This window comes from Enterococcus sp. AMC2644, assembly GCF_058216475.1.
Genome location: NZ_CM177095.1, coordinates 115,344 through 576,716 on the forward strand (window position 1 = coordinate 115,344; position 461,373 = coordinate 576,716).

At 35.3% G+C, this 461,373-nt stretch carries 463 protein-coding genes, 6 tRNA genes, 3 pseudogenes, 1 CRISPR repeat array, 2 riboswitches and 2 other annotated features (2 of these 477 running past the window's edge); of the genes and pseudogenes, 93 read left to right on the forward strand and 379 right to left on the reverse strand.

Annotated features, from left to right (window positions below; genetic code table 11):
- From AC4BC5_RS00510 to AC4BC5_RS00730, 45 genes and pseudogenes are all read right to left on the reverse strand, one after another.
- Nucleotides 1-2,995, reverse strand: partial view of a hypothetical protein gene (locus tag AC4BC5_RS00510; protein ID WP_490496229.1) — the 5' portion only. 1,745 nt of this gene lie to the left of the window's left edge; the window shows 2,995 of its 4,740 coding nt (coding positions 1-2,995); its start codon is at nucleotides 2,993-2,995; its stop codon lies beyond the left edge, outside the window.
- A 324-nt stretch (nucleotides 2,996-3,319) separates the two neighbouring features.
- Nucleotides 3,320-3,877, reverse strand: a complete 558-nt coding sequence (locus tag AC4BC5_RS00515; RefSeq protein WP_490496230.1) for a hypothetical protein — start codon at nucleotides 3,875-3,877, stop codon at nucleotides 3,320-3,322.
- A gap of 53 nt (nucleotides 3,878-3,930) precedes the next feature.
- Nucleotides 3,931-4,740, reverse strand: a complete 810-nt coding sequence (locus AC4BC5_RS00520) for a hypothetical protein (RefSeq protein ID WP_490496231.1) — start codon at nucleotides 4,738-4,740, stop codon at nucleotides 3,931-3,933.
- Nucleotides 4,740-4,976: a hypothetical protein gene (locus AC4BC5_RS00525; RefSeq protein ID WP_490496232.1), complete on the reverse strand. Its 237-nt coding sequence runs from the start codon at nucleotides 4,974-4,976 to the stop codon at nucleotides 4,740-4,742. Before AC4BC5_RS00525 ends, AC4BC5_RS00520 begins: the two co-directional genes overlap by 1 nt.
- A gap of 11 nt (nucleotides 4,977-4,987) precedes the next feature.
- On the reverse strand, nucleotides 4,988-5,341 hold the full coding sequence (locus AC4BC5_RS00530) for a hypothetical protein (RefSeq protein ID WP_490496233.1): 354 nt from the start codon (nucleotides 5,339-5,341) through the stop codon (nucleotides 4,988-4,990).
- Entirely contained in the window at nucleotides 5,341-5,778 is a 438-nt protein-coding gene (locus tag AC4BC5_RS00535) for a hypothetical protein (RefSeq protein ID WP_490496234.1), read from the reverse strand. The genes AC4BC5_RS00530 and AC4BC5_RS00535 overlap by 1 nt, the downstream gene beginning before the upstream one ends.
- Nucleotides 5,779-6,138 carry a hypothetical protein gene (locus AC4BC5_RS00540; protein ID WP_490496235.1) on the reverse strand — a complete coding sequence of 120 codons (360 nt, stop codon included), beginning with the start codon at nucleotides 6,136-6,138 and terminating at the stop codon, nucleotides 5,779-5,781. It lies immediately after the preceding gene.
- A gap of 1 nt (nucleotide 6,139) precedes the next feature.
- Nucleotides 6,140-6,568, reverse strand: a complete 429-nt coding sequence (locus AC4BC5_RS00545; RefSeq protein ID WP_490496236.1) for a hypothetical protein — start codon at nucleotides 6,566-6,568, stop codon at nucleotides 6,140-6,142.
- 1 nt (nucleotide 6,569) lies between these two features.
- Nucleotides 6,570-6,866, reverse strand: coding sequence for a hypothetical protein (locus tag AC4BC5_RS00550; protein WP_490496237.1), 297 nt, complete (start codon nucleotides 6,864-6,866; stop codon nucleotides 6,570-6,572).
- A gap of 19 nt (nucleotides 6,867-6,885) precedes the next feature.
- Complete coding sequence (locus AC4BC5_RS00555; protein WP_490496238.1) at nucleotides 6,886-7,983, reverse strand: hypothetical protein; 1,098 nt, start codon at nucleotides 7,981-7,983, stop codon at nucleotides 6,886-6,888.
- Nucleotides 7,983-8,381 carry a hypothetical protein gene (locus tag AC4BC5_RS00560; RefSeq protein ID WP_490496239.1) on the reverse strand — a complete coding sequence of 133 codons (399 nt, stop codon included), beginning with the start codon at nucleotides 8,379-8,381 and terminating at the stop codon, nucleotides 7,983-7,985. The genes AC4BC5_RS00555 and AC4BC5_RS00560 overlap by 1 nt, the downstream gene beginning before the upstream one ends.
- Nucleotide 8,382: 1 nt before the next feature.
- Nucleotides 8,383-9,546 (reverse strand): hypothetical protein, encoded by a 1,164-nt coding sequence (locus AC4BC5_RS00565; protein ID WP_490496240.1) that lies wholly within the window; start codon nucleotides 9,544-9,546, stop codon nucleotides 8,383-8,385.
- A 157-nt stretch (nucleotides 9,547-9,703) separates the two neighbouring features.
- Nucleotides 9,704-9,874 carry a hypothetical protein gene (locus AC4BC5_RS00570; RefSeq protein WP_490496241.1) on the reverse strand — a complete coding sequence of 57 codons (171 nt, stop codon included), beginning with the start codon at nucleotides 9,872-9,874 and terminating at the stop codon, nucleotides 9,704-9,706.
- Nucleotides 9,875-9,879: 5 nt separating this feature from the next.
- Nucleotides 9,880-10,179: a hypothetical protein gene (locus AC4BC5_RS00575; protein ID WP_490496242.1), complete on the reverse strand. Its 300-nt coding sequence runs from the start codon at nucleotides 10,177-10,179 to the stop codon at nucleotides 9,880-9,882.
- A 5-nt stretch (nucleotides 10,180-10,184) separates the two neighbouring features.
- The gene (locus AC4BC5_RS00580) at nucleotides 10,185-10,970 is read right to left on the reverse strand and encodes a phage minor head protein (RefSeq protein WP_490496243.1); all 786 of its coding nucleotides are present in this window, start codon (nucleotides 10,968-10,970) and stop codon (nucleotides 10,185-10,187) included.
- Nucleotides 10,971-11,052: 82 nt separating this feature from the next.
- Nucleotides 11,053-12,480 carry a hypothetical protein gene (locus tag AC4BC5_RS00585; RefSeq protein ID WP_490496244.1) on the reverse strand — a complete coding sequence of 476 codons (1,428 nt, stop codon included), beginning with the start codon at nucleotides 12,478-12,480 and terminating at the stop codon, nucleotides 11,053-11,055.
- A 62-nt stretch (nucleotides 12,481-12,542) separates the two neighbouring features.
- Nucleotides 12,543-14,009, reverse strand: coding sequence for a phage terminase large subunit (gene terL, locus AC4BC5_RS00590; protein WP_490496245.1), 1,467 nt, complete (start codon nucleotides 14,007-14,009; stop codon nucleotides 12,543-12,545).
- Nucleotides 13,996-14,577 (reverse strand): helix-turn-helix domain-containing protein, encoded by a 582-nt coding sequence (locus AC4BC5_RS00595; RefSeq protein ID WP_490496246.1) that lies wholly within the window; start codon nucleotides 14,575-14,577, stop codon nucleotides 13,996-13,998. Before AC4BC5_RS00595 ends, terL begins: the two co-directional genes overlap by 14 nt.
- A gap of 339 nt (nucleotides 14,578-14,916) precedes the next feature.
- A tRNA-Ile gene (locus tag AC4BC5_RS00600) sits at nucleotides 14,917-14,990 on the reverse strand.
- Between the two features lie 120 nt (nucleotides 14,991-15,110).
- The gene (locus AC4BC5_RS00605) at nucleotides 15,111-15,704 is read right to left on the reverse strand and encodes a helix-turn-helix domain-containing protein (RefSeq protein ID WP_490496247.1); all 594 of its coding nucleotides are present in this window, start codon (nucleotides 15,702-15,704) and stop codon (nucleotides 15,111-15,113) included.
- Between the two features lie 97 nt (nucleotides 15,705-15,801).
- A complete protein-coding gene (locus AC4BC5_RS00610) occupies nucleotides 15,802-15,984 on the reverse strand; it encodes an XtrA/YqaO family protein (RefSeq protein ID WP_490496248.1) in 183 nt (60 codons plus the stop codon).
- 81 nt (nucleotides 15,985-16,065) lie between these two features.
- On the reverse strand, nucleotides 16,066-16,773 hold the full coding sequence (locus AC4BC5_RS00615) for an ORF6C domain-containing protein (protein ID WP_490496249.1): 708 nt from the start codon (nucleotides 16,771-16,773) through the stop codon (nucleotides 16,066-16,068).
- Nucleotides 16,770-16,958, reverse strand: a complete 189-nt coding sequence (locus tag AC4BC5_RS00620; RefSeq protein WP_490496250.1) for a hypothetical protein — start codon at nucleotides 16,956-16,958, stop codon at nucleotides 16,770-16,772. Before AC4BC5_RS00620 ends, AC4BC5_RS00615 begins: the two co-directional genes overlap by 4 nt.
- An 82-nt stretch (nucleotides 16,959-17,040) precedes the next feature.
- A complete protein-coding gene (locus AC4BC5_RS00625; RefSeq protein ID WP_490496251.1) occupies nucleotides 17,041-17,283 on the reverse strand; it encodes a hypothetical protein in 243 nt (80 codons plus the stop codon).
- Nucleotides 17,284-17,331: 48 nt separating this feature from the next.
- Complete coding sequence (locus tag AC4BC5_RS00630) at nucleotides 17,332-17,517, reverse strand: hypothetical protein (protein WP_490496252.1); 186 nt, start codon at nucleotides 17,515-17,517, stop codon at nucleotides 17,332-17,334.
- Nucleotides 17,514-17,750: a hypothetical protein gene (locus tag AC4BC5_RS00635; protein ID WP_490496253.1), complete on the reverse strand. Its 237-nt coding sequence runs from the start codon at nucleotides 17,748-17,750 to the stop codon at nucleotides 17,514-17,516. The genes AC4BC5_RS00630 and AC4BC5_RS00635 overlap by 4 nt, the downstream gene beginning before the upstream one ends.
- Complete coding sequence (locus AC4BC5_RS00640; RefSeq protein WP_490496254.1) at nucleotides 17,747-17,923, reverse strand: hypothetical protein; 177 nt, start codon at nucleotides 17,921-17,923, stop codon at nucleotides 17,747-17,749. The genes AC4BC5_RS00635 and AC4BC5_RS00640 overlap by 4 nt, the downstream gene beginning before the upstream one ends.
- Nucleotides 17,924-17,936: 13 nt before the next feature.
- Nucleotides 17,937-18,662: pseudogene (locus tag AC4BC5_RS00645) on the reverse strand (N-6 DNA methylase); the annotation flags it as partial.
- Between the two features lie 243 nt (nucleotides 18,663-18,905).
- Nucleotides 18,906-19,400, reverse strand: coding sequence for an N-6 DNA methylase (locus tag AC4BC5_RS00650; RefSeq protein ID WP_490496255.1), 495 nt, complete (start codon nucleotides 19,398-19,400; stop codon nucleotides 18,906-18,908).
- Complete coding sequence (locus AC4BC5_RS00655; RefSeq protein ID WP_490496256.1) at nucleotides 19,360-19,896, reverse strand: hypothetical protein; 537 nt, start codon at nucleotides 19,894-19,896, stop codon at nucleotides 19,360-19,362. Before AC4BC5_RS00655 ends, AC4BC5_RS00650 begins: the two co-directional genes overlap by 41 nt.
- Nucleotides 19,897-19,909: 13 nt before the next feature.
- Nucleotides 19,910-20,854 carry a site-specific integrase gene (locus AC4BC5_RS00660; RefSeq protein WP_490496257.1) on the reverse strand — a complete coding sequence of 315 codons (945 nt, stop codon included), beginning with the start codon at nucleotides 20,852-20,854 and terminating at the stop codon, nucleotides 19,910-19,912.
- Nucleotides 20,855-20,896: 42 nt separating this feature from the next.
- Nucleotides 20,897-21,076, reverse strand: coding sequence for a hypothetical protein (locus AC4BC5_RS00665; protein WP_490496258.1), 180 nt, complete (start codon nucleotides 21,074-21,076; stop codon nucleotides 20,897-20,899).
- Between the two features lie 14 nt (nucleotides 21,077-21,090).
- On the reverse strand, nucleotides 21,091-21,390 hold the full coding sequence (locus AC4BC5_RS00670; protein WP_490496259.1) for a MazG-like family protein: 300 nt from the start codon (nucleotides 21,388-21,390) through the stop codon (nucleotides 21,091-21,093).
- A gap of 11 nt (nucleotides 21,391-21,401) precedes the next feature.
- Nucleotides 21,402-21,758 carry a hypothetical protein gene (locus AC4BC5_RS00675; protein ID WP_490496260.1) on the reverse strand — a complete coding sequence of 119 codons (357 nt, stop codon included), beginning with the start codon at nucleotides 21,756-21,758 and terminating at the stop codon, nucleotides 21,402-21,404.
- Nucleotides 21,759-21,829: 71 nt separating this feature from the next.
- Nucleotides 21,830-22,120: a hypothetical protein gene (locus AC4BC5_RS00680; protein WP_490496261.1), complete on the reverse strand. Its 291-nt coding sequence runs from the start codon at nucleotides 22,118-22,120 to the stop codon at nucleotides 21,830-21,832.
- Nucleotides 22,121-22,178: 58 nt separating this feature from the next.
- Nucleotides 22,179-22,607 carry a DUF1064 domain-containing protein gene (locus tag AC4BC5_RS00685; RefSeq protein ID WP_490496263.1) on the reverse strand — a complete coding sequence of 143 codons (429 nt, stop codon included), beginning with the start codon at nucleotides 22,605-22,607 and terminating at the stop codon, nucleotides 22,179-22,181.
- Nucleotides 22,600-22,839, reverse strand: coding sequence for a hypothetical protein (locus AC4BC5_RS00690; RefSeq protein ID WP_490496264.1), 240 nt, complete (start codon nucleotides 22,837-22,839; stop codon nucleotides 22,600-22,602). The genes AC4BC5_RS00685 and AC4BC5_RS00690 overlap by 8 nt, the downstream gene beginning before the upstream one ends.
- A complete protein-coding gene (locus AC4BC5_RS00695; RefSeq protein WP_490496265.1) occupies nucleotides 22,814-23,734 on the reverse strand; it encodes a DnaD domain-containing protein in 921 nt (306 codons plus the stop codon). The genes AC4BC5_RS00690 and AC4BC5_RS00695 overlap by 26 nt, the downstream gene beginning before the upstream one ends.
- A 55-nt stretch (nucleotides 23,735-23,789) precedes the next feature.
- Nucleotides 23,790-24,587, reverse strand: a complete 798-nt coding sequence (locus AC4BC5_RS00700; RefSeq protein WP_490496266.1) for a DUF669 domain-containing protein — start codon at nucleotides 24,585-24,587, stop codon at nucleotides 23,790-23,792.
- A 5-nt stretch (nucleotides 24,588-24,592) separates the two neighbouring features.
- Entirely contained in the window at nucleotides 24,593-25,522 is a 930-nt protein-coding gene (locus AC4BC5_RS00705; protein WP_490496267.1) for an AAA family ATPase, read from the reverse strand.
- A gap of 123 nt (nucleotides 25,523-25,645) precedes the next feature.
- Nucleotides 25,646-25,963 carry a hypothetical protein gene (locus AC4BC5_RS00710; protein WP_490496268.1) on the reverse strand — a complete coding sequence of 106 codons (318 nt, stop codon included), beginning with the start codon at nucleotides 25,961-25,963 and terminating at the stop codon, nucleotides 25,646-25,648.
- Between the two features lie 18 nt (nucleotides 25,964-25,981).
- Nucleotides 25,982-26,188, reverse strand: a complete 207-nt coding sequence (locus tag AC4BC5_RS00715) for a hypothetical protein (protein WP_490496269.1) — start codon at nucleotides 26,186-26,188, stop codon at nucleotides 25,982-25,984.
- A gap of 189 nt (nucleotides 26,189-26,377) precedes the next feature.
- The gene (locus tag AC4BC5_RS00720) at nucleotides 26,378-26,632 is read right to left on the reverse strand and encodes a hypothetical protein (protein ID WP_490496270.1); all 255 of its coding nucleotides are present in this window, start codon (nucleotides 26,630-26,632) and stop codon (nucleotides 26,378-26,380) included.
- A gap of 6 nt (nucleotides 26,633-26,638) precedes the next feature.
- Nucleotides 26,639-27,193: a hypothetical protein gene (locus AC4BC5_RS00725; RefSeq protein ID WP_490496271.1), complete on the reverse strand. Its 555-nt coding sequence runs from the start codon at nucleotides 27,191-27,193 to the stop codon at nucleotides 26,639-26,641.
- A gap of 58 nt (nucleotides 27,194-27,251) precedes the next feature.
- The gene (locus tag AC4BC5_RS00730; RefSeq protein ID WP_490496272.1) at nucleotides 27,252-27,404 is read right to left on the reverse strand and encodes a hypothetical protein; all 153 of its coding nucleotides are present in this window, start codon (nucleotides 27,402-27,404) and stop codon (nucleotides 27,252-27,254) included.
- A 78-nt stretch (nucleotides 27,405-27,482) separates the two neighbouring features.
- Between AC4BC5_RS00730 and AC4BC5_RS00735 the strand changes: the two genes are divergently transcribed.
- Nucleotides 27,483-27,620, forward strand: a complete 138-nt coding sequence (locus AC4BC5_RS00735) for a hypothetical protein (RefSeq protein WP_490496273.1) — start codon at nucleotides 27,483-27,485, stop codon at nucleotides 27,618-27,620.
- A 66-nt stretch (nucleotides 27,621-27,686) separates the two neighbouring features.
- Here the strand turns inward: AC4BC5_RS00735 and AC4BC5_RS00740 are convergent, their stop codons facing one another.
- On the reverse strand, nucleotides 27,687-28,109 hold the full coding sequence (locus AC4BC5_RS00740) for a hypothetical protein (RefSeq protein ID WP_490496274.1): 423 nt from the start codon (nucleotides 28,107-28,109) through the stop codon (nucleotides 27,687-27,689).
- Nucleotides 28,110-28,190: 81 nt separating this feature from the next.
- Between AC4BC5_RS00740 and AC4BC5_RS00745 the strand changes: the two genes are divergently transcribed.
- Entirely contained in the window at nucleotides 28,191-28,601 is a 411-nt protein-coding gene (locus AC4BC5_RS00745; RefSeq protein ID WP_490496275.1) for a DUF2513 domain-containing protein, read from the forward strand.
- On the opposite strand, the gene AC4BC5_RS00750 is transcribed toward AC4BC5_RS00745, so the two are convergent.
- From AC4BC5_RS00750 to AC4BC5_RS00760, 3 genes are all read right to left on the reverse strand, one after another.
- Nucleotides 28,582-29,076: a hypothetical protein gene (locus AC4BC5_RS00750; RefSeq protein ID WP_490496276.1), complete on the reverse strand. Its 495-nt coding sequence runs from the start codon at nucleotides 29,074-29,076 to the stop codon at nucleotides 28,582-28,584. The genes AC4BC5_RS00745 and AC4BC5_RS00750 overlap by 20 nt on opposite strands.
- Before the next feature lie 322 nt (nucleotides 29,077-29,398).
- Nucleotides 29,399-29,704, reverse strand: a complete 306-nt coding sequence (locus tag AC4BC5_RS00755) for a hypothetical protein (protein WP_490496277.1) — start codon at nucleotides 29,702-29,704, stop codon at nucleotides 29,399-29,401.
- On the reverse strand, nucleotides 29,701-29,943 hold the full coding sequence (locus AC4BC5_RS00760; protein ID WP_490496278.1) for a helix-turn-helix transcriptional regulator: 243 nt from the start codon (nucleotides 29,941-29,943) through the stop codon (nucleotides 29,701-29,703). The genes AC4BC5_RS00755 and AC4BC5_RS00760 overlap by 4 nt, the downstream gene beginning before the upstream one ends.
- Before the next feature lie 168 nt (nucleotides 29,944-30,111).
- Between AC4BC5_RS00760 and AC4BC5_RS00765 the strand changes: the two genes are divergently transcribed.
- The 9 genes from AC4BC5_RS00765 to AC4BC5_RS00805 all read left to right on the forward strand — a co-directional run bounded on the left by AC4BC5_RS00765 (nucleotide 30,112) and on the right by AC4BC5_RS00805 (nucleotide 37,238).
- Nucleotides 30,112-30,414 carry a helix-turn-helix domain-containing protein gene (locus tag AC4BC5_RS00765; protein WP_490496280.1) on the forward strand — a complete coding sequence of 101 codons (303 nt, stop codon included), beginning with the start codon at nucleotides 30,112-30,114 and terminating at the stop codon, nucleotides 30,412-30,414.
- 72 nt (nucleotides 30,415-30,486) lie between these two features.
- On the forward strand, nucleotides 30,487-30,891 hold the full coding sequence (locus tag AC4BC5_RS00770) for an ImmA/IrrE family metallo-endopeptidase (RefSeq protein WP_490496281.1): 405 nt from the start codon (nucleotides 30,487-30,489) through the stop codon (nucleotides 30,889-30,891).
- A gap of 54 nt (nucleotides 30,892-30,945) precedes the next feature.
- Nucleotides 30,946-31,596 (forward strand): hypothetical protein, encoded by a 651-nt coding sequence (locus AC4BC5_RS00775; RefSeq protein ID WP_490496282.1) that lies wholly within the window; start codon nucleotides 30,946-30,948, stop codon nucleotides 31,594-31,596.
- Between the two features lie 24 nt (nucleotides 31,597-31,620).
- Nucleotides 31,621-32,133, forward strand: a complete 513-nt coding sequence (locus AC4BC5_RS00780) for a hypothetical protein (protein WP_490496283.1) — start codon at nucleotides 31,621-31,623, stop codon at nucleotides 32,131-32,133.
- 109 nt (nucleotides 32,134-32,242) lie between these two features.
- Complete coding sequence (locus AC4BC5_RS00785; protein ID WP_490496284.1) at nucleotides 32,243-33,799, forward strand: SIR2 family protein; 1,557 nt, start codon at nucleotides 32,243-32,245, stop codon at nucleotides 33,797-33,799.
- A gap of 301 nt (nucleotides 33,800-34,100) precedes the next feature.
- On the forward strand, nucleotides 34,101-35,258 hold the full coding sequence (locus AC4BC5_RS00790) for a tyrosine-type recombinase/integrase (protein WP_490496285.1): 1,158 nt from the start codon (nucleotides 34,101-34,103) through the stop codon (nucleotides 35,256-35,258).
- 479 nt (nucleotides 35,259-35,737) lie between these two features.
- Nucleotides 35,738-36,133, forward strand: coding sequence for a hypothetical protein (locus AC4BC5_RS00795; RefSeq protein ID WP_490496286.1), 396 nt, complete (start codon nucleotides 35,738-35,740; stop codon nucleotides 36,131-36,133).
- 381 nt (nucleotides 36,134-36,514) lie between these two features.
- A complete protein-coding gene (locus AC4BC5_RS00800; RefSeq protein ID WP_490496287.1) occupies nucleotides 36,515-36,856 on the forward strand; it encodes a hypothetical protein in 342 nt (113 codons plus the stop codon).
- 55 nt (nucleotides 36,857-36,911) lie between these two features.
- Entirely contained in the window at nucleotides 36,912-37,238 is a 327-nt protein-coding gene (locus AC4BC5_RS00805) for a hypothetical protein (protein WP_490496288.1), read from the forward strand.
- Between the two features lie 122 nt (nucleotides 37,239-37,360).
- Here the strand turns inward: AC4BC5_RS00805 and AC4BC5_RS00810 are convergent, their stop codons facing one another.
- Nucleotides 37,361-38,656 (reverse strand): ISL3 family transposase, encoded by a 1,296-nt coding sequence (locus AC4BC5_RS00810; RefSeq protein WP_490496289.1) that lies wholly within the window; start codon nucleotides 38,654-38,656, stop codon nucleotides 37,361-37,363.
- Nucleotides 38,657-38,934: 278 nt separating this feature from the next.
- On the opposite strand from AC4BC5_RS00810, the gene AC4BC5_RS00815 reads away from it, so the two are divergent.
- The 4 genes from AC4BC5_RS00815 (at nucleotide 38,935) to AC4BC5_RS00830 (ending at nucleotide 42,069) form a co-directional block, all read left to right on the forward strand.
- Nucleotides 38,935-40,206 (forward strand): Y-family DNA polymerase, encoded by a 1,272-nt coding sequence (locus tag AC4BC5_RS00815; RefSeq protein ID WP_490496290.1) that lies wholly within the window; start codon nucleotides 38,935-38,937, stop codon nucleotides 40,204-40,206.
- Between the two features lie 50 nt (nucleotides 40,207-40,256).
- Entirely contained in the window at nucleotides 40,257-40,589 is a 333-nt protein-coding gene (locus tag AC4BC5_RS00820) for a hypothetical protein (protein ID WP_490496291.1), read from the forward strand.
- A 522-nt stretch (nucleotides 40,590-41,111) separates the two neighbouring features.
- Entirely contained in the window at nucleotides 41,112-41,474 is a 363-nt protein-coding gene (locus AC4BC5_RS00825; RefSeq protein WP_490496292.1) for a TIGR02328 family protein, read from the forward strand.
- Nucleotides 41,475-41,811: 337 nt separating this feature from the next.
- Entirely contained in the window at nucleotides 41,812-42,069 is a 258-nt protein-coding gene (locus AC4BC5_RS00830) for a hypothetical protein (RefSeq protein ID WP_490496293.1), read from the forward strand.
- Between the two features lie 47 nt (nucleotides 42,070-42,116).
- On the opposite strand, the gene AC4BC5_RS00835 is transcribed toward AC4BC5_RS00830, so the two are convergent.
- Together AC4BC5_RS00835 and AC4BC5_RS00840 are read right to left on the reverse strand one after the other, a co-directional pair.
- Entirely contained in the window at nucleotides 42,117-43,388 is a 1,272-nt protein-coding gene (locus AC4BC5_RS00835) for a dicarboxylate/amino acid:cation symporter (RefSeq protein WP_490496294.1), read from the reverse strand.
- Nucleotides 43,389-43,571: 183 nt separating this feature from the next.
- Nucleotides 43,572-44,792, reverse strand: coding sequence for a pyridoxal-phosphate-dependent aminotransferase family protein (locus tag AC4BC5_RS00840; protein ID WP_490496295.1), 1,221 nt, complete (start codon nucleotides 44,790-44,792; stop codon nucleotides 43,572-43,574).
- Between the two features lie 129 nt (nucleotides 44,793-44,921).
- Between AC4BC5_RS00840 and AC4BC5_RS00845 the strand changes: the two genes are divergently transcribed.
- Nucleotides 44,922-46,544: a PucR family transcriptional regulator gene (locus AC4BC5_RS00845; protein WP_490496296.1), complete on the forward strand. Its 1,623-nt coding sequence runs from the start codon at nucleotides 44,922-44,924 to the stop codon at nucleotides 46,542-46,544.
- Between the two features lie 69 nt (nucleotides 46,545-46,613).
- Nucleotides 46,614-47,759: an AI-2E family transporter gene (locus tag AC4BC5_RS00850; RefSeq protein ID WP_490496297.1), complete on the forward strand. Its 1,146-nt coding sequence runs from the start codon at nucleotides 46,614-46,616 to the stop codon at nucleotides 47,757-47,759.
- Between the two features lie 14 nt (nucleotides 47,760-47,773).
- On the opposite strand, the gene AC4BC5_RS00855 is transcribed toward AC4BC5_RS00850, so the two are convergent.
- The 62 genes from AC4BC5_RS00855 to purC all read right to left on the reverse strand — a co-directional run bounded on the left by AC4BC5_RS00855 (nucleotide 47,774) and on the right by purC (nucleotide 115,844).
- Nucleotides 47,774-49,099 carry an amidohydrolase gene (locus AC4BC5_RS00855; RefSeq protein WP_490496298.1) on the reverse strand — a complete coding sequence of 442 codons (1,326 nt, stop codon included), beginning with the start codon at nucleotides 49,097-49,099 and terminating at the stop codon, nucleotides 47,774-47,776.
- Entirely contained in the window at nucleotides 49,083-50,816 is a 1,734-nt protein-coding gene (locus AC4BC5_RS00860) for an adenine deaminase C-terminal domain-containing protein (protein WP_490496299.1), read from the reverse strand. Before AC4BC5_RS00860 ends, AC4BC5_RS00855 begins: the two co-directional genes overlap by 17 nt.
- A 12-nt stretch (nucleotides 50,817-50,828) precedes the next feature.
- Nucleotides 50,829-51,902 (reverse strand): ABC transporter substrate-binding protein, encoded by a 1,074-nt coding sequence (locus AC4BC5_RS00865; RefSeq protein WP_490496300.1) that lies wholly within the window; start codon nucleotides 51,900-51,902, stop codon nucleotides 50,829-50,831.
- A gap of 7 nt (nucleotides 51,903-51,909) precedes the next feature.
- Nucleotides 51,910-52,938: an ABC transporter ATP-binding protein gene (locus AC4BC5_RS00870; protein WP_490496301.1), complete on the reverse strand. Its 1,029-nt coding sequence runs from the start codon at nucleotides 52,936-52,938 to the stop codon at nucleotides 51,910-51,912.
- 13 nt (nucleotides 52,939-52,951) lie between these two features.
- Nucleotides 52,952-53,731: an ABC transporter permease gene (locus AC4BC5_RS00875; protein WP_490496302.1), complete on the reverse strand. Its 780-nt coding sequence runs from the start codon at nucleotides 53,729-53,731 to the stop codon at nucleotides 52,952-52,954.
- A complete protein-coding gene (locus AC4BC5_RS00880) occupies nucleotides 53,724-54,557 on the reverse strand; it encodes an ABC transporter permease (RefSeq protein WP_490496303.1) in 834 nt (277 codons plus the stop codon). Before AC4BC5_RS00880 ends, AC4BC5_RS00875 begins: the two co-directional genes overlap by 8 nt.
- Before the next feature lie 187 nt (nucleotides 54,558-54,744).
- Complete coding sequence (gene clpB / locus AC4BC5_RS00885; RefSeq protein ID WP_490496304.1) at nucleotides 54,745-57,348, reverse strand: ATP-dependent chaperone ClpB; 2,604 nt, start codon at nucleotides 57,346-57,348, stop codon at nucleotides 54,745-54,747.
- Nucleotides 57,349-57,871: 523 nt separating this feature from the next.
- The gene (locus AC4BC5_RS00890) at nucleotides 57,872-58,234 is read right to left on the reverse strand and encodes a hypothetical protein (RefSeq protein WP_490496305.1); all 363 of its coding nucleotides are present in this window, start codon (nucleotides 58,232-58,234) and stop codon (nucleotides 57,872-57,874) included.
- Nucleotides 58,235-58,346: 112 nt separating this feature from the next.
- A complete protein-coding gene (locus tag AC4BC5_RS00895) occupies nucleotides 58,347-58,586 on the reverse strand; it encodes a hypothetical protein (RefSeq protein WP_490496306.1) in 240 nt (79 codons plus the stop codon).
- Between the two features lie 617 nt (nucleotides 58,587-59,203).
- Nucleotides 59,204-59,377 carry a glycine zipper domain-containing protein gene (locus AC4BC5_RS00900; protein WP_490496307.1) on the reverse strand — a complete coding sequence of 58 codons (174 nt, stop codon included), beginning with the start codon at nucleotides 59,375-59,377 and terminating at the stop codon, nucleotides 59,204-59,206.
- Nucleotides 59,378-59,442: 65 nt separating this feature from the next.
- Entirely contained in the window at nucleotides 59,443-60,045 is a 603-nt protein-coding gene (locus AC4BC5_RS00905; protein WP_490496308.1) for a transglutaminase-like domain-containing protein, read from the reverse strand.
- Nucleotides 60,046-60,047: 2 nt separating this feature from the next.
- A complete protein-coding gene (locus AC4BC5_RS00910; protein ID WP_490496309.1) occupies nucleotides 60,048-61,082 on the reverse strand; it encodes a lysylphosphatidylglycerol synthase transmembrane domain-containing protein in 1,035 nt (344 codons plus the stop codon).
- A gap of 9 nt (nucleotides 61,083-61,091) precedes the next feature.
- Complete coding sequence (locus AC4BC5_RS00915) at nucleotides 61,092-61,361, reverse strand: DUF1294 domain-containing protein (protein WP_490496310.1); 270 nt, start codon at nucleotides 61,359-61,361, stop codon at nucleotides 61,092-61,094.
- 137 nt (nucleotides 61,362-61,498) lie between these two features.
- Nucleotides 61,499-62,407, reverse strand: coding sequence for a diacylglycerol/lipid kinase family protein (locus AC4BC5_RS00920; RefSeq protein ID WP_490496311.1), 909 nt, complete (start codon nucleotides 62,405-62,407; stop codon nucleotides 61,499-61,501).
- Between the two features lie 51 nt (nucleotides 62,408-62,458).
- The gene (gene pepT / locus AC4BC5_RS00925; protein WP_490496312.1) at nucleotides 62,459-63,688 is read right to left on the reverse strand and encodes a peptidase T; all 1,230 of its coding nucleotides are present in this window, start codon (nucleotides 63,686-63,688) and stop codon (nucleotides 62,459-62,461) included.
- Nucleotides 63,689-63,703: 15 nt separating this feature from the next.
- Entirely contained in the window at nucleotides 63,704-64,825 is a 1,122-nt protein-coding gene (locus AC4BC5_RS00930) for a Nif3-like dinuclear metal center hexameric protein (RefSeq protein ID WP_490496313.1), read from the reverse strand.
- Complete coding sequence (locus tag AC4BC5_RS00935) at nucleotides 64,822-65,520, reverse strand: tRNA (adenine(22)-N(1))-methyltransferase (protein WP_490496314.1); 699 nt, start codon at nucleotides 65,518-65,520, stop codon at nucleotides 64,822-64,824. Before AC4BC5_RS00935 ends, AC4BC5_RS00930 begins: the two co-directional genes overlap by 4 nt.
- A gap of 73 nt (nucleotides 65,521-65,593) precedes the next feature.
- Nucleotides 65,594-66,013, reverse strand: coding sequence for an LptM family lipoprotein (locus tag AC4BC5_RS00940; RefSeq protein WP_490496315.1), 420 nt, complete (start codon nucleotides 66,011-66,013; stop codon nucleotides 65,594-65,596).
- 12 nt (nucleotides 66,014-66,025) lie between these two features.
- The gene (gene dnaI, locus AC4BC5_RS00945) at nucleotides 66,026-66,952 is read right to left on the reverse strand and encodes a primosomal protein DnaI (RefSeq protein ID WP_490497479.1); all 927 of its coding nucleotides are present in this window, start codon (nucleotides 66,950-66,952) and stop codon (nucleotides 66,026-66,028) included.
- Nucleotides 66,952-68,334, reverse strand: coding sequence for a replication initiation and membrane attachment family protein (locus AC4BC5_RS00950; protein WP_490496316.1), 1,383 nt, complete (start codon nucleotides 68,332-68,334; stop codon nucleotides 66,952-66,954). The genes dnaI and AC4BC5_RS00950 overlap by 1 nt, the downstream gene beginning before the upstream one ends.
- Before the next feature lie 18 nt (nucleotides 68,335-68,352).
- Nucleotides 68,353-68,823, reverse strand: a complete 471-nt coding sequence (nrdR, locus tag AC4BC5_RS00955; protein ID WP_490496317.1) for a transcriptional regulator NrdR — start codon at nucleotides 68,821-68,823, stop codon at nucleotides 68,353-68,355.
- Between the two features lie 143 nt (nucleotides 68,824-68,966).
- Nucleotides 68,967-69,560, reverse strand: coding sequence for a dephospho-CoA kinase (gene coaE / locus AC4BC5_RS00960; protein ID WP_490496318.1), 594 nt, complete (start codon nucleotides 69,558-69,560; stop codon nucleotides 68,967-68,969).
- Nucleotides 69,561-69,565: 5 nt separating this feature from the next.
- Nucleotides 69,566-70,399, reverse strand: coding sequence for a DNA-formamidopyrimidine glycosylase (gene mutM, locus AC4BC5_RS00965; RefSeq protein ID WP_490496319.1), 834 nt, complete (start codon nucleotides 70,397-70,399; stop codon nucleotides 69,566-69,568).
- Between the two features lie 14 nt (nucleotides 70,400-70,413).
- Entirely contained in the window at nucleotides 70,414-73,056 is a 2,643-nt protein-coding gene (gene polA / locus AC4BC5_RS00970) for a DNA polymerase I (protein WP_490496320.1), read from the reverse strand.
- Nucleotides 73,057-73,170: 114 nt separating this feature from the next.
- Nucleotides 73,171-73,854: a Bax inhibitor-1/YccA family protein gene (locus tag AC4BC5_RS00975; RefSeq protein WP_490496321.1), complete on the reverse strand. Its 684-nt coding sequence runs from the start codon at nucleotides 73,852-73,854 to the stop codon at nucleotides 73,171-73,173.
- Nucleotides 73,847-74,314, reverse strand: coding sequence for a MaoC family dehydratase (locus AC4BC5_RS00980; RefSeq protein ID WP_490496322.1), 468 nt, complete (start codon nucleotides 74,312-74,314; stop codon nucleotides 73,847-73,849). The genes AC4BC5_RS00975 and AC4BC5_RS00980 overlap by 8 nt, the downstream gene beginning before the upstream one ends.
- Before the next feature lie 121 nt (nucleotides 74,315-74,435).
- The gene (gene murC, locus AC4BC5_RS00985) at nucleotides 74,436-75,773 is read right to left on the reverse strand and encodes a UDP-N-acetylmuramate--L-alanine ligase (protein WP_490496323.1); all 1,338 of its coding nucleotides are present in this window, start codon (nucleotides 75,771-75,773) and stop codon (nucleotides 74,436-74,438) included.
- Nucleotides 75,774-75,922: 149 nt separating this feature from the next.
- The gene (locus tag AC4BC5_RS00990; RefSeq protein ID WP_490496324.1) at nucleotides 75,923-76,384 is read right to left on the reverse strand and encodes a SprT family protein; all 462 of its coding nucleotides are present in this window, start codon (nucleotides 76,382-76,384) and stop codon (nucleotides 75,923-75,925) included.
- Nucleotides 76,381-78,546: a Tex family protein gene (locus AC4BC5_RS00995; protein ID WP_490496325.1), complete on the reverse strand. Its 2,166-nt coding sequence runs from the start codon at nucleotides 78,544-78,546 to the stop codon at nucleotides 76,381-76,383. Before AC4BC5_RS00995 ends, AC4BC5_RS00990 begins: the two co-directional genes overlap by 4 nt.
- A gap of 81 nt (nucleotides 78,547-78,627) precedes the next feature.
- A complete protein-coding gene (locus AC4BC5_RS01000; protein WP_490496326.1) occupies nucleotides 78,628-79,362 on the reverse strand; it encodes a metallophosphoesterase family protein in 735 nt (244 codons plus the stop codon).
- Between the two features lie 241 nt (nucleotides 79,363-79,603).
- Nucleotides 79,604-79,975: a VOC family protein gene (locus tag AC4BC5_RS01005; RefSeq protein WP_490496327.1), complete on the reverse strand. Its 372-nt coding sequence runs from the start codon at nucleotides 79,973-79,975 to the stop codon at nucleotides 79,604-79,606.
- 4 nt (nucleotides 79,976-79,979) lie between these two features.
- Nucleotides 79,980-80,366: a DUF1149 family protein gene (locus AC4BC5_RS01010; protein WP_490496328.1), complete on the reverse strand. Its 387-nt coding sequence runs from the start codon at nucleotides 80,364-80,366 to the stop codon at nucleotides 79,980-79,982.
- A gap of 115 nt (nucleotides 80,367-80,481) precedes the next feature.
- On the reverse strand, nucleotides 80,482-81,528 hold the full coding sequence (locus AC4BC5_RS01015) for a SepM family pheromone-processing serine protease (protein WP_490496329.1): 1,047 nt from the start codon (nucleotides 81,526-81,528) through the stop codon (nucleotides 80,482-80,484).
- On the reverse strand, nucleotides 81,528-82,004 hold the full coding sequence (coaD, locus tag AC4BC5_RS01020; RefSeq protein WP_490496330.1) for a pantetheine-phosphate adenylyltransferase: 477 nt from the start codon (nucleotides 82,002-82,004) through the stop codon (nucleotides 81,528-81,530). The genes AC4BC5_RS01015 and coaD overlap by 1 nt, the downstream gene beginning before the upstream one ends.
- 6 nt (nucleotides 82,005-82,010) lie before the next feature.
- Nucleotides 82,011-82,565, reverse strand: a complete 555-nt coding sequence (rsmD, locus tag AC4BC5_RS01025; RefSeq protein WP_490496331.1) for a 16S rRNA (guanine(966)-N(2))-methyltransferase RsmD — start codon at nucleotides 82,563-82,565, stop codon at nucleotides 82,011-82,013.
- A 556-nt stretch (nucleotides 82,566-83,121) separates the two neighbouring features.
- Nucleotides 83,122-83,463: a YlbG family protein gene (locus AC4BC5_RS01030; protein WP_490496332.1), complete on the reverse strand. Its 342-nt coding sequence runs from the start codon at nucleotides 83,461-83,463 to the stop codon at nucleotides 83,122-83,124.
- Nucleotides 83,453-83,878 (reverse strand): YlbF/YmcA family competence regulator, encoded by a 426-nt coding sequence (locus AC4BC5_RS01035; protein ID WP_490496333.1) that lies wholly within the window; start codon nucleotides 83,876-83,878, stop codon nucleotides 83,453-83,455. The genes AC4BC5_RS01030 and AC4BC5_RS01035 overlap by 11 nt, the downstream gene beginning before the upstream one ends.
- Complete coding sequence (locus AC4BC5_RS01040) at nucleotides 83,875-84,945, reverse strand: CAP-associated domain-containing protein (protein ID WP_490497480.1); 1,071 nt, start codon at nucleotides 84,943-84,945, stop codon at nucleotides 83,875-83,877. Before AC4BC5_RS01040 ends, AC4BC5_RS01035 begins: the two co-directional genes overlap by 4 nt.
- 78 nt (nucleotides 84,946-85,023) lie before the next feature.
- The gene (locus AC4BC5_RS01045; RefSeq protein ID WP_490496334.1) at nucleotides 85,024-88,452 is read right to left on the reverse strand and encodes a pyruvate carboxylase; all 3,429 of its coding nucleotides are present in this window, start codon (nucleotides 88,450-88,452) and stop codon (nucleotides 85,024-85,026) included.
- A gap of 26 nt (nucleotides 88,453-88,478) precedes the next feature.
- Entirely contained in the window at nucleotides 88,479-89,645 is a 1,167-nt protein-coding gene (locus AC4BC5_RS01050; RefSeq protein ID WP_490496335.1) for an FtsW/RodA/SpoVE family cell cycle protein, read from the reverse strand.
- Nucleotides 89,646-89,648: 3 nt separating this feature from the next.
- On the reverse strand, nucleotides 89,649-89,948 hold the full coding sequence (locus tag AC4BC5_RS01055) for an Fpa/YlaN family protein (protein ID WP_490496336.1): 300 nt from the start codon (nucleotides 89,946-89,948) through the stop codon (nucleotides 89,649-89,651).
- A gap of 362 nt (nucleotides 89,949-90,310) precedes the next feature.
- On the reverse strand, nucleotides 90,311-92,146 hold the full coding sequence (typA, locus tag AC4BC5_RS01060; RefSeq protein ID WP_490496337.1) for a translational GTPase TypA: 1,836 nt from the start codon (nucleotides 92,144-92,146) through the stop codon (nucleotides 90,311-90,313).
- A gap of 156 nt (nucleotides 92,147-92,302) precedes the next feature.
- The gene (locus tag AC4BC5_RS01065) at nucleotides 92,303-93,079 is read right to left on the reverse strand and encodes an inositol monophosphatase family protein (protein WP_490496338.1); all 777 of its coding nucleotides are present in this window, start codon (nucleotides 93,077-93,079) and stop codon (nucleotides 92,303-92,305) included.
- Nucleotides 93,080-93,083: 4 nt separating this feature from the next.
- A complete protein-coding gene (locus AC4BC5_RS01070) occupies nucleotides 93,084-93,359 on the reverse strand; it encodes a UPF0223 family protein (RefSeq protein WP_490496339.1) in 276 nt (91 codons plus the stop codon).
- Nucleotides 93,360-93,460: 101 nt separating this feature from the next.
- Nucleotides 93,461-93,832, reverse strand: coding sequence for a YxeA family protein (locus AC4BC5_RS01075; protein ID WP_490496340.1), 372 nt, complete (start codon nucleotides 93,830-93,832; stop codon nucleotides 93,461-93,463).
- Nucleotides 93,833-94,145: 313 nt separating this feature from the next.
- A complete protein-coding gene (lpdA, locus tag AC4BC5_RS01080; RefSeq protein ID WP_490496341.1) occupies nucleotides 94,146-95,552 on the reverse strand; it encodes a dihydrolipoyl dehydrogenase in 1,407 nt (468 codons plus the stop codon).
- Nucleotides 95,553-95,559: 7 nt separating this feature from the next.
- On the reverse strand, nucleotides 95,560-97,158 hold the full coding sequence (locus tag AC4BC5_RS01085; RefSeq protein WP_490496342.1) for a dihydrolipoyllysine-residue acetyltransferase: 1,599 nt from the start codon (nucleotides 97,156-97,158) through the stop codon (nucleotides 95,560-95,562).
- 26 nt (nucleotides 97,159-97,184) lie between these two features.
- On the reverse strand, nucleotides 97,185-98,162 hold the full coding sequence (locus AC4BC5_RS01090) for an alpha-ketoacid dehydrogenase subunit beta (RefSeq protein ID WP_490496343.1): 978 nt from the start codon (nucleotides 98,160-98,162) through the stop codon (nucleotides 97,185-97,187).
- 2 nt (nucleotides 98,163-98,164) lie between these two features.
- On the reverse strand, nucleotides 98,165-99,271 hold the full coding sequence (gene pdhA, locus AC4BC5_RS01095; RefSeq protein ID WP_490496344.1) for a pyruvate dehydrogenase (acetyl-transferring) E1 component subunit alpha: 1,107 nt from the start codon (nucleotides 99,269-99,271) through the stop codon (nucleotides 98,165-98,167).
- Nucleotides 99,272-99,708: 437 nt separating this feature from the next.
- Entirely contained in the window at nucleotides 99,709-102,300 is a 2,592-nt protein-coding gene (gene mgtA / locus AC4BC5_RS01100; protein ID WP_490496345.1) for a magnesium-translocating P-type ATPase, read from the reverse strand.
- Between the two features lie 175 nt (nucleotides 102,301-102,475).
- A riboswitch (M-box (ykoK) riboswitch) is annotated at nucleotides 102,476-102,649 on the reverse strand.
- Between the two features lie 62 nt (nucleotides 102,650-102,711).
- Entirely contained in the window at nucleotides 102,712-103,818 is a 1,107-nt protein-coding gene (gene wecB / locus AC4BC5_RS01105) for a non-hydrolyzing UDP-N-acetylglucosamine 2-epimerase (protein ID WP_490496346.1), read from the reverse strand.
- 100 nt (nucleotides 103,819-103,918) lie between these two features.
- A complete protein-coding gene (gene guaC / locus AC4BC5_RS01110) occupies nucleotides 103,919-104,905 on the reverse strand; it encodes a GMP reductase (RefSeq protein WP_490496347.1) in 987 nt (328 codons plus the stop codon).
- A gap of 179 nt (nucleotides 104,906-105,084) precedes the next feature.
- On the reverse strand, nucleotides 105,085-105,999 hold the full coding sequence (locus tag AC4BC5_RS01115; RefSeq protein WP_490496348.1) for an aldo/keto reductase: 915 nt from the start codon (nucleotides 105,997-105,999) through the stop codon (nucleotides 105,085-105,087).
- A 110-nt stretch (nucleotides 106,000-106,109) separates the two neighbouring features.
- Nucleotides 106,110-107,357 carry a phosphoribosylamine--glycine ligase gene (gene purD / locus AC4BC5_RS01120; RefSeq protein WP_490496349.1) on the reverse strand — a complete coding sequence of 416 codons (1,248 nt, stop codon included), beginning with the start codon at nucleotides 107,355-107,357 and terminating at the stop codon, nucleotides 106,110-106,112.
- 20 nt (nucleotides 107,358-107,377) lie between these two features.
- On the reverse strand, nucleotides 107,378-108,919 hold the full coding sequence (purH, locus tag AC4BC5_RS01125; protein ID WP_490496350.1) for a bifunctional phosphoribosylaminoimidazolecarboxamide formyltransferase/IMP cyclohydrolase: 1,542 nt from the start codon (nucleotides 108,917-108,919) through the stop codon (nucleotides 107,378-107,380).
- A gap of 3 nt (nucleotides 108,920-108,922) precedes the next feature.
- Nucleotides 108,923-109,495, reverse strand: coding sequence for a phosphoribosylglycinamide formyltransferase (purN, locus tag AC4BC5_RS01130; protein ID WP_490496351.1), 573 nt, complete (start codon nucleotides 109,493-109,495; stop codon nucleotides 108,923-108,925).
- A complete protein-coding gene (purM, locus tag AC4BC5_RS01135; RefSeq protein ID WP_490496352.1) occupies nucleotides 109,492-110,535 on the reverse strand; it encodes a phosphoribosylformylglycinamidine cyclo-ligase in 1,044 nt (347 codons plus the stop codon). Before purM ends, purN begins: the two co-directional genes overlap by 4 nt.
- Before the next feature lie 14 nt (nucleotides 110,536-110,549).
- On the reverse strand, nucleotides 110,550-111,989 hold the full coding sequence (gene purF, locus AC4BC5_RS01140; protein ID WP_490496353.1) for an amidophosphoribosyltransferase: 1,440 nt from the start codon (nucleotides 111,987-111,989) through the stop codon (nucleotides 110,550-110,552).
- Nucleotides 111,974-114,193 (reverse strand): phosphoribosylformylglycinamidine synthase subunit PurL, encoded by a 2,220-nt coding sequence (purL, locus tag AC4BC5_RS01145; RefSeq protein WP_490496354.1) that lies wholly within the window; start codon nucleotides 114,191-114,193, stop codon nucleotides 111,974-111,976. Before purL ends, purF begins: the two co-directional genes overlap by 16 nt.
- Nucleotides 114,194-114,868 carry a phosphoribosylformylglycinamidine synthase subunit PurQ gene (gene purQ, locus AC4BC5_RS01150; protein ID WP_490496355.1) on the reverse strand — a complete coding sequence of 225 codons (675 nt, stop codon included), beginning with the start codon at nucleotides 114,866-114,868 and terminating at the stop codon, nucleotides 114,194-114,196.
- A gap of 2 nt (nucleotides 114,869-114,870) precedes the next feature.
- Nucleotides 114,871-115,125: a phosphoribosylformylglycinamidine synthase subunit PurS gene (gene purS / locus AC4BC5_RS01155; RefSeq protein WP_490496356.1), complete on the reverse strand. Its 255-nt coding sequence runs from the start codon at nucleotides 115,123-115,125 to the stop codon at nucleotides 114,871-114,873.
- Between the two features lie 2 nt (nucleotides 115,126-115,127).
- A complete protein-coding gene (gene purC / locus AC4BC5_RS01160; protein WP_490496357.1) occupies nucleotides 115,128-115,844 on the reverse strand; it encodes a phosphoribosylaminoimidazolesuccinocarboxamide synthase in 717 nt (238 codons plus the stop codon).
- Nucleotides 115,845-116,085: 241 nt separating this feature from the next.
- On the opposite strand from purC, the gene AC4BC5_RS01165 reads away from it, so the two are divergent.
- Nucleotides 116,086-116,457: a hypothetical protein gene (locus AC4BC5_RS01165; protein WP_490496358.1), complete on the forward strand. Its 372-nt coding sequence runs from the start codon at nucleotides 116,086-116,088 to the stop codon at nucleotides 116,455-116,457.
- A 58-nt stretch (nucleotides 116,458-116,515) separates the two neighbouring features.
- Here AC4BC5_RS01165 and purB read toward each other — a convergent pair whose 3' ends face one another.
- From purB to AC4BC5_RS01210, 9 genes are all read right to left on the reverse strand, one after another.
- Nucleotides 116,516-117,817 (reverse strand): adenylosuccinate lyase, encoded by a 1,302-nt coding sequence (purB, locus tag AC4BC5_RS01170; RefSeq protein WP_490496359.1) that lies wholly within the window; start codon nucleotides 117,815-117,817, stop codon nucleotides 116,516-116,518.
- A 13-nt stretch (nucleotides 117,818-117,830) separates the two neighbouring features.
- On the reverse strand, nucleotides 117,831-118,949 hold the full coding sequence (gene purK / locus AC4BC5_RS01175) for a 5-(carboxyamino)imidazole ribonucleotide synthase (RefSeq protein WP_490496360.1): 1,119 nt from the start codon (nucleotides 118,947-118,949) through the stop codon (nucleotides 117,831-117,833).
- Nucleotides 118,942-119,430, reverse strand: a complete 489-nt coding sequence (gene purE / locus AC4BC5_RS01180; protein ID WP_490496361.1) for a 5-(carboxyamino)imidazole ribonucleotide mutase — start codon at nucleotides 119,428-119,430, stop codon at nucleotides 118,942-118,944. The genes purK and purE overlap by 8 nt, the downstream gene beginning before the upstream one ends.
- 166 nt (nucleotides 119,431-119,596) lie before the next feature.
- Complete coding sequence (locus tag AC4BC5_RS01185) at nucleotides 119,597-120,883, reverse strand: nucleobase:cation symporter-2 family protein (protein WP_490497481.1); 1,287 nt, start codon at nucleotides 120,881-120,883, stop codon at nucleotides 119,597-119,599.
- Nucleotides 120,876-121,457, reverse strand: coding sequence for a xanthine phosphoribosyltransferase (locus AC4BC5_RS01190; protein ID WP_490496362.1), 582 nt, complete (start codon nucleotides 121,455-121,457; stop codon nucleotides 120,876-120,878). The genes AC4BC5_RS01185 and AC4BC5_RS01190 overlap by 8 nt, the downstream gene beginning before the upstream one ends.
- Nucleotides 121,458-121,534: 77 nt before the next feature.
- Nucleotides 121,535-121,630: riboswitch (purine riboswitch) on the reverse strand.
- Between the two features lie 85 nt (nucleotides 121,631-121,715).
- A complete protein-coding gene (locus AC4BC5_RS01195) occupies nucleotides 121,716-122,408 on the reverse strand; it encodes a hydrolase (protein ID WP_490496363.1) in 693 nt (230 codons plus the stop codon).
- Between the two features lie 16 nt (nucleotides 122,409-122,424).
- Nucleotides 122,425-123,033 (reverse strand): glycoside hydrolase family 73 protein, encoded by a 609-nt coding sequence (locus AC4BC5_RS01200; RefSeq protein ID WP_490496364.1) that lies wholly within the window; start codon nucleotides 123,031-123,033, stop codon nucleotides 122,425-122,427.
- A gap of 7 nt (nucleotides 123,034-123,040) precedes the next feature.
- The gene (locus AC4BC5_RS01205) at nucleotides 123,041-123,829 is read right to left on the reverse strand and encodes a M15 family metallopeptidase (RefSeq protein WP_490496365.1); all 789 of its coding nucleotides are present in this window, start codon (nucleotides 123,827-123,829) and stop codon (nucleotides 123,041-123,043) included.
- Between the two features lie 18 nt (nucleotides 123,830-123,847).
- Entirely contained in the window at nucleotides 123,848-124,360 is a 513-nt protein-coding gene (locus AC4BC5_RS01210; RefSeq protein ID WP_490496366.1) for a hypothetical protein, read from the reverse strand.
- A 128-nt stretch (nucleotides 124,361-124,488) separates the two neighbouring features.
- Between AC4BC5_RS01210 and AC4BC5_RS01215 the strand changes: the two genes are divergently transcribed.
- Nucleotides 124,489-125,433, forward strand: a complete 945-nt coding sequence (locus AC4BC5_RS01215; RefSeq protein WP_490496367.1) for a Gfo/Idh/MocA family protein — start codon at nucleotides 124,489-124,491, stop codon at nucleotides 125,431-125,433.
- 21 nt (nucleotides 125,434-125,454) lie between these two features.
- On the opposite strand, the gene AC4BC5_RS01220 is transcribed toward AC4BC5_RS01215, so the two are convergent.
- Nucleotides 125,455-126,429: an aromatic acid exporter family protein gene (locus AC4BC5_RS01220; RefSeq protein ID WP_490496368.1), complete on the reverse strand. Its 975-nt coding sequence runs from the start codon at nucleotides 126,427-126,429 to the stop codon at nucleotides 125,455-125,457.
- Between the two features lie 89 nt (nucleotides 126,430-126,518).
- On the opposite strand from AC4BC5_RS01220, the gene AC4BC5_RS01225 reads away from it, so the two are divergent.
- Entirely contained in the window at nucleotides 126,519-127,109 is a 591-nt protein-coding gene (locus AC4BC5_RS01225; protein WP_490496369.1) for an FUSC family protein, read from the forward strand.
- A 20-nt stretch (nucleotides 127,110-127,129) separates the two neighbouring features.
- On the opposite strand, the gene AC4BC5_RS01230 is transcribed toward AC4BC5_RS01225, so the two are convergent.
- The 4 genes from AC4BC5_RS01230 to AC4BC5_RS01245 all read right to left on the reverse strand — a co-directional run bounded on the left by AC4BC5_RS01230 (nucleotide 127,130) and on the right by AC4BC5_RS01245 (nucleotide 134,286).
- Nucleotides 127,130-130,534, reverse strand: a complete 3,405-nt coding sequence (locus tag AC4BC5_RS01230) for an FtsX-like permease family protein (RefSeq protein ID WP_490496370.1) — start codon at nucleotides 130,532-130,534, stop codon at nucleotides 127,130-127,132.
- An 11-nt stretch (nucleotides 130,535-130,545) separates the two neighbouring features.
- Nucleotides 130,546-131,247 carry an ABC transporter ATP-binding protein gene (locus AC4BC5_RS01235; protein ID WP_490496371.1) on the reverse strand — a complete coding sequence of 234 codons (702 nt, stop codon included), beginning with the start codon at nucleotides 131,245-131,247 and terminating at the stop codon, nucleotides 130,546-130,548.
- 261 nt (nucleotides 131,248-131,508) lie between these two features.
- A CRISPR array of direct repeats spans nucleotides 131,509-131,937; the repeat unit is 32 nt; unit sequence ATTTCAATCCATGCAGTCATAAAGACTGCAAC.
- A gap of 295 nt (nucleotides 131,938-132,232) precedes the next feature.
- On the reverse strand, nucleotides 132,233-133,387 hold the full coding sequence (gene nagA / locus AC4BC5_RS01240; RefSeq protein ID WP_490496372.1) for an N-acetylglucosamine-6-phosphate deacetylase: 1,155 nt from the start codon (nucleotides 133,385-133,387) through the stop codon (nucleotides 132,233-132,235).
- Nucleotides 133,388-133,464: 77 nt separating this feature from the next.
- On the reverse strand, nucleotides 133,465-134,286 hold the full coding sequence (locus tag AC4BC5_RS01245; RefSeq protein ID WP_490496373.1) for a helix-turn-helix domain-containing protein: 822 nt from the start codon (nucleotides 134,284-134,286) through the stop codon (nucleotides 133,465-133,467).
- Between the two features lie 128 nt (nucleotides 134,287-134,414).
- Between AC4BC5_RS01245 and AC4BC5_RS01250 the strand changes: the two genes are divergently transcribed.
- Nucleotides 134,415-134,594 (forward strand): DUF2187 domain-containing protein, encoded by a 180-nt coding sequence (locus AC4BC5_RS01250; protein WP_207940866.1) that lies wholly within the window; start codon nucleotides 134,415-134,417, stop codon nucleotides 134,592-134,594.
- A 36-nt stretch (nucleotides 134,595-134,630) separates the two neighbouring features.
- Here the strand turns inward: AC4BC5_RS01250 and AC4BC5_RS01255 are convergent, their stop codons facing one another.
- Nucleotides 134,631-135,848, reverse strand: coding sequence for a pyridoxal phosphate-dependent aminotransferase (locus AC4BC5_RS01255; protein WP_490496374.1), 1,218 nt, complete (start codon nucleotides 135,846-135,848; stop codon nucleotides 134,631-134,633).
- A gap of 196 nt (nucleotides 135,849-136,044) precedes the next feature.
- On the opposite strand from AC4BC5_RS01255, the gene AC4BC5_RS01260 reads away from it, so the two are divergent.
- A tRNA-Leu gene (locus tag AC4BC5_RS01260) sits at nucleotides 136,045-136,127 on the forward strand.
- A 583-nt stretch (nucleotides 136,128-136,710) separates the two neighbouring features.
- Nucleotides 136,711-137,151: a MepB family protein gene (locus AC4BC5_RS01265; RefSeq protein WP_490496375.1), complete on the forward strand. Its 441-nt coding sequence runs from the start codon at nucleotides 136,711-136,713 to the stop codon at nucleotides 137,149-137,151.
- A 93-nt stretch (nucleotides 137,152-137,244) separates the two neighbouring features.
- Here AC4BC5_RS01265 and AC4BC5_RS01270 read toward each other — a convergent pair whose 3' ends face one another.
- The 15 genes from AC4BC5_RS01270 to AC4BC5_RS01340 all read right to left on the reverse strand — a co-directional run bounded on the left by AC4BC5_RS01270 (nucleotide 137,245) and on the right by AC4BC5_RS01340 (nucleotide 159,471).
- Nucleotides 137,245-137,445, reverse strand: coding sequence for a cold-shock protein (locus AC4BC5_RS01270; protein WP_016174801.1), 201 nt, complete (start codon nucleotides 137,443-137,445; stop codon nucleotides 137,245-137,247).
- Between the two features lie 168 nt (nucleotides 137,446-137,613).
- Nucleotides 137,614-138,291: a hypothetical protein gene (locus AC4BC5_RS01275; RefSeq protein ID WP_490496376.1), complete on the reverse strand. Its 678-nt coding sequence runs from the start codon at nucleotides 138,289-138,291 to the stop codon at nucleotides 137,614-137,616.
- Between the two features lie 105 nt (nucleotides 138,292-138,396).
- Entirely contained in the window at nucleotides 138,397-140,268 is a 1,872-nt protein-coding gene (locus AC4BC5_RS01280; RefSeq protein WP_490496377.1) for a glycoside hydrolase family 13 protein, read from the reverse strand.
- Nucleotides 140,249-142,693, reverse strand: coding sequence for a glycogen/starch/alpha-glucan phosphorylase (locus tag AC4BC5_RS01285; protein WP_490496378.1), 2,445 nt, complete (start codon nucleotides 142,691-142,693; stop codon nucleotides 140,249-140,251). Before AC4BC5_RS01285 ends, AC4BC5_RS01280 begins: the two co-directional genes overlap by 20 nt.
- 82 nt (nucleotides 142,694-142,775) lie before the next feature.
- Complete coding sequence (glgA, locus tag AC4BC5_RS01290; RefSeq protein ID WP_490496379.1) at nucleotides 142,776-144,206, reverse strand: glycogen synthase GlgA; 1,431 nt, start codon at nucleotides 144,204-144,206, stop codon at nucleotides 142,776-142,778.
- 3 nt (nucleotides 144,207-144,209) lie between these two features.
- A complete protein-coding gene (gene glgD / locus AC4BC5_RS01295) occupies nucleotides 144,210-145,349 on the reverse strand; it encodes a glucose-1-phosphate adenylyltransferase subunit GlgD (protein WP_490496380.1) in 1,140 nt (379 codons plus the stop codon).
- On the reverse strand, nucleotides 145,339-146,481 hold the full coding sequence (locus tag AC4BC5_RS01300; RefSeq protein ID WP_490496381.1) for a glucose-1-phosphate adenylyltransferase: 1,143 nt from the start codon (nucleotides 146,479-146,481) through the stop codon (nucleotides 145,339-145,341). The genes glgD and AC4BC5_RS01300 overlap by 11 nt, the downstream gene beginning before the upstream one ends.
- Nucleotides 146,478-148,475: a 1,4-alpha-glucan branching protein GlgB gene (gene glgB, locus AC4BC5_RS01305; protein ID WP_490496382.1), complete on the reverse strand. Its 1,998-nt coding sequence runs from the start codon at nucleotides 148,473-148,475 to the stop codon at nucleotides 146,478-146,480. Before glgB ends, AC4BC5_RS01300 begins: the two co-directional genes overlap by 4 nt.
- Nucleotides 148,476-149,018: 543 nt before the next feature.
- The gene (locus AC4BC5_RS01310; protein WP_490496383.1) at nucleotides 149,019-149,834 is read right to left on the reverse strand and encodes a DUF1803 domain-containing protein; all 816 of its coding nucleotides are present in this window, start codon (nucleotides 149,832-149,834) and stop codon (nucleotides 149,019-149,021) included.
- A gap of 60 nt (nucleotides 149,835-149,894) precedes the next feature.
- The gene (locus AC4BC5_RS01315) at nucleotides 149,895-150,821 is read right to left on the reverse strand and encodes a manganese-dependent inorganic pyrophosphatase (RefSeq protein WP_490496384.1); all 927 of its coding nucleotides are present in this window, start codon (nucleotides 150,819-150,821) and stop codon (nucleotides 149,895-149,897) included.
- A 235-nt stretch (nucleotides 150,822-151,056) separates the two neighbouring features.
- A complete protein-coding gene (gene pflA, locus AC4BC5_RS01320; protein WP_490496385.1) occupies nucleotides 151,057-151,824 on the reverse strand; it encodes a pyruvate formate-lyase-activating protein in 768 nt (255 codons plus the stop codon).
- A 59-nt stretch (nucleotides 151,825-151,883) separates the two neighbouring features.
- Nucleotides 151,884-154,163 (reverse strand): formate C-acetyltransferase, encoded by a 2,280-nt coding sequence (gene pflB / locus AC4BC5_RS01325; protein ID WP_490496386.1) that lies wholly within the window; start codon nucleotides 154,161-154,163, stop codon nucleotides 151,884-151,886.
- A gap of 264 nt (nucleotides 154,164-154,427) precedes the next feature.
- A complete protein-coding gene (parC, locus tag AC4BC5_RS01330; protein ID WP_490496387.1) occupies nucleotides 154,428-156,893 on the reverse strand; it encodes a DNA topoisomerase IV subunit A in 2,466 nt (821 codons plus the stop codon).
- Between the two features lie 11 nt (nucleotides 156,894-156,904).
- The gene (parE, locus tag AC4BC5_RS01335) at nucleotides 156,905-158,914 is read right to left on the reverse strand and encodes a DNA topoisomerase IV subunit B (protein ID WP_490496388.1); all 2,010 of its coding nucleotides are present in this window, start codon (nucleotides 158,912-158,914) and stop codon (nucleotides 156,905-156,907) included.
- A gap of 134 nt (nucleotides 158,915-159,048) precedes the next feature.
- Nucleotides 159,049-159,471 (reverse strand): CoA-binding protein, encoded by a 423-nt coding sequence (locus AC4BC5_RS01340; protein WP_490496389.1) that lies wholly within the window; start codon nucleotides 159,469-159,471, stop codon nucleotides 159,049-159,051.
- A gap of 95 nt (nucleotides 159,472-159,566) precedes the next feature.
- Here AC4BC5_RS01340 and plsY point away from each other — a divergent pair, with 95 nt between their 5' ends.
- Nucleotides 159,567-160,199, forward strand: a complete 633-nt coding sequence (plsY, locus tag AC4BC5_RS01345) for a glycerol-3-phosphate 1-O-acyltransferase PlsY (protein ID WP_490496390.1) — start codon at nucleotides 159,567-159,569, stop codon at nucleotides 160,197-160,199.
- Between the two features lie 28 nt (nucleotides 160,200-160,227).
- Here the strand turns inward: plsY and AC4BC5_RS01350 are convergent, their stop codons facing one another.
- The 10 genes from AC4BC5_RS01350 to dprA form a co-directional block, all read right to left on the reverse strand.
- Nucleotides 160,228-161,103 (reverse strand): aldose 1-epimerase family protein, encoded by an 876-nt coding sequence (locus tag AC4BC5_RS01350; protein ID WP_490496391.1) that lies wholly within the window; start codon nucleotides 161,101-161,103, stop codon nucleotides 160,228-160,230.
- Nucleotides 161,104-161,130: 27 nt separating this feature from the next.
- A complete protein-coding gene (codY, locus tag AC4BC5_RS01355; protein ID WP_490496392.1) occupies nucleotides 161,131-161,916 on the reverse strand; it encodes a GTP-sensing pleiotropic transcriptional regulator CodY in 786 nt (261 codons plus the stop codon).
- A gap of 14 nt (nucleotides 161,917-161,930) precedes the next feature.
- Entirely contained in the window at nucleotides 161,931-163,328 is a 1,398-nt protein-coding gene (gene hslU, locus AC4BC5_RS01360) for an ATP-dependent protease ATPase subunit HslU (RefSeq protein ID WP_490496393.1), read from the reverse strand.
- A gap of 4 nt (nucleotides 163,329-163,332) precedes the next feature.
- On the reverse strand, nucleotides 163,333-163,878 hold the full coding sequence (gene hslV, locus AC4BC5_RS01365) for an ATP-dependent protease subunit HslV (RefSeq protein WP_490496394.1): 546 nt from the start codon (nucleotides 163,876-163,878) through the stop codon (nucleotides 163,333-163,335).
- A gap of 32 nt (nucleotides 163,879-163,910) precedes the next feature.
- The gene (gene xerC, locus AC4BC5_RS01370; protein ID WP_490496395.1) at nucleotides 163,911-164,813 is read right to left on the reverse strand and encodes a tyrosine recombinase XerC; all 903 of its coding nucleotides are present in this window, start codon (nucleotides 164,811-164,813) and stop codon (nucleotides 163,911-163,913) included.
- Between the two features lie 243 nt (nucleotides 164,814-165,056).
- Nucleotides 165,057-166,478 (reverse strand): flotillin family protein, encoded by a 1,422-nt coding sequence (locus AC4BC5_RS01375; RefSeq protein WP_490496396.1) that lies wholly within the window; start codon nucleotides 166,476-166,478, stop codon nucleotides 165,057-165,059.
- A gap of 16 nt (nucleotides 166,479-166,494) precedes the next feature.
- Nucleotides 166,495-166,908, reverse strand: a complete 414-nt coding sequence (locus tag AC4BC5_RS01380; RefSeq protein ID WP_490496397.1) for a hypothetical protein — start codon at nucleotides 166,906-166,908, stop codon at nucleotides 166,495-166,497.
- Nucleotides 166,909-167,091: 183 nt separating this feature from the next.
- Nucleotides 167,092-168,399, reverse strand: coding sequence for an FADH(2)-oxidizing methylenetetrahydrofolate--tRNA-(uracil(54)-C(5))-methyltransferase TrmFO (trmFO, locus tag AC4BC5_RS01385; RefSeq protein ID WP_490496398.1), 1,308 nt, complete (start codon nucleotides 168,397-168,399; stop codon nucleotides 167,092-167,094).
- 39 nt (nucleotides 168,400-168,438) lie between these two features.
- On the reverse strand, nucleotides 168,439-170,517 hold the full coding sequence (gene topA / locus AC4BC5_RS01390; protein WP_490496399.1) for a type I DNA topoisomerase: 2,079 nt from the start codon (nucleotides 170,515-170,517) through the stop codon (nucleotides 168,439-168,441).
- Between the two features lie 131 nt (nucleotides 170,518-170,648).
- Nucleotides 170,649-171,527 carry a DNA-processing protein DprA gene (gene dprA / locus AC4BC5_RS01395; protein WP_490496400.1) on the reverse strand — a complete coding sequence of 293 codons (879 nt, stop codon included), beginning with the start codon at nucleotides 171,525-171,527 and terminating at the stop codon, nucleotides 170,649-170,651.
- Between the two features lie 161 nt (nucleotides 171,528-171,688).
- Here dprA and ylqF point away from each other — a divergent pair, with 161 nt between their 5' ends.
- Both ylqF and rnhB read left to right on the forward strand, forming a co-directional pair.
- Nucleotides 171,689-172,552 (forward strand): ribosome biogenesis GTPase YlqF, encoded by an 864-nt coding sequence (gene ylqF / locus AC4BC5_RS01400; protein WP_490496401.1) that lies wholly within the window; start codon nucleotides 171,689-171,691, stop codon nucleotides 172,550-172,552.
- The gene (rnhB, locus tag AC4BC5_RS01405; protein ID WP_490496402.1) at nucleotides 172,542-173,312 is read left to right on the forward strand and encodes a ribonuclease HII; all 771 of its coding nucleotides are present in this window, start codon (nucleotides 172,542-172,544) and stop codon (nucleotides 173,310-173,312) included. The genes ylqF and rnhB overlap by 11 nt, the downstream gene beginning before the upstream one ends.
- Nucleotides 173,313-173,438: 126 nt before the next feature.
- Here the strand turns inward: rnhB and lepB are convergent, their stop codons facing one another.
- The 7 genes from lepB to AC4BC5_RS01440 all read right to left on the reverse strand — a co-directional run bounded on the left by lepB (nucleotide 173,439) and on the right by AC4BC5_RS01440 (nucleotide 178,752).
- On the reverse strand, nucleotides 173,439-173,996 hold the full coding sequence (gene lepB / locus AC4BC5_RS01410; protein ID WP_490496403.1) for a signal peptidase I: 558 nt from the start codon (nucleotides 173,994-173,996) through the stop codon (nucleotides 173,439-173,441).
- Nucleotides 173,993-175,411: a S41 family peptidase gene (locus tag AC4BC5_RS01415; protein ID WP_490496404.1), complete on the reverse strand. Its 1,419-nt coding sequence runs from the start codon at nucleotides 175,409-175,411 to the stop codon at nucleotides 173,993-173,995. The genes lepB and AC4BC5_RS01415 overlap by 4 nt, the downstream gene beginning before the upstream one ends.
- A gap of 107 nt (nucleotides 175,412-175,518) precedes the next feature.
- On the reverse strand, nucleotides 175,519-175,740 hold the full coding sequence (locus tag AC4BC5_RS01420; RefSeq protein ID WP_490496405.1) for a YozE family protein: 222 nt from the start codon (nucleotides 175,738-175,740) through the stop codon (nucleotides 175,519-175,521).
- 4 nt (nucleotides 175,741-175,744) lie between these two features.
- Nucleotides 175,745-176,251 (reverse strand): peptide-methionine (S)-S-oxide reductase MsrA, encoded by a 507-nt coding sequence (msrA, locus tag AC4BC5_RS01425; RefSeq protein WP_490496406.1) that lies wholly within the window; start codon nucleotides 176,249-176,251, stop codon nucleotides 175,745-175,747.
- A 5-nt stretch (nucleotides 176,252-176,256) separates the two neighbouring features.
- Nucleotides 176,257-176,898, reverse strand: a complete 642-nt coding sequence (locus AC4BC5_RS01430) for a YpmS family protein (RefSeq protein ID WP_490496407.1) — start codon at nucleotides 176,896-176,898, stop codon at nucleotides 176,257-176,259.
- Nucleotides 176,899-177,756 carry an SGNH/GDSL hydrolase family protein gene (locus AC4BC5_RS01435; RefSeq protein ID WP_490497482.1) on the reverse strand — a complete coding sequence of 286 codons (858 nt, stop codon included), beginning with the start codon at nucleotides 177,754-177,756 and terminating at the stop codon, nucleotides 176,899-176,901.
- Between the two features lie 153 nt (nucleotides 177,757-177,909).
- On the reverse strand, nucleotides 177,910-178,752 hold the full coding sequence (locus AC4BC5_RS01440) for a DegV family protein (RefSeq protein WP_490496408.1): 843 nt from the start codon (nucleotides 178,750-178,752) through the stop codon (nucleotides 177,910-177,912).
- Between the two features lie 141 nt (nucleotides 178,753-178,893).
- Between AC4BC5_RS01440 and trhA the strand changes: the two genes are divergently transcribed.
- Nucleotides 178,894-179,547, forward strand: a complete 654-nt coding sequence (gene trhA / locus AC4BC5_RS01445; RefSeq protein ID WP_490496409.1) for a PAQR family membrane homeostasis protein TrhA — start codon at nucleotides 178,894-178,896, stop codon at nucleotides 179,545-179,547.
- A gap of 89 nt (nucleotides 179,548-179,636) precedes the next feature.
- Here the strand turns inward: trhA and AC4BC5_RS01450 are convergent, their stop codons facing one another.
- The 13 genes from AC4BC5_RS01450 to AC4BC5_RS01510 form a co-directional block, all read right to left on the reverse strand.
- A complete protein-coding gene (locus tag AC4BC5_RS01450) occupies nucleotides 179,637-180,125 on the reverse strand; it encodes a dihydrofolate reductase (protein ID WP_490496410.1) in 489 nt (162 codons plus the stop codon).
- A gap of 19 nt (nucleotides 180,126-180,144) precedes the next feature.
- Nucleotides 180,145-181,092 carry a thymidylate synthase gene (locus AC4BC5_RS01455; protein WP_490496411.1) on the reverse strand — a complete coding sequence of 316 codons (948 nt, stop codon included), beginning with the start codon at nucleotides 181,090-181,092 and terminating at the stop codon, nucleotides 180,145-180,147.
- 11 nt (nucleotides 181,093-181,103) lie between these two features.
- Complete coding sequence (locus AC4BC5_RS01460) at nucleotides 181,104-182,981, reverse strand: ABC-F family ATP-binding cassette domain-containing protein (protein WP_490496412.1); 1,878 nt, start codon at nucleotides 182,979-182,981, stop codon at nucleotides 181,104-181,106.
- Between the two features lie 152 nt (nucleotides 182,982-183,133).
- Nucleotides 183,134-185,155, reverse strand: coding sequence for a cation:proton antiporter (locus AC4BC5_RS01465; RefSeq protein ID WP_490496413.1), 2,022 nt, complete (start codon nucleotides 185,153-185,155; stop codon nucleotides 183,134-183,136).
- A gap of 247 nt (nucleotides 185,156-185,402) precedes the next feature.
- Nucleotides 185,403-187,493, reverse strand: coding sequence for a peptidoglycan D,D-transpeptidase FtsI family protein (locus AC4BC5_RS01470; RefSeq protein WP_490496414.1), 2,091 nt, complete (start codon nucleotides 187,491-187,493; stop codon nucleotides 185,403-185,405).
- Nucleotides 187,494-187,734: 241 nt separating this feature from the next.
- Nucleotides 187,735-188,838, reverse strand: a complete 1,104-nt coding sequence (locus AC4BC5_RS01475; protein WP_490496415.1) for an LCP family glycopolymer transferase — start codon at nucleotides 188,836-188,838, stop codon at nucleotides 187,735-187,737.
- A gap of 135 nt (nucleotides 188,839-188,973) precedes the next feature.
- Entirely contained in the window at nucleotides 188,974-189,783 is an 810-nt protein-coding gene (locus tag AC4BC5_RS01480) for an ABC transporter permease (protein ID WP_490496416.1), read from the reverse strand.
- A gap of 46 nt (nucleotides 189,784-189,829) precedes the next feature.
- Nucleotides 189,830-190,891 (reverse strand): ABC transporter ATP-binding protein, encoded by a 1,062-nt coding sequence (locus AC4BC5_RS01485; RefSeq protein WP_490496417.1) that lies wholly within the window; start codon nucleotides 190,889-190,891, stop codon nucleotides 189,830-189,832.
- Nucleotides 190,892-191,012: 121 nt separating this feature from the next.
- On the reverse strand, nucleotides 191,013-191,417 hold the full coding sequence (gene tagD / locus AC4BC5_RS01490) for a glycerol-3-phosphate cytidylyltransferase (RefSeq protein ID WP_490496418.1): 405 nt from the start codon (nucleotides 191,415-191,417) through the stop codon (nucleotides 191,013-191,015).
- 103 nt (nucleotides 191,418-191,520) lie between these two features.
- Nucleotides 191,521-191,721 (reverse strand): cold-shock protein, encoded by a 201-nt coding sequence (locus AC4BC5_RS01495; RefSeq protein ID WP_490496419.1) that lies wholly within the window; start codon nucleotides 191,719-191,721, stop codon nucleotides 191,521-191,523.
- A gap of 70 nt (nucleotides 191,722-191,791) precedes the next feature.
- Nucleotides 191,792-192,280: a GNAT family N-acetyltransferase gene (locus tag AC4BC5_RS01500; RefSeq protein WP_490496420.1), complete on the reverse strand. Its 489-nt coding sequence runs from the start codon at nucleotides 192,278-192,280 to the stop codon at nucleotides 191,792-191,794.
- A 70-nt stretch (nucleotides 192,281-192,350) separates the two neighbouring features.
- A complete protein-coding gene (locus AC4BC5_RS01505; protein ID WP_490496421.1) occupies nucleotides 192,351-192,959 on the reverse strand; it encodes a superoxide dismutase in 609 nt (202 codons plus the stop codon).
- Nucleotides 192,960-193,045: 86 nt separating this feature from the next.
- Nucleotides 193,046-193,474 (reverse strand): GtrA family protein, encoded by a 429-nt coding sequence (locus AC4BC5_RS01510; protein ID WP_490496422.1) that lies wholly within the window; start codon nucleotides 193,472-193,474, stop codon nucleotides 193,046-193,048.
- 116 nt (nucleotides 193,475-193,590) lie between these two features.
- Here AC4BC5_RS01510 and AC4BC5_RS01515 point away from each other — a divergent pair, with 116 nt between their 5' ends.
- Both AC4BC5_RS01515 and AC4BC5_RS01520 read left to right on the forward strand, forming a co-directional pair.
- Entirely contained in the window at nucleotides 193,591-194,394 is an 804-nt protein-coding gene (locus tag AC4BC5_RS01515; RefSeq protein WP_490496423.1) for a DUF1189 domain-containing protein, read from the forward strand.
- 68 nt (nucleotides 194,395-194,462) lie between these two features.
- Nucleotides 194,463-195,416, forward strand: a complete 954-nt coding sequence (locus AC4BC5_RS01520) for a phosphoglycerate dehydrogenase (protein WP_490496424.1) — start codon at nucleotides 194,463-194,465, stop codon at nucleotides 195,414-195,416.
- Nucleotides 195,417-195,443: 27 nt separating this feature from the next.
- On the opposite strand, the gene AC4BC5_RS01525 is transcribed toward AC4BC5_RS01520, so the two are convergent.
- The 13 genes from AC4BC5_RS01525 to AC4BC5_RS01585 form a co-directional block, all read right to left on the reverse strand.
- The gene (locus AC4BC5_RS01525; protein WP_490496425.1) at nucleotides 195,444-196,370 is read right to left on the reverse strand and encodes a glycosyltransferase family 2 protein; all 927 of its coding nucleotides are present in this window, start codon (nucleotides 196,368-196,370) and stop codon (nucleotides 195,444-195,446) included.
- A 103-nt stretch (nucleotides 196,371-196,473) separates the two neighbouring features.
- Entirely contained in the window at nucleotides 196,474-196,767 is a 294-nt protein-coding gene (locus AC4BC5_RS01530) for a HesB/YadR/YfhF family protein (protein ID WP_490496426.1), read from the reverse strand.
- 11 nt (nucleotides 196,768-196,778) lie between these two features.
- On the reverse strand, nucleotides 196,779-197,444 hold the full coding sequence (locus AC4BC5_RS01535; RefSeq protein ID WP_490496427.1) for a potassium channel family protein: 666 nt from the start codon (nucleotides 197,442-197,444) through the stop codon (nucleotides 196,779-196,781).
- Nucleotides 197,445-197,516: 72 nt separating this feature from the next.
- Nucleotides 197,517-198,146 (reverse strand): response regulator transcription factor, encoded by a 630-nt coding sequence (locus AC4BC5_RS01540; protein WP_490496428.1) that lies wholly within the window; start codon nucleotides 198,144-198,146, stop codon nucleotides 197,517-197,519.
- Nucleotides 198,143-199,225 (reverse strand): sensor histidine kinase, encoded by a 1,083-nt coding sequence (locus AC4BC5_RS01545; protein ID WP_490496429.1) that lies wholly within the window; start codon nucleotides 199,223-199,225, stop codon nucleotides 198,143-198,145. Before AC4BC5_RS01545 ends, AC4BC5_RS01540 begins: the two co-directional genes overlap by 4 nt.
- On the reverse strand, nucleotides 199,222-199,953 hold the full coding sequence (gene liaF, locus AC4BC5_RS01550; protein ID WP_490496430.1) for a cell wall-active antibiotics response protein LiaF: 732 nt from the start codon (nucleotides 199,951-199,953) through the stop codon (nucleotides 199,222-199,224). The genes AC4BC5_RS01545 and liaF overlap by 4 nt, the downstream gene beginning before the upstream one ends.
- Nucleotides 199,954-200,087: 134 nt before the next feature.
- Nucleotides 200,088-200,561, reverse strand: a complete 474-nt coding sequence (gene greA / locus AC4BC5_RS01555) for a transcription elongation factor GreA (protein WP_490496431.1) — start codon at nucleotides 200,559-200,561, stop codon at nucleotides 200,088-200,090.
- Between the two features lie 142 nt (nucleotides 200,562-200,703).
- Nucleotides 200,704-201,936 (reverse strand): endolytic transglycosylase MltG, encoded by a 1,233-nt coding sequence (mltG, locus tag AC4BC5_RS01560; RefSeq protein WP_490496432.1) that lies wholly within the window; start codon nucleotides 201,934-201,936, stop codon nucleotides 200,704-200,706.
- A gap of 103 nt (nucleotides 201,937-202,039) precedes the next feature.
- Nucleotides 202,040-204,340 (reverse strand): CDP-glycerol glycerophosphotransferase family protein, encoded by a 2,301-nt coding sequence (locus AC4BC5_RS01565; protein ID WP_490496433.1) that lies wholly within the window; start codon nucleotides 204,338-204,340, stop codon nucleotides 202,040-202,042.
- 67 nt (nucleotides 204,341-204,407) lie between these two features.
- Nucleotides 204,408-207,098, reverse strand: coding sequence for a CDP-glycerol glycerophosphotransferase family protein (locus AC4BC5_RS01570; RefSeq protein ID WP_490496434.1), 2,691 nt, complete (start codon nucleotides 207,096-207,098; stop codon nucleotides 204,408-204,410).
- A gap of 28 nt (nucleotides 207,099-207,126) precedes the next feature.
- A complete protein-coding gene (locus AC4BC5_RS01575) occupies nucleotides 207,127-207,867 on the reverse strand; it encodes a WecB/TagA/CpsF family glycosyltransferase (RefSeq protein WP_490496435.1) in 741 nt (246 codons plus the stop codon).
- Entirely contained in the window at nucleotides 207,857-209,008 is a 1,152-nt protein-coding gene (locus AC4BC5_RS01580; protein WP_490496436.1) for a CDP-glycerol glycerophosphotransferase family protein, read from the reverse strand. The genes AC4BC5_RS01575 and AC4BC5_RS01580 overlap by 11 nt, the downstream gene beginning before the upstream one ends.
- A 380-nt stretch (nucleotides 209,009-209,388) precedes the next feature.
- The gene (locus tag AC4BC5_RS01585; protein ID WP_490496437.1) at nucleotides 209,389-212,427 is read right to left on the reverse strand and encodes a GH25 family lysozyme; all 3,039 of its coding nucleotides are present in this window, start codon (nucleotides 212,425-212,427) and stop codon (nucleotides 209,389-209,391) included.
- Between the two features lie 165 nt (nucleotides 212,428-212,592).
- On the opposite strand from AC4BC5_RS01585, the gene AC4BC5_RS01590 reads away from it, so the two are divergent.
- Nucleotides 212,593-215,127, forward strand: coding sequence for a hypothetical protein (locus tag AC4BC5_RS01590; RefSeq protein WP_490496438.1), 2,535 nt, complete (start codon nucleotides 212,593-212,595; stop codon nucleotides 215,125-215,127).
- A gap of 87 nt (nucleotides 215,128-215,214) precedes the next feature.
- Here the strand turns inward: AC4BC5_RS01590 and AC4BC5_RS01595 are convergent, their stop codons facing one another.
- The 14 genes from AC4BC5_RS01595 to AC4BC5_RS01660 all read right to left on the reverse strand — a co-directional run bounded on the left by AC4BC5_RS01595 (nucleotide 215,215) and on the right by AC4BC5_RS01660 (nucleotide 232,897).
- A complete protein-coding gene (locus AC4BC5_RS01595) occupies nucleotides 215,215-215,442 on the reverse strand; it encodes a hypothetical protein (RefSeq protein WP_490496439.1) in 228 nt (75 codons plus the stop codon).
- Nucleotides 215,443-215,551: 109 nt separating this feature from the next.
- Entirely contained in the window at nucleotides 215,552-216,268 is a 717-nt protein-coding gene (locus AC4BC5_RS01600; protein ID WP_490496440.1) for an MIP/aquaporin family protein, read from the reverse strand.
- A complete protein-coding gene (glpO, locus tag AC4BC5_RS01605) occupies nucleotides 216,265-218,091 on the reverse strand; it encodes a type 1 glycerol-3-phosphate oxidase (RefSeq protein WP_490496441.1) in 1,827 nt (608 codons plus the stop codon). The genes AC4BC5_RS01600 and glpO overlap by 4 nt, the downstream gene beginning before the upstream one ends.
- A 1-nt stretch (nucleotide 218,092) precedes the next feature.
- Entirely contained in the window at nucleotides 218,093-219,619 is a 1,527-nt protein-coding gene (gene glpK, locus AC4BC5_RS01610) for a glycerol kinase GlpK (protein ID WP_490496442.1), read from the reverse strand.
- Between the two features lie 124 nt (nucleotides 219,620-219,743).
- Complete coding sequence (locus AC4BC5_RS01615) at nucleotides 219,744-221,180, reverse strand: AcpB/EbpR/MafR family transcriptional regulator (RefSeq protein WP_490496443.1); 1,437 nt, start codon at nucleotides 221,178-221,180, stop codon at nucleotides 219,744-219,746.
- Entirely contained in the window at nucleotides 221,170-222,441 is a 1,272-nt protein-coding gene (locus tag AC4BC5_RS01620; protein ID WP_490496444.1) for an NAD(P)/FAD-dependent oxidoreductase, read from the reverse strand. The genes AC4BC5_RS01615 and AC4BC5_RS01620 overlap by 11 nt, the downstream gene beginning before the upstream one ends.
- Before the next feature lie 122 nt (nucleotides 222,442-222,563).
- Nucleotides 222,564-223,862: an asparagine--tRNA ligase gene (gene asnS / locus AC4BC5_RS01625; protein ID WP_490496445.1), complete on the reverse strand. Its 1,299-nt coding sequence runs from the start codon at nucleotides 223,860-223,862 to the stop codon at nucleotides 222,564-222,566.
- A gap of 43 nt (nucleotides 223,863-223,905) precedes the next feature.
- Entirely contained in the window at nucleotides 223,906-225,096 is a 1,191-nt protein-coding gene (locus AC4BC5_RS01630; RefSeq protein WP_490496446.1) for a pyridoxal phosphate-dependent aminotransferase, read from the reverse strand.
- Nucleotides 225,097-225,121: 25 nt separating this feature from the next.
- Nucleotides 225,122-225,622 carry a cell wall elongation regulator TseB-like domain-containing protein gene (locus tag AC4BC5_RS01635; RefSeq protein WP_490497483.1) on the reverse strand — a complete coding sequence of 167 codons (501 nt, stop codon included), beginning with the start codon at nucleotides 225,620-225,622 and terminating at the stop codon, nucleotides 225,122-225,124.
- Nucleotides 225,623-225,658: 36 nt separating this feature from the next.
- Nucleotides 225,659-228,451 (reverse strand): helicase C-terminal domain-containing protein, encoded by a 2,793-nt coding sequence (locus tag AC4BC5_RS01640; protein ID WP_490496447.1) that lies wholly within the window; start codon nucleotides 228,449-228,451, stop codon nucleotides 225,659-225,661.
- Between the two features lie 104 nt (nucleotides 228,452-228,555).
- Nucleotides 228,556-229,875 carry a uracil-xanthine permease family protein gene (locus tag AC4BC5_RS01645; protein WP_490496448.1) on the reverse strand — a complete coding sequence of 440 codons (1,320 nt, stop codon included), beginning with the start codon at nucleotides 229,873-229,875 and terminating at the stop codon, nucleotides 228,556-228,558.
- 11 nt (nucleotides 229,876-229,886) lie between these two features.
- Nucleotides 229,887-231,239: a guanine deaminase gene (guaD, locus tag AC4BC5_RS01650; protein ID WP_490496449.1), complete on the reverse strand. Its 1,353-nt coding sequence runs from the start codon at nucleotides 231,237-231,239 to the stop codon at nucleotides 229,887-229,889.
- Between the two features lie 176 nt (nucleotides 231,240-231,415).
- The gene (locus tag AC4BC5_RS01655) at nucleotides 231,416-231,616 is read right to left on the reverse strand and encodes a cold-shock protein (RefSeq protein ID WP_016174721.1); all 201 of its coding nucleotides are present in this window, start codon (nucleotides 231,614-231,616) and stop codon (nucleotides 231,416-231,418) included.
- 174 nt (nucleotides 231,617-231,790) lie between these two features.
- The gene (locus AC4BC5_RS01660) at nucleotides 231,791-232,897 is read right to left on the reverse strand and encodes a baeRF6 domain-containing protein (RefSeq protein WP_490496450.1); all 1,107 of its coding nucleotides are present in this window, start codon (nucleotides 232,895-232,897) and stop codon (nucleotides 231,791-231,793) included.
- Nucleotides 232,898-233,117: 220 nt separating this feature from the next.
- On the opposite strand from AC4BC5_RS01660, the gene AC4BC5_RS01665 reads away from it, so the two are divergent.
- The 5 genes from AC4BC5_RS01665 to AC4BC5_RS01685 all read left to right on the forward strand — a co-directional run bounded on the left by AC4BC5_RS01665 (nucleotide 233,118) and on the right by AC4BC5_RS01685 (nucleotide 236,453).
- Nucleotides 233,118-234,650, forward strand: a complete 1,533-nt coding sequence (locus tag AC4BC5_RS01665) for a zinc ABC transporter substrate-binding protein AdcA (protein ID WP_490496451.1) — start codon at nucleotides 233,118-233,120, stop codon at nucleotides 234,648-234,650.
- A 19-nt stretch (nucleotides 234,651-234,669) separates the two neighbouring features.
- Nucleotides 234,670-234,783 carry a putative metal homeostasis protein gene (locus AC4BC5_RS01670; RefSeq protein WP_016174717.1) on the forward strand — a complete coding sequence of 38 codons (114 nt, stop codon included), beginning with the start codon at nucleotides 234,670-234,672 and terminating at the stop codon, nucleotides 234,781-234,783.
- A gap of 14 nt (nucleotides 234,784-234,797) precedes the next feature.
- Complete coding sequence (gene rpsN, locus AC4BC5_RS01675; protein WP_490496452.1) at nucleotides 234,798-235,067, forward strand: 30S ribosomal protein S14; 270 nt, start codon at nucleotides 234,798-234,800, stop codon at nucleotides 235,065-235,067.
- A gap of 2 nt (nucleotides 235,068-235,069) precedes the next feature.
- Nucleotides 235,070-235,480 carry a NusG domain II-containing protein gene (locus tag AC4BC5_RS01680; protein WP_490496453.1) on the forward strand — a complete coding sequence of 137 codons (411 nt, stop codon included), beginning with the start codon at nucleotides 235,070-235,072 and terminating at the stop codon, nucleotides 235,478-235,480.
- Nucleotides 235,481-235,889: 409 nt separating this feature from the next.
- Nucleotides 235,890-236,453, forward strand: coding sequence for a cysteine hydrolase family protein (locus tag AC4BC5_RS01685; protein WP_490496454.1), 564 nt, complete (start codon nucleotides 235,890-235,892; stop codon nucleotides 236,451-236,453).
- A 207-nt stretch (nucleotides 236,454-236,660) separates the two neighbouring features.
- On the opposite strand, the gene AC4BC5_RS01690 is transcribed toward AC4BC5_RS01685, so the two are convergent.
- From AC4BC5_RS01690 to AC4BC5_RS01740, 11 genes are all read right to left on the reverse strand, one after another.
- Nucleotides 236,661-237,431, reverse strand: a complete 771-nt coding sequence (locus tag AC4BC5_RS01690) for an ABC transporter permease (RefSeq protein WP_490496455.1) — start codon at nucleotides 237,429-237,431, stop codon at nucleotides 236,661-236,663.
- Nucleotides 237,424-238,359 carry an ABC transporter ATP-binding protein gene (locus AC4BC5_RS01695; RefSeq protein ID WP_490496456.1) on the reverse strand — a complete coding sequence of 312 codons (936 nt, stop codon included), beginning with the start codon at nucleotides 238,357-238,359 and terminating at the stop codon, nucleotides 237,424-237,426. Before AC4BC5_RS01695 ends, AC4BC5_RS01690 begins: the two co-directional genes overlap by 8 nt.
- 115 nt (nucleotides 238,360-238,474) lie before the next feature.
- Nucleotides 238,475-238,918 (reverse strand): Lrp/AsnC family transcriptional regulator, encoded by a 444-nt coding sequence (locus AC4BC5_RS01700; RefSeq protein ID WP_490496457.1) that lies wholly within the window; start codon nucleotides 238,916-238,918, stop codon nucleotides 238,475-238,477.
- A 96-nt stretch (nucleotides 238,919-239,014) separates the two neighbouring features.
- A complete protein-coding gene (locus AC4BC5_RS01705) occupies nucleotides 239,015-240,172 on the reverse strand; it encodes an MFS transporter (RefSeq protein WP_490496458.1) in 1,158 nt (385 codons plus the stop codon).
- Between the two features lie 12 nt (nucleotides 240,173-240,184).
- Nucleotides 240,185-240,934, reverse strand: coding sequence for an amino acid ABC transporter ATP-binding protein (locus tag AC4BC5_RS01710; RefSeq protein ID WP_490496459.1), 750 nt, complete (start codon nucleotides 240,932-240,934; stop codon nucleotides 240,185-240,187).
- Between the two features lie 21 nt (nucleotides 240,935-240,955).
- Complete coding sequence (locus AC4BC5_RS01715) at nucleotides 240,956-241,927, reverse strand: NAD(P)-dependent oxidoreductase (RefSeq protein WP_490496460.1); 972 nt, start codon at nucleotides 241,925-241,927, stop codon at nucleotides 240,956-240,958.
- A gap of 11 nt (nucleotides 241,928-241,938) precedes the next feature.
- Nucleotides 241,939-243,165 carry an aminotransferase-like domain-containing protein gene (locus AC4BC5_RS01720; protein ID WP_490496462.1) on the reverse strand — a complete coding sequence of 409 codons (1,227 nt, stop codon included), beginning with the start codon at nucleotides 243,163-243,165 and terminating at the stop codon, nucleotides 241,939-241,941.
- A 13-nt stretch (nucleotides 243,166-243,178) separates the two neighbouring features.
- Nucleotides 243,179-243,931, reverse strand: a complete 753-nt coding sequence (locus tag AC4BC5_RS01725) for an amino acid ABC transporter ATP-binding protein (protein ID WP_490496463.1) — start codon at nucleotides 243,929-243,931, stop codon at nucleotides 243,179-243,181.
- Nucleotides 243,928-244,638: an amino acid ABC transporter permease gene (locus AC4BC5_RS01730; protein ID WP_490496464.1), complete on the reverse strand. Its 711-nt coding sequence runs from the start codon at nucleotides 244,636-244,638 to the stop codon at nucleotides 243,928-243,930. Before AC4BC5_RS01730 ends, AC4BC5_RS01725 begins: the two co-directional genes overlap by 4 nt.
- 14 nt (nucleotides 244,639-244,652) lie before the next feature.
- Complete coding sequence (locus AC4BC5_RS01735; RefSeq protein ID WP_490496465.1) at nucleotides 244,653-245,459, reverse strand: transporter substrate-binding domain-containing protein; 807 nt, start codon at nucleotides 245,457-245,459, stop codon at nucleotides 244,653-244,655.
- Nucleotides 245,460-245,472: 13 nt separating this feature from the next.
- Nucleotides 245,473-246,222, reverse strand: coding sequence for an amino acid ABC transporter permease (locus AC4BC5_RS01740; protein ID WP_490496466.1), 750 nt, complete (start codon nucleotides 246,220-246,222; stop codon nucleotides 245,473-245,475).
- Nucleotides 246,223-246,841: 619 nt separating this feature from the next.
- Between AC4BC5_RS01740 and AC4BC5_RS01745 the strand changes: the two genes are divergently transcribed.
- The 6 genes from AC4BC5_RS01745 (at nucleotide 246,842) to AC4BC5_RS01770 (ending at nucleotide 253,651) form a co-directional block, all read left to right on the forward strand.
- Entirely contained in the window at nucleotides 246,842-247,759 is a 918-nt protein-coding gene (locus tag AC4BC5_RS01745; protein ID WP_490496467.1) for a helix-turn-helix transcriptional regulator, read from the forward strand.
- A 71-nt stretch (nucleotides 247,760-247,830) separates the two neighbouring features.
- Nucleotides 247,831-248,163, forward strand: coding sequence for a nuclear transport factor 2 family protein (locus AC4BC5_RS01750; protein ID WP_490496468.1), 333 nt, complete (start codon nucleotides 247,831-247,833; stop codon nucleotides 248,161-248,163).
- An 11-nt stretch (nucleotides 248,164-248,174) separates the two neighbouring features.
- Nucleotides 248,175-249,266, forward strand: a complete 1,092-nt coding sequence (locus AC4BC5_RS01755) for a DNA alkylation repair protein (RefSeq protein ID WP_490496469.1) — start codon at nucleotides 248,175-248,177, stop codon at nucleotides 249,264-249,266.
- 138 nt (nucleotides 249,267-249,404) lie between these two features.
- Nucleotides 249,405-250,244 carry a BglG family transcription antiterminator LicT gene (licT, locus tag AC4BC5_RS01760; RefSeq protein ID WP_490496470.1) on the forward strand — a complete coding sequence of 280 codons (840 nt, stop codon included), beginning with the start codon at nucleotides 249,405-249,407 and terminating at the stop codon, nucleotides 250,242-250,244.
- 93 nt (nucleotides 250,245-250,337) lie between these two features.
- Nucleotides 250,338-252,215 carry a beta-glucoside-specific PTS transporter subunit IIABC gene (locus AC4BC5_RS01765; RefSeq protein WP_490496471.1) on the forward strand — a complete coding sequence of 626 codons (1,878 nt, stop codon included), beginning with the start codon at nucleotides 250,338-250,340 and terminating at the stop codon, nucleotides 252,213-252,215.
- Complete coding sequence (locus tag AC4BC5_RS01770; protein ID WP_490496472.1) at nucleotides 252,215-253,651, forward strand: 6-phospho-beta-glucosidase; 1,437 nt, start codon at nucleotides 252,215-252,217, stop codon at nucleotides 253,649-253,651. The genes AC4BC5_RS01765 and AC4BC5_RS01770 overlap by 1 nt, the downstream gene beginning before the upstream one ends.
- 53 nt (nucleotides 253,652-253,704) lie before the next feature.
- On the opposite strand, the gene AC4BC5_RS01775 is transcribed toward AC4BC5_RS01770, so the two are convergent.
- Entirely contained in the window at nucleotides 253,705-255,084 is a 1,380-nt protein-coding gene (locus AC4BC5_RS01775) for a CapA family protein (RefSeq protein ID WP_490496473.1), read from the reverse strand.
- A 156-nt stretch (nucleotides 255,085-255,240) separates the two neighbouring features.
- Nucleotides 255,241-255,828 carry an alpha/beta hydrolase gene (locus AC4BC5_RS01780; protein WP_490496474.1) on the reverse strand — a complete coding sequence of 196 codons (588 nt, stop codon included), beginning with the start codon at nucleotides 255,826-255,828 and terminating at the stop codon, nucleotides 255,241-255,243.
- 314 nt (nucleotides 255,829-256,142) lie between these two features.
- On the opposite strand from AC4BC5_RS01780, the gene AC4BC5_RS01785 reads away from it, so the two are divergent.
- Nucleotides 256,143-257,327 carry an IS110 family RNA-guided transposase gene (locus tag AC4BC5_RS01785; RefSeq protein WP_490496475.1) on the forward strand — a complete coding sequence of 395 codons (1,185 nt, stop codon included), beginning with the start codon at nucleotides 256,143-256,145 and terminating at the stop codon, nucleotides 257,325-257,327.
- 104 nt (nucleotides 257,328-257,431) lie between these two features.
- Here AC4BC5_RS01785 and AC4BC5_RS01790 read toward each other — a convergent pair whose 3' ends face one another.
- The 5 genes and pseudogenes from AC4BC5_RS01790 to AC4BC5_RS01810 form a co-directional block, all read right to left on the reverse strand.
- On the reverse strand, nucleotides 257,432-258,040 hold the full coding sequence (locus tag AC4BC5_RS01790; RefSeq protein ID WP_490496476.1) for a flavin reductase family protein: 609 nt from the start codon (nucleotides 258,038-258,040) through the stop codon (nucleotides 257,432-257,434).
- A gap of 15 nt (nucleotides 258,041-258,055) precedes the next feature.
- Nucleotides 258,056-258,949, reverse strand: a complete 894-nt coding sequence (locus AC4BC5_RS01795) for a VOC family protein (RefSeq protein ID WP_490496477.1) — start codon at nucleotides 258,947-258,949, stop codon at nucleotides 258,056-258,058.
- Nucleotides 258,950-258,973: 24 nt separating this feature from the next.
- On the reverse strand, nucleotides 258,974-259,939 hold the full coding sequence (locus AC4BC5_RS01800; RefSeq protein ID WP_490496478.1) for a ring-cleaving dioxygenase: 966 nt from the start codon (nucleotides 259,937-259,939) through the stop codon (nucleotides 258,974-258,976).
- Nucleotides 259,936-260,376 carry a MarR family winged helix-turn-helix transcriptional regulator gene (locus tag AC4BC5_RS01805; protein ID WP_490496479.1) on the reverse strand — a complete coding sequence of 147 codons (441 nt, stop codon included), beginning with the start codon at nucleotides 260,374-260,376 and terminating at the stop codon, nucleotides 259,936-259,938. The genes AC4BC5_RS01800 and AC4BC5_RS01805 overlap by 4 nt, the downstream gene beginning before the upstream one ends.
- A 202-nt stretch (nucleotides 260,377-260,578) precedes the next feature.
- A pseudogene (locus AC4BC5_RS01810) lies at nucleotides 260,579-260,822 on the reverse strand (PTS sugar transporter subunit IIB); the annotation flags it as partial.
- 164 nt (nucleotides 260,823-260,986) lie between these two features.
- Between AC4BC5_RS01810 and AC4BC5_RS01815 the strand changes: the two are divergent.
- Nucleotides 260,987-261,790 (forward strand): MBL fold metallo-hydrolase, encoded by an 804-nt coding sequence (locus AC4BC5_RS01815; RefSeq protein WP_490496480.1) that lies wholly within the window; start codon nucleotides 260,987-260,989, stop codon nucleotides 261,788-261,790.
- 87 nt (nucleotides 261,791-261,877) lie between these two features.
- Here the strand turns inward: AC4BC5_RS01815 and AC4BC5_RS01820 are convergent.
- The 8 genes and pseudogenes from AC4BC5_RS01820 to AC4BC5_RS01855 form a co-directional block, all read right to left on the reverse strand.
- Nucleotides 261,878-262,657: pseudogene (locus AC4BC5_RS01820) on the reverse strand (MurR/RpiR family transcriptional regulator).
- A gap of 51 nt (nucleotides 262,658-262,708) precedes the next feature.
- Entirely contained in the window at nucleotides 262,709-263,056 is a 348-nt protein-coding gene (locus tag AC4BC5_RS01825) for a MerR family transcriptional regulator (protein ID WP_490496481.1), read from the reverse strand.
- Between the two features lie 76 nt (nucleotides 263,057-263,132).
- The gene (locus AC4BC5_RS01830; RefSeq protein ID WP_490496482.1) at nucleotides 263,133-264,113 is read right to left on the reverse strand and encodes an aldo/keto reductase; all 981 of its coding nucleotides are present in this window, start codon (nucleotides 264,111-264,113) and stop codon (nucleotides 263,133-263,135) included.
- 17 nt (nucleotides 264,114-264,130) lie between these two features.
- The gene (locus AC4BC5_RS01835; protein WP_490496483.1) at nucleotides 264,131-265,330 is read right to left on the reverse strand and encodes an MFS transporter; all 1,200 of its coding nucleotides are present in this window, start codon (nucleotides 265,328-265,330) and stop codon (nucleotides 264,131-264,133) included.
- On the reverse strand, nucleotides 265,320-265,637 hold the full coding sequence (locus AC4BC5_RS01840; protein ID WP_490496484.1) for a carboxymuconolactone decarboxylase family protein: 318 nt from the start codon (nucleotides 265,635-265,637) through the stop codon (nucleotides 265,320-265,322). Before AC4BC5_RS01840 ends, AC4BC5_RS01835 begins: the two co-directional genes overlap by 11 nt.
- A 16-nt stretch (nucleotides 265,638-265,653) precedes the next feature.
- Nucleotides 265,654-266,067, reverse strand: coding sequence for a cupin domain-containing protein (locus AC4BC5_RS01845; RefSeq protein ID WP_207940993.1), 414 nt, complete (start codon nucleotides 266,065-266,067; stop codon nucleotides 265,654-265,656).
- A 33-nt stretch (nucleotides 266,068-266,100) separates the two neighbouring features.
- Entirely contained in the window at nucleotides 266,101-266,592 is a 492-nt protein-coding gene (locus AC4BC5_RS01850) for a flavodoxin (protein WP_490496485.1), read from the reverse strand.
- Between the two features lie 98 nt (nucleotides 266,593-266,690).
- Nucleotides 266,691-267,572, reverse strand: a complete 882-nt coding sequence (locus tag AC4BC5_RS01855; protein ID WP_490496486.1) for a LysR family transcriptional regulator — start codon at nucleotides 267,570-267,572, stop codon at nucleotides 266,691-266,693.
- A gap of 531 nt (nucleotides 267,573-268,103) precedes the next feature.
- Between AC4BC5_RS01855 and AC4BC5_RS01860 the strand changes: the two genes are divergently transcribed.
- On the forward strand, nucleotides 268,104-268,595 hold the full coding sequence (locus tag AC4BC5_RS01860) for a gamma carbonic anhydrase family protein (protein WP_490496487.1): 492 nt from the start codon (nucleotides 268,104-268,106) through the stop codon (nucleotides 268,593-268,595).
- A gap of 460 nt (nucleotides 268,596-269,055) precedes the next feature.
- On the opposite strand, the gene AC4BC5_RS01865 is transcribed toward AC4BC5_RS01860, so the two are convergent.
- Nucleotides 269,056-269,709 carry a hypothetical protein gene (locus AC4BC5_RS01865; RefSeq protein ID WP_490496488.1) on the reverse strand — a complete coding sequence of 218 codons (654 nt, stop codon included), beginning with the start codon at nucleotides 269,707-269,709 and terminating at the stop codon, nucleotides 269,056-269,058.
- A gap of 202 nt (nucleotides 269,710-269,911) precedes the next feature.
- Here AC4BC5_RS01865 and AC4BC5_RS01870 point away from each other — a divergent pair, with 202 nt between their 5' ends.
- The 20 genes from AC4BC5_RS01870 (at nucleotide 269,912) to AC4BC5_RS01965 (ending at nucleotide 283,898) form a co-directional block, all read left to right on the forward strand.
- Nucleotides 269,912-270,772 (forward strand): abortive infection system antitoxin AbiGi family protein, encoded by an 861-nt coding sequence (locus tag AC4BC5_RS01870; RefSeq protein WP_490496489.1) that lies wholly within the window; start codon nucleotides 269,912-269,914, stop codon nucleotides 270,770-270,772.
- 1 nt (nucleotide 270,773) lies between these two features.
- Nucleotides 270,774-271,964 (forward strand): abortive infection system toxin AbiGii family protein, encoded by a 1,191-nt coding sequence (locus AC4BC5_RS01875; protein ID WP_490496490.1) that lies wholly within the window; start codon nucleotides 270,774-270,776, stop codon nucleotides 271,962-271,964.
- Between the two features lie 52 nt (nucleotides 271,965-272,016).
- Complete coding sequence (locus tag AC4BC5_RS01880) at nucleotides 272,017-273,129, forward strand: DNA cytosine methyltransferase (RefSeq protein WP_490496491.1); 1,113 nt, start codon at nucleotides 272,017-272,019, stop codon at nucleotides 273,127-273,129.
- Nucleotides 273,122-273,349, forward strand: coding sequence for a hypothetical protein (locus AC4BC5_RS01885; protein ID WP_490496492.1), 228 nt, complete (start codon nucleotides 273,122-273,124; stop codon nucleotides 273,347-273,349). The genes AC4BC5_RS01880 and AC4BC5_RS01885 overlap by 8 nt, the downstream gene beginning before the upstream one ends.
- A gap of 2 nt (nucleotides 273,350-273,351) precedes the next feature.
- On the forward strand, nucleotides 273,352-273,759 hold the full coding sequence (locus AC4BC5_RS01890) for an antirestriction protein ArdA (RefSeq protein ID WP_490496493.1): 408 nt from the start codon (nucleotides 273,352-273,354) through the stop codon (nucleotides 273,757-273,759).
- Between the two features lie 145 nt (nucleotides 273,760-273,904).
- A complete protein-coding gene (locus tag AC4BC5_RS01895) occupies nucleotides 273,905-274,219 on the forward strand; it encodes a YdcP family protein (protein ID WP_086300199.1) in 315 nt (104 codons plus the stop codon).
- Between the two features lie 15 nt (nucleotides 274,220-274,234).
- On the forward strand, nucleotides 274,235-274,606 hold the full coding sequence (locus AC4BC5_RS01900; protein WP_490496494.1) for a YdcP family protein: 372 nt from the start codon (nucleotides 274,235-274,237) through the stop codon (nucleotides 274,604-274,606).
- Nucleotides 274,607-274,609: 3 nt separating this feature from the next.
- On the forward strand, nucleotides 274,610-275,986 hold the full coding sequence (locus AC4BC5_RS01905) for an FtsK/SpoIIIE domain-containing protein (protein ID WP_490496495.1): 1,377 nt from the start codon (nucleotides 274,610-274,612) through the stop codon (nucleotides 275,984-275,986).
- Complete coding sequence (locus AC4BC5_RS01910) at nucleotides 275,976-276,260, forward strand: hypothetical protein (protein WP_086300202.1); 285 nt, start codon at nucleotides 275,976-275,978, stop codon at nucleotides 276,258-276,260. Before AC4BC5_RS01905 ends, AC4BC5_RS01910 begins: the two co-directional genes overlap by 11 nt.
- A complete protein-coding gene (locus tag AC4BC5_RS01915; RefSeq protein WP_490496496.1) occupies nucleotides 276,244-276,558 on the forward strand; it encodes a hypothetical protein in 315 nt (104 codons plus the stop codon). The genes AC4BC5_RS01910 and AC4BC5_RS01915 overlap by 17 nt, the downstream gene beginning before the upstream one ends.
- 58 nt (nucleotides 276,559-276,616) lie before the next feature.
- A complete protein-coding gene (locus AC4BC5_RS01920; protein WP_490496497.1) occupies nucleotides 276,617-276,955 on the forward strand; it encodes a hypothetical protein in 339 nt (112 codons plus the stop codon).
- Between the two features lie 432 nt (nucleotides 276,956-277,387).
- Nucleotides 277,388-278,593 carry a MobT family relaxase gene (gene mobT, locus AC4BC5_RS01925; RefSeq protein ID WP_490496498.1) on the forward strand — a complete coding sequence of 402 codons (1,206 nt, stop codon included), beginning with the start codon at nucleotides 277,388-277,390 and terminating at the stop codon, nucleotides 278,591-278,593.
- A 13-nt stretch (nucleotides 278,594-278,606) separates the two neighbouring features.
- On the forward strand, nucleotides 278,607-278,828 hold the full coding sequence (locus AC4BC5_RS01930; protein ID WP_086300205.1) for a hypothetical protein: 222 nt from the start codon (nucleotides 278,607-278,609) through the stop codon (nucleotides 278,826-278,828).
- A 55-nt stretch (nucleotides 278,829-278,883) separates the two neighbouring features.
- The gene (locus AC4BC5_RS01935; protein WP_490496499.1) at nucleotides 278,884-279,279 is read left to right on the forward strand and encodes an SRPBCC domain-containing protein; all 396 of its coding nucleotides are present in this window, start codon (nucleotides 278,884-278,886) and stop codon (nucleotides 279,277-279,279) included.
- A gap of 83 nt (nucleotides 279,280-279,362) precedes the next feature.
- Nucleotides 279,363-279,626, forward strand: coding sequence for a hypothetical protein (locus AC4BC5_RS01940; protein ID WP_490496500.1), 264 nt, complete (start codon nucleotides 279,363-279,365; stop codon nucleotides 279,624-279,626).
- Between the two features lie 12 nt (nucleotides 279,627-279,638).
- On the forward strand, nucleotides 279,639-280,139 hold the full coding sequence (locus AC4BC5_RS01945) for an antirestriction protein ArdA (protein WP_490496501.1): 501 nt from the start codon (nucleotides 279,639-279,641) through the stop codon (nucleotides 280,137-280,139).
- 128 nt (nucleotides 280,140-280,267) lie between these two features.
- Complete coding sequence (locus AC4BC5_RS01950) at nucleotides 280,268-280,954, forward strand: S1 family peptidase (RefSeq protein WP_490496502.1); 687 nt, start codon at nucleotides 280,268-280,270, stop codon at nucleotides 280,952-280,954.
- 79 nt (nucleotides 280,955-281,033) lie between these two features.
- Nucleotides 281,034-282,266 carry an IS21 family transposase gene (istA, locus tag AC4BC5_RS01955; RefSeq protein WP_490495749.1) on the forward strand — a complete coding sequence of 411 codons (1,233 nt, stop codon included), beginning with the start codon at nucleotides 281,034-281,036 and terminating at the stop codon, nucleotides 282,264-282,266.
- Entirely contained in the window at nucleotides 282,263-283,003 is a 741-nt protein-coding gene (gene istB, locus AC4BC5_RS01960) for an IS21-like element helper ATPase IstB (protein WP_490495750.1), read from the forward strand. The genes istA and istB overlap by 4 nt, the downstream gene beginning before the upstream one ends.
- Before the next feature lie 235 nt (nucleotides 283,004-283,238).
- The gene (locus AC4BC5_RS01965; protein WP_490496503.1) at nucleotides 283,239-283,898 is read left to right on the forward strand and encodes a hypothetical protein; all 660 of its coding nucleotides are present in this window, start codon (nucleotides 283,239-283,241) and stop codon (nucleotides 283,896-283,898) included.
- Between the two features lie 95 nt (nucleotides 283,899-283,993).
- Here AC4BC5_RS01965 and AC4BC5_RS01970 read toward each other — a convergent pair whose 3' ends face one another.
- Nucleotides 283,994-284,176 (reverse strand): hypothetical protein, encoded by a 183-nt coding sequence (locus AC4BC5_RS01970; protein WP_490496504.1) that lies wholly within the window; start codon nucleotides 284,174-284,176, stop codon nucleotides 283,994-283,996.
- Between the two features lie 49 nt (nucleotides 284,177-284,225).
- On the opposite strand from AC4BC5_RS01970, the gene AC4BC5_RS01975 reads away from it, so the two are divergent.
- Together AC4BC5_RS01975 and tcpF are read left to right on the forward strand one after the other, a co-directional pair.
- Complete coding sequence (locus tag AC4BC5_RS01975; RefSeq protein ID WP_490496505.1) at nucleotides 284,226-284,618, forward strand: conjugal transfer protein; 393 nt, start codon at nucleotides 284,226-284,228, stop codon at nucleotides 284,616-284,618.
- The gene (tcpF, locus tag AC4BC5_RS01980) at nucleotides 284,602-287,049 is read left to right on the forward strand and encodes a conjugal transfer ATPase TcpF (protein ID WP_490496506.1); all 2,448 of its coding nucleotides are present in this window, start codon (nucleotides 284,602-284,604) and stop codon (nucleotides 287,047-287,049) included. The genes AC4BC5_RS01975 and tcpF overlap by 17 nt, the downstream gene beginning before the upstream one ends.
- A 91-nt stretch (nucleotides 287,050-287,140) precedes the next feature.
- On the opposite strand, the gene AC4BC5_RS01985 is transcribed toward tcpF, so the two are convergent.
- Nucleotides 287,141-288,285 (reverse strand): IS3 family transposase gene (locus AC4BC5_RS01985; RefSeq protein ID WP_490494800.1). Its coding sequence is split into 2 segments (ribosomal slippage): nucleotides 287,141-288,012 and nucleotides 288,012-288,285, totalling 1,146 coding nucleotides; the frame shifts between segments, so codons are not numbered across the junction.
- A gap of 150 nt (nucleotides 288,286-288,435) precedes the next feature.
- Between AC4BC5_RS01985 and AC4BC5_RS01990 the strand changes: the two genes are divergently transcribed.
- Genes AC4BC5_RS01990 through AC4BC5_RS02000 form a run of 3 tightly spaced genes read left to right on the forward strand, consistent with a single transcriptional unit; the run spans nucleotide 288,436 to nucleotide 290,115 of the window.
- Nucleotides 288,436-288,636, forward strand: a complete 201-nt coding sequence (locus AC4BC5_RS01990) for a helix-turn-helix domain-containing protein (protein WP_490496507.1) — start codon at nucleotides 288,436-288,438, stop codon at nucleotides 288,634-288,636.
- A gap of 20 nt (nucleotides 288,637-288,656) precedes the next feature.
- On the forward strand, nucleotides 288,657-289,157 hold the full coding sequence (locus AC4BC5_RS01995) for a tyrosine-type recombinase/integrase (RefSeq protein WP_490496509.1): 501 nt from the start codon (nucleotides 288,657-288,659) through the stop codon (nucleotides 289,155-289,157).
- Nucleotides 289,158-289,212: 55 nt separating this feature from the next.
- Nucleotides 289,213-290,115: a tyrosine-type recombinase/integrase gene (locus AC4BC5_RS02000; RefSeq protein WP_490496510.1), complete on the forward strand. Its 903-nt coding sequence runs from the start codon at nucleotides 289,213-289,215 to the stop codon at nucleotides 290,113-290,115.
- A gap of 206 nt (nucleotides 290,116-290,321) precedes the next feature.
- On the opposite strand, the gene AC4BC5_RS02005 is transcribed toward AC4BC5_RS02000, so the two are convergent.
- The 11 genes from AC4BC5_RS02005 to AC4BC5_RS02055 all read right to left on the reverse strand — a co-directional run bounded on the left by AC4BC5_RS02005 (nucleotide 290,322) and on the right by AC4BC5_RS02055 (nucleotide 299,981).
- Nucleotides 290,322-290,393 (reverse strand) — tRNA-Arg (locus tag AC4BC5_RS02005).
- 143 nt (nucleotides 290,394-290,536) lie between these two features.
- A complete protein-coding gene (locus AC4BC5_RS02010) occupies nucleotides 290,537-291,688 on the reverse strand; it encodes a GNAT family N-acetyltransferase (protein WP_490496511.1) in 1,152 nt (383 codons plus the stop codon).
- 51 nt (nucleotides 291,689-291,739) lie between these two features.
- Nucleotides 291,740-292,153: a DUF3284 domain-containing protein gene (locus AC4BC5_RS02015; RefSeq protein WP_490496512.1), complete on the reverse strand. Its 414-nt coding sequence runs from the start codon at nucleotides 292,151-292,153 to the stop codon at nucleotides 291,740-291,742.
- Entirely contained in the window at nucleotides 292,153-292,338 is a 186-nt protein-coding gene (locus tag AC4BC5_RS02020; protein WP_490496513.1) for a DUF3188 domain-containing protein, read from the reverse strand. The genes AC4BC5_RS02015 and AC4BC5_RS02020 overlap by 1 nt, the downstream gene beginning before the upstream one ends.
- 15 nt (nucleotides 292,339-292,353) lie before the next feature.
- On the reverse strand, nucleotides 292,354-292,575 hold the full coding sequence (locus AC4BC5_RS02025) for a hypothetical protein (protein ID WP_490496514.1): 222 nt from the start codon (nucleotides 292,573-292,575) through the stop codon (nucleotides 292,354-292,356).
- Between the two features lie 73 nt (nucleotides 292,576-292,648).
- Nucleotides 292,649-294,079: a PTS sugar transporter subunit IIC gene (locus AC4BC5_RS02030; protein ID WP_490496515.1), complete on the reverse strand. Its 1,431-nt coding sequence runs from the start codon at nucleotides 294,077-294,079 to the stop codon at nucleotides 292,649-292,651.
- Nucleotides 294,080-294,163: 84 nt separating this feature from the next.
- Nucleotides 294,164-294,481 (reverse strand): PTS lactose/cellobiose transporter subunit IIA, encoded by a 318-nt coding sequence (locus AC4BC5_RS02035; RefSeq protein WP_490496516.1) that lies wholly within the window; start codon nucleotides 294,479-294,481, stop codon nucleotides 294,164-294,166.
- A gap of 19 nt (nucleotides 294,482-294,500) precedes the next feature.
- On the reverse strand, nucleotides 294,501-294,818 hold the full coding sequence (locus tag AC4BC5_RS02040; RefSeq protein ID WP_490496517.1) for a PTS sugar transporter subunit IIB: 318 nt from the start codon (nucleotides 294,816-294,818) through the stop codon (nucleotides 294,501-294,503).
- A gap of 143 nt (nucleotides 294,819-294,961) precedes the next feature.
- A complete protein-coding gene (locus AC4BC5_RS02045) occupies nucleotides 294,962-297,676 on the reverse strand; it encodes a sigma-54-dependent transcriptional regulator (protein ID WP_490496518.1) in 2,715 nt (904 codons plus the stop codon).
- Nucleotides 297,677-297,688: 12 nt separating this feature from the next.
- The gene (locus AC4BC5_RS02050; RefSeq protein ID WP_490496519.1) at nucleotides 297,689-298,966 is read right to left on the reverse strand and encodes a DEAD/DEAH box helicase; all 1,278 of its coding nucleotides are present in this window, start codon (nucleotides 298,964-298,966) and stop codon (nucleotides 297,689-297,691) included.
- 13 nt (nucleotides 298,967-298,979) lie between these two features.
- Nucleotides 298,980-299,981 carry a Gfo/Idh/MocA family protein gene (locus AC4BC5_RS02055; protein WP_490496520.1) on the reverse strand — a complete coding sequence of 334 codons (1,002 nt, stop codon included), beginning with the start codon at nucleotides 299,979-299,981 and terminating at the stop codon, nucleotides 298,980-298,982.
- Nucleotides 299,982-300,152: 171 nt separating this feature from the next.
- On the opposite strand from AC4BC5_RS02055, the gene AC4BC5_RS02060 reads away from it, so the two are divergent.
- The 3 genes from AC4BC5_RS02060 to AC4BC5_RS02070 all read left to right on the forward strand — a co-directional run bounded on the left by AC4BC5_RS02060 (nucleotide 300,153) and on the right by AC4BC5_RS02070 (nucleotide 302,157).
- Nucleotides 300,153-300,497 carry a DUF4828 domain-containing protein gene (locus AC4BC5_RS02060; RefSeq protein ID WP_490496521.1) on the forward strand — a complete coding sequence of 115 codons (345 nt, stop codon included), beginning with the start codon at nucleotides 300,153-300,155 and terminating at the stop codon, nucleotides 300,495-300,497.
- Between the two features lie 118 nt (nucleotides 300,498-300,615).
- The gene (locus AC4BC5_RS02065; RefSeq protein WP_490496522.1) at nucleotides 300,616-300,771 is read left to right on the forward strand and encodes a hypothetical protein; all 156 of its coding nucleotides are present in this window, start codon (nucleotides 300,616-300,618) and stop codon (nucleotides 300,769-300,771) included.
- 75 nt (nucleotides 300,772-300,846) lie between these two features.
- Nucleotides 300,847-302,157 (forward strand): serine hydrolase, encoded by a 1,311-nt coding sequence (locus AC4BC5_RS02070; RefSeq protein WP_490496523.1) that lies wholly within the window; start codon nucleotides 300,847-300,849, stop codon nucleotides 302,155-302,157.
- A 45-nt stretch (nucleotides 302,158-302,202) separates the two neighbouring features.
- Here the strand turns inward: AC4BC5_RS02070 and AC4BC5_RS02075 are convergent, their stop codons facing one another.
- On the reverse strand, nucleotides 302,203-302,688 hold the full coding sequence (locus AC4BC5_RS02075) for a GyrI-like domain-containing protein (RefSeq protein ID WP_490496524.1): 486 nt from the start codon (nucleotides 302,686-302,688) through the stop codon (nucleotides 302,203-302,205).
- 120 nt (nucleotides 302,689-302,808) lie between these two features.
- On the opposite strand from AC4BC5_RS02075, the gene AC4BC5_RS02080 reads away from it, so the two are divergent.
- On the forward strand, nucleotides 302,809-304,023 hold the full coding sequence (locus AC4BC5_RS02080) for a YdcF family protein (RefSeq protein ID WP_490496525.1): 1,215 nt from the start codon (nucleotides 302,809-302,811) through the stop codon (nucleotides 304,021-304,023).
- 41 nt (nucleotides 304,024-304,064) lie between these two features.
- On the opposite strand, the gene AC4BC5_RS02085 is transcribed toward AC4BC5_RS02080, so the two are convergent.
- The gene (locus tag AC4BC5_RS02085; RefSeq protein ID WP_490496526.1) at nucleotides 304,065-304,568 is read right to left on the reverse strand and encodes an HD domain-containing protein; all 504 of its coding nucleotides are present in this window, start codon (nucleotides 304,566-304,568) and stop codon (nucleotides 304,065-304,067) included.
- Nucleotides 304,569-304,709: 141 nt separating this feature from the next.
- Nucleotides 304,710-305,468, reverse strand: coding sequence for a TrmH family RNA methyltransferase (locus AC4BC5_RS02090; protein WP_490496527.1), 759 nt, complete (start codon nucleotides 305,466-305,468; stop codon nucleotides 304,710-304,712).
- Nucleotides 305,469-305,564: 96 nt separating this feature from the next.
- Here AC4BC5_RS02090 and AC4BC5_RS02095 point away from each other — a divergent pair, with 96 nt between their 5' ends.
- The 4 genes from AC4BC5_RS02095 (at nucleotide 305,565) to AC4BC5_RS02110 (ending at nucleotide 308,306) form a co-directional block, all read left to right on the forward strand.
- Nucleotides 305,565-305,837, forward strand: a complete 273-nt coding sequence (locus AC4BC5_RS02095) for an acylphosphatase (protein ID WP_490496528.1) — start codon at nucleotides 305,565-305,567, stop codon at nucleotides 305,835-305,837.
- A 108-nt stretch (nucleotides 305,838-305,945) separates the two neighbouring features.
- A complete protein-coding gene (yidC, locus tag AC4BC5_RS02100; protein ID WP_490496529.1) occupies nucleotides 305,946-306,887 on the forward strand; it encodes a membrane protein insertase YidC in 942 nt (313 codons plus the stop codon).
- A 62-nt stretch (nucleotides 306,888-306,949) separates the two neighbouring features.
- Nucleotides 306,950-307,897: an AEC family transporter gene (locus AC4BC5_RS02105; protein ID WP_490496530.1), complete on the forward strand. Its 948-nt coding sequence runs from the start codon at nucleotides 306,950-306,952 to the stop codon at nucleotides 307,895-307,897.
- A 67-nt stretch (nucleotides 307,898-307,964) separates the two neighbouring features.
- Nucleotides 307,965-308,306 (forward strand): YrdB family protein, encoded by a 342-nt coding sequence (locus tag AC4BC5_RS02110; RefSeq protein ID WP_490496531.1) that lies wholly within the window; start codon nucleotides 307,965-307,967, stop codon nucleotides 308,304-308,306.
- Between the two features lie 95 nt (nucleotides 308,307-308,401).
- Here the strand turns inward: AC4BC5_RS02110 and glyS are convergent, their stop codons facing one another.
- From glyS to AC4BC5_RS02205, 19 genes are all read right to left on the reverse strand, one after another.
- Complete coding sequence (gene glyS, locus AC4BC5_RS02115; RefSeq protein WP_490496532.1) at nucleotides 308,402-310,474, reverse strand: glycine--tRNA ligase subunit beta; 2,073 nt, start codon at nucleotides 310,472-310,474, stop codon at nucleotides 308,402-308,404.
- Nucleotide 310,475: 1 nt separating this feature from the next.
- A complete protein-coding gene (gene glyQ / locus AC4BC5_RS02120) occupies nucleotides 310,476-311,390 on the reverse strand; it encodes a glycine--tRNA ligase subunit alpha (RefSeq protein WP_490496533.1) in 915 nt (304 codons plus the stop codon).
- A 710-nt stretch (nucleotides 311,391-312,100) separates the two neighbouring features.
- Complete coding sequence (gene hisIE, locus AC4BC5_RS02125) at nucleotides 312,101-312,745, reverse strand: bifunctional phosphoribosyl-AMP cyclohydrolase/phosphoribosyl-ATP diphosphatase HisIE (protein ID WP_490496534.1); 645 nt, start codon at nucleotides 312,743-312,745, stop codon at nucleotides 312,101-312,103.
- 11 nt (nucleotides 312,746-312,756) lie between these two features.
- Nucleotides 312,757-313,512 carry an imidazole glycerol phosphate synthase subunit HisF gene (gene hisF, locus AC4BC5_RS02130; RefSeq protein ID WP_490496535.1) on the reverse strand — a complete coding sequence of 252 codons (756 nt, stop codon included), beginning with the start codon at nucleotides 313,510-313,512 and terminating at the stop codon, nucleotides 312,757-312,759.
- Nucleotide 313,513: 1 nt separating this feature from the next.
- A complete protein-coding gene (gene hisA, locus AC4BC5_RS02135; RefSeq protein WP_490496536.1) occupies nucleotides 313,514-314,230 on the reverse strand; it encodes a 1-(5-phosphoribosyl)-5-[(5-phosphoribosylamino)methylideneamino]imidazole-4-carboxamide isomerase in 717 nt (238 codons plus the stop codon).
- Nucleotides 314,227-314,850 carry an imidazole glycerol phosphate synthase subunit HisH gene (gene hisH / locus AC4BC5_RS02140; RefSeq protein ID WP_490496537.1) on the reverse strand — a complete coding sequence of 208 codons (624 nt, stop codon included), beginning with the start codon at nucleotides 314,848-314,850 and terminating at the stop codon, nucleotides 314,227-314,229. Before hisH ends, hisA begins: the two co-directional genes overlap by 4 nt.
- A gap of 10 nt (nucleotides 314,851-314,860) precedes the next feature.
- On the reverse strand, nucleotides 314,861-315,454 hold the full coding sequence (gene hisB / locus AC4BC5_RS02145) for an imidazoleglycerol-phosphate dehydratase HisB (RefSeq protein WP_490496538.1): 594 nt from the start codon (nucleotides 315,452-315,454) through the stop codon (nucleotides 314,861-314,863).
- A complete protein-coding gene (gene hisC, locus AC4BC5_RS02150; protein ID WP_490496539.1) occupies nucleotides 315,451-316,500 on the reverse strand; it encodes a histidinol-phosphate transaminase in 1,050 nt (349 codons plus the stop codon). Before hisC ends, hisB begins: the two co-directional genes overlap by 4 nt.
- Nucleotides 316,500-317,777, reverse strand: a complete 1,278-nt coding sequence (gene hisD / locus AC4BC5_RS02155) for a histidinol dehydrogenase (protein WP_490497484.1) — start codon at nucleotides 317,775-317,777, stop codon at nucleotides 316,500-316,502. Before hisD ends, hisC begins: the two co-directional genes overlap by 1 nt.
- Nucleotides 317,777-319,336 carry an ATP phosphoribosyltransferase gene (gene hisG, locus AC4BC5_RS02160; RefSeq protein WP_490496540.1) on the reverse strand — a complete coding sequence of 520 codons (1,560 nt, stop codon included), beginning with the start codon at nucleotides 319,334-319,336 and terminating at the stop codon, nucleotides 317,777-317,779. Before hisG ends, hisD begins: the two co-directional genes overlap by 1 nt.
- Before the next feature lie 147 nt (nucleotides 319,337-319,483).
- Complete coding sequence (recO, locus tag AC4BC5_RS02165) at nucleotides 319,484-320,281, reverse strand: DNA repair protein RecO (RefSeq protein WP_490496541.1); 798 nt, start codon at nucleotides 320,279-320,281, stop codon at nucleotides 319,484-319,486.
- Between the two features lie 68 nt (nucleotides 320,282-320,349).
- Nucleotides 320,350-321,249 carry a GTPase Era gene (gene era / locus AC4BC5_RS02170; protein ID WP_490496542.1) on the reverse strand — a complete coding sequence of 300 codons (900 nt, stop codon included), beginning with the start codon at nucleotides 321,247-321,249 and terminating at the stop codon, nucleotides 320,350-320,352.
- A gap of 17 nt (nucleotides 321,250-321,266) precedes the next feature.
- Nucleotides 321,267-321,674: a diacylglycerol kinase family protein gene (locus AC4BC5_RS02175; protein WP_490496543.1), complete on the reverse strand. Its 408-nt coding sequence runs from the start codon at nucleotides 321,672-321,674 to the stop codon at nucleotides 321,267-321,269.
- Nucleotides 321,652-322,137, reverse strand: a complete 486-nt coding sequence (gene ybeY / locus AC4BC5_RS02180) for an rRNA maturation RNase YbeY (RefSeq protein ID WP_490497485.1) — start codon at nucleotides 322,135-322,137, stop codon at nucleotides 321,652-321,654. The genes AC4BC5_RS02175 and ybeY overlap by 23 nt, the downstream gene beginning before the upstream one ends.
- Nucleotides 322,137-324,338 carry an HD family phosphohydrolase gene (locus tag AC4BC5_RS02185; protein WP_490496544.1) on the reverse strand — a complete coding sequence of 734 codons (2,202 nt, stop codon included), beginning with the start codon at nucleotides 324,336-324,338 and terminating at the stop codon, nucleotides 322,137-322,139. Before AC4BC5_RS02185 ends, ybeY begins: the two co-directional genes overlap by 1 nt.
- Before the next feature lie 25 nt (nucleotides 324,339-324,363).
- On the reverse strand, nucleotides 324,364-325,338 hold the full coding sequence (locus AC4BC5_RS02190; RefSeq protein ID WP_490496545.1) for a PhoH family protein: 975 nt from the start codon (nucleotides 325,336-325,338) through the stop codon (nucleotides 324,364-324,366).
- A gap of 152 nt (nucleotides 325,339-325,490) precedes the next feature.
- Nucleotides 325,491-325,940 carry a GatB/YqeY domain-containing protein gene (locus AC4BC5_RS02195; protein WP_490496546.1) on the reverse strand — a complete coding sequence of 150 codons (450 nt, stop codon included), beginning with the start codon at nucleotides 325,938-325,940 and terminating at the stop codon, nucleotides 325,491-325,493.
- 45 nt (nucleotides 325,941-325,985) lie between these two features.
- Complete coding sequence (rpsU, locus tag AC4BC5_RS02200; RefSeq protein WP_002356740.1) at nucleotides 325,986-326,162, reverse strand: 30S ribosomal protein S21; 177 nt, start codon at nucleotides 326,160-326,162, stop codon at nucleotides 325,986-325,988.
- Nucleotides 326,163-326,363: 201 nt separating this feature from the next.
- Nucleotides 326,364-326,801: a Fur family transcriptional regulator gene (locus AC4BC5_RS02205; protein ID WP_490496547.1), complete on the reverse strand. Its 438-nt coding sequence runs from the start codon at nucleotides 326,799-326,801 to the stop codon at nucleotides 326,364-326,366.
- Between the two features lie 92 nt (nucleotides 326,802-326,893).
- Between AC4BC5_RS02205 and AC4BC5_RS02210 the strand changes: the two genes are divergently transcribed.
- Nucleotides 326,894-327,745, forward strand: coding sequence for a pyruvate, water dikinase regulatory protein (locus AC4BC5_RS02210; protein ID WP_490496548.1), 852 nt, complete (start codon nucleotides 326,894-326,896; stop codon nucleotides 327,743-327,745).
- Between the two features lie 180 nt (nucleotides 327,746-327,925).
- On the opposite strand, the gene AC4BC5_RS02215 is transcribed toward AC4BC5_RS02210, so the two are convergent.
- The 7 genes from AC4BC5_RS02215 to trxB all read right to left on the reverse strand — a co-directional run bounded on the left by AC4BC5_RS02215 (nucleotide 327,926) and on the right by trxB (nucleotide 335,975).
- Entirely contained in the window at nucleotides 327,926-328,852 is a 927-nt protein-coding gene (locus AC4BC5_RS02215; RefSeq protein ID WP_490496549.1) for a homoserine O-succinyltransferase, read from the reverse strand.
- 4 nt (nucleotides 328,853-328,856) lie between these two features.
- Nucleotides 328,857-330,128, reverse strand: a complete 1,272-nt coding sequence (locus AC4BC5_RS02220) for an O-acetylhomoserine aminocarboxypropyltransferase/cysteine synthase family protein (protein ID WP_490496550.1) — start codon at nucleotides 330,126-330,128, stop codon at nucleotides 328,857-328,859.
- 52 nt (nucleotides 330,129-330,180) lie between these two features.
- Nucleotides 330,181-330,411, reverse strand: a binding site (T-box leader).
- A 50-nt stretch (nucleotides 330,412-330,461) separates the two neighbouring features.
- The gene (thrB, locus tag AC4BC5_RS02225) at nucleotides 330,462-331,337 is read right to left on the reverse strand and encodes a homoserine kinase (protein WP_490496551.1); all 876 of its coding nucleotides are present in this window, start codon (nucleotides 331,335-331,337) and stop codon (nucleotides 330,462-330,464) included.
- 2 nt (nucleotides 331,338-331,339) lie between these two features.
- On the reverse strand, nucleotides 331,340-332,614 hold the full coding sequence (locus AC4BC5_RS02230; RefSeq protein ID WP_490496552.1) for a homoserine dehydrogenase: 1,275 nt from the start codon (nucleotides 332,612-332,614) through the stop codon (nucleotides 331,340-331,342).
- Nucleotides 332,615-332,734: 120 nt separating this feature from the next.
- Nucleotides 332,735-333,028 (reverse strand): ArsR/SmtB family transcription factor, encoded by a 294-nt coding sequence (locus AC4BC5_RS02235; RefSeq protein ID WP_490496553.1) that lies wholly within the window; start codon nucleotides 333,026-333,028, stop codon nucleotides 332,735-332,737.
- A gap of 118 nt (nucleotides 333,029-333,146) precedes the next feature.
- A complete protein-coding gene (locus AC4BC5_RS02240; protein ID WP_490496554.1) occupies nucleotides 333,147-334,874 on the reverse strand; it encodes a phospho-sugar mutase in 1,728 nt (575 codons plus the stop codon).
- A 174-nt stretch (nucleotides 334,875-335,048) separates the two neighbouring features.
- A complete protein-coding gene (gene trxB / locus AC4BC5_RS02245) occupies nucleotides 335,049-335,975 on the reverse strand; it encodes a thioredoxin-disulfide reductase (RefSeq protein ID WP_490496555.1) in 927 nt (308 codons plus the stop codon).
- Between the two features lie 161 nt (nucleotides 335,976-336,136).
- Between trxB and AC4BC5_RS02250 the strand changes: the two genes are divergently transcribed.
- Nucleotides 336,137-337,519 carry an MATE family efflux transporter gene (locus AC4BC5_RS02250; RefSeq protein ID WP_490496556.1) on the forward strand — a complete coding sequence of 461 codons (1,383 nt, stop codon included), beginning with the start codon at nucleotides 336,137-336,139 and terminating at the stop codon, nucleotides 337,517-337,519.
- A gap of 131 nt (nucleotides 337,520-337,650) precedes the next feature.
- Complete coding sequence (locus AC4BC5_RS02255; protein ID WP_490496557.1) at nucleotides 337,651-338,124, forward strand: glutathione peroxidase; 474 nt, start codon at nucleotides 337,651-337,653, stop codon at nucleotides 338,122-338,124.
- 105 nt (nucleotides 338,125-338,229) lie between these two features.
- Here the strand turns inward: AC4BC5_RS02255 and AC4BC5_RS02260 are convergent, their stop codons facing one another.
- Entirely contained in the window at nucleotides 338,230-339,663 is a 1,434-nt protein-coding gene (locus tag AC4BC5_RS02260) for a 6-phospho-beta-glucosidase (RefSeq protein WP_490496558.1), read from the reverse strand.
- A 20-nt stretch (nucleotides 339,664-339,683) separates the two neighbouring features.
- On the reverse strand, nucleotides 339,684-341,057 hold the full coding sequence (locus AC4BC5_RS02265; protein WP_490496559.1) for a 6-phospho-beta-glucosidase: 1,374 nt from the start codon (nucleotides 341,055-341,057) through the stop codon (nucleotides 339,684-339,686).
- A 226-nt stretch (nucleotides 341,058-341,283) separates the two neighbouring features.
- On the opposite strand from AC4BC5_RS02265, the gene AC4BC5_RS02270 reads away from it, so the two are divergent.
- Together AC4BC5_RS02270 and AC4BC5_RS02275 are read left to right on the forward strand one after the other, a co-directional pair.
- Entirely contained in the window at nucleotides 341,284-342,204 is a 921-nt protein-coding gene (locus tag AC4BC5_RS02270) for a MurR/RpiR family transcriptional regulator (protein WP_490496560.1), read from the forward strand.
- 169 nt (nucleotides 342,205-342,373) lie between these two features.
- The gene (locus tag AC4BC5_RS02275; RefSeq protein WP_490496561.1) at nucleotides 342,374-343,537 is read left to right on the forward strand and encodes a GGDEF domain-containing protein; all 1,164 of its coding nucleotides are present in this window, start codon (nucleotides 342,374-342,376) and stop codon (nucleotides 343,535-343,537) included.
- A 105-nt stretch (nucleotides 343,538-343,642) separates the two neighbouring features.
- On the opposite strand, the gene AC4BC5_RS02280 is transcribed toward AC4BC5_RS02275, so the two are convergent.
- The 8 genes from AC4BC5_RS02280 to tyrS all read right to left on the reverse strand — a co-directional run bounded on the left by AC4BC5_RS02280 (nucleotide 343,643) and on the right by tyrS (nucleotide 352,414).
- Nucleotides 343,643-344,566, reverse strand: a complete 924-nt coding sequence (locus AC4BC5_RS02280) for an IS3 family transposase (protein WP_490497486.1) — start codon at nucleotides 344,564-344,566, stop codon at nucleotides 343,643-343,645.
- Entirely contained in the window at nucleotides 344,476-345,051 is a 576-nt protein-coding gene (locus tag AC4BC5_RS02285) for a transposase (protein WP_490495746.1), read from the reverse strand. The genes AC4BC5_RS02280 and AC4BC5_RS02285 overlap by 91 nt, the downstream gene beginning before the upstream one ends.
- Nucleotides 345,052-345,276: 225 nt before the next feature.
- Nucleotides 345,277-347,058, reverse strand: a complete 1,782-nt coding sequence (locus AC4BC5_RS02290; protein ID WP_490496562.1) for an ABC transporter ATP-binding protein — start codon at nucleotides 347,056-347,058, stop codon at nucleotides 345,277-345,279.
- Complete coding sequence (locus tag AC4BC5_RS02295; protein ID WP_490496563.1) at nucleotides 347,058-348,809, reverse strand: ABC transporter ATP-binding protein; 1,752 nt, start codon at nucleotides 348,807-348,809, stop codon at nucleotides 347,058-347,060. The genes AC4BC5_RS02290 and AC4BC5_RS02295 overlap by 1 nt, the downstream gene beginning before the upstream one ends.
- A gap of 73 nt (nucleotides 348,810-348,882) precedes the next feature.
- Nucleotides 348,883-349,101 carry a YneF family protein gene (locus tag AC4BC5_RS02300; RefSeq protein ID WP_207941470.1) on the reverse strand — a complete coding sequence of 73 codons (219 nt, stop codon included), beginning with the start codon at nucleotides 349,099-349,101 and terminating at the stop codon, nucleotides 348,883-348,885.
- 109 nt (nucleotides 349,102-349,210) lie between these two features.
- On the reverse strand, nucleotides 349,211-350,107 hold the full coding sequence (locus AC4BC5_RS02305) for a deoxyribonuclease IV (RefSeq protein WP_490496564.1): 897 nt from the start codon (nucleotides 350,105-350,107) through the stop codon (nucleotides 349,211-349,213).
- A 68-nt stretch (nucleotides 350,108-350,175) separates the two neighbouring features.
- Complete coding sequence (locus tag AC4BC5_RS02310) at nucleotides 350,176-351,090, reverse strand: AEC family transporter (RefSeq protein WP_490496565.1); 915 nt, start codon at nucleotides 351,088-351,090, stop codon at nucleotides 350,176-350,178.
- A 61-nt stretch (nucleotides 351,091-351,151) separates the two neighbouring features.
- Nucleotides 351,152-352,414, reverse strand: a complete 1,263-nt coding sequence (gene tyrS / locus AC4BC5_RS02315) for a tyrosine--tRNA ligase (protein WP_490496567.1) — start codon at nucleotides 352,412-352,414, stop codon at nucleotides 351,152-351,154.
- A 199-nt stretch (nucleotides 352,415-352,613) separates the two neighbouring features.
- On the opposite strand from tyrS, the gene AC4BC5_RS02320 reads away from it, so the two are divergent.
- Entirely contained in the window at nucleotides 352,614-354,944 is a 2,331-nt protein-coding gene (locus AC4BC5_RS02320; protein ID WP_490496568.1) for a transglycosylase domain-containing protein, read from the forward strand.
- A gap of 43 nt (nucleotides 354,945-354,987) precedes the next feature.
- On the opposite strand, the gene ccpA is transcribed toward AC4BC5_RS02320, so the two are convergent.
- Nucleotides 354,988-355,989, reverse strand: coding sequence for a catabolite control protein A (gene ccpA, locus AC4BC5_RS02325; RefSeq protein WP_490496569.1), 1,002 nt, complete (start codon nucleotides 355,987-355,989; stop codon nucleotides 354,988-354,990).
- 185 nt (nucleotides 355,990-356,174) lie between these two features.
- Between ccpA and AC4BC5_RS02330 the strand changes: the two genes are divergently transcribed.
- Nucleotides 356,175-357,278, forward strand: a complete 1,104-nt coding sequence (locus tag AC4BC5_RS02330; protein ID WP_490496570.1) for an aminopeptidase P family protein — start codon at nucleotides 356,175-356,177, stop codon at nucleotides 357,276-357,278.
- 250 nt (nucleotides 357,279-357,528) lie between these two features.
- Here AC4BC5_RS02330 and AC4BC5_RS02335 read toward each other — a convergent pair whose 3' ends face one another.
- From AC4BC5_RS02335 to AC4BC5_RS02450, 24 genes are all read right to left on the reverse strand, one after another.
- A complete protein-coding gene (locus tag AC4BC5_RS02335; protein ID WP_490496571.1) occupies nucleotides 357,529-358,122 on the reverse strand; it encodes a YtxH domain-containing protein in 594 nt (197 codons plus the stop codon).
- 14 nt (nucleotides 358,123-358,136) lie between these two features.
- Complete coding sequence (locus AC4BC5_RS02340) at nucleotides 358,137-358,565, reverse strand: DUF948 domain-containing protein (RefSeq protein WP_490496572.1); 429 nt, start codon at nucleotides 358,563-358,565, stop codon at nucleotides 358,137-358,139.
- A gap of 147 nt (nucleotides 358,566-358,712) precedes the next feature.
- The gene (gene galU, locus AC4BC5_RS02345; RefSeq protein WP_490496573.1) at nucleotides 358,713-359,642 is read right to left on the reverse strand and encodes a UTP--glucose-1-phosphate uridylyltransferase GalU; all 930 of its coding nucleotides are present in this window, start codon (nucleotides 359,640-359,642) and stop codon (nucleotides 358,713-358,715) included.
- A gap of 22 nt (nucleotides 359,643-359,664) precedes the next feature.
- Complete coding sequence (locus tag AC4BC5_RS02350) at nucleotides 359,665-360,684, reverse strand: NAD(P)H-dependent glycerol-3-phosphate dehydrogenase (protein ID WP_490496574.1); 1,020 nt, start codon at nucleotides 360,682-360,684, stop codon at nucleotides 359,665-359,667.
- Nucleotides 360,685-360,762: 78 nt separating this feature from the next.
- Nucleotides 360,763-361,596 (reverse strand): prolipoprotein diacylglyceryl transferase, encoded by an 834-nt coding sequence (lgt, locus tag AC4BC5_RS02355; protein ID WP_490496575.1) that lies wholly within the window; start codon nucleotides 361,594-361,596, stop codon nucleotides 360,763-360,765.
- Nucleotides 361,597-361,612: 16 nt separating this feature from the next.
- Nucleotides 361,613-362,548: an HPr(Ser) kinase/phosphatase gene (hprK, locus tag AC4BC5_RS02360; RefSeq protein ID WP_490496576.1), complete on the reverse strand. Its 936-nt coding sequence runs from the start codon at nucleotides 362,546-362,548 to the stop codon at nucleotides 361,613-361,615.
- A gap of 155 nt (nucleotides 362,549-362,703) precedes the next feature.
- Nucleotides 362,704-363,066, reverse strand: coding sequence for a phage holin family protein (locus tag AC4BC5_RS02365; RefSeq protein WP_490496577.1), 363 nt, complete (start codon nucleotides 363,064-363,066; stop codon nucleotides 362,704-362,706).
- The gene (locus AC4BC5_RS02370) at nucleotides 363,066-363,380 is read right to left on the reverse strand and encodes a PspC domain-containing protein (protein ID WP_490496578.1); all 315 of its coding nucleotides are present in this window, start codon (nucleotides 363,378-363,380) and stop codon (nucleotides 363,066-363,068) included. The genes AC4BC5_RS02365 and AC4BC5_RS02370 overlap by 1 nt, the downstream gene beginning before the upstream one ends.
- Nucleotides 363,381-363,456: 76 nt before the next feature.
- On the reverse strand, nucleotides 363,457-365,028 hold the full coding sequence (gene liaX, locus AC4BC5_RS02375; RefSeq protein WP_490496579.1) for a daptomycin-sensing surface protein LiaX: 1,572 nt from the start codon (nucleotides 365,026-365,028) through the stop codon (nucleotides 363,457-363,459).
- Between the two features lie 159 nt (nucleotides 365,029-365,187).
- Complete coding sequence (phoU, locus tag AC4BC5_RS02380; RefSeq protein WP_490496580.1) at nucleotides 365,188-365,865, reverse strand: phosphate signaling complex protein PhoU; 678 nt, start codon at nucleotides 365,863-365,865, stop codon at nucleotides 365,188-365,190.
- A gap of 53 nt (nucleotides 365,866-365,918) precedes the next feature.
- The gene (gene pstB / locus AC4BC5_RS02385; RefSeq protein WP_490496581.1) at nucleotides 365,919-366,677 is read right to left on the reverse strand and encodes a phosphate ABC transporter ATP-binding protein PstB; all 759 of its coding nucleotides are present in this window, start codon (nucleotides 366,675-366,677) and stop codon (nucleotides 365,919-365,921) included.
- 20 nt (nucleotides 366,678-366,697) lie between these two features.
- Nucleotides 366,698-367,501 carry a phosphate ABC transporter ATP-binding protein PstB gene (pstB, locus tag AC4BC5_RS02390; protein ID WP_490496582.1) on the reverse strand — a complete coding sequence of 268 codons (804 nt, stop codon included), beginning with the start codon at nucleotides 367,499-367,501 and terminating at the stop codon, nucleotides 366,698-366,700.
- 11 nt (nucleotides 367,502-367,512) lie between these two features.
- Nucleotides 367,513-368,397 carry a phosphate ABC transporter permease PstA gene (pstA, locus tag AC4BC5_RS02395; RefSeq protein WP_490496583.1) on the reverse strand — a complete coding sequence of 295 codons (885 nt, stop codon included), beginning with the start codon at nucleotides 368,395-368,397 and terminating at the stop codon, nucleotides 367,513-367,515.
- Nucleotides 368,397-369,269, reverse strand: coding sequence for a phosphate ABC transporter permease subunit PstC (gene pstC / locus AC4BC5_RS02400; protein WP_490497487.1), 873 nt, complete (start codon nucleotides 369,267-369,269; stop codon nucleotides 368,397-368,399). The genes pstA and pstC overlap by 1 nt, the downstream gene beginning before the upstream one ends.
- Before the next feature lie 166 nt (nucleotides 369,270-369,435).
- A complete protein-coding gene (locus tag AC4BC5_RS02405) occupies nucleotides 369,436-370,290 on the reverse strand; it encodes a phosphate ABC transporter substrate-binding protein PstS (protein WP_490496584.1) in 855 nt (284 codons plus the stop codon).
- A gap of 166 nt (nucleotides 370,291-370,456) precedes the next feature.
- Nucleotides 370,457-371,341: a permease-like cell division protein FtsX gene (ftsX, locus tag AC4BC5_RS02410; RefSeq protein ID WP_490496585.1), complete on the reverse strand. Its 885-nt coding sequence runs from the start codon at nucleotides 371,339-371,341 to the stop codon at nucleotides 370,457-370,459.
- Complete coding sequence (gene ftsE, locus AC4BC5_RS02415) at nucleotides 371,334-372,020, reverse strand: cell division ATP-binding protein FtsE (RefSeq protein ID WP_490496586.1); 687 nt, start codon at nucleotides 372,018-372,020, stop codon at nucleotides 371,334-371,336. Before ftsE ends, ftsX begins: the two co-directional genes overlap by 8 nt.
- Nucleotides 372,021-372,122: 102 nt before the next feature.
- Nucleotides 372,123-373,233 (reverse strand): peptide chain release factor 2 gene (gene prfB / locus AC4BC5_RS02420; protein WP_490496587.1). Its coding sequence is split into 2 segments (ribosomal slippage): nucleotides 372,123-373,160 and nucleotides 373,162-373,233, totalling 1,110 coding nucleotides; the frame shifts between segments, so codons are not numbered across the junction.
- A gap of 105 nt (nucleotides 373,234-373,338) precedes the next feature.
- A complete protein-coding gene (gene secA / locus AC4BC5_RS02425) occupies nucleotides 373,339-375,855 on the reverse strand; it encodes a preprotein translocase subunit SecA (protein WP_490496588.1) in 2,517 nt (838 codons plus the stop codon).
- Between the two features lie 194 nt (nucleotides 375,856-376,049).
- Nucleotides 376,050-376,604, reverse strand: coding sequence for a ribosome hibernation-promoting factor, HPF/YfiA family (hpf, locus tag AC4BC5_RS02430; protein ID WP_490496589.1), 555 nt, complete (start codon nucleotides 376,602-376,604; stop codon nucleotides 376,050-376,052).
- Between the two features lie 127 nt (nucleotides 376,605-376,731).
- Nucleotides 376,732-377,409: a ComF family protein gene (locus AC4BC5_RS02435; protein WP_490496590.1), complete on the reverse strand. Its 678-nt coding sequence runs from the start codon at nucleotides 377,407-377,409 to the stop codon at nucleotides 376,732-376,734.
- Nucleotides 377,409-378,707, reverse strand: coding sequence for an ATP-dependent helicase ComFA (locus AC4BC5_RS02440; RefSeq protein WP_490496591.1), 1,299 nt, complete (start codon nucleotides 378,705-378,707; stop codon nucleotides 377,409-377,411). The genes AC4BC5_RS02435 and AC4BC5_RS02440 overlap by 1 nt, the downstream gene beginning before the upstream one ends.
- A 92-nt stretch (nucleotides 378,708-378,799) precedes the next feature.
- Nucleotides 378,800-379,120, reverse strand: coding sequence for a PTS sugar transporter subunit IIB (locus AC4BC5_RS02445; RefSeq protein ID WP_490496592.1), 321 nt, complete (start codon nucleotides 379,118-379,120; stop codon nucleotides 378,800-378,802).
- 103 nt (nucleotides 379,121-379,223) lie between these two features.
- A complete protein-coding gene (locus tag AC4BC5_RS02450) occupies nucleotides 379,224-379,514 on the reverse strand; it encodes a DUF7662 domain-containing protein (RefSeq protein ID WP_490496593.1) in 291 nt (96 codons plus the stop codon).
- Between the two features lie 113 nt (nucleotides 379,515-379,627).
- Here AC4BC5_RS02450 and AC4BC5_RS02455 point away from each other — a divergent pair, with 113 nt between their 5' ends.
- A complete protein-coding gene (locus tag AC4BC5_RS02455; RefSeq protein WP_490496594.1) occupies nucleotides 379,628-380,269 on the forward strand; it encodes a YigZ family protein in 642 nt (213 codons plus the stop codon).
- A gap of 18 nt (nucleotides 380,270-380,287) precedes the next feature.
- On the opposite strand, the gene AC4BC5_RS02460 is transcribed toward AC4BC5_RS02455, so the two are convergent.
- From AC4BC5_RS02460 to rpoN, 36 genes are all read right to left on the reverse strand, one after another.
- The gene (locus AC4BC5_RS02460; protein WP_490496595.1) at nucleotides 380,288-380,995 is read right to left on the reverse strand and encodes a GntR family transcriptional regulator; all 708 of its coding nucleotides are present in this window, start codon (nucleotides 380,993-380,995) and stop codon (nucleotides 380,288-380,290) included.
- Nucleotides 380,996-381,106: 111 nt separating this feature from the next.
- Nucleotides 381,107-381,271: a hypothetical protein gene (locus AC4BC5_RS02465; RefSeq protein WP_490496596.1), complete on the reverse strand. Its 165-nt coding sequence runs from the start codon at nucleotides 381,269-381,271 to the stop codon at nucleotides 381,107-381,109.
- A gap of 86 nt (nucleotides 381,272-381,357) precedes the next feature.
- Nucleotides 381,358-381,429: transfer RNA gene (locus AC4BC5_RS02470), tRNA-Gln, on the reverse strand.
- 1 nt (nucleotide 381,430) lies between these two features.
- Nucleotides 381,431-381,514, reverse strand: a tRNA-Tyr gene (locus tag AC4BC5_RS02475).
- A gap of 95 nt (nucleotides 381,515-381,609) precedes the next feature.
- Nucleotides 381,610-381,843, reverse strand: a complete 234-nt coding sequence (locus AC4BC5_RS02480) for a DUF2969 domain-containing protein (protein ID WP_490497488.1) — start codon at nucleotides 381,841-381,843, stop codon at nucleotides 381,610-381,612.
- Nucleotides 381,844-381,960: 117 nt separating this feature from the next.
- Nucleotides 381,961-382,605 carry a CBS and ACT domain-containing protein gene (locus AC4BC5_RS02485; RefSeq protein WP_490496597.1) on the reverse strand — a complete coding sequence of 215 codons (645 nt, stop codon included), beginning with the start codon at nucleotides 382,603-382,605 and terminating at the stop codon, nucleotides 381,961-381,963.
- 3 nt (nucleotides 382,606-382,608) lie between these two features.
- The gene (locus AC4BC5_RS02490) at nucleotides 382,609-383,310 is read right to left on the reverse strand and encodes an ABC transporter ATP-binding protein (protein ID WP_490496598.1); all 702 of its coding nucleotides are present in this window, start codon (nucleotides 383,308-383,310) and stop codon (nucleotides 382,609-382,611) included.
- Complete coding sequence (locus tag AC4BC5_RS02495) at nucleotides 383,310-384,086, reverse strand: ABC transporter ATP-binding protein (RefSeq protein ID WP_490496599.1); 777 nt, start codon at nucleotides 384,084-384,086, stop codon at nucleotides 383,310-383,312. Before AC4BC5_RS02495 ends, AC4BC5_RS02490 begins: the two co-directional genes overlap by 1 nt.
- Nucleotides 384,067-385,044, reverse strand: a complete 978-nt coding sequence (locus tag AC4BC5_RS02500) for a branched-chain amino acid ABC transporter permease (protein WP_490496600.1) — start codon at nucleotides 385,042-385,044, stop codon at nucleotides 384,067-384,069. Before AC4BC5_RS02500 ends, AC4BC5_RS02495 begins: the two co-directional genes overlap by 20 nt.
- Before the next feature lie 9 nt (nucleotides 385,045-385,053).
- Nucleotides 385,054-385,956, reverse strand: a complete 903-nt coding sequence (locus tag AC4BC5_RS02505; RefSeq protein WP_490496601.1) for a branched-chain amino acid ABC transporter permease — start codon at nucleotides 385,954-385,956, stop codon at nucleotides 385,054-385,056.
- A 120-nt stretch (nucleotides 385,957-386,076) separates the two neighbouring features.
- Nucleotides 386,077-387,261, reverse strand: coding sequence for an ABC transporter substrate-binding protein (locus tag AC4BC5_RS02510; RefSeq protein WP_490496602.1), 1,185 nt, complete (start codon nucleotides 387,259-387,261; stop codon nucleotides 386,077-386,079).
- 219 nt (nucleotides 387,262-387,480) lie between these two features.
- Nucleotides 387,481-387,765 (reverse strand): membrane protein insertion efficiency factor YidD, encoded by a 285-nt coding sequence (gene yidD, locus AC4BC5_RS02515; protein ID WP_490496603.1) that lies wholly within the window; start codon nucleotides 387,763-387,765, stop codon nucleotides 387,481-387,483.
- Nucleotides 387,766-387,876: 111 nt separating this feature from the next.
- Complete coding sequence (locus tag AC4BC5_RS02520) at nucleotides 387,877-388,056, reverse strand: DNA-directed RNA polymerase subunit beta (RefSeq protein WP_207941103.1); 180 nt, start codon at nucleotides 388,054-388,056, stop codon at nucleotides 387,877-387,879.
- A gap of 13 nt (nucleotides 388,057-388,069) precedes the next feature.
- Nucleotides 388,070-389,371, reverse strand: coding sequence for a UDP-N-acetylglucosamine 1-carboxyvinyltransferase (gene murA / locus AC4BC5_RS02525; RefSeq protein ID WP_490496604.1), 1,302 nt, complete (start codon nucleotides 389,369-389,371; stop codon nucleotides 388,070-388,072).
- A gap of 94 nt (nucleotides 389,372-389,465) precedes the next feature.
- A complete protein-coding gene (locus tag AC4BC5_RS02530; RefSeq protein ID WP_490496605.1) occupies nucleotides 389,466-389,699 on the reverse strand; it encodes a DUF1146 family protein in 234 nt (77 codons plus the stop codon).
- A 242-nt stretch (nucleotides 389,700-389,941) separates the two neighbouring features.
- Nucleotides 389,942-390,364, reverse strand: a complete 423-nt coding sequence (locus AC4BC5_RS02535) for a F0F1 ATP synthase subunit epsilon (RefSeq protein WP_490496606.1) — start codon at nucleotides 390,362-390,364, stop codon at nucleotides 389,942-389,944.
- A 13-nt stretch (nucleotides 390,365-390,377) separates the two neighbouring features.
- A complete protein-coding gene (gene atpD, locus AC4BC5_RS02540; protein WP_490496607.1) occupies nucleotides 390,378-391,784 on the reverse strand; it encodes a F0F1 ATP synthase subunit beta in 1,407 nt (468 codons plus the stop codon).
- A gap of 26 nt (nucleotides 391,785-391,810) precedes the next feature.
- Entirely contained in the window at nucleotides 391,811-392,713 is a 903-nt protein-coding gene (locus AC4BC5_RS02545) for a F0F1 ATP synthase subunit gamma (protein WP_490496608.1), read from the reverse strand.
- A gap of 15 nt (nucleotides 392,714-392,728) precedes the next feature.
- A complete protein-coding gene (gene atpA, locus AC4BC5_RS02550) occupies nucleotides 392,729-394,291 on the reverse strand; it encodes a F0F1 ATP synthase subunit alpha (RefSeq protein WP_490496609.1) in 1,563 nt (520 codons plus the stop codon).
- Between the two features lie 24 nt (nucleotides 394,292-394,315).
- Entirely contained in the window at nucleotides 394,316-394,858 is a 543-nt protein-coding gene (locus tag AC4BC5_RS02555; protein ID WP_490496610.1) for a F0F1 ATP synthase subunit delta, read from the reverse strand.
- Nucleotides 394,845-395,375, reverse strand: coding sequence for a F0F1 ATP synthase subunit B (atpF, locus tag AC4BC5_RS02560; RefSeq protein ID WP_490496611.1), 531 nt, complete (start codon nucleotides 395,373-395,375; stop codon nucleotides 394,845-394,847). Before atpF ends, AC4BC5_RS02555 begins: the two co-directional genes overlap by 14 nt.
- A gap of 99 nt (nucleotides 395,376-395,474) precedes the next feature.
- The gene (gene atpE / locus AC4BC5_RS02565) at nucleotides 395,475-395,684 is read right to left on the reverse strand and encodes an ATP synthase F0 subunit C (RefSeq protein WP_016174576.1); all 210 of its coding nucleotides are present in this window, start codon (nucleotides 395,682-395,684) and stop codon (nucleotides 395,475-395,477) included.
- A gap of 33 nt (nucleotides 395,685-395,717) precedes the next feature.
- Nucleotides 395,718-396,437 carry a F0F1 ATP synthase subunit A gene (gene atpB, locus AC4BC5_RS02570; RefSeq protein ID WP_490496612.1) on the reverse strand — a complete coding sequence of 240 codons (720 nt, stop codon included), beginning with the start codon at nucleotides 396,435-396,437 and terminating at the stop codon, nucleotides 395,718-395,720.
- Nucleotides 396,438-396,740: 303 nt separating this feature from the next.
- Nucleotides 396,741-397,199, reverse strand: coding sequence for an SsrA-binding protein SmpB (gene smpB, locus AC4BC5_RS02575; protein ID WP_490496613.1), 459 nt, complete (start codon nucleotides 397,197-397,199; stop codon nucleotides 396,741-396,743).
- 24 nt (nucleotides 397,200-397,223) lie between these two features.
- Entirely contained in the window at nucleotides 397,224-399,572 is a 2,349-nt protein-coding gene (rnr, locus tag AC4BC5_RS02580; RefSeq protein WP_490496614.1) for a ribonuclease R, read from the reverse strand.
- A gap of 4 nt (nucleotides 399,573-399,576) precedes the next feature.
- Nucleotides 399,577-400,326 carry an alpha/beta hydrolase gene (locus AC4BC5_RS02585; RefSeq protein WP_490497489.1) on the reverse strand — a complete coding sequence of 250 codons (750 nt, stop codon included), beginning with the start codon at nucleotides 400,324-400,326 and terminating at the stop codon, nucleotides 399,577-399,579.
- Between the two features lie 92 nt (nucleotides 400,327-400,418).
- The gene (gene secG, locus AC4BC5_RS02590; RefSeq protein WP_490496615.1) at nucleotides 400,419-400,658 is read right to left on the reverse strand and encodes a preprotein translocase subunit SecG; all 240 of its coding nucleotides are present in this window, start codon (nucleotides 400,656-400,658) and stop codon (nucleotides 400,419-400,421) included.
- A gap of 367 nt (nucleotides 400,659-401,025) precedes the next feature.
- Complete coding sequence (locus tag AC4BC5_RS02595; RefSeq protein ID WP_490496616.1) at nucleotides 401,026-402,051, reverse strand: linear amide C-N hydrolase; 1,026 nt, start codon at nucleotides 402,049-402,051, stop codon at nucleotides 401,026-401,028.
- A 615-nt stretch (nucleotides 402,052-402,666) separates the two neighbouring features.
- Nucleotides 402,667-402,969, reverse strand: coding sequence for a hypothetical protein (locus tag AC4BC5_RS02600; protein WP_490496617.1), 303 nt, complete (start codon nucleotides 402,967-402,969; stop codon nucleotides 402,667-402,669).
- A gap of 72 nt (nucleotides 402,970-403,041) precedes the next feature.
- Nucleotides 403,042-403,425: a recombinase family protein gene (locus AC4BC5_RS02605; RefSeq protein WP_490496618.1), complete on the reverse strand. Its 384-nt coding sequence runs from the start codon at nucleotides 403,423-403,425 to the stop codon at nucleotides 403,042-403,044.
- A gap of 374 nt (nucleotides 403,426-403,799) precedes the next feature.
- Nucleotides 403,800-405,101: a surface-displayed alpha-enolase gene (gene eno / locus AC4BC5_RS02610; RefSeq protein WP_490496619.1), complete on the reverse strand. Its 1,302-nt coding sequence runs from the start codon at nucleotides 405,099-405,101 to the stop codon at nucleotides 403,800-403,802.
- A gap of 110 nt (nucleotides 405,102-405,211) precedes the next feature.
- Entirely contained in the window at nucleotides 405,212-405,967 is a 756-nt protein-coding gene (tpiA, locus tag AC4BC5_RS02615) for a triose-phosphate isomerase (protein ID WP_490496620.1), read from the reverse strand.
- Nucleotides 405,968-406,035: 68 nt separating this feature from the next.
- Nucleotides 406,036-407,226 carry a phosphoglycerate kinase gene (locus tag AC4BC5_RS02620; protein ID WP_490496621.1) on the reverse strand — a complete coding sequence of 397 codons (1,191 nt, stop codon included), beginning with the start codon at nucleotides 407,224-407,226 and terminating at the stop codon, nucleotides 406,036-406,038.
- 97 nt (nucleotides 407,227-407,323) lie between these two features.
- On the reverse strand, nucleotides 407,324-408,325 hold the full coding sequence (gap, locus tag AC4BC5_RS02625; protein ID WP_490496622.1) for a type I glyceraldehyde-3-phosphate dehydrogenase: 1,002 nt from the start codon (nucleotides 408,323-408,325) through the stop codon (nucleotides 407,324-407,326).
- A 39-nt stretch (nucleotides 408,326-408,364) separates the two neighbouring features.
- Nucleotides 408,365-409,402 (reverse strand): sugar-binding transcriptional regulator, encoded by a 1,038-nt coding sequence (locus AC4BC5_RS02630; RefSeq protein WP_490496623.1) that lies wholly within the window; start codon nucleotides 409,400-409,402, stop codon nucleotides 408,365-408,367.
- A gap of 233 nt (nucleotides 409,403-409,635) precedes the next feature.
- Nucleotides 409,636-410,952, reverse strand: a complete 1,317-nt coding sequence (gene rpoN, locus AC4BC5_RS02635; protein ID WP_490496624.1) for an RNA polymerase factor sigma-54 — start codon at nucleotides 410,950-410,952, stop codon at nucleotides 409,636-409,638.
- Between the two features lie 56 nt (nucleotides 410,953-411,008).
- Here rpoN and AC4BC5_RS02640 point away from each other — a divergent pair.
- A tRNA-Arg gene (locus AC4BC5_RS02640) sits at nucleotides 411,009-411,080 on the forward strand.
- Between the two features lie 905 nt (nucleotides 411,081-411,985).
- Here AC4BC5_RS02640 and rpoE read toward each other — a convergent pair.
- Together rpoE and AC4BC5_RS02650 are read right to left on the reverse strand one after the other, a co-directional pair.
- Nucleotides 411,986-412,588: a DNA-directed RNA polymerase subunit delta gene (gene rpoE / locus AC4BC5_RS02645; RefSeq protein WP_490496625.1), complete on the reverse strand. Its 603-nt coding sequence runs from the start codon at nucleotides 412,586-412,588 to the stop codon at nucleotides 411,986-411,988.
- 86 nt (nucleotides 412,589-412,674) lie between these two features.
- Nucleotides 412,675-413,109: a YwiB family protein gene (locus tag AC4BC5_RS02650; protein WP_490496626.1), complete on the reverse strand. Its 435-nt coding sequence runs from the start codon at nucleotides 413,107-413,109 to the stop codon at nucleotides 412,675-412,677.
- A 149-nt stretch (nucleotides 413,110-413,258) separates the two neighbouring features.
- On the opposite strand from AC4BC5_RS02650, the gene AC4BC5_RS02655 reads away from it, so the two are divergent.
- The 3 genes from AC4BC5_RS02655 to yidA are packed head-to-tail and all read left to right on the forward strand — an operon-like array spanning nucleotide 413,259 to nucleotide 416,245.
- Entirely contained in the window at nucleotides 413,259-414,074 is an 816-nt protein-coding gene (locus tag AC4BC5_RS02655) for a lipoate--protein ligase family protein (RefSeq protein WP_490496627.1), read from the forward strand.
- Nucleotides 414,058-415,416, forward strand: coding sequence for an HD domain-containing protein (locus tag AC4BC5_RS02660; protein ID WP_490496628.1), 1,359 nt, complete (start codon nucleotides 414,058-414,060; stop codon nucleotides 415,414-415,416). Before AC4BC5_RS02655 ends, AC4BC5_RS02660 begins: the two co-directional genes overlap by 17 nt.
- Nucleotides 415,417-415,429: 13 nt before the next feature.
- The gene (yidA, locus tag AC4BC5_RS02665) at nucleotides 415,430-416,245 is read left to right on the forward strand and encodes a sugar-phosphatase (protein ID WP_490496629.1); all 816 of its coding nucleotides are present in this window, start codon (nucleotides 415,430-415,432) and stop codon (nucleotides 416,243-416,245) included.
- A 49-nt stretch (nucleotides 416,246-416,294) separates the two neighbouring features.
- Here yidA and AC4BC5_RS02670 read toward each other — a convergent pair whose 3' ends face one another.
- Complete coding sequence (locus AC4BC5_RS02670) at nucleotides 416,295-416,738, reverse strand: NUDIX hydrolase (protein ID WP_490496630.1); 444 nt, start codon at nucleotides 416,736-416,738, stop codon at nucleotides 416,295-416,297.
- 167 nt (nucleotides 416,739-416,905) lie between these two features.
- Between AC4BC5_RS02670 and gloA the strand changes: the two genes are divergently transcribed.
- Nucleotides 416,906-417,280 carry a lactoylglutathione lyase gene (gene gloA, locus AC4BC5_RS02675; RefSeq protein ID WP_490496631.1) on the forward strand — a complete coding sequence of 125 codons (375 nt, stop codon included), beginning with the start codon at nucleotides 416,906-416,908 and terminating at the stop codon, nucleotides 417,278-417,280.
- A 60-nt stretch (nucleotides 417,281-417,340) separates the two neighbouring features.
- Nucleotides 417,341-418,045 carry a gamma-glutamyl-gamma-aminobutyrate hydrolase family protein gene (locus tag AC4BC5_RS02680; RefSeq protein WP_490496632.1) on the forward strand — a complete coding sequence of 235 codons (705 nt, stop codon included), beginning with the start codon at nucleotides 417,341-417,343 and terminating at the stop codon, nucleotides 418,043-418,045.
- 220 nt (nucleotides 418,046-418,265) lie between these two features.
- Here AC4BC5_RS02680 and AC4BC5_RS02685 read toward each other — a convergent pair whose 3' ends face one another.
- The 16 genes from AC4BC5_RS02685 to zapA all read right to left on the reverse strand — a co-directional run bounded on the left by AC4BC5_RS02685 (nucleotide 418,266) and on the right by zapA (nucleotide 436,247).
- Entirely contained in the window at nucleotides 418,266-418,715 is a 450-nt protein-coding gene (locus AC4BC5_RS02685; RefSeq protein ID WP_490496633.1) for an ASCH domain-containing protein, read from the reverse strand.
- 3 nt (nucleotides 418,716-418,718) lie between these two features.
- On the reverse strand, nucleotides 418,719-420,734 hold the full coding sequence (gene pbp4 / locus AC4BC5_RS02690; RefSeq protein WP_490496634.1) for a penicillin-binding protein PBP4(5): 2,016 nt from the start codon (nucleotides 420,732-420,734) through the stop codon (nucleotides 418,719-418,721).
- A 386-nt stretch (nucleotides 420,735-421,120) separates the two neighbouring features.
- Complete coding sequence (locus AC4BC5_RS02695) at nucleotides 421,121-422,146, reverse strand: alpha/beta fold hydrolase (RefSeq protein WP_490496635.1); 1,026 nt, start codon at nucleotides 422,144-422,146, stop codon at nucleotides 421,121-421,123.
- Nucleotides 422,147-422,274: 128 nt separating this feature from the next.
- Nucleotides 422,275-423,528 (reverse strand): ABC transporter permease, encoded by a 1,254-nt coding sequence (locus tag AC4BC5_RS02700; RefSeq protein WP_490496636.1) that lies wholly within the window; start codon nucleotides 423,526-423,528, stop codon nucleotides 422,275-422,277.
- Nucleotides 423,521-424,420, reverse strand: a complete 900-nt coding sequence (locus tag AC4BC5_RS02705; RefSeq protein WP_490496637.1) for an ABC transporter ATP-binding protein — start codon at nucleotides 424,418-424,420, stop codon at nucleotides 423,521-423,523. Before AC4BC5_RS02705 ends, AC4BC5_RS02700 begins: the two co-directional genes overlap by 8 nt.
- 22 nt (nucleotides 424,421-424,442) lie before the next feature.
- Nucleotides 424,443-425,120: a DUF2812 domain-containing protein gene (locus tag AC4BC5_RS02710; RefSeq protein WP_490496638.1), complete on the reverse strand. Its 678-nt coding sequence runs from the start codon at nucleotides 425,118-425,120 to the stop codon at nucleotides 424,443-424,445.
- A gap of 19 nt (nucleotides 425,121-425,139) precedes the next feature.
- Entirely contained in the window at nucleotides 425,140-425,445 is a 306-nt protein-coding gene (locus AC4BC5_RS02715) for a PadR family transcriptional regulator (RefSeq protein ID WP_490496639.1), read from the reverse strand.
- 147 nt (nucleotides 425,446-425,592) lie between these two features.
- A complete protein-coding gene (locus tag AC4BC5_RS02720) occupies nucleotides 425,593-426,639 on the reverse strand; it encodes an ornithine cyclodeaminase family protein (protein ID WP_490496640.1) in 1,047 nt (348 codons plus the stop codon).
- Nucleotides 426,640-426,651: 12 nt separating this feature from the next.
- The gene (locus tag AC4BC5_RS02725) at nucleotides 426,652-427,785 is read right to left on the reverse strand and encodes an aminotransferase class I/II-fold pyridoxal phosphate-dependent enzyme (RefSeq protein ID WP_490496641.1); all 1,134 of its coding nucleotides are present in this window, start codon (nucleotides 427,783-427,785) and stop codon (nucleotides 426,652-426,654) included.
- Nucleotides 427,786-427,808: 23 nt separating this feature from the next.
- Nucleotides 427,809-428,543 carry an amino acid ABC transporter ATP-binding protein gene (locus AC4BC5_RS02730; protein WP_490496642.1) on the reverse strand — a complete coding sequence of 245 codons (735 nt, stop codon included), beginning with the start codon at nucleotides 428,541-428,543 and terminating at the stop codon, nucleotides 427,809-427,811.
- 15 nt (nucleotides 428,544-428,558) lie between these two features.
- On the reverse strand, nucleotides 428,559-430,058 hold the full coding sequence (locus tag AC4BC5_RS02735; RefSeq protein ID WP_490496643.1) for an ABC transporter substrate-binding protein/permease: 1,500 nt from the start codon (nucleotides 430,056-430,058) through the stop codon (nucleotides 428,559-428,561).
- Nucleotides 430,059-430,197: 139 nt separating this feature from the next.
- Entirely contained in the window at nucleotides 430,198-431,979 is a 1,782-nt protein-coding gene (gene uvrC, locus AC4BC5_RS02740) for an excinuclease ABC subunit UvrC (RefSeq protein ID WP_490496644.1), read from the reverse strand.
- 415 nt (nucleotides 431,980-432,394) lie between these two features.
- On the reverse strand, nucleotides 432,395-432,709 hold the full coding sequence (gene trxA, locus AC4BC5_RS02745; protein ID WP_207941181.1) for a thioredoxin: 315 nt from the start codon (nucleotides 432,707-432,709) through the stop codon (nucleotides 432,395-432,397).
- Between the two features lie 81 nt (nucleotides 432,710-432,790).
- Nucleotides 432,791-435,157, reverse strand: a complete 2,367-nt coding sequence (locus AC4BC5_RS02750) for an endonuclease MutS2 (RefSeq protein ID WP_490496645.1) — start codon at nucleotides 435,155-435,157, stop codon at nucleotides 432,791-432,793.
- A gap of 84 nt (nucleotides 435,158-435,241) precedes the next feature.
- Nucleotides 435,242-435,790 (reverse strand): CvpA family protein, encoded by a 549-nt coding sequence (locus tag AC4BC5_RS02755; protein ID WP_490496646.1) that lies wholly within the window; start codon nucleotides 435,788-435,790, stop codon nucleotides 435,242-435,244.
- 16 nt (nucleotides 435,791-435,806) lie between these two features.
- Nucleotides 435,807-436,247, reverse strand: a complete 441-nt coding sequence (gene zapA / locus AC4BC5_RS02760; RefSeq protein ID WP_490496647.1) for a cell division protein ZapA — start codon at nucleotides 436,245-436,247, stop codon at nucleotides 435,807-435,809.
- A 163-nt stretch (nucleotides 436,248-436,410) separates the two neighbouring features.
- On the opposite strand from zapA, the gene rnhC reads away from it, so the two are divergent.
- Nucleotides 436,411-437,319: a ribonuclease HIII gene (gene rnhC / locus AC4BC5_RS02765; RefSeq protein ID WP_490496648.1), complete on the forward strand. Its 909-nt coding sequence runs from the start codon at nucleotides 436,411-436,413 to the stop codon at nucleotides 437,317-437,319.
- A 24-nt stretch (nucleotides 437,320-437,343) separates the two neighbouring features.
- On the opposite strand, the gene AC4BC5_RS02770 is transcribed toward rnhC, so the two are convergent.
- The 5 genes from AC4BC5_RS02770 to AC4BC5_RS02790 form a co-directional block, all read right to left on the reverse strand.
- A complete protein-coding gene (locus AC4BC5_RS02770; RefSeq protein WP_490496649.1) occupies nucleotides 437,344-438,225 on the reverse strand; it encodes a glycine betaine ABC transporter substrate-binding protein in 882 nt (293 codons plus the stop codon).
- Between the two features lie 79 nt (nucleotides 438,226-438,304).
- Nucleotides 438,305-440,026, reverse strand: a complete 1,722-nt coding sequence (locus AC4BC5_RS02775; RefSeq protein WP_490496650.1) for an ABC transporter permease/substrate binding protein — start codon at nucleotides 440,024-440,026, stop codon at nucleotides 438,305-438,307.
- Nucleotides 440,019-441,239 (reverse strand): quaternary amine ABC transporter ATP-binding protein, encoded by a 1,221-nt coding sequence (locus tag AC4BC5_RS02780; protein ID WP_490496651.1) that lies wholly within the window; start codon nucleotides 441,237-441,239, stop codon nucleotides 440,019-440,021. The genes AC4BC5_RS02775 and AC4BC5_RS02780 overlap by 8 nt, the downstream gene beginning before the upstream one ends.
- Nucleotides 441,240-441,372: 133 nt before the next feature.
- Entirely contained in the window at nucleotides 441,373-442,017 is a 645-nt protein-coding gene (locus AC4BC5_RS02785) for a GntR family transcriptional regulator (protein ID WP_490496652.1), read from the reverse strand.
- 70 nt (nucleotides 442,018-442,087) lie between these two features.
- On the reverse strand, nucleotides 442,088-443,422 hold the full coding sequence (locus tag AC4BC5_RS02790; RefSeq protein ID WP_490496653.1) for a hypothetical protein: 1,335 nt from the start codon (nucleotides 443,420-443,422) through the stop codon (nucleotides 442,088-442,090).
- Between the two features lie 91 nt (nucleotides 443,423-443,513).
- On the opposite strand from AC4BC5_RS02790, the gene AC4BC5_RS02795 reads away from it, so the two are divergent.
- A complete protein-coding gene (locus tag AC4BC5_RS02795; protein WP_490496654.1) occupies nucleotides 443,514-444,617 on the forward strand; it encodes an NAD(P)/FAD-dependent oxidoreductase in 1,104 nt (367 codons plus the stop codon).
- 135 nt (nucleotides 444,618-444,752) lie between these two features.
- Here AC4BC5_RS02795 and AC4BC5_RS02800 read toward each other — a convergent pair whose 3' ends face one another.
- The 14 genes from AC4BC5_RS02800 to AC4BC5_RS02865 form a co-directional block, all read right to left on the reverse strand.
- A complete protein-coding gene (locus AC4BC5_RS02800; protein WP_490496655.1) occupies nucleotides 444,753-446,309 on the reverse strand; it encodes a bifunctional metallophosphatase/5'-nucleotidase in 1,557 nt (518 codons plus the stop codon).
- Between the two features lie 247 nt (nucleotides 446,310-446,556).
- Entirely contained in the window at nucleotides 446,557-447,966 is a 1,410-nt protein-coding gene (locus AC4BC5_RS02805; protein ID WP_490496656.1) for an ABC transporter ATP-binding protein, read from the reverse strand.
- Nucleotides 447,948-448,652, reverse strand: a complete 705-nt coding sequence (locus tag AC4BC5_RS02810; RefSeq protein WP_490496657.1) for an energy-coupling factor transporter transmembrane component T — start codon at nucleotides 448,650-448,652, stop codon at nucleotides 447,948-447,950. The genes AC4BC5_RS02805 and AC4BC5_RS02810 overlap by 19 nt, the downstream gene beginning before the upstream one ends.
- Before the next feature lie 3 nt (nucleotides 448,653-448,655).
- Nucleotides 448,656-449,240 (reverse strand): MptD family putative ECF transporter S component, encoded by a 585-nt coding sequence (locus AC4BC5_RS02815; protein ID WP_490496658.1) that lies wholly within the window; start codon nucleotides 449,238-449,240, stop codon nucleotides 448,656-448,658.
- A 546-nt stretch (nucleotides 449,241-449,786) separates the two neighbouring features.
- Nucleotides 449,787-451,265: a glycoside hydrolase family 32 protein gene (locus AC4BC5_RS02820; protein WP_490496659.1), complete on the reverse strand. Its 1,479-nt coding sequence runs from the start codon at nucleotides 451,263-451,265 to the stop codon at nucleotides 449,787-449,789.
- 15 nt (nucleotides 451,266-451,280) lie between these two features.
- Nucleotides 451,281-452,129 carry a carbohydrate ABC transporter permease gene (locus AC4BC5_RS02825; protein ID WP_490496660.1) on the reverse strand — a complete coding sequence of 283 codons (849 nt, stop codon included), beginning with the start codon at nucleotides 452,127-452,129 and terminating at the stop codon, nucleotides 451,281-451,283.
- 2 nt (nucleotides 452,130-452,131) lie between these two features.
- Nucleotides 452,132-453,010, reverse strand: coding sequence for a carbohydrate ABC transporter permease (locus AC4BC5_RS02830; protein ID WP_490496661.1), 879 nt, complete (start codon nucleotides 453,008-453,010; stop codon nucleotides 452,132-452,134).
- 60 nt (nucleotides 453,011-453,070) lie between these two features.
- Nucleotides 453,071-454,384, reverse strand: a complete 1,314-nt coding sequence (locus tag AC4BC5_RS02835; RefSeq protein WP_490496662.1) for an ABC transporter substrate-binding protein — start codon at nucleotides 454,382-454,384, stop codon at nucleotides 453,071-453,073.
- A 760-nt stretch (nucleotides 454,385-455,144) separates the two neighbouring features.
- Entirely contained in the window at nucleotides 455,145-456,125 is a 981-nt protein-coding gene (locus AC4BC5_RS02840; RefSeq protein WP_490496663.1) for a LacI family DNA-binding transcriptional regulator, read from the reverse strand.
- Nucleotides 456,126-456,589: 464 nt separating this feature from the next.
- Nucleotides 456,590-456,979 carry a DUF6157 family protein gene (locus tag AC4BC5_RS02845; protein WP_490496664.1) on the reverse strand — a complete coding sequence of 130 codons (390 nt, stop codon included), beginning with the start codon at nucleotides 456,977-456,979 and terminating at the stop codon, nucleotides 456,590-456,592.
- A gap of 92 nt (nucleotides 456,980-457,071) precedes the next feature.
- Nucleotides 457,072-457,920 carry a MetQ/NlpA family ABC transporter substrate-binding protein gene (locus tag AC4BC5_RS02850; protein ID WP_490496665.1) on the reverse strand — a complete coding sequence of 283 codons (849 nt, stop codon included), beginning with the start codon at nucleotides 457,918-457,920 and terminating at the stop codon, nucleotides 457,072-457,074.
- A gap of 94 nt (nucleotides 457,921-458,014) precedes the next feature.
- Nucleotides 458,015-458,250: a binding site (T-box leader), on the reverse strand.
- A gap of 58 nt (nucleotides 458,251-458,308) precedes the next feature.
- Nucleotides 458,309-459,466: a GGDEF domain-containing protein gene (locus AC4BC5_RS02855; protein ID WP_490496666.1), complete on the reverse strand. Its 1,158-nt coding sequence runs from the start codon at nucleotides 459,464-459,466 to the stop codon at nucleotides 458,309-458,311.
- A 623-nt stretch (nucleotides 459,467-460,089) separates the two neighbouring features.
- Nucleotides 460,090-461,280: an MFS transporter gene (locus tag AC4BC5_RS02860; RefSeq protein WP_490496667.1), complete on the reverse strand. Its 1,191-nt coding sequence runs from the start codon at nucleotides 461,278-461,280 to the stop codon at nucleotides 460,090-460,092.
- Nucleotides 461,281-461,368: 88 nt separating this feature from the next.
- Nucleotides 461,369-461,373, reverse strand: the final stretch of a protein-coding gene (locus AC4BC5_RS02865; RefSeq protein WP_490496668.1) for a MarR family transcriptional regulator. Its footprint extends 445 nt past the window's final position; the window shows 5 of its 450 coding nt (coding positions 446-450); its start codon lies beyond the right edge, outside the window; it ends in the stop codon at nucleotides 461,369-461,371.

The following is a 461,373-nucleotide window of genomic DNA, read 5'->3' on the forward strand; positions in this document are numbered from 1 at the left end:
TATTCGCGCTCCAGTTCACTTCATTGATAGGTTCTTTCCCAAAGAAATCCAATAGCTTGTTAATTGCATTAATTACGCCATTAACACCTGCTTCAATCCCTTTAACCATACCTTTTGCTAAACCATGAATCATCGTCAAAACGGCATTCGAAAATCCTTCAATGCCAGAAGCAATAACATTCCATCCGCCTTTGAAGATATCTTTTATACCATCCATGACTTTCCGAATATCGCCAGTAAAAATTCCTGTAAAGATTTTAATAAGACCTTCAATTATTTTGAATGCGCCTGAAAATACGCCTTTTATGGTGTCCCAACCGACTTTTATTAATTGAAAGATAGTAGCAAAAGTGTTTTTAAAAATAGATGTCCAGACGTTGAGTGCTATTGAAATAATTCCCCAAGCAATTTTAAAGAATGAAGTAACTCCATTTATAATCAACGAGCCATACTGATTCCAAAAACCTAAAATAAGGCCTAAAGTGAATTTAACAACGCCTAAAAGGAAATTGAAAATATTCTTAAAGGACTGCAACAGACTGGAACCATGAGTTTCCCATAGTGTTTTTATAGCTGATAGCGCTGATTGGAACGTTGTTTTCAATTCATCCAGTACGGATTGAACAACTGTCCAAATATTTTGGAATATTGTAGAAGCAACTTCTAGTATTCCGGCGCCATATTGATTCCATAAATCTTTAATGAACGATAATGCCGTTTGGAAAAACCCTGTAATTTTATCGACACCAGATTGAACAAGTGACCACGTTTTAGTAAAGAAATTAATAACAGAAGTAACAATATCATTTCCATTTTTATCCCAAAACTTTTTAATTAATGCAAGGGCCTGTTGAAATGTTTGAACCACAGAATCCATTGCGGGCTTAATATATTGAGTGTAGATTTTTTGAGCGAAATTTTTAATACTTTCAACTAGTCCGTCAATAAAATTTCTGAATGGTTCAATTTTTTTGTAAGCAACAACAAAAGCAGCTACTAGTAGACCGATTCCTAAGATTATTAACGTAGTAGAACTAACAAGAAATCCAAAAGCAGCACTCAAGCCTTTTGTCACTAAAGATCCAATACCTGCAACAGCGTTCCATAAGCTTAAATTCTTTATATCTAAAGCAATTGCTGTTGCTAATGCACCAAGCATTATTGCTATAACAGTAAGCGGAGTCTCCAGTTTCTCCCAATTATCTTGTAGATATTCGACCCATTCCCCAGCAACCTGAAGTTTTTCGGACATGAACTGTAAAGCAGCAGTGACGATTGGAAGAATTGGTTTTCCGATAATGGCAGAAAAATCCGCCCACGCTTGCTTCATGTTTCCGAGTTGGTTTTCTAATGAATCGCCTTCTCGATTCGCTTGACCCATCGCTCCAGCTTTTTCTAGCATAGATTCTGCAAAACTCAAACGAATATTTTGTTTCTCTGCTTCGGTCATCTCTTGCCATTTTTTAGTAAGATTAGGACCTTCTGCCGCTTTTTCCATCGCAGCATTAACTTTTTCTTGCGCGCTACGAGCTTCTAAACTATCCGCACCAAATTTTTCAACTGCTTTAGAATACGCAGCCTGTGCTTTTTCAATTGCTAAAGACGTCTTTTGGGCATGAGCCTCTTGTTCTGAGGTCGCTTCGATTAAATTATTAGAAATCGCATATGCTGCCATCTGTGTATCGTTCGCGAATAAACCAATCGATTCTCCAGCTTCATAGTTGCCTTTTAGGAAACTAGTGATAGAACTCTGAGCATCTTCCATAGACTTATCGTAAAAAGCGGCTGAATCTGCTGCTAAAGTAGTAGCTCGCCCAGCTTGTTCCATCGCTCTTTCGGTTGTTTCACCCAACCCCTTGAACATCGATGTCAATTGGGAGAAATTAGGCTTAATTCTGTTAGGCAACATTTTAAAGTTCGCTGCCATCTCTTCTATTGCTTCTTGTGCTGGTCCAGTAAAATCTTCAAGTACTTTCCCTTTGTCGTCAACGCTAGTAAATACCTGTTCAAATTGGGCTTCCATTGCACTTGCTGCAGCAGCAGATTGAACACTTAATTTACCAAAATCAATAATTTTATCGACGGCAACTACACTTGCAATGACACCTAATCCTGATTTAAAAAACGCACTAATTCGATTGCTAGATTTTTCCGCTTCATCGGGTAAATTTTTAAAAGTCTTTTTAACCCCATCGAACGTAGTTTTTGCTTTGTCTTTTATCTGTTCGAATCCATTAGTAAAACGAGTTTTCAAACTTGACGCAGCCGAGGATGCGGACTGTGGCAAATTAGAAATACTACTCTTAATCGATGAAAAAGCACTCTTTGTTTTGCTAGGAATAGAGGTAATACCGTTTTTGATTTTATCAATCTGTGAAATCGCTAATTGCTTGGCTTGGCTAAAACCCGAAGAAACAAAACCAGTTGTCTTTTTCATTGAATTTGAAATAACATTTGGTAATTGTTTGATACCATCTACAGGCTTTTTGAATAATTCAGAAATGGTGCGACCTAGTTCTTGGACACTTTCCTTCATCGTTTTCTTCATTTGATTATTGAATTGTTTAGTATCTTTAATCATTTCATCGTAAGATGCTTTCGATTCAGATTTCATTGAATTAAACGTGTTTTTGGTGTCTTTCGAAATAGATTTGTTAGAGGTAGAAATTTTAGAGGCTAATTGTTGGTAACTAGCGCTACCTTTTTTAGCCACTGTATCGATATTATCCCGCAAATCACTAACAGTTTTAATCGTCTCTTTGGTTCTACCTTCGATGGTTTTATACCCAGAAACAACCTTTTTAGATGATTCAACGCCTTTTTTACCTAAATCTTCCACAGATTCAATTGCTTTACTCACGTCACCGGCCAACTGAGTTGCTTTTTCACCAGTCTTTTCAAACCAGTTGAAAAATGTAGCAACTGCCTTCTCGGCTGGTGCGGAATCCGCTGAAATCTCTATATAAGCACCACCTGCACGAATATCTTCTGCCATTTAATCACTCCTCCCCTTATGTATTTGGTTTCCACCATAGTGTTTTGTCTACACCGTCATTAACAGACTTATTTTGCGTTTTGATAGCCTCTTCGAAAGATGGAAGTAAAATATCAACCACTTCTTTAGAGCCCGTGAAACTGCCAATTATATTGCTTAGAACTTGACTAACAGACGTTGTAATGTCAATTTGTCGTTCACGGCGTAGATTATATTCACGCTTCATCGCCCACTGATATTTTCTCCCCGTCCAACTTGGCGTTTTAGCGAGTACGTAATCTTCTGTGTAATTAAAGTAAAAAGATACGTACTCAATCTGTTCAATTAGTTGATCGGCGAAAACGTGTAATGAGTCGCCGATGCTGTTTTGTTCGTCGGAGTCTCGAGTGCTTTCTTTATACTTTCCTCCGTCGTCATCGGTCGAAATTTCGCTTGGGCCTTTTTTACCACACCGATTAATTTTTCAATTGGAGTGACTGCAATAAATTCTGCGATGATTAACGATGTGTCAAAAAAGTCCATGTTTTCAACTGCATCAATTGATTGATCTAATAAGATAGATAGTAGAGTCATTAGTTTTTCATCTGGAATTTCTTCCAAAATAAATTCCACAAATTGTTCAGCAGTCGGAAATTTGAAATTATATAACAATTGACCGTCTTCATTTTTCTTTTGATTACCATCTTCATCGAGAGAAGGTGTTTTAATGGTATTTTTTTCACGCCAATTTTGATATTTCGAATAAATAATTACACCATCACCAGCAACAAATTTAACTAGATGCAAAACTTTTTTATTCGTTAATCGTGGGATTTCGATTGTTGAACCATCACTTAGTACTACTGTCTTTTTCATTTCCACTACATTATTGATATCTGTCATATTGATACGCTCCTTTAAAATAAATAAAAAGCCTTGCTATGCAAGGCTTTAGGTTATAACGTTTGTTCGATTTCCAAGTAAACATTTTCATCGTCTGGAAAGTCGTCTTGCGCAAATGCATTAAAAGTCACTGGCAATGTTGCTTTTTCTTTCCCATGATTGGTTTCTACATTATCACTGATTTTCACTTCGTAATAATGGACCATTAGGAATGTTCCGTCATCACGACGAACAATCAATGTTAAGCTGTAGTTTGGCACATACGATGGTGCGCCATATGCGATGCGTTTAGTTCCTAATTTAGTCACAGGGGTTAATGTATCCGTTGTCGCATACGCTACTGATACACCCTTTTTAAGAGTAATGACATCATCTTTCACATTTGCGATTTCGATTGTTTCGTTGCCGATTTTAGCAAACTTCACAGAAGTGAATGATGTGCCTGAACCAGATGCAACTTTCACCTTTTTATTTCCTTTGTTAACAGGAGCTGCTAAAGTGGCTGGTGTACCTAAAGTTGCTGCAGTTTCTTCAATGGTTCCGCCAGCTAACGCTAATTGTCGATTGTCAACGGATGTTTCCATTAAAGTTGTTGCAATAGTATTGGTCCAAGTACTAATTGTTGTATCAATAGGCGTAGTTGATTGATCAATGACAACATCTTCGGTTTCATTACCACGAGAACGAGCAATACCTTCCGTCGTACCACCTAAATCACGAAAACCTTCTTTTAGTTCGTAGGTATCTAAATCCATGATGTCTTCGATGGAATCTGGTCGAAAATCAGTATCTTCACCGATGATTAGACGACCAGCACCGCCTTGAATTTTCGTCTTGTCAAATTTATAAAAATTATCTGCCATTATTTCTTACCCTCCTTTTCAAATTTCCATGAATTACTTAAAGCGTTCAACGTAACTAATTCGTTTTCATTCACTTCTAAAACTTCACCTGGTAAAACGATGTAATTCTTTTTACCTAACGTAAAATTAAGCGATGCATTACTCCCTGCAAGCGATACTGCAGTAACTGTTACTTTTTTAGGGCTCGAAGTAGTAGATTCTTCTTTTGTAGTTGTATTTTTCGTTTTATTATCCAATAAAATCCCTCCTAGGATTCAAAATAGCTGATGCGCATATAACACCAAGCTTCATCTTTTTTCGTTTTTTCATCAACATCTGGAATGGGGACAGTCTGAAAATCAACATCAAAAACATTGATATTCTCTATGTCAGCAAAATTTCGTTTCAAATAGTTGCCGACATCTGTACAAAGCTGTAACGCTTCAATATCATTTTCAGCTCGAACTAACAATTGGATAGTCTGTCTTCCTATTGTTTTAACCAATAAACATGGCAAAGGCGTATCAGAATCAATTTTGAAAGATTGAATCGATGCAAACTCCTCATCGAATGATTGAGAAAGAAAACGACGTATCGGATTAGTACTGTCTAGATAGTCCATTATCTCGACCTCCGTTTTTTAACAACTTGTTTGATATACTGCAGACCTACACTGGCCATATCATCAAGATAAGAGTCCAATGCACGACCAAATATGTTGTATTTTTTTTCCAATCGACTAGCATAACTTACTCCGGAGCCCACTCTCAAAGTTAATTTACTGCCATTCTTTTCTGATTCATTAATGACAGAACCCACTTTATTTCCTTTTGGTCCCACATAATTTCCAGCGTAACCAATGGAATTAATGTATGCAGCAGTTTGAATATGATGATCTGCACGAGTGATATCTTTTGCACCATCCGCCCAAACACGAGACATCGCTTCGACTGATTTTTCTTTTGCTTCGTCAAAAACTGCTGAATCACCATCAAAAAACTTTTCGAGTTCTGGACCAATTTTAAAAGTGACCGTTGCTCGTTTCGCTTTACCTTCCATCTAATCCACACCCTTTAATAAAACTTTGTAATGATGCAGCTTTTTCCGAGCGGTTTGTCGAACGATTGTTTCAACTTCCAGTTGTTTCGTCGTTAATAAATTACCATCGGCATCTTTGACATTAGAAATCGTCATTTCGTTGTCTACTTCGCATGTTTTTTGTAGTAACAGGCTCGTTTCATTAACTTCTACAAGACCAACATTCGTTTTTGTGACTACAGTCCTTGTCATATAACGACAAGAAACCTCTTTCGGTTCTTTATCCTTATAAATTGGGCGTCCCCAATCATCCATTCCTATATTCTCTTTCCCTGGTAGTGTAATCTCACACGTGTGGGGAAGTAATTTATCGAATGACACATTACCACCCCTTCTTCTTAGGAATTCCTGTTGAAAAATACATTGGCGATGAAGGAATAACCGTCAATGAATCGAGTAATAAATCCAGTTCTTTATCACCAGTCAAGCCAATACCAACGTCCGATTCAGCATCGCTTTTAAGCGTATAGCTGTAATCACCACCAATACTTTCCGATTGAATACCCGCATAATGATTTTCCATATCAAAATCATTATCGAAATAAAACAAATAATCCATCAATCGCCACGTAATTGTCTTTAACGTCTGCTTAATTAATGGATTATTCGTTTCGGAGTAGTCTTTACGAGTACGTATTGTGATGTAGGTATCTGTCCGTTTTAATAACTCGTCGAACTTATCTGCTTGTAAAGATTCGATTAATGAACTGTATCTAGAATTTCTTAGTATTTCATCTCTTTCGATAAACATACTACTCCACTTCCTTAACGAACCCCGCTCTGATTCGACCAATCAACTCATCTGAATAAACATCTGGTGCAACAACTTTTTCGCCATAACGAATGACAATCCCTTGTTCCACATATTGTTTTCCTTCTGCAGTCACTGTTAAATAAACTTGTGGGTTAACATTTTCGGAATCAGTAGTTTCAGAGACCACTGGTTCATTTTCAGTAGTCTCTTTTATTTCTTCAGGAACTTCAGTTTTTCCAACTGATGGTTCAGTATTAACATTCGCTGCTGTTGTTTCTTCTTTTTTTCTAGGCATGAAAATTCCTCCTTAAGGGTTATGTTCGCAATACACTAGCATCCATAATTACGCGAGCATTTGTTTCGAATGGTACATAACCAGCTGTTTTAGTTGTGTATGATCCTTCGATTTGTGTTTTGACATTGCGATCATTTTCTGTAGATAAAGCTTTGTACACATATTCTTGTAAGGCGAAATCCGTATCAACAAACATGATTTGACCATCTGCCATCTGTTCTGAGATAAACGGAACAGATTTGATCACGTTTGGTGTTTCACCATTGCGCAATTCATCCAAGAATAAATATTGATTATTAGGTAACATAGTAGTCGCCCATAATTCACTTGTTTTAGCATTCATAATCACACGATCTGGCGTAAAACCTAATACTTCTTGCATGTATACAGTCGCATGCCACATGTCAATTAAGCTGATTTTCCCAACTTCTTTTACACCGATTACTTTAGGGGTATCATACCCATCGTCAAAATAACCGTTAATTAATGTTTCAACTGCTAACATTTCATCAACACGACTCATACGTTGTCCACGACGTTTCAAATGACCTGCAAGCATATCGATATTCATGGATTTCGCTTCATCTGTTAATTCGACACCGCCACCACGCTTGTAAACTTGAATAGAACGATTGTTAGCAAGTTTAATGGTAGTCACTGGAATTGGCGCACCTTGAGCGATTTTATTGAAAGTCAAATCTTCGTCTTCTAAGTTTTCAGCCACATAGAATGAAGAAGTTTGTTGACTAATTGGAACGACCCCCATTAATAACTGATCTGCACGACCAGTTCGTTCATAAGCACCGCGCACATAATCTTCAATCAGCGTTGTAAATAAAGGTGCGGTATTGTCGTTAGTAAACAATTCACCGACCGAACGACGGAATACATCAGGATTCATCGCACGTTTAACGTCGGCCCATGTCACTCCAATTTCGGAAAAATAACGAGCAGTTAACAAAGAAGATTTTTCGCTAACTAATTTAGAACCGCGATTGTTGAATTCTGCAGCATTCGATACTTTTCGTAATTCCTGATTAAGCTCTTGCCCTTCTGGTAATTCGATTGTTTCCCCACGAGCATTAACAATTTTTTTCGTAAATAATTTATCCGCCATTAAATAAGCACCTCCGCTGTTTTGGTTGCATCATTAACTTTCACAACAAGATTGCTATTTTTCGCATCAGCCTTCTTGTATTTTCCATCTGGTGCAGCAACTACACTATCTCCAACTGCTAATGCACCTACATATGCAATTTTGATGTTACGTACATATTTGCTAGCAACGTGAACACTTAACGGTTCGTTGGGCTTTTGTACTGTAACTTTAGCAAACGCTTCGGGCTCATCACCATCTGCTGCCTTTTTGACCCCGTACTCACCTGCTGTTGAAGAGAATACTAACGGCGTACCAGGTACAACCGGATTCGCTTCTGTTGCATCTTCACAATAAACTGTAAGGCTTAACCCATAATCATCAGGTAAAATGCCTCCACGTGGATATCTTAATCCCATACTATTTTCCTCCTTTAAGTTCAGAAACAATTACATCATCAGTAATTTGTTGACCGTTATCCGTTTGACGCCCGGAAGTATATTTACTCCCCTTCATTTTCTCGTAACTTTCGCGCTCATCTTTGATGTATTCAACATCAGAGCGTTCTAGCATTGAGCGATAATTATCAGCGTTAAACCCATCACCTTGAATCGCTACACGAGCTTTCACAGCATCTTCGATTAAATCTTTTTTATACTGACGACCTGCTTCCGCTTCATCTTTTAGCTTACGAATTGATTCAACTGTTGCATCATCGCCTAAAGCGTTACGAATTGCGATGTTGTCTTGTGATTCAAAACGAACATCATTTTCTTCCATCACTTCTCGCAATTTACTAACAGATAGCGATCCATTAGTTATTGCTGCACGAATATCTTTGATTTCCATTGCTACAACTCCTTCGTTTTTACGTTTTTTTGTACTAAAAAAAGACTTCTCGACGTCATCAAAACGTGTTTGAAATCTTTCTTCTAATGCATTGATTTTTTTACTGTCAATTTCACCATTAGCGATGGCTTGACGAGCCTTTTCGATAAATGCGTTCCCATTAGCTCCTTTATAAACGGTCGATACTTCACGTAGTGTGGCATTTTTAATCCAGTAAAATACTGGGTTGCCATCTGTATCGCGATCGCCCGGAAAATAAGGACTATCCCAATAACTTTTTCCATCTGCAGAACAAATATAATCATCCAAACTCGCAGAAAAACCTACCGACATATCACGAATAATGCCACCTTCGATATTTCGAATAATGTCATTGGTCGAACGACCATTCGAGTTGCTATTACGTAATACATAAAAATGACCGACAACTCGTGTAACACCTTCTTTTTGGATAATTTCAGAATCAAACGAACGTCCGTAAGGCTCTGAATTAGTGTTATGACCATCCAAAAGAGAAACACCGTTTAATAAATCAGATGCAAAGAGTGGTAACGTTGTTGCAGGGTCCATGCGTGTATCGAAAGAATCGACGGTATCATCACTGATTGTTCCCGAAAATAAGAATAATTCATCGGTACTGAATTGGCGTTTGGTATGACGGTTCACTTTAGCTAACTCGTCATCGTTCATCACCACGGGTTCGATACGCATAGGCATGCTAGCGATATTTTTCATTTACTCACCACCTTTCATATCTGCAGAGAAAAATAGCTAATCTGCAGAAAACTTGATACAAACATTGACGTAACAACGTTTTAATCTACAGAATTAAACCGCCTCGAATTCGATACGGTTTTTAAAACTATTTAACGCATAGTTGCGAGATGTTGGATCACGAGTCCTTTCTTGTTTTGTCCGTTTTAATTCGATTCCACATCAGTTCGTTTTTGTCGTGTAGTTCTTTGATGGGGTCGTCAGGCGGTTGTTTTAATTTGAATGACATTCCATACAATAACAAGAAAAAACGATGCAACGATAACGGTTTACCTGTTCCTTTATTCATACAAATCAACCTTTCTTTCGTGATTCACAACCAGGAAACGGACATCGGAATGAACCATCGATAGATTTCGCATTGGCACGATGACCATTGTTAGGATGAAATTGTTCCGTCAGTGCAAAGGTACGTTCGTATTCGTCTTGTAACGCTTTATATTCGTTCGGCGATAAGATATGTTTCTTACGCTCGAGCGTCCGCTCCAACTGACCAACCTTAGAAAACAGTGCTGAACGAATAATTTCGTTGTCTGATTTCTGACATAATCCATTATCACGTACAACAATTCCAACGATTTGTTTTTTCTCCATCGATATTACCCTCCAAATGCTTCAATGAGCTGAGTTTTCTTATCTTCTTGACCGACCCACAATAATCTATACGTACACCGACATTGGATAACATTTTTTGCTGTCGCTCCTAATGCATTATCGCGAGGAAACATCATCTTTTCTCCACCAATGTCGAACGGCTCCATGAACTCCCTCACTTGACCATCGGCTTCTTCGTGCGAATGACGAACTTTGCTGTCATCGGAGTCTTGCCAATACTTGCCAATTAACATTTCATCGTTATAAAACACCATATCTGATGCGAACTGCCCCGTTGTTTGGGCCGTCAAGATTTCCGTCCGGGCGATGCTACGTGCTCTTGTATCTGAAAAGGTATAGTTTTTTTGCAATGCTTCTTGTACTTTGTCGATAGAGTATGGGCCATCAGCTAAGGTATTGTAAATAAGCTCCCGAACTTCGGAAGCTGTAGTTCCAACTATTTTGACTGCTGAATCGTTGGCTCGCCATTTCATCCAATCCATTAGTTGATCGTCAATAAAATCAAATGTGACTTCCGGATAAAACTGGAGTAAATTAATCTCGCCAACTGTCATGATTGTCCCTAGTATCCATGCAGCAAATAACTCTTCCCATTCCTCTACCATATGTTCCAAATTATCATCGCTAAAAACAAACTCTTCCACCCAAGCAATGAATTCTTCTGGATAATCATCTTCATCTAATGAACGTGAGTTTGCTTTAGTGTCAATTTCAGGTAGTTCTGCAGCGTTTTCTAGTTTCTCGCTTACAAATTGTTGTTGCGATTGCAAAACCTCGTAGAACGCAATATAAGCATCCTCTGCAATCCCTCCTACTGCATCACTCCACGGCTCTCCTAATAAAACAAACTCATCAATGGTTCGATTTCCCGCGAAGGTAGATTTCTGACGGGAACTGTCGGAATGAGCGACCTTCTTCGTCATCTTCATCGCTCCCTTCTGCCGTTGTTGTCTTATTTGTTAATTGAGATAAATAGCTAGAATAAGAATTGGCACTATTGGAAGACGTTTGAGCAATCGGACTCCCTACTGAATCATGACCAACGATTTTATTAGCCGCCTCGTCATTATCAATCCAGCCTTGTTGATATTTCATTATTTCATTTTGAATTTCAACAGATTCTGCACTTGCTTCGGCTGCGCGATCTTTCGTTCGCACCTCGTCAAAGCTAATCGAAACACTAGATTGACTGCCTTTAACACGTAAAGCGACAGTGTACGCTCGCTCAAGCATTCGTTTCGTCATTTTTTGAATACTACGAACACCAGCGATGTGAATTTCCCACTGGATAGAGCCATGCGTTTCTGTTGTTGATTCGTTACGACCGAGCAGAATCGGCAATTGTTTGAGCGATGTAACAACTTGTTGATTTATAATGTCAATTAAAGATTTGCTATCCATCGATTTACCACTTGTACCTCCGACTGTAGTAATCGTGATAGCGTCATTATGATAAAAATCATCATCGGGATCTAAATCATCGAACGCCTCTTCAACACCATTCATAAAATTCGCAACGGCTTGCTTAGCTTGTTCTTCATCAGCCAATATATGTTCTGGCAAATTATCAATAATCGCTTGAGTTGATACGCTGATATCAAATCGTGCAAGCCCTTGATGATGGGCGACCGCTTTTAAGTCATTTAACACTTGTGCTTGAAACATTACAGCTTCGATTGCAGGTAGCATCGGGCTACGTCCGAATGGGTCGTCAATGTCAGGGTCTAACGGCATATAAAACACTTGCTCTTCATTCAATTTTTTATAAGTGCCATCTTCTTGCTTCTGACAAAGTTCCAATTCGCCTGTTTCACCGTTAGGAACAAAATCTAAGCGACTAGGGTCGAGTGGATGAAAATCGATAATATCGTCCAACGATTCGTTCAATTCAACTTCGATTGCTTCCGCCCCCTGTGTATATCCTGTAAGATTAAGGACATTGACAACTTGGTCCATCCCTCCGCCGTAAATTTTCCCTAAACGTGGCGCTAAGTCATCATTGATATACTCTTGCATCGCTGTATCAATATCACCGTTGATATCAAACACTTCGACTTCATGCCCTTGATTGGCTAAACGCAAAAAGTTCCAGACCGCCATAGAAGCATCCGGATTTAAATCACGAAGCAGCTTTAATGCATCAACTACCTTTTTATCACGATAAGGACCACGTCGAAGTGGTTGATTTAATTGTTTGTAAAAACCATATTCCCAAGAGGGCCGAGTTTCACGTCCACTCCGTATTTTTCCACCAACCTGGTTTAACGCATCAAATCGCAAATTGTTAATGTACTTTTTTACTTTCCGTTTTTGTCGGTATCGTTTAAAACGCTTAATCGGATTTATTTTCTTCGCCCCCTTCCTTTAATCATTGGCGCTGCTTTAGGTAATTCTTTCGGGTCAAATGGTTTTTCCATCTTAACCAGCGCCTGTGACATCGCGTCGACATCATCATCATTCTTACCGTTTGGAAATGATTCTAACTCAGAAACAACATCATCTGACCAAGATTTGTACAACGGATGTGGTAAATAGACATTACCAGCCTCCCAATAAGGAGCAACCGCTTGTGCACGGACCGCTTTACCACCTTCTGGGTTGATACCTACGATTCCACTAATTTTCTTTTGAAGCATTTCGATAACAGCGGAGCCATTGGCTTTGTCTTCGATTAATTTCATTACAGCGTCCGGCCACCTTGTAGTCATCATTTTAATTGCTTTCATTGTATCGACTATTCCCATTCTTTCGTGGTGTCGATCAAGCATGAAAAAGTCTGGACCATGTCTAGCCCAAACGTGACCAGCTACATAGTCCGATGTGTCCTTATCCTTAAATGTGCAATCCCAAGACTGCAATTGCTGACTAAAAGAACTAGGTAAAATCCTTACATCATCGCTTAGTCCTAATTCATTTCTGATCTTTATTGAAGGCACATAATATTTTACCCATAATCGCTTGAATATATCTCCCCCTGCTGGCGATGGACGTTGTTGATACAGTGCATTCCATCCGCGTGAACCACTTACTCGTCTGGTTTGTTCCGCCCAAGCTTCATCTTTTCCGATTTCAGGAGCTAATGCCTCGCCGACTTCACGGCCTAATAAGTCGTCCTCTTCGGCGATGGCTGGTATCTTGATTTCAATCCACGGTAATGTTTTTTCTTTCAACAACCGCCCAACTAAATCGTCCTCATGCCATCTCGTCATGATGATAATAACGGAACCGGTCGCAGACAAACGAGAATAAAATGTATCTTGCCACTCATTGTAAATCTTATCGCGCATTGTCTTACTCTCAGCTTCTGCCCTGTTTTTAATCGGGTCATCAACGATGAGTAAATCCGTACCACGACCAGTCGCACCACCTAAAATGGACGTACTGTAAAGTTGGCCGAGATGATTATCTATCCCCCACTCGGAAACACTGGCGGTATCGGAACTTATTTTCACATTAAATAATTCTTCGGCATACGCTCGAAACTTCTCCCGGTTCTTACGTCCGAACTTTTTATAAAGTTCTTCCGAATAAGATACAACCATCGCGAGTTTATCGGGATTCTTACCCAAATAATACGATGGAAACGTCTCTGTGATAAAAGTCGATTTACCATGCTGTGGTGGTAGCTCGACGATAATAAATAATCGTTCACCATCTGCAATACGTTGCAAATAGGGAGCGATGTGTTTTTGATGGCGTAACGGTTTATGAGTGTAACCGTGAGAACGTTGGAAGTAATCGATGTAGTTACGACGTGCTAACTCTTTGCGCGACTCTTCCTTGATGAGCTCCAAATCAACCGTCGTCATCGGCAAGTTTCCTTAGTTGCTCGTCCGTCAAACCAGTAAACGGATTATCAATTTTAACGGTTCCATCGTGTTGCACGTGTTGCCTGTCACGCCATACATCAGGCTTACGATTCATCAACCACCATTTGGCAGCATTGGTATCAGGCGATACCTCTTTCGTTTTTTCCTCGACTAACACCTTTTTATACGGCATAAACGATTCGCGCTCACGTCGTATATCATCATCAGTCGCTTCCGGATTCGCCATCTTGAAGCGATGGATATAATCTTCCCTAGCGTCGTACAACTCATTTTCTTCCATAGCCACCATCGCATACTTAGACTCAACATACTCGTACCCTAGCGCCCGTTTAAGCAGTGCATTTTCGACTTTTCGGTCTACAATCTCTTTTCCGGCCTTTAAGGCGTTAGAAATGTTAGGATACTTCTTTTTCCAATCGTATAAAGTCTCTCTTCTAATTCCGATTTTTTCGGCAATCTGCTCGTCGATGAGACCATCGCGTGCCCAACCTTCCAATTTAAGGAGACCTTCTTCGGTTAAATATTCTTCGTATTTCCCTTTAGCCATGACCTCACCTCCTAAAAGTGATTACGCAACAAAGCAGATTGAATATGACGATCATTAAACTCACCACATCCCAAATAAATCAGTTGGCATTTATCCAAAGAATCCTTGTCTGCCTCGTTGGACAACTCGATAATTAGATAGTTGGTGCGTTTGATTATCTTAATCAATCCACGCTTTTTCGGCTTTTTTAATCTCTTACTTATGTACCAATACGATTGCATCGCATTCACCTCGAACTCCCCCGCCACACCAAGGAAATTAATATATACACAATATGTGGTTGCTAGCCCCAGATGTTTCCGCGAATGGACAAAATGAAAAACTATCGATAGATAGCTATGGACCATGAAGGACTTGAACCTCCGACCGGACGGTTATGAGCCGTCTGCTCTAACCATCTGAGCTAATGGTCCACTGATTCAATATTTCTACATATATAGGTTGCTCTCGTACGACAAAAAACGGAAAAAATGGGCGAAAACAGAAATTTTATACTAACTCAACGATACTCCTTAACCTTTTCTTAATATTTATCAGAAAAGTGACGTCTGAACGTTGTCATCTAAAGTTTTAAGTATTTTGCTTTCGGCGCGTTTTAAATATTCTTGTACAGCCGATTTGCTGATATTTAAGTATTCCGCAGTCATTTCAAACGTATTCCTTTTACCACGAACTGAAATAAAAACTTCGCGTTCCCTGGTACTCATTCCGTTTAAAAAGATATCCAATTCTGCTCGTTCGTCATCGGTCATTTCATGATAATTGGTTTTTAAATGGTTTAAATAAGTTAGTGCTTGATCTACATCGGAAACAGAAACAGTCCGTTGAGTGTATGATAGCCTGCTGACTGGATGACCACTTTTAGGTTCGTTTCCGGTCCTTAACCATTGGATAACATAACGACTACTAGAAACAATCGGGCCGATTATTTTCATCTGCAGGCGAATTTCTTTTCTCAATCCTTTGTACCTCAATGATTCATCCCATTTTCCTTCATTTTCGCATTGAAATTGAAGTTGTAAATATTCTTCTCTTAATGCTTTATATTCGTTATAAAGGGATACCAATCCCCTTAGATCGTCTGCATACAATTCCGCTAGTTCGTCCGAGTTATTCCAGTTTTTCATAATTTCAGCCCCTTTAAATAGAAATAAAAAAGGCGGACACAAACTAACAGGGATTAACCTGTCAATCTGTGTCCGCCAGTCGTCTGGTAGGACGTATTTATAATTGTGTTTCGGTTTGTACTTTGATTCGTTTTGCCTTTTTGTCCTTACAGACAATTTGCACATCACCGTATGCTGGAAGCTCACCTACTTGTATCTTACCGTCTGATACGACAATGACTGCGTGTTTTTCTCTGATATTTTCTAACTCTTCTAGTGACGTGACTAATTTCATTTCCATCTCGTGCGCCTCCGTGGTACAATTATTTTGCGGATAATTGTAAGAGGCGCTAGGTTTATGACCTGGTGCTTTTTTTTGTCGTTAACTCGCATCGCCAAATAGATAACCATTGCCATTCGCACGATCAATCCTTGCCATTAGTTCCATGCTCGGTCGCCATTTAGGAATAATTTCCATCGCCTCGTCATACCGAATTTTTGGAATATCCATATAAGAAGCGACATCGAAGAGTTGTTGCAACTCCTTATAGCAATTACGAAAGGCCGTCATACGGATACCACTATCTTGATATGCATGCGACTTTTTGCCACCTAGTGCGATGATAACGACTGATGATACCTTACCTTGTATTTTCCGACGTTGACTGGTATTGATTATCGTTTCATTTTTGAGTTGATTCACTTCATCTTCTAAATTATCCAAGCGTTCCTCATGTTCTAATGCCGCTTGTAACATCGCTTTGGTTGACGATGGTTTGGATTCCACTTTGGCGATGTGATGTTCCATTTCTTCAAAACGTTTTACGTATTTAGCTGTAAATTCAATCCCTTTGTCCCCTTGTAATTTATTGCCTGCTAAGTCACATCCTATTTTTGTGACTAAATAACACGGGCGAATTTCATTTTTAATATCTTTGTAGTCGCTGGGGATGAAATAATCTAACGAGCGCAAGTTAGCACCCGTTAAAACGGGAATATATTTGCGAATATCTCTTAACAATTCCTTATGCTGTTTTCCCAACATCTCAGCGACTTCGCGACTGTCGATCGTTTTTTCTATTTGATTCATCGTCCTACCTCCGATTTTTTTCGAATCTCCTTTGCTGTCTGCTTTATTTTTTCTGTTGCCGAATCAAGTAATCGACTTTTCGCGCTTAATGTCCCATCTCTATCCCAATCTTCAAATACAAATCCACCGTACATAAGGAACTCATTTAAAACTAACCATTCCTCTGCTGTTAAGTCATTTTTCATTGCGGTTCCTCCAATTTTTATAGAAAATGGTGGCACAAAACACTGTGATTACTACTGTCACAACTACAATCATTCCGACACCTCATATCCATTCCTGTTCCAACGTACTTACATCAACAGGACACCAATATTCCAAAGTTATATATTCTTCTGTAGACTCAATCACTGAGCCTACAATAAATCCATGCACATACCATCCATGCACATACCCCTCTGAATCTACTGGAATATCACAATCAGAGGGTGTTTGATCTACCATTTTAGGTTTTGCTTTAAATTTCATCATTCCGACACCTCGCGTAATAAATATTCGATAAATTTCCATACTTCTACTACTAATTTTTTAAAGGCTGAACCTAGTTCTCGGAAATAGTCACTCATTTTTCTTCGCTTCCCATTTTTTTAAAGTATCAATAATCCATGATAATTGTTGCTGAAACCACTTAGTTTCTTTGTCAAAAAACTCATCAAGTGCTTTTTGGCTCATTTTCAAATTAAGCTGCATCATCCCAAACGAGATTAAAAATGAAATGGCTGCAGAAATAATTATTGTCATCATTCTTCTACCTCACTACAATCAATTATCTCGTGCACAAACTCCCATTGTTTCGCTTCCCGCAAGGCTCCTCGTTCCGTCCTTGCGTTGACATCTAGCGTATGCACCTCTTTGCTCAAAAACGTGGTAAACGACACTTCGTACTTTTTAATCGGCTTGTTTTTATAAATAGAAATTGCTCTGACAGCAAGAAGAAAAAATACAATTGCTGCTATCCAGTGAATTATCGCGATCATAGGTTCACCCCTTCTTTGATTCTTAGTGGTTCATTGTCGTAATCGACATCGATTTCTTCTCCTACTCCATCGATAAACGACACCGTTTCCTCTGTATAATCAATTGCGGCTACATCAAACCAAAACGGATATCCTTCTTCGAGTTCTAATAAGATTTGTAATTGATAATCCATTTACTCCACTCCTTTAAAATAATCTCGCTTGGCCACTAGGGCTTCCACCAATATCATCTGTTAACATCATTTTCATTAATTCAATATCAGCCATAACGTTTGGATTTCCGGTCAATTGATCTAACATGGTTAGTAACCCTGCCTCACTTTCGCGAATTTGCTGATTGATTTTCATTAACTCTAAAGCAGTCTGACCTAAGTCGATGGGTTCTTCTTCCTCAAACGTATCCACAAATCGCGGTATATTGAGGTTATAATCATTTTCAACAATCTCTTCAAACGAAGCTAAATGTGCAAATTTATCAATATCTTTCCGCTCCTGATATACATTAAAGATTTTATTAATATGACTGTCCTGCATTACATTGATACTTTTACTTTTCTCAAATTCCTGTGAAGCATCGATAAATAAAACATCGCTTGTCATTCTTTTTTTCTTCAAAACAATCATTACGGTGGGAATGCTAGTTCCAGCAAATATATTAGCTGGTAACCCGATGACAGCGTCGATTGCATTTATTTCTAGTAATTTTTGTCGTATCTTTCCTTCTGCAGCTCCTCTAAACAACACGCCATGTGGTAAGACGATGGCCATTGTTCCACCGTCTTGCAATTGATGAAATCCATGTAGTAAAAATGCAAAGTCTGCTTTTGTTTTTGGTGCTAATCCAAATGGCTCAAATCGTCCATCATTTTTTTGTTCCCATTTAGCCGAAAACGGTGGATTCATTAAAACAGATGTTTTCATTTTATTTCCTTTCCATCCCATCTATGTAGCAACACTGATATTATTTTTTTTCGTTAGTCGCTGTCGTCGCAAATCTCACGGATCGCTCGAGCGAAAAACAAAGCAGAATCAGAATTTTATCTATGCTGGATGAATTAGCTATTACGGATACTTCGAAGAACTGATTGAAGCTGCTAAAGCAGTGCTTTCACCTTCCTTTCTGTATCAGTGCTGCTACATAGATGGGATGTTTTTTTATTTTATTTTGCTGAATTTTCCATCGTTTAAAATTCGATACTCTCTTTTAAACTCTTGTTTCAAACTATCTCCATGCCTTACAATTCCATTCATCCCACGGATTGATATGTTAAAAAGAAGGAAAGGTATGGCACGATCTGAGAGTTCTTCCACGATGTAAAATTGATGAGGCTGTTCTGTCCAAGCTTGAATCATCATTCCGCCAGTTCCTGCAGCTGCTTCAAAATATTGGTCACTTCGTCCAATAATCAACGCACCTAATCGACTGACAGAGTTTGGTGTAAAGTCTTGTTTTTTTACTTTTCGATCAGCATGTTCTGATTCAAAATAATTCTGAAACCATTCGAATTTCAAATCTGACTCAAAATCAAGAAATCGTTCGAATAAATCTACTCGCTTTCCATCATCTAACATCAGTTCAAGCATTTTTTTGGGTGCCTTATAAGATTCTTCAATCCCTAGTAGTTGATTGATTACTTCGTTGCTTATCATATGTCCACCTCTGTTTCATTTTTTCTGTTCGTTGCTCATATGGTACTGGTTTGCAATAGAGATTGTTTTGCCTTATAAAAGTGCTCAATGATTTTACGTCAACATCTAGTTCTTTAGCAATTTCAGTTCGATAGTAACCTTCTTTGATTAGTTCCAAAATTTTTTTCTTGTGAATATGAACAGGCCTTGTTCTACTCAACCGTAGATACTTTCGTCGAGATTTGATAGATTGAATGGTTCTCATCAGTCTTTGACTGAGTAATTCATCTGTCATTAATTTATAATGGTCTTTCAAAAATTGATCCTCACTCTTTTTCCAGCGACGCTTCATGTACGCCGTTTTTGCATCATTTTTTCGTAAAGCCGTTAGCCTTGTGTTCACTGCTCCTTCTGTGCGATTTAAAAATTTAGCGGCTGCTTGGATGGTTGCATCATTTTCATAAACGAAATATTCCAAATAAATATCTTCATCTTCGGTCCATTTTTTACCATTCATAATGACCACCTCGTTAAGCTATTTGCATAAGTATAGCCATCATTTTTTGGTCGTCTTTTTTCTTGAGGTCGTCCAAGACATGCGCGTATGTCTCTTGTGTCACACCTACATCTGCATGACCTAAACGGGCAGAAATCGTGTGAATGGAAACACCTTCTGCAAGTAATACACTGGCGTGTGTGTGTCTCAGCGCATGTAATGCAATTTCAGTAATCCCCAACGCTTTGCACTTGCCAGTCAAAAAATTGACATAAGTTGAATTGTATTGTCTTTTGTATTGTCCATTTGGCAGCTTTTCAACAAATATGGGTTCATCGGGTTCCAAATTGTCTAGCAACGGTTTAAACTGCCCTACAATTTGCCAATCAATAACAACTTTACGGACGCTACTTTCGGTTTTCGTTTTTTGGAAACCGCCTATCGCATCTTTGTAATTCCACGTTTTATCAATCGTTAGTTGGTTGGTTGACCAGTCGAAATCATTGGGTGTTATAGCTAAACATTCAGCAAATCTCATGCCTGTTTTAGCCAATAACAAGATGAACCAGTCACGATTTATTCCACTTGTTAAATCTAAAGAATGTAATAATTTTATTAGCTCATCCTTTTGTAAGTACTTTTTGCGTTTTTCTGCGGGTTCTTTACCTTTAAGTACTGCTCGATACGTAGGATCTTTATCTAATAAACCGTCGTGAAACGCATCCTTGATACACCCTTTAACATGATGATGAAAATCAATAGTGGTCTGTTTTTCGTGTGTTTTAGCATATTCGTTTATAATTCTTTGGTACTCTCGTCTGTCAAAATCAGACATTAATAAATTTGGGCATATATTTCTTAAATGCTTCCCTGCTACATAGTATTTTGCCAAAGTAACATCAGCAATTGCGCCAACTTTATAGGTTTCAACCCATTCATCGTAATAATCAACAAACAATTGTTTTTTTCTTCGAGCCAATGAATTCACGTCCTTTCTCACAAAATATAACAGTTGGGTATTTTATTCATCCTCCTCAAATTTAATGATCGTACGTCCGTTTTTATATTTTTCTGTTCGCTTTTTAGCTGATGGTTTTGTATACCAAATGACGGACGACTCTTTAATGCGTAATTCTTGCGCTACTTCTTTTAGCGTTCCCATCGCAACGATTTCTTCGCCTTTATATGCTGCGTAAATCATTTAATTTGCCCTCCTTACAAATCCTCTGACTTAACAAACACACCATCTACCATTTTTCCAGTACGTTCTGCAATTTCGTTGTATGCTGTGTTTAGACACTGTTCCAACGTCATTCCGTTTTGTTGGGCAAGGATGATTAAAGTTACTACCACATCACCAATACCATCTTCTAATGATTCGTGGTTACCTCTTGCTAAAGCACTGGCGCATTCCCCTAATTCCTCACAGCATTTTAAAAATTGTTTGCTAGGTTCCGCTTTATCCAATCCTTTATCTTTTGACCATTGTTCTACTTTTTCGATTAATTCGTTCATCCTTATTCCTCCTACAATTTGATAAATTGATACCCTTTAAAACGCCCATGTTTTATCGTTCTATCGACACTGCAATATTTACTCACTGCGTGGCGACTGACTTTAAAACACTCGCCTGCAATCTGCATAGACGGAAAATCTTCATATTTGCCATTTGGATAAACGACGCGAATCGCGTTTTTACCAAGAAATTTCTCGTTTTTACCAGGTTTATCTTCGTTGATGATAAATCGTCTTTCTTGCTTAACTCCTTCACCCACCAACTTGCATAAATGTGTATAACCATCTGCATCTAAAACGACCATCGTTTTTTCCAACTTAGCAGTGATTTCACCGTCAATTATCTCTCCTTTTATCGTTTCATACATTCCCATTCTCCTTTAGATAACTTTTCAACGCTTGCAGCACAACATCCTTACCATGTTTATTTTCCAAGCGCTTAATTTGCGCTTTTATGTCTGTTTTTGCATAAGTCATCTGATTCACGATCCTTTACATACGCATCCCACTCGTCATCCGTCCATTCCTCGACTAAATCCACTGCAGAGACATCCAGCGCCTCTGTATATAGACCTAAACGCCGAATACCTGTGCCGACCATGTCACTTTTGGACGTCTTGTAAGTGCTGGTGCTTTGTCCTAATAGCTTGGCCATATCGGCATCGCTATAACCACGTAATTTTTGATAACGTTTGACATTAGTCCAAAAGACTACGTTGTAATCTGTCATTATTTTCACTCTCCTTCGAACAAATCTATTTGACCGACTGGTTCAAAATTGCACCATACTAAAATATTGTTTCCGCGAATAATCCCGTATATGAATCGTATTTCGCGAGAATTAAGTCGCAGTTGTACTTGTAACAAAACCATTTCGCTTTTATCGTAAAATCCTTTGTACAAACTCCCTTGACATCCACTACCTTGACGAGTTGATCGCCATCCCAAAAAGTAAAATCCGGAACGTATTTGATGGAACGAACTGTTTTGCCGTTACGTTTGTGTGCGGGAAGTAGAACGAACTTTTCTTGCAACCGCAACTCAAGATTGTATTTTTTAGCATAGAGACGAGCAACGGCTAAATACTTAGACTCTGCAATGCTGTCAAACTTAATGCCATCGACAACCACTTTTTTATTGCCATATTTTTGCTGTTTCGTGTGGTTGAAATTAAGCTGTTTTGGACGTTTAATTGCTGCTGGTTTAAGTCTATTCATCCTCTAACTCCTGCAAGGTATAGACGGTATTCTTTGTGTGTAGCTCGATAATGTCGGAATCATCGGATTGCTGCACATGACGCAATTTTGAAGTAATTAACATGCCATTGTTGGGATAATCACCATAATGAATAACGGCTTTTTCGCCCTTATAACTCAAATAACCTGTAACTCCAACGAGTAATCGACCTTTTGATTCGGTATTGCTAACGCGTAACACTTTTATTTTCATTCGCTTGCGCCTCCCGTTCTTCTTTTTCACGTTGCTGTTTTGCAAGGTATTCGTCTAACCGCTTTTGCATGGCTTCTTGAACTTCTGAGTCTTCTTTTTCAACTGGTGGATTGTTTGCCCATTCAGGTAATATTTCTTTACGAACTGGTTGCTTTCGATTTGGATATTGATTCTTGTTTTGGTTTTTGAATTTATTACTAGCTTCAATAGCTTGTTGTAAGGTTGAAATGTTTGATTGTTGCCAATTTAAAAGAACTTTCGAAACATAACCTTTTAACCCTCTTAGCTCACATCCATAATCAAAAGCATTTTCAATAGCGAAACAAATCATTTCTCTTGGCCAATATTGCAACCAATCAGAAACAGCACCTTGTAACACGCCAGTCGGAAATTTGTTATAAAGCCGTTGAATCACCTCAGCAGGATATTCCGATATATCTATATCATTATCTTTAGTTTCGTTTAGTTTAGTTTCGTTTATATAAGCTGAAAGATTTACTGAAGGATTTACTGTAGAATCTACTGAAGGATTTACTTTCCTATTTACTGTAGAATCTACTGGAATTTTTCCAGTAGTGGTATTAACTACTGTAGTTTTTACTGGAATATTTCCAGTAGTTAGGTCAGTTAGAATATAAATTCCTGATTTAGTTCGACCTCGTTTCTTATATTGAAGGAGTCCGCTTTGGATTAACTGATTACGATTATTAATCAGCGTTTTTTCAGAACTTTTAGTCATTGATATTAGCCTTGTATTAGCTATAGATAACTCATTCTGCCATCCGCTTATGTTTGCTACTCGCATTAGTTTGTACCAAAGCAATTGCGGACCGGCGCCGAGATCGTTAAACTCAAGCCAATTTTCAAAAGCATTAATCTGTCTGATATAGTCCAAAATGTTTCCTCCTTTCTGTTTGATTATTTAGAATTCTAAGGAGTTTGTTAACTCCTTAGAACGGTAAATCGTCATCGCTAATATCGATTGATTGGTTAAAACCACCATTGGCAAAGCTACGATTGTCTCGCGTTGGATCAACACCTAAATTTTGTTGCTGTCCTTGTTGATTGTGATTGGCAATACGATCAGTTGCATTTTGCATCGCATTGTTTTGGTTGTTCGGCATATTCTGCGTATTTGATACGTTGTTTTGATAATTGGCTGCATTATTTTGATTATTACCTGTATAACCACCAGAACCATACGCCCCTGCATTATTCGCTGGGTGTGATGCATAACTCCCGTAGCTACCACCAAAGTTATTATTATCACCTGGTCGATGTGGATCGTTTTGGTTGTAGTTGTTATTGCCGTATGCCTTTTCTAAAATCGGCATTGGCCGTCCTCGATTCGGGTTTTTCGTTGGATGAAATTCTTTTACTTCTGGATACGCATTTCCTTTGTCGTTTGGTGTACCCATAACTACTTTCACAATCAAATCCTTATTGACCATCAAGTTAGCCCATTCAACCGCAGAATTAATTGGTGTCCCGTCTGGAATGCCTACCGCTCTTGCAAATGCGTCCATACGCCATTTTGAAGTTGGGATAACGTTGAAGTTATCGTAATTTAATTTCCCACCTTGGGACGGTTGATTAATATCCTCACGAACTGTATAAAATAAGCTGATAATCTCATTTCCCGCTCTAGACCGTCCGATTTGATAATCGCTAACATATACCTCGTAAAACCCTGGTGGCACATGTCCAGCACTTCCTGCATTGTTGTAATCTACGTCGAATAATCCCATTTTTATTACACTCCTTTGATTTGTTTATATAGGTTTAAAACTGATACAAAATCCCATGCATCAAGTTGCAAACGCATGGAACTAATAGCCTGCATGACAATTTGTTGCGTTGCTGGGTCCTGTTGATTATTAATCCAGTTGATCATCGCCAACCGCTGACGCTCTTCGTTTTCGCGTCGTTCGCGTTCCTGTTTGGCGACATCAACACCGATTTCAGACCATGCATAAAGCTTGCGTCCGTCATCGACAGTTAGTTGACGGGGTTCCTTGAAAATTTCCGAATTGTCTTTTATTGGGAAAGCAACCGCGCCTGCCTCAATTCGAAAGTTAACAACGAACTCATATTCCAATGAATCTTTTTGAATCATTTTCAATCCAACTTTTCGAGGTGCCATTTTTCCCTTTTCATTAGGCTCGACAATGAAATCTGATTTGACTCGTGCTGTTGAAATAACATGCACTTTGTCATTAATGATTAGATTTTTAAAACGTGTTTCCAATGGTTTGACAGTTTTCCAGTCGCCAAACTTTCCACCAGCATTGTCTACGGTGTCTAATATCCCACCAGGTCCTTCCCAGTTATGCGATATGCTATCGATGATGATAACTTCGCAACCAGCGTTGACAAGTAGATAAAACGCCTCTTCGTAGCGATCAATCGTAAACGGTTCGGCCATATTCGCAACATAAAATTTTCCAATGAATTGACCAGCTTTTTCGGATTCAGCGTAAAGTGATGCTCGGCGATGCTCTGTGTCGATTAGTCCAATTTTTTTCCACAAGTCGGATTCTTCGGCATCCGGAAACATCTCTTTTACAATTCCAAATGCCAATAGTAATGCAGATAAAGTTTTTCCAGAACCTGTCACACCAGCGAGTAAAATCGGTAACTTGATTTTTTCGCGTTGTGCTTCTTCGATTTTTAACGGTTCCATTTGCGCTCTCATTCCCTTCGTGATAGAATAGAAGAAAGTTATTTTGTTAAAATACTTTCCTTTTACGACTTCGTACTTGCCGGTAGAGTCGTATTTTTTTGTGCTTTTTTATGCATCAATACGTCACCACGCTTTCTTACAAAAATCTGCTTTTTCTTCCTCAAACTTCTCACGCTGTTCATCCAATTCAGCTTGTGATCCACAAAACATTTCGACCAAGTTTGCGTAAACAACAAACTTTTGTTCTTCAGATAACTGTAAAAACTCTTCTTGTGTTAATCCTAGTAAGTCTTTACTGGTTTCATCCTCAAAATTTACAGTGTTTCGACGGATACAATTCATCAATCGTTTGCGCTGTTTGTGGCTAACTCGTGGATAGAATTCTATATACACTTTGTTATCTAACTGTTCCATATCTACAAGGACTATATCTTTTCCCATTCAACTCTCTCCTCCCCATTAGGTCGTTTCAATTTTCAAATCCTTCGCCTCAGTTTCCGATAACACATTAGATATTTGTAAAACATAAAGAAGACGATTAAATTCGAAAATTCGACCTTCCACGAACCGTGTGTACAAACCATCTTGATAGGTACATGATTCTTTTTCAGTTTCGATATCTTTTTTTCGGTATGCTAAACCAATTAACAAACCATTGTTATTCATGGTTTTTCCTCCATTCCTTTTCAAACCATTTGAAACAATGCTCTTCGAATCTTAAGTAGATAGTCGTCGCAACTCCCACAAATGCAATAACTGAGTAAAACCATTGCATATAACTCAAAGCAACCAACATCGGGACTGTGATGACTAACAACCAAAAATCAAAATGCTTTTTCACCTTTTTCACTCCTCCTATCTAGATATTGAAATTACTTTGGCCTGACAAGAATCAACCAACTTTTTTCTCTCTTTTTCTTCGCTAATTTGTTCACTGAAATTCGTGCCTGCGTGTTCTTTCAAGAATCGTTCTGCTTCGTATATGGAAATAGTCTTACCTTTACTTCCGAAACTAAGTGTTTTTATCACTCCTAATTCGCAAAGTATATAGACATTTTCCTTAGCTGTTTTTATTTCTTTAGCAAATTCTGGAATTGTATAAACGAGCATTTAACATCACCCTTTTCTCATGTATTTTTTTGCTATCCACTCAGGCATTTTTATCCGGATTGCTTCCCTAATTGACATTCCGATAATATTTAAAATAGAAAAAACAATGGATAACTCTACGATGATTTCATCTAAAAATTCTAATGCGTAATCTCTAAGCTCCGAAACTTCTTGTTGATCCAATCGCTTCATTTTTGATTGAACAATTAATACTTCGGCACGACTTTTTCTTTCTTTTCGTTCGTCACTTTCCAAACGTTGAAAAATATCAAGTTCTGCAGTAGTACAAATTTCAGCAAGTTCACCGTCCATAGATTTGATGAAGCCTAAGTAGCTGTGGCTATAATCAGAAGTCAATTCATTCAATACAGAAACTTCATTTTCATTTTCGAAAGATTCAAGATAATCCATCGCCTTATCAAATTTGACTTCTCTTCCATTGATATGATCACTGACGGTTGCAGTCGGTGTTTTTGATACTTGTGCTAAACCCTTTTGATTTAATTCTGAATTTTTAACTGCTCTGTCTAAAACAGTTGATATATTAGCGCTTCGTTGCATGTAAACAACTCCTCTTTTGTTTATTTTCTTGATACAAACGACCTTTTTTGCTTTAAAATTAAATAAAAGCTGCTTCATCTAATTCACGTTGTAAATCTTTTTGAACTTCTTCAACCAATCGGTCAAGTTGTTCATCGTTAGCGCATTTGATGATATGGACTAAACGGGGTCTCGCATCTAAAATGAGTTTGATTTTTTCTTCTCGCGTCATACAGTTACATCCTTTCATTAAGTTGTATCTCCTACACGTTTCTGTTGATATAATCAAATAGAAAGTGAGGTGATAAATATGAAAGCGAAACATGATACTCCAAGTGTTAATGGATTCGATATAAATCCAGAAAAATTGGCTCATGATTTAACAATGCTTCAATTATATAAATCAAAAATTGAAATCCCTGAGAACAGCAGTGATTTCAATTTTTGATTTATATATTAAGTATCTAACTCCCATTAGATTAGAAATTGAGCATCGCACTCGCCATGATTCTTTCTAACTTAGAATCATCGGTTTGATTTCATCAGTTTTGTATTCAAATGGTGGTTTAGCATTACGAATTACTTTGAACCAGTAATTATCTTTGTAGTGCTTAGCATCGTTTGAATACATTTTTATGAATGATGTTAAATGAATGGAATCCTTGCTTTCCCTCCCATAGAAAGGCCTGATTGCAAATTGTTTCTCATCCGCATAGACTACTATTCCTTCTGGTTTCCCAGACACTTCGATGTAGTCACCAGTTTTGAAGAATCCGTTATGATTTCCTTTTAATCCTTTTAACCAAGCTTTTCGTTCCTTTAAATATTGAACCTGTTCCGCTTTCGTGGTTGGAAAAACTCCTGGGATACTTGCACTATCTCGGAGTGCTTTATACAGGTTTCTGCGTTGCCGCAATTTGTATTGCTCGTATTTCATAATGTCGCCTCCTGTTAGTTAAGTTGTATCTCCTACACGTTTCTGTTGATATAATCAAGTTGAAAGTGAGGTGAAGTATATATGAAGTTAAATCAAGATTGTGTTCGAGATATTCTGCTTTCTGTAGAAAATACTCCGATGAATTATAGTATTTTAGTGACAAATTTAATTGATGAATCAGATGATTTTCTAAGGAACAACGATGTTCCTAAATATGATACTGAAACAGTAATCTACGCTGCCGCCAAGCTTGTAGAGAATAGTTATCTAAAAGGAAAAGTTATATCATCGGATCAGCAACCCATCATTGATGTAAAAATTAATTCTCTTACTTGGGATGGACATGAATTTTTAAACACAATTCGTGATCCGAAAGTATGGAAAAAAACTAAAAACACTTTAGCTACGTTTCAAAGTGTTTCTTTAAAAACAATGGGTACAGTTGCCACAAAAATTTTGTCTGATTTAGTTTCTAAACAGTTGGGACTTTAAACTCTGTTCCATCTATCATTACAAAAAGATTGTCTTTTATTTCGGGATAATCTTTTTGTAATTCAATAAACCAAGAATCATTTTTTACATTGAATAAATTTCGATAATCTGAAGATTCACTATAATAACCTAATGGAATATTTTGATTATTTTCCTTGTAAAAATACATGGCCCGTAACATCAAATTCCGTTCTGATGGTTTATTCAACGAATTTCCCTGATTAGATTTCCGTTGAATCTGAAGTGCAATAAAAGAAATATCATGTAAAAGTTTTAAAAATTCTCCAGCATCGTCAAACCCTATGAAGTCTTGATTATCTTTTCCTGTTTTTCTTAGTTGAAATGTAGCCTTAACTTCTGTCGGTGCTGGTCTATCTTCTTTTTTAGGAATAGATACAGATAATTCAGTTACACCTATTGCATAATTAATTTGATATTTGTCTGTTAATTGAATATCTATTTTTTTCTTTGTCATAAGGGCACCTCCTGTTCCGGTTTATTTATTATTTTGGGTTCTCTTTTTGTTCGTTGGATTAGTTTGGTATACTTTTATCAAAAAAGGAGTTTTTTATATGTTACCTTCTGCATTCTTCCTGTTACTAAAATTACATAATGGGAAAGCACGCGAAATTGAAAATTCTAATAAAAACCTCGAATTCTTACTTGATAAAAGTTGGTTAGAGAAAGAGAAAAAGAAAGCTACTTTTGATATTAAAATCGCTCCTTTTAAAGAAACTCATTGGATTCCAACTGGAAAATATATGATTACTTCCAAAGGGAAATCAGCTCTTTATAAATCAATCGGAACGATTATTGCAGCGATAGTGACCATTGTCAGCTTGATTATGAATTTTTTCAGTTGAAAAGCTAACGTCTTTCCAATCATCTGGAAGTTCAATTTTCCCGTTCAATGCTTGATACCATGTAACTATAATTTCTTCAAAAAGGGCTTCATCGATTGTTTTATCATCCAGACGTGCAATTCTAATTTCAATTCCAATTGGAACTGAACCGTTTTTCCAAATGGCTGTACTAATAGATTCAGCCATTGGATGATATGTTGTAATTTTTTTATTTTCTTTATTTCGTTTAAAAAATTTCATAAAACCACCTCCTCCTGTTTTTCAACTGAACTAATGTGCGACGAATCGCGTAGTTCATCTTTAAAAAAAATAGTCCAATCAAATTTTAAAACCGACGCGATTCGCATAGCATTCTTAACCGATGGGTTTCTTCGTCCTTGTTCTATGGAAGTGTAAGTTGTCCTAGGCATTTTAGCTTTTTCGGCAACTTCTGCTTGGGTCATATTCATATTATTTCGCAATTTAACTAACCAATCCATAATCTACACCCCTTTCTTGTGTGTCGTATTGCGTACTTTCATATTACTACGCATTTTGACACAAGTCAACACATTTATACTCTTTTTGACACATTTTTTTATTTTTCTTTTTTATACGCTTATTGCGTAGTAATATAATACATAAAGAAACATACGGAGGTGAGATATATGTTTGCTCAAAAATTAACCGAACTGAGAAAAGAAAAAAGATTAACACAAGTAGAAATGGCTCGAAAACTCGGTGTAGCTAGAACAACTTACTCTTCCTATGAACAAGGCAGACGAATGCCTGATACTGAAATTCAAGAAAAAATAGCTGATTATTTTAATGTATCTTTGGACTACTTACATGGGAGAACTGATAACCTTCTAATAGCGACCCATGTAGATGACGGGTTAAATGAGCAGCAAAAAAAAGAAGTTCAAGACTTCATAGAATTTATTAAGATGAGAGATCATAACAAGAAGTAGGTGGATTTATTGAGTCCTGTTGAAAAACTCATGTGTTCATTCCCGCAACTAACTTATAAAATGGAGCCACTAATGCCAATCCATCAAGATGGATTGATTATTGGTGAAGTTGTTTATTTAAGGCCTGGTCAATCTTCCAAAGAGTTAGTTCGAACTGTTTCGGAAGAAATTGGCCATTATCTAACTTCTGTTGGAGATATTTCAGATACTGACGACCCCGAAAGTCGAAAACAAGAACAAAAAGCTCGTGACTTAGGGGCTACTTTAATTGTATCTCCAAAGGAACTATTAGATTGTTATAAGGCTGGGTTGATTACCTATTGGGAATGTGCGGAATTTTTAGAAATCCCTATAGAGACCTTGCAGCGTGCGGTAAACGTGTATGCTAGAAGTAAAAACGGGAAATTAAAATATAATCACTACACTTTCTATTTTCGTGCCAATGGAACAATTGATATAGTTGATTGGTTAAATTAAAAAATTTACATGAAGTTACGAAAATAGTTGGTTTTATAAAATGGAGGGAATCGAATGAAAAAAAGTTACATCAAGGGATTATTTTTGGTTAGTTCTATCCTATTAGTTGGTTGTTCCAATAAAAAATCAGAAACAGTTGAAACAAGCAATAGTAATCAAGCTACTGAATCATCTACAAAAGTTTCCTCAACAACTATGATTTCTACAACAAATACAGAGGAAAAAACAACTTCATCAGAAAAAACTAGTAGTACAACTGTTAGTTCAAACGAACAACCAGTTCAAAACGAAAGCATCGAACCTGTATTGCAAGAAACATACTCAGAACCAGAACCTGTCGAACAAGAAGAAAACTATGAAGATTTAAAACAGCGAACACTTACTTCTACCCCGGCGGATAGGGAAAATTGGTCTAATAAAGAATGGGAAGCATTTGGTATGGCTTTATATGAAAATGGATTAGTTTTAGACGATGTGGGCAATATTATATCCCAACAAGAATACGATCAACAATATAACCAAGAAGTTGTATTAGAAGAACCTACAAATTTAACCGATTTTGTCAATAAATATGGTATGTCTCCTGCTGCTTACAAAATGCAGTATGAAGGCATGAGCGAAGAAGAAGCTCTACGTAATACTCCAAATGAAATGAAAACATCTGGAGAAATTCAATTAGGTTTTTCAAAATACGGAATTCAGTAAACTAAGAATGGAAGGTTGATATATATGTTTAAAGAAAAATTTGGATTAACTCCTAAAAAAGTTGTTACATTTGACGGAAATACTATCAAGATTGGGAAATACTCATTGAACATTGAGGATATAAATTGTATTTATGTACGGCCTTTCAGTCCGTTTGAAAATGGTTCTGTTTATTTCAGTTTAGAAGGAGAAGATTTTAAAACTGAAGATATATTCAAAAAAAATGTTTTTAGATATACAAAAAAACAGACTTCAAAAGTACAAGAATTTCTTAATTTACTCGATGTTGAAATAATTGAAAAAGAAAACTTGGTTGTTGAAAATAGGAAAGAAAAAAATACAATCATTTGTCCTCATTGTAAAAGTACGGATGTTCAATTTATGCAAAACAATCGTAAGTCTTTCTCTGTAGGTAAAGCTGCAGCGGGTGCCGCTTTAACAGGAGGAATTGGAGCGCTAGCTGGTTTCGCAGGGAAAAAAGGGAAAAATCAATTTTTCTGTAATAATTGCAATCAGGTATTTGAGAGAAAAGCATAAAAAAGAAACTAGCCTTCGGGCTTTTCTTCTCCCCTGCTGGTGACAGCGGTTCAATTCCGTCGAGGGGGTTATGATGTTCTTATAGTATATATTAACTGGAGGTAATTTAATGAATGATTTTTTGAAGCCACTGTTAACTAAAGCTGACTCTATGCCCTTCCTATTTTTAGGTTCTGGGTTTTCTAGAAGATATTTAAATACTCCTACTTGGGAAGATTTACTAAAATACATTGCCGAGCTTACTTATCAGAATAAAACTGGATTCCAGAAAGCAAAAAGAATTGCATCGAAAACTTATAATGAAGATACTGATTATAATAAGCATATGTCCTATCTTTGCGATCTTATTTCAGATGATTTAGACGAAATTTGGTATGATGATGAACGTTTCGAAGAAAACAGAAATCGTTATTGGCATCTTATCGAAAGCTACTCCACTCCCCCTATAAAAATTGAAATTGCTTGTTACCTAGAACATTTTAATAACTTTTTACCTGAACGCCAAAATGAAATCGATGCAATCAAAAGTATAGCACCTAATTCTATTGCAGGAATTATCACAACTAATTATGACACTTTGCAAGAACAATTGTTTGATTACGAAGTGTATTCTTCTCAAGAGGAGTTACTATTTCATACTAAATATGATTTAGGAGAAATTTATAAAATACATGGTTGTATGAATAAACCTGACTCTATCCTTATAAATACATCAGATTATGAACAAATAGAAGCTAAACATAAGTATATTGCTGCTAAATTATTAACGATTTTTGTCGAACATCCTATTTTTTTTATTGGATATTCTATTGGAGATGAAGATATCCGAACTATATTAAATGACATTCAGCTGTCATTAACAACAGAACAATTAAAAGAAATTGAAGATAGACTTTTTTATGTAGTTTGGGATAGCAAAGAATCTCATTATTCGTCTTCAACTCATACAATTACTTTTGACAATGGCCGTACGATTACATTTAAACAAATAGCACTTAATGACTATTGTCTTTTATACGATGCACTAAGTGAAAATAAAGCCAAATATCCAATTAAATTACTTAGACATGTAAAAGAAGATATGTATAATTTGGTATTAACTAATGATCCTAAAGGGCGTATGCTATTAGCTCTTCCAAACAAAGAGCTAACTTCTGAAGAAATGGAAAAAATAGAGTTTGTTTATGGCTTTGGAATTATGGAAAGAGCTAAAAACGGTTATCAGCTTGTTACACCTGAAGAAATTTATAGAGATGCTGTTTTTAATGATGGTAATTTTCAAATTGATTTACTTGTAACTAAAACTCTTCCATATGCTTTACCCAAGAGCGGAGGATTTTTGCCAATAAGAAAATATACATCAAATATTGATGTAGAAGAATTACCTTTGATTGTAAAAAATAATTTAAATAGATTTAATAGCATTAATAAAATTCTTCCACAATCATTACGTAAAGAAAAAAGAAGTTTACGAGAAGATATGACTATAGAAAAAGCACTTAGAGGAAAAGAAAAAGCTAAAAACTTAGCATTAGTACATTTCAATAAAAATAATATTGAAGAGTTAGGTGAATATCTTAAGAGTAAATTAAATGAAAAAAATTTCACTACAACTAGTGACATAAGAAGATTAATCAGAATATATGATTTCATTAAATATTCATAAAAAAAGCCAACCATAGATACAGATGACGCTATACTACGTCAACCTTTCCAGGGGGTCGGCTCAAACGGAAATGAGTAAATCTTTATCGATTTCAAACTCATTATACATGATTACATCTTATAAAGGAAGAATTATATAATAAAATAATGGCCTACTTGGCTATTATTTTTAACCCAAAAAAGAACATACGTTTGTATTTAAAACATAAAAATACGGGCATCTCTCTTATTCGCGTGATTTCACACGAATAATCACGCGAATATCGGATAAAAATATAATAAATACGAAAGGTTGATTTTTTATGGAAGGATCTGTCAGAAAGCGTGGAAAGAAATGGTACTATTCTTTCGAAGGAGCTAGAGTAAATGGTGAACGAAATCGGATTGAACGTCCTGGAGGAAAAACAAAAGCGGAAGCATTAGAAGCTCTTAGAAAAGCGATTGATTCATATGAAAATGGAGAAATACTTGATTTATCAAAATCTAGTGTAGCAGACTATTTTGACTATTGGTTTGATGATTATGTTGTTCGCAACCTTCGTCCAAATACACAAGATAATTACAAAGGTGTGATTGAAAATTATATAAAGCCAGAGTTAGGTAAGTACAAGCTGAAAGCTATTTCCCCAGCTAAAGTACAAAGCTTTGTAGACAAATTACCCAATGGTTTTGGTAAAACGTTAAGCAAGCATACCGTAGAAATCATCGTAACTGTGTTAAAAGGCGCATTTAAACGTGCAGTTTATCCTTACGAATTGCTAAGAAATAACCCCACATCTTATATCGAACTACCTAATTTCCCTCGAAAAGCTAGCTCTCAAGAAGAAGATTTAAAAATAATCACGTTAGAACAGTACCAGCAAATATTAGATTTACATCCATACGCTTCCCCTTTTCATATGCCAGTTGTTTTATCTTTTCATTCGGGCTTGCGACGTGGAGAAACAGCGGGATTAATGTGGTCAGATATTTCGTTTGAGAAAAAAACTTTAACAGTTGATCGACAAATGCTCACAGTAAAAGGTGGAAAATGGGAACTTGGACCGCTTAAAACAGATTCTAGCTATCGAACAATCGCAATTGACGATATATTGATTGCAGAACTAAAGAGAATGAAAAAAAGACAATCAGAAAATAAATTACGATATGGACAACACTATTATGACTCAAATTTTGTCTGCACGAAAGATAACGGAAAACCAGTAACTCCAAATTCCATTAAGCATTATTCGAGAAGAATTACGGAATTACTACACTTTCCATTTAACTTCCATTCTTTACGACATACTCACGCTACAATGCTTTTGGAAGATGGAGCAAAATCTAAAGCTGTTCAGGAAAGATTGGGACATTCGAGAAATTCTACCACTATGGATACCTATGTACACGTGACTAAAAAAATGCGTACCGATACGGTAGATATTTTTACGGAAAGAATGAAGCGAACACAACAAAATTAACTGTGTTGGCAGAAAAAAATTTGTCGGCAAAAAACAAATTGCCAACATTTTGCCACCCACGCAGCAAATACACCTTAGTATTACAAGATATTTGTAAACCTATAAACATCATTTAAGTTCTTTTTAATGCTATAGTTCAAAAGTATCAACAAGTATAGTTAAGTAAACTCACTACTGTAGAGGATTTTAACAGAAACAGGACGCCTTCATGGCAGTTCTTAAAATGGATGACGATGTGAAGTAGATATATCAAGGGTTTAGCAAAATTGCTAAACCCTTTTTTCTTTATTTTCCCCCATTCTTCCCACAAAACTTTATTTTAATAAACGACAAAGATAAATTAATCAATATTGAAATCAGTAATTTATAAAAAAATACGACGTTCAGGCATGAATTTACGACGTTTGAGATAAAAATGGTTTCTTTCTTATTTCTCATGGTATATTCATTGCGAAAAAACAAATCAGAAGCGGGGTATAATGCAGATGAAAAAAATAAAAATTTATCAAGTTTATCCATTAATTTCAAGTTGCAGTTTTATCCTAGCTCAAGTATTTATAACTAATTATAACCCTAGAGAAATTCAACCGGTCTTTCAATATTTATATTTTAATATTCTATTTCCAGTAGCTTATATGTTTTTTATAGGTTATCTTATTCCTTTATTTTTATCAATAAAAGTTACAAAACTTATTAAACCTATATTAACGGCCAGTACATTAGTCTTTTTATTAGCATATATAATTATATATATATATTCCTTTTTCAATAATCATGGGGTTATCTTTACGAATCACGAAGATTTGTTACTAGGGATTTTTGGTGGGCTATTGTTAGGGATGGCAAGTGCTTGTTACACAGATAATAATCATTAATAGGTTTTGACATATATGGAACAGTATTTTCTGATCTGTATGCTAATTTAACTGTATAATACAAACAATATGGGAATCTCTAGTCTATAGTTCGAATAGGAGGCGATTTTTATGTGGGTAGTTTCGGCTACAATATACGTATCATTATCTATACTGTTATTTCTATCTTTTTTAATATGGAAATATTTTATGTATTATTTTTACTTTCCATTATTACTAAGTGCGCTAATATTTTTAGTCTTAGGTATTGTCTCTTACTGGTTTGCTTTAAAAAAAGAAAAAAATAGCTAACTCACCCTTAATGATGATATAAGTATCAATCAGCCCAATAAAAATACCAATCACTACATTAAAGACGGTAAAAAAAGAGGCGATGCTTTTATGTTTAAAAAACGCTTTTATGAAATACTTCAGCTATGTCTCTTTGTTACTGTAGTTGCTGGTGGAATAGATTTGATACTAGGAAAGAGGAAACTTTCATTTTATACTAATTTTATTGGAGTTGTTTTTACACTAAAAATCCTTTCTAATAAAGCGATTATAGAAAAATTAGGATATTGGAAGCTTACAATTATCTGCGTCATAGCACTTTATGTACTAAGTAAACTATTGACATTTTTTAATTTTGAAGTTATCACATTGAGCATATCTTCTTTTTCACTTTTAATATTAACTGAAACACTAGTTGTTCTTATCATGTTTTATACATTTCGTAAAAAATAAGATATAATTTAAACTCGAAAGTAAAATATGCCTTAGGGATAAAGAAGGAATCTATATGGAATTTTTATTAGAATATTTAAGTGGATTTGTAATTTTTGCTGATGAGCTTATTTCACCTGATTTAGAAACAAAAAAGAATAAACGAATCGCTTTTTTTCTCTCTCTTGTTTCTTTTCTTATTTTTTTGTTTTTTACTTTGTTTTTAATTTTTTTAACAGTTGGAATATCAAAATTATTAATTAATAATTTTGATGTGATAATTGCCTTGTTAGCTGTACTCTTTTTTTTATGTGACTGTTTTTTTGTATATAAAAGCTTTGCGTATTCATTTGAAATTATAGCCAATATGAAATTATTTACGAAAAAATCTAATATCAATTAAAATAAAAAATGACTGAGACAAACAACACAGCGGTATCCGGGCTCTTTGTCAATAAGGACTGATGAGTTCGATTGAGGTAAATCCAAACCAGAACGTGAGAACTTCTGGTTTGGATTTTTTTGTTATGTTACTTTAATCAATTGATTGATCAGAAAGATTCTTATTTTCATGTTCTCAAATGATTTAAATCCATAAGATACGCGTTTTAAGGTTTTTATATGTGTATTCTTCGCTTCTATTTTCCCATTCGAATAAGAGTAAATCATGGCATTTCGAATCCCTTCTTCATAATCCAAAAGATTTTGTAGTTTGTTTCGAAACGTCTCGTCTAATGTCTCTGGAAGTTCTTTTAGCTGTGTGAAAAAAAGCTGAGGATCCTTGTCTCGAAAAGCATCTGTCAATTCATGAAAGATATCATAGGCTGCCTTCAAAGGAGCGGAATAGGCAAGTAGTCGGTCTATCATCATTGCTTCGGTAAGGAACGGATATTTAGGTGCACGGAAACTCCGCCATGTCTTGTATTCGGAGTGATTGATTCTTTGCCTATTTTTAGTAAGGTAGCGCCAGTTCGCTTTTAATTTTTGAGCCTCCGTTTTACGCCCAGATGTGTCGAGTTCTTTCATCAACCGGAAACGAAAATCTTGAAATGTTTGATTCATATGTTTGACGATGTGAAAACGATCAATCACTAATTTGGCATTAGGAAAAACGGTTTTTGTTAGTTGAAAGTAAGCGGCATTCATATCAGTCACTAAAAACGCCACGGCTTCTGGGTTGGCACACTGTAGAAAATAGGTGGTTAATCGTGTCAGTTTTCTTGAAGGCAAAATATCGATTAATTGACCAGTTTCCCCATCTACACAAATGAAACTCATTTTGTCTTCTAAAGAAGTATGCGAGCGAAACTCATCGACCATGAGCACTTTAGGAAGGCTCTTCTTTGAATGATTCGGTAAATAGCTTTTTAATTCTTTTAATGTACGAATGACAGTGGGCAAAGAAACATGACACAACTTGGCAATAAAAGACAATGAAACCTTCTCGGTCAATAAAGAGATAATTTTGAATTTCACCTGATTGGAAATAGAATGTCTTGGACGAACGAAGTGACTTTGGGCAGTCCAATGATGGTGGCAATTTTTACATGTATATCGTTGTTTTTTCAGATGCATCACTAGCGGCATATGATGGTACTGATCAAAACGGACGACGGTTTTCTTTGTGCCATTTTTGACAACGATGGTCTTGCCTGCCCCATCAATCACTGAAGAACCACAATTCGTACAAGCATGAGCAGAGGGAGAAAGGGTGGCTTCAATGACAAGGTGTTGTTTACGATGGCACATTTCATACGCCACATCATTAATTGTTAAATATTTGTCTGTAATTCGTAGCATTTTTTTGATAGAATCATTCATAGAGCATATCGTCCTCTCAGTTAATTATTTGTCGTGATTTAATCATACTGGAGAACGATATGTTTTTTAATACCTAAAATGAAAGATGGGACTGAAGAATCATTTCTGATTCATCAGTCCCATATATTATAGAGCCGGTATTTCCGTTGGGGGGTGTCTCAGTCTCTTTTTTCCCACGAAAATTTATTTTTTTGAAAAATAATCTTTTAATTTAATATCTTGTTCGCTTGCAAAAGGGAACGTACATTCGTATAATCATCTTGTAAGGAGGAATTTATATGTATTTTGATTATAAATTTGAGCCTCACGGCGATTATCTTTGTATTGATTGTTCCTCATTTTATGCATCTGCTGAATGTGTTGCTCGCGGATTACATCCTTTGGAAACAATGCTTGTTGTGCTTTCTGGTGCAGATAGAGATGGAGGCTTAGTCCTAGCAGCTTCCCCAATGGCTAAGAAAAAATTAGGTATATCCAATGTTACTCGTAAATATGAATTACCACCTCACCCAGATTTAATTTGCGTCCCTCCTCGCATGCAAATGTATATTGATAAAAATAGTGAAATAGTAAATGTTATCCAACGTTATGTACCTGATGAAGATATTCATGTTTATAGTATCGATGAGCTTTTTATCCGCTATGATAAATTAAAAACTCTTTATGAAAATGTTGATGTGAAGCTTTTTGCTAAAGCGCTTATGCGTAAAATTTTGGAAGAAACTGGTATTTATACGACTGTCGGGATTGGAGATAACATGCTTTTAGCAAAACTCGCCCTTGATAATGAAGCCAAAAAGAATCCTGACATGATAGCAGAATGGCGTTATAAAGACGTGCCTGCGAAAGTTTGGACTATTGATCGATTAACTGACTTTTGGGGAATTGGAGAAAAGACTGCTTTACGTCTTTATAATAAGGGTATCAATACGATTGGAGATTTGGCCAATTATAACCCCTTCTTGCTTAAAACAAGTATGGGAGCAATCGGAGTGCAGTTACATGCGCATGCCAATGGTATTGACCGTAGTCAAATAGATAAAAAATTTAAACCATTAGAAAAATCGATCTCAAATTCTCAAATATTATTAAGAGATTACACAGATATTCGAGAAATTGAAATTATTGTTCGCGAAATGAGCGATTTGGTCGCTTCTAGATTAAGAAAAATCCATGCGCAGACAGAATGTATCAGCTTGAGCATTGGTTATTCTAACACACATTTAATTAGCGGATTTTCACGGCAAATGAAAATCCCTGCTACTGCAAATACAAAAAAACTAACCGAGTATGCGCTCAAATTATTTTATGATCACTATGAACATTTTTCCGTGCGGACTGTTGCGGTTTCTTGTTCAAAACTAATCTATCAAACAAGTATTCAATTAGATTTATTTGCTGATTCTAAAAAGTTCCTTCAGCAAGAAAAACTTGATTATTTGTGTGATGAAATTCGTAGTCGGTATGGTTTCAAATCATTGATTCATGCCAGTTCACTAATACCAGGCGCAACCGCAATTAGTCGAAGTAACAAAATTGGTGGTCATTAATTGAAAGGATGAATCACATGTCATATGGAGAAAATTATAATGATAGAGGAATGATGAAATGGATAGGTTTTTATCTATCTGAACATACGGATACCTTACATAATCAGAAAACAGCTGAAGCCAACCGACCACTTCAAAAAATACAAATGGATATAAATGAGATTGGGAAAATTTTGTCAGAAGCACAGTTGAAAAATAAACAGGTCGCCATTCAAATCGAAGAACGAGATTTGAACGGTTATTACAAACCTGATACCGTAGGATTTATCAGAGGTTATGACGAATTGGGTATCTTTGTAGGAAGTACCAAAGTTGGTTATGATGAGATTCGCCATGTGGAATTTTCGAACGAGTTGAAGTGGTCGGATACGGAACGTTTTTAGGTATATAGGTTTCCAAATAATTACTTTTTGACTACATTAGGACGTTAGCATACTGTGAGAAAACCTAGCCATTCTTTTTTAAATAGCAACATGACTTACTGTAATAATACTTGTCGAGAAATATTTTTGAAATCAGCCCTCTCTATTCAGCTTACAGCAATAAATGATACTCTAATTAAGCAGGACCCTGGGGCTGCAGAAAAAGCCACGGTGCCAATCAGCTTGTTACATATCCCCTAAACGAATCACCCTTTGTATTCTTGTCCAGCTTTCAGACGCTCTGCTATTTCATCTATTTGCATAACTGATGATACACCATCAACTACAATAATTGCTTCCTAATCAGCATACGTACTATCGATAGAAACAATTAGTGGAGTTATCTTGTTTTATTGTAGATGAAGATAAAAATATCCACTCTTTTATCTTTAGCGTGGGCATTTTTTCCTAGCCTAACTGTTTACAAAACCACTTGAAATGACTACTATAATAAGAAAAACTTGTATGATGAGGTGTGTTACTTTGAGATTATGGCATGAAAATTTAATTGTGCGTTTACCTAGACAACAATTATTAGGTCAACACAGAGAATGTTGTGCATTAAGAGGCAATGGTTGGGGCAAAAAACATGCTACAGTAAACTATGTTTTTAATTATTCACCTTATAAATTATACCAATACCATCAATTAGTCATGGAGGAAATGGTACGCAGAGGTTATCAACCAACAGATTTGTGGTGTAATCCTCTCTACAGAGGGATTAAATGCGAACCTTATACAGTCTTAAATACCGAACCCTTATCAAAGCCCATCTATGCTGAACATAATCAAAATTATTTGATGGAATGTTTAGATAATTTACAGACTAAAGGAATCGAAATTTAATATGCTTTTATATTTGTTAGTCACTTTTGAATTTTTTCCAAGAAAATGTACAGTATTTTAAGCTACATTTATTACCTGCTCTTCTGCTTATTGAGACGTTAAATATTCGTAAATAATTAGCGTTCTCTACGAAATTATATCCATAAAACTAACTTAATACCATTAAAAAAATACTTTCTAATTTTATTTCTTTCACAATATTTTTATATAGCATAAATATATAAATAGTACCTTTATTAAATCCAAAGATTAAAATTGTATAAAATTACTATGTATTATTTGTAATATTCGAACTTTTAAGCTATCGTATATAAATAAAACAGGAGGTCTACCTGCAATGAAAGTTGATCGGCTTGAATTTAAAAAAGTAGTCAATGATGCTGCTCATCTTCGCTTTAATTACAGTCAAATGCGAATAGCTGATGATAGTGCTGACATTCGGGAGGATGAAATTGAATATTTAATTGACAATAATATTCATCATCGCGTGATGGAAAACTCAAAACGTAGCCTCTTTGGTGACAAAGTGAGCATTAATTCTACTGTAGAGAAAGACTACTTACTTTTAAAAAAATATACAGAATATTTTCGCTAAACTAAAAAGAATGGTGGTGAATAAGAAATTATTCACCACCATTCTTTTTATTCTTCTATTTTACCAATAGAAACAGTCTTCTGATTGTTATATACATCTTTATCTAAAGCATCCACACTATTTGCAACTAGTAAAGAAACAAATACATCATTATTTACGTTTAAGAATGTTCTAAACATCCCTGCAAACCAATCGACGCCGATTAATAAGGCAATTGATTCTAACGGTAATCCTAAAGAAGTGGCTAAGAATGTAGCAACAACTGCAGCACTTCCAGGCACAGTAATAGTTCCCAACGTTAGCATAATTGATAGTCCAATACCAATAAGTAATTTCAAGAGTGATAATTCAATTCCTGCGCTTTGTTGCATAAATAAGATCATTACAACGTAACACATGGCAGCTCCAGCACTTCCCATGGTCATTCCGACACTCATAGTAAAATTAGCGACATCACGTCGCACACCGAATTTTTCTACACAATCTTTTAATGCTGTAGGAAACGTAATCGCTGAACTAGTTGTTGTTAACGCAACAATTGACATATCCATAAACTTTTTGGGAAGTAACATTGGGTTCAATCGGCAACGTACCGCAACTACTACCGCCATAATTACCATCATTAGGATAACACCAATTAATAAAATACCTAAGTACTTAATCATTGGAAAAATAATTTGCAACCCGGTTGTTCCTGCTACATTTGCTAATAAACAAAACACACCTATTGGAGCAATCTTCATTGCTAATTGAATGATATTCAATACAATCGTATGGACTTCTTTTACACCGTCTAAAACTAATGTATTGCCAGTTTTCTTCACGAGCATATTTAAACCAGCTCCAAAAAAGACAGAAAAGATAATAATTGGAATCATATCTGCTGATGCCATTGATTGAAAAATATTTGTTGAAACAAAATTCGTTACGGTTTCTTGAAAGCCTAATGCTTCAGGAATTTCTACTGTTAAACTTTCAGCTGTCATCATTCCTTTACCTGGTTGAATGATTGTCGCCAATAAGAATCCTAATGCCGATGCAATCACTGTGAAAAACAAAATCCATTTAAAGGTATTAACGCCCATTTTCACTCCAAAGGTATTTGTCTCTTTCTGACGAGCCATTTCACCAATTGCCGATATGACCGAAGCCATAACTAAGACAACAATTGACATTTGAATTAAACGAATAAATATATCTCCTATAAATTTTAAGTTGCCTGCCCATTCACCAACAACTGTTCCGAAAACCATACCACCAATTAACGCAATAACCATTTGCGTTGTAGTCGACTTCGTTATAAATGATAATCCTTTCATAACCCCACACTCCTATTTTTTATTAAGAATTATTATAACTAATTTATTTTTATAAAGAATTAGTCATCCAGTATGATAATAATTCTTTATTTGTCTATTTTAACTAAAGACCAACAAAAGAAAAGGGTTTCTTTCAAAAAAACAGTCTTTTATTCTTTCGTGCTTTGTTTATTTTTAACAAAACTATTTTTCATTCAAATAATAGTTAAAGGCAAAAGATAGTCCCTTTTCTGTATCAATATTCGGCATATTGAAATAATTAGCTGCTGCAGCGAAAGCACTTAGAAATAGTAATATATTATTTTTTTCTGCAACATATCCCATGTTACCAATACGCCATATTTTTCCATGCATTGGACCAAAACTTGATGCAATTTCAATTCCAAATGCAGTTAGCAGAAATTGGCGTACCGCCTCACCATCAATCCCTTTTGGAATTTCAACACATGTCATATTGGTCATTTGATGTTTTTCGTCACCAAAAATAGTAAATCCCATTACTTGTAGACTTTCTTTAATCGCTTGTTGATGATAGCTATGACGTTCAAAACGGTTTGTTAATCCCTCTTCCAAGGCAATTCGTAAACCTTCTCTTAGTGCGTAAACCATCACAGTTGCTTCTGTATGATGATTTAAACGGCGCTCACTCCAATAATCCATCAGCTGTGTTAAATCAAAGTAATTACTAGTAATAAATTTTTCTTCAACACAATCTGTCTCAGTTCGCACGCCTTGTTCGACACGTTTCCGTTTATTAATTTCTTCTGCAAAACGATCGTTGAAAGTAATCGGTGTAATCCCTGAAGGAATAGACAAACATTTTTGAGCGCCTCCAATAACTGCATCTACTTGCCATTCATCTGTTTTAAAATCAACACCCATAAAAGTTGCTACGGCATCTACAACTAAAAAGCCACCTTGTTGACGAACTTCAGCACCGATTTTATCTAACGGCTGCATTCTACCAGTCGATGTTTCACCGTGAACCAAGGCAACGACTTTGGGATTTATTTCTTTGATAGCACTAATAATCTGTTCTTGTTGAAAAACTGTCCCCCACTCTGTCTCAATAGTGTGAACACTTGCACCTGCTCGCTCACATAACTCTACAAACAAATGTCCAAAACGACCAAAGATCGGTACTAAGACACTATCACCAGGTGAAACAATGCTGTTAATGACAGCTTCTAAACCGGCTCGACTAGTTCCGTCAACCGGAAAAGCCCACTGATTTTTTGTTTTAAATGCTTGGCGAATTAACGTCATCGTTTCATTCATAATGGTCGTAAAAGCTGGGTCAAATTGACCTAAAATACTATATCCCATGGCTTTGCTAACCCGAGGATCCACACTCGTTGGTCCAGGTGTCATAATTAAACGGCTGCTAATATTCAATTCTTTCATTTATATTCCTCCTATTCCTTGCCATTTTATATATTGTATAGTATAACTCTATACAAACAATTAGACATTGTATTAATATACCAAAAATTTATTTTTTTAGTGCGCAATGTACAAAGAAAGGCGTATTTTATGCAACTTTATTCCTTATTAAATGCTGATGAAACACATTATATTCAAGTCGCAAATCAAAAAGCCGATTTAACTAGAGAAGTTACTACGGTGGGAATGATGGAAGCTCCTGATATTATTGACTTTTTAGTTGAAGGTCAATTATTAGTAACAACGGGTTTTCACTTTTACCAAGATATTCCATCTTTAACAAGCTTAATTAGAGAAATGGATCAACGAAAATGTGCCGCAATTGGAATTAAAGATCAACGCTATTTTGAAAAAATTCCTCAAGAAGTGTTAGAAGTAGCAAACGAATTACGATTCCCTGTTTTATTATTGCCAAAAGATACTGGTTTATCTGTTGTTGTCCGTGATTTATTACACCGCTTGTTAGAATCACAATCAAATGCTTTAACGCGAATTATCGAGCATACTAGTAAATTATCAACTTTTATTTTAGAAGAGGGTCCGACGAGTCTATTCTTAGAAAAAATTTCTACGATAATTAATAAAGAATTGTTTTTAATCAATTCGCATTATGTAGTCACTTACACTAGTAAAAATATTGATATTCATGCAAAACATATTGGACAGACATTGAAAATAACTTTGACACAAAAATTATTAGATTTATCTGAACCGCTTATTGGAACCTATGAAAATCACACCGTTGCCTTATTACCTATCAATACAGATTTCCAATCAAATAGTTTATTTTTAGGAATACTAGATTATGAACGTGGAAACAAAGAAGCCACTCTTTTGTTACAACAAATTGTAAATTTACTAGGCTTTTCTACATTACGTGCTTTAATCAATGAAGAAGCCAAACGGCAAATAAAAAATGATTTATTTACTTCAATTATCTCTAAAAAAATTGATTCATCGGTACTAGTGCAACAACTACGTTTGCAAGAAATTGATACTTTAACACTTCATAAATGCGCAATTGTCTCCATCCGTCAATCCGTTAACTCTCATTTAATCAGCTACAAACTAATCCGAAGAGTTCATGACTATTTAAAGTGGTTTTTAGATGAAGAGCAATTGACCTATCAGCTGTTCATTAACGGTGAAGAATTAGTTTTTCTCATTCCTTCACTAGATATGACTTTTGAACGTTTATATCACTTACAAGCATTTTTATCTGAACAAATTTCTGAACCGTATACCTTTGTAATTGGTTATTCCCATAGTGAATTACCTTTAATTCAAACACATACTTTATTTACAGAAGCTCATGAAGCCTTGACGCTAGTTACTAATTCCCCCGAGCTAACTCTAATTGAATATCGACCAAAAGTAATTTCAGAATTGTTACAGCTTATTCCTATTAATGAGCAAAAAAGTTATATTGAAGATAATCTACTCACTTTGCTACAATTGGAAAACCCTATTGAAAAAACTGAGTTAATTGAAACACTCTATCATTATTTCTACCATTCACGTGCCATTAATAAAGTTGCAAGTTCATTGTTTTTACATCGAAACACTGTAATTTATCGCCTGAAAAAAATCGAACAAATTCTACATGTTTCTTTGGAAGACCCTGAAGTAAGAATGCGATTAACTATTGCCATATTATTACTTAGAAATCATGAACTTTCCTTATCAGACAACTGGAAGGATAAGCCAATGTAAAAAGTTTACATCCTTCATTTAATATTTATGTTAGAATAAAAGGAAACAATGAAATTGAGGTGTTGCTGATTGAGAAAAATCAAAATTGATTGGAATTATTGGATTATTCGTTTTCTATTTCTGATGGCGGTCATCTTAGGATATAAATTCATTTCCAATTACCAAATTGCAGTAAATTCTTTACGGAACTTCTTCCATGTTTTGTCACCTTTTATCATGGGATTTATTCTTGCCTATTTACTAAATGGTTTGCAAAAAAGAATTGAAAAGCTATGTCAAAAATTTGGAACGTTGTTTATAAAAAAAAGAAGTCGTGGCATTAGTGTCCTGATTTTATATCTTTGTGCAATTTATTTGATTTTTATTGCATTAAATTATCTTGTACCGCTAATCATCAATAATATTATTGATTTATTGACTTTATTACCAACCTTTTATAATTATTTGATTGACTTAGCTACGAATTTAGAAGATCAAGGAATTATTGAATTTATTCGTTTAGAGGAGTTGTTAACTAACCTAACAGCCGATTATTCTCCTGATAAATTGATACTTCAATGGACACAAGCCTTAACTTCTTTGGGTGCATTGACTAAAGGGTTATCTTCGTTTGTTATAAATTTCTTTTTATCAGTAATTATTTCAATCTATACATTGTTGTTTAAAGACTCTATTTTAGATTTTATCGCTAAAGTAGCAAGTAAAATAATGTCAGAAGCCGTTTTTAACAGTAGTCGCCATTGGATTCAAACAACAAATAAAATTTTTTATAAATTCATTAGTTCCCAGTTTATTGATGCTTGTATTGTTGGCATTTCAGCTTCAATTTTACTTTTATTAATGAATGTGAAATTCGCCGTCACATTAGGTTTATTGTTAGGAATTTGTAATATGATTCCTTATTTTGGTTCAATTTTCGCATCGGTTGTGACAGCAATTATCTCCTTCTTTACAGGTGGATTAAGTCACGCAGTATCGGTTTTATTTGCTTTGATTGTTTTACAACAAATTGATGGAAATATTATCGGCCCTCGTATTATGAGTGGTGCATTAAATTTAAATCCAATTATCATTATTATTTCCATTACTATCGGCGGTGCCTACTTAAATATCCTAGGAATGTTCCTTGCGGTTCCTGTCGCTGCTATTTTAAAAATTATTGTGACTAATTGGCTAGATGATTCTATAGAAAAAACAACACCGCAATCTGAATAGGATTGCGGTGTTGTTCAGTTTACTGCTTCTGAACGACGCTGTGCTTCTTTCACAAACTCCGTCATATTCTGTACCAATTGTTGACGCAAATCAGGAACTTGTTGTTTAACTAGTTGTTTTTCTCGGACTAGCTGACAACCATTTACCCAAACAGACGAAACGTTACTTGCATTTGCAGAGTAAACTAAGGCTGAATATGCATCAAAAATAGGAAACATATTAATCGATTCTGTTTCAATCAATGTTAAATCAGCTTTCTTTCCCACTTCAATAGTACCGACTAAATGCTCTAATCCTAACACTCGTGCTCCACCTTTTGTTGCTAAACTAACAATCTCTTTAGCAGGAAATAACCCACGATCATGCTCATGAGTTTTATGAAAGTTAGCAAACATGCGCATCTGCGTAAATAAATCTAAGGTGTTGCCACTGCTTGGGCCATCTGTTCCTAAACCAACACACCAGTGATGCTCTAACATATCTTTTACTGGTGCTACCCCTTTTGCTGATTTAGTGTTGGCACCAATACAATGGGCTACTTTAACAGAATAAGCTTTATCCTTTAATAATTCAAAATCACTGGGCTGTGTAAAAATACCATGAGCTATGATAAAATTTTGTTCAAAATAGCCTAATTCGTCTAAGAAAGCTATCGGTGTTTGCTGATAACGTTGCGCAAACTCTTCCATTTCATAGGTCATTTCTGCTACATGCATTGTAATGGGCACGTTATAATGTTGCGCGACTGCGACGATTTGAGCTAAGATTTCTGGAGTATTCGTATTGGTCGCATGTGGAGCAATGGCTGGTATAATCAATGGATGTCCTTGCCATTTTTCAATAAACGTTTCACACCACGTAAGAGCTGCTTCAGGTGTTTGAAAATCACATGTTGGCATATCAATAATTGTTTCGCCTAAAATCGCTCGAGCCCCCATCTTTTCGACAGATTCAGCAATCGCATCTTCAAAATAATACATATCACAAAAACTTGTTACTCCACTTAAAAGCATTTCTGCCACAGCATATTGAGCAGAAGCTTGTGCTAGTTCTTTTGTCATAACTTGTTCTAATGGAAATAAAAAACGACGTAAACGATCCGGTACATCATCTCCTAAAGAACGAAACGGAATCATCCCTACATGTGTGTGCGTGTTAATCATTCCCGGAATTAAGATTCCATTCTTTCCATCAGTAATCGTATGAGCAAAGGGTAAACAATCATTCATTTCCCCTATTTTTTGAATTACGTCATCCTCAATTAAAACATACCCATTTGAAATTTCACTCATCTGATCATCAATAGTCAATATATGAACATTTTTAATGAGCTGTCGCATGTAATACACCGTCCTCTGGGAAAACTAATGGGTAGAAAGTTTGTGATTTCGTATCCATCATTCCTTTATCGGTTACCTTAATTGCCGGTGAAACAGGCAAGGATAATGTTGAAAAGGACATAATTTCGTTCATATTTTCATACCCTAATTGTTGCATGGCCAAACGAACTTGTTTTAAGTCAGCCCCAAGCTTATCAATTGGCGCTTGAGATAAAATACCCCCAATTGGTAATGGACAGGTTGCTACGACTTGACCATCATGGACAACCACATAACCACCTTGCATTGCTAATAACTCTTTTTGGGCTACTAAAATAGAGGTTGAATCGTTGCCCATCACCATTAAATTATGATGATCGTGTGCCCAAGTCGTAGCAATCGCTCCTTTATGCTGCAAAGGTTGTTCCATTAAAGCATGAGCGATATTACCATTTTTACCATAGCGTTCCATGACAAGTAAGTGACCAATATTGGCTGCTTCTATTTGTAATACACCATCCACTACGGCAATTTCTTTGGTAATCCTTTCAGTGAATGTACCTATAACTTGTTTCTGAATGACATTACAACGAACTTTTTCATTATCTGTTTCAACTTTTAATACTAAATCTGCTTCTGTTAATGGACGGCAATTCACGCTTTGTTGATAGACTTTGGGAAATTCTTCTACAGTTTGTGGATAAACAAATGGATCTCCTTTTTCAAAAACTTTTTGACCCGCTTTATACACTTGAGCAATCGAAAAATCTGCCAAATTATCTAGTAAAATAAAATCTGCTATTCGGCCAGGCGCAATCATTCCACGATCTAATAAACTCATGCGGCGAGCAGGTGTGTATGTTGTCATATAAATGGCTTCTTCAATTGGTAATCCAGCAGCGACTGCTTTTTTTAGATTTTCATTCAGATGACCGTGTAATAAATCATCTGCCATCACATCATCTGTGATTAAACAAGCAAAATCATACAACTGATTGTCTCGAATAACTGCCATGTTTTCAGGTGTAATTGATTTATTTTGGAATTGAATAAAAAGACCTGCTTGAATTTTATCTAATAAATGATCAGGAAACTGATGCGTATGATCCGAAGAAATTCCGCTATACAAGAAATCTGCTAGCTCTTGATCATAAATTTTAGGAATATGGCCTTCCATCGGCATCGTTGGACGAATTTTTTTACATAAATCAATAATTTGAGCAATTAAAGAGTCTGGCTCATAAGCAATCCCTTTGAAATTCATTGCTTCACCTAAACAAATCACTCGCGGATCTTGCAATAATTGCTCCACCTCGGGTAGTCCAATAATCCCACCAGTTGTTTCTAACTCCGGTGTAGTTGATGGAACAGAAGATGGAATTGCATGGAAAATATCCAAAGTGGTTTTGGCAGCCATAAATTCTTTAAGACCTTCTAAGCCAAAAACATTAGCCATTTCATGCGCATCAGCTACAATTGTAGTTACGCCATAACGTAAAACAGTTTCAGAAAAGATAGTTGGTGTCGTCATAGAACTTTCAATATGCATGTGAATATCAATTAAGCCGGGAATCAAATATTGATTCTCGGCTTCAATCGTTTTTGCAGAAAGATTGTCTATGTCGGCAGCACTGATATAATAAAATTTGTTCCCTTTGATGGCAACATTTTGTTTTACAAAGCTTCGAGTCGGTGTTTGAAAGACCCAAGCATTTTTAATAATCACATCTGCGTTCATTGTATCCCTCTTTTAATTATTCATTGTACGGTTCCATTGGTCTACCCAAGAACCCATATTTTCATTAATTAGTTTGAAATCTACTGGTTGTGCACGGTCAGCAACAGCACCATATGTTTTATTTTCTGCTTCTTCATCAGTTAATTCAACGTCTTTGTTTACTGGACCTTCATTTAAAGATAGAGCTTTCGCTTTTTGAGATTCTGCGCTGATACGGTGGTCAACAAACTTTAAAGCCAATTCTTTATTTTTTGTGTCTTTTGGAATATTTACTGTATTAAAGTTTGCATATGTGCCTGATTCAGGGACAACATATGTGACATCTGCTGCAGCCCCTTTAATGATATCAACAGCAAAATCTGCTACAACAGCAACTGAAATTTCACCTGATTGGAACATATTTGCTAAATCAGATGATTTTGAATAGGTTTTAACTACATTTGGTTTCAACTCTTTCAACGCTTCAAAAGCTTTCTCACCATTATCTGCTGTAATATCTTGTTTTGCATAATCACTTGCTACATATAACATTAATGGACCAGCTGTTACAGTAATATCAGGAATTGAAATTTGACCTTTTAAATCGTCACTCCATAAGTCTTCCCAACTAGTAATCTCATGCCCAACTTTTTCTTTATCGTAGACGATACCGATACTATTTACAGCAATTGGTACACCTGAACCACTTTCAAAAACTGCTTTTGCACTATCTGTTAGATTTGCTAGATTTGGTACATCCGCTTCCGTAACTTCTAGGAACATATCGTCTTGATTACCTTCTGTTGAGTTATTTTGTGCTAACTCAATCACATCGACACCTGCATTTGGATTATTTTTCAATTTTGTAAAACGATCTGCGCTGTTTCCAACTTCCAAAGTAATCTTTGCATCATTAGCTTTTTCAAATGGTGCCATGATATCTTGCTTCACAATATCTTCACTCAAACCAAATGTAGAGACAACTAATGCGTTACTGCCTGAGCTTTCGCTGCCTTTTGATTCTTGTGTTTTGGCTGCTTCACTGTTTCCGCAAGCTCCTAAAATTAATCCCGATACTAATAATAAACCGAACATGTACTTTTTCATTGTGTTCTCACCTTTCTAAAATAACTAATTTTTCAGCTGGGAAGTTTAATTGAATTTCTTCGCCAGTTTGGTAAACTTGTTGATCGCTACCATTGACTAACAGCATGCCTAATTCAGTTGCTACCTCATATTGGTGGCTTTTTCCTAAAAATGTACGGACAACAACGGTCCCAGTAACTGCACCATCATTGACAATTTGGATATCTTCGGGACGAATAGTTGCAACTGCTTTTTCAGCAGTTGCCTTTGAAATCGTGGAGGAAAGAATAATATTATTTTTTGTTTGATAACCTGTTGCTGTTTTAACCACATCAAAGAAATTTTCAAAACCAATAAATTGGGCAACAAATTGCGTTTTGGGTAAACGATAAATATTTTCTGGCGTATCATATTGCTCAATCACACCATTATTCATAATTGCTACTTTATCAGAAATCGAAAAACATTCCTCTTGATCATGGGTAACAAATACTGTTGTAATACCTAATTGTTGTTGAATTCGTTTAATTTCAATCCGCATAGCTACCCGTAATTTAGCATCTAAATTTGATAGTGGTTCATCCAATAATAATAATTTTGGCTCAATAATTAATGCACGCGCCAAAGCAACACGTTGACGTTGCCCTCCGGATAATTGTTTAGGATAGCGATCTCCTAGATTTTCTAAACCACAGATTGCTAACATTTCAGCAACACGTTTTTCGATGACTTCTTTACTCTCTTTGCGTAGCTTCAAACCAAAACCAACATTTTCAGCAATTGTTAGATGGGGAAATAATGCATAGCTTTGAAAAACCATTCCAAAATTACGCTTATGAACAGGTACTTTTGTTAGATTGTCATTATCTAAAATAAACTCTCCATCGTTTGGTTTGATTAAACCAGCAATCACTCGTAAAGTCGTGGTTTTACCACAACCACTTGGACCCAATAAAGAAACAAGTTCACCTTTTTCCATCGAAATATTCATTTCTTCCAAAATATTTTGTTTTCCGTCATAACTGACACGAATATCTTTTAGTTCAACAAATGACACGTTTTTCTCTCCTTTACGCAATAGACGCTAAGCCTAGCGTTTTTTCAATCAGATACATCAAGCCGATGGTCAATAACATCAACATCACTGAAATTGCCGAAACGGTTGGATCATAATTGTATTCCATATAACTTAATAAAGACGTTGGTAACATTGTCACCCCTGGACCGGATAAAAACATTGATACAGGTACATTGTTAAATGAATTAACAAATGCCAACATAAAGGCCGCAAAAATACCTGAAGAAACGTTTGGCAACACAATTTGCATAAATGCTCTAAAACGTGTACATCCCAATGTCCAAGCTACTTCTTCAATCGAATAATCCAATTGATCCATACTTGAGCCTACGACACGAATAATATACGGTAAACTAATTAAAAAGTGGCCAATCAATAGCCCTTGAAAGACTGGCAAACCCAGTGCAACCACAATAAATTGGAAAAGTGTATAGCCGACAACAATTCCCGGAATAACAGTAGGTGATAAGAAGAAACTCTTAATCAAGTTTTTCCCTTTTACTGTGTATCTCGCTAATGCATAAGAAGCAGGAACACCGACTAATAACGCCAAAATAGTTGCAAGCAAGCCAACAATCAAACTTAACTTAAAACTCTCTAACATGGTTTCTGAGCGCAGTGCATTGCCATACCAATCCAAAGTAAATCCCTTAATAGGAAATTGAATCGCTGCAGCTGTTCCAAATGATGTTACAACGATTAGTAATAGTGGTAGAAATAAAAAGGCAAAAACCAAAATCGCAATAATTGTCATTCCTTTTTGTTTACGCATGATTCATTTCTCTCCTATCCATTCGACTAGCAATCACATTTAAGCCTTTCATTACAATTAATGTTGTAACAATCATAATCAAAGCAATAATTGCCACTGCATTCCAATCACCAAGTGTCGATGCTTTTTGGTAAAGGAAAGTTGCTAATAACATTTTTTGATTTCCTCCAAGCAATTGTGGTGTTGTATAAGCTGTTAACGTTCCAGTAAAAACTAAAATACTCCCAACAATTGCACCCGGAATTGATAATGGGAGTACAATTTTGATAAAAGCAATAAAAGGAGACGCACCTAATGTTTCAGCAGCTTCTAACATTTCGCCTTCAATATTTTCCATCACGCCGACAAGTGTCATTATCATAGTAGGTAAAAATAAGTAAACAGAACCAATAATAATCGCAAACTCTGTATAAAGTAAGCTTAGCGGTTGATTGATTACACCTACTGATAATAAAAAGTTATTAATAACACCATTTTTACCTAAAATATTAATCCAAGCAAAACTTCGAATAACTGAATTGGTCAATAACGGAAACAAAGTCATTGCCATTAAAATTCCACGCCATTTTTTCTGCAAACCAGCGATAAAATAAGCAGTGGGTATTCCTAAAACTAACGAAATAATGGTCACAATTCCTGACACGCGAATTGTTCTCCAGAAAATTCCACGGTTGTATTCATCTTGAAAGAAGGCGATATAATTACCAATACCTCCATTATCCGGAAGAAAAGTTGGAAAGATACTCGCAATCAAAGGAATCATCAAGAAAAATACTAGAAGAATAATCCCTGGTAATAAAATCATATATGGAATATTTTTTTTCATTGTTACACTCCTCTTTGTTTTCAGCACAGAAAGATTATACGGGATGCATACATAGCTTTCAATAAAAAAACATAAAAAACACATATTTAAACATAAAATGTTCGTGTTTTGGCTTTTGATTTTATTTTTGTCTTATTATTCTTCGTAAAAAAAGCTGAGACTCTTAAAAAGAAATCTCAGCTTTTTCTTATTCTTCAATTGGGGCATTTTGAAAGACTAATTGATCATTTAACAAGCTAATCGTGACATTTGTTTTTGGCAAGACACGTCCAGAAACAATTTCTTTCGCAAGAGGTGTTTCTACTTCGCGCGTAATAAATCGACGTAACGGACGGGCGCCATAAGCTGGTTCATACGCTTGTTCTGCAATCCAAGATTTTGCATCATCAGAAATGCTCAAATAAATTTCTTGATTAACTAAGCGTTTAGCTAATTGGGCAACCACTTTATCAACAATGCCTTTCACGTTTTCAAGACTTAGTGGTGTAAATAAGATTGTATCATCAATCCGATTTAAAAACTCAGGTTTAAAATGTCCTTTTAGAATGGCCATCACTTGTTCTTCTACATTTTCTGGAATCGTCCCATCGGCTGTTACACCTTCAAGTAACAACTGTGAACCAATATTACTTGTCATAATTAAAACTGTATTTTTAAAGTCCACCACTCGTCCTTTAGAATCTGTCAAGCGCCCATCATCCAGAACTTGTAATAAAATATTAAACACATCCGGATGGGCTTTCTCAATTTCGTCCAATAAAATAATGGTATAGGGGTTACGACGAACCGCTTCAGTTAGTTGTCCTCCTTCTTCAAAACCAACATATCCTGGAGGTGCTCCAACCAAACGAGACACAGAATGTTTTTCCATGTACTCACTCATATCAATACGTACCATATGATCTTCTGAATCAAATAGGTTTTCAGCCAAAGCTTTTGCTAATTCTGTTTTACCAACACCAGTTGGACCTAGGAATAAGAATGAGCCTAATGGACGATTTGGATCTTGCAAGCCAGCTCGTGAACGAATAACCGCATCACTGACTGCATTCACTGCTTCATCTTGTCCAATCACACGTTGATGAAGGGTTTCATTTAACTTCATTAATTTTTCGCGTTCACCTTCGACAAGTTTAGTGACAGGAATGCCTGTTAATCGGCCAACAACTGTCGCAATCTCATTTTCAGTCACTGATTCTTGAACCATACGTAAATGATCGGTTGTATCTTTATTTTCCAATTGTTTTAATTCACGCTCTAATTGGGGAATTGTTCCATGACGTAAGACTGCTGCTCGTTCTAAGTCATAATTATTTTCAGCATCTTCTAATTCATGCTTTGCGCGATCGATTTCAGCACGTTTATTGGAAATTTCATTGACTTCTTCTTTTTCAGTTTCCCATTGCATCTTCATCGCATTTGCTTCTTCACGTAATTCTGCTAATTCTTCTTGGAGAGAAGCTAAACGTTTTTTCGATGCATCATCAGTTTCTTTTTTCAGCGCCGCTTCTTCAATTTCTAATTGCATAAGACGACGTGTTACTTGATCTAGTTCCGTTGGCATAGAATTCATTTCAACACGAATCGTGGCGCATGCTTCATCGACCAAGTCAATGGCTTTGTCGGGTAGAAAACGATCGGTAATATAGCGATCAGATAATGTTGCTGCAGCGACTAACGCATTATCATGAATGTTTACACTATGATGGATTTCAAAACGTTCTTTCAACCCACGTAAAATAGAAATGGTATCTTCCACAGTTGGTTCTTTTACCAACACTTTTTGGAAACGACGTTCTAACGCTTTGTCTTTTTCCATATATTGACGATATTCATCTAAGGTAGTAGCACCAATTGTGTGCAATTCTCCACGCGCCAACATAGGTTTTAATAAATTACCTGCATCCATACTGCCTTCTGTTTTACCAGCACCAACAATATTATGAATTTCATCGATGAATAAAATAATACGTCCATCTGATTTCTTCACTTCTTGTAAGACAGCTTTTAATCGTTCTTCAAATTCACCACGGAATTTTGCACCCGCAATCAATGCGCCCATATCTAATGAGAAAATGGTTTTATCTTTTAAGTTTTCAGGGACATCTTTACGAACGATACGTTGAGCTAAACCTTCAACAATAGCCGTCTTACCAACACCTGGTTCACCAATTAATACTGGATTATTTTTTGTTTTACGTGACAAAATACGTATGACATCACGAATTTCTTCATCACGACCAATAATTGGATCCATTTTGCCATTTTTTACTTGTTGCACTAAGTCAACACCATATTTTTCTAATGCTTTGTATTGCTCTTCTTGATTTTGTGAGGTCACTCGATCCCCTCCTCGCATATCTTCTATATTTTTACGTAATTCTTTTTCATTGATTCCTTGTTTGGTTAAATATTTTGTTAGTCGATAATTTTTTAATTTCATTAAAGCAAGTAATACAATTTCCGTTGATAAAAATTCATCTTGAAAAGATTCTCTTAATTTATCCGCTTCATTTAATAAATTGTATAAATTTTGACTCATACTTTGCCCGTATTGAACATTTCCGCCTTCAATACTTGGATATTCATCTAAGGCACGATCAACTTCCATTTCAAAAGCATCCACGTCAATCCCTGCATCTGTATAAAAATTTCTTGCAAAATGATTTGGTTGTAAAAAGATTTTCCATAAATGGGCTATATCGATTTCTTGATGATGACGAGTCACTGCAATTTGTTGAGCTTCTGCAATTGTACCTTGAAGAGTCGTCGTCATTTTCTCTATATTCATATTATTTCCTCCCATCATTTGACTAAGGCTTATCGCCTTACAAGAATGATTATACGACTATGGTCAGTAAAGGTCAAAAAATAACCCTTCAAAGTCAAAAAAATTTTATTGTCATTTTAAACTTAACAAAAAAACTTAGATCTACGTTAGTAGCCTAAGCTTTTTAATAGAGTAGCCAACAAGGTTTGATAAAATACTTGCTATTGTTTAATCGTTTAGTCGCCTACTTTCTCATAAAATTGCTTGCTTCTCTTTAATCTTTACTAGAACTTAAATAGACACCTAGAAAATTTTACTTTTTAGTTTCTGCTTCTAGTCCTTCATTAATTTGACTGGACTTTTTCAGCGTGTATAAAACCTACTACCTACCTCATCTCAATGGTTTCATAAACCCATAAAAAATGGCCCTTGCCTCTTTTATTTTTTTAAGATACCTTCGAAGTAACCTCTCCTAATTGCGTTATATTAAACCATTGGATACCAAAGAACCTTGCACTTTTATATAACATTTTGCAGCTCTATATTACTTAGGAAATTGGTTTTTAATTCTATCAGTATAAGCGGCTTTTTTTGTGTAGAGCTTAAATGAAATATGGAAAATGCCACATGCCATTAACAAAATTCCGTACATCAGATTCCCTTGCCAAAAGACGTATGTATTGAATATAGCAATTAATAATAACGCTACTAAAAAGCAAAGAATCATCCGAATAATTAAACCTTTCGCTTTGATTGTGTTAAAGTAGGCGATCCACTTTCCTTCATCCATATGTTGAACCCATCTTTTTATGTGGAAAAACAACATTAATAATAAAACAGAAACTAATACGGCCAAATAGATAGATACTAGCACAGTGATAAATAAGCCCAAAATATCTAAAATCAAATAGACATCTCCTTGCATTTTTACTTTTTTCAAAGTCTAACATAGAATAACTTTTGTCTCAATTAAAAGAACACTAATCATCTTTTAAAACAAGATAATCAGCGTTCTTTTTTCATTTTTTATTTAACCATTTTACACTGAAGAAAAAGGAGGAAATACTTAAAACGAAACTCCCTAGTAAACAATTAAAACCTAATTTGAGTATAAAAAGATCTGCATCTTGCCATTTTGCAAGATCAAAATTAGTTGTCCCCACTTGTTTTACAGCTTTCGATACCATAACAAATAGAATAATTGAACCAATCATTAATAAAATCGAAGCGAATTGTAACAGATGATTAATTTTTTTCATGGACTTTCTCTCCTTTGAAAAACAACTTAGAAAACGCTTTATTTCATTCTAGCATATCACTCGCTATACAACCAAAATTGCTACTTCTCTTATCAAAATACAAGACAATCCTAATCAAACATTCGCATTAAAATAAATAAAAGGAGGAAATCCCCTGTCAACAATTTATGATTTCACAGTAAAAGATTAATCAAGGAATGATTTTTCATTACGTACCAAAAAAAGGCCTGTTTATCGTAAACACTGCAACAAAATATGAGTTCACTAAGCAATACAAATCCTTAGAAAAATTATACAAGGAACTCACTGAACAACCTTTGGATCAATGGTTACGAAAAATAAACCCATAGATAAAGGAAAAGGTGCGCAAGTTTTCATTGAGAAAATGCACACTGTTCATCCAGATGTTGAAAAGGACTTTTTTAGATGTACAAAGAAGATAAGAACCATGATTTCTTTATCTAAAGTACTACGCAGAAAGAACTGTCAAAAATCTCTTTAATTAGGATAAGCAAAGGCACTCGCACTTTCCTCATTTAATACTAACATAATTGGCGGATACTTCATTAAAGCCAAAAAAAGATAGAAAGCTAGAAACAGCTCTCTATCATTTCCTCTTATTTTTCTTTCTTTTTCTGACTATCTAATCCAGAACCAATGGCAACACCAATCGCTACTCCTAAAGCAATCCCTAAAGCCAAATTATCAAATAATAAACCAAATACGACACCAAAAGCGGGACCTAATGCGACACCTAGAGCTGTATAATTTACATCTTCTTTTTTCTTCATATTCGCCACTCCCTTTGGTTTTCTCAATTTAAGCCTAACAAAAATTGAACGTCCTGGCAATTATTTTAAATAATTTCAGGTAAATCATTCAGATACATTTCACAAGCATTCGTAGCCTTAGACAGAGTTATCATTGTTTGTCTGTTTGGTTTCACATAAATAGTTGGATACGTGTATTCATCCTCTTCCGAATTAGGAACAAACGCCAATTTTTCTACTTCCCCATCAAAATCTGCTTGAATCCCTTCTTTATTTCCACGCGCATCTAATTTTACCCACCTTTTTTGGCAAGATAAATACACTGCATTGAGCGCATGTATACAATACCTTCCTTCTTCCTTATCAAATAAAAGTAAACGTTGGTAGCAGAATCCTGTGGGAATTTTTTCTTTCCTTAAAATAGCTGCTAGTAAATTTGCTTTTGCATAACAAATTCCATGACCAACTTGTAATACCTCTAGTGAAGTTTTAGTGATTTCGCCTTGCTGAATATCCCAAGAATGAGCAATTCTATCTCGAACAAAAATGAATGCTTTGCGAATCTTTTCTATTTCTGTATCGCCTAACAAAAATAGCTTTTCTGTCAGTCCTTCAATTTCCTTTGAATAAATCAACAGTTCTGGTAAATCCTCTACATAAGCAGCTAACTCATCTACTTCAACATTCATTTCTATTCACCTTTCTCTGCTTTCAACTCTTCTAATTCATTTGAGATAGCATTCTTACGATCAACTAATACGCCAACAAATCCTAGTAGAAATGGTAAAACATACGACGCAAAACGATAGAGTAACATAGATGATACTGCATCGACAGTTCCCACTAAGGGGCTAAATAAAAAGAGATAAACAAACTCAAATGCCCCAATCCCCGCTGGCGAAGGAAGAACCCCGGCTAAAACAAGCGTAAAACTAATCAAAGAGAAAACCAATAAAAAATCAATATTGGGATGATTATCCACTAAACAAACATAAGGAATAATATACCACATACTCAATTTTAATAAATTTAACAAATAAATCTTAATAAGCGCTGTGCGATCTTTTAAAACAGAAGAAACAGTTTCTCGTAAAGAATATATTTGAATATTACATCGATCGACAAAATCACGCATTTTTTTCGTTTTTAAGAAACGATGGCATACCATGACAAAACCAACTTGTAATTTTAAACTTATCGAAATAACTAAAAAGAACAAGATAATTACACCCGTCATGATCATCCCCAACAAAATTAACGGAATCATTTTAGGTGCATGTTCATAAAATAAGGAAAATTGAATAATCAACGCAAAGATGGCATAGGTTAAAATAGCACCCTTGTACATAATCATATGTAATGCTGCAACACCCATTCCCTGCGAAATTTTTAATTCTTTACGATTGTAGTAATTGACTTCTGAAATTAATGTTCCCATTCCAAATGTAATCACTCGATAAAATGCGACATGAAAGGCTGTGAGCATGCCATCAAAAATACGAAATTTTTTGGAAAAACCTGTCACAATTGAACGAATGGACCAGCCTTCAAAAAATTGATACATGACCCCTAAAATGATAACACCAACTAAAACTATTGGTGAGGTTTCTTTTAACTCCGCAAGTATGTCGGATAAAGAATTTTTAATTAAATAAAACATAATTCCAAAAATTAGTAGTAATGCTAAGATATTTAGGATAAATTTAGCTTTTGCATTTATTTTCATTTTATTCTCCTAACTGACAAAGAACAAGAAACCATCAAAAATCACACCAACTAAAAAGCAAATTAAAAATTTAGGTTTACGAGTTTTATGATGAAAAAGAGTACGTGCAAGTAGACCGCCTAAGCCGCCACCGACAATCCCGAACAACAAAATATTTGCTTCTGGTACACGCCATCGTTTTTTTCTTGCTTGCTGTTTATCGTATCTCATTAAACAAAATACATATACATTGACCAGTATTAAGTAAAGCCATACTGGATGTTGAATTATTTCTGACATATAAACCTCCATAACTATAGGATACAGTACAATGAAAATTTATCAATAGAAAAGCAGACAATTCTGTAGTGACCAAAAAAATGTTAGATTTTTGGTCTAACTTTTGGAGGATTACTACATTCGTGTCTGCTTTTTCTTTATTTAGTTGTAGGTGTAAATACCGCTAATTTTTGATGAATAGCTTCCAATTCTACAGGTAAATCATCTGTCGGATCGCCATCGGTTCGCGTAACGATTTTTTTCTCATTAATCAATGGTTTTAGCAAAGCTTTTTTTGCTGAAAAGTAGATTACTCCAGGTATTTTATGAAATTCTCCTTTAAAAATCCGTGGAATATTATAAATAAAACGGAAAAATTGCAGCTTTGGAATAATCGTTATGTGTAATTGACCATCGTCAGGTGTTGCAGAGGCGTCAAATTGAGTAAAGCCGCCAACTGAATTTGTCATGGTAATTGTCACTAAATGAGCTTTGCCTTGCCAAAAATCATCCTCTGTCTGGATGGATAGTGGGTATTTTCGGCGTTTGAACAAGATACGGAAAAACCGTTTTGTAAATGCCAATGGACCATATTTTTGTTTTTCTTCCTGACTAACTTTCGATGCCGTATCTGCTAAAATACCAACTGTCATAGTTGAAATCATCACATCATCATTAACTGTCGCATAATCAATTTTGCGTGTGTGTTGATTAATTATCACGTTAAATGCTTCTTCTTGTTCTAACGGAATAGCCAATACACGAGCCAAATTGTTAACTGTCCCACCCGGAATTAAACCTATTTGGTATCGTTCAATCGTTTCTTGGAACATTCGAACTACATGATGAACAGTACCATCACCGCCAATAACTACGAGTGTGTCGATTTGATGGTCGGTTGCTTTTTGAAGGATTTTCTTTTCATCAACATCTGGATTGGTTACTTGAAAAATAATTTTTTCAACATTTTCGTTATTTTTTGTGAAGGTTTTGAAGCTTTCGGCAATTTGTTCCCCTTCATTTTTACCAGATGTATCATTGTAAATAACCATAATTCTCATCTTCATCACTCCTAAAAAAAGATAGTAAAGTTCAGTTCGACTTTACTATCTTTCTTGTTATTTTGCAACTAATTCAGCAATTTTTACAATAACATCGGTTGCTTTTTCCATAGCTTGTAAAGAAACATATTCAAAGCGACCATGCATATTTTCGCCACCAGCAAAGATATTAGGTGTAGGAATTCCCATATATGAGATTTTTGAGCCATCTGTTCCACCACGTACAGGTTCAATGATTGGTTGAATGGCTAATTCGTGCATTGCTTTTTCTGCAACGTCGATAATACTCATATCTTTTTCAATAATTTCTTTCATATTGTAGTATTGATCATACATATGAACAGCTACCCGTTCTTGATCGAATTGGTGATTAATTTTTTCTTGAATTTCTGTAATTAAATTTTTGCGGGCTTCAAATTTTTCACGGTTGTGATCACGAATGATGTAACTCATTTTCGCTTCTTCTACAGAACCAGATAATCCCATCAAATGGAAGAATCCTTCATAACCATCTGTTTTTTCTGGAACTTCATCAGCTGGTAATTGATTTTGAAAATCAATGGCTAATTGCAACGCATTAATCATAGTATCTTTGGCTGTACCTGGATGCACATTTTTACCGTAAAAGGTAATATCTGCTTGCGCTGCATTAAAGGTTTCATATTGTAATTCACCTACAGGACCACCATCCATTGTATATGCAAATTTAACTTTAAAATCATCTACGTCAAATTTATCAGCCCCAACGCCAATTTCTTCATCCGGACCAAACGCCACTTTAATTTCACCATGCGGAATCGATGGATTGGCTAATAAAATTTCCATTGCTGTCATAATTTCAGCGATTCCGGCTTTGTCGTCAGCACCTAATAAAGTAGAGCCATCGGTCGTAATTAATGTTTGGCCTGCATAATTTTTCAAATTAGGAAAATCTGTCGTTGTTAATACATACTTTCCATCTTTGTCTAGTGGAATATCAGAAGAACCATCATAATTTTCAACAAGTTTTGGATTTACATTTACTGCATTAAAATCAGCCGTATCCATATGAGCAATAAAACCAATGGCAGGAACTTCTTTATCAATGTTTGCTGGTAAAGTTGCTACTACAAAACCATTTTTTTCATTGTAATGAACATCAGTTAGACCTAATTCTGCTAACTCATCTTTCAGCGTATGAGCAAAAGCAATTTGCGTTGCTGTTGAAGGGGTCGTTGTGCTTTCTGGATTGGAACGTGTTTCTGTTTTTACATAACGTAAAAAACGTGGTAATAAATTTTCGTACATCTGACATTACTCCTCTTATCTAAATTGAAATGGATTGGTATTTGTTTCAGATGGAATAAATTCAATATCCCATTGCTGTTCTTTTTTCCATTCTTCCATTTTTTCTATGAATTTTGGTACACAGACAACTTCAATGTTATGACCGGGATCAATAACTGTCAACCCATTTGTTTGCATATCATGTGCTGTATGATAATATACATCTCCTGTAATATAAACATCCGCACCAGCTTTTAATGCATCGTTATAGAAATTCCCACCTGAACCACCGCAAATCGCAATTGTTTGAATCATTTTTTTCGGTTGTTGCGGTTCAATCAATCGTAACCCATCTAATTGAAAAGTTTCTTTTACTTTTTGCGTAAAATCAGTGATTGTCATCGGTTTTGCTAGTTTTCCGACACGTCCTACCCCGAACGTTTGCGGAGGGTTGTCTAAGGTTAAAATATCATAAGCAGGTTCCTCGTAAGGGTGAACAGCAAACATTGCTGCTAATACTTGCTCTTGAATCGTCTCAGGATAAAGCACTTCAATGCGGGCTTCTTGGACTTGCTCAGCTTTATTTGCTGTACCAATTGCTGGCTTGGCTGCTTCAGTTGGCGTAAAACGTCCTGTACCAACCAATGAATAACTTGTATGATGATAATTGCCTTGCATTCCTGCTCCAGCATCACCTAAAGCTTGACGCATCATCGCACCTAATGAAACAGGAACATAAACAACTAATTTTTTAAACTGAACTTCATGCGTTTTTTTCAAATAATTTGTCACTTGAATATCCAACATTTCGCAAAACCAATCGTTTAGTCCATCTTCGATAATATCCATATTTGTATGTGCTGCATACACAGAAATGTTATGACGCAACAAGTCAATATACATCTTTGTTTGCAAATCATCTTCAGTCAAACGCTGAATTGGTCGAAATATTGGTGGATGTTTTGCTATAATCAAGTCAATTTTCTTTTCGATGGCTTCTTCCACAACTTCTGGACGAACATCTAAGGTCATCATCACACGTTGGATATCACGATCTAATGAGCCAATATGTAACCCTACTGGATCCCCGTCTTCTGCTAACCATAATGGACAATATTCTTCCAAACGATGAATAAAGTCTTTAGCTGAAAGGCTCATACTAAAACCTCCTTAATCCAGTCGAGTTGTGTTTTTATTTCTGCAACTTTTTCTAAAGGCTTTTCCTCAGCTTTTTCTAGCTGAGCTAAAACACGTTCTTTCGCAGTTGCTTCACGTTGCCATTTTTGAATAAACACGTCATTTTTTTCCTTTAATAGTTGTGGGCCAAAAAATAATTCTTGCTCAGTATAAGATATAGCTTTCTGTTTTTCAGCAACAATAATTTCATAAGTTTTTTTATTTTCTTCTAAAATTTCTTCTTCAATAATCGTATACCCATTCTCAACTAGCCATTCACGCAACGTTTTTTCACCAACGTTTGGTTGTAAAATTAGTCGTTCACTACCATTAATACGACCATGCTGTTGCCCTGCTTCTAAAATAGAACGGATTAACGTGCCGCCCATCCCTGCAATGGTAATCGCACTAATTTTATCATCAGCTTTAATTGCGTCTAAGCCATCAGCTAAACGGACAACGATACGTTCTGTTAATCCACTTTTACGAACTTGTTTTTCTGCAGATTGAAAAGGACCTTTTACGACTTCCCCTGCAACGGCAAACGTGATTTTATTTTTTAACATTAAGGCAACTGGTAAATACGCATGATCTGAACCAATATCTGCTAAACGAGCATCTTGGGGCACATACGAACCAACACGTGCTAAACGTTGTGATAATTCTTGTTCATTCATTTATTTTCCTCTTTTCTCAAGAAAAATTCTCTTAAAAGTGGTGACTTACCACGTTCAAGAGAATATTCAATCTTTAGGGTAATAAGGTAATATTTTCAATCGAATTTCCAACAACTTGTGGCGGAATCGATGCTGTAGTTGCTGGAAGTCCGTTTAATGTTACTTTCACTTTACTTCCTTTACGCCAGGCACGCCAATAAGAAATATCGTCAGTATCTATATTTATCCCTACACCCATTTCTGTAAATGTCGGAACAATCTTTTCTGGATCCTCAACTGCTTCGACATTTTCTAAAAATAATAAGACATTTTTATCATCTAATGCTGATTCTTCTAAATTTTCCGTTAATGTTCCGATAAAAATCGTTTTTGATTCCATCACTTCATCACTCTGTGTACTTTCTTGTAATTTAGGTGTGTCATTTTTTATGCCACAGCCTGATACAAAAACTATGCTTAAGACTAGCAGACTACCGAGTAGCCATTTTTTCATTTTGTTTCACCTCTATTGATTTCGTCGATTACGTCCGTTCATCCCAATTTCTTTGGTCAAATAACGGATACGCTCCATGATGCGTTTAGCTTTTAACGGCTCCTCTTCGCCACGTTGCGTAACAGACAAGTGTTTTTCTAATTCGAGCATTGTAAAATTAGAGGTAAAAAATGTTGGAAGTTGTTCTTGCATTCGATATTGCAAAATAACGCCAAATACTTCGTCTCGAATCCAACTACTCATCGCATCTGCACCAATATCATCTAACATCAAAATTGGCGCCTTTTTGATTGCTTCCATCTTTTCCGCTACTTGGTCTTTCCCAATTGCTTGTTTCATTTCAACCGCAAAAGAAGGAAAATGTAACAAGGTCGATGAAAAACCAGCTTCGGCTAAATCACGAGCAATCGCCCCCAGAAGATAGGTTTTACCAATGCCAAAGCTTCCCGATAAATACAATCCTTTATGAAAGTTTTTTGGCGCTTCTTTGTAGGCTTCGATAAAATCAATCGCCGCCAGTAATGCCTCGCCGCGTCCTGCAGTTCCTTCATACGTAGCAATCCGAGCTTCTTGGATATCTTTTGGCATATTCAAGGCTTGAACACGATTACGAATCTCTTCTTGGTGTTTTTTGGCTAATAGTTCTTCAGTTGGAATATAGGTCACATCAACTGAATGAAAATTTAGCATTAATTGTGGTTCATAGCCAGGTGCAATTTGAGCTGGATCGTTTAACTCAAATTTACGTTTTTCTTGCACAAATTCATAGAGCTTCGCATAGCTACGCTCAATATCTTGTTGGGTCAAACGATTTTTATGCAAATCTAAAAAGTTTCGCACATCAACATCCGCTAAAACCTCTTGCATCATCTCTTCAAAACGTGTCCGATAATTTTTTTGATCTAAGATACGATTTAAATTTTTACCTACATCTTCCATCATTTTTCACCTTCTTTGCGTTGTAAATATTCTTGTAATCGTTGATTAATCACTGCTTGTTTTTTAGAATCTTCTACTTCCTCTACTGGATTATCCACCCAATCAGGTAAGGTTTCTTTTCTAATTGGTTTGCGATAATTGGTTCGTTGGGTGTCGCGTTTTTCTTTAGCTTCTTTTGAATCTTTCACCAGCTTACGGACATGTTTAATTGCCTCTTCAGGACTTTTAATCCCTATCTCAGACCAATTCGTTGCAATACTATTAACAAAGTTAGCTTGTAATGAACTATTTTTTTGAACCACTAGAACATAGTGCATTAAAACATTAATGACGCTGTTAGCTAATGGGCTTTTTTCAACCAAAGATTTCAATAACCAACTTTCGGAATCAGCTACAAAACTATGCTTTTCTTGTTTAATCGCTTGTAAAAAATCAGCTGGAGCTGTTGCTTCACTCATCTGAATTAAGCCAATATCTTGTTCAGAAAATCCTGATTGTCGCAACGTATTGAAGCGTCTGGTCTCAGTATCTTCCGAAACATAAATACTGGTCTTTTTTTGTGGTATTTGTTTCGTATGACGTGTGACAACTTTAGCAAGCTCTTTTTCATCTACCTTACCATCAATAAAAGACACAGCTTCAGTCATCAAATCAACTAATTCCATCTCATCGAATCCATATAGATTTTGATAGAGCAACAATTGATGATTAAAAGAGGTTGTAAAATTTGTACGCGAAATATATTTTTTCTCAGCTAGATTCATTAAAAAGTTCCAATCAATTTGAGAAGCATCTAATTGAATTCCACTGCTTTTATTCACATCATATACTTGCGCTATTTGCTCTAGTTTTGATGATTTTCGCATAAACGATTCTTCATTAATCGAACCATATACTTCTTTAAAGTGACTCGTAATTTCTTGATAAGCAGAAACATCGAGCTTTTTAGGTTTAAACCGTTCAACCATTTGATTAAATTTTCGTTCTCCAATTGCGCTCCATAGTAAGAAACTGTATGTCTCATCTTTAAAAAAGACTTGTGGATGTAACGGTTCTTCCAAACAATATAAAAATATCCGTCCAAATTCTAAATCTTCTTTCATAAAAACAGAAAGTAACCCCATACCTTCTAATTGTTTGCGCGCATTAAAAAAATCCGGTAGTCCAATATTCAACGCATTTAACATATCAATATGCGCAAAATCATTTTCAAATGAATCTTCTGCGTCACCTAATAACGCATAATACAGCGCTAAAGCTTGCGCACCAATAATTGGTTGGTAGAGGTACAATAACCCGTCGTTGCCTTCTTTAGTTAAAGGCAGGCTCTTGAACACTTGATAAATATGATTTGGTTGGACTTCATCCCAAGCGGTCTTCACAAAAGCCCCTCCTTTAAATTACTCATTTGCTTCTTTAGCTTTGTCAACAATGTCTTGTAATTCCTTTAAAAATACTGACATGTCTTTGAATTGACGATAAACACTTGCAAAACGGATGTAAGCAATCTCGTCTAAATCAACTAATTCTTCCATCACATACTCACCAATTAAGGTTGATGGTATTTCATTTTCGCCTCGTTCACGGATACGTGCTTCCACATGATCGACAATTTGTTCCATTTGTTCCATCGCTACTGGACGTTTCTCAGCTGAACGAATTAAACCACGTAATACTTTTTCACGATTAAACTCTTCGCGTGCGCCATTTTTTTTAATGACTAACAGAGGTGTTTCTTCTAATCGCTCAAACGTTGTAAAACGAAAGCCGCAGTTCTCACATTCTCGTCTACGGCGAATCGCACGACCGTCATCGGCTTGACGGCTATCAATAACACGAGAATTATTATGATGACATTTTGGACAGTGCATTTTTCCACCTCATTTATCTCTATTTATTTTAAATTTACTTAATGAATAAATTAAATTTCTTTCTATATTATAACACGTTTACCAGTTCTTCTGACAGAATAGACGAGAAAAAACTCTAGAAAACTCTAGAGTTTTTAATCTTTTTAAATAAAATTTTGTACTTTTAACCAACTTTTAACATTCTTTTTTGTTTCTTCAAGTGAATTTTGGTTATCAAATACAATATCCGCCCGTTCTCTTTTTTCTTCAATCGATAATTGACTAGCAATCCGTTGCAGCGCTTGGTCTTTTGTTAAATCATCTCGCTTCATTAAACGTTCCAATTGAACTGTTTCTGGAACATAAACAACAGCAATCTGATCCATCTCATCTTCATAGTGAGCTTCAAACAGTAACGGAATATCAGCAATTACTAAAGCTGCATCTTGATTATCAGCTATTCGTTGACTAATGGTTTCTCTTAAAATAGGATCTAATACTGCATCTAATTGTTTACGTTTTTGTTCATCAGCAAAAACAATATCACCAAGCTTTTTACGATTTAACTGCCCATTTTCCAACAAAACACCCTTCCCGAAAACAGAAACAATTGCTTGTAAGCCTGCTTGTTGTGGTTCAACAATTTCTCGAGCAATGACATCGCCGTCAACAATTGGAAATCCATACTCACGAAAAATGCGAACAACCGTACTTTTTCCTGTGGCGATACCACCCGTGAGACCTAAAACCATCGACATCAACCTCATCCTTTCCGTTTTTGACAAGTTGGACAGTAATGTGTACCACGTTGCGCAACTTTTATTTTAACAATCGGTGTTTGGCAACGTAAACAAGGTAAATCCGTTTGACCATAAGCATTGAGAGCTACTTGAAATGTTCCTGCTTCACCTAAAGCATTGGTATAAGAACGAATGGTTGTCCCTCCTGCTTCTACAGCTCTAGCCAAAACATCGATAATCGCTTGATGTAAACGAATGGTTTCACCTTCATTCAACCTATTTGCAGACGTTTCAGGGTGTATTTGAGCTTCCCATAACGCTTCATCTACATAAATATTTCCTAAACCCGTTACTAATTTTTGATCCAGTAATAGCGGTTTAATTGCTTTAGTTGATCGTTTTAGTTTTTCTTGAAATGTTTCCAAATAAAAGACGTCTGGCCTGGGCTCTGGACCTAATTGTTTAATACCTTTGTACAAACTGCTCGCATCCTTAGGAACCAAGACCATTCTGCCAAATTTACGTACATCGTTATAGAAAAGACGAGAATGGTCAGTAAAATTAAAAATAACATGCGTATGTTTGTCAATCGTATCTTGCATTTCAGGATCAAATTCATATTTGCCTTCCATACGTAAGTGTGAAATCATATCATAGTTTGTTAATTTGAAAATCAAAAACTTCCCTCGGCGATGAATATCTTCAATCGTTTGATTAATCAAACTTTCTTGGAAAATTTCTACTTCTGGCGACTCAATGATTCTTGGCCAGCGAACGTCGACGGATGCAATCGTTTTTCCTTTAATTAAATGTACAAGTCCTTTACGAACTGTTTCTACTTCTGGCAATTCTGGCAAATCATTTCACCTCTTTATTTGGCTTCATACCATGTTTTTCCCCAACTACTGTCAGTAACTAATGGTACGTGTAAGGAAACTGCTGTCTCCATCACTTCTTTGACAAGTTGGTTTAATTTCTCTAATTCATATTCAGGAACTTCAAAAACCAGTTCATCATGTACTTGTAAAAGCATAGCTGCTTCTAATTTCTCTTCTTTCATTCGACGAGCTAAATCAATCATTGCAATTTTCAGAATATCTGCAGCACTTCCTTGAATCGGTGAATTAATAGCTGTTCTTTCTGCAAATGAGCGTAAGTTAAAGTTACGTGAATTAATGTCTGGTAAATAGCGACGACGATGATATAACGTCTCTACATAGCCTTTATCTTTAGCTTCACGAACGACCGATTCCATATATTCTTTAACACCTGGATAGCGCTCGAAATACGTATCAATGTATTGTTGTGCTGCTTTTCTAGTAATTCCTAAATTCTGTGATAATCCATAATCAGAAATCCCATAAACAATTCCAAAATTGACAGCTTTCGCTTGGCGTCGCATATTAGGTGTAACATCTTCAGCTTTTTCAATGCCAAAAACTCGCATCGCTGTACTTGAATGAATGTCTTGACCTTCTAAAAAGGCTGTTTTCAAATGTTCATCATTTGAAATATGAGCAAGCACACGTAGTTCAATTTGAGAATAGTCGGAAGAATAAATGACCCAATCCTCTTTTCTTGGTACAAATGCTTCACGTATTTTGCGTCCTTCTTCTAAGCGAATGGGAATGTTTTGTAAATTTGGATCTACCGAGCTTAGACGTCCAGTCTGTGTCAACGTTTGTACATAACGAGTGTGGATTTTCCCATCACTTTGAATCATTTTCAACAATCCCTCAACATAGGTTGACTGAATCTTAGAAATTTGACGATAGACTAAAATGTCTTCAACAATTGGTGCTTGTTCCTTTAACTGTTCTAAAACATCCACTGCCGTAGAATAACCTGTTTTGGTTTTCTTAATCACAGGCAGCCCCATCTTTTCAAATAAAATAACCCCTAATTGTTTTGGTGAATTAAGATTAAACTCTTCGCCTGCTTGCGTATAAATTTTTTGTTCGATTTCTTGTAACCGTCCGGCAAATTCACCTTTCATTTGATTTAAACGCTGCGCATCAACCTTAATCCCCGTCATTTCCATCTCTGCTAAAATATTTGACAAAGGAAATTCCATTTCATGGAAAAGCTGTGTTTGACCTTTTTCTTCTAATTCTTCCATTAGTTTTTCACTTAACCATTCAATCGCAACAACTTTACGAGCTAGATGTGCAAAAAAGACTTCTTCATCTTCAGGTAGGCCTTTTTTAGCTCCTCTACCGTAAATAACGTCATCTGACTGAATTTCTGTATATCCATAATGAGCGGCAACTGCAGCAATATCATTGCTACTATCATTTGTGTCCAATAAATATGCCGCCAATAAAACATCATAGGATAAGCCTTTAGGACGACCAATATAACGATTTAAAGAAACTTGAGTACGTTTTGCATCATAAACTTTTTTCTTTTTCGTTTCATCAAATAACCATTCTTGAAATGCTGGTTCTTCAAGCACAGCTTCACTATTAGCAACATAGATTTTTTTCTTTGTTCCCCAAGCAATGCCGACAATATCTTCAATATGATAATTATCACCCAACATTTCAACATATAAAGATGATTCTTCAGTAAACATGTCTGGAGTCGCTTCTTCAACTACTTCAAACAAAATATCAGCCATCTCTTGATCATCCACGATATTTAAACGTTCTAAGAAAGTCTTAAAATTCATTTCTTTATAAAATGGAACTAATTTATCTAAATCTTTGCCTTCATATTTTAATGAATCAATAGTAATCTCAACTGGAGCTTCAGTATTGATTGTCGCCAATTGCTTTGAAAGAAAAGCTAACTCTCGGTCATTAATTAAATTTTCCTTCATTTTACTTTTTTTCATTTCATCAACATGCTCATAAATTCCTTCTACTGACTCATATTGTTTTAACAACTTAATCGCCGTTTTTTCACCAATTTTTGTAACTCCTGGAATATTATCAGATGCATCACCAGCTAACCCTTTCATATCAATGATTTGTAACGGCTTCAAACCATCATATTTTTCGGCAATATGCTCTGGTGTATAAGATTCAATATCACTTACACCTTTTACTGTAATATCAACTTTTACATGTTCGGTTGCTAATTGGGTTAAATCTCGATCACCAGTTAAAATCACGACATCGAATTGCTCTTTATCTACTTGATTAGCTAAAGTACCGATAATATCGTCTGCCTCATAATTATCTAATTCATAATGTTTTACGCCTAGTCCCGTAATCAATTCACGGATATAGGGCATCTGTTCTTTAAATTCACCTGGTGTTTTGGCACGTCCACCTTTATATTCTTCATACATCGCATTACGAAAAGTAGTTTTTCCTGCATCAAATGCTACCAATACATGTGTTGGCTGTTCTTTAGTCATTACGTTTTCAAACATATTGTTGAATGCATAAATCGCATTGGTGTGTAATCCATTGTTATTTTTAAAGCGTTCTAGCGAATTATGTAACGCAAAAAACGCACGAAATGCGACACTATTGCCATCCACTAATAATAATTTATTTTTTGTCATTTTTTTGGCTCCTCACTTGAAACATTCTCCTTTATTTTAACAAAGAAATCTGGGGAATGCGATTATTTGAGTACAAAAAAACGAACATCGGTTTGCCAATGTTCGTTTGCTTGATTAGTCTCTTGAAAAAATACGCAATAGAGATAAAAATAGATTGATAAAGTCTAAATACAGCTGCAATGCCATGAAAGCCGCTAAGCCTAGATTATCTTGGCCTTGTGAAGCAAAGTAGACCTGACGGATACGTTGGTTGTCATAGGCTGTCAACCCTACAAAGATTAGTACCGTAACATAGGATAAGAAATAATCAACACCTGAACTTTGTAAAAACAAGTTAACAATAGTCGCGATAATTACTCCAAATAATAAGCCAATTCCCGCACGACCGATACCACTTAAATCACGTTTCGTAAATGCTCCATACAATGCCATTACTAAGAAAGTAATTGTTGCTACAACAAAGGCTTTACCTGCGTTTCCTACACCATAAGCTAAAATAGTAATGGATAAAACAATTCCATTAAGTAACGCATAAACAATAAATCCTGCCAGTGTTAAGGATGGATTTTTTTGCGCTTTAGCACTTAGGACCATCACTAAGATAATTTCAGCAATCCAAATTCCCGTTAATCCTAATGGAAAATTTTGAATAAATGCCATGGTTTGTGTTAGAAAAATGCTACCGCCTAAAAAAGCCGCTAAAGCACTAATTCCTAACCCCATTCCAAAGATACCATAAACTTTTGCATAAAATTTATTTAATCCAGTTGATTCTTCAATAACTTGATGATTATTCATTTGTTTCCTCGCTTTCTTCAATTAAAATTGGTGGTTGAACCATCACAACCGCATCCAATACGCGATCGTTTGCTGTATTCACTGCTTCCACAGAAATAGTAATGACATCTTTCATTTTATCAACTTTAATAACCTCAAACTCAAATGTCAATGTTTCATAATGGTAGACAGGTTCCACGAAGTTTACAGAAAAATTAACCACATGTGATCCTGGTCCGGGTAAATGTTTTGAAATAGCACTCGTTACAATTCCCATCAACATAATCGATGGAACAATCGGGCGTTCATACGCCGTTTGTCGTGCATAATCATGTTGAATATATAATGGGTTAGCATCATTAGTTAATCCTAAATACAACAACAACTGATTATCTTCAATCGATTCGGTAACGGATAACGATTCACCCTCCTCAATTTCACCAATGGTTTTTCCTAGTTTTCTCGGCTTACCTATATCCAAAATAGCAGACCTCCAAATAAAATATATAGTTTCTCTTATTTTATCAAATGCACAGAAAAGTGCAAGCTTCGTTACTTTTAAAAAAAACGGATGATAGCTATCGCCACCATCCGTTTTGTTCTTACAATACGTTACGTGTTGTTCCACTTAATAACTTTTCATAAGCTTGTTCAAATTTTTGAACATCGCCTGCTCCCATAAAGATAATAACAGCATGTTCATGATCTAATAATGGTGACACATTATCTTCTTTAATAACTTGACCACCTTTGGAAATTTTTGCTCCTAGATCTTCAATCTTCACATCACCTTGTGTTTCACGTGCTGAACCGAAAATGTCACATAGATACACTTTGTCAGATAAATCTAAAGCTTCCGCAAATTCATCCATCAAGGCAATTGTTCGCGTGAATGTGTGTGGTTGGAATACCGCAATAATTTCTTTTTCTGGATATTTTTGACGAGCACCATCAATTGTTGCTTTGATTTCTGCTGGATGATGAGCATAATCATCAACAATTGTCATATCGGCAACAACTTTCTCAGTAAAGCGGCGTTTGACACCCTTAAATGTCAACATTTCTTGAGCAACCTTTTCCATATCAAAGCCTTCTAAATGAGCAGTCGCAATCACGCCAAGCGCATTATTGATATTATGTTGACCAAACGCTGGTAACGCAAAATGACCTATGAATTCACCTTGGAAATACACATCAAATTCAGAGCCTTCTGTTGTACGAATAATGCTGCGCGCTTGAATATCATCGTTTTCATTTACCCCATAATAATAAATTGGAACATCTACTTCTAATTTACGTAAATACTCATCATCACCAAAAGCTAAAATCCCTTTTTTCACTTGATGAGCCATTGTTTGGAATGCTGAGAAAACATCTTCAATACTTGTATAATAATCAGGATGGTCAAAGTCAATATTTGTCATAATTGCATAATCTGGTGAATAGGCTAAGAAATGACGGCGATATTCGCAGGCTTCAAACGCAAACAATTCGGCATTGGGTTCACCATGACCTGTTCCGTCACCAATTAAATAACTTGTTGGACGAATACCAGTTAATACATGTGCTAGCAGTCCTGTCGTGCTTGTTTTCCCATGTGAACCAGTTACTGCAATACTTGTAAACTGTTGGATAAATTTACTAATAAAATCATGGTAACGAATCACTTCTAAGCCTAACTCACGTGCACGCACCAATTCTTCATGAGCATCCGTAAACGCATTTCCAGCAATAACTGTCAAACCTTCGTGAATATTATCAGCATCAAATGTATACAAAGGAATACCTGCACGTTCTAATTCACGTTGCGTAAAGAAATATTCTTCTACATCAGAGCCTTGCACTTGTAACCCTTTTTCATGTAAAACAAGAGCTAAAGAACTCATGCCAGATCCTTTGATTCCTACAAAATGATAGATTTTTTTATCTTGATTCGTCATAATTTGTTGTCCTCTTTTCTCAAACATTCTCTATATAAAGATTCATTTATCGTCTAATAAGTATATTGAACTGGGATACATTATCTTACAAAATATTAAAAATAGCAACGAGTTTTAACTTATAATAGTCAAGATTTAATATTCTCTCATTATTTTTCCAAAGAAACAATCTTTGTGTCCAAATATTGGAGACTCCCCTGACAGTCACCACACACATACCGTTCCGTATTGATTCTTTGACGACGTTGTACATTTTTCCCACAATTTTGACATCGATAAATCAACACCTTCACTTCCCTAGGTCTACTAGGAACAAATCTAAGCCCGCCTGTTTGTGCCAGCAATTCTTTAAATTCCCTATCTCTGTGCCTGTAACCTTTACCTTCTAGGTGTAAATGGTAGTGACAAAGTTCATGCTTGATAATCCCTATGAAAACTTCCATTCCTTGTGTCAACATACTAGGATTAAAGTCTAGATGATGGTCCTGTAAATGATAACGACCCCCTGTTGTTTTCAGTCGTGCATTAAACACAGCCTGATGTCGAAATGGTTTATCAAAAAATTCAAGCGATAGTTTTTCAACCAATTGTTGCAATTCTACTTGTGTCATTTAGAAGAACCTGGATCAAGCATTGTTAAGCTAATTCGACCTTTATTGGCGTCAACTTGATCAAGCCAAACAGTCACCACATCCCCAACTGAAACAATATCTTTGGGATGCTTAACAAAAGTTTTACTTAATTTAGAGATATGAACCAAACCATCTTGTTTCACTCCGATATCAACAAAAGCACCAAAATCGATAACATTACGAACAGTTCCTTTTAGCTCCATTCCCGGTTTTAAGTCTTCCATTGAAAGTACATCTTTACGTAAAAGCGGAGCAGGCATTTCATCGCGCATATCTCTGCCTGGTTGAAGCAAAGCTTTGATGATATCTAGTACCGTCTCTTTACCTACTGTTAGTTCATCAGCGATTTGTTTCACATCCAGTTGCCCTAATGTTTCTTTGGCAGTTTCTGTCCCTAACTGCTCTAATGAGAGTTTAACCAAGGCTAAAATATCTTTGGCGACAGCATAACTTTCTGGATGAATCCCGGTATTGTCTAGAATATTTTTTCCACCTGGAATCCGCAAAAAGCCAATTGCTTGTTCATACGCTTTAGGTCCTAAGCGCGGAACTTTTTTCAGTTGATTACGTTGGCTAAAAGCACCATTTTCTTCACGATAGTTGACAATATTTTGAGCTGTTGTTTTGTTCAAACCAGAAACGTGTTGCAACAGTTGAGGACTAGCTGTATTTACATCAACGCCTACTTGGTTTACCACCGTTTCCACTACAAAATCCAATTGTTCGCCTAGTCGTTTTTGGGAAACATCATGTTGATACTGACCAACACCAACTGCTTTGGGTTCAATTTTCACTAATTCAGCCAAAGGATCTTGTAAACGGCGAGCAATACTAATTGCGCTACGTTCCTCTACTGGTAGTTTCGGGAATTCTTGACGAGCAGTATCACTTGCCGAGTAAACTGAAGCGCCTGCTTCATTAACAATCACATAAAAAACTTCACGTTCAATATTTTTTAATTGTTCTGCAACGAACTGCTCCGATTCGCGACTAGCCGTTCCATTACCAATTGCGACCATATCCACTTGGTAGGTTTCAATTAGTTTCTTTAAAGCAGGTCCTGCTGCTTGACGTTTTTCAGGACCTGCTGGTTTATGTGGATAAATGACTTCAATAGCTAATAATTTGCCAGTTGCATCAACAACTGCTAATTTACAACCAGTCCGATAAGCTGGATCAAAGCCCAATACCACTTTTCCTTTTAATGGTGGCTGCAACAGTAAGTTACGTAAATTTTCACCAAAAATCGCAATTGCTTGCTCATCGGCTTGCTCTGTCAGTTCATTGCGAATTTCACGTTCAATTGCTGGACCAATAAATCGTTTATAAGCATCTTGATAGGCTTCAATAATAAAAGGAGTGGCTGTTGATTGTGATTGTTTAACTAATTGCCGGTTAAAATAATCAAAGATTTTCGTTTCGTCGACTTCCAGAGAAACTTTCAAGATATCTTCTTTTTCACCCCGATTTGTTGCTAAAACACGATGCGAAACAATCTTATTAATCGGCTCAGAAAAATTGTAATACATTTCATAAACACTTTTTTCATCCTTATCAGCATCTTTGACTTTACTGATATAGCTTCCTTTATTAAAAAGATAACTACGAATCCACGTACGGAACGTCGCAGAATCACCGAACTGTTCGGCTAGAATTTCGTGAGCTCCTTGTAGTGCTTGCTCTGGTGTTTCAATTGACTCATTAATAAATTCCTGTGCTTTTTGATAGACATCTTCTGCTGGAAAAGTCAATAACCAAATGGCTAGTGGTTCTAAACCATTTTCTTTCGCAATCGTTGCTTTGGTACGACGTTTTTGTTTATATGGACGATATAAATCCTCTACTTGTTGCATTTTTACTGCCGCCAAAATTGCTTTTTTTAATTCAGGCGTCAACTTTTCTTGTTCATCGATCAAACGTACAACTTCTTCTTTACGTTTTTCCAAATTTTCTAAATACGTATATCGTTCTTCAATCTCGCGGATTTGAACCTCGTCTAATCCACCAGTCATTTCTTTCCGATAACGCGCAATAAAAGGAACGGTATTGCCTTCTCCTAATAGCTCCAAAACTTTTATTAACTGGTTACCACGATACTGCGTAAGTTCTTTTTGTAATAATTGAATAATTTTATCGTTCATTTGCTAAATTCCTTTCTTCAAATACCTCTTTAGTTTAACATAAAATAAACACAGATGGATATGTTCCATCTGTGTTCAAGCTTAAAAATCTGGTTGCCAAGCCCCCGACATATTTTGATATTCAATATCTTGCACGATGCCATTTTGATCAAAAACCACCCCATGGACAGAACCACCAAAAACTGCACCACCATCGATGCCAATTTTATTATCAGAAATCCACAAATCGGTAGTTTGCATATCGCCATGTAGCATCGGTGTAATTGTATGACCAAAAACAATTATTTTTCCTGTGTTATTTTTACCAGTATGAAATGACTCGCGAATCCAAATAAAATCTCGAGGATCTGTTTCTTTCCAATCTTTTTTTGTCAAGTCAACACCAGCATGAACAAATAAATAGTTGCCCCATTCAAAACTTAATGGGCGATCCATCAGAAATTCAACTAAATCTTTGTAGCGAGAACGAATCATCATGGCAATTTCAGTTGGTGAATACTCATCGGTTGCTCCGGGATGAAGTAAACTATCAATGGTCTCTTTTCCACCATTACGTACATAACCTGCCATCCAATCTTCTGGGGCACGTAAAAATTGTAAGAAATATTCTTCATGGTTTCCTCGAAGATAGATTGCATCATATTTTTCGACCAATTTTTTTCCTAATAAAAAACATTCCTTACTCTTTTTCCCTCGATCGTTCAAATCACCAATTAAGACAAGTTGATGATGGACAGGATCAAAGCTTTCAAGTAATTTTTCAAACAAATCAAGTTGACCATGAATATCACTAATCACATAAATATATGGTTTCATATTATTCATCCCCTTTTCTTAAGTATACGCCTTTTTTTTAACGAATTCATGGCTAATTATTGCGCTTTATTTAGGAAGTGTCTATACTAAAAAACAAGGATGTGAACACATTGAAAAAATGGATACACTATTGGTTACAATTTAAAGCTGAAATAAAAGAATCCATTCGTACAGGTGCTATTGCGAAAGATTGTCAAAAATAAAAAATGATCCATCGCGGTTATACACGATGAATCATTTTTTATTTTCCTGAAACAGCGTAATAATTTCCATCACGGTCTGCAAAGTTAAAGACCATTTGTTCCTCCATTTGAATCAATTCGCCTACTTCAACATCCATAGTTAATAGTTTTTTATATAAATCGATAATTTGATTCGAAACAAACATAATTGATGGTGAATTGGTAGCAACTTCTGGTGAATGACTTTCAATAAATTCACGATCATACAAAACAAAATGCGTTTGCGCTTTGCTTGAAGCTGCAATCTCAACAACAAGTGTACCGTCTAATTCTTGTTTTTCAATCACAACAAAACCCAATTCTGTCCAAAATTCAACTGCCGAAGGGACATCATCTACATAAACCATCACTTGCATCTCATTTGAAAACATATGCTCAATCCTCTTTTTCTTGATTGTTAAAGTTTAATTTGATTCCTGGCTCATCAGTAACAATTTCAGTTACTTCATAAGTCAAGCGTTGCAACATTTCAAATAAAGGCTCGACTAATTCATCTGCTTCAATCTTTGATAAATCATTGGGACCTGCAATTTTACGATTAACAATGTGATTGACTTGTCCAATCGCTCCACTAATAATAAATTCAGGGAAAACTACTTCAAACTGCAAACGAGCACCTAAAATTGTATTTTCTTCTGGATAATTTTCTTGTGGTTTTAATGGTGCGAAACCAACATTTAATTTTGTTTCTGCTTCTTGCTCCGGATTACGCATATCAAAATGATATGTCTCAACTACTGGTTTTTGTCTTTTTATTTCCAAACTTCTCACGCTCCTTAACAAAAGTATATCATAATCTAAAGCGGGAACCTATGTTTAACTAGTGTTTTTTTCTAAAATAAAAAATCGAAACAGAATATCTGCTTCGATCCTTTATTTACATTTTTTCAAGATAAGTCAATGCATCTTGTAAGGTTTTTACAGGGACGATTTTCATATCCGATTTAATTTTTTTCATTGCTTCGACAGCTTCTTGATAGTTAGTTTTTAACTCTGGATATGCTTCTTTTTGCTCTTTAGTAATTTCATCATCAGGCGCAAAGAAAACTTCAACACCTTCTTTACTAGCACTCGCAACTTTTTTATCAATACCACCAATTCGGCCAATAGTTCCATCGTTATTCATTGTCCCTGTACCTGCAATTTTTTTCCCTCTACGCAAGTCCTTATTCACTAATTGTTCATATATTTCTAGCGTAAACATTAATCCTGCAGACGGGCCGCCAATATTCTCTACATGAAAATCAATTTTATCATCTGATTGAATTTCTGTATGATCGACTAAAGTGATGCCGATACCAGTTTTTTTATTAGCTTCTAGAGTAATTAGTTTAGCAGTAGCTTGTTTCTCTTCACCATCTTGAAGATAGGTTACGGTTACTTCATCATTCGCTTTTTTACCTTGAATATAACGCATAAATTCTTGCGTGCTCTTAAACGTTTTCCCATCAACTTTAGTAACAGTATCACCAATAGAAATCTTATCAATAAAATTGGAATTCGGCTCGATGCCCATCACATATACACCTTTGTATTCAAAATGGTAGGGTCGTTTTGCTTGTTTCAAGGCTTGCTCAATTGCATTATTTTGCGATGAAGTCATATAGTATTGTTGAATTCGGTCATATTCTGCACCGCTTGCATCACCAAATAGTTCTTTTTCACTAACTAAATCTTCAAAAGGGTCAATCTTGGCTTTGATTGCTGTTACAACTGTTGCTTGACGAACCCCAACTGACGTTAGTGAAAATGAACCAGGATTATCATCTTTTTTGTCGTTAACTGTAACGAGCTCTTTTAAATCGATTGTTGATCCAGGCTGTTCAACATAATAAGGCAAAGGAATAAAGACACTTGCCACAATCGTCAACGCTACCACAATAGATAAGAGATACTTGACAGAGCTTCTATTTTTCATTTTCATCACCGTTTCTTAATCGCTTCATAGACATTTTTAGGAAGATATTTCTGAACATCTCCTCCAAATAATAGCACTTCTTTAATTAAACTAGAACTGATATGACTATATTCAGATCTCGCTACTAAAAAGACTGTTTCCAAGCCAGGATCTAAGTGGCGATTCATTTCCATAATCTCTCGTTCATATTCGTAGTCTTTCATATTACGCACGCCACGCAATAAGAACTTTGCCCCTAAGCGTCGTGCAGTTGTTACAGTCAGTTCTGTTTCTTGGGAAACAACAGTCACATTCGATAGGTGTGCTACTGCATCATTCACTAATTTTACTTTTTCTTCCACTGAAAAAAAAGTATGTTTATTTGTATTAACAAAAATTCCTACATAAAGCTCGTCAAAAATTTTAGCTCCACGTTCAATAGTGTCTAAATGCCCCATTGTTAGTGGGTCAAAACTCCCTGGAAATAATGCAATTTTTTTCATATCAGCTTAAACCTCATTTCTATAAATAGTAACTGCTGACATCCCATACACTTGATGTTTCGTTTGAACAAGTGTTTGCAGTTTTTCTGGTAAAATAACGCTCTTATCTGTTTCACAAACAACTAAACAATCTGGGTTTAATAGTTTTTCATCTAACATCTTTTCTAATTGAGCGACTATTTGCTGTTTTGCATAAGGTGGATCTAATAAAATTAAATCAAAAGAACTCTCTTCATGTGCTAATTTTTGTATTGCTTGATTAGCATCCATTTTAAGTGTCGTAAATTTCTCTGGTTCTTTTGTAATTTTGATATTTTCTTGAATGACTTTCATTGCAGGATAACTGCGATCGACACAAATAGCGTGCGCCATTCCTCTTGAAATTGCTTCAATGGCTAAGCCGCCACTACCTGCAAATAAATCTAACACCTGACCTTCATCAAAATAAGGGCCAATCATGTTAAAAATCGATTCTTTTACTTTGTCAGATGTTGGTCGTGTATTATCGCCATCTAAACTTTTTAAACGGCGACCACGATAGGTTCCTGATACTACGCGCATACGGTTGTTCCTTCCATTGGCTATTTTTCACTTGATCTATGCGAATCACTATTCAGCATTTATTACTTACCAGCGTTTCAATCTCATCAAGAACTAAGGAATATCTTGATGAATCAGCTCCCGCTCTCCTTACAGTCGGCGAATCACTGTGATTCGATTTTCTGGGTCACTACCCTCGCTTTGCTCAGCTAGTACTGTTCATCATCAGCTCTCGCTCTCCTTACAGTCGGCGAATCACTGTGATTCGATTTCCGGGTCACTACCCTCGCTTTGCTCAGCTAGTACTGTTCATCATCAGCTCTCGCTCTCCTTACAGTCGGCGAATCACTGTGATTCGGTTTCCGGGTCACTACCCTCGCTTTGCTCAGCTAGTACTGTTCATCATCAGCTCTCGCTCTCCTTACAGTCGGCGAATCACTGTGATTCGATTTTCTGGGTCACTACCTTCGCTTTGCTCAGCTAGTACTGTTCATCATCAGCTCTCGCTCTCCTTACAGTCGGCGAATCACTGTGATTCACAGCAAATAGGCTGGGCTTGGTAGTCCAACCTTGTTTGCTATACGTTTTCGGCTAGGCGAATTGTGGTATTTTTTTCTTCGATTTCGTCTTTATCTATTACTTGAAATGCTGCTTTTGTACCGATTTTTTCAGCAAAATTCATTTCAATATCGGGACGATGTGAGATGTCTACATGGCGTACAAAATGTAGGCGTTCAATTTTTTCCATATTTTCTTCAACACTTTCTTCATTCACATACATCAGCACATATTTCATACGCCTTGAAACGTAGTGAACAAATCCGAAACGACGTAAATTTTTCAATTGACGCAAACTATACACCCAGACAATTAGTCCTCGCCTTTTTTGCATCGTAAATTCTTCAGAGTTAACTGACATGGCATTTCCCTCCACAACTTGATCTTGTTTCAAAGAATGGATTTCCTGTATCTACTTTAATATCATCTGAAATACAATGAGCAATTTTTATGCCCATTTCATCTAAAATCCCTTGTAATTCTGTTTCTGAAAAACGGAATTCGGCAACTAATGGATGTAAATCCAATACACGTTTAGATTTTCTTAAAGCCCGTTGCTTTTCTCGATGATCAGGTGCATAACCACCATAAGCCGCAACACGGTCAAAAGACTCTTTTTTAGTTAAAAAATCTGTTCGAATTTCTTGGACTTCTGAATTATCATATAAAATTTTCTTATTATTAATATATGTTTGAAAAGTTTGACTTCGTCTCAAACAAGATAATAATTTTTGTACTTGATCTTCTACTTTAAAAAATTGATCATCGTAAATCAATTGGCGTCACTGTCCTCTGTTTTATTTTCTAATTTCTGTAATAAGACTACCACATTCTCTTTTGAAAAGGCAATTCCTAAAGACTCAGGATCTTGATGCATAAATCGCGTATGTAAATACGGCGTGCTATACCACGTTAAAATAGTAAACATTGGATCATAAACTGGCAGTTCTAAATAGACACTAGCAGTAGTTACTGAAAATTCTTTTAGAACATCTTCCATTTCGGAACGAGACAAGGTAAAACGACCATCCTCTGTTCCGCTTTGAATTCTCTTTAATTGTTGGGTACGTTCAGTGGTTAAAGAATCTTCTGTTTTTGAGAAAAAAGAACCCAAGATTTGTTCGCCAAGGATTTGATTCTTATCATCTAAAACAAATTCAGGTAAACGATCATAATTTCTTAAAAATTGAAACAAGTCTTTGCTTTGTTCCTGTTTAGCTTGATTGATAGTTTCCCAATCAACATCTTCTTCTATGGAAAAACGAGGCGATACGCCATCCGTTACTTGGTAAGGCTCAAGCTGTAATAAAGTCTCTTTATCAAGATACATCACGCTATACAGCGAACTTTCACCTTTTTTCTGACTAAAAAACAACATTGCGAAAGTTCCATTATCAAAGGCAATTAATGGTCGATAATTCATGTCGTCTTCCATCAATTCAAACGCAATGACTTTGCCATCATGATTAAGCGTAAAATTGGGATAGATCATTGTAATTTTAGCTAATTCATTCATTGTCATTCCAAATTGAAACGGTGTGATATCCGCATTTTCTTTTCCTAAAAACTTAATACTAGTGATACGTTTTTCCTCGGTATTAACTTCCAAGTACGTCTGATCGTCTATAAAATAGCGATGAATAACAAAAGAAAATCCAGAAGAATACACCTCTTCTGGATCTCCATAAACCGTTTCGAAATCCGTTAGTTTTTGCCCTATCCATTTGGCAAATCCATCCGTCGCAATTGGTTCATAGTTCCAAGATGTCGCCGGCGGATCTCTGCGAATTTCACTTTTATTAGACGGATCAGAAGAAACATGAGGAAACCATACAGGATACATATATAACAAAAATGTACATCCTATGAAAATGACACTAAATAATATTCCTCGATGTTTCATGCTGATTCCAGCCTTTCACTATTTTTCTGATACTTCGATTAATAAATCTCCTGATGAAATTGGTTCACCCTCTGTAACATAAACATGTTCAACAGTACCATCAAAACGTGCTTCAATAGATGTTTCCATCTTCATTGCCTCAGTAACTAGCAATGTATCGCCACGTTTCACACGGTCCCCTTTTTTCACTAAAACTTGTAAAACAGAACCCGACATTGTTGCGCCAATTTGTTCTTTATTTGTTGGTTCAGCTTTTCGTTTAGCAATAACAGTGCTCTTAATTGAAGTATCTTTTACTGTAATTTCACGACGTTGTCCATTCAAGTTAAAGAACAATGTACGATTTCCTTCAATATCTGCATCACCAATTTCATCTAAACGAATAATCAATTTTTTACCTTTTTCGATTTCAACATTGATTTTTTCACCAGTACGCATACCACTGAAGAATGTTGGTGTGTCCAATACTTTGATATCAGCAAATTGTTCGTAAGCTTTACGATAGGCTAAGAAAATTTCTGGATACATCAAGTAACTTAAAACTTCATCATGTTGTGGCTCGTAGCCAATTAACTCAGCTAATTCTGCTTTTACTTTTTCAAAATCAACTGGTTTTGCTAAAGCACCTGGACGTTCTGTGTATGCAGGACGATCTTTAATAATGATTTTTTGTAGTTTTTCTGGGAAACCTCCAGTTGGTTGACCTAATTCACCTTGGAAGAAAGTGATAACTGATTCTGGGAAGCTGATTGTCTCACCAGTTTCATAAACATCTTCTTCTGTTAGATTATTTTGAACCATAAATAACGCCATGTCACCTACTACTTTAGAAGAAGGAGTTACTTTTACAATATCACCAAACATCATATTTACAGTGTGGTACATTTTTTTAATTTCATCCCAACGATCACCTAAACCAACTGCTTTTGCTTGTTGTTGTAAATTAGAATACTGTCCACCTGGCATTTCATGCATATACACTTCTGTTTGAGGAACGTTTAAGCCGTTTTCAAATGGTTTATAATACATGCGGACATCTTCCCAGTAATGATTCAATTCTTGAATATTTTCAATATTGATATCTGGTACACGATTTCCATTAACTAAGGCATAGTATAAACTACTCATACTTGGTTGGCTGGTATTGCTACTCATCGCACTCATTGCTACATCGACAATATCAACACCAGCTGTAACTGCTGCAGAATAAGTGATGATTCCATTTCCACTTGTATCATGTGTATGCAAATGAATTGGTAAATCTACTGTATCTTTTAACTCACTAATTAATCGATAAGAAGCTTGTGGTTTCAACAACCCTGCCATATCTTTAATCACAATAGTATGTGCACCTAAAGCTTCGAGCTCTTTTGCCATATCTTTGTAGTACTGCAATGAATATTTGGGTCTTGAAGCATCATTGATATCACCAGTATAACAAATTGTTGCTTCAGCAATCTTCCCTGCATCACGAACTGCTTGAATACTTTTTTCCATTTGTGGAATCCAGTTCAAACTGTCAAAAATACGGAAGACATCAATTCCTTGGCGAGCTGCTTCATTGATAAACTCAACCAATACATTGTCAGAATAATTTGAGTAACCTACTGCATTGGAGCCACGGAATAGCATTTGTAATAATGTATTTGGCATTTTTTTACGTAAAATACGCAATCTTTCCCAAGGATCTTCTGTTAGGAAACGATAGGCAACGTCAAATGTTGCACCGCCCCACATTTCACTAGAGAACAATTGTGGCATTGCTTCTTCTGTTTTGCTAGCAATTTTTTCTAAATCGTGTGTACGGACACGAGTTGCTAATAAACTTTGATGAGCGTCGCGGAATGTTGTATCTGTTAACAAAACATTTTTTTGTTGTTTAATCCATTCAACAACTGCATCCGCACCATTTGCATCTAGGATATTTTTAGCAGTAACTATGTTTTCCACTCGTTCTAATTTTTTAGGCATTCGTGGTTCATCGAAAAATCGTTTTGTCTGTTTTTCAATTCCAGGAAAACCGTTCACTGTAATTTCACCAATATACTTCATTGTTTTGTTTCCACGGTCACGTGTTTGTGGAAATTCAAATAATTCTGGTGTTGTATCGATGAAAATTGTTTTCGCATCACCTGAACGGAATTGCGGATGACGAATAACGTTACGCATAAATGGAATATTTGTTTCTACTCCACGGATACGGAATTCTTTCAAACAACGCTCCATTTTATCAATTGCTTGTTGGAATGTTGAACCATGCGTACAAACTTTTACTAATAAAGAGTCAAAGTAAGGAGTTACTACTGCACCAGCATAAGCATTACCTACGTCTAAACGTACACCAAATCCGCCTGGAGAACGATACGTATCAATTTTACCTGTATCTGGCATAAATCCGTTTAATGGATCTTCTGTTGTCACACGACACTGAATGGCTGCACCTTTAAACGTAATTTTATCTTGCGTTGGGATGCCAATTTCTGTATGCAAGTTTTTGCCTTGAGCAATTAAGATTTGTGTTGTTACGATATCAATATCTGTAATCATTTCAGTAATTGTGTGTTCTACTTGAACACGAGGATTTACTTCGATGAAATAAAACTTATCTTCTTCAACTAAAAACTCCACAGTTCCAGCATTCACATAATTGACATGTTTCATTAACTGGACTGCCGCATTACAGATTGCTGCTCGTTGTTCATCATTCAAGGAAACACACGGTGCAACTTCGACAACTTTTTGATGGCGGCGTTGCACTGAACAATCCCGTTCAAACAAGTGGACGACATTCCCATGAGCGTCTCCTAAAATTTGTACTTCGATATGTTTAGGATTACCGATGTATTTTTCAACATATACTTCATCGCTACCGAAAGCAGCTTTTGCTTCACTTTTAGCGCGTTCATAACCATCGCGCGCTTCTTTTTCATCATGAGCAACACGCATTCCGCGTCCGCCTCCACCAAGGGCAGCTTTAATCATTACAGGATAACCATGATCGTTTGCAAAGTCTAAAACACCTTCAACAGATTCCACTGGACCATCCGAACCAGGAATGGATTGAATACCTGCTGCAATAGCTGCCTCTTTGGCTTTAATTTTGTCTCCAAAAATATCTAAATGATATGGTGTAGGGCCAATGAAAATAATCCCCTCTTCTTCGCAACGTTTAGAAAATTCCAGGTTTTCTGATAGGAAACCGTACCCTGGATGAATCGCTTCTGCGCCTGATTCTTTTGCAATACGAATAATATCTTCAATATCTAAATACGCATCAATTGGGCGTTTGCCTTTGCCGACTAAGTAAGCTTCATCGGCTTTAAAACGATGAACAGAATATTCATCTTCTTCTGCATATATTGCTACTGTTTTTATTTTTAATTCCACACACGCTCGAAATACTCGAATCGCAATTTCTCCACGGTTAGCAACAAGAATTTTTTTCATTAAACCACTCCTCTTTCGCTTCTATATCAATAATTTAATTGATATCTTTTTTTCTTTTCATCCGCACTAATATTCAGCACAAAACCAATACAGACAGAGAATATCAGTAAACTGGAACCACCCTGACTGATAAACGGAAACGTAATTCCTGTTAAAGGAATAATCCCCGTAATTCCACCTAAATTGATAAACACAGAAATTAAGAATAATGAGCCAATTCCAATACACATCATAGAATTGAATGCATCATTCGAACGAATGCCAATTAATATGATACGAGCAACCATATAAAATAGTAAGCCTAAAATAATGATTGCTACAATGAGACCTAATTCTTCCACAACAATTGAAAATGCAAAATCTGTGTGGGCAAATTTTAGGAACCCTTTTTTTTGTATACTATTACCAAGTCCTCGGCCTAACAATCCACCATTAAACATTGCATAATAACCATGAATTAATTGATGACCATTTCCAAACTCGTCAATGAACGGGTTACGGAAAACTGCAAAACGAGAAATAACATGCGCTGGTAAAAAGTACTTTCCGATAAGATTGACTAAGGTAACAGCTAAAACACTACCCGCAATTCCAATAATACCGGTATATAATGTATAGAGATAATTTACGCCACTACTTAACAACATAATCATCACTAACAATACAATAACTGCTGCATTCCCAAAATCAGGATAAAACAGGATAACAGTAATTTGAAACCCAATAACCGCTAGCAACCCTTTCACACTTGTCCAAAACTCTTCATGAATCATCTGCTGACGCTGTGCTAAATTAGTTGCTAAAAACCAAATTACAATAAATTTTAGAAATTCTACAGGTTGAATGGTTCCCAAACTTCCTAATTTAATCCAGCCATACGCTCCGTTAGTTGCTTCCTTATTAAATAAAAACACTACAAACAACGATACAGTGACCACGGTCATCACTATTTGTAAAAGTTTTTTATTTTTTAAGAAGTCTGTTTTCATTTTGTAAATAACAAAAATAGTGAATAAACTTAACAGCCAAAAAGCAAATTGTAATAATGCTTGGCGGGTTGTATTCAGACCGCTCTCTAACATAACATAGGTTGTTGTACTATAAACCATCATTAATCCAACAACACTTAAAATAAGATATGGAATCAAGATACCTAAGTCTAACAGATGCCGTTTTTTTATCTCTTTAGGCAAGGCCTAAACCTCCTTGCCTATTTCATTTGCTCTGGTTTCCTCATATACTTCATTGTATAGCTGATTCAAATCTTTTTCTAAATCACTCAATAATTGTTGACCTATTTCATTCGATACAATTCCCAAGCGAATAGCGAATGTGACTTGTCTTGACAAACCATACATTTGAGTATCTACAACTTCTTCAAAAGCTTTACATTGAGAAATACATAAGCTATTTTTTTGATTGCGAATTAACATACGAATACGATCGGCTTCTTGTACAAGAACCTCTAGTGCTAGTTCTGGAGAAATAGATCCCATTTTCGCTCCCTCCTATCTTTCGTTTCATTATTATAGCACAACTTTCTATAGAAATGGATGTTTCAAATGATGAAGTTTTAACAAAAAAATGAGAAAAGCGAACAAAAACTTTATAAATCCTATTTTTTTAAGAAGTTCAAACAAAATTCCACTATATTTTTTTTATTTATTCGTTTTTTTATCAGCAGATACTCTCGTTTGTGAAACATATTTAAAATATGAAACATTTAACTCTTCTTAGTTTTACCTGAAGAAAAATGAAACATTGCTAAATCAACCTTTTATTTATTTAATTCTTAAAGTTTCCCACAGATTAAAAAAAAAGCCATCGAAATTCATTCGATGACTTTAAATAAAATAGTTTATTCAGATTTTTTCTTTTTCTTCGCCGCTTTTTCACGTTCATTTTTGTTTAAGATTTGTTTACGTAGACGAATATTTTCTGGTGTTACTTCGCAATACTCATCATCATTCAAGAACTCTAATGACTCTTCCAATGATAAAATACGTGGTTTTTTGATTACTGACGTTTGATCTTTATTCGCTGAACGAACGTTAGTCATTTGTTTTGCTTTTGTAATATTAACTGTCAAATCATTCTCACGAGAGTTTTCCCCAACAATCATACCTTCGTATACTTCTGTTGTTGGTTCAACAAAGACTGTTCCACGTTCTTCAATACTCATAATAGAATAGGTTGTTGCTTTCCCTGTATCAATTGATACCAATGCACCATGATGACGACCACCAATTTGAGTTGGAATCATTGGCAAGTATTGATCGAATGTGTGGTTCATAATTCCATAACCGCGAGTCATTGATAGAAATTCATTTGTATAACCGATTAATCCGCGAGCTGGCGCTAAGAATACAAGTCTTACTTGTCCATTTCCTGTGTTAATCATATCTTGCATTTCTGCTTTACGCATACCTAATGATTCAATAACTGACCCCATATATTCTTCTGGTGTGTCAATTTGCACACGTTCAAATGGTTCACATTTCACACCATCAATTTCACGTTCGATAACTTCAGGGCGTGATACTTGTAATTCGTAGCCTTCGCGACGCATATTTTCAATTAAGATTGATAAATGCAATTCACCACGACCAGAAACTGTCCATGAATCCGGGCCAATTGGTTCAACACGCAAAGATACATCTGTTTGTAGTTCTGACATTAAACGTTCTTCAATTTTACGAGAAGTGATATATTTACCTTCACGACCAGCAAATGGAGAGTTATTTACTAAGAATGTCATTTGTAACGTTGGTTCATCAATATGCAAAATTGGTAATGCATCTTGGTGACTTGCTGGTGTTACTGTTTCCCCAACAAAGATATCTTCCATACCAGAAACGGCAATTAAATCGCCCGCTTGAGCTTCTTGAATTTCAACTTTTTGTAACCCAAAGAAACCAAATAATTTTGTTACACGGAATTGTTTAACAGAACCGTCTAATTTCATTAAGGCTACACTATCACCAACTTTAATTCTTCCACGGAAGACACGACCGATTCCAATACGTCCTACATAATCATTATAGTCTAGTAAAGATACTTGGAATTGTAATGGTTCATCACTATTATCAACTGGAGCAGGGATATTTTCAAGAATAGTGTCAAAAATCGGTGCCATTGTTTTTTCTTGATCTGCTGGATCATCGGATAAACTAGATGTTCCATTCAATGCAGATGCATAAATAACTGGGAAGTCTAATTGATCATCATCTGCACCTAACTCGATAAATAATTCTAATACTTCATCTACTACGTGTTCTGGACGAGCAGAAGGTTTGTCGATTTTATTTACAACAACGATTGGTGTTACACGTTGTTCCAAAGCTTTTTTCAATACGAAACGTGTTTGAGGCATTGTTCCTTCATAAGCATCTACAACTAATACTACACCGTCAACCATTTTCATGATACGCTCAACTTCTCCACCGAAATCCGCATGTCCTGGAGTATCCATAATGTTAACACGAGTTCCTTTATAATCTACAGCAGTATTTTTTGCTAAGATTGTGATTCCGCGTTCTTTTTCAATGGCGTTAGAGTCCATTGCACGTTCTTGTAATTGTGTACGCGCATCCAATGTATCGGATTGTTTTAATAATTCATCTACTAATGTTGTTTTACCGTGGTCGACGTGGGCAATAATAGCTACGTTTCTAATATCATCTCTATGTTTCAATTTTATTTGCTCCTTTTAATTTGGCTTTACACTTGACGAGTAATTATAACAAATAATCTTTCTGAAAACTAGTGAAAAGTTTTCAGTTGAACGATTTTTTTCGAAAAAATGAAAAACTTCAAGGTTAAGGCATCTTACCCCTGAAGTTTTCCTCTTTTAATCATTGACTTGTTGTGATAATGCTAACATTTCTTTATAGGCACTTGGTGTTCCCGCTAAGAATCGTTCTCGTCCGTCTAATTTTAATTTTGCACCTGTAATATGACTCATTTTCATTCCTAATGCTTCGAGTAAAACGCCTCCTGCAGCATAATCCCATGGAGCTAAATTAGACACATAGCCAACTCTTCGGCCTAATACCATCCCCATCAATTCTAGCCCTGCACATCCCGACATTCGTACACCCATTGCTCGGTCACCCATGATTTGCGCATTATGACTATTTCTAGCATACATGGCTGCATTCATCCCTAATAATCCGTCTTTTAACGAAACATCCGCTGGTTGAGGTACACGTTCCTCGTTTAAGAAAACACCAATATCGCGTCCTCCCCACAAAAGCTGCTCTTTCATCACATCATAAATAAAACCTAAGACTCCCTGACCTTCTTCATAAACAGCTAACATAATACAAAAGTTTTCACGTTCCAAAACAAAATTCATCGTACCGTCAACCGGATCAATAATATACACTCGACTATTCCATTGCGCCACTTGATTTTGTCCATTTTCTTCACCTAAAATTTTCGCTTGTGGGTCAAACCTTAAGATATTTTGCGAAAAATATTCTTGTACCATTTTGTCAACATTGGTCACTAAATCTTTACGATCACTTTTTGTATCCACTGTTAACTGGTTATCTGAAAGAGCCGCTTTAATCATTGTTCCTGCTTCTAGCATCCAATTTTTGATTTCACTAATTAATATTTGCATGATGTTATCCTTTCATTTTCAATTTACCAGTAGCATTCGTTTTTGCCTCTTGTAATGTTCGATACAAAGAATAACCCGATAATTCTTCAAATTCTCTACCTAAACGACGCTCTTCACCAATACTTCGAACAACAGTTTTAAATGCTTGGTGGTTCTTTAAAAATTTTTCAGTGGGTATTCCTTTTTCATAAGCTTGTTCTAAAGCATCCCACATATTCATGACTAAAACCATTTCATCTGTAGTCCAGTCTAAATTTAAAGGATATTGATACTCTCTCATATAGTTCCCTCACTTTATTCTCTTCTTATTTAGTTTATCATAGATATCTTAGTAGGAAAACAATTCTCTTAAAAATGAAAAAAAGCTGATTTTCTCAGCTTTTAATCTAATTTTTTTAAGGCTTTTTGCGGAACATCTTCTTTAGTCACTTCCTCATATGTTTCAACATGCGCTCCTTTGTTCGTTAATTTCAAGTAACGCCCTACCTTTAGTTCCGAAATGCCATTAAATGCAATTGGCCTCGTTTCTCCCTCTTTATCAACTGCAATTTGTTCATAATAAGCTGTTCCATAATCATTTACGCTATCTGGCTCTTTTGTTTTCACATAAACGTGTCCTTCTTTTATTAATGGGTTTAGTTGATCTAAAATCCCAGCGAATTCGTCTGCAGAATTTTTAGTATAGCATGTCAAAACAAACAATCCTCCAACCATTAATAAAATAACTCCACCGATCCTAACAATTACTTTCATATTCCTTTTCCTCCATCTTTCATCTGTTAACTGTATTTTAATAGAAGAAAAGAAATTATTGTTCAGTCCATAGGCCGAAAAAATACTTACGATTTTGTCACTCAAATCGACGTACAAACACTGTTTTGTGCTAATAGTTCTAATAATCAACATGATCCACCTGTTTATCGTCAATTGTAATTTGAATGACGCTAGGATCTTTCACTTCTAGATTCAGACCACTAGAGTAACACCTCATTCAGTTATTTGGCCAACTAGATATCCGAACAAAAAAAGAGCTGTCACAAAATGACAGCTCTTTTTATGAGTAATTTTAAGCGTGAATTGGTAATCCTAATGCTAATTCTGAAGCATCCATTACAATTTCACCTAATGATGGGTGAGGATGGATAGTCAAAGCGATATCTTCTGCATTCATACCTGATTCAATAGCTAATGCTAATTCTGAAACCATGTCTGATGCACTAATACCAGCAACTTGAGCACCGATTAGAACGTGACCTTCAGTAGTTGCAACTAAACGGATAAATCCTTCAGTTTTGCCTAAAGATAATGCACGACCATTACCAGCAAACGGGAATTTGAATGCTTTAGCATCAATTCCAGCTTCTTTGGCTTCAGCAATTGTCATACCTACTGAAGCTAACTCAGGATCAGTAAAAGCAACAGCTGGCATTGCTTTATAATCAACAGCAACTTTTTTACCTGAAATTGCTTCAGCAGCAATTTTAGCTTCATAACTTGCTTTGTGTGCTAAAGCAGCACCAGGAACGATGTCACCAATAGCATAGATATTTGATACGTTTGTACGACCTTGTGCGTCAACTTTGATTAAGCCGCGTTCACCGATTTCTACACCAGCTTGTTCTAAGCCCATGTCATCAGTATTTGGACGACGACCTACAGTAACCATTACGTAATCAGCAGTGATTTCTGCTTCCTTACCATCTACTGCATATTTAACAGTTACGCTATCACCATTATCAACAGCTTCTTTAGCCATTGCACTAGTAATAACAGTCATACCTTTTTTCTTGAATTCAGCTTCAACAATTTTAACCATATCTTTTTCATAAGTCGGTAAAATTTGTGGTGAACCTTCAAGAATGGTTACATCAGAACCTAAGTTAGCATAAGCGCCACCTAATTCAGCACCGATAACTCCGCCACCGATGATAATCAATTTTTTAGGAACTTCAGTTAATGCTAAACCACCAGTTGAATCGATTACACGTCCAGCGAATTTGAAACCAGGGATTTCAATCGGACGAGAACCAGTTGCTACAATTGCATTTTTAAATTCATACGTTTGTGCAGAATCTGGATGGATAACACGCAAAGTATGGTCATCTACAAAGAAAGCTTCTCCTTCAATGATTTCTACTTTATTTTTTTTCAAAAGCATACTTACGCCAGAAGTTAATTTGTTAACAACTCCGTTTGTTTTCCACTCTTGAGTTTTTGCAAAGTCTAATGTTACTTTTTCTGCAGACACACCAAACATTTCTGAATGTTGTGCTTCTTGATAATGATGTCCAGCAGCGATTAACGCTTTTGAAGGAATACAACCTACGTTTAGACATACGCCCCCAACGTTTTCTCTTTCAATAATCGCTACTTTTTGACCCATTTGAGCAGCACGGATGGCAGCTACATAGCCGCCAGGTCCCGCACCGATTACTACTGTATCTAATTCTAAGGCAAAATCTCCAACTACCATTTGTTTATCATCCTTCCATTAATAGTAACTCTGGATCTGCTAACAAGCGTTTGATGTTATTCATAGCTTGTTGAGCAGTTGCGCCATCAACGATACGGTGGTCGAAGCTTAATGATAATTTCATCATACGACCCACTACGATTTCGCCTTCTGCATTGACAACAGGTTGTTGAGCAATTGTACCTACACCTAAAATTGCTACTTCAGGGTAGTTAATTACTGGTGTGAACCAAGCTCCACCAACTGAACCAATGTTACTGATTGTAACTGTTCCGTTACGCATATCTTCAGCAGCCAATTTACCTTCGTGAGCTAAAGCAGCTTTACCGTTAATTTCATCAGCAATTGCGAATAGACCTTTACGATCCGCATCTTTAACGTTTGGTACGTATAAACCGTTCGCAGTATCTGTAGCAATTCCAATGTTGTAATAGTTTTTGTAAACTACTTCTTGAGAAGCGTCATCAATTGATGCATTCAATACTGGATATTTCTTCATAGTTGCAGTTAGTGCTTTAACAACATATGGTAAGAAAGTTAACTTAGTATTTTGAGCAGCTGCAACATCTTTAAATTTCTTACGTTGATCCCATAAGTTAGAAACTTCTACTTCATCATGTAATGTTACGTGTGGAGCAGTGTGTTTGCTGTTAACCATTGCTTTAGAGATTGCTTTACGCATTGGTGTAAGTTTTTCACGAGTTTCTAGTTCGCCCAAGTTAGATTGGTATGGTTTTGCTGGTGCTGCTTTTTCAGCTTTCGCAGGAGTTGCTGCTGGAGCAGTTTCTGTTGCTGTTTCTGCTGGAGCCACTTGAGAACCACCAGAGATAAAGCTTTGGATATCTTCTTTTGTTACACGGCCACCTTTTCCAGAAGGTGTAACTAAAGTAATATCAACATCATTTTCACGAGCAAATTGACGTACAGATGGCATAGCCAATACGTTTTTACTTGGTTTACCAGTTGGAGCTGCTGCTTCAGCTGGCGCAGATGTAGGAGCTACTGGTGCTGAAGCTGCTGGAGCTGCTGCTGGTGCATCATTATGACCAGGTGCATCAATTTCAACTAATACGTCGCCAACATTTGCTACAACGCCTTCTTCTACAACTACACGTACAACTGTTCCTGTAACTGGTGATGGAATTTCTTCCACTGATTTATCATTTTGTACTTCTAATAAAGTATCGTCTTCATTAATAGTATCGCCAGCTTTTACAAACCATTTAACGATTTCGCCTTCTGCAATTCCTTCACCAATATCTGGTAATTTGAATTGGAATACGCCTTGACCGCCAGCTTCTGGTAATGCTGCTGGAGCTGCTGGTGTTTGTGATTCAGCAGGTGCTGCTGGAGCTTCGTCTTCATAACCTGGTGCGTCAATTTCAACTAATACGTCACCAACGTTTGCTACAACACCTTCTTCTACAAGAATGTTTTTAACTGTTCCTGTAACTGGTGATGGAATTTCTTCCACTGATTTATCATTTTGTACTTCTAATAAAGTATCGTCTTCATTAATAGTATCGCCTGGTTTTACAAACCATTTAACGATTTCGCCTTCTGCAATTCCTTCACCGATATCCGGTAATTTAAATTGAAATGCCATGTTTGATATCTTCCTCTCTTATGATCTTAGAAGTTTGCGATTTCTCTTACTTTTGCTTCAATATCTGATGCATTAGGTAACCAAGCATTTTCAGCTTGACCAAATGGGAATACAGTATCTGGAGCAGATACACGTCCGATTGGAGCTTCTAAAGAAAGGATCGAACGTTCAGAAATTTCAGATACGACTTGAGCAGCCACACCAGCTTGTTTTTGAGCTTCTTGAACAACTACCACACGACCTGTTTTTTCAACAGAAGCAATAATAGTTGCAATATCAAGAGGTGCTACTGTACGCAAGTCAATAATTTCAACACTGATATTTTCTTTTGCTAAATTATCAGCAGCTTTAATTGCTTCACGAACCATTGCGCCATAAGTGATAATAGAAACGTCAGTACCTTCACGAGTTACAGCAGCTTTATCTAATGGAACTGTGTAAGATTCTTCTGGCACTTCTTCACGGAATGAACGGTAAAGTTTCATGTGCTCTAAAAAGACAACTGGGTCATTGCTTCTAATAGCAGAAATTAATAATCCTTTTGCATCGTATGGATTTGATGGAATAACAACACGGATACCAGGTGATTGAGCAATCAATCCTTCCAAGTTATCTGAGTGCAATTCTGGAGTATGAACACCACCACCAAATGGTGAACGGATTGTAATTGGCAAGTTTCTTGTGCCACCCATACGGTAACGAGTACGTGCCATTTGAGCTACAACTTCATCCATTGCTTCAAATACGAAACCGAAGAATTGTAGTTCAGGAACTGGACGATAGCCTTCTAAGGCTAGACCAAACGCTAAACCAGCAATACCTGATTCTGCTAATGGTGTATCGAATACACGATCTTCACCAAATTTTTCTTGTAAGCCTTCAGTTGCACGGAATACTCCACCGTTTTTACCAACGTCTTCACCAAACATCACTACGTTTTCATCGCTGGCTAACTCACAAGCTAGGGCATCAGTGATTGCTTGAATCATTGTTTTTTGTGCCATGATTATTTCGACTCCTTCGCTTCGTAAATTTCAATTTGTTCTTTAATGCTTTGTGGTTGATCTTCAAACATATTTTTCAAGAAATCAGAAACTTTTTGTTTTGGAACTTTATCAGCTTCAGCAATTGCTACTTTGATTTCTTCTTTGGCTGCTTCAATTACTTCTTCTTCTTTAGATTCAGACCATAGTCCTTTTGCTTCTAAATATTTACGGAAACGAACCAATGGATCTTTTGCAGTCCATTCATCATCCATATCTTTTGAACGGTAACGAGTTGGATCATCACCTGATAATGTATGTGGTCCATAACGGTAAGTCAATGTTTCAATCAATACAGGACCGTTACCAGCGATTGACCAATCACGAGCCATTTTAGAAACAGTATAAACTGCTAATGGATCCATACCATCAACTTGAATTCCTGGAATACCTGCTGCTACTGCTTTTTGAGCTAAAGTTGTTGCAGCTGATTGTTTGTCACGAGGTGTAGAAATTGCAAATCCATTATTTTGAATGAAGAAGACTGCGTTTGCTTTATAAGCACCTACAAAGTTAATACCTTCATAGAAGTCACCTTGTGAAGAACCACCGTCACCTGTATAAGTGAATACAACATTTTTCTTACCGCGCATTTTTAGTCCTAAAGCAACACCGGCTGCTTGAACATATTGTGCACCAATAATAATTTGTGGTGGTAAAGCTTTCAATTCTTCTGGGTAGTTGTTACCAGCTACGTGGCCACGAGACCATAAGAATGCTTGAGTTAAAGGTAAACCATGTTGGATTAATTGAGGTACATCACGGTATCCTGGTAATAATACGTCTTCTTTTTCAAAAGCAAAATGACTTGCTAATTGACTTGCTTCTTGTCCAGCTGTTGGAGCAAAGAAACCTAAGCGACCTTGGCGGTTTAAAGCAGTTGAACGTTGGTCAAGAACACGAGACCACACCATACGAGTCATTAATTCAACTAATTCCTCATCACTTAAATCAGGTACTAAAGCTTCGTTTACAATGTTTCCATCTTGGTCTAATGCCTGATAAGTTGGAAATTGAGCATCGACATTTTCTAGCAGTGCTTGAAAGTCAATTGTTTTTTTCTTTGCCATCTTGTCACACTTTCCTCTCTTTGTTAGGTTAATTCTTGTATATGATAGATTGTAACAGCGATTCTCTTCTGTATCACTTGTCGGAATCATTTACAGTTAATAAGCTATCATTTTTACAAGATAAAAACAAGTAAAAAGTTTGCAATTCTTTTATTTTGTTTCTTGTCAATCCTTATTATACTAACTCTTTCTCGTGAAATCAATCACATTCAAGAAAAACCTCATTTAAAAGTAAAGCGTTTCCCTCACGTAACAATCTATATTAGTACAGACTGAAATCACAAGCGAAACAGTTCTAGCAATTCAGAGAAGACATTTAAGAGCTACCTACCTTTACTTAGCGAAACAACAGGCAAAAACATAGGCAATTCCTTATAAATAAATGGCAGGAAAACTCCCTAAAACAAGAGTTTTCCTGCCATTTCAGACAATTTATTTTATAACCATTCTTTTGTTATACGAATATAAAATCGTTTCGCAATTTCTACTGATAAAAGATAAGTTATAGTAATACAGATAAAACCAAGCCAATAGTTAGCTGGTAGGTCAGTAAAATCAAAAAATTCTTTCATAGGGGATAAAACAAGTCCGATACCAGCAAAAATTGCCACTAGACTAGCAATCACGACAGGTATCGAGGCATTGCTTTGAATAAATGGTATTTTTTTCGTTCGCACAATATGCACAACAAGGGTTTGTGTCACTAATCCAACGACAAACCAACCCGTTTGAAAAACAGCTTGCTCTGCTAGGGTATTGGCACCAATAATGTACCACATCATCAAAAATGTTAAAATATCAAAAATGCTACTTACTGGACCAATACATAAAGTAAATTTTAGCAAGCCACCTACTTGCCATTTAACAGGTTTCGCAATCTCTTCCTTATCAACAGCATCCCATGGAATAGTTAATTGCGCCATATCATAAATTAAATTTTGTACTAGCAACTGAATAGAAAGCATTGGTAAAAATGGTAAAAACGCACTCGCAACTAAAATTGAAAATACATTTCCAAAGTTAGAACTAATAGTAATTTTAATGTATTTCATCATATTACTAAATACTTTTCTGCCTTCTACAACACCTTTATCTAATACATTCAAACTTTTCTCTAATAAAATAATTGAACTGGCATCCTTAGTGATATCAGCAGCGGTATCTACAGAAATCCCAACATCTGCCATTCGTAAAGCTGGTGCATCATTAATTCCGTCTCCCATAAAACCAACTGTATGCCCGTCTTCTTGTAAAGCTTGGATGATTCGTGACTTTTGCATAGGGTTTAATTTCGCAAAAAGATTTGTTGTTTCAGCAGCTTTTGCTAATTCTTCCTCGGACATATGATCGATGTCAGCTCCCAATAAGGCATGACTTACTTCGATTCCAACATCACGACAAACTTTTTCTGCCACTACCTCATTGTCGCCTGTTAGAACTTTAACAGTTACGCCATGCTGATGAAGTGACTTGATAGCAGTTGCTGCTGACTCTTTTGCCGGATCAAGAAAGCCCACAAAACCAATCATTGTCATTGCTTGTTCATCAGCTACAGAATAAATTGCATCTTGATGTGCATCCTTTTTTACAGCTACAGTCAATACACGCATTCCTTCTTCGTTTAAACGGCGATTTACCTGACGCAAACGTTCTTTTACTTCATCCGTTAACGGTTGAACTTCATCATTAAGCATGACGTGAGAACAAATTTGTTCCATTTCTTCAACCGCACCTTTTGTTACCATCCATTGATGGTTATCCGCATTAACAACGACAGTTAAACGACGACGAGAAAAATCAAATGGAATTTCATCTATTTTGATTACATCTTTAAATGGGAGTTTTTTTTCTTTTTCTTCAAAATAATTGATAACTGCAATGTCCATTAAGTTCTTCCATCCCGTTTGATAAAAGGAATTTAAAAATGCCATCTCTAAAACGGTTTCGTCAACCTCACCTAAAGGATTTAAATGTTGAACTAATACAACGCGATCTTCGGTAATCGTCCCTGTCTTGTCTGTACACAAAACATCCATGCTGCCTAAATTTTGAATGGAAGGTAATTCCTTAACGATAACTTTTTCCTTAGCTAAAGTCATTGCCCCTTTCGCTAAATTACTTGTAACGATCATAGGTAACATTTCCGGTGTTAAACCTACCGCAACTGCGATAGCAAAGAAAAATGCTGCACTCCAGTCACCTTTTGTTAACCCGTTAATCAGAAAGACAACAGGGAATAATATAAACACCATCCGTAGTAATAATTTACTAATTTGAGTTAATCCTATGTCGAACGCTGTTTTCCCTCGTTGCTTCGTAGCATTTTTTGCAATATCTCCAAAAAATGTATGTTGGCCTGTTTTTAAAATAATTGCTTTTCCTTGACCACTTAAAACGTCCGTTCCCATAAAAACCAAGTTATTCATATCTAAAGCAGAAACTGTTTTCTCTATTGGAATTCCAGCATCTACAAATTTTTCAATCGGCATTGATTCTCCGGTTAGAGAAGATTGATTAACAAATAAATCTTTGGTCCAAATTAATACGGCATCAGCTGGAATCATATCTCCTGTTGCTAATGTGACAACATCTCCTGGTACAACTTCATCCATCGGCAGTTCTTTTGTTTTACCATTACGAGTAACGGCACAAGTATTTTCAATTAATTCCTTTAATTCTAAACTCGCCTTTTGCGAACGGTATTCTTGAATAAAAGAAATCGTGGCACTCGCGGTAATCATAACTGCCATAACAATGGCAGCTTCATAATCTCGTGTTGCAAGAGAGACAATCATCAATAACGCTAGCACTAAAACAAACGGATCACGAAATGCGTGAATAAACATCAACCATGCAGGTGTTGGCTTCTCCGCATCAATTTGATTTAAGCCAAATTCTTCTAAACGTTTTGTGGCATCTTCTGACGATAGACCATTTAAAGAAGTTCGTAATTCCATAAATAACTCTCTATCGGACAATGTTGCTAATTTTTTTAATTCTTGTTCTTTTGTTTGTGGTTGTTTCATCATATTTTCTTCCTCCTAGTTTTGTCTAGGAGCTAATCCTAGACAATTAGTTTTTTAGATTCCTCTTGGGTGCGGGGTGATCCATAATAAACCTTCCTTTCTGTCTAGTGAAGATACGTTTTAACATAAAACAAAAAACGCATACTCAACAATGAGTATGCGCCTTATTTAGTAGCTAATTCATAGTCATCGTTGAGCTTTAGCACTATAGGGCGTAGACAAATGATTATTTGTCAGCTACGTTATGAATAACCTTCAACGATTATTCCTGTTATACCAAACTAAGGGTCTCTCGAGCCTTTCGCGGCAGTAGCCTATGTCCATATAGGAGCCTCACCTAACAATTATTTTATTTTTTACGAAAACTTTCGTCACCATCCATACTACTCACTTGTTTTCATTCTGTCAACTAATTTAAGATTCAGAAAAATAACTCGCAATAGCTTCTAGAATATATTCACTAGCATTTCCATCTCCATAAGGATTCTTCGCTTGAGCCATTTGCTGATGACTTACAGCATTGTTCAGTAACTCTTTTGTTTCCCTATAAACTGTGTCTTCTTCTGTCCCAATCAATTTTAAAGTTCCTGCAGCTACACCTTCTGGACGTTCAGTTGTATCGCGCAATACTAAGACCGGAACACCTAAAGATGGTGCTTCTTCTTGAACGCCACCTGAATCCGTTAAAATCAAATGACTACGCGCAATTACATTATGAAAGTCCACTACATCTAGCGGTTCAATTAATTGTACATTGGATAAATCACCTAATAAATCTTGAGCAATTGCTCGCACTTTCGGATTTTTGTGCATCGGGAAAACTAGGCGAACGGTAGGAAACTCTTTAGCAATACGTCGTAAGGCAGAAAAAACATGCGCCATGGGTTCACCTAAATTTTCACGTCGGTGCATCGTTACAACAATTTGTTTTTGCTGATTCAAAACTAAATCGGCATTTTCATAGTCCTCTTTAACCGTATATTTCATTGCATCAATCGCGGTATTTCCTGTGACAAAAATCTGATTAGCAGGATGATTTTCCTTCAATAAGTTTTCTTTACTTTGCTCAGTTGGTGCAAAGTAAAGATCAGCTAACGCATCTGTCATTTGTCGATTAGCTTCTTCAGGAAATGGCGAATATTTATTCCAGGTTCGTAGACCGGCTTCCACATGACCAATTTTAATTTGTTGATAAAAAGCGGCAGTAGCTGCAGCAAATGTGGTTGTGGTATCACCATGAACCAAAACAATATCTGGTTGTTCTGCTTGTAGAATGGGTTGCATCTCTAAAAGAACTTTTGTTGTGATATCAGTTAGTGTTTGACCACTCGCCATAATATTCAAATCATAATCAGGTACAATCTCAAAAATATCCATCACTTGGTCTAACATTTCACGATGCTGTGCAGTAACAATAATTTTAGAATCAAACCGATCATCTTTTTCTAATGCTTTTACTAACGGTGCCATTTTTATTGCTTCAGGTCGTGTACCAAATATTGAAAAGACTTTAATTCCCATTTTCATTCACCTCAATTGTATTGTAACAAACCATTGTTCAGTAAGCTATGAAAAAAAGAAGTAAAATCAACTGTGATCTTACTTCTTGAAAAAGTTATTTTTAGATTGTATCGCCATTAAAGATAGAGTTTTTAACAATGACATAGTCCACTTTGCGAATTGCTTCTAAGTCTTTACCACCTGCATATGAAATCGAAGACTGTAAATCTTGTTGCATTTCAACTAACGTATCTTTTAATGAACCTTTGTGTGTAACCCAAATCTTCTTACCTTCAACGTTTTTCTTTTCACCTTTTTGAAATTCAGAGGCTGAACCAAAGTACTCTTTGTAGAATACACCATCTTCAACTTTTGTTTCTCCTGGTGATTCTTCATGCCCAGCAAATAATGAACCAATCATGACCATAGTTGCTCCAAAACGAACTGATTTGGCAATATCTCCATGCGTACGAATACCGCCATCTGCAATAATCGGCTTGCGTGCAGCTTTCGCACACCATCTTAGTGCTGCTAGTTGCCAACCACCTGTACCAAAACCAGTTTTGATTTTCGTAATACATACTTTACCAGGTCCAATGCCGACTTTCGTTGCATCTGCTCCAGCATTTTCTAATTCACGAACCGCTTCAGGTGTACCAACGTTTCCTGCGATAACAAATGTATCCGGTAAATGTTTTTTAATATGTTGAATCATACGAATGACTGCGTTTGAATGCCCATGAGCAATATCAATTGTAATGTAATCAGGAACTAAGTTTTGTTTTGCCAACGTTTCAACAAATGAATATTCATTCTCTTTAACACCGACACTAATAGAAGAAATTAAATCACGTGCTTTCATTTTTTTAATAAATGGAATACGTGCTTCTTCATCAAAGCGATGCATAATATAAAAATAGCCATTTTCTGCTAAAAATTCAGCAATTTTTTCATCGACAATTGTTTGCATATTTGCTGGAACTACTGGCATTTTAAATTCATATTTCCCTAATTTTACAGTTGTATCACATTCGGAACGACTATCTACAATACATTTGTTAGGAATCAACTGAACATCTTCGTAATCAAAAACCGTTAAATCAAACATTGAAAACATCCTCTCAAATCTTCACTTATTATCGAAGCATTAAATATTTTTATACGTATTTTATTTTTAATGCCCTCAATAATTTAGCTGATATCATTAAATAAAGCAACTATATTCCTTCGTTAAAAAAAAACAAACGAAAAATCGTTCGTGTTTTACGAACGATTTTTCATTTCATTTTATGGTAAAATATTTCCTGCTGCCATATAAACACTGTACCAATCTTCTCTTGTCATTGGAACTTCAGATGCTTGGGCAATCTCTTTAATACGCTGAACATTCATTGTTCCAGCAATCACTTGCATATTTGCCGGATGACGTAAAATCCATGCTGAGGCAATACCAGTTGGTGTAGTATTGTATTTCTCAGCCATTTCATCTAAGACCTTATTTAGTTCTGGGAATTTTTCGTGACCAATAAAAACTCCTTCAAAGAAGCCGTACTGATAAGGCGACCATGCTTGAATGGTCATATCATTTAAACGCGAATATTCAAGAATTCCTCCATCATGATCAAACGATCCTCCATCTGTCATATTAACATGGATACCTTGATCAATCATTCCAGTATGCATAATCCCAAATTGTAATTGATTAGCAACTAGCGGTTGTTTAACATATTTTTTCAACAATTCAATTTGCCCTGGTTTTTGATTACTTACACCAAAATATTTTACTTTCCCTTGTTGTTCAAGTTGATCAAAAGCTGCTGCCACTTCTTCTGGTTCTACTAATGTATCTGGACGATGTAACAATAAAGCATCTAAATAATCCATATTCAAACGTTTTAAAATACCATCAACTGAAGCAAGGATATGCTCTTTCGAAAAATCAAACATCTTTCCTGGAACAATTCCACATTTTGATTGAATGAATAAGTCGTCGCGTTTAATTTCTGTTTTTGCTAACGCCTCTGCAAAGATACTCTCACATTCTCCTTGACCATAGATATCAGCATGATCAAAAAATGTAATGCCATTATCAACCGCAGTTTCAATTACTTTTACTGGATTTTCAGCATTGTTAATACGCATACAACCAAGAATGACACTTGCAACATCAAGATTAGTTGTACCAAATTTAACAGTTTTCATAAGTTAAATCTCCTCCTTTTACATTTTCATTTTAGCATAGTTTAATGGAAACGTTATACTAAATTAATCAATAAAAAAAACCAGGCGTTATTTCCACACCTGGTTCCCACTTATAATGCTTTATTACCAATATCGCTACGATAAAATAAATGTGGTAAATCGACCTGATCTAATAATTGATAAACTTTTTGTTGTGCTTCTTGCAAAGTATCTGCTTGTGCTTCAACTAATAACACACGTCCACCAGCACTTACTAAACCATTATTTTCTGCTACGCCAGCATAATAAACTTGGCATTCTTCGCTAATAAAATCCGGAATTAATTGACCGGTCATGTAATCACCAGGATAACCTTCAGCAGCAACGACTACTCCTAAGGTCGCCTGGTTATTCCATTGAATTTCAGGTTCTTGACCTTTTAGAATGGCTGTAATAATTTCAGCTAAACTACTATCCAAACGAGGCAATACTACTTGTGTTTCAGGATCACCAAAACGCGCATTAAATTCTATCACTTTTGGACCAGAGTCGGTTGCAATTAATCCAGCATATAAAATACCAGTGAATGGCGTCCCTTGATCAACCATTCCTTTTGCAGCCGGCAACAACACTTTTTGAACAGCTTGCTCCACCATTGCTTCTGGAATTTGTGGTACTGGTGAGTAAGCACCCATTCCACCAGTGTTAGGACCACGATCGCCATCAAACGCTCGTTTATGATCTTGAGCAATGACCATTGGATAAACTTTTTCATCACGAACAAATGCTAATAATGAAAACTCTTCCCCTGCTAAAAATTCTTCAATGACTACTTTTGCTCCGCTTGCTCCAAACTTATTGTCTTCAAGCATGTCTTTCAAAGCAACGATTGCGTCATCAATCGTTGCTGCAACAACAACACCTTTACCAGCAGCTAATCCATCTGCTTTAATTACAATCGGTGCTCCCTGTTCTAAGACATACGCTTTCGCTGCCTCAAAATCAGAAAAACTTTGATAAGTTGCCGTAGGAATCTGATTTTTCATCATTAATTCTTTTGCAAATTCTTTTGATCCTTCAATCATTGCAGCAGCTTTTTTAGGTCCAAATATTTGTAAACCAGCTTGGTCAAAATCATCTACAATACCATTTAGCAAAGGAATTTCTGGACCAACAAATGTCCAATCAATTGCTTGGTCTTTCGCAAACTCAATCAATCCTTGATGATTATCTTCAGCAATATCCACAATTTGAATCCCATCTTTTTTCATTCCAGGATTACCTTTCGCACAGAAAACAGTCGTTACACTTCTATCCAAAAGTAATTTTTTAGCAATAGCATGTTCTCGACCGCCACTGCCAATTACGAGTATCTTCATGGGTTTTCTCCTTTAAAAGATTAATGTCTAAAATGACGAACATTTGTAAATAGCATTGTAATACCATATTTATCAGCCATATCAATTGATTCTTGATCTTTAATACTGCCACCAGGTTGAATGATTGCTTTGATCCCATGCTCTGCCGCATATTCCACACTATCACCCATAGGGAAAAACGCATCACTCGCTAAAACTGCACCAGCAATTTTTCCTGTCGCTTCAGCTTGGTCGATTGCAATTTTTACAGAACCAACACGATTCATTTGTCCGGCACCAATCCCAACTGTTTGTTTATCATTCGCTAATAAAATCGCATTTGATTTCACATGTTTCACAGCTTTCCAAGCAAACTCTAAGGCTTTTAGTTCTGTTTCAGTTGGTTGACGCTTAGTTACTACTTGCCAGTCTGTGCTATTTTCTTCAATTAAATCTTGATCTTGCACCAATAAACCACCTAAAACAGAAACTGTTTCAGCTTGCGTAGATGTTTGATCAGTAAAATCTAGTGTCATTAATCGAATATTTTTTTTCTTTGTTAATATAGCCAATGCTTCTTCTTTAAACGCAGGTGCAATAATAATTTCTAAGAAAATTTTACTCATTGCTTCAGCAGTCGCTTCATCTACTGAACGATTTAAGACTACAATTCCACCAAAAATAGAAACTGGATCTGCTTCATATGCTGCAGTATAAGCATCATAAATCGTATTTGCAGTTCCAATACCACATGGATTCATATGTTTTAAAGCTACTACTGTTGGTTCAGTATATTCACGAGCAATGCGGATTGCAGCATCAGCATCACGGATATTATTATAAGAAAGTTCTTTACCGTGTAACTGTTTTGCGGAGGCAATAGAATAAGGTTTTGGTAACGCATCAGCATAAAACGAGGCTTCTTGATGACTATTTTCACCATAGCGTAAAGATTGTTTCAAATCATAAGTCAAGGTTAATTTTTCAGGCTCATCTTCACCAACTAGTTCAGTTAAATAAGTAGCGATCAAGGCATCATAAGCAGCAGTATGTCGGAAAACTTTTGCTGCTAAGCGTTTTCTAGTAGCCAAAGATGTTTCTTCAGCAATATCTAATTCACTTAACACAACTTCATAATCAGCTGGATCAACTATAACTGTTACAGAAGCATGATTTTTAGCAGCCGAACGTAGCATACTTGGTCCACCAATATCAATATTTTCAATTGCATCTTCTTCAGTTACATCAGATTTTAAAATCGTTTCTTTAAATGGATACAAATTGACTACAACAAAATCAATAGGTACAATCTCATGATCCTTCATAGCATTCATATGTGTTGGCAAATCGCGACGTCCTAATAATCCGCCATGAATTTTGGGATGTAATGTTTTAACCCGCCCATCCATCATTTCAGGGAAACCAGTTACTTCATCAATTGAAATTGTTGAAATTCCAGCCTCATCCAATGCTTTTTTTGTGCCACCCGTCGAAATAATTTCGATATTTTTTGCTACGAGCGCTTTAGCAAACGCTTCAATCCCTGTTTTATCTGATACACTGATTAATGCTCTTTTTTTCATGTTTTAATTTACTCCTTTTTGTGTAATCTCCGCAATGACTTTGGGATACCAATGATGTTCTAATTGGTGAATTTTTTCTTCCAATGATTCTAGTGTTTCTCCATCAGCAATTTCAACTGCTGCTTGTGCAACAATCGGCCCGGTATCCACACCGGCATCCACAAAATGTATGGTAATTCCGGTAATTTTCACACCATAGTTGTAGGCATCTTTAATTCCATGTAAACCTGGAAAAGCTGGTAATAAAGAAGGATGGATATTTAAAATCTTATTAGGAAACGCTTCTAATAAGTCTTTTCCTATAATTCTCATATATCCTGCTAGCACAATAAAATCAACTTGATTAGCAAGCAACAAATCTCGTAGCGCTTCTTCATACTCTTTTTTTGATGCAAAATCTTTTGGTGTAAAACTAAAACGAGGAATTTGATATTTTTGAGCTCGCTCTAAAACATACGCATCTGTTTTATCTGAGAAAAGCAACGACAATTCTCCTTGAATCTCTTTCGTTTCAAATGCTTGCGCAATTGCTTCAAAGTTACTACCATTCCCAGAAGCTAAAACCGCAATCTTCATGCCTCTACCTCTTTAAAAACAATAGCTTCATCTGATTGTTCAATAACCTTACCAATGATATAATTTTCTTCATTTTGTTTTTGTAATAATGCTTGAACTTTGGCTACTTTCTCAGGAGCTACAGCGATAACCATCCCAATTCCCATATTAAAAATTTCATACATTTCTTTTGTTGGAATATCACCATAAGAAGACAATACGTCAAAAATCGGTAAAACTGGCCAACTATTTTCCTGAATTTCTACTGCTAATCCTTCTGGTAACATACGTGGTAGATTTTCAACAAAGCCACCCCCAGTTACATGGGCAATACCATGAACCAACTCTTCTTTGACTAATGGCAACACAGCTTGAACATAAATACGAGTTGGCGTTAACAACTCTTCGCCCAAAGATTTTGATAACTTCGGAAGTTGCACTTCATATGCTAATTGGTGTTGTTCAAAGAAAATTTTTCTAACAAGTGAAAAACCATTAGAATGAATACCTGAAGACGGTAAGCCGATTAAAATATCACCTGCTTGAATTTTTTCACCCGTTACTAATTGGCTTTTTTCAGCAATTCCGACTGCAAAGCCTGCTAAATCGTAATCATTTTCATCATACATGCCTGGCATTTCTGCCGTTTCTCCACCAATTAAAGCAGCCCCTGCTTGAACACAACCTTCTGCAACTCCGGCCACTACTTTTTCTAAGCGTTCAGGAACATTTTTGCCTGTTGCAATATAATCTAGAAAATACAAAGGTTCTGCTCCTTGAGCGACAATATCGTTGACACACATGGCCACACAGTCAATGCCTATTGTGTCGTGTGTATCTGTTTGAATAGCAATCATTAACTTCGTTCCAACTCCGTCTGTTCCTGAAACCAAGACAGGTTCTTTGACCGAAAGAGTACTCAAATCAAAACAACCACCAAAACCACCTAGACTACCTAATACACCTAAACGTTCAGTTTTCTTTACATGTTTTTTAATACGTTCAACTACTTCATAGCCTGCTTCTACATCCACACCGGCTTTTGAATATGCGTTTGTCACTTGCTTTCCTCCATTTAAAAAAATGATGTTTGCTCTTGTAATGATTCTTTATATTGCTCCTCATAATCATAGAGTGGTGTTGGATAATCGCCATTAAAATAGGCCATACACAATCCAGAATACGGTGCATCAAATCTTAAACCAATCGAATCGATTAACCCCTGTTCACTTAAAAAAGCCAAGGTATCAGATTGGACACATTCCCTAATTTCTTCAACCGAATGATTAGCAGCAATTAATTCCTTACGAGTTTGAATATCAATGCCATAAAAGCAAGGATATTTCAATGGTGGTGAAGCAATTCGTAAATGAACTTCTTTTGCTCCTGCTTCTTTTAATAGATTTACAATCCGACGACTAGTTGTACCGCGAACGATCGAATCATCGACTAAAATCACTCGCTTTCCTTCGACAACGCCACGAACTGCTGATAATTTCATTCGAACGCCTTGTTCACGTAACTCTTGTGTTGGTTGGATAAACGTTCGTGCTACATATTGATTTTTTACTAAGCCTAATTCATAAGGAATACCAGAATATTCTGCATAACCACTGGCAGCTGATAATGAAGAATTAGGTACACCAATCACCATATCTGCTTCAACCGGCGCCTCTTGTGCTAGACGTCGTCCCATCTCTTTTCTTGCCGTGTGTACATTTACACCAGCAATATTAGAATCTGGTCGGGCGAAATAGATGTATTCCATCGCACAAATTGCAGGTTGGGTTTCAGTCGTATATTGTTCAATAGTAATGCCATCTTCGTTAATGATAACCATTTCCCCAGGTTGGACGTCTCGAACAAACACTGCGCCACTCACTTCTAGAGCACATGTTTCTGAAGCAATCACATAGGCACCATTTTTCATTTGACCAATGGATAACGGACGAAAACCATTTGGATCAAGTGCTGCCACGATAGCATCCTCGGTAATTAATAAGTAGGCAAAACCGCCTTTTACTTGATTCAAGGCTTCTTTTAATTGTCCATTAAAAGTTGGTTGTTGACTTCTACGAATTAAATGCATCAAGATTTCAGTATCTGAATTTGAATGAAAAATTGCGCCATCTTTCTCTAATTCACGTCGTAATGTTTTCGCATTCGTTAAATTACCATTGTGCGCTAAAGCAATTTGGCTATCATAAAATTTGAATAAAAAAGGTTGAATATTGTCAACACTGCCGTTACCAGCTGTTGCATAGCGAACATGACCAATAGCTGCGTTTCCTTTTAGTTTTGTCAATTTATTTTCATCTGAAAAAACATCAGATAACAACCCTAAATCACGATGACCACGTAATCTTCCTTGATCATTGGAAACAATCCCGGCGCCTTCTTGTCCGCGGTGTTGTAAACTATGCAAACCAAAATACGCCACTCGGGAGGCATCTGGATGCCCCCATATGCCGAAAACGCCACATTCTTCATTTAAACTTTTTACTTCATAAGACATGGAATAGCTTCCTCCCATAATCGCTTCGCTACTTGTGTGTCTACAGTGATTTTGTCATTTTGAGTAGCAATGTTTAATTGACCATCAGCCGTTACTTTTCCGATGTAGTGTCCTAAGTCACCCATTAACTGCTCAAATATTGTTTTATTTTCCGGTTTAACACTCACGACAAAACGTGATTGTGTTTCTGAGAACAACCATTCTTTTGGCATATCTAGTGAAACATCAATTCCCAATTCATTTTTAAAAGCTGCTTCAGCTAAAGCAATCGCAAGCCCACCTTCTGCACTATCATGCGCACTAGCAATTAGCCCTGCTTGAATCGCTTCTAACACAAACGCTTGAACTGTTTTTTCAGTAGTCAAATCAAACGTCATTAATTTTCCTTCGATTTTTCCTACTTGTCGTTTTTGAATTTCGCTTCCATTAAAATCAGCTTTTGTTTCACCAATTACATAAATTAAATCATCCGCGTTTTTAAAATCTTGTGTGGTAATATGAGCAAGATTTTCAATCAAACCAACCATACCAATCATTGGTGTTGGATAGATTGCTTTCCCATTGGTTTCATTGTATAAAGAAACATTTCCAGAAATAACTGGCGTATCTAATATACGGCAAGCTTCAGAAATTCCATCCGCTGATGTCCATAATTCCCAAAAGCCTTCTGGTTTATCTGGTGAACCGTAGTTTAAACAATCCGTGATTGCTAATGGTTTACCCCCACTAGCGACAATATTACGTGCAGCTTCAGCCACAGCAATTTGCCCACCAATTTCTGGATTCAAATATAAATAACGACTATTACAATCTGTCGTCATCGCTAAGGCTTTTTCAGTTCCACGAATTCTTAAAACAGCAGCATCGCTACCTGGAGGAACGACTGTGTTTGTACGGACTTGCGAATCGTACGTTTCATAAATTGATTTTTTAGAAGCAATCGTTGGTTGTTGTAATAAATCTAACAATGTTTCAGAAGAGTTTTCAATTGTCGGCACAAAATCTTCCAACGCAGCAAACTCTTGGATACGTGCTGGTTCTTGGCGTTCTTTATGATAAGTTGGTGCATCTTCTGCCAAAGCATCAACTGGCAGATTAGCAACTTCTTCTCCATGATGGTAGAGGCGATATAGCCCATCATCTGTCACTTCACCAATTGATACCGCATCTAAATCGTATTTTGCAAACAGCTCAACCACTTCTGCCTCATGCCCTTGTTGAACACAAATCAGCATTCTTTCTTGTGATTCAGACAGCATCATCTCATAAGGACTCATGCCTGTTTCACGTTGAGGTACATCATCTAAATAAAGCTTCAAACCAGATCCTGCTTTTGATGCCATTTCAGAGCTAGAAGAAACTAAACCAGCTGCCCCCATATCTTGAATCCCCACTAAAATATCGCTATGTTCCAAAATCAACTCTAAACAGGCTTCTAGCAATAATTTTTCCATAAAAGGATCGCCTACTTGAACTGCCGAACGTTGCTGTTCTTCGCCTTCCACAAATTCTTCTGAAGCAAATGTTGCTCCATGTATCCCATCACGTCCAGTTTTCGCACCAACATACATAATGGCATTACCGACACCTTTTGCTTGGCCTTTTTGAATATCTTTGTGGTCAATTAAGCCAACACACATCGCATTCACTAATGGATTACCTTCATAGCAAGCATCAAATTGGACTTCACCCCCAACTGTGGGAATTCCAATACAATTTCCATAACCGCTAATCCCAGCAACCACTTCTTCTAATAAATATTTTGTCCGTTCATTATCCAATTCACCAAAGCGTAAAGAATCTAAAATAGCAATCGGACGAGCCCCCATACTAAAGATGTCGCGAATAATTCCACCGACACCTGTCGCTGCTCCTTCATAGGGTTCAACTGCAGAAGGATGATTATGACTTTCAGCTTTAAAAACTACTGCTTGACCATCGCCAATATCAACAATCCCGGCTCCTTCACCTGGACCTTGTAGCACCTGTGGACCACTCGTTGGAAATTTACGTAAGACCGGTTTTGAATTTTTATAAGAACAATGTTCGCTCCACATTACAGAAAACAATCCTGTTTCAGTATAGTTTGGCATCCGTCCTAAAATATCTTCTTCAATCATTCGATATTCTTCATCAGTTAAACCCCATTGGGAATAGATACGTTGTTCTTTAAGCTCTTTTGGAGTTGGTTCTACTTTTATCATTTATACAGACACCTTTCCGAAGTTTTTCAAGATAGAAGAAAAGAATTTTTTCCCGTCTTCTGAACCTAGCAATGATTCCATTGCACGTTCAGGATGTGGCATCATCCCTAATACATTTCCCTTTTCATTACAAATTCCGGCAATATTTTTTAGACTTCCATTAATATTTTCATCGTATTTAAAGACAATTTGATTATTTGCTTCCAAAGAGGCTAATGTTTCTTCATCACAATAATAATTCCCTTCACCATGAGCAACTGGAATACGAATAATCTCATCTTGTTCATACTCAGAAGTAAATTTCGTTTGATTATTGACTACTTTTAGTGAAGTTGTCTTACAAATGAAATGCAATGATTCGTTCCGACGAAGCGCCCCTGGAAGTAGTCCAGCTTCTGTTAATACTTGGAATCCATTACAAGTACCAAAAACGGGTTTCCCTTCGTCTGCAAAACGAATGACTTCTTGCATAATTGCAGAAAAACGAGCAATTGCGCCACAACGCAAGTAATCGCCATAAGAAAAACCACCTGGTAACAAAACGCCATCAAATCCTTCAAGTGAATCTGCATCGTGACGTACATATTCAGCTTCTGCTCCCATAATATCCTTGATTGCCCAAAGCATATCCATATCACAGTTTGAACCAGGAAAAACAACGACTGCAAATTTCATGTCTAGACTTCCTCCGTTGCTACAATTTCATAGCGATATGTTTCCATATTGACATTTGCTAATAATTTATCACAAATCTCTTCAATCGCATCTTCAACTGGGCGGTTAGATTTTGCTACTTTAATCTCAAAATATTTTCCAATGCGGATTTCGTCAATTTCATCATAACCTAAACGATGAACGGCACCTTTAACTGCTTCCCCTTGAGGATCTAAAACCGATTCTTTATATGTGACAAATACTTTTACGAAATACATAATTACACTCCTTTTTCTTCTAATCGTTGTAATACTTCTTCATATACTGGAATTAAGTCGCCTAAATCACGACGATAAACATCTTTATCTAAATGAGCATTTGTTTTAACATCCCATAAACGACATGTATCTGGTGAAATTTCATCAGCTAATAAAATCGAGCCATCTTCTGTACGACCAACCTCAATTTTGAAATCAATCAAACGAATGTCAATAGAAAGAAATAATTCTTGTAGTGCGCGATTGACTTTTAATGCAAGCTCTTTAATTGTCTGTACATCATCTTTCGTCGCAATATTTAAAAAGGCAACATGATCATCATTGATGAATGGATCATCTAAACGATCCTCTTTGTAATAAAATTCGGTGATTGGAAATGGTAAATCTGTTCCTTCAACTATGTCCAAACGTTTTGAAAAACTTCCAGCTGCCACATTTCTTACAACAACTTCTAAAGGAATCATATCAACTCGTTTCACCAATTGTTCGGATTTAGAAATTTTTCTAATAAAATGGCTAGGAATTCCTTTAGTCGTTAATTTTTCAAAAATTTGAGAAGTAATTTGATTGTTCATTTGACCTTTACCTTTAACAGCATCTTTTTTTGCACCATTTAATGCGGTAGCTTGATCTAAATATTCAACTAAAAATACTGATTTATCATCAATCTCATATAACTTTTTAGCTTTTCCTTCATAAGCTAATGCTTTTTTTTCCATGTTACACCTCGTTTTATTTTTTCCTGATACTTCATTTTGTGTACTGTCATTCTAACAATATCCATTTCCCACCGTCAACGATAACTTTACATTAATTATTTATATTTTGTAAATAGTTCGTGTTTTATCGTTTTAAGGTTTTTATATTGAGTACTTACGAAAATAAAGCGTTTACACAAAGCGGTTTAGGTGTTATTATAATGGCAGATGATAGTCTGGTTTCGAGGAGGACGATAACTATATGATAGAATTTTATGAAGAAGCTCAACATTTTGTATCATATTTAACACCAGCAGAAAGAAAAAAGATGTTTTACGAACTTTCAAAAGTTTTGCAGCAATACAATGAAATACAAGAACGAAAAATGTCATGGAATGGACGTATGATTTTTTTGTCAAAACCCTATCGTCGTTGCAAGCAACTTTTCCAATTCACTAATCATCACAATGAAGAAATTGTCATTCGCGAAGTGTATCAAACGCATCTTTTTCAACGTCAATATCATGTCGAAGTTTTTTTTAATTTTAAAGAGACCTCTATTGAATTTGTCCAGGCAATTTTTCTTGTTTTAAAACGAGAACTTTATACCATTAATTTTATAGCTCAAAGATAGATAAACGGCAAAAAACCCAATTCCCAAAAAGTTTGGAAATCGGGTTTATTTTTATGTTTTATTCTTCATCTAATCCAACACGTTCAAAAATGGTAGCTACATTTTTTAAGTGATGATTATAATCGAAAGCATCATCTAAATCTTCTTTTGTTAAAATTTGTGTTATTTTTTCATCAGCTTCCAACAATGGGCGGAATGCAGTTTGATCGTCCCAAGCTTGTGCAGTATGCGGTTGAACTAAGTCATAAGCTTGCTCACGTGTCATTCCATGATCAATCAATTTCAACATTACACGTTGACTATAAATCAAACCAAAGGTAGCCTCCATGTTACGTTTCATGTTTTCTGGGAAAACTGTCAAGTTTTTCACGATATTACCAAAACGATTTAGCATATAATTTAATAAAATTGTTGTATCTGGAATAATAATACGTTCTGCTGAAGAGTGAGAAATATCTCGTTCATGCCATAATGTTACGTTTTCATAGGCAGTAATCATATGTCCACGAACTACACGTGCTAAACCAGACATATTTTCAGAACCAATTGGATTACGTTTATGTGGCATTGCAGAGGATCCTTTTTGTCCTTTTGCAAAAAATTCTTCTACTTCACGTGTTTCTGATTTCTGTAAACCACGGATTTCTGTAGCAAATTTTTCAATACTTGTTGCAATCAAAGCCATTGCTGAAAAATATTCAGCGTGTAAATCTCTTGGTAATACTTGAGTAGAAATTTCTTGAGGACGAATACCTAACTTAGTACATACATATTCTTCGACAAATGGTGGAATATTCGCAAATGTTCCCACTGCACCACTTATTTTCCCTGCTTCAACACCTTTAGCAGCACGTTCAAAACGTTCAATATTACGTTTCATCTCTGAATACCATAAAGCTAATTTCAAACCAAACGTAGTCGGCTCTGCATGTACACCATGTGTGCGCCCCATGGTCACAGTATATTTATGCTCTTTGGCTTTTTCACCGATAATATCTGTTAGACGTTGCAAGTCTTGACGTAAAATATCATTGGCCTGTTTCATTAAAAAACCATAAGCTGTATCCACGACATCAGTTGAAGTTAAGCCATAATGTACCCATTTACTTTCATCACCTAATGTTTCTGAAACAGCACGTGTGAAAGCAACCACATCATGTCTCGTTTGTTCTTCAATTTCTAAGATACGTTGAATATCAAATGAGGCATTGGCACGAATTTTTTCAACATCTTCTTTTGGGATTTCGCCAAGTTCAGCCCAGGCTTCATCTGCTAAAATTTCCACTTCTAGCCATGCTTGATAGCGATTTTCATCTGTCCAAATTTTCCCCATTTCAGGTCGTGTATAACGTTCTAACATAGTTTTTCTCCTCTTAATCCCAAATTTTTGTTTTTTTGATTTCTTCTAAAGTTTGCTTCACATTGTCAGTAACAATGGTAATATGTCCCATTTTACGGCCTTTTTTTGCTTCAGATTTGCCATAGTAATGAAATTGCCAATTAGGTTTGCGTGCAATCAGCTGATAAGTTGCTGCTAAATGCTCACCTAAAATATTAACCATTACGGCATCACTTAATAAATGAACTTCCCCTAATGGCCAACCACAAATACCACGAATATGTGCATCGAATTGACTCATGCTACATGCTTCCATTGAATAATGACCAGAATTATGTGGGCGTGGCGCTAATTCATTCACATAAATACTGCCCGTTTTAGTTAAAAATAGCTCAATTCCTAATACTCCACGTAAATCTAAAGCTTTGGCAATTATTTTAGCAATTCGCTCCGCCTCTTTAGCTACATCATGAGGAATATTTGCAGGTGCAATAGTTTCATGCAAAATATTATTTCGATGAATATTTTCAACCACTGGAAACGTTGTATATTCACGTCCATTTCCTGCAACCATGATTGATAGTTCTTTATCAAAAGGAATCCACGCTTCTAATTCACACGTTCCTTCTCGTAATAAATTCATTGATGACGCAAGATCTGCACGACTCTTCAAGACATATTGTCCCTTACCATCATAGCCACCACGTGTTGTTTTCAAGACACACGGATAACCAATATGCTCAATTGCATCCTGAATATCTGTAGGACTAATAATTGTAGCATATGGCGCAATGACAATATTATTTGCTTCTAAAAAAGATTTTTCTAACAAGCGATCTTGGGTAATCGCTAATAAATCAGTTCCTTGCGGTACCTCGCAAAACGGTAAAATTGCATTTAATGCTTCCACACTAACATTTTCAAATTCATACGTCATGACATCACTTCGTTTTGCCATTTCTTCTAACGCTAAAATATCATCATAATCAGCGATGATATGCCAATCAGCAATTTGTGCTGTTGGACAATTTTCCATAGGGTCTAACACACCTACTCGAAAACCCATTTGTTTTGCACTCATGGTCATCATTCGACCTAATTGACCGCCACCAACGATTCCAATCGTTGCACCCGGCATCAAAGGTTTAACCAAGTTGATCACTACTTTCCATTACTGATTCTTCCATTTGTTTACGTTTTTGAGCAAGTTTTTCTGCTACCTTTAAATCATACATTGAAAGCATCTGCGCCGCAAGTATTCCTGCATTAATCGCACCAGCTTTTCCAATTGCTGTCGTTGCAACCGGTACACCACCCGGCATTTGTACAATCGATAATAATGAATCTAAACCGTTTAATGTTCGTGATTGTACTGGAACACCAATAACTGGCAAAGTAGTCTTTGCTGCAATCATTCCTGGTAAATGCGCTGCTCCTCCAGCACCAGCGATGATTACTTTCAGTCCATTCTCACGAGCCTTTTCAGCAAACGAGAACATAAAATCTGGGGTACGATGTGCAGAAACAACCTTCTTTTCATATGGCACACCTAATTCATCCAAACTATCACAGGCACCCTTCATTGTTTCCCAATCTGAGGTACTCCCCATAACAACAGCAACTAATGGTTTCATTTTCTAAACTCCTTCTAATTTATTCTTTTTTATTTTAGCAATCGAAAAAAACAAAGTCAAAACATTAACGAATATTTTCAAATAAAAACTTTCTATTGTTCGTTATATACCAAAGTATTTATTCACAAAAAATGCGATAGTTGATCAACTATCGCATTTTTTGTGTTTATTCTTTATTTTTCAGTCCATTTAATATTAAATTCAAAATAACAGCAGTTAAGCTGCTCATGACAATACCATTACTTGTAAATAATTGTAAGGTTTCTGGTAGACGCTCAAATAATTGGGGAATCATGTTAAAACCTAAACCAAAACCAATTGAGACAGCAACAATCAATAAATTTTTATCATTATTGTAGTCTACTTTGGATAACATGCGCATTCCTGCAACAGCTACCATGCCAAACATCACTAACATTCCTCCACCTAATACAGCTTCTGGAATAACTTGTGCTAATGCGCCAATTTTAGGAAACAGACCGAGAATAATTAAAAATATAGCTGCAAAATAAATCGGTAATTTTGTTTTAATCCCTGAAAGTTGAACTAAACCAACATTTTGTGAAAAACCCGTGTGAGGAAAGGTATTAAAAATTCCTCCTAATAAAATAGCTAAACCTTCTGTACGATACCCACGTTTTAAATCTGCACCAGTCACTTCTTGTTCAGTAATTTCACCTAATGCAAAATAAACGCCCGTAGATTCAACCATACAGACAATAATAATAATAATCATTAAAACAATCGACACAATATCAAATGTTGGCATCCCAAAATAAAATGGATGTGGAACTTGGAAAACCGGTGCTTGACTAATTGGTGAAAAATTTACATCTCCCATAAAATAGGCTAATAATGTTCCTCCAGCTAGTCCAATCAGCACGGCAATCGAACGAATAAAGCCTCGACCGAATGCTTGAATACCAATAATCAAAGCGATTGTTACAAACGCTTGAATGAGATAACGTGGTTCTCCAAAGCTGCTCATAGAAACATCACCGCCACCCATTTTGCCAATTGCTACAGGAATTAATGTTAACCCAATAACAGTAATAACCGTTCCGGTAACAATAGTAGGAAATAAAATTTTAATTTTAGAAAAAATTCCTGCCGTTAGCACTAAAAATAAACCTGCAACAATAATCGAACCAAATACCGCGCCAATTCCAGCTTGAGTTCCAATCATAATCGCTGGTCCTACTACTTGAATTGCACAACCTAAGATTACTGGCAAACCAATTCCAAAATACTTTGTTACAGTTAACTGTAACAAGGTTGCTAAACCACACATGAAAATGTCCATTGAAATTAAATAAGTCATCTGTTGAGCATTCATACCTAATCCTGTACCAATCAACAGTGGAACTGCAACTGCGCCAGCATACATTGCTAATAAATGTTGTAAACCAACTAAAGCCGCTTTTCCATTCTCTTCATTTGCTTGATTACGCATCTGCTTCACGGAAAGCGACCTCCCCATCAGCTAATGATGCAATACGTGCTAGCGACACAACACGAATTCCCATATCTTCTAATAATTGACGTCCATCTTGAAATGATTTTTCAATCACAATCCCGACACCTTCAACTTGTGCACCAGCTTGACGACATAATTCAATCAACCCTTTAGCCGCTTGTCCGTTTGCTAAAAAATCGTCAATAATTAACACTTTATCTTCATTACTTAAAAATTTACGTGAAATTGAAATTGTACTTGTCACTTGTTTTGTAAATGAATAAACAGAACTGGTTAATAGCTCTTCATCCATAGTTAAACTTTTGGCTTTACGAGCAAAAATCATTGGAACATTTAATTGTTTTGCTGCATACAATGCCGGAGCAATACCTGATGCTTCAATTGTCACAACTTTAGTAATCCCGCTTTCTGCAAATACTTCTGCAAAACGAATACCAATTTTTTCCATTAATTCAGGATCAACTTGGTGAGTGACAAAGCTGTCAACTTTTAATACGCCTTCTCCTAAAACATTCCCATCTTTTTGAATACGACTAACTAATTCTTCCATTTTTACAAACTCACTTTCCTTCACTTTAGTAAAATAAAAAGAGCACCTCTTTGCGAATACAGCAAAAAAGGTGCACAAACAAACACTTTTTTACCTATAGTCCGATATTCCGGTATCGGGTAGAGACTGTCGACCAATTACGACGATATATAAGTAAGAACTAATTATGAAAAACACAACCATCATTATGCCTATAATTTATATAAAATACAAGTAAACTCAATCATAAATTTGGATTTTCTCATTTTTTGTTCGTTTTTAATGTGATTTTTTAAATTCAGATCGTTCTATTTCACGATAAAGATCCATTTTTTTACTAAACAAATCCCCATTAGAAGGTGGCGTATACGTAATCGCATTCGCCCCGGCTTCAATTGTTTCACGAATGCTTTCTTCTGTCGGTCCTCCAGTTGCCATAATTGGTAATTCTGGGTAAATTTTTCGGAAATGACGAACAGTAGCGGCAGTTTCTTTTCCTGCGCTAATATTAATAATTTTAACTCCTGCTGCAATTTTTTCATCAATGGGCGTATACTTGCTAGTCACCGTACTAACTACTGGAATGTCTACAACACTACAAACTGCTTGAACGGTATCAATCGGGGTAGGCCCATTCAAAACCACGCCAATGGAACCTTGTGCTTCAGCGAAAAGACTCATATAAGAAGCGCGCGTTCCTTGTGTTAATCCACCACCAACTCCAGAAAAAACTGGAATATCGGCTGCTTCAATAATACTTTTAGTGATTGCTGGATGTGGTGTAAATGGGTAAACAGCAATGACTGCATTGGCATTTGTATTACGAATAATCGCAATATCTGTAGTAAAAATAATCGATTTGATTTTTTTCCCAAAGATAATAATCCCACTAGCTTCATCAATTATTTCTGGTACTTTTACAATATCTTTTCTTAATTCCGTGGTAATATTAGGAATAAATTTTTCGCTCATTGCTCAACAGCTCCTTTTAATCATATTGATTAAGTTGATAGGTTTCAATTACTTCTTTAATTTTAGCAGCATAGCCTGGATCAGTTGCATAGCCTGCTTCTTGTAAAGCATCTGCCGCAACTTCATAATTTGGAGCAGTTAAAACTTGTTCATATTTTTCAGGACTCCAATCCACACCGTTTACAAAAAGCATGGTATGGTCGTCCATCGATTCTTCCCACGAATTATAAACACGAAAATCGCCTTTAATTGTAATCCATTGTTCATTAACAAACTCTTGTGTATCTAAAGTTATTTTCTTTTGATTCCCATAAGCTTTTATTCCAAACAAATTATTGTATTCTTTAGATAATTGACTATTTCCCCAATTTGACTCTAGAATTGCTTGCCCAATCACAATACTTGGCAAAACACCATAACCTTCTTGTAGCTCTTTAGCATGGGGGAGCAAACGTGAAATAAATTCTTCTTTGGTCATATCTGTATTTTCTTGATATGCATAGATATTTTGCGAAAATTTCGGACTTGTTAAACTTTTTAACGAAAAAACAAATGCTACACCAATCATAACAAAACCAATTAAAATGGCTGGCAAGCGCAGCGTTTTTTTCTTTCTTCTATTCATATACACCCTACTTTTCTTTTAATAAGTCAATGTACTCTTCTAATGTCAGGTGATGTTCTTCGATATATTTTGCATGTTCTATGCCTACATAACGAAAATGCCATGGCTCATACGTAATTTTAGTAATCTTTTCTTTTCCTTCAGGATAACGAACAATAAAGCCATATTCTCTAGCATGCGTTGCCAACCATTTTGCTCCGGGTTCATCACCATAAGCAGGTTCTAATAAGACACGTGGATAATTTTGTTGCCAGTTGGTATCTACCACATCGATAGCTAATCCAGTGTGATGTTCACTATTTCCTGGTTCAGTTGACGTTTTTTTCGTCTCAGTAATGGCTTCTTTTTCACTGAGTCCTTGCGACATATATTGATAAACTGCATCATTAAATACTTGCTCTTGATAGGATACAGAACGGTAAGAAGACACTAGAGCTATTGGATATCCTGCTTGTTCTGCAGCTTGAACCAACTTTTGATAAGGCTCCAAAACACGACGATCCAATTGCATCACACTTCCAGGTATTTCTACGAGATTATCTTGTGGGATGTCTTTTTCAAGTGGATGCTCTGGACCCACTAGAATCAAGTTCCAATCATCTGTTGAACCTTCAGGAAGCGTGTCTTTCTTTTCTTCTTGCGTCTCCTGTTTTTTCTGTATCGGCTCTTTTTCAGAGGCTATAACAGAAGAATCCGGGTTTTCAATAACAACTTTCCTTGTAACAAAACGATTAATTCCATATATGGCAACAATGCCAATGATAATTAAACTAATCGTTTTTAATGTTTTTTTCAACAACCTTTCCCCTCTCACTTACTTGTTATATGTTTCTTCTAAGTTTTCATTAACCCAGTCTAATAAAGCAACTTGTTCATTTTCTAACTGTTGTTGAATATATGCTGGCAAGCGGAAAGTGAGAATATCATCAAAGCCCCATTCATCATAGGCGATCCCTACACGTAAGTTTAAGTACTGACTTGAACTATTTTCCTCTTTTGACTGAATCATTTCAACCGTCGCAAGACCGATATTTAACCACTTACGAGCAATCGCTGTTTTCATTTTTCGATACTCACTCACAGCAACCCCACGCTTTTCTGGATAAATAATTGTCTGACGCAAAATCTTTTGTAATAGCATCCATTCATAATCACTGAACAGATTTTTTACTTTTTGATTCTCTTCAGGAGCTAAAGAATCCATTCCTTTTTTCCAATTCTCCCATTTTTCAGAAGAAATTCCTAAGTTATTTTCATAAAATAACGCTTCGATACCATATTGTTCGTAAACCGCACTTAAAATCAATTCAATATATACATCATGCATAGACAATCCCTCCACTTTCTATTCTACTCAAATTTTAAGATAAAAGAAACTTTTTGGCTACTACCTTTTCTCAATTTTAAACTAATTCTGTTATACTAAAGGTATTACTAGTAAAAGGAGAAGATATAATGACAAATTATCGTTGGGGAATTATCGGATTAGGAGATATTGCACATCAATTTGCAACGGATTTCAAAAGTGATACTAGTGAAATTTACGGTGTCGCAGCGAGAAGATTGCCTAAAGTTCAAGAATTTGCAGAAAAATTTTCGATTCCAAATGTTTATGAAACAGTTGATGCTTTATTAGCTGATGAAGCGATTGATTTTGTTTATATTGCAGTACCAAATAATGTGCATCACCACTACATCATGGCAGCATTACATGCAAATAAACATGTTTTATGTGAAAAAGCAATTACGATGAACAGTGACGAACTAGCAGAAGAAATCGCACTTGCTAAGAAAAATAAGCTTGTATTACAAGAAGCAATGACCATCTTTAACATGCCACTTTACCTTGAATTAAAAAAAATCGCAGACAGTGGCAAATTAGGTAAATTAAAATTAATCCAAGCACCGTTTGGCAGTTATAAAGAGCCAAACCCAACCAACCGCTTTTTCAATCCAGATTTGGCAGGTGGTGCTTTATTAGATATTGGAACTTATGCCGTATCTTTTGCACGCTTCTTCCTATCCGAATCACCTGATGTGTTATTTAGTAATGTGCTACCGTTTGAAACGGGCGTTGATGAGCAGTCGATTACTGTCCTGCGTAACAAAAAAGATGAAATGGCTACAGTCAGCCTAGCTTTCCAAGCAAAAATGCCCAAACAAGGGATTGTAGCTTATGAGCACGCTTATATTACAGTTGATGAATACCCACGTGCAGATAAAGCGGTAATTAATTACCGTGATGGACACACAGAAGTTATCGAGGTAGGTAATACTACCGAAGCATTAAACTATGAAATCCAAACTTTAATCGATACGGTTGAAGGAGCTGAAAATCGTACGCTACCTCTTACAGCAGATGTTATTCGTATCTTAGATGACATGCGTCGTTTTTGGTAAAAATCAAGACAGTCGCTTCTTTTAGGCGACTGTCTCTTCGTTTAATTTAGTACTAGATTTTGAAAATTCGGCTTTAATTTCAATAAAACTTTTAAAAGACTGAAGAAATTGAAACAAACGCGCTCGGTTTTCAAATTCTTCCCGATTTTGAGGTAATGCTTTTGAGCGATAGACTTGATACACTAAATCAATTCGTTTCAAGATTTCCATTCCATCATTATCTTCATCAAAAGTCGCAGCCGTAAAGTTTAAAAGTATCCTTAAATCTTCTACTAATATTTCTTCCACTTGAATACCATCAAGCAATTGAACCATATCCGATAATATCCTAACTTGTGTTCGACGCATTGAGAAATATTCCTCATAATAAGCATCTTCTACTTGCCACTGGTTTTCCTGATACATTTGCGCTTGTTGCTGACCTTCACGAATAAAAATCAGTAACTTATCACATGAATTTTTCAACTTATCTTGAGATGCATGATTTAACATCGCTGCCATTCCTGACAAAATATGGCGGAAACTCTCTTCTATTTCTTCCTGATTTTCTTTTAGTTGTTTCTCAATATTAGGCATATACAAGTTAAATACTAAAGCAAAGCCTACCCCAATGCTCATTAAAAGCAACTCATTAATTAATAGAGGTAATGAATATGATTGCTCCAACATATAGTGTGTGACCAGAACTGAATTAACAACAATGCCATCTGTTAGATGAAACGTAGCAGATACGGGAATAAAAAATAATAAATAAATACCAAATGCAATCGCATTATAGCCAATTACTTGAAAACATATAAAAGATATGACTGTGGCAATCGCTAAAGAAGCTAGTCGCCCCAATCCAGTGTATAATGAAGCCTTTTTAGTATTCCCTACACTTAATATAGCAATAATTCCTGCGGCTGGCGCATATAGTAAGTTTAATACATCAGCTAAAAGCATTGATAAAATAGCGGCTACTGCCGTTTTAATGGTACGTAATCCAATTCTCATATAAGTTCCTCCCTACATAAGAAATTATACTAAACCTTTTGTATTTTCTCTATAGATTCGTTATTATTAAATTAAAGGGGGCTATTGTTGTGCATATTGGCCGTTTTAGACTTGGCATGAGAACTTTCAAATCATCTTTGTCTGTGTTAATTTGTATTTTAATTTTCGAATTTTTTAATCGAGGTGAGCCATGGATTGCAGCATTAGCAGCTGTTTTTTCACTACGCCAAGATTTAACCACTACTTTTAATTTTGGTAAATCACGTATTCTCGGCAACACAATTGGTGGTATTGGAGGCATTGCATATTTATTACTACAGCAAAAATTCAATGAGAATTTCATTGTTGAAATTATTGCATTGCCTGTTCTAGTGGCATTCGTAATTGTGGTATCAGATGGCATAAACAACAATGCAGGTATTATCTCCGCTATTGCAACAATTCTGTTAATTACTTTGAGTGTAGATCCTGGAGATTCTGTAGGCGTAGCTATAGACCGTATTTTCGATACATTTATAGGTACTTCTGTTGCAATTGGTATTAATTTTATTTTGCGACCACCTAAAACCGAGAATGAAGAAGAGATTAAAGAGGATCTTGTCGTATTAAAAAATAAAGAAGCAGAACTTCAAAAACAATTACAAGAAATTCAAGAAAAAATTGAAAATCAAAAAAAATAAGAGACTGGAATCCCAGTCTCTTATTCATTTGATTTTAAGGCTTCTATCATATCCACTTTTTGTAATTTCAAGTACATAACAACCCCTACAACTAATGTAAAGAAGGTTGTAATGCAGCCTGCGTATATATAACTCATCAAATGGATCGTTGGTGAAAACATCAACATATCCATTTCTACTGTCTGTAATACATATCCGTGTAATAAAATTCCCATCGCCAAACCTACAAAGACACCAAAGAATGTTAGGAAAATATTTTCACGATAAATGTACATTGTCACTTCTTTATCATAAAAACCTAATACTTTGATAGTCGATAATTCTCGAATACGCTCAGAAATATTGATATTATTCAAATTGTATAACACAATAAACGCTAGTAATCCAGCTGAAATAATCAGTACCCAAACGACAATGTTTAAAATACCTGTCGTTTCATCCAACGCAGTGGATGAATCAGATAGGAAACTAACATTAATCACTTCTTCTTGATCCATCAATTTTCCTGCAATTTGTTTTTCTTGTTTTTTGGTTTGTTCTCCTTTAAATACAATTAAATCTGTATTATAAGTTGGTTGCTTATCAAAAATTTTTTCAAAAGTTTGTGGTGTTAAATATGCGAAATGACCAACATAATTTTCAACAATAGCCGCGATTTTAACTTCAAACGTCTGATGATCAGTATTTTTTAAGACGAGAGTATCTCCTACCGATAGATCAAAAAGCGCAGCTAGTTTTTCATTAATAATCGCACCTTCATCAGTTAAATAAGATTCTTTACCTGTTTGACGATTATTGAACAAAACAAAATCAGGTAATATCTCAAGGTTTTCCGGTACATAGACCGTTACATCTTGACTTGTTACACCACTTTTTTCAACTGTTAAAGTTTCAGAACCAATTGCTAAATGTGACTGATAGTCATCAAGTTGCTCCAATGTATCAAGATATTTTTGATACACAGCATCATCAGGCTGTTCTTTAAATGTCACCATTCCTTGATAGTGCCAAATTTTCGAAAACTGAATTGGGACTATGTCACCAATAGAGTCACGCAATCCAAAGCCAGTAAGTATCATTGCCGTACATCCTGCAATCCCAAAAATAGTCATAAACATCCGTGATTTATAACGGAACAAATTTCGCATCGTGACTTTTTGAATGAAGCTCATTCGTTTCCATAAAGGCGTTAGATATTCCAACAAAATTCGTTTTCCTACCTTTGGAGCTTTTGGTCGTAACAATGCAGCGGGAGAACTAAATAAATCGACACGTAAAGCAACTAATGAAACTCCGACTGTACAAACTAACGCAACAATAATACCAATGCTACTATAACCTAAATACCATGGTGTCATAAACTCTTTAATGTTGTACAACTGACCATACGCACTAATAATAATAGTAGGAAAAAGATAAAAACCAACTGCTAATCCTAATAAACTTCCTAAAAGTCCAGCAGACAAAGAATAGAGTAAAAACTTTTGAGAAATTTCACCATTTCTATAACCTAACGCTTTCAACGTACCAATTTCCACTCGTTTTTCTTCAATCATTCGTCCCATAGTTGTTAGGCTAACTAATGCCGCTATTAAAAAGAAAATTGTGGGAAATACTGTTGCGATTGACGAAATTCGATTCGCATTCTCTTTATATTCAGTGTATCCTGGGTTACTTTCCCGATCAACTAATGTAAAGCTTGCTGGTTCTAAATCATCTATTTTTTTTTGCTCGGATGCTAACTTCTCAGTAGCCTCTTTGAGTTTTGGTAATTCTTTTTCTTTTTGTTTTTTAAATTCCTCTAGACCTTTTTCATATTGTTTTTTGCCAGCCTGCCATTCCTCTTCAGCTGCTTTTAATTGATTCGCACCACGTTCTTCTTCTACTGCAAAGGTTTGCTTTCCTTCTGCAAGTTGCGTCTTACCATCTTTTAATTGTTTTTTCGCCTCTTCTATTTGTCGCTTGCCTTCATCAAGTTGTCTTTGACCATCTTGAATTTGCTGTTTTCCACGTGCAATTTCATCCATTCCTGTACCTAATTGCGCAAGGTTTCCTTCAATACTGGCAATTTGAGAATCAATCATATCTCCTAGACTACGAATATCCTGAACAAGCGTTAACAAAGTTTCTGATGACAACTCATCAATAATTTGTTGAACAGTTGTTTTCCATTCATTATCTTCTGGCAATTGTGTCAGCAATAATTGTAAATTCGTTTTAATATCATCCAGCAGTTGATCAAGTTCTTCTTCTGGTACATCATCTACTTGTGAAGTTAACTGTTCGATATTTTTAAATGTTTGTTGCGCTACTTGTAATTGATAGAGAGCGTCTTCTAGCTGACTACGCTGTGATTCTAATTGAGAAAGCTGTGATTCATACGCATCTAAAGAACCCGACTGACGATCTACTTCACGTTGGTTTTCATTTAAAATCTGTTCGTTTGCAATAACTTCTTTTTCTGCTTCAGTAATTTGTTGTTCACGCGATTGAATTTCTGCTTTAGCTGCAGCTATTTTTTCAGTATAGAGTTGTTTGGCTTCTTCTAATTCTATTTGACCTTGATCCAATTTTTCTTTGGCTTGTTTCAATTCTTGTTCGGCTTTTTCTAATTGTTTTTCGCCTTCTTGGACTTTTTTACGATTTTTGGCTAATTCACGATTAGCGGTCTCTTTGATTTCAGTTAAACGAGCCTGCTTTCGTGGTTCCAACCAACCTTCCAGCTGTTCTTGATTTTTATCCATACGCTTTGTATATTCATCAGAATATGACCCTACTGTTTGAGCATTTTTAAAAGATAATAGCAAGCGTGCGTAGGCATCCATTTGGAAAGTTTCCTCTGGTAAAAGAGCAAAATAATCAATAGCACCATTTCCTACATTAGTATTTCCACGCTTTGCATTGTCAATAAATTCAGGTGTTGTCACAAAACCCACAATTTTAAACTGATACTGCTTTAAAGCCTTTTCGGAGTCATCACTTTCTTGGATTTCAAATGTATCTCCTAGCTTATAGCGTCCTTTCGCTCGAGTGTCTAACACAATTTCATTTTCTTTTGGTAGTTCACCCGATTCAAGAACTGGTAAATTCAGCGTTTCCGTCAAACTATAAAAACGTACCACTTCATTTTTATCCACTAAATGCATATCTGTTACATATTGCGGAACTACTGCTTCAATATTTTTTTGCTTTTCCAAATACGTTTGATCTTCTTTAGAAAATCCTAGACTAGAGTATAAAGTAATATCAGATAGTTGTTGTTTTTTATAATAATCATCTGCAGACTGAATCATATCAGGACCCGTCGCACCAATCCCTACAAAAAAAGCAACACCTAAAAAAATAATGCCTAAAATTGAAAAAAAGCGAGCTGGGGATTGTTTGATTTCTCGAATACTACTTTTAAGGAGAGCTTTCTTCTTCATTTATATCCTCCTCACCATTCGATTTGAGCAATTGGTGTTGGACTGTCATTATGCTCTATACTACGAACTTTAGCATCATTAATACGAATCACGCGATCAGCCATTGGAGCAATTTGCGAATTATGAGTAATAATAATCACTGTTGTTCCAGTATTCCTTGCTGTGTCTTCTAAAATTTGTAAAATCTGTTTTCCAGTTTCATAATCCAATGCACCCGTGGGTTCATCACATAGCAATAACTTTGGTCGTTTAGCTAAAGCCCTTGCGATGGTAACTCTCTGTTGCTCCCCTCCAGATAATTGTGAAGGGAAATTATTCATTCGATTTCCTAAACCAACTTGTGTCAAAATCTCTTCTGCATCCAATGCATTTTCCACAATTTGAGCAGCTAATTCTACATTTTCTTTTGCAGTTAAGTTAGGAACTAAGTTATAAAATTGAAAAACAAACCCTACATCATCACGGCGATAGGCTGTTAATTGCTTCGCATCATAATTTGCAATATCAACGTCATCAATGATAATTTGCCCACTATCACAACTATCCATACCACCTAATATATTTAAAACTGTTGATTTTCCAGCACCACTCGGACCCAAAATCACAGCTACTTCACCTTTTTCTACGCCAAAAGTAACACCATCATTTGCCATGATAGTCGTATCACCCATCTGATATTTTTTTACTTCATCAATAACTTCAATGTAACTCATTTGTCCTCCTCCTTTTCTTTAGTTTAACATAAACAAATAAAAACACAGATGTTTTTTATATTAAAAAACGAGAATAGATTCTATCCTCGCTTTTTCATTTCTTTGATTTCGAAGTTTTTCTAATCATTTTTCTTCATAAACAAATTAAAATTTTTAAGAACCGATTGACTATAAGAATATCTCTACGTCATATAGCTGACTATGGTTAATTTTATGAAGACTGCAACTGTTAAATCGGGAGCAATATTCAAAAAATTAGTAATTTTAATCCATGTAGTCATGAAGACTGCAACAATGGGGAAAAAGCATAATGTTACTATGAAAAGATTTCAATCCATGCAGTCATGAAGACTGCAACACAACAAGAATTTCACACGGAATCATCTAGCATGATTTCAATCCATGCAGTCATGAAGACTGCAACGCTTTTAATGTATATCCGTCGTTGACAATTTTTTATTTCAATCCATGCAGTCATAAAGACTGCAACATTATTGCTGATGATTTAACACCGGAGCAGATAATTTCAATCCATGCAGTCATAAAGACTGCAACAACTAGAATTTGAAGAATTTAAGGACGCTTTAATTATTTCAATCCATGCAGTCATAAAGACTGCAACGGTTGTTTCTATGGATATAAGAAAGCACGTAGGTGTATTTCAATCCATGCAGTCATAAAGACTGCAACGGCGATTTTTGTAGAAAAAGACAGTACGCTACTGCATTTTTTCTGATGAATATCGCCCGATTATATATTTTATTTTAAAATTGAATACAATCGTACTTATTTTCTCATCATTTTTTCATTTAACAACTATTTCGTGGTGCGAATCTCCTAGAATTATTATGTGAACCTAGGATTCGCACAGTCATCAAAACCAAATACTTTTTTCAGATCAGTTAATTATATCACCCTTTATCTTTATCAACTACGTCTATTTACTATAAAAAGCGAAGTGAAAACATCCACTTCGCTTCATTTATTATTTAGATGCGCAAAAACGCTCAACACCGTCTAAGTATGTTGCTTCTAATGTCATATCTTGATTTAGGACGATAAAGTCTGCATCACGTCCCTTTTTAATCATGCCACAAGTATCATCAATTTTACAACTTATAGCTGGTACTAAGGTTGCCATCATGATAGCTTGTTCAGGGGTTGCTAGTTCCCAGTCGACAACATTTTTTATCGCTTCTTTTAATTTTAAAATACTGCCTGCCAAATTCCCTTCTTGTAAACGTGCAGTTCCATTTTCAACAACTACTGGAAATTCACCTAAAACGTAGTTGCCATCCGGCATGCCGCCTGCCATCATACAATCTGTAATTAAAGCTACATGATCATGCCCGGCTTTATCCATCAAAATTCCTGCAGCTTCTGGATGAACATGATGGCCGTCACAAATCAATTCAGAGAAAACATGATGCAAGCTTAATAAAGCTCCAACCATTCCTGGTTCACGATGGTTTAACCCACGCATCCCATTAAATGCGTGAACAAAAACGCTTGCTCCAGCTTCGACAGCTTTCGATGCATCTTCCAACGTTCCATTGCTATGACCTAATGAGACAACGACACCTTCATCCGTTACTTGCTTAACAAATTCCTCTACACCTTGACGTTCAGGTGCTAAAGCGATTTTTTTGATGATACCACCAGAAGCTTCTTGCCAGTCATGGAAAGTATCAATATCTGGATCGCCAAAATATGATGGATTTTGCGCCCCTTTATATTCCTCGGTAAAAAAAGGTCCTTCAAAGTAAATCCCAGGAATTTTAGCACCTGTAACATCTTTGTGAACTCGACCAATTGTTTCTGCTACATCACGCAATAATTCTTTACTTGAAGTCAAAGTTGTCGGTAGAAAAGAAGTGACTCCACAAGATAATAATGCATCTGACATTATTTTAATTCCTTCAGCGTCATTATCCATTACATCATGATTCATATATCCATGAATATGGGTATCAACCAACCCTGGTGCAATCCATTTGCCTGAATAATCTATCAATGTTACTGCTTCTTCAGGAAGTTCAGAAGTATATTCTCCAAATTTTCCATCAACAATCTCTAAATACCCAGGACCTTTAACCATTGATTTTAAGAAAAATTTATCTGCACTTATAAAAGTTCTCATTTGACTCGCTCCTCTTTAATCTTTCTATCCTAAAATTACTCTTATTTTCTTTATAAGTCAAGAAAGGTCTACACCATTTATCGGATTTTTGATATATAGGTAGATAAAGACAAATACTCTTTCGAGGCTTCTATTAGATTCATTTTTCGACAAATAACACTCGCTAGCGAATAAAGTTCTTCTAGATAGTAATAGCTACAACGCTGCTTTGCCCATAAAATCCCTCGCTCTGAAACTTCTAGAGCTTGTTTATATTTTTCCATTCGTAATAGGAGACTTCCATAATTATAAAATACTTTTGTTAACTCAAAACTAGTTAACTCAGTTGGTAATAATTCAATTGATTTATAACTCGTCTCCAAATAGAATGAAGCTTTTTCAGTATTACCTGCATCATCAAATACGCGACCTAAGCAACTTAATAGTTGGATTTCGATAGGTGAAATATTTTCTTTACCTTTATTATATGTATACGATAGTCCTTTTTTAAGAGACTGAATCGAAGCATCATAAGCTTGATATAAAAAATATTCACAACTTCCCAAATAATAATAATAAAGTTGAAAATCTGTATCCAAATAAAGATGATCCATTAGGTTGGAATTCCCTAATAAGGCTGCCATATTTTGATATTCTTGATGGATTAGATAATAATGTACTTGACTAAATAAAAATTTAATTCGTTGAATCTCTTCAGACTCTGAATGCAACACTTGATCTAATGTTACATTTAAACGCTGACAAATACTCTGCAAAACAACCACATTAGGAATTTCTATGTCATTTTCAATACGACTTAAGACACTTTGAGCACAAATCCCTTGTGCCAGCATTTTTTGAGTCATTTTACGTTCTTTCCGTAAGCATTTAATTGTTTCACCAAAACTTTCAGATGACAATACTATTTCCTCCAAAATATGCGAATTAGCATTTTCTTTTTTATTTATTTTAACACATAATGTTAAAAAAGGATGATTTTACCGAAAAACGTTCGGAATTCTTTAATATTTAGATTGGAGTGACACGTATGGAAACGAAAACAAACGTAACATTCAAATGGGAAAACCTAACTTTATTTGGCTTTATTGAACGAGAATACGAAAATTCATTTTTAATACAAGTTAACGAACCTTCTAAAGAAATTATGGATAAATTTAGTGGCCGAATGGTGATTAGTAAAAAAGTATGTGAAAAAATTTCTGAATAAAAAAATGGAGAAGCGATGATTCGCTCCTCCATTTTTTTATTTTTGTTTATAGGTTGCTAAAAACTCACGCATCTTATCTGAAGTTAATTTTAATTCTTCAAGATTCGGTAAATATACAATTCTAAAATGATCTGGTTGTTGCCAGTTAAAACCACCACCATGGACCATCAATACATGATGCTCGTGTAAAAAGTCTAAGACAAATTTTTCATCATCCAAAATATTAAAGCGTTTCGTATCAATTTTAGGGAACATATAAAAAGCGGCTTTTGGTTTCACAGCAGACAAGCCTGGAATATCGTTAATCGCTTTATAGATAAACTCACGTTGTTCATAGATACGACCACCTGGCAATAATAATTTATCAATGCTTTGATAACCGCCTAGTGCAGTTTGGACAATTTGTTGTGATAATACATTGGAGCATAAACGCATAGATGACAACATATTTAACCCTTCAACATAATCCTTAATGTGTCTCTTATCTCCACTAAGAACCATCCAGCCAACACGGAATCCTGCCACTCGATGAGACTTAGATAATCCACTAAAAGTTACTACTGGACGATCTGGAGCTAAAGTTGCAATTGGAATATGTTGATGACCATCCATCAATAAACGATCATAAATTTCATCAGAAAAAATAATTAAATCAAATTCACGAGCAATTTCAACAATTTGTTCTAAAATTTCTTTTGGATAAACTGCTCCAGTAGGATTATTAGGGTTGATTAAAACAATCGCTTTTGTTTTAGAAGTGATTTTTGAACGAATATCTGCTATATCCGGATTCCATTCACTCTCTTCATCACAGATATAATGTACAGGCTTACCTCCAGCTAATGAAATAGAAGCCGTCCATAATGGGTAATCAGGCATTGGCACTAAAATTTCATCACCATTATCACATAAACCTTGCATTGACATAGTAATTAACTCACTTACACCATTTCCAGTATAAATATCATTAATTGTAACGTTTGGAAAATTTCTCAATTGGCAATATTGTTCAATTGCTTTACGTGCTGAAAAAATACCTTTTGAATCAGAGTACCCTTCCGATTCTCTCACATTCATAATCAAATCACGAATAATTTCGTTTGGTGCTTCAAATCCAAATGTTGCTGGATTACCTGTATTTAATTTTAAAATACTGATTCCTTCTTCTTGCATACGATCTGCTTCTTCTAAAACAGGTCCACGCACGTCATAACTAACACCTTCAAGTTTACTAGATTTTTCAAAATTTCTCATAGTAGAATCCTCTTTTCATAAATATACATTCGGTATATCAAACTATATTGCTGCGTTTCCCATAGAACTTTTTTCAGTGTTTCTATTATAGCAAATTTTCTGAAAAAACGGGAAGTATTATTATTCATTTTACAAAAAAATAAGAATCACAGTATTGACAAACATTCAAATAAAAAGTAAGATTTTAACTGTTGTTGCGGACGTGTTGGAATGGCAGACAAGCATGATTGAGGGTCATGTGAGCGTATGCTCGTGTGGGTTCAAGTCCCATCGTCCGCATTTATCAAAAACGGCTCTATAATATATGGGACTGATGAATCAGAAATGATTTGTCAGTCCCATCTTTCATTTTAGGTATTAAAAAACATACCGTTCTCTAGTATGACTACATCACGATAAAATAGTTTACTGAGAGGAAGACATGTTCTAGGAAGAATTTTATCAAAAACAGTCCCCTTGTCGTCAAAGCCACCCTTTCCTCTCTGCTCACGCTTGTACAAATTGCGATTCAGCAGTAACCACGAGACAGGTAAGTCGATTATTGTCAGGCCAGAAAACAGTCATCCGTTTTGACCAGTATCATCCTATACCACTGACGATACCTTAAAAAAACAAGATATATGTAAAAATTATCAACATCATTGGACTGCCCAAAGTCATTTTATTCGTCCAAGATATTCTATTTTGAATCAGCTAAAATTCAAAATTATCGCTTGATTGACCGAGAAAATTTCATTTTTTTCTTTATTTTTAATACAACAATAATTTTTTTGAGTATTCACTTTACAAACCGAACTATTGTTCGTATAATTTTCTTAACAGCTTTTGTACGTAAAATCAAGAAAACTAAGGAGATCTTTTAATGAAATCGACTAATATTTTGCAAAAAGTATTCGGAAACATCCAAATTTATTGTTTAGAAAATCAAAATCTAGAATATGAAGGGTTTATCTTTTATTCGCAAACAATAAATAGTAAAGTAAGAGCTCGACTAGCAAAAAAGACACCAAAAAAAGAAGGATATTTTGTAGCTTTCTGGGAAAAAGATGAACAAACTCATAATACACCCTTTAAAGCAACTAGTAGCCCAGAACTGCTAGCGATAGTTATAGACGATGGAGATAAGAAAGGAATTTTTACCATTCCAAAAGAAATTGCTATTGAAAAACAAATCCTATCTACAGAAAATAAGCGTGGGAAAATGGCGATGAGATTCTATCCAGTTTGGTGTCATAATTTAAATAAAACAGCAACGCGAACACAAAAATGGCAATTACAATATTTTAAAAATCTATCTGAATAAATAATTTAATTTTCTCTCTATTAAAACTAATACACTGATAATCGATTTTTTGAAAAAAAAAAAGTCAACTACCTTGCGATAGTTGACAAATAATTAACCTTTAACGATGTTTGTTGCTTGAGGTCCACGTTGACCTTCTTCAATATCAAAAGTTACTGCTTGACCTTCTTCTAAAGTTTTGAAACCTTCGCCTTGGATAGCTGAGAAGTGTGCAAACACGTCTGTTCCATTTTCTGCTGTGATAAAGCCAAAACCTTTATCTGAGTTAAACCATTTTACTGTACCGTTATTCATAACGTACCTCCAAATTACACATCATATGTGTTTATTTTGTAATAATGAGTGAAGTGCAAATAGAAGTGCGTATCATTTTTTATAAAGATAAACATATTATAGTTACATATCAAAAAGTATTACTAACATAGTCTAACACGGATATCTTATGAATGCAAATAGATTTATTTAATTCTTGCTATTTTTCTTTGAATTAGCTCGGTACTGACTTCTAGTCATCTTAACTGAAGAATTAGAATTAAATTTACGAACAGCTGGATCAGTATCTTTACGTGTTTGATATGCAGCGGGTTCTGTATCAAATAATAGATAATCTTCTTTTTTCATAGAATTCATCAAATCTTCTTCAGAGATTGCTGGTGCATATTCATCTTGAATGATTGACGTAGGAATGTATTTGGGAACGAACGGCGATCTTTCAGTCATCTCTTTATGAACTGATGGACGCGTAATCCTCTCTGATCGTTTTTCTGTCACCTGATACGTACTATGCGCAACAGCATCTCCAAACAAACGTGTTTTACCCGTTGGTGTTACTTCAGGTTGATTTTTTTTATTGTAATTTGGTAAATTTTGACGATGTCTGCTTAATTCTTCACGTTGACGAATACTTTGGCCCGCTTTTTCTTGGCTTACACGAGGTGAACGTCGTAGTGAACGCTTCTCATCATTTTCAAAAGAAGCTATCTGCGAATGTTTCGCAGCCTCTGTAAGAATCCAATTATCATCACTTTTAAAAGCAGATCGTTTATTTTTAGGTTGTAATTTTACCCCCGTATCATCTGAATAAGCTGGAAAACGTGTATGTTTCCGTTTAATTTCTTCGTATTGTACCATTACTTTCATTCCTTTTATCACGTTTTTTTTAATGATAACACAAATAGCAGCGCTTCAACAGTTACAATCCTAAAAAAACAGAGGCAAACTACTTGTCTGCGCTCTGTTTTGATTTTATACAAGCTGTAATTGTTCTTGATTCATTTGGAAACGCTCAATTTTCTCTTTTTTCTCTTTACTACTGATAAAAATATAACTATTTTCAGCAAGAGATCGTCCTTTAAAGCGACGTTGAATTTCTTGAATCATCGATGTTTCTTCTGCAATAAAACAGAGCTCTTTATCAACATATTTTGGATAATTAGTTGGATTCATTAGGACAGCAACATATTCATCGTTATCTCTTCTTAAGATTCCAAATAATTCGTCTGTATAAAAGAAACTCAAGTCCCCATGAATTAAAACTTCGTAATTGTTACGGTATTCTACCCACTTACGACAATTATCGTATATTTCGCGATTAATTTGGTTCCATGGGAAAAATTTGCGGTTTTCAGGATCTTTAGCTCCTGTCACTCCTGCTTCATCCCCGTAGTAAATACATGGGATACCTGGAGATAAGAACATAAATCCAAAGGCTAAGTCTAATTTTTTTGTATGATTACCCACCATCGTCAAAATACGTTCAGTATCATGAGTCCCTATATTGTTTAAATTATTATAAAAAATATCTCGCGGATAGTTCTCATACAAGCCTGTCAACGCCTTAGCAACTTGCTCTGGAGAATTCCTTTCGTTTAGCAATTCAATTGCACTATCACGTAATGGATAATTCATTACCCCTTGCAAATGATCGCCTAGAATATATTCACGTCTCACATCATACGATACTTTATTGGAAGCATCTTCCCAGACTTCACCAATCAACACACGATCTTCATAATTATTTAAATTTTTGCGAATCCCTGCAATAAATTCATCCGGTAGCTCGTCAGCGACATCTAAACGCCAACCATCAACTCCCATTTGATTCCATTTAGTTAATACACTATTTTCTTCTCCAAAAATAAATTTTTGGAATTCTGAATCGTGTTTATTAATTTCTGGTAAATCTTTAATTCCCCACCATGAATCATATTCATTTGGGTAATTAATAAAATTAAACCAAGAAAAATATTCACTATGCCGATTTTGAAACGCTCCAACATGTGAGCCATATGCACCACTTGCATTGAAATAACGACTATTTTGTCCAACATGACTAAATACTCCATCTAAAATAAGATGCATCTCATTGATGTGTAAAGTGTCAAGCAATTCTTTAAAATCTTCCTCAGTTCCTAAAACTGGATCAATTTTAAAGTAATCCGATGTATCGTAGCGATGGTTACTACACGCTTCAAAGATAGGATTCAAATATATACCTGTAACACCTAACTCTTTTAAGTATGGAATTTTTTTAATAATTCCTCTCAAATTTCCTCCAAAAAAGTCCCAACGTAAAATATCCCCATTTGGACCTTTGACATACAACGGTTCATCTTCTTCATTCGCATAAATAAAAGTATTGGGTTTTGGTGAGTTAATTTTTTTATTTTCATTGCCATTAAAGAAGCGATCTGGAAAAATTTGATAAAAAATTCCGTTACGATACCAATCAGGTGTGCGTTCCGCTTCTTTATAACAAGTGATTTGGAAATCCCAAATAGTTGATGGGTCATCATACAAACGACCTTCCCCACCTTGTTCACTAGCACCATAATACTCAACGAATACTTGATTACTTACTTTTGTATGCACCTCAAAATGATAGAAGTAAAGCCCTTTTCCTTGATTAAAAAAGTACTCATATGAATATAGTCCTTCTTTTGGATTTTCCATAAAAATTCGTTGTTCTGGTTGATGATCCTTATGCATAACTAAATAAACTTGTAAAATGTCCTCGGCGATTACTTCAACAGATAATCGCGCGAGTCCATTTTCTTTTACTGCTCCAAATGGGTGTTTATGATAGCTTTGCCAAGGATTAAAACGTATTAAAGACATTGCTGGTTCCCTCTTTTTCTGTATGGGCAAAAATTGGTTCAATTTGCCAAATATCTTCTGCGTATAGTCTTACAGTATCGTCAGAAGAAAAACGTCCAGCATTCGCAATATTTACTAGACTGATTTTGCGCCATAACAATTGATCTTTGTAAGTTGCATCAATTCGTTCTTGCGCTCGACAGTAATCATCAAAGTCACGCAACAAGAAATATTCATCATTATAACGAAGTAACGAATCATAAATTTCGCGACCTTCATACCCAATATTTGGAATAGTTCCATCAACAAAAGCATCTACCACACGTCTAATCACTGGATTTTCATCATAAATGTTTTGAGAATAATATTCCTGATTTTCGTAATATGCATATACTTCTTCTTCTGTTAATCCAAAAATACAAATATTTTCATCACCGACAGCATCACGAATTTCAACATTCGCACCATCTAAGGTCGCTACTGTTATCGCACCATTTAACATTAATTTCATATTACTTGTACCGGAGGCTTCTTTTGATGCCAATGAAATCTGTTCACTAACGTCTGCTGCTGGAATAATTCGCTCAGCTAATGAAACATTGTAGTTAGGTAAAAAGACAATTTTAATTTTGTCTTGAATGCTAGCATCATTATTAATCATAGTTGCTACTTCATTAATTGTTTTAATGATAGATTTGGCATAGGTATAACTTGGTGCAGCTTTTGCACCAAAAATAAATACACGTGGGTGGATATCCAATTCAGGATTATCTTTTAAATCAAAGTATAATTTTAGAATATGCATCAAGTTTAACAACTGACGTTTATACGCATGCAGACGTTTAATTTGCACATCAAAAATGGCGTTTGGAGATACTGTAATTCCCGTTGTTTCTTTAATGTATTCTGCTAATTCTTCTTTCTTTTGATATTTCGCTTCAGCCAATTTGCCTAATACTTTTTCATCGTCTTGATAATTCATCAATAGTTTTAAATCAGAAGAGTCTTTACGCCAAGTTTTACCAATTGTTTCATCTAAAACATTAGACAAAGGCTCATTGGCTAATTGTGACCAACGACGCTGTGCAATTCCATTTGTTTTGTTGTTAAAACGGTCTGGATAAACCAAATAGAAATCGTGCAATACAACTGATTTCAGCAAATCAGAATGCAGTTTAGCTACCCCATTGGTACTATGGCTACCAATAATAGATAAGTTAGCCATGTGTACTTGTTCGCCTTGAATAATACGTGTTCGTTGGATTAAATCTTCCGGATGGATACCACGCATTGATTCAACATAACGACGATCAATTTCTTCGATAATTTGATACATACGTGGAACAATTTGTTTCATTAAATAGACTGGCCATTTTTCTAGCGCTTCTGCTAAAATGGTATGGTTTGTATAACTCATAACTTTTACAGTAAGATCCCACGCTTGTTCCCAATTAACGTCATTTTCGTCAATTAAAATACGCATTAATTCTGGAATACATAATGCCGGATGCGTATCGTTGATGTGAATGGCTATTTTTTCACTTAATGCAGACCAAGGTTTATTTAATTTTTGGAAGTAACGGACAATACTTTGAACACCTGCTGAGACAAAGAAATACTCTTGAATCAAACGAGTCATACGGCCTCTTTCATTTGAATCATCCGGATACAACACTGCCGTCAAATCTTCGTATACACGTCTCTCTTCAATGCTCTTATATTTGCCTTCTTCTGAAGCTGGGATTTCGACACTCCATAGACGCATCGTATTTACAATCCCATTTTGATAACCAACCATACCAGTATCATAAGGAACTGCACGTAAAATAATTTCATTTTCTGCAACAGGTTTTAATTGACCGTGTTCATTTTCTTTTAAATAAACATTACCTGCAAAATGTACATTAACTGCTTTACTCGGACGACGGATTTCCCATACATTTCCATTGTTTAACCACTCATCGGGCAACTCTACTTGATAACCATCGACAAACTGTTGTTTAAATAACCCATAATCATAGCGAATCCCATTTCCATTTCCAGGCAAACCGCTTGAAGCAATAGAATCCATAAAACATGAAGCTAAACGTCCTAATCCGCCATTCCCAAGCGCCATGTCTTTTTCAACATCAGCTAAATCATCTAAATCTACATCTAAATCCGATAAAGTTTCACGGACTAAATCTAATAATCCTAAATTTAGTAAATTACTTTTTAACATTTTCCCTGGTAGAAATTCAATAGAGAAATAATAGGATTGTTTTTGTTCTTCTTTTAAATAATTTTTCCATGTTTCGCGCCAGTTGTCATTATAAATAGCTTTTACTAAACTACCTAAAGTAAAAAACAATTCATCTGCTGAAGCATCTTCTAATTCCACTGCATAACTTTCTTGTATACGTTGTCGCAGTTCTTCTTTTAAATTTTCCTTTGTTAAAATAATCATTACCCCCCGCTTCTAAAAACAGGCTGAAACATTGAATAATTCAACGCCTCAGTCTGCCTGTTTCTAAAACTTTTTTATTTAACTACACTATATCCTCATATAAAGCAAGATAACCTTTACAGCTAGTCTCCCAACTGAAGTCTTTTGACATCGCATTAAGACGTAATTTATCCCAAGCTTCTGGTGAAGAATAGTATAAATCAATAGCTTTTTGTAAACACTGCATCAAATTATATGACGTAAAATCTTGGAATCCAAAACCTGTGCCGGTACCTTCTACTGGGTTAAACGGTTCAACTGTATCACGCAAACCGCCAATTTCATGAACGACAGGTAATGTTCCATAACGCATTGAAATCATTTGTGAGAGACCACATGGTTCAAACGCAGATGGCATCAAGAAAATATCTGCTCCGGCATACATTTTTTGAGCAAGTTGAACATCAAACGAAATGCTAACTGAACATTTTTCAGGATATTTTTCAGCAATCGATTGGAAACGATTTTCAAACACTGGATCACCGGTTCCCAATAAAACAAACTGAACATTAAATTGCAATAAGTTTTCCAATTCATCTAATACTAAATGGAAACCTTTTTGATAAGTCAAACGACTAACAACCGCAATTAAGGGAACATCCTTGATTGGACGTAGACCCATTAAACGTTGCAAGTCTTCTTTATTAGCTGCCTTACCAGACAAGTCATCCACAGAGTAAGTGCTAACTAAAGCAGAATCTGTTACAGGATTATTGATATCATAATCAATCCCATTTAAAATACCAGTTAATTTGCCACTTTCCATTCGTAAGATACCATCTAACCCAGAACCGAATTCTGGCGTTTTAATTTCGTTTGCATAAGAAGGACTTACCGTATTTACACGATCAGCATATAAAATACCAGCTTTCATAAAGTTTAAAGCATCACCCATCCGGATTGTCCCGTCATCATAACGTTCTCTCCCCATACCGAATAAATCTGGCAACACATCTCCACTATACTGACCCTGGAATTCAATGTTATGAATCGTTAATACTGTACGGATATTGCGATATGCTTCAATCCAATTATATTTTTCTTTTAATAAAAACGGAATCATCGCTGTATGATAATCATTGACATGTAAAACATCTGGAATAAAGTCAATTCTTTCCATTAATTCAATAATAGCCATTTGGAAAAAGGCGAATCGCTCACCATCATCGTAATAACCATATAAGCTTTCACGATCAAAGTAATATAAACTATCAATAAAATAGTAAATGACATCATTTAGTTTAAGACGTTTCACACCACAATACTGTTTACGCCATCCTACAGAAATTGTAAAATTTAATACATCTTCACATTGTTCTTTATATTGAGAAGGCATTTTTGTGAAATAAGGGAGAACAACTATCGTTTCGATTCCTTTTTTCGTCAGTTCTTTGGGTAGCGCACCTGCTACGTCACCTAATCCGCCGGTTTTAAAAAATGGCGCACATTCAGATGCTGCAAATAGAAGTTTCATTTTCTAACCTCCAATAATATCTGCTGTTACATGTGTTCCTTTTTTAACAACAACTGGTTTTTCTGGTGTTCCGATAATCTTGACACCTTCGTCTACAACAATATTTTTATCTAAAATTGCGTAACTAACTTCAGCATTGGATTTGATGGTATTGCTTGGGAAAATTAATGATCCCATAACTTTTGCACCTTCCCCAATATCGCTACCACGACCAATAATAGAATCTTCAATTTGTCCTTCAATCATACAGCCAGTTGCAAATTGACTATTGTTAACAACAGATGTTTCTGAATAGTATGTTGGAACCTCATTTTTCATTTTTGTATAGACTTTTTGGCTTGAATACAGCAATGAATTGAATTTTTGAGTATCTAACATATCCATATTTGCTCGATAATAAGATTGGACATCATAAATATTACTTAGATATCCTGTATACTCATACGCATAGGTGTTTTTCGAGATACGTTCACGCAAGAAACTTTCAACATTTCCTAAAATATTTTCCGATTGTTTTTCACGTAAGATTTCAATTAATTTTTCTGTTTTAATGATAAAAATATCAGTGCATAGGTTTGCGACATCCTGAATTTCAGTGTTTTTCACTAAAGAGGTTCCATCAATCAAGTTATCTTCACCTAAAGAAAGGATAATATCTTCTTTGTATAAAAGTTCCTTAGGTACACGTTTATAGACCACTGTCATATCATTTCCGTGAGCCTGATGAATGTGTAGTAAAGCACGCAAATCAATATTTACTAAAACTTTGCTCCCCATATATACTGCATATTCAGATTTTGATTTTTTTAAATAATCAATAACTAAATCATAATAACTACTATTATTGTCGGCACGACGAATGAAGTCTTGATAAATATGAATGAAGAAACGATTTTGAATCCCATCTAAACTCCATTCTTTTCCACCACCAATATGATCAAACACTGATTGTGTTTCCCCTTCATTAAACACCATAAACAATGATTTAATATTCGCATTTGCAATACTAGACAAATTAAAATCAAGTAAGCGATATTTACCATCAAATGGTAAAGTAGATAATGGACGATTTGCAGTTAATGGCAATAAATCATCATAGCGATGCAAATTTCCAACAAGCGCACACATTTTATTAGTCCTCATCAACAGTCACTCCAATCACTTCAGAATAGCCAACCACAGCAATTTCTTCTGTTCCATCGATTACCGCATTATCACCAATAATCGCATCTTCCCCAATAATTGCTTTGTGGATTGATACATTTTTACCAATCGTTGCCCCAGACATCACGATACTGTCTGTAATTTTTGCGCCTTCTTTTACTTGTACATCGTCTGATAAGACACTGTGATTCACATCTCCTGCAATATAGCAGCCATCAGAAATCAAAGAGTTTTTCGCTGATCCAGTTTCTGTAACAAAATGCGGTGGTGAAATAGGATTTTTCGAATAAATTCGCCAAGCTTTATCGCGAATATTTAGTTCCATATCAGGGCGTAAAAATTCCATATTTGCTTCCCATAAAGAATCAATTGTTCCCACATCTTTCCAATACCCATCAAAACGATAAGCAACAACTGTTTCACCACTATCTAGATAAGCCGGAATAACATGCTTCCCAAAATCATTCATTGAGCTATCTTTTGCATAACTAGTCGTTAGAACATTTCTTAAACGTCCCCAGTTAAAAATGTAGATGCCCATTGATGCAAGGTTATTTTTAGGCTCTTCTGGTTTTTCTTCAAACTCAATAATACGATCATTATCATCTGTATTCATGATTCCAAAACGAGAAGCTTCTTTTATAGGTACTTCAATAACAGCAACTGATAAAGAAGCATTATTACGTTTATGATTTTCAAGCATTTCTTCATAATCCATCTTGTAGATATGGTCTCCAGATAAAACCAAAACATACTGCGGATCTAATTGATCGATATAAGACATGTTTTGATAAATAGCATGAGCTGTTCCTTCAAACCATTTACTACCTTCAGAGCTTGAATAAGGTTGTAAAATAGTTGCACCCGCATTGATTCCATCTAATCCCCAACTTGCACCATTTCCAATATGATTATTTAATGCAAGAGGTTGATACTGAGTGACTACACCTACATTATTAATCCCTGAGTTTGTACAATTACTTAAAGTAAAATCGATAATACGGTATCTTCCTCCAAAAGGAACTGCGGGTTTAGCCATATTTTTGGTTAATTTGCCAAGTCGTGTACCTTGCCCTCCTGCAAGAATCATGGCTACCATTTCTGTTTTCATTTTTTCGGTGAAGAATTCACCTTGCCCCCTTTCAACTTACTTGCTTGTATTTCTTTTGTTGCTATTACTCCCGTTGTCGTTTGTGTTACTTTTTTTACCTTTTTCTTTACACGCACATTAATATCTTTCGGACGAATAATTAACGCACCTAGTGCAGGTATAATTGTTTGAATTTGATAGTCAAACTGCTTAAAGGACTGCTCCATTGTTTGCTTGTCATCATTAGCTTTAGTCCAAGTGCCACCAAATTCCTCCATTTCTGTGTTAAGTATTTCTTGATACGTACCTGGATAAGGAACGCCTATTACAAAATCATGTCGTTCAACTGGCGCAAGGTTTAAAACGACAATCAAGAAATCTTTTTTTGTTTTACCTTTACGAATAAAAGACAAAACCGTATCATCTAGGTTATCTGCATCAATAATCTCAATTGTTTCTCGACTATCTTCTAGTTCCCATAAGGCAGGCTCTTTTTCATAGAGTTGATTCAAAGTCCCCGTAAAGAACTGCATTTTGAGATTCATTTCATCATCTAAGTTGCCCCATTCCAATTGCTCGTCATATTTCCATTCAAGGAATTGGCCAAATTCACTCCCCATAAACAGAAGTTTTTTCCCAGGATGCGTTATCATGTAGGTATACATATTTCGCAAATGCGCAAATTGCTTATATCGATCTCCCCACATTTTATGCATTAAGCTTTTCTTTCCATGAACAACTTCATCGTGAGAAAAGGCTAATATATAATTTTCGTTCATCATATACATAAATGAAAATGTTAATAAACGGAAGTTATCTTTGCGAAGTACTGGATCCATTTCATAAAAACGTAAAACGTCATTCATCCATCCCATGTTCCATTTGTAATCAAAACCTAAGGCACCGTTTTCGATTAATCCTGTAATTTTTGTTTCTGAACTACTCTCCTCGGCCATCATAATTGTTGCAGGATAGGCCAGTTTAATTACAGCATTTAATTTTTGTAAGAAATAAAAACCTTCAAAATTTCGGTTACCACCTTCATGATTTGGTGTCCAAGGTCCTTCGTCATAGTCTAGATAGAGCATACTTGAAACTGCATCTACTCGTATTCCATCAATATGGTACATTTCAAGCCAAAAAAGAGCACTTGAAATTAAAAAGCTTTGGACTTGTGGTTTCCCTAAATCAAAACAAATAGTACCCCAACGATTGTTTTTAGCTCGATTCGGATCACTATACTCAAATGTCGGTGTCCCATCATAATACGGCAACGTATCATCATTAATACAAAAGTGACCTGGAACCCAATCGACAAACACACCAATATCATTCAAATGACATTCTTCAACAAAATCTTGAAACTCTTTTGGCGTTCCATAATAAGAAGATAATGCAAAGTAGCCGGTCAATTGATATCCCCAGGACATACCTAATGGATGTTCCATCAATGGCATAAACTCAATATGGGTATACCCCATTTTTTTTACATAAGGAATGAGCTCAGTTTTCAAATCAGCAAATGAATACAATTTCCCATCTGAATGTCGTTTCCACGAACTAGCATGAACTTCATAAATGTTCAACGGACGTTTAAATGTATTGCGACGTTTTTGCTGCCCCCGCCATGAACCATCCTTCCAAGTTTTAGTTGGAACTGTATGTAACACTGCTGCCATACCAGGACGTTCTTCAAATCTAATAGCAAAAGGATCAATTTTCATAATCTCTCTTCCATTAGCTTGGCGAATTTTAAACTTATACTTTTCACCTTCTTTAGGAAGCGATGTCGCTACTTCCCAAATCCCTGAAACTTTGCGTATCTCCATAGGCAAAGAATCATCCCATTCATTAAAATCACCAACTAACCATACTTTTTGCGCATTTGGTGCCCATACACGAAAAATATAGTTATCTCCATCTTTGTGTACACCTAATAAATGTTGAGTATAAAAATTCTCTCCGGTTAAAAATCGTTGTTCAGCTTCTAAAAACTTTTTGTCTTTCACACTCATGCAAAAACCCCTAACCGTTTTATAAATAAATAACTATTAATGATAAAAATAAAAAAAATCGAGAAGTCACACAACCCTATCGTCATCTGATTTCTAATACAATTATATCATATTTTTAATCTTTTAAAATAAAAATCATTAACATAATTTAAAATAACGTAGGAATGGTATTATTTGAAACACTCTAAAAAAAAATGTTATTTACGGAAAAATTTTCATTTTTAAAGCATAAACGTCAACACTTATTTCCTTTCATTTTTCACTAAATCCAATTATGAAAACATTACCAAAACAACTATTGGAAATACTTTCATTTCAAAAATAGAAAAAATCACTAAAAATACGAACATTATTTCTTATCTCTTTTCACAAAACGACAAAAGCGTTAGCAAAATATTTTTTTCCATTAATAACCTCTATCCGTAAAAATAACTAGAAAAAATACATTTCCCTCCATTTCAATAGATTAGATAACTAATATCCAAGAAAACCCTTACATTAAAATAAAATTAAAATTGTTTTTTTACAAAAAAAAGAAGCGTTTTAGCGCTTCTCTTTAAGAAAAATACTGGTCATAGTAGCCATATCTAATTCCGCTATCACATTTGCTAAAATCATTCGTTTTACAATTTTAGGTAGTCGTTCAAATCCAGCTAACTCTTCAAACAACTCTAACGACGTATACACAGGCACACACAATTGTATCACTTCACCCTTGTTAATCATCCCAAAAAACCTCATCGATTTGACAAAAATACTTTCTCGAATCGACCTACGATGCGTCAAAATTTTTTCAACAACGACCTGAATTTGATCCAAATAATAATCTGAATCCACATCACCAATCAACTTGGTTACATCTTGATAGATAGGTGCTATTTGCTCCGTTCTTAAATTACTGAAATAGCGCGGCAACGTTAGTGGCCACTCTTCGACAGAAAGCGAAGTAACTTTCAAATTTTCCGTTGAAAGCGAATCATAATACGCCAAAGAGATATCCCGCTCTAACCCATAAACCATTTCAACTTCTTCAACAGGAAACAGACTCTCTAAAAACATAATTCGTTCTCTTTCCTTTTGTTTTTCTGCAGTATTTACAATAATTTTTGTCCAAGATTCGAGTAGTTCTTCATCAACTTCAAGCATGGGGAAACCAATAAAATAGCGTCGCTCTACTCGTTGAATAATCCCTTTTTTTATCAGTTTTTCTAAATATTTTTCTACTTTATTACCAAACACTTCTTTTAAACGGCGGAGAGTTGGTGTTTCAACTTCCAACAAATCCACCAGTTCTGCAAAAAAAGAACTGTTCATTAGTTCAGCTAACCACTTATCAGATGTTTCATAAATAAATTTCATATCTATCTCCTACACAAAAACACTTCGGAAGAAAATACTTCGCGAAGTGTTTTATCTTGCTTAATTAAAGCTCTCTGTCAGTTGTGGAACTACTTGTTTTTTACGAGAAACAACACCTGGTAAAAAGGCACGATTATTTTCTAGCGTAACATTAAACGCTTTTTCCACATTAGTTTTCGGCTCACCAACAACTAACAATTCAGAATCGCTATCTAAGATATTGGTTACCACCAATAAAAATAAATCATAATTATTTTCTACATTCGCTGTACTCATCGCTGCTTCTAATTCAACCTGACGTTCAAACACTTCTGATAAATCAACTGTATTTACTTGAGCGATACGTACATTTTTATCTCCCATCGGGAAACTTTTGGCATCTAAATCTAATAATGTTTCTACAGATTTATCGCTTAGTTTTGTACCAGCTTTCAACATTTCTAATCCATACGCTTCTAAATCAACGTTAGCAATAGCTGCTAACGCTTTTGCAGCGTGTATATCTTCTTCTGTACAAGTAGGAGACTTGAACAACAATGTATCTGATACAATCGCTGAAAGCATTATACCAGCAATCGCTTGCGGAATTTCCACATTGTTTTCATTGTACATTTTAAAGATGATTGTGCTTGTGCATCCTACAGGTTCTGCGCGATAATACAATGGATTTGCTGTCTCAAAATTAGCAATTCTGTGATGATCAACTACAGATAAAATATTGACATCCGCAATATCAGAAACACTTTGTTGGAACTCATTATGATCAACTAACATGACATCAGCCGTTTCGTTTGCTACTGTTTCTACAACACGAGGCGCTACTAATTCAAAGTGATCTAAGGCATATTGCGTTTCTTCACTTGGCGTACCTAATGCAACTGCTTCAGCATCTTTTCCTAACGCTTTTTGCAATTCCGCAAAAGCAATTGCTGCACCGATTGCATCTGTATCTGGATTTTGGTGTCCAAAGACTAAAATTTTTGACATATACTTCGCTCCAATCTTTCAATTCATTGTTAATCATAGCAAAATCATTCAAAAATTTCCATATCTTTCCTTGAAAAGGTGTAGATTATTTTGCATCATAAAAAGGATTATTACTTAAAACAAACTTATCCGAACCATATATGACAAGATACACTTAGTTAACTTTTATAACTCAGTGATACGACTCCTCTCGTCTATAGTTCGGATAGTTTAATATTTTATTTTCACGTAGCTATTAGTGCGTTAAATAACCAGTATATTGATTGACGTGTAACAATTCTTTCGCATTGCTCACTCGATCTTGTCCTGGAGGCTCAATGCCTTCTAAAGGATATTTTATCCCTAATTCATCCCATTTATATTTTCCCATAGTATGGTAAGGTAGCACTTCTACTTTATCAACATTGTTCAGTGTTTGGATAAATTCATCCAAACGAATCAAAAATTCATCGTAATCGCTACGTTGAGGTACTAAAACATGACGAATCCAAACAGGTTTCCCAATTTCAGAAAGATACTTAGCCATCTCTAAAATATTTTCGTTACTTTGAGTTGTTAATCGTTTATGCGCTTCATTATCAATATGCTTAATATCAAACAACAATAAATCTGTATAATTCATTAACTCTTCAAATTTACTAAAGAAAGGTTCTTCCCTAGTAAACGGCTTTCCACACGTATCCAACGTTGTATGGATCCCTTGAGCTTTTGCCTTTTGAAATAACTCAATCAGAAAATCTACTTGAAGCAACGGTTCACCACCACTTACAGTAATGCCACCTTTCTCTCCCCAATACGCACGATATTTGGCAGCTTCGGCCAACACATCATCTGCTGAACGCAAAGAGGCTTTCGGATCATTAATTTTCCAAGTGTCTGGATTATGGCAAAATTGGCAGCGCATCCGACATCCTTGAGTGAATACGATAAAGCGCACACCTGGTCCATCAACTGTTCCAAAGCTTTCTGTAGAATGTATTCTTCCCATAACTGGAGTCGTCATATAAATCCCTCTCTCTTTACAAAAGAGAGTGACTACGCCACTCTCTTATTTTTTTATTCTTACAATTTGCTGTGTGAAGTTCTTGCAATAACATCCGCTTGTTGCTCAGGTGTTAAATCTCGGAATTTAACAGCATAACCAGAAACGCGAATAGTTAAGTTCGGATATTTTTCTGGGTGTTTTTGTGCATCTAATAGTAATTCATTAGTAAATACATTGACGTTCAAGTGATAACCACCTTTATCAAAGTATCCATCCATAACATTGCGTAAATTATTAATTCTTGTTTCTTCATCTTTTCCTAAACCATTTGGATTAATAGTTTGTGTATTTGAGATTCCATCTAACGCATGAGTGTATTCCAAACGAGCAGTCGAATTCAAAGATGCTAATAATCCATTTTTCTCACCTAGGAATTTGCCATCTTGATAACTTGGGTTTGCTCCTGGAGCAAGTGGCTTACCAGCACGTCGTCCATCCGGTGTATTCCCTGTCGCTTTTCCATAAACAACATTTGATGTGATAGTTAACAATGAAGTTGTTGGACGAGAATTACGGTACGTATGTTGGCGTTTAATTTGTGTCATAAAGTAATCTAAAATCCAGTTTGCCATTTCATCCGCTTCTTCATTATCGTTACCATAAGTCGGAAATTCATTTTGTGGAACATAATCAACAGCCATACCATCTTCATCACGGATTACTTGAACGTTCCCATGTTTAATTGCCATTACACTATCAGTTGCATGAGAAATCCCTGCAATACCAGTTGCAAAAGTACGTTTCAAATCAGAATCCATCAAGGCTAGTTGTGCAGATTCATACGCATACTTATCATGCATATAATGAATAACATTTAGTGTATTTACATATAGTTCAGCTAACCAGTCCATAATATCTTTGAAGCGTTCCATAAATTCATGATAATCTAATGTTTCACCTGTCATCGGACGATATTTAGGACCAACTTGCATTTTTGTTTTTTCATCCACGCCACCATTGATTGCATATAATACTGCTTTCGCCAAGTTAGCACGAGCACCAAAGAATTGCATATCTTTCCCAGTAACCGTTGCAGATACACAACAAGCAATTGCACAATCGTCTGATCCCCAGTTTGTTCGTAATAAATCATCGTTTTCAAATTGAATAGAAGAACTTTCTTTCGCAATTTTAGCTGCATATGTTCTAAAACCTTCTGGTAAATGAGAAGAATATAAAACAGTCAAGTTTGGTTCTGGTGATGGTCCCATATTTGTTAAAGTGTGTAAAATACGGAAATCATTCTTCGTAACAAGTGAACGTCCATCCATACCCATACCAGCAATTGATAATGTTGCCCAAATTGGATAACCTGAGAATAATTGGTTGTATTCTGGTGTACGGGCAAATTTCACCATACGTAATTTCATAATTAAATGGTCAATCATTTCTTGAGCTTCAAATTCAGTAATTGCACCACTCTCTAAATCACGTTGAATATAAACATCTAAGAATGCAGAGATACGTCCAATAGACATAGCCGCTCCATTTTGTGATTTAATTGCACCTAAATAACCAAAGTATAACCACTGAATAGCTTCTTGAGCATTTTCAGCTGGGCGAGAAATGTCAAATCCATAAGATGCTGCCATTTTCTTCAAATCATTCAATGCACGATATTGTTCGGTAATTTCTTCACGCAAACGAATTACGTCATCTGTCATTACTTTGTTTCCAGTATTATCGTGGTCTTTTTTCTTTTGCTCCATCAAGAAGTCTACACCATACAAGGCGATACGACGATAATCACCAATAATTCGGCCACGTCCATAAGCATCTGGTAATCCTGTGATAATTTTGTTTTTACGCGCTAAACGCATTTCTGGTGTGTATACATCGAAAACACCTTGATTATGTGTTTTTCTCCACTCGCTAAAAATTTTTGTCATGTCTTCATCGGCTTCAAAACCATTTGAAACTAATGCATTATTCGCCATGTTAATACCACCAAACGGTTGAAACGCTTGTTTCAATGGTACATCAGTTTGTAAACCGACAATTTTCTCTTCTTCTTCAAGTAAATATCCTGGTGCATGTGATGTTAAAGTTGATGGAATATTATTATCCATGTCATATACACCATTTTTTTGATGTTGCACTTCAAATAATTCTTGTAGTTTTGTCCAAAGCTTATCTGTGCTAGGTGCAATTCCTTCTAAAAAGCTATCATCTCCGCGGTATTCTGTGTAGTTCGCTTGAATAAAATCACGAGTATTAATTTCTTTTTTCCACTGGCCGCCCTTGAAACCTTCCCAAGCAGTATTTAATCGTTCTGTTTTGTTTGTTACTGATGCCATTTTCTGTTCCTCCTCAATTCCTGTTCATTGTAACAGCTCTACGTGAATAGTATAACACGTTAACAAAAACTTGCAAGCATTTTCATATATTTTTATTAACAATTTTAAAATAAATTAATGTAAAAATGATTTAAACGTTGATTTAACAACGTTTAAATTTTGTGATTTTTTTATCAAAATAGCATTTTATTTTTTGATACGCATTGAACAATCCGCGATAAAAAAAGGGTTCTGTATTGATACAGAACCCTTTTTTTATCTTAATTATACAACAGTCGTCTCATTTATGATCGATGGATCGGTAATTTCAATAACTGACGTTACCTCACCACCTTGTTTTTCATCCATTACAAAGGAACCATTTGAAGTCCGATCATTTATAGCATAGTTATCTGTAAAAATCAGTTGTTCTTCTCCTTTTTGGTTTTGCAGACGAAGTTGTTTAGTTTCACCCTCTCCCATATAAATAATCCGGTGAGGGTTTGCTTTCAATTCTCTTAAAACCATTAGGCCACGCTTAGCACGACCTAATTGCGTCAACTCTTGCGCTAACATCCGCTTCACAGCACCTCTTTGAGTGACAATCACAACGGGAGTATCGCCTTCAGAGTAAACCAAGATGCCATTTACGACTGAATCTCCCTCTTTTAGATTCATTGATTTAACGCCTGCTGCTTTTGGTCCAACAACAGGTACCTCAGTTAATGGGTAACGCAAGCCAAAACATCTTTCACTCGTTAAAAAGACATCTAAATTCTCTTCTTGACTAACTAAGAAAACATTTGTTAACTCATCTGTACTTGATTTAAACTTAATAATCGTTGTTGGACGACTCTTATAAGTTCGCCATGGCTCTAAATCAGTCATCCGAGTTTGTTTAATTAGCCCTTCTCGACTAATTAAAACAAAATTCTTCAATGGATGTAACTCATTATACGTAAACACACCTAAAATTGATTCATCTACCGAAAAATTCAAGATCGTTTGCGAAATATGTTCCCCAATTTCTTTCCAACGCATATCAGGTAATTCATGTACTGGTCGATAAATGACATTTCCTTTATTAGTAATTAATAATAGATGGTCTAACGTATTTGCTTGTCCAGTGTATAAAACGTAGTCGCCTTCTTTCATACCTAATTCATCTGGTTTTGATGCGGTATAAGATCGGAGACTACTACGTTTGATATACCCTTCATGGGTAACAGATACAACGACATCTTCTTGAGTAACTAAGACCTCTGTTTCAATTTTGATTTCTTGAATTTCATCCTCGATTTTCGTCAAGCGCGCTTGCCCATATTGTTTTTTTACTTCTCGTAATTCTTTTTTTACTACCTTTAATAATTCTGCTTCATCATTAATAATTTTTTGTAATTGAGCAATAACAGCAGCGAGTTCCTCTGCTTCGGCTCTTAATTGTGTAATATCTGTATTTGTTAAACGATATAGCTGCAATGTAACAATGGCTTCCGCTTGAGCTTCAGTAAATTGGTGTTCAATAATCAAATTATTTTTAGCATCTTTTTTGTCTTTACTTCCACGAATTGTTGCAATTACTGCATCTAAAATTGACAAAGCTTTAATCAAACCATCCACTATATGTTGTCTAGTCTCTGCTTTTGCAAGATCATAACAACTCCGTTTTAAAACAACTCCACGACGATGTTTGATATAACTTTCTAAAATTCGTTTTAAACCAACTTGTTGTGGACGCATTTCATCAATAGCAACCATATTAAAATTGTAGTTAATTTGCAATTCAGTATTCTTGAATAGGTAATTCAAGATACCTTGCGCATTTACATCTTTTTTCAATTCCACAACGATTTGTAATCCTGTACGGTCACTTTCATCACGTACTTCAGCAATTCCTTCGATTTTTTTATTCAATCGAATTTCATCCATTTTCTTAACAAGCGTTGCCTTATTCACCTCATAAGGAATCTCATTGATAATAATTTGTTGCTTTCCACCACGGATAGTTTCAATTCGGGTTTTCGAACGTAAGATAACTTTTCCTCTACCTGTTTCATAGGCTTTTTTGATTTCTTCTTTCCCTTGTAAAATACCACCAGTTGGAAAGTCAGGACCTGGTATAAACTCCATCAACTTCTCTAAAGATGCTTGTGGATGATCAATCAAATAAATCGTTCCGTTAATTACTTCATCCAAGTTATGTGTTGGAATTTCCGTTGCATAACCAGCAGAAATACCTGTAGAACCATTCACTAATAAATTAGGATATTTTGCAGGCAAAACCGTAGGCTCTTTTTCGGTGTCATCAAAGTTCCAAACAAAATCAACCGTTTCTTTTTCAATATCTTTTAACAATTCACCACTTAATTGTGACAGACGTGCTTCCGTATAACGCATTGCAGCCGGTGGATCACCGTCCATGCTTCCGTTATTTCCATGCATTTCAATCAAAATTTCACGTAGTTTCCAATCTTGACTCATGCGAACCATCGCTTCATAAATACTGCTATCGCCATGAGGATGGTAATTCCCCATAATATTTCCGACAGATTTAGCAGATTTTCTAAAACTTTTTTCATGGGTATTACCGTCTTTATTCATCGCAAATAAAATTCTGCGTTGCACTGGTTTTAAACCATCGCGAATATCAGGCAATGCTCGTTCTTGAATGATATATTTAGAATATCTTCCAAAGCGATCTCCCATGACTTCTTCCAATGTTAATTCTTGAATATTGTGTGTATGTTCCAAGAGATCACCTCCTAATCATCAAATAAACTTAACTCTTGAATGGACTGCTCCTCAACTTCAGTCTCATCTTCTTTCTTCTCCAGAATACTACCTTCTTCTTCCAAAGAAAATTGAACATGAGATTCAATCCATTTTCTTCTTGGTTCAACCTTATCCCCCATTAACGTTGTCACACGACGTTCTGCTTTAGCCGCATCATCGATTCGAACGCGAATTAGCGTTCTGGTTTCTGGATCCATGGTTGTTTCCCAAAGCTGTTCTGCGTTCATTTCACCAAGACCTTTATAACGCTGCAGCATGTAACCTCGACCTACTTTTTTCGTCATTTGTTCTAACTCTTCATCTGTCCAGGCATATTCGATAACTTCTTTTTTCCCTGAACCTTTTGAAACTTTATATAATGGTGGTAACGCGATATAGATTTTACCAGCTTCAATCAGTGGTTTCATATAACGATAAAAGAACGTTAATAATAGGACTTGAATATGTGCACCATCGGTATCCGCATCGGTCATGATAATTACCTTATCGTAATTACAATCCTCTATTGCAAACTCAGGACCTACACCAGCACCGATTGTATAAATCATCGTATTAATTTCTTCGTTTTTTAAAATATCTTGCATCTTGGCTTTTTCAGTATTAATAACTTTCCCTCGTAAAGGTAAGATTGCTTGGAATTTACGATCACGCCCCTGCTTAGCAGAACCTCCAGCTGAATCTCCTTCGACAAGATACAGTTCATTCTTTTTAGGATTACGTGATTGTGCCGGTGTTAGTTTCCCAGAGAGTAACGACTCGCCTTTTTTTCGTTTCTTCCCTGTACGGCTTTCTTCACGAGCTTTACGAGCTGCTTCCCTCGCCTCTCTTGCTTTAACTGCCTTACGAACAAGCATTTGACTCATTTCACTATTCTCTTGTAAATAAAAGCCTAATTGCTCACCTAAAACGGAGTCTACTGCTCCACGTGCAGCTGGTGTTCCTAATTTTTCTTTGGTTTGCCCCTCAAACTGTAACAAGTTCTCTGGAATACGCACAGATAGAATCGCAGATAGCCCTTCACGGAAATCGCTACCTTCTAAATTTTTATCCTTTTCTTTCAATAAATTCACTTTACGTGCATATTCATTAAAAGCTTTAGTCATAGAAGTTTTTAAACCAACTTCATGTGTACCACCATCTTTTGTACGTACATTGTTAACGAAAGATAAGACATTTTCTGAGTAGCCATCATTATATTGAAAGGCAACTTCAACTTCGATACCTTCACGTTCACCTGAAAAATATGCAACAGGTGTCAATGTGTCTTTTTCTTCATTTAAATATTCGACAAACTCTTTAATTCCTTCCTCGTAAAGAAAAGTTTCTTCAATTTTTTCTTCACCACGAAGATCTGTTAGCGTAATTTGGACACCACGTAATAAAAATGCCGATTCACGTAGACGTTCAGCTAAAGTCGTATAAGAAAATTTCGTTACTGAAAAAATAGTTGGGTCAGGTAAAAAGTGAACCTTAGTTCCATTTGATTTTCTAGTTTTACCAATTTTTTCTAGCGTTCCGTCAGGTTTTCCACCATCTTTAAACTTTTCTTGATACTCTATACCATCGCGAACAATCGTTACAGTCAGCCAAGTAGATAAGGCATTGACAACACTGGCACCCACACCATGCAAACCGCCTGATGTCTTGTAACCACCTTGTCCAAATTTACCACCGGCATGTAAGACAGTAAAAATAACTTCAACTGTTGGAATTCCTGAAGCATGCATTCCAACTGGCATTCCACGTCCACTATCTTGAACACTGATGCTATTATCTTCATGAATCGTTACACTAATTTCTTTTCCATAACCTGAAAGAGCTTCATCGACAGCATTATCAAAAATCTCATATACTAAATGATGTAAGCCTCGGCCATCTGTCGAACCGATATACATCCCTGGTCTTTTTCTTACCGCTTCTAATCCTTCTAAAACTTGGATTGACGCGTCATTGTACTCATTGGTTTGTTTTTTTACCAAAGCTAGCGCTCCTTTTTCAAAATTTACTCGAATCATTATACATCATATTTGTTCTACTAAGCAAAAAAATCGTGAAAAACAAGAAAAAAATTCTAAGAAGAAATTTTCTCTTAGAACTTTTTTCGCTCTTGCATTTACGCCATTTTTGCTAGTTCAATTTTAACGCAACGATTCATCACAATATCTGTGCGACCTACTGCTTGTAAAATTTCAGCCGCTTCATCATTTTCAATCCCTAATTGTGCCCAGTAGACTTTCGCATCTGTTTCTAAAAATGCTTTGGCGATGTCAGGTAAAAATTCACTACGTCTAAAAATATCTACAATATCAATTGTTTCAGTAATATCTTGTAACTGCTCATAAACAGGTTCACCTAGAATCGTTTGCCCGACTAATACCGGATTTACTGGAAAAATGCGATAGCCATATTCTTGTAAAATTTTAGCAATTTGGTAGCTGGTACGATCTTCTTTATTGCTTAAACCAACAACTGCGATATTCTTTGCCTCTTTTAAATATGCTTGAATAATTTCTTCACTTGGATTTTGAAAACTCATCGTACTTCCTCCTCTAAATATTTCGTTCTTTTTTATTGTTGCAATGCGTAATTCATGCTAAAATTGCTCTAGTTCTTTTAAGAAAGTTGGTCATTATGAAAATTATAATTTTATTGGTCATTGCTTATTTATTAGGTTCAATTCCTTCAGGTGTATGGATTGGTAAACTCTTTTTCAAAAAAGACATTCGGCAATTCGGTAGTGGAAACTCTGGCACAACCAATACCTTTCGTGTCTTAGGAAAAAAAGCAGGGATCATTGTCTTATTAATGGATATTTTAAAAGGTACACTAGCAACTAGTTTACCCGTTATTTTTCACATTACAACCATTAACCCTTTATGGTTTGGAGTTTGCGCTATTTTAGGGCATACATTTCCAATTTTTGCTGGATTTAAAGGTGGTAAAGCAGTAGCAACTAGTGCGGGAATGCTGTTAGGTTATCAACCACTTTTCTTTTTATACTCTACAGTTATTTTCCTCATCTGCTTGTTTTTTACTAGCATGGTGAGCTTAACAAGTATGATTGCTGCTGTTTTAATTACCTTATCCACACTCATTATTCCTTATGTCGCGCCGGTTATTTTAGAAAAGCAAGACTGGTTATTAACCATTATCGCTATTTGCGTCACTACTTTTATTTTCTATCGACATAAAGACAATATTCATCGGATTAAAAACGGAACAGAAAACAAGGTTCCTTTTGGTCTAAACAAACCGAAAAAATAAGCTGGGTGTATCCATCCCAGCTTATTTTTTATTTCACTGTAATCGAATACTTTGTCTCAAATACTTCATGAGCATCTAATTTACGAATACCCAATTTTTCTGTTAGTTCACCACTTGCATCATGGGTATCTGCAATGCCTTCCCATGGTTCAATGCATACAAAAGGTGATTCTACTGGATAAGTAGACCAAATACCGACATACGGCATATTGTTATAAGCTAAAGTAACACTGTGGGACGAATTTTCATTACGAATTGAAAATGAATTTAATCCGATCGTTTCAAAAATTAGGGCATCATTTTTGAATAGATCATGTGTTAATGCAATATTCGTATTTGTTTGTCCAAGCGTTCGTTGATCTAAATCTACATAACGACCACGTAATGGCAAAGCAACACGAGATTTCATTGGTGAAGGTTCTAAATAATAATCTTCAAAATTCTCCCCTTCTTCCAATGGTACATTGAAAGCAGGATGTCCACCGATAGAAAAATACATTTCTTCTGATGAAGGATTTTCCACACGGTATTTGACAACAATCCCATCACCGCCCAACTCATAGGTCAAGATTAATTTAAAATCAAAAGGGTAAACTTTTTTAGTTTCTGGTGTACTTTCCAAAATAAAACTAGCAGTATCCGCTTGTTGCTCAAGAATATTAAATTCCATATCGCGAGCAAAACCATGTTGTGGTAGCTCATAGGTTTTCCCTTGATAGGTGTATTGATTATCTTTTAGCGAACCAACAAATGGAAATAAAACTGGTGCATGGCGAGCCCAATGTTTAGGATCAGCTTGCCAAATGTATTCAATCTCTGTTTCTTTACTTTTTAAGCTTTTTAACTCTGCCCCATGTGTTGAGATAACTGCTTTTAAGTGAGGTGTTTCAATTGTAATATCCATTTTATTTCCCCCTTAGAGTTTAAAAGTTTACGCTTTGTCTAATTCATCTTTAAAGCGATGATTCAATACTTTTAAATAAGTTCCTTTCATCCCTAGTGAACGTGATTCAATAATACCTGCTGATTCTAATTTACGTAATGCATTTACAATTACTGAACGAGTAATACCAATCTCATCAGCAATATTAGAGGCAGTTAAACGACCTTCATCGCCTTCTAATGCGTTAAAAATTGCTTGAACAGCTTTCAGTTCACTATAAGATAGGGTATTTACTGCCATTTGTACAGCAGTTGCACTACGAATATCTTCTTCAATATTCCGTGATGTTTGATATAAGATTTGCATTCCTACAACCGTTGCGCTATATTCCGCTAAAACTAAATCTTCATCATCAAAGGAATCATTAATTCTTGAAAGAATAATTGTCCCTAGACGTTCACCCGCACCAAAAATAGGCACAACAGTGGTTAAGCCATTTGGATATAACTCACGTGATTCAATAGGAAAAGCTGTCATATCACTATCAATCGTAATATTAGCTTCGGTGGCATATAGGTTATCAACCATATCCGTATAGCTTTTTGGAAATTGCTTTTCAACAAACATATTTTTGACACGTGCATTGTTTACATCATGTTTTTCATTAAAACCTAATAGACTTCCATTACTACTGATTATATACGCATTACTATCCAAAATATCCCCTAAAATAATCGCCATTTTATCATAAGGCAAATCGGAATCCATGTTAAAAGTATTCTTTTGTTGTAATAATTCATTAATTTGTCTTGTTCTTTCTAAAAGTGTGGTCATCTTGTTCTCCTTTTTTATAAAATATAACGGCTTAAATCTTCATCTTTGGCAATATCTGCCAATTTTTCATCAACATATGCTTCGGTAATTGTAATCTCAGCCATTTGCATATCAGAAGCTTCAAAAAGAAGATCTTCTAACAGTTTTTCCAAAATAGTGTGTAGACGACGAGCACCAATATTGTCCGTATCCCGATTTACTTGGAAAGCAATAGCTGCAATACGTTCAATTGCTTCAATAGTAAAGGTTACTTTCACATTTTCTGTTCCTAGTAATGCAATGTATTGTTTTACTAAGGCATTATTAGGCTCTTTTAAAATTTTAACGAAATCTTCAGCGGTTAAATCATCTAACTCTACTCGAATTGGAAAACGTCCTTGTAGTTCAGGAATTAAATCACTAGGTTTTGATAAATGAAAGGCTCCTGATGCAATAAACAAAATATGATCTGTTTGCAATGATCCATATTTTGTATTTACTTGCGACCCTTCTACAATTGGTAAAATATCACGTTGTACACCTTCACGAGAAACTTCTCCAGACTGTTGTGATTTTGATGTTACCTTGTCAATTTCATCGATGAAAATAATCCCGCTTGATTCAGCCAAACGTAAGGCCTCACTATGAATATCTGCATCATTCACTAGCTTAGAAGATTCCTCTTGAATTAATAATTCACGCGCTTCTTTCACTGTAACGGTACGTTCTACCTTTTTGCGTGGTTTTAAAGCCCCTAAAGTTTCATTCAAATCAATCCCCATTTGTTCTAAGCCGTTATTCATCATCGGTGCTTGTGTTTTTGGCTCATCAATTTCAATAGTTACTTCACGCGTATCTAATGCACCACGTTCTAACTGATCAAAAATTGATTGACGGTTCACACGAATCTCATCTGTCAATTCTTCTTTTGGTTCTTCTGGTTGCTGCATGGTGTTAAACATACTCATCATTTGTTCATATGGATTAGCTGATTGTTTCTTTTCTTTTTTAATTCCTGGAACTAATACTTTAGCTAAACGACGATTGGCTTTTTTTTCTGCCTGAATGCGTACACGATTATATTGTTCTTTTTGAACAATTTGGATTGCATTTTCAACTAAATCTCGAACCATAGACTCCACATCACGGCCGACATAACCAACTTCAGTAAATTTAGTTGCTTCAACTTTTATAAAAGGAGCTTGAACGATTCTAGCTAATCGGCGAGCAATCTCTGTCTTACCGACTCCTGTTGGTCCAATCATTAAAATATTCTTAGGTGTAACTTCTTGTTGCATTTTTTCATCCAATTGCAAACGACGATAACGATTACGTAAAGCAACTGCTACTGATTTTTTAGCAGCTTGTTGACCAACAATATATTGATCTAATTCAGTGACAATTTCTTTTGGTGAAATATTTTGATTCATCATAAAACTAACATTCCTCTACAATAATATTATGGTTAGTAAAGACGCAAATATCTGCGGCTATATTTAAAGCATTTTCAGCAATTTCTTTAGCTGTCAATTCGTTACCAGCATATTTTTTCATCGCGCGAGCAGCTGATAACGCATAATTACCACCTGATCCAATCGCTAAAATTCCATCATCTGGTGCAATAACTTCCCCAGTTCCAGAAACTAATAACATTTCATTTTTATTCATAACAATCAACATAGCTTCCAACTTTTGCATAGATTGTTTGGTGCGCCATTCTTGAGCTAATTCAACAGCAGCCCGTTGCAAATTACCATTGTATTCGTTTAATTTTCCTTCGAACTTTTCTTCTAAAGTAAACGCATCAGCAACACTACCAGCAAAACCAACCACAACTTCACCGTTATAGATGCGGCGCACTTTGCGAGCAGTTCCTTTCATGACGATTTGTTCACCCATGGTTACTTGACCATCTCCGGCCATTGCAAATTTGCCATCTTTTTCAACGGCACAAATAGTAGTTGAATGAAATTGTGACTCCATTAGTATATATCCTCCTAAGTAACTTTAAATAATTATTGATTTGCTCTTGGATGAAACTGTCGATAGTTTTTCTGCAAACTTTCTTTCGTCACATGAGCATAAATTTGAGTAGTTGATAAATTGGCATGACCTAGCAATTCTTGAACAGTACGCATATCGGCACCATTGTTTAACAAATGCGTCGCAAATGTATGGCGCAACATATGCGGATGAATATGACTATCAAGGCTACTTTTGCGAATAACCTGATTAAGTGCATATTCAATCCCCGTTGAGGTAATGGGATCACCTAAACGGTTGACAAAAACAAATGAATGTTCTTTATGATATTTTTCCATTAAGACACGACGACCTTGTTCAAAGTATATCTGTAGTGCTTCTTGTGCATAGGCTCCAAACGGAACATAGCGTTCTTTGTTCCCTTTTCCTCGAATCAGCAGAACACCATTTTCCCAATCAATCTGACTTAATTCTAAGTTGGCACATTCGCTTACCCGCAAGCCTGAACCGTAGAGCACTTCTAAAAGTACACGATTTCGCTGTTGCAAAGGTTCTGTTCCTTGTACACTTTCAAAAAGAACTGCCATTTCATCTTCATAGAAAAAACGAGGTAATTTGACCCCTTTCTTTTTTAAGTGAATATAGGAGAAGGGATTTTCAGAAATTACTTCTTGTTTCAATAAATATTGATAAAAAGAACGCAAACTCGCAATTTTCCGACTAATTGTATTACGACTATAGGATTTATCATTTAATTCTCCCAGATATACCCGTACATCGCGATGATCAATAGTTAAATAGTTTTTATTTTTAGTTTTCAAAAAGTCAAAAAAAACTGCCATATCTTCTTGATAAGCTTCTTGTGTTTTTTCTGAGTATCCTCGTTCTACCATGAGATAGCGGAAAAATTCAGCAGGCCAATCTCTTGCTACCATTGCTTTTCCCCCATTCTTGATTCTCTTAACTTTAGCATAGACCAAAAGAAAAAACAAACGAATTGTCAGAATTTAATCAATATTTCAAAGTATCTTCACAATTAAGAAAATTTACATATAATTTTCTAAAAATTTTCTAAAAAAACATTCGATTTTCTTTCTATTTTGTTATTTTATTAAAAATATAAAAAGCATAAAGACTGCTAAATAAATAAATCATCTAGCAGCCTCTCAATTACAGTTTTATTTTTCCTCGGTAACAATTACAGCTTGTGAATCTTCTTTTTTTGCTTCAATGGCTTGAACAATTTCTTTATTGCCTTGTTTCGTCGCCATCGTCTCATTAATTAAGCCAACTAAATCTAGACCCGTGGTTTCTTTAATTGTATTAAAAGTACGAGCTAAACCAGCTTCTCCCATTTCATGTAGACCGTCTCCACCACCAAAACTAACAACTTTATCGATATTGCTAATTGGTGCATTTACTTCTTTTGCAATAGCAGGTAGAACTTTAATGAATTCCATTAAAATACCAGCTTCATTGAGTTTTTGTAATGCCAATGCCATTTTTTCTTTACTTTCAGCTTCCGCTTGACCAACCTTCGCAATCTTATCAGCTTCGGCAGCTCCGAGTTTTTCTACTCGTTGCGCTTCAGCTTCGGCTGCTAAACGAACTTTTTCAGCGTCAGCTTCCGCTTTAGCGATTTCTCTTGCTTTTTCAGCTAGAGCATTTTGTTCAATAACATATTTATCAGCCTCAGCTTTTTTACGAACAGTTGCATTTAATTCTTTCTCGCTTAATTCAGCTTGTTTTTCTTGAATCTCAATATTTTTCTTTTGTTCAATTAAACGAACCTGCATCTTTTCACCAGTTGCGACTTGTTCTGCTTTGGCAACAGCAACTTCTTGCTCTTGTTTATATTGTGCTTGTTTTAACTGCATTTCTTTCGTTGCTTCAGCAATCTCTGTTTTTCGACGAATTTCTTCATGCTGTGCTAACTGTTCATTTTCCGCTTGTTTAATACGAGTTTCACGTAATGCGTTTGATTCAGCTACTTCAGCATTTTTCTTTACTTCCGCAATTTGCGGACGACCTAACGCATCTAAATAACCATTGGGATCAGTCACATCTTTAATTGTAAATGATACAATTTCTAAGCCCATTTTTCGCAAATCTGTTGATGCAACTTCTTGTACTTGTTCAGCAAAATCATCACGATTTTTATAAATTGCTTCAACGGTCATTGTTCCCAAAATTGCACGTAAATGACCTTCTAACACTTCTTGTGCTTCATCTTCTAATTCTTGCGTTGATTTTCCTAAATATTGTTCAGCTGCAGTTTTAATAGATTCCACACTGTTTCCCACTTTAACCAATACAGTGGCACTAGCTAAAATTGGCACACCCTGTTCTGTGTAAACTTCTGGCGTTCCAATCTCTAGTTTATGTGTTAACAAACTTAACTTATGAGCTTTTTGGACAATTGGAATCACAAAAGTTCCACTATTTTTTAAAATCTTAATGCCCTCTTTACCTAAAAAAGAACCTGTAACAATTAGTGCTTCATCAGGTTTTCCAATCCGATAACGAACCATTAAAAAGGCTAAGATTGCAATAAAAACAATAATTCCCCATAGTATCGGACTACTTAAAATTTCTAACATATACACACTCTCCTCTTTAAAATTGATTACTTTTAACGACTAGGGCAATCCCTCTCTCATCAAAATCAATAATTAATACCTTAGTACCAATCGGTAAAACAACATTGCTATTACGATCTTCTTCACGATAAAATCTGGCTGGATAAACTGAAATTGCTGATTCACTGCCAATTTCAATAACTTCACCAATAGAATCTCCTCGAAGCCGTGTTGTTAGTTCGCCAATTAAATAATCGTTTTCTCCCAAAACATTACTTTTGTTTTTATCAGTTAGTCGGTTATATAAAAACATTAACGGGAAAAAAATTAGCGAAAAAAATAAATACAATGCAAAAATAACGAGAAGAAAAAATAGCAACCATAGCAATGCTTGTATACTGAGCGATTGACTAGCTCTAAATTGATTTAGTTGTTCAACGAACCCAAACATTTGGTTTCCCACCTTCCGTTATTTCATAATTTAATGATAGCGCATTCCTTAAAAAGGTTCAAGAATATTCCAAAAGATCGTCCTTAAGACTGATAAAATAGCAAATAAAACTAAACAAACGCGCCCCTAGTATTAGATTTTTGGTCTAACTACTGGGACGCGCTTGAATAAAAATGATTTTTTTTATTTATTTATTTCTGATTTTTTTACTTCTAAGCTTTCTAATGCACGATTTGCAATTGCTTCATAACGTGACTTTTTATCTTTAATCCGTTCTGGTAGTTCTGGGAATAAGCCGAAATTCGCATTCATAGGTTGGAAGTGTTTACCGGAAGCGTGTGTGATGTAATACGCCATGCTACCAATTGCTGTCTCTTGTGGGAAAGTAATTAACTCTTCTTCTTTTGCCATACGAGCAGCATTGATTCCTGCTACTAAACCACTAGCTGCACTTTCAACATATCCTTCGACACCAGTCATTTGACCAGCGAAAAACAGATCATCACGCAAACGTGATTGATACGTTTGTTGTAACAATTCTGGTGAATTCATAAAGCTATTGCGATGCATTACCCCATAACGAACAATATCTGCATTTTCTAAACCAGGAATCATACGGAAAACACGTTTTTGTTCGCCCCATTTTAAATGAGTTTGGAAACCAACAATATTGTATAAAGAAGCAACGGCATTATCTTGACGTAATTGAATAACTGCGTATGGACGTTTGCCTGTTTTAGGATCTTCCAATCCAACCGGTTTTAATGGTCCAAATAACATTGTTTTACGACCGCGTTTCGCCATTACTTCAATTGGCATACAGCCCTCAAAGAATTTCTCTTTTTCAAATTCTTTCAAAGGTGCGACTTCAGCAGCTACTAATTCATCATAGAATGCATTAAATTCTTCTTCTGTCATTGGACAATTTAGATACGCTGCTTCACCTTTGTCATAACGAGATTTTAAATATACTTTATCCATATCGATTGTAGCTTTATCAATAATCGGTGCTGCTGCATCATAGAAATAAAATCCTTCTGAACCATTAAAATCTTTAATGGCCTGCGCTAAAGGTGCTGACGTTAATGGACCTGTCGCAATAATGGTAATCCCCTCTGGAATATCGGTAATTTCTTCTTCAACGACAGTCACTAATGGGTGTTCTTTTACACGTTTCGTAATTAATTCTGAAAAAGAATCACGATCAACAGCTAAAGCACCACCTGCTGGTACAGCAGTTTCATCAGCTGAAGTAATAACGACAGAATCTAAACGGCGCATTTCTTCTTTTAAAACACCAACAGCGTTTGCTAAACTGTTACCACGTAATGAATTTGAACAAACTAGTTCTGCAAAATTTCCTGTATGATGCGCTTCTGTTGATTTTTTAGGACGCATTTCAAACAAACGAACAGGTACTCCCGCTTGTGCTACTTGCCAAGCAGCTTCGCTTCCAGCTAAACCAGCACCAATAATATTTACAGTTTTCATTATAAAACTCCTTTAAGATGAAAAAGATTCATCTTCTTTCTATTTTTGTACATCTTCTTCGTAGTCACCATTTGGACAAATAATTTGTTTGCCACCTTTAACTTTTTTCTCTACTAAATAATGATCACATTTCGGACAATTTCGACCGATTGGTTTATCCCAAGAAGTAAAGTCACATTCTGGATAACGATCACATCCATAAAAGATACGATTTTTCTTAGATTTTCTTTCCACAACTTGTCCTTTATGACAAATCGGACATTCCACACCAATTTCTTTAACAATTGGTTTTGTATTGCGACAATCAGGAAAATTACTACACGCATAAAATTTCCCATAGCGTCCTAATTTGATAACCATTGGATGCCCGCATAACTCACAATTAAAGCCTGCTGGTTCATCTTTAATTTGAATTTTTTCAATTTCTTCTTCAGCAGTTACCAATTCTTTTTCAAACGGTCGATAGAATCGATCGACAACTTTAATCCAATCTTCTTTGCCTTCTTCTACATTGTCGAGATTATTTTCCATCTCAGCTGTAAAATGAACGTCGACAATTTGTGGGAAGAAATCTTCAATGAGTGTATTGACGATTTCTCCTAATTCTGTTGGTTCAAAACGTTTTTGTGCTAATTTCACATAATAACGACGTTGGATCGTTTCTAAAGTTGGTGCGTAAGTCGATGGTCGCCCTACACCATTTTCTTCTAAGGTACGAATCAGTGTTGCTTCACTGAATCGTGCAGGTGGTTGTGTAAAATGTTGTTTTGGTTCGATATCTACTGATTGGACAAGCTCACCAATTTCAAGTTCTGGTAAAATATTCTCTTTGTCCTCTTTACCATCATCACGACCTTCAACATATACTTGCATAAATCCTTTAAATTTCACTTTTGAACCATTTGCAATAAATTGAACACCGTTATGATCCAATGTCACTTTCATTGTATCCAAAATTGCTGGTGTCATTTGACTTGCTACAAAACGTGACCAAATTAAAGAATATAGTTTTAATTGATCTTTGTCTAGATATTTCGCCATTTCATCTGGCGTACGTAATGCACTCGTTGGGCGAATTGCTTCATGGGCATCTTGTGCTCCTTGCGCATTTTTCAATTTTTTAACATCATGCGCAGCGAATTCTTTACCATAAGTTGTTTCAATGAAATCCGTTACTTCAGCTTTCGCAGAATCTGAAATACGTTTTGAATCAGTACGCATATAAGTAATTAAACCAACCGTTCCTTGACGTCCCAAGGCAATACCTTCATACAGTTGTTGCGCAACCATCATTGTCTTACGTGTTCTAAAGTTTAGTTTCCGTGCTGCCTCTTGTTGCAAACTACTTGTAGTAAATGGTGCTGCTGGATTGCGTTTACGTTCTTTTTTCTCAACGTTCTTTACTTCATAGTCTTTACCTGTAATACGACTAGTAACTTCTTTCACACTTTCAGCATTCGGTAATTTCTTTTTCTTACCATCGGTCCCCCAAAAATTAGCTTTAAACTTTTTACGTCCTTTTTTGAAGTTTCCATCAATACTCCAGTATTCTTCTGGTTTAAAATCACGGATTTCTTTTTCACGATCAATAATAATTTTTAAGGCAACTGATTGAACACGTCCCGCACTCAAGCCTTTTTTAACTTTACGCCATAAAATTGGACTAATTGAATAACCTACTAGACGATCTAATACTCGACGTGCTTGTTGCGCATCCACTAGGTCAAGATCAATTGTACGCGGTTCTTTAAATGCTGCTTTTACTGCATCTTTAGTAATTTCATTAAAAACCACACGATTTTTTTCACTTAAATCTAAATTCAATAAGTGGGCTAGATGCCATGCAATTGCTTCCCCTTCTCTATCCGGGTCACTTGCAAGATAAACTTTCTGTGCTTTTTTTGCCGCTGAACGGAGACTCTTAATGACATCCCCTTTTCCACGAATAGAAATATAATGTGGTTCATAATTATTTTCAACATCGATTCCCATTTTACTTTTTGGTAAATCGCGAATATGCCCTACACTGGCAACAACTTTGTAATTTCGACCAAGATACTTCTCAATCGTTTTTGCTTTCGCTGGTGATTCAACAATCACCAAATATTTATAGGCCATGCACAAATGGCTCCTTCCTAAGAAAATTTCCTACTATATAAAGTGCTATCAATTAACAATAAATCGTAGCCTATCATATCTATAAGAAAATCTTTTGTCAAGGAGAGACGTACTTGTGCTTAAAAAATAAATTAATAATTTGGAAGTTCATCAAAGATATCCTGTACTGTATAGACACATTTAGCGCCATCTTGAATCAAATGATGACACCCATTTGACTGTCCACTGACAATCTCTCCAGGAATAGCAAAAACTTCTTTCCCATATTCTAAAGCTAGTTGTGCAGTAATTAATGAGCCACTGCGCTCTTTTGCTTCGATGACACAGGTTCCTTGTGTTAACGCTGCAATAATTCGATTACGCATAGGAAAATGATGTCTTTTCACGCCAACTCCTTGAGGGTATTCACTTAAAATCAATTGATTTTTCCTCATTTCCACAAATAATGCACCAACTTCTTGCGGATAGCATAAATCTAAACCGCAGCCCACAATTCCAATAGTATTTCCTCCTGAAATAATAGCTGCTTCATGACTCCATCGATCGACACCTTTTGCCAATCCACTTACAATAACAATATTTTTTTCAACCATTTTTGGAACAAAATTTTTCAAGACTTGTTTGGCATAAGAGGTTGCTTGTCTTGCTCCTACTACTGCCAATTTAGGATAGTGTAATAAGGATAAATTCCCTATATAAAATATGATTAACGGTTGGTGATATAATTGATTCAATTCACTCGGGTAATCTTTAGCTAACCACGTGACAAATTGTTGTTTAGCTGCTTGTTCTATTAACCAAGATTCTGAAATGACCTGCCAACTTTCTTTAAATTGCTTTTCGAATCGTTGAATACCTGCTATACGTATAATTTCTTCTACTGAGAATAACGCATGCTGTGCTTTTTCAGCATATTTCACGATTTTCCACTTACCAATTAGACCAATACCGCGACAATATGTTAATTTAAAAATCAAACGTTCCAGCTCACTAAGTTGCCAAAAATCCACATTCCTCTACCTCCTCTTCTTCTCACGTTAAAATACGCCAAAAGTGTTCACTATTTTTTACACACAAAAAACTTGAGTCCCTTTGTAAAAACGTTTATGATTGACGTTGTGTAAAATAAATGACAGATTTTATCCATATTAGTTAAAAAGGAGTGATAAATATGGCGATTCAATGGTTTCCTGGTCATATGGCAAAAGCAAAAAGAGAAGTAAGCGAAAAATTAAAATACGTTGATATTGTTTTTGAATTAGTCGATGGAAGGCTACCTTTAGCTTCTCGTAACCCTATGCTTGACCAAATTCTTCAACAAAAACCACGACTTGTTATAATCAATAAAGCTGACCTTGCTGATCCTAACCAAACAAAACAGTGGGAAAAATATTTTATTGAAAAAGGATTCTCTGTATTAGCAATCAATGCTCAAGAAAATAAAGGAGTAAAAGCAATTGTTGCCAAAGCCAAAGAAGCACTTAAAGAAAAATTAGAACGTGATCGCAATCGTGGGTTAAAACCTCGTGCGATTCGTGCAATGGTTATTGGAATTCCAAACGTTGGAAAATCTACACTCTTAAACCGATTAGCTGGTAAAAAAATTGCACAAACAGGAAACAAACCTGGTGTGACTAAAGGGCAGCAATGGATTCGTTACGGAAGTGAACTAGAATTATTAGACACTCCGGGAATCTTATGGCCAAAGTTCGAAGACCAAGAAATTGGTAGAAAGCTTGCCTTAACTGGCGCTATTAAAGACCAGCTTTTACATTTAGATGACATTGCCATTTATGGCTTGGATTTCTTCGCACGTTACTATCCAAAGCAATTAGTTCAACGCTACCATTTATCAGAAGATGAGCTTTCACAATTAGGAGCAGAACTATTAATGACTATTACAGAAAAACTAGGATTTCGTGACAATTATGAACGTGGCAGTGAGCGGGTCATTCATGATATTCGTCAAGGAAAATTAGGAAGATATACTTTAGATCGTTGTGAAGAAATTGGAGTTGACCTTGATGAAAGCTGAATCCATTGCGACTATCAAGGAGCAGTTACAAATAATTTCGTCGTTGGAAGACCCGTATATTATCAACTTGCGCCAAGATTCACGAACAGGAGTTCAAAAACTACTAACACAATTTGAAAAACGTTTAGAAAAAGAGACGCAGCTTAAGATAAAATATGAAGAGATGCAGTTATTTGAACGTGCATGCTATGAACAAGGGCATCTATTAGTAGCCGGAATCGATGAAGTTGGTCGCGGCCCCTTAGCCGGCCCTGTCGTGGCTGCAGCAGTAATTTTACCGCATAATTGTGAAATCTTGGGTCTAAATGACTCAAAACAACTTTCTGAAAAAAAGCGTGAGTTACTCGCAAAAGAAATTCAAAAACAAGCCATTTCAATTGGTATTGGCATCCTTTCTCCAGAGGAAATTGATCAATTAAATATTTATCAAGCAAGTAAACAAGCAATGATACAAGCAATCACTCAATTGACACCACAACCAAACCACTTACTGATTGATGCGATGTCACTAGATGTACCTTTACCACAAGAAAAAATCATTAAAGGTGATGCACGCTCAATCTCAATTGCAGCAGCTAGTATCATTGCGAAAGTTTATCGAGATCATCTCATGAAAGACTACCATAAGCTATATCCTCATTATGGTTTTGATAAAAATGCTGGTTATGGGACAAAACTTCATCTTGATGGATTAGCAGCCCATGGAATCAGCCCTATCCATCGCAAAACATTTGCGCCTGTTAAGCAATATCTTTCATAAGTAACACCTCTCTCTAGTGAAACAGCCTTCAAAAGTTAGCTTAAAAAAGCTAACTTTTGGAGGTTGTTTTTTATGACCAATTATAAATTTGAATATGTCAAAAAAACTCACCAAAATTTTGGTGAGTTAAATAAATTTGATATGTGTAAATGGATAGTAGACAAAACGAGCTTTCCCTAAAATATTATCTTCAGAAACCGCCCCAAATGAGCGACTATCTTTGGATAAACGACGGTTGTCTCCAATAACAAAATAACTGTCTTTTCCTAATTTTTCTACCCCCATTAATTCTTCAAATTTAAAATCATACGTAAAAGGAATGGGCTCTTCATTTTCTGCTAAATTCTTTTCTAAAAAGGGCTCTTTAACTTCCTTACCATTAATATACAGCTGATCATCCACATAACTAACAGCCTCTCCAGGTAAGCCAATTACTCGTTTAATATAGGTTGTTCCATCGGAAAGTTGAAAGACAATAATATCAAAACGCTTAATCTCAGAAATTTTTTCAACGACAACCATATCTCCTTGTTGTAAAGTCGTTTCCATCGAATTTCCTTCTACAGGAACGGGAATCAGTAAAAATCCCCGAATCAGTAATGCTAATGCACCTGCAACAAATGTATACTTTAAAATCATCCAAAATATTTCAAAAAAACGATCTTTATTCACTGTTTTTATCATTGCGCTGACTCTTCCATCAATACTTCAACTGCTTTATCATACATTTGATCAGTTTTGCGCAATTGGTCCGTTATCTTCAATTCAATAACAATTGCCGTTTCCGCATCTACTTCACCAGTTTCTTTTAATTCATTGGATGATTGCAAATCTTTGATTGCTTGTTCTGTTGTATCATTAAAAGTATCTCCTTGTGTTTGATACCCCAACACATGTAAAAATGTATTTAAATTTCCGACTTCTTCAGATGTCATTCCTTTTTTTAGTGTTTCATTTTTTGGTAAAGGTGGTAGATAGGCGTACTCTGGAAAATCAACTTCAATAGTTGGATTCAAGCCTTTTTCATTGATCCATTCCCCAGATGGCGTCAACCATTTTTGAACGGTCATTTTTAGTTCACTCTGATCACCAAAGCCATTCACTGCTTGAACGGTACCTTTTCCAAAAGTTTTGGTTCCAATGACTGGTGCCTTAGCTGATTCTTTTAAAGCAGCCGCAAAAATTTCTGATGCTGATGCACTCCCACCATCTACTAATACCGCCACAGGTTCAGTCACTTTAAAACCACCATCTAAGTCGCTAGAAGCTTTACTTGAACCAACGATTTGATCATCACTTGCAAATTGCACGATAGTTTGACCATCTTTTAAAAACATACTTGCCATCGCTTCCACTTGACTTAAATAGCCCCCAGGATTTTGACGCAAATCAATGATAAACGATTGTGCTCCTTCTTTGCGTAACTTCTCAATTGCTTCTTGTAATTCACGAGCAGTACTTTCGTTAAAGCTAGCAATTTGAATCTTACCAATCGATTGATTTTTATCCATTTCTGCGGTTAAAGAAGCAATTGGAATTTTCCCACGAGTTATTTCAATATCAAACATTTTATCTGCACGTTGAATGGTTAAGACTACTTGAGTATTTTTTTCACCACGAATCGACTGTACCACTTCATTTAGTGTCTGCCCAATTGTTTCTTTACCATCAACTTTTAAAATCTTATCATGAACTTTTAAACCAGATTTTTCAGCTGGGCTATCTTTGACTGGTGCTTGTGCAACTTCAGGTATATTATCTACTAAAGTAAGTGTCGCACCAATTCCTTCAAAACTATCAGCTAAAGAATTGGATAATTGCTCCGCTTCTTCTTTACCCAAATAAGTAGTATATGGATCATTTAATGCTTCAGTCATCCCTTTGAGCGCACCTTCTACCAAAGTATCCTTATCAACTTTTTGATAATAGTCTTCTTGTAACGTGTGATATAAGGTATGAATTTTTTGTAACTCATCCTCTTCATCCGAAGCTAAAGTAACTCCTGAATTAGTAGCGACATATACTCCGCCACCGGAAATAATTGCTACACAAATGAGTGAAATAATATATCTATGAAAAGGTATTTGTTTATTTTGCATGTGTTTCCTCCATTTTTATACCATGAGTATTTCTATACTTTGCATCATACCACAAGAAAAAAGAAGACGGTACAAAAGTCTATTATGACTTTTCCGCCTCCTTTTACTTATCTATTATTTTCAAGATATTTTTCCCAAATACGATCAAAGATATCCATATTTTCTAAATAATTGACATTCATTTCTAAATAATTAGAAATTTCATCATAATTATCTGTATGCTTAGGAAATTGAATATCATGACTTGCTTCTGTTGCAAAAATTTGGGCTTCATCTGTATGACTTGGTCCCTTCAACGTCATCAAATACTGATAAAAACTTCTTCTCATATTCTCACCAATTCTCTTTTAAAAATGCTTCTCTTCGGGCATGACTACGCTCAAAGTTAGTCGGATTTTTCTTGTAATAGTCTTGATGATACAATTCTGCTGGATAAAACGGATGGGCTGGTTCAATACTTGTGACAATCGGTTTATCAAAACGACCAGAATCTTGTAATGCCTGCTTGCTTGCTTCTGCGATGTTCTTTTGTTCTTCATTAAAATAGAAAATTACTGGACGATAGTTATCTCCACGATCTTCAAATTGACCAAACGCATCTGTTGGATCTGTTTGCTGCCAATAAATTTCTACCAAATCTTTAAAAGAAATTAGTTCTGGATCAAAAATAATTTCTACTGCTTCTGTATGACCCGTTGTATGACTACATACTTGCTCATATGTTGGATTTTCCACATGACCAGCTGTATATCCTGACATTACTGAATGAATTCCTGGTAATTCATCAAAAGGTTGTATCATACACCAAAAACAACCTCCTGCAAAAATAGCTCTTTCCATCTTTGTCACTCCTTTTCTTTGGATTCAGGTAAATATAAACTCACTTGAATCTCATCATCAACCAAATTTATTTTGTCTGCTTTTAAGAACAAACCATTTTGCATACGAAATTGATCTAAACGCAACATCACAGTCTCTTCTTTAGGATCAATCTCAATCCATTTTGGCATATCATAATTCCGTTGAATCATTTTCATGACCTCAGCAATCGGTACGCCAAGTGTGCCAATTGATAAACTTTTCGCTTTCAATTGTACATTCCCATTATCCATCACATACGGATCAAAATAAAGATAAAATGTTACTGGAAAGCCTAAAATTTTAAATTCACCTGTCAATAAGGCTTCATTTTCCAAACGAAAGGTATACTTTACATCAGAATCTTTTTGATATTCCTCTAAGTAAAAGTCAATCAACGAGTTGATTTGTTCTTTGTTACTACGGATATTTAAAACCGGACTGCCTTCACGTTCAACCAACGCAGGAATGTCATGTTTTGTAAAATCTCTTTTTTCCGTAATTCGTGTGAATAAAAAAATACTGCTGCCTATTACAATACCAATTAATACAAAAAAAGCAACTTTCCATTTATTCCATGCTTTCCACGAAAAAGATTTTTCCATCGTTGGTTTTTCTTCTGGTGTCATCTACTCACGCTCCTTTAGCAACCATTCATTTTTGGTGCTAACTATTTCATCTTTGACTGCTTTTGCCATTAATTGATAACCGATGTTGTTAGGATGAAATTTATCCTTGTCATACAACACATTATTTTTAACAATGCTCAAATCATTACCTGTCTCTGTTGAACTAGATTCCTCTTGAATTGCAATAGTTGGTTCGCCTAATCCTGAAGCAATCAACTCATTAATTGGAATAAAATAGGTATTCTGGTTTTTTGCAACTATTTCTTTTGTACCTTCATTCCAATTATCTACAATTGTTTGCATATCTGTAATTTCTGGAAAGTTGACATAGAATGGATTGTACACTCCAAGTACATAAATGGGTGCTTGAGGGTTTAGATTTCGTAAATCTGCTAACAGTTCAGTTAATTGCGCTTGATATTTCTTTAATGGCTTGTCAAATGTCTTAGTTGATAAGCCAAAAATATTATTTTGAATTACTTTCATTAAATCATTTCCGCCAACGGTTAGCGTGATAATATCAGATTCTGCCATATCTTTTTGAATCTCAGTTTCTTTTTGCAAACGTTTATAAATTTGGTCACTACGCTCACCAGCAACACCATAATTTTCAACCTCTACACTTGTTAACTGAAACTCTTCTTGCAAAGCGTTAGCAACAATGGGGACAAACCCACCACGTTTGGTATCATCACCAATTCCTTCTGTCAAAGAATCACCTAAGGCAGTATAACGAATCGTTTCTTTATATTTTTCTGTAGCGACTTGACTTGGTCCATTTAATCGTGGTTGAACTTTAGGAAAAATTTGCTGAAGGACCAAAAATGTCAAAAATGCCAGCAAAAAAACGGCAATCATTGGCCCTATTATTTTTTGAATCTTCACATTTGCGTCCCTCCCTCTTCTGATTTCTCTGCTATTTTATCAGAAAATAACCAAAAAAACATACTAAGTGTTCTTTAAGTAAACTATTCTTAAACAAAAAAAGCACCTAAAAAGATGCTCCTTTGACTATTCAGTATAATACATAATTGCAAATGCACCTTCACCTGTATGCGTTGCAATTATTGGTGTCGTATGCAGTAAACAAATATCCATTTGAGGAAATATTTCTTGCAATTCATTTTTGAATTTTTCAGATTGTTCTAAGCCACCTGCATAGGAGATACCGATTTGTTTCACTGCTGGGTTATTTTTTAATTCATTTTTTAATTGTTCAAACCACTTGTTGAATGTCTTTGCGCCTCTGCCTTTAACAACTGGAATCAATTCAGAATTTTTCAATTCCATAATCACACGCATATTCAAGAAACTAGAAATCATTCCTTTTGCACGACTAATACGGCCACCTTTAACTAGATTTTCCAATGTCGATAAGCCAATAAATAATTTAGTATTACTTAAAATATTTTTAACAACTGGTAAAACTTCATCTAACGTTTTACCTTCTTGTGCTAATTCTGCCGCTCGAATCACTGCAAAAGATAGTCCTTGGTCTGTCATATCAGTTTCTACAACTGTTACATTACTTTTTGAAAGATTACCCGCTTGTCTAGCAGCTTCGACGGTACCGCTTAATGCTTTTGTCATATGAATTGATAGAATTTCACTACCATCTTCTCCTAATTCATCATACAATTCAGCAAATTCACCAATTGGTGGTTGACTTGTTTTTGGTAATTCTTTGGAAGTTGACATCATTTCCATGAATTTTTCTCCAGGTAGTTGATCGTCATCACGATACACAACACCATCAATCATTACTGATAACGGCACTACATGAATATTCAACTGATCTCTTACACTTTTTTCCATTGTACAAGATGAATCAGTAACTATCTTAAGATTTCCCATTCTTCTTTCACTCTCTCTTTAACACTGGTCCTATTTCGTGTTAGAATACTAATGAACCATTTCTTGTCTATAAGTATAACAGACAAAAATTGTTTTTTCATCTAACTTAACTAATTTCCAAATGAAAAGAGGCAGGCGTTTATGGAAACATCTAAATTTACTCGTAAATATCTCATCGTTAATGAAGTATTAAATGCCGTCACACATGGCGTAGGTTTTGGACTTAGCATTGCAGGACTGGTCATTTTATTAGTCAAAGGAGCACATCTACATTCTCCAATTCATGTTGTTTCTTACGCAATTTATGGTTCGATGATGATTTTGTTATTTTTATTTTCAACATTGTTCCATAGCTTAATTTTTACAAAAGCAAAAAAAGTCTTCCAAGTGTTTGACCATGCATCAATTTTTTTATTAATCGCTGGTAGCTACACACCATTTTGTTTATTGAGTATTCAAGGCTGGTTAGGCTGGACCTTATTTGTAGCGATTTGGTTACTAGCAATTAGTGGTGTCGTCTACAAATCAATTACGCTCCACAAACAAGAAACCGTCTCGAAAATTTCAACCATTATTTATATCATTATGGGGTGGTTGTGCTTATTAGCCTTTCGCCCATTGACTCAATCACTCGGACTTTGGGGAGCTATTCTCTTAGCTAGTGGCGGAGTTTCTTATACAGTTGGCGCATTATTTTATAGCTTGAAAAATGTACGCTTTATGCACGTAGTCTGGCATTTATTTGTTATGTTAGGCGCCGGTCTCATGTATTTTTCTGTTTTATTTTTCACTTAAAAAAGTAGCAGCTCGGAATGTACAGACCCCCAAAATGTTAGATTTTCGTTCTAACTTTCGGGGTCACTACATAATCGAACTGCTACTTTTTATTTACGCTCAAATGTTTCATAGCGATGCGCATATCTATTTTTCTCATCCACTGTGCCTTCTGTTGACTGAACCAATTGCCATTGAGACCAGTCAATTTCTGGCATATAAATATCTCCTGTAAACTCTTCATCAATCATTGTTCGAAGTAATTGATCGCAATACTGCAAATAATCTTTAAAAATTAACGCCCCACCAATAATATAGACGGGATGCTCTACTTGATTAGCGTAATCAAGTAGCTCTGCTGCGGTATGCATCACTAGCACCCCTTCACTCTGATAATTTTTATCTCTCGTTAAAATAATTGTTTGACGAGATGGTAACACACGTTTTCCCATACCTTCAAATGTTTTTCTCCCCATGACAATCGTGTTACCAATTGTTGTCTCTTTAAAAAATTTCAGGTCTGCTGGTAAACTCCATGGAAGCTGATTATCTTTTCCAATGAGACCATTTCTATCTTGTGCCCAAAGTGCTACTAACATCTGTTTTCCCTTCTTTCCCTTATACTGCAATCGGTGCTTTAATTGCTGGATGCGGATCATATCCTTCAAGAGTAATATCTGTCATTTTGAAATCGAAAATTGATTGTTTTTCTTCATTCAAAATCAATTTTGGTGCAGGACGTACCTCACGCGCTAACTGTTCCTTCATTTGATCAAAATGATTGTTATAAAGATGCGCATCGCCTAAGGTATGCACAAATTCTCCGACTTCCAATCCTGTTTCATGAGCAATTAAATGTGTTAACAAAGCATAACTGGCAATATTAAAAGGGACACCTAAAAAGACATCTGCACTCCGTTGATACAATTGACAACTTAATTTACCATCATTAACGTAGAATTGAAAAATCGTGTGACAGGGTGGTAAAGCCATGCTAGGAACATCTTCTGGATTCCATGCCGAAACAATTAACCGTCTTGAATCTGGAGTCTCTTTAATCATGGTTACTACATCTCGAATTTGGTCAATGAAACCACCATTAGCAGTTTCCCAATGACGCCACTGATAACCATATACTTTTCCCAAATCACCGTGCTGCATAGCAAACGCTTGATCATCTACAATTTTTTGACAAAAAGTTTTTAATTCTTTTTGGTAAATTTCATTAAACGCCTCATCAACTAAGCAACGATGACCAAAATCTGTCATATCAGGGCCTTGATAATCAGAGCTCTTGACATAGCGCTCAAATGCCCATTCATCCCAAATATGATTATTATGTTGTAATAAATAGCGAATATTAGTATCGCCTTTTAAAAACCATAATAGCTCACTTTTAATTAAGCCAAAAGGAACACGTTTCGTCGTTAATAGTGGGAAGCCTTGTTGTAAATCAAAACGCATTTGATGACCAAAAATACTTTTAGTGCCTGTACCTGTTCGGTCGCCTTTCTGATTGCCTTCTTCAAGTATTTTTTTACCTAGGTCAAGGTATGCTTGTTCCATTTATTCTCCTCCTATTCGTCTGCCAATTCGCTCAAATATGCCCAACGTTCCATTTTTTCATCTAATAATTTCTCGGTTTCTGTTACTGCATTTTGTAACTCTTGTAATTTTGTAAAATTATCACCTTGATGATTCATGTCTTCTGTGTACATGTCTATTTTTTCTTCTAGCTTTGCAATGTCCTCTTCAATGGTTTCCCATTCTTTTTTTTCCATATAACTTAATTTCTTTTTAACTTTTTTCTCTGGTTGTTTTTCAAGATTTTTTATTTTGATTGCCACTTCTTTAGGTTCTTCTGCCAAGTATTCATTAATCGAACCAAAATAAGTATCTATCTTCCCTTGCCCTTTAAAAACAAGCAATTTTTCTGCTACTTTATCTAGGAAATAACGATCATGTGATACTGTGATGACAGCGCCTGGAAAAGACTGTAAATAGTCTTCTAGAATTGTTAATGTATCAATATCTAAATCATTAGTTGGTTCATCCAGTAACAAAACATTTGGCTGACCAATTAGTAATTTCAATAGATATAAGCGGCGTTTTTCTCCACCAGATAGTTTCCCGATTTTCGTTCCATGCATAAAACGTGGAAATAAAAAGCGTTCTAACATTTCAGCTACACTGATTTGTGTACCATCACTACGTTTAACTTCTTCTGCAGCTTCTTGTAAATATGCAATCATCCGTTGGTCATTATCCATCGCTTCATTTTGCTGTGTATAATAAGCTAAACGAACAGTTTCACCTACAACTAATTCTCCTTGTTCTAAAAATAAACGACTTGCTAAAATATTTAATAACGTGGACTTTCCTGCGCCGTTTTCTCCAGTAATCCCTAAACGTTCTCTGGATTGAATCAACAAATTAAAATGATTTAGGATCGTTTGATTTTCAATATGATAGATTCCATCTTTGATTTCCAACACTTTTTTTCCTAAACGCTTTGTTGCAATATCAATTTCAACTTCTCCATTTGTTTTCACTTGGTGAAGATTTTCTTTTAAGTCTTCGAAACGGTTAATTCGGGCTTGTTGTTTCGTCGTGCGCGCTTTTACACCTGCACGCATCCATGAAAGTTCTTGTTTATATAACTGTTGGCGTTTTTGCTCTTGTTCACTCTCTACTCGCTCTCGCTCAGCACGAGCGAATACATACGCTTCATAGTTTCCTTGATATTCATAAAGTTTTCCAAAAGATAATTCAAAAATACGATTAGTTACACGATCTAAAAAATAACGATCATGCGTAACCATCAAAAGAGCGCCACGATACTGATTCAAATATCCTTCTAACCACTGAATTGCCTCATAGTCAAGATGGTTAGTAGGCTCATCTAATAATAATAAATCTGGTTCATCGATTAAAACTTGGGCTAAGCCTACACGTTTTTGTTGACCACCAGATAACTCGCTTACGCGTTTATCTAATTGATGAATCCCTAATTTTTGTAAAATAATTTTAGCATTTGTATCTGTTAACCAAGCATCTTTTTCGTTCATTGCTTCTTCGGCTAATGTATATTCTTTTTGAACCTGAGCATCTGAACCATTTGTCTCAAGTTCCAATAGAGCTTTTTCATATCGCTTAACTGTTTTTAGTTGCTCACTTTCTCCTTGAAAGACCGCTTCTAAAACAGTTTGGTTTTTATCAAAAACAGTATTTTGCGACAAATAACCGATTCGATAATCGCTTGGATAAAATACTTGTTGGCGATCACCATCACCACTATCTTTTCCTGCTAAAATTCCTAATAAACTAGTTTTTCCAGTTCCATTTACTCCGATTAATCCAATGCGATCTCGCTCATGGATTAAAAAGGAAATCTGATCAAAAAGCGTTTTTTCTCCGTAAGTTTTGGTCAACTCACTTACTTTTAATTCCTTCACAGAATCCCCTCCATTTCCTTTCGCTATTGTAACACAAAACGAACCTGCGATATAAGTTTGTTTAACTGTAAAATATCCCAAAGTCTGGTCAAATGAATCTACCATCCATCAGATATTTTTCAGTTTTACTTATATTACAAGCTCGTTAAATACTAATGTAAATTTTTACTAATTGCAAATGATTCTAATAAGTTAACCTTTTGACGGTAACTATTGGCTAATAAAGAAGAAATCTTATCTTCTCGCTCAAATTCATCGATTGTCCGACGTTCATAAGTATAACCATTGAGCAGCTCACGTTCATAAATTGGACTTTTTTCAATTGAAACCATTGAAACAACATTACGATGATACATCCGTTTTAATAACATCTCACGACGACCAGCAAGAAAGGACAAGACAGTTTTGCTGACCTTTTCTTCTTTTGATTCTAAACGTTGATTAATTCGCAACGTATTCGTATCATAAATATATTTCAATTCATTTACATTAATTTTAGAATTTTTCAGAAAATCACGATCACGTTTTAGACGCCAAAAACGTTTTGGATGTAATAGCATACGTAATAAACGACGACCAATTAATAACCATAAACTAATAAATGACAAGAATCTCTTTTCATTTTTAAATTCATAACGATCTAACAAACGGTTATAAATAGCATAACTGGTATGACTAATTTCACCTTTTTGATACATTTCATCCAAGCCTTGTTGTTCAATTGTCAACATCCAAGCTTGCAATTCTTGAACTTTTTTCTGATCGCTTTCAGTCATTCCTTCAGTTGTTAATTCCCATATACGCATACGGTATTGATCAATAATTGCTTCAATAGCCGTTTCTTCCTCTTCTGAAAGAGAATTTCTCATTAATTTTTGTTGTAAATATTTAATGACTGTATTCAATACGTCTAATTCTTTTAAATCAACTGGACGTTCATATTCTCCATCAGAAAGAAGCGGTAAAATAAACATCCCAATGGTTAGACTAACAAAAATAACGCAAGCAGTTAAAAATAACAATAATGCACGTTGTTCGAATGCCACACCATTTACAGATAAAGGTAAAATAAAAATAGCTGCTAAACTGACTGTTCCTTTTACTCCACCAAAAGTCAGTAATAATATCTCACGTGAAGTTGTTTTTTCAGCAGATGTATGCTCTTTTACTAAATAAAAACCACGGACGAATAAAAAACGAACTAAAAATACTACTGCCGTAATTAATAAAACAATCATCAATAACCAGCCGTTTGAATATGTACGATCTGTCCAGACTGGTGAAATAACTTCTGATAATTCAATTCCTAAAAATAAGAAGACAAGCGCGTTTAAAGTAAAACCAATAGTACTCCAAATATTCTCAGAAACATTCGCTAATTGTGCATCAAATAAAGTAACTCGTTGATGGCTTCTTGACTGTAAGACACCAGCAACTACTGCTGCAATAATTCCTGATACACCAATAATTTCTGCAATTACATAAACAACAAAAGGCAATAGTAGTTCAATTAACAAATAACTGATTACATCCTTAGCAGCTGCTTGTTCAATAAAATTAAGAATACGATTTTTAATCCAAACAACGCCTATCCCAACTAAAGCTCCACCAATACTAGATAAAACTAAAGTTACTGAAGCATCTACTACAGAAAAAGTTCCCGTTAACAATGCTGCTACAGCAAATTGAAAAGCTGTCACACCAGATGCATCATTTAGTAACCCTTCGCCATTTAAGATGTTAATAACCTTACTAGGCATTTTGAGCTTTTTAGAGAGCGATCCTACTGCCACAGCATCGGTTGGACCTAAAGCAGCACCAAAAGCTAAACAAGCTGCTAGCGGAATTGTAGGGAAAAATGCGTGTAAGGTGAACCCTACTGCTAGTAAGGTCAAAATAACTCCACCGAATGCTAAAAATAAAATTGTTGAAAAATTTTTCGCAATAGAAGAAATATTAGCCTCTTCTCCTTCCCTAAATAAGAGGGGCGCAATAATCATAACCAAAAAAATCTCTGGTTCAAACGTAATTTCATGCCCATATTTTGACATTCCTAAGAGAATACCTAGAAAAATTTGGGCAAAAAAGATTGGGATTGTAGGCATTACTTTACTCAAAATGTTTGAGAAAGTAATTGTTAATGCAATGATAATTAGTAGTTCAATAAATTCCATCGGACCATCTTCTTTCCTTAAGTTTTGCATCTAATTTATTATACTTTATACTTAGCGTTTTCACGAACATAAAGGAACTACTTAGCTTAAACAATTCTCAATATTGATCTTGTGAAAATTAGGCAAAAGTTTTTAATTAGGTACCTAACGTTCCTCGCGCAATCAATTATAGTTTGGTACCTAACTATTTGTCAATAACTTTTTTCTCAAAAAAAAGATAGATACTGAAGCGTACCTATCTTTTCTATTACTCAGCTAAATATAAATCGTAATAAGCATCCATGATTTGACGCGTTAAATCTAAGTTCGGTGTACCACGATTCTCTCCTTTTAACTGGGGAATGACAACAGACACAGCAATCTCAGGGTCATAATATGGACCATAAGCTACCATATTCAAGTTATCGACATCAACGGGCTTGCCTTCAACATAAATAACCCGTTCAGCAGTTCCTGTTTTTGCTGCTAAATCCATCTTAGCTGCCGTTAATGAACGTGCCGTTGTATAAGGATCATTTCCATGGACAACTTGATAAAACCCTTCTTGTAATAATTTCATATTTTCAGCTGAAATATCAATTTTATTTAAAACGTTCGGTTCAATCTCTTTCTTTAGTTCACCTAAGTTACCGTTTTGATTATTTTCATAAATACCTGAAACTAAGTGAGGTTCCATACGTTGTCCGCCATTAGCTACTGTAGAAACATATTGTGCAAGTTGCATTGCAGTGTATGTATCAAATTGTCCAAAAGCCAAATCCAGAACTTTCCCTGCATCATTATTTTTATCAGATAAACTGGACACACTTGGTTGCAATCCTGTTTCTTCATTTGGTAAATCAATGCCAGTTTTAACACCTAAACCATAAGAACCCATCGCCGTACGGAGTTTCTTATACGTATCTTCTTGACTTGTTACTCCAGGAATATACAAATCTCCACCTTGGTAATCAATATTCATTAAGCGTAAAGCTATTTGAATCATATAAGAGTTTGAGGATAGTTCGAGTGCTTGAACTACATCTAAATTACGATTATTATATCCTAGTTTGTTAAAAATAGAAGCTTTCGTGCTTCCAGGAAGGTAGATTGGTTGATCATATAAAACTTGATTCCCATTTATTACATCATTTTCCCAACCAGCCGTAATTGTGGCAGCTTTCATAACAGACCCAGGTTCAAATGCCGCTTGATACGTACCAATAGAATTTTCAGATAGCTCATTGGTCTCAACGTCATGATGATACCCTGACATTGCCATAATTCCGCCAGTTTTGGGATTCATAGCAACAACATAAATTCCTGGTGAATATTCAGCTACTTTTGTATCAATTAGATTTTGATAAAGATTTTTAACAAGTTCATCAACTTTTTCTTGAAAGGCTGTATCAACGGTTAGTACTAAATTATCACCCTTCTCTCCTGGAGAGATTTCTTTTTGACTTTCAATAGTACCATCATTGCCTACTTTAATTTCTTGTTGAGATTTAACTCCTTGTAAGACTTCCTCATATTGTTTTTCTAAAAAACTAGTTCCTACTCGATCGTTTAATGCATATCCTTTAGCCAAGTATTCTTCCGCATTTTCGGCTTGTAACCCTTCTGTAGATACACGACCAATCATGCTTTTTAGTGACTCATTTCCTGTACGTAGTTCTCTTGTCCAGTCTGTGCCTGTAGAAACTCCTGGTAATTCTTGAGCGCGTTCAGAAACTAATGCCAATTCTTTATCTGTGACTTTTTTGTTTTTAACAAAAACTGTTTTTAATTGTTGCGCACTATTTAAACGTTTAAAAATAGTTGCCACCTTTAGTTGTTCCGCATCAAATTGAATTTCATCATTCGATACTTTTTCAACTAGAAATTCATATTCTTTAGATGAACCAGCTAATTTTTCTTTGGACGTTAATCGGTCTCTTGCTTCATTCAAATTTTCTTTATTTGCTAGCCAAAAATCTTTCAAGTCGCGTTCTGTTAAAGAAGTATCTGCTTCAATATCAATTAATTCATTTAAATGTGTCGCAATATCCAATAAATCATTCGCAGTCATTTCAATTCCACGAGTAAAAGTAATAGCAGCATTCGCTTCATTTTCTACCAATGCTTCACCTGAAGCATCGTAAATCATTCCACGAGGGGTACTTCCTTGAATAGTGATGACCGATGAAGCTTTTAATTGCTCCTCTAGCTGATTGCTATTTATAATTTGTAAATGCCCTAATTGAGCAATTAAGATCACAAATAATGTAAAGATAACGAAAAATAATAAATTTAATCGAAAAGGAACATGTGATTTTCGACTGTTATTTCCAGAGAAGTTCTTTTTAAATTTCTGCATGATGACATTCCTTCCATACTCAAGCTACTGTCTTATTTTACCAAAAAAAAAAATTAAAAAAAGCGAAAATGTTTATACTTATAGAAAATCCAACATTTTTTTACCAAACAACGATTTGTTTCACAAAAAAAATGTTTTCTAAGTTTTTTTCTTATAAATAGGCATTCATTCGTGAAACATTACAGACTGTTATCTCATTTGTGGACAACTAAAAAAGCGACTCCTTATGAGCCGCTTTTTCTTAATAAGCAAAGTCTGTTGTTTCTTCTACTTCAATGCTTTCACTATTATCATAATAAGGTTCATCTTCAGGATCAGCGACTGACGTATGGTCAAGACCGTCCACTGAATCATCATAAAACTGATTCCCAATATAACCATTGTAAGAATATTGGAATTGAGAATCTATCTCAAGTGTTTTATTTGTTGGTAGTTCCAATTGTTCTTTTAGAATATTTTGCACATTCAATAATTCTGTAATACCTAAAATTTGATAATAAACACCGTTCATCATTTGTCCATTGCCTTCTAATTGATGTTGTTCAATTGTGTTGAAGGCTGGATAATAGTTAGTCGCAATATCTAGCATATCATTCCAAGTTAAATCTGTTTTAGAATTTTTTTCTACAGCTTTTAAGATTTTTTGATAGTTACTAACACCATCTAAACTTAGTACTTTTTTTACAATTTTTGTAACAACTTCACGTTGGCGACGTTGGCGACCAATATCACCTTCTGGATCATCATAACGCATTCTGGCATATGCCAACCCGGTTTTGCCATCTAAGGTAATCTTTCCTGCTGGGACGTGAACTTTTTCTAGAGTAAAGTCAATTTTATTATTTACTTCAATTCCACCCACTGCATCAATTAAATCACGCATACCTTGCATATTAATCGTTACGTAATGGTCAATTGGAATATCTAATAATTTTTCTACAGCATCCATTGCCAGTTCCACGCCACCATAGGCATACGCATGATTTAACTTATCAAAAGTTACACCATCTAACATGTCAGCCAAAATATCACGGTCTAAGCTGACAATTGTGGATTCCTTTTTCTCAGGATTCACTGTGACCACCATCATACTATCTGAACGTCCTTGATCAGTTCTACCAAGTGCTCCAGTATCAATACCTAATAAAAGGATGGAAAAAGGATCTCGGTCTTCAATACTTACTGCTACATCTCGTTTCTTTGTTTTCCTATTGGCAGCTTGACTAATATTGTCAATAACATCATTGATATCATCAAACGCACGCATACCATAAATGGTAAAACCAATAACAACTGTAGCTAGTATGCCTAAAATTCCTATAACTACTTTTTGATATAAACGCATTCTGCACCTCTTTCTAATAGAGCAACCGTTTAAATTTTGCCATAATTTAGAATCTGTATCAATATCACAATAATTTTATTACATAAACTTAATAATTTTGAAACATAAATGAAAAAGAGATGGAAAGCCATCTCTTTAAATATAATCTACAAACTTCGCACGGAATTTCATGTGTAAATGACTTCCTAAAATTAATAAAATCAATACAATTCCCCAGAAAACAAACCCATATGTTGTTTTTTCCCAGAACCAAGCACGATTTAAAAATGTATCTCTAAAACCTTCAATAATGTAATAAATAGGATTAATTCGTAAAATTTTAACTAACATAGGTGGTAGATTTCTATTTTGAATGTCCCAGATAGGACCTGAAACATAAAATAGTAAACGTAACACAGATTGTAAGAAAATATGATAATCTCGAATCAAAACTGTGATGGTAGCATTTAACAAACCAAATGCAAATAAAAATACAAACATACAGAAAAAGTAATAAATGTACTGCAACCAATACAATGTAGGTGTACCGCCAAAACCTAATACGGTAATAACGACAATTGCTAACATTGGAAAATAGGAGGATAAGTTACTAACAATATTAATTGTTGGCAATACGCTCACTGGAAATTTCATTTTTGCAACCATACCGACTTGACGATGAATACTATTCGAGGCACCCAAGATAGATGAATTCACATAAAACCACACCGTAATCCCAATTAACATCCAAACAATAAATGGAACTCCGGAAATTTCTCTACCTTGATTGACTCCTACCCCAAACACTAAATAATAAATTCCAACTTGAATAGCCGGATTCAAAATTTGCCAGGCTAGACCCAAGTAATGGCTCTGATACGTCGCTTTGTCTTCATAGCGAGACATACGAAATATCATACCCATATGTTGGAACTGTTCTTTGATAACAGCGACAATTTCTTTCACAAAACTCTTCCTTTTCTATCTAAATTGAATACTCAATTTATTTCTATTATTTAAAAATACTTGTAATAACCTCTACCGGATGTTCAACTGAATAAGTTAACGAACGTCCACTAAATGATACTAGTGTACAAAATAGCGTAGCTAGAATGGTTCCAGTTAATAGCAGCTTTGTGCCAACTGTCATTTTTTCTCCTAAAGGTGTACGTTTTAAATTTTTATCAACAGCTTTTTCAGAAAGTTGCTGTGCTTCTAATTGAGCATCTCCTTTAGCAACACGCTCAGCTAATTCTTCTAAATTGAAAGCTTTTTGCGCCTCTTTTTGAGTATCTTGATATTTTTTCTGCTCAACTTTGGGTTGTTTCTTAAACCATTCGATAAATTGACGATATTCTTTCATCACTTCATTCGTTGGACCAAACATTCTTAAATCACCATAGTGCATCCAGATTGTTTTATCACATAATTTCTCAACCTGTCCTAAAGCATGGCTGACAAAGAAAATAGTCTTACCTTGGGCTTTAAATTCCATAATTTTATCTACACATTTTTGATAAAATGTTTCATCACCTACTGACAACGCTTCATCAATAACTAAAATGTCTGGATTATTATGGACGGCAATAGCAAAACCTAAACGTGAACGCATCCCACTTGAATAGCTTTTGACAGGTTGATTGATAAAATCACCCAAATCAGCGAATGCAATAATTTCATCTAGTTTTTCATCAATTTCTTTATTAGTCATTCCAGACATTAAACCTTTTAGACGAATATTTTCCATCCCAGTTAATTGAAATTTTAATCCAGCACCAATCGATATAATCGATGTTTCGCCATTCACTTCCATAGTACCTGATGTTGGAGGAATAATTCCACTAATCACATTGGATAAGGTTGATTTTCCAGAACCATTAATCCCAATAATTCCAACTGATTCGCCAGCCTTCACTTCAAAATTCACACCTTTTAATGCCCAAAAGCGCGGAACATTTCGATGATAAAATTTAAAAAGTGCTTTGATTTTATCTGATTTTTTCTTATACAGATCGTACTCTTTTGTAACAAGTGTACTTCTTACTTTGATTTCATTATTTTTCAATTTATTCATCCATCCTCAAAAACTCTTATAAACAATAAAAAATCATAGTTATCATACCACATTTTTTTGCAAAGGAACATTTATCCTTTAGAAAGTAAAGGAAACATTAAAAAAGTCGAGAAGTCTCGACTTAGTTTTCATTTAATTTTAAATCTTTTTTGATTTGAGTCGTAGAAATTTCTGGGGTACGTGCTAAATAAAGGACTTCTGCCTCAGTTTTGTCTTGAATGAAATCAAATTCACCCGCCCAGTCATCGCCCATCACAAATGTATCAATATGATATTCTTTAACATCAGTAACCTTTTGATCCCAACTATTTTCTGGAATAACTAAATCCACATAACGGATAGCTTCTAATAATTGTTTTCTTTTTTCATAAGAAAAATAGCATTTCTTTTGTTTTTCATCCCAATTAAACTCATCCGTTGATAAAGCAACTACTAAATAATCACCTTGTTCTTTTGCTCGACGCAATAAGTTTATATGTCCATAATGCAACAAATCAAATGTTCCATAAGTAATTACTCGTTTCATATTAAGACCTCATTTATTATTTAATATAATTGAAGATAACAAAAAACAGCTAAAATAGCAACAAAAGAAAAACCACAAAGATTTCTCTTTGTGGTTGCCATTCTTAAAGTTTTGTTACTTCAGCTGCTTGAGGACCGCGGTTCCCTTCAACAATGCTGAATTCTACTTCTTGTCCTTCTTCTAGAGATTTAAATCCGTCTCCTTGAATTGCAGAAAAGTGGATGAATACATCATTGCCATTGTCAGCTGTAATAAATCCAAAACCTTTTTCATTGTTAAACCATTTAACTGTACCATGTTCCATATAAATAATGCCTCCAAATAGTAAAATAACGAATATTCTCGTTATAAATATTATAACAAAAATGAAAACGTTAGCAATAGGTTTTTTCAAAAAGATAATCTACCATAAAAAAACCTTGCCCAATATCAGCAATATCCTCTTTTATCAATTGAAAACCACGATGCTGATAGACAGCAATCGCTTGTTTATTATTCTGATTCACTCGTAATCGTTGATTTAATTGTAATTTTTGACCTAATTGATCATACCAGTCAAAAACATCACGCATCAAGCCTTTTCCACGATAATTTTGATGGATATAAATTTTACTTAAGTATAAGTAATCTTTTTTGATTTCATAAGCTGTGTATCCTACACAACTTCCTTCTGAAAATAACATATAATACTGTGTTCCATTTTGTATTTCTCGACTGATTGCTTCTATCCCTTGATAGTTTTCTAGCATATAGGCAACTTGCTGTTCACCAATAATTGGCGTATAGACCTCTTGCCAGATTTCTGTAATGATTGGATGAAATTTCTCAATGTCTAGTGGGGTAACTTTTCGACGTTCTATCACCTTTTTACTCCTTACATTAAACTTAAAAAAGCAGATAGAAAAATTCTACCTGCTTAAGTATCTCAAACGATTATTTTGCTGCGTTGTATAATTCGTTTGCTTTTTCCCAATTGACTACTTTCCAAAAAGCATCAATGTAATCTGGACGAACATTTTTGTAGTTTAAGTAATACGCATGTTCCCAAACATCTAAACCAACAATTGGTGTGCGACCATCCATTAAAGGAGAGTCTTGGTTTGGTGTAGAAGCTACTTCTAATAACCCATTATTTAAAGCTAACCATGCCCAACCAGAGCCAAAACGGCTAGTTGCTGCTGCTTTAAATTCTGCTTTGAATGCATCAAAGCTACCAAATTTTTCATCAATTGCTGCTTTTAGTTCACCTACAGGCTCGCCACCAGCATTTGGTGCCATGATTTCCCAGAAGAAAGTATGGTTTGCATGTCCACCACCATTATTGCGTACTGCTGTACGAATATCTTCAGGAACTGCTGATAAATCAGAAATTAAATCTTCAACAGACTTTCCACCTAATTCAGGATATTTTTCGATTGCTGCATTTAAGTTTGTCACATAAGTGTTATGGTGTTTGTCATGATGTAAATGCATTGTTTCCACGTCGATATAAGGTTCCAAAGCATCATAAGCGTATGGTAAATCTGGTAATGTGTAAGTCATAGAATAATTCCTCCTAAATAGTTATTTACACTGTAAGACTATCAGAGAAAGCGATTTTCTTCAAAAAATATGCTTAGTTTTTTTTCTCAATTACGTTTAAAAATTAAAAACTTACTGAAAACATAATTAGCAACAACCACAAGGATTTGTGTAAAGATTTTTGCCACAATATCTCCGGTGTGAATTAGTTCAATCAACACGTACATACAGCCCATATCCATGACTAGAGATAGTAAACGATAAAAAACAAATTTTGAGAACTCAATCAGCCATTCTAGGTTACTTTTTGTCTGTGAATGAAAAACCCAACGTTTATTTGTTACAAAAGCAAACAGCACAGATACACTCCATGAAATAACCGTTGCTAGCATGTAGTGAAAGCCAAATACATCCAAGCAAGTAAAATGAACGGCAATATTAACAATCGTCGTTAATCCACCAAAAAAGAGATAAATAAAAACTTCCCATAGTTTTTTTTCCTCCAGCTGTTTTTTACATTTCACTAAAAATTTCATCCTGTCTTCTCCTCATTTTATATCAAATTTATTTATTTATTATTTTGTTTCTATTTATCTTCTGATACAATAGACTTTAGTATTTTAAACTATTCACTTTATGAAGGGATTGTATCATGTCATTAATTCAACTTGCAAAACACTCTTTTTTTAATTTTCCCCAGTTGAAAGAAGCTCGAAAAATTGGCTTAGGAAAAGTCGTCGCTTATATCTTATTACTAAGTGCTTTCTCTGCGATTCCAATTACTTTCCAAGTCTTACAAATCTTTAAAGATATTCAAACGGATGGGCAAGAAATTGCAAAACAAATTCCTGATTTCACTATTTCAGATGGTAAACTAACAACAGATAACGCTGAAAAAGGATTTATTTATCAAACTAATTCAATTATCTTTACCTTTGATCCCGATGGACGTCGAACACCCGAAGATGTCTCAAAAGATATGGTGGGCAACTTTTTAAGTGTTGGCTTGCTTTCTAAGGAACTAATTGTTACTCTACCGTCCAATGATGCGACTACTTCTATTTTAGGTAGTAACCAATTAGAGCTTTTATACGCAGACCTGACAGACTCAAAGCTTCTTAATGGAAAAATGTTACGAAACGTGCTAGAAAACCAGCAACTGCCTTGGTGGGTTTTTGTTATTATCTTCGCAGTGGCGCTTTATCCTTCCTTTTTAAGTCTAATTACTTCAATTTTGATTGCTACCTTATTTGGAAATATCTACTGTCGTTTCCGTCAAGTAAGCTATTCATTTGTAGATAACTTAAAAATTGCAACACTATGTGTCACTTTACCAGTCGTAATAGCAACGATCGTGCATGCTTTAACGTATACCTTTGATAGTAGTACTTTTGTTTTGTTAAGCACGCTATTTATTTTTACTCGTGCAGTTCGTCCAGAAAAAAATATTACCTGACATTTCCGTTTTGGGAATGTCTTTTTTTATTAAAATTTGCTAGACTTAAAGAAAAGGAGGTTTGTTTTATGAGTAAATATATTTTATCCACTCGTTCATTCCGAGAAGAGTTTATTCGCCAAATGCGCGAAATTTCTGCTGATTATCACTTCATCACCTCAGAAGAGATTCATGATTCATTTGATTGGGACAACGTTGAGATCACTATTGGCTGGTCTAAAGATTGGGGTGATAAGTTATTAAGACCTTCGTCTTCCCTAAAATGGGTACAATCTATTTCCGCTGGTGTTGATACTTTACCCTTAAAGGAGTTTGCCAAATATCATATCCAACTATCAAATGCTAGTGGGCTACATGCCCAATCAATTACTGATCATGTGTTAGCGATTTTATTCATGCAAAGCCGTGGTATTTTTGAAGCTATCAGTAGTCAACAAAAACAGGTCTGGCAAAAAGAGCTAACTATTAATAACTTACAAGATTTACGTGTGTTAATTATCGGTACGGGAAAAATTGGCCAACAATTAGCCAAATCTTTAGAATTTCTGCACTGCCGTCCCATCGGTATCAATACAAATGGTCGCGCAATTGATCACTTTCATGAAACCTATTCGATTGTAGAACTTGCTCCACAAACTCAAAAAGCCGATATCGTTATCAATATTTTACCGCTAACTGAGGATACGTATCATCTGTATGATGATGACTTCTTTGCAACTATGAAACAATCAGCAACATTTATCAACGTTGGTCGGGGGGCAAGTGTTGATACGACTGCACTTTATCAAGCACTAGTTGATCATTCGATCCATTTTGCAGCTTTAGATGTCTTTGAAGACGAACCATTATCAGAGAATGACCCATTATGGACGCTAGAGAATATACTAATCACACCACATATTTCAGGGTACACGCCCCACTTTCAAAAAGCGTTCATGCGTATTTTTATCGAGAATTTCAAATCATTTTACACTACAGGAAATTTATCTAAAAATACCGTAAACATTCAATCTGGCTATTAAAAAGAAGATGGTGAAAGCCATCTTCTTTTATTTCTCTTCGGTTTCTTTTATGATATAGATTGGACGTTTTTTCGTTTCTAAGAAAATTTTACCGATATATTTACCAATAATCCCGATACTCAAAAGTTGAATACCACTAACAAATAAAATAATTGAAACTAGTGATGGCCATCCATCTGTCTGATCACCAAAAATCAAAGTGCGAAAAACAATAAATAACAATGCCAGTCCTGCACCAAGACAAGTAATCGCACCAATAACCGATGCGATGGTTAAAGGAGCATCTGAAAAATTGACAATTCCATCTATAGAATACTTAAAGAGACTCCAAAAAGACCAGGATGTTTTCCCTGCAACTCGTTCACGATTCTCATAAGAAATGTATTCCGTTTTAAAACCTACCCAACTAAAAATTCCTTTTGAAAAACGATTATACTCAGTAACCTCTAAAATTGCATTTACCATTTGACGAGTCATTAAACGAAAATCACGTGCGCCATCTACCATTTCTGTATCACCAAATTTATTTACCAATCTATAAAACATCTTGGCAAAAAAACTCCGAATTGGTGGCTCACCTTGACGGTCGGCCCTTCTAGTTCCTACACAGTCAATATCTGATTCTTCAATCATTTTAATCATTTTTGGTAATAATTCCGGAGGATCTTGTAAATCAGCATCCATGACAGTAATCAACTCACCTTTTGCTGCCTGTAAACCAGCATACAATCCAGCTTCTTTCCCAAAATTTTTTGAAAAAGAGATATATCTTACTTTGTCAGGCAATTCCTCATGGAGTTTTCGTAATACTTGTAATGTTTGATCTTTTGATCCATCGTTCACAAAAATATACTCTAATTTATGTTCGATATTTACAGCTACTTTTTCTACTTCTTTAATAAACAACGGAAGAGATTCTTCCTCATTATAGCAAGGGACTACTATTGATAACATGTATACTTCAACCTCCTAATTTTCAAAAATTATAGCATATTTAGCTTTTTTATAAAAAAAAAACTGAATTCTAAGAAAAATTCAGCCTTTTCACATTTAACTATTATAACTCTGCAAATAAATATTTCGGTTCATTTAATTTTTCATCATAATCAACAGTCATTTCTAAGCCTTTAAAGAACCAATCATCACTTTCTTCAGCAAAAAATAAAATACCGTCAACCGTTTCTTCAAAAAGTGGATTTTCTGGTCGATCAACGGACATTCCCACTGAGAATCCATCATGAACTTGAGTGTTTCCGTAAATTTTTCCAAAGAAACGAATTCCTGTTTCTGGCTGTAATACTACTTCTTTCTTAAACCATGCCAATGCTGTATCTGTAATTACTATTTTCATTTGCTACACCCCTAGTCGTTTAGTTTATCATCAAGTAAATCTACTTCATCCGTACTTCCAATCACCAGTAGATTATCGTTTTCACGGACAATTTCACTAGCAGCAGGAGAAACGACAACTTTGCCATTTCCTCGGCGAATAGCGACAACTGTTAAGCCAAATTTTTGACGAAAATTCAATTCTAGCAATGTCTTGTTGAAGAAACGTTCATTGGTTACCCGAATTTCAGCTAATGAAAATTCATCAGAAAGTTCAATGAAATCCAAAATATTTTTAGATACTAAATTGTGTGCAATTCGAATCCCCATATCTCTCTCCGGATGAACCACGCGATCAGCACCTATTTTTTCTAATACACGCGCATGATATTCATTTTGTGCTTTAGCTAAAATATTTGGCACACCCATTTCTTTCACCATTAAAGTAACTAGAATACTTGCTTGAATATCTTCACCAATTGCCACAATAACGTGATCAAAGTTACGGATTCCTAATGATCGCAATGTCATTTCATCTTGAGCATTTCCTACAACTGCATGGGTTGCAATATTCATATATTCATTGACTCGATCTTCATTACTATCAATTGCTAGAACCTCTTGACCTGATTCTATCAAAGTTCGGCAAATACTCCCACCGAAACGACCTAAGCCGATAATAGCATAATTTTGTCTCATTGTTTTCGCTCCTTTAAACAATATTCCTCTACAAATTATAACAACTGTTGGGTTTTACTAATCGGCAAATAACTATTTTACTAATTTATGTTTAAACGCATAAATCGCAGCTTGCGTACGATCTTCCACTTCAAGTTTTGACAGAATATTAGAGACATGTGTTTTAACTGTCTTCAAGGTTATAAATAGTTCATCTGCAATTTCTTGATTGCTTTTCCCTTGAGAAATCAGCATCAATACTTCACGTTCACGATTAGTCAAATCTTCATGCAATTGGATTGTTTTATTCGTCATGCGATTTACCATTTTAGTCGTCACTTCTGGCTCCAACACACGTTCTCCGCGTTGTGTAGCACGAATCGCATCTGCAATTTCATGTGCTGTTGATGTTTTTAACATATAACCAGCAGCTCCCGCCTCAATTGCGGGATAAACTTTTTCATCATCAATAAAGCTAGTCACAATAATAATTTTTGCTTCTGGCCAATCTTTTAAAATAGCTTTTGTTGCTTCAATTCCATCCATTTCTTCCATTACTAGATCCATCAATATAACATCTGGACGTAAATCTAAAGCTTTTTCGTAGCCAACTATTCCATTCTCAGCTTCGCCCACCACTTCTATGTCATCCTGAATCAATAAATAAGAAGACACGCCTAAACGTACCATCTCGTGATCATCTACCAACAATACTCTTATCATTTACTAGTAACCTCCTTCAACAACGGAATCTTAATTTCTACACTAGTTCCTTGATTTTTAAAACTAATAATTTTTAATGTTCCACCAACGCCTGTAATTCGTTCACGAATATTCATTAAGCCATAGCTGCCAGCTTTTTGTTGTTGCTTCTCAGGATCAAAGCCAACACCATCATCAATAACTCGCAATAAAATATTTTGATCAATTAAATTAAGGTAAACTTCTAACTCCTCAGCTTTAGCGTGACGTAATGTATTAGAAAGTAATTCTTGTACGACACGAAATAATTGATCTTCAATGCTACTTGGAATTACTAAATCTTCAATATCCCACTTTAAAGAAATCTTGATTTTTGTTTGTAGTTCTCTTAATAATTGTTCAATACCTTGCTTTAAGCTCTTCCCTTCTAACGTAACTGGTCGAAGGTGTAATAATAATGCACGCATTTCAGATTGCGAAGCATTGATAATATCTGAAACCATTGCTAATTGCTTTCTTTGCATTTCTGGTGCATCAGTTTTGATTGCCTGCTCATTTAACGCAGACATCATCATCATTGCTGCAAATAACTGTTGAGAAACAGAATCATGTAATTCTCTAGCCAAACGATGTCGTTCATTTTCTAAAATTTCTTCTTTTGTCTGTCCATCTACAACTTGAGGACGTGCATTTAAAATTTGTAATTCACTTGACATTTCTTTGAGCTTTTCTTTGATTTGATGAATGTCATTATCCATATTAAACAATTCTTTGTTTGAAGCAGATAGCGGCATATTTTCATTTAACGTTTTACTCTCTAAATTACCATTTGCTAGTAAACGCATTTTTTCTTCAATTGGTGCTAATAGCCTTTTTTGTGTATATGACAAAAGAACAAATATAGAGATTCCCGAGACAAGTGCAATGGCTAATAAATAAAAAATCATTGGAATGAATAAAACTTTTACTTGAAATAATTGCAACCACCAGTTTTTTTGACCAGTGGCAAATAAATAGGTAAATAAGACAAAAACTAAGACGAGTAAGGTCACGATGCCACTATATAAAGCAAACATACTTCGGGAGGTTTTAGCTCTCATACACGAATCACCTCTAAATCTCCCACTAAAGTGTTAGATACTATTTTCAAACGTCGAGGACTTGTGCTGTAATCACTGCTTACTACAGTCAACACTTCGTTGCGTAGCTCAGTTTCCTTTGATTCAAAAATGACAGAACCAGCAAAAGCCGCGTGTTCTAATTGAACGCCAATCCCGGTTGGAATTAAAATTCGTGTTCGACCAAACCCTTTTCGTACTAATACAATATTATCATTTTTTGGTAGGATTGTATTGCCTAAATCAATGATAGTATCGCCTGATAAAATACTGATATTAATATCGTCCCACTCATAGACTTGACTGCCTATTCGCTCATTTCCAAACCATTGTTGTTTTTTCTTTTTACCATCATGATTTTGTGGTTCATCCGTTTCTACCATAATGATTTGTTTTTTACGCCAAAAAGAGTGCTTTGAAAAATCAATTCCTGAAATTTCAACTCCTTTTAAGCCAATAAAAAGAACAGCAAAAACAATCATTAACCACAATGCGGGACTATTTAATAAACTTACTAAAATCATTAAACAACCCACAATCAATTGAAAATTCTTCGTACGCAAATGTTTTTTACGGTTGATTGCTAAATAAACATTTAACATGCCTATTCCTAATAAAATTAATAACGGTGTATTATTGATAATTTGCCATACAGCAAGTAAAAACAATAAGGCTTCTACAACAAAAAAGAATCGCCATGGATTATTCATAGAATTCCCTCCTCTACTTCAATTTCTCTGCTTATCATACTCGTTTTTATCACAAACTTCATCCGTCGTGAGGCTGAAAGATAACAAATAAATAGGAATAAACCCTAGTGGTCTATTCCTATTGCAGTTTTTACTTATTTTACATTAACAATTTTTACTAGCATATCTCCACCTGGAGTTGAAATTGTTACTTCATCATTAATTTTTTTGCCAATTAATGCTTGAGCAATTGGAGAATCATTTGAAATTTTACCAGAGAATGGATCTGCTTCAGCGCTACCTACAATAGTATACTCTTCTTCTTCTTCATCCGGTAACTCTTTAAACACGACTGTTTTACCGATTGAAACTTCATCTTGATCTACACCATCATTATCAATGATTTGTGCAAAACGAATCATTGTTTCTAATGTTGTAATACGTCCTTCCACAAATGCTTGTTCATCTTTTGCAGATTCGTATTCAGAGTTCTCAGATAAGTCACCAAAACTACGAGCAACTTTAATTCGCTCAATAATTTCACCACGTTTAACCGTTTTTAATTCTTCTAATTCTTGCTCTAATTTTTCTTTTCCTTCTATCGTCATTGGATATACTTTTTCTACCATAATAAATCTCCTTTTACATCTCATCATTTCGCATCTCTAGAATAAACCTAGGTGTAATAAAATGGTAATCTTTTGTATAGAATCCACAAAAGATTACCACGCTTTTCAATAATTGTAAACCACTTTCTGCAAGAAAATATTTTTAATTTGTTTTATTCACATATTCATCAACTAATTTATTATGTTCCTCTAAAGTTTCAGCATAATAAACTTTCCCTGTCTCTAAATCAGCCACAAAATAGTAATTATTATTTGGTGTCGGTTCTAAGACAGCTTTAATCGCTTGTTCACTTGGATTATCAAATGGACCAGGTCCGTAACCAGTATTCTTATATAAATTATATGGTGAATCGACTTCTAAGTCTTCATAAAGAACCATTTCTTTATGAACACCTAACGCATATAAAATTGAAATATCTGATTGCAATGGCATATCAACTGCTAGTCGATTGAAGAATACTTGGGCAATCTTCTTACGATCTTCTTCTGTTACGCCTTCTTTTTCAACTAACGAAGCAATTGTCAATACTTCATGTACGTTCAAGTCAGCTTCTTCAATTTGTTCGTAATAGCCAGCTAGCACATTATTAGTCGCTGAAACCATTTCTGTAACTAACGTTTCAAGAGAAGTCCCTTTATAATAATCATACGTTGCAGGGAAAAGATAGCCTTCTAAACGATAACGAACACCTTCAGCCTTGCTAGCATCTGTTAATAAATCTGGAAATTGTTCAAGTAATTCATCAAAGAATTTTTCATCTTTCATTAAAGCAATGAAATCTTTTTTCTTCAATCCAGTATTTTTCTCAATTGTATCACCAATCTGATCAATATCATAACCCTCTGGGATTGTTAGACGTGCATCTGCTTGATCAGCTGCTAATCCGCCACCTTGTAATAGTTCGCCGATTTCATCTAATGTCATATTGGGTGCCACTTGATATTTACCAGCTTGGAAACCAGTTAAATTATTAAACTTTGTATAGTAGTTAAACACCATGCCACTTTTAATAACCTTTTCGTCTTCTAAAATCTGACCAATCATTTTGTTAGATGATCCACTCGGGATATCTACAACAATTTTTTTCGAATTATCCGGATCTAAAGGTTTGATACTAGATGCTACATATCGATAAGTAGAAAAACCAAACACCCCACCAACAATTACTAGTGCTAGTACGACAATTGCTACAATCCGCGTAACTATCTTGTCTTCTTTTCGATGTTGAGATTTTCTTGAATTATCTGCTTTTTGATCCACTCCAGCTACCTTCTTTCCATCCGGATTTGAAGAATAAAATGATTCTTCTGTACTATTGGTTTTATCATTTTTTCCAAGAGATTTTGATTTATTCGAGTGTTGTTCTCGTTTCAAAACAACGCCTCCTCACTTTCTGTTTCTAACTTGTATCATTATACACGAAAGTGAAGATAAGGGGAACGATTTTGAAAAATGATTTACATTATAGTGTAACTTTTTAATTGTTTCTAAATAAACTTTCCCATACCTCAACTGATTTCATCTCTTGCTGTGCAAAATTAAATTCTACTGTCTGGCTACCTTCTGTAAGATATGTCTGCATCCCTTTTAATAAACCTTCCGTCGAATTTTCTACCACGATAACTTTTTCTTGATCGCCTAAAACATCTAGAGTTTCTGGAATGTTAGTCATAATAACAGGCGTTTCTACAGCTAAAGACTCAAAAACAACCATCCCTAATCCTTCATATCTGCTACTAAAAACAAATGCATCTGCTTTTTTCACCAAATTATACGGTTGAACCATGTTCTCAAAAAGATATATTTGCTCCTTTAAAGGACTATTCTTAACTTGCTCATCTATCACTTGTTTTTCTGGACCATATGAACAGATTAATACTAAACGGGCATGACGATTATTTAGTTGTTCAAAAGCTGAAATTAAACGATCATAACCTTTCTGCTTAGAAAAGCGACCTACGCTAATAAAAACTGTTATTTTTGAATCATCAAGATCTTGTAATAACGCTTTTGGTATATTTGAACCTAATGGTCTCTGTGCTAGTTCTTGTATATACTCTGGATTAATTAATACTTCCATTACCATTGTACGAGCAGTTGGAACGAACGATAAAACCTTTTGCTCAATAGGTCGAGAGACACACACAACATGGTCGGCCTGTTTATACGCTTCAAAAATAATTTTTGACTTTAAGTTTGGATTAACTTTAAATTCTTTTTCCATATCTGTATGAACAAAAATATTGGTTTTAACACCTATTTTTTTCAGTGCCCATACCCATACAGCATACGAACGATCATAGCCAGGATAGTGGACAAAATGAGCTACCTGTAGATTAGGAAATCCCCTTTCAAAATCCCGTCTATACATGTGAGCAACTATTTTTTTACTTGCTGGAAGTTGTTGCATATACAGCGTTGTATGTAACATTTCAGTCAATGTACATTGCGTTTTTCCAGTTTGAATAAAGGTATACACGCCTTCTGGCAAATCACGGATTTTATATTCTAAAGTAGACGGAATCATTCCTTCTTGCCAAATTAAAATATAGTTACGTAACGATAAATCGACTTTGTTTAGAACATTTAATAACGAAGAAGTTATTCCATTATCGTTTAATTGATAAGCATAAATCAATATATTGTCTTTGCCATTCCAATTTAAACACTCATAAATAGATGGATGTAATTTACTTTGTAATAGATAATCTAAAATAATTTTTGTGCCTTCTTTTTCGTCTAAATACGTATATTTTTGATGAATCGTTGTGTAATCTATTCTAGATGGATTTTCAAGTACACAAGCTAACTCTTCGGAAGATTTTACTTTTGTAAACGGCAACTCTTCTAAAGAAAGATACATTCCTCGTTCTTGTATATATTCTTTTTCATCAAATGTCCATAGCACAATTGGACGATTAGTTACTGCAAAATCAAACATAATTGAAGAATAATCGGTAATCAACTTCTCAACTGTTTGTAAAAATTGATACAACTCTTCTTTTTCAGGATAAATTTTAAGATGGCGATAATTTTGCTCTGAGAAATTTAATAAAGAAGCTTCATAAGGATGCAGCTTAACATATACTTCTTTATCTCCAGATAATAATTGATCTAACTTTTCAAGTTCCCGTAACATTTGCTGTGAGATATTAGCTTTAGATACATCTTTTCCTCGCCAAGTTGGCATATAGAGATAACGTCCTTGAACGACCCGATTTTCAAATAATGAGCTATTCCGCGGTGAAGGAGCAACAATGATTTGATTATGAACAATATCTTTAATACCAAAATCTGTGATTAATTTTTCTTTCGTAAACTCATTGCTCACAAAAATTTTATCGGCAGACGCTAAATTTCTTTGAATATTTCCGTAACCTTGTACTTGTGTAGATTTACCTAAATATTTTAATGGTGTTCCATGCCAAAAAATAAAATATTTTTGTTCAGCTCTCTTATGAAAAAATTCCCAAAAAGAGGTATCATTTATCAAGTATTCACAAGTGGCAAGTAAACGTAAATAGTCGGCACTCATGTGTTCTACAGTGTTATCTACAAAACATTTTGGTAATGCTCTATCTTTTCTGATAACTAGATAAAGTTCATATTCTGGGTAGTCAAGCATTAATTGTTTTGCTAGCGCATAGATATGTCCCGATATTTCACGACCATGTGTACTCTCCAACAAAATAGTTTTCTTTAAAATAGGTAGTCTACGATTATGTAAATACCGTAATTCCTTTGGAGACATAAGGTTTTTTTTCAGTTTATTGATCATTGGCCATTCTCCTTGAAAAAAAGAGTATAATCTATCTAAGATTCTACTCTTTTTTTGTTATTTATTTCTAGTTTACTATTTTATGCCATACATTTAGGGATTCTACTTCTTGTGTATCAAAATCATATGGAGGAAGTGAAGGTGTATCAGAAAGATAATTTTTCCAACCTTCAATGATGCCCTCTAGTGAATTCTCCACAATAATTGCTGCAGGATTGTCGATAGAACTTCCTCTTATAATCCCTTCTGTTGTAGCAGGAATATCTACTGTGATTACATCAGTTCCTACTGCTAAAGCTTCAAATACCACTAAGCCTAATCCTTCATATAGGCTAGTAAATACAAACGCATCCGATAATCTTAGTAATGAATATGGATTATCCATACCACCTAATATAGTAATACATTCTTTTATTCCTGAATTTCGCACTTTTTGAATAGTTTGCTTTTTCAATGACCCATGTGGTGCTACAATTACTAAGCGAGTATTCGGATATTCTTTATTAATTTCCACAAAAGCATCAATTAAACGATCATGGCCTTTTTGAATATCAAATCTTCCAATATTAATAAAGACTTTAATATTTGGATTTAATAAGTCATCCATTAGACGCAATTTACTAACCCCATAAAGATAACCTAGTTCATTATAACTAATTTTCACCTCTAAAGATTCATTGATAAATTCTTCAAAAGGTTTGTTTATTGCTTTATTTAATTCAGCAAAATTTTCTTCCACATAAGGGAAAAGTCCTTGGGTGCTTAATTTATGTTTTCTAATAGTAGGTAAGAATTTATTAGCAACTTTGATGTTAGTTTTTGTCAATTCATTGAATTCACCTGTAACATTGTTCATAAGGTTTTCTGCATATCCATATTGTAAGGGAACATTTAAAAAAGAAGTAAAAATGCTTTCTTTACTTTGCTCTCGAATTTCTTGATAGCCTAAAAAATTATCTAATACAATGATATTGTTTAAATGTGGATAATTTTCTAATAAACGAGATTTTAATTCTTTATTTACAATAATCAATTGATCTGCTAATTCATATGTTCGTTTTAATGCTTTCATACTAATATTATGTTTAGCTTCATATTCTTCAAACATGTCCGTATGATAAAAAATTGATGTTTTCATTTTAGACCCAGATAGAGCGCTCAGCATTGCTGCCAAGGATCTCTCAAAACCTGTATAATGAATAAATTGATTAATTTCTAAACCATTAAACATGCGGCGGAAATCACGTCGATACATTTTAAAAATAGTTTTTTCAATTAAATTTTTCCCAATCTTACGTCCAAACCATTCTTTATTAAGGTATAAATAAGTAAGAATACCTTCAATAAAGTTATACTGAGCTATACCTGCACTCAACACATAAGGAATCTCTAATTCTTGTAATTTGTATTTATGTTCTTTTTTTACTGCTCTATCTTTAACATATAATATATAATTTTTTTCTGATAAATCAATAGAATTTAATGTATTAAAGAAAGCACGACTAATTCCGTTATCCCATAAACCGCCCGCAAAAAAAACAACATTTTCTTTTTCGTTTCTCAACTCATATTCAGTAATATTTTCAATTTTTACATCTTTGAAAATATAATCTAATAATTGTTTGGTTCCATCAATATTATCTGAGGCTACAAACTTTTCTTTGAATTTAGCTAAATCTGTAAAATTCGGTACCGTAGGACGAACCATTTCTTGATATAACGCTTCTTTAGTTGCTACCTGTGCAAAAGGATAGTCATCTACATTCTCATATAATCCACGTGATTTATAATAATCTTCTTTATCGTAGGTATAAAGAATAGTTTGCCTATCTGTACAAGAAAAATCATACATAATCGAGCTATAATCTGTTATGAGCGTATCAATAGCTGTTAAAAATTCGTACGTTTCAACTTCATCTGGATATTTCACGATATTTTTGAATTCAGATAAATCCATTGTTAATTTTTCTGCATCAAATGGATGTAATTTTACAAATAAAAGCGCATCTTTTGACAATTTATCATCAAGATATGCTAATGTTTCTTCTATGATTGTTGTTGAAGTTCCTGTATCTCGATATGTAGGCATATACAAATATACTTTTTTATCAGAAATATTTAAACTACTTCTGATGTCTTCACGTTTTCCATCATCGAATAACACACTATTTCTAGGAGATGGACCAACAATAATTTTTGTACTACTTATATTTTCTAAATTGTACCCTTTAACCATCTTTTCTTTTGTGTAATCATTGCTTAATATAAATAAATCTGAACTCAAAAAATTCTTTTGTACATTTCCAAATCCATCCAATGCCATGTCTTTCCCTAAACATTTTAAAGGAGTTCCATGCCAAATATTTATATATATTTGCTCCGGTCGTTTATTGAAAAAATCCCAAAATGTTGTATCATTTATCAAATATTCTGATGTTGCTAGAGAATAAATATATTCTTTAGATAAATAATCTACAATTTTTACAGAATGAAGATGATTTTTTTTGAATAGCTTCTCTAAGTTTTCCTTTTTATCAGATTTTACTCCAATAACGATTTTCATTTCTGGAAATCTATTTTCCAACTCTTTTGTCATGTAAAAAACATGCCCACTAAAGTCCCTACCATGCGTTGATTCAATCAAAATAGTATTTTTTTCGATTGGTTTCTTTGAAAATCTCAAGTATTGGAATTCATATCTCCTATTTAATTTTCTTTTCAAAACTTTTTTCACTCTAGGTGTAATTATTTTTGCCACAGGTTTCACTCCTTGAATATGCCTAAAATTATTTCTTGTTTATTTTTTCTTTACGGTGCCACCACAAGCTTTTCACAACAAAAAGAGGTAGCTGGAAAATTCGTCCAATTCTTTTTGGATTACTCAATGAACGATACAACCATTCTAAATGATAGTCAATAAAAATTTTGGGTGCTCTTTTAACATGCCCACTCAGTACATCAAAACTCCCACCAACATCTTGAAAAACGTGTACTTGCAATCTTTCAACATTTTTACTTAACCATTGCTCTTGTCTAGGAAAACCTAAAGCCACAAATAAAAAGTCGGGTTGTACAGCGTTTATTTTCTCAATTATTTGCTTCTCATCCAATTTCGTATAGCCATTTAACTTACCAGCAACTATCAAATTAGGATATTTCTTTTGAATATTTTTTATGGCATCGTTCAATACATCCGATTTTGCTCCATAAAAAAAAACTCGTTGATGATGTTCGTTAGCATACTCTAAAAATTTGATCATTAAGTCAAATCCAGCAACACGCTCCTGAATTTTACCACCAAGTATTTTTGAAACCATGACGATTCCGATTCCATCAGGAATACGATGGGTACTGTTCTCTATAAATTTGATGATTTCTGGGTAGTTTTGTCCTTCTACAACTATTTGAGGATTGACACTAATAACAGTCATTTTCTCACCCGATTTAAAGTATTGGGGCACATCTTCTAAGATTTCTGTATAAGTTATCCTATCGACAGGAATTCCCATTATTCTTTCAGTTTTCATATCTGTTATCCACCCATTCTACTAGTTGGTTTGCTGCTTTTCCATCCACATATTCATTCCATAATTGATTGAAAGCTTCCAATTCTTGATATTTTGGGTTTTGAATTTCTTGTAATAACTCTTGTTCAGTTTTTACAATTTTACCAGGTGCCCATGAAGCAAAATCTGTCTCCACCCCAACTGAATTTTGATATTCTAATAAATCATAACAGAAAAAAATAATTTTTCCATTAGGATTAGCTAAGGAATATTCAAAAGGCACAGAAGAATAATCCGTAATCAGACAGTCCACTGATGGCAACAATTCCTGTAAACTCATTCCTTTAAAATCTGTTACTATTGCTTCCTCTTGTCTTAATTCATCTTCTAATTGTTGATCGTGTGGATGAGCTTTGACAAACAGTAACCACTCTGACCCAAGGGTATTTTTTATCTTTGAAAAATCTAAGGGTATTTTGGCATACTTTTCTCTATATGTAGGAACATATAAAGCTATCTTTTTTTTGGTTAGAAAGTGCTTATTAAACTTTTTTTTAGAAATAGATAGCCACTGTTTATCAAAATAATAATCAGTGGGTAAATAACCGAATGGTAAACTTACGATAGCCTGTTGGTAATTACTAGCAAAAATATCCGCCATTTTTTCTGAACTAACAACATAATGGGTAAATTTTTTATACACATCTTTATAACGTCTTTTATCGTTTACAGAAACCGTTTTGACATAATTAGCATTTAAGCCAAACGATTTTATTGCACCATTTGCATGCCACAATTGAACTACAACAGTTTCTTTAGGTAGTGTCACTCCTGCTAAAAAAGCATAATAATTGTCACATAAAATAACTTTACTTCCTACAACTATAGGAACTATTTTTTTCAACAACGTCGGAAAATGATCGATACCCAAAATCGTGCATCCCTTGTTTTTGTATTTCTGAGCTAATTCCAAACCTTCTTTTGTGTAACAAATAATCAATCTATTACCAAATTTTTCATATAGCCTTTTCAAAACATATCTGCTTGTAGACGGGAAACTTAATAGATACACAATTTTTTGATGTGTTATTTTCGTTTTAGCAGAACTTTTTTTTACAAGTCTTACATATATCTCTTTACTTAATGAAGTGATTGCTCTCATCAACTATCTCCCATTCTATTCTATGTAATTATTGTTTATTTTAACTGAAAGTTAATCAAAAAGAAAATATTATTTATACAAAAAAATGATAGCCTAAATTGATTTTACAATTCTACGCTATCATTTCTATCTATTGAAATATGGTTTTTATTTTTTCATTTTACAAGTGTTAGTTAAAAAATATTTTTCTCATTAAATATCTTTTTTGACTGAATCAGCTTTAGACACGTCACTCTACCAAAACGCATCCACATAAAATAACAATAAATTATGAAATAAAAAAATTTATTGTGTTGGAAACTAAGACACTTCCATGAATAACATTATAGACAATTCTGGATGAAAACTTCAGCTAAAAAACAAGCTTATGGTTCTAGCAATTATTTTAATCTATCATATATCTGTTTAGATAACTGGGAAATGACTTCATATCCCACTCCATTTTCTGTCATTACAACTAAAACATAGGGTTGTTCTGCATAAACAATTGCTGCATCATGTGCTAATGAATTTAAATCACCTATTTTATGAGCAACTTTAACAGATAAATATTTAGGGATTCGTTGTTGATCATATACAGTATTTGATAAATCTGTAATTAATTTTCCGCCTTGATGATAGATTGCCTTCATCATAAATGCATTATCTTGTGCACTAACATAAAAAGGACTTGTCCAATTACGTTTCATAATGTAGCTAATTTCTTGTTTCATCTTTTTATCGTATTTATTTGCACCATAGTATCCTAAAAAATTAGCTCCTTGATTATCAGAATATTTAGCAGTCCAATTCATAATTGTATTTAGTGAATATTTATTACCAAATGGTTGCCCTTGTAAAATTCCTGCTCCACCACGCATGTAAGAATTTGGCATGGTATTAATGGCATCTGTGTAAAGATGCAATGTTTCTCCATTTAATTTCTTGTCGCTAATCATTTTTTGTGTATAGTATAAAGCTGGTAACTTCCCAGTACTTGCAGCATGAAAAATCTTAGTTCCATGCTTCTGAGCAACAGATTCATCTACTAGACTCATTACATAAATGCCATAATTGGCTGAATAATATTGTTGGTCTAATAATCGTTGAACTTCTGCCATTTTTTCTTTGATTTCAGGCGCTAGCTTTGTACCAGATTCATTGATGTAGCCGATCCATTTGCCATTGTGTTCATACAAGCTTAAATAACGTGTGCCATTAAAGTGATCGTAATAACCTTTGGCGAGGACAGTCTTACCTCGGTATTTAGAAGAATGTGTTCGTTTTTGCCAATTAAAGTTTTGCCAAATGTCGTAGTTGGGTGATTGAATAGTCACGTACTTATTATAGGCATGGTAGTTGCCACCCCCGCCATTGTCGGATAGCTTGGTGCCAGATTCATTGATATAACCCACCCATTTACCTGTTCGGTCATACAAAGTCAAATAGCGTGTGCCGTTGAAATGGTCGTAATAACCACGGGCTCGTAAAACTTGTCCTCGGTATTTAGAAGAATGTGTCCGTTTCTGCCAATTAAAGTTTTGCCAAATGTCGTAGTTGGGTGATTGAATAGTCACGTATTTATTATAGGCATGGTAGTTGCCACCCCCGCCATTGTTGGATAGCTTGGTGCCAGATTCATTGATATAACCCACCCATTTACCTGTTCGGTCATACAAAGTCAAATAGCGTGTGCCATTAAAATGGTCGTAATAACCACGGGCTTGTAAAACTTGTCCTTGGTATTTAGAAGAATGTGTCCGTTTCTGCCAATTAAAGTTTTGCCAAATGTCGTAATTAGGTGATTGAATGGTCACGTATTTATTGTAGGCATGGTAGTTGCCACCCCCGCCATTGTCGGATAGCTTGGTGCCAGATTCATTGATATAACCCACCCATTTACCTGTTCGGTCATACAAAGTCAAATAGCGTGTGCCATTAAAATGGTCGTAATAACCGCGAGCTTGTAAAACTTGTCCTTGGTATTTAGAAGAATGTGTCCGTTTCTGCCAATTAAAGTTTTGCCAAATGTCGTAATTGGGTGATTGAATGGTCACGTATTTATTATATTTTTTATATTCTCCATAGGCATTATTCGTTCCTTCTACATCATTTGCTTTAACATAACCTAGTAACTTCCCTTTATTCGTTTCTAATAAATAATAAAGGTTTTGATTAGAATCGCTGCGTTGCAAATTGATTTTTAGCGTTTGGTTTAGCAAATTTTTCGTATTCCCTATAGAAATAACTTCCTGATTGTCAAATTGCCAAAGAGGAACATTTTTCTTAATGATTGCATAATTGAAGTTCTGTGAATCAATTATTTGTTCATCTTCAACAACTAATTGATTAATAAAGTTCTGATTATAATCAGAAGAGATATCAAAGACTCCTGGAACATTCGGGAATGTCATCTGTGAAGACCACTGCCATGCCCCATATTCTGTATATTTTTGTGTTGTACTGAGTACATATGGGTATGCAGCAACCCATAACTTTTTATTGCCTAATGTGTTAGGATTAATTTTCCCACTAGTAATCCAATGCATTCCTACATAATGGTTCACATTCATAAAACCTAATTCATTCAATCGTTGTTCAAATGCTAATGAATTTTGCGTATGATTATTACCTTCTGCGATTTTAGGCTCTTCAATATCATTAACCATCAAGGTATCCTTTGGTAATCCTAAAGAATTAGCTCGGGCCGCAAAATAATCTGCTTCTTTTTTTGCTTGTTCTTTCGTTTTAAACCAGCTGTAATGATAAGCAGAAACTTTCATTCCTGCTGCTAAAGCATTTTTTATTTGATCTTTAGCATATGGATTTTGATAACTTGTTGCTTCTGTTAACTTTACAACAATTCCATCTACACCATAAGACCTGATAATCTTAAAATTTTCTACACTTATATTGCCATTATGTGAAGAAACATCAATAAAACTTTTTTTAGGTAGATTTGTATCAGTAATACTAACTTTTGGAATTGCTGCCCGTGCGCTAAAGGCTTGCATATTGTTTAAATCAGAACGTCCGCTTGGAAAAATATACTCTTCGTTACTATTTGGCTCAAGCGTTGTAATTTCTGTCGTTGATTCAATAGGTATTGATTCTTCTATTGACTGAGAATCATCCAAGCTTGTATCGTGTTCATTTAAACTTTCCAATGATGCAGAATCAGTAGATTCTATTCCTGACTCCTCTTCTGACTCCCCCGTTTCAAGCTTGTGATCCGTAGTCGTACTATTCGAAATAACCTCGTCATTTATTTCTTCAGTTTCATCTACTTCAAATGATTTTCTCACTTCTGTTGACATAGTTGTTTCACTTGTCGATTCTGTCGCATACACATTTAATAACGGTTGCAACATTAAAATAAAGCAAGCACTACTAACTGTTATTTTTTTTATTTTTTCCATATTAGCTACTAAACTCCCCATAATTTGTTTCTTCCTATAAAATCAAAAGATATACTATCAATAAAATTACCATATTATTTATTTAAAATAAATAATTATCTCAATTTAATTCCCTCTATAAAAAAGGTGCTATATTACATAAATATGGTATATTAGAAGTGAGAATATTTTTAGGGGGAGAAAATAATGAAAAAGAATTATTTTTTGATTTCTAGTATTAGTTTAATAGCCATACTCTTTTCTATCAATACATCCACACCTGTCTTAGCCAATGATACCTCGTCTGCTGAAAACGCCGTCATGACAACAGAAACTACTGAGTCTGAAGACAGTTCGTCACCTATCTCAGAAACTATTGAGTCAGTTGAAGAAGTATCTAGCATAGATAATACGTCCGCCTCGACTAATTCTACAACGACTGAAAATTCAACTACTAAATCAACCGTCGAAAATTCGTCAACAGCCGAAGCACAATCAAGCGATTCTCAATCACTTGCACCAACATACACTATCGAAACTATTAATAAACAAGGTGTTCTAAAAAATACTTCTATTGAGTATTGGGAAAGTTTAGAGAACCTCATCGCTTCTAAAGAAAAAACAAATGTACAACTAAAAACTTATCAAGAACAACTAATTGGCAGCATGGTTTATCAAATAACTGAAAAAATTTTATTTAATGATCAAACAGCCTATTATAAATTAAGTGATACGAATGGAGAAAATACAGCATATATCTCAGAAAAAGCAATAGCACTTATTGATGCACCACAACCTGTAAAAAAATACTTCACATTAACTTCAAATAATAGCGTCATTTACCAGGACATTAATTTAACAACAAAAATAGACACCAACAAATTACTCAATAAAACTTTTTTTGTTAAAGAACGCAGTACTTCTTGGAATGAGAAGTCGTACCTTGTACTTTTTGACAATCAAAATAATAAGGTTGGTTATTTGGAAGACGCTAATCAGACGTTAATAGATTCTCCTTTAGGCGTTCCTAAAACTATTAATCATTACGTTTCTGTAAATGTCCCTGATAAAATATTTTACCAGGATATAGACTTTCAACAGTCTCTTTCATCCAATGATCTGTTAAACGTTACACTTCAAGCAAAAAAACTATACTATCATTTTGATGGAAGACAATACATTTCTCTTGAAAACAAGGAACAAAAAACGATAGGATATATTGATACGTCTTATACAAAAAATGTAGAGGTTCCACAAGGCGAATATCAAGCCTACAATAAATACGTGACCATTCAATCACCCAATTACGACATTTGGCAAAACTTTAATTGGCAGAAACGGACACATTCTTCTAAATACCAAGGACAAGTTTTACAAGCACGCGGTTATTACAACCATTTTAATGGCTCTAGATATTTAAGTTTGTATGACCGAACAGGTAAATGGGTGGGTTATATCAATGAATCTGGCACCAAGCTATCCGACAATGGCGGGGGTGGCAACTACCATGCCTATAATAAATACGTGACTATTCAATCACCCAACTATGATATTTGGCAAAACTTTAATTGGCAGAAACGGACACATTCTTCTAAATACCAAGGACAAGTTTTACAAGCCCGTGGTTATTACGACCATTTTAATGGCACACGCTATTTGACTTTGTATGACCGAACAGGTAAATGGGTGGGTTATATCAATGAATCTGGCACCAAGCTATCCAACAATGGCGGGGGTGGCAACTACCATGCCTATAATAAATACGTGACTATTCAATCACCCAACTACGACATTTGGCAAAACTTTAATTGGCAGAAACGGACACATTCTTCTAAATACCGAGGACAAGTTTTACAAGCCCGTGGTTATTACGACCATTTTAATGGCACACGCTATTTGACTTTGTATGACCGAACAGGTAAATGGGTGGGCTATATCAATGAATCTGGCACCAAGCTATCCGACAATGGCGGGGGTGGCAACTACCATGCCTATAATAAGTACGTGACTATTCAATCACCCAACTACGACATTTGGCAAAACTTTAATTGGCAAAAACGAACACATTCTTCTAAATACCGAAGTAAGACTGTCCTCGCCAAAGGTTATTACGATCACTTTAATGGCACACGTTATTTAAGCTTGTATGATAACAATGGCAAATGGATCGGCTACATCAATGAATCTGGTACAAGCTTAATCAAAGGGGCTGGAGCGTATCTAGGAATCAATCGTAGTAACATTTTAAATGAACTAAATAATAATGGTTCAATGTATCTTAATACGCCATTTAGAGGTTCCTTAGCTATTCCTGCTAGTGTTATGAGTCCAATCGGAAATCCTAATCAATATGGTCCAGGTTTTAACTGCACAGGTTTTATTGCTACAGCTTTACGAAATAGTGGTGCGAATATCAATAAAGTTGCCAGTGCTACCAGTGGGATTGGTGGCGTAGCTAATGCCTATAACTGGCGAGATGCTCTAACTGCCAACACCGATTACTATACTTTCTACTCCATCGATGCTTTATTAAAGAGTGGTAAAGCCAAAAAAGGGGATCTGATTTATTTCGAAGCTGATTTTAGCAAACCAAATTATGATTGTCATATTGGTTTTTTCTGGGGAAACACACCTTCTCAAAATCGCTTTTGGCACTCAACATTAGCTGCTGGTGGTAATAAAATTACTCATATTTTTTCAGGAACACCCTTTTCTAAAATATTATTAATACCAATGGATTAACTTTAAACAGGGACATGTATTAGACAGTCCCTGTTTTTTTCAAAAAAAAACAATCTTTAGGTTATTACTTCCTAAAGATTGCCTTATTTAACTAAAGAAACAACTATCATCAATTAAATACTTGATATCATTTGTATCTACCTCTAATAATCGTTCTTCATTTACTTTACCTCGATCACAAATATCATAATTTTCAACTTTAAGAAGAATGGAATCATTCTCTACACGATTTACTGTGCCAATAACACCACGGTGAAAATTCTTTGGTTGCACTTCATAACGTTTTCCTATAACAATTTCTTTCACTTGAATCATAATATTGTCCCCCTTTTGAATAAAGCAAATAACAATTGATTTCACACTCTATTCATAACACGTATTTAAAAAACATACAAGTGTTTCGGTTCAATAAAGATGATTTTTTTTAAATTGGTAAGATGTTGAAAAGACCGGCTGCCATTGCTCCACCAACAATTGGTCCAACAATTGGAACCAAACTATAGCCCCAATCCGAATTCCCTTTATTTTTGATTGGTAATATTTGATGTGCTAAACGAGGACCTAAATCACGTGCTGGGTTAATCGCATAACCAGTTGGCCCACCTAAAGACAAACCAATTGCTAGAATTAAAATTCCAACAACCATTGGGTTCGTCCCATCAGCAAAATTAGTTTCGCCAAAAGCTAATAAAGCAAAGACCAAAACAAAGGTACCGATAATTTCAGTAATTAAATTTGCTGGTAAGTTGCGAATCGCTGGACCAGTTGCAAATGTACCTAAAATAGCTCCCTGATCTTTGGTTTCTGCCCAATGCGGTAAATATGCTAACCACACAAGCGTTGCTCCAACGATTGCTCCTAAAAGCTGAGCAATGACAAATGGAACTACTAATCCCCAAGAAAACTGACCAGCAATCGCCATACCAATAGTCACAGCAGGATTTAAATGAGCCGGCCCCATGAAACTAGACGCATACACTCCAATCGTTACTGCCGTAGCCCAACCAGCAGCAATCACAATCCATCCAGATGCTTCAGCTTTACTTTTAGCTAAATTAACCGCGGCACAAACACCACTCCCCAATAAAATCAACACTGCTGTTCCCAAAAATTCACTAAAAATTTGTGTCATATCATTCATCGTCCTAACTCCTCTTTTAATTGTTTTAAATCAGATTCTGCAATTACTTTTTCTAATTCAACTCGTTGTTTTTCGGTCTCTTCATTAGACCAGCCAAAGAATGTTTGCATTTTTGCAGTAACTGGTTCTTTAATAGCATCTACTTCATCACGAATGAATAAAATAAAGTTGGTACGACGCATGAAATAATCAGCAGGTGTCAACACAGCTTCTTCTGCCAGCGCATAATTTAGCGAATAGCTATCTCGATCAGATAAGCCAGTAATTTTTTCGTTATAACTTAAAACTTGAGGTAAATTCGAACCATATAAATCAGCTAAATAACGTGCATCCTTTTCATTTAAACCTTTATCTTCTGCTAATTTCGCAAGTTCAGCTAATTCATCATCTACGTTTTGATGATCAATTTTACCTCCAGAAACAGGATAATTGATAGAATCAATTAAAACAAAGCTTTGTTGAAAATTCTCTACCAGTATTTCTTGAATTTTTTGTAAAGCCCCTTCAGCCATCAAACGATAATCTGTAATTTTTCCACCTGCTAAAGTTAATAAGCCATCACTTGAACGTTCTAGACTACTGCCACGAGATACTTGCGAAGGATTAACAGTATTATCAAGTGAAACTTCAACTTCGTTAATCGCTTTTTCTACTTTATCACGAGTTTCCGGGTTATCTAAATATTCTTTAACAGCGCTTACAACATTTTCAAAACTGTTATCTGATAAAGCTCCATTATTCCCACCATTGTAATCTGAACCACCATTTCCTGAAATTAATGGACGTAACCCAGCCCAGCTTGATTCAATGTCGTGAATAGTTAATTTTGCCTCTGGAAAACGATGATTAACAATATCTAATAAATAAGCAACATCACTTTGTTCAACTTTAGGATGTTTCAAATCTCCATGATAGTCTGTATCTGTTGTTCCAAAATAAGTTTTTTCTTCGCGGGGAACTACAAAAACCATCCGTCCATCATTTTTACCTGTATCAAAGTAAGTTGGTTGTGGCACATTTAACTTACTGCGATCAACTACTAAATGCACACCTTTAGTTGGTCTCATTTGTGCAGGCAGCTCATTCTGACTATCTAATTGTCGTACTTTATCAGACCAAGGTCCTGTGGTATTGATAATAACACGAGCAGCTATCGTAAATATTTCCCCTGTTAATAAATCTTCTACTTTGGCTCCGTTCGCTTGACCACTTTCATCATGCACAATTTCAATCACTTTGACTTTATTGAGCATTAAACCGCCATCCGATTGTGCTTGTTTAATATTTTCAATAACTAAACGTGCATCATTGTTTCTAAAATCAAGATAAACACCGGCACCTTGTAAGTTTTCTGCTTGTAGTTGCGGCTCTCTTTTTAACACTTCTTCTTTACTCAAAACATAGTTGGCATATTTTGTTCCCGTAACATTTGCTAACTGATCATATAAGTCCATTGCAATCTTTACTGAAAATAAATTAAATGTTGCACCAGGTTCATCGTAAATTGGTAATAACATTGGGTCAGGTTTGGGAATATGTGGCGCAATCTTTTGTACATTTGCACGTTCTTTAACAGTATCCGCTACAACTTCTACGTCAAAGGTTTTTAAGTAACGAATACCACCATGAACCAACTTAGTTGATCTAGAAGAAGTTCCTTCAGCAAAATCTTGCATTTCCACTAAAGCTGTTTTCATACCAGCAGCGGCAGCTTGAACAGCTACCCCTGCACCAGTAATACCTCCACCAATAATTAACAAGTCAACAGTTGTTGTTTTTAACTCCTGGATATTCGTTTGTCTAGTCTTAAATGAAAATGTCATATTATTGACCTTCCTTCTTTTTTCGAGGTTTAAAGACTTGTGTAGCAGCAACTGCCGCTTGCCAATTCTCATATAATTCTTCGCGTTCATCTTCTGCCATTTTCGGTGTAAAACTTTCGCCTTCTTTTTGCATCGCCTTTAATTCATCTAGATCTTTCCAGAATCCTACAGCTAGACCAGCAAGATAAGCAGCTCCTAACGCAGTTGTTTCTAAATTAGCAGCACGTTGAACTTGAGTATTTAATATATCTGCCTGGAATTGCATTAACAAATTATTCTTCGCCGCACCACCATCAACTTTTAGTAAAGGAATATCAATACCAGAATCTTTTTTCATTGTTTCTAAAACATCACGTGATTGATAAGCAACTGCTTGAAGTGTTGCTCGCACAAAATCTTCCTTTGAAGTTCCGCGAGTTAAACCAAAGACTGCTCCGCGAGCATCTGAATCCCAATAAGGTGCTCCTAAACCAGTAAACGCTGGCACCACATACACTTCATTACCACTTGTTGCTTTAGCTGCAACCTCTTCTGATTCTGGAGAAGTTTCAATCATACGTAAACCATCACGTAACCATTGAATTGCTGAACCAGCAACAAAGATACTTCCCTCTAAAGCATAATAAACTTTTCCATTAATTCCGTATCCGATTGTCGTTAATAAATTATTAGCAGATAATTGTGGTTTTTCACCAGTATTCATTACAATAAAGGAACCAGTACCATAAGTGTTTTTAACCATTCCAGGTTCAAAAGCCATTTGACCAAATAGCGCCGCTTGTTGATCGCCAGCCATTCCTGAGATTGGCACATTACTTCCATAAAAGTGATATCCTTTAGTATATCCGTAAATTTCTGAATTACTTTTGGCTTCCGGTAGCATTGCTTTCGGAATATTTAGCAGCTCTAAAATTTCTTCATCCCATGCTAGCTCATGAATGTTGTATAGCATCGTACGACTTGCATTTGAATAATCTGTTACATGCGCATCACCATCTGTTAACCGCCAGACTAACCAAGAATCAATTGTTCCAAATAACAATTCACCTTTTTCTGCACGTTCTTGGGCTCCTTCTACATGATCTAAAATCCAACGAATTTTAGTTGCTGAAAAATAAGCATCAATAATTAATCCCGTTTTCGAATGAATCATATCTTTGTAACCATCAGCGACTAATTGATTTGCAATTTCTGAAGATTGACGAGATTGCCAAACAATGGCGTTATAAATTGGTCGGCCCGTTTCTTTCTCCCAAACAACAGTTGTTTCACGCTGATTTGTAATACCAATTCCTGCAACTTCGTCTGGATGAATACCAGATTCAATAAACGCACCGGCAATAACAGATTGAACAGAGTTCCAAATTTCATTTGCATTATGTTCTACCCACCCTGAATTTGGAAAATATTGGGGAAATTCTTTTTGGGAGCTACCAATATTTTTACCCTCTTTATTAAACAAAATTGCTCGGGAACTAGTTGTACCTTGATCAATTGCCATAATGTATTTTTTTTCTTTTGTTGTCATATTCATCTGCTCCTTTGATAGCGTTTTCTTTACATTCATATCTTACCTTTTTTTCTCTGTTTTATTTTGTCAGCTTTTTTTCTTTTTCTAGATTTTTTGACAAAATTCAGTCACAGCAAGGGATTTATTCTAATTTTCGAATAATTTTTTTAATTTCTTGAATATCATAATTTGTTCCTAATTCTGATAAACGATAATAGTGTGCTTTTTCTTGATATTGATTAGTAATAATTAAATCATAATGATGTTCAGGGACATACGCCTCCACCACTACGCCGTTAATCATATTTAAATGTAGCATATACATATTAATAGCAGCTTCTTTAAATAAGGGATCCATTTTTAGATGGATACCTACTCGAATTTCTCGATTCATTTCTACATCTAAAATTGTTACAATACTCAAATACTTTATTTCAGTCATCGCTAATAAACTATTTTCTTCTTCATAAGGAATGGTTAGCGTCTCCTGTGCTAATTTCAACAATTTTTTCGTATACATTTGAATATTCCGACTAGATAGTTTGGCTTCTAGTTGCCAGATATTCTCACGGTCATATACTTCAACATCTCCTTGAAAAAAATACAAGCGCAAATGAACTTGTGATAGATGATAGTAACAGTTTGCTTCCCATTCTGGACGAATTTTTGGACGAGGATATAAGCGTAATATATTTTCTAAGATTAAGGTATCAGCAATACTACTTGGCGTGAAACGTGAACGCTGTAAAGAGTACTGATAAAAATCTTTTTCATTCAAAATGGACATACTAATTAAAAAGATAAAATGCAACATAATTTCTTCTTCCCTAATTTCTACTGCATAGTAGCTAAAAAATCGCTGAAAAATAGGTTTTAATTGTAGATAAAAACGATCTTTTTTATAAGGTTCAAACTTCTTGTGAAACTCTTGAAAAGATAATTTAGTGATTGAAATACGGTACTTAGTCACCTTTATCCATAAATTAATTCGTTGATGAGCTTCTTCAGTAAAGATTAAGCCAAAGCCTCGTTCAAATTGCTCAATCAATTGTTTTTCTTTACCTGTCAAATGCTTTGGATATTGTTCAAGGTACCACATTAATTGAAAATAAAAATAACGAATTTGACTTTCTTCTCCTTCTATTTTTCCTTGCCAAATCATCAACTTAAATTCTTTTAATAAAACATTTATTTCTTTAATTTTTCGCGATAAGGATGACTCGCTAATTGCTAGCTCTTGCGTTAGTCGAATAAATGATATTTCCTTATTTTCCAGTAAATGAATTAAAATTTGATACTTAGGAGCTTCTTGATACCAGCTTAATTCTAATTCACGTAAAGAAAATTCAGGAACTTTCCAAAATTCAACAAGTGTTTTATCATAGATTAATTGGCATTGACCTTCATATATAGTTAAATCATCCATCAACTCATCTAGATAGTTTTCTACCGATTTTTTAGAAAGCTGCAACTTTTTCATCATCTCTGTAATTGTTGCTTTTCCGCCTGAAAGCAATAAGGTTTTTAAAAGACGCATCTTTTTTGCTTCTCTTTTTTCTAATAAATCTTCAAATTTCATTGGAATCACGTCCTGCAAATAAGTCATTTAAGAAAGCTAAGGTTACGCTGTACTGAGATTGAAAAAAGAAATCTTGTTCTAATAACATTTCAAGAGTCATTTTTTGTTGAATCGCCCATCCACAACGTTCAATAATTGCTAAACAATTCGCTTGCGATAATAGTTGTACACCTAACAAACGTTGTGTCTGTTTTTCGATGATTAACTTACAATACAATATTTTTTTAGAAGTTGTTGATACAGGTATAATAACGTTTCTAATCATAATCTCTCGAGGATATAAAAAGGCTTCTGATTCCAATAATCCAACGCTTGCCAAATACCAATCAAATATTTTAGTACCAATCATACGTAAGCCTCCACGAAATTTCTTAGTTGGAGTCACTAAATTTGCAGCAGCTACCATTCCTGAGCGAACAGCGTGATTGATTTGAGGTAAATAAATCTTTTCATTGGTTAAGGTAAAAGGGATTTGAATTAAGTCACCTACTGCAAAAATATCCTTTTGCGAAGTTTCTAAAAAGTCGTTTGTCTGAATGGTTAAATCACTATGGGTGGCTAATACATCTCTCATTGTTTCTGTTGGATGAACATTGACCGTAGTTAAAATTAAATCACTAGATTGACTTTGAGTCATCTGAGAAATTCGTTGATTTAATCGTAAATCTAACTGAGGTATTTTTTCTAAAGCAGTTAAAAAAGGAATTAAGAAATCTTGATCAAAATATTTAAATAATGGGTAATCCATGGCCTCAAATAGGTGGACTGTTTTACCCAACTTAATAAAAACGCTGGCTGCTTCCATTCCAGCTTGTCCAGCCCCAATTAAAGTAATCTCTTGAGCTTCTTCAATTTTTGGCAGTAAGTATTTTGCTGCTTGGTATGTTTTGTAATGATAAATTTCTTCCTCTTGTAACTCAATTACTTTTGATTGCTGTGTTGAACCAGTTGCTAAAACTAATTTGTCATAATCATAAATTGTACAATTTGTTTTTATTTTCTTTTCTTTACTATCGCATGATAAAAAAACTTCTTGCAAGTGTAGTTGAATATTGTTTTTTATTAAAGTATCTTTCGAGATAAATGTTGCATCTTCTAGATTTTCATAAACTCCTTGAAGATGTAACAATAAACCGTTCGGCAAAAATGCAAATTGTTCATTTTTTTCAATAATAATAATTTCCGAATTGGGATAAAGTCTTCTTGCTTCTAATGCACAGTACACGCCAGCAAACGATGCGCCGATAATCATAATTTTCATAAGTTCACCTCTATTTTTTCGTTAAAAAAAGTGCAAATTAACTGATTCACACGGTTTTTTGGGCTTTCATTTTGTCCTAAGTATAACAAAAAAACGCCCAAAATGTGGGCGTTTTATCAGTTCTATGGGTAAATACGATTTAATAAACGTGGGAATGGACTGGCTTCACGTACATGCTCAATTCCTGCTAACCAAGTAACAGTTCTTTCTAAACCTAATCCAAATCCTGAATGAGGAACAGAACCATATTTGCGTAGATCTAAATACCAAGAATATTCTTCTGGATTTAAGCCATGACGCTCAATTTCTTTAAGCAAATGATCATAATCAACATCTCGCTCAGAACCACCAATGATTTCACCATATCCTTCTGGTGCAATCATATCTGCACAAATTACAATATCTTCACGAGTTGGATGTGGTTTCATATAGAATGGTTTAATCGCTTTTGGATAATTCAAAATAAATACGGGTTGGTCATATGAATTAGCAATAAAGGTTTCATGTGGCGAACCAAAGTCATCGCCCCATTCAATATCATCAAACCCATTTTCTTTTAATAAGTCAATTGCTTCATCATAAGAAATACGTGGGTAAGGTAATTTCGTATATTTTTCTAAAATAGCACGGTCACGACCAAGTGTTTCTAATGCTAATTCACAATTATCCAATACATTTTGGACCAAAAATGCCACGTATTGTTCTTGAATTTCTAAGCTTTCATCTTGATGCATGAATGCCATTTCTGGCTCCATCATCCAAAATTCAATCAAATGACGACGTGTTTTTGATTTTTCAGCACGAAAAGTTGGACCAAATGAGAATACTTTTCCAAAAGCCATTGCCGCAGCTTCCATATAAAGCTGTCCTGATTGAGAAAGATACGCTTTTTGATCGAAATAATTTGTTTCAAATAAATCAGTTGTTCCTTCTGGTGCAGAACCAGTTAGAATCGGTGGATCAATTTTAATAAAGTTGTTTTTGTTGAAAAATTCGTAGGTTGCACGAATAATCTCGTTACGAATTTGCATAATTGCATGCTGTCTTGAAGAACGTAACCATAAGTGACGGTGGTCCATCAAAAATTCTGTGCCATGTTCTTTTGGTGTGATTGGATAATCATGACTTTCACCAATTACTTCGATGCTCTGTACACCAATTTCGTAACCAAATTTTGAACGGCTGTCTTCACGAATTTCACCTATAACCCAGACAGAAGTCTCTTGTGTTAAATTTTTCGCAGTTTGAAAAATATCTTCGCCTACTTCATTTTTAACAACAATTCCTTGAAAAATTGCTGTTCCATCTCTTAGTTGTAAAAAGGCGATTTTTCCACTTGAGCGTTTGTTCGCAATCCATGCGCCGATTTTTACTGTTTCACCAACATGATGTTTTGCATCAATAATTTGAATTTGTTCCACTTGTGTCTCTCCATTCTATAATTAAACGTTCTATGACAGTGTATTACTTTCTACGATTTTTTTCAACAAATGCCTTGATTCGATTAACAGTTTCTTCTAATGTTTCCCAATCAGATGCATAGCTTAAACGAATATTTTCATTCGCACCAAAACCGGCACCAGTGACAACGGCAACGTGTGCCTCATTTAGTAAAGCGTCACTAAATTCAGTAACATCCGTATAGCCACAAAGTTCCATCGTGTCTTTGACATTAGGGAAAAGATAAAACGCGCCTTGAGGCTTGACTAGTTTAACACCTGGAATCTCTAGCATCAATGGATATAAACGATTTAAACGTTCTTCAAACGCTTGACGCATTTCTTCTACTGTATCTTGAGGTCCTGTTAAAGCTTCAACAGCTGCATATTGGCTCACGGCAGTTGAATTACTCGTTGATTGAGAAGCAATATCTGTCATTGCTTTAATTAATTCTTTATCACCAATGGCAAAACCAATTCGCCACCCCGTCATAGAGTAACTTTTTGATACGCCATTGATAATTAGTGTTTGTTTGCGAATGTCTTCAGAAATAGTTGCAATTGACGTAAATTCATTTCCATCATAAACCAAACGTCCATAAATATCATCTGCTACAATTAATAAATCATGCGCAACAGCCCACTCACCAATTATTTTTAATTCTTCTTTTGTGTAAATCATACCTGTAGGGTTAGAAGGTGAATTTAAAATTACCGCTTTTGAATTTTCTGTACGAACTGATTCTAATTGTTCAACAGTTACTTTGAATTGATTGTCTTCGCTTCCTTCAACAAAAACCGGCGTTCCATCTGCTAATTTCACCTGCTCACCATAACTTACCCAATAAGGCGTTGGAATGATAACCTCATCCCCTTCATCAAGAATCGCTTGGAATAAAGCATATAAAGCAAACTTCGCACCGTCAGTTACTAATGTTTGAGAAACATCATAAGTTAAACCATAGAATTTTTCGATATAATCAACGATTGCTTGACGTAATTCTGGAATACCTGCACTCGGCGTATAGAAACTTGCTTTTCCAGATTCAATCGCTTCAATTGCTGCTTTTTGAATATTTTTCGGTGTTGGAAAATCTGGCTCTCCTAATGTTACACTTAAAACATCTACTCCTTGGCCTTTTAATTCCTTGGCTTTCGTAGAAGCTGCTAACGTTACAGATGGTTCTAATGTCTCCGTTCTTTTTGATAATTTCATACCATTCACCCTTTCAATTTACACCTTAAATATTTCGAATTACATTGACTTCTTTGCCGTCTTTAAAGTCTAGAAGATAATAGTTATTCCCCTTATTACCTTTTGTCATGACTTCCCAGACAGGTTTATCTTCAAACATTCCAAGCGTTGCCTTTCTTAAGGTTTCACCTGGATAATCGTTAAAAACCTTTTCTTTTACTTCATCTTCAGTTAGACCTTCGTCTTGTGATAAAACAGTTACTTTTTCTCCTGACTTAGGAATAATCGCAATAATCTCTTGTTGTTTATCATTCTTTCCTAAGATAGAAAAATAAGTTTGCTCTCTTGTAAACCAATAAAATTGGTCAACTCGTTCGATATGCGCATACTGTTCCGCAAGCTGAGCTGCTTCTGCTTTAGCTTGTCGCATTGGGCTTGTAATACGAATATAAGCAAGCGAAGAAAAGAGAATGATCAGCAACAAGATTATAATCCCTGTCAACAATGCCATAATTTTTTGTTTTTCTTTTTGTGCATCAGTTTTCACTTCTATTCTATACACTTCCTCTCTTGATAGCTTTCATTATACAAAAACTTTCGTTGAATCTGTACTATTTTTGTTTAAATCTTTGTTCTTTTCTAAGAACTGAACAGTCGCTTGTTGAATTTCTTCTACAGAAGCTTCTTGTAGTGGTAATTCTTTTGGTAAAGCCCGTGCTATTTTCTTACCATATTTTGTTGTTACAATTCGTCGATCTAAGATAATCATAATCCCCTTATCTTCGGTTGAGCGAATTAAACGTCCTAATCCCTGACGTAATTTTAAAGCTGCTTTAGGAATTGTTTCTTGCATAAAGGGATTAACCCCCTGCTTTTCCAAGTATATTTGCCGTGCTTTAACCATTGGACGCTCAGGATTTTCAAAAGGTAATCGAGTAACAATTAGTAATTGCAACGAGTCTCCTGGTAAATCAACGCCTTCCCAAAAGCTATCTGCACCAAACAAAATACTATTATTCGATTGCATAAATCGTTTTAATAGCTTTTCTCGACTCCCCCCCATTCCTTGCGCCAAAATCTCACGGCCATTTTCTAAAAACTTCATATGCATTCGACTGTACACTTTTTGCAAGATGTCATGCGATGTAAACAATACTAATACTGGCTGATTAACCTCTGTTAACAAAGTTGTCAACGTACTCGCCAAATATTTAGCATATGCAGTAGCATCGTATTCATGAATGGCAATACCTTTATCTAAAGTAAACAATTGCGCTTGTTTCGCATAATCATATGTTGTGGGTACGACTTTTAAGGTGGCTTCAGGAATACCTAATTTTTTCGCAAAATAACTACGATCCCCCGATACACGTAAAGTACCGCCAATATATAAAATACGTTCATATCGTCCGTACCAGCGAGTATTAGGTAAAATTGCCGCATCAAAGTCAACTAATTGTAATTTTACTGTCCGTTGGTTCCCATAAATTGTTAAGAAGTGGACGTAATTCTCCTCCCAATTCGAAAACCAATGATCCATTACTTGATATTGACGCTGCATTTCATCAAAGAAACTTAATAAATCACCCGATAAAATTCGTTGTCGATTCAGCCATGAATGCCCCATCTGATTCATTAATTTTCGTAGTTGTTCCTGTAACACCAATAGTTCTTCATAATACAATAATAAACGTTGAATATTTTTCTCACATTGCAAGGAAACTGATTCTCGCTGCTCTTTGGTCACAATCTTTTCTTCGTGCCCCATTGTTTGGGACCACTCATAAAAAATATCTTCTTGTGTTTCAACTATTGCTGTCAATTCATCTCGATAGAGTTGAAATAAACGAGACGTTTCATAGTCTTGCCCAACCATTAATTGAATCAAATCAAATAATTGCCCCTCGTCTTGAAATTGATTGAATTTTCTTTGAAAAGCAGCCGTATCTACAAACAAATTGGAAACTTGTTCCATAATATCAGGTAAATGATGCGCTTCGTCAATAATTAAATATGAGCTTGTTGGAATTAATTGCTGCTGACGTTGCGTTTCTTGTGCTAATAATGCATGATTAATAATTAACACATTACTTTGCTTCATTTGTGCATATAAATGTCGTAAAAAGTCTTCTTTATATAATGGTTGTGATTTTGCTAAATTTTCAACGCCACGATGGCTGATTTCTTTAAATAAAAGATGATTTAAACGAACTAAGTTCAACTCATCAAAATCCCCGGTTACTGTTTGTGTTAGCCAAACTAAGATTCCCATTTGATATAAGGCATATTGCTTTTGTTGAACAGGCATATTTAACGTTGCTTTAAAACGTTGTAAATCAATGTAGTGATTCTTACTTTTAACAATTGTGGCTTGGATCGGTTGTTCCAAAATTGAATTCAACAATGGAATATCTTGGTTAATTAGTTGCTGTTGTAACAAAATCGATACAGTACTAATAATCACAGGTTTTTCTGGAGTTGCTAGAAAATGCGCTGGTAACAAATAACCAATTGTTTTTCCCATTCCAGTTGAAGCTTCAACCAATAAATCTTTTTGTTCATTCATTGTAAAATGGCGATAAATAATATTCATCAACTTACTCTGTTCCTTACGATACATTAATTTATCCTTATACAATGCCATTTTTTCTTTTTTGGTAGTTGGATAAGATTTATCAAAATGCTGTTCCAAAAATAAGTTCACTTCTTTTTTGTGTAACGCAATTCCATCAACAATTTCTAAGTCTGGCGCTAACGGTCGTGGTTGTTCACGCATTTCTTTGACAACCGATTGTATATACTCATTAGTTTGCATACTAGTAACTACACTCAATTGTGCTATTTTCTCCATGGTCACTAAGGGCAACTTTTTCATAATTTCTTCTATATATATTAATAGTGCTGCGGTTACTTCTGCATCACTATCAGCTTGATGGGGTGCATCATGTTCTAAGCCTAAATTTTCTGCTAAATCACCTAAACGAAAGCTAACTTCTGTCGGTAAAAAAATTTGCGCTAATTCAACCGTATCAATTCCTGAAATGGTCAAAGGTGGCATCCCACAACGTTCTAATTCATGATTTAAAAAGTGGTAGTCAAAATGAATATTGTGCGCTACAAAGATTGTATTTTCCAATAAATTATAGATAGTTGGTGCCACATCTTCAAAGAGTGGCGCTTTTTTTACCCGTTTATTTGAAATATGGGTTAAGTTTTGAATTTGCTTGGAAATCGGCTGCATCGGATTGATATCAGTCGCAAATCGACTAACAATTTTATTGTTTTCAACTAAGACACAACCAAATTGGATGATTCGATCACTTTTAGGATCAGTACCTGTGGTTTCAATGTCTACGATTGCATAAGTGGTTTTCATCCTCTTCCTCCTCACACATGCTCTTTGCATTATACTACAAAGATTTTTATTCGCCCACCTTTGCCCAAACAAAAAGACCACCTCTAAAGATGATCTTAGTTTGATTATTTTGTTTCTGGAATTAATTTATTCATTGCAACAGCAACAATTGCACTTAATGCAATAGGTGAATCTAATAGGTATTGAATGAATTGCGGAGCACTTTGTTTTACTTCTGCTGGCATGAATAATAAACCAATAGCAAAAATCAAAGGAACGCCAATAATATATAATTCTCGTTCAGAAAATTCCTGATTTTTAATGACACGGAACCCACTCAACATGATAATGACACAAACCACAGAAAACACGCCGCCAATAACTGATGATGGAATGGCGTGAATCAATGCCGATAGCTTTCCTAAAAAAGAGAGTAGGATAAACCAAAAAGATGCCATAACAAATACTTTCTTACTTGCAACTCCTGTAATTGAAATAATACCCGCATTGGTTGAATAACCTGTTACTGGTGTTGTTCCTACTAAAGCAGCGATTAAACAGCCTAAACCTTCACCAATGACACCTTTGTTAATTTGCTCATCAGTGACCTGTTCCTCCGTTACTGCACTAACTGCGTACCAAGTACCGGTGGTCTCAGCTAAGAGCACCATATAGATGATTAACATTGTTAAAATTGCTGACACATCAAAATCCAAGCCAAAATCAATAAATGCTAGGTTTGGCAAACTCAAAAAGGATGCTTCAGATACTGAACTAAAATCTAATCCTCCCATGAAAGAGGCGATTACTGAACCTAATACTAAAGCAATAATTACTGAACTGATTCGGAAAATTTTGCCTAAATTTGGGAAATATTCTCCTAACATTGAAAAAATAATTAACGTTGCTGCGGTAATTGCTGCTAATAAAATATTTTGATTTACACTTAAACTTTCACTTGAAACATAAATATTGCCAGTAAAAGCAGATGGCAACAGGGTCAAACCAACAATCATGATGATTATTCCACTAACAATACTTGGTATAAATTTGCGAACAATATATTTATATATACCGGTCATCCCTAATAAAACAACAGCTAGTGCACCTATGACACTTGCTCCCAAAACTGTATCCATTCCTTTTGAACCAAGATAAATCCCAATAATTGCTCCCACTGGAACAAAAGATGGTCCTTGGCAAACAGGCAATTTCAAGAAAAATAGAACTTGAATTAATGAAGCAATTCCTGCTCCTAAAAATGTTGACTGAATGAGTCCTGCAGCATCAGGAGAAGACATTCCCACTGCCGTTGCAATAATAAATGGCGGCACGTATACGTCCATTGCCAGTACATGCTGTAATCCTAAAATAAAAGCTTGACCAAAGGGGATGTCTTCATTGACACCCACGGTTAGGTTCTTTTTCTCTACTCTTGTTTCCACAAATCTTCCTCCTAGTATTTCTCGTGTACAAGATTTCCTTGCACCCAAACCTGTTTAATATTGGCAGGTGTTGCTAAATAAAGTAATTTTTGCAATTGTTCAGACGGATCATTAAATACACCAAAGCCCGATAATGATGCACCTGTTGCGTTCATATCAATCACTTGCAGATCACATGCATAGCCTTTTTCAATGATACCAATTGGCAAGCTTAATGCTTCGCCACCACCTTGAGTAGCTAAAGAGAAAGCTTCAATTACTGAAATACGTGAATCTGGCACGCCACGTGTCTCTTGTTCACGAGTAACATCCACACCATCTTCTAACATTCGTGAAGACATGACTGCTTGTTTGATGTTATCCCACAAACTAGGTGAAAAGCCACCTGATATGTCTGTTCCTAAACCAATTTCGACACCTTGTTCTTTTAAACGTTTAATCGGAATCACACCATTTGCAAAATACGCATTTGAGATTGGGCAATGAGCAACTGCTGTCCCAGTCTCAACAAAAATTGCGCCATCTTTTTCATCCACAAAATTACAATGAGCCATCACTGATTTTTCGGTTAATAAACCAAAATCACGTAAAACTTCCGTATCCGTTTTTCCAAAACGTTCTTTGACATGATCATGTTCCCACTGTCCTTCACTACAATGAGATTGTACATGAACCTGATATTGTTCAGCTAATTTGCCTAAACCAGCTAGCCCCTCATCGGTACAACTTGGCACAAAACGTGGGGTGATAACAGGATAAACCCCTTGTGGAACAGTTTTTGATAATTCTTTAACTGCTACGATGAATTCCTCTGTATCTGCTAATGCTTGCTGTGTTGAAGCATCACGATAAAAATCAGGATTCATATCTGGATGATCCATGACAACCTTTCCTACTAATCCACGCTGACCTTGATTTGCACAAATTTTAGCCAAAGTTAAACTTGCTTCTAAATGGACTGTTGCAAAATACAAAACCGTTGTTGTTCCTCGTGCTAGTAGATTGGCTACCAAATCCTGATAGACAATTTGAGCGAAATCATTCTCTTGATACTTCGCTTCCAAAGGAAATGTACACTCATCTAACCATTTATTTAATGGTTCATCTAGTGCAATTCCCGCTTGTGGCCATTGCGGAGCATGAACATGTAAATCAACAAACCCTGGTAAGAAATATTGTCCCTCTTTTAATTCTACAAATTTTTTACTTGCTCGCGCTTCTTTTAATTTCGTTTGATAGGAATCATCTTTGGTTTGCAATACCTTTTGAATAACCCCTTCTTCGTCCACTTCGATAAGCGCGTCTTCTATAAAATCTAATTGACCATAACTTGGTGTATGGAATGCAGAACCTTTAAAAAACATGATTGTTTGCTCCTTCTTTTTTATTCTTTTTTATTATAAAGGAAAAATGATAATCCACAAGATTCTTACGAAAATTAATCATTTAAAACATCTAATCGTTCGGATTTTACTCGTTTTAAAAAATGGACAAAAAAAAGACGAAGTCGTTAAACTTCGTCTTGTACATTCATATAGAATTAAGCTTTAACAACGTTAGTAGCTTGAGGGCCACGTTGTCCTTCTTCGATATCAAAAGTTACTGCTTGACCTTCTTCTAAAGTTTTGAAGCCGTCTCCTTGGATAGCTGAGAAATGTACGAATACATCGTTACCATTTTCTGCAGTGATAAATCCAAAACCTTTGTCTGCGTTAAACCATTTTACTGTACCTGTTTCCATATTAAAAAATCCTCCTTGTGTATGAACACATATTTTGCAATTACTTGTTAAGGTGAAAATTTGGAAGATGTTTTAAAATGAAACAAGCTACCATATTTACCATTACAAAAACTACATATTCATTATAACACATTCATTATAAAAATATCTACCTTTTTACAGAAGATTTAAAAACTAATAGCGTAAGATGGCTACCAGTTCCTTATCCTCTGGTGCATCTTTTTGATTGAGGACAAACACGTCTCCACCATTGCGAATAGTATCATTTGCTAGCGTATTTAACACTTGTCGCCAATCGTATTCCTCTTCAGGGTTGTCACCATAACCATCAATTAGATTCGAAGTTGAGATAAATAAATGTGAAATGCGTCCTTCAGTGGCAGCTTGACGAATATCTACTAATTGATCGAAAAACTTACGTTCAATCAATGCTTTATAATTTTTCACTTCTTTAGCTGTTAACTCATCAACAAGGACTTGTGTGCCCTTTTCAATATCACTTACAGACAATTGCGCTGGAGACGAAGATACTGCGATTGAAGAATCATAATAAGGATATTTTGCTACTTTTTTAAATGTTGTTTGATTTTCCGGAAGCGCAAACAGGTAGAGTGGTAATTTCTCTGTATTTTCTAGTTCGTCTTTTAAGAAAGAATCGACTGCTTGGTAGTAATTGACCCAATCAATTTCGACCTCTTCATCTTTTGCACTTACACCATGGTAGGCAGCACTCGAATTTCCTTGTGTCCGAAAATTCAAATTACCACCCGTAATTTCTTCACCAAGCGCTTTTTTAATATCCGTGGGGGCTATTTCTGATAAGGATACTTCAGAAAGTTTTTTATTTTCCATACGATATAATTTCATCGAATCACGATTTAAACCTAGTAAATAGTAATTATAATTAAATTGGGCATTTTTAATAATTGCTAATAGATACGGTGTATCACCAACATAATATTGGTCATCTACTGCAATGCTTAAATGATGAACATAGCTTTCTTCGGTTGTTAAAATAATCGCAACACTAGTTGTTGCACTACGCCAAAAGTATCGATCGTTCAATAACGCATCTGCTTTTTCTTGGAATTTTTGCCAATCATGTTCAGAATAACGTTTATTAAATCGTTTTTTTGCTTCTTTAACAAAATTTTTGAATTTCAATTGATCTTTTTCGATGTCTTGATGAGCCACATGCGTATTCAACATGATTGTTACAAATGGTCCCTGCACACCTTTAGAAGTAAGTTGATCCAGTAATTCTTTACCAATTTTCGCCATAATATTCCCTCCTACAAAATTATATCTTACACAAATAGTGTATCACGCCTCAGAGTGCTTTCCAAATAAAACGGTTACAGATTTAGTAAAATCAATTTCAAAAAAAATAAATAAAAGACTTGACTTCCAATTTGCTCTTATGATAAATTAAGAATCGTCTCAAATCGTAATAATTACGATTTACAAACAATAGAACTTATTCGGAAAGCGAGTGAAGAAAGTGAAAAAAGGAAAATTAGGTATGTTGTTAGTCAGCACACTCTTATTAGGGGCTTGTGCAAGCAACACAGCGGATAAAACTAGTCCCGTATCAAAGGAGGAATCATTAGAAATTGTTACTACCTTCTACCCGATGTATGATTTCACCAAAAATATTGTTGGCGCTGAAGCTAATGTTGAATTATTGATGCCTGCTGGAACAGAAGCGCATGATTATGAACCATCTGCCAAAGATATCGCTAATATTCAAAAAGCTGATGCCTTTGTTTATAACAATGAGAACATGGAAATGTGGGTTCCTTCTCTTGAAGAATCGTTAAAAGATGGTGACGTCAACGTCATTAAAGCAACTGAAGGCATGTTGTTGCTACCAGGATTAGCAGATGAACATGGTCACGATCACGGACATGGAGAAGAAAATCATACGCATGAACTCGATCCTCATGTTTGGATATCCCCTCACCGTGCTATTCAAGAAGTTGAAAGCATTCGAGATCAATTGGTTACAGCGTATCCAGACAAAAAAGAAACGTTCACTACAAATGCTGAAAACTATCTAACGAAATTAACTACTCTTGATGAAAGCTATCAAGAAGCATTTGAGCAAGCAAAACAAAAAAGCTTTGTCACACAACACGCAGCTTTTGGTTACTTAGCTTTAGATTATGGTTTGACACAAGTACCAATTGCTGGTCTTTCTCCAGATGAAGAACCTTCCCCTGCTCGTTTAGCAGAACTCAAAGAATTTGTTGACGAACATGGCGTAAAATATATTTACTTTGAAGAAAATGCCAATGATGCCATTGCACGTACGTTAGCCGATGAAGCCAAAGTAGACTTAGAAGTTCTAAATCCACTTGAAGGCTTAACCAAAGAAGCCATCGATAACGGTGAAGACTATATTTCAGTAATGAAACAGAATTTAGTAGCCTTGCGTAAAACAACCGATACAGAAAATCCAAAAGAAGAAACAGCTAAAGCAGAAAAAGAAAAAACTGTTTATAATGGCTATTTTGCGGATAATGATGTTAAAGATCGCCCATTATCTGATTGGAGTGGTAAATGGCAATCTGTTTATCCATTACTTGAAGATGGTTCATTAGATCAAGTCTTTGATTACAAAGCAAAACTGGACCCAAGTCAAACAAAAGCAGAATACAAAGAATATTATACAGTTGGTTACCAAACAGATGTCAAAGAAATAACTATTACCGATGATACTATGGAATTTATTTTCGACGATAACTCGTCTGAAAAAGCAACGTATCGCTATGCTGGAAAAGAGATTTTAAATTATAAAGCTGGAAACCGTGGCGTTCGTTTCTTATTTGAAGCAACAGATCCAGATACGAAAGCATTTAAATATGTTCAATTTAGCGATCATTCAATTTCACCAACAAAAGCCGCTCACTTCCACATTTATTTTGGAAATGATAGTCAAGAAGCTTTGTTAGAAGAAGTAGATAATTGGCCCACTTATTATCCAACTGATTTATCTTCAACTGAAATCGCTCAAGAAATGTTAGCACATTAATATAGGAAGGAAGTTTTATATGGAAAAGCAAGATTTATCAAGTGCCTATCGCCGTCTAAAAAGTCCCAATATTAAGACGCGTAAACGCGCATTAAAAATTATTCATCAATATAAACGAAACAACAAAAAATAAAGGAGTCCTTTTTCATGGCAAAAAAATCAAAAATTGCAAAATACAAGAAGCAACAAGCGCTAGTTGAACAATACGCAGCTTTACGACAAGAGTTAAAAGCCAAAGGTGATTACGAAGCTTTAGCAAAATTACCTAAAGACTCACACCCCAATCGTTTGAAAAATCGGGATGTCATTGACGGACGACCACATGCTTATATGCGTAAATTCGGACTATCAAGAATTAACTTTCGTCAATATGCCCATCTTGGTCAAATTCCTGGCGTAAAAAAAGCTAGTTGGTAAATATGAAAAAACTATTGAAGCAAATGAGAATCAAACCCTTTGATTTACCAATCATCTTCTGTCTAATTCTCTTTTCTTTCATTCCTCTCGCTATTTTTGCTGCCCAACAGCAACCCGAATCCGATACACCTTCTGCCCGTTATGCGATTGTTCGGATTAATGGACAAGAAGTCGATCGCTTTAATTTAGACGAAACACAAGATTTTGAAAAAACATACTATCCTGCAGAAGATCAATACAATATTATTCAAGTAAAAGAAGGACGTATTCGTGTTCGTGAAGACAATAGTCCTGATCAAATTGCAGTTAAAACAAGTTGGATTGCTAAAAATGGTGAAACAAGTATCTGTCTCCCCCACAAATTAGTCATTGAAATTCAACAAGAAGGCGCCAAAGATGTCTTTATCAATTAAAATAGGAAGGGACTTCTTTTTTCAGAAATCCCTTCCTATTTTTTATGCTCTAACTCTTCTGAGCTTTTAGTCAGTCAGCTTTCGAATTATTCTCTTGATACATCACTTTTATCTTCTCTTTATTTACATGTTCTTTCGCTGCAAATAACTTCTCCGTTACAGCTATTAAATTAACGCATAAAGAACTGTTCCCCAAAATAATGCTAAGAAACCTAAGATAAAGCGCCAGACAATATAAGCTTTCATTTGAGTAATTTTCATATAGATTCCTCCTAATACTCTATTATCTTATATCTCAAATGTGTTCTTTTTTATAATAAAGTATAAAAGAAAAGTTAAATTAACGATAAGATATAAATAATAGAAGGAATCATTTATAATAGAAACAAATTATAATTGGAGGGATTTTATGACAAATAGTGCCTTACTCCTAATCGATGTGCAACAAGCGTTCGATGATGCTAAATGGGGACCTCGCAATAATCCTCAAGCTGAAGAAAACATGCAAAAAATTTTAGCATCCTGTCGAAAAAACAATTGGACAATTATTCATGTCCAACATATTTCGCAATCAACAGAATCTGTGTTTTACCAACACGGTTCAGGTTTTCCAATCAAAGAGATTGTCGCGCCACAAGCACATGAAAAAATCATCCACAAAAAGGTGAATAGTGCCTTTATTGGCACAGATTTAGATGATTACCTTAAAGAAAAACAAATTGATGACTTAACGATTGTCGGGTTAACCACACCTCATTGTGTATCTACAACGACTAGAATGAGTGGGAACTTAGGCTATCACACCTACTTAATTTCAGATGCCACAGCAGCATTTGGTATGAACGATCATCAAGGTAATTTTATAGATGCTCAAACAATCCACCATTATTCTCTTGCTACATTGCATGAAGAATTTGCAACAGTGCTTGATACCCAGACTTTACTTAAAAAAATAAAACATTCAACTATTTAAAATGTCAAACTGAAAATATAGATGTGTAGCACCGTACTCTAAAATTCTAATTATTCTTCTATATAAAAAGACCAATACAAAAAATTGAATTTTTGTATTGGTCCCACCTAATCAAACCTATAACAATCGAAAAAAGGATGATGAGTATTTTTTAGTTTTACCACAAAAACATTACATTTAGAAAAAATTTTAATTCCTTTTATAAAATTAACTTCTTAAACCACGTCCGCGTTCAATTAAATACCAACAAACGCCATACAAAACAACAATGAATAAGACTAGAATAGTCATTGAAAAAGCTAAAGGTACATCAATTGTTCCTAAAAAGCCATAACGGAATCCTGAAATCATATAGACAATTGGATTAATTTTAGAAATTGTCTGCCAAATTGGTGGTAACATAGAAATTGCGTAGAACACGCCACCAAGATAAGTCAACGGCTGCAAAACAAAGGTGGGTACAATTGAGACATCATCGAAAGATTTCGCAAAAATCCCATTTAATAAACCTGCTAATGAAAACAACGTTCCTGTCATTAACAAAGTAACAATCACAATCCCCCATGAATAGACATGTAGTGGGACAAAAAATAGTGAAATCAGTGTCACTAATGCACCAACTAAAATACTTCTTCCTAAACCGCCGATGACAAATCCCCAGATAATCACATGCGTCGGTACAGGTGCAACTAATAATTCTTCAATATTTTTTTGAAATTTCTGCGAGAAAAATGAAGAAGCAACATTAGAATAAGAGCTGGTAATGACAGACATCATAATTAACCCCGGGACAATAAACTCCATGTAAGTAAACCCAGCCATATCACCAATACGGCCACCAATTAAATTCCCAAAAATAACAAAATAAAGTGACGTCGTTATAACTGGTGGGACTAACGTTTGGACCCAAATTCGCATATAACGATGCGTTTCTTTCACTGCGAGACTTTTTAAAGCTGTAAAATAAAGACTAAGCATGTTTCTCCCCCACTTGTTGATTTTCTTCAGTAATTTTTAAGAATAGTTCTTCCAAACGATTGGATTTGTTACGCATTGAAAGTACTTTGATTCCCTGTTTTGTTAATTGGTCAAATAAATCGTTGATTCCTTGATTACGTTCAACTTCTACCGCAAGTGTGGTTTCATCTTCAAAAGAATACTTATAACCAATAATTTCTGGCGATTTCTCAAACGGTGCTAAATCAAATAAAAAAGTTTCAAACTGTAATTTTGATAATAAAGATTTCATACTCGTATTTTCAATTAGACGTCCTGCTTGAATAATACCAATATTTCGACATAACATCTCTGCTTCTTCCAAGTAATGAGTAGTCAAAATAATCGTTGTCCCTTTCTCATTTAATTCCCTTAAAAAATGCCACATTTCACGACGTAACTCAATATCAACACCTGCAGTCGGTTCATCTAAAATCAGCAATTTCGGTTCATGCATCATAGCACGAGCAATCATCAAGCGGCGTTTCATCCCTCCCGATAACATACCTGCACGCTCATTACGTTTCCCCCATAAATCAGACTGTTTCAAATATTTTTCACTACGTTGGAAAGCTTCTTTACGTGGCACGCCGTAATATCCTGCTTGATTCACAACAATCTGTTGAACTGTTTCAAAGGGATTAAAATTAAACTCCTGTGGTACCAGACCAATTTGTTGTTTTGCTCGAACTAAGTCTGTATCTAGATCATAGTCGAAGATTTTCACTTGTCCTGACGTTTTATTGACAAGCGAAGTAATAATACCAATTGTCGTTGATTTACCAGCGCCATTGGGTCCTAATAGTGCATAAAAATCGCCTTCTTCAACTGTCAGATCTATCCCACGTAACGCTTCTACACCAGTTGCATAGACTTTTTTTAGTGCTTTAATTTCTAATGCATAACTCATTCAATCATGTTCTCCTTTGGGTATAATTTGCCATACTATCATAACACGTTTTATTTCTAACGCTAAAATGATTGCTTGCCAAATAAAAACTACTCACTGAAATTTTAGTGAGTAGTTATTCATCCGTATCAAAATTTACACCTCGAGGTCCTACATTAGTTGAGAAAACGATGTGAGTTTTTGTATCACCAAAAGCTTGTAATTCATTAATAAATCCATCCAATTCGATTGTGTTTTGAAAAAAAACTTTCAATAACATTGAAAAATCTCCCGTAATACAGTCGCATTCCACTACATTGGGAATCTCTTCAATATACTGATAAAAATCATGTTTGATTTTTGCATTCACTGCACATTGGATATACGCTTTAATGGAAAAGTTTAATTTTTGATAGTCAACAATTGTCTGGTAGGATTTAATAATCCCTTGATGTTCCAGGTTTTGTAATCTTGTTGAAACTGAAGGAGAAGAAATAAAACATTCTTCGGCAATTTGTTTAACCGTGACACGCGCATTTTTTTGCAAAATGTTGAGTATTTTGACGTCTAGCATATCCATAGTAATCTCCTCCAAATTCTTTCGTTACTCTATTTTAACGAGTGGAAGAGTTCAATGCAACTACTAATCGTTTTCCATGTTATGTTTTATCACATATTATATTCGTTTTTGCCAAAATAAATAGACACCACCTGCTAAAACACCGCACAATGTACAAAAAAGATACATCGTTGAAAAGCCTGCAAACGTTGCAATTACGCCCCAAACCATCGCTCCTCCACCATATGCTACATCCAAAGACAATAAAAAAATGGCAGTTGCTTTGCCTCTTTGTTGCTCAGAGACACTTTGCAAGACAATTGTGTTCATAATCGGCATTAAATTTGCATAACCAATCCCATATAAGATGGCTGATAGCAACAATTCCACTAGACCATTCGAAAATGCTATCAAACCAAATGCAGCTGTTATTAATAAAATACTGCTGTTAATTAAAAATTTTTGATTGATTTTTTCTAATAAAACTGGAAAACAAAGTCTCACTAAGACCGTCACAATAGACATTACTGTAAAGTAATAGCCCGCACCAGAAATATGACGTTCTACTGCGAATTGGGCGATAAAAGCAACTACCCCAGATTGTGCTAAAAAAATTAAAAACATAATGATACTAGGAATGACAACTTCAGGTTTCTTCAATAACCCAACATCTAGATTATTTGTTTTCTTGGCGGTAGTAACTAAACTCTCATTGACAAATAAACTCAAGAAAAACGCCAGAGCAGTTAAGATTAATGCAATTCGAAAAAGTACATCAAAACCATAATTTCCAACAACCGTCAAACCAATTAAAGGGCCAATCGCACTAGGTATCGATTGGGCAATACTGAAATACCCTAGCCCTTTTGACAATTTATCTTTGGGAATTAAATCAGCGGTCATCGTTGCTGCAGCAGTCGCTTGAATACTATTTCCAATCCCTTGTACTAAGCGTAATAAAAACAATGAAAGTAACGTCTGTAAAAAATTCAAGAGTGTAAAATCAACCAACAAAATAAATAAACCTGTGATTAGCAGAATACGCCGACCATATTTATCTAGGAGCAAGCCAATCGGAAAACGGACACACAAGGCGGAAATCCCTAAAATTCCGACAACCCCTCCTGATACAGCGCTTGATCCTCCTAACTCAGATACCAACAGCGGTAACGTGCCCATCTGGGTAGTAATAGCGGTCATTGCAAACATAGTAATTAGCATTAACAAAATAAAATCTTTTGTCCATAACCGGACCTTTTCTTGAGAATATTCCATCGCTAAACTCCTTTACGCTGTTCTAAAGTTAATTTGCGATAAAAATTTCTTGGTTCGCTCTTCTTTTGAATGTTGAAAGACCTCTTCTGGAGTTCCAGCTTCAACAACTACACCATCTGCCATAAAAACAACTTTATCAGCTACTTCATAAGCAAACTGCATTTCATGCGTCACAATAATCATTGTTTGACCAGTATCAGCTAACTGACGCATAACTTTTAAGACGTCACCAACTAATTCTGGATCCAAGGCAGAGGTCGGTTCATCAAATAATAACAATTCTGGACTCAAGGCCATTGCTCGTGCAATTCCAACTCGCTGTTGCTGTCCACCAGACAGTTGAACAGGGTACATTCCTGCTTTATCTGATAACCCTACTTTTTCCAACATATCTAATGCAATTTTTTGTGCTTCTTTTTTTGAATAATGGCGAGGAGTCACCAGGCCTTCCATCACGTTTTGCAATACTGTCATATGTTGAAACAATTCATATGATTGAAAAACCATCGCTGTTTTCAAAGCAATTTCACGGCGTTGTTTGCTGCCAATTCGATGCAATAAATAACTTTCAGAGCCTAAAACATAACTTCCAGAATCTGGACGTTCTAGTAAATTTAAACATCGCAAGAAAGTTGTCTTTCCTGAGCCACTTGGTCCAATAATGCAAATCACTTCTCCATGATGAATAGTCATATTGACATCTTTTAAAATTTCATTTTTTCCGAATTGTTTTTTCAATCCTTGAATTTGAGCTTGAACCATCGCAATCCCTACTTTCTAAATTTAAACTGAAATTTTATTCATAGACTCTCCTTTCAATAAAATTTCTTTCGCATTATTTAATGCCGTCTCTGTAATTTCTTTTACTGCTAATTCTGTATGAAAAGCAACATGAGGAGTCAAAAAGACATTGGGGAACTGACTTAACTTTTTATAAAATGGGTTTTTCGTCCAATCATCATTAAAATATTGTTCTTCATTTTCAATCGCATCTAAAGCAACGCCCCCTGCATTTCCTGAGGCTAGCCATTCAATCATAGCGTTTGTCTCAATAATTTTGCCACGAGCAGTATTAACTAAACAGGCATTAGGTCTCATCATTGCAAATACTTCTTCTGAAAATTGATACAAAGAACGTTCGCTCAAGGGAATATGGATCGATAAAACATCTGATTGTTTTACTAATTCTTCAAAAGAAACATACTTCGCAATTCCCTTAAGCCGAGGATTTTGACGGGAACTGGAGGCTAACACATTTCCACCTAACGCATCAATTCCTTCTGCTACCACGCAACCAATTCGTCCCGTTCCTAATACGCCAACTGTTACATCTTGTAGCTCTCGACCAATAATATTTTTTCTTTTTGCTTTTTCATTCATGTGGGTTGGTACATTTCGCAGCAATAACATGATAGACATAATCGCAAAGTGACCGACCGATGTCGGACTATAACCTGGGACATTTGTAACGGTTAAATTGTATTTATTTGCCCACTCAAAATTTACACCATCAACTCCAGTCGATTTAATAGATAATTGACGAATGCCATAATCGCTCAAACGTTTATAGATTGTTTCATTTTGTCGCATTTCAACACTTGGATAAAGACAAACTCCATCATAATTTTTAACAAGCGCAACATTTTCACTAGAAATCCCTTCCGAAACCATTTGAACAGGAATTTGATTAACAAACGACCATTTTTGGATAAATGGTCGTTCATCTTCACTTACATTATAAAAAATTAATTTCATTGTCTTCCTCCTCAACTAGCACGATCTATTGCTTTCAATTCTGCTTTTTCCATAGCTTTTCCTAGTCGTGCAATTCCAGCTTTAATTTCTTCAATCGTTGGTTTAGTAAAGTTTAATCGAATATAATGATCATATCCTCTACCATTCACACTCATAACGTTCCCTGGAATGACAACAACTCGATCCTCTTCTAAGAATTGATAGAATTTCTCCATATCAATAGATTCATTTAATTTACAGCAAATAAAATATCCACCGGTTGGCTTGATATAGCTAATTTTATCTTGGGGTAAACAAGCTAAAGCTGTTATCATCGTTGTTAAATTTTCTTTGTACAATGCTTTTAAAAAGGTAACGTGTGCTTCAAAGTTATAATGTTGCATAAATTCTGCCAGCATGACTTGCCAATAAAAATTGCTATGCGAATCAGATACTTGTTTTGCTAAAATCATTTTTTCTAATAACTCATCGGGCGCCATCACAAAACCTAAACGGGTACTTGGCGCTAATATTTTAGAAAATGATCCGGCATAAATAACTATCCCTTCCGTATCCATTTCTTTAATTTTGGGAATCGGATCCCCTTCGTATAATAAATCACCATAAGGATCATCTTCAAAAATTACTAAATCATATTTTTTTGCAAGTTGATAGATAGCTTGACGTTTTTCTAATGGAATCGATGTCCCTAATGGATTTTGAAAGGTCGGAATCAAATACAACATCTTAATTCGATGATGAATATCCATTTTTAACATTTCTTCTAATGCAGCTAAATCGAGTGATTCTTCTTCTATGTTCATCGGAACAGCTTTGGGAATAGCACCATAACCCTTAATGGCATTCACCGCTCCAGAAAAAGTCATTTCTTCGCATAAAACAATATCCCCTTCGTTACACAAAACTTTCACTGCAACATCCATCGCTTGAGTAGAACCAGAAACAACCATTACTTCTTCTTCATTTTTAATAGAGTTAATTGTTTCCAAACGTTCTTTAATTAATTGACGCAACAGTGGGTAGCCTTCTGTTGCTCCATACTGTAAAAGTAGTTGTGGATCTACTTCGGTATAAATTTTTTGGGAAATTTCCTGCAACGTCGTCATTGGGAAAGCTTCAGTCGGTGGAAAACCATAAGCAAAAGAAATGACTTCTGACTCTTCCATATTTTTCTTAGCATTTTCTCTTAAAGGGGATGTCTGCATCCCTGACATTCGATTCGCAAAACGATACTTCATATATTTTTTCCTCCTACCCAACTAATTGACTTGTAAAACGAGCTAGAAAATTTTTGGTTCGCTCTTCTTTTGTTTGTTCAAATACTTCTTTTGGCGTTCCCTGTTCAATAATGTGACCATTTTCCATAAAAATTACTTTATCAGCTACATCATAAGCAAATTGCATCTCATGAGTAACCAATACCATTGTCGCTCCTGTTTTGGCAATTTCTTGCATTAAATGCAACGTCTGCCCTACTAATTCTGGATCCAAAGCCGAAGTTGGTTCATCAAATAAAATAATTTCTGGATTTAAAGCCAGCGCTCGTGCAATCCCTATTCGTTGTTGTTGTCCGCCTGACATCTGACTAGGGTAGAAATCTGCTCGATCGCCCAACCCCACTTGCTCTAAGAGGTCCAAAGCTATTTTATTGGCTTCCTCTGCCGTTTGTTTCTGTGCTAGCATTAACGGTAAAGCAATATTATCTTTAGCTGTTTTATTCAAAAACAGCGCATAATTTTGGAAAACCATTGCCGTTTTACGTTGATGCTGTAAAATTTCTTTTTTAGTTGCCGTCTCAATATTCGTTTCAACCCCACTTAATGTCAGCTTTCCTTGATCTGCATACTCTAAAAAATTTAAACATCGTAAGAAAGTCGTTTTTCCTGAACCGCTTGGGCCTAATAACACAACTACTTCTCCTTTTTTAACATCCATATTAATTCCTTTTAGTACTTCATTTGTACCAAAACGTTTATGAATATTTCGTACCTTCATCGTAATCATGTTGTCGACCTCCTTAATTTACGTGTCATGCGTTTTTCTAAAAAGCCCGTTCCTTTTTCAATGATGAAACTCATTCCCCAATAGACAATTGCTACTGCAATATAAGCTTCTAAAAACCGGTAATTTTGTTGAGCGGTAATTTTTGCTGCGGCAAAAACATCTACTACACTTACCATTGAGCCTAACGCCGATGCTTTAATCAGATTGATTAGCAAGTTACTAAACATTGGCAAAGATACTGGGATTGCTTGGGGAAGCAACACGCGTTGAATCGTTTGAAATGGAGATAAACCAATTGAATGCGCTGCATCAAGTTGTCCTTTTTTTATAGAAGCAAATGCCCCCCGAAAGATTTCACTACTGTTGATTGTCGATAAAATACTCAATGCAACAATCGCAATCCAAATCATATGAAAATTTTTAAAACGCAGCGACCAGCCCATCGTTTCTGCCCATACATCAAATTGTTTTGACGCAATTAAATAGATACTTAAGATAATCAATACGATTGGAACACCTTTTAAAAGGGTAATCAGTGTTTGTAAAATAGGCGACAGTACTTTTATTTTATACAGCCTGATTAAAGCAATCCCCAAACCTAATACCATACCAATCATTAAAGAGATGATTGCCATAAATAAAGTTGTACCAATGTATTGACTTGCTACTTGTAGTGAACGAATCATCGTGCTAAAGTCAAAACTCATAATCCTCACCTCGCTTATTTAGGAACATAATCTCCTTTTAGATATTGTTCAGAAAGTTCTTTCATAGTTCCGTCATCAATCAATTCCTGTAATCCTGTATTTACAGCATCGATTAATTTTTCATCCGTTTTCTTATTGAAAAGTAGAAAAGCATTTGAATTATGCACTGGTTCACTTCCTCTTTCTAGAGAAGTATTAAATGAGGTATTCCAATTATCTAATTGATACTGTGGACTTAGAGTTGCATCAACTGCTCCTGAAGTTAATGCTTGAACAATTTGTTCGTTATTGTACTCACCATAGACCAATTCAAATGCGTCGGGATGTTCCGATAAATAATTTTCTGCCATTACTGCTTGGTTAGTTGCTGTGGTTACATAAACTTTCTTACCTGATAAATCATCGAATGTGTTATAGACCGGTCCATTTTCTGGATCAAAAATAATATATGTGTCCCATACAGAGTAACCTACATCTCCATAGATAAATTTTTCTTTTCGTTCGTCATTGACTTCGTATTCATAAGCAGCAATATCAACTTTTTTACTTTCTAAATTAGATAAAGTTGTTGGAAAATCGGCACCTTCCAAGACAAACGTATAATCAGGTAATTTTTCATCAACTGCTTTTAAAATAGCCACATCATAACCGTCTAATTCACCATTTTCATTTAAATAGGCAAAAGGGAGTGCATCATTACCTGTTCCAACTTTAATTTCCGTTCCTTTTTCTTCACTTGTGGCTGAATTATTGCCACATGCTCCTAATATAAAAAGTGTTGCTACTACAGTTCCACTAGTGACCCATTTTGATTTTTTCATCTTTTTTCCTCCCTTAAATCAATTCCGTTTTTTTTCGTTTAAATAAAAGTAATTTTGGTAACTGAATCTTTATTATCTTCTTTTGTTCAAAGCTCATATTACGTTCCAATAAAGCAAAGACACGTTCTAGAATCATACTTAGTGCAATAAAAATAATTGCGGCCCCCACGTACCCTTCTAATGTGTGGAAAGTAACAGCACCAATTGCCCGAGCTTTTCCGACTACATCTATTACACCAATTGTAAATGCGAGTGAAGTATCTTGTAATAAAGCAATTGTTGTCGTACCAAACGCAGGCAAAGCTACTCGAACGACTTGAGGAAAAATGACTCGTGTATACATTTGATATTTAGTAAGTCCACAAGCAATGCTTGCCTCTTTTTGTGTGGCTGGTACACTTAAAATTGCGGCTCGAATTGTTTCAGATTGAAAAGCTGCTGTATTTAATCCGTACGTAATATAAATAAAAATAATTTTATTCCAAGAACTCACATCAATTTGAATGAGTTGCAGCAACATTGGTACACCGTAATAAACAACATACAGCTGAACAAGAATCGGCGTGCCTCGAATAAACGAAACAAAGATTGCGCCTATTTGACTAAAAACTGGAATATTTTCAATACGTAAAAACGCAATGATACCTCCAAAAAGCAATCCTACTAATGTCGCAATTCCCACAATCATTAGCGTGACTGGTAGTGCACTGAGAATATTTGGGAAATATTCGACTACCAAGTTCCAACTAAAAAAGCTCGTCATGTTTTTTCCTCCTTTTGTTCATATTTATCTGAATATTCTGAACATAAGAATACAATACAGAGCTATTGACTAAATAACAATAGCTCATGATCTTTTCCTTTAACCATTTCGTAAATGACAGATTTTACCAAATAATCTAAAAAATAAAACGGATTCATACTTATTTTATAAATTAGAGCAAAATAAATAATAAACGAATAATCGACCATTTTTTCGTTAAACATTTGCCAATTATTCGTTTATTATTTAAATATAATCAAATTATTTTTTTATTATACGTAATTTTCGCAAATCGTTGCATGCTAGACATTGATTAAAATTAAGCAGCAATCCAAACATTCTTTCTAATTGTTACTTTTGGTATAACAACCACTACTACATCCAGGGATGTCTATCACATGATTTGAGGTACAGACGCCCCTTCGACTGGTTAGAGTGTCAAGCGACTCTATTTCATACCACCCATAATTTTTGTCTTTGTTCTTCTAAATTCTTCTTCGCTCCTCACTCATCCAACTAGATACAAGCAATTTTAAATTTCTTCCTAGAGAAAAAATTTGCAAGTGCTTCTCTTCTATATTAATGTCAAGTTATCTATAAACTTTCTGAGGTGATACAAATGCAAATAAATCGACTCTTTCAAATTGTCTATCTACTTTTAAATAAAGAAACAACCACAGCAAAAGAATTGGCGGCAGAGTTTGAAGTCTCTCTTCGAACCATCTATCGTGATATTGAGGTACTTTCTACTGCAGGAATTCCTATTTATACCAAGCAAGGTAAAGGTGGCGGTATTTTTTTATTAGATAACTATGTATTAAATAAATCTTTACTTTCGGAACAAGAACAAAATGAAATTTTATTTGCTTTACAAAGTCTAGCTATTACACAGCATAGCGAAACTGATAAGCTTCTCTCCAAAGTAAGTAGGCTATTTAATAAAAGTAATACCAATTGGATTGAAGTCGACTTATCATCTTGGGGAAGTAATTTGAGTAACAAAAATGAATTCACTACAATAAAAAATGCGATTTTAGACCGCCATGTCATTCAACTAACTTATTTTAATAATTCTGGTGAGAAAAGTATTCGAAAGATTGAACCGTTAAAACTTATTTTTAAAGTAAACGCCTGGTATCTTCAAGCATTTTGTCGGACTAAAAATGATTATCGAACCTTTAAACTCTCACGTATATCCACTATTATAGTGACAAAAGAAGTTTTCCCACTCCCTCAAAAGCAAGTCTCCTTTGATACAAAAGCTGTCGTTGATCAGAACTGGCTGACGGTTCAATTAAAAATTATGCCAGAAGGTCGCTATCGTGTTTTTGATGAATTCAAAGAACAAGAAATCACACAAAATCCCGATGATTCTTTTACTGTTTGTACTCGTTTACCAGAATCTGAATGGACTATTCAACATCTCTTTTCTTTTGGCAGTACGCTTGAAGTCCTTGCTCCTCAAAAATTACGTAACCAAATGGAAAATAAATTAAAAGAAATGATTAAACGTTATAAAAATTCTACTATAACTTGACAGACAGTTGTCTAGTTATTATTGCTATACTCTTCAATAGATATAAAAATACAAAACTAGGAGGAACCCTAATGAATTTACCCTCAATAATCACTACCTATTTTCAAGCATCCAATACGTTTGATAATCGTTTGCTTTTTACATGTTTTACCGAAGATGCGCTGCTTTTCGATGAAGGAAAGACCTATCAGGGACCTAATGCCATCGAAAAGCATATCGTTGAAGCTAGCAATAAGTTATACGTTCAAACAAAGATCCTCTCTTTTGCGAATCAAGATAAACAAATCGTTGTGACGGCAACTATATCGGGAAATTTTGATGGTAGTCCACTTAATTTAGACTACTACTTTTCTTTGCAAGACAATAAAATCAGTAAATTAACCATTGTTCCATCAACTAATTAGGAGTGACAACTATGGCTGAAAGATTAAAAGATATTTATTCTACAAATTTTTTACTAAGTTTCGGAAATAAGGTTGCACATGTCTACCCCGATTTTAAAAGCGATGAATTCATTGATGCCGTATTGGATAATACTTGGAACGATTTATCTGTAAGGGCCCGTGCAAAACATATTGCCACACAGCTAGGCCGCTTCCTCCCACCCATATATGAACAAGCTTTAGAGATATTATTTAAACTGACAGATACTTGTCATGGTTTTGCCTATCTTTTCTTTCCAGACTTTGTCACAATCTATGGGCAAGATAAAGCCGATTGGGAACTTTCGATGCGTGCGCTTGAAACATTCACCTCGTCTTCGTCTTCAGAGTTTGCTATTCGACCATTTTTATTACGTGACTCCAAACGAGCGATGGCACAGCTAACGGACTGGGCCACCCATACAAATGAACATATTCGTCGATTAGCAAGTGAAGGTTGTCGTCCAAGATTACCTTGGGCAGAAGCCTTACCGATGTTCAAAGATAATCCTGAACCAGTGCTTATGCTTTTAGAATTACTCAAAGATGACCCATCACTGTATGTACGTAAAAGTGTTGCTAATAATCTAAATGATATTTCAAAAGATCATCCAGCAATCGTCTTACAACTTGCAGCTGACTGGTTAGGTAGCAGTGAAAATACTGATTGGATTATTCGTCATGCTTGTCGCACATTAATCAAAGAAACACATCCAAAAGCAATGCAATTATTTGGCTACACAGTAAATGAAGGAGCCATTAGTAGTGCCAACATTTCAACGACAATAAAAAAGCTATCGATTGGGGACAATTGTGACATTCAATATACCGTACGTATTCAAGCAGAACAAGCAACACAAATCCGTCTTGAATATGGAATCGATTTTGTCAAAGCAAACGGTAAAACAAGTCGTAAAAAATTCCTTTTATCCGATAAAACTATTATTAGCGAAAACACTTTCGTAGGAATTCGGACGCACAAATGGGCAAATTTGACCACTCGTCGTCATTATCCAGGAAAACATTCGATTGTTCTTTTAGTGAATGGTCTTGAAGTTGCAAGGACTGAGATTGAATTGCAATGAGGTTATCCTAAAATCATTCCATCATTGACACTTTCAAACTTTATATGATAGAATACCGGTGAGATTGTTACCGCTTTAATTTTTGTGGGCTATACTCTAATTTATTTCAATATATTGAAACATAGGAGCCTCTTCATTATGGTTATTAAAAAAATAATTAATAATAACATTGTCGTTTCATTGAACAACGCACATAATGAAATAATTGTTATGGGAAAAGGCTTAGGATTCAAAAGAAGTGTTGGCGATACGATTGATGAAAGTTTAATAGAAAAAACTTATGTTATTACCAAAGAATGGAATGTTAATAAACTGACACAAATGTTATTAGATATTCCTCTTGAACATATTCAAGTCGCTAACGAAATTATTAGCTTTGCAAGAGTTTCTTTAGGTAAGAAACTCAGTGATAATTTATTTTTGACTTTAACTGATCATATCCATTATGCAATTGAACGGAAAAAAGAAGGCATCATGTTAAAAAATGCTCTTTTATGGGAAATCAAACGATTTTATAACCATGAATTTTTAATCGGGAAAGAAGCACTCAATATCATCCGGAATCGTTTAAATGTTGATTTACCAGAAGATGAAGCTGGATTTATTGCTCTTCATATTGTAAATGCAAATTTAGATATGAAAGAAGTTAGCCAAGTGAGTGAAATGGCTGAAATTATTCAAAATATTCTTAATATCGTTAAGTATCATTTCAAAATCGAAATTGATGAATATTCTTTAAATTACGAACGCTTTGTGACCCATTTGAAATTTTTCATCCAACGTTTATTTAGTGATACTCGTTTGAATGATTTAGAGACAGTACAACTTATGCTAAAAATTAAAGATCAATATACTAATGAATACGCCTGTGCTCTCAAAATAAGCAATTATGTTCAGAGTGTGTTTAACCGTGAGTTAGAAGAAGATGAATTGATTTATTTAACAATTCATATTAAACGAATAATAACTACCGATTAGGATTGTTACCATTATATTATGGGCTAGACCTAAATATCTCTTATAGGGATGTTTAGGTCTTTTTATTTATTTAAAATATTAGGAGGAATAAAAGTGAACTATCAAGAAATAGCAGAGAAAGTCATTGATGGCATTGGAGGAACAAACAATGTCAATAGTCTAACGCATTGTGCCACTCGCTTACGCTTCAATTTAAAAGACGATAGCAAAGCAAATAAAAATATATTAGAAAAGACACCAGGTGTAATGGGCGTAACAATAGGTGGTGGTCAATACCAAGTAATTATTGGGAGCGAAGTTCGTCATGTCTATAATGAAATAAATAAACATCTAACAGCTGAAACTAATTCAACCAATGAAAAAGTTGAAGGACAGAAGAAAAATATTGGAACTCGTTTCTTAGAGACAATTTCTAGTATTTTCACGCCTATTTTACCAGCCATTACAGCAGCCGGAATGATAAAAGCAGTTTTAGCTTTAGTGGTCGCATTCAAATGGGTAGATAATACTTCACAAACATATCAAATTATCAATTTTATGGCAGATGCAGGCTTTTATTTCTTACCTATTCTGTTAGCAAACTCAGCTGCTAAAAAATTCAATTGTAATCCATATCTAGCTATGATGGTCGGTGGAATCTTACTTCATCCAAATTTTGTAATGATGGTTAATACTGCCAAAGAATCAGGTGAAGCAATCAAATTAGGATTCCTACCTATTTATAATGCAACATACGGATCATCCGTAGTACCAATTATTTTAGCAGTTTGGTTTATGTCTTACATGGAAAAATTTGCTGATAAATATTCTCCAAAAATGATTAAATTCTTTACTGTTCCTTTAATCGCTATTTTAGTAACAGGAGTTATCTCATTAGTTGTATTGGGTCCGATTGGTTTCCATATTGGTAATGGAATTGCTGAAGGTATCTTATTCTTGGACACACATGTAGGTTGGTTAGTTCCTATGATTATTGGCGCCTTCTTCCCACTATTAGTATTAACAGGAACACACTATGGAATTATCCCCATTGGCGCCAACAATATTATGTCAGTTGGTTATGATGCCATGATTGGACCAGGAAATTTGGCTTCAAATATTGCTCAAGGTGGTGCTGCACTAGCAGTTGGTTTGAAGTCAAAAGATCCTGTCGTAAAGGAATTAGGTATTTCTTCAGGAATTACCGGTGTCTGTGGAATCACTGAACCCGCCTTATTTGGTATCAATATGCGTTTTAAAACGCCTTTATACGCTGCCATGATTGGTGGTGGTGTTGGTGGACTCTTCATTGGATTTATGGGAGTAAAACGTTTTGCTTCTGGATCTCCAGGTTTAATGACCTTACCTGTTTATATTGGCGAAGATGGTTTTAGCAATTTAATCTATGCATGTATTGGTGCTGCTATTGCTTTTGGTGTTGCATTTGTTGTTTCCTATATCTTATATAAAGAAAAACCAGCAGAAACTGTTGAATTAGATACACTAGAGCCCACTGCTGACAGTGCAAAAGATTCAGAGGTGATTTCATTCTTTTCACCAGTAGATGGTCAAGAAATAGCCCTATCAAAAGTAAGTGATGCTGCTTTTGCAAGTGAGGCAATGGGAAAAGGAATAGCTATTATCCCTTCTAATGGAACATTCGTCTCACCAATCAATGGAACTGTCGAAATGGTTTTTGAAACAAAACATGCGATTGGTTTACGTTCAGACGAAGGTTTGGAAATATTGATTCATATTGGTTTAGATACTGTTAAATTAGCAGGAAAACCTTTTGAAACATTTGTAAAAAATGGGGATCGTGTGCAAGTTGGAACTCCCTTAGTTCAAGCAGATTTAAATGTAATTAAAGCGGAAGGTCTTGAAACAACTACCCCTATCATTTTTACGAACTATACTGAGTTTTCTAAACTGAATATATTAAATAAAACACAAGTTATAAGTGGTGATTTATTAGTGGAGGTAGAAAAATAATGACAAAAAATCTAGAATTTCCAGAAGGCTTTTTATGGGGCGGAGCTACGGCTGCAAATCAATACGAAGGTGGTTATAGCCAAGATGGAAAAGGTAAAGCGATTGTTGACGTCTTACCTGCTGGGAAAAATCGAAGAGCAGTCATGCTTGGTCATCTAGATTACAAAGATTTAGAGAAAGAAACCATCTATCCAGGTAGAGAAGCTGTCGATTTTTATAATCACTGGGAAGAAGATATTAATCATATGATTGAGATGGGATTTAAATCCTACCGTTTTTCTATTTCTTGGAGTCGTATTTTCCCTACTGGTATTGAAAAAGAACCGAACGAGACTGGCCTAGTTTTCTATGAAAAAGTCATTGATAAACTAGTTGCCAACAATATTGAACCAGTTGTTACTATTTGTCATTTTGATATACCACTATATTTAGTAGAAACTTATGGTTCATGGAGAAGTCGAAAAGTCATCGATGCTTATTTACACTATAGTGAAACTTTATTTAAACGTTTTAAAGGAAAAGTAAAATATTGGATTACTTTCAATGAAATTAATATGCTTTTCCATTTGCCTTTCATGGGTGCAGGAATTGTTTTCCAAGAAGGTGAAAATGAAGAAGCGGTGAAATATCAAGTCGCACATAACGAACTTGTTGCATCTGCTCTGGCGACTAAATTAGCTCATGAAATTGATGAAAATAATCAAGTAGGTTGTATGCTAGCCGCTGGACAATATTATCCTTATTCTAGTCATCCCGATGATATTTTTGATGCTATGGATAAAAATCGCAATATCTTTTTCTTTAGTGATATTCAAGTACGTGGTCACTACCCAAATTATGCTAAGAAAAAATTAGAACAATTTGGAATTCAATTACAAATGGAACCTGCCGATGAAGAAATTCTTCAAAAATATCCTGTAGACTTTATTTCTTTTAGCTACTATTCTTCTCGCCTAACGAGCGCTGACACATCAGTAGGTGAAGTAACTGCGGGCAATGTCATTCATTCTCTTCGAAACGAACACTTAGAAGTCAGTGAATGGGGATGGCAAATTGATCCAAAGGGGCTACGAATAACCTTAAATGCCTTATATGAACGTTATGAAAAACCTTTATTTGTTGTGGAAAATGGTTTAGGAGCAAAAGACGAACTGATTAATGATACCGTAGAAGATGATTATCGCATTGATTATCTAAATAAACACATGAAAGCAATGCGTGACGCAATTTTAATCGATGGTGTAGATTTAATTGGTTATACTTCTTGGGGGTGCATTGACTTAATCAGTGCTTCTACTGGCGAAATGAGTAAACGCTATGGGTATGTTTATGTAGATAAAGATGATACTGGACAAGGGACTCTAAACCGTTATCCTAAAAAATCATATTACTGGTATAAAGACATCATTGCTTCAAATGGTGCTAATTTAGAATAATCTAAAAGACCTCTTGGATTCATTTTATAGATCCAAAAGGTCTTTTATTATTATTAACGATGCTTATCTTGAGCTTCTTTTGTTCGTGCGGTCTCTAAATGGGTCACATAGTCGAATTCGTCAGTGTACGTTTTCATGCGTTCCTCAATCGTGACCCACCATTCTTGTCCTTGGGGAATCTCGTATTTCGCGTAGTCCGCATAAGGAACAACTTCATACATTTTTTCATTTTCAGTACCAAGAATAAATACAGGCATAAATTTAGGATTCGTCACAACAACTTCCCCATCTTCTTGGCGTTTAAAAGTGACCTCAGTAATCCCACCTTGTTTGTTATCAATATTAACTTGCCCTGTTAAGAAACTAGCTTGAGAATAAATGGCAAAGGTCTCTTTTCCATTGTACCAATCCATCGGTTGTAAAACGTGTGGATGACCACCTAATATTAACTTCACGCCTGCTTCACTTAACATTTCAAAAACAAAGCGTTGATTATCATCAGGTAATGTTTCATATTCTTGCCCTAATTGGAGTGTAACCACAACAGCATCCACTTGGTCTTTTAATTTTGTTACATCATCCACCATTTTTTCAACATCTACTAGACTAATTGTATATTCTTTACCAGGATCTGTTGGAATGCCATTGGTGCCATAAGAATACGTTAGAAAACCAAGCTTAATCCCATTCTCATCAATAATCCGAGGTGTCTGTTGATCCTTTTCACTTCGATAACTTCCTACGTACATCAAACCTGCTTCACGAATGTGATCAATTGAGGTTAGGGCTCCTTCACTGAACCAATCTAATGTGTGGTTAGTACCATTGCTAACAATATCCACACCAATATTTTTTACATTGTTTAACAGTGAACTAGGGGCATTAAATTGAGGATAGCCCGAAATAGGTAATTCTGGATAAGCTGTAATCACTTCTAAATTAGCAATTGTTGCATCCGCATATTGAGTAAATGGAGCGATTTGTGCAAACATAGGTGAAAAATCATATTGAGTTTGTTCTGTCTTACTTGATGTTCTTTCATTTCCAGTAGCTAAATCATCGACAGCAACGCCCTCAGCTTGCAATGACTCCATTGCTGATTGGTATAAAGGATTACTAATATCAGCCATATAAGAAACCGTCTCATGAATTAATAAATCTCCCACTGAACGTAATACAAATTCTCCTTCTTTGCCTGGCGTCGCATCTCCCTTTTCTTTCTCACTTAACCCTAATAGTGGTTCAGTCAAAGGGGGCATTTCTTTTGCTTTTTTCTTTTTAACAGCCTCCGCTTTTTGAGTGATATTCGTTGCTTCTGTTTGCTTTGTGTGTCTGACAACCATAACAGTAGTCACTATACAGGATAGAGCTAATGCTATTAGCAACCCAATAACTGTGATAATTTTCTGCTGTCTTCGTGATGTCCTATTCATGCTTACACCTCATCTTCGTTTAAACTTCTCTCTATGTAGTACATTGTAACAGAAAACGTTTTCTGATTGTTTAGATATTTTCTGTTCTAAATAAACTTCCATACAAAAAAAGCATCCAATAAGCTATTGAACACTTCTTCTTTATTTAAACATGGCTTATGCCAACCACTGTTTAGCTGCTAGAACTTCTTGATGCGTTAATTGATGATTCATTGTCCATAATTTCGTAACCACAGCATGTCGTTCTTCTAATATTTTAATCACATGCAAACTATCTGATATCGAAACAATAGCATCTTGTTTGCCTAAAGTTGTAAAAACTTGTGTCTTCTCTAATGAATGAATCGGTAAATTATCAACTGGAAACATCGGATGAAATAAAATAGCTTTTTGATAAATTTCGGGTTCATGAAGTAATAGCTGTATAGCAATATTGGCACCGTTAGAATAACCTATTAAAATAACTTGTTTTAAATCAAAATGATTGTTTGTTGCAGCTTCTTTAATAAACGCACTCAACTCATTTCCACGTAAAGTTAGGTCTGCTTCATCATAAACACCTTCTGTTATTCTTCGAAAAAAACGAGGCATGCCACCCTCCAAAATATTTCCACGAATGCTTAAAATAGAGGCTTTCTCATTTATCATTTCTCCAACTTCAAGCAGAGAATTTTCATCGCCACCAGTACCATGTAATAAAACAAATACTGGTTCTTGTGTTCCTTGTTTAAAAATATGTTGCATTGTTTTTCTCCTTGTATATTATATTTAAGGTTTTAATTTTCCGATTTTTAGAGGAGAACCTTAGGAACCTTTTGTTATTTTTATTTGGTATTTACTCAATTATTTGAGAAAATATACTTAATGGATTGAGAGGTAGATTGTTTTCTCCTTGAGTTTTAAAACTCGTAATCGAAAGACTAATCCCTCTCTCTGTTAAGCTGTTTACGAATGAGTTAGATGTTGAAGGTAAATGCCTTACTCCGTATCTAGAACAAGGTAGTGACGCTTTTCAGTTGAGTGGCAATCAATCCAAATTTTGTAAAGAAGGTGTGCTTATGTTGTATCTAGGTATTGATATTGGCAAACGATCTCACGTCGCTTCTCTCATGAATGCAGAAGGAAAAGTCCTACTTAAAGGTTTTTCTTTTGCGAATTCTTTAGACGGTGCTCACGCTCTTTTAGAACGCCTCACTTCTTTCTCTGATTCCACAAATGACTTCTTAGTTGGAATGGAAGCCACTGGCCACTATTGGTTAGCTCTCTTCTCATTTCTTGACGAACAACAGTTTCTTGTTCATGTCATCAATCCAATTCAAACCGATGGCTGGAGAAAAGGGACCGAAATTCGTAAACGAAAAAACGATATTATTGATTCGGTATTAATTGCCGATTTAATTCGCTATGGTTCGTTCAACGAAACAGCTTTAGCGGATGAAACTATTTTCTCTCTACGTCAATTGACTCGTTATCGCTCATACTTAGTTGGTACAGCGGGCGATTTCAAACGAAAAATCATTGCCGTCTTAGACCAAGTCTTTCCTGAATATGAAAAGGTGTTTTCAAAAGTTGGCATTTTTGGCAAAGCCTCCAAAGCCGTCTTATCTGAGTTTTCTTCCCCTGATGAATTCAATCAAGTTTCTGCCGAAACATTAGCCGAAACACTCCGTTTAGCGAGTCGAAGTCGTGTTGGACTAAGTAAAGCGGAAGCACTGAAAACAGTCGCAGCTCATTCTTTTGGTGTTCGCTTTGCACAAGATGCCTTCGTTTTTCAATTACGTTCCATGATTGATCAACTTAGTTTTTTAGAAGAACAAATCAAACGGACAGAAGAAGAAATTGCACAATTAATGGCTTCTCTTCATTCGGTCATAGAGACCGTCCCTGGCATTGGACCTGTTCTTGGCGCCACGATTTTGGGTGAAATTGGTGATATTCAGAAATTTTCCAATCCTAAAAAACTAGTAGCTTACGCAGGAATCGATGCTTCTGTCTCGAAATCTAGTGAATATGAAGCCACTCACAACGTGATGAGTAAACGCGGGTCTCCTTACTTAAGAAAAGCGTTGTTTCAAGCGGCACTTATTGCTTCCAGATGCGATCCAGTTTTCAAAGCCTTTTATGACAAGAAACGAGCAGAAGGGAAACACCATCTTACAGCGATTGGCGCTGTTTCAAGAAAGCTATACTATATTATTCATGCGATTCTAACAAAGAATGAACCTTATGAAATTCGTCAGTAATAAAAAAATTAGTCTTTCTGATGTTTATTTGTGATGCACTTATTTGCTATTTTTCATTCAGAAAATTTTGTTTGTTTTCACTTGACTTTATATAGTTAGTCTTTCTAAGTTGGGCGCTCCATCTCAAAAATATCGCCAATCGTTGCATATGAGCTACCTGCCAAACGACTAATTGCAGATAATTTTCCAGCGTCAATTCTGCCTTCTTGATAAATAGCCTCATCAATTACATAGTGCTTAATTTCTAATAAAAATAAATCTGCGGTCACTTTTTCCAAGTGATGAATAGGTATATGCTGATAAAGTATTGTTTCAAAACGGATTTTCGCCTCGTTTAAGCTAGGTACTGCAATCGTTGACGAAGCTGTAGTAGTAAAGCTTGACACAGTTAATTCGCTCTCTTCAGGTAATAATGGTGTCGCAGTTTGATTTGCATCTTTCACATTATCACTATCTAAAATATGAATCACAGCAGATTTTTCAGCTAAAATATTCCGGGCAGTATCTTTCATTTGATTTCCTTTTCTTTGTACTGCTATAGATACGATTGCTGGTTGGGTACTGACAATTGAAAAATAGCTAAAAGGTGCAATATTTAGCTGTTCATTTTCAGAAAGAGTAGTCACAATCGCTACAGGTCTTGGAATAACTGATCCAATCAATAATTTATAATTTTCACGTTCGCTTAATTTTTTTGGGTCAAATTGTAACAAAATACAACACCTCTCTTAGATATTTAATTTGGGTAAGGATGCACTAATTTCTTTTCTACGAGATTCAAAATGTTCAGGCAACATTAGTCTTTGACCAAGTGTCTCAAAAGGTTCATCTATGGTAAATCCAGGACCTATTGTCGCTAATTCAAACACAACACTCCCAGGTTCTTGGAAATAAATTGCTTGAAAGTACTTTCTATTTTTAATTTCAGTTACTCCATAATGCTGTTGTGATAAATACTCGTGCCATTGAGTCTGTTCTTTTTCATCAGCAACAGCCCATGCAATATGATGGACCGTTCCAATTCCCCAACGACCTTTAGATAAAGGTTGTTTAGGAATTCCAATCTGATGATGCGCATCACCTTTAGTGTAAAAATAATCATAGTTTACGGAACTGCCGCCAGTTGCTAAACCTAAATCTTGTGTCAATGTATGTGCAGTGGCTTTGGGATTTGCTGATAAAAGAATTGCTCCATGAAAACCTAAAATCTCTGACGTTTCAGAAAACTCATTACTTTCAACCAATGCTAATGCTAAATCGTGAACATCCAATAGTTCTAATGTTGGTTGATTGAATAGCAGAGTTTCTTTAATAGGAACACCAAATTGAGTCAAACGGTCACGCCAATAGTTCCTAGTCCCTTTAGGTATACGAAAAGCTATCGTTCCCACTTGTCCGCTCCCCACTCTCCCGTGATGAGCATTTTTCCAATTAAAGAAAGTAATGATGCTACCATTGTCAACGGATTGACTGCTAAAATAGAGATGATATGTGTGTTCATCATCATAATTAACAGTTTGTTTGATGAAACGTAAATTTAAAACATCACGATAAAAATCAACGGTTTCTTGCGGGTCTCCAACAATTGCTGAAATATGATGGATATTCATAATAGCCTTCATTTTATTTCCTCCTCTAAAGCAAAACTATTCACTACGCTTAGTATTAAAAGGTTTAATGACACTTTCAATATACGCACGACGCTTTTCTAAGAATGGGGCTAAAGATAATTTCTCTCCAAGCGTTTCATAAGGCTCATCTCCCATAAATCCCGGTTCATCCGTTGCCAATTCTACTAAAATATGTCCCATACGCACATAAAGTGATTCAAAATAATAACGATCAACATACCCCGAATTTGGCAATCCTAGATTGGTAAAAATTTCTTGCCAAACTGCCAATGACTTGCGATTAGCTAAACGAAAAGCAACATGGTGCACTTCACCATAACCTTGTTGGGATTGTGAAGATGTTTGATTATCTACTAAAATAATCTGTCCACCATTCCCACCTTCACCGACTTCAAGTAAATAACGATTTCCTTCTTGTTTGATTATTTGAAAACCTAACACGCCTTCAAATAATTCCTTGAATTGTTCGAAATACGCAATAGAAATTTCTACTGGCCCTAAACCATAAATCGCAAATTTTTCTGGGACTGGTCCTTTTTTCCAAGGAATTCCAGCTTTTACTCCATGATTGGTTTCATCGGAAATTAGCTGATAAGCTTGTTCATCAAAATCCCAAAAACGTAAAACCTTTTGTTCAAATTCAGTTGTGATTTCTTGATACTTCACATTAAATTCTTTAAATCTTTTCGCATAATATTCTAACGCTGCATCATTTGGTACTCGAAAACTTGTACGTGTAATTGCATTTGTACCCTTTACTCCTTTGGGATTGTTAGGAAAGTCAAAAAAAGTCATAGTTGTGCCGGGCGAACCCAAATCATCAGCAAAATACGTATGATACGTATAAATATCATCTTGATTCACTGACTTTTTGACAAGGCGCATCCCTAATACTTTAGTAAAAAATTCATAGTTTTTAACTGCATCACTTGTCATCGCTGTAACATGATGTACTCCTAATAATTGATCTTCTTTTCTCATAACTCTTCCTCGTTTCTTTTCTTCGATATTTTTTTTAGTATTTTTTGTAATAGGTGCAACTCATCTAATGAAATTTCTGCAAAACTGTCAGCAATTCTCTTTGCATGTAACGGAAAGATTTTTTCCATCAAATCAATACCCGATGTTGTAATTTCTACATAAATAACGCGACGATCCTTTGGGTTATTTCGTCTTTGAACAAGTCCTTTTTTTACCAACTGATCAATGACATATGTTGTGCTACTGCTAGCAATTAAAATTTTTTCTTTAATTCCCTGTGTTGTGTGAGCACCTTTATGAAAAAGTAATTCCAAAACTGAAAACTCCGTAATATTTAAGTTGTAACAGGCAACATCTCGTTTGGCTATTTGTTCCAATTGGCTACTTGTTCGCAATAATCCAATATAAGCTTTTAGCGCTTCTGATTGATGATCCATCTTCCCACCTCATTTATTTCGAATTCGAGATAAATATAACTTACTTTTTGTAAGTTTTCAAGAGAAATGCTTGAAAATAGTTATTGAAGAAAAAATAGTATAAAAAAATTATGTCTATAATATTATTCATGCTCTTTTGGCGATTTTTATTTATTAGCAACGTAACTTCATTAATTTTCCATTGAATTTTGAATATCAATATTTTTTCAACTTCTTCAAATACATCTTTCACATGAGTACCAATGACAACTTGATGCACACCTGCATTATGAATATATTTCATCACACCAGCTAACTCCTCTAGCTTATCTTTGTTTAGTTTAGCTTCGATTCATCCGCCACTTTAAAACGTAATCTTGTTTGAAAATGGTAGGCGTCAGGAATATTTTTTTGCTACCTAGTTGTTGAACTATTTCTTTAGCCAACTGTTCATGCTTTTTACTCATACCTTCCAAGGCCTTTTATTAAAGTTGAAATGGATTTCATTTTATTTTAAAATCTGTTCTTTTCTATGAAATTTATTTCATCTTTACAAAAACAATTGACTTAAAGTGAGCTTGAACTGATATAATCAATACAATGTTCATCTATTTAAAGGAGCTGAAATAAAATGACAGATAAAGAACAAGCGCTGCCACCACAAACGATTTTTTTTGCGCAAGAAGCGTTTCAAAAAAATGAAGATACAATGATTCACTGGTTAGGAAATTCAGGAATTTTATTGAATAGCAGAGGAACTTGCCTAATGGTAGACCCTGTTTTAGAAGGATTTGACTTACCTTTGTTAATTGACTTACCAATTAAAACCGCAGATGTTCCTTATTTAGAGGCTATTTTAATTACACATTCTGATAACGATCACTATAGTTTGCCGACCATAAAAAAATTAGCTCCTAAAACGTCTTCCTTCCATGGACCAAACTACGTTGCGGAATTAATGACAAATCAATTAGCAGTCGCAGCTACAGGTCATGCTATTTACGATGAATTTATGATTGATAACTTAAAGGTGACTTTAACAAAAGCCAATCATTTGTGGCAAAATGAAACAGATAAATTTGATCGTATTTTTAAAATAGAAGATTATTGTGGATTTTGGATTGATTCGCCTGATGGAACACTGTGGATTCCTGGAGATTCTCGGTTACTTCCAGAACAATTGGAAATGCCACAACCCGACGCCATTCTTTTTGATTTTAATGATAATTCTTGGCATATCGGTTTTGAAAATGCCATTAAATTAGCAAATACATATCCCCATGCGGATTTAATTCTCTCACACTGGGGAACTGTTGATGCGCCCCATATTGATGCCTTTAACGGAAATCCTGAAGATTTATATGACAGAATTGTCAATCCCAAACGTATTCAATTGGTTGCTGCTGGCGAAGCTTTTAAATTAACAAAGAAATAAACATATCCGAAGTACATAGATGAAGACTGCACATTGCTTAGCTTTCTATGTACTTCGGATATGTTTTATTGTCGTTGATAATTACCGTTAGAAATCTTCTGAAATATCTTTAAATGTTGTTTGTCTTTTCACTTCCAACCTACGTGAATTAGCTATTTTGCTCTTCATATTTTCATCATAATTCAAAGAAAATACTTTGGCGTATAAAATAGTTAAAATAAATTGAATGGACTCTTCGGTAGGAAAATTAGCTATTTTTGAATATAATTTTTCTCTACTTGATACATTTAAAACAATGGTAGAATAGTCACGTAAATAGTTTTCTCCACCACTGGTTATACTAATGATTGACACACGATTATTTAGCAGAATTTTTACATTTTTCATCGGATACGAGTCAGAATTATTGCCCGAATAAGAAATAATAATGGCACAGTCTTTACTAGTCAACGTGTTTGAAATTAATCCCGCTTCATCTGCGTCTGCTACAAAAGCTTTCTTATGAATTGTATTTAGGTTTCTTTTAAATAACTCTCCAAAATAAGAATTTAGACTTCTTCCCTAAATAATAATCGTCGAGGTATCTGCGGCATTATCAAAAGGAACATTGGTGTCGACATCAAAATGATTGTCATTAAAATGAGCCACTTCATGCGTAAAAGCGTACATGAATTCCTTCCACCCAGAATAATTAAAATATTTCGCAAATCGAACCAATGTTGCTTTTGAAGTGTGCGTCAATTTAGCGATGTCTTCCATAGTATATTCTGATAGTTTTTCACGATTGGCTAAAAGAAATTCTCCGATTGTTCGACGGGCATCATACTGTTTAAAGACAGTCTCTTCAATTTTCTGAAAGAGATACATACTATTCAACGCTCCCATTAGCATAACTAGCGGTTTGATGTTTACCTGTTTTTATTTTTGCTTCATAGTTTTTATTTTATTTCCTAGTTTAACTACTGTTTCATTTACTTGCTGTTGTTTTTCTAGTAATTTTTTATATTCCACAATTAAAATCGCCTGCCGTGCTTCTAAGGTTTCATCACCTTTTTGATATAATTTCGTATATTCAGCTAATGATTCAATTGATAATCCAGAATCACGCATGCATTTAATAAATTCAATCCAATTTACATCTTCGTTGGAGTAGGTTCGATTCCCCGCCTTGGTGCGAGCAATAGGTGGAATCAACCCCTGTTGTTCATAATATCGTAAAGTTGCTGGTGTCAATTGATACCTAGCAGCTACTTCCGAAATATTCATCTATTTGTCCTCCTAATCAGTATCTTCGGGCTATGTACATTAAGACTAGTAGAAAAATTCCCACTAGTCTTAGCGTTTATGAAAATCCGACAATTTTATGCGGAATGTACTCTTCTTCCAAATAGGTCACTTCTTCTTCAGTTAATTTAAAGTCAATGGCCTTGACTGCTGTTTCGACGTGACTAAGTTTGGTAGCACCAATAATTGGCGCCGCTAAATTCTCTTTTTGTAAAAGCCAAGCTAATGCTACCTCTACACGGCTGACATGATGCTTTTCTGCGATTTCTGCTACGCGCTCGATAATAATTCGATCTTTTTCAGCAGATTCATCGTATTTCGCTCGTTGTGCTGGATCTGTTTCTCGTCTTAAAGAACTTTCAGAAAATGGTTTGACGAGTCTCCCTGAAGCTAACGGACTGTATGGCGTTAGAGCGACTCCTTGATCGATACAATAGGGAATCATTTCACGTTCTTCTTCACGATACATTAAATTCAAATGATTTTGCATAGACACAAATTTTGTCCAACCATTTTTTTCAGCAACGTGATTGGCTTTCTGAAATTGATAAGCATACATAGCTGATGCTCCAATATAACGCGCCTTCCCTGCTTTCACTACATCATGTAATGCTTCCATCGTTTCTTCAATCGGTGTATCGTAATCCCATCGATGAATAATATACAAGTCCACATAATCTGTTTGTAGTCGTTGCAAGCTTTGATCAATTTGTGACATGATTGCTTTTCTAGATAACCCTTGCCCATTTGGACCATCAAACATTTTTTGATGCACTTTTGTAGCTAGAACAATCTCATCACGATTGGCATAATCTTTCAGAGCCTTACCTAAGATTTCTTCACTACGCCCTAAAGAATAGACATTTGCCGTGTCAAAAAAATTGATACCTAAATCTAATGCACGTTTAATAATCGGGCGACTCTCATCTTCTTCTAAAACCCATTGGTGAATCCAATTATGGGGATCCCCAAAACTCATCGCTCCCAGACAAATCCGAGAGACGTCCATTCCGGTATTTCCTAATTTCACGTAGTCCATTTCCATTACCTCCTCTTTTAAACAGTCATGTATTGATTAAAAATCAAGATAATCAAGCCAATACTGCCTAATGCTAAACCCGTAATCATAATTTGATTTCTTGCGCTAGCATCGCCACTCATTAAAGACATAGCTTGCGAAGCGTAAGGTGCAAGTGTCGCTCCCAAATTATACGCTACTAATACAACTGTCGTACCAAATTTCACTACTGCTTCGCCACCAGTAGTAAACGTGTGTATAAAATAGGGCATAATATTACGAAAGGCAAAACCTAACAGCAATGAACAAAAAAGCGTAAAGTTCACAGAAGTTGACCAACTAGTCAAAAAGATACTCCCTCCAGCTATAAAGGCTGCAAGAGGCAATAACCAACGCTGTAAATAATGGTAAGTTAACCCAAATAAGTTACCTGCAATAAAAGCGCCTGTCGCAATTGCAGCAATCATATTACTTCCATTAGTCGCATCACCGATTCCTTGCTCAATCAACAATGAGGTAATCTGTAAGTTATAATTGATAAACAGCAGAACAATACAGAATAACACCATTCCTAATAAAATAGATTTTATTTTACGCTCGTTGGGGATAGAAGATTCTATAGCAGCTTCTTCTGTATCCTGTGTTACGTTTCCATTTGGAATAAATAAAAATACAACGAATAAACTAATTAACGCAAAACCATAGATCAAAAAAGAGCGTTCCCAATTTATTTTGATTAATTGACCGACTGCGATTGTCATAAAAATGCCGCCTAAGCCTTCACAGGCACTTTCTAAACCTAAAGCTTTTGCCTTTTTGAGATTATCTTTTTGGAATAGCTGACTAATCATCTGAATGAGCAGTCGATTAAACAAACCAATTCCTAAGCCCAGCAAACATCTTGAAAGAAATAAAACAGCAAAACTCCCTTGATACCATGCAGGAAGTGTGCCAAAAATCCCAACAATCAGTAGTCCAGTCATAATGGTATACTTTTTACCAATTTGTTTTTCAATACTACTGGTTAAAAATACACCCACCACTAAAAACAACGAAGGAATCGTGGTCAGCAATCCAACATACACTGGATTTATTTCAGAAAAATGTTGCGTAATTGCTGGAATGTTTGCTGAAATAGCTGGCGCAGAATTAACCACCAGCGCAACTGATAGCAAGGCAATTAATTTCATTGAAAAAAAGTTTAGGTTTCTTTCTTTAGTGATAGCTTTATTTATCATCAAAAATTTCTTTGGCTAAATTAAATGCTGACCAAGCTTTCGGCCAACCCGCATAAAAAGCCAAGTGCGTGATTAGTTCAACAATTTCTTCTTTTGTTACGCCATTTTGCTTAGCAATAGCTAAATGGGCTTCCAATTGAGGAACACCTTGGGTTAACAGACTTGCAACAGTGATTAAACTACGGTCACGTGGAGAAAGTTGTGCTTCCCGATCCCATACTTCACCAAATAAGATATCATCATTTAATGCTGCAAATTGTGGGGCAAATTCTCCTAAGTTATCTCTTCCAGCTGTTTGTTTTGGCATTATTTTTCCTTCTTTCTTATTTTTTTAAATTTAAATAAATTTCATCAGAAACTGGTTCTAGCCATTCTGGAGTGCCAGCAGTAATTGCAATATGTTCAAACCAACTATCTTGTGCTGCACCATGCCAATGCTTTACCCCATCATGTGTAACGACAACATCGCCTGGCTTTAAGAATTGAGCTTCTTTTCCTACTTCTTGATACCAGCCTTCACCACCCGTAACTAAAAGAATTTGGAAACCATCGTGATGAATATGCCAATTGTTTCGACATCCTGGTTCAAATGTCACATTTCCTACACCGACATTAACTGACGGATCCGCGACAAGGGTTTTCAAATAACTTTGTCCAACAAAATATTGAGCAAACGCATCATTTTTATCACCACTTGGAAAAATCACACCATCTTTGACTTCTTCAAATTTTGCCATTTATATCTCCTCCGTTATCGAATACTGTGTAAGTCAGTTTGAAATAGCATTATCCGCTTTCTCAATTCTTGAACCTCTAACTGGTAAACCTACCTTTACATTTGAGTTTGGACAGATCTTTTTTAGCTCAATTAAACTGCAACCAAAAGCACTTCCTTCATGTGTACAAAATGGATAAATTGTTTTAGCTGACAAATCAACCGTTTCTAAAAAGTGAACAACTATCTGCGGAAGCGAACCAAACCAGTTTGGAAATCTTAAAAAAATCATTTCTACTCGATTCCAGTCAATCGCTAGTTCATGAAAAATAGGCTTGTCCTTCGTTACTTTTTCCTTTTCAACAATGGTCATTACCTCGTAATAATCACAGGGATACGGAACTTTCAGACTAATTTCAACTACCGAGAGCTGCAACTTTTCTCCAATTTTTTCTGCTAAAATTTTTGCATTTCCCTTCACTAGCGTTTTAATTTGACCATTAACGAAATTTTCATCTTTTCTAGAAAAGTAGATTATAATTGTCATTCTCTCACCTCAAAAAAGCTGTACCATGAACTCAAATAGCTTACAAGTTCATGGTACAGCTTTATTTACCTAACGTCCAATACCTATTAGGCTTAGTTTCATGCCTCTAAAGCATGCTTGATTTTTTTGATAAACGTAAGAACTGTTGAACTAAGAATGGCATCTTTTTTCCAGACAAGCACACAATTAGTTTCAAGTGCTGGGGTGAAAGGTAGGAAAATTGTCTTATTTTTTCGATTATCAACGGCTCCTTTAATCGCTAAGGCAGCTCCCACTTTATTCTCAACTAAGGAAATGACATTAAAAATTAAATTGTATTTCCCAACAATATTTAAGTCGTCTTCTGCGAATTGTCCCCAAGAACAAAACATCTCTCTGACCTCTTTACGACTAGAATAAATAAGCGGAATCCCTCGAAGATCTGTTGCCGAAATGCTCTGTTGGTTACTTAAAAAATGTTCTGTCGAAACTAACACTCCCCATATTTCTTTCTCTGGTAAAATCAATTTATTGTATTTATCCATAGGCGCTGGTTCAATTAATAACGCAACATCTAACAGACCCTTATCTAATTTTTCGGTAATATCATTACTCGTTCCACTAAAAATATTGAATGTTACTTGAGGATAATCAGCAATCATTTCTTCTAACATCTCTGATAAAAAATGAGAACTTTCCGCTTCTATACAACCAATTGAAATTTGACCACTTAAAATAGCCTGTTGGTAATTCGCAAATTCTTGTTCGGTTTTTTCATTCAACTCTAAAATTTCTTCTGCTCGTTTCTTCAAAAACATACCCGGTTCAGTTAAATATAGTTTTTTATTTTGGCGTACAAATAAATCAAGCTGTAAACTCTCTTCAAATTCTCGAATTTGTCTACTTAAGGTTGGTTGTGTAATATGCAGTTTTTTGGCAGCTTGAGTAATATTTTGTTCTTCTGCAACAGTTAGGAAGTATTTTAACATTCTAATTTCCAAAGATAGCTGCCTCCTTATTTTTCTCTTAATGTTATTATACATGTTAAAGTCTGCTTTAAGACAAGCTGTTCTCTTTTTAAATAAAAAAATTTAACTTTTAAGGTGTGGCTCATTATTTCATACAGAATTGTTTGATTTGCAATTAAAAGTAAAAGAAACATACAGTGCCTGGCGTTTATTTTTGACCATCGATTAACAGCTTAAACAGTCTTTTCAAAAGTAACCTGTTTAGTTCAACAATATTAAAAATTTCAGGTAAAATAATTTTCATCAGCAACTGAACAACAACTAGCTACATCAATCATGGCGCAATGGATAAATTTAATGTTTCTACAAGAGTTTTTATTTTCAAACGTTATATATAAGTTATATGACTTCTCTAACTGCCACTTTAGTACTACCCTAGGTCAATGCACAATATCTCCTTAACAGATAAAAAAATTTCAATAACTATTCCTCTTTTCTTAAAAATCTAAAGTTAACTTTATGCTATACTGACAGTAAGTATAGCGAACTGAAAGGGGTCAAAAAATGAAAAATTTTATTGCAAAAAATGCAACTGTGATTGGCGATGTCACATTAGGAACAGAAGTGACTGTTTGGTTTAATAGCGTCATTCGCGGCGATGGCAATTCCATTACGATTGGAAATCGTACAAATATTCAAGATGGTACAATCATTCATATCGATCATGACGCTTCAGTAGAAATTGGTAACAATGTCACCGTGGGACATCAATGTATGCTTCATGGTTGTAAAATATCATCAGGGGCATTAATTGGTATGAGTTCTATTATTTTAAACCACGCAATTATTGGAGAAAATAGTATGATTGGCGCCGGTTCTTTAGTTACTCAAGGTACTGTTATTCCTCCAAATGTTTTAGCATTTGGCCGACCTGCAAAAGTCATCCGTTCCTTAACACCTGAAGAAATCAAAGCTAACCAAAAAAATGCTGACCATTATTGTCAATTGGGGCAAGAATATTTGGAAGGTAAATATATAGAAATAACTGAATCATAAAAATGCTTTCCTCTTTATCGAATTCATCGAAAAAGAGGAAAGTTTTTTAACGTCCCCTGCCGGAATCGAACCAGCAACTAAGTCTTAGGAGTTCTCTTTATCTTGTAGAACCCTATATTCTGTCTTTGTCTATAATACCGTCTAACACCTTATAAATCAACAAAAGCTCTAGTTCCATTTGGATGCTAATGACTTATTACCTACTCTAAATTACTAAAAAGTGTTAGCAAACTGTTAGCTAGTGTTAGCAAGAAAAAAATTATTAGATTTAACTTTTTTGCCGAAAATGTATATGATACTCTTTTTTAACTTTAAATATAGATACCATATTTTTAAAACGTTTCTACATAAAAATTATAGAAACGTTTTTTGTTATACTTACCTAGTGATTGATAGAAGCATATTAATTTTTATTGACTACAAATTTTAAATTAACTAAGACTTTTTTAGTACAGTGCTATCAACGTTTTTTCTTTTCATTTAAAACCATGCTTTCCAACAAAGTCAAAAAATTCCTTTTTTTATTTTTGACTTGCATATAATAAGCGAACATAAATATAAAAAAAAGACTAACTACCGACCAAGCTATAAGGTTACTAATGCTATCAAACAGGTAATTGTAAGCAATTTCTTTTATACCCAAGATAGTTAGACAAGTAATAAACAAGTTAAAAATTGTTAAACTAAATTTTTCTTTTCCTAAATGATATTGCAACTCCCAAAGAGTTTGATCAAGTTCATCGTCTTGATAATCTGATAAAATTTTAGAAATTTTTGATAAATACTTTTTATTAGGACTATCGTAATATCCATTAAATAAACTCCTAATGAGTGATTCTGGATATTCTTTTTCTTCAAATTGAAAACCAAATACTTTATGGTTCAGCAATACATTCATTTTTCTAGTTTCCGACATAAGTTCCATCAACATAGGAACAATCATTATACAGAATATAGAAATATACCATATTAACTCAAAAACTAATTGAATTATTTCATTTCCCTTAAAGAAATAAAGAATCAATAAATATATACAACTAGAGATAGTTAAATCTAAGTAGACCAATCCTGCCTTCAAATCTCCTTTTCTTGAAAAATATCTTTTAGTAAGCAAAATATATTCCTTCTTTCTATTTTCTACTATATAAAAATAATATTCTAACTAAAATTACTTTAATACTGCTCTATAACAAAATCAATATCTATAAAAAGTTTAAACTTTGAGTATTAAAAATTATCAAGTAAATAACAAAAATAGAATTGTATATTATATAATAAGGTATCTGATAACGCTTCAATTAAGGAGGAATCATCTATTGACTGAAGAAATGGATACAACTTTAAATATTGGTTATCATCATTCTAATACTTATTATAGACAAAGTGCTAACACACTGTTTAATTTTATGAGAAACATTGATTACTTAATTAAAAACATTGAAAATATGACTATGTATCCACGCTATGTAACCGAAGATATTGAATATTTACATTTAAAATATGGTAAACAACGTATGCTGAACGTAGCTTTTCCTATGCTATGTTTTTGTGATATCCATTTGCATAAACTTCCTTTTCATGTTGAAAAAGATAGTTTGACGGGAAGTATCGGTTATGGAAAATATGGAATTGGCCTTAATAAAAGATGGTGTGAACAGAAGGGTTTTCAACCTATTACTTATTTAAATAGAGATTCATTGACTACATTAGAAATGAGTCGTTTGCTAAATAAAGGATTGGATATTTTATACACCGACTTAGATTTAGATGATGATTTTTTTGATTATATGTTACATCAAATTCGTCTATCCAAACCCCTAACTGGAACAATGCAAATGGATGGAAAAGAGATATTAAAAAATTTTCATGACGAACGTGAGTGGCGTTATTTACCCGATATGTCTAAAGTACAAATGCAAGATTTTATAAACGATGCTACTATGCCTAATAAGATGACACCTAATATTTTACAAAAAATGTCTAGCGCTTTAACCATTGAAGAATCGACTCATTTAAAACTAATTCCAGAAGCTATTAATTATATTTTTGTTGATACTTATGATGATAGGGATAAAGTGATACATGTCATTAAAGAAACATTTAAAGCCGATTTTGATACGGCGATGATTTTAGCTAGTAAAATTGTTATTTATGAACAGATTGCGAGGGATTGGTAAAATGGGATTCAGAGATGCATTTACAGAAGAAAATGAAAAAGAATTAGCAATTGGTCCAAAAGCTTGGCAAAAATATATTAATTTCAATGCCCCAAATGGTTTTCATTATGAGTATATAGGAGAGTCTCAATATCAATTGATTCCTGATAAAAAAGATGGACAGTTAAAATTTAGAATAACGGTCACTATACCAGATGATCTTAAACACATCAAATTAAGAGATGCTACTGATTTTCATAAACTGATTTATAGAGCACAGCGTGAATTAGAAATTACTCCAACTGATATCAGAGCAAATCAACAGCCTATTACTATAAATCAGTTAATTGTTGGCTTTAGTAAGGAAATAAAACATGAATATGATAAGTATTTTATAGTTCCTCAACCATTTGAACCACCAGTTGACTTACCTATTCAAATGAATGGAAATAAATACCAGTTCTCTATTCAACAAATGCCTTACCCTAGTTTAACAAAAGTAATATTTGAATCTTCTGACGAAAACATTATTCATATTAAATTAACTTTTCACGAAGATTTAGAAAAAATTGATATTTCAATGAATTATAATTTTCTGAAAGCTAATAACTTGGCTGACATATATAATAATAGACAAATGCTAAGAGACTACGCTACTGGAAATATTAATTTATTTGGTAATGATTTTGAGATATTCACTACAGATATTCAAATAGAAATAAATCAAATGTTAGATTTCTATCTAAATCTTTATGAGATTAAAGATTTATTTAATGGCGAGTTCGATATAAATAATGATATAACTTATCTGGATGTAATTAATTTAAAGAGAATGTATCACTCATTTATTGAAGACAAATATTACTTCGATACTAATAAAATCAAAAATTATAAAATGGTAATTAATTCTGATTTTTCTTTTCCTTTAGATTTATCACCAGACGTCAATTTTGCAATGATAGGTTATACTAAAGAAAAAATTATCCTACTAGGTCAATCTTTAGATTTAACTGAACAATTTGTTTTCAAAAATTCCTCATATTCTTCTGAAAACAATCCTATCTTGCACGAAGGAGAATCTATTATTTTTAATATTAATGACGATCAGATTGCATACAGAAAATTAATGCATACAGTACCTTCTGAAACAGATATGAATGAAATAATAATTCGTTTAAAAGAAGCTGCATTTATTGACGTTGATTCTATTTAAACAATTTTTTTAATATTTAAGTTCAAATATCAATAAAAAAAAGATACTTCACTTGAGAAGTGTCTTTTTTTTATGTTCAAAGGAGTTGATAACAATAACAAATTTAACATTAGGTAGTCTATTTGACGGTATCGGTGTCTTTCCTTTAGCGGCTCACAGAAATGACATCATACCACTTTGGGCAAGCGAAATCGAAAAATCACCAATCAGTATCACTAAAAAACAATTTCCAACTATGCTGCATTTAGGAGATTTAACCCAATTACATGGTGGAGAAATTCCACCCGTTGATATTGTTACTTTTGGATCACCTTGTCAGAACCTTTCTACCATCGGAAATCGTGAAGGATTAGCTGGCAAGAAGTCCAATTTATTTTATGAAGCCATCAGAATTATTGAAGAAATGAGGGAAAAGACCAATGGAAAGTATCCAACTCTCGCTATTTGGGAAAACGTCATGGGAGCTTTTTCATCAAATGACCGGATGGATTTTAAGGCCGTCTTGGAAGCCTTCGTTCAAACCGAAGTTCCAATTCCTCCCTCTCGTCAGTGGACAAACGCCGGTATGGTGCGAGGGAGAAACGTTGATGTGTGCTGGCGAGTCTTCGACAGTCAATATTGGGGTGTTCCCCAACGACGTCGAAGAATCTTTCTCGTCGCAGATTTTAGAGACTTCCGTGCCAGAGAAATACTATTTGACACCAAAGGAATGCTCGCGAATTCTAACACTTGCGACCAAAACCGGTTGTCGGCCACCAAAAACAATCGAAGTTTTATTACTGAAACAGGGAGGCGCCTACTCCTCTATCCCTTCCAAGAGCGCCGAATGCGTACGTATGCAAAAGAAAAAAATGCCAAAGGGTTCATCTCCAGTTTTGGACAACCAACTGACCCTTTTCCCACCTTACTAGCTGGCACGGTTGATATCTTTGCTTATTGGCACGAAGGATTTGAAACAGAAGGATTTGTTCGTAAACTAACACCACTTGAATGTGAACGGCTTATGGGATTACCTGAAAATTGGACCCAGTATGGTATAGATAATCAATTAATCAGTGATTCAGCTAGATATAAAGCTTTAGGTAATTCAATTGTAGTTCCATGTGCTGAATATATTTTATCGAATGTCGCAAAAGTCTATCAAAAAGGAGTAACCAATGATTAGAGATCATGAAAGTTTAAAAACTGCACAACAAATTCTTTGCAATAACGCAATGAATCAGTTAACTAGTTCTTACCATATGTTTCAATTCACTCAACATATCAATGGCCGTGAGCCAAAAGGACGACAAATCATATCAGAACAATTAATGGAGATTGAAAATCGGTTAATTATTGTTAAAAGTCAAATTCAAGCAATTCGGAATTTATATATGGAGGGATGACAATGGATACTACCATCAAGATATATGTCACAAACCTTAGTCGATTTGAGTATGACGGTTTAATTATCGGCTCTTGGTTCACCTTACCTGTTTCTTTGGAAGAATTACACGAGAAACTACAATTAGAAATAAATGAAAGTTATGAAATTGAAGATTGGGAAGCCCCTTTTCGATTAACAGATGATCGAGATATTCTGACACTCAATCGTTTAGCTCTCTTAATCAAAGAAAACAATCATTACGACCTATTTCCATATTTGGATGAATTGATTGAAATGGGTGTGTTTGAGTCTCTTGTTGATGGCTTAAAGCGATTAAATCTTCTAACACATTTAGAAGAAAAACCGAAAGATCCATCGTTTTTAGAGGATACGTTTGAGTTATCAGATGGCACCTATTTTACCATTTAAAGCAGTTTGACTAATTCCATAGTTGAATTGCTTTTTTGTTTGGAAAGGAAGTGTTTCAATGAGGAACACCTCACGTTCTCCACCAAGGATTAACGATGTTTAAACTTATTTCAACACAAAATTTTGAATGAAAAGAGGAAAAACAATGGAATTAAAATACGTAGTACCGATTATGAAAGACACGTTTGGACATTTAGAATTTGCGGGTGAAGGAAACGTCGAACAACGACGCGTCAATGGTCGTCTCACCACTGTTTCTCGTAGCTACAACTTATATTCAGATGTGCAACGGGCAGATGATATTGAGGTCATTTTGCCTCACACTGCCGGAGAAAAGTTCTTTGAGTTTGAAGAATCGGTTCAATTAGTCAACCCACGCATTGTCGCAGAAGGCTATAAGATTGGCGAACGTGGATTTACGAATTACATTTTACATGCAGATGATATGGTCAAAGCCTAAAGGAGGAAAACACACATGAGATTAGCACAAGGAATTATTATCGACAAAGAAAAAACATTTGGACGATTGAAGTTTTCTGCATTACGTCGGGAAGTTTTTCTAAACAATGAAGATGGCACCGTATCAACCGAAGTGAAGGAACGAACTTATGACTTGAAGTCACATGAACAAGGACGAATGATCCAAGTAAGTATTCCCGCGTCTATTCCATTACGAGAATTTGATTACAATGCCGAAGTGGAATTAATCAATCCCATCGCAGACACCGTAGCCAATGCGACCTTTCGTGGGGCTGATGTCGACTGGTACATTAAAGCAGATGATTTAGTTTTGAAAAACAAACCGACATCAGCACCAAAGATTGATCAAAAAAACAAACAGGATTAATCTATGAAACTCTTACAAAGAAAAGGAAAACGAATCAGACCAAGTGATAAAAACTTGGTCTTTCAGTTTTTCTTCGTATCTATTCTAGTTGGTTGGTTACTTGCTTTACTTCCCTTTCATTTGGCTTTTTTCAGTCGAACTACTTGGCAAATAGAGGAATTGAAACAACACTTTTTCAGTCCATATGGCAGCCTATCACTCGTTTTCTCACTTCTTTCTATTGGTGTTCTCCTCTATTTACTGTATCGATATGGATTTGATTACTACAAGAGTTTAACCCATCGTCAAAAACTGGCTCGAATGATTTTAGAGAATGGGTGGTTAGAAACCAAACAAGTCGAAGAATTTCAACTCTTTGAAGATTCACCATCTAAAAAGAAAGAGAAGATTAGTTACTTTCCTAAGTTCTATTATCGAATGAACAACGGTCTGATTGTCATTACTGTTGAGATTACTTTGGGAAAATACCAAGATCAACTGTTGCGATTAGAGAAGAAATTGGAATCAGGTTTGTACTGTGAGCTAGTCGATAAAGAACTCAAAGATTCCTTTGTAGAATACACCCTACTTTATGATACGATTGCCAATCGTATGACAATCGAAGAGGTTTCTGTGAAAGATGGTTCTATGCAATTGATGAAAAATTTAGTTTGGGCATTCGATTCCCTCCCCCACATGTTAATCGCTGGTGGAACTGGTGGTGGGAAAACCTATTTCATTCTAACGATTATTGAATCGTTACTTCGCACCAATGCCAAGCTGTTTATTCTGGATCCGAAGAATGCCGATTTAGCGGACTTAGAGACGGTTATGGAAAATGTTTATTACAAGAAAGAAGCAATATCTGAATGTATCGATGATTTTTATGATCGCATGATGGCTCGTAGTATTGATATGAAGAAAATGCCTAACTATAAAACAGGCGAAAATTACGCTTATCTAGGTTTAGAACCAAACTTCCTTATCTTTGATGAATATGTCGCTTATATGGAAATGTTGACGGCCAAAGAAAATATGGCAGTTATGAATAAGTTAAAACAAATCGTCATGTTAGGCCGGCAAGCGGGTTTCTTCATTATCCTCGCTTGTCAGCGTCCCGACGCAAAATATTTGCAAGATGGGATTCGAGATCAGTTTAATTTTCGTGTAGCACTTGGGCGTATGAGTGAGCTTGGGTATTCCATGATGTTCGGGGATGTTGATAAAGATTTCTTTTTGAAACAAATTAGAGGTCGTGGCTATGTGGACGTTGGTACCAATGTCATTAGTGAATTCTACACGCCACTTGTTCCTAAAGGCCATGATTTTTTAGAAACGATTGGTCATTTGTATCATTCAAAAACAAAAAAAGAAACGGAGGATTCAGAAAATGGACTTTGATACGTGTATTTATCGTCTTCATGAAATTGGTAGAAGTGACGAGGAAGAAATTAGTAGTCGATTTCGTCAATTAGCTTTTGATGTCAGTAAAAATGGCATTATGGGGCTAGTACCAATCGAAGAAGGTGGCATTACAGATGGTGTTCCGTTTAATGTGATTCTCACTACATTGCAATCGGGTATGGAACAAACCTCTTCTTCCCTTGTTCGTCTACAAATTGAATCACTTTATAATGATTTGATTTCAGAAGGTGTCGATGGTTATAGACAATAGAAAGGATATGAAACCATTGAAAATATCTGATCACTACAAATTCATTGAACAGATTGTTGGTTATGATCAATACTTGTCTGATTTTGAAAATGAGATTATCCCTACGTATCATCCAGACAAAGAAAGTGAGATCACTGGCTTTTTTGAAATTTTAACAAATGAATCAGAGTTTCATATGATTTTTCCTGAAAAAACGGCTGCGAGTGGCTTTTCAGTGATTTTTCATTTTCAAGTCACTCATTATGAGAATGAGACTATCCCACCAGTCATTCTCTATATTGGTTTCGATTATGATTAAAGCGGAAATTTTTAGCAAACTGCGATATAGTAACTATAACAAGATTGGAGGGGATGGCATGTCTCACTTTGTCCGTACTGTTTTTACCAGTTTGTATCCGGTTTATTTGATTCGTCAGTATATCTTTAGCGGCGTTGTCACTGCGTTTTTCTATTTGACAAGTCCTGGCACTGCCCCAACTTCTTTTTATATTTTCCTAGGATTAAATTTTATCCTCTATCCATTTGCCATGTTTGTTTACGATTCGGCTGTCTCTCTTTTGATGGGCAATAATGTGTGGATCACGAGTGGTTTCTTTGCGTTGATTTGGGGAGTAATCAAAATTTTGTTGATTTACTTCTTTAGTGTGTTGATTGCGCCTATTGGTATTCTTATTTTATATTTTATGAATCGATAACCGCAAGAACATAAAAAGATAGGAAATAGTTTTTAATACTATCCCGTAGAAAGGGTGTGAATTATCGAAGGCGCTTGTGACTGATAATTTATACCCTTTCGAGGGGAAACATGAGCGAAGAGTATTCGTAGTCGAATGTATAAAAGAAAGATAATCGATTGTTTTACTCTCTACTAATAGAGAGAATAAAAGTAATCACTTAACACAGGCGGAAAAAGTCATGACGGCAACGCATAAGTCATGGCTTTTTCTAGCCTGGTGGGTGTGGCTTGCCACGCCCACCTTGATTACCCCCCCATTCTAACAGGGGGGTAGAAATACAAATAGAATAAGCAACAAAGGATTAGAAACTTTGATGTAACAGTCTTTGTCTCACTTTGCAAGGTGTCAACTTTTTATGAATAGTTGACATCTTTTTTGTTTATTCAATAAATGACAGGAGGATTGATTGTGACAAACCTCAAACAACGAATAGTAGAACTAAAAGAACGGCGGAAAACCTATGGTGTTTCGCAAAACAAATTAGCCACTGCTGTGGGAATCTCTCGACAATATCTAAGTGAAATTGAAACAGAAAAAATGATTCCTTCCAGTGATTTACTTTCAGAATTAGATGATATGCTTGAACGTTTCAATCCAGAATTACCACTAGAAATGTTATTCGATTATGTGCGGATTCGATTTCCAACCACTAATCCAGAAGGAGTGATTGAGAATATCTTAAAACTAAAAATGAAGTACATGTTGCATGAGGAATATGCTTTTTACTCCTATGAAGAACAATATATCTTTGGTGATATTGCCGTCATGGTGTCTCATGATATTGAAAAAGGTGTGCTCGTAGAAATGAAAGGCAGAGGCTGTCGGCAATTTGAACACTTCTTACTGGCACAACGAAGAACGTGGTATGACTTTTTCTTAGATGTCTTTTCTGTAGATGGTGTCTATAAACGCTTAGATTTAGCTATCAATGATAAAGTTGGTTTACTAAACATTCCAGAACTTACTCGTAAATGCCAGAACGAAGAATGTATTTCGGTCTTTCGTAACTTTAAGAATTATCGTTCAGGCGAATTGGTTCGCCAACATGAAAAAGCTGATATGGGCGATACGCTTTATATTGGTTCTTTAAAGTCAGAAGTCTATTTTTGTATTTATCAAAAAGACTATGAACAGTATGTCAAACTTGGCATTCCCCTAGAAGAAAATCCAGTGAAGAACCGTTTTGAGATCCGTTTGAAAAATGAGCGTGCGTTACATGCGGTGATTGATTTATTAAACAATGGCAATGTTGGTGACACAACCTTCTCCATTATCAATCGTTACATTCGCTTTGTCGACAAAGACCCAAACAAACGTCGCAGCCAATGGAAAATCAATGCCGATTGGGCGTTTTTCCTCGGCGAAAATCAACGGAAACTGCGATTAACTTCGGAACCTGAACCCTATTCTTTTGACCGTACTTTGAACTGGTTAGCTCGACAAGTCATTCCAACATTAAAGCTAGCTATGAAAATCGACAAACTCAATCAAACGAGTGTCATTCAAAACATGATTGATTATGCGGAATTATCAGATCGTCAGAAAAAGATTTTACAACAACAAACCCTTCCTGTAGAGGAAGGTATTATCAAATAAAGGAGAATGTGCTATGAACTTTGGACAAAATTTGTACAACTGGTTCTTGTCGAATGCGGAATCATTGGTGTTATTAGCAATTGTCGTGATTGGTGTGTATTTAGGCTTTAAACGAGAGTTTTCTAAACTGATTGGATTCTTGATTGTTGCTTTGATTGCGGTAGGTTTAGTCTTTAACGCAATGGGTGTAAAAGATGTATTATTGAATCTCTTCAATCGTATTATTGGTGCTTGATAAATCTAGATTCGTGGTAAACTATAGCTATTAAGTTATAAAGGAGAGATACGTCATGAGCAATGAAAATATAAATAGTTCCGTCCTGATTAAGAAATCCATCGAAAATGTTTGGTCTGCCCTAACCAATGAACAATCACTTACAACATGGTACGCTCCTGGTTCTCCTTGGAAAATTCCAAATTTAAAAAAAGGCGAAAAGATGGTATTTATACTAAAGCCAAATCCTCATAATCGATTAACTGAGGAGCTTCCTATGGAGTTATTAATTGAAGAAGTCATTCCATATAAAGAATTTTCTTTTTCTTCGGCATCTCAAAATGATGTCATTTCTTTTATTTTAGAAAAACAAAATGATGGTACGAAAATATCTACAAATACTCCTGGTTATGATGAATCTTTAGCTAATTTAAAAGCTCTTTTAGAACACAATAAACTTCCCTTTACTTGATTTCTTATTTTAAATACATTTTTAAGCAGTTGACTTCTAAAAGTTGACTGCTTTTTTACTTACTAAAGAAAGAAGGCTATTCAATGATAAAAGTCACTACTATTGCCAATCGAGATTCTTTCGATGAAGAACTATTACAGACAGGTATTCCTTTACGAATCGGTGATGAAATTTGTCAGTTAGCGATCGAAAAGGCAACAGATATCTATGAAGAAACTCTTCACTCCGTTGTCATTCATTTCAATAGCAATCCAGAATACTCATCTTATACTGTTTTTGATTTAGTCGTAAATGAAGACATTCCAAATGAAATCCAGTTGGTATTTACAGATTTTTATTATATGTAAGGAGGAATTGAAATGGATATGCAAGTCTATATTTCAAACTTAGGCAGATATAATAAAGGTGAATTAGTTGGTGCTTGGTTTCATCCTCCTATTGATATGGAAGAAGTCAAAGAAAAAATTGGATTGAATGAACAATATGAAGAATACGCTATTCATGATTCTGAATTACCTTTTGAAATTGACGAATATACCCCTATCACTGAAATAAATCGTTTGTGTGCTTTGATTGAAGAAATTGAGGATACGCCACTATTCAAAGAGTTACGAGAAATTCAAAATACGTGGTTTTCGAGTTTAGAAGATTTAATTGAACACAAAGATGACATTATCTGTTATTCAGATTGTGATTCGATGGAAGATGTAGCTGCTTACTATGTCGAAGAAACAGGACAACTTGGCGAAGTCCCTTCCAACCTTCAAAACTATATTGACTATCAAGCACTTGGGAGAGATATGGAACTGGAAGGAAGTTTTTTGGTAACTAGTAGCGGTGTATTTGAATACTTAAATTAGATAATAAATTTAAAATATCGTCTATAAATAATTAAATACAAGTTTTATTTTTGATTAAATAGTAAGAAATATAATTTATTTTCTAGTATAATTAAGTATCAAATAAACTTTAAGGAGATTTTTATAATATGCATTCTGATGTAGCTGAACAATTAACTAAAACAACAGTGAAATTAACTACTGATACAGGTATTGGCACTGGATTCTTTTACAAAATGCGTAATGATGGTACAACTTTTAAACCAGTCATTGTTACCAATAGACATGTGTTCGAAAAATCTAATAATGTCGAATTAACAATGACTGTTAAAAAGGAAGAAGTTGATGAATTTTTCCCAGTGAATATAACTAACCTTATTGGAAATGTTATATATCACCCCGATCCCAATATTGACTTAGCAATTTTACCATGTACAGGAATTTTCCAAATGCTTTTAGATGCAGGATATGCTATTGGAAACTACTTTTTAGAAGAACTCCATATACCAAATGAGGAGCAATTACAAACCCTATCTGCAGTGGAAGAAATTCTAGTAATTGGATATCCCAATGGATTCATGGACGAAGTAAATAATAGACCTATTGTTAGGAAAGGAATCACTGCATCAGATTATAAGTTAGATTATAACGGTGAACCAATATTCTTAACAGATTCATCTATTTATGCAGGATCAAGTGGCTCGCCAGTTATAATTTATAATAGGACTGGCTATGCAGATAATTTGGGTGCATTTAATATGTCCCCACGAGTTTTATTTTTAGGAATTAATAGCGCTGTGTTAATTCAAAATGTCAACGGCAGGTTTAAAATGTAGGAAAAGGGCAATTTAAAATTGTCGGTTTTCCTACATTTTTTGTATGCTTTTCTTATCCCAAAATAGCTGGAGGTTTGAGATGAGAAAAGACATACGTGAAGGAGTGATGATCTACGTGATCAATGAAATGAAACCTAATTATGCGGCACTCGCAAAACAATATGAGTGCGATTATCGTACAGTGAAGACCGCCTATGAAGAAGCGAAAGAAAAAGGGAAAAAAACGGTCGAACGAAAGAAACGATCAAGTAAACTAGATCCCTACAAAGAACTAATTCAAGAAAAACTGAAAGATCAATGTAGTGCATATAGTATCTTTAAATTTATTGAACGGAAAGGTTTTGATGGCAGTTACAGTTTGGTAAAAACCTACTGTCGAATATTCAAACAAGAAAAAGTACAGAAAGCGACCATTCGTGTGGAACATACCCCGGGTCTCTCGGCTCAGGTAGACTGGAAGGAAAATATGCGAATGGTGAGTAATCAAGGGGAGGTTTTTGAATTCAATCTCTTTTTGTATGTCCTTCCTTACTCGAAGAAAAAATTCATTACCCTCACCTTTGATCGTAAACAAGACACGCTTTTTGAATGTCTGGATGACGCGTTCTATCACACAGGAGGTGTCCCAAAGGAAATTTGGTTTGACAACATGCGCACAGTGATTGACCACTCTCGTAGTCAATTTTCCAAAGCACAGTTCAACGAACGATTCTATGCTTTTAGTAAAGACGCTGGATTTAACCCCCTTGCTTGTCGACCTTTTCGTCCTCAAACAAAAGGCTGTGTAGAAGCATTAGCTCGAACGATGGAACGCTTACGCGTCTATAATCATGAGTTCTACGATGCCGTTGAACTGATCCACTTAATCGATGACTTCTGTGCCGAACTAAATAGCGAAATTTCTCAGGCAACAGACGAAACACCGGATGAACGTTGGTTAGAAAATGAAAAAGAGCACCTGCGAGAATTGCCAGAAAATCTTTTGAATTCCTATTTTGAAGACTCTATTACCCGTAAAGTCACCAAGGAAGCCATGATTATTTTCCGCAAACGCAGATACTCTGTAGATCCTCGATATATCGGGAAGAAAGTTGAGATCGAGCTCTCCGATAAAGAAGATCAGGTACACATCTATTATAACGGAGAAATGATTCGTGTGCATCCGCTAACCGAACAATCACTGAACTACCATGAGGAAGATTACTTTCAAATCTTGAAATCAGATGTCATGAGTCATAAAGAGGACGATGATATTCGAGCGTATACGAGAGAAAGTTTAAAACAATATGATCAGCTGGAGGTTCCCGAATGAAAACAAGTCATTATCAAGAGTTAATGCATCATCTCGAACAATTAGGTTTACACCGAATGCGTGAATATGTTCCTAATTATATTGAGGTAGCCAATCGAGAAGAGCTTTCTTTAACGGAAGCTCTTCTCGAATTAACCCGGCAAGAAGCCATCCACCAACAGAAACAAAAGATGAACCGTGTCGTCACTCGTGCACGTTTTCCTAAGCGAACGAGTCTAGAAGAATTTGATTTTTCTTTTCAGCCAAGCATCAATAAACGAGAAATTCTCGATTTAAAACACATGGGCTTTGTGGAGAAACATGAAAATCTTGTGTTTATTGGTAGTCCAGGTGTAGGGAAAACACATTTGACGATTGCTTTGGGAATAGAAGCCTGTCACCAAGGATATCGAACCTTATTTATTACGTGTCATGAGCTGCTTCTACGCTTACATGCCGCCTATGAGAAAGGAACGTTACAACGTGTGCTCAATCGTTATGCGCGTTATGAGGTCTTAATTATTGACGAGATTGGTTATTTGCCTATTCAGAAACAGGAAGCAGATCTTCTTTTCCAACTTCTTGCCATGCGTTATGAACAGCATTCAACGATAGTGACAACCAATATTGCTTTGTCTCGATGGGGAGAGTTATTCCAAAGTCCAGAGATTGCGGCAGCTATTCTTGACCGCTTAGTTCATCATGTAAAAGTGTTCAAAATAACAGGCAAGTCCTATCGAATGAAAGATAATTTTTAACGGGTAGTCGCCAACTATTTTACTGCCCAAAACCTACATTTTTATTTTGCCGAAAACCTACAATTTTAAATTGCCCTTGACATTCAAAATTTAGAAGGTCAAATGATTGAAAACAATATTCCATTAAATACAGGTATAAATAGTAGATTACCAATAGGTTTGGGTATTACTATCAAATCTAATCAGTTAACTGCTTTCGAGTCTTTATTACCAGATTAATATTTTGGAGGAACCTATGCATATCAAAGATGTGATTGATTTACTTATAAAAATATTAGGTACCTCATTACCGGGTTATTTTTCTTATCTCGCTCTATACAGATTAAATATAATAAATATTAAAAAAAATCGTTCCGATGAGAACAAAGTAATTTTAAATTTATTATCATTTTTAAACTGTTTTGTAGGGCTCTTAATACTTGAAAAATCACCCCAAGATAGTTTTTTTAGTAATGTTATAGTAATATCTCTCGTGCTATTTGTATTTTCTACTTTTATTTTACCTTTTATTCTTCCTTTCGTTGTTTCTATTTATTTTATGTGGTTAAACCTAGCGAGAGAAAAAGCAGGCTTTGGTAAAATAGATAACCTTTCAATCTATAAAGGTGTGTTTGATCATCCGCAAGGAACTAGATTATCTATTTTTGATTTTGAGGGTAATCATATAATATCAGGTTCTGCAGATTCTATTGTTGAAGATAATCAATTTGATTATTTTGACATGAAGTTCAACAATAAAATTGAAATATACGAAAATTTTTCACCTAATGAAGCAGTTAAAATGTATCAAACCGCAGAAGAAAAAAATATTGGGAAATATCAAGTTTATGTAGACTTTGAAAAAAAACTGATTTTCCATGTATTTAAAGAAGAAGTTAAACAAAAACTCCCATAAAAAGAAAAAATCTTATGAAATCAATGATGTATATTGACTTCATAAGATTTTTAAATTTACATTATAAAAAAGTAAATTTAGTTTTTTATCAATTCTTATTTTTCTTTTGGAATTTGTTTAAAAAGAATATCAAAATCAGAATTAGTTTCATCATATTTAATTGTTTTTCTTTGTAAATCTTTTTCATCGTTGCGTACTTGTTTTGTTTTATCAAATTGTTTATCTTTTTTATTTACACTAGCATTTCCCTTTTGAATATATTTATCTGTCCATGACATATAATCACCTCTTTTTTTATCTATTATACCTATAAAGGAGATTAAAAACATGAAAAAGCTAAAAAGCTATACCAGTATTTGGTCTGTTGAAAAAGTCATCTATGCTATTAATGACTTTAAACTCCCCTTTCCTATTACCTTTAGTCAAATGGCTTGGCTTGTTTGTAGCTTATTTACAGTGATGTTATTAGGAGATGTTCCCCCTCTTTCGTTGATTGAAGGAGCTTTATTAAAGTATGTCGGAATTCCTGTTGGCTTGACTTGGTTCATGAGTCAAAAGACGTTTGATGGAAAGAAACCTTATCGTTTTATTCAAACAATGATTACTTATTTCTTTCATTCCAAAGTGACCTACGCTGGAAAAACAGTCACATTTAAAAAAGTAAAAATGAATGAACCTGTTACAATTGTAAGGAGTGAATACATTGAATTATCCGATTAAATATATTGAGAATAACCTCGTGTTCAACCATGATGGTGAATGTTTTGCCTATTATGAATTGTTGCCCTATAACTATTCCTTTTTGACACCTGAACAGAAACTACAAGTGCATACGAATTTTCGTCAACTAATTGCGCAAAACCGCGAAGGGAAAATCCATGCCTTGCAAATTAGTACCGAACGATCCATTCGTTCCATTCAAGAAAAAAGTAAAGAAATGGTCACTGGTCGGTTGAAAGATATTGCTTTTCAACGGATCGATGAACAAACCGAAGCGTTAGTAAACATGATTTGTGACAATCAAGTGGACTATCGCTTTTTTATTGGCTTTAAATTACTGGTCAATGAACAAGAAGTGACCTTAAAAAATTTACGAACGACTGCCAAGAACACGCTCACTACCTTTTTTCGAGAAGTGAATCAAAAATTGATGGGTGATTTTGTCGCGATGCCACAAGATGAAGTCCATCGTTACACAAAAATGGCTGACCTCTTACAAGCAAAGATCGAACGTCGTTTCCATATCAGGCCCTTAGATAAAAATGATTTTGGCTATTTAATTGAACATCTGTATGGCAAAGAAACAAGTTCTTTTGAGGAATATGAATTCCCTCTCCCTCTCAAAAAATTGAAACATCAAACACTTGTGAAACGATATGACTTATTGAAACCGACTCGTTCCTTGATTGAAGAAAATCAACGCTATTTAAAAATCCAAAATGAAGAAACGACGTCATATGTTGCGTATTTTACGATTGATTCGATTGTTGGCGAATTGGATTTCCCTTCTAATGAGATTTTTTATTACCAGCAACAACAATTCGACTTCCCGATTGACACTAACATGAACATTGAAATTGTTGCCAATAAAAAAGCCTTGTCTACTGTTCGGAATAAGAAAAAAGAACTCAAAGATTTGGATGACCACGCATGGAATAGTGACAACGAAACAGGAAACAATGTCTTGGAAGCCTTAGAAGATGTCAATGAGTTAGAAGCCGAACTGGACCAGACAAAAGAAGCCATGTACAAATTGAGCTATGTGATTCGAGTAGCGGCTTCTTCTTATGAAGAATTAAAACGTCGCTGCAATGAGATTAAAGATTTTTATGATGATTGGAGCATTAAATTAATCCGTCCCTTTGGTGATATGTTGGGGTTACACTATGAATTTCTTCCTTCTAGCAAACGATACATCAATGATTATGTGCAGTATGTGACTTCTGATTTTCTGGCAGGTTTAGGTTTTGGTGCCTCTCAAATGTTAGGAGAAACAGATGGGATTTATATTGGCTACAATTTAGAGACAGGTAAGGATGTGTATCTCAAACCGAGTCTAGCAAGTCAAGGCGTCAAAGGGTCGGTCACCAATGCGCTTACTTCGGCTTTTCTTGGTTCTTTAGGTGGTGGAAAATCGTTCTCTAATAACTTGCTGGTTTATTACTCGGTTTTATTTGGCGCACAAGCGTTGATTGTCGATCCAAAAGCGGAACGTGGTTATTGGAAAGAAACATTGCCAGAAATTGCCGATGAAATTAATATTGTGAATCTAACGAGTGAAGAGAAAAATCAAGGCTTACTTGACCCCTATGTTCTCATGAAGCGTAAGAAAGACGCGGAAAGCTTAGCGATTGATATTTTGACTTTCTTAACAGGTATATCTAGTCGAGATGGCGAACGTTTCCCACTTTTACGAAAAGCGATTCGGTCAGTGACACAAAAAGAAGTGCGTGGCTTGTGGTTAGTTATTGATGAATTACGAGAAGATAACAACCCATTATCTCATTCGATTGCGGATCACATTGAAAGCTTTACGGATTATGATTTTGCCCATTTACTATTCAGTGATGGGTCAACGGAAAACTCGATTAGTTTAGAGAAACAATTGAACATTATTCAAGTAGCGGATTTGGTCCTACCTGATGCCCAATCAAATTTTTCAGATTATACCACCCTTGAATTATTGAGTGTGGCTATGTTAATTGTCATTTCGACTTTTGCTTTGGATTTCATCCATTCTGATCGAACCAAATTTAAAATTGTTGATTTAGATGAAGCTTGGTCTTTCCTACAAGTGGCACAAGGAAAAACTTTGTCGAATCGTTTGGTTCGTGCAGGTCGCTCGATGAATGCGGGTGTTTATTTTGTCACGCAGAATGCGGATGATTTAATCGATGAAAAATTGAAAAACAATATTGGCTTAAAGTTTGCTTTTCGTTCGACAGATAGTCAAGAAATCAAAAAGACCTTAGCCTTTTTTGGTGTTGATCCTGACGATGAGGACAATCAAAAGCGGTTAAGAGAACTAGAAAATGGTCAATGCTTAATCCAAGATTTGTATGGACGTGTTGGCACGATTCAAATTCATCCAGTCTTTGAAGATTTGTTTCATGCCTTTGATACCCGTCCCCCAGTTCATCAAGAAAAGTGAGGTGTATCCGATTGAAACCAAAATTAAAAAAGATGTTGTTAGTCATTTGGGACTGACCCTATAAATTAAGACACAAACAAAAAAGCATATACTAGGCTATAGATTTACGATATTCTATCGGAGATTTATAGCCTAATTTTTGTTGAATTCGAATTTTATTATAGTAATTAATGTAATCTATAACTGTCTGTATTACAATAGATGTAGGTTCATTATTGAGCCTATCTAAATAGAACGTTTCAGACTTTAGAGAGGCATGAAACGATTCGATGCAAGCATTATCTGAGGGTGTCCCTTTTCGGGACATGCTCATGGTAATGCTTTTTCTTTGTACTTCTTCTTGATAACGATATGAGGTGTACACCGATCCCTGATCACTATGCAGTAAACAATCGGTTACTTCTGGAAGTTGTTCTAAAGTTTTAAGAACAAAATTAATATCTTGTTTTTCACCAATATTGTAAGCAATGATTTCACCATTATACAAATCCATGATAGAAGACAAATAAAGTTGCTTTCTTCCAAAAGGTAGATACGTAATATCTGTAACTAGCTTTTGGAATCGTTCATTAGAATTAAATTGACGATTTAGTTTGTTTTCAACAACCTTAAAAGGTTGTCCCATTTTTTTACGTTTTTTAACTTTCACTTTACAATTCCAGTTATATTTTTGCATGATACGTTGAACAGTATTTTTACTCACTTTTCTTTTTCTATTTAATAGGGCAGTAATTTTTCTATAACCATATCTATACTTATTTTCTAAACATAATTGTTGTATATCTAATTCTAAATCTGTTAATTGTCTAATTTTTTTATTTTTAAGCCAGCCATAGTAAGTAGAACGAGGTATTTTGAATAAACCACATAACTCAGTAACGGTCATTTTTCCTTTCATACTAGAAACTAAATCTATAAATATTTTGGGTTCCACATCCTTTCCAATTCGTTGTACTTTTTTAGGATATCTAACTGCTGAGTTAAAAATCTATTCTCAACTTTTAATCGTTCTATTTCAGATACATATTCAGGTCCTTTGTTAAAACTATATTGTTTGCCAACTGGTTGAAGAAACCTATGTGTTTCTCCCTTTCTATACCAACGCCACCATGTTTCAACTTGTGTTTTATTTTTAATATTTAATTCTGTCATAATTTCTTTAGTTGTCATTCCGGATAATTTTAATTCAATCACCTTATTTTTTACTTCAATTGGATATGCCACTCTTGTTCCCATCAAAAAACACCTCCTGTTAAATTCATTTTAATTGAATTCAACAGAAAGTGCTTTTTTATTGTGTCTTATTATTTTGGGTCAGTTCAATAATATAGTTGTTAGTAATAGTGTTTTACTTCTTCATTCTGAAAGAAGGGAGTTTGTATTTGTATGATCGCTGATGAGGAAAATGCTATTGGTATGACAAATTCAGACAAAAAAACTTACACAGTAGATGAAATTGCCACTATTTTAAATATCAGTAAAAAAGCTACTTATACTTTAATCAAAAGAAATGTATTTCATTCAATTAAAGTAGGTAGATTGATAAGAGTATCTAAATCATCTTTCGATAAATGGTTAAATCCATAATCATTTAAGGAGAGATTATTATGGCATCAATTGTAACCAGAAAATCAAATTTTGCTGTTGTTTATTGGTATGTTAATGACAATAACGAAAGAAAACAAAAATGGGATACATTAAAAAGTAAAAAAGAAGCTCAAGCACGTAAAGCGTTCATTGAATATTATCAAAAAACACATGGTTATGTTCTCGTTCCTAACGAGCAAGAAATAATTATTGATAAAGAAGAATTATTAAAGCAAACTCTTGAAGAAAAAGAAGATGATATCACTTTTGGAGAATTTTTGGATGTGTTTGTCAATCTGTATGGCACATCTAAATGGTCTGTTTCAACTTTTAGTTCTAAAACTGCTGAAATCAATAACTATATTATTCCATATATAGGTGATTGCAAATTAACTGACCTTACAACAAAAAAATTAACTCAGTATTATCATAGCTTATTAAGTGTTCCAGAAGTTCCTAAAGCAAATAGAAAACCTAGTGGTAGATGCCTTCAACCTACTACTATAAAAAAAAATCCATGACGTTATCAGGTGTTCTTTAAATCAAGCCATTCGTTGGGAATATTTGGATTCTAAAATGAGAAATCCAGCCTCTCTTGCTACTTTACCTAAAATAAATAAGGGGAAAAGAAAAGTTTGGTCTATCGAAACTTTCATAAAAGCACTGAAATTAGTAGAAGATGATTTATTACTACTATCTATGCACATTGGGTTTTCTTGTTCTTTAAGAATTGGTGAAATTACTGGATTGACTTGGGATGATTTAGTGATTGATGATGAAGCAATTCAAAACAATACTGCTCGACTTTCAGTAACTAAAGAATTGGCGAGAATAAATCTTTCTGCTATGCAAAAATTAAAAGAGAAAGATATTATTTTTATCTTCCCTGCTCACAAGCCTCATTGTACAACACGCTTAGTTCTAAAAAAACCTAAAACTGAATCTAGTATTCGAACAGTTTGGATTCCTCAAACTTTAGCTAAACTATTGGCTGAATTTAAGAACTCTCAACAAGAGTTAAAAGAATTCTTAGGTAGTGCATACAAGGATTATAATCTAGTATTTGCTTTAGACAATGGAAATCCCGTAGAAAGTCAGCTTATTCGAGATCGACTTCGAATATTGTGTGAAGTAAACAATATAGAAAAAATTGATTTTCATAGCTTACGACATTTAAGCACAAAATATAAGTTAAAAATGACAAACGGTGATATAAAGTCAGTTCAAGGAGATACTGGTCATACAGAAGCTGAAATGGTCACTGATGTCTATTCAGAGATTGTAGATGAAGATCGTCGATTAAATGCTCAGAAATTAGACAAAGAATTTTATCAAAAACTACGCACAGATTCTCTAGAAGAAAAAACGTTAGCTAATGAGATAAATGCCACCTCTGAAACAGACGAACAATTACTACAATTACTTAAATCTTTAACCCCAGAAATGAAGAAACTACTTCTAAAACAAGCTGCTAGCTAAGGTCCTTGTTCTATATAATCACTATTTGCTAACAAAAAGTGTTAGCAAATTCGACAAAGTTTTCTATTTTCAATTGCTTTTTCAAAAAGTGTTAGCAAGAAATTCATCTACTTTTATTACGAACTGTAATCTTAATCCTAAAAAATTTTTAGATTTACGATCCAAATAAAAAAGCTGAAACCATTGATATAAAAAGGTTTCAGCAACGTCTCCTGTAGGAATCGAACCTACAATTCAACCTTAGGAGGGTCGCGTAATATCCGTTTTACTAAGGAGACAATATTTATTTAGGTTTTTGTTGCAACAAGAACTTAGGAGGACCTTGTTATATCCATTTAACTAAGAGGACGACTTGCAAAAAGTCTGTTACCATTTTATCGCTAACCTAAAAAAAACGCAAGGTTAGCGATAAAATTATTTATTAGAAATAATCCTCTAAAACAGGAACATCTGTGGGTAAAATGGCTTCTATTATGGGAATTAGTTCTTTATCGACTGTTACGCAATTGAAAAATACTAATTCTTGTAATTTTTGATACCCTAAAAAGAGCTGTGTAAAATGTTGTACAGAAATTGTTAACGTAGGTAGTTTGGTTTTCACTACTTTATTAATAGTTTCTTGTGGATGAATTTCAAAAATTCCTTCATTCCATGAAGCATAGTTATCCTCTAAAATCTCAATCGCAAATGCCTCTTGTAAGTTATCAAATGGATAAACTGTTAAAAATACTTCTATATCAACAATTCGTACCATCATTTCTGGTCGAATCGTTGCCTTTGCAAGAGGTTTTTCTTGTAAGAAAAACGCACTATTTTTATTATAACCCTGTTCATAGCGAATTTCACTAACCGAGTCTTTATGTGTAGCAATGTAGCGATTCAATGCATGATACGCATTTCCACTTAAAACTTCCCATTCTGCGCAATAAAATTTTCCATTTAGAATTTGGTAAATTAAGTAACCTTCTGCTTCATCACTCTCATTGTAATACACAGCAAAATAGTATGGACGTTGAATAGAAAACTTATATTCATACCACCATGCTTCACGTTGCAAACCGCCGTGCTTATTTCGATTGGATGCTTCATATACTTCTTTAATAGCAATTTTGGATTGTTCCCATGTTTGTCGACGAATTTTCCCTGGCACACGTCTACTATCTGGCCACTCACGACTAGGTACATCATAAGCAATTCGTTCGAAAATTAATTCGTACCCGTAACGTCGATAAAAAGGGTATGAAAATGGTGCAAGATAAGAGAATAGCGTCTTATTTTTTTTACAATCATTTAAAATAGCCATCATTAACTGATCGATACGTCCTTCGCCACGATAACTTGGGTCTGAAGAAACAAATCCTACACCGGCCATATCAAACGCTTGATTAAAAAACTGAACTTTTAACGGTGTCACAATAACTTGGCTGGCTAATTGCTCACCGTCATAAGAACCATAGTGCTTGGAATGTTCCACGATATAATTTAAACGATTTTTGTAGGTATCACTTTGATTAAACTGAAACGCATAATGAGCAAGTTGATAGATTGCTTCTGCTTTTGCGGCTTCTTGCATAGCTTCTCCTCCTAATTAATAATTAAAAAAGAGTCTGTGTAGACAGACCCTTTAACATGACTCTTCTATCATGGTGAGCATACGTTTAAATTGACGTTTTTTGAAAAAACCTAAGAGAATTCCAAAAAGCATGTCATTCATTTTTTGCATTGTACCAAATGATTCCATTTTTTCTTGATAACGGACTTCACAAGTATGCTCATCAAGTGGCGTAATATCATACTTCACATAAAAATCATTTCTAGTTGTTGATGTGCGAAAATGGTATGCTTTGTTTGGTACAATTTTTTCAATTTTAATCTTAGCACGATTTAATTTAGAAAATTCTTTAATATATTCAAATTGATCCAATTGTTTCACACTAAGTTTTCTTCCTGTAGCACTATCAATATCATATAAGACTGAATCGATAATTTTATTGAAGAAAACCGGTGCTGGAATAGTTAGTTTTTTGACAACTTCCATTATTTCTTCACCTCATCTTCTTGTTTGTTCTTTTTTGATCCTTTGAAGAAAAAATAACCTCCAACTGCAACGAGAAAAATACCTGTAGCAAGACTTCTAAAATCATATTGCAGCGATGTTGGGTTTAAAGAATACAGAATAATCAAAAAGCCAATACTACATATAAACAAACCATTTTTTACCATTTTAATCACTCATTTCTAATTGTTTGCAAGCACTTGTAAATAAAGAACACTACCCCAAGACTCCTGTTTAATCAATGCCTTGGCTTTTACAGCAGCCTCTGTGGCATCACCTGTCACATCAAATATTAATTGAATTCCTTTTTTCTCTTTGAAAGTGTACGTGAAGTCGTCACCTGTATAATTAGTTAATAGCTCTTTAATTTTATCTTGTTGCATTGCACTTGAAATTGTAATCATTTGTCTCGCTCCTTATTAAATAGAAATAACTCTCCCTCCTTATCATAGGAGGGAAAGATGAAAAAATCAATTATTACTCCATAGGTTCCATTTTATTTGCTGAAATCACAAAAGGAATCCAGATTAAGAAGGCTGCTGCCATACAGACAATAGTAACAATTGGTGCTCTCCAGTCAGCTCCAGTTGCTAAGAATGATAGCAATACTGGCGGAACTACCCACGGAACTTGTTGTGACACTGGATTAACTAAACCAAAAATTGTTGCGAAGTAGCCAATGGCAGTTGTCACTACCGGCGCTAAAATGAATGGAATAAACATGATTGCATTTAACACAACTGGCAAACCAAACATAACGGGTTCGTTGATATTGAATAAACCAGGTCCAATTGATAATTTTGCCACAGTTAGATAATCTGCACGTTTTGAGAAGAAGAAAATCGCAAATAGTAAGACGATTGTTCCCCCTGATCCACCAAACATTGTGTAAGCATCAAATGAACCACGTACCCAGCTATAAGCTTTGCCGTCTGCAATCGCTTCGATAACTGCTTCTGCACCAGTTTTTCCGTTATAACCTTGTTGGAAAATATTCACGTTAATTAATTGTGCTTGACCCCAGATTCCTTCTAGAACAGGTGCCATTACGTTTGTCCCATGAATTCCAAAGAACCAGAAAATTTGAACAAAAATTTGAACTAATACAACTGCACCAAATCCTTGTGATAGTCCCAAGAATGGTTCGGCAATGTATTTTTGGATTAAATCAATTAATAATTGACCACCTGATAATTGACCAACGACAAAATTAATAATTGCGACAATATATAAAGCAATAGATGCTGGTAAAATTGCTGAGAAAGCTTTGGACACTGCTGGTGGCACTGAATCAGGTAGCTTAATTGTGATATTTGCTAACATTAACTTACAGTAAATAATTGTTGCTAATGCACCAATAATCATAACTGTAAAGTAAGCATTCCCATTTAAATGGTCAAGTTTTAACCAACCCCATAACCCAACATTTAATGTACTACCATCAATCGTCGCGCCAATATTAGCATTGTTAATTGCATTTGCAACATCTGCTGGTACATTTACGCCTAGATCTGCTGCACTTGATGGTCCAAATGAAATCCCTTGGATGAAGGCGGCTAAAGAAACGATCCCACCGGCTAAATCATTTACACCATATGCACGAGCTAAGTTAAAGCCCCATGAAAAAGCAAAAATCAATCCTGCGATTGCTAAGGTACCATTCCAAACAAAACCATTTACACCAATAATTTCTTTTACTACCGGAATTGTATTTCCATCATAGCTTGGCCAAAACGCTGGTGGTAAATCACGAATAATTGCGTTAATCATTACAGCCACAGAACCAGCCATTGTTGCTGGTAAAGTACCGATAAAAGCATCACGTAACGCAACTAAATGTTTTTGTCCCCCAATTTTAGCTGCGACTGGTAGGATGGTTCTTTCCATCCATGCTGTCAATCCGTTCATCTTGTTTCCTCCTATAAGTTCAAATAAATAGATATCGTTTCAGTTAATTTTTTTCTATCCGTTCAAAAATAGTAAAAAATGAAATTATTTTGTTTCTACATGACGATATAAATCAACAATTTCTTTTGCTAAATCTGTAAAGGCAATCGATGTCATCAGATGGTCTTGCGAATGAACGGTTAGTAATGTAACCGTCATATGATCACCTTGCGCTTCCTTTGTCAATAAACCAGTTTGTGCATGATGTGCTTCCACTAATGAAGCTTCTGCATCTTTGATTTTTTGATCTGCTAATTCAAAATCGCCTTTTTTAGCAGCGGCAATCGCTTCCATTGCATCGCTTTTGGCATTACCGCCATACATAATTAATCCCATGATGGCTTCTAAATTTGTTTCATCCATAAAATATCCCCCTAATCTCTTACTTCATTAGTGTTTCTGCTTGCGCCAATACCTTTTCACCATTCATCATGCCGTAATCAGCCATGTTGATGATATCCAATGGAATACCCTTTGGTGCTAACTTTTCTTCGAATTGTGCTTTCATAAAACGAACTTGTGGACCTAATAATAAAACATCCACTTTTTTTGATTCCAAATGATTGTCTGCATCTGAAGCAGATACTGCAAAGATTTCTGCATCCATTCCTTTATTTTCTGCTGCTTTTTGCATTTTTGTCACTAATAAACTAGTGCTCATTCCAGCAGAACATACTAACATGATTGTTTTTTTTGCCATGTCTGTTCACCTCTTTAATTTTTTTCTTTACACTTATCTATAAAGCAAAAAGTGTGCCAAAAACAAAAACAGATCAAAAGCTGATACACTCAACTTTTGATCTATACAAACATCGATATAGTGTGTAAAACAGCAATTACACACTAGTTTTCCAGTGTGTAATTACTAAGATGTGTATCTACTTTGTTCTCAATAAACATTTGCGTCAAGAAGGCAATTTCATCTTCAGGAATACGCAGACTGTAATTTTTTTCAATTAGCATTAAGCTTGTTCGTAATTGGTCAGCTTCTAAACGATATTTTTTTTGGAAACTTGCTAAATTTGGAAAACGACGAGTTGGTTCTTCCTTTAAGAGGCTTTCTATTAAGAAAGCAAGATGAATCACAATTCCTGCTTCAGCACTTGGTTCAACAATTAAATGCATTTGTGATTGAATTTGTTGCACTGCTTTTTGTAAATCTGTAATCAATGATTTCAAAGAAGCAACATGAGTAATTGTCCCCTTTAACGAATCAACCATTGTGTCTATAGGTACATCGTCACTTACAATTCGTTTTAACGTGTTTAATTGTTCATGATTAAATATATCGTAAGCAGAGAAGAATGGAATATTTTGATATTCTACTTCAACAGTTCCAGCAATAGCACGAATTTCATACTCTTCCAACAATCCGTCAATATGTTTTTTAAAGGTTTCACGTTCAATAAACTGCATTTGTATAATTTCCACTTTCGATTGATCAACAATTGGTGCAATTCGTTGATACAGTTTTGCAGCGACACCTTCTCCTGTAAAGCAAGTAACTACAATGGCTTTTTTCGTGCGTTTTGTTTCGTATAGCGAACGGAATTGTTCACGGACAATATTTTCAAAGGATATTTGAATATTTTGATAAATATCTTCTAAACTACGTCCCGTATCTGACATGCGTAATGCTTCAATAACAATCATGGTGCTTGCCATCGAGATAGCTTTTGTTCGAATACCAGTTTCTTCATAGATTAAATTTGCAAAAGAATTTAGCGACCCCATATCGGTCAAAATTAACAAGCCGTTTGCTAATTCATCCCTTGATGCATAAACATATGCTAATAATTCTTCATACATTTCTTGAACTTCAGTTTCTAAAGACATGTTCATCGCCATTCCTGTTTTGGTACCTAATAATTCTTGTGCAGTTTCCAGCATACTACTTGCGGTAGCTCGACCATGCATTAAGACGACTACCCCAACTTTATTCACAGGTAATGGTTCGTATTCTCCAACTTGAATGGATAAAAACATACTGATAAAACCAATTTCATCAAAAGGGATTTCAACATCACATTCTTCTTCAATGATATTCGATAAGTCTAGAGCAACTTGAAATTCAGATTTCAACTGTTTTCGAATGGTGTTTAAATCTGGATGGACAATCATATGCCCTTCTGCTACACGATCAAGAGTGCTTTGTAAATGCATAGCAAATGCAAAACGAGCTTTTTCGTTGTATTTACGATCAAGTTCTTCTTCAGCAATATCATACAAACGGTTGGTTAACTGCCATAATTCTTGAGGAATAAGCTCTTTTTGGACAGGTGTTTGTGCCAATTCTTCCACATACGTTTCAAAATACGCATCAACATCACGAGAAATTAATTTCTCTAAATCCACACTTTCTACCCCAGTTTGACTTAGAGAAGATACTTTTTCTTCAATATCATTGTACACTTGCATATTACGTTCTGGATCACCTGACCACACAACATCTGCTTCTCCAGGGTCAAAACTTAAAAATTCTCCTTTTCCTTCCAAAAAACGATCCAAACGATCAGCCATTTCTTTTACTTTTAACAGCCCTTTTTGAACTTGCAAGGAGCAATCTTTTTTGCGAATCAATAAAGCTTTTTGTCGATGCGTGCGATAATGCAGAAAAGCCTTTGCACAGACTAACTTTAAATCCCGTTTAATTTGTCCAATATTCGCTTCTGCATCATAAAGCATAAAAGCTAAAATGGCTTCTTTTTCTACTTGAATTTTTTGATTCAAGCGATTTGCTTCTTGCTTAATAAACAGTGAAATAATTTCGTAACGTTCATCTAATGAGCGTGCTGCTAAGCTTGGCAAGGTAATCGCCATCGGAATTCTACGATTAAATGTCGTTAAAAAAGAGTCTGATGATTCCGTAGTCGCTCCGATAATTTGTACAGAAGCTTCATAAACTTGCGCACTTTCTCCCAACGGACGATAAATTCCCTTATCAATAAAAGTGAAAAGCATTTCTTGCCCTTCTGGCGGTAATCGATGAATTTCATCTAAAAATAAAATACCGCCATCTGCTTTAGCAATCAATCCCGGACTATCCTCTGTCGCACCAGTATATGCCCCTTTACGAATACCAAAGATATGCCCAAATAATAATTGCGGATTTTGAGCATAATCAGCACAGTTAAATGAAACAAACGGAGCGGCTTTTTCGAGTGTATGGGATTGTACAGCAAAATGATACATACATTCAGCAAACATGGATTTACCAGTTCCGGTTTCTCCAAAAATAATCGTATGCAACCCTCTAGGTGGATATAAAATAGCCGCTTTTGCTTGTTGAATACTTACTTTAAGAGAAGCATTTTCTCCGACTAACGTTTCAAACGTGATGTCGGTAGAAGTGTCCACATGCACCTGGTCATCAGAAATTGCTTCGTACACTACTGGTCGACCTGAACGTTTTTGAATTTTCTCTTCTTTATAAAGTTCACTCAAATAACGACTGGCATTACTGCGATCAATCTGCACAAGATTCGCAACTTCAGCAGCAGTCAATCCTTTTTTATGCAGTTCAATAGTTTGCAGAATTTCTTCTTTTCTAGAATACATGTCTTTCTTCCTTTACATTTCTTTTCGTTTTCGTGCACCTTTATTTTTTTGAGCTTTTTTACGATTTTTTACTTTTGCTTTTGGTTTTGATTTTGACTTAGTTGCTTCTTGTCTGATTTTCACTTCACTTGGTTTCGATGATTTGCGTTCTTTAGGTTGATGGATTTCCTTTTCAGGTTGTTCATCAAGTAACGCGCCTCCATGTAAAAAGACTTCTTCTATCGTTAAGTCTAACTCTCTGGCTAGTTTTTTCAAACGTGGCAACGTGTTTTCTTGGACAATGGTCACTACTTGGCCAGAAGCGCCCATTCGTCCGACACGACCTGCACGATGCAAATAGCTTTCTTTCGTTAAAGGTACCTCTGCGTTGACAACATACGGCAATTCGGCAATATCTAAACCTCGAGAAGCCACATCTGTTGTGAGTAATTCCACAATTTTCCCTTGTCTAAATAATTCTAGCGACATCTTACGTAAATCCTTGGATTGATCCGATGCCAATGATGCAACACGTAAATGATGGAATAATAATTTTTCTTCCGCACTCCCTAAGTCTTGCAATTGATTGAAGAAAACCAGTCCTTGGAACCCTTCAATATTTGCCAAACGACGCAACCCATCAACCAAGCGGCGATTTGGATAAACAAGATATGTGTGCTTTACTACGCCCTTACTTTGGTCTTCTTTTGTTACATCAATTACCTGAATCTCTGGTTTAATTGCTTGAATTGCGGTTAATGCTTGATCCGCCGTTGCAGAAAAGAAGCCTAATTGTACCTCTTGTTGCAAGCTTTTGATAATTTCTTCAACCAAATGACTGGCACCAGGTAAAAACAATTGATCAGCTTCATCAAAAATAATTGTTTTTAATTGATGTGATTTAATTTTCTTTTGTTTAATTAATTCAACAATTCGGCCAGGTGTCCCTATCAGTACTTCTGGTTTTGTTTTTAACTTTTCAATTTGACGTTTGACATTCGCCCCACCGATAAACGGTTGAACATTTAACCCTAATTCTTTTCCCCATTGACGGGCAACTTCAGCTACTTGAATACCCAATTCCTGTGAGGAAGTCAAAATCAACAATTGATTGCCTTCATTCAACTGAACATTTTGCATTGTTGGTAAAAGATAAGACAACGTTTTTCCTGAACCCGTCGGTGAAATACCTACAAGACTTTCTCCTTCGATTAATGGGCGATACACTGATTCTTGGATAAGTGAGGGCGTAGTAAATCCTTCTTCATCCCAGCGTTGTTGCCATTTTTCAGGCAGTTTAAATTCTGACATCACATTCGTTCCTCTATTCCTGATCCGCATCAAATCTGATGTCGGCCTGTTTTCTCAATTCATATAATACCTCATTTACATTGCGTGCTAATTCAACCCAAGCGTCATAACGTGCGCTGTTCTCTGAATCAGCTGGCTGTTCAATGATTTGCGCAAAATCAAGCGCTTCCTCAATCATTGGATTTTCTTTGGCCGTCACATCTAAAGTTTTTGTGCCAGTTTCTCGATTATGCAGTTCGGCTTTTTCAATCGCATTAATTCCATTCAATTCTAATGTGCCATTATCAAAATAAATTTCTGACGGCAATTCTGCATTAGCGATTTTCCCATGTTGAATCGTTACATCAAACGTGTCATATCTTAAAATTGCAGTACCAATACCATCAACTCCGGTAGCAATTTTACGAGCAAAATGATGCACTTCATTTGGTACACCAAACCAACCTAACGCTGCATAAATGGCATACACACCTAAGTCAGATAAAGAACCACCTGAAAAGCTTGGAGAAAAGATATTTGGTTCTTTTCCAGCCAATACTTGATCGTAACGTGAAGAGTATTTCATATAAGTAAAGTTTGCGCCGATAATATGCTCAGCTGATGGTAAAAATTTAGCAATCGTTTGAAAACTTTCTTCATGAATGTTACGAGCCGCTTCAAAGAAAAAGACTTTCTGTTGTTTGGCTAAGTCAATAATCTCAGCCATTTCTTGTGGATTTGAAAAAGCAGGTTTTTCCACAATAATATGCTTACCTGCTAAAATAGCCGCTTTTGCTTGATTAAAATGCAAACTATTTGGTGAAGCAATATATACTGTATCCAATGATGGTGTGGCTAAAAAGGTATCTAGTTCTGTTTCACAAATAACCTCTCCTTCATACTTATCCGCAAATTCCTGAGCAGTTTCGAGTCTTCTTGAATAAACAGCTGTCAATGTGTAACGAGCTGTATCTAATGCAGCTTGTACGAACTGATGGGTAATCCAATTTGTTCCAATAATCCCTAAATGAATCATATACGTTTCCTCTTTTCTATAGTTTAACTAAATCTAAATTTCTTAGCTACTTAGAGAAATTTTAACATATAATCACAAAAACTTCTTGAAAAATCCAACCTTAGTCCCAGTTATTTTCTTAACTGTCATGATACAATAACGGTAACTTGATAAGTGAACGGGAGTGATTAGGTGAGTGGCAGAATACTTTTTTTGGGAACTTCTTTAGTGACTGGTATCGTAGGTTCTACGTTTATCCGTCATAGAAAAAAAACAGATGAACAGCTAGATACTTTTGTAGGTCATTGGTCATATGATCGACAACATCAAAAAGGCCAAGTCCATGTGACAGTGACAACTGACTTACAATTATATATCCAAAACAAGCTCCAACCAACAACTGTCATAGACTATACTTCTGAGCGTCTTACACTAATCGATTCAATGGGATATCATATTGTTTTTGAACAAAACGGCAAACAGATTTCCTTTTACGATGAAACAGAAGATACTTCTTTCCAATTAATCAAGCATTAATACTTTTTGTGGATGAACAAGGTTTGTTCCGTTAAATAGGTCGTACTTATTTATATTTCAAGGTGTGGGTTCGATTCCCATCTTCCACGTATCAATAATTATGAAAGGTGTGCTGTCTATGTTAACCACATTTGTTTCATTATTCTCTGTTTTTGGATTAATGGGATTGTTGGTCGTGTTCTCTTTCCTGGCCTACCAAATTAGTCAAACAGAAACGAACGCAAGTATTCCAGTTCGAGTGGAAACTTCTCACAAATCTCATCGTAGAGTTTAGTTGCAACTAAACTCTTTTATTTTTGCTTTGAATTTGATACACTCTTAAGTTGAGACTATTTAAAGGAGAGTATTTATGAAGAAAAAACATCGCTTTCTCCCCCTATTAGCGGGAATTTTGTTTTTCCTTTCATCAGTTGTACCCATTTTTAGTGTGCAAGCAGATGAATTGTCTGGCGATTTCAAAGTGGAAGCTAAAGCAGCTCTTTCGATTGACGCAGATACAGGTAAAATCTTATATGATCAAAACAGTGACGACGCCTTAGGTATTGCCTCTATTACTAAAATTATCAGTCTTTATTTAGTGGAAAAGGAAGTAGCAGAAGGTAAACTTGCTTGGGATGATGAAATTGAAATTTCAGATTTTGTCGCACAGTTAAGTGTTCACCCGGAACTTTCAAATGTTCCTTTAGAAGCGACCAGTAAATATACTGTAAAAGACTTGTTCGACTCAGCATTCATTCAATCATCCAATGCTTCTACAATGGCATTGGCCGAGAAAATTGCTGGCTCTGAAGCAGCTTTTGTCGACTTAATGAAACAACAATTAGAAGACTGGGGCATTAAAGATGCTCAAATCGTAAACTCTACCGGCTTAAATAATATTTATCTCGGTGAACACATCTACCCTGGTTCTAAGACAGAAGATGAAAACATTTTATCTGCAAAAGGAGTAGCGATTGTTGCTCGTCATCTGCTTGACGATTATCCAGATGTATTAGAAGTAACTTCAACACCCAAACAAGAATTCGGCGCGCACACATTTTCACCAATTGAAATGGTTAACTGGAATTGGATGCTGCCAGGTATGCTTTACGAAAAAGCTGGGGTTGACGGCTTAAAAACCGGAACTACCGATTTAGCGGGTGCTTGTTTTGTAGGAACGATGACAAAAGATGGCCAACGAATTATCACTGTGGTATTGAATGCCACAAACCATGAAGCTGATCCAGGCGCACGATTTGTTGAAACAGGCCGCTTAATGGATTACAGCTTTGAACATTGGAAAAAAGAAGAAGTCTTAGCAAAAGATGCAACTGTTTCTGAATTTAAAACAGCTCCTGTTCATCAAGGAAAAGAATTAACTGTTCCTGTACAAACAGAAAAAGCACTAACAGTTTGGTTACATTCTTCTATGTCGAAAGATGATGTGACGTTCAATACTTCTTTAAATCCAAAACGTATTACTGACGATAACGAATTACAAGCTCCTATTGAAAAAGGAGCAAATGTCGGAACTGTCCAAGCGGTTTCCCCTGACAAACTAGGTTTTATTGAAGAAAGCGATGACGATACTACAAAAACTGCCTTACTTGCTAGTCAAGAAGTGAAAAAAGCTAATATTTTTGTTCAAGCTTGGCGAGCGGTTAAAGGGTTATTTAATTAAAAAGCGTGTGTCTTTTCCTTCACGGAAAAACGACACACGTTTTTTTTATAATATTTTAATTGGAAAATATAATTCTACTTCACCAGGTTCAAAACTTGGTAAATAATGTTCTTGAATTGCAGCAACTAATTCAGCTTTTTCTTGTGGTAAAATTTCTTCAAACATTTTTTCTGTCATCATTTCTAAATTAGCTTCATTGGTTTTCACAACAAGATATTCCATTGCTGGAATTAACCAACGTTGCCAATCGTGTGGTGGTTTTATTTCATGAGGTAACTGCATACCAGCTAGATAACGACCTTCTTCTTGCCATGGGTCTAACCAGCGTTTAGCATCACTCATCAATCCCCATAAATTTACTGAAGCAACTTCCCATTCACTAGTTGCTTTTGCTAGTTCCTCAAAATCACGATTTGCTAGTTCCCACAATTCAGGAACCCATGAAGCAGCTTCCGTTGCCAATCCGCGACCTTCTTTTCCAATTACTGCAAACTCAGGTAATCTTTTACGTATTACTTCACCTAGTTCCACGCCTATCATCCCTCCTACTCATCTCTTCTTTTCATTGTAACGGATTTTTACAAATAAATAAAACAAGATTTTTTTTACAAAATTCGTTATACTTAATTTATTAATGAATGGAGTGATCGTATGGGGTTAATGCAATTATTTATTTTTGGAATTCCTTATTTAATAGGAACAGGAGGCATTTACTGGTGGCGAAAAAAACAACCACAGCCTGATAAATTTTTCTTTTTAAGTAGCTGGACTCTACTTGCACTCTCTGTGTATTTAGGGGTACTTGAAGCTAAAAATGGTACTTATTATTTAGTAATTCCATTATTATTTTTTGGTCTCTTTTTCTTTTCTTATCGTCTAGAAAAAACCAGATTATTAAACGGCTTTTTATTTAATTTATTCATCGTCATTTTTGGTAGTTATTTAGTGCTTAATTTTATTCAAACACCAAACATTGTTGTATTTTTATTACTAGCTATTCTTGGTGTGTGTTTGTTACTAGTATTAGCCTTTGGTTTTACAGGATTAATGCTTTTATTGTATTGGAATGCAGTTATTGTTATTCGGAAAGAATCACGTTCTTTGGCAAACTTATTAACTTTGATTTTAGCCATTCTGATGACTCTGTGGCTCGTCTACGATCATTTTATCGCCAGTAGTTTACCAGACTGGGCAACGCTCGTACTATCCATCTTACCGATGACTCTTTTTTATTTTGCTTTTGTTTTCTTAAATTTCTTAACAGTTTCTATCTTGTATCAATTCAACCATCCTCGTTACAAACAAGATTGTATTGTTGTTCTAGGAGCTGGATTGATTAATGGTGAACGCGTTTCACCATTATTAGCTCGCCGAATTGACAAAGCCATCACTTTTTATCATCAACAACAAAAAGCGACTGGTAAAGCACCAAAATTAGTTATGTCAGGTGGACAAGGTTCCGATGAGAAGATTTCAGAAGCAGTTGCAATGAAACAATATGCCTTAACCCAAAATATTCCCGAAAGTGATATTTTGGTTGAAACAAACTCTACTACCACTTTAGAAAACATGCAATTTTCAAAAGAAATCATTCGTCAAAACTTTGGCGATAATGCGACTGTTATTTTTTCATCTAACAATTATCATATCTTTCGAGCAGGCATTTTCGCTCGCTGGGCAGGATTAAAAGCAGATGGTATTGGTGCAAAAACTGCTTTGTATTACTTACCAAACGCCTTTTTAAGAGAATTTATTGCAATTGTCGCAATGAATAAAAAACGACATTTCTTAATCGTCGGCATCTTAGCAGCACTGATTTTAGTACTAACAATCATTGTGTTAATTGGTACTTATTGGGCGGCATAAAGAAAAAGCAGGTGATAGCTCACGCTATCACCTGCTTTTTCTTATATAGAATGATTTCTTACAACGACACGTTGAACGCTTGATTTAAAGCGTTTCACTAAGGGGCTAGTGGCCTCTTGAATCGCACAATATTTATCGACCATTGTTACAATATAACTTTCTTTATAACGTGGTGGTGCGATGGTTGCTCCCCACATATGTTTGACAATAATGTCACGTTCTAAATCAGAAAGTTCTGTTAATCTTTCTGCATTTTGTACTGCAATGCGTGGATGCATATACGCATGAGATCCTTCATCAAATTTCGTTGTACGCCAGTCATAATAGAATAAATCATGTAATAGACCTGCACGTGCTGTTGCGCGGGCATCGCCTTTCCAGCGTTTTGCTAGTTTGTAACTATTGTAAGAAACACTAATTGAATGATCTAAGCGAGTTGAATGCATATGTTGAACAAATTCTGATAATTTTTGAACTTCATCTGTTGCAAGTAAATCTTCTACATAAGATAGATATTCTGTATCTTTTTGCCATTCTGCTGTCATATGAATCTTTTGGCCACCTTTTACTTTGCATTTTTGTATCTATTAAAAGTATAGCACGCTGACTTTAAAATTCTAGAATATCATCATTTTGATAAATAATTTTAATAGTTCCTTAAAATTTATACTTTTTTCACACAATAATTATACAAAGACATACATCAAAATCCCAGCAGCTACACCAACATTTAATGACTCTGCTTGACCATAGATAGGAATGTATAAGTTTTTATCAGCCATTTGTAACAGCTCAGTAGAAACGCCTTGTCCTTCATTTCCTAAAATTAGTGCAACATCGGCAGTTTTATTCACTTGATTAAATGGTAGCGCATCAATGTTTAGTTCTGTTCCATAGACAGGAACTTGTTTTTGTTGAAACTTCAATACCTCTTCAACTAAGTCACAGGAAATCACAGGTAAATGAAATTGACTTCCTTGCATGCTGCGCAAGACTTTCGTACTATAAACGTCTGCGGTTCCTTTACCTAGTAAAACACCACTAAAACCTGCTGCATCAGCCGTACGAATCATAGTTCCCACATTTCCTGGATCTTGGACATTATCTAATAATAACCACTTTCCTTGATAGGCTATTTCCGATGGCTCTTCTTTTTGAACAACTGCAATCATTCCTTGAGGTGTCGGCAAATCAGACAACTGTTTCATTACTTCATCTGAAACGAAATATGTTGTAATCACTTGTTCAGCTATCCATGTTCCCCACTCTTTTTTTCCACGTTCATCAATAAAGATTTCTTCGACTTTAGCACCATACTTTACAGCTTCTTCAACTAAATGAAAGCCTTCAAGTAAATACTTCTCTTCCTGTTCACGGTACTTGCGTTTATGTAATTTTTTACGTTCTTTAATAAGCCCATTCTTAGTAGACTGAATTTCTTTCATGTCTTCACCTCAAGTTTCATTATAGCATGAAAGAAATTCCAAGGCTTGTTCAAATCAGTAAAAAGCGCTATCATTATGGAAAAAGAGGTGGCGAATATGAAAAAGATTCGAATGAATGTTCAAGGACGTGTTCAAGGTGTCGGTTTTCGCTTTATGACTAAAATACTTGCTGATGAATTAGGAATTTATGGTAGTGCAATGAATGAAGACAATGGTTCAGTAACCATCGAAGCCATGGGTGAAGAAGATAGCATCGATCGTTTTATTGAGAAAGTTAAAGCATCTCCTGCTCCCTACGGACGTGTCACTTTTTACACTATTGAGGAAAATGCAGCTATTACTGAACGAGATCGTTTTATCACAAATTAAAGCCTTCATACTTCTTTCACATTTAATTTTTGCTTTGTTCATTGAAAAGATGACTATTTTTTAGTATAGTTATCATTGTCTAAATTTAATAAGTAGAGGAAGAAGTACATGAGAAAAATAAAAAATTGGCTGGTTGGCTCCGGTCTTTTCGCGCTTTTAATCACATTATCTGGTTGTGTAAGTCGTTTGGAAGATGGGACACCTGATCCAAATGGGCTCATTTATCGTACGTTGGTGCAACCTTTAGGAAAATTTCTTTCCTATATTGCTACGGATATGGGCTTAGGTTTTGGTTTAGCAATTATTATTGTAACAATCATTGTTCGATTGATTATTTTACCACTAGGTATTGGTCAGTCGAAAAAAGCAATGGTACAGAGCGAAAAAATGCAATTCCTAAAACCACAAATCGATGTCGTTCAAAAGAAACTAAAAGCAGCTACATCACGTGAAGAACAAATGCAAATCCAAGCGGAAATGCAAAGTATCTACAAAGAAAACAATGTCAGTATGCTTGGTGGAATTGGTTGTTTACCAATGTTAATCCAAATGCCAATTTTTACTGCTCTATACTTTACTGCTCAGTTTACTCCAGGAATTGATAAAGCAACTTTCTTAGGAATTTCACTTGGTTCCCCTAGTATTGTTTTGGTAATTATTGCTGGTCTTTCTTATGTACTACAAGGATATCTTTCATTAATTGGGATTCCTGAAGAACAGAAGAAAACAATGCGCAGTATGTTAATTGTTTCTCCACTAATGATTGTTATGGTTTCATTTGCCGCTCCAGCTGGAGTCACCTTATATTGGGTAGTCGGTGGTATCTTTAGTTGTTTACAAACATTTATTACTAACGTGATTATGAAGCCAAGAATTCGTGCTCAAATTGCTGAAGAAATGAAAAAAAATCCGCCAAAAACTGTCGTGACACCAATGAAAGACGTGACAGATTCGGTTGAACCTGCGAAAGAAAAAAAACCAACTCCTAAACCAAACAACACTAAACAAGGAAATGGACGTAATGCAGGTAAGCAACAAAAAAGAAAATAATCAAATTGTTCTTTTTCTTATTTAGAAAAGGAACAATTTTTTTATAAAAAGGAGGAAAACATTTGTTACAAGCTTATCTCAATATCTTCGTTATTTTTTTACTGATGTTTGTTGGTTATTGGTTGTCTTATAAACAATGGTTTACCAATCGTTCGGCAGATGTCTTTTCTAAAATTGTTTTAAATTTGTCTTTGCCTTTTAGTATGTTTTTAAACATTACAGCAAATTTTTCGCGCGATGAATTTTTATCGTTATTTTCAGGAATGATTATTCCCTTACTGTCTATGCTGATTACTTTAGGGGTAAGCTTCATTTATCGGAAGCTCTTTCGAATCACTGAAACTAGAAAGGGAACTTTCTCTACAATGGTAACTTGCTCTAATACGATTTTTATTGGTCTACCAATTAATTTAGCTATTTTTGGTGAAATATCGATTCCCTATGTATTGCTTTATTATATTATAAATACAACCATTTTTTGGACAATAGGCATTTATTTGATTGCTACCGATAGTCCGCAAATCAAAGAAACACGTGTTACTTTTCATCCTCTAGTCGCTTTAAAGAAAATCTTTTCTCCTGCCCTACTAGGATTTATTATTGGATTAATTTGGATGATTCTAGCACTCAAAGTTCCGATTTTAGTCAAAGGCTTTGGAACTTATTTAGCGGATTTAACAACGCCATTATCTATGTTTGCCATTGGGATCATGGTCTATTTTAATGGTGTAAAAAACCTTAAAATGAATAAAGATATTGCTGGCGTCTTAATTGGTCGCTTCATTCTATCACCGCTTATTGTTTGGTTACTTGGTCAATGGATTCAAATACCTTCACTAATGCTTCAAGTATTTATTATTCAATCAGCAATGCCTGTACAAAATTCTGTTCCTATTCTTGCGCGAACCTATCATGCCGACGAGGAGTTTGCAGCTTCAAGTATGGGATATTCCGTCTTGATTTATATGCTATATATTCCTATTTTATTGAAATTTATTTATGCGATGTAAAATAAAGTGCCAATGCTATTTTTGCATTGGTACTTTTTTGATACAATCAATCAAAAAGGAGCAAACTATGAACGCTATCAAGATATTTAATCTACTACTTGCATTTATATTGGAACTGCTTGCTGTGCTATTTTTAGGTTACTGGGGTTTTAGGTTAACTATGAACCCAACAATAAATGTTTTACTAGGAATAGGAGCACCCGTTATTCTTATTTTAATTTGGAGTCGATGGTGTGCACCAAAGTCTCGTTATCGATTGACTGGAATCCATTTACTTCTAATAAAATGTTTGATTTTCGGTAGTATAGCCGGATGCTTAATACAGCTCCATTTCTTTTTATCTACACTTATTTTTACATTCTTTGTTATTCTCCATTTAAGTCTCAGTAGTTATTTTAAAATACTATAAAAAAACTAGGTTGCCGTTTTGATAAATCCAAGAGTTAGATTTCTGGTCTAACTTTTGGCTTTATCAAACTAATCATTAAGGCAACCCAGTTCTTTTTATTTTGTAATTAATGTATCTAAACTTGCTAAAGCTAAGGACATTTTAGAGATTTTACTCAATTGCATCAGACGATTGTTACGAACTTCTTCATCTTCTACCATAACCATTGTTTGTTCGAAATAGTCTCTAATTAATGGTCGTAAACCAACAAGATCATGGTAATTTTCTTCCACAGTTTGAGTTGCAACTTTTTCTTCTAAACGAGCAGTGGCTTCATAGAGATTTTTTTCTGCATCATTTTCAAACAGTTCTGGATTAATTGCAGTTTCTTCGTTCTCCACTTTTTTTGCTAAATTAATCACACGTGTTAATGCTTCCATCGATGGTTTGAAATCTTCATCTTCTACGTGATTATTTAACATATTTGCCGTTTCAAACAAACGAGAAAGATCCTCTTGCTCTGCATGAATAACAGCATCAATGACATCATGACGAATATTTCTACCTAAGAAGAATTGACGTAGACGAGCTTGTAAGAAACTTGATACTTCTTTATCTTCATCAGATAATTGAATACCATATAATGCTTGATTTGCATTAATTTTTTCTTCGATCATTTTTTGTACCCCTCTAAATGGGAAATGCCATTGTTTATCAGCCAAAATCCGAACGATTCCATATGTTTGACGACGTAGTGCATAAGGGTCATTTGAACCACTTGGACGCATGTCTACGGCAAAGAAGGCCAGAACACTATCCAATTTATCCGCAATAGCTAAAACAGTACCTACATTAGACTGAGGAAGTTCACCCTCACTTGAAATTGGCATATAATGTTCACGAATCGCTTGAGCAACAGCTGGTTTTTCACCTTGTAATAAGGCATATTTTTCTCCCATAATCCCTTGTAATTCTGGGAATTCACCGACCATATTTGTCACTAAATCAAATTTATAAATTTCAGTGGCACGTTGCAAATCAGCTAACTCTTCAGTGGTTAAGCCAACATTTTTTCCAATAATTTGGGCTTCAACACCTACACGTTGCATTTTTTCGTAGATTGAACCAATTTTTTCATGGAACGTAACATTTTTCAATTTGCTGACACATTGATTAATTGTTAGTTTTTGATCTTCATTATAGAAGAACTCAGCATCTTCTAGACGTGCAATTAATACTTTTTCATTCCCTTTAATCACATTTTCAATTTTTACGCTATTTCCATTACGGACAGAAATAAAGTGTGGTAACAATTGGCCTTGTGCATTGCGAATATCAAAATATCGTTGATGCTCTTTCATTGATGTTACTAATACTTCTTCTGGTACAGCTAGGTATTTTTCATCAAAATTACCAACAAATGCCGTTGGATATTCAACTAAATTGTTGACTTCTTCTAGTAAATCTTCATCTAATTCAACTGTCCAATTGTTTTTATCAGCAATTTCTTTAATTTGCGCTGTAATCACTGCTTCACGTTCGGCAGAATCAGCTAAAACAAACTGTGCTTTTAACTTTTCTAAATATTCATCGGCATTAGCAAAAGTCACATCTTCACCTAAGAAACGATGACCGCGAGAAGAACGTCCCGTCTGTACATCTAAAATCTCAAAAGGAATTACTTCATCCCCTAATAAAGCTACAATCCAATGAATTGGGCGAATATACTCAAAATCATAACTACTCCAATGCATAGCTACTGGAAATGTTAAACTCGTAATCACATCTTTCAGCCCTGTTAAAACATCAATTGCTGCTTTCCCTGGAGTATGTTTTGTGACATAAACATATTCTACACCTTTTAATTCTTTAAACGTGATTTCTTCTGTCGATAATCCTTGTCCACGAACAAAACCTTGGGCTGCTTTTGACCAATTACCTTCTGCATCTAAAGCAATTTTTTTAGCTGGTCCTTTTACTTCTTCTTCCAAATCTTCTTGTTTTTCATCAAGATTTTTCACATAAATTGCTAAACGACGTGGAGTTGAAAAAGCTTGGATTGATTCAAAATTCAAATGATTGTCAGCCAAAAATTGACGTGTCTTTGTTTCTAATTGTTCCATACTTGGTACGACAACATGTGCCGGCATTTCTTCTAAACCAATTTCAAATAATAAATTTTTTGCCATCTTATTTCTCCTCCTGCAATAATTTCTCTGCTTCTTCGCGATCTAATAATGGATAACCCAATTTTTTACGCTCATCTACAAAGATTTTGGCTACTTCACGTGCCATATTACGGATACGTGCCAAATAACCTGCACGTTCTGTTACTGAAACAGCCCCGCGTGCATCTAACAAGTTAAAATTGTGGCTACATTTTAAAATATAATCATATGCTGGATGTACCAGACTTTCGGCAATACAGCGTTTTGCTTCAGCTTCAAACTTTGTAAAATTATCTAATAACATTTTTTGGTCACTAATTTCAAATGAGTATTTGGAATGCTCATATTCTGGTTGTTTAAAGATTTCACCATATTTAACGCCTGGTGACCATTCTAAATCATAGACGCTTTCCACTTCTTGAATATAAGAAGCTAAACGTTCTAAACCATATGTCAATTCAGAGGTTACTGGATGACAAGCCAGTCCCCCAACTTGTTGGAAATACGTAAATTGTGTAATTTCCATTCCATTTAACCAAACTTCCCAACCTAAACCAGCACATCCCATTGATGGATTTTCCCAATTATCTTCAACAAAACGAATGTCGTGTTCCAATGGATTAATTCCTAATTTTTCCAAACTTTCCAGATATAATTCTTGAATATTTTCTGGTGATGGTTTCATGACTACTTGGAATTGATGATGTTGGTATAAACGGTTGGGATTTTCTCCATAACGACCATCCGCTGGACGACGTGATGGTTCTACGTATGCTGCATTCCAAGGTTCTGGACCAATGGCACGTAAGAAAGTATAGGGACTCATTGTTCCCGCACCTTTTTCTGTATCATATGCTTGCATTAACATACAACCATTATCAGACCAAAATTTTTGTAATGTTAAAATCATTTCTTGGACAGTTAATTTTTGACTCATGATTTTGCTCCTTTTCTTTTTGTTTTTGGCTAGTATTTTTAATTGGATGGCGACTTTCACATATTCAGCTCACTCAGCGATTTTCGGTGCTTTGTAACTACGCTCCCTTTGGTCGCCTAGTGCTGTTCAACATCAGCTCTCTCACTCACTTCGTTCGGTGAATCGCTGTGTTTCGGTGCTTTGTAACTACGCTCCCTTTGGTCGCCTAGTGCTGTTCAACATCAGCTCTCACTCACTTCGTTCGGTGAATCGCTGTGTTTCGGTGCTTTGTGACTACGCTCCCTTTGGTCGCCCAGTGCTGTTCAACATCAGCTCTCTCACTCACTTCGTTCGGTGAATCGCTGTGTTTCGGTGCTTTGTGACTACGCTCCCTTTGGTCGCCTAGTGCTGTTCAACATCAGCTCTCTCACTCACTTCGTTCGGTGAATCGCTGTGTTTCACAGCAAAAAGTCCCTATATCTATACACTTAGGTACAGATATAGGGACGAATAAGTTCGCGGTTCCACCCTACTTCCGATTGCTCGGCAGCTTTGTTGTCTCTGTGCTCACATTGCCTACGGTAAAAAGTTCTTTGTTTGGCTTTCACTCTTCCAAACTCGCTTCAAAAGATTGGCTTTTTCCTTTTTATGCTCATCGCACTATTTGAATATAACTATAATAAGTCGTTATTCTAGTGTTTGTCAAACGAAAGATGAAATTTTCCGAAAAATTATTTCATGGTTTCTTGTTTTACCTTGTGGTCAACTACATGACGTTTGGCTAATTCATCAGCAACTTCTTTCACTGAAATATTCATATCATTCATCAATACCAGCACGTGATACGCTAAGTCAGCAACTTCATAAATTGTTTCTTCTCGGTCTTCTTTCATCGCACCAATTACAACTTCGGTTGATTCCTCACCAATTTTTTTCAAAATTTTCTCTTTGCCTTTTTCAAATAAATAGCTCGTATAGCTCCCCTCTTTAGGGGTATCTTTTCTTTCTTGAATCAACGCATATAATTGTTCTAATGAAAATTTTTCTGGAAGAGTATCTTCATAAATAGTTTCAAAAAAACAGCTCTCTGCCCCAGTGTGACAGGCTGGTCCATCTTTTTTGACTAGTGCAACTAAGGCATCTTGATCGCAATCTGCTTTTAGAGAAACTAAGTGTTGATAATTACCGCTAGTTTCTCCTTTACGCCATAACTCTTGACGACTACGCGAATAAAATGTCATCAGTTTGTCTTTTAAAGTTAATTCAAGGCTTTCTTGATTCATGTACGCAACGGTCAAAACTTCTTTGGTTTCTGCATCTTGTACAACAACAGGAATCAAATTATCTGCGCCAAATTTTAGTTTTTGGATATCCATTTTTTCATCTCCTATAATCGTACTGCGATTTTTTCTTCAGCTAATTGTGCTTTTAAATCAGGAATTTTCACTTCACCATAATGAAAGATTGATGCTGCTAATCCCGCTTCAATATTTGGCAATTGGAATAGCTCAGTAAAGTCTTCTGCCTTACCAGCACCTCCTGAAGCAACAATTGGTAAAGAAGAAATTTCGGTAATGGCTTTTAACAAAGGTAAATCAAAGCCTTCTTTTACCCCATCTGTATCCATACTGTTGATAACTAATTCTCCAGCGCCTAGTGTTTCACCTTGACGAATCCACTCTAACGCATCAATGCCTGTATCTTCACGACCACCTTTCGCAAAAACATGCCATGCATCGCCTACGCGACGAATATCTACAGATAAAACGACACATTGACTACCATAGCGTTTCGCACCTTCTGCAATTAATTGTGGATTACGAATCGCCCCTGAATTGACACTGACTTTATCGGCTCCACAATTTAACACACGCTCAAAATCTTTTAGTTCATTAATTCCGCCCCCAACAGTGAGCGGAATAAACACTTCTGAAGCCACCGCCTGTAAAATATCGGTAAACAAGCCTCGGCCTTCTGCAGAAGCTGTAATATCGTAAAAAACTAGCTCATCGGCACCTTGTTCATTATAAAATTTAGCCAAGGTTACAGGATCATTGACATCTTTTAAACCAGCGAAATTAACACCTTTAACTACGCGCCCATCACGAACATCTAAACAAGGAATAATTCTTTTTGAAATCATGTTATTCCTCCGCTTCTTTTAAGACGTCTGCTAATTTCAAGTCACCTTTATACAATGCTTTACCGACAATTGCGCTTGGAATACCGATTTCTTTTAATGCGGTAATATCGTGTAACGTTGCTACACCACCTGAAGCAACAAACTCGACACCCTCAATTTCTAATAATTGTTGATACAAAGGAATATTAATCCCTTGACCTGTCCCGTCACGAGAGATTTCGGTAAAGATAATTGTTTTTGTACCCCATGCTGCTAATTCTTTACAAAAATCAAAAGCATCCGTTTCAGTGGTTTCTAACCAACCTTCAACCGCCACTTTTCCATCACGAGCATCGACGCCAACAGCAATTTTATCGCCATATTTTTGAATTAATTCTTTGGATAATGTCGGATTTTTTTGTGGTAAAGTACCGATAATCACGCGATGAACCCCCGCTGCTAAACAACGTTCAATTGTTGCTTCATCGCGAATACCACCACCAACTTCAACAAATAAGTTCGTATTTGCCACAATTTTTTCAGCTGTTTTGAAGTAGCGTAACGCCCCATCTTTGGCACCGTCTAAATCAACTAAATGTAAATATTTTGCGCCTTTTTCTTCAAAAGATTGTGCAAAAGCAACCGGGTCTTCACCAAAAACTTCTTGTTGGTCATAATCACCTTGGTACAAACGCACCACTTTTTCATTTAATAAATCAATCGCTGGAAAAATTTTCATCCTTTCACCTCCGAAAATGCTTGCAACATTCGCAAACCAACTGTACCACTTTTCTCTGGATGGAACTGTGCCCCATAAACATTGTTTTTTTGCACCAAACCAGGTACCTCTATCCCATATTCACTAGCTGCTATTAAACTATCATCACAATTTGTTGCATAAAAACTATGCACATAATAGACTTGCTCGCCTTCATTAAAATTCTTCAATAAGACACTTTCTTTTTTTACAAGCAATTCATTCCAACCAATATGAGGGACTTTTAGGGATAAATTTTGCGCTTGTAGCGCTTCTTTTAACGAAACAATTTCACCTGAAAGAAGACCCAGTCCACGGTGTTCACCAAATTCCGTACTCTTTTCAAATAACAGTTGCATCCCTAAACAAATGCCCATCAGCGGTTTTCCCTCTTTGACCAATTGCTTAATCGGTGTTTCTAATTGATGTTCACGTAATTTTTGAATCGCATCACCAAATGCCCCTACCCCCGGTAAAATAATCTGATCTGCCGCTTTTAATTGGGTAATGTCATTGGTAATGACACTCTCAATCCCTAAATATTCTAATGAACGAGACAAGCTAAAGAGATTGCCCACACCGTAATCAATAATCGCAATCATTTTTTGCCTCCTAAATAATTGTGCCTTTGGTTGATGGAATCTCATCAGGTGCGACTTCATCAATACTTGTTGCTTGCCCCAATGAACGGCCAAACCCTTTAAAGCAAGCTTCGACAATGTGATGGCTATTTTTGCCAGCAATTTGATGTAAATGAATTGCTGCTCCTAGTTCACGTGCAAATGCGATAAAAAATTCCTCGACTAATTCCGTATCAAATTGGGCACCAATTTTTTCGCTTGGAATATCCAAATTTACAACTGCCATTCCACGCCCACTGATATCAATTGCAGTCATGACCAAACTTTCATCCATTGGCAATAAAAAACTGCCGTAACGCTTAATTCCACGACGTTCACCTAAGGCTTCTGAAAAAGCACGACCCAACGCAATCGCGACATCTTCAGTTGTATGATGAGCATCAACCTGAACATCACCATCACACACAAGGTCAATATCGAAACGTCCATGACGACAAAATAGTTCTAACATGTGATCTAAAAAGCCCACCCCTGTTTGAAATTTCTGCTTTCCAGTACCATCAATGGTTAATGTTAATTGAATTTTTGTTTCTGTCGTGTCTCTAGTAACTGAAGCTGTTCTCATAAGTCCACTCCTTTGATTTCTTTGATTGCTTGAATCAGTGTTTCCATTTCTGCTTGCGTTCCAATTGAAATTCGTAAGTAATTGGCAATTCGAGGATTATTAAACCAGCGAACCAAAATATTTTTTTCTTTTAATTGTTTAAAAATTGTTTCACCAGCAATGGTTGTGTGCTGGCAAAAAACAAAATTTGTGTGACTATCGGTAGTTTCAAAGCCTAATTTTTGTAATTCTTGCTGGGTCCATTCACGTGTCGCAATAATTTTTTTCGTGCATTCATCTACATAGGCTTGTGCTTGTAAAGAAGCTTCCCCACATGCTAAAGTCATCGCATTTACACTGTAAGGATTATGACTAAATTTCAGTTTATTTAAATCCTCAATTAATTGTTTTGAACCTACTGCGTAGCCTAAACGTGCACCAGCTAAATGACGAGATTTCGAAAAAGTACCAACTACTAAAATATTTGGATGTTCCTCCAAATAAGGTACCAAAGATGCTTCACTGAAATCACTATAGGCTTCGTCAACAATGATTAAACGATTGGGATGTTGATCTGCAAAGGCACAAATGACTTCGGGCGCTATCACTAAACCAGTTGGTGCATTTGGATTAGCAATAATCACTGTCGCATCTCCTTGGTATTCAGCTAAATCAATCGATAAATCTTCTTTTAATGGAATGACTTGGGTATTCAAATGGAATAAATCACTATACACTTCGTAAAAACCATAGGTAATATCAGGAAATTGAACCCCTTTTTCCATAAATCCTTGAAAAAGAAAGAACAAGACCTCATCACTACCATTGCCTAAAAAGATATTTTCTGGTGCTACTTTGAAATGCTTGGCTAAGGGCTCAATGACTTGGTGACAAGTTGGATCTGAATAACGACTAAGTGTTGCAGCAGCTTCCTTTGCTGCTGCAATCACACTTTGGGGCGGATCATAGGGATTTTCATTAGTATTTAATTTAATTACTTTCGCACGTGTTTGTTCACCAGGAACATAAGGTATCAAATGTTGGAATTGACTATCTAAAAAGCTCATTAATTCGTCTCCTTTCGTACAGCCATTGAACGGGCATGTCCGTCCAAGCCTTCCATCTCAGCAAAGGCAATGACCTGTTTAGCAGACGTTTGTAGCGCTTCTTTGGAATAATATAAATAACTGCTTTTTTTAATAAAGTCGTCAACAGAAAGCGGTGAATAAAAACGAGCTGTTCCTTCTGTTGGCAATGTATGATTGGGGCCAGCAAAATAGTCTCCCAATACTTCAGGTGTATGGTGACCTAAAAAGACACTACCTGCATGCTTCACTTTCCCTAATAAAGCAAACGGTTCTGCCACACATAGTTCTAAATGCTCCGGTGCAATCCGATTAGCTAGCGTCAATGCCTCTTCTAATGATTGGGCAACAATAATTTTGCCATTATTTTCAATCGATGCTTGGGCAATCTCTTGTCGTGGTAATACTGCTAGTTGCTGACTAAGTTCTGCTTGAACTTCTTTGGCAATTGCTTCACTGGTTGTCACTAAAACAGCTTGTGCCAATGTATCGTGTTCTGCCTGCGCTAATAAATCAGCTGCTAACCATTTGGGTTTCGCTGTTTCATCTGCGACGATTAAAATATCACTTGGTCCAGCAATCATATCAATATCTACCAAACCATAAACCATCCGTTTCGCTGTCGCTACATAAATATTTCCTGGACCAACAATTTTATCAACGCTAGGAATTGTTTCCGTTCCATAAGCTAATGCAGCTACACCTTGTGCTCCCCCAACTTTATAAATAGCGTCTACACCAGCAATTTTTGCAGCCGCTAAAATGGCTGGCGGAATTTTTCCTTCTTTATTTGGAGGGGTAATCATGATTATTTTTTCTACACCAGCAATTTTTGCTGGTAAAACGTCCATTAATACGGTACTTGGATACGCAGCCGTTCCTCCGGGTACATAAACCCCTACTGTCTCTAAAGGTAATACGCGTTGTCCCATCACAATTCCCTGCTCATTCGTTGAAATGAAACCACGTTGAACTTGCTTTTCATGGAAGTTAGTAATATTTTGTTTTGCTTGGTTTAAAATCGTTAAAAATTCAGGAGTAATCTCTGCTAATCCCTCTGCAAATTCATGATCACTAACTTTAAATTCAGATAATTCTGCTTGATCAAATTTTTTTGTGTATTCTTTTAAAGCTAAGTCACCACGTTGCTTCACGTCTTTCAGGACCTCAGCGACAACTTGGGAAACATCTTGACTTTCGCCAGCTTTTCGTTGAATTAATTGTTCAATCGTCTCTTCTTTTGTTGTACGAATGTTTATCATAGTTGTTCTTTCACCTTCTCTAACAAAGTCTGAATCAGCTCTTCTTTAAAACGCCAGGTTGAATGATTAACAACCAATCGCGCAGAAGAGGGAGCAATGTCTTGAATAACAGTTAAATCATTTTCACGTAAAGTTGTTCCAGTTTCCACGATGTCAACAATTACGTCTGATAAATTTAATAATGGAGCTAACTCGATGGAACCATGTAATTGAATTAACTCAACAGATTGTCCCAAACGACTAAAGTATTTACGTGTGGTGTTCGGATATTTAGTTGCCACTCGCAATGTACGTGTATTATCTTGCTTGAAATCTTTATGAGCAGCGACAGCCATCTTACATTTTCCCATACCTAAATCCAGTAATTCTAAAACGTTCGGTTCGGTCTCATCTAAGACATCTTTACCAAGGACACCAATATCTGCTACACCATGTTCTACATAAATTGCCACATCACTGGGCTTAACAAGGAAAAACTTCAATTTTTTCTCTTCATCGACGAAAATCAGCTTGCGATTATCTTCAAAAACATTGTCACTTGCTAAGCCAGCATTAACTAATAATCGGTACACAGAATTCGCCATACGCCCTTTTGGTAATGCAAAGCATAAATAGTCATCCTTCTCCTCAGGAACTTCCACAGAGCGTCCTAGATTGTTTAAGTACATTCCAAAACCGATACCACCTTGGGCTTTATCCTGCTTTTGCAATAAATAATCATAACGGCCACCAAACAATACTGCTTGATTCACTTTTTTTACAAATCCTTGAAATAATAATCCACTATAATAATCGGCATCATTTACAATTGAAAAGTCTAAGCGAATTTTCACATTTTTTGGAAGTCGTCCTTCTTTTTCTAACAAGTCGTATAGTTGTTTTAATTCTTCAATCGCAGAAATAGCCACTGGATTGGTGAAGATAGTCGATGCTTTAGCATAAGTGTGCTTAAAGTCTCCACATAATGTTATAAGCTCTTCCAAAAGAACGAGCTTCTCTTCAGAAACTCCAGTCTTTTCCCCTAAACTACGGATAACATGTGGACTTTTTTGCTGTAAAGCCTTAATAACTTCTTCATGATTTTCAGTAGGAAATAACTCGCAAATTGCTTTTAATACGCCTATATGAGAGACATCTAAAACACCGCCACCTGCAACTGATAAACTCGCTAACGCTAAATGTAATACTTCTAACTCTTCTTGTTGACCAATCTCGCCAATAAACTCCAAACCAGTTTGGTGAATACGTAAATACTCTCCATTTTGACGATCATGACGATACACGTCTTCATAGTAATAAACTTTTCGGGTTTCTCTTGGTGGCGTGTTTTTAACAATTGACAACGTGATGTCTGGTTTCAATGCCATAATACGACCATCTCCACCAGTAAATGTAATGACTTCAGCTTCATTTAAAAATTTTTTATTTTGACTATATAATTCATATTCTTCAAAGCTGCTAAGATGGTAAAGTTGAAAACCGTGCCATTGATACAATCCTCTAAGTTGTAATGCTATTTGTTCTTCGGGTCTTAAAACTGAAAACAGATTTTCCAAAATCCCACTCCTAACAATTAAAATTCAATAAAAATGTATTAAGAGTATCATAAAGATAAATTAAGCAAAGGTCAATATTTACTCCTTAAATTTTGTAATTTTCTGTAAATTCATCGAATGACAGCAAATAAAAAACGTTCCGCATCATTATTCATTGTGCGAAACGTTGGTTGGTTGTTTGGGTATTTGGAAGATATTTTCCCATTGACTCATTTGATCGATAAAGGTTTTACTTTTTAAATTTACACCTACATATTCTTCATACAAAGCATCAATCGTTTGACGAATGAATGCTTTGGTTTCCGATTTTAATTCAATTGATTGAATGTTTTCATAAGAAATTTGAGCGAACATTCGAATGAAATGGATGGCTACTGGATTAGCATGGTATCGATGCAGATCTTTCTCCCAATGACGTTCACATAATACACCACTATAGGTAGAAGAATAATCAAATTTACCATGCGTTGTGCCGCAGATAGCGCACTTTTGCCAATTAATAGTAATTCCGAAACGTTGTAACAATTGAATTTCAAAAATATTGGTTAAAATTTCACCATCATTTCCTTGATCTAACATCATTAAAGCTTGTTCTAAAAAATGAAATAGATTAGGGTCATAGACATGATCTTCAATTGCTGCGTCTACCAAATTCATCATATAGGTAGCATAACCAGCTAAAAAAATATCTGCTTGTATATTGCGGTATGGGTGAACATTTTTTGCTGCATTCAAAAACGACAAGCCTTCGCTATTAAATTTCCCAATGTAGACCGCTTCAGTATATGGTAATAGTGCTGGAGCAAGCGGATTATTCTTTCGATGCGCTCCTTTGACGTAAAACATTTGCTTTCCTGCAGATTCGGTAAAAATCTTGACTAGTTTATCTTTTTCTTTATGATTTTTACTAAAAAGTAGAATTCCTTTTGATTCAGCAATGCTCATCAAACTCCCCTCCTTTGGAAAGAAAAGCGAGACAAATTCTCAACTGAGAACTATCTCGCAATAACCGATTAATAGTCGTCTTCACGGTAACCGTAATCTTTCAAATACGTCTGTTTGTCACGCCAATCTTTTTGAACTTTTACCCAAAGTTCTAGGTAAACTTTATCCCCTAATAAACGTTCAATATCTTGACGGGCTTTAGTACCGATGACTTTCAACATTTTTCCGCCTTTACCAATAATAATTCCTTTTTGGCTATCACGTTCAACAATAATTGTTGCTTGAACTTGAATTTTATCATTTTCATTACGTTTCATTGAATCAACAACAACGGCAACGGAATGGGGGACTTCATCGCGTGTCAGTAATAAAACTTTCTCACGAATTAACTCAGAAACAATAAAATATTCGGGATGGTCTGTAATTTGATCGTCAGGAAAATATTGTGGTCCCTCTGGTATTTGTTCGATTAATACATTCATTAGCGTTTCAAAGTTATTTCCTTCTGTTGCTGAAATCGGCACTACTTCTGCAAAGTCCATTTGACTAGTGTAGTCTTGAATCGTTTCTAACAATGCATCTGGATGAACTTTATCGATTTTATTAACGATTAAAAAGACAGGTACTTCACTTTTTTTCAAACGTTCAATAATAAAGTCATCCCCTTTTCCTCGCTTTTGATCTGCACTAATCATAAATAAAGTCACATCGACTTCACGTAGAGCACTATAGGCTGTTTCCACCATAAAATCACCTAAACGATGTTTTGGCTTATGAATTCCTGGAGTATCGATAAATACAACCTGAGTATCTGGTGTTGTATATACTCCTTGAATTTTATTTCTAGTTGTTTGAGCCTTGTCACTCATAATAGCAATCTTTTGTCCAACGATGCGATTTAACAGTGTCGATTTTCCAACATTTGGACGACCTACAATGGCAACAAACCCTGATTTATGTTCTGTCATATATTTTTTCCTCTTTCCTAATGAAAAACTAGCTGAATAAGCTTGGGCAGAAAAATAATTGCGCCAATAAGCAAAGCGAATAAGGACGTAATTAATACTGCACCAGCAGCCATATCTTTAATTTTTTTTCCTAATGGATGAAAATGTTTATTCGTGACCATATCTACTACATTTTCAAATGCTGTATTGATAATTTCCATAATTATCACCAAAAAGATACTTAAAAGTACCCACAGCCATTCTTGTTGATTTAAACGAAAAATAAATCCCAACAGAATGACCAGAGCTGCAACAAATGTGTGACTACGCATGTTTCGCTCATCTTTATAAACAGTTTTAATTCCGGTTAAAGCAAATTCCACAGAATTAATAAAATGTTTGTTTTTTTCAATAGTTTGTTTTTTATCTTTCAAGTCCATAGGCATCCAAGATTTCCTTTTGTAGTCCAAACATTACCTTCTCATCTTCAGGTGTCATATGATCGTAACCATTGATGTGCAAGAAACCATGCAATGCTAAAAAACCTAACTCACGATCGTAGCTGTGTCCATACTCTTGCGCTTGTTCTTGGGCTCGTTCTGTTGAAATCATGATATCACCTAATGTACGTGGCATATCTGATATAAAGTCATCTTCTTCGTCAAAAATAATCGGCAATTCATCTTCGCCTTCTTCTTCCATCGCAAAACTAATGACATCAGTTGCTGCATCTTTATCACGATACGTGCGATTGATGACTCTAATTGCAGCATTATCCATAAAAGTGACGGACATTTCAGTTTCTTCTGGCAGTTTTAAATAATTGGCAGCAAATTGAAGCAACGATTCAATGTCTGCCACTTTGTCGTTTGAAACAGCATTTGTTTCATCAATAAAGGTAATCTCCATCATTCTTCTCTTCTTTCTTGTTCTTCTTTCATTTTCTCTGCTTCTGATTTCATTTTTGGATATTTAATTCTTGAATGGAAGGTGCTGCACAGGCCATTCACCAATGAATTTTCGATAATTCTAATTTCTTTAAGCGTTAAACCAGAGTCGTCTAATTGCCCATCTAAAATGCGATCAGTAATTAAATTTGAAACGAACTGGCGAATTTTTTCATTGGTTGGATTTTCCATTGCTCGTACTGCTGCTTCACAACTATCTGCAATACTAACTACTGCTGCTTCACGTGTTTGCGGAATTGGCCCAGGATAACGATATTCCTCCTCCGTTACTTCTGAATTGCGCTCTTTCGCTTTCACATAGAAAAATTTCATCAATGTGGTTCCATGATGTTGACGACAAATGTCAATAACCATTTGTGGCATATTTTTTTCTTCAAGCAACGCAGCGCCATCAATCACATGACCAAAAATAATCTGCTTGCTATCAGCTGGTAATAAGAAATTATGTGGGTTTTCTGCCCCAGCAGGCAGATTTTCCACAAAGAAATTGGCATGTTTTAATTTACCAATATCATGATAGTAACAAGCTACGCGCGTTAATAATGAGTGCCCGCCGATTTCTGCTACTGCATTGGCACTCAAGTTAGCAACCATCATACTATGATGGTAGGTTCCTGGTGCTTCTTCTAGCAATTGCTTTAATAACGGATGATTAGGATTACTTAGTTCATTCAAGATAATCACACTATCATCGGTAATTAGCAATTCAATGTATTGATGTAATCCAATCGTTAATAATAATGAGAAAATACTACCTGCTAAAGCACATGCTAAAGCAATCCATGTTCGACTATTTGAAAAACTCATACCTTGGAAAATAATCAAAATCAAATTAATTAAGAACGGGAAAAGTACGACCCATACCAAAGCTTTAGTCCCCTGGTCAACAATTCGTTTTCGTGCTAAAACAGTTCCCATAATTCCTGAAAACATATAAGAGACTAAAATAATAGTTAAAAGATTGGTATCAATTGATTGATAAAAAATAAAGGTTGCAGTAACCACTTGAAAAGCAGCTGCTAAAATTCCCAATCGTCTATTTAAGAATAAACTTAGCACTAGTGGCGCAAATGCTGCTGGGTAAAATAATGGGATGAACGGTACTGCCTCTGTTTGAAACACTTGGAAAAATTTCATTACCAAGATGCTCAAAACCATTGTTATAGCATAAAACGTCAAATAGTTTTCACGTTTTTCCCGATCAGACCACTGTTTAACAAAATAAAGTAAAACAATAATTTGTAGCAAAACAGTCATTACCAGTGCGACTAGTGGAAATAATGACGCATTCGAACTCGTCATTCCTAATAGATTTAATTTCTCAATTGCATTTTCATCAATTTGTGAACCTTCACGAACAATGATTTCGCCTTGATAAATCATTACAGGTTGAACAGCATCTTTGGCTGCTTGTTGTAAATCTTGCGTTTTTCGTTCATTTAAGAACGTATTGACTACAACTCCTTGATTAATCATCAAACGAATCGCTTGTGCTTGGTTACTTGTTACATTCAAAAACTCAATTTTTTCATCGGCAGCTTTACGCGCTTCAGCAAGATTGGCTTGACGAACCTGTTCGTTCATTTGTTCATCAATTAAAGAAAGACTTTCATTCTTAACTGTTTCTAACGCATCAGAGCTTAAAGAAAAAACAATTTGGAAAAAAGTATTACTTACACGTTGATAAAAACTTAAATCATCTGAATCAATCTGTTCAAATTCTTTTTTCAACGCAGCAATTTGTTCATCAACCGTTACTTTTTGCACAGTTTGGTTGTCTTTGGCGTTCGCTTCTCTTTTTTTATTCTCCACTTCACTGTCTTTTTTGACTTTTTCAATTAATTGAAAAAGGTGTTGAATCAGTTCATGTTGTTTTTTCGCAATCTCTTCTTGATACGTATATTCTGGAATAACCGCTTCGGCAGCAATTTTTCGTTTTTGTTCAGTAACCGAAGTATTCTCAATTGTTTTGTTTGCACGAATACTTGATTCCGCTACTTGACCTTCTTTATAATCGACTGCGCGTTGTTTCACGCTAGAAAATACTAAACCAATCATAAAAATGAAAAAAATTAGGAGCACGAGCGGTACGAAAAATCTCCCTAGTTTTTCACGTATTTTTCTTAAAGGTTGAATAATCATCTATTTCCCCTCCTAGATAACAAAACTATTTCACTTCTCGTGTTTCCGCCTCGTCATATGCTTGAATAATCTCTGCTACAACAGGATGACGTACAACGTCACTCGCTGAAAAAGTAGCAAAAGCGATTTTATTAATTTTGTGTAACGTACGTTCTGCATGAACCAAACCACTCGTAACACCTCTGGGCAGGTCAATTTGGCTAGTGTCCCCATTGACAATCATTTTTGAATTATAGCCTAAACGTGTTAAGAACATTTTCATTTGAGCAATTGTTGTATTTTGAGCTTCATCCAAAATCACAAAGGCATCTTCTAAAGTTCGGCCACGCATATAAGCTAATGGTGCAATTTCAATGACTCCCCGTTCCATGAGACGGTTGGTGTGCTCCATACCAAAAATTTGATACAATGCATCATAAACTGGACGTAAATAAGGATCTACCTTTTCTTTTAGATCTCCTGGTAAAAATCCTAAACTTTCGCCAGCTTCAACTGCTGGACGCGTTAAAATAATTTTTTGAACTTGTCCTTTTTTCAATGCTGCAATTGCTAAAACAACGGCTAAAAATGTTTTACCCGTACCGGCAGGACCAATTCCAAACGTGACATCATGCGTGCGCACAGCGTCAATATATTTCTTTTGACCGACATTTTTCACGCGGATTGGTTTCCCATTTCGATCTTTAATGATTTCTTCTTCGTACATATCAATGAAAGTTGTTAAGTTGCCTTTTGACACCATTTTTAATGCTGTTACAACGTCTGGTGTATGTACTTGAATCCCACGCTTAATCAATTCTTGTAATGCACGTATCACTGCGGCGGCTTGATCAATTTTCTCTTGGGTACCTTTAATTTGAATGATTTCTCCACGAGTACGAATAATCGTTTGTGTGGTTTCTTCAATCACTTTAATATGTTTATCATGTGTTCCCAATAGCATGCTGGCGTCATCAGCTTCTGTTAATTTAATCTCTAAAGATCCTTGCTCTTCTGTCAAAAATGTCTCTCTCCTTTTTATCTACATTCATCCTAATAATACCATACAATAGATAAAAGAAAAATCGCTTCTACTTTTTATCTAAGAGTCTTTTAAAGTTTTTATTATGAAACAAAAAAGCCGCAGACAATTGCTTGTCTGCGACGGATTCATTACTCTTCAGTTAATAATTCTTTAACGACTGCATTTACTTGGTTACCATCTGCTTTGCCTTTTACTTGAGGCATCACCAGACCCATTACTTTACCAAATTCTTTTGGTGAAGTAGCACCAGTATTTTTAATCGCCTCTGCAACAATTTGATGAATTTCTTCATCTGTTAATTGTGCAGGTAGATATTGTTCAACAATTGTAATTTCACCTTTGACTTTTTCTGTTAGGTCTTCACGACCTGCTTTTTCAAATTCGGTCAAAGAATCACGTCGTTGTTTCATCTCACGAGATAAAACAGTTAACTCTTCATCTTCTGTTAAGTCACGACCGACCTTGATCTGTTCATTTTGTAACGATGCTTTCAGCATGCGAATGACTTGCAAGGTCTCTTTCTCCTTTGCCTTCATCGCCGTCTTCATATCATCGTTCAGTTTACTAAGTAGTGACACACTACCAGCTCCACTTCTCACAACAGAAAACTTAAAAATCAAAAATTAGAATTTCTTACGTTTTCTAGCTGCTTCAGATTTTTTCTTACGTTTCACGCTTGGTTTTTCATAAAACTCACGTTTACGTGATTCTTGTAACGTACCTGCTTTTGAAACGGAACGTTTGAAGCGACGAAGAGCATCATCAAGAGATTCGTTTTTACGAACGACTGTTTTTGACATGTAAATTCCCTCCCTCCGAGCTCAAATAGTAACCGTTTTTGTCATAAAAATAAAATATCTTATAACAATACTGTCCTTTAAAAATTATAGCTAAGTGAAGAAAGAGTGTCAAGTCGTTCTTCTAAAAACTTCTGATAAATGATGAGATTTTCTAAAAATTTTTCTGAATTCTCTCATTATTTCTGAAAAAAGCCGTTTTACTTACACAGGCTGACAATCTTCACAACGACCAAAAATTTCAAAACGATGACTTTCAATCGTACAACCAGGCAATTGATCTTGGAAAAAATCCATGGGACAAATTGATAATTCTTTTGTTTTGCCACAAATTGTGCAAATAAAATGATGGTGATGATGTTCAATTCCATGAGAACAACAATGGAATCGGAATTTCATTTCCCCATTTAGCTCAGTTTCTTCTAAAATACCAATTTCTGAAAAGTCATGTAAATTGCGATAAATAGTATCATAGCTTAAACCTGGATATTCTGCGGACATATACTCATGCAACTCTTTTGCGGGGACATAACGATTTGCTTTTGCAAGGTAAGCAATCATCGCTTCTCTTTTTTTTGTATATTTCAAACCGTTATCTTTTAATGTCTGTAATGCCTGTTCTATGGAAGTTTGATTTTTCACTTTCTACCCCTCCAAACCAAAATCATTCCGATTATTTTTAATGAGTGTATGGTATAATAAGATTAATTAAAATGCAAGTGAGGGATCGTTTTATGACAGAAGAAAAAAAAGAGTCGCTTCTAACCTTTTTCATTATTTCAGACTCTGCTGGAGAAACAGCTTCTAAACTAGCGCAAGCAACGGTAGCTCAATATCCATCGGTAAAATTTGAAATGTTTCGCCGAACTTTTATTACAACTAAAAGTACACTGCTTAAGACTTTAGCAGATGCAAAAAAACATAATGCTGTTATTTTACACACATTAATTAATGAGGAATTAGTTGAGTTAACTCATGATTTTTGTGAAGAAAGTGGCTTGTATCACTTTGACGTATTGACCCCACCTGTTGCTGAAGTGGAACGACGTACCGGAGTAGCCCCTACACGTGAACCAGGTGCCTTACACCATTTAAACAAAAATTATTTCAAACGAATTAAAGCTATGGAATTTGCAGTCAAATATGACGATGGAAAAGATCCCCGTGGATTTTTAGAAGCCGATGTTGTTTTATTAGGTGTTTCGCGTACTTCAAAAACCCCATTAAGTCTATTTTTAGCAAATAAAAATTTAAAAGTTGCAAACTTACCATTAGTTCCCCAAGCCCACATACCAAAACAATTATGGGAAATCAATCCTAAGAAAATCGTGGGTCTAACCAATGATCCCGATGTATTGAACGGTATTCGCAAAAAAAGAATGATTGCTTATGGCTTAAATCCTGATACAGCTTATTCTGATATTGAAAAAATCAAAGAAGAACTAGCTTTTGCCAATGACTTATATAAAAAGTTAGGATGCGAAATAATTAATGTTGCAACATTGTCTATTGAAGAAACAGCCTCAATTATCCTCAATAAATTAAATTTAGAAGATCACAGTTACTATGCAACCGATGAGGATTAATTAGAGACTAAAAAAGAGACTGTGACATAAATTGATTGACCGTAAAATATCCGAACAATAGAAGATTGCTCCTGCGGTCCAGTTGGTCCTCATCGCAATTTCGCCTTAATTTGGCGTAACCCTTCTATTTTGTTCGGATATTTTCGTCCTGTTTTTTTCTTATGTCACAAACCCTTTTTATTAGTCTTTTTGGGCACGTAGTTTAGGAATATCTTCCAAATGATAGGGTGTCATTTGATAGACATCATTCAACCAATTGTGATAGAGCAAATGCGCGTTGCCGCGCCAGCAATTAGTTACATTAGTCAATTTCTCATCATCAAAATAATTCACCGGAACCTGCGTAGTTAATCCACGCTGCTGATCACGTAAATATTCTCTTTTTAAACTATCTGTATCATATTCAAAATGCCCTAACAAGAAAATATTATGATCATCTGTTGAAATTAAAATCGTTACACCAATTTCATCATCGGCAGCTACAATTTGTAATTGCTCCTCTTTAATTTGGCTTTCATCAATACCTGTATAGCGAGACTGAGGTCCCATAAAGATATCATCAAAGCCACGGAATAGACGATGGTTACTATTTAAACGTTGCGGATAAATGCCAAATAATTTTTTTTCATACTGAATCTTTTCTACACCATAATGATGATATAACCCTGCCTGAGCTCCCCAACAAATATGAATCACAGATGTTGTATTTGTTTGACTCCAATCCATGACTTTAACGAGTTCTTTCCAATAATCCACTTCTTCAAATGGCAGTGTCTCCACAGGTGCACCTGTAATAATCAATCCATCATAGCATTGATTTTCAATTTCTTTAAACGATAAATAAAATTTAGCTAAGTGATTGGGACTTGTATTTTTGTGAGTATGTGAGACTAACTTCAAAAAATCTACATCGATTTGCAAAGGACTTTGACTAATTAAACGAAGCAATTGAATTTCCGTATCAATTTTATTGGGCATTAAGTTTAATAATAGTAAACGTAGCGGGCGAATATCTTGTTGAGTAGCACGTTTTTCTTCAATCGCAAAAATGTCTTCTTTTTCTAAAACTGATTTAGCAGGAAAATCATTTGGAAGTTTAATTGGCATCTGTCTACGCCTCCAATTGCTCAAACGCTTGCTGCAAATCAACAAGAATATCATTAATATTTTCGATTCCACAAGAAATTCGGATTAACCCAGCGGAAATCCCCACTTCTTTTAGCTCCACTTCTGATAGCTGACGATGAGTTGACGTCGCTGGATGCAATGCACAAGTACGAATATCTGCAACATGTACTTGTAAAGAAACTAGCTTTAGTGCATTTAAAAACTTGACTGCCTGTTCTTTGCCAGCAGCTATCTCAAATGAAATAACTCCACACAAACCATTCGGTAAATATTTTTTAGCCAACAAATAGCTAGGATCTGTTTCCAAGGTTGGATAACTAACAGTGCTAACTTCTGGACGTTCTTGCAAGAATTCAGCAACTTTTTGAGCATTTTCAAAATGGCGATCCATTCTCACTGCCAATGTTTCCATTCCTAAGTTTAGTAAAAACGAATTTTGTGGAGACGGCGTTGCACCTAAATCGCGCATCAACTGAACACGAGCTTTCGCTAAATAGGCTGCTGGACCAAAAGCTTCTGTATAAATTAAGCCATGATAAGTCACATCTGGCGTTGATAATTGTGGAAATTTACCATTATTCCAATCAAATTTACCACTATCAACAATAGCTCCTCCTGTTTGCACAGCATGTCCATCTAAATATTTGGTAGTACTATGAATTACAATATCTGCACCATATTCAATTGGGCGACAGAAATAAGGCGTTGCAAACGTATTATCGACGACTAACGGAATTTGATTTTCATGAGCTAGCGTTGCAAATTTTTCAATATCTAAAACATGTAAGGCTGGATTAGCAATTGTTTCTGCAAAAATAGCTTTTGTATTCGGTTGAATTGCTTGTTGTAATTCCTCTAAGTTAGCCCATTGATCAATAAAAGTCACTTCAATTCCCATTTTTTTCAATGTATGAGCAAATAAATTGTACGTTCCGCCATAGATTGACGTTGTCGAAACTAGATGGTCGCCTGCTTCTAAAATATTTAACACTGCAAAGAATGTGGCTGCTTGGCCGGAAGAAGTACATAATGCACCTACACCACCTTCAAGAGTAGCAATTTTTTCTTCTGCGGCATTCGTCGTTGGATTTGCTAAACGTGTATAAAAGTACCCTGAGGCTTTTAAATCGAATAGTTGTCCGATTTCTTCTGCTGAATCGTATTTATACGTTGTACTTTGTACGATTGGTACCACACGAGGCTCTCCATTTTTTGGTTCATAACCAGCATGTAAACACTTTGTCTCAAATTCCATATCCATTTCTCCCTTTTTTATATAATAAAAAAAAACGCACCCTTCCCATTACAGAAAGGACGCGTTTTAATTGCGTGTTACCACCTTTTTTTTGCTATTGCTTCACAGCGAATAACCTCTACCAGTACTAACATACTGAGGAACTGTAACGGGCTCACCCGATAATTGCTTCTCACAATTATTTGCTCAAAGACCATCTTCCAAATCGATTTCTTACTTCTTCTCACCTAACGAAGCTCTCTTTAAATTCCTCAATTTGTACTCTTCTTTTCAAAGCTTTTGTATTTAAATTACTTTAAGTATAGCGAGTAATTACATTTTGTCAATTTTTTTCTAGAAAACTTGAACCCCTTCACGATCAATTGATAAATGTTCAACCTGTGCTCGTGAATCCAAAGCATTCAATAACTTCATAATACGCTCTGTTTTATCGGATGATGTCAAAATTAAAATAGTTGGACCAGCGCCACTTAAGAAACAGCCATAAGCCCCTTCTTCTTTACAAATTTGGCGTATATCCGATAAATGAGGAACTAATTTACCTCGATAGACCTCGTGCCAAAGATCCTCTTGCATCATTTCACCAGCCAAAGGTAAATTCCCATTTAAAATGGCCGCAATCATCACATTTGCGATGGCACTCGCTTTAACAGCTTCTTTATAAGGCAACGTTTCTGGAAGAACACCCCGACTTTTGCTTGTTAATAATTCCGTATTAGGAATAAACGCAATGATATCTGATTCAGGGAAATAATGTTTCACATAGTTGACACTTTTTTCTTTGCGTTCAGAAAAATGACAAGCCACGACAAAATCCCCACAAATCGCTGGAGCCACGTTATCTGGATGACCTTCAACCTGCGTCGCAAGCTCAACTTTTCTATTTTCTGATAAATTTAAGTTCCCCAAACGATTTGCCAATTCAATTCCTGCTACAATCACCGAAGAACTACTTCCTAATCCGCGAGTTAAAGGAATAGTTGAAGTCATTTTTAATTTTTTAGGAGCTAATGAAGGCGCAAGCTTCAAAGCTGTTTGAATTAATAAATTTTTTTCATCAGATGGAATGTTATCACCTAATGAATGAATAATTTCCCATTGATCACTATCACCAAGTACCTCAACGGATAAGTACATGGATAATGCAATCCCACATGAATCAAAGCCAGGACCTAAATTGGCGCTGGTAGCTGGAACTCGAATTTTCATTTTTATGCCTCCATTACCCTCATTCTTCGTTCTAATGTTCCATGTTTAGCAATCGCTGCTTCAATTGCTGCTAGTTGCAACTGATTCATCCTTTCAGTTATTACCATAAAACGGTTAGTTTCTCCCACTTCTTGTGCTAACTCACTTATTTTTATACCTTCACTTGTAAACAACTCAGTTAGCGCATCCGCTACGAAGTCTGAAGAAGCTGTGATGGCTAAATAATATTTTGCATAGTTTGCTTCTGGCGCAGTTAATTGCAATGATCGACGATATTCATTAAATTGTGGTGCATCGATGCCTAAGCTGATATTTTTAGCAATAGCTACCACATCTGAAATAACACTTGTTGCAGTTGGTAACGAACCTGCACCTGGACCATAAAACATTGATTGGTCAATTCCTGTGCTATTGATAAATACACCATTGAATTCATTTTTAATCGATGCCAATGGATGAGTTTGCGGAACTAATACTGGACCAACAGAGACAGAAATCGTTTGCTCAGTCTTTACTGATTCACCAATTAATTTGATTTCATACCCAAATTTTTGTGCTTGTAAGACATCTTTATCAGATAGACCACGGATACCTTGAATATCTAAATCAGATAATTCCACAGCCATCCCATAGGCAAATTGAGTTAAAATCACCATTTTATATGCTGCATCAATCCCATCTACATCATTTGTCGGATCTGATTCAGCAAAGCCTAGTTCTTGTGCTTGTGCTAATGCTTCATCGTATGACGTTCCATTTTCTAACATTTTTGTTAGCATATAGTTCGTTGTGCCATTAACAATTCCACGAATATTAGTAATCTCATCTGCTAAATAATTGGTTGTTAATGTACGTAGAATTGGAATTCCACCCGCAACACTTGCTTCATAAAATAGTGATACTTTGTGCTTTTTAGCAATTTCAACTAGTTCTACGCCATGTTGCGCAATTAAATCTTTATTTGCTGTCACTACATGTTTCCCATTTTCTAAAGCTTGTGCAATAAATTCTTTGGCTGGATGAACTTTTCCTATTAATTCAATAACAACATCAATTGTAGAATCCTCCACGATATCTGCTAGTTCTGAAGTGAGTTCAATACCATGTTCATCGGCAAATTGTTTCTTATCTTCTGCTGGTCGTATCAAAGCTTTGACGATAGACACATTCATCCCGGTTTGTTCTTTTATTTTCGTTCGTTGGGCAGATAATACCTGTACCGTACCGCTTCCGACAACGCCTAATCCTAAAATACCTATACGTAAATGATCCTTCATAAAAACTCCTAACTGAAAGCGTCATTAAAACACTTTCATTTTTTTCTCATAATTAATTACTAGCATACCAAATATCATGTAAAAAAAAAAGAACTTTCTATTAACGAAAGTTCCTTGATCTTATAAATGACGAATATGACGAAAAGTCTGTTCTAAAATATCTAATACGTGATGATCATCTAAACTATATAAAATTGTTTTGCCTTCACGTCTAGATTTAACTACGTTATTTTCTCGTAAAAGCTTTAGTTGATGTGACACAGCTGATTGCTCCATCTCAACCGTTTCAGCAATTGATGTAACATTTCGTTCACCAGCTTCTAAAGATAAAACAATTTTTAAACGAGTGACATCACTTAACACTTTAAAAATTCGACTAACACGTTCAACTTCAGAAATAGTAGTTTTCTCCATCTAATTCTCCTCTTTTCAAAAACTCTGGAACAATAATCAAATGATTGTTGTCCCAGAGTTTTTTTATGATTCATGGTGCATGCAACAATTCAAAAAAATATTTTTGCTTATTATACTACTAAGCGCCAGTAATTTCATTGATTGCAGCTTCTAAGTCAGCGATTTTTTGTGTTGCATTCGCATCACTGTCTGCTTTTACACCAATATAGAATTTAATTTTTGGTTCTGTACCTGATGGACGTACAGCAATCCAGCTCTCATCTTCTAAGACATATTTCAATACATCTGAAGGCGGTGTTGTCATTTCTTCTGTTGAACCATCTGCTTTTTGACGTGTTAATAATTTGAAGTCTTCTGTTTGAGTGACTTTCACGCCAGCAAATTCTGCAGGAGCTTTTTCACGGAATGTTTTCATTAAAGCTGTGATTTTTGCAGCACCTTCTTGACCACTCATGGTTACAGAAATTGTTTTTTCTGCATAGTAACCATATTCTTCAAAAATTTCTTGTAAAGCATCATACACTGTTTTGCCTTCTTTTTTATAGTAGGCTGCAACTTCAGCAAATAATACTAATGCTTGAATAGCATCTTTATCGCGAACAAATGGTTTTACAAGATAACCATAACTTTCTTCAAAACCAAACATAAAGATATGTGAGTGATCTTCTTCAAATTGTTGAATTTTTTCAGCAATAAATTTAAATCCAGTTAATACATTAAACATTGTAGCACCATAACTTTTAGCAATCGCTGTTGGTAATTCACTTGATACAATTGATTTCAAGACAGCTGCATTCGCTGGCAGGGTACCTGCTTGTTTATGTGCTTCTAAAATATAACGCATTAAAATAGCACCAATCTGATTTCCTGTTAACACTTGATAATCACCATTTGGCAAACGGACAGCTGCACCTAAACGGTCTGCATCAGGGTCAGTTGCAATTAATAAATCCGCACCTTCTTTTTCGCCTAAGCGAATCGCATATTCAAATGCAGAATGTTCTTCTGGATTTGGTGATTTAACAGTACTGAAGTTTGGATCAGCTACTGCTTGCTCTGGTTCTAAAACAAATTGATTGAAACCAGCTTGTTTCAAAGCCTTTTCACCTAACATTTTTCCTGTACCGTGTAGTGGTGTGTAAACTAATTTTAAGTTATCACCCATTTCTTCAATTAATTCATGGTTGATTGTTACACTCTTAACTTCTTTCAGATACGCGTTATCAACCTCTTCGCCAATAATATTAATTAAACCACTATGTTTTGCTTCTTCTTCTGATAACACTGGTACTTCCAATGGGTTTTCGATTTCACGTACAAAAGCTGTTAGCGCATTCGCATCTGCCGGTGGCATTTGTCCCCCATCTTCACCATAAACTTTATAACCATTATAATTTGATGGGTTATGTGATGCAGTAATCATAATTCCTGTAAATGTTTTCAAGTAACGAACCGCAAAAGATAATTCTGGAGTTGGGCGTAGGCTTTCAAATACATAAGAAGGAATGTCATGTTTAGCTAATGTTTTTGCTGCTTCCATTGCAAATTCTGGTGAGAAATGTCTTGAATCATAAGCAATTGCTACGCCACGACGTCGAGTATCTGGATCTTGTTTATCCATGAAACGTGCTAAACCTTCTGTTGCTTGACGAATGGTGTATAGATTCATACGATTAATTCCAGGACCAAGTACACCACGCATACCTGCTGTTCCAAATTCTAAAGGTGCGTAAAACGCATCTTCTAGTTCCTGTGTTTGTCCTTCTAAATCTTGTAACTGTTTCTTTAAGTTCCCATCAAGATTTTCTTGATTTTTCCATTGTTTATAAGTTACTTCCCAAGACATACAAAGCACCTCTTCCAAATTAATTTTTCATAACGATTATATCATTATTGATAAGTGACTAAAAGCCTTGTAGCGCAATTCATCCAAAAAAAGTAGGACGTTATTTGAAAAACAAGCATTTCAGCGTTTTTCAGATAACATCCTGTATTCTTTCCGAGCTCTTTCAGTTTTTTCCTATTGTTTCACGTCTTTTTGAGTCTCAAGGTAATTAAATACTTCTTGACCAGCGACACTGCCGTCACCAACTGCTGTCGTAATTTGGCGTAGGTTTTTTTCACGAACATCTCCTACTGCAAAAACACCAGGGATTGATGTACGCATATCTTCGTCGGTTGGAATCCAACCTTCTTCATTTGTAATACCGCTTGATTTAAATCCTTCTGTTAATGGATCCAGACCAACATAAATGAAAACCCCATTTGCAGATTCCTCATGAATTTCGCCTGTTTTCACATTTTTGATTTGTGCACCTGTCACAACCATATCATTACCAACAATTTCTTCTACAACTGAATCCCATAAGAATGAAATTTTTTCGTTGGCAAACGCTCGATCTTGAATTATTTTTTGAGCACGTAATTCATCACGACGATGAACAATAACAACTTCTGAAGCAAATTGTGTGAGATAAATCGCTTCTTCTACTGCCGAGTCCCCCCCACCAATTACTAGTAACTTACGATTACGGAAGAACGCGCCATCACAAACTGCACAATATGAAACCCCACGACCGGCAAACTCATCTTCGCCAGCTACGCCTAGTTTACGATGTTCACAGCCTGTCGCAATAATGACTGTTTTTGTTTGGAAAGTTTTGTCGCCAGTGACTACTTCTTTATAATCCCCGCAATCTTTAATTTCTTGTACAATTCCATAGGCATTTTCAGCACCGAATTTTATTGCACCCTCGTACATTTTTTCTGCTAATTCTGGGCCTAAAATCATTTCATACCCTGGGTAGTTTTCAACTTCTGCTGTATTATTCATTTGTCCACCAGGTGCGCCACGTTCAATCATTACTACTGATAAATTTGAACGGGATGCATATAATGCAGCAGTCATCCCTGCAGGTCCTGCTCCAATAACGATTACATCATACATTTAATTTCCCTCCACTTTTCAACTAAGACATACTTTACTGCCTTCTCTTTTTTCTGTCTAACGTTTTGCTTTCTAAAAAAAATAAGAAATACATATTGACTTTTAAATCGTATCTTGTAAAATTTCCAAGACATCACAAATATTAACTATAAGAGAGGCGCATGTTTTTGACAAGAAAAAGATTTTTTAATGCTTCAGATAGTGAATTATTCTTTTTAAGTTGGCCAATTTTCATTGAATTATTTTTAAGAGTTGTAATTGGTAATATCAACGTCTGGATGATTTCTCATTATTCTGAACCTGCTGTTGCATCTGTTGGAGCCGCAAATCAGCTATTATACTTGGCAGTTTTTGTTTATGGATTTATTACTGTCGGAACCCAAATTATTATTGCTCAATTAATTGGTGCAAAAAAACGTAAAAAGATACAAGAAGTAATTAATACCGCATTATTTGGTTCGCTGGCTATCGGTTTACTTATCAGTTTGATTTTTATTTTATTTTCACCTACGTTACTACGCTTTATGAATTTAGATACAGAATTAATTGAAATTGGAAAAGGCTATTTACAAGTATATGGTGGTAGTTTATTCATATCGGCTATTACGGCCGTTATTATCGCTGTCTTACGGACACATAGTTTCACAAAGCCTGCGCTATTAGTTCCTATGGCTGCTAGTATCTTAGCAGTTGTTGGTAACTACTTTGCTCTGTACCAACCTTTTGGTATACCCAACTTTGGTGTGACTGGCTTAGGTTTTGCAAGCGTGTTCGGTAATACAATTGGCTTAATCATCGCTTTTATATTATTGAAAAAATATATTGGTTTTTCAATTCGTTCTATTCGTCTGAAAAAGATTTCCTTTCCTATTCTAAAATCAATTTTGGCTTATGGATTACCCTCTTCAGGTGAAACACTTTCTTATCAAGGTGCCCAAATTGTTGTAACAATGATTGTTGCTTCATTAGGTTCAAGTGTCTTGATTGCCAAATCTTATATTACAGCTATTTCTCAATTTGTTTATTTGGTAGCCGCTTCTTTAAGTCAAGGAAATCAGATTATGGTTGGACGAAATGTCGGTGCTGGTCAGTTTGATCGCGCATCAAAAAGAGGGATGCGCACAGTCATTATTGGTATGATTGTCTCTTTGGTTATTTGTTTATTAACTTTTGTTTTCATTGAACCTATCATGCATATTTTTACAACCAATGATGAAATTATTACAATTGCTCGTGAAGTTTTCTTAGTAGAAATTATTTTAGAAACAGCTCGTGCAGTTAATATGATTTTGGTTGGTTCCCTAAATGCTAGTGGTGATGTTAAATTCCCACTTATTTGTAGCTTAATTGTCTTGTGGGCAATTAGTTTACCATTCTCTTATGCCTTAGCAATTGTTGCTCATTGGGGCTTAGTGGGCGTTTGGATTGCCTACGCGATTGACGAAGCGCTCCGAAGTATTTTAATGATTCGACGTTGGCGTTCTGGCGTCTGGCAAACAAAAGCTGTTATTCATCAGGAAGAACCTGTAGAACCTGTAGTTTAAAAAGTAACCCTTGCGTATACTTTCCAAAAGTTAGTTTAAAAACTAATTTAGGAAATTTTTACGTGATTGGGTTCTTTTTTTTGCTTTCAAACTATAAATAGATTACGCTTAGAAAAAAGGAGAGGATACTCATGAGCATTTATGATTTTGAAGTTACAACTGCAGATGGTACTACTTATTCATTGGAAAAATATCGAGGCAATATCCTGATTATTGTCAACACTGCCACGAAATGTGGGTTTGCTCCTCAGTTTACAGAATTAGAGGCTCTCTATCAACGCTACAAAGCACAAGGACTTGTCGTCTTAGGATTTCCTTCGAATCAATTCAAACAAGAAATAGACAGTGCGACAGATGCCCAAGAGGCCTGCCGTTTAGATTATGGGGTTACGTTTCCTATGCATGAATTAGTCATGGTTAATGGCAGCCAAGCGGCACCATTATTTCAATTTCTTTCACAAGAAGCCCCGGGTTCCTTAGGGAAAAGTATTAAATGGAATTTCACCAAATTTTTAGTTGATCAAAATGGCCAAGTGATTACTCGTTTCGCTCCAAAAACAGCCCCAGAACAAATGATTCCAGCGATTGAAGAATTACTTGGATAAATAAAAAAGCAAGGATACTTAAAAATAAAGCGACCTTCCAACATTAGACCAAAAATCTAACGTTGGAAGGTCGCTGTCGCTCTAAAACTACCATTTCTTTTTATATCAGTTATTTGATAAGTCTTCACCATTTGAAGCAATTACTTGTTTGTACCAATCAAATGACTTTTTCTTAGAACGATTCAAGGTTCCATTACCTTCATTATCTAAATCAACATAGATGAAACCATATCGTTTCTTCATTTCACCTGTTCCAGCAGATACTAAATCAATACAGCCCCACGTTGTATATCCTAATAAGTCCACTCCATCTAATTCAACGGCATCTTTCATTGCTTGAATATGTTTTGCTAGATAATCAATACGATAATCATCTTCCACATAACCATCTTCATTTGGTACATCAACTGCGCCTAATCCATTCTCTACGATAAATAGTGGCTTTTGATAACGATCATAAATATCGTTCATTATAATACGTAGTCCTAGTGGATCAATTTGCCAACCCCACTCACTTGCATCTAGATAAGGATTTTTCACAGATGCAAAAATATTACCTGCAGTTTGGTCTAGTAATTCTGGATCCGTGGTTGCTACACGTGATGAATAGTAAGAAAACGAAATAAAATCAACCGTATTTTCTTTTAAAATGTCTGCATCGCTAGCTTCCATCGCAATTTCAATACCTTTACGCTCTAAATCTTTCAAGAAATATGCAGGGTATTCTCCACGAGATTGTACATCAATAAAGAAGTAACTTTCGCGGTCTTTTTGGCGTGATTCAAAGACATCTTCTGGACGGCAGCTATAAGGATAATAACCGCCTGCTGCTAACATACAACCCACTTGGTTTTCAGGATCAACTTCATGTGCAATACGTGTAGCAATCGCACTTGATACTAATTCATGATGGGCTGCTTGATATTTCACTTGCTCTTCATTTTCACCTTCTTCAAAGTAAAGACCTGCGCCCATAAATGGTGCATGTAAAATCATATTGATTTCGTTAAATGTCAACCAATATTTAACCAGCCCTTTATAACGGTTAAATATAACTGTACATAATCTTTCATAAAATTCGACCATTTTACGATTGCGCCAGCCCCCATACTCTTCAATTAAGTGCATTGGACAATCAAAATGAGTAATAGTTACTAAAGGCTCAATACCATATTTATGACATTCTTTAAATAAATCTTCATAGAATTTTAGGCCTTCTTCATTTGGTTCTGTTTCATCGCCATTTGGAAAAATTCTAGTCCATGCAATTGATAAACGATATGTTTTAAAGCCCATTTCGCCGAATAACGCAATGTCTTCTTTATAGCGATTGTACATATCAATCCCAACTTTTGCGGGATAATGGTAGCCTTCTTCAAAGTCAAACATTTTTGTTTGACCAGTAATAACACCTAAACGAGCTTCTCCAATCGGTACCACGTCTACGTTAGCTAAACCTCGTCCACCTTCGTTATAACCACCCTCACATTGATTTGCAGCTGTTGCGCCACCCCATAAAAAATCTTTACGAAATCCCATTTATTTATCCTTCTTTCTTATTATACTAAGTCTTTTGCTATTTCATCTTTAACTTCAACGCCTTCTTTTTCTAAGCGTTCAATAGTTTCTTTAAATTGTGGCAGATGTGCTTTATGTGCAATAAATAATTCATGCATCACTTTACGTGCAGTATCTCCGGATGGTACTAATGGATTGATAGTAAATGCTTGTAACGCAGTTCCATAATCACCCGTCACTGCTGCTTCGATTGTCAATAATTCCATGGCTTTCATAACTTGCAACCAGCCCTTTTCAGCCGTTGGCAATTCACCAAAAGCAACGGAACGAGCACCGTCGGCTCCTAAATATGCCATCACTTCAACAACACAATCTGCTGGTAGATCTGGTACTGCGCCATTATTTTTTGTAGAAACAACAATTTGAGTATTTTTATTTGCGTAAATTGATGCAATAGTTTCACATGCTGCATCTGAATAATGCGCACCGCCTCGTTGTTCTAATTGTTCTGGTTTGTGTGATAAGTTTGGATCTTTGTATAATTCAAATAATTCAGCTTCTGTCTTTTTCACTTGCTCTGCACGCGTACCAATAGTCTTGTATTCTTCTAACGCATGTTCTAACATTTCTTCTTGGCGGTAATAATAACGATGATAGCCACAAGGAATCATCTTCATTTGATGCAATTGTTCTTTATAGAAGGGGATGTCATGGATATTTTTCGGTAAGCCATTGTCTTCCTTAAATAGCTGATCAATAATGTCTAAGGTAACATCATTTCCTTCCAAGTCTGCCACTTTATGCCAGTGGAAATGGTTCACACCTGCAAACTTATAAATCAATTCGTCGGCTTTTTTACCCAACAAACCTGGTTCAACCATAATTGCGCCAACTGGTACATTACATAAGCCAACGACACGATCCCATTTTCCGTAACGGACAATTGCTTCTGTCACCATACCAGCTGGATTTGTGAAGTTAATCAACCAAGCCTTAGGACAAAGACGTTTCATATCTTCCACAATCCCTAAAATAATGGGAATCGTACGAAATGCTTTAAACATCCCGCCAGCGCCATTTGTTTCTTGTCCTAACAGACCATAATAAGCGGGAATACGTTCATCTTTGACACGAGCATTTAATAAACCCACACGAAATTGAGTTGTAACAAAATCAGCATCTTTTAATGCCTCTTCACGATCTAAGGTCAAATGTATCTTAACATCGTACGGCGAAGCATCCCACATCCGTTGTGCCATCTCACCAACGATTTCTAATTTTTCTTTTCCCGCTTCAATATCTACTAGCCAAATTTCTCTGATTGGCAACTCTTCATAACGTTTGATAAAACCTTCCATCAGTTCAGGGGTATAACTACTTCCGCCACCAATTGTTGCAATTTTAACTCCAGTCATCTGTCAAATCGCTCCTTTATTATTATTTACAACATGATTATCTATTATGTAAATAAAACATTCAAGATGTTTGCGAACGGTTTCAATCCTTTTTACAAAACCAACCAAAAAAAGCCGATTTTTTTGCGAATAATATTTACAAAATAGCAAAAAAAGAGTTTTAACTTGTAAAAACGCTATTTTTTATTTACAATTTGTTTGATATATTTGTAAAAAAGGAGTCCCTATGTTATTAATCGAAAAAATTCAAGAAACTAATTTTTCACCTGCCGAACAATCGCTCATTGACTATATACTCGAAAAAAATACAGCCATTGAAGATAGCACGATTAAAGATATTGCTAGCGCAACATTTGTCCATCCTTCCACATTAATTCGAATTGCTAAAAAATTAGGTTTTAATGGTTGGTCTGATTTAAAAATGGCCTTTTTAGAAGAACAACGCTACTTACACAGTCATTTTGAAGAAATTGATGCAAATATTCCTTTTGTCAAAACAGATGGCCTCGTTACCATTGCACAAAAAATGGCAGCATTAGAACAAACAACCATTGAAGATACCTTGTCACTTTTACATCATGATACTTTAAAAAAAGCAACAAATTTATTGTACCAAGCAAAAGAAATCAAAATTTTTACGTCAAATGCCAATATTTTTACAGCACAAGATTTTGCTTTAAAAATGCGCCGATTAAAAAAACGAACGACAATTGCTGAAATTATTGGTGAACAAGCCTATGAAGCCCATAATACCGACGAAACGACTTGTGCACTTTTAATTTCTTACACTGGTGAAAATCAATTAATCAAACAAATTTTACCGATCTTAAAAGAGCAAGGTGCCCATATTTTAAGTATTACTAGCATTGGCGAAAGTACGATTAGCAAGGAATCTGACTGTAATCTTCAAATGACCACCCGAGAGCGATTGTATTCTAAAATTGGTGACTTTACGACAAGTATGTCAATTTCCTACTTATTAGATGTATTATACACAACGGTCTTTTCTAAAAATTACCACCAAAATCTTAATCATTTAATTCACATGGGTGAAGAATTTGATAATCGAACCAGCACTTCCCCGGTTATGCAAGAACATCCTATAGAAAACAGACTACAAATTACCGATTCATTTTTGCCAAACTAAAAACAAGAGATTTCGAGTCAAATGTTAAAATTAAAGAAAATGACATGCTATATTTGTTATTAATCGATCCATCCATGTTAGAATATAAGTTCTAAAAGACAAGGTTTCCTATAAAAATAAAATTTTACGAACTTGTTTTTATAATCTTTGTTTTGAAAGGAAGAAAAACATGCTTAGACAGATGAAGCAAATGTTAGATGCGCATACTTTCGCTAATGCTCGAGTCGTTGAAATTAAAAATGAATACGCAAAAATTGATAAGGATTGGTTAGCTGTTCATTTTAAGATAACTGTTTATTTGGCAATAACCACATTTCTGATTGAAGTCATTTTAGGTTTATATGTGATTCAAACACACTTATTAACTACAACTCTGTCGATGTATTTCTTAAAATATTTAATCGTGCCTTCTGTAATCAATGGTGGTTTGTTGCTTATAGGCTACTTTTTTATAAAATCCAAGCACCTTTCTTCTATTCAAAAAATTTATGGTATTTCCATTATGTCAACATTTGTAGCATTTGTTATCACAACCGTTCACAATATCTATAGTCCAATCTATATGATTTATGTAATCTCAATTGTGTTAACGTCGATTTACTCAAACCATCGCTTAACGAAAAGCATTAGTCTTTTGAGCATCGGGTTATTTTTACTTTCAGAATTCATGATCATTTGGGATCCCCTTAAACAATCAATTTTCGATAACCCTTTACGTTTAGTTGGGATTTTTTTGATTTTTATTACCTTATTACTCTTTTCAGTTACCTGTATTATTAGTATGGACTTTTTAAAGAAGAAAAACACCGTCAGTATCAACTTAGAAATCGAACGCTATGAATTAGAACATCGTCTCCGCTTCGATGAACTCACTGGAATTTACAATCGTCTAACACTCAATACTACATTAAAAACCATTTCTGAAGGGCAGCGTGATAAACATTATATTATGGCAATGACTGATTTAGATTATTTCAAACAGATCAATGATCAATTTGGCCATCATTTAGGTGATTTATGTTTAAAAGCATTTGCTGATACTTTAAAAGATATTCATCCCAATTCACTGGCCTTTCGTTTTGGTGGTGATGAATTTTGCTTATTGTTCCAAGATATAAGCATAGAAGAAGCTATTGAAGTCTGTCATTTAGTACAAAAAAAACTGACAGATATTTCAATTGATGAGCACAGTACAATTACAATGCATGCGAGTTTTGGTCTAGCGGAATTTATTGCTTCGATAGATGTACAAGAATTATTTCTACGTGCTGATGCAGCCTTATACGAAGCCAAAGAAACTCGTAATAACATTGCAGTTTTCTCAAATAGGTAACAAAAATCCCAGTAAGCATGTTGTGACCCCAAAAAGTTAGACTTTTTAGGAGTGGAGAATTCCACTCCTTTTTTACTGTTCTAAAATGAATAATTAAGTGATAAACTATGCTGCTTTTCGAAATTGAACAGGGCTTTTCCAGTTTAATTTCTTTTTCATTCGTTTATTATTGTAGTAGTAAATATAACGATCAATAGCTATTTTAAGTTCATCAAAGCGACGATAAATCTCACCGTGAAAAATTTCTTGTTTTAAAAGACTAAAAAAATTTTCCATTGGAGAGTTATCTAAACAATTTCCTTTACGGGACATACTTTGAAAGATTTTGTGTTCCTTTAACTTATTACGGTATATTTTCATTTGATAGGCCCATCCTTGATCTGAATGAAAAGTTCTGCGAAAAGGACAATCATTAGTTACTTGAATAGCTTCTTCTAAACCTTCCATAATCGCGAGTGCATTAGGCTTTTCTGAAACTCTGTACGATAAAATTTCACTGTTGTATAAATCCATAAACGGATCTAAATAAAGCTTTTTCTGACGAATAACACCTTTAGTATCTGATTCAAAATACTTAAACTCTGTTGTATCAGTAGTAATTTTTTGATGACAGATAGTAGTGTAGAAACGTCGATGAAAACGATTTTTCGCAATTGTACCGACCTTACCTCGGTAAGAACTATATTTTCGTGACTTTCTAGTGTAAGATGTTACTTCGATTCCTAATTTTTTTATCAAACGTTGTACTTTCTTTTTATTAACGTGGAAGCCTCTATTTTTTAGCTCTCTTGTCATTCGAAGACAGCCGTAATCCTTATGTTCCTTACGAATCTCCAACATTTGATTTTCTATTTCTTGATCTGGATTTACACGGTTAAAACGTTTCTGCCAGTACATATAGGTTGCTTTAGGAAATTTCAAGACTTCAAGAAGCTCAACTAATTTGAATGATCCTCGGAGGCTGTCGATGATTCGTGCGATTGATTCTTGTGTCTTTGTTGGGCTTCCTGTTTTCGCAGCTTCCTCAATTCTTTTAAAAAGGCATTCTCTATTTGTAGTGAACGTATTTGTTTCTCTAATACTTTGATGCGTTCAGATTCATCAGTCGTTATTTTTGTCGTTGTATTCTTTCTATTTTCTTTTTTCTTAGCCATATTAGAAGGACGTCCTTTCGGGTTTGAAAGTCCCTGAACATCACTGTCACGAAACTTACGTACCCAAGAAGCGATCAGTGGAGGATTATTAATGCCTAGAGCATTAGCTACCTCACGATAGGACATTTCACTCGTTTGATACAACTCTATCGCATTTAACTTAAATTGAACAGAATATTTTTTATTTTGACGTTTTCTACAAAGTCCTTCTTCTCCAAATTCTTTATACGTATTCACCCACTTTCGTAGTTGATAAGTATCAGTTATGTCATATTTTTTTGATAAATATAGATAACCTCCTTTTCCATCAAGGTATTCTTGAACGAGTTTATATTTAAATTCAAAACTATATTTTGCCATAGAAATAGCGACCTCCAAAAGTTAGATTTTTTGGTCTAACTTTTTGGGGTCGCTACAGCATAGTTGGTTTATTGGGATTTTTTAGTAACCAATACAAAAAAACCTAATTATCTTCAACACAAAAAATGTATTGGAAATAATTAGGTTTAGCTGGTAAAAAATAATCACCATCCACGGCTCTTTTTCAATCGTTTAGATTACCAAAAAAAATGGTTAGTCGCCCTTTTATAGACTCATACTTTGTAATTTATACATATCAGAATACAAACCATTTTGTTGAATTAAGTCATCATGATTCCCTCGTTCAACGATTTTCCCTTTATCTAGGACAAGGATTAAATCTGCATCGCGAATCGTTGATAAGCGATGAGCAATTGCAATCGTCGTCCGACCTTGACGCATATTTGCCAAGCCTTCTTGAATATAACCTTCCGTTTCAGTATCAATATTTGCGGTTGCTTCATCTAGCACTAAAATTTTAGGTTGTGTAACCATTGTACGAGCAAAGGAAATCAATTGGCGTTGTCCACTTGAATAACTTGCTCCACGTTCAATTACCTTGGCATGGTAGTCTCCTGGTAATTGCTCAATAAATTTATCAGCTTGGACAAACTTCGCAGCAGCTATAATTTCTTCATCAGTAATATTTTTATTTAATAATCGAATATTATCTGCAATATCACCATAGAACATAAATGCATCTTGTAGGACCAAGCCCATTTTTTGACGCAACTCTTCTAATGAAAAGTCGCGAATATCTTTATCATCAATTAAAATTTGCCCCTCACCGAATTCGTAAAAACGCATCAAGACATTAATAATTGAACTCTTCCCACTACCTGTATGTCCGACCAATGCCACTGTTTCTCCTGGATAAGCTACAAACGAAATGTTTTGTAGCACATTATGCTCGCCATCATAAGAAAAAGTTACATTCCGAAATTCAATTTTTCCAGCAGTAATTGTTGCATTTGCCTGCGGATGTTGTTGTGGCGTGTATTCTTCATCATCCATAATTTTTAAAATACGACTTCCTGCAACCACACCATCTGTAAAAGTGCTTAAAAAATCCATCATTTGGGTCATTGGATTAAAAAATCCTTGTACATATGTGGTAAAAGCATAGATTAACCCAACTTCAATTGGTGAATGTAATGCATCGAAGCCAAAGATGGTCAAAGATAAGGCCACTGCAATAGCATACAATAAATTAATAATAGGGGCTAATAACAAAGAATTCGTACGAATCATCGCATAACGCGTTTCCAAATATTCGTCATTTGTTTCTTCAAATTCATGATTTAAACGTTGTTCTTGACGAAATTGTTGAACAATTTGCATGCCGGAAATAGATTCATTGAGTTTAGTATTTAACTGACTCAGCTTTTCACGCATTTGACGATAGATACGCGAGCTAAATTTTTGATAATACCAAATAACAGTTCCCAATATGGGTAGAAACAGCAAATTAATCAGCGCAATTTTTTCATTAATTTGAAACATAGCTACAAAGGAAGAGATAACGGCAAAAATTCCCGTCAATACAGATAAAAAGACATACCAAAACTCAAATAATGTTTCGGTGTCATTTGTTACTCGTGAAACGATAGAACCTGCTGGCGTCCGATCAAAATAACGCATGCCTAATGTATGTAGCTTTTCAAATAGTTTCACACGAATATATTGATACGTTTTTAGTGACGCCATTGAATATAAAAACCATTGAAAAAACCAAATAATGGCCTTCATCACTGTTCCAAATAAATAAAGAGCTGCAAAATATAAAATTATTTGCATCGTGGCAGTTTGTTTCATTAAATGATTATCAATCAATGTTTGTAGAACTCTCGGTAATAAAATATTGACTACGGAAAGTAAAAAAGCAAATGCAATGGCCACAATAAAGGTTTGCTTAAATGGTTTTGCATAAATTAATAAACGACGAATAATCGTTGCTTGTTCTTTTAGCGGAATTGATTTTGCCCATTCAGATTGAGATTTCTCCATTAAGCATCACTCCCTTCAATTTTTGCTTCTAATTGTTGTTTATCCCACATGCGCCTATACCACCCATTGAAGTCCAATAATTCTTCGTGGGTGCCACGTTCAACAATTTTTCCTTCGTCAATGACTAAGATTTCTTTTGCATGCATCACGCTACTTAAACGATGTGCTGCAATAATGGTTGTTTTATCTTGACGGAATTCTTTCAAATTATGCAAAATTGCTTCCTCAGTTTTAGCATCAACAGCTGAAAGAGCATCATCTAAAATCAATAACTCTGGTTCAACAATCAATGCTCGTGCAATTGAAATACGTTGTTTTTGTCCACCAGATAACGATACCCCGCGTTCGCCAACCATTGTGTCATATCCTTCTGGAAATGCCTTGATATCTTCATCAATAAACGCTAACTGTGCTGCTTTTTCAATTTTCTCTTGTGAAAAATGCGGATCAGCAAAGCGAATATTATCTCGAATAGTCATTGAAAATAAAAAATGATCTTGCGGAACATAACCAATAGATTGTAACAAAGCATCTAATGAATATTCTTTAATACTATGGGAGCCAAATTGGATAATTCCTTGATAATTGTCGTATTCACGCATTAATAATTTTAATAAAGTTGTTTTACCTGAGCCAGTTTTTCCAACAACCCCTAATACCTCACCTTCATTCAATGAGAATTGAATGTTATTTAGTGCAACAGTTTCGTCCTCAGGATAACAAAATTGTTCAATATGAACAGCTATTTCACCTTTAGCTGGTGTTGTAACAGCATTGGGGGCTTCAATGATATGCGTTTGCTCTCTCAATAGTTCTGATACCCGATCATAGCTTGCATTGCCGCGCTCCAAGACATTAAATAAACGCCCAATTGCAAACATCGGCCAAATTAACATTCCAATGTAACTAATAAATGATACCAATTGGCCAATAGTAATTGTCCCGCTCATAATAAAATTTCCACCAACAATAATCGTTAAAACATATGATAATCCAATAATTATCGTAATAAACGGATCAAATAAAGCATCTAAAAAATTGACACGTCGATTTTTTAAAATTGCTTGATCGATTTTTTCAGAGAAATCAGCTAAATCTTCTTTTTCTTGCCCAAACGTTTTAATCACCTTCATACCAGTAATACTTTCTTGGGCTTTGTCATTGATGTTGGAAAACGCTTCTTGAGAATCGCGAAACGCATCGTGGAGTTTAGAACCTAAAATACGTGAAGTCAATGCCAACAATGGCAGAGGAATCAAAGCAATCAGCGTTAAACGCCAATCAATAAAGAGAATCATTGCTAAAATCGTCATTCCTCCTGAAATAAACGAATCTGCAAATGTCAAAATACCGGCACCAGCAACGTTCTGGATAGCATTCAAATCATTGGTCGCATGTGCCATCAAATCGCCTGTACGATATTTTTGATAAAAAATAGTGTCCATTTTAGTAAAATGATCAAATAATTGACGCCGTAAACTTTTTTCTAAGCGAGCCGCACTTCCCCAAATATGGGTTCGCCAAACATATCGAAAAATATATTGCCCCAACGCAGCTGCACATAATACGACAATCCAAAACAAAATAGTGGGCATTTGAATGTTTTTTTCAGCAATTTCATCAATAATAATTCCAATCACTTTTGGTGGAACTAGTTGCATAATTGCTACAAGAATTAATGCCGTGACTCCAATAATATAATTTTTGCGCTCTTGTTTAAAAAACCAACTTAACTTCTTAAATATTGACATACCTAACCTCCTATTGTTTTATAGCAAAACAAAAACGAGCTGAATAAATCAGCCCGTTTAAAAAAACCATTGTTTACTTTTGGTTTTTCATTTGTTGCATCATTTGACGAATTTTTTTCTCAGAAGGCTTTTGCCCCATTGACATCATCATCATGCGCAACATATCCTCATTAACGGGAGGATTTTTCTTCAAGTAATCTTGCATATATTTACGTGCTAAAAAGAAGCCGCCTACAGCGCCCACAAGTAAAGCGATAATCGCAATTAAAACAACAATTCCTGTACTCATAATTATCTTCTCCTTTCCCTATTCTCAATGAATTATTGTACTAGAAAAAACGAAAAAAGAAAAGGAAGTTTTACAATTTACGGCTAATTCCTTTTCTTTCGTCATTTATTTTCTATTGTGCAACAATTTTTTCTAATAAATGTGCATCAAAGACTCCCGCTTTTAACATTTCAATTTCAAAACGATATGGTGGTTTCTTATTCTTTTTGTCTTCACCAACCATCACATAAGGAGTTTCTAAAATTTTTGGTAAAGTTACTAATTTCTCATGATGGACGATGTAATTTAAAGCGTCAAAACCAATTGTACCAAAGCCAATATTAGCATGGCGGTCTTTGTGTGAGCCTTGAGGATTTTTTGAATCATTGACATGAATAACTTTCAAACGGTCTAAACCAATAATTTTGTCGAATTCTTCTAAAACACCATCAAAATTTTCTTTGACATTGTAGCCAGCATCATTGATATGACAAGTATCCAAAGTGACTGATAATTTTTCATTTAAAGTTACACCATCAATAATTCTAGCTAACTCTTCAAAGCTACGACCTAATTCTGTCCCTTTACCTGCCATTGTTTCCAGAGCTATTTGCGGAATTTGATCTTTGTCCAAAACTTCATTTAAGCCCTTAATAATTTGCGCAAGTCCCGCATCTACTCCGGCGCCCACATGAGCTCCAGGGTGCATGGTGATTTGCGTTGCTCCCAATGCTTGAGCACGACGGATTTCTTCTCTTAAAAATTCAATGGCAAAGCCAAAATTTTCTGGCTTAATAGTATTTCCTAAATTAATAATATACGGTGCATGTACCACCATATCTGATAAACCATGTTCAGCCATAAACGTTGTCCCAGCTTCAATGTTCATTTCTTCTAAAGGTTTACGACGTGTATTTTGTGGTGCTCCTGTGTAAATCATAAACGTTGTTGCATTGTAGCTGGCAGCTTCTTCTGCTGATCCTAATAACATTTTTTTCCCACTCATAGAAACGTGTGAGCCAATTAACATGAAATAGCCTCCTTCATTATCTTATACTCTAGTATTGCGGACTCGCTTAGAGATTGCAAGAATAGCGCTTAACCACTAACCCCTAATAAGAGAACGACAATCGTCATTAACGGTAAACTCAATAAAAAACTAATCGATGAAGCAAAGCCAACTACTTCTTCTTTCACTCCTGCTAAAACGGAGTTAATTACGCCAAATAATGGAATAGGCGTAAGTGCTAGTAGTGACAAAATAACTTTGTGTAGATGTGAGATAGGTAAGAAATAAACGATGGCGATTACTACGAACCCTAATCCATAACGAAGCATTAATAATTTCACGACCTCATTCATTGCACCTTTTGGTAAACGAAATTCTAGATATAATCCAATCATAAACATTGATAAAAAGACATTGGCTGCAGCAACTGGATGTAGCATTGTTAAGAATGAGTCAGGTAAACTGATTTCAAAAATCCGTAAAATCAGCATCAACATATAACAAGTAAATGGAATAGAACGTACTAGTTGCAACGCAATTTTTTTCGGTTCAAAAGTTGTTTGCTTTCCTACTAGACGATTAACTACAATATTTGTTCCACCACATAACATAATGCTATTCCCCATATCAAACATTGAAATAAAAGGAACACCCAATGGTAAAAACCCTTGGACAAAAGGCAACGTAAAGTTTCCGATATTAAATCCTGAAGCACAATACATAAATAATTGTTGTTTCTTCGCCGATTCTTTACGGGTAAATAGCCAAGCTAATGCAATTTGGAATAATGACCATATAAATCCAATCAAAATAAATACGACTAAATCAATTTTTAAAGATAAACGCGCTAAGTTAACAATGACGACTGCTGGCAAAGTGATATTCACAATAATAACGGATAGCGTAGTGCCATCGGCTTTCGATAATAAGCCAATCCGTTTTAACAAAAACCCTAAAAAAATCATCAAAAATAACCCTACTGCCTGAACAATAATTGCGACCACTTTTTTTCCTCCCACAAAAAAGAGACTGCTAAAAACAATCTCTTTTACTCTCTTATTTAATTTAGAATTTTAGCAAGAAATATTTTTTCTTCCCACGACGAATGACCGTAAAATGTTCGTCAATTTTATCAGTATCACTAATTTCGTATGCTAAATCTTGTACGCGATCACCATTAATGTAGATAGCACCATTTTGGATATCTTCACGCGCTTGACGTTTTGAAGGTTCAATTTTAGCAATGATTAATAGTTCAACCAGATTTAACTTATCTTCTGATTTTACTTCATACGTTGGCACACCTTTAAAGCCTTGTTTGATTTCGTCGCCAGATAAACCCTTAATAGCTCCACTGAATAAAGCTTGAGAAATACGAACTGCTTGTTCATAGGCTGCTTCCCCATGAACTAAAGTTGTTACCTCTTTAGCTAAAGCCTTTTGTGCCACTCGCATTTCTGGTGCTTGTTTAAATTCTTCTTCAATTACAGCAATTTCATCCAATGATAAGAAAGTGAAGTATTTTAAAAATTTAATAGCATCACGGTCGTCTGTGTTAATCCAAAATTGGTAAAACTCATATGGTGTTGTTTTTTCTGGATCTAACCATACAGCATTGCCTTCTGTTTTACCAAATTTTGTACCATCGGCTTTAGTAATTAATGGCATGGTTAAACCAAAACCTTGTACTTCTTTCTCACGACGCAAAAGTTCAATCCCAGAAGTGATATTTCCCCATTGGTCACTACCACCCAATTGTAATAAACAACCATGATTTTCGTATAGTTTTAAGAAATCATAAGCTTGTAATAATTGGTAAGCAAATTCTGTATATGAAATACCTGTTTCGATACGACGTTTAACACTTTCTTTACTCATCATATAATTAATAGTAAAGTTTTTTCCCACATCACGTAGAAAATCAATCAAAGAAATAGTGCCTAACCAATCATAGTTATTCGCAATAATTGCTGGATTTTCTTTATTTTCAAAATCAATAAAACGCGATAATTGATTTTTAATACTCTGTGACCAGTTTTGAACGGTATCCAATGTATTTAGTTGACGCTCTTGATCTTTAAATGATGGATCACCAATCATCCCTGTTCCCCCGCCAACTAACGCAATCGGCACATGTCCATTTTGTTGGAAACGGCGTAACATTAAAATTGGCAATAAATGGCCGATATGTAAACTATCAGCTGTTGGATCAAACCCAACATACAATTTAACAGACTCTTCATTTAATTGTTTTTCTAATGCTGCTTCGTCTGTTGCCTGATGAACTAAACCACGATCTTTTAGTTCTTGAAAAAAGCCTGAACTCATATTATTGTTCCTCCTCAATGAAATACTCATTGTCCATATTAACTGAAAATCGTGTTAAAGAAAAGAAGTAAGCTAAAAATAAATGGTACTTCTTTTATTTTTTTCTTAGTTTTTTCACTTAAAGAAACGGCAATCTATTCAATCGAAGCTTTTTTTGCTATAATCAAGCAGAATCAAATTAAAAATTGAGGTGGCTATTTTGTCCGAACTGGAAAAAAAAGCAAAAAAATTTATTAAACGTTCCTCTGGATGGTTCTATTTTAATATTGTCTTAAGGGTTATACAATCATTATTTCTAGTAGGTATTTCCTTACTTGTTCTTGGTGGTTCATTGGGATTAGGTATCGGAATGGGCTATTTTGCGTATCTTGTTGGTGATACAAAAGCCCCTACAAAAACTGAGCTACAACAAGACCTAGGTGATATTACAGAAACATCCAAGGTGGTGTATGCGGACAATAGTACGATTGCGACAATTCGTGCCGATTTGATGCGCACAACCGTACCAGCAGATCAAATATCTGATTTGGTAAAAACAGCCGTTGTAGCAACGGAAGATGAATACTTCTATGAACATAAAGGAATTGTACCAAAAGCGGTTCTACGTGCCTTAATTTCAGAAGTAACAGGCATCGGAAGCAGCGGTGGCTCAACGTTAACACAACAATTAGTTAAACAACAAATTCTAACTGACGAAACAACTTTCAAGCGTAAAGCAAATGAAATGTTGTTAGCAATGGAAGTGGAAAAAAACTATTCAAAAGATGAAATTGTCGCACTCTATTTAAATGTTTCACCATTTGGTCGGAACAATTTAGGACAAAACATTGCTGGTGTGCAAGAAGCCGCTAAAGGTATTTTTGGGGTAAAAGCAAGTGAACTTAATTTACCACAAGCTGCTTTTATAGCTGGTTTACCGCAAAGCCCAATTGTCTATAGTCCCTACACCAACACAGGTGAACTAAAAGAAAATTTTGACGCTGGCTTACAGCGTAAAGATTTCGTATTGTTTAGTATGTATCGTAATCATGACATTTCAAAAAAAGAATACGAAGATGCCCTTGCGTATGACTTAGTTGCCGACTTTAAACCTAAAGAAACTGCAAATCAAGAAAGTCATGAATTCTTATACGATGCCGTAATGAACGATGCTTATAAAATTGTTGCGAAAAAACTCGCGCAAGAAGATAAAGTAAGCAACGAAGATTTCGCTAAAGAAGATGTTTATCAAAACTATTTGTACCGTGCTCAAACAAAGATTTCAAACAGTGGATACACGATCCACTCCACTATTGATAAAAATATTTATCAAGCAATGCAAGATGCTGTGACAAACTACGGTTACATGTTAGATAATAATTCTTCCGTTGAAGTCGGAAATATTCTAATGGAAAATACAACTGGAAAAATTCTTGGTTTTGTTGGTGGTCGTGATTATGAAGCATCACAATATAATCATGCCTTTAGTTCAAAACGTCAAGCGGGTTCAGCAATTAAACCTGTGCTAGTGTATGCACCAGCAATTGATCAAGGTCTCATAGGTAGTGAATCACGGGTTTCTGATTATCCAGCCACTTGGAAAGACGGCGAAGATAGAGGAAAGAAAATTGTTAATGCGACTAATACTGGTTCAAGCACATTCCAAACAATTCGTGAATCATTGATTCATTCGAATAATATTCCAGCTTACCATATTTATCAAAAAACATTAGAAGAAATGGGCTCAACCGAGGCTGTTTATGATAATTACTTGAAGAAAATGAACTATCCAGCTACTGATACTTGGCAATATGAATCCGCACCTTTAGGAGTTCCTGAAGTCACAACTTTAGAACAAACAAATGGTTTCCAAACATTAGCCAATGGTGGAGTGTATCAAGAAGGCTATCTCATTGAATCTATTACTGATTCACAAGGTAATGAGTATTATAAACATGAAGCAAATCCTGTACAAGTTTATTCAAAAGCAACAGCATCCATTATGAATAATATGATGCGTAGCGTTGTTGAAGAAGGTGTTACAACGAATTTCATAGCTAATGTTAATAATATCAATTGGAATTTAGGTAATGCCGACTGGGTTGGTAAAACCGGGACAACCGATGAATACGTCGATTCTTGGTTAGTCGTTTCAACACCAAGTATTACCTTAAGTAGTTGGGCTGGACGCGATGATAGTCAACCTACCGATTCAAATGCTGGGCAACGTACTGCTCAATATATGGCGTACTTAGCTAATTCTATTTATCAAGCAAACCCTGATGTAATCGGAGTCGATAAAGAATTCAATTTAGATAAGAGTGTCAAGGAATACAAGGTTTCTGATTTCACGGGTGCCAAACCTGGTGGAAGAATGACCGTTAACAATACTTCATTTAATATTCCAAGTAACACTGTTACTTCTTACTGGGCTAAAGGTGGTCCATCAAAAGTAAGTTTCCGTTTTGGAATTGGTGGTACTGATACTAACTATGTTGATTATTGGAAAAAAGCTATTCCAAAAGCACAACCAAGTACTAGAAGGCGCTAAAAAAAATCTCGTAGACCAATAACGGTTTACGAGATTTTTTTGATTATTTAGTTGAACCTTTTTCTAAAATGTTATAAGGGAGAATAATTGTTTTTTGATCAATTTCTTCTTTATTCATCATTTTTGTTAATAGACGCATCGCAACCGCACCGATATCATAAAGTGGTTGACTTACACTTGATAATCGAGGGCGAGAAACATCTGTTAATAATGAATTATTACTTGTTAAAATTTCAAATTCTTCTGGTACTTTTACATTGCGATCATACAAGCCATCTAAAATACCAATCGCTAACTCATCATCAGTCACGTATGCAGCTGTTGCTCCGCTATTTAGTAAACGATCTACAATTGCTAGACCATCTTTAAAAGAATAAGGTGCTTCAAAAATCAAGCCTTCATTATATTCCAAATTGCTTTCTTTTAAAGCATTTTTGTAGCCATTTAAGCGATTTTGTCCATTAATCGGATCAATTAAAGCACCACTCACAAAAGCAATTTTTTCGTTGCCATTTTTCGCTAATAAACTTACAGCATCTTTAGCTGCTGCAGTATAATCAATATTTACGCTTCCTACTTGCTCATCTGGGTCAATTGAACCAGCTAAAACAACTGGCGTTTTTGAGCGTGAAAATTCACCACGAACCTCATCAGTAATACGATGCCCCATAAAGATTACACCATCTACTTGCTTCGCTAATAAATTATTTAATACATTAACTTCTTTCAAGCTATCGCCATCTGAGTTTGCCAAAATAATGTTATATTTATACATTGTTGCAACATCATCAATCCCACGTGCTAAAGAAGCGAAAAACATGTTACTGACATCAGGAATAATTACTCCTACTGTTGTTGTTTTTTTGCTAGCTAGTCCACGAGCAACTGCGTTCGGACGGTAATCAAGACGATCAATGACTTCAAGTACCTTTTTACGAGTGGCTGGTTTGACATTGGGATTTCCGTTAACAACACGAGAGACGGTAGCCATGGATACATTAGCTTCACGAGCAACATCATAAATAGTAATCGTTTGTTTCTCCATATTAATTTTCTCCTATCAACTTTCATTTTCTGAAAACCTTGTTTACATTTCTTAGATAGAATAGCAAATTTCTTTCACATTTGCAACCGTTTTAGTTTCATTTTCATGAAAATAATTTTACTGACATCATTTTGACAGAATAGTGGTACAATAAGTAAAGAATTATTAAAGAAAGAAGGTACTTTATGAATCAAGAAAAAGTGAATGAATTAACTCGGTGGATGTTGGCAGAAAATGTTGATATTGCTTATATCACAAATCCTAACACCATCTCCTATTTATCGGGTTTTACCAGTGATCCTCATGAACGAGTATTGGCCCTTTTCTTCTCGCCTACTCACGATCCTTTTTTATTTACACCAGCTTTGGAAGCAGAGACTGCTCGTCAAAGTAGTTGGCCTTTTGAGGTTGTAGGATATTTGGATACTCAGAACCCTTGGCAAATGATTGCTGCAGAACTAACAACACGTTATGGTAAGCCTCAACAATTCGCTATTGAAAAATCAGCTTTTACGTTGGATCGCTTTGAGCAACTTGCAAGTTATTTTCCAACGACTGATTTTTCAAAAGATTTAACTACCGTCATCCAACAAATGCAATTGCATAAAACTTCCACAGAAATTGACACGTTGATTGAAGCAGGCAACTGGGCAGATGTCGCTTTTGAAATCGGCTTTTCAGCGATTAAAGAAGGGGTCACTGAAGAGGAAATTGCTGCAGAGATTGACTATCAACTAAAACGCAAAGGTGTCTCTCATATGTCATTTGATACTACCGTTTTAGTCGGTGCACATGCAGCTAGTCCACATGGTGCACCTAATCAAACGCCTGTGACAGCCAATGAATTAGTCCTATTTGATTTAGGGGTGGTTTGGAAAGGTTATTGTAGTGATGCAACACGAACTGTTGCTTATAAAGAGCCCACTGCTTTTCAAGAAAAAATTTATGCGATTGTTTTAGAAGCACAACAAGCTGCACAAGCCGCTGTCAAGCCCGGAATGACAGCAAGTCAATTAGACAAAATTGCACGCGATGTTATTGCTGATTACGGTTATGGAGAAGCCTTTAACCATCGTTTAGGACACGGAATTGGTACTTCTATCCATGAATTTCCTTCAATTGTAGCGGGAAATGACCTCATTATCGAAGAAGGAATGTGTTTCTCAATCGAACCTGGTATCTATTTACCAAATCAAGTAGGTGTACGAATTGAAGACTGTGTATATGTTACCAAAGATGGCTGCAAATCATTTACGAAAACTTCGAAAGAGATGAAAATTATAGATTAAAACAAAACGATTCGAATTACCAAGTGGACATGCTCGGTAATTCGAATCGTTTTATTTTGAACTGCAAAATGATACAACTTATCTTCAGCAATCACTGCTCCTATAAAAAAACATATTCACCATGACTAATACTTTCAATAATCGTGATTTTTTCAACTTGTACTAGAATTTACTTACCATCAGTAATTCTTTTCGTTTTTATGCCAATTTTTCTAAAAAAAAGATGAGGTTGTTCACCCCACCTTCTTTTTTATGCTTCTGGATTGTTTTCTTCAATTTTTTCTTTTAATTCTTCAACTGACTCTTCAAAGTCGTCTTGAGCAATTGTCGTCGTTTCTGCTGCTTCTTCTTTGGCATCCGACACAATTTCTTTAACATCGTCTACACCATCTGCAACAGTCTCTTGAAGATCATCTGCGGTATCTTTCACATCGATAATAATATCATCGGCAACATCTGAAGCTTCTTCAGCTACATCATTGGCTGTTTTTTTGAAACGATTTGCAAATTCACTCGTTTGATTTTGTACATCATCAGTAAAGTCTGAAGAGACATCCTGAAAATCTTCATAAGAATTTGTTACTTTTTCTTTTAAAGATTGTGCTAAATCTTCTGCTTGTTGGCCAAATTCACTAGCTTTTTCCTTAGCTAAATCAGTTAAATCATCGCCTTTTTCTTTAGCAATATCTGTATAATCAGAAGCAGCATCTAATAAATCGTCAATTTGTTTTCCTAATTTATCACGTAATGCTTTTCCTGATTCAGGAGCTAATAATAATGCTGTTACTGCTGCAGCGGTACCGCCAATAACTGCACCTAATAAAAATCCGCCCTTTTTACTCATATGGTTCCCTCCGATTATTCTGCATTTTCTTTGTTTTTATTAAAAAATTTCATTGCTGTTTGTCCAACTTTACCAGCAATTGTTGCTTGAGCTGTTGTACGGCCCAAAGTTCCTAAACGAGAAACCAAGTTTCGTCCAGAATAATTTAGTTCTGATACGCTAGTACTTAAGTCCGCCACCGCTGTAAATAATGGATCAATAGTCGCCACTTTTTGATTCACATCTTGTAACAATTCATTACTTTTGACCAATAATCCTTCCACTTCTCTTGAAAGAATATCCACATCTCTAGTCACTACTTTGATTGTATTATTGGCTTCTGTAATAGTTGTTTGCACAGATGAGACCGTTTTGTCCACTTTAATCAATACACGAACAAGGAATAAAACAAGTACCGCAAAAGCAATAGCCGCAATCAATCCTGCGATTCCCCCAGCAGTCATAACAAAACTCCCTTCAAACTTTCTAGTTCTTACACTATTAAGCATATCATTTCAAAATTTATTATACAAATAAAAGCGATATCACTTTGCTAATTTTTTTAAAGAAAAAGAATCTTTTTAGCTATTCAGCGAAAAAGATTCTTTTTTTCATTCTTCAGTTTCAATTGTTTCTTCGACGACCTCTTCAACAACTGGTTGTCTTTTAGCAGCTAACTCTTGACCAATTTCAATTAAAAATTCTTCTAAGTTATCTTTGACTTCTGGATGAACTAAGCCATATTCAATACTTGTTTTTAAGAAACCAAACTTATCCCCGACATCATAACGTTTTCCTTTAAACTCTCTCGCAAATACACGTTGTGTTTGATTTAAAGTATCAATCGCATCGGTTAATTGAATTTCATTACCTGCACCAGGTTCTTGATTTTCTAAAATATCAAAAATTTCAGGTGTTAGCAAATAACGACCAATAATTGCTAAGTCACTAGGTGCTTCTTCAGGAGATGGTTTTTCAACAAAATTTTTAACATTGTATAAGCCATCTTCTACTTGATCGCCTGGATCAATAATTCCATACTTATACGTTTCTTCATGTGGAACATCCATGACAGCAATCGTTGAAGCATGTGTACACTCATAATCGTCAATTAACTGTTTACTTAATGGTACGGTATCTTCCATTAAATCATCACCTAACATGACAACAAACGGTTCATTTCCCACAAAAGCTTTAGCTTGTAAGACTGCATGTCCAAGTCCTCTTGGATGAGATTGACGAATAAAATGTAAATTAACATCAGTTGTTTCTTCGACTAATTTCAACAATTCATCTTTACCTTTTTCTTTTAAGTTCATTTCTAATTCTAAATTCGCATCAAAATGATCTTCAATTGGGCGTTTCGCTTTGCCGGTAACAATCAGAATATCTTCAATACCTGATTTTAATGCTTCTTCGACGATAAATTGAATTGTTGGTTTGTCAACAATTGGTAACATTTCTTTTGCCATCGCTTTAGTTGCAGGTAAAAAACGAGTTCCTAAACCTGCTGCTGGAATCACTGCTTTTTTTACTCTCATCACATTGTTCTCCTTCATGCAACTATTTTTGTGAGAATTCATTTTCTATTTTGCCGTCTCTTAACATAATATCTCTCGCTGCTTGCTGAATATCTTTTCCTTCATATAAAACACTATAAATTGTTGCAGTAATCGGCATATCAACATTTAGACTATCTGCTAATTCCATCGCTGCCTTTGTCGTTGCGACTCCTTCAACAATCATTCCCATGTTCTCTAAGATTTCATCTAGATTTTTACCTTTACCTAATAAATTGCCGGCACGCCAATTACGTGAATGTACGCTTGTACATGTAACAATTAAATCACCAACACCACTTAAACCAATGAAGGTTAAGGGATCAGCACCCATTGCTACGCCTAAACGGCTAATTTCAGCTAGACCACGTGTCATAATTGCAGCTTTTGCATCATCCCCAAAACCGAGCCCAGCAATAGCACCGGCGCCGATAGCAATGATATTTTTTAAAGCTGCACCAGTTTCAACACCGATTACATCATGATTTGTATAAATGCGGAAATAGTCATTCATAAATAGATCCTGCACATATTTCGCTGCTTCTTCTATTTCACTAGCCGCAGTAATTGTAGTAATGTCGTGAACAGCTACTTCTTCAGCATGACTTGGTCCAGACAATACAATAATCTCTTTTCGCTGTTCTGCTGGAATTTCTTCAGTTAAGATTTCAGAAATTCGTTTGTGTGTTCCTTGTTCTAACCCTTTTGAAGCATGAATAATATAAGGTTGACCTTCGATGTGTTTAGCCACTTCTTGGGCGACACTACGAACAGCCTTAGTTGGTACAACAAATAAAATTGCATCAACACCGATAATCGCTTCCTTTAAGTCTTTATAGCCAATAATACTTTCGGGAATTTTAATATTTGGTAAGTAATGTCTATTCGTATGATATGTGTTAATTTCATCAATTTGAGCTGGATTATGCCCCCACATAGATACATCATGACCATTTTCAGCCAATACTTGAGCAAGAGCAGTTCCCCAAGAACCGGGGCCTAAGACTGCAATTTTCTGTTTCACAACGGAAACCTCCTCTATCTATAACAAAATTTTCTTTTGTGCTTTCTAAAGTCTATCATATTTCAATAATTTTGTCCTTTAGATTAAGTATTCATTTTCACCACGAGAACGGTTATAATCCTTTAAATCATTGGCTTTTTTGCGACGCCAGATAAAAATAGCCCAACCGCCAATGAATAAGATAAATGACAACAATTGAGACACACGGATAGGACCAAATAAATACAGACTGTCTGTGCGCATACCTTCGATAAACATTCTTCCGAAGCTATACCAAATAATATAACTTAAAAAGACTTCACCTTGTTTTAACAATCCGGTTTTTTTACGTAAGAAAATTAATAAAATAAAACCGAGAACATTCCACATTGATTCATATAAAAAAGTTGGTTGACGATAAGCACCTTCTATATACATATTATCAATAATAAAAGTCGGTAAATGCAACATTTCTAAAAATCCACGTGTGGTCTCTCCACCAAATGCTTCATGGTTCATGAAGTTTCCCCAACGTCCAATGCCTTGTGCTAAAATAACACTTGGTGCTGCAATATCCAAAAATGTCCATGTCGAAATAAAATTTCGTTGACAATAAAAATAAAGCCAGATTCCACCTGCAATTAAACCACCATAAATCGCTAAACCACCTGAGCGAATATTAAAAACTTGCATTGGGTCTTGAATATAAGGTTCTAAATTGAATAAAACATAATACAATCTAGCTCCAATAAACGATAACGGTAATGCTGCAAGCATAAAATCTGAAACATCATCTGAGCGCAACCCAACTCTAACTGCTTCACGAGAACTTAACCACATAGCAATGACTACACCCGAAATAATGATGATTGCATACCAGTAAATAGCAATCCCAAACAATTCGAAAGCGACACGATTGATTGTTCCTACCATATTAACGCCTCACTTCCTACAGAGCTGAATTCTCTTCAATTAGTCGACTTAAACGATCTTCAAACGCTTGTGTAGCATCATATCCCATCGTTTTAGCTCGGAAATTCATTGCTGCAACTTCAATGATAATTGCTACATTGCGTCCAGTTTTGACAGGTATTTTTATTTGTGGAATATCCACTTCACCTAATTGAACGACTTCATCAGAAGAACCTAGACGATCGTATTTTTTATCTTTAGCCCATGCTTCTAAATAAACGGCTAATTGAACTTGCATCGAACCTCGAACTGCACTAGCGCCAAATAAATTCATCACATCAATAATTCCAATGCCGCGAATTTCAATTAAGTGTTCTAAGATTTTTGGTGGTTCTCCAATCAGCGTTAATTCATCTTGCTTATAGATATCCACACGGTCATCAGCAATCAAACGATGACCTCGTTTAATTAATTCCAAAGCTGTCTCACTCTTGCCAATTCCACTGTCGCCTTGGATCAAAACCCCTAATCCATAAACATCTACCAATACCCCATGCACATTCGTTCTAGCTGCTAAACGACCATCTAAATAACTAGTCATTTGTCCTAATAAACGAGATGTTGAAATGGTTGAACGTAAGATTGGAATTTGTTTTTCATTACAAGCTTGAATCATTTCTTCAGGAACATCTAAACCTCTTGAAACAATCAAGGCTGGTGTGTCTTCTGCACACAAACGACGAATAACCATCAATCGTTCTTCTGACATCATTCGACGTGCAAAGGTCACTTCTTTACTTCCAAATAGTTGCAAACGATCATGTGAATAGTAATTAAAATAACCTGTTAATTCTAAGCCTGGACGAGAAACGTCGGCTGTTCTGATATCGCGATTAAGCGCTTCTTCTTCACCAGTAACAATTTCTAAATTTAAAGCCGTAGCTAGTTCTTTTACTTTTACGGTTTCTGTCATACTTTTCCCTCTTTTCTAAACCTTGGTTCCGTTTTATTTTATCATTGTATAAGCAAAGTTACTACCAAAGTAAAGATTTTCTCAAAAAAAACCAACATTTTTGTGCATGTTTCAAAATAAAAAAATATCCCTTAGATTCGTCAAAATCTAAGGGATTAAGATGCCTGATATTTTTCCATGTGATGTTCAGTCACAATCATATTCACAACAGACATAATGATAGCCACCAGCAATGCTGATCCAAATGAGGAGAAACCAAAATTGTGTGCACCAACAAAATGAGAAGTGAATTGTAGCATCAAAGCATTAATGACAAAACTGAAAAAACCAAGTGTCAACAACGTTAGGGGAAAAGAAATGATTGTGAGAATTGGTTTAATCAGAGCATTCAAAATTGAAAGCACAAAACTTGCCAATAATGCCATCATAATACTTTGGACATGTACCATTTGTGGCAATAACACCGATAATGAAATAAATGTCAACATATTAATGATTAGGCGTTGGAAATAACTCACTAGAAATCACTCCAGTCCTCTTCTTCTACTTTTTCAGCTTCTTTGCGAGGACTAGTTGTGCCTTTGCTACGATAATTGTTGTTTGTATAATATTTATTGTCATTACCATAACGTTTTGGACGCTCAGAATGATCAGCTGGAATTAAAATTGCCATACCGATATAAAGTAACACTGGTGCACCAAATCCCATTAATGCTAAAAAGACATAAACAATACGAACAATTGTCGGATCAATATTTAAATACTCGGCAAGACCTGCTAGAGTTCCTGTTAAGACAACATTGTCTTTTGATTTTGTTAATTTTTTTCTCATGATTTTCACCATCCTTCATTTCTCACTAGGTGCAGAAGATGTGCCAGCACATCTTCTGCCTCTCTTCATTTTACTCTTATTTATCTGTATCTTTCAAATAAATATTACCCGTTGTAGTTGAAAGGTCAATTTGTGCAACATTTTCAGTGACACGACGGAATTGTAATAACTGGTTCATGCGTTCTTTCTTTTGACGAACAATTTCGTACTCTGACAAACGACTATTGATCGAACCTAAACTTGTTTTCGCAGTTCCTTCTAATCCTAATGTTTCTGGGAAAGCAACTTTAACATTTCCGTTAACTGAATTTGCGTTTAAACGACGTAATGTGTCTTCTTTTAAAGTTAAACGAACGTCACCATTAACTAAGGAAATTCCAATGTTCTGTGGTGTTGCACTCATTGTCACACTACCATTGACCGTTTCAATGATTGAATCTAAAATTTCGCCACCATTTACTTGGATAACGCCGTTTACACCTTCAATTTCTAACATCGAAGCATTGATTTGCTCAACCTCGATGTTGCCGTTAGTCGATTTAGTGTAAATATCTTTTACATCCAGTTCATTAACTAAGATATTCCCGTTCAATAATTTAATTGACACGTGATCATACGTGCGTTTTGGTAAATAGAAAACTAAATCAGCACGAACACGTTTGTTGGGGATTTGGAAAGACATACGTTCATCATCTACATTAATTTGACTACGTTCGTCAAATGCTGCTTCTGGTGAGACAGCATCCATTTTTCCATAAAGCTTAATTTTTGCTTCTACTTTTACACCAGGTTCATCCCACGCTTCAAATTGAACATTTCCGTTAGCTACTTTAATATCTAAGATACTTGCTTGTGTTTCTGGAAATTCAAATGTTTTCTCAAATTTCTGAGTAGCTACACCTGGAACACGTAGATTGACATCTTTCCATTCAACATTGTCACCCACTGTTTCAGAAACAGCTTGGAAAGTTTTCTTTAAGAAATGACCTAAATGTGTACTTGCTTCTGCTACTTTGCCACCAACTTGGTTTAAGGTATCAGTTGCTTGTTCTTTCCAGTCTTCTGGAATATCCATTTTTTGACTAATTTTTTCTTTTTTGTGGTTCCATTGATTACGACGAATATTTTTTAGTTGATCTTCTAAACCTGCACGTTCATCTCTTAAAGCTTCTAGTGAGTCTTCTAAAGTTTTTACTTCTGCTTCAAGTTCTTGACGTGTTACTAAATCTTCCTCGACTAATTCGCCTAGCTCTTCTTTGGTATTCAATTCCATCAAGCGTTCACGTGCTTCTTTTAATTCTGTGTGTACACCTTGGATTTCAGCATTAACTTCATCTAATTCAACAGATGCTTCATTCGCTTCAGTTGCTAATTCATCCAAAATTTGTTCTAAACGTGCTTTGTCTTCTATTGCTTTTTGACGTAACTCGTCTTCTCCATCAGATAAATCTTTTTCTAAATCAAAATCTTCTATATCATCAATCAATTGACTTCTGTCTTCTTTTTTTTCTGCTGTGACTTCATCGGCAGCTCGTTGAATTTGTGATTCGTCTTTCGCCTTCGCAATTCCTTCTAGCAAATCCAAGGCTTCTTCCGTAGAAAGTACACCTTTTTTTACTAAATCCAAAATTCGTTCTCTTTCGTTCATGGAAATTGCCTCCTTAAGCAAATTTATTATATGCAAGTTTTCCTTACACACATATTATGCCCTCTTTTGAAATAAAATGCATAGGTCTTAAGTACCAACTTTTACTCAATCTTAAGAACAGTAAAAAAAACAAGGCCTGTTCACCTTGTTTTTTTACTATTATAATGACTCATCACGGTTTGAACTTAACTCACTGATTTTACCTGTTGCCAAGTAAACGATCCATTCACAAATATTCGTTACGTAGTCACCAATCCGCTCTAAATACTGTGCCACATTAATATAGTCAGTACCACTTACTACTGTTTCAGGATTAGCTTTCATTGCTGCAATTGTTTCATAGTAAATTTTTTCATAATATTCATTCACACGCTGATCCATCTTAGCAATCATTTTTGCATCTTCTTGGTTTGTTTTCACATACGCAACTAAAATGTTATCCACCATTTTTTTCACGTAATCAGACATATCTGAAATATCTTTTTCTACTTCAGCAATACGTTCTTGCCCTTTGACACGAATAGTTGATTTTGCGATAGATACTGCATGATCCCCCATACGTTCTAAGTCAGAACTAGCTTTCATAACTGTAATAATTTTACGCAAGTCGGTGGTTACTGGTTGTTGTAAAGCAATCATCTCAAAGCTTTTTTTCTCTAATAAAATTTCAAGATCATTAATGTGTTCATCTCGTTCAATGACTTCTTTTGCTAAAGCTTTGTCATGTTTCACATATGAACGAACAGATTTATGGATTGCTTTACTTACCATCATACCCATCTCATAAAATTGATTATGCAGATTTAATAAGTCTTCTTCAAATTGTGTACGCAACATTTGATTTTCTCCCCTTTAAGTTTTCATGATTTACTTCATTAAAACAAATTTTGTTATCCAAATCTACCAGAAATGTAATCTTCTGTCTCTTTTTTACCTGGATTTAAGAAAATTTTCTTTGTGTCATTAAATTCAATCAAGTCACCGTTCAAGAAGAAAGCTGTTTTATCAGAAATACGAGAAGCCTGGGACATATTATGGGTAACCATAATCATCGTATATTTCTCTTTCAACTCTAATAATGTATTTTCAATTTTCCCTGAAGAAATTGGATCTAAGGCACTTGTTGGTTCATCCAATAAGATGATTTCTGGATTCACTGCTAATACACGTGCAATACATACTCGTTGTTGCTGTCCACCAGACAAAGCTAAAGCGCTCGTATGCAATTTGTCTTTAACATCCTCCCAAACAGAAGCGGCTTTCAAGCTTTCTTCTACTACTTGATCAAATACTTGTTTATCTTTTTCACCTTTTAATTTCAATCCATAAATAATATTTTCATAAATCGAAAATGGAAATGGGTTCGGTTGTTGAAACACCATTCCAATTTCTTTACGTAAATTTACTGTGTCTGTTTTGGGGCTATATATATCTTTTCCTTTGTAAACCACACTTCCTGTGATTGTTACGTTTGGAATCAAATCATTCATACGGTTTAAGCAACGTAAATAGGTTGATTTTCCACATCCTGAAGGTCCAATCATCGCTGTGATTTCACCTTGATTAATCGTCATATCAATGCCTTTTAATGCTTCTTTTTCACCATAATATAAATGCAAATCTTTTGATGAAATAATCTCTTGTCCCATTGTTTTACCTCCGTTTCCCACTAACCAAAGTGTCCTGATACATAATCTTCTGTTGCTTGAATTTTTGGACGTGTAAAGATTTTTGATGTCACATCATATTCAATAACATTGCCTAAATAGAAGAAGGCTGTATAGTCACTGATACGCGCCGCTTGTTGCATATTGTGGGTTACGATAACAATTGAATATTCTTCTTTTAAATTGATTAATGTTTCTTCTACCTTACCAGTTGAAATTGGATCTAACGCACTGGCTGGTTCATCTAATAATAAAATATCAGGTTTCATTGCAATTGCCCGAGCAATACATAGACGTTGTTGTTGTCCACCTGATAACGCAAGCGCACTTTTATCCAGTGAATCTTTTACTTGATCCCATAAAGCGGCTTGTTTCAAACTTGTTTCTACAATTTCATCTAATTTATTTTTATCTTTTTCACCATGACGTTTCAATGCAAAGGTGATATTTTCATAAATTGATTTACTGAAGGGGTTTGGGCGTTGGAATACCATTCCAATCCGTTTCCTCATTTCATAGACGTCAACTTCTGAAGAATTTACATTGACACCTTTATACATGATTTCGCCAGTTACTTTGGTATTTGCAATACCGTCATTCATCCGGTTTAAAGAGCGTAAATAGGTTGATTTTCCACATCCTGAAGGACCAATCAAGGCAGTAATTTTATTTTTTTCAAAGGCTAAATCTACGCCTTTAATTGCTTCGTTATTGCCATAAAATACATGTAAATCGTTTGTATGCACAATAACATCTTTGCCTTCCATCGTAATAATATTACGTTCGTCCAAATTATATTCTTTCATAGTCATTCTCCTTATGCTGACGTCATTTTCTTATGCAGTTTTTTTCCAACTGCACGTGCGCCGAAGTTGAAAGCTAAAACAGCGATAATTAATACGGCAGATGCTCCTGCAGATACAGCTACACCATCTGGCATTGTACCTTCCGTATTGATTTTCCAAATATGAACCGCTAATGTCTCCGCTTGACGGAAAATACTAATCGGACTTGAAACACTCAATGGATTCCAATTGCTGAAATCTAAAGCTGGCGCACTTTGACCAGCTGTATAAATCAAGGCTGCCGCTTCTCCAAAAATACGTCCGGAACTCAAAATAACCCCAGTCAAAATCCCAGGTGTTGCTTCTGGCACTACTACTCGTAAGACTGTTTCCCAACGAGATAGTCCTAAAGCAAGCCCCGCTTCACGCTGTGTATAATGGACTGCACGCAATGATTCTTCCACATTTCTCGTTAGCAAAGGTAAGTTAAAAAATGTTAATGCTAAAGCCCCAGAAATAATTGAAAAACCATATTCAAATTGAATAACAAAAATCAAAAAACCAAACAAACCAACTACAACAGACGGTAAAGAACTTAAAATCTCAATTGATGTACGAATCACATCCGTTACCCAGTTCTTTTTTGCATATTCGGATAAATAGATCCCTGCTCCTAAAGAAATTGGAAAGCTAATAAGCATGGTAATAAATAACAAGTAGAAAGAGTTAAATAACTGGATACCAATCCCACCACCTACTTGATATGCTTTAGAAGGTTGTGTTAAAAATTCCCAAGAAATATGAGGAACTCCTCGGACAAGGATATAAGCTAATAATGACGCTAGAATTAAAACGATAATTCCTGAAATCCCATATAAAATTCCAGTAGCGATTTTATCTGCACGTTTTGCGTTCATTATTTCAACGCCCCTTTCTTCCCAATAATACGAATGACAATATTAAATAGTAATGACATTAATAATAAGATTAGTGCTAATGACCACAACACGTTATTTTCAACTGTACCCATAATGGTATTTCCGATACCCATTGTTAAAATCGAGGTTAAAGTTGAAGCAGGTGTAACTAAACTAGTTGGCAATAATGCAGCATTACCAATGACCATTTGAATTGCTAAAGCTTCACCAAAAGCACGAGCCATCCCAAACACAACGGCTGTCAAAATTCCTGGCACTGCAGCACGTAAAACTACTTTATAAATTGTTTGCCAGCGAGTAGCTCCTAAAGCCAATGACGCTTCACGATAATGACGAGGAACAGCTTTTAATGCATCTACTGTCATGGTAGTAACAGTTGGCAAAATCATAATGAATAAAACAAACGTTCCAGCTAAAATCCCAAATCCAGTACCACCAAAAATGGAACGAACAAAAGGTACAATCACAGATAGACCAATAAATCCATAAACTACTGATGGAATACCAACTAAGAGTTCAATAACTGGTTGTAAGATTTTTTGTCCTTGTTTAGGTGAAATTTCTACCATAAAAACAGCTGCACCAATGGCAAATGGGGTTGCGACTATTGCTGATAAAAATGTTACGACAAACGAACCAACAATCATTGGTAACGCCCCTACCATTGGCTGCCCGTCTGGTCCAACTTGACTTGGATTCCAATTTGTTCCAAATAAGAAATCAAACACATTTATCTTGTCGGTAAAGAAAGTAGCCAGTCCTTTACTTGCTACAAAATAAAAAATAGAAACTACGACCAAAACAATTAAGGCGATACATAGGAAACTGATAAACCGTCCTCTTTGCTCCATTTTGGCGCGTTTTGATTTTTTTGTTAACAATTCTTTTACATTTTCTTCCACGAGGGTTCCTCCTCAAAAACTAAGATTTTCGCTCTCACTCAGTGTAACGTTCCAACGTCAATTTTAGTTTAACGTTTTGTAAAGATTAAGAGAACTTTGTAAATTTTGTGTAAAGCTACTTAATAATATTTCCTTCCCAATCACGTTCTACTTCCATTTTAGATACTGGAATATATCCTAGCTCCCCTACTACACTCATTTGTACTTCTTCGGAAAGAATATAATCTAGGAACTCTTTTGTTAATGTTGTTGGTTTGCCTTTGGTATACATATGCTCATAAGACCAAATAATCCAATCATTAGTTGTTACATTCTCATCAATTGGTTCAATCCCATCAATTGATAAGGTTGCAACATCATCAGTAACATACGAAAAAGCAACATAACTGATAGCTCCAGGTGTGTCAGCAATAATTTGACGCACCATTCCACTTGAATCTTGTTCTTGTGCACGCTTAGCTGTCTCACCATCTAAGACCCATTTCTCAAAAGTTCCACGAGTCCCACTTCCAGCGGCACGATTTAACAGAACAACTTCTTGGTCTTTTCCACCTACTTCTTTCCAGTTAGTGATTTCGCCTAAAAAGATTTTCCTCAAATTTTCTAAGGAGATATCTGAAACCCCTACTTCTTTATTAACAATAGGAGTAATTCCTACAGCTGCCACCTTATGATCGACTAGCGCATCTGCGTCAATTCCTTTTTTCTCTTCAGCAAACAAATCTGAATTGCCAATATCCACAGCGCCAGATTGCACTTGACTTAAACCTGTCCCGCTTCCGCCACCTTGGACATTGATAAATTTCCCAGGATTCTCAGTTTGGTAAGCTTCTGCAACAGTTTCAACTAATGGTTGCAACGCTGAAGAGCCTACGGCAGTCACAGATTCACCACGATCAATCCATTTGGCACAACCTGTCATTAAAAGTGATAGCCCGATAAGCGGGAGCAATAATGTTCTTTTTTTCATCTATAATCCCTCATTTTTTTCATAATCAATACATTACCATCATTTCTATTTTACCATCATCTCAAAAGCTTGGAAAATACTTATTGATAAAAATGAGGTAATTCTTTTTTTCAAAAAAAAAACTTCAAGTATGTCAAATGAACGACGTACTTGAAGTTTTATAGAATTAAATTTTTAAGAAACGTCTCATGGAGATAACTGATCCCAATGAACCAATTGTCATACCAATAAGCACTAATAACACACAAATTTGAATCGTAAACGTTCCTGGTGCTAATAAACTATAGTTTGATCGCAATAATACTGGATTGATAATATTGAAGAACCTTGGATAACCAAAGTACATTAAAGCTACTGGAACAGCAGCTCCAAATAGTCCAATCCAACCGCCTTCTAAGAAGAAAGGCCAACGAATGTATCCATTTTTCGCTCCTACAAGACGCATAATTTGAATTTCACGTTGACGCGATAAAATCGTAATACGAATCGTATTTGAAATTAAAAACATTGCCACTAGTAGTAATAAAGCTGAACCTATCAAGCCCCAAGTCCGAACACCTTGCGCAATGCCAAAAATACGATCAGATAAATCTTCCCCGTAGCTGGCTTTATGCACATATTTCGTAATTTTTTCAGCTTCTTCAGTAATATCTTTTACATAACGAGGCTCTGTTGCACTTACCACAAAAATGTCTAACAATGGATTGTCTTGATCAAATAATCCCCAGACATCTCCATAAGATTCTTTAATACGATCTAATTCTTCATCTTGACTTGAATATACTACGGATTTTACATGAGGAATTTCTTTTAATTGTTTTTCTAATTCCTCTTTCCCTTTATCATCTGTTCCGTAAGTAACAAAAACGGAAACATCTACGTTTTCTTCCATATCTTGTGCTAATTTCACTGTATTCATGATAACAACTAAGAAAACACCTAATAAAGTCAAGGTAATCGTTACTGCACTAATGGAAGAAATGGTCATCCATCCATTACGACGTAAACTCTTCAAGCTTTCTAAAACGTGTCGAAAAAAAGTTCTAATCATCGTAGCCGTACTCTCCTTCCACCTGGTCTCGAATAATACGTCCATTTTCAATGGCAATTACACGATGACGAATCGTATTTACAATTGTACTATTGTGTGTCGCCATAACAATTGTTGTCCCTTGTCCATTAATCCGGTCTAATAATTTCATGATTTCCCATGAATTCTCAGGATCAAGGTTTCCGGTTGGTTCGTCTGCAATCAATACTTTAGGTGTATTTACAATTGCACGAGCAATCGACACACGTTGTTGTTCGCCACCTGAAAGCTCACTAGGGAAAACACGGACTTTGTGCTTCAATCCAACTAGATCTAAGACTTCCATCACACGTTTTTTGATCTCACGAGGTTTACGACCAATTACTTGCATTGCGTATGCCACATTCTCATAGACAGTTTTCTTTGGCAGTAATTTATAATCTTGAAAAACTACTCCAATTTCACGACGTAAAAGGGATACATCACGACGTTTTATTTTTGTTAACTCATAACCTGCAACACTCAACATGCCTTTTGTAGGTTTTTCTTCTCGATACATTAACTTGATAAAGGTAGATTTTCCTGCGCCGGATGGTCCAACGACATAAACAAATTCACCTTGATTAATTGAAACCGAAAGATTACGGATAGCTGTTGTACCATTAGAGTACTTTTTCATTACATCTTGCATTTCAATCATGGCTATCTCTCCAATCACTTTTATTCATACTGGCTCATTATAGCATGCCTATATTGCAACAAGCTTTCAGTAAGTTACATTTTTATTTCAATTAAATGACTTTTAGTTATTTTGATTTAATTTTAATTTTAAATAGGCATCAATGAAACCATCTAAATCGCCATCCATTACCGCTTGAACATTACCTGTTTCAAAATTCGTACGATGATCTTTTACCATTGAATACGGATGAAATACGTACGACCGAATTTGCGATCCCCAACCAATTTCCAATTGTTCACCACGTAAAGCCGCCGCTTCTTGCTCTTGTTTTTCAACTTCTAATTGATATAGTTTTGCTTGTAACATACTCATTGCTTGTTCGCGGTTTTTCAACTGTGAACGTTGCGCTTGGCTAGCTACTACTGTTCCAGTAGGAATGTGCGTAATTCGGACAGCCGACTCTGTTTTATTAATATGTTGGCCTCCTGCACCACTTGCGCGATACGTATCAATTTTTAAATCATCTGAATTAATATCTACTTCAATTGTAGCATCTAATTCAGGCATGATATCTACTGAACAAAACGAAGTATGACGTCGTTTAGCTGAATCAAACGGTGAAATACGTACTAATCGATGAACGCCTTTTTCAGATTTCAAATACCCATATACATTATGGCCTTTAATCAATAAAGTAACACTCTTAATTCCCGCTTCATCACCAGCTTGATAATCCAACACCTCTACTTGATAATCATGTTGTTCAGCCCAACGTGTGTACATGCGTAACAACATACTACCCCAATCTTGTGATTCCGTCCCACCAGCTCCAGGATGCAATTCTACAATGGCATTATTACGGTCATACGGTCCATCTAATAGCATTGATAACTCATACGTATTCATCGCTTCACGCAAACCTTTAATACCAGCAACTAACTCGGCCTCAATTTCTGGATCCGGATCTTCCTGCAACATTTCTACCATCACTTCTAACTCTTCAACGCCATTAGCTAAATGATTAAATTGGTCATAGGTTTCTTTGTTGGCATTATTCTCATTAATTATTTGTTGTGCTGTTTCGGAATTATCCCAAAATCCTGGTTCAGCCATGCGGTGTTCTGCTTCTGCAATGTCTTCTTCTAATTGTTCGAGGTCAAAGAGACCCCCTAAAGCTTATAATTTTTTCATTCATTTCTTCAAGTTGGTTGCGAATCTCAGCAATTTCCATTTAAATTCCTTCTTTCTTAATTTTAGACAATTAAAGGGCTGGACAATTTATATGACCAGCCCCCCGAAGAGTACAAATAAATTGTCTCTTTATTTCCTATTTTTTCTACTTACCTTTACCGTGGCAGTTCTTATATTTCTTTCCACTTCCGCAAGGACATGGATCATTACGACCAACTTTAGTTACTTGAACTGGACGCTTTTCAGCTGTATTGGTGTCAGTTTGCTCTGTTGGATGCACCTCAGTCTGAGCTACTTGCTCACGTTGGACATTTTGTCGAATTTCAGCTTTCATGAATAAGCGTGTAACATCATATTCAATTGCACCAACCATGTTTTCAAACATAGTATAACCTTCTGTTTGATATTCAACGAGTGGGTTATTTTGACCATAAGCACGTAACCCGATTGATTGACGTAATTGATCCATTGCATCAATATGGTCCGTCCATTTTGAGTCGACAACTCGTAAAATTACTACTTTTTGGAATTCTAGTAATTGTTCTGGACTATTTAATTGCGCCACTTTTTCATCAAATTTTTCTTGTGCCCGTTGCATTAAATATTCTTTCACTTGTTGTGGATCTTTATCTTCAAGATCAGCAACAGAGATAGAATCTTCATGAACCAATACACTACCTGCAAAATCAACAATTCCGATCCGGTTTAATTGATGAGCTTCTACATCCGTATGACCATCAACTACGCGATCAATTGTCCGTTTAACCATACTCATTAATACATCAGACAATGAACTTTCTTCCATAATTACTTGTTGACGTTGACGATAAATTACTTCACGTTGTTCACGCATCACGTCATCATATTGCAAGACATTTTTACGAGTGTCGTAGTTATTTCCTTCCACACGTTTTTGTGCTGATTCTACTTGTTTTGAAAACATTCGGCTTTGAATCACAGAATCCTCTTCATCAATGTTTAAACGATCCAAAAATACTTTAATTCTTTCTGAACCAAAACGTTTCATCAAATCATCTTCTAAAGACAAATAAAATTGTGAAACACCGGGATCCCCTTGACGTCCTGCACGTCCACGTAACTGATTATCAATACGACGAGATTCATGGCGTTCAGTCCCAATAACAGCTAAACCGCCAACTTCAGCAACCCCTAAACCTAATTTAATATCAGTACCACGCCCAGCCATGTTAGTTGCAATCGTAACAGCACCTTTTTGACCAGCGTTTAAAATAATTTCAGCTTCTTTAAAATGGTTTTTCGCATTTAAAACTTCATGCGGGATACGTTCTTCATCTAGCATATTTGATAATAATTCTGAAGTCTCTACAGCAACTGTCCCCACTAAAACAGGCTGTCCTTTACGATGACGTTCTTTAATATCTTGAACTACAGCTTTAAACTTACTGCTTAATGTTGGATACAACAAATCTGCACGGTCATCACGAACAACTGGTTTATTGGTTGGAATTTGGAATACTTGAATATTATAAATTTCTCTAAATTCCTCTTCTTCTGTCTTCGCCGTCCCTGTCATACCTGCTAGTTTTTTATACATACGGAAGAAGTTTTGGAAAGTAATAGATGCCATTGTTTTTGTCTCATCTTCAATTTCTACGCCTTCTTTGGCTTCAATTGCTTGATGTAGCCCATCAGAATAACGTCGGCCATCCATAATTCGACCTGTAAATTGGTCTACGATCATTACTTTATTATCTTGTACAACATAATCAATATCGCGAATCATGATATAGTTTGCCCGTAATGATTGATCTAGATGGTGTGTTAATGCTGTGTTTTCAATGTCATATAAATTATCTAAACCAAATGTCTCTTCAGCTTTTTCAATTCCTGTTTCAGTTAGACTAATTGTTTTTGATTGAACATCAATTTTATAGTCCTCTTCTTCTTTCAAACGTTTGATAAAATTATCAGCACGTACATATAAAGCTGTTGATTTTTCTGCTTGTCCAGAAATAATCAACGGGGTTCTTGCTTCATCGACTAAAATTGAGTCTACTTCATCGACAATAGCATAATTCAATGGTCGTTGTACCATTTGATGGCGATATACTACCATGTTATCACGCAAATAATCAAAACCTAGTTCATTGTTAGTGCTATATGTGATATCACATGCATAAGCTGCACGTTTTTCTTCTGAAGATTTTGAGTTGATATTTAGACCAACTGTCATTCCTAAGAAATTATACAATTCCCCCATTTCAGTTGAGTCACGTGTTGCTAAGTATTCATTCACAGTTACAACATGAACGCCTTCGCCTGTCAAGGCATTTAAATAAACAGGCATTGTCGCAGTTAATGTCTTACCTTCACCGGTACGCATTTCTGGAATGTTCCCGTCATGTAAGACTATCCCTCCCATTAATTGTACATGATATGGATATAGTCCTAGTACTCGTTTCGCCGCTTCACGGACAACTGCAAATGCTTCTGTTAATAATTCGTCTAAAGTTTCTCCTTGTTGATAACGTTGACGGAATTCATCAGTTTTTGCACGTAATTCTTCATCTGACAATACACTCATTTGGTCTGCTAATGCTTCGACTTTATTTGCCATTTGATCTAGTCGTTTAATTTCTTTTTTATCATTTTCAATCAGTGTTCTAAAAAAGTTGGCCATTCCTTTACGATTCTCCTTTTAAACATTGTTCTACTTCCTAATATAACATAGGAAAGTCTCCAATCCATTTTATCACTTGTTTCCTTTGATTGCTACTTTTTCCGCTAATTCACACTGAGCGATTTTACTTTTTAAGGAAAGCGTAAAAAAATAAAAAATCCAAGCGTTCCCACCTGGATTTTTCATTTAATTTATTAATCTGTTTCAATTAAGCCATATTTGCCATCTCTACGACGATAAACAATGCTTGTGCCATTTGTTTCTGCATCTTCAAAGATGAAGAAGTTATGGCCTAGCATATTCATTTGTAATACAGCTTCTTCACTGTCCATTGGTTTTAATGAAAGACGTTTCGTACGAACAATATCTAATTCAGGACCGTTGTCTTCTTCGGCTTCCTCAGCTACTGCAAAAATTGTTGCTTGTACATCCGGTAAAGCTGTTTCTCTAGATTTACGGTTAATTTTTGTTTTGAATTTGCGGATTTGACGTTCTAATTTATCGACAACCAAATCAATACTTGCATATAAATCTGGTGATGTTTCTTCCGCACGTAATACAAGATATGGAAGTGGAATTGTGACTTCTACCTTCGCTGTTTTCTCTGTGTAAACTTTTAAATTTACATGAGCTGTTGCATCGGGTGCATCACTAAAGTAGCGTTCTAATTTCCCTACTTTTTTCTCCACGTAGTCGCGAATTGCCTCAGTAACTTCAATATTTTCTCCGCGTACATTATATCTAAACATAACAATTGCCCCTTTCATCTACCAATTAAAGAGGAATAAGGACCACTCTATATTCCTCTTCTTATTTCTATTATATCGAACTTTGTTATAAATGCAAAAGAAATCGGTATCAAAAACAGAAAATATTTTATCTTGCTAAAGATAAAGTTCTTATTTCTCTTGGCTGATAAGGAATTAGAGCATCGGCTGCATGGAATAAAGTTCGTCCTGTTGTATAGACATCATCGACTAATAAAACTCGTTTTCCTTTAAGCTGATTTTCTTTAGCTACAACGTCAAATGGTTGTGGTGTTAGCAACCTTTCTGCACGGTTTTTTTCTGCTTGTGGTAACGTATTGATTTTTTTCTCTAGTATCTTTTCTACTTTAATATTGGCTGCTTCTAGCATACCTTCTACTTGGTTGAAACCACGCTTAAGATAACGTTCTTGAGATAAAGGAATCGCACAAACGATATCAAATTTTTCTCTCTTGAAAAAATGACGCAATTCAGCAACAAATGTTTTTCGCAAACGATAGTCTCCTAAAAACTTGTATTGATGAATCCATTGTTGAAAGGACTCATCATATTGAAAAAAAGCTTCATGTTTAAAATTATAAGCTGGATAAATTTTATGCCAACGCAAACAATCCTGGCATTGTGTCGATTTTCCGACCTTTTTACATGTTGGACAGCTTAATGAAGTGATAGTTGAAAGTGATTCTGAACAGGATGGACATCTAGCTTCTTCTAGATGAAAAGGCCAGAATAGTTCTTGCATGGTCAAATTACGAATAATTATTTTTTGACACCAATTACATCGCATTAGTCTACCACCTGTTTTGCCAAATCATTCATTTCTTTAATTTCTCGACAAGCTTGACGAATTGCCGTTGTTTGTTGATTCAAGAAAAAAATAACTCGACCATAGTTAAAATCACCTTTGCGGTCAACCCTACCAGCAATTTGAACAAGTGCTGATTTTGTATAAACCGGATGATTAGCTCCCATAATAATCACCGAAACTTTTTCAAAAGTCACCCCTCTTTCAAGAATGGTTGTAGTAAACAATACTCGATATACTTGCTCCCTCATTGCCTGCACTTTTTCTTTTCGTTGCGCATCTTGGGATGATACACAAGCAATCATCTCTGGTAGAAAATGCACTTTGACTGCTGCATATAGTTTCTTCATATAAATGATGCTAGGACAAAATACTAAAACTGCATTATTTTTGAGTAATTCGTTTAACAAACGAAGCAATTTTCTTAATTTCCATTTACGCTGATAACATGTCTGCCAATATTCATACCAACAGACCTCTGGATTAATTAAAGGACGTCGGTGATAACGAATGGGTAACTTCATAATTGCAAAAGTATCTTGGACTTCTTTTAATAGCTGTTGGGATGGTGTTGCAGTTAAATATATATAGTGGCCTATCGGTTTAATTGCTTGGTCCACTGCAAAACGTAATTGGGGATTACCTTCATAAGGAAAAGCATCAATTTCATCTACAATTAGTAAATCAAATGCGTGATAAAAGTGAAATAATTGATGGGTTGTGCAGACAGTTAGTTTACTATAACGATATTTTTCTTCTGAATCACCATACAATAATAACGTGTTTTCTTTAGGAAACGCCTGTTGAATTCTTGGAAACAGCTCACGACAGACATCTATTCTTGGTGAAGCAACACCCACACGTCCTCCTATTGATAATACCTGTTTGATAATTGGAAAGATCATTTCAGTTTTTCCTGATCCCGTAACAGCCCAAATCAAAAAATGTTGCTTTTTTTGTCTATTTTCTAAAATAGTGTCCGCAATCTCTTGTTGTGGTGGTGTTAATGTTCCTTGCCAGTTAAAAATAACCTTACGATGTTTGTATTCTGTTTCTTCTTTAGACAGTAAAACATCTTCAGTTGTCAAACGTCCAAATTGTAAGCAATCTACACAATAATAATTTCCATTTGGCAATAACTGTTCTTGCTTAGAAAATAGACTTCCACATCGCTGACATCTCCCCTGTGCTAAATCAATGGCTTCCCGTAAAACCATATTAGCTAGTGGTGCAGGCAATTCATTTTTAGAAAGAGCAATTTGTCTACCTAACTCATTCATCTCAGCATCCCTCCTACTTATAACTACGCAAAAAAGCGAGGAAATTTTATCGATTTCCTCGCTTTACTAATTTTTATTTATGAAGGGGTGAATTATTCGCCAATCAAATCTAACGCTTGTTGTAATACTTTCTCACCATTCATCATTCCGTAATCTGCCATGTTGATTACTTCTAAAGGAATGCCTTTTGGTGCTAGGCGTTTTTCGAAATCGCCTTTCATAAAACGAACTTGAGGACCTAATAGCAACACATTAACATCTTTATTGGCCAAGTAATTGTCTGCATCAGATGCTGACACTGCAAAAATATCCGTATCTAAACCTTTCGCCTCGGACGCTTGTTGCATTTTTGTCACTAATAAACTGGTACTCATTCCTGCTGAACATACTAACATAATGGTTTTTTTTGCCATGATAAATCTCCCCTTAATCATTCAATATTAATTATCATTATAGTATTTAATAACAACCCATAATTCTATTATAAAATAAACTTATTCTTTGTCAACGCTTCCTTCAACTTAGCTCTAGCCAAGTTGATTTCACTAATGGACGAAATACAACATATTCTTTCTCTAAATTAACATGAACTACTTCATATTTTGCATTAATCCATGCATAGGCTCCTTTTTCAGGATGTTTATAATCATTTGCCCACCAGTCAAGCGTTATTCTAGCAGTTCTAGGTAAACCATTCGCTGGAAATAATAATTCGTCAAATTGAGTAAACGTTAACGTCACTTGCGAACCACCATTATTTGCTAGATAATTTGTAATAACATCATACTTTTTTTTACGTCTCACCATGGTTTACCCCTCCTTATATTTATTATTACGCTTTCATAACTAAATTGCAAGACTTGCATCCATTTGAAAATTGATCACTTTTTTTCTATACTAGAGAAAAGGAGTGAGCTATCTTGATTGAGACCTATTTGACCATTAAAGAAGATGGACAAAGTGAAATAGAAATTAAAAAATCACGCTTTATTTGTTCATTAAAACGAATTGAATCAGAAGATGAAGCAAAAGATTTTATTCAATCATTAAAAAAAGAACATTGGAAAGCTAACCATAATTGCAGTGCCTTTGTATTAGGTGAAAAAAATGAAGTTCAACGTTCGAGCGATGATGGCGAACCAAGCGGTACTGCCGGAGTCCCTATGTTAGAAGTTTTGAAAAAAAACGAATTACTTAATGTCGTAGCAGTGGTTACTCGCTATTTTGGTGGAACAAAACTTGGTTCTGGTGGACTCATTCGTGCCTATTCAAGTGCTGTTTCTCATGCATTAAATGAAATCGGTATTGTTGAGGGGAAACTTCAAAAAGAAATTTTTGTGCAAATAGACTATCCATTATTAGGAAAGTTACAACATTTCTTGGATCAAAATCAACTTTTCGTTAAAAATACTCAATTTTTAGAAAGTATTACCTTATGTGTCATGGTACAAAATGAAGAAGGTTTTAAACAAGCAGTTATCGATTTGTTAAATGGTCAAGTATCATTTGAAGATGGGGAATATTCCTATGTAGAGATTCCTATAACAAATAAAACAAGCTGAAGCATGCTCCAGCTTGTTTTATTTGTCTAAAAAGAACTCAAAACGATTACCCACATATTGACTACGAACATACTCAAAGGGTTGCCCGTCTGATAAAAAAGAAACTTGTCTCATGCGTAAAATGGCATCGCCTTTTTTGATGTCTAAATAATCAGCAATTTTTTCTGATGCAATCATTGCTGAAATAGTTTGATTTGCACCCCCAATTTTTTTCTCTCCCTTTTCTTCTAGCGTTCGATAAAGAGATGAAGTGATTTCTGATTTACTATATTTACGAATTAATTGTTCAGGTACACTCGCAACTTCAAAACAAATCGGAATATCATCTGCCAAACGAATACGTTCCATTCTCAAAATAATATCATCTTTTTTTAAGTGTAACTTATCCATCTCACTAGAACTTGGAGAAGTAAAGAAATAAGAAATAGCGCGACTAGATGGCACTCTTCCTTGCGACAACATAATTTCGGTAAAGCTGGTTGTGCCCGTCATTTTTTCTTGAACTTTTCTACGTGCAACATACGTCCCTGAACCAATCTTTCTTTCAAGAATCCCATCATCAGCTAATGTTTGAATAGCTTGACGTAGTGTCATTCGACTTACACCAAATTGGGTAGATAGTTCGCGTTCTGAAGGAAGACGATCTCCTATTTTCCAATAATTTGCTTCAATTTTTTCCTTAATTGCATCATGTATTTGAATATATACAGGCAATGTATCTCCCATTTTTTTATCCCCTCCTTCTTTTCTCTTTATTATATCTACTATCTCGCGAAATTCCAACAAAACTCGTTATAAAAAAAACTTTCAACATAAAACTGTTGAAAGTTTTCTCGTTTAGTAGTTTTTAGAGCGCCACTTGATGGTATGTTTAGTTGGACGTGGCCGTGTTACCTTTACATCTTTTCTCAACAAATTAACTGTAACATCTTTCTTAGAGATTTCATGAATGTGTTCAGCTGTTTCTGTTATTTTTTCTTTTAAATTAAATGGTAGTTTCATCTTAAACACTCCTTTTTATTTAGAGTATCGTAAAATTAAAATTTATTCAAATAAAAAAAGACACGTCTTAAACGTGTCCATAAAAACTGGGGTAGCTGGATTCGAACCAACGCATGAGGGAGTCAAAGTCCCTTGCCTTACCGCTTGGCTATACCCCAATGGTGGAGGAGAGTGGATTCGAACCACTGAACCCTAAGGAACGGATTTACAGTCCGTCGCGTTTAGCCACTTCGCTACTCCTCCAAAAGGTTGTTTAATCAACCTGACTTAGTTATAATACAATATTCTTTTTTACTTTGCAACACTTTTTTTCAAGTTTTTTTTACTATTTCTAGAAATTATTCATGTAAGTTCCATTGACGGATAATCGACTCAATTGCAAGATCTAAACTCTTACTTGCACCTAATTCTTCATTATCCATAAAACTTTGAAATTCCTTTGGTCCGTATGCTAAAACTTCGCCAATTTTTTTCTTCCCAATATATAACTCAGTTACATCATAAGTTGAACCGCTAATTGTTTTTTTTGTATCCTCAATGCGTACTTCAATGTCTTTATTTTTTTTCAAAATTTTCACCTCGAGTTACATTCTATCATAAATTTATTTATTTCCTAGTAGAAACTGCACTTCTTTGCTATTTTCAGGAAAAAACAGCTCCTCAAACATTTTTGAGGAGCTGTTTTATCTTTATTGATTCGTTAATACAGCATTTACAACATTGTAACCCGCTTCTTCTAAAGCTTGTCGAATAGTAACAACTTCTTGAGATTCCACTTGAATTTCAAGAATTGTCGCATCACTTACACGATTGACTACAATTGTTGCAATACTAAAGTCATTATTTGCTAATAGTTTTGCAATATCAGCTAAAATTCCTTTTTGGTCTTCAGTAATTTGTATGGTTACTCGCGTACCACCATTGTTATAACCAGTGATTTTTAGAAAAGCATCGAAAATATCATTATTGGTAATGATTCCTTGTAAATTTGAACCTTCTACAACTGGTAATACACCAATATTTTTCGCACGCATTAATGCAATGGCATCTTCCAGCAATGCATCTGGCGAAATCGTCTCGATATCTTTTATCATTACATCGCGTACAGTTGTTTTGTTTAACAAATAATTAACTTCATAAACGCTCAAGCTTGTCGCTTTTGAAGGCATCGCTTCTTGAATGATTCCTTCTGTAATCAATCCTACTAATTGATTATTTTCTAAAACTGGTAAACGATGAATGTCATGCTTTTTCATCAAATCTACTGCATCAAAAATTGGTGTGTCAGGCGTTACAGTAACTAAATCTGTGGCCATAAAATCACTTACGCTCATTCTTTACCCTCCTAAGTATGCTTTCTTGACAGCTTCACTAGATAGCAATTCTTGTCCCGTTCCTTCAAGAACCACTTTACCTGTTTCTAATACGTATCCTCGATCAGCAATCGATAAAGCCATGTGTGCATTTTGTTCAATCAACAAGACAGTCGTTCCTTGTTGTTGAATTTCTTGAATAATAGAAAAAATTTCACGGATGAAAATTGGTGCTAATCCCATTGACGGTTCGTCTAACAATAATAGTTTAGGCTTAGACATCAATGCACGGCCCATCGCTAACATTTGTTGTTCTCCACCAGATAAGGTTGCTGCATCTTGATTTTTACGTTCTTTTAAAACAGGAAACTTGGCAAAAACTTGTTCATAATCAGCTTTGATATTATTATCTTTGCGTAAAAATGCACCCATTTCTAAATTTTCCTGAACTGTCAAGCCAGCAAAAACATGACGCCCCTCTGGCACTTGAGACAGACCAGAAGCAACAATCCGTTGTGGTGCAGCTTTCTCAATCGCTTGTTCTTCAAATGTAATTGAACCTTCTGATGGACGAATCAATCCTGATATAGTTCTTAAAATCGTTGTTTTTCCCGCACCATTTGCGCCAATCAATGAAACAATCTCGCCTTGGTTTACGTGGAAGGAAACGTTATGCACGGCTTGAATCATACCGTAACGAACCGATAGATTATCAACTTTTAACATTAAATTTCCCCTCCTAGATAAGCCTCAATTACACGAGGATTATTCTTAATTTCATCTGGATTTCCTTCAGCGATAACTTGACCATATTCTAACACATAAATACGTTCACAAACATCCATAACCAAATTCATATCATGTTCAATTAAGACAATTGTTAAACCAAAATCTTTTTGAATTTGACGAATTAATTTTGTTAATTCAGCAGTTTCTTGTGGATTCATCCCAGCTGCAGGCTCGTCTAGGAAAAGAATTTTAGGATTCGTTGCTAATGCTCGCACAATTTCTAATCGACGTTGTTGGCCATATGGTAAATTCTTAGCTAATGTTTCCTCTTTATCTTCTAAATCAAAGATACTTAAAAGTTCGCGTACTTTTTGTCGCATCATTTCTTCAGTTTGATAAAATTTCGGTAAACGTAAAATTGTACTAAAGAAGCCTTCTTTATTTTTGGAATTCATCGCAATTAAGACATTATCCATAACTGTCAAATCTTTAAATAAACGAATATTTTGAAAAGTTCTAGATAAACCTAAATCTGCAATCTTATAAGGTTTAATTCCATTTAAGCGCGCTTCTTTACCATCCATATCTAACAATACATCTCCACTACTTGGTTCATAAACACCTGTTAGTAGATTAAATAGTGTCGTCTTCCCAGCACCGTTTGGACCGATTAAACCGACTAATTCATTATTTTCTAATGTGATATTGACATGTGAAACAGCGGCAAGACCACCGAAATTTTTTGTTAATTGATTAACTGTTAGTAGAGGCATTTGAGTCATCCTCCTTTTTAGAAAATTTATTAAAGATACGTTTGACTGAAAATTCCCATGTTCCCAACAAGCCACTTGGTTTGAAAATCATAATTGCAATAATAGCTAAAGCGTAAATAATCATACGCAAGTTTCCAAAATCTTGGAGATACATATTTAAGAAACCTAATACGACAGCTGCTAAAACGGCACCTGTTGTACTACCAATACCACCAAATACAACAATAATCAAGACATCAATAGACTTCATAAACCCATAATCTTGTGGAAATACAGATTGTTGATAACTAGCAAATAATGAACCCGCAACACTTGCCAATACAGCTCCTAATACAAAAGCCGTAACTTTATATTTAGTTGTGTTGACCCCCATCGATTCGGCAGCAATTTCATCTTCACGAACAGATAGAGTCGCACGACCTGGACCACTATGAATGAAGTTAGAAACAATTAAAACAGACAATACCATCATAATAAAAATAACTTGCCAATTACTAAATTGTGGTAAGCCAAAAATTCCTGCTGGACCATTCGTAATATCACTCAGATTAATTATTAAAATACGAATAATCTCTGAAATCCCCAATGTAGCAATCGCTAAATAATCTCCTTTTAAGCGTAATGTTGGAATCCCTACAGCTAAAGCAATCACACCAGCTAACAACATTCCTAAAAGAATGCCCATTGCAAAGCCACCAAATGTTGGATTATCACGCGTTATAATCGCTGTAGCGTATGCTCCGATAGCCATAAAGCCAGCATGACCTAGCGAAAATTGACCAGAAAAACCGATAATTAAGTTCAAACTCACTGCTAAAATAATATTAATACCAATATTAGCAATAATCGCATCCGTAAATAAATTGATTATGCCACCATTGTATAAAGCAAATAAACCAAAATAGATGACAGCCGCAATTGCTAACCATGTCAGATTGTATTTTAAATTTTTCTTCATTGCTGACACCTACACTTTCTCTTTAATATTTTTGCCAAGAATTCCAGCTGGACGAATCAATAAAATTATAATTAAGACTGCATATACGAGTGCATCTTTGTAATCAGAAAAACCTAAAGCAGTAGACATCGTTTCAATTAAACCAATCGCAAAGCCACCTAGGGCTGCTCCTGGAATAATACCAATTCCACCTAAAACTGCCGCAACAAAAGATTTCAAACCAGGCGCCACACCCATCATTGGATCAATTGAGTTATAATATAAACCAATTAACATACCACCAGCTGCAGCTAAAGCTGAACCTAAAGCAAAAGTAAACGAGATAGTTCGGTTTACGTTAATTCCCATTAATTGAGCTGCATCTGTATCAACACTTACCGCACGCATAGCCTTTCCCATACGAGTTTTTTGAACAATTAGTTGTAACAAAATCATTAATGCTACTGAAATACCTAAAATCAATAATTGAATATTACTTACTGAAACAAAACCAATCGAAAATGTTTTTCGTGCAATTGCCTGTGGAAACGGACGAGTATCTGGTGAGAAGAAATAAATCATTACATTTTGTAATAAATAAGATACCCCAATTGCTGTAATTAATGCAGCAATTCTTGTTGATTTTCTTAAAGGCCGATACGCTAAAAATTCTACAACGACACCTAACAAAGCACTGGCTGCCATTGAAATAAGCATTGCTATAAAAAAGCCCCACGCATTTGGTAAAATTCCCCAAGTATTAAAAGAATTAATCAAAAAGTATCCGATAAAACTCCCAATCATATAGATTTCGCCATGAGCAAAGTTAATAAGTTTAATAATTCCATAGACCATTGTGTAGCCTAACGCCATCAAGGCATAAATGCTACCTAGAAATAGTCCATTAATTAGTTGCTGGATCATTACTTCCATCTTTATCACATCCAAATAGTTCATTTTTATTACTTTTTTAACCACTGTAACAAAAATAAAAGCTGTGACAAAACCGATTGTTTGATTTTGTCCCAGCTCTTATTTGTTCAATTCATCCAATTATGGACTTACTGTATCAGCTGAACTTTCTTTACCATCTGTAAAACCGATAACAACAGCTGATTTTTCTGGGTTATGGTTTGCATCCATTGTAATGTTACCTGTAATACCAACAAAGTCTTTCAACTCAGCAAGACCTTTTGTAATTGCTGCTGAATCAGCAGAGTCTTGTGATTCAATTGCTGACTTAATCATGAACATTGCATCATATGCCAACGCATTGAAAGTAGATGGCTCTTTACCATATTTTTCTTTAAATGCATCAATAAATGGTTGTACAGTATCGTTTGCTGGAGCTAATGCAGAGAAGTGACCTGTATAGAATACATCTGATACATTTGCAGCACCTGCAAGTTGAATCATTTTTTCATCACCAAAACCATCCGCACCTAAAATCGGTTGTTCAATCCCCATTTCACGAGCTTGTTTAATAATCAATCCGGCTTCTTCATAGTAGCCTGGCAAATACAATACATCAAAGTCAGCATTTTTAATTTTAGTTAACTGAGCTTGGAAATCTTTATCATTTTTTGTGAAGTTTTCTCTTAAAACAACTTCCCCATCATAAGCACTTTCAAAGGCTTTTGTTAAACCAATAGCATAATCACTTGAATTATCTCCAAAAATAACTGCTTTTCCTGCTGATAACGTTTCATCAGCGTAATTTGCTAAGATAACACCTTGGAAGCTATCTTGGAAACAAGAACGGAAAACATACTCTTGTACTTTGTCTCCATTAACAGTAATTGCATCATCTGTACCTGAAGGTGTAATCATTGGTACTTGTGCTTTTGTAACATTCGGAATAGCAGCTTTACTTGCTCCAGTCGTTGCTGGACCAATAATTGCAACAACACCATCGTTCGTTGTTAAGTTAGCTGCTGCCGTAGCCGCTTCATTACTATCAGATTTATTATCTTTTACTACTAATTCAACTTCTTTACCTAAGATACCACCATCAGCATTGATTTTTTCAACTGCTAATTCAACGCCTTCTTTTTCTTGTGTTCCGTATCCGGCAACTGCTCCAGACAATTCAAGGTTCAAACCAATTTTGATTGTGTCACCTTCTTGTGTGTTACCGCCACCTGAGTTGCCGTTTGAGCTACCGCCACCGCTTGGGCCTGCGCTACAAGCACCTAGCAAAAACAAACTAGCAAATAAAAATGCAAATTTCTTTTTCATACTGAGTTCCTCCCTTTTTACTCCCCTGAGTATGAAATTAATATACAGAATTTTTCAGTAATTGTCAATGAATTTTCAGAATATTTTATACATTTTGACAATCTAATAATAAATTGATAAGAGCAAGCTTAAATAATCATTTTTCATTGCAGTTTCACTAATCAAAGATACTAAATTTTCATAAAAAAATGAAAAACAACTTCACATTGTGAAATTGTTTCATTTTTTATTTTCTTTTCGGTACGTATAATTAGGACGGTTTTCATCTATCGTATTTCTTTTCAAAGTAAAGTTTCGTGGCACATAGTCAATACCACCGCGAACAAATGGATGGCACCGCAAAATTCGCGAAGTTCCCATCAAAACACCCTTCATTGCACCATGAACTTGAATGGCATCAATCATATAGCTCGAACAAGTTGGATAATAGCGGCAACTTGGTGGAAATAATGGTGAAATGAAACGTTGATATCCTTGAACAAAATATATTAAAATTTTTTGCATTTTTTTCCCTCTTTTCATTCAAAGTATAGCTGTTTTTTATTTTTGATACAAATATAAAAACACTAAAACAAAAAGAGAAAAACAGTAGCTAATCCTGTCTTTCTCCTTAAATTATATATTAAAAAAGTCTAAAATATGTTGCCAGAGTTCACGGTTGAAAACATGGAATGGAGAACCATCCCCAATAACACCATAACCAATCATTAAACCAATGAAAAACAGCAAAATTGCACCGAATACGATGGATAGAATTTTAATTAGGGTCTTTAGAATGTCTTCACTTATTTCCATTCTGCCATCCTCCTTATGATTGTGTAACAACCGCTTCTTCTACAGTTTCTTCGGAGCCATTCACTCGCTCGACATTTGCACCTAATTTTTGAAGTTTTTCATGGAACTTATAATATCCACGATCCAAATATTTCAAATTACGAACGCGCGTACGTCCAGTAGCTTTTAATCCTGCTAAAATCAAGGCTGCGGCTGCACGTAAATCAGTTGCATAAACTAAAGCACCTTGTAATTGATGTCCACCTTCAATAATTGCTACGTTCCCATCAATCTTCACATGAGCATTCATACGAACCATTTCATCTAAATGTTGGAAGCGATTTTCAAAAACAGTCTCAGTTACAACACTTGTACCGTTAGCAAGTACTTGAATGGCAGTCATTTGCGCTTGCATGTCTGTTGGGAAACCAGGATGCGGCATCGTTTTAATATCTGTTGCTTTTAATTCTTTCGGTCCAATGATTCGTACACCATTGTCTTCTTCAATTACTTTTGCACCCATTTCTATTAATTTAGACAATAACGGGCGATTATGTTCAGAAATAGCATCTTGAATCAGCACATTTCCTTCTGTCATTGCAGCAGCTACCATAAACGTTCCGGCTTCAATACGGTCTTGAACAATTGCATGGTCAACTGCATGAAGATGGTCAACCCCTTCAATACGCATTGTTTCCGTTCCTGCTCCGTAAATTTTAGCACCCATTTTATTTAAAATGTTAGCAAGATCCACAATTTCAGGTTCTCTAGCTACATTATCAATAGTAGTTGTACCTTGTGCTTTAACAGCAGCCATCATAATATTTTGAGTAGCTCCTACACTTGGAAAATCTAAATAAATATTGTTTCCTTTTAATTGGTCTGCAATTGCTTCAATATAGCCATCTTTTTGAATAATCTTAGCACCCAGTGCCTGAAAACCTTTTAAGTGTAAATCAATTGGACGTTTTCCAATCGCACATCCACCTGGCATAGCAACTTTAGCGTGTCCATTACGTGCCAATAAAGGACCCATTACAACGATTGATGCACGCATCTTACTTACATATTCATATGGAGCTTCAATTTCTAATTGTCGTGATGCATCAATTGTGACTTCATTTTTATCAGTATCAAAATCAATATCTACATTTAAGTGTTGAATTACTTTATTCATTGTAAATACATCTGAAAGAATTGGGACATTTCTTAATGTTGTGGTACCTTCTTCCGCTAATAAGCTGGCAGCTAAGATCGGTAAAACCGCATTCTTTGCTCCTTCAATTTTTACAGTTCCTTTTAACTGATTACCACCTTGAACGATAATCTCTTCCATCTTGTTCCCTCCAAATAGAACGCTATGTAACATTTCAATCAAAATCTTTTTTATTATAGCATATTCATCTTATTTTAAATAGTAAGCAGAACTTTTAAAAGCCTACTAAGAATAAATTCTTGCACAAAATAATAATTTCTAGAAAAAAATTGCTGGCAGTAAAGCCAATTGCTACAGAAATTAAAACAAGAATTAAGCGAATTTGGGTAGTATGAAGGGCTTTAAAAAATGTTTCGATTCTTACAGAACCTAACGCCCAAAAAGTTAGATAAATAAAAGCCAAATGACTAACAATTCGGATGAATGCATCAATACCATAAACTTGCATATAAAAACCCCTTCTTTACAAAAATTCAACATATAGATAATACCATAGATTCAGAAAATAAAAAAATATTGTTCCTGTAAAAAGTTTTTAAAACACTTTTTAAAAAACTTTCTAATGTTTTCTTCATAATTGCAATAGACTAAAAACTTTGGCAAATCTATATTTCATAGCATTATATTTTTTTTAGTCTTTAAATAATTATGAAAAAAAAGAACCTTCTCATAAAGAGAAAGTTCTCACTTTTAAAGATGATTCGAAACATTAATTCGATTCAAAGCGCGATGCAAAGCGACAGTAGCACGTTTTAATTCATCGACATTATCATGGGCTTTCGCTTCAGCAATCATTCGTTCTGCACGCTCTTTCGCTCGTTGCGCACGTGCAATATCAATTTCACGTTCACGTTCAGCACTATCTGCAATAATTGTTAGAACATTATCACGAACTTCCATAATGCCACCATTTACGGCTACCCAGTCAATATGTTTTTCTGAGTCTATTCGATTTACTCGTACTTCATCAATAATCAATGGCGCAATAATTGGAGCATGGTGAGGCAAAATCCCCATTTCACCATCGATTGTCTTTACAACAACGATTTTTGCATGGTGATCATACACCACGCCATTAGGTGTCACAATATTGACCGTCAAATGTTGATCCATAAGGCACCTCTTTCTAGTATCCTAAGTTTTTCGCTTTTTCAACGACTTCTTCGATACGTCCGACACTACGAAAAGCTTCTTCTGGAAGTTCATCATATTTTCCATCAAGGATTTCTCTAAAACCTTTAATTGTTTCCTTAATCGGAACATATGAACCTGGTTGGCCGGTAAACTGTTCCGCTACGTGGAAGTTTTGTGATAAAAAGAATTGAATACGACGAGCGCGTGATACCAACACTTTTTCTTCATCAGATAATTCGTCCATCCCTAAGATAGCGATAATATCTTGTAATTCACGATAGCGTTGCAGTGTACGTTGGACTTCACTAGCCACTTGATAATGCTCTTCACCAACAATTTCAGGAGCTAATGCACTTGAAGAAGAGGCTAGAGGATCCACCGCAGGATAAATTCCTTGTTCTGTTAATTTACGCTCTAAGTTAGTTGTTGCATCTAAATGCGCAAATGCCGTTGCTGGAGCAGGGTCAGTATAGTCATCAGCAGGAACATAAATTGCTTGAATGGATGTAATAGAACCTTTTTTCGTTGATGTAATACGTTCTTGTAATTGACCCATTTCAGTAGCTAATGTTGGCTGATAACCTACGGCTGAAGGCATACGACCTAATAAAGCTGAAACTTCCGAACCAGCTTGAGTAAAACGGAAAATATTATCAATAAATAATAATACATCTTGTCCTTCAACGTCACGGAAATATTCTGCAATAGTCAAACCAGTTAGGGCTACACGCATACGTGCGCCTGGCGGTTCATTCATTTGACCAAAAACCATGGCTGTTTTTTCAATAACTCCAGATTCTTTCATTTCATAATAAAGGTCATTACCTTCACGAGTACGCTCACCGACACCCGAAAACACTGAAATCCCACCATGTTCTTGCGCAATATTATTAATTAGTTCTTGGATTAATACGGTTTTACCTACACCAGCACCACCGAATAATCCGACTTTTCCACCTTTTAAGTAAGGAGCTAGCAAGTCGATAACTTTAATCCCAGTTTCAAGAATTTCTGTACTTGTACTTAATTCATCAAAATCAGGGGCTTTTTTATGAATCCCGTTACGCTCGATATTTTCCGGAAACGGTTCATTTAAATCAATTGTATCTCCTAAAACATTAAATACACGGCCTAATGTTTCTTTTCCAACAGGAACAGAAATTGAAGCTCCTGTATCAATGACTTCCGTACCACGTTGCAAACCATCTGTAGACGCCATTGCAATCGTACGCACGACACCATCACCAAGTTCTAATGCTGTTTCAAGTACAACTTTTGTTTTTTCATCATTCTTTTTGTAGACAATCAACGCATTGTTGATATCTGGTAAAGATTGATCCAAAGAAAATTCCACGTCAACTACGGGACCGATGACTTGAACAATCTTGCCTGAACTCATTTGTTTTCCTCCATTCATTCACGAAATTATTCGAGAGCTGCTGCTCCACCCACAATTTCAGTAATTTCTTGGGTAATTGCCCCTTGACGTGCACGATTATAAGAAATCGTTAAATCATCAATAATATTTCCTGCATTATCTGTTGCGGTTTTCATTGCTGTCATACCAGCAGCATGCTCAGCAGTTTTTGCATCAACAATTGCACCATAAATCAAACTTTCTGCATATTGTGGAAGTAATTGGTTTAAAATTGCTTCTTTCGAAGGTTCAAAAATGTACTCTTGCTCATAAGTTTTTGCTTCGTCTGGATTAATTGTTGTAATAGGTAACATTTTTTCCATACGAAATTGACTGGTTAATGAATTGACATGATGGTTGTAACATACATATAACTCGTCAAACACTTCATTTTGATACATTGAAACAGTCATATTGACAATTTTTCTTACCTCTTCAAAGCTTGGTTGATCTGATAAATTACGTAACTCATAAGCTAAGGAGATGTCTCGTGCTTTAAAAAATTCTGCACCAGTAGCTCCAATTGAAATCATTACATATTCGTTAGAAGATTTATGGTCTTTTGCCAACATTGTCATCATTTGTTTTAAAATAGAACTATTATAGCCACCAACTAATCCACCATCTGAAGTAATAACAATGTAGCCTGTTTTTTTCACTGGCCGACTAACTAACATACTATTAAAATCTAGTTCTTGTTTCTTTTCTGATTTTTCCATCTCAATCAACTGACTTTTGGTAATATGCGTTACTAATTCACGCACTTTTTTAGCATAAATTTGAAACTGATTAGAGTGCGCTTCTGATTTCGTCAGTTTCGAAGCCGATACCATTTGCATCGCTCTGGTGATTTGACTGGTCTTCTTTGTGGAAGTAATCCGTTGTTTTATTTCATTTAGAGAAGCACCCATTATTCTTCACCTCGTTTACGATTGCTCCATCGTTGCTAAATGCTCTTTAATAAATTCTTTATTTTGACTACTTTTTCCTGCCATAAACAACTCTAAAAATTCTTTAATAGCTTGGTTTAAATCAGCTTCTGCTGGTAAATCATGAGTTGTGCGAATTGTTTCAAATAATTGTGCATAATTTGCTTCCAAATAATCAAACAACTCTGCTTCAAAGTCCAAAATACTATTAACAGGCACACTATCAATAAAACCACGCGTTAAAGCATATAAGATAACAACTTGTTTTTCAACAGGAAGTGGAGAATGTGATTTTTGTTTTAAAATTTCAACGGTACGACGACCACGATTTAATTTTGCTTGTGTCGCTGCATCTAGATCAGAACCAAATTGAGTGAAAGCTTCTAATTCACGGTAACTAGCTAAATCTAGACGTAAGGTTCCAGCAACTTTTTTCATTGCTTTAATTTGCGCAGAACCACCTACACGTGATACGGATAAGCCCGCAGCTACGGCAGGACGAACACCTGAATAGAATAAATCACTTTCTAAGAAAATTTGACCATCAGTAATTGAAATAACGTTTGTCGGAATATAAGCTGAAATATCTCCTGCTTGCGTTTCAACAAATGGTAAAGCAGTCATTGAACCGCCACCTAAATCATCACTTAATTTTGCAGCACGTTCTAATAAACGAGAATGTAAGTAGAAAACATCTCCTGGATAAGCTTCACGACCTGGAGGACGACGTAGTAATAATGAAAGTTCACGATAAGCAACTGCTTGTTTTGATAAGTCATCAAAAACAATTAATACATGCTTACCGTTATACATGAACTCTTCTCCAATGGCTGTTCCAGCATAAGGAGCGATATATAACAATGGTGCAGGCTGAGATGCCCCTGCAGACACCACGATTGTATAGTCCATCGCACCATATTTACGTAGCGTTTCTACTTGTGTACGAACTGTTGAGTCTTTTTGTCCAATTGCCACATAAATACAAATCATATCTTGGCCTTTTTGGTTGATAATTGTATCAATTGCAATCGATGTTTTCCCAGTTTTTCTGTCACCGATAACTAATTCACGTTGTCCACGACCGATTGGCACAAGTGCATCAATCGCTTTTAAACCAGTTTGCATTGGCTCAGAAACTGATTTACGTTGCATAACACCTGGTGCTTCAGCTTCTACTGGACGGAATTTATCTGTTTTAATTGGACCATAGCCATCGATTGGTAGTCCCAACGGATTAACTACACGACCAATTAAAGCTTCCCCTACAGGTACTTCCATAATACGACCTGTTCGTTTTACTGTATCGCCTTCGCGAATGGATTCAAAATCTCCTAAAATAATGATCCCTACATCATTAGACTCTAAATTTTGCGCCATACCGAAAGCACCATTTGAAAATTCAAGCAATTCGCCACTCATCGCATTTTCTAAACCATGCGCACGGGCAATTCCATCACCAATGTAAGTAACCGTTCCTACTTCTTCGACGGAAATCTTACTTTGATAATTTTTTATCTGATCTTTAATCAAAGCACTGATTTCTTCTGCTTTAATGGCCATTCGATTCACCTCTTACTGTTTGTATTATTTGCGTAATTCTTTTCGCAAATATTCTAAACGGCTTCTAATACTCCCATCAATGATATGATGATTGGCTTCAACAATCACACCACCAAGTATGTTGGGATCAACTTGTTCCGTTAGCTCTGCTTTTTGATAGCCTAATTGTTTGGCTATTTTTTGAGTTAGTTTCACTTTTTGTTCGTTTGTAAGTGGTACCGCTGTGGTTACACTTCCTAAAACAATATTTTTACTATCATTGAATAATCTCTCATATTCATCGATAATTAATAGCATGTCGTACATACGATTATATTGATAGATAACTTCTAAAGCATCGCGAACGATTCCATCGAAACCTTTTACAAGATTATCCATTACGTTACGTTTTTCGTTTAAATCTAATCGAACGTCACTTAATAAGTCTCCTAATTCAGGGATATCTTCAAATATTTGTCGTAGTTTCAATAACTCATTGTACACGTCTTCGGCTTGTTGAGATTCGACCGCCAATTCAAATAACGCTTTGCCGTAACGTTTAGCAACGGTAATTTTATCTAGTTTCATTGGTTGTTCCTAATCCATCAATACATTGATCAATCAATGCTTTATGAGAATCTAGAGATAGTTCTTGATTTAAGATTTTTTCTGCAATTTGAAGAGAAAGATCAGCTACTTCATCTTTCACAGATGATAACGCAGCTTGACGCTCATTAACGATGTCATTGTGCGCTTTGTCCTTCATCTGAGTGACTTCTGCTTCGGCATCTTTCAAAATTGTTTGGCGGCTTGATTCTCCACTATCTCGTGCATTTTTTATAATCTCGGCAGCTTCAGTTTGAGAATTTGCCAAGTGCATTTGACGTTCTTCTTCTAGTTTTGCTGCTTCAATCCGAGATTTTTCTGCTGAATCTAAATCATTCGCAATCTTATCTTCCCGTTTTTTCATGATTGCTGCGATGGAGTCCCATGCAAAAATCTTCAAAAGCACAAGCAAGAGAACAAATGAGCCTGTAACAACAACAAAATTACTGATCATTGTATTATGCACTTCTGCCGATGACAGAACCAAGTGATTTAGCATATACTGTAACTCCTTTACTTGAAATTTTGTTTCTTGTAAATACACTTCATGTGTCACAAAAAAAGCAGAAGATTTATAACTTCTGCTTTATTTGGTGTCTTATAAAACAAGAAGTAAAGCAATAACAATACCCAAGATTGGCACAGCTTCGATAAACGCCATACCTAAAATCATTGTTGAACGTAATTCTTTTGCCATTTCTGGTTGGCGAGCCATTGATTCCAATGCTTGTTTAACAACTTGTGAGTTACCATAAGCTGCTCCTAGAGCTGATCCGATAATTGCCATTCCTGCTGCGATAAATTCCATAATATTTCTTCCTCCTAAAATATAAACAATATGTTAGTGTTCTACGTCAATTTTGTGACTTAAAAATACCATTGTTAATGTAACAAATACATAAGCTTGAATTCCTCCAATGAATAAGGAGAACCCAATCCAAGTCATTTCTAATGGGATAGCTAGTGGTAACGCGATCCAACCCAGATTATTTACCATAGAAACAATCAAACTTAAAAGAACTTCACCTGCAAAAATATTTCCGTACAAACGTAATCCTAAACTAATTACATTAGTGAATTCTTCTAACAATTTAATTGGCAAAATGATACTCACGGGCGTTAAAAAGGAATTTTTAATATACCCTTTTAATCCTAGCTTTTTGACTCCTAAGAAGTTAGTTAATACGATAACCATAAAAGCCAAACTTAACGTCACGATTGGATCAGCTGTGGGGCTTTTCCATAAGCTGACTTCATGATTGGTCACAATTTTAGTAACTAGACCAATTTCATTAGCAATCAAAATAAAGAAAAACAAGGTAAAGGCCAAAAAATGATAGTTGTTAACTTCGTTTTTAGGTAATTGATCAGAAGCAATTCCTCTCACAAAGTCAATGACGTATTCAATAAAATTTTGTTTTCCTTTTGGCTTCATCTGTAAATTGCGAGTACAAACAAAGACAATCGAAAATACGATGATGCACGTAAGTAGTGTCATCAAAATAACTGTCCCATCAAACCATACCGGCCCTATCTGAAACAGTAGTGAACGTTCTTCCAATATTCTCACCTCTCTTCCTATAGTCTTCTACGCTATGACATAAACGCTTGTGCATTTTTGTTCATAGTTTACTTAACAATCGGTATCATACCACCGTAGAAGAAAAATTTCAAAGCATTTTCAGCAAAAACTAGACAAAATGCCTTATTTGAAAAACGAATAGAAAATCCACGTTGTTATAAATTTAGTAATGATATACCAACTTATCATTGAAACCCTTAACGCTTTCACTTTCGTTTGAGTAAATAGTATCATATTTCTTGTGCAATAGAAATCAAATTCCTACTAAAATAACAAGAAATGTCAGAAGTTTTTGATTACTCTCTGCAATTGACGGTCTTGATCTTTACGCTTCAAAGTTTCACGTTTATCATAATCTTTTTTCCCTTTAGCTAAGCCAATTAGAACCTTTGCATAACCATCTTTAATGTAAACTTTCAGAGGGACGATAGTCATCCCTGTGTTTTTCGTTTCGCCGATTAATTTCGCAATTTGTTTTTTATGCAACAATAATTTACGCGTACGCAAAGGGTCATGGTTAAAAATATTTCCTTGCTCATACGGACTAATATGCACATTATAAAGAAATGCCTCACCATTACGAATTCGTACAAAACCATCTTTTAGATTGATACGGCTGTTACGGATAGATTTAATTTCTGTCCCTTGTAAAACAATACCTGCCTCGATTGTATCAACAATCGTATAGTCATGTCTTGCTTTTCTATTTTGCGCAATTAGCCTTCCTTCACCTTTTGGCATCCTCTTACCTCCATTTACTTACAGTTATTTTCCCTTCTTTTTGGCCACGCCTTTATAAAAAGGTGCTTTTTTTCCTTTTTTTGGTTTTCCTTTAGGTCGTTGATTTTTTTTCGGTTTGTGTTCTTTTTTATTTTTATGATTCATAGCATCGTTTTCTTTTGGTTTACGACGACGTTGATGACGATTTTGTTCTCTTTGTAAGCTTTCTGTTTCTTCCGCCTCAACTAATTCAAAATCGATTTCTCTTGTTTCAGGATCAGCTTTAACTACGCGAATACGTACTTTTTGACCAATTTTAAATGTCATGCCTGTCCGCTCGCCAACCAATGCTAAATGCGATTCTAAATAATGGAAATAATCTTGTTTTAAGTCATTGATATGAATTAATCCTTCAATAGTATTGGGCAATTCAACAAATATTCCAAATTTCACTACAGAACTAATAATCCCTTCAAATTCTTCGTCAATATGATCTGCCATAAATTCAGCTTTTTTCAAAGCATCTACCTCTCGCTCTGCATCAACAGCTCGACGTTCCATTTGTGAACTATGGACAGCTATATCTGGTAATTTTTCTGCCCAAATCGCTTGCGTTTCTTCAGAAATATCTTGCGCATAAGCACGAATCAAACGATGCACAATTAAATCCGGGTAACGACGAATTGGTGAAGTAAAATGAGTGTAATCCTCTGCAGCCAATCCATAATGACCATAATTATTCTCAGAATATTTTGCTTGTTGCATACTACGCAACAGCATCGTGTTAATCACCATTGCTTCTGGTCGCTCTGCGGTATCTTCAACAATCTGTTGTAAATCCTTTGGGGTAATTGAACCTTTTGTTTGCTTGACAATAATTCCTAATGCTGAAGCAAAGTCAAAGAAACGACGGAGTTTTTCTTCTTTAGGATCTTCATGAATTCGATAAATAAATGGCAAGTGACGTTCATTAAAGTGTCGAGCAATTGTTTCATTTGCTGCTAGCATGAAGGATTCAATTAATCGTTCACCAATCCCTCTTTTACGTAAAATAATATCTAAAGGGTGTCCGTCACTATCTACTAACACTTTTGCTTCATTATCTTCAAAAGATACCGCCCCACGACGAGTGCGCATAGCTTCTAAAATATGATGTAACTCGCCCATTTCTTGAAACATTGGCACTAATTCTTGATAACGAGCCATTATTTCTGGATCTTGCTCTTCTAATATCTGATTAACCGCTGTATAAGTCATTCGTTCTGTTGTTTGAATGATACTTTGGAAAATCTCATGTGAGACAACCTGCCCTTGATCAGTAATTTCCATTTCACAGCTCATTGCCAAGCGAGGAACTTTAGGATTCAACGAACAAATACCATTTGATAAACGTTGTGGCAACATCGGAATTACTCGATCAGTTAAATACACACTTGTACCTCGCTCAAATGCTTCTTTATCTAATTGACTATCTGTGGTTACATAATATGAAACATCTGCAATATGAACGCCTAAAAAGTAATTACCATTCGTTAGTTTACGTACAGTCACAGCATCATCTAAATCTTTAGCATCCTCCCCATCAATCGTGACAATCATTTGAGCACGCAAGTCACGACGTTCTGGAAATTTACTAGGATCAATTGAATCTGGTACGGCATCTGCTTCTGCTAATACTTCGTTGGGAAACTGGGTTGGAATTCCATTAGCAATCACGATAGACAAAATATCCATCCCTGGATCATTTTTGTGTCCTACAACTTGTTTTACTATGCCTTCTAAACTTGTAGCGTATCCTTTTTCTGGATAATGAGTAATTTCAACCACTACAATGCTACCGTCAACGGGACGAACGCCTTCTGCTGCGACATAGACCTTTAATTCTTCCAATTTCTTATCTTTTGGTTTTACTACACCATATAAATCAGTTTCAGCAACCTCTTCTTCTTGGAAAGCTGTAAACTCTCCAACTACTTGTGTTGCTTGACGTTGGCGAACTTCTACGACTTTACCTTCTGCTCCACGATCGCTAAATGGGTCCGCAGGTTTAATAATATCAATCGCAACGATGTCTCCATCCATCGCATATCCAGTTGCTTCTTTTGGGATAAAGATATCTTCTTCTTCTGGATCAATCGTGACAAAACCAAACCCACGGCTATTTGCACGGAAAGTTCCTTCAACGACTATTTGTTGTTGAGGAAGTTTAATCTTCCCTTTTTTATTGAAAACAATCAATTTTTCTCTTTCCATCATCGCAACTGTTTGTACAAGTGCTTTAAAATCTTCACTTTTTTGTAATTCAAGATTCTCAGCTAGTTCTTCCATCGAAAAACTTTTTTTACGACTTTGTTCCATAAAGAGCAAAACTTTTGTTTTTATGGTTTCTTTCATTTATTTATTCCTCATTCCAAGACAAGCTTTCAATAAAAGCTAATACGTCTTTTTCAAATTCTTTTCTTTCTTTATCTACAGTGACGACATGTCCACTCTCAGGGTACCATTGCAATGTCACCTTAGTATGTGCTAAAGCTTTTGCAGTTTCAAAGACTGTCAATGGATCAACCATCTGATCTTTACCAGCTTGTGCTAAAAAGACAGGAATACGAATATTCACTAATTTTTGACTAACTGTTTGTGCAAAGGATTCAATTGCTAGTAATTGATTGTCAGCTTCTTTAGCAATTTCAGGTAGCATAGTTCTTTGTTCTTCTGGCGTAAAATCAGAGTGACTTAAGACTTTCTCTGCATAACGAACAAAATTTTCTGGCACTTGATTTTTTGCTTTAAAAATTGGTGAGCAAAATGCACCGCCACCAACCAGCGCTTCATCTTCTAAAGTTAGAGCGCTCATTGCCATAATGCCTCCCATAGACAGACCTAAAACAGCAATTTCTTGATAGCCTTTATCTTTTAAAAATTGAATAGCTGCTTTTGTATTTTCAAACCATGTTGTAACTTCTTCTTTTAATATATCTTGGGGATTTAAAGTACCATGTCCCGCAAACATTGGCGAATATACTGTATAATTTGCACTTTCTAAATATCTGCAAAGCATACGCACATCATTCGGGCTTCCCGAATATGCATGCAGTAATAACACTGCTCTTTTTCCATGTTCTGCAAATAATTCTTTAGGTAAACTCATTTTCACTTAACAACACCTCTCTGCTTCCCATTTTAACATAGGAAAACTAAAAAAAAGAGTTTGAGATGTCATCGTCCCAAACTCTTTTTTGTTTATCTTGTTGAAGATAATAAAACTAATACAAATAATAGTATCATCCAAACAGCACCTAAAACTGCTGTTGCTCGTTGCATCACGGCTTCAAAACCGCGTGCTTTTTGTTTACCAAAAAGTTGATCCGCGCCACCCGTAAATGCACTTGCCGCACTATTTTGTTTGCTTGGCTGCATCATGATTGCAATAATTAAAATGAATGAAAGTACAATGACTACTCCTAAAATAAAATTATACACTCTAGGAACCTCCTACCCTGTTTATCGTCTCATATACTTTATCATAAATTTTATCAATTGACTAGTGGAAGTGGTTTTAAGCATTTAGTATTTTATGCCTACTTTAAGTGACAGCTATTCAACTTTGACCCTGCTTGCGCTTATTAGTACCTCCTGGATTGACTGATTCACTCATCCGAGAAAAATTAGAAATACCACACAACGCTTGGAATCCTCAACTTAAGCACTGTTCTTTACTCGCTACTTACGCATCACCTACTTGGTCATAATTGACTTATTCTCACAGTTTTATATCCAAATCAACAATCTATTTTGGGTTAATTACCTTAGAATAAAAAGTTAAATAACCATGAGTATAGGGTGTTCATTATTTATTTAAAGAATATGCATTGTTTGAAGTAACTATTTTTTCATAGGTAATACTTTCAATATTTTTATCTAATTTTTTAGTTGTAAATGCTAGTCCTACACCTGATTGAACATATAATTCTTTTTTCGTTATATTATATCCTGCCCAATATCTTGTATAATCGCTTTTTGTTGATGTATCAGAAGTATGTTCTAGTCCTCTTGGGATACATAGCGGTCTAAATGCAGCATATAACTGTGTAAATCCATCTTCACTTTCAAAAGGATCTATAAAATTTCGGATTAAAAATGCTCTGACAAAACGAGAAGGCGATGTGAAATCACCAGGCATTCCAAAAAGACCATACCCTGTTCCACCTTCTATTGGAACAATCGGATTCGAATTTTTAAATGCTGAATTTTCCTTCACAGATGTATTTTTGATACCAATATAATTTCGAATATTTACTTGATGATAATTATATTCAGGGCTATTCGCAGTAACCCCTATAAAATCATATAACTCAAATTCTCCATTGTTTACAGGTTCTAGAACTACTCCATCCCCGTCCTTATCAATAAAAGTATAATGTAACGGATATTGAATTAGCGTATTGTTAAACATATATTTTTGATCTACTTGGTAAATATTTGCATATTCATCACGTATCTCTTGAACATTTTTAAAGTTCGTTAAAATATATGCAACAAATTCTTCTCCTAAACAAGGAATTAGAGAAGAGTTTTCAGATTCTTGACTAGATTTCCACGTGGCTTCTTTTAATACTTGACAATCTCCTGAGAGACCCTTTTCGTTGACACCATCAAATATACAGCTTTCTCCTTCGGCACCAACACCTAAGACAGCATATTTCGTTTTCCAGCTAGTTAATTGACTAGGAAATTCAACCCCGGATGGAATGTTTATAATGCTTGCTGGGAATTCTATTCCTTCATCTTCACCAAACATAGGAATATCTAAATCTAAAGTTCTTCCAAAAAAAATATCTCCGTTATTTGCTGTTAAAGCTAATCCTGTACACATAAGTATTCCTCCAATTAATCAAATGATATCTTTCATCATACACCTTTCTAATTATAATTAAAAATATATTCTATATTGACAAATTATGGTCACTGAAATTATAGAAAGATACTTAATATCTAAAGCTGTTCGTTACACACTTCTTCGTGTAATCCTAACTTTCAAGTTCATTTTTTTATAATATTTCTTCAAAATTATGAATCAAAAACAGAAGATTTTCTCGAAAATTAGTATAGTATATCTCTTACCTGTTGGTAACTCAATTATGCATATTTTTTTTACAATACGAAAAAAAAATATACTCTATACCCCTATCAATATAGGTTGCTATTTCAATTTTACTAGGACAACAAATTTTCACATTTTTTAGTATTTTCTTTACTTGCTTATCTGAGAAAGTATCTATCACTTTTTATGTATCTATAATCAATCTCAAATTACTTTGTTTCGAATGCATAATCAAAAAATTGAGGAATAATCCTTTGATACATTAAAGCTATTATATTATTTGTGTAAAAACGCCAACCTATTATAGCTTTCAAAAACTAATCTCACTTTTTAGAGTCTTTTAACCCCCTACACTAACAACAAATCGATTCTTTTTTTAATTAAATTTTACATTTTTTCAATGATTTTATCTAAATATCTCTCAAACAATTCATCTTCAACATAGAATAAATCCTTTACGTACTGTTGATTACTTGCTTCATCAACAAAACGATAATCTACTTTTAATACTTCTTTAGTAAAACTCTCATTCAAGTTGAACATAAATTGTTGAAATCGTTGCTCATTATCTGTTGCTTTCCAAATAATCAAAAGTTTTTCTAATATTTCTTGAGTACGTCTTTCAATCTCCTCACCTTTACCTAGCTTGTTTATAGCATCCTCTAATATTTCGTCGATATCCTCATTCATTTTCAATTCCTCCTTCTACTTCCAATCTATTCTTCATAGCATAAGATATATTAACTTTCTCTGCTATATTTTTCACTGTTTCGCCTTTATCAAGGGAACCATAAACAAGTTTCTCAGCACCCTTTGCATCTCTATGATACTTAATTGGTCTTCCTTTATATAAATACCCTCTCGTTGTCTTTCTTTAATCTTATTACGTTCTAACTCAGCAATACAAGAGAATACCTCTATAACAAGGTTTGTCAGTAAATCTCTTAACTTTGGTTCACTTACACCGGAAAAGGTAAGTATATCTAGTATCTCTATGTTAGCTCCTTTATTTGCTATCTCTTGCAATAGTTCTTTGATATCTCGGTTTGTTTCTTCCAAGCTTGTTATAACGACTGTATCACGCTCTCTGTTGAACGACAACATATTATTCAATTCAGTTCGATTCGTTATGTTCTTACCTGACATCTTTTCTTTAAATACTTTTAGTTCTGCCCCATCTATATCATTCTTCTACCAATTCAATATAAATTGTTCTTGTCTAACTAAATTCTAATTTGACGTTGCGATTCTTAAACATGCTACATACATTAACCTTACCTCCTAGTATTTTAAATGTAATCGAAACACAATTAATAGTTAACCCATAGGATACAAAAATACCATCTCTATAATTTTTAGTGTTGGTATAAATTACCAGCACTCTTTTTTATGTGTATTGAAAACCCACAGCTTAGCCAGGAATTTTCAATACACACAAAAAAACACCCTCCAGCAGTAGCTAGAGAGTGTTACATTCAAACAGTTTTAAAACAATTAGAATAAGCTTTATTTACTTAAAATTATTTGTTTTTTAAGTTGTAGAAAGATTTCAAACCTTTGTACTCAGCTACTTCACCTAATTGGTCTTCAATACGTAATAATTGGTTGTATTTAGCAATACGGTCAGTACGTGAAAGAGAACCAGTTTTGATTTGGCCAGCATTAGTTGCAACAGCGATGTCAGCGATTGTTGAATCTTCTGTTTCACCAGAACGGTGAGATACAACTGCAGTGTAGCCAGCTTCTTTAGCCATTTCGATAGCTTCAAAAGTTTCAGTTAAAGTACCAATTTGGTTAACTTTGATTAGGATTGAGTTACCAATACCTTGATCGATACCTTTAGCTAAAATTTCAGTGTTTGTTACGAATAAATCGTCACCAACTAATTGAACTTTGTCGCCTAAACGTTCAGTTAATAGTTTCCATCCATCCCAGTCATTTTCATCCATACCGTCTTCGATAGTGATGATTGGGTATTTGTTAACTAATTCTTCTAAGTAGTCAACTTGTTCAGCAGCAGTACGTTTCGCTCCGCCTTCACCTTCGAATTTAGCATAGTTGTATACGCCGTCTTCGTAGAATTCAGAAGATGCACAGTCAAATCCTAAGAATACATCTTTACCTGGTTCCAAGCCCACAGCTTTGATTGCTTCTAAGATTGTTTCAACACCGTCTTCAGTGCCTTCAAATTTAGGTGCAAATCCACCTTCGTCACCTACAGCAGTTTCTAAACCGCGAGATTTCAAAATTTTAGCTAAAGCGTGGAATACTTCTGCACCCCAACGTAATGCTTCTTTAAATGTTGGTGCACCAACTGGTAAAATCATGAACTCTTGGAATGCGATAGGAGCATCTGAGTGAGATCCACCATTGATGATGTTCATCATTGGAGTTGGTAAAACTTTAGTGTTGAATCCGCCTAAGTAGTGGTATAAAGGCACTTCTAGGTAGTCAGCAGCAGCACGAGCTACGGCAATAGAAACACCAAGAATAGCATTCGCACCTAATTTACCTTTGTTAGGAGTTCCATCTAATTCGATCATTGCTTTATCGATAGCCATTTGATCACGAACATCGTAACCAATGATAGCTTCAGCAATAACGTTATTTACATTATCAACAGCTTTAGATACCCCTTTACCTAAATAACGATCTTTGTCGCCATCACGTAATTCAACCGCTTCATGTTCACCAGTTGAAGCTCCTGAAGGAACCATACCGCGTCCAAACGCACCTGATTCAGTATAAACTTCTACTTCGATTGTTGGGTTACCACGTGAGTCTAAGACTTCGCGAGCGTAAACATCAGTAATAATTGACATGTTTTGTCTCTCCTTTGAGTTTGTTTTATCGTAAGGGCTATCCCTTGTGATACTTCTATTTTAATGAATTTTAAGCAATACTGCAAATAAAATTCGAAAATGAAACCGAATTATTTTACAGCGTCTAATAAAGCTAGGAATGAATCTGTTTGCAAGCTTGCGCCACCTACTAAAGCTCCATCAACATTTTCTTTCGCCATGTATTCAGCGATATTTTCTGGCTTAACAGAACCACCGTATTGAATGCGAACTTTTGCAGCTACATCGCCACCATAAAGTTTTTCAACAGTTTGGCGTACAACACCACAGATATCATCTGCGATTGTCGCATCAGCAGATTTACCAGTACCGATTGCCCAGATTGGTTCATAAGCAATGACTAAATTACTTACTTGTTCATCTGTTAAATCAGCTAAACCAGCAGTGATTTGTCCTTCGATCCATTCAGCAGTTTTTCCTGCTTCATATGTTTCTAGAGACTCACCACAACAAAGAATAGGTGTCATACCATTTGCAAAAATAGCTTTTGCTTTTTTGTTGATCTCTTCATCAGTTTCATGGAAGTACTCACGACGTTCTGAATGACCAATGATGACATAGTCCACACCTAAGTCTGCTAAGGCAGCTGGTGAAGTTTCACCTGTGAATGCTCCTGAGTTTTCCCAGTAGCAGTTTTGAGCAGAGATTTTTAAATCAGTTCCTTTTGCAGCATCTACTAAAGTTTCTAAAAATAGAGCTGGAGAACCAATAACTGAATCTACTTTGTCATTACTAGGGATATTATTTTTTACAGCTTCTGCAAAAGCTTTTGCTTCAGATGCTGTTAAGTTCATTTTCCAGTTACCTGCGATAATAGGTTTACGCATTTATATGACACTCCTTTTTCAATTTGTTCATTCATAGAAAGGGCTCTTTCTATGAATGAAAAGAACAATTATTTATCGTTGATTGCTGCCAAGCCAGGTAATTCTTTACCTTCTAATAATTCTAAACTTGCGCCACCACCAGTAGAAATATGAGTAAATTTATCTGCAAAGCCTAATTGTTCAGCTGCTGCTGCAGAATCTCCTCCACCGATAATTGTTGTTGCGTCTTTTAAGTTTGCAATTGCTTCACAAACACCAATTGTACCATTAGCAAAATTAGACATTTCAAACACACCCATAGGACCGTTCCAAACAACTGTTTTCGCATCTTTTAAGATATCGCTAAATAATTCAACTGTTTTAGGACCAATATCTAAGCCCATTTGATCTACTGGCACGTCACCTTCATGAACTTCAGTTGGTACATCGTTAGAAAATTCAGCAGCTGTCACTGAATCAACTGGTAATACTAATTTATCGCCAGCTTTTTCAATTAACGCTTTTGCCAAATCAACTTTGTCAGCTTCAACTAATGATTTACCAATTTCAATTCCTTTTGCACGATAGAATGTATAAGTCATCCCACCACCGATAAGAATTTTATCTGCTTTTGGAATTAAGTTTTCGATAACACCAATTTTATCTGAAACTTTTGCGCCACCTAGAATTGCCACCATTGGACGTTTAGGTTCTTCAACTGCTTCACCGATAAATTTGATTTCTTTTTCCATTAAGAATCCAGCTACTGTTGGAATTCCTGTTGAAGCAATTCCTACGTTAGAAGCATGTGCACGGTGAGCTGTACCGAACGCATCGTTTACAAATACGTCACCTAATGATGCCCAGTATTTACCTAATTCAGAATCATTTTTGCTTTCTTTTTTACCATCTACATCTTCAAAACGTGTGTTTTCAAAGACAACTACGCCACCGTCTTCTAAGTTGTTGATTGCAGCTTCTAATGCTTCACCACGAGTTTCAGGAACGAATGTTACTTCTTTACCAAGTAATTCGCCTAAACGATCTGCAACAGGTGCTAAAGATTTACCAGCTTTATCTTCTTCTGTTTTTACACGTCCTAAGTGAGAAAATAGAATTGCTTTTCCACCTTGGTCTAATACATAGTTGATTGTTGGCAAAGCCGCTTTAATACGTGTATCATCAGTAATTACACCATCTTTTAATGGAACATTAAAATCAACACGAACAAGAACTTTTTTACCTTTTAAATCAATATCTTGTACAGTCTTTTTAGCCATGAAATTGCCTCCTAATATGGGTCTTTCTCTTTAAAAAAAGCGGAGAAGCGCGTCGCTTCCCCGCTTTGATACTGCCAATTTTGATAATTAGATTATCTTATAAATTAGCGAAGTATTCTAAAGTACGAACTAATTGTGCAGTGTATGACATTTCGTTATCATACCATGAAACAGTTTTAACTAATTGTTTGTCGCCAACTGTCATTACACGAGTTTGAGTAGCATCGAATAATGAACCGAAAGTCATACCTACGATATCAGAAGAAACGATTTCGTCTTCAGTATAACCGTAAGATTCGTTAGCAGCTTTAGCCATCACTTCATTGATTTCATCAACAGTCACTTGTTTGTCTAAAACAGTTACTAATTCAGTTAATGAACCAGTAGCAACAGGAACACGTTGAGCAGCTCCGTCTAATTTACCGTTCAATTCTGGAATTACTAAGCCGATAGCTTTAGCAGCACCAGTTGAGTTAGGAACGATGTTTGCAGCAGCCGCACGAGCACGACGGAAGTCACCTTTAGGGTGTGGTCCATCAAGAGTCATTTGGTCACCAGTGTAAGCGTGGATAGTTGTCATTAAACCTTCAACAACGCCGAAGTTATCGTTTAATGCTTTAGCCATAGGAGCTAAGCAGTTTGTAGTACATGAAGCACCAGAGATAACTGTTTCTTCGCCTGTTAAGATTTCATGGTTTGTGTTGTAAACGATTGTTGGTACATCGTCTCCACCAGGAGCTGAGATAACAACACGTTTAGCGCCTGCAGTCAAGTGTTTTTCAGCAGCAGCTTTTGATGTAAAGAAACCAGTACATTCTAGAACGATATCTACGCCTAGATCGCCCCATGGTAATTCTTCAGGGTTGCGGTTAGCTAAAACTTTCACTTCTTTACCATTTACATTGAAAGAACCTTCGTGAACTTCAACAGTACCGTTGAAACGTCCTTGAGTTGTATCATATTTTAACAAGTGTGCTAACATTTTAGCATCTGTTAAGTCGTTGATTGCAACCACTTCGATTCCTTCTACATCTTGGATACGACGGAAAGCTAAGCGTCCGATACGTCCAAATCCATTAATACCTACTTTAACTGTCATTTAAGATTTCCTCCTTATGAAAATCAAAAAAATTTTATTTTAAAGGGTTGCCCCTCTTAAAATCTCATTTGCTGCAGCTTCATCTGTGATGAGCCACGTTTGTTTTGGTGCATTTTTCATATAAGCATGAATCGCTTTTGCTTTGCTTCTCCCACCAGCTATGGCGAATACGTAAGGGATATTCTGTAAGTCTCTTAATTGTAAACCTATCCGTGGGATTTTGTAAACGACTTGCCCTTCTTCATCGAAAAAATAACCAAATGATTCAGCTACTGCATTTTTACGTTTTAACATAAAAATCTCTTCTTCAGTCATTTTTCGCCGGGCAGCCATATGCAAGGCTTTTCCGATACTGTGGATGACACAGTTTGCTTCGCTTATTAAGTTTAGAACTTCTAAAATAGAAGGTTCTTGCATCAGTGAATTATATGTAGCGGTGCTTAATTGCTCTGGTACATATAAAGCACGATATTTTCCGTTGGTTTGAATTGCCATTTCAGCACTCACAGAATTTGCTTGTACACTAACAGCCTCTCCAATACCACCTCTAGCAGGTACGAATAAATTTTCTCGTTGTTCCGTTTCTAAGTTAGAAAGCTCGCTTGCAACTTGTGCCATAGTGGTTCCACCCATTACTGCAATAATGTTTTTCCCAGTTGGCAAATTTTCGTCCAATGCTTCGTTAAGAAGGTGCCCAAACTCGCTGATTACTTTTACTTGCTGATCGCTATCTCCACCTGTAATGAGGCAACGAGAGATACCAAAGTAACTAGCTAATCGCTTTTCAATCTGGTGCATTTCAAATAATTGGTCCATTGTACTCCCTAATTGATTATAAACATCTTCGCCCCTAGGCGTTAACATCATGCCACTTTTTGAAGCTTCAATCAATTTCAGTCGTTTCAATACATCCGTTTCTGTCCGCAACACACGCTCCGTCAAATCTAAACTCTCTGCCAACGTACGTCGACCAATCGGTTGCATCCAGTAAATATTTTGCAAAATTCGGTATCTTTCTTGAAGAACCGTCAAAATATCTGGAGCAATAGCTTCAATCAATTTTATTTCATCAAGCATATGCAACCTCCGTTGGACATTTTTTGTCCTAGATAGACTTAATATGACCCATGTGTTGTAAAAAAAAGCGAATTTACTTTTCAGTACCAATTCCTTACAAAAATAATTTTAGCATGTTCTTTTTTATTTATCAACTAATACTCAAAGAAAAACACAAAAATTACTTATTTTCCTGAATTCATCACAAAAAACAAAGGAATTTCACAAAAAAGTCATGAAACCCCTATCAGTGCTCATTTTTCATCGTACCGTTTACGTTTAGCCGACGATGGAATTTTTAATAAATCGCGATATTTCGCAACAGTTCTTCGTGAAATGTCTATTCCTTCTTCACTCAAAAGATCAACTAATTTTTGATCAGATAACGGTTTAACTTTATTTTCTGAATCCACTAATTTTTGCAAACGATGCTTGACATCAGTTGTCGAGTGCTCTCCTTCACCAGAAGATAATTTTTGACTAAAGAAATGCTTTAACTCAAAAACCCCAAAATCTGTCTCCAAATACTTGCCATTAACAGCTCGACTGACAGTTGATTCATGAATAGCTAATTCTTCTGAAATATCTTTTAAGATTAATGGTTTAATAGGGTGCTCTTTTTTTAAAAAGAATTCTTGTTGTCGTTCAACAATCGCTTTTCCCACATTATAAATAGTATCTCCGCGTTGTTCGACGGTTTTTTTCAACCATTCAAAAGCTTGCTGTTTTTCTTTAAGATAGTTTAATACTTCTACATCGCCACTTTGCTTCATTTGTTCAAAGTAATTTTGCTGAAACTTGATTTCGGGCATCCCGCTGCGGTTAGACAAAACTGTCACTTGTTGTTCTTCAACTTTAACAGTTAAATCAGGAATGATATACAAGCCTTCTGTTGAACCAAACACTGCGCCTGGGGTAGGGGTTAATGTTTGAATATAATCAAATACTTTTTGCACATCTGTTAAAGAGATGGCTAATTTTTTAGTGATACTTTCCCATTTTCGTTCAACTAATTCCGTGAAGTATTCTTCTAATATTAAATAAGCAATTTCTGGCGCATAATTGTCTCGCTCAGTCTGTAACATCAAACATTCCTGTAGATTTCTAGCACCTACGCCCGCTGGCTCTAATTGCTGAATTAATGTCAAAGCATCCAATAGTTGAATAGATGTCCCACCAGTTTGTTCAACCGCTTCATCCAATGCGATAGTCAAATACCCATTTAAATCAATATATTCTACTAAATAAAGAACAAGCGTCCTTAAATAAGTATCACGATAATTCAAATGAATTTGATCAATTAAATGTTCAAATAATGAAATTGTCGTATCAGGAATTTGATTTAAACGAGTCATTTCTGTACCTGTTGATGTGCGTGGCTTTGAGTAGTTTGAAGTATAATTAGGTTGAATTACATCAAGTAGTGGATTCTCTAATGCTTGATTATCAATAAACTGTGTCAGTTCTTCAGTAGAAAATTGCAAAATTTGAATGGATTGCTGTAACTTTTGCGTCATAGCAAGCTTCTGTGTTTGCTTTTGCTGTTGCGAAAACTGTTGTTCAAATTTCATTTTAGATTTCCCCTTGTTTTTTTTCTTAAAGTTCGCTAAACTATGTAAAGTGTTCAGCACCTTTAGTGTAGTGGATATCACGCAAGATTCCGGTTCTTGAGACAGGGGTTCGATTCCCTTAAGGTGCGTTCGTGTAACTGATTACATTATACTTGATACTACATTAAATGGCAAAATCCTATCGACTAGTCGTTTTTGACATACAAGTAGTGGTAATTTTATTGTATGCTTTAGACATTATGATAAATGCTGTAGCAGGCGAGTTAAAAGCTAGACTCCAAATTGGAATCTAGCTTTTAATTCGCCTTACCTAATTGGAGTCATTTACAAAAGAAAATATTCAAAATAAACTCTCTGAAAGAGTGATAATTTCGGCCACTATATACGTATCATTAGCTATACTATTACTTTTAACCTTTTTCATCTAGAAACATTTTATGTACTCGTTTTATTTTCCACTACTCTTAAACGCATTATTGTTTTTAGTCCTAAGTGTAGCTTCTTACTGGTTTGTCTTAAAAACCAAAGAGAATTAATTGAACAAAATTTGATTGATGATTGAGATCTTAGACAAAATTTTTCTTTTGTTTAAAACCACTCTTTGTTTATCAAAAAAACACTAAGTCACTACACCTTTTAAAAAGAAGGCAGACAAAATCATCTATATTTTTTCAGTAATTTTCTTGAAATTCCCCGGTCATTTTCTTTTTCAAGGAAACTATGTTATACTTAGGTAACGCGAAAGATATTTTTATGCGACACTTTAATTTGTTTTTAGGAAATTTATTCACACTGGCGTAACTACAGGGTTACAAGGATGTATTAGAGGTTAGGGAATACATCGTTTAAATGAGAAATAGTTAATTTTTAGTAATAGTTATAATTGATATCAACTTTAAAATAAACATATTGATTCGTCAGATAGCCTTCTCTTTTCTAGAGAGGGCTATCGTTCATTTCCAGAGTCTTTTAATTCACATAGATAAAGAGCACCCAAAAGCTTGTTAACAAACTTTTGGGTGCTCTTTTATGATTATAATTCTTCTTCCTCATCATCAAATTCATCGTCGTCATCATCGTCAATGATTGTTAAGTCTTCTTCAATACTTCCAGGAAGCTCTTCTTCATCATCGTCATTTGTAGCGCCGATTTCTTGTAAATCAGAGTTGTATGCTGAGATTTCTTCATCTTCATCGTCATCATCAAATAAATCATCATCATCTTCTTCATCCGTTAGATCTGCATCTTCTGGATCATCATCGTTGTAGTCAATTGCATCTTCATCATCACTAATAAAGGCATTTACTTTCTTACGTTTACGACGGCGTGGTGCATCTTCGTCATCTTCGTCAATTCCATGGTTTACTTCTTCGTCAATCGAATCAATGGCATACCATGAACGTAAGCCCCAACGATTATCACCTAAAGAAATGAAACTACCATCAATGTTTAAGTCTGTATAAAACTGCGCCAATGAATCACGAATATCACTATCAGATTTTCCTAAATAGGTTTGAATCTCATTTACTAAATCTGAAAAATCCATTACATCACCTTTTTGAGATAAAATTGCATGAGCAACTTCAATCATGGATAATTCGTTTCTATTTACACCTTCAAATACATTAATTTCCAATCGGGACACGTCCTTTCACAGTCTACGTCTAATCATACAAAAATGTTTGCAAAAAAGCAATTTATTCTGATAAAAAACATCAAAAATCAAGCAGTAAATTCTAATGAGAGTTTATACTCACCGATTTTATCGCCTGCTGTAAATAAATCGTAATCAATAGACACTTTTCCAGAAGTCGGCTGGTCTTTTAAACTAAAGTGAAGATTATTGGTGTATGTACTGAAAAACATCACGCCATATGGAGTTTGATAACTCGTATCTGCTTTTTCTCGATAAACAAATTTTAAACGCAGGCGCATCTCGCCTGAACGGATTAATTGAATGGTTCCATCTGGTGAAATTTTCATTGTAACAGGAATTTCGGACTGATCCTCTTGAACTTCTTTATAACGAATATAAAGTGTATCGCCCATCTTAACAACTTGCCCAGATAATTCAAATAAAAATTCTTGTAATTCATCATTTTGAGTTACTTCAGTCTTCAAACGAATGGCAACTGGTACTCCTTTAGTTAAATCCACGTTTTCCCCTCCTCTACTATTTCTTTTATATTGTTCACATTTTCAGCTTATTTGTCAATAAAACAAACTGTTTTGATGTTTTTCACGTGTTTTCAAAATATTTTCGTATATAATAAAAGAAAATAATTAATTAAAGAAGGGAATTTTCCATGAAGCAATTATTCGATCAAGCAATATTTACGGAAAACAATACGTATCTTCCCTTTGCCTTAACAGATGTCTTTATAGAGCATGCTAGTGAAACATCACAAGAAATGATTCACTTTTGGCAATGTGATCAAACATTTATTTTAGGAATGAAAGATACGCGTGTTCCCCATTTACAACATGGCTTAGCACAAGTTTTTCAAGACAATTACCTGCCAGTCGTTAGAAATTCAGGCGGACTAGGTGTTATTGCAGACAAAGGTATCTTAAATATTTCACTGATTTTTCCAAGAGAAGAACATACAACAACAGATAGTGCCTACGAACAAATGATGACGTTAACGCAACAAGCATTTCCTGAATTAAAAATTGCTGCTTATGAAATTAGCGACTCTTATTGCCCTGGAACGTTTGATTTAAGTGTTAACGGTAAGAAAATTGCAGGGATTGCTCAGCGTCGTGTCAAAAATGGCGTTGCAGTTATGATGTATCTCAGTGTTAATGGCAACCAATATCAACGTGGTGAAGTTGTTCGTAATTTCTATCAAGAAAGTCTTAAAGAAAAATTTGGTCAAGATGGTTATCCCGCTGTCGATCCAGCCTGTATGACAACTATTGAAGCAGCGTTGAAACAACCATTATCTATCCAGCAAACAAAAGAACGTTTCATTCAAACCTTAGGTATTCAATCTATCGCCACTGATCCGCTACAATGGGTCAAAAAAACAGTACATTCTGAATTACTCGAAAAAAAATTAATCAGTATGCAACAACGTAATTTACAGATAAAGGAGTTAAACGATGGCTATTCCCTATAAATTTCGGAAATTACCAATAGAAAAAGTATTTCGTGATCCCGTCCATCAATATGTCCATGTCCAGCATCAAGTAATCTGGGATTTAATTAATACGAAAGAATTTCAGCGTCTTCGTCGGATTAAACAATTAGGAACATCTTCATTCACCTTTCATGGTGCTGAACATAGTCGTTTTTCACATTCTTTAGGCGTCTATGAAATCACACGTCGAATTTGTGATGTCTTCAAACGTAATTACTCAATTGATAGCCTTACTGATGGCTGGGATGATTCCGAACGTCTAATTGCTTTATGTGCAGCATTGCTTCATGATGTTGGTCACGGACCTTATTCACATACGTTTGAACATATTTTCAATACCAATCACGAGGCGATTACAGTTGAGATTATCACATCGCCTGATACCGAAATCTATCAGATTTTAAATCGAATAGAAGAAGGTTTTCCTGAAAAAGTTGCTAGTGTTATTATGAAAACTTATCCTAATCCTCAAGTTGTTCAAATGATTTCAAGCCAAATTGACGCTGATCGGATGGATTATCTTTTGCGAGATGCCTATTTTACAGGAACAGAATACGGAACATTTGATTTAACTCGCATTTTACGTGTCATTCGTCCCTATAAAGGTGGTCTTGCTTTTTCAATAAATGGCATGCATGCAGTCGAAGATTACATTGTAAGTCGTTATCAAATGTATGTTCAAATCTATTTTCACGCAACATCGCGTGGAATGGAAGTTGTTTTAGAGCATCTTTTAAATCGCGCCCATGTTTTATATAAAAAAGATCCCAAATTTTTTGAAAAAACCTCACAACTTTTACTGCCCTTTTTAGAAGAAAATTTTTCATTGGAAGACTACTTACGCTTAGATGACGGTGTCTTAAATACTTACTTCAATCATTGGTTAGATAGTCATGATTCGATTTTAAATGATCTAGCAGCTCGCTTTTTAAATCGCAAGCCTTTCAAATCTTGTCGCTTTTACCCAGATACACAAATGCCATTAATTGATAAGATGAAAGACATTGTATCTGAAGTTGGTTTTAATGCAAAATATTATACGGGAATTAATTCTAACTTTGATTTACCTTATGATTTTTATCGTCCCAAACGCGACAAGCATCGTACACAAATTGAATTACAGCAAAAAGATGGAACCTTAATTGAACTATCAAAAGTCAGTCCATTAGTGAAAGCTTTAGCTGGTCAAGAACAAGGTGATCACCGTTTCTATTTTCCTAAAGAAATGGTTGACCAATCATCTAAAGACAATTATGATTTATTTGGAGAGTCATATCAGCAATTTGCTAGTCATATTCATAACGGCGAATTGATTGAATAATAAGGAGGAAAACATGTCAATTAAATTAATTGCTATCGACATCGATGGTACCCTACTAAACAGTCAGCATCAATTAACGACCGAAGTACGCACAGCACTAAAACAAGCTGAAGCCCAGGGAGTTAAAATTGTTTTATGTACAGGCCGTCCTTTAACCGGAGTAGAGTCTTTATTAGAGGAGTTGGATCTATTTAGCGGCAATGATTACGTAATCACTTACAATGGTTCACTTGTTCAAAGTACTCATGATAAGGAAATTGTTTCAAAATTTGGCTTAAGTTATGATGACTATTTAGAAATTGAATTGTTAGCACGCAAACTAGGCGTCCACTTACACACAGAAACAGAAGATACTATGTATACTTCCAATCGTGACATCAGTCCATACACTATTCACGAAGCTTTCTTGGTAAAAATGCCATTAAAATACCGAACGCCTGAAGAAATGACTGATGAATTGTCAATTATCAAAATGATGATGATTGATGAACCAGCATTTTTAGATGAAATTATCCCACTTATTCCTAAGAGTTTTATGGAAAAATATACAGTGGTCAAAAGTGCGCCATTCTTTCTAGAAATTTTAAATAAAGAAGTCCATAAAGGAGCCGCTCTTGAACGTTTAGCTACTCATTTAGGACTAGATTGTTCAGAAGTTATGGCATTAGGCGACAACGAAAATGACGTAACCATGATTGAATATGCTGGCTTAGGTATTGCAATGGCAAATGCAACAGATAATGTAAAAAAAGCTGCAAATGTTATTACTGCCTCAAACGATGAGCATGGTGTTGCCCAAGCCATTAAAAAATATGTATTAAACGACTAAAAAAATTCCCCACAAGCTTCTCTTTAAAAAGATACTTGTGGGGAATTTTTTAGTCTTCTTTTAACCATTCCTGTACAGCCCAACGATGACTCCCACGTTTTAACAATAACATCGCATCTGCTGGTGTGACCCAAGCAAGTTCGTTGGTTGTCTCTGTAGGTTCTGCTACTTTTTTCCATTCATCTACGACATAAAAATATCCTGGATGTTCGTAATAGGTATCGCGATGACTAGAATAAAAATATTCAACTGCTTCTCCTAAATATTTACCAACTTCTACCTCAAAACCAACCTCTTCTAGCATTTCCCGATTAATGGCTTGTAAATGATTTTCTCCATGTTCGATTTCGCCACCTGGCAAAAAATATGCGCCATTTGGTGCTTGCACAATAATAATTTCTTGTTTATTTTCTCGATGAATCACAACATAGGCACCAAAACGTGGTTTATAAATCTTATCAACTTCCCTTTTCCCAAAAATCGGCTTCTCCATTTTATCCTCCTTGTAAAACTGTTTTCTTTTGATTGTAACGGATAGTTGATTCTTAGACAAGTTTCAACGATATAGAAAATTTAGAGAAAATCAGGACAGTTCTCTTATCAATAAAAATCTGATATGTTATGATACATATATTAAAATAAGAAAGGATGATTTTATTTATGAAAATGGCACACACTTGTGTACGCGTAAAAGATTTAGAAGCATCTTTGGACTTCTACACAAAAGCATTCGGTTTTGAAGAAAGTCGTCGTCGTGATTTTCCAGATGCAAAATTCACTTTGGTTTATTTAACATTACCTGAAGATGACTACGAATTAGAATTAACTTACAACTATGACCATCCAGGATATGACTTAGGTGATGGTTACGGTCATATTGCTATTTCATCAGATGATGTGGAAGGTTTACATGCCAAACACAAAGAAGCTGGCTTCAATGTAACTGATTTGAAAGGTTTGCCAGGAGTTCCTCCTTCATACTACTTCATCATTGATCCAGATGGATACAAAATTGAAGTTATCCGCGAACATTAATTCGCAAAACTCCTTCTACCAGTTAGAAGGAGTTATTTTTTACCAAGGAGGTTTTCTCATTTGAAACCAATCATTGGCATCGCTGGTAATGAGCGCACTATGACCATGAATGAAACGTTTTGGTTGTCTTATACCTCACGTAATTTTGTAGAAGGTATTCAAGATGCTGGTGGATTACCGCTTGTTTTACCTATCGGACAACCTGAAGATGCAAAAACATATATTCAACGAATTGATAAGTTACTTTTAGGAGGCGGACATGATATAAACCCTCAATTGTACGGGCAAAAGCCTCATCCTTACTTAGAAGAAATTAATGAAAAACGAGATACATTTGAATTAAAATTAATTGATGAAGCGGTCAAACAGGGTAAACCAATTTTCGGAATATGTCGCGGCATGCAGTTATTAAATGTGGCTTTTGGCGGCACTTTACATCAAGATATCTCTTTATTTGGTTCGACACCAATAAAACACGTACAAGAATCCGAGATGACTAAACAGACTCATTCTATTCAAATTAAAGCTAATAGTCGCTTAGCTGATTTTTTACCCGAATATTATTCAGTTAATTCTTACCATCATCAAACCATCAAAAAAGTAGCCCCTAATTTCACAGTGACAGCTCAAGCACCCGATGGAATTATCGAAGCAATTGAAGCCAAAGAGTTACCTATCCTAGCAATTCAGTGGCATCCAGAGTTAACGCGAAATACTTTGGCAACTGAACAGCAGTTGTTTACTTATTTTGTTCAAAAACTATAAAAAGATACCGAGATTAGTAAAAAAAAACCAACTATCCACAGCATAGGCCTGTGTCATAAAGAAAAACAAGGCGAAAATAGCCGAACAATAGAAGGATTATGCCAAATTAAGGAGCACTCTTCTATTGTTCGGCTATTTTACGCTCAATCTACTATGCACAGTCTAAACATTTAATGAGTTAGACATCTTATCGTCCTTAAACTGATGCCAGCGTCTTTTTTTAACGATAAACCACTTCAAAGTCTTCAAAAATAATCTCCATGTCAAATGAAAAATCAAAACCGCTTGCTTCTCCTACCTCTTTAAAAAAAGAAATATGGTTTTGTTGCCATGATTCAAGAGTTTCATCCTCACCTTCACGGCAACAAACTTCAAAAGTCATTTGCTGAAATTGCAGCTGTTGGACTGCTTTAGTTTCAATCACACATTGAGGTTGTCCCCAATAATCAGTGACAATTGACAAATCACCAACTTTAGGATAATCATTCACTGAGTTGTATTGATAAACACTCGATGTTGTAGCCGTTTTTTTACCTTCTAAAACCAGTGTTACTAATTGCGCAGCAGCTTGTTCGCTATTGCCAAAATAGAAAACTTCAAAATATTTTGTGGTTGCAGCCCTATTTGTTTTTTCTAGAAAAGCTTCCCAATACTTTTTTATATTTTCCATTAATTACTCCTTTTGTTCTAAATACTTCACTAAATCACCGCTATGTTCAATAGCAGTCCCATATTCTCGAGAATTTTCTACCATAGTAATTCCCATAAACTGTTTATTTTCAGTATCAAAATATAATAAAAAACTATTCTCTATTCCAGTCGTATCTTGTTTCTCTTTAATTTCTGCTGTTCCCGTTTTAGCCGATAAAATAAAGTCAGGATTATAAAATTGATGCACATAGCCATCTTCATCCGATACACTATGAACTAAATCAGCTAAGATGGTTGTTGCAGCGCTCTTAGAAATCACTTTTTCTTTGACTTCTGTTTGTTGATAATCCATCAAACGTGGATAGGTCAATTGACCATCATTCATAAAAACACTATACATCGCAGCTTGTTGAATAGGCGAAATCAACAACTCTCCTTGACCATATCCAGTATCAGCTAATAGAATATCGGTTGAAAAAGATTTTTCATTGGAAAGTGACGCAGGTTCCATGTAAAAAGGCAAATCCAGTTCCTCATCAAAAATAAAACGAGACAACCCTTCCCTAAACTTATCTTCACCTAATTCCAGTGTTTTCTGCGCAAAATAAATATTATCAGAATACACTAAAGCTTTCTCCAAATTGATTGGCGATGTGTCTTTGACTCGAGTCACTTCATAAGAACCCCAGCTTTGGTCTTTTTGCCATTTCAATCCTGAAATCGCTACTTCCTCTTCTGGTTTAATTATTCCTTGATCTAAACCAATCGCTCCAGTAATTACCTTAAAAGTTGATCCCGGGGCATAACGATTGGTAAACCGTGTCATAAAAGGTAATTTTTCATCATTAGCATACGCATCGTATTCTTTTTGAGTCATGCCTAACATCATTTTGTTTGGATCATAAGAAGGTGAGCTAACAGTAGCTAATAGATCACCGGTTTGTGGTTGCATAATTACTGTAGAGCCGGATACATTTTCTAGATTTTTAAAAGCTGTCTCTTGTACTTTAGCATCAAGTGTTAATTTCAAAGGCGCCGCATCTTTACGCTCTTTTTCTAATAAAATGTCTTTTACTGTTCCTTCTTCCGTTAAAATTTCAATTTTGCCACCTGATTCTCCACGCAATTGTTTATCAAAAGTTGCCTCTATACCTGCTTTTCCAATGATAGCTGTCTCATCTAGTGATTCATCTTTTTCGATATCTTCTTTAGTAGCTTGGCCCACATATCCGATTAAATGAGCGGCTGCTTCTTTTAATGGATAATAGCGCTTATTGATATGACCGATAACAGCTCCTTCTGGCAAATCTTTTAATGGATTATTTTCTTCATCCCCATATAGCGTTTTAACAGGGACAAAAACATCGCCGGTTGCCCATTCAGGTGTTAAACGTTCTTTTAATTGATCTACAGGAACTGAAAAAGCTTCACTAATCGCCTCTAAACGCTGCTCTTTCTCTGCATTTTCTCCTAGCTTACTAGGATTTAAACCTAATTGCTGATAGTCACGATTCGTTGCTAATTTCTCGCCATTGCGATCAATAATTTCACCTCGTTCAGCGATATCTTCTTGGATATTGATTTTATCTTTCCCTTCCATTTCAGGGAAAATTAAGTTAGGCGCCCAATCAATCACAGGTTGTTTATCTACCCACTCAACTGTTGTTTGATAGGCTACATCCTTTAATTCCCCTAAAAAAGTATCAAAAGATACATTGTAAGATAATTTATATACTTCTTTATTTTTTTCAATTTTCATGTCAGAAACTTGAGCGCTCTCAGTATGTAACGCAGAAAAAATAAGTTGGTATTTATCCACTACTTCTTGTTTTGTATAGCCGCTACTTTTAATAGAGGATGGATTAAAATTCTCAATCATTTGTTCATAGGAGCCTTTTTCTAAAGCATCGAGATAGTTATCAGTCACTTGTTTTACTTCTCGCTCTTTTGCTCCTTGCAAATACCAATAAGTCCCTCCACCAAGTGCACCGATTGCGATAACGGCACCGGTAATCATTGCTATTTTCTTTGATGACATTCATTTCCCCCACTTTCTTTTCAATTAATTATGTCATACCAAAAATTGAAAAGCAAAAAGCTTAAGAAAATTTAGAGAGGGGCTCTCCGCAAACTAAATAAAAACAACTGAACTATAATGAGTAATTTGACTACTTCTATTGACTCATAGACTACTCGTTTATTGTTCAGTTATTTACAATTTAATAATCTTCTCATCCATGTCTAGACCTTACATCGCATCAATACCACGAATTACTTTTTTCATACACCACAAGCCCTATCTCAGCTATTACCTATCTTTGTTTCACTTCAGAAACTACTTCCTGTCAGCTTCTCGCCACTGCTCCTTCACAATAAGTAACTAAACATGGACGCTGTTTCCCCACTTATTACTCAAATAACTATTTATTTTGAACCACTTTCAAAGAAATCCACAATTAATTGATACACTAATTTATTTTCAACTTCATTGAGAACTTCATGTTTCATCTGTGGTAAATCAATAATGTCAATATTATGATACCCAATTTGTCGTAACGTGTTTTCTGTATCTAACAACCCTTGCTCGCCACCTGTAATATTCCAATCTTCTGCACCTGTAATACTTAAAATTGGTAATTCCGGATGTTGACAAGTAAAGTTCACCCAATTTTTTAATTCACGATTGGTGTGCCAAATAGTTGCCACCCCCCGATTATCATACCCTGGAATCATCCAAGGATCATTAATAGCTTTTTCCAAGTGTTCTGCACTAGTCGTTAACCATGTTTTGTCGTCTGACCCAAAATCAGATAATTTCTTCAAAATCCATGAAAAGCTATGCTCTCCAGCCACTTTATTAGCTACTTCCGCAATGGAGCAGGCTAGTTTCACATTTTTTTCGTATTGGACTGTTCCAGTTAATAGTAATTTATCAATTTCTGTATCATGCTTTTGTAAATAGACACGAGCTAACATTGAGCCAAAAGAATGACCATATAAATAAACGGCTTTATTAGGAAAACGTTGCTTAATAAATTTTGTGATATTCACTTGATCTTCCACCATCCGTTCGGTTCCCGGCATATGCCCTAAAATAAATTCTTCATTAATCGATTGGCCATGACCACGATTATCACTGATGACCACAGCGTAACCATTCTCTGCTAGATGCTTGGCAAAATCTAAATAACGTTTCCGATGTTCCAAAATACCATGGATAATTTGAACAACAGCTTTTATTGGACGATAAGTTGGACGGACAAGGCTTATTGCTAATGGCAACCCATCTGATGCGACTAAAAAAAGATCTTCTGTCGTCGTTTTAAGCAACCCTTGCTCATCCATTGGAAACTCTTCCTCAATAGTAATAGTTTCTGGTCGGTTACGGAATAGCGCATAAAGTCCGACCCCAGCACCAATTAAACTGCTATAAAATAAGGCTTTTTTCATAATACATTCCTCCTAATTTCCTCATTGGCTTTATTGTACCGAAAAAAAGAAATTTAGACGAACAAAAAACAGACTGATCGTATAATAAAGCGACTAAAAGAGCGCTCATACAATCAATCTGTTTTTCATTAATTTTGGCTTTTCATTAAACGGAAAGACTGTTTCAACGTTGCTAGAATACCGTTATCATTATAAACCAATACATTGGATTTATACATTTTTGCACAACCAAGCGTTAAGGCAATCGTTGCAATCAATAAGATAGCAACCGAAATTAATGCACCGCCCATTCCGACAGTCTCATTTGCTAAGCGAATTGGCATAATATAAGACGATAGAAATGGAATATAAGAAGTCACACGAATCACAATATTATTAGGATCCATTGCCCCTAACATTATTCCTAGCATATAACCACCTAGTGATAGATACGTAACTGGTAAAATCACTTTAGATGTATCTTCTGCTTTGTTCACCAATGATCCACATAAAGCTGCCAAAACAGCATAGATGAAAATACCTAATAAAACAAAAATTAATGTGAAAACTAAAAAGTTACCTAGAATAGCCTGTAGTGAGATATTTGCTAAGAAAGTTTTAACAGCTTCCATGTCTTTCACCCAGTTATAACTAATAGCAAATGCGACCGCATAAACAATCATTTGTGTTAATGCAACTAATAGAATACCAAATAGTTTGCCATAAAAATGTGTTTGTGCTCGTGTACTTGACAAAATTACTTCCATAATACGCGTACCTTTTTCAGAAGCAATTTCTTGGGCAATAATGCCCGCATAGGTCATGATGAAAACAAATAGAAGTATCGTTCCACCAAAACTAATGATATATTGGATTGCACTATTGTCTTCTCCAATAATCATTTTACCATTATCATCAAAACTTACTTTTTGCTTAGTAAATTCAGCCGATTGACTAAGACTTGCTACTTGTTCTGTAGTTAAGCCCAGTTGTTGCGCACGAGTTGAACCTTGAATACTTGATAAAATTTGTTGTAGCGTTAATTCAGTCGTTTGTCCTAAACTTGACTCACTAAATAATTCTCCTTTTATCGTATCATCCATTACATGTAAAATAAGAAAAGCATCAATTTCTTCCTCATTCATTTGTTTTTCAGCTTCATCTTTAGAATCTAACACAACAAACTTATAATCATCATTTTCTACCTGAGCGACTGCTTGAGCTAACTCATGTTGATCAGAAACTAAAGCAATTTTATCAACATCACTTGCACGACTAGCAAATTGTCCACCAGCATAAGCCAAACCACCAATAATAAATGGTACGAGCAACATGATAAAGAATGAAACTGATTTTACATTTTTCTTGTAGACATCGCTTGCAATTACCCAAAATTTATTCATTGATGTCACCTGCTTTCAATTTAAAAATTTCTTCTAGCGTGGGTGGTTGTTGATTAAACATTGGAATATAACCGTCTGCTGTTGCCAGATTAAATAACTCTTTACCGGCTTCAGGATTAATTAAAGTAATCTCCAATGAACTATCCTCACGAGTTTTAACGTGTTGAACACCAGTTATTTGCTCAATAGACTCTTTCTTTAAATTCGATTCTAAAAAAACTTTGGTGCGACCAAACGATTCCCGTATTTCATGAACTTTTCCATTTAAAACCATCGAACCATCACGTAACATAATTAAATGATCACAAATTTTTTCTACGTTATCCATATTATGACTAGAAAAGATAACACATGAGCCTTTTGATTTTAATTCAATGATACCATCTTTTAAAAGTTCAGCGTTTACTGGATCTAAACCACTAAATGGTTCATCTAAAATAACTAACTTAGGTTCATGAATTAAAGTAGAAATCAACTGCACCTTTTGCTGATTACCTTTTGATAATGATTTAATTTTATCTGTTTTTTTCCCTTTTACTTGAAATTTGTCCATCCACTCATCAATCTTGGGCTCAATTTCTTTTTTGGTTTTTCCACGTAACTTTGCAAAATAAATTAACTGATCTTGAATCGATATTTTGGGATATAGACCTCGTTCTTCTGGTAAATAACCAATCACATCATAATCTTTTGCACTTAATGATTTACCATTCCATAATACTTCTCCTCGATCTGCTCGTAGAAAATCCAAAATCAAACGAAACGTTGTTGTTTTTCCAGCACCGTTTTGTCCAATCAATCCCATAATTTCGCCATCTTGAATTCGAAATGACAAATCATTGACTGCTGTATATTCGCCAAATTTTTTGACTAAATGTTTTGCTTCTAACATAGTGACTCCTCCTCCATTTCTCTTAGAAAAAATACCCAAAAATAAAACCAATCAATCCACCAAGAATGGCCCCTAATAACAAATTAAATAAAGTATCTAACCAAAATCGTTGTTTCTTAGCAAATTTTTCAGGATTACTAAAAAACTCTGAACGATCTTTATAACGCCAACGCATTAATCGACCACCAATAAAATAAATAAGCGGAAAGAAAAATAGCCCTGTTCCTGCTCCTATAAAAAGGCCTATAAAAAAATTCTTTTCTACAATTTGATAAGTTAGCAAAATAGTCACTAATGTAATAATTATAAAACCCAAAATAGTTGTTTTAAAAGAGTTTTTAAACAACCATTTCTGCTCCACTTCTAAACGCTCTGCGTAACTTGCTTTATCAGAAAAAATATTAGGTGTGCCTGGATCACTCATAAAGTAGAAATACTTTTTATGGTAATTACTCAAATATGTCCAACCACTCGCTTCATACATCTCTAAATACTCGTCAATTTCTTCTTGTGTTTGATTTCCCGTATAAAAATCAATCGCAAATTGCTTGTCTTGGATTGGGGCTTTTTCAAAAACCAAAAAACCTAATTGATTCATTTTGACAAATTGCCAGCCTTTTCGCGCCTGCTTCGCTAAGCGTAACATTTCTTTTTCTGCATAAAAACTAACACCTAAGCTATATAAATATTTTCGTTTCAACCTTAACACCCTCCAAACACTAATCAAATGGTTCCAACATTTTTGCACCCGCTTGATAAAATATTTTCCGTCGTTGGACTTCTTTTTTTAACACGTCAATCCCTTTTGATGTGATATGATAAATTTTTTTGCGATCCGAGCTTTCTTCTAATTGAATCCATTCGCTTTTGACTAGTTTTTTTAAGATGGTATACATACTTGCAGGTCCAATCTCAACTTTTCCCTCCGTTAAAATAGTTATTTCCTTCATAATCGCATAACCATGCTGCGGTTTTAATAAAGCTAATAAAATTAAATAGGTGGAATCAGTTAATGTTTCATCCATCGTAATCACCTCACCTATATCATCATCCGATATATCACTTAATGATATATTATCAAGTGATATATTTTTTGTCAAATTACAGCCAAACTTTTGGATCCCCAAAAGATAAAAAAAGCTAGAAACCTTTTGAAAGATTTCTAGCTTTTTTTATAGTTCTACTACTTGTCCAATATTTTTTTCTGCTGCAGTATCTAAAATTTGTTTGGTCACTGCTAAATCCTGCAAAGCAATTCCTGTTGAATCAAAAATAGTTATTTCTTCTGCAGACTGACGTCCAGCAACTTGTCCTAATAACAATTGTCCGATTTCAATTAATTGTTCAGGATGCACTTTACCGCTTCGAATGGGTATCTCTAATTCCCCCATGGTCATCGATTGATTCAAATCATCTACAAAAATTCGTGCTGTTTCCATAATTGCTGTGTCAATTTCTTGCTTACCACTCATGTCAGCTCCCATACAGCTAATATGGGTCCCTGGTTGAAGCCATTCTTTTTTTATAAAGGGCTCTTTAGCAGGTGTAGCCGTAACAATGATATCACTGATTGGCACAGCCTCTTTTAATGGTAATACTACAAATTCTATTTCTTGAATATTCTTTTTAATTTCAGGAATTTCTTCCAGCAATGGACTTGTTTCCACTAGATTGAGAAGCTTCGTACGACAAGTCGTCACAAAATTTTCTGCCGAATCTAACTTACGTGGACTACTTATAATCACTTTTTGAATCTGAGGTAATGCAATTAAATGACTGAGAATTTCAAATAATGCTAGGTGTCCTGTTCCTGCCATCAACAAAGTAGTTGCATCTTTTCTAGCTAACCATTTACTTCCGATTGCACCCGCAGCACCTGTGCGGACACCTGTGATATAACCAGCATCGACTAAACCAATGGGCTGCCCTGTTTCACTATCAAATAGCATGGTTGTCCCATATAAAGCAGGTAGATTTTTCTGCGGATTTTTTCCATACCAAGAAACTAGTTTTAACCCATAGATTGCTAATTCTTTCATATAACCCGATTTGATGTCCATATCAGCAACACCAGGTTCAAACTCATAAAAAATCATCGGCCACAGGGTACTGTTTTCCAAAGCTTTACTACGATAAACTTCCTCCACTGTTGCGATTGTTTGTTTAGGTGACAAAACTAGTTGTACCATTTGTTGACTTAATACACGAATTTTACTCACAATAACTCTCCTTTATTTATCTAATTTTGCAAGAAAATCAGACAAACGTTCCAAGCCAGCAATCATGCGCTCTTCTGGTTCTCTAGCATACCCCATACGAAAGCATTGTTCTAAATCAAAAACAAAGCCAGGCATTAATAGAACACTTTGCTCTTCAATGACGCGTCGACAAAATTCTTCAGAAGACAGCGAACTTTCGTAAAAGGGCAGAGCGACAGTTCCCCCTTTAAAAGGTGTACATGATAACTTTGGCTCACTATCAATCCATTTCGTGAACATCGCAGCACGAGAAGTTGTAATTGCCATGTTTCGTTGATGAACCACATTTTTATGTTTCAACGCTAATGCTGCAATATATTCATCAATTCCTCCATTACTAATCATTGTATAATCACGATGAATATGGACAGCTTCCATAAATGATTGGTCTTGAGAAGCAATCCAGCCTAAACGTAGACCAGCTAAAGCAAAAGCTTTTGACATACTTCCTAAACTAATTCCTTTTTCATATAAATCCGCCACTGATGCCGAAAAGCCAACACTGTGAGTTAACCCACGATATGCTTCATCACAAATCAAGTAGGCATCATGTTGGCGAGCAATTTCAACCATTTGTTGTAAATGTTCATCACTGATTACATCTCCAGTGGGGTTGTTAGGATTGTTAAAAACAATCGCTTTTGTTTTATCCGTTGTCAAATTGGCTAGTTTATCCAAATCAATCGTGTAGCCTGTTGCTGTTGCTTCCAAAAATAAATAATCAACTTTGGCTCCAATTGACTCCGGAACAGAATAAATTTGTTGGTATGCTGGTAAGATTGCCACTACATGGTCGCCAGGTTCAATCACTGTTACCATGGTCAAATGAGACGCACCTACACCACCATGTGTTGAAATAACTTGCTCTTGGCTGATATTATCATAAAGTTGAGCAATTCCAGCACGATAATCTGGATGTCCTTCAATAACTCCATAATTTAATTTACGTGAAAAAATATCTTCTTTAACTTTTTGTTCATCTTCACCAGTTAATTGAATTAATTCTTGTAACGAAAATGGCATAATAGACGTACTTGTTAAATTATAATCTACCTCTGTTTCATAAATACTTAGCCAACGTTCAACGCCAAATGGTTTAATATACATGTTCTACTACTTCCAATCTTTAATTAATGTAATACTTTACTCAAGAAATCAATGGTTCTTGGATGTGTCGGACGATCAAATAAAGCTTCAGGCGTTCCTTCTTCAACAATTTTGCCACCGTCCATAAATAACACGCGGTCACCTACTTCTTTGGCAAATCCCATTTCATGTGTCACAATCACCATAGTCATACCAGCTTGGGCTAAATCTTTCATAACATTTAATACTTCGCCAACCATTTCAGGATCTAAAGCAGAAGTCGGCTCATCAAATAACATGACATCCGGATCCATCGCAAGTGCCCGAGCAATCGCAATCCGTTGCTTTTGTCCGCCAGATAATGAATTAGGATAAGCATTTGCCTTTTCTTCTAAACCTACTTGTTTCAATAAACGTAGACCATTTTCTTTGGCTTGATCTGACGTTCGTAGTCCAACTTTTACAGGTGCTAAGCAGATATTTTCCATCACTGTTTTATGTGGAAACAAGTTGAACGATTGGAAGACCATTCCTAATTTTTCTCGTACTTTAAAGATATCAATTTTTGGATTAGTTAAGTCTTGGTCCTCAAAAATAATCGAACCTTTTGTCGGTACCTCCAATAAATTTAAACAACGTAAAAAGGTACTTTTCCCCGACCCAGAAGGACCGATGACAACTACTACTTCTCCTTTTTGAATCGTCGTATCAATGCCATTTAATACTTGATTGTCGCCAAATGCTTTATGCAAATCGACTATTTTAATCAATTCTGTCATTTTTTTCATCTCCTTCTAAATTTTTGATGAACGAGCCAGTCTTTTCTCGAATCGTGATACTAACCAAGAAACACTCCATGTAATAATGAAATAGATAACCGCCGCAATCAATAACGATTCCATTGTTCGATAAGTTGCAGCTTTAACTGTATCAGCAACAAACATTAATTCTGAAACAGCAATAACCGAAAGCAGTGATGTCTCTTTAATCATTGACACAAATTCATTTCCTAAGGCTGGTAAAATATTCCGAATCGCTTGTGGCAAAATAATCTCTTTCATTGTTGTTCGTTGATCTAATCCTAATGAATAGCCAGCTTCCATTTGTCCACTATCAACGGCATTGATTCCTGAACGGATAATCTCAGCAACATACGCACTGGAATTAATGGATAAGGCGATACACCCTGGAATCAAACGTGCAATGTTTATATCCCAAATGTGGATAGCTGGGATTTTCAATAGCGTTGACAAACCAAAATAAAAAATAAAAACTTGTAGTAACGCGGGTGTGCCACGTAATACTTGTATATAAAAATAAGCAATACTACTAATAATTTTATTCGATGATAAACGCAATAGTGCCACTAATATTCCTAATACAGTTCCGGCAATTACACAGATAAATGCTACACCGATGGTAGTCAATGCACCTTTTAAAAAGAGTGGGCCATAAATTTGCAAGGTACTACGTGAGTCAATATCTCCCACTTTGGCGGCTTCAATATTTTTTTCTAAAAGTTCTTCAATCAAACCTTTTTCTTGCATATCAGCAATAATTCGATTGACTTCCGTAATCAAAGCTTGACTTTCTTTTGGAAAAGCAATCGACTGTGCTGTTTTTTCTTCTGGTACTTCAATCTCAATATCAGCAATGACTAAATTCGGATAAATATCCAAATAATTTCGAGCAGCTAAATAACCAACAACACCGGCATCGACAGTTCCGGCATTAATTTCAGCAATCACTTCTGGCAATTTCCCTAAAGAAACGGGATGAGCATGACCAATGTAATCATGTAAGATTGTTTCTTGGGTAGAGCCTTTTTGCGCCGCTACTTCTTTGCCAGTTAGGGCTTCAAGTGATGTAAACTGTTCTTCTTTATCTTTGGTGGTCAAAACCACAAAAGGCAGATTATGATAACTGTCTGAAAAACTGATGACTTCTTTGCGCTCAGGTGTTGGATTGAATCCAGCCAAGGCCATATCAAACTCGCCCGCTTGAACACTTGGTACCAGTCCGTCAAACTTCATATTGGTAATTTCTAATTCCACACCTAATTCTTCAGCTATTTTCTTAGCAATATCAATATCAAATCCAACAATTTCTTCTTTACCATTATTCATACGAATGTATTCTTTAGGTGGATTGTCTGCTGATGTTCCTACTATTAATGTCCCACGATCTAAAACTTTTTGTAATGAATCATCCGTCTGCGCAGATACATCAATACTCCATAACACAGGTAGAAAAACCACTAACATACCTATTAAACCAATTACCTTTTTCCTCATAGGTAAACCTCCTAAGTAATGAATATTTTTATAATTATTCATTTGCCTTCCTCGTATTATAGTTCATTTTCAACAAATATTTCAAGGAAATGTTTTAATTTTCTGAATTTTCATCAAGAAAAAAAACTAGCTTTAACAGCTAGCTCTTTTCTTGATGTAATTCATGATAGACATTTTTCGCAACATTTTCTGGCAAACCGTGTGCGCGTAGCTCCTCTACTGTTGCTTCTTGAATCTTTTTCAGTGACTTAAATTCTTTTAATAACATTTTTTTCCGTTTTGGCCCCAACCCTTCGATATTATCTAAACGAGAAGAAAAACTGTTTTTGCTACGTAATTGACGATGGAAAGTAATCGCAAATCGATGTACTTCATCTTGAATCCGTTGAAGTAAAAAGAATTCTGCTGAGTTACGTTCTAAAGGCACAATGGCTAATTCAGAACCAAATAACATTTCACTTGTTTTGTGTTTATCATTCTTTGCTAAACCAGCAATTGGAATGTCCAAACCTAATTGATTTTCTAAAACATCTCTCGCCACATCGACTTGACCCTTGCCTCCATCAATGATAATTAAGTCTGGGAATGGTAAATTTTCTTTTAAAACTCGTGCATAACGGCGATAAACCACTTCACGCATCGAAGCATAATCATCTGGTCCTTTGACCGTTTTAATTTTATATTTACGATATTCATTTTTAGCTGGCTTCCCATCAATAAAAACGACCATTGCTGAAACAGGGTCTGTTCCCATAATATTGGAGTTGTCAAACGCCTCAATTCGCGTTGGTGTAGGAATACCCATAACATTGCCTAGTTTTTCCACGGCACCAATTGTTCGTTCTTGCTTACGCTGAATTAAATCAAATTTCTCAGATAAAGCAACTTTTGCATTTTTACTAGCCAATTCTACCAGTTTTTTCTTTTCTCCGCGTTTGGGTTGCAAAATTTTTGTTTCAAGTAAGGCTTGAACGCTTTCTTGATCGATATCATCAGGAATTAGAACTTCTTTAGGTATAATATGTTCATTTTCTTGATAAAACTGACCAATATATGTGAGAAAGTCTTCTCTTGCCTCATTATAAAAAGGAAAAATAGAGACATCCCGTTCAATTAATTTCCCTTGACGTACAAAAAATACTTGGACACACATCCAACCTTTATCTACTGAATAGCCAAATACATCACGATCCATCAAATCAGTTTGTGTCATTTTTTGACGAGTCATGACAGTTTCAATTGCTCGAATTTGATCGCGATATTCAGCTGCTTTTTCAAATTCCATATTCATTGCTGCATCATTCATTTTAGCTTCCAAATCTGCTTGAATCTCACTATGTCCGCCACTTAAAAATTGCTTGATTTCTTTCACCATTTCTGTATAAGTCTCTTTAGGAACATCAAAAACACAAGGAGCCAAACATTGACCCATATGGTAATATAAGCAAACTTCTTTAGGCAAAACTTTGCACTTCCGTAAAGGAAATAAGCGATCTAACAGTTTTTTGGTTTCATTTGCCGCACGAACATCCGGATAGGGTCCAAAATAAAGTGCCTTATCTTTTAAAACTTTCCGTGTAATTAATAGCCTTGGATAATCCTCATTCGTAATTTTAATAAAAGGATAGGTTTTATCATCTTTTAGCATGATATTGTATTTAGGATCATTTTTCTTAATTAGATTAATTTCTAGCAACAATGCTTCAATGTTGGATTCAGTTACAATATATTCAAAGTCTTCAATCTCACTAACTAAGCGTTCTGTCTTGGTATCATGACTTCCTGTAAAATAAGAACGGACACGATTTTTTAAAATTTTCGCTTTTCCCACATAAATAATCGTTCCATTTTTATCTTTCATCAAATAGCAGCCTGGTTGATCGGGTAATAATGCTAATTTATTTTTAATTTGCTCATTCATGCAAATGACAGCCTCCGTTCTTTCTGTATTATTATAGCATATCAGAACATTCGTTCGTAGCATTTTAGTTTTATGTAATTGTGTCCCATCACTGTAGTCAAACCTAAAGAGTCACTACTCTCGTTCCACTCGACTAGTACTGCTCATCAACTATTCTCGCTCTCGTTCCACTCAGCGAATCATCGTGATTCCTTTGAGAGGTCACTACTCTCGCTTCACTCGACTAGTACTGCTCATCAGCTATTCTCGCTCTCGTTCCACTCGGCGAATCATCGTGATTCCTTTGAGAGGTCACTACTCTCGTTCCACTCGACTAGTACTGCTCATCAGCTATTCTCGCTCTCATTCCACTCGGCGAATCATAGTGATTCGCAGTAAAAAACCTGAGATGTGGATGACATCTCAGGTTTTATTCTTACATGTGTGGTGCAATCATTGCTTCGATTTGTTCTTTTGTTTGAACACCAATTGCTTTATCAACAACTTGACCGTCTTTTTTCAAGATTAATGTTGGGATGCTCATTACACCAAAAGATGCTGGGGTTTCTGGATTTTCATCCACATCCATTTTGACGATTTTGAATTCATCTTCATCATAATTTTCAGCTAATTGTTCTAAAATTGGAGCTTGCATACGACAAGGTCCACACCAAGTTGCCCAAAAATCAATTAATACTAAACCCTTATCTGTTTCTTCAGCGAATGTTGCATCTGTAATATTTTTTGCCATTTTTGTAACCTCCAATATTCAATATCAAGAGTATAGCATCTTCATTTACACTTGAAAACTATCTTGCTTACTCTTGATAAGTTATTTAAATTTTACGATTGTTGCCCCATTACCACCTTGGTTTGCTGGAGCGAATTCATAACTTTTGACACTACGATGATTTTTCAGATAATCAATAATTCCCTGACGTAACGCCCCGGTCCCTTTTCCATGAACAATAGTTACTTGTGGATAGCCTGCTAAAATTGCGGCATCCAAATACTGATCGACTTCGCTTAAAGCTTCTTCATAACGTTTGCCTCGCAGATCTAATTGATTCGATACATGAGAACTATCCGCCGAACGAACAGTGTTGACAATCCGTTGAACCGGTTCTTTTATCGGAGCAACCGGTTGAATATCTACTTCATCAACTTTCATTTTTAAAATACCTAATTGAACTTCCCACTGACCATTCGAAGTTTGTTTAATTAGTTCACCGCGTTGTCCATAAGAAGTGACTAAGACTTCATCGCCTGCTTTTAGTTTTTTTGCTTGTTTTGCTTTTTTTAAGACCTTATTTTTCTTCAAGTGATTTTCTTCTTGGTGTAACCCTGAAAGACGAGTTTTTGCATCAATTAATTCATGCTCTTTTACGCGTCCCTGACCACCTGTTAATTGCATTTTACGAATATCAGAAATAATTTTCTCGGATTCTTCTTTCGCTTCTTCTACGATTTGATTCGCTTTTTGACGAGCTTTAGCTAATTCTTTTTCACGTTCTTCAAAGAAATAGCTATAAGCAGATTGTAACTCTTCATGCAGTCGTTGGGATTCGTCTACATATTGACGAACTTCTAAATATTCCGTTTCTGCCATTTTGCGTCTATTTTCTAAATCAGCAATCATATCATTCAAGTCTTGACTTTCGCCATCCATAATTTGTTTGGCAGCATCAATAATATGCCCTGTTAAACCAAGTCGTTTTGAAATTTCAAAAGCATTACTTCGCCCTGGCACACCGATTAACAAACGATATGTCGGACTTAACGTATCCACATCAAATTCCATTGAAGCATTAACGGTTTTAGGTCGGTTATATCCATAAACTTTCAATTCAGGATAATGCGTAGTTGCCATTACATAAGCAGATTTTGCACCAATTTCATCTAAAATGGCAATTGCTAATGCTGCGCCTTCTTGAGGATCAGTTCCCGCGCCTAGTTCATCAAACAGAACTAAGCTTTCACTATCTACTTTATCTAAAATAGCAACAATATTTGTCATATGTGAAGAGAACGTTGACAAACTCTGCTCAATTGATTGTTCATCGCCAATATCGGCAAAAATTTCTTTAAAAATCCCCATTTGACTCTCTTCCTCAACAGGAATTGGTAAGCCTGATTGACCCATTAACTGTAATAAACCTAAAGTTTTTAATGTAATAGTTTTACCACCAGTATTCGGACCCGTAATAACGACCGCTTGATAATCTTCGCCTATCAAGATATCATTAGCTACAACTTTTTCTTGGTCAATTAATGGGTGACGAGCTTGTTTAAATAAGACATGATTCTCTTCACTAATTGCTGGTACGACTGCTTTCAATTCTTTTGCAAAGCGTGCTTTTGCATTCATAAAATCAAATTTCCCAATGACATAAGCATTATGAATGATGTTTTTACGATAAGGAACTAATTCAGCAGATAGTTCAGATAGAATACGAGAAATTTCATTGCGTTCAGCAATTTGATGCTGTCGTAGTCGGTTATTTAACTCTACAACTTGGCGTGGTTCAATAAACAATGTTTGCCCTGAAGCACTTTGGTCATGTACAACCCCTCCAAAAACACCACGATATTCTTGTTTTACAGGAATCACATAACGCTCATTACGCATGGTAACAATCGCATCGCTTAGATAACGAGCATTGCTTCCGCGTACAATATTATCTAGCGTTTCTCGAATCGTTTGCTCGCTACGACGAATATTTCCGCGAATGATTCGTAATTCAGGTGAAGCCTCATCAGTTACACGTCCATCTTCATCAATTGCGGTTTTTAAGCGACGACTTAACTCAGGTAAGGTCGTTAGCTGCTCTTCCCAGTCATACAAACGTTGGAATTCAATTTCACTATCACGCAAATCTTCTAAAAAATATTTGACTTCATTAGTTGTCGACAAAACTCGTGAGACTTGTGCTAATTCGATACCATTCAAATCGGCTCCAATTTCAATTCGTTTCATATGAGGGCGAATATTTTCAATTTTAGGTACGGGAATTCCACCACGCAGACGTTGCGCTTTTATCCCATCTTCTGTTTCTGCTAACCAAGCAGTAATGACTTGGATGTCTGTCACGGGCAATAAATCACGCAATTCTTCCTGTCCTTGAGCAGTCACTAAATAGTGCGAAATCTGTTGTTTTACTTGAGTAAACTCTAGTGTTTCTAAAATCCGTTTATTCATTCATTCTTCACCTACATTTCTTCTTTCATTTTGTTGCCAACAAAAGAGAGCAGGGTTGATTAACAACACAGCTGCTCTACTTTTTTAGCGAATAATATCTGTGATCCATAATTGATGGAATTGTTTAGATAAAAACAGTGATTTTTCAACAATCAAACTCATTGAACCACTTTTTTCAAATAATTGTTGAATGGCATCAAGTGGAATAGTTGTTAACAGGAATAAAACTAAGAAAATGAATGTATACGTAATTATCACATTCAAGACACCTGCAACTGCCCAATCATATTCAAACAAACTATTTCTAAAACGTAAATCTCTTAAAATTACTCCAACTAGTTTCGTAACTAACCAACCGACAACCATTAAAGAGATAAACGCTACTCCTGCATAATACGCTTGATCTAAATCAAACGACAGTTCTTGGCTATAAAAGGTCATTTTAGTATCTGGTGAAACAGAAAGATATGGCACATATAGTTCCAATTTTTCACCAAGTGATTGGTAAAAATGTTTTGCTACCAAAAATGAAACAACAAAACCTCCAAAATAGACCAATTGTAAAGTAGTTCTTCTTCTAGCACCTTCATAAAAAGCGAAAAGTAAAATTAAAAAGAGTAAAAATCCAATCATTCAAGTATCCTTTCTGCTACCCCTGTGAGGCTTTTTGCTGTATCGTTCTTTTCCGTTCTTCATTCAAAATTTGTTGTGCTTCAACGTGATTTCGAATTTTTTTATCTGCTTGTCCTGTCCGTTCAAGAACCTCTTTTGCCTCAACTTCGATTGCTTCAATTCGTTGAATACGATTCTCCAGTTCAACAACTCTAATTGCCTTTTGTTGAAGTTCTTCGTTCTTCTTTTTAAGCAAAAGTAGTTGTTCTTGTTTTTTCAGTTGATCGGAAATTGCATTAATCGCCAACAATATTGCTGCTTGTTCTGTATCCATATGTGTTGAAATAGCTTTAATTTCATTCAGTTGCGCATTGACAAGTTTTGTAACTCGATCCATATGCTGTGTACTTTCTGGACCAATAATTGTGTAACTTTGATTATCAATCATCGCTTTATAGCGTTTCTTTTGCGTCGCCACATGTTTCAGCTCCCTCATTCTTGCAAGTCTTTTCTATTATAGCACTTTCTATTGTTTTTTTCTTTACACACTTCTTAAAATTATAAAAGAAACAAGAAAATTTTTCTATGTTCAAAATAATTTTTTTGTATGGTAAAATCAAAAAATAGGAAGGAATGAACTTATGAGTACAAGTGTCATTAAATTATCCAAAAATGAATTACCCAAAGTCCTTGATTATTACCAATCATATATCTTGAATAAACAAGTACCCTATACACATTTTGTTGCCAAAAAAGATGGTATTACGATTACTGCATACACTTCAGGAAAAATTATGTTTCAAGGGAATCAAGCAGAAAAGGAAGCCAATCGTTGGCAAACTACTACTACCTCTTCATCTTCAAGTAGTAGTGATTTACCACAAAACTTCGCCGAAAAAAGCATTATTGGTAGTGATGAAGTTGGCAACGGTAGCTATTTTGGTCCCTTAATCGTTTGTGCTGTTTATGCAGAAACTACTATCTTGCCAACGCTAAAAAAATTAGGTGTCAAAGATTCAAAAATGTTAACCGACCCACAAATTCGACAAATGGCTCCTACCATTAAAAAGGCCGTTCCCTATCAATTATTGACTGTTTCGCCTGAAAAATACAATCAGATTCAACCACAATATAATGCTGTACGTATGAAAGTCGCTCTACATAATCAAGCGATTCAATTATTACTACAAAAAATTGCACCAACGAAACCTGAAGGCATTCTAATCGATCAATTTACAAGCGAAGCAAATTATCGCAAGTATTTAAAAATGGAAAAAAAACAGATTACTGATAACTTATATTTTATTACCAAAGGAGAACAATACCACTTAGCAGTTGCTGCTGCTTCTATTTTATGTCGTGCACATTTTTTAGAAGAATTGGAGCAAGCTTCTAAAGAAGTTGGCTACACACTTCCTTCAGGCGCTGGTAATAAGTCCGATCAAGTGGCTGCAAAACTTTTAAGAGACGGTGGCTTACCACTTTTATCTAAATACGCTAAACTACATTTTGCCAATACACAAAAAGCCCAAAAAATTGCAGAAAAATAAGGCATCACGCGGATGCCTTATTTTTTATTTTGCTTGTAAATCCTCAATGGAATCAATATCCATATAGTTTGGTACAACAAAACCATTTTGCGCACCAACTAGGTTTGCACCTAAGTCATCTATGTCGCCACCATATTTTTCATAAAATGATTGATGAGTTAGCGGTAACCATGGGGCTACACTAAAATCGGCTTGACCAGAAGCCACTGCTTGAAACATAATAGCTGGTTCTACATCAGTCATTTTTACAGTGTACCCTTGGCTTTCTAAAACCTGCTTGATTAACTCAGAAGATGCTCGTTCTGTATCCCAAGGAGTTGAAACTAATTCAAGAGTTTCTCCGTCAACTTTCTTTATTCCTTTAGTCCATTCAGACACTCTATCGGTATTAGCTTCTATCCACTCTTCCACAACTTCTGGGAATGGGCGATCAACACCATTATTCACTACTTCTTGCATATCATTTAATGTCCAATTAAAATTATCAATAATTTTATAAGCTTCAGGCTGTTCTTCTTTTAACTCTTTTCGAGCAATCGTCCGAATTTCTTCTTTGCCACCCATTGTTCCTTTTGGATCTTCTAACATTTTCAAATCGTATTCTTCAAAAATCCAATGAGGTGTCCAGCCAGTAACGATAATAGGTTCTTCGTTACGAATTGCTTGTTGTAATGAAGCTAACATTCCGGCAGTTGAACTTTCTTGTAATGTCCAACTCTGTAAATTTTCATAATCAGCCATTGTATGATGTGCAGCTTCAGTTATACCAGCACCAGGTTCTACTCCCGTAATCGTATAATCAGTAAATTCTTCTATATTTTCTTTATTGGCTGTTTGTTCTGTACCACAGCCAACTAATAATAATGTTCCTGCTAAAACCAACATGCTTCCTATTTTAATTTCCATAAACTTGTAATAATCCTTTCAATTATAAATAAAAAGCCTGTAGGAAAACATAATGTTATCTTACAAGCTTTTTAATTGTCTATTTTTTCCAGCTATTTACAACATCTTCATGAGCATCCATCCAGTCTCTTGCTGCTTGAACTGGATCAGCACCATTTTCGATTTCTAGCATCATGCCTTCAATATCTTCTAATTCCCAAGAGAAATTATCCAAGACGTTATAAACTTCAGGCATATCTTCTTTTAATCCATGGCGGACCATTGTGTGAATACTTTCTTCGCCACCCATCGTTCCTTTTGGATCTTCTAGATACTTCAAATCATACCGAGAAAACATCCAATGTGGTGACCAACCAGTAATTACGATTTCTTGTTCGTTCTTAACCGCATTTGCTAGTTCTGTAGTCATTGCACCACCAGAAGAAGTCATTAAATTCCAATCAGATAAGTTAGGATATTCTTTCACTGTTTTTTCAGCAGCAGAAACAACTCCTGCACCAGGTTCAATTCCTACAATTGTTTTGTTGGCTTGATCAGATAAATCTTCAATTGAATCAACATCCATGTATGAAGGAACAACTATACCTAAACGTGCGCCGCCTTCTAAGTTGGGACCTAAGTTCTCAACTTGATCTTTAAATTTTTCATATTGTGTACCATGTGTTCCTGGTAACCAAGCAGCGACCATCCCATCTGCTTCACCATTTGCTACGGCTTCCCACATAATCGAATTATCTAACGGAGTCATTTTCACTTCATACCCCATATCTTTCAACACTTCTGAAACAACAGTGGTTGAAGCAACTTCTGTATCCCATTCAACATAAGCTAAGTTTACAGTTTCTTTTTTATCACCTGACATTGAACTAATGGCTGTTCCACCGACTAAGATGACAATAACAGCAACAATTGCTCCTGTGATTAATTTCTTTTGTTTGGCAGTTTTTGGCGCTGTTTTACTTTTTGGTCGATTCATATTTTGTGTGAATCGATCCATAATAATTGCTAAAACAACTAATGCCAATCCATTAACAAATCCACTACCAACTTGTGAGCGTTGAACTGCAGATAAGACACCTTGACCTAAACCAGGTGCACCAATCATTGATGCAATAACAACCATTGATAAAGCTAACATGATCGTTTGGTTAATCCCGGCAAAAATTGTACTTTTAGCTAGTGGTAATTCTAATTTAAATAATTTTTGTTTTCCTGTTCCACCAAATGAATCAGAAGCTTCTACTAATTCTGTTGGTACTTGACGAATCCCTAAATTCGTCATACGAACGGTTGGCGGTAAAGCAAAAATTACAGAGGCAAATACCCCTGGTACCATCCCAATTCCAAAGAAAGCTACCGCTGGAATCAAGTAAACAAATCCAGGCATGGTTTGCATAAAGTCAAGAACTGGTGTAATGATACTTTGGGCTTTTTCACTTTTTGCCATTAATATCCCTAATGGAACCCCTATAACAATGGATACTAAACTTGAAATAATAACCAATGTGACAGTATTCATTAATGCTGTCCATAAACCTTGGTTATAAATAAATAATAAACCAATAAAGGTAAAGGCAGTTAAGCCCCATTTTTTTCCTGAAATAAAATAAGCTATCGCAGTCACAATTAGTAGCATTAGTAAAGGTGGTACTACTAATAAACCATTTGTCATGCCTTCCATGACAATTTGTCCAATTGTTTGTAAAACTGAGAATAATCCTGAGAATGTATTAGTTAACCAATCTGTTGCATTGGTTACCCAATCAGATACAGGTATCGGTTGTTGTAAAAAATTAAGCATTCGTAGTTACTCCTTCATGTGTTGTTTCATCTTTTGATTCAATGTCAGTTAATGCACCAATGACAGTTCCTCGAATAACAACGCCCATCAAACGGTCATTATCATCTACTACTGCTAACGGCGTTGGTGAATCATAGATTAAATTAAAGATTTCTGATACTAAGGTATCTTTGTGTACTTTTTGTACATTCTTATCAATAACTTCTTTTAACGATAATTCATTTTTACGTGCTTCACGTGCAGATTCTGCTGTCAAGCTACCCTTTAATTGACGTTTACGGTCAACTGCTAACAACATACTTACTTCTTCTTTACGCATACGTTGCAAGGCAACATTTGGTCCATCAATTTCAATATTTGTTGTTAAAGCCGGTACCATAATATTTTCCGCAGTTAACACTTTCGAACGATCCACATCTTCAACGAATTCACGAACAAAATCGTTAGCAGGATTTGTTAAAATTTCTTCTCCTGTACCGATTTGCATAATTTGCCCATCTTTCATTAAGGCAATTCGGTCACCAATACGCAATGCTTCATTTAAGTCATGCGTAATAAAGATAATTGTCTTTTGCACTTTTTGTTGTAATTCTAATAATTCATCTTGCATTTCACGACGAATTAACGGATCAAGTGCTGAAAATGCCTCATCCATCAATAAAATTTCTGGATCATTGGCTAATGCACGAGCTAATCCTACACGTTGTTGCATCCCACCAGATAATTGGTTTGGATATTGATCTTTAAATGATAGCAACCCAGAGTTATCTAAAGCTTGCTCAGCACGTTGGCGTCGTTCTTCTTTTGCTACTCCGCGTACTTCCAAACCATATTCAGTATTCTCTAAAATCGTACGTTGTGGAAATAGTCCAAAATTTTGAAAGACCATATTAATTTTATGACGACGTACCTCACGCAATTGTTCTTTGGTCATTTTTGAAACATCTTCTCCATCAATGTAGATGTTTCCAGACGAAGGTTCAATTAGACGATTCAATAGACGGATTAATGTAGATTTACCACTACCAGATAATCCCATGATAACGAAAATTTCTCCTTCGTTCACTTCAAAACTTGCGTCATAAACCCCGACTGTTGCCCCCGTTTTTTCAACGATTTCATTTTTACTTTTATTTTCTTTAACCATAGCTAATGCTTGTTGGCTCTTTTTCCCAAAGACTTTTGTTAGATGTTCAACACGAACTTTACTCAAACAAAAACACTCCTTTTCAATTATTTCATGATTTTTTTCTGAAAACCTCACCTAAGTGACCATACTATCGTAACATCGTGTGGTCACTTTGTCAAAAAAAACACACAACTCTTTTTAGAATTGTGTGTTTTCGCTATTTGCTTGGATAAAAAAAATTCTGCATTCGTTGAAAACTCAACTCATTGCCAACAAAATAGACCGTATTTCCAATACTCAGTTTTGCATAAGGTCCAGGTGATAATAACAATTCTGTTTCTGTTTGAATTGCCACTACAGTTGCCCCTGTCACCTGCCAAATATTTAACTCGACAATGCTTTTCTCCAAATGGGAAGCTTCTTCTGTTATTTTCAATTCATAGGGGATAAAAGGTGAAATATCATGAACTTGCTTTGTCTGGTTCACCAATGCTTCTATTAATTCAGAAAAATTAGCTACTTCTTGTTGTTGCCGATCAATGCTGTCCGCAATTTCTTGCTGAATTTCTTTGACCGATTGAACATTCCGATATTTTTCAACAAACTTTTGTGCATTCTCTTTTGAAGAAACATACGCTCCACTACCATGATGAACTTCCATAATTTCCAAATCAACCAACACATTAATTGCTTTGCGTGCTGTTTCTGGTGAAACGTTAAAATTACTTGCTAAAGTAGATCGTGCATGAATTTTCTCTCCGACTTTATAACGACCTTCAACCACCCTTTCGGCAATCTCAACGGCAATTTGCTGGTAGCGTGGAAGCGACACTCTTTTTTTAGGTTTCATACTTTTTTCCATTTTTCTACCTTCTTGTTCTCATATTTTAACTGCATAGTATCATAACTCTAATTCTGAAAACAAGTTTCCTCTAGAAAAAACCTTTCAAGCGTTTCTTTAATCGAGGGTCTAACAACGCGAATGATTCATCAAAAGAAGTCCCCAAATGAAGTTGTTTCGCACTAGCTAATAGCTTTGCACCAGTCACATAGTCTGGATTTTCACCTAACATACTATGAATATAGCTCGTTAATATTTCGGATTGTTGCTGAACTTCAGGACTCTTTAATAGCATAGCCAATGTTTCAAAGAAAATATCTGGTAATTCTTCCATCTTTTTTGTAAAAGATTGTTCATATTCTTCTTTTTCTAAACGAATTGCTCGTAATAACCCGTTACGGATAACTCTGGGAATTCCTAAAAAAAAGGATTGTTCAAAGCCATATTTTAAGTATACACGTAAAATTATCTGAAGAATTTCTTCCGATAATAAATACGTTCGTTCATTAAATTGTTGGAATATTAAACGAGAAAAACTAGGGTCTTCTCTATTTATTTGTTGCAATTGATCAAGAAGTTCTGAATAATATTTACGTGGAATTTTTGATAAAGGACTACCCTTTGGCAATAACAACTGACTTTTCTTCGTCAAGAACAGTTTATCTAAGTAGATATTCGTTGTTTGTAGGTCTTCTAGAAAATCTTGATAAAAATGTTCAAACAACTCTTTTTTTGCTAAAAATTGCGCTGAATCTCCTTTAGCTTGTTGATTCACACGACGTATTTCTGCTTCTAATGCTTCATAATCCGCGATGTAAATTGGCATCTTTGCCTTTCTAAAATCTAAAACACGACGAGGTAATTTTTGATTCATTTGTATAGGCTTTGCTAATTGATTATTACGAAAAACAGCATAACAATAACGTTGCCAGACCTGTTCAGGAAATTGAATTTGATTCTTTTTTAGCCATAATAGTTCATCTAAAGCAACATCAATTTCATTTACACCTTTTTGAATTTCTCGTGCTACTTCAATCGGAATGTGTAAGTGATCTGCAAAATGATTGATTCCTAAAGCCATTGTTTGATTTTTTTTTGTAGAATGCAAAATAAATTGAAATTTTAAAGGTCTGCCACATTTACAAATTAATTTGGTCCCATCTGGAAATGCATCTGGATAAAAAGGATTGATTTTCAATTCAGAAAAACGCCATTGTGTTGTTTGCATATAACTATTTTTTAAAAACAAAGAACGAATCCGATACTTTCTATGTTGGTCTAGCAAAAGTCTTTGTGCTTCAGTTAACGTATGTAATAGTTCCTCTCGCTCTTTCATAGTAAATGTTTTAGCAACTCGGACTGGATAAAATTGATTGCCTAAAAATTCAGGGTACCAATCTGCAAAAAAATCTAAATAATCAGTCATTATAATTACTCCTTCCCGGCTTTTTCAAATTGACAAAGCACTTTCTATTATACCGCTTTTATGTTAAAACTAGTGAAGAAAGGAGTCACTCATGAAAAAAATTGCGATTATTGGCGGAGGAATTATCGGCTTAACTCTTGCTAATTATTTAGATTCAACAAAGTTTGATGTCACATTATTTGATGACGGTATTGGCCAAGCAACTGGAGCAAGCGCTGGAATCATCTCTCCTTGGTTATCTAAACGTCGAAATAAAAAATGGTACCAACTGGCTAAAGATGGTGCTTCATTTTTCCCAAAGTTAATTCAAGACTTAAAATTAGATGAAACGATTTATTCTACTTGTGGTACATTATTATTACGTGAACAAAATAGCTTGTTTTCACTAGCCGAACTGGCAGAAGAAAGGAAACAAGCAGCACCAGAAATTGGAGACATTCAATTATTAACAGCCGAGCAAACACAACAAAAACTCCCCTTGTTAAAACCAACTCCTGCATTGTATATTTCTGGTGGTGGACGTTTAGATGGAAGGACCTATCTTATTCAGGCAACGAAACAAGCAGAAGCAAATGGCGTAACAATCGTTCGGGAGAAAGCGGCAATTTATCCAGCAAACGATTCATGGAAAATTAAAAGTCGCACTCACCTATTGGAAGTCGACGCTATCGCACTCACAGCAGGCCCATTTATACAACCGCTCTTAAAAACACTTGATTACGAAGTTGATATTCGTCCTCAAAAAGGGCAACTACTAGCCTTCGAAACACCTTATAAGGAAAGTCATCAATGGCCAGTTGCGATGCTAGATGGGGAAGCTGACTTAATTCCTTTTATGAATGGTAAAATTTTATTAGGAGCAACTCATGAAAACGACAAAGGATGGGATTTGACACCAACCAAGTCGGCTTTTGAACAATTAGTGACAGGAACCCAACAATTTCTATCAGATTCTACATTCTTTCTTAAGCAAACACCGCAGTACTTCATCGGTACTCGGGCTTATACTTCAGATTTTGCTCCATTTTTTGGTCCTTTGGAGAAAAATCTAATTGTGGCTAGTGGTTTAGGTTCTTCGGGATTGACTACTGGACCTTATATCGGTTACTTACTTTCAGAATATTTCAATAAAAAAATTTGGCAAACGGAGCAATATCAAAAACCATTGACAACATATATCAAAAAAGGACTATGACGTAAAAAAAAAGACAGAAGTATCCGAATAAAATAGAATGATTACGCCAAATCCAGGCGAAATTGCAATGAGGACCAACTGGACCGCAGGAGCAATCTTCTATTGTTCGGATATCTTGCTGTCAATCAACTTATGTCACAGTCCCTTTTTGCCAATAATTTTAAAATTATGATTAACTGTCGCTTCAATAACAGGACGCTTACGTAAATAGTCACTAATCAACTCAGTCATGTCTACTTTAATTTCACGAATAATTTTCTCAGGACCAAACATCGCATAATTTCCTCCACCAACAGCTCGATACTGACTCATCACCAGTTCTAATCGATCGGTCATATTAATTGGTTGACCATGATAAGCAAAAGTTGTAATACGTTGACCAACAGGCTTTCTCAAGTCGATAACATAATCAATGCCTTCATACATATCATAATTATAAAATTGTGGCTTAGGTCTAATATATTTAGGGTTAAACGCAATTTCATCATTACAAAGAATAAAATGATCTGCACTTTGTTCCAATGCTGCTTTCAATTCTGCACCAGTCACTTCGAGTACTGCGAGTGTATTTGGATAAACATAGTTGGTAATAATGTCACGCATTGTAATCACTTCTTTCAAGCCACATCCCTCATTATTAAACAATGCTGTACTGGAAATATCTATCCCACTTGCATCCATTTGAACTTTGTTAATAAATTCTATATACGGATGTTCGACAATTCGTGCTTGATTGGCATTACAAATACGCATATCTCCCTTAACATATCCCATCGGTTGATCCAACCAAGTTTCCAACTCTTCATTGATGTTAGCAAATTCTGCTACGATTTCATCGTCCATTTTCTCGTTTGCCGTTGTATGAAGCTTTGCTTTACTATCAGTAACTATTTTTGCTTCATTCAGCTCTAAAGTAATTTCTCCTAAAAATGCGCCTTGGAATCCTGGTTGAATTACGGGGATGCCATTGATTTTTGTGGCAATTTTTCGATGTTGATGGCCTGTTATTAGTGCATCAATACCAGAAACCTCCTGCAATAAAGTATATCCTTCATTTTCTCCTGTTAAATGTTCAGTTGGCTCACCAGTTTCAAGATCTTTTTCAAAGCCACCATGATAAGAAACAATCACAACATCGGCGAGCTCTCGCAACTTGGGAACGTACTTTTGAGCCGTAGCGACAGCACTAACAAATGTTAAATGCTCAATAATTTGCGGTTGTTCCCAATGAGGAATATATTGTGTCACTAACCCTAAAATAGCAATTTTAATTCCTTCTTTTTCTAGAATGACATAAGGTTGACCAAAGGCTGGTTCACCAGCTTCATTTAAGATATTCGCTGCTAAAACAGGATGCTGATAGCATGCAATAACCTCTTGCAGATAGTCAATGCCATAATTAAACTCATGATTCCCTAATACACTGACATCGTAGTTTAGATGGTTAATAATTTTGGTAATAGCTTGTGCGCCATGATGTGGATATTTACGGATATAATAGCTTAAAGGCGAACCTTGAATAAAATCACCATTTTCAACTAAAATAACTGGTCCAGTTGCTTTTTTTCGTAATTTATTTAATTTTGTAGCAACTTTGGCTGTTCCAAACGGCAGGTCCAAATCTCGTTGTGTGTAGTTGGTTGGCATGAGATATCCATGCATGTCACTTGTTGCAAAAATTGTTAATTTCATGTTAGTTCCCCTCTAGTCCATCTTCTTTTTCATGGTAAATCAAAAAAGCGATGATAGCAATTTAGAATGTCGATTCTCCTTATGTTTTCATCAAAATGTTTGTGTTTTACCAAGAGAAAAAGCTCCTCCTAATAAAAAATATCCGAACTATCGAAAGCTTAACGTTATGCTTCAGCAGGCTAGCTAAAAGACTAACGGATTTCTTCACTATAGTTCGAATATTTTCACTTTATGTTTGTTTATATTATTATTTTTTAGCAATGATTTTTTGATCGGCTATAATTTTTCCTTGATCCATTTCTATTATTCGCTGACAAGTCATCTGTAAAAATTCTTTGTCATGAGTAATAATCACAAGTAATATCTCTTGTTGCTGTAACCAGTGAATTAAATGACTGACTTCTTTCATTCGTTCTAAATCTAAACCACTGGTTGGTTCATCAAAAATTAGAATTTTCTTACCTGAAAGAATAGCAGCAGCTAGGGCAACTCGCTGCTTTTCGCCACCCGATAACGTCTGAGGATGGCGTTGAAGCAATGGTGCTAGTGACAAGCAGGTAACCACTTCGTCATACACTTCTAAATTTTTTGCTTTTGCAGTAATTTCTTTTTCTACAGTTTCAAAGAAAAGTTGGAAATTTACATCTTGCATAACAACATAGCTTTCTTTAATCAATTGTCTCATCGATACTTTTTTTCCACAATAGCTAATGTTTCCTTGCTTCGGTTTTAAAAGTCCTGTCAACAATTGACAAAGCGTTGATTTACCCGAACCATTTTTACCAACTAAACCGATGACTTCATTACTTGCTAAATCTAAGTGAGAAATCGCGAGTCCACTTTGTTGCTTCGGGTAACGATAGGCTAAATTTTCAACACTAAGAGTAGGCGCTGTTGATAAGTGATGTTCTGTTGTTTGAATCGATATAGCCTCTAAGCTACGCAGACCTAATTGTTCAACTTCTAATGGTGTTTTTGCTAATAATTCAGCTTTGGTCCAATGAATTCCTTCTGGTAAAAATAAAAAATGATCTGCGCTATCCATTAAATAAGACAAGCGATGTTCTGCAATCACAATAGTAAATCCTTCACTTTTTAACCAAGCTAAATAGGTGCGTAAGTTTTCAATCGTTTCTTCATCTAGATTACTCGAAGGTTCATCCAACAAAAATAATTTTGGTGCTAATGTACAAGCAGAGCCGAATGCAACGAGCTGCTTCTCACCACCAGAAAGTTGAAACATACTCTTATCTAATAAATGTGTCAAATTAAATTTTCTTGCTACTGTTTTTACACGCTCTACCATTTCTGGCTGAGCAATTCCAGCGTTCTCCATTGGAAATGCCAGTTCAGAATACACATCTTGGGTAAAAAATTGTGTTTTAGGGTTTTGAAAAACCATACCAATAGTTTCCACATGATCCGTAAATTCACGCGTTTCTAATGATTGCTGGAAAACTTTCCCCATGCCTTGCATAGTTGCCTCATATAACTCTGGAATTAAGCCACTAAATACTTTAATAAGAGAAGACTTTCCACTTCCACTTTTTCCACAAAGAACAAGCATTTCTCCAGGTTGAACTTGCAAATTAATTTTTTTTAAAAGCTCCTGCTCCTGATAGTGCAAGGAAAAATCAGTTAACTCAATGATGGCCACAATAATCTTCCTCCTATACATAGAACAAGTATGACTATTAAAACATAATCTTGCCATTGAAAGCGCAAAGGATAGATACTTGTATGCTTTTTAGCATTTCCCAAACCACGAACCATCGCTGTTGCAGATAAATCAATTGCTGTATTGTCGGCAGACATTAAAATCGGAATGATAATATACTCCATCGTTGTAAGTGGATGTAAAATCATTTCCCAGTAACTCATAGCAATTCCTCGGAAACGTAGAGCTTTGCGAATGTTTTTAAAATCTTGCAATAAGGTTGGAAAAAACCGGAACAAAACAGTCAAAGGAACAATTAATGCAAATGGAATCCGTAGCTTTTGCAACGCTGCAATCCATTCACTGATTTTTGTTCCACTCATTGCAAAACTTGCAGACATCAGCGTTGGCAACAAACGACGACTACCAATTAAAACAAAAGACAACAACCCGAAAATTGCGTGATTGCTTTGTGGATATACCCAAAAATCTAAGACTGCCAATAACCAAAATACAGAATAGTAGCCGATGCCTTTTTTCCATTCTCCAATCAATAAAAATAAAATGAACAAAATTGTCATAAATAAACACTCATAAGTAAAAGAGAGCGGAACCATCAAACTAAAACTTGCAAATAAGATAACACATAATTTTGTTCGAGGATCGAATGTCAGCCCTTTACACATGTCTTACCTCTTTGGTTGAAAATGCTTTGCTAATAATCTGCGACCAATATAAATACCCACAATTGAACAAATGATAACTGACACTACACATACGATAAAGCCAACTGTTGTAATTGGTGTAAATACATAATTGATATAATCAGCATCTTTCCCACGACGAATTAAGGAATCAATATAAGCATTTTTCATAAACCACATCGGTAATAACGGTCCTGTTAAGCCAAAACTAAAAATAGTATAACTAACTAAAGTACGTAATTTTTCATCAGCATTCCAACGATATTGAATAAAATCAGCTAAAATTGCACAAACAAAACTTGGAATGAACGATAATGCAAAATGTCCCGTAACTAAAAAGAGGAGCCCAAATACCCCACCCATGACTGATATTCCACCAAAACGTGGAACCTTTTGTAACAGTAGTAAATAAATAATCCCTGAAAAAAGTGCTGAAGCCGCAGGTAATAATAAGGAATCAAAAACAGGTACGGCTAATTTTAAAACAACCATCACAATCGCAACCACAAAAAAATAGATAGCTGTATAAACGCCTGTAAAAATAAGTTCTTGCATTTTTAGTTTCTTCATAGAAAGCTCCTTTATCTAATATTTTTAAATAACTTCCACGATTGAAAATTATATCACATTTTAGAAAGGTACTTATCGTTACTGCTTGTGAAAATGAAAAAACATGCCATTACTGAATACGAGTTAAAAGATAAACACTCGCTTAAAGAAATACAGAATGGTACTAAGCATGTTCTGATTGGCTCGTTGGATTGACAATACTAAATGGAAGAATCCCAGGAACACTAAAATAAGAAAAATAATATTGCCAGAAATTTATTAGTCGATAGGTGCTCGTTTCAATGATTAAAAATTATACAACAACGATTTGAAACTATTACAAGTGTACCCATGACTTTTGATGATCACATAATAATCGTATATTTTTAATGCGTGAAACATTTGAAGGTTCGGTTGTCAAAAGCATCTTACATCCAAGCACAGTCAAGCGTTACTCATCATGAAAAAAAATGAACTATTTGCCAAAAATCAGCAAATAGTTCTCTAAAAAATTTATTATCTTTTTGTGTCCGCTTGACAGGTCTAATCAAACAGACTTAGTTTTTCTTATTCAGAAATTTTACTACTCTTAAAAGTATCAATTACCAAAGGACCTTCACTAATCTGTAAGCTCATATTTTTTCCTTTTTCTTGTTCATAAAATGTAAAAGTCATTGTTTCACCCGTTGCAGTAAAAATTTCCACTGAAGAAGTGTCTCTAAAGATCTCTAATTTCAACTGATTATCAACTAACGGGACACGAAGCTCTCGTTTCGTTAATTGTTTTTTTTCGATTCCTTTAATATCATAACCTATATTTTCTCGTGAAAAACTTAGTAATGCGGTTGTTTCATCATACTCCAAGCGTAGACCTTCTTTATCTTGTGCATATAAGAATGTCACTTTTTGTCCCTTAACAACCTCGACAGCTAATTGGATATACTGTTGATCCAATACGCTATCTATAAAAACGATTTGACCACTAGCAATCTTTTGGTCCTCCATACTAATTGTTTCTTCAAATATATCATAAATATCTTTAGGCGGTGTCTGTATTAGACAATTATCTTTCACATGTAATTCTCTTGGTAAGGTCATCGAACCTGACCACCGATGGTTTAAATCGTGCGTTGGAATCGTTCGGTGCCACATTTGCATCCAAGCAACCATGATACGCTCCCCATTTGGACCTTCACATGTTTGTGGCGCATAAAAGTCTAATCCATGATCAATCTCATGATAATTTTCAACAGTCAATTTTCCTGTTTGCCAATCCATTTCGCCAATAAACACTACTGTTGAACTAGTATTCAAGTATGAATAGTCTGCTACTTCCATTTCAATTGGTGAGAAAATCAATACATCTTTTCCATCTAAATGAAATAAATCGGGACACTCCCACATAATTCCTTGATTTTCTTTTCCTTTTGCTACAACAGATTTGAACTTCCAGTCAAATAAATCAGCTGATTCAAACAATAACATTTGACCGCGTTTATCTTCTGTTTGTGATGCAACAATTGTATAATACATATCTGTACGTTGAAAAACTTTTGGGTCTCTAAACTCGGCAATATTACCAACTCCGTCGATATGTTCTTCTGCAATAATCGGATTATTCGCATATTTTTCAAAATGAATACCATCTTCAGAAATAGCTAAACATTGAACTTCCCTACGATAATCGCCTTCTTCAACATGACCAGTATAAATTAGATGTAGCTTACCATCTTTTTCAATTGCACTTCCAGAAAAGCAGCCATTTTTATCGTATTCTTCACTTGGTGCCAAAGCGACAGGTAAACTTTCCCAATGAACTAAATCTTTTGATTTTGCATGTCCCCAATGCATAGGTCCCCAGACACTATCATACGGATAATATTGGAAGAATAAATGATACTCACCTTTAAAATAAACAAAACCATTAGGATCATTAATCCAGCCAATAGGTGCCATTAAATGATAATGATTACGATAAGTTGGAATTACTTCGTGGATGTTCTTTCTAATAAATTCATTTGCTTTTTCAACTTCAATTTTATGCAATTATTTCACGTCCTTTTATTTTATACCTGTACCTGAACCACCTAAACCTTGTAAAATATACTTTTGTGCCACAATATAAATAATAATCAATGGAATTGTGGAAATAGTCAATACTGCCATCACTTGATTAATATAGACTGGTTGAGTGGTATTAATAGTTGTTATAGCTACTTGCATCGAAAATTTACTGCTATCAGTTAGTACCATTAATGGCCAAATATAATCATTCCAGCTACCAATAAAGGATAATACTCCGACCGTTGCTATTGCTGGTTTCGACATAGGAAGCATAATGCTAAAGAAAATACGTACAATATTGGCACCATCTAAGCGAGCAGACTCAATAATTTCTTCCGGAATTGCAATGAAAAAGTTTCTAAATAAATAAATATTAAATACACTTGCCATTGCTGGAAGAATAACTGCCATTCGTGTATTCACTAATCCTAAAGCATTCACAATCGTAAATTGCGGAATTAACACAGTTTCCATAGGGATAATTAATAACGCTAAAAGGATTCCAAAGATGATTTTTTTTCCTGAAAAATTGATTTTAGCAAAAGCAAACCCTGCTAACGAATTGACAATAACTGAACCAAAAGAAAAAGTTAAACCATAAAATACACTATTTGCTAAATAAGTAGTAATACTAAAACGTTCAAGTACTTCTTGATATGTCTTAAACCAGTTAGCTGGATTCAAACTAGGTAAAAAAGCTTTTAAAGAAGTAAGATTTGTATACACTTCTGCTTCTGGTTTCATTGAAGAAACTAGCATCCATAGCATCGGGAAGATAAAAAGTGCAGCTAATAAGAATAATAAAATGTATTCAAGTATCATTAAAGGCCCTACTTTTCTTGTCATAGCTAATCATCCTCCTTAATTAATTTACGTTGAGCCAGAGTAATTAAACCAATCATAGTTGTAAAAATTAACGCAATTGAGCTAGAATACCCTACCATTCTATCGGTAAAACCAGTTTGATAAATATAATAAACCATCGTCATTGTGGAATTCATTGGTCCACCTTGTGCCATAACCATTGGCTGAATGATTAACTTAAAAGCAGAAATCAAAGTTGTTAAGACAACAAAAATGGTTGTAGGTTTTAATAATGGCATTGTAATATAACGAAATTGTTGAAATTTGGAAAAACCATCAATTTCAGCGGCTTCATAAACATCATTGGGAATATTCTGCATACCGCCTAAAAAGAGAAGCATTTGATATCCTGCTCCTTGCCATGCTGATACAAAAACAATGGTATACATCGCTTGTTTCGGACTAGTCAAGAATGGTTGTGAAGGAAGACCAATTTTTGTGAGCAACGTATTAATTAATCCTTCGTTAGGATTTAACAAATACAGCCATAAAATTGAAATTACTACTAAAGACATAACTACCGGTGCAAAAAAGGCAACTTTAAAGAAAATATTTCCTTTACGTTGTTTGTTAATAATTAATGCCATTCCTAATGCAGCACCCAGTTGAACAGGAATAATCCAAATCACAAATTTTGCCGTACTCCAGATACTTTTAATAAAAATTGGGTCTTTAATCAATCGTTGGAAATTTTCTAAACCAATAAATTGTCGAGCATCAGGTGTTAATAAGTAATAATCTGTAAAAGCGTAATAAAAAACCATCCCTACTGGAATAACTAAGAAAATTGCTAGTAAAATCAATGCTGGGCTTAAAAAGCCATAGCCAACTATATTATCCTTCAATGTTGGTTTCTTGAACATGTTGCTCCCCCTTTGTTAAAAGAGTACTCTGACAGAATAATTGTCAGAGTACAATTTGTTTTATTTCAGTGAATTATCAATCGCTTGTTGCATTTCTTCAGCACGTGTATCAGCAACTTTTTGAATATCCTTGTTTTCTTCAAAATAACTTATATCTTGAATAGCTTGTTGGAATGCACGAGAAACTTGTGGATACGCTACAACTACTGGACGTGCATGGCCTGAACGTTGATTTTGCTCCATTAAAGTTCTCATTCCTTCAGAAACTTCATCTTTGATTAATTCAATTGTTGAATTACGAATTGGTAAAACACTATTTCCCAAACTCATAATACGACTCGATTCTGTGTTTGTTGCATATTTAATAAAGGCAGCTGAAGCATCTTTTTTCTCTGTTTTAGTCGTCATTGCCAATTGCCAGCTACCTGTTGGTGAGACTAACTCTTTTGTTGTATCTGAAACTGGATAAGGTAAAATACCATAGTCAATATCCTTGTAATTTTCTTCTAAATCAAAAATTGTCCATGAACCACTTAAAAGCATTGGATATTTACCTGTTTCAAAACCTTTTTCAATTGGACTAATTGTAGTGTAGCCATTTTTAACCAAGCTTTGAATAAACTCTAACGCTTCAACAGTCTTGCTATCATTGAAATAATCAGTTGCTTTTGTTCCCTCTTCATTCACTACATCGCCACCATTTGACCAAATAAATGGTGTATAAGCATAAGTTAACATTTCATCATTTGATGCAATTTGCATATCAATTGATGGCCCTTCAAAATGCTTAGTTAAAGTCTCACTAATTTTACTGAAGTCACTCCAAGTCCAAGGTTCATCAAGTGTTGGAAGTTGTTCTTCTGTAATCCCTGCTTCTTTGAACATTTCTTTATTATAGTAAACGCCTACATTTGATTCAGAAAAACCAAAAGCATACATTTTCCCATCATATGTTCCTTGTTGGATAATACTATCTAAAACATCATCCATATCAGCATCTTTTAAATACTCGTCTAGTGGAGCAATAACACCTGAGTGAGCATAAGCAGCTGTGTTGGGTCCATCTAAAGTAATAACATCTGGAAGTCCATTAGTAGTAATTGCTGCATTTACTTTATCTTCATAACCACCTCCGCTACCACTGCGAGGAATATACTCTGTTACCGCTTTGTACTTTCCTTCGTTTTCTTTATTAAAACCATCTACAATTTCTTGCCATGCAATACCTTCTGGTGTTTCATCAGAAAATTGAACCCAAATTTTAATATCCCCTGGATCACTACTTTCCTTCTTACTATTTTCTCCACCACAACCTGCCAATAATCCTATTGATAATACAGATAGTGCTGCCAAACCTAACAATTTTCGTTTCATGCGTGTTTCTCCTCCTTATTTTTGAAACGTTTCCGTTTTATCGTTAAATTGGAAACGTTTCAGTTAATAAAATGAGAATATCATTGGAAACGTTTCCTGTCAATTATTTTTTGATATTTTTTTAATAATGTTAGATTAAGCTAGATAACTCCTTCTTACTTACGTAATTCAATAATACTTCGAATAGGGGTCGATGATTAAGTAATTTCCTCACAAATTAGTTTCCTTGGAGGTGATAGATTGAATCAAAGATTCAACTACTTATCTAAAATCCATCTCTTTCGCTATCCCCTAAACCATCGGAATACTCACTCATCCCTCGTTGAGAAGGCGTTTTGGGATTGACAAAACAAAACGCTCTATTGTTTGTTTTACAAGTTCTTTTCTAACTTGAAATTTCTTTACCACAATCAAACGTATGGATTTAAACAAATATTTAGATACACAATCCAAACAATGATTGATACTTGTTTCAGTATCTTTAGCTTTTTAACCATCTGATTTTAGTGTAAAAATCACTTTTGGCCATCATTCAACTAGGAGGCAGAGACAGCAGTCTGGTATTTCCATCCGACTATTGCATGTCCTTAAAAGTGACTAAATTAATCAGTGGATTGATAATAGCCATTTGTATAATCGTTAATCGAACGACAAAGCTCTTTTCACTCATTTTTCTTGATATCTATTGGACTTATTCTTTATAATTCTTTCAGCATAGTAAAAAAGGAACAAAAATTATAGTACTTTTGTTCCTTTTTTCTCAATCATTTATTAATTTTGTTGTATTTCCTTCTTTAAAAATAACTGGTAATAGAATTCTTTTATGAAATTTTTCATTTGAAATCATAGATAATATCGTTTTAACAGAACGATAAGCCATTTCCTGGATAGGCTGGACAATTGTAGAAATAACAAATGGTTGATCTGCTGCCATTTTCACCCCATCAAAACCAATAATTTGATAGTCACTAATGGGCTCTTTTCCCAGCTTTTTCAAGACATCTATTACTCTTAACCCCATAAAATCATTTACTGAAAAAATACCATCTATTTCTTGGTGAGATTTAAAAAACTGTGTAAGTTGTTCTTCCAAATTAGTAATGGGTTCAAACATATCCAACGTGCTAGGAATAACTTCTTTTTGTAAACAAAGTTCATAGAACCCTTTTTTTCGATTGTTTGTTTCATTTGGATATGGTGACGTTCCACCAACATAAGCTAATTTTTTACAGCCGCGTTTGATTAATTCTGTTGCAGCAATTTTACCACCACTAAAGTTATCAGCTGTGACATAAGCGACTTCTTCAGAAAAATGACGATCAATACTTACAAAAGGTAAATTAGCAGATACATATTTATCAATATCGGAATAAGTAATCCCAATGATTCCATCTACTTTGCTCTGTTTCACCATTTGAATATATTCTTTTTCTTTATCAGCATTTCCATCAGAATTACACAATAGTAGTTTATAGTTGTGCTTACTCAGTTCAACTTCTACAAAATAGGCAAATTCAGAAAAAAATGGATGCCAAATTGTTGGAAGAATCAAAGCGATTGTATTACTTCTATTCGTTTTTAGACCACGAGCATATTCATCCGGTTCGTAATTTAATTCTTTAATTGCAGCAGTTACTTTTTCTCTTGTGGTATCTTTCACGCGTACACCATTAATGACTCGTGAAACCGTTCCTACACCGACCCCTGCAAGAGCAGCTACATCCTTCATTGTTGCTTTCATACCATCAGCTCCTCTCCTACTATAATAGCAGAAAATTGAAAACGGTTCTATTTTTTAACAAAAAATTCAACCTTATCATCAGTAAAGCTAACTTTTATAATACGCTTGCTAATTTATTAGCCTGTTATAAAGCAATCGGCGAAAGCAATTTAACGGTCTATTCATCTGCCAAACGATTAAAAGCTTCAATTTTATTATTTTTATCTTCTAAAGCCGTTAACGTGATAGATGAACAACGAGATTATTTTCATTACTATAACTGTCAGTATTTCCAAGACAGATTATAAGAAACCGGACTATCTAACATGGCGATATGATGATTTTTTACTCCAATGCTGTTAATGCTTCTTGATCATCCACCGCTACTTCTACTTCATTGTCTTGTAACAACCAATATTCACCAATAATTTCTCAAATGGTACAATCGTTTTCCAAAAAAATGTACCCATTCGATACATGATCGCTCATTTTTTTTGTTTCATCGCTTGAATGTGTTTCAAGTTAACATCTTTTTTTAAACACTGATATTCCCCTGACTGCATAGGGTATAGCGCCATTTTCCCTTCATGATCAAAATGTACCCCCCAACCATATTGCTTCACTAATGGCGATGCGCGAAAACAGGCTTGTCCTTTTGAAAAAAATTCTGCTTTCGTAATTCCTTTGTGGGCGGCGGTTGTTGTATATAATACTTCATCAGATGTGAGTTGATAAGGCTGATTAATCAATAATTCGTATTGCTTTCGAGCAATTGTTTTTTGCTTTCTTTCTGGGGGAATACCTGCTACTGTAACTAAACAATTTTGCGGAACTTCAATAAAGGTATTTACATAGTTCGTTGTATGAACTTTCATCGAAAACATCCTTTCTCGCTTTTTTCTACTATACCAAAACTTATTGCAAACAAAAAGAGTTGAAGTGATTCTTCAACTCTTTGCTCTTATCTCTAAAAAACTGGTACAACCGCTCCTTGATAAGTTTCATTAATATAGTCTTTTATTTTATCTGATTGTAATGCAGCAAGCAATGCTTTAATTTCTTCACTATTTTCGTTGCCAGCTTTGACAGCAACAATATTGGCATAAGTTTGAGCTGCTTCAGAGTCTTTATCTTCTTTTTGTAAAGCATCATTTTCAACATTGAAACCAGCTTCTAACGCATAATTAGCATTAATAACCGCAACATCTACATCTGATACTGCACGAGCAATTTGAGACGCATCCAATTCAACAATTTCTAATTTCTTTGGATTTTCAACAATATCCTTTGATGTCGTGTTAATATCCGCACCATCTTTTAATTTAATTAAACCAGCGGCTTCAAGTAATAATAATGCACGAGCACCATTTGTTGCATCATTAGGGATAGAAACTTTTCCACCCTCAGAAATATCATCTAATGATTTTGCTTTACCTGGATAAATTCCTAGTGGTTCAAAATGAATACTTCCAGCTGAAACTAAGTCTATCCCATGTTCTTTATTGAAGTTTTCTAAATACGGTGTATGTTGAAAGAAGTTTGCATCCAAGTCACCATCATTTAAGGCTGTATTTGGTAATACATAATCATCAAAAATTTTGATATTTAACTCAATTCCTTCTGCTGCTAAATCATCTTTAACTTGTTCTAAAATTTCAGCATGTGGAGTTGAGCTTGCGCCTACTGTTAATGTTGTTTTTTCTGATGAATTACCAGAATCCTCTGTTTGATTATCACTGCCATTTGAACAAGCAGCTAATCCTAAAAATGTTGCCCCTAAAATTCCTAACCCGATTACCTTTTTTAAACTTTTCATTATTTTGTCTCCCCTTTTTTTCTTAGTTATATTTAAGCCGTCAAACGGCGTGTTCCCTTAAACAACAAAAAAGTCCTTTCATCAGTAAAACTGACAAAAGGACGAATAATCGCGGTACCACCTTTGTTTGGAAGTAAGTACTTCCCTCAATCTATCTCCTTAATAAATAAGAAATAGTGTTCAAGATAACGATTGAACCGTTCGAAATCACCTACATATCGATGATTTATCCTCAGAGACCATCTTCATTTTTTATTGCTTAGTTCTTTTCACCAACTAGAACCTCTCTAAAAAGCCTTCAAAAATTACTCTTCTCTTCAATGGATGTATATGTTATTGAATCATAATTTACAATAGAATTAGACGTTTGTCAATCATTAAATAAGTTTTATGGTGTTTCTTCAAATAGAACAACTTTATTACGTTCTTTTTTAGCCTGATACAATGCATTATCTGCTTGAAAAAATAAATCTTTGATTCCTTTCGTTGAAGAATACTCTGCCAAACCAAAACTAGCTGTAAGTGCCAACTCTGGATGTTCCAGTATCACAATTGTTTGAAGATCCTTTTGTAAATTCAGACAATTTCTATAAGCTTCTTGTAATGTAATATCTTGAAACAACAAACAAAATTCATCCCCACCAAAGCGATACGCGACATGCTTTGAAGCTTTTTGATTAATAATAGTTGCAAAAGACTTCAAACATTGATCTCCTATATAATGACCATAATGATCATTTATTTTTTTAAAGTTATCAATATCTGTAACTGCTAAGACATAGCGTGGTGATAACAGTTGCTCATTTAATTGACTCAAATCCGTATTGAATGCCAACCGGTTAAAAATACCTGTCAATTCATCAATATGTAATTGTCGTTCAAGTTCATAACGATCTAGCTCTAAGTTAATACTAGCAATGTTTTTCCTTTGCAGATAATACATCCCTGTCGTACAAATCAGAGTAAACATAACCAACAAGGCAAAAATTAAAACTATTCCTAACAAACGTAAAGGTGATTCAAAAACAGTATGCTGATAAGGATTCCACGGAATAATAAACTCTGCACTTAAAAACAAGACAATACTTAACATACCTGTTCGCATCGTTAATTGAGGTTCCGCATAAATTCCTGTAATAACAATTGGTAAAATGTATAATGCGTAAACTGGTGAAGAGATATTATGAATGGTTGTAATCACAAAACTAATTAAGACAAACATAATAGAGACACTATATAATCGTTGCATATGTGAGAGTTGCTGGTTTTTCATCAGCATATATCCTGTCGCCAATAAGAGAATATTACTAACCGTAGGGATAATTAAATATTTCAGAAAATAAATAGTTGGTGGAGTCGTCAATAATTGTTGTTTTAGCACAATAACACTCACCACAAGTTCAATACAAAGTGCTGCTAAAACAAAAGCTACGGCTATTTTATAATGAAACCCTAGCCACTCCGCATTAATTCGTTCATATTCTTTTTCCAATTCAACTATTCGAGTAGTCGTAAATTGATTATTATTGTCTTCACGTTTCCCCATAGATTATCCCGTCCTTTCTCCATTCACAAACCATCAGTGTCTTGTCCTTATTTTAAACTATCTATAAAAATTATAGGGCGTGTCTGAAAACGACTTTGTCAGGACAAAAAATGGCGACTACATGGATAAAAATCAACTAAGAAATAGTCCGTTTTTCATAATGCACCACAATACAACAGAATTAGTTGGGTTTATTTAAAAACCATTTGACCAGATGTCTCTGTTTATCACACTAGATAGCCACAATTTACTGATTTCTTAGTGATTTAGCTCATTGTGTGACTACTGTTCAAAAATTGGTCAGTGCAATGTTGGTAAATAGGGAACACTTCCACTGCTCATCACTCAATTCATATTGTTTTGTTGCCATTTTAATCAGTTTCCTATTTCATTATATCATGAGAAGTTGATTAGTTTTAAGACACACTCTTTAAAAATAACAATTTTTGACGTTTAATTTTCAAAAAGGCTGATGTAGCAGTTACTTAATTTTGATTTAACTGCAACTTCTTGATGCACGAATCTATTTCACAAGTGCTTACTCTAATATGATTGACTCTTTTAATTACATTTGATATTTATCATAAAAAAAAACGAAACTCTCGAAAGAATCTCGTTTTCTTTTATTGTTCCTTGGTTAAAATCACTCCTGCAATGCTAATTAAAATAATCCCCATAAATGCAGGCATTGTGTGACCAATTATTGCATAGAATTGACCACCAATCACTGGACCAATTACTCTTGCAAGAGCTTGTATACTCTGTGCGCCACCTTGCACTCGTCCTTGTTCGCTAGCAGTTACTGATTTAGAAAGCATGCTATTAAAGGCTGGACCAAAAATAGCATCTCCAAGGCCAAATGAAATCACACCGATGATGAATATTGGAACTACCAAAAAAATTGCTGATAATGCAATCAAACCATAACCGATGATTTCACTAATCATACCTAAAATCGCTATTTGCTTATCAGACAATTTCGTTAACAATTGTGGCATAATAAATGCTTGAGAGAAAATATCTAAAATTCCTAAAATTGAAAAAAGCATACCAATAAATGCTGGTTTCCAAGTAAACGTATCAATTGAAAACTGAGAGAAAATAGCCTGTAGTGAACCATTAGGTAACCAGATAAAAAAGCCCGTGAGTAACAACCATTTTACAGATCTTAGCGTCAGCAAATTCATTATTTCGTGCAATGGATTCAGTTGTTGAATTGGAATATGTGTTAAGCGTTGCTCTGTATTTAATGTTTCAGGCATAAAAAAATAACCATAAATGGCATTCACTAACGTAATAATTACGCCTGCATACATTGGGACGCTATTGCCAAATGTTGCTAGAAAGCCACCTAAAGTTTGACCAATCGCCGTACCAACACCAACCAATGCACTAATCCAACCAAAATATTTCGTGCGCTCACTCGTCGGTGTAATATCGGAAAAATAGGCAAAGATAGCTGAAATTTCACCGCCAGTTACACCTTCAATTAAGCGACCTATAAATAAAGTCGTTAAGGAACCGCCCAAACCAAATATAAGATAGCCGATTGCAGATCCCAATAAGCTTAGAATCATAACTGGACGACGACCATAACAGTCGCTTAAATTTCCTAATACAGGTGCTGCTAAAAAAACTGCAAAGGCATAGGTTGCCAATAATAATGTCACTACTGTTGCTTGACTATGGGCATTTACAGTATACGTTTCAACAATAAATGGTAGCACAGGACTAATAATCGTCAATCCTAAACCTGTAAGAAAAACGGAAATAAAACCAAATATTACTGCATGTTTATTCATTGGTACATTCATCAAATCACTCCTTATTGTTTCCTTGGTAACAAAAACAACTTTAACTCCATTTTGTTTCCTTGTCAACAATTATAGAATAAAAAAAATATCACT

Bases quoted from the DNA above. Each gene is read 5' to 3' on its own strand.
- trxB (WP_490496555.1), bottom strand. From the start codon at position 335,975: ATGTATGATGTAATCGTTATTGGAGCAGGACCTGCAGGGATGACTGCT.
- AC4BC5_RS02755 (WP_490496646.1), bottom strand. From the start codon at position 435,790: ATGATTGGATTTTTACTCTTTTTAATTTTACTTTTCGCTTTTTATGAA.
- msrA (WP_490496406.1), bottom strand. From the start codon at position 176,251: ATGGAAAGAGCTATTTTTGCAGGAGGTTGTTTTTGGTGTATGATACAA.
- AC4BC5_RS00565 (WP_490496240.1), bottom strand. From the start codon at position 9,546: ATGAAAAATATCGCTAGCATGCCTATGCGTATCGAACCCGTGGTGATG.
- AC4BC5_RS01910 (WP_086300202.1), top strand. From the start codon at position 275,976: ATGGACTTTGATACGTGTATTTATCGTCTTCATGAAATTGGTAGAAGT.
- AC4BC5_RS02110 (WP_490496531.1), top strand. From the start codon at position 307,965: ATGAACGCTATCAAGATATTTAATCTACTACTTGCATTTATATTGGAA.
- AC4BC5_RS01430 (WP_490496407.1), bottom strand. From the start codon at position 176,898: ATGACACCAGAAGAAAAACCAACGATGGAAAAATCTTTTTCGTGGAAA.
- AC4BC5_RS01680 (WP_490496453.1), top strand. From the start codon at position 235,070: ATGAAAAAACTATTGAAGCAAATGAGAATCAAACCCTTTGATTTACCA.
- AC4BC5_RS01380 (WP_490496397.1), bottom strand. From the start codon at position 166,908: ATGTTTGGGTTCGTTGAACAACTAAATCAATTTAGAGCTAGTCAATCG.
- AC4BC5_RS00640 (WP_490496254.1), bottom strand. From the start codon at position 17,923: ATGGATTATCAATTACAAATCTTATTAGAACTCGAAGAAGGATATCCG.
- codY (WP_490496392.1), bottom strand. From the start codon at position 161,916: ATGACCACACTTTTAGAAAGAACAAGACAAATTAATGAATTATTACAA.
- rsmD (WP_490496331.1), bottom strand. From the start codon at position 82,565: ATGCGCGTAGTATCAGGAACCTATCGTGGTCGCCGTTTAAAAAGTTTA.
- AC4BC5_RS01875 (WP_490496490.1), top strand. From the start codon at position 270,774: ATGGGATTCAGAGATGCATTTACAGAAGAAAATGAAAAAGAATTAGCA.
- AC4BC5_RS00920 (WP_490496311.1), bottom strand. From the start codon at position 62,407: ATGAAGATGAGAATTATGGTTATTTACAATGATACATCTGGTAAAAAT.
- AC4BC5_RS02285 (WP_490495746.1), bottom strand. From the start codon at position 345,051: ATGGCAAAATATAGTTTTGAATTTAAATATAAACTCGTTCAAGAATAC.
- AC4BC5_RS02045 (WP_490496518.1), bottom strand. From the start codon at position 297,676: ATGTATTCTAGAAAAGAAGAAATTCTGCAAACTATTGAACTGCATAAA.
- AC4BC5_RS01115 (WP_490496348.1), bottom strand. From the start codon at position 105,999: ATGAAAACTGTTAAATTTGGTACAACTAATCTTGATGTTGCAAGTGTC.
- AC4BC5_RS01685 (WP_490496454.1), top strand. From the start codon at position 235,890: ATGACAAATAGTGCCTTACTCCTAATCGATGTGCAACAAGCGTTCGAT.
- AC4BC5_RS02185 (WP_490496544.1), bottom strand. From the start codon at position 324,338: ATGATTATTCAACCTTTAAGAAAAATACGTGAAAAACTAGGGAGATTT.
- AC4BC5_RS01885 (WP_490496492.1), top strand. From the start codon at position 273,122: ATGATTAGAGATCATGAAAGTTTAAAAACTGCACAACAAATTCTTTGC.
- AC4BC5_RS02775 (WP_490496650.1), bottom strand. From the start codon at position 440,026: ATGCTTAATTTTTTACAACAACCGATACCTGTATCTGATTGGGTAACC.
- atpE (WP_016174576.1), bottom strand. From the start codon at position 395,684: ATGGAATTTATCGCAGCAGGAATGGCAATTATCGGATCAGCTCTAGGA.
- AC4BC5_RS00800 (WP_490496287.1), top strand. From the start codon at position 36,515: ATGTTTAAAAAACGCTTTTATGAAATACTTCAGCTATGTCTCTTTGTT.
- AC4BC5_RS01495 (WP_490496419.1), bottom strand. From the start codon at position 191,721: ATGGAACATGGTACAGTTAAATGGTTTAACAATGAAAAAGGTTTTGGA.
- AC4BC5_RS01895 (WP_086300199.1), top strand. From the start codon at position 273,905: ATGGAATTAAAATACGTAGTACCGATTATGAAAGACACGTTTGGACAT.
- purC (WP_490496357.1), bottom strand. From the start codon at position 115,844: ATGGAAAAAAAAGCATTAGCTTATGAAGGAAAAGCTAAAAAGTTATAT.
- AC4BC5_RS02015 (WP_490496512.1), bottom strand. From the start codon at position 292,153: ATGGAAGTTGTCAAAAAACTAACTATTCCAGCACCGGTTTTCTTCAAT.
- AC4BC5_RS00905 (WP_490496308.1), bottom strand. From the start codon at position 60,045: ATGAATGTTGAAGTAGATGAGTTAGCTGCTTATGTAGAGGATTTACCA.
- AC4BC5_RS01805 (WP_490496479.1), bottom strand. From the start codon at position 260,376: ATGGATCATCAATCAGAAGCGCTAAAAGCTTATATTGGATTATTGCGA.
- greA (WP_490496431.1), bottom strand. From the start codon at position 200,561: ATGGTAGAAAAAGTATATCCAATGACGATAGAAGGAAAAGAAAAATTA.
- AC4BC5_RS01825 (WP_490496481.1), bottom strand. From the start codon at position 263,056: ATGAATATTTCGGAAGTAGCTGCTAGGTATCAATTGACACCAGCAACT.
- AC4BC5_RS02295 (WP_490496563.1), bottom strand. From the start codon at position 348,809: ATGTCAATATTTAAGAAGTTAAGTTGGTTTTTTAAACAAGAGCGCAAA.
- AC4BC5_RS01065 (WP_490496338.1), bottom strand. From the start codon at position 93,079: ATGCAAATATTAATTAGTGAAATCAAAAATTGGATGCTAGAAGCAGGA.
- AC4BC5_RS01780 (WP_490496474.1), bottom strand. From the start codon at position 255,828: ATGCAACATATTTTTAAACAAGGAACACAAGAACCAGTATTTGTTTTA.
- AC4BC5_RS02055 (WP_490496520.1), bottom strand. From the start codon at position 299,981: ATGATTCATTTAGGGATTATTGGAACAAATTGGATTACCCATCAGTTC.
- AC4BC5_RS01995 (WP_490496509.1), top strand. From the start codon at position 288,657: ATGGCATCAATTGTAACCAGAAAATCAAATTTTGCTGTTGTTTATTGG.
- AC4BC5_RS00880 (WP_490496303.1), bottom strand. From the start codon at position 54,557: ATGAAAAAAAATATTCCATATATGATTTTATTACCAGGGATTATTCTT.
- trxA (WP_207941181.1), bottom strand. From the start codon at position 432,709: ATGGCAAAAAATATTACAGATGCAACATTCGCTGAAGAAACAGATAAG.
- AC4BC5_RS02460 (WP_490496595.1), bottom strand. From the start codon at position 380,995: ATGGGAGATACATTGCCTGTATATATTCAAATACATGATGCAATTAAG.
- AC4BC5_RS01525 (WP_490496425.1), bottom strand. From the start codon at position 196,370: ATGTTATCAATAGTAGTCCCTTGCTATAATGAGGAAGAATCTCTTCCG.
- AC4BC5_RS01850 (WP_490496485.1), bottom strand. From the start codon at position 266,592: ATGACAATTATAATCTACTTTTCTAGAAAAGATGAAAATTTCGTTAAT.
- liaX (WP_490496579.1), bottom strand. From the start codon at position 365,028: ATGAACGAAAGAGAACGAATTTTGGATTTAGTAAAAAAAGGTGTACTT.
- smpB (WP_490496613.1), bottom strand. From the start codon at position 397,199: ATGCCAAAAGGTGAAGGAAGGCTAATTGCGCAAAATAGAAAAGCAAGA.
- purD (WP_490496349.1), bottom strand. From the start codon at position 107,357: ATGAAGATACTCGTAATTGGCAGTGGCGGTCGAGAACATGCTATTGCT.
- AC4BC5_RS00550 (WP_490496237.1), bottom strand. From the start codon at position 6,866: ATGCCTAGAAAAAAAGAAGAAACAACAGCAGCGAATGTTAATACTGAA.
- AC4BC5_RS02655 (WP_490496627.1), top strand. From the start codon at position 413,259: ATGAAGCAATTATTCGATCAAGCAATATTTACGGAAAACAATACGTAT.
- AC4BC5_RS01265 (WP_490496375.1), top strand. From the start codon at position 136,711: ATGAAATCGACTAATATTTTGCAAAAAGTATTCGGAAACATCCAAATT.
- pdhA (WP_490496344.1), bottom strand. From the start codon at position 99,271: ATGGCAAAGAAAAAAACAATTGACTTTCAAGCACTGCTAGAAAATGTC.
- AC4BC5_RS02095 (WP_490496528.1), top strand. From the start codon at position 305,565: ATGAAAAAGATTCGAATGAATGTTCAAGGACGTGTTCAAGGTGTCGGT.
- AC4BC5_RS00805 (WP_490496288.1), top strand. From the start codon at position 36,912: ATGGAATTTTTATTAGAATATTTAAGTGGATTTGTAATTTTTGCTGAT.
- AC4BC5_RS01640 (WP_490496447.1), bottom strand. From the start codon at position 228,451: ATGAAAACCACTTATGCAATCGTAGACATTGAAACCACAGGTACTGAT.
- AC4BC5_RS01000 (WP_490496326.1), bottom strand. From the start codon at position 79,362: ATGAAACCATATATTTATGTGATTAGTGATATTCATGGTCAACTTGAT.
- AC4BC5_RS01005 (WP_490496327.1), bottom strand. From the start codon at position 79,975: ATGTTTTCAAATGAGATGCAAGTGATGGTTTATGTAGATGATGTCCCT.
- AC4BC5_RS01220 (WP_490496368.1), bottom strand. From the start codon at position 126,429: ATGAGAATTGGATTACGTACCATTAAAACGGCAGTAGCCGCTATTTTA.
- AC4BC5_RS01230 (WP_490496370.1), bottom strand. From the start codon at position 130,534: ATGAAGAAGAAAGCTCTCCTTAAAAGTAGTATTCGAGAAATCAAACAA.
- AC4BC5_RS01725 (WP_490496463.1), bottom strand. From the start codon at position 243,931: ATGATTACGATGAAGGTACGAAATATTCATAAACGTTTTGGTACAAAT.
- AC4BC5_RS02085 (WP_490496526.1), bottom strand. From the start codon at position 304,568: ATGACAGCAGAATGGCAAAAAGATACAGAATATCTATCTTATGTAGAA.
- AC4BC5_RS02505 (WP_490496601.1), bottom strand. From the start codon at position 385,956: ATGGAAGTAATGATCCAGCAACTAATTAATGGACTATTTCTAGGTAGC.
- AC4BC5_RS02630 (WP_490496623.1), bottom strand. From the start codon at position 409,402: ATGCTTGATGAAATAAAATTGATTGAAGCTATTGCTCCAGATATTTTG.
- AC4BC5_RS02235 (WP_490496553.1), bottom strand. From the start codon at position 333,028: ATGGAGAAAACTACTATTTCTGAAGTTGAACGTGTTAGTCGAATTTTT.
- AC4BC5_RS02305 (WP_490496564.1), bottom strand. From the start codon at position 350,107: ATGTTAATTGGCTCACACGTTTCTATGAGTGGGAAAAAAATGTTATTA.
- AC4BC5_RS01420 (WP_490496405.1), bottom strand. From the start codon at position 175,740: ATGAGAAGAAGTTTTTATCAGTATTTGATGACGTTGAAGGGACCAAGT.
- phoU (WP_490496580.1), bottom strand. From the start codon at position 365,865: ATGTTGCGTACACAATTTGAAGAAGACTTATTAAATCTGCATAATCAA.
- AC4BC5_RS01745 (WP_490496467.1), top strand. From the start codon at position 246,842: ATGCAAATAAATCGACTCTTTCAAATTGTCTATCTACTTTTAAATAAA.
- AC4BC5_RS00675 (WP_490496260.1), bottom strand. From the start codon at position 21,758: ATGTATGAAACGATAAAAGGAGAGATAATTGACGGTGAAATCACTGCT.
- AC4BC5_RS01300 (WP_490496381.1), bottom strand. From the start codon at position 146,481: ATGAAAACAGAAATGGTAGCCATGATTCTTGCAGGAGGGCAAGGTACA.
- dnaI (WP_490497479.1), bottom strand. From the start codon at position 66,952: ATGGAAGATGTAGGTAAAAATTTAAATCGTATCTTAGATCAAAAAAAT.
- AC4BC5_RS01015 (WP_490496329.1), bottom strand. From the start codon at position 81,528: ATGAAAATGAAAAATAGAAGCTCTGTCAAGTATCTCTTATCTATTGTG.
- AC4BC5_RS02440 (WP_490496591.1), bottom strand. From the start codon at position 378,707: ATGAATGAGTTAGGTAGACAAATTGCTCTTTCTAAAAATGAATTGCCT.
- hslU (WP_490496393.1), bottom strand. From the start codon at position 163,328: ATGATGAATCAAAATATTTCACCAAAAGAAATTGTCACTGAATTAGAT.
- glgB (WP_490496382.1), bottom strand. From the start codon at position 148,475: ATGAGTGTGAAAGACAAAAAGTTTTTAGAAGCTGAACAACGATTTTTA.
- purQ (WP_490496355.1), bottom strand. From the start codon at position 114,868: ATGAAATTTGCAGTCGTTGTTTTTCCTGGTTCAAACTGTGATATGGAT.
- AC4BC5_RS02040 (WP_490496517.1), bottom strand. From the start codon at position 294,818: ATGGCAAAAAAAACAATCATGTTAGTATGTTCTGCTGGAATGAGCACT.
- AC4BC5_RS01040 (WP_490497480.1), bottom strand. From the start codon at position 84,945: ATGTATCCTGTATGGTTTCCTCATGTTTCTTCTGATCCGTCTAATAAA.
- AC4BC5_RS02730 (WP_490496642.1), bottom strand. From the start codon at position 428,543: ATGACAGAATTGATTAAAATAGTCGATTTGCATAAAGCATTTGGCGAC.
- nrdR (WP_490496317.1), bottom strand. From the start codon at position 68,823: ATGCACTGTCCAAAATGTCATCATAATAATTCTCGTGTTATTGATAGC.
- era (WP_490496542.1), bottom strand. From the start codon at position 321,249: ATGACAGAACATAAATCAGGGTTTGTTGCCATTGTAGGTCGTCCAAAT.
- clpB (WP_490496304.1), bottom strand. From the start codon at position 57,348: ATGAATATAGAGAAAATGACGACGACTCTTCAAGGTACAATTGCAGAA.
- yidC (WP_490496529.1), top strand. From the start codon at position 305,946: ATGAGAAAAATAAAAAATTGGCTGGTTGGCTCCGGTCTTTTCGCGCTT.
- AC4BC5_RS02845 (WP_490496664.1), bottom strand. From the start codon at position 456,979: ATGAAAGTTCATACAACGAACTATGTAAATACCTTTATTGAAGTTCCG.
- AC4BC5_RS00915 (WP_490496310.1), bottom strand. From the start codon at position 61,361: ATGTCAGAAATAATTCAACATCCAGTATGGCTTTACTTAATACTGGTC.
- AC4BC5_RS02065 (WP_490496522.1), top strand. From the start codon at position 300,616: ATGTTAACCACATTTGTTTCATTATTCTCTGTTTTTGGATTAATGGGA.
- AC4BC5_RS02020 (WP_490496513.1), bottom strand. From the start codon at position 292,338: ATGGTAAAAAATGGTTTGTTTATATGTAGTATTGGCTTTTTGATTATT.
- AC4BC5_RS00795 (WP_490496286.1), top strand. From the start codon at position 35,738: ATGCAGATGAAAAAAATAAAAATTTATCAAGTTTATCCATTAATTTCA.
- AC4BC5_RS01545 (WP_490496429.1), bottom strand. From the start codon at position 199,225: ATGAGAGCTAAAACCTCCCGAAGTATGTTTGCTTTATATAGTGGCATC.
- AC4BC5_RS02230 (WP_490496552.1), bottom strand. From the start codon at position 332,614: ATGAAGGATCATTTACGTATAGGTATTTTAGGATTAGGCGTTGTCGGA.
- AC4BC5_RS02810 (WP_490496657.1), bottom strand. From the start codon at position 448,652: ATGTGTAAAGGGCTGACATTCGATCCTCGAACAAAATTATGTGTTATC.
- atpA (WP_490496609.1), bottom strand. From the start codon at position 394,291: ATGGCCATTAAAGCAGAAGAAATCAGTGCTTTGATTAAAGATCAGATA.
- AC4BC5_RS01165 (WP_490496358.1), top strand. From the start codon at position 116,086: ATGATAGAATTTTATGAAGAAGCTCAACATTTTGTATCATATTTAACA.
- coaE (WP_490496318.1), bottom strand. From the start codon at position 69,560: ATGTCGATGGTTTTAGGTCTCACGGGTGGTATCGCCACAGGAAAAAGT.
- AC4BC5_RS01540 (WP_490496428.1), bottom strand. From the start codon at position 198,146: ATGATAAGAGTATTGTTGGTAGATGATCACGAGATGGTACGTTTAGGC.
- AC4BC5_RS01375 (WP_490496396.1), bottom strand. From the start codon at position 166,478: ATGTTAGAAATTTTAAGTAGTCCGATACTATGGGGAATTATTGTTTTT.
- AC4BC5_RS02830 (WP_490496661.1), bottom strand. From the start codon at position 453,010: ATGTTCAAGAAACCAACATTGAAGGATAATATAGTTGGCTATGGCTTT.
- AC4BC5_RS02620 (WP_490496621.1), bottom strand. From the start codon at position 407,226: ATGGCTAAAAAGACTGTACAAGATATTGATTTAAAAGGTAAAAAAGTT.
- trmFO (WP_490496398.1), bottom strand. From the start codon at position 168,399: ATGAAAACTGTAAATATTATTGGTGCTGGTTTAGCTGGAAGCGAAGCT.
- AC4BC5_RS02660 (WP_490496628.1), top strand. From the start codon at position 414,058: ATGGCTATTCCCTATAAATTTCGGAAATTACCAATAGAAAAAGTATTT.
- AC4BC5_RS01310 (WP_490496383.1), bottom strand. From the start codon at position 149,834: ATGAAATTTATTTATGAAACATCTGATAAGTGGTTAGCTGAACTAATG.
- eno (WP_490496619.1), bottom strand. From the start codon at position 405,101: ATGTCAATTATTACTGATGTTTACGCTCGCGAAGTCTTAGACTCACGT.
- coaD (WP_490496330.1), bottom strand. From the start codon at position 82,004: ATGAAAAAAATTGCATTATTTCCAGGGAGTTTTGACCCACTAACAATG.
- pstA (WP_490496583.1), bottom strand. From the start codon at position 368,397: ATGAACGCAAAACGTGCAGATAAAATCGCTACTGGAATTTTATATGGG.
- AC4BC5_RS01030 (WP_490496332.1), bottom strand. From the start codon at position 83,463: ATGTCAGTTAACTCTGAAGAATTTACGATGCAAAAAAGGCGAGGACTA.
- AC4BC5_RS02530 (WP_490496605.1), bottom strand. From the start codon at position 389,699: ATGCAAGTTTATGGTATTGATGCATTCATCCGAATTGTTAGTCATTTG.
- AC4BC5_RS01465 (WP_490496413.1), bottom strand. From the start codon at position 185,155: ATGGAATTTATTGAACTACTAATTATCATTGCATTAACAATTACTTTC.
- AC4BC5_RS01815 (WP_490496480.1), top strand. From the start codon at position 260,987: ATGACAGATAAAGAACAAGCGCTGCCACCACAAACGATTTTTTTTGCG.
- pepT (WP_490496312.1), bottom strand. From the start codon at position 63,688: ATGTACGAAAATTTATTACCACGTTTTTTACGTTATGTAAAAACAGAA.
- rpsN (WP_490496452.1), top strand. From the start codon at position 234,798: ATGGCAAAAAAATCAAAAATTGCAAAATACAAGAAGCAACAAGCGCTA.
- AC4BC5_RS02090 (WP_490496527.1), bottom strand. From the start codon at position 305,468: ATGAAAGAAATTCAGTCTACTAAGAATGGGCTTATTAAAGAACGTAAA.
- AC4BC5_RS00940 (WP_490496315.1), bottom strand. From the start codon at position 66,013: ATGAAAAAATGGCTACTCGGTAGTCTGCTAGTCTTAAGCATAGTTTTT.
- AC4BC5_RS02785 (WP_490496652.1), bottom strand. From the start codon at position 442,017: ATGGAAAAAAGTATGAAACCTAAAAAAAGAGTGTCGCTTCCACGCTAC.
- AC4BC5_RS00515 (WP_490496230.1), bottom strand. From the start codon at position 3,877: ATGACAGATATCAATAATGTAGTGGAAATGAAAAAGACAGTAGTACTA.
- glpK (WP_490496442.1), bottom strand. From the start codon at position 219,619: ATGACAACAAAAGAAAAAAAATACATTATGGCAATTGATCAAGGTACA.
- AC4BC5_RS01950 (WP_490496502.1), top strand. From the start codon at position 280,268: ATGCATTCTGATGTAGCTGAACAATTAACTAAAACAACAGTGAAATTA.
- pstB (WP_490496582.1), bottom strand. From the start codon at position 367,501: ATGAAAGAATATAATTTGGACGAACGTAATATTATTACGATGGAAGGC.
- AC4BC5_RS02215 (WP_490496549.1), bottom strand. From the start codon at position 328,852: ATGCCAATTAAACTTCCAAATGATTTTCCTGCTAAATCAGTTTTAGAA.
- AC4BC5_RS00910 (WP_490496309.1), bottom strand. From the start codon at position 61,082: ATGAAAATAAATGCAAAAGCTAAATTTATCCTAAATATCTTAGCATTA.
- AC4BC5_RS00745 (WP_490496275.1), top strand. From the start codon at position 28,191: ATGAAGTTAAATCAAGATTGTGTTCGAGATATTCTGCTTTCTGTAGAA.
- AC4BC5_RS02790 (WP_490496653.1), bottom strand. From the start codon at position 443,422: ATGACTGATTATTTAGATTTTTTTGCAGATTGGTACCCTGAATTTTTA.
- mgtA (WP_490496345.1), bottom strand. From the start codon at position 102,300: ATGATGAAACAACCACAAACAAAAGAACAAGAATTAAAAAAATTAGCA.
- murA (WP_490496604.1), bottom strand. From the start codon at position 389,371: ATGGAAGAGATTATCGTTCAAGGTGGTAATCAGTTAAAAGGAACTGTA.
- AC4BC5_RS02025 (WP_490496514.1), bottom strand. From the start codon at position 292,575: ATGATTACAATTTCAAGTGCAATGCAACAAGATAAAATTAAAGAGCTA.
- AC4BC5_RS01920 (WP_490496497.1), top strand. From the start codon at position 276,617: ATGTCTCACTTTGTCCGTACTGTTTTTACCAGTTTGTATCCGGTTTAT.
- polA (WP_490496320.1), bottom strand. From the start codon at position 73,056: ATGACAAAAAATAAATTATTATTAGTGGATGGCAATAGTGTCGCATTT.
- AC4BC5_RS02770 (WP_490496649.1), bottom strand. From the start codon at position 438,225: ATGGAAATTAAAATAGGAAGCATGTTGGTTTTAGCAGGAACATTATTA.
- AC4BC5_RS02335 (WP_490496571.1), bottom strand. From the start codon at position 358,122: ATGAGTAAAAAGGGCGGATTTTTATTAGGTGCAGTTATTGGCGGTACC.
- AC4BC5_RS00705 (WP_490496267.1), bottom strand. From the start codon at position 25,522: ATGGAACCGTTAAAAATCGAAGAAGCACAACGCGAAAAAATCAAGTTA.
- AC4BC5_RS00855 (WP_490496298.1), bottom strand. From the start codon at position 49,099: ATGCGACAGCTCATTAAAAATGTTCATATATTGACTATTGATGATCAG.
- atpD (WP_490496607.1), bottom strand. From the start codon at position 391,784: ATGAGTTCAGGCAAGATTGTTCAAGTCATCGGTCCCGTAGTTGACGTG.
- AC4BC5_RS01275 (WP_490496376.1), bottom strand. From the start codon at position 138,291: ATGAAAGTAATGGTACAATACGAAGAAATTAAACGGAAACATACACGT.
- AC4BC5_RS01485 (WP_490496417.1), bottom strand. From the start codon at position 190,891: ATGAATAAATTGAAAAATAATGAAATCAAAGTAAGAAGTACACTTGTT.
- AC4BC5_RS00835 (WP_490496294.1), bottom strand. From the start codon at position 43,388: ATGAAAGGATTATCATTTATAACGAAGTCGACTACAACGCAAATGGTT.
- pflA (WP_490496385.1), bottom strand. From the start codon at position 151,824: ATGACGACTCCAGTTATGGGAAGAATACATTCTACAGAAAGCTTTGGA.
- AC4BC5_RS01535 (WP_490496427.1), bottom strand. From the start codon at position 197,444: ATGAGACAAAATTATGCTATTATCGGCTTAGGTCGTTTCGGTGGGAGT.
- AC4BC5_RS02450 (WP_490496593.1), bottom strand. From the start codon at position 379,514: ATGGTGAGACGTAAAAAAAAGTATGATGTTATTACAAATTATCTAGCA.
- licT (WP_490496470.1), top strand. From the start codon at position 249,405: ATGGTTATTAAAAAAATAATTAATAATAACATTGTCGTTTCATTGAAC.
- AC4BC5_RS00785 (WP_490496284.1), top strand. From the start codon at position 32,243: ATGAATGATTTTTTGAAGCCACTGTTAACTAAAGCTGACTCTATGCCC.
- AC4BC5_RS01280 (WP_490496377.1), bottom strand. From the start codon at position 140,268: ATGTCTTTAATACGTTTTAATCCTTGGCAAAGCTATCATAAACACCCA.
- AC4BC5_RS00655 (WP_490496256.1), bottom strand. From the start codon at position 19,896: ATGAATGGTAAAAAATGGACCGAAGATGAAGATATTTATTTGGAATAT.
- AC4BC5_RS00770 (WP_490496281.1), top strand. From the start codon at position 30,487: ATGCCAATCCATCAAGATGGATTGATTATTGGTGAAGTTGTTTATTTA.
- galU (WP_490496573.1), bottom strand. From the start codon at position 359,642: ATGAGAGTAAAAAAAGCAGTGATTCCAGCAGCAGGTTTAGGAACTCGT.
- ccpA (WP_490496569.1), bottom strand. From the start codon at position 355,989: ATGGAGAAACAAACGATTACTATTTATGATGTTGCTCGTGAAGCTAAT.
- AC4BC5_RS00720 (WP_490496270.1), bottom strand. From the start codon at position 26,632: ATGCTCGTTTATACAATTCCAGAATTTGCTAAAGAAATAAAAACAGCT.
- AC4BC5_RS01670 (WP_016174717.1), top strand. From the start codon at position 234,670: ATGGAAAAGCAAGATTTATCAAGTGCCTATCGCCGTCTAAAAAGTCCC.
- lgt (WP_490496575.1), bottom strand. From the start codon at position 361,596: ATGGTAGGAACAATCAATCGTGTCGCTTTCGAATTGTTTGGGATTGCT.
- AC4BC5_RS01470 (WP_490496414.1), bottom strand. From the start codon at position 187,493: ATGCAGAAATTTAAAAAGAACTTCTCTGGAAATAACAGTCGAAAATCA.
- AC4BC5_RS00530 (WP_490496233.1), bottom strand. From the start codon at position 5,341: ATGGACTATCTAGACAGTACTAATCCGATACGTCGTTTTCTTTCTCAA.
- AC4BC5_RS00555 (WP_490496238.1), bottom strand. From the start codon at position 7,983: ATGGCGGATAAATTATTTACGAAAAAAATTGTTAATGCTCGTGGGGAA.
- AC4BC5_RS01660 (WP_490496450.1), bottom strand. From the start codon at position 232,897: ATGGCGAAAATTGGTAAAGAATTACTGGATCAACTTACTTCTAAAGGT.
- AC4BC5_RS00625 (WP_490496251.1), bottom strand. From the start codon at position 17,283: ATGGAAATTTATCGAATATTTATTACGCGAGGTGTCGGAATGATGAAA.
- hisC (WP_490496539.1), bottom strand. From the start codon at position 316,500: ATGAGCTTTTTAGATAGTCAATTCCAACATTTGATACCTTATGTTCCT.
- ftsE (WP_490496586.1), bottom strand. From the start codon at position 372,020: ATGATTGAAATGCAAGATGTAATGAAAAAGTACTCTAATGGTACAACA.
- AC4BC5_RS01190 (WP_490496362.1), bottom strand. From the start codon at position 121,457: ATGGAAGAATTAGTTAGTCGTATTCAAAAAGATGGGAATGTTTTAGGA.
- AC4BC5_RS00620 (WP_490496250.1), bottom strand. From the start codon at position 16,958: ATGAAAAATGACTTAACAGCAGAGGAATGGTTAGTTTTAAATGAGTTC.
- AC4BC5_RS01270 (WP_016174801.1), bottom strand. From the start codon at position 137,445: ATGAATAACGGTACAGTAAAATGGTTTAACTCAGATAAAGGTTTTGGC.
- AC4BC5_RS00535 (WP_490496234.1), bottom strand. From the start codon at position 5,778: ATGGAAGGTAAAGCGAAACGAGCAACGGTCACTTTTAAAATTGGTCCA.
- hisF (WP_490496535.1), bottom strand. From the start codon at position 313,512: ATGATTTCAAAAAGAATTATTCCTTGTTTAGATGTTCGTGATGGGCGC.
- AC4BC5_RS01690 (WP_490496455.1), bottom strand. From the start codon at position 237,431: ATGCTTAGTCTTTATTTTACAGCTTTAAAAAGTCTCGCAGTGAAAGAA.
- AC4BC5_RS02490 (WP_490496598.1), bottom strand. From the start codon at position 383,310: ATGTTAAAAGTTGATAATCTATCGGTTCGTTACGGTATGATTCAAGCC.
- AC4BC5_RS01475 (WP_490496415.1), bottom strand. From the start codon at position 188,838: ATGCGTTTATATCAAAAAGTAGTTATAGGAATTTTAGGCATACTAGCT.
- istB (WP_490495750.1), top strand. From the start codon at position 282,263: ATGAAAACAAGTCATTATCAAGAGTTAATGCATCATCTCGAACAATTA.
- AC4BC5_RS02855 (WP_490496666.1), bottom strand. From the start codon at position 459,466: ATGGGGAAACGTGAAGACAATAATAATCAATTTACGACTACTCGAATA.
- AC4BC5_RS00990 (WP_490496324.1), bottom strand. From the start codon at position 76,384: ATGACACAAGTAGAATTGCAACAATTGGTTGAAAAACTATCGCTTGAA.
- AC4BC5_RS02735 (WP_490496643.1), bottom strand. From the start codon at position 430,058: ATGAGGAAAAAGGTAATTGGTTTAATAGGTATGTTAGTGGTTTTTCTA.
- AC4BC5_RS00730 (WP_490496272.1), bottom strand. From the start codon at position 27,404: ATGACGCGAGAAGAAAAAATCAAACTCATTTTAGATGCGAGACCCCGT.
- AC4BC5_RS00790 (WP_490496285.1), top strand. From the start codon at position 34,101: ATGGAAGGATCTGTCAGAAAGCGTGGAAAGAAATGGTACTATTCTTTC.
- murC (WP_490496323.1), bottom strand. From the start codon at position 75,773: ATGACGAATCAAGATAAAAAAATCTATCATTTTGTAGGAATCAAAGGA.
- AC4BC5_RS01935 (WP_490496499.1), top strand. From the start codon at position 278,884: ATGAGCAATGAAAATATAAATAGTTCCGTCCTGATTAAGAAATCCATC.
- AC4BC5_RS01415 (WP_490496404.1), bottom strand. From the start codon at position 175,411: ATGCAAAATAAACAAATACCTTTTCATAGATATATTATTTCACTCATT.
- AC4BC5_RS00895 (WP_490496306.1), bottom strand. From the start codon at position 58,586: ATGAAAAAAATTAATCATCTGTTACAATTCGCTTCGATTTTATTAATG.
- AC4BC5_RS02485 (WP_490496597.1), bottom strand. From the start codon at position 382,605: ATGAGCGTAAGTGATTTTATGGCCACAGATTTAGTTACTGTAACGCCT.
- AC4BC5_RS00875 (WP_490496302.1), bottom strand. From the start codon at position 53,731: ATGCGTAAACAAAAAGGAATGACAATTATTGCGATTTTGGTTTTTGCC.
- glyQ (WP_490496533.1), bottom strand. From the start codon at position 311,390: ATGAGTCAAAAATTAACTGTCCAAGAAATGATTTTAACATTACAAAAA.
- lpdA (WP_490496341.1), bottom strand. From the start codon at position 95,552: ATGGTAGTTGGAGATTTTGCCTTAGAATTAGATACAGTAGTAATCGGT.
- AC4BC5_RS02035 (WP_490496516.1), bottom strand. From the start codon at position 294,481: ATGGATGAAACAAATTTAGAAGCCATCATGGGATTAATTATGTATGGC.
- AC4BC5_RS02220 (WP_490496550.1), bottom strand. From the start codon at position 330,128: ATGGAATTTGAGACAAAGTGTTTACATGCTGGTTATGAACCAAAAAAT.
- AC4BC5_RS01440 (WP_490496408.1), bottom strand. From the start codon at position 178,752: ATGGGAAATCTTAAGATAGTTACTGATTCATCTTGTACAATGGAAAAA.
- AC4BC5_RS00635 (WP_490496253.1), bottom strand. From the start codon at position 17,750: ATGATCGCGATAATTCACTGGATAGCAGCAATTGTATTTTTTCTTCTT.
- rpsU (WP_002356740.1), bottom strand. From the start codon at position 326,162: ATGTCAAAAACAGTCGTTCGTAAAAACGAATCTCTTGATGATGCTCTT.
- AC4BC5_RS00700 (WP_490496266.1), bottom strand. From the start codon at position 24,587: ATGGGATTATTCGACGTAGATTACAACAATGCAGGAAGTGCTGGACAT.
- thrB (WP_490496551.1), bottom strand. From the start codon at position 331,337: ATGAAAATTCGAGTTCCAGCTACCAGCGCCAATTTAGGTCCTGGCTTT.
- AC4BC5_RS01565 (WP_490496433.1), bottom strand. From the start codon at position 204,340: ATGATCAATAAACTGAAAAAAAACCTTATGTCTCCAAAGGAATTACGG.
- AC4BC5_RS02275 (WP_490496561.1), top strand. From the start codon at position 342,374: ATGCTTAGACAGATGAAGCAAATGTTAGATGCGCATACTTTCGCTAAT.
- AC4BC5_RS00995 (WP_490496325.1), bottom strand. From the start codon at position 78,546: ATGAACGATAAAATTATTCAATTATTACAAAAAGAACTTACGCAGTAT.
- terL (WP_490496245.1), bottom strand. From the start codon at position 14,009: ATGACGACGGTTGATTTGGAGCTCATCAAGGAAGAGTCGCGCAAAGAG.
- AC4BC5_RS00670 (WP_490496259.1), bottom strand. From the start codon at position 21,390: ATGAACGAATTAATCGAAAAAGTAGAACAATGGTCAAAAGATAAAGGA.
- AC4BC5_RS00570 (WP_490496241.1), bottom strand. From the start codon at position 9,874: ATGAATAAAGGAACAGGTAAACCGTTATCGTTGCATCGTTTTTTCTTG.
- AC4BC5_RS01655 (WP_016174721.1), bottom strand. From the start codon at position 231,616: ATGGAAACAGGTACAGTAAAATGGTTTAACGCAGACAAAGGTTTTGGA.
- AC4BC5_RS02175 (WP_490496543.1), bottom strand. From the start codon at position 321,674: ATGCCTATGGACTTGAAAGATAAAAAACAAACTATTGAAAAAAACAAA.
- glpO (WP_490496441.1), bottom strand. From the start codon at position 218,091: ATGACATTTTCATTTAAGACTAGACAAACGAATATCCAGGAGTTAAAA.
- AC4BC5_RS01435 (WP_490497482.1), bottom strand. From the start codon at position 177,756: ATGATTGCCGTTTTTTTGCTGGCATTTTTGACATTTTTGGTCCTTCAG.
- AC4BC5_RS02555 (WP_490496610.1), bottom strand. From the start codon at position 394,858: ATGAAACTAGATAAAATTACCGTTGCTAAACGTTACGGCAAAGCGTTA.
- AC4BC5_RS00650 (WP_490496255.1), bottom strand. From the start codon at position 19,400: ATGATAAGCAACGAAGTAATCAATCAACTACTAGGGATTGAAGAATCT.
- AC4BC5_RS00755 (WP_490496277.1), bottom strand. From the start codon at position 29,704: ATGAAATTTTTTAAACGAAATAAAGAAAATAAAAAAATTACAACATAT.
- AC4BC5_RS00810 (WP_490496289.1), bottom strand. From the start codon at position 38,656: ATGAATGATTCTATCAAAAAAATGCTACGAATTACAGACAAATATTTA.
- AC4BC5_RS00605 (WP_490496247.1), bottom strand. From the start codon at position 15,704: ATGAAAAACTGGAATAACTCGGACGAACTAGCGGAATTGTATGCAGAC.
- AC4BC5_RS02330 (WP_490496570.1), top strand. From the start codon at position 356,175: ATGAATCAAGAAAAAGTGAATGAATTAACTCGGTGGATGTTGGCAGAA.
- pstC (WP_490497487.1), bottom strand. From the start codon at position 369,269: ATGGAGCAAAGAGGACGGTTTATCAGTTTCCTATGTATCGCCTTAATT.
- AC4BC5_RS01795 (WP_490496477.1), bottom strand. From the start codon at position 258,949: ATGAAGGCTATTATGAATATCCATCATATTTCAGCAATTGTTGGAGAC.
- AC4BC5_RS01735 (WP_490496465.1), bottom strand. From the start codon at position 245,459: ATGAAAAAATCAAAATGGGTCACTAGTGGAACTGTAGTAGCAACACTT.
- purL (WP_490496354.1), bottom strand. From the start codon at position 114,193: ATGATAAAAGTAGAACCAACTCCAAAAGAGCTTAAAGAACAACGTATC.
- AC4BC5_RS01255 (WP_490496374.1), bottom strand. From the start codon at position 135,848: ATGAGAAATTTTGAAAAATCTAGTAAACTTGAAGGTGTTAGTTATGAC.
- AC4BC5_RS00630 (WP_490496252.1), bottom strand. From the start codon at position 17,517: ATGATGACAATAATTATTTCTGCAGCCATTTCATTTTTAATCTCGTTT.
- recO (WP_490496541.1), bottom strand. From the start codon at position 320,281: ATGAGCATTGCTGAATCAAAAGGAATTCTACTTTTTAGTAAAAATCAT.
- rpoN (WP_490496624.1), bottom strand. From the start codon at position 410,952: ATGAAATTTGAACAACAGTTTTCGCAACAGCAAAAGCAAACACAGAAG.
- AC4BC5_RS02405 (WP_490496584.1), bottom strand. From the start codon at position 370,290: ATGAAAAAAAGAACATTATTGCTCCCGCTTATCGGGCTATCACTTTTA.
- AC4BC5_RS01930 (WP_086300205.1), top strand. From the start codon at position 278,607: ATGAACTTTGGACAAAATTTGTACAACTGGTTCTTGTCGAATGCGGAA.
- AC4BC5_RS02815 (WP_490496658.1), bottom strand. From the start codon at position 449,240: ATGAAGAAACTAAAAATGCAAGAACTTATTTTTACAGGCGTTTATACA.
- AC4BC5_RS00725 (WP_490496271.1), bottom strand. From the start codon at position 27,193: ATGCAACGAAGCGCTAATATATCAACTGTTTTAGACAGAGCAGTTAAA.
- atpF (WP_490496611.1), bottom strand. From the start codon at position 395,375: ATGCTAAATCACTTGGTTCTGTCATCGGCAGAAGTGCATAATACAATG.
- AC4BC5_RS01775 (WP_490496473.1), bottom strand. From the start codon at position 255,084: ATGAATAGGACATCACGAAGACAGCAGAAAATTATCACAGTTATTGGG.
- AC4BC5_RS01200 (WP_490496364.1), bottom strand. From the start codon at position 123,033: ATGAATAGAAGAAAGAAAAAAACGCTGCGCTTGCCAGCCATTTTAATT.
- AC4BC5_RS00740 (WP_490496274.1), bottom strand. From the start codon at position 28,109: ATGAAATACGAGCAATACAAATTGCGGCAACGCAGAAACCTGTATAAA.
- AC4BC5_RS01890 (WP_490496493.1), top strand. From the start codon at position 273,352: ATGGATACTACCATCAAGATATATGTCACAAACCTTAGTCGATTTGAG.
- mobT (WP_490496498.1), top strand. From the start codon at position 277,388: ATGACAGGAGGATTGATTGTGACAAACCTCAAACAACGAATAGTAGAA.
- AC4BC5_RS02685 (WP_490496633.1), bottom strand. From the start codon at position 418,715: ATGGAAAATATAAAAAAGTATTGGGAAGCTTTTCTAGAAAAAACAAAT.
- AC4BC5_RS01450 (WP_490496410.1), bottom strand. From the start codon at position 180,125: ATGTTAGTAGCACTTTGGGCACAAGATAGAAATGGTCTCATTGGAAAA.
- AC4BC5_RS01520 (WP_490496424.1), top strand. From the start codon at position 194,463: ATGAGTAAATATATTTTATCCACTCGTTCATTCCGAGAAGAGTTTATT.
- uvrC (WP_490496644.1), bottom strand. From the start codon at position 431,979: ATGAATGAGCAAATTAAAAATAAATTAGCATTATTACCCGATCAACCA.
- plsY (WP_490496390.1), top strand. From the start codon at position 159,567: ATGAAAATTATAATTTTATTGGTCATTGCTTATTTATTAGGTTCAATT.
- AC4BC5_RS02835 (WP_490496662.1), bottom strand. From the start codon at position 454,384: ATGAAACGAAAATTGTTAGGTTTGGCAGCACTATCTGTATTATCAATA.
- AC4BC5_RS00750 (WP_490496276.1), bottom strand. From the start codon at position 29,076: ATGACAAAGAAAAAAATAGATATTCAATTAACAGACAAATATCAAATT.
- AC4BC5_RS02585 (WP_490497489.1), bottom strand. From the start codon at position 400,326: ATGAGTTTACCTAAAGAATTATTTGCAGAACATGGAAAAAGAGCAGTG.
- AC4BC5_RS01215 (WP_490496367.1), top strand. From the start codon at position 124,489: ATGACAAATTATCGTTGGGGAATTATCGGATTAGGAGATATTGCACAT.
- AC4BC5_RS00665 (WP_490496258.1), bottom strand. From the start codon at position 21,076: ATGATTTACGCAGCATATAAAGGCGAAGAAATCGTTGCGATGGGAACG.
- glgA (WP_490496379.1), bottom strand. From the start codon at position 144,206: ATGAAACTTCTATTTGCAGCATCTGAATGTGCGCCATTTTTTAAAACC.
- AC4BC5_RS01510 (WP_490496422.1), bottom strand. From the start codon at position 193,474: ATGAAATTTTTAGTGAAATGTAAAAAACAGCTGGAGGAAAAAAAACTA.
- AC4BC5_RS01285 (WP_490496378.1), bottom strand. From the start codon at position 142,693: ATGATTATTTTAACAAAGGAAAATTTAAAAGAAGAACTGCGACAACGT.
- topA (WP_490496399.1), bottom strand. From the start codon at position 170,517: ATGGCCTATAAATATTTGGTGATTGTTGAATCACCAGCGAAAGCAAAA.
- AC4BC5_RS01585 (WP_490496437.1), bottom strand. From the start codon at position 212,427: ATGGGGAGTTTAGTAGCTAATATGGAAAAAATAAAAAAAATAACAGTT.
- AC4BC5_RS01615 (WP_490496443.1), bottom strand. From the start codon at position 221,180: ATGAAATTTGAAGATTTATTAGAAAAAAGAGAAGCAAAAAAGATGCGT.
- AC4BC5_RS02340 (WP_490496572.1), bottom strand. From the start codon at position 358,565: ATGACTGCTGGGGGAATCGCAGGATTGATTGCGGCTATTGCTTTTGCG.
- purN (WP_490496351.1), bottom strand. From the start codon at position 109,495: ATGAAGATTGCGGTTTTAGCTTCTGGGAATGGTAGTAACTTTGAAGCA.
- pbp4 (WP_490496634.1), bottom strand. From the start codon at position 420,734: ATGTCATCAAAGAAAATAGCAATGATTACCGGTGCCGTTATCGCAATC.
- ylqF (WP_490496401.1), top strand. From the start codon at position 171,689: ATGGCGATTCAATGGTTTCCTGGTCATATGGCAAAAGCAAAAAGAGAA.
- purS (WP_490496356.1), bottom strand. From the start codon at position 115,125: ATGTATTTCGTAAAAGTATTTGTCACATATAAAGAATCGGTTTTAGAT.
- AC4BC5_RS00680 (WP_490496261.1), bottom strand. From the start codon at position 22,120: ATGACAGATTACAACGTAGTCTTTTGGACTAATGTCAAACGTTATCAA.
- glyS (WP_490496532.1), bottom strand. From the start codon at position 310,474: ATGGCAAAAAATTTATTATTTGAAATTGGTTTAGAAGAAATGCCGGCA.
- AC4BC5_RS01730 (WP_490496464.1), bottom strand. From the start codon at position 244,638: ATGAGTTTTGACTTTAGCACGATGATTCGTTCACTACAAGTAGCAAGT.
- AC4BC5_RS02695 (WP_490496635.1), bottom strand. From the start codon at position 422,146: ATGAAAAAAGCCTTATTTTATAGCAGTTTAATTGGTGCTGGGGTCGGA.
- AC4BC5_RS01700 (WP_490496457.1), bottom strand. From the start codon at position 238,918: ATGGATATGCTAGACGTCAAAATACTCAACATTTTGCAAAAAAATGCG.
- AC4BC5_RS02840 (WP_490496663.1), bottom strand. From the start codon at position 456,125: ATGAAAGCAACAATGAAGGATGTAGCTGCTCTTGCAGGGGTCGGTGTA.
- istA (WP_490495749.1), top strand. From the start codon at position 281,034: ATGAGAAAAGACATACGTGAAGGAGTGATGATCTACGTGATCAATGAA.
- AC4BC5_RS00900 (WP_490496307.1), bottom strand. From the start codon at position 59,377: ATGAAGAAAAAAGAAGATGTAAATTATACAGCTCTAGGTGTCGCATTA.
- AC4BC5_RS00860 (WP_490496299.1), bottom strand. From the start codon at position 50,816: ATGAACGCAGATGTGATTATTAAAAATGCTTGGGTCTTTCAAACACCG.
- AC4BC5_RS02465 (WP_490496596.1), bottom strand. From the start codon at position 381,271: ATGAAACTACCATTTAATTTAAAAGAAAAAATAACAGAAACAGCTGAA.
- AC4BC5_RS02860 (WP_490496667.1), bottom strand. From the start codon at position 461,280: ATGAATGTACCAATGAATAAACATGCAGTAATATTTGGTTTTATTTCC.
- AC4BC5_RS01835 (WP_490496483.1), bottom strand. From the start codon at position 265,330: ATGATAAATAAAGCTATCACTAAAGAAAGAAACCTAAACTTTTTTTCA.
- guaC (WP_490496347.1), bottom strand. From the start codon at position 104,905: ATGTTTGATTTAACGGTTTTTGATTACGAAGATGTTCAGTTGATTCCT.
- AC4BC5_RS01905 (WP_490496495.1), top strand. From the start codon at position 274,610: ATGAAACTCTTACAAAGAAAAGGAAAACGAATCAGACCAAGTGATAAA.
- AC4BC5_RS02030 (WP_490496515.1), bottom strand. From the start codon at position 294,079: ATGAACGGATTGACAGCATGGATGGAAAGAACCATCCTACCAGTCGCA.
- AC4BC5_RS01210 (WP_490496366.1), bottom strand. From the start codon at position 124,360: ATGCATGATGTATATATTGAATTGATTTTAAGTGCGGTTTACGAACAA.
- AC4BC5_RS00765 (WP_490496280.1), top strand. From the start codon at position 30,112: ATGTTTGCTCAAAAATTAACCGAACTGAGAAAAGAAAAAAGATTAACA.
- AC4BC5_RS01090 (WP_490496343.1), bottom strand. From the start codon at position 98,162: ATGGCACAAAAAACAATGATTCAAGCAATCACTGATGCCCTAGCTTGT.
- AC4BC5_RS01770 (WP_490496472.1), top strand. From the start codon at position 252,215: ATGACAAAAAATCTAGAATTTCCAGAAGGCTTTTTATGGGGCGGAGCT.
- AC4BC5_RS02595 (WP_490496616.1), bottom strand. From the start codon at position 402,051: ATGTGTACAGGATTAGCTTTAACAGCAAATAACGGAGATATTTTTTTT.
- tagD (WP_490496418.1), bottom strand. From the start codon at position 191,417: ATGAAACGAGTAATTACTTATGGAACATTTGATTTGTTGCATTATGGA.
- AC4BC5_RS02510 (WP_490496602.1), bottom strand. From the start codon at position 387,261: ATGAAAAAGAAATTTGCATTTTTATTTGCTAGTTTGTTTTTGCTAGGT.
- AC4BC5_RS02500 (WP_490496600.1), bottom strand. From the start codon at position 385,044: ATGAAGAAAAATTTAAAATACAATCTGACATGGTTAGCAATTGCGGCT.
- rnhC (WP_490496648.1), top strand. From the start codon at position 436,411: ATGAGTACAAGTGTCATTAAATTATCCAAAAATGAATTACCCAAAGTC.
- AC4BC5_RS02010 (WP_490496511.1), bottom strand. From the start codon at position 291,688: ATGCAAGAAGCCGCAAAAGCAGAAGCAATCTATCAACTTGCTCATTAT.
- AC4BC5_RS02750 (WP_490496645.1), bottom strand. From the start codon at position 435,157: ATGAATAAACGGATTTTAGAAACACTAGAGTTTACTCAAGTAAAACAA.
- AC4BC5_RS01530 (WP_490496426.1), bottom strand. From the start codon at position 196,767: ATGAAAATAGTAATTACAGATACAGCATTGGCATGGTTTAAGAAAGAA.
- hpf (WP_490496589.1), bottom strand. From the start codon at position 376,604: ATGTTTAGATATAATGTACGCGGAGAAAATATTGAAGTTACTGAGGCA.
- AC4BC5_RS02825 (WP_490496660.1), bottom strand. From the start codon at position 452,129: ATGACAAGAAAAGTAGGGCCTTTAATGATACTTGAATACATTTTATTA.
- AC4BC5_RS02495 (WP_490496599.1), bottom strand. From the start codon at position 384,086: ATGCCTCTACTAACAGTTAATCAATTAACAAAAAATTTCGGTGGTCTT.
- AC4BC5_RS02795 (WP_490496654.1), top strand. From the start codon at position 443,514: ATGAAAAAAATTGCGATTATTGGCGGAGGAATTATCGGCTTAACTCTT.
- AC4BC5_RS00545 (WP_490496236.1), bottom strand. From the start codon at position 6,568: ATGTTTATCGAAAGAGATGAAATACTAAGAAATTCTAGATACAGTTCA.
- hisH (WP_490496537.1), bottom strand. From the start codon at position 314,850: ATGATTGCGATTATTGATTACGGTGTGGGCAATCTCTTTAGCTTGTCT.
- AC4BC5_RS01505 (WP_490496421.1), bottom strand. From the start codon at position 192,959: ATGACTTACACATTACCAGATTTACCATACGCTTATGATGCTTTGGAA.
- AC4BC5_RS01045 (WP_490496334.1), bottom strand. From the start codon at position 88,452: ATGAAAAAAATTCTTGTTGCTAACCGTGGAGAAATTGCGATTCGAGTA.
- hisB (WP_490496538.1), bottom strand. From the start codon at position 315,454: ATGAGAACAGCTTCAGTTACTAGAGACACGACAGAAACAAAAATTCAA.
- AC4BC5_RS00820 (WP_490496291.1), top strand. From the start codon at position 40,257: ATGATGAAATGGATAGGTTTTTATCTATCTGAACATACGGATACCTTA.
- AC4BC5_RS02435 (WP_490496590.1), bottom strand. From the start codon at position 377,409: ATGCGATGTAATTGGTGTCAAAAAATAATTATTCGTAATTTGACCATG.
- AC4BC5_RS01710 (WP_490496459.1), bottom strand. From the start codon at position 240,934: ATGGTTCAAGCTCAAATTCAAGGATTGAAAAAACAATTCGGAAAAAAT.
- AC4BC5_RS02600 (WP_490496617.1), bottom strand. From the start codon at position 402,969: ATGAATGAGGATATCGACGAAATATTAGAGGATGCTATAAACAAGCTA.
- lepB (WP_490496403.1), bottom strand. From the start codon at position 173,996: ATGATAAAAACAGTGAATAAAGATCGTTTTTTTGAAATATTTTGGATG.
- AC4BC5_RS01750 (WP_490496468.1), top strand. From the start codon at position 247,831: ATGAATTTACCCTCAATAATCACTACCTATTTTCAAGCATCCAATACG.
- hisIE (WP_490496534.1), bottom strand. From the start codon at position 312,745: ATGGATATCCAAAAACTAAAATTTGGCGCAGATAATTTGATTCCTGTT.
- xerC (WP_490496395.1), bottom strand. From the start codon at position 164,813: ATGGTAGCAAGAGATTGGCCTGCTGAATTTTTCCGCTATCTCATGGTA.
- AC4BC5_RS02705 (WP_490496637.1), bottom strand. From the start codon at position 424,420: ATGTTAGAAGCAAAACATTTAGTCAAAAAATTTGGCGAATATACAGCA.
- AC4BC5_RS02535 (WP_490496606.1), bottom strand. From the start codon at position 390,364: ATGGATCAACATTTGACGGTCAATATTGTGACACCTAATGGCGTGGTG.
- AC4BC5_RS01575 (WP_490496435.1), bottom strand. From the start codon at position 207,867: ATGAAAACTGAAAGAATAATGGGAATTCCTGTCGATAGGATAACTTAT.
- AC4BC5_RS02605 (WP_490496618.1), bottom strand. From the start codon at position 403,425: ATGTCAGGTAAGAACATAACGAATCGAACTGAATTGAATAATATGTTG.
- AC4BC5_RS01195 (WP_490496363.1), bottom strand. From the start codon at position 122,408: ATGAGCGAAAAATTTATTCCTAATATTACCACGGAATTAAGAAAAGAT.
- yidD (WP_490496603.1), bottom strand. From the start codon at position 387,765: ATGCAAAAAATTTTAATATATTTTGTTCAAGGATATCAACGTTTCATT.
- AC4BC5_RS00520 (WP_490496231.1), bottom strand. From the start codon at position 4,740: ATGGCAGATAATTTTTATAAATTTGACAAGACGAAAATTCAAGGCGGT.
- AC4BC5_RS00845 (WP_490496296.1), top strand. From the start codon at position 44,922: ATGCAACTTTATTCCTTATTAAATGCTGATGAAACACATTATATTCAA.
- AC4BC5_RS01590 (WP_490496438.1), top strand. From the start codon at position 212,593: ATGAAAAAGAATTATTTTTTGATTTCTAGTATTAGTTTAATAGCCATA.
- AC4BC5_RS02715 (WP_490496639.1), bottom strand. From the start codon at position 425,445: ATGGATGAAACATTAACTGATTCCACCTATTTAATTTTATTAGCTTTA.
- AC4BC5_RS01990 (WP_490496507.1), top strand. From the start codon at position 288,436: ATGATCGCTGATGAGGAAAATGCTATTGGTATGACAAATTCAGACAAA.
- AC4BC5_RS00935 (WP_490496314.1), bottom strand. From the start codon at position 65,520: ATGAATGAACAAGAATTATCACAACGTTTAGCACGTGTTGGTTCGTAT.
- pflB (WP_490496386.1), bottom strand. From the start codon at position 154,163: ATGGCATCAGTAACAAACAAAACAGAACGATTAAATACTGCTTGGGAA.
- AC4BC5_RS00780 (WP_490496283.1), top strand. From the start codon at position 31,621: ATGTTTAAAGAAAAATTTGGATTAACTCCTAAAAAAGTTGTTACATTT.
- trhA (WP_490496409.1), top strand. From the start codon at position 178,894: ATGGAAACATCTAAATTTACTCGTAAATATCTCATCGTTAATGAAGTA.
- AC4BC5_RS02270 (WP_490496560.1), top strand. From the start codon at position 341,284: ATGTTATTAATCGAAAAAATTCAAGAAACTAATTTTTCACCTGCCGAA.
- purE (WP_490496361.1), bottom strand. From the start codon at position 119,430: ATGAAACCATTAGTTGCTGTTGTTATGGGGAGTACCTCAGATTGGGAA.
- AC4BC5_RS00710 (WP_490496268.1), bottom strand. From the start codon at position 25,963: ATGGGAAAAGATATAGTCCTTGTAGATATGGAACAGTTAGATAACAAA.
- AC4BC5_RS01785 (WP_490496475.1), top strand. From the start codon at position 256,143: ATGTTGTATCTAGGTATTGATATTGGCAAACGATCTCACGTCGCTTCT.
- AC4BC5_RS01720 (WP_490496462.1), bottom strand. From the start codon at position 243,165: ATGAAGTATCGTTTTGCGAATCGAATGTCAGGGATGCAGACATCCCCT.
- AC4BC5_RS00760 (WP_490496278.1), bottom strand. From the start codon at position 29,943: ATGGATTGGTTAGTTAAATTGCGAAATAATATGAATATGACCCAAGCA.
- glgD (WP_490496380.1), bottom strand. From the start codon at position 145,349: ATGAGGACTAATAAAATGTGTGCGCTTGTTGGAAATTTGCATCGCTAT.
- ybeY (WP_490497485.1), bottom strand. From the start codon at position 322,137: ATGGAGATTACCTTTATTGATGAAACAAATGCTGTTTCAAACGACAAA.
- AC4BC5_RS01900 (WP_490496494.1), top strand. From the start codon at position 274,235: ATGAGATTAGCACAAGGAATTATTATCGACAAAGAAAAAACATTTGGA.
- AC4BC5_RS01695 (WP_490496456.1), bottom strand. From the start codon at position 238,359: ATGAGTTATGCATTAGAAATTAAAGCACTAAAAAAAGTCTATGCAACT.
- AC4BC5_RS02240 (WP_490496554.1), bottom strand. From the start codon at position 334,874: ATGTCTTGGGAAGTAACTTATAAACAATGGAAAAATCAAGAAAATCTT.
- AC4BC5_RS01845 (WP_207940993.1), bottom strand. From the start codon at position 266,067: ATGGCAAAATTTGAAGAAGTCAAAGATGGTGTGATTTTTCCAAGTGGT.
- AC4BC5_RS01235 (WP_490496371.1), bottom strand. From the start codon at position 131,247: ATGAGTTACATTGAAGTTATTGATGAAGTAAAAAAATATCAGATGGGT.
- AC4BC5_RS01515 (WP_490496423.1), top strand. From the start codon at position 193,591: ATGTCATTAATTCAACTTGCAAAACACTCTTTTTTTAATTTTCCCCAG.
- AC4BC5_RS02670 (WP_490496630.1), bottom strand. From the start codon at position 416,738: ATGGAGAAGCCGATTTTTGGGAAAAGGGAAGTTGATAAGATTTATAAA.
- hslV (WP_490496394.1), bottom strand. From the start codon at position 163,878: ATGGAGTCACAATTTCATTCAACTACTATTTGTGCCGTTGAAAAAGAT.
- AC4BC5_RS01315 (WP_490496384.1), bottom strand. From the start codon at position 150,821: ATGTCAAAAATTTTAGTCTTTGGACACCAAAATCCAGATACAGATGCA.
- ftsX (WP_490496585.1), bottom strand. From the start codon at position 371,341: ATGATTAGAACTTTTTTTCGACACGTTTTAGAAAGCTTGAAGAGTTTA.
- AC4BC5_RS01840 (WP_490496484.1), bottom strand. From the start codon at position 265,637: ATGCCAAAACAAACAGCTGGAAGAGATAACTTAGGAGAATTTGCCCCA.
- AC4BC5_RS01945 (WP_490496501.1), top strand. From the start codon at position 279,639: ATGGATATGCAAGTCTATATTTCAAACTTAGGCAGATATAATAAAGGT.
- AC4BC5_RS00615 (WP_490496249.1), bottom strand. From the start codon at position 16,773: ATGAATCAAATAGAAAAAACGATCGACAGTCGCGAAGTCGCTGAGATG.
- AC4BC5_RS01630 (WP_490496446.1), bottom strand. From the start codon at position 225,096: ATGAAATTATCAAAAAGAACGGAGACATTAGAACCATCTGTAACGTTA.
- AC4BC5_RS02520 (WP_207941103.1), bottom strand. From the start codon at position 388,056: ATGGAAATAAGTGAAGACATTCTAAAGACCCTAATTAAAATTCTATCC.
- AC4BC5_RS00735 (WP_490496273.1), top strand. From the start codon at position 27,483: ATGAAAGCGAAACATGATACTCCAAGTGTTAATGGATTCGATATAAAT.
- AC4BC5_RS01715 (WP_490496460.1), bottom strand. From the start codon at position 241,927: ATGAAATTAATTTTTTATAATGTAAGTGAAGATGAACGACCATTTATC.
- AC4BC5_RS01975 (WP_490496505.1), top strand. From the start codon at position 284,226: ATGAAAAAGCTAAAAAGCTATACCAGTATTTGGTCTGTTGAAAAAGTC.
- AC4BC5_RS01755 (WP_490496469.1), top strand. From the start codon at position 248,175: ATGGCTGAAAGATTAAAAGATATTTATTCTACAAATTTTTTACTAAGT.
- AC4BC5_RS00685 (WP_490496263.1), bottom strand. From the start codon at position 22,607: ATGAATAGACTTAAACCAGCAGCAATTAAACGTCCAAAACAGCTTAAT.
- AC4BC5_RS01185 (WP_490497481.1), bottom strand. From the start codon at position 120,883: ATGCGTAATCAAGCAAATGAAGAGAATGGAAAAGCGGCTTTAGTTGGT.
- AC4BC5_RS01340 (WP_490496389.1), bottom strand. From the start codon at position 159,471: ATGAGTTTTCAAAATCCAAGTGAAGAAATTATTCAAGCATATTTAAAA.
- AC4BC5_RS00715 (WP_490496269.1), bottom strand. From the start codon at position 26,188: ATGAATAACAATGGTTTGTTAATTGGTTTAGCATACCGAAAAAAAGAT.
- AC4BC5_RS01350 (WP_490496391.1), bottom strand. From the start codon at position 161,103: ATGGATATTACAATTGAAACACCTCACTTAAAAGCAGTTATCTCAACA.
- AC4BC5_RS02000 (WP_490496510.1), top strand. From the start codon at position 289,213: ATGAGAAATCCAGCCTCTCTTGCTACTTTACCTAAAATAAATAAGGGG.
- rnhB (WP_490496402.1), top strand. From the start codon at position 172,542: ATGAAAGCTGAATCCATTGCGACTATCAAGGAGCAGTTACAAATAATT.
- AC4BC5_RS01970 (WP_490496504.1), bottom strand. From the start codon at position 284,176: ATGTCATGGACAGATAAATATATTCAAAAGGGAAATGCTAGTGTAAAT.
- gloA (WP_490496631.1), top strand. From the start codon at position 416,906: ATGAAAATGGCACACACTTGTGTACGCGTAAAAGATTTAGAAGCATCT.
- AC4BC5_RS01940 (WP_490496500.1), top strand. From the start codon at position 279,363: ATGATAAAAGTCACTACTATTGCCAATCGAGATTCTTTCGATGAAGAA.
- hprK (WP_490496576.1), bottom strand. From the start codon at position 362,548: ATGACAGAAACCGTAAAAGTAAAAGAACTAGCTACGGCTTTAAATTTA.
- purF (WP_490496353.1), bottom strand. From the start codon at position 111,989: ATGTCTTATGAAGTAAAAAGTTTAAATGAAGAATGTGGCGTTTTCGGC.
- AC4BC5_RS02070 (WP_490496523.1), top strand. From the start codon at position 300,847: ATGAAGAAAAAACATCGCTTTCTCCCCCTATTAGCGGGAATTTTGTTT.
- AC4BC5_RS00560 (WP_490496239.1), bottom strand. From the start codon at position 8,381: ATGGGATTAAGATATCCACGTGGAGGCATTTTACCTGATGATTATGGG.
- secA (WP_490496588.1), bottom strand. From the start codon at position 375,855: ATGGCCAACTTTTTTAGAACACTGATTGAAAATGATAAAAAAGAAATT.
- nagA (WP_490496372.1), bottom strand. From the start codon at position 133,387: ATGAGAACTTTTATAAGTGCAGATAAATTTTTCTTAAAATCAATGGTT.
- AC4BC5_RS00865 (WP_490496300.1), bottom strand. From the start codon at position 51,902: ATGAAAAAGTACATGTTCGGTTTATTATTAGTATCGGGATTAATTTTA.
- AC4BC5_RS00975 (WP_490496321.1), bottom strand. From the start codon at position 73,854: ATGAATAATCATCAAGTTATTGAAGAATCAACTGGATTAAATAAATTT.
- AC4BC5_RS01860 (WP_490496487.1), top strand. From the start codon at position 268,104: ATGAAAAATTTTATTGCAAAAAATGCAACTGTGATTGGCGATGTCACA.
- liaF (WP_490496430.1), bottom strand. From the start codon at position 199,953: ATGAATAATCCATGGCGATTCTTTTTTGTTGTAGAAGCCTTATTGTTT.
- AC4BC5_RS01600 (WP_490496440.1), bottom strand. From the start codon at position 216,268: ATGAATGATATGACACAAATTTTTAGTGAATTTTTGGGAACAGCAGTG.
- gap (WP_490496622.1), bottom strand. From the start codon at position 408,325: ATGACAGTTAAAGTAGGTATTAATGGATTTGGACGTATCGGACGCTTA.
- AC4BC5_RS00840 (WP_490496295.1), bottom strand. From the start codon at position 44,792: ATGAAAGAATTGAATATTAGCAGCCGTTTAATTATGACACCTGGACCA.
- pstB (WP_490496581.1), bottom strand. From the start codon at position 366,677: ATGGGACAAGAGATTATTTCATCAAAAGATTTGCATTTATATTATGGT.
- AC4BC5_RS00815 (WP_490496290.1), top strand. From the start codon at position 38,935: ATGTATTTTGATTATAAATTTGAGCCTCACGGCGATTATCTTTGTATT.
- AC4BC5_RS02445 (WP_490496592.1), bottom strand. From the start codon at position 379,120: ATGGCAAAAAAAACCATTATGTTAGTATGTTCAGCAGGAATGAGTACC.
- AC4BC5_RS00575 (WP_490496242.1), bottom strand. From the start codon at position 10,179: ATGGAGAAAAAACAAATCGTTGGAATTGTTGTACGTGATAATGGATTA.
- AC4BC5_RS00775 (WP_490496282.1), top strand. From the start codon at position 30,946: ATGAAAAAAAGTTACATCAAGGGATTATTTTTGGTTAGTTCTATCCTA.
- AC4BC5_RS02255 (WP_490496557.1), top strand. From the start codon at position 337,651: ATGAGCATTTATGATTTTGAAGTTACAACTGCAGATGGTACTACTTAT.
- AC4BC5_RS01580 (WP_490496436.1), bottom strand. From the start codon at position 209,008: ATGAGAGCAATCACTTCATTAAGTAAAGAGATATATGTAAGACTTGTA.
- AC4BC5_RS01740 (WP_490496466.1), bottom strand. From the start codon at position 246,222: ATGACGAGCTTTTTTAGTTGGAACTTGGTAGTCGAATATTTCCCAAAT.
- AC4BC5_RS01455 (WP_490496411.1), bottom strand. From the start codon at position 181,092: ATGGAACAAGCATACCTTGACCTAGGTAAAAAAATACTTGAAGAAGGC.
- AC4BC5_RS02850 (WP_490496665.1), bottom strand. From the start codon at position 457,920: ATGAAAAGTTTAAAAAAGGTAATCGGGTTAGGAATTTTAGGGGCAACA.
- rnr (WP_490496614.1), bottom strand. From the start codon at position 399,572: ATGAAAGAAACCATAAAAACAAAAGTTTTGCTCTTTATGGAACAAAGT.
- tpiA (WP_490496620.1), bottom strand. From the start codon at position 405,967: ATGCGTAAACCTATTATCGCAGGTAACTGGAAAATGAACTTAACAGCA.
- AC4BC5_RS01620 (WP_490496444.1), bottom strand. From the start codon at position 222,441: ATGAAAATTATGATTATCGGCGCATCGTTTGCTGGCGTGTACTGTGCA.
- AC4BC5_RS01055 (WP_490496336.1), bottom strand. From the start codon at position 89,948: ATGGGATCTATTTCTCCAGAACTAGCACTAGAGGTTCTTGTACAAGAA.
- wecB (WP_490496346.1), bottom strand. From the start codon at position 103,818: ATGGGAATTAAAGTCTTTTCAATATTTGGTACACGACCTGAAGCAATA.
- hisA (WP_490496536.1), bottom strand. From the start codon at position 314,230: ATGAAAATTTTTCCAGCGATTGATTTATTAAATGAAAAAGTGGTGCGT.
- AC4BC5_RS01800 (WP_490496478.1), bottom strand. From the start codon at position 259,939: ATGAGAAAAGAAGATCAATTATTAGGAGTACATCATGTTACAGCGATG.
- AC4BC5_RS02050 (WP_490496519.1), bottom strand. From the start codon at position 298,966: ATGTCAGAATTTAAACTGCCTGAAAAATGGCAACAACGCTGGGATGAA.
- AC4BC5_RS02250 (WP_490496556.1), top strand. From the start codon at position 336,137: ATGTTTTTGACAAGAAAAAGATTTTTTAATGCTTCAGATAGTGAATTA.
- AC4BC5_RS02080 (WP_490496525.1), top strand. From the start codon at position 302,809: ATGGGGTTAATGCAATTATTTATTTTTGGAATTCCTTATTTAATAGGA.
- guaD (WP_490496449.1), bottom strand. From the start codon at position 231,239: ATGTTTTTTAAAGGTTCTGCATTCCATACACCAAGTTATGGTCAATTA.
- purH (WP_490496350.1), bottom strand. From the start codon at position 108,919: ATGAAAAAAAGAGCATTAATCAGTGTATCAGATAAAACAGGGATTGAA.
- AC4BC5_RS01085 (WP_490496342.1), bottom strand. From the start codon at position 97,158: ATGGCATTTCAATTTAAATTACCGGATATCGGTGAAGGAATTGCAGAA.
- AC4BC5_RS02370 (WP_490496578.1), bottom strand. From the start codon at position 363,380: ATGAGAAAAAAATTAACAAAATCAAAAGACAATGTTGTCTTAACAGGA.
- AC4BC5_RS01915 (WP_490496496.1), top strand. From the start codon at position 276,244: ATGGTTATAGACAATAGAAAGGATATGAAACCATTGAAAATATCTGAT.
- AC4BC5_RS00610 (WP_490496248.1), bottom strand. From the start codon at position 15,984: ATGGAAATGAAATTAGTCACGTCACTAGAAGAGTTAGAAAATATCAGA.
- tyrS (WP_490496567.1), bottom strand. From the start codon at position 352,414: ATGAGTTCAGGCTTTTTTCAAGAACTAAAAGATCGTGGTTTAGTTCAT.
- AC4BC5_RS02545 (WP_490496608.1), bottom strand. From the start codon at position 392,713: ATGGGTGCTTCTCTAAATGAAATAAAACAACGGATTACTTCCACAAAG.
- AC4BC5_RS02210 (WP_490496548.1), top strand. From the start codon at position 326,894: ATGACAGAAGAAAAAAAAGAGTCGCTTCTAACCTTTTTCATTATTTCA.
- AC4BC5_RS00930 (WP_490496313.1), bottom strand. From the start codon at position 64,825: ATGAGCCTTTCAGCTAAAGACTTTATTCATCGTTTGGAAGAATATTGT.
- AC4BC5_RS02260 (WP_490496558.1), bottom strand. From the start codon at position 339,663: ATGGGATTTCGTAAAGATTTTTTATGGGGTGGCGCAACAGCTGCAAAT.
- AC4BC5_RS01595 (WP_490496439.1), bottom strand. From the start codon at position 215,442: ATGATTCAAGTGAAAGAAATTGTTATAGGAAAACGTTATGAAGTGCAA.
- AC4BC5_RS02700 (WP_490496636.1), bottom strand. From the start codon at position 423,528: ATGAATAAATTTTGGGTAATTGCAAGCGATGTCTACAAGAAAAATGTA.
- AC4BC5_RS01830 (WP_490496482.1), bottom strand. From the start codon at position 264,113: ATGGACTACGTGAAATTAGGAAATACCGGAATGGACGTCTCTCGGATT.
- AC4BC5_RS00690 (WP_490496264.1), bottom strand. From the start codon at position 22,839: ATGAAAATAAAAGTGTTACGCGTTAGCAATACCGAATCAAAAGGTCGA.
- AC4BC5_RS02265 (WP_490496559.1), bottom strand. From the start codon at position 341,057: ATGACTGGAGTTAAAATTGCAACAATTGGTGGCGGAAGTAGTTATACC.
- AC4BC5_RS00595 (WP_490496246.1), bottom strand. From the start codon at position 14,577: ATGGCTAAAGGGAAATACGAAGAATATTTAACCGAAGAAGGTCTCCTT.
- AC4BC5_RS02725 (WP_490496641.1), bottom strand. From the start codon at position 427,785: ATGTATATTAAACCATTTGGCGTTGAACGTTGGCTAAGTATTTATGAA.
- purB (WP_490496359.1), bottom strand. From the start codon at position 117,817: ATGTTAGAACGTTATACACGACCTGAAATGGGGAAAATTTGGACAGAT.
- AC4BC5_RS01250 (WP_207940866.1), top strand. From the start codon at position 134,415: ATGGAAACGAAAACAAACGTAACATTCAAATGGGAAAACCTAACTTTA.
- yidA (WP_490496629.1), top strand. From the start codon at position 415,430: ATGTCAATTAAATTAATTGCTATCGACATCGATGGTACCCTACTAAAC.
- AC4BC5_RS01965 (WP_490496503.1), top strand. From the start codon at position 283,239: ATGCATATCAAAGATGTGATTGATTTACTTATAAAAATATTAGGTACC.
- AC4BC5_RS00830 (WP_490496293.1), top strand. From the start codon at position 41,812: ATGAAAGTTGATCGGCTTGAATTTAAAAAAGTAGTCAATGATGCTGCT.
- AC4BC5_RS01070 (WP_490496339.1), bottom strand. From the start codon at position 93,359: ATGAGAGAGTATCAATATCCTTTAAATTTAGACTGGACTACAGATGAA.
- AC4BC5_RS01705 (WP_490496458.1), bottom strand. From the start codon at position 240,172: ATGGAATATTCTCAAGAAAAGGTCCGGTTATGGACAAAAGATTTTATT.
- AC4BC5_RS02800 (WP_490496655.1), bottom strand. From the start codon at position 446,309: ATGAAATTAACAATTTTTGCAACAAGTGACATGCATGGATATCTCATG.
- AC4BC5_RS02290 (WP_490496562.1), bottom strand. From the start codon at position 347,058: ATGGAGAAATCTCAATCTGAATGGGCAAAATCAATTCCGCTAAAAGAA.
- AC4BC5_RS01075 (WP_490496340.1), bottom strand. From the start codon at position 93,832: ATGAAAGTAATTGTTAGGATCGGTGGAGTTATTTTATTAATGGTTGGA.